The organism is Candidatus Poriferisodalis sp., assembly GCF_965204125.1.
In the GTDB taxonomy this organism is placed as follows: Bacteria; Actinomycetota; Acidimicrobiia; order Acidimicrobiales; family Poriferisodalaceae; genus Poriferisodalis.
This window is the reverse complement of sequence record NZ_OZ241968.1, coordinates 631695-1093067: the sequence shown is the minus strand read 5'-3', so window position 1 is coordinate 1093067 and position 461373 is coordinate 631695. Positions and strand designations below refer to the sequence as shown.

380 protein-coding genes, 4 tRNA genes and 2 pseudogenes (2 of these 386 running past the window's edge) are annotated in these 461373 nt (G+C 67.6%); 212 read left to right on the top strand and 174 right to left on the bottom strand.

Features of this window, described 5'->3' with window-relative positions; all coding sequences use genetic code 11:
- Positions 1–1369: the start of a cell wall-binding repeat-containing protein gene (locus ACOGXD_RS05045; protein ID WP_419916818.1), read on the bottom strand. The gene continues 1520 nt to the left of window position 1, outside the view; 1369 of the gene's 2889 nt are visible here — the first part of the coding sequence; it begins with the start codon at positions 1367–1369; its stop codon lies off the left edge, out of view.
- A gap of 170 nt (positions 1370–1539) precedes the next feature.
- On the opposite strand from ACOGXD_RS05045, the gene ACOGXD_RS05040 reads away from it, so the two are divergent.
- The 3 genes from ACOGXD_RS05040 to ACOGXD_RS05030 all read left to right on the top strand — a co-directional run bounded on the left by ACOGXD_RS05040 (position 1540) and on the right by ACOGXD_RS05030 (position 6426).
- The gene (locus ACOGXD_RS05040; protein ID WP_419916817.1) at positions 1540–2715 is read left to right on the top strand and encodes a tyrosine-type recombinase/integrase; all 1176 of its coding nucleotides are present in this window, start codon (positions 1540–1542) and stop codon (positions 2713–2715) included.
- 134 nt (positions 2716–2849) lie between these two features.
- A complete protein-coding gene (locus tag ACOGXD_RS05035; RefSeq protein WP_419916816.1) occupies positions 2850–3140 on the top strand; it encodes a hypothetical protein in 291 nt (96 codons plus the stop codon).
- Between the two features lie 388 nt (positions 3141–3528).
- Entirely contained in the window at positions 3529–6426 is a 2898-nt protein-coding gene (locus ACOGXD_RS05030) for a cell wall-binding repeat-containing protein (protein WP_419916815.1), read from the top strand.
- A gap of 126 nt (positions 6427–6552) precedes the next feature.
- Here the strand turns inward: ACOGXD_RS05030 and ACOGXD_RS05025 are convergent, their stop codons facing one another.
- Positions 6553–6747 (bottom strand): hypothetical protein, encoded by a 195-nt coding sequence (locus tag ACOGXD_RS05025; RefSeq protein WP_419916814.1) that lies wholly within the window; start codon positions 6745–6747, stop codon positions 6553–6555.
- A gap of 200 nt (positions 6748–6947) precedes the next feature.
- On the opposite strand from ACOGXD_RS05025, the gene ACOGXD_RS05020 reads away from it, so the two are divergent.
- Positions 6948–8627: an ATP-binding protein gene (locus ACOGXD_RS05020; protein WP_419916813.1), complete on the top strand. Its 1680-nt coding sequence runs from the start codon at positions 6948–6950 to the stop codon at positions 8625–8627.
- Between the two features lie 401 nt (positions 8628–9028).
- Here the strand turns inward: ACOGXD_RS05020 and ACOGXD_RS05015 are convergent, their stop codons facing one another.
- Positions 9029–10984 carry a cell wall-binding repeat-containing protein gene (locus tag ACOGXD_RS05015; protein WP_419916812.1) on the bottom strand — a complete coding sequence of 652 codons (1956 nt, stop codon included), beginning with the start codon at positions 10982–10984 and terminating at the stop codon, positions 9029–9031.
- A 357-nt stretch (positions 10985–11341) separates the two neighbouring features.
- On the opposite strand from ACOGXD_RS05015, the gene ACOGXD_RS05010 reads away from it, so the two are divergent.
- Complete coding sequence (locus ACOGXD_RS05010) at positions 11342–13204, top strand: cell wall-binding repeat-containing protein (RefSeq protein ID WP_419916811.1); 1863 nt, start codon at positions 11342–11344, stop codon at positions 13202–13204.
- On the opposite strand, the gene ACOGXD_RS05005 is transcribed toward ACOGXD_RS05010, so the two are convergent.
- A complete protein-coding gene (locus ACOGXD_RS05005; RefSeq protein WP_419916810.1) occupies positions 13201–15309 on the bottom strand; it encodes a cell wall-binding repeat-containing protein in 2109 nt (702 codons plus the stop codon). The genes ACOGXD_RS05010 and ACOGXD_RS05005 overlap by 4 nt on opposite strands.
- Positions 15310–15663: 354 nt before the next feature.
- On the opposite strand from ACOGXD_RS05005, the gene ACOGXD_RS05000 reads away from it, so the two are divergent.
- Positions 15664–16944: an ATP-binding protein gene (locus ACOGXD_RS05000; protein ID WP_419916809.1), complete on the top strand. Its 1281-nt coding sequence runs from the start codon at positions 15664–15666 to the stop codon at positions 16942–16944.
- A 475-nt stretch (positions 16945–17419) separates the two neighbouring features.
- On the opposite strand, the gene ACOGXD_RS04995 is transcribed toward ACOGXD_RS05000, so the two are convergent.
- The 9 genes from ACOGXD_RS04995 to ACOGXD_RS04955 form a co-directional block, all read right to left on the bottom strand.
- Positions 17420–17845 (bottom strand): hypothetical protein, encoded by a 426-nt coding sequence (locus ACOGXD_RS04995; RefSeq protein WP_419916808.1) that lies wholly within the window; start codon positions 17843–17845, stop codon positions 17420–17422.
- Positions 17832–18293, bottom strand: coding sequence for a hypothetical protein (locus ACOGXD_RS04990; protein ID WP_419916807.1), 462 nt, complete (start codon positions 18291–18293; stop codon positions 17832–17834). The genes ACOGXD_RS04995 and ACOGXD_RS04990 overlap by 14 nt, the downstream gene beginning before the upstream one ends.
- A 710-nt stretch (positions 18294–19003) precedes the next feature.
- A complete protein-coding gene (locus tag ACOGXD_RS04985; protein ID WP_419916806.1) occupies positions 19004–19486 on the bottom strand; it encodes an alpha-ketoglutarate-dependent dioxygenase AlkB in 483 nt (160 codons plus the stop codon).
- 249 nt (positions 19487–19735) lie between these two features.
- The gene (locus ACOGXD_RS04980; RefSeq protein WP_419916805.1) at positions 19736–20311 is read right to left on the bottom strand and encodes a hypothetical protein; all 576 of its coding nucleotides are present in this window, start codon (positions 20309–20311) and stop codon (positions 19736–19738) included.
- Between the two features lie 164 nt (positions 20312–20475).
- Positions 20476–21258, bottom strand: coding sequence for a DNA-processing protein DprA (locus ACOGXD_RS04975; RefSeq protein WP_419916804.1), 783 nt, complete (start codon positions 21256–21258; stop codon positions 20476–20478).
- A 32-nt stretch (positions 21259–21290) separates the two neighbouring features.
- Positions 21291–22673 (bottom strand): SIR2 family protein, encoded by a 1383-nt coding sequence (locus tag ACOGXD_RS04970; protein ID WP_419917355.1) that lies wholly within the window; start codon positions 22671–22673, stop codon positions 21291–21293.
- A 236-nt stretch (positions 22674–22909) separates the two neighbouring features.
- Positions 22910–23248, bottom strand: coding sequence for a hypothetical protein (locus ACOGXD_RS04965; RefSeq protein WP_419916803.1), 339 nt, complete (start codon positions 23246–23248; stop codon positions 22910–22912).
- Between the two features lie 56 nt (positions 23249–23304).
- Positions 23305–23451 (bottom strand): hypothetical protein, encoded by a 147-nt coding sequence (locus ACOGXD_RS04960; RefSeq protein WP_419916802.1) that lies wholly within the window; start codon positions 23449–23451, stop codon positions 23305–23307.
- 572 nt (positions 23452–24023) lie between these two features.
- Entirely contained in the window at positions 24024–24632 is a 609-nt protein-coding gene (locus ACOGXD_RS04955) for a hypothetical protein (RefSeq protein ID WP_419916801.1), read from the bottom strand.
- 202 nt (positions 24633–24834) lie between these two features.
- Between ACOGXD_RS04955 and ACOGXD_RS04950 the strand changes: the two genes are divergently transcribed.
- From ACOGXD_RS04950 to pyrE, 10 genes are all read left to right on the top strand, one after another.
- Positions 24835–27789: a cell wall-binding repeat-containing protein gene (locus tag ACOGXD_RS04950; protein ID WP_419916800.1), complete on the top strand. Its 2955-nt coding sequence runs from the start codon at positions 24835–24837 to the stop codon at positions 27787–27789.
- A gap of 232 nt (positions 27790–28021) precedes the next feature.
- Positions 28022–28348 carry a helix-turn-helix transcriptional regulator gene (locus ACOGXD_RS04945; RefSeq protein WP_419916799.1) on the top strand — a complete coding sequence of 109 codons (327 nt, stop codon included), beginning with the start codon at positions 28022–28024 and terminating at the stop codon, positions 28346–28348.
- A complete protein-coding gene (locus tag ACOGXD_RS04940; protein ID WP_419916798.1) occupies positions 28335–29579 on the top strand; it encodes a type II toxin-antitoxin system HipA family toxin in 1245 nt (414 codons plus the stop codon). The genes ACOGXD_RS04945 and ACOGXD_RS04940 overlap by 14 nt, the downstream gene beginning before the upstream one ends.
- Before the next feature lie 340 nt (positions 29580–29919).
- Positions 29920–32727 (top strand): cell wall-binding repeat-containing protein, encoded by a 2808-nt coding sequence (locus ACOGXD_RS04935; protein WP_419916797.1) that lies wholly within the window; start codon positions 29920–29922, stop codon positions 32725–32727.
- Between the two features lie 206 nt (positions 32728–32933).
- The gene (locus ACOGXD_RS04930) at positions 32934–34739 is read left to right on the top strand and encodes an HNH endonuclease signature motif containing protein (RefSeq protein WP_419916796.1); all 1806 of its coding nucleotides are present in this window, start codon (positions 32934–32936) and stop codon (positions 34737–34739) included.
- Between the two features lie 301 nt (positions 34740–35040).
- The gene (locus ACOGXD_RS04925) at positions 35041–37722 is read left to right on the top strand and encodes a hypothetical protein (protein ID WP_419916795.1); all 2682 of its coding nucleotides are present in this window, start codon (positions 35041–35043) and stop codon (positions 37720–37722) included.
- A gap of 348 nt (positions 37723–38070) precedes the next feature.
- Positions 38071–40410: a cell wall-binding repeat-containing protein gene (locus ACOGXD_RS04920; protein ID WP_419916794.1), complete on the top strand. Its 2340-nt coding sequence runs from the start codon at positions 38071–38073 to the stop codon at positions 40408–40410.
- 137 nt (positions 40411–40547) lie between these two features.
- Positions 40548–43289, top strand: a complete 2742-nt coding sequence (locus ACOGXD_RS04915; RefSeq protein WP_419917354.1) for a cell wall-binding repeat-containing protein — start codon at positions 40548–40550, stop codon at positions 43287–43289.
- Positions 43290–43413: 124 nt separating this feature from the next.
- On the top strand, positions 43414–45153 hold the full coding sequence (locus tag ACOGXD_RS04910) for a cell wall-binding repeat-containing protein (protein ID WP_419916793.1): 1740 nt from the start codon (positions 43414–43416) through the stop codon (positions 45151–45153).
- A 57-nt stretch (positions 45154–45210) separates the two neighbouring features.
- A complete protein-coding gene (gene pyrE / locus ACOGXD_RS04905) occupies positions 45211–45789 on the top strand; it encodes an orotate phosphoribosyltransferase (protein ID WP_419916792.1) in 579 nt (192 codons plus the stop codon).
- Positions 45790–45856: 67 nt separating this feature from the next.
- On the opposite strand, the gene ACOGXD_RS04900 is transcribed toward pyrE, so the two are convergent.
- A complete protein-coding gene (locus ACOGXD_RS04900; protein WP_419916791.1) occupies positions 45857–49237 on the bottom strand; it encodes a cell wall-binding repeat-containing protein in 3381 nt (1126 codons plus the stop codon).
- 173 nt (positions 49238–49410) lie between these two features.
- Here ACOGXD_RS04900 and ACOGXD_RS04895 point away from each other — a divergent pair, with 173 nt between their 5' ends.
- A complete protein-coding gene (locus ACOGXD_RS04895; protein WP_419916790.1) occupies positions 49411–51228 on the top strand; it encodes a cell wall-binding repeat-containing protein in 1818 nt (605 codons plus the stop codon).
- Between the two features lie 6 nt (positions 51229–51234).
- On the top strand, positions 51235–52692 hold the full coding sequence (locus tag ACOGXD_RS04890) for a hypothetical protein (protein ID WP_419916789.1): 1458 nt from the start codon (positions 51235–51237) through the stop codon (positions 52690–52692).
- 35 nt (positions 52693–52727) lie between these two features.
- Here ACOGXD_RS04890 and ACOGXD_RS04885 read toward each other — a convergent pair whose 3' ends face one another.
- A complete protein-coding gene (locus ACOGXD_RS04885) occupies positions 52728–56024 on the bottom strand; it encodes a cell wall-binding repeat-containing protein (protein ID WP_419916788.1) in 3297 nt (1098 codons plus the stop codon).
- Between the two features lie 237 nt (positions 56025–56261).
- On the opposite strand from ACOGXD_RS04885, the gene ACOGXD_RS04880 reads away from it, so the two are divergent.
- From ACOGXD_RS04880 to ACOGXD_RS04870, 3 genes are all read left to right on the top strand, one after another.
- On the top strand, positions 56262–58994 hold the full coding sequence (locus ACOGXD_RS04880; RefSeq protein ID WP_419916787.1) for a cell wall-binding repeat-containing protein: 2733 nt from the start codon (positions 56262–56264) through the stop codon (positions 58992–58994).
- A gap of 156 nt (positions 58995–59150) precedes the next feature.
- The gene (locus tag ACOGXD_RS04875; RefSeq protein ID WP_419916786.1) at positions 59151–60779 is read left to right on the top strand and encodes an RNA polymerase sigma factor; all 1629 of its coding nucleotides are present in this window, start codon (positions 59151–59153) and stop codon (positions 60777–60779) included.
- An 80-nt stretch (positions 60780–60859) separates the two neighbouring features.
- Positions 60860–64105, top strand: a complete 3246-nt coding sequence (locus ACOGXD_RS04870) for a cell wall-binding repeat-containing protein (protein WP_419916785.1) — start codon at positions 60860–60862, stop codon at positions 64103–64105.
- A 58-nt stretch (positions 64106–64163) separates the two neighbouring features.
- Here ACOGXD_RS04870 and ACOGXD_RS04865 read toward each other — a convergent pair whose 3' ends face one another.
- The 5 genes from ACOGXD_RS04865 to ACOGXD_RS04845 all read right to left on the bottom strand — a co-directional run bounded on the left by ACOGXD_RS04865 (position 64164) and on the right by ACOGXD_RS04845 (position 68057).
- Positions 64164–64952 (bottom strand): SDR family NAD(P)-dependent oxidoreductase, encoded by a 789-nt coding sequence (locus tag ACOGXD_RS04865; RefSeq protein WP_419916784.1) that lies wholly within the window; start codon positions 64950–64952, stop codon positions 64164–64166.
- Between the two features lie 46 nt (positions 64953–64998).
- Complete coding sequence (locus tag ACOGXD_RS04860) at positions 64999–65781, bottom strand: SDR family NAD(P)-dependent oxidoreductase (protein ID WP_419916783.1); 783 nt, start codon at positions 65779–65781, stop codon at positions 64999–65001.
- A gap of 1 nt (position 65782) precedes the next feature.
- On the bottom strand, positions 65783–66451 hold the full coding sequence (locus ACOGXD_RS04855; RefSeq protein ID WP_419916782.1) for a nitroreductase family protein: 669 nt from the start codon (positions 66449–66451) through the stop codon (positions 65783–65785).
- Positions 66452–66644: 193 nt separating this feature from the next.
- Positions 66645–67505, bottom strand: coding sequence for a DNA-formamidopyrimidine glycosylase family protein (locus ACOGXD_RS04850; protein WP_419916781.1), 861 nt, complete (start codon positions 67503–67505; stop codon positions 66645–66647).
- Between the two features lie 6 nt (positions 67506–67511).
- Positions 67512–68057: a hypothetical protein gene (locus ACOGXD_RS04845; RefSeq protein WP_419916780.1), complete on the bottom strand. Its 546-nt coding sequence runs from the start codon at positions 68055–68057 to the stop codon at positions 67512–67514.
- A gap of 104 nt (positions 68058–68161) precedes the next feature.
- Between ACOGXD_RS04845 and hemB the strand changes: the two genes are divergently transcribed.
- Positions 68162–69142, top strand: a complete 981-nt coding sequence (hemB, locus tag ACOGXD_RS04840) for a porphobilinogen synthase (RefSeq protein WP_419916779.1) — start codon at positions 68162–68164, stop codon at positions 69140–69142.
- A 41-nt stretch (positions 69143–69183) separates the two neighbouring features.
- Here hemB and ACOGXD_RS04835 read toward each other — a convergent pair whose 3' ends face one another.
- The 7 genes from ACOGXD_RS04835 to ACOGXD_RS04805 form a co-directional block, all read right to left on the bottom strand.
- A complete protein-coding gene (locus ACOGXD_RS04835) occupies positions 69184–69858 on the bottom strand; it encodes an aquaporin (protein WP_419916778.1) in 675 nt (224 codons plus the stop codon).
- 114 nt (positions 69859–69972) lie between these two features.
- Positions 69973–72045 (bottom strand): peroxidase family protein, encoded by a 2073-nt coding sequence (locus ACOGXD_RS04830; RefSeq protein ID WP_419916777.1) that lies wholly within the window; start codon positions 72043–72045, stop codon positions 69973–69975.
- A gap of 257 nt (positions 72046–72302) precedes the next feature.
- Positions 72303–72545 (bottom strand): AbrB/MazE/SpoVT family DNA-binding domain-containing protein, encoded by a 243-nt coding sequence (locus ACOGXD_RS04825; protein ID WP_419916776.1) that lies wholly within the window; start codon positions 72543–72545, stop codon positions 72303–72305.
- Between the two features lie 34 nt (positions 72546–72579).
- Complete coding sequence (locus ACOGXD_RS04820; RefSeq protein ID WP_419916775.1) at positions 72580–73410, bottom strand: hypothetical protein; 831 nt, start codon at positions 73408–73410, stop codon at positions 72580–72582.
- 29 nt (positions 73411–73439) lie between these two features.
- Positions 73440–73823 (bottom strand): RusA family crossover junction endodeoxyribonuclease, encoded by a 384-nt coding sequence (locus ACOGXD_RS04815; RefSeq protein ID WP_419916774.1) that lies wholly within the window; start codon positions 73821–73823, stop codon positions 73440–73442.
- A 122-nt stretch (positions 73824–73945) separates the two neighbouring features.
- Positions 73946–74071 carry a hypothetical protein gene (locus ACOGXD_RS04810; RefSeq protein ID WP_419916773.1) on the bottom strand — a complete coding sequence of 42 codons (126 nt, stop codon included), beginning with the start codon at positions 74069–74071 and terminating at the stop codon, positions 73946–73948.
- 13 nt (positions 74072–74084) lie between these two features.
- Positions 74085–74549: a hypothetical protein gene (locus ACOGXD_RS04805; protein ID WP_419916772.1), complete on the bottom strand. Its 465-nt coding sequence runs from the start codon at positions 74547–74549 to the stop codon at positions 74085–74087.
- A 673-nt stretch (positions 74550–75222) separates the two neighbouring features.
- On the opposite strand from ACOGXD_RS04805, the gene ACOGXD_RS04800 reads away from it, so the two are divergent.
- Positions 75223–76368 carry a DUF222 domain-containing protein gene (locus ACOGXD_RS04800; RefSeq protein ID WP_419916771.1) on the top strand — a complete coding sequence of 382 codons (1146 nt, stop codon included), beginning with the start codon at positions 75223–75225 and terminating at the stop codon, positions 76366–76368.
- A gap of 139 nt (positions 76369–76507) precedes the next feature.
- On the opposite strand, the gene ACOGXD_RS04795 is transcribed toward ACOGXD_RS04800, so the two are convergent.
- From ACOGXD_RS04795 to dnaE, 4 genes are all read right to left on the bottom strand, one after another.
- The gene (locus ACOGXD_RS04795; protein WP_419916770.1) at positions 76508–77683 is read right to left on the bottom strand and encodes a zinc-dependent alcohol dehydrogenase; all 1176 of its coding nucleotides are present in this window, start codon (positions 77681–77683) and stop codon (positions 76508–76510) included.
- 17 nt (positions 77684–77700) lie between these two features.
- Positions 77701–79761, bottom strand: coding sequence for a threonine--tRNA ligase (gene thrS, locus ACOGXD_RS04790; protein WP_419916769.1), 2061 nt, complete (start codon positions 79759–79761; stop codon positions 77701–77703).
- A gap of 107 nt (positions 79762–79868) precedes the next feature.
- Positions 79869–80048 (bottom strand): hypothetical protein, encoded by a 180-nt coding sequence (locus tag ACOGXD_RS04785; protein WP_419916768.1) that lies wholly within the window; start codon positions 80046–80048, stop codon positions 79869–79871.
- 105 nt (positions 80049–80153) lie between these two features.
- A complete protein-coding gene (gene dnaE / locus ACOGXD_RS04780) occupies positions 80154–83714 on the bottom strand; it encodes a DNA polymerase III subunit alpha (protein ID WP_419916767.1) in 3561 nt (1186 codons plus the stop codon).
- Positions 83715–83868: 154 nt separating this feature from the next.
- Here dnaE and ACOGXD_RS04775 point away from each other — a divergent pair, with 154 nt between their 5' ends.
- Positions 83869–84708, top strand: coding sequence for an HDIG domain-containing metalloprotein (locus ACOGXD_RS04775; protein ID WP_419916766.1), 840 nt, complete (start codon positions 83869–83871; stop codon positions 84706–84708).
- 92 nt (positions 84709–84800) lie between these two features.
- A complete protein-coding gene (locus tag ACOGXD_RS04770) occupies positions 84801–85643 on the top strand; it encodes a TerC family protein (protein WP_419916765.1) in 843 nt (280 codons plus the stop codon).
- A gap of 9 nt (positions 85644–85652) precedes the next feature.
- On the opposite strand, the gene ACOGXD_RS04765 is transcribed toward ACOGXD_RS04770, so the two are convergent.
- From ACOGXD_RS04765 to ACOGXD_RS04755, 3 genes are all read right to left on the bottom strand, one after another.
- Positions 85653–87113: a flotillin family protein gene (locus ACOGXD_RS04765; protein ID WP_419916764.1), complete on the bottom strand. Its 1461-nt coding sequence runs from the start codon at positions 87111–87113 to the stop codon at positions 85653–85655.
- Between the two features lie 36 nt (positions 87114–87149).
- Complete coding sequence (locus ACOGXD_RS04760; protein ID WP_419855195.1) at positions 87150–87698, bottom strand: hypothetical protein; 549 nt, start codon at positions 87696–87698, stop codon at positions 87150–87152.
- Positions 87699–87792: 94 nt separating this feature from the next.
- Complete coding sequence (locus ACOGXD_RS04755; protein ID WP_419916763.1) at positions 87793–88284, bottom strand: pyridoxamine 5'-phosphate oxidase family protein; 492 nt, start codon at positions 88282–88284, stop codon at positions 87793–87795.
- 64 nt (positions 88285–88348) lie between these two features.
- Here ACOGXD_RS04755 and ACOGXD_RS04750 point away from each other — a divergent pair, with 64 nt between their 5' ends.
- Positions 88349–89749 carry a PQQ-dependent sugar dehydrogenase gene (locus ACOGXD_RS04750; RefSeq protein WP_419916762.1) on the top strand — a complete coding sequence of 467 codons (1401 nt, stop codon included), beginning with the start codon at positions 88349–88351 and terminating at the stop codon, positions 89747–89749.
- An 88-nt stretch (positions 89750–89837) separates the two neighbouring features.
- Here the strand turns inward: ACOGXD_RS04750 and ACOGXD_RS04745 are convergent, their stop codons facing one another.
- From ACOGXD_RS04745 to ACOGXD_RS04720, 6 genes are all read right to left on the bottom strand, one after another.
- Positions 89838–92261 (bottom strand): hypothetical protein, encoded by a 2424-nt coding sequence (locus ACOGXD_RS04745; RefSeq protein WP_419916761.1) that lies wholly within the window; start codon positions 92259–92261, stop codon positions 89838–89840.
- A gap of 52 nt (positions 92262–92313) precedes the next feature.
- The gene (locus tag ACOGXD_RS04740) at positions 92314–94623 is read right to left on the bottom strand and encodes a hypothetical protein (RefSeq protein WP_419916760.1); all 2310 of its coding nucleotides are present in this window, start codon (positions 94621–94623) and stop codon (positions 92314–92316) included.
- The gene (locus ACOGXD_RS04735; RefSeq protein WP_419917353.1) at positions 94620–95378 is read right to left on the bottom strand and encodes a succinate dehydrogenase/fumarate reductase iron-sulfur subunit; all 759 of its coding nucleotides are present in this window, start codon (positions 95376–95378) and stop codon (positions 94620–94622) included. Before ACOGXD_RS04735 ends, ACOGXD_RS04740 begins: the two co-directional genes overlap by 4 nt.
- A 44-nt stretch (positions 95379–95422) precedes the next feature.
- Entirely contained in the window at positions 95423–97345 is a 1923-nt protein-coding gene (locus ACOGXD_RS04730) for a fumarate reductase/succinate dehydrogenase flavoprotein subunit (protein ID WP_419917352.1), read from the bottom strand.
- Between the two features lie 7 nt (positions 97346–97352).
- Complete coding sequence (locus ACOGXD_RS04725; RefSeq protein WP_419916759.1) at positions 97353–98192, bottom strand: succinate dehydrogenase cytochrome b subunit; 840 nt, start codon at positions 98190–98192, stop codon at positions 97353–97355.
- A gap of 109 nt (positions 98193–98301) precedes the next feature.
- The gene (locus tag ACOGXD_RS04720) at positions 98302–99594 is read right to left on the bottom strand and encodes a hypothetical protein (RefSeq protein ID WP_419916758.1); all 1293 of its coding nucleotides are present in this window, start codon (positions 99592–99594) and stop codon (positions 98302–98304) included.
- A gap of 54 nt (positions 99595–99648) precedes the next feature.
- Here ACOGXD_RS04720 and ACOGXD_RS04715 point away from each other — a divergent pair, with 54 nt between their 5' ends.
- Both ACOGXD_RS04715 and ACOGXD_RS04710 read left to right on the top strand, forming a co-directional pair.
- Entirely contained in the window at positions 99649–101088 is a 1440-nt protein-coding gene (locus tag ACOGXD_RS04715) for a sigma 54-interacting transcriptional regulator (protein WP_419916757.1), read from the top strand.
- 98 nt (positions 101089–101186) lie between these two features.
- Positions 101187–103220 carry a hypothetical protein gene (locus ACOGXD_RS04710; protein ID WP_419916756.1) on the top strand — a complete coding sequence of 678 codons (2034 nt, stop codon included), beginning with the start codon at positions 101187–101189 and terminating at the stop codon, positions 103218–103220.
- A gap of 40 nt (positions 103221–103260) precedes the next feature.
- Here ACOGXD_RS04710 and ACOGXD_RS04705 read toward each other — a convergent pair whose 3' ends face one another.
- Together ACOGXD_RS04705 and ACOGXD_RS04700 are read right to left on the bottom strand one after the other, a co-directional pair.
- Positions 103261–105072 carry a cell wall-binding repeat-containing protein gene (locus ACOGXD_RS04705; protein ID WP_419916755.1) on the bottom strand — a complete coding sequence of 604 codons (1812 nt, stop codon included), beginning with the start codon at positions 105070–105072 and terminating at the stop codon, positions 103261–103263.
- A 131-nt stretch (positions 105073–105203) separates the two neighbouring features.
- Positions 105204–105869 carry a TetR/AcrR family transcriptional regulator gene (locus tag ACOGXD_RS04700; RefSeq protein ID WP_419916754.1) on the bottom strand — a complete coding sequence of 222 codons (666 nt, stop codon included), beginning with the start codon at positions 105867–105869 and terminating at the stop codon, positions 105204–105206.
- A 47-nt stretch (positions 105870–105916) separates the two neighbouring features.
- Between ACOGXD_RS04700 and ACOGXD_RS04695 the strand changes: the two genes are divergently transcribed.
- The 4 genes from ACOGXD_RS04695 to ACOGXD_RS04680 all read left to right on the top strand — a co-directional run bounded on the left by ACOGXD_RS04695 (position 105917) and on the right by ACOGXD_RS04680 (position 111271).
- Complete coding sequence (locus ACOGXD_RS04695; RefSeq protein ID WP_419916753.1) at positions 105917–107041, top strand: LLM class flavin-dependent oxidoreductase; 1125 nt, start codon at positions 105917–105919, stop codon at positions 107039–107041.
- 24 nt (positions 107042–107065) lie between these two features.
- Positions 107066–107446: an STAS domain-containing protein gene (locus ACOGXD_RS04690; protein ID WP_419916752.1), complete on the top strand. Its 381-nt coding sequence runs from the start codon at positions 107066–107068 to the stop codon at positions 107444–107446.
- A 230-nt stretch (positions 107447–107676) separates the two neighbouring features.
- The gene (gene nhaA / locus ACOGXD_RS04685; protein WP_419916751.1) at positions 107677–109050 is read left to right on the top strand and encodes a Na+/H+ antiporter NhaA; all 1374 of its coding nucleotides are present in this window, start codon (positions 107677–107679) and stop codon (positions 109048–109050) included.
- 112 nt (positions 109051–109162) lie between these two features.
- A complete protein-coding gene (locus ACOGXD_RS04680) occupies positions 109163–111271 on the top strand; it encodes a sodium-translocating pyrophosphatase (protein ID WP_419916750.1) in 2109 nt (702 codons plus the stop codon).
- Positions 111272–111289: 18 nt separating this feature from the next.
- Here the strand turns inward: ACOGXD_RS04680 and ACOGXD_RS04675 are convergent, their stop codons facing one another.
- The 4 genes from ACOGXD_RS04675 to ACOGXD_RS04660 all read right to left on the bottom strand — a co-directional run bounded on the left by ACOGXD_RS04675 (position 111290) and on the right by ACOGXD_RS04660 (position 115273).
- Positions 111290–111688, bottom strand: coding sequence for a type II toxin-antitoxin system VapC family toxin (locus ACOGXD_RS04675; RefSeq protein ID WP_419916749.1), 399 nt, complete (start codon positions 111686–111688; stop codon positions 111290–111292).
- Positions 111688–111999, bottom strand: coding sequence for a type II toxin-antitoxin system Phd/YefM family antitoxin (locus tag ACOGXD_RS04670; RefSeq protein WP_419916748.1), 312 nt, complete (start codon positions 111997–111999; stop codon positions 111688–111690). The genes ACOGXD_RS04675 and ACOGXD_RS04670 overlap by 1 nt, the downstream gene beginning before the upstream one ends.
- Positions 112000–112120: 121 nt before the next feature.
- The gene (locus ACOGXD_RS04665) at positions 112121–114112 is read right to left on the bottom strand and encodes an ABC transporter permease (RefSeq protein ID WP_419916747.1); all 1992 of its coding nucleotides are present in this window, start codon (positions 114110–114112) and stop codon (positions 112121–112123) included.
- Between the two features lie 132 nt (positions 114113–114244).
- On the bottom strand, positions 114245–115273 hold the full coding sequence (locus ACOGXD_RS04660; protein WP_419916746.1) for a quaternary amine ABC transporter ATP-binding protein: 1029 nt from the start codon (positions 115271–115273) through the stop codon (positions 114245–114247).
- A 182-nt stretch (positions 115274–115455) separates the two neighbouring features.
- Between ACOGXD_RS04660 and ACOGXD_RS04655 the strand changes: the two genes are divergently transcribed.
- Positions 115456–116067, top strand: a complete 612-nt coding sequence (locus ACOGXD_RS04655; RefSeq protein WP_419916745.1) for a TetR/AcrR family transcriptional regulator — start codon at positions 115456–115458, stop codon at positions 116065–116067.
- Here the strand turns inward: ACOGXD_RS04655 and betA are convergent.
- Complete coding sequence (gene betA / locus ACOGXD_RS04650; protein WP_419916744.1) at positions 116019–117701, bottom strand: choline dehydrogenase; 1683 nt, start codon at positions 117699–117701, stop codon at positions 116019–116021. The genes ACOGXD_RS04655 and betA overlap by 49 nt on opposite strands.
- Positions 117702–117815: 114 nt before the next feature.
- Positions 117816–118916 (bottom strand): glycine betaine ABC transporter substrate-binding protein, encoded by a 1101-nt coding sequence (locus tag ACOGXD_RS04645; RefSeq protein ID WP_419916743.1) that lies wholly within the window; start codon positions 118914–118916, stop codon positions 117816–117818.
- 210 nt (positions 118917–119126) lie between these two features.
- On the opposite strand from ACOGXD_RS04645, the gene betC (ACOGXD_RS04640) reads away from it, so the two are divergent.
- From betC (ACOGXD_RS04640) to ACOGXD_RS04610, 7 genes are all read left to right on the top strand, one after another.
- Positions 119127–120620, top strand: a complete 1494-nt coding sequence (gene betC / locus ACOGXD_RS04640; RefSeq protein WP_419916742.1) for a choline-sulfatase — start codon at positions 119127–119129, stop codon at positions 120618–120620.
- A gap of 145 nt (positions 120621–120765) precedes the next feature.
- Entirely contained in the window at positions 120766–122139 is a 1374-nt protein-coding gene (locus ACOGXD_RS04635) for an ammonium transporter (RefSeq protein WP_419916741.1), read from the top strand.
- A gap of 100 nt (positions 122140–122239) precedes the next feature.
- Positions 122240–123136 (top strand): DUF368 domain-containing protein, encoded by an 897-nt coding sequence (locus ACOGXD_RS04630; RefSeq protein ID WP_419916740.1) that lies wholly within the window; start codon positions 122240–122242, stop codon positions 123134–123136.
- 66 nt (positions 123137–123202) lie between these two features.
- Positions 123203–125995, top strand: a complete 2793-nt coding sequence (gene topA, locus ACOGXD_RS04625) for a type I DNA topoisomerase (protein WP_419916739.1) — start codon at positions 123203–123205, stop codon at positions 125993–125995.
- Positions 125996–126029: 34 nt separating this feature from the next.
- Positions 126030–127520, top strand: a complete 1491-nt coding sequence (locus ACOGXD_RS04620; RefSeq protein ID WP_419916738.1) for an MFS transporter — start codon at positions 126030–126032, stop codon at positions 127518–127520.
- 43 nt (positions 127521–127563) lie between these two features.
- A complete protein-coding gene (tmk, locus tag ACOGXD_RS04615; protein WP_419916737.1) occupies positions 127564–128298 on the top strand; it encodes a dTMP kinase in 735 nt (244 codons plus the stop codon).
- A gap of 10 nt (positions 128299–128308) precedes the next feature.
- Positions 128309–129613, top strand: coding sequence for a hypothetical protein (locus ACOGXD_RS04610; protein WP_419916736.1), 1305 nt, complete (start codon positions 128309–128311; stop codon positions 129611–129613).
- Between the two features lie 37 nt (positions 129614–129650).
- Here the strand turns inward: ACOGXD_RS04610 and ACOGXD_RS04605 are convergent.
- Positions 129651–129722: transfer RNA gene (locus tag ACOGXD_RS04605), tRNA-Thr, on the bottom strand.
- 669 nt (positions 129723–130391) lie between these two features.
- Between ACOGXD_RS04605 and ACOGXD_RS04600 the strand changes: the two genes are divergently transcribed.
- A complete protein-coding gene (locus tag ACOGXD_RS04600; RefSeq protein WP_419916735.1) occupies positions 130392–131708 on the top strand; it encodes a hypothetical protein in 1317 nt (438 codons plus the stop codon).
- A 136-nt stretch (positions 131709–131844) separates the two neighbouring features.
- Here ACOGXD_RS04600 and ACOGXD_RS04595 read toward each other — a convergent pair whose 3' ends face one another.
- Positions 131845–135087: a type ISP restriction/modification enzyme gene (locus ACOGXD_RS04595; protein ID WP_419916734.1), complete on the bottom strand. Its 3243-nt coding sequence runs from the start codon at positions 135085–135087 to the stop codon at positions 131845–131847.
- Between the two features lie 286 nt (positions 135088–135373).
- On the opposite strand from ACOGXD_RS04595, the gene ACOGXD_RS04590 reads away from it, so the two are divergent.
- From ACOGXD_RS04590 to folK, 7 genes are all read left to right on the top strand, one after another.
- Complete coding sequence (locus ACOGXD_RS04590; protein WP_419855224.1) at positions 135374–135508, top strand: hypothetical protein; 135 nt, start codon at positions 135374–135376, stop codon at positions 135506–135508.
- 8 nt (positions 135509–135516) lie between these two features.
- Complete coding sequence (locus tag ACOGXD_RS04585) at positions 135517–136602, top strand: zinc-dependent metalloprotease (protein ID WP_419916733.1); 1086 nt, start codon at positions 135517–135519, stop codon at positions 136600–136602.
- Complete coding sequence (tilS, locus tag ACOGXD_RS04580; protein WP_419916732.1) at positions 136586–137599, top strand: tRNA lysidine(34) synthetase TilS; 1014 nt, start codon at positions 136586–136588, stop codon at positions 137597–137599. The genes ACOGXD_RS04585 and tilS overlap by 17 nt, the downstream gene beginning before the upstream one ends.
- A 59-nt stretch (positions 137600–137658) precedes the next feature.
- Positions 137659–138210 (top strand): hypoxanthine phosphoribosyltransferase, encoded by a 552-nt coding sequence (hpt, locus tag ACOGXD_RS04575; RefSeq protein WP_419917351.1) that lies wholly within the window; start codon positions 137659–137661, stop codon positions 138208–138210.
- Positions 138211–138290: 80 nt separating this feature from the next.
- A complete protein-coding gene (locus tag ACOGXD_RS04570) occupies positions 138291–138809 on the top strand; it encodes a hypothetical protein (RefSeq protein ID WP_323671930.1) in 519 nt (172 codons plus the stop codon).
- 8 nt (positions 138810–138817) lie between these two features.
- The gene (gene folB, locus ACOGXD_RS04565; RefSeq protein ID WP_419916731.1) at positions 138818–139186 is read left to right on the top strand and encodes a dihydroneopterin aldolase; all 369 of its coding nucleotides are present in this window, start codon (positions 138818–138820) and stop codon (positions 139184–139186) included.
- Positions 139187–139198: 12 nt separating this feature from the next.
- The gene (gene folK / locus ACOGXD_RS04560) at positions 139199–139732 is read left to right on the top strand and encodes a 2-amino-4-hydroxy-6-hydroxymethyldihydropteridine diphosphokinase (RefSeq protein ID WP_419916730.1); all 534 of its coding nucleotides are present in this window, start codon (positions 139199–139201) and stop codon (positions 139730–139732) included.
- Here folK and ACOGXD_RS04555 read toward each other — a convergent pair.
- Positions 139729–140430, bottom strand: a complete 702-nt coding sequence (locus ACOGXD_RS04555) for a PaaI family thioesterase (RefSeq protein ID WP_419916729.1) — start codon at positions 140428–140430, stop codon at positions 139729–139731. The genes folK and ACOGXD_RS04555 overlap by 4 nt on opposite strands.
- Before the next feature lie 87 nt (positions 140431–140517).
- Between ACOGXD_RS04555 and ACOGXD_RS04550 the strand changes: the two genes are divergently transcribed.
- Both ACOGXD_RS04550 and ACOGXD_RS04545 read left to right on the top strand, forming a co-directional pair.
- The gene (locus tag ACOGXD_RS04550; protein ID WP_419855231.1) at positions 140518–141672 is read left to right on the top strand and encodes an acyl-CoA dehydrogenase family protein; all 1155 of its coding nucleotides are present in this window, start codon (positions 140518–140520) and stop codon (positions 141670–141672) included.
- A gap of 9 nt (positions 141673–141681) precedes the next feature.
- A complete protein-coding gene (locus ACOGXD_RS04545; RefSeq protein WP_419916728.1) occupies positions 141682–142974 on the top strand; it encodes a 3-hydroxyacyl-CoA dehydrogenase family protein in 1293 nt (430 codons plus the stop codon).
- 12 nt (positions 142975–142986) lie between these two features.
- On the opposite strand, the gene folP is transcribed toward ACOGXD_RS04545, so the two are convergent.
- Together folP and ACOGXD_RS04535 are read right to left on the bottom strand one after the other, a co-directional pair.
- Positions 142987–143877: a dihydropteroate synthase gene (folP, locus tag ACOGXD_RS04540; RefSeq protein ID WP_419916727.1), complete on the bottom strand. Its 891-nt coding sequence runs from the start codon at positions 143875–143877 to the stop codon at positions 142987–142989.
- Between the two features lie 2 nt (positions 143878–143879).
- On the bottom strand, positions 143880–144911 hold the full coding sequence (locus ACOGXD_RS04535; RefSeq protein WP_419916726.1) for a polyprenyl synthetase family protein: 1032 nt from the start codon (positions 144909–144911) through the stop codon (positions 143880–143882).
- Positions 144912–145021: 110 nt separating this feature from the next.
- Between ACOGXD_RS04535 and ACOGXD_RS04530 the strand changes: the two genes are divergently transcribed.
- From ACOGXD_RS04530 to ACOGXD_RS04505, 6 genes are all read left to right on the top strand, one after another.
- Positions 145022–147523, top strand: a complete 2502-nt coding sequence (locus ACOGXD_RS04530) for an ATP-dependent Clp protease ATP-binding subunit (protein WP_419917350.1) — start codon at positions 145022–145024, stop codon at positions 147521–147523.
- 104 nt (positions 147524–147627) lie between these two features.
- The gene (locus ACOGXD_RS04525) at positions 147628–148404 is read left to right on the top strand and encodes a hypothetical protein (RefSeq protein WP_419916725.1); all 777 of its coding nucleotides are present in this window, start codon (positions 147628–147630) and stop codon (positions 148402–148404) included.
- 21 nt (positions 148405–148425) lie between these two features.
- Positions 148426–149112, top strand: coding sequence for an IspD/TarI family cytidylyltransferase (locus tag ACOGXD_RS04520; protein WP_419916724.1), 687 nt, complete (start codon positions 148426–148428; stop codon positions 149110–149112).
- Between the two features lie 11 nt (positions 149113–149123).
- Positions 149124–149636: a 2-C-methyl-D-erythritol 2,4-cyclodiphosphate synthase gene (gene ispF / locus ACOGXD_RS04515; RefSeq protein WP_419916723.1), complete on the top strand. Its 513-nt coding sequence runs from the start codon at positions 149124–149126 to the stop codon at positions 149634–149636.
- 131 nt (positions 149637–149767) lie between these two features.
- The gene (gene rlmB / locus ACOGXD_RS04510) at positions 149768–150547 is read left to right on the top strand and encodes a 23S rRNA (guanosine(2251)-2'-O)-methyltransferase RlmB (protein WP_419916722.1); all 780 of its coding nucleotides are present in this window, start codon (positions 149768–149770) and stop codon (positions 150545–150547) included.
- Between the two features lie 33 nt (positions 150548–150580).
- Positions 150581–150653, top strand: a tRNA-Thr gene (locus tag ACOGXD_RS04505).
- Here ACOGXD_RS04505 and ACOGXD_RS04500 read toward each other — a convergent pair.
- Positions 150653–151750, bottom strand: a complete 1098-nt coding sequence (locus ACOGXD_RS04500; RefSeq protein WP_419916721.1) for an alcohol dehydrogenase family protein — start codon at positions 151748–151750, stop codon at positions 150653–150655. The genes ACOGXD_RS04505 and ACOGXD_RS04500 overlap by 1 nt on opposite strands.
- Positions 151751–151803: 53 nt before the next feature.
- On the opposite strand from ACOGXD_RS04500, the gene ACOGXD_RS04495 reads away from it, so the two are divergent.
- Together ACOGXD_RS04495 and ACOGXD_RS04490 are read left to right on the top strand one after the other, a co-directional pair.
- Positions 151804–152937 (top strand): aromatic ring-hydroxylating oxygenase subunit alpha, encoded by a 1134-nt coding sequence (locus ACOGXD_RS04495; RefSeq protein WP_419916720.1) that lies wholly within the window; start codon positions 151804–151806, stop codon positions 152935–152937.
- 19 nt (positions 152938–152956) lie between these two features.
- A complete protein-coding gene (locus tag ACOGXD_RS04490) occupies positions 152957–153928 on the top strand; it encodes a PfkB family carbohydrate kinase (RefSeq protein WP_419916719.1) in 972 nt (323 codons plus the stop codon).
- On the opposite strand, the gene upp is transcribed toward ACOGXD_RS04490, so the two are convergent.
- Positions 153913–154542, bottom strand: a complete 630-nt coding sequence (upp, locus tag ACOGXD_RS04485; protein WP_419916718.1) for a uracil phosphoribosyltransferase — start codon at positions 154540–154542, stop codon at positions 153913–153915. The genes ACOGXD_RS04490 and upp overlap by 16 nt on opposite strands.
- An 85-nt stretch (positions 154543–154627) precedes the next feature.
- Between upp and ACOGXD_RS04480 the strand changes: the two genes are divergently transcribed.
- The 9 genes from ACOGXD_RS04480 (at position 154628) to ACOGXD_RS04440 (ending at position 165397) form a co-directional block, all read left to right on the top strand.
- Positions 154628–155251 carry a LytR C-terminal domain-containing protein gene (locus tag ACOGXD_RS04480; RefSeq protein WP_419916717.1) on the top strand — a complete coding sequence of 208 codons (624 nt, stop codon included), beginning with the start codon at positions 154628–154630 and terminating at the stop codon, positions 155249–155251.
- 13 nt (positions 155252–155264) lie between these two features.
- Entirely contained in the window at positions 155265–156302 is a 1038-nt protein-coding gene (locus tag ACOGXD_RS04475; RefSeq protein WP_419916716.1) for a glycerate kinase, read from the top strand.
- Between the two features lie 115 nt (positions 156303–156417).
- On the top strand, positions 156418–158037 hold the full coding sequence (gene groL, locus ACOGXD_RS04470; protein ID WP_419916715.1) for a chaperonin GroEL: 1620 nt from the start codon (positions 156418–156420) through the stop codon (positions 158035–158037).
- 130 nt (positions 158038–158167) lie between these two features.
- Entirely contained in the window at positions 158168–159016 is an 849-nt protein-coding gene (gene fdhD / locus ACOGXD_RS04465; protein WP_419916714.1) for a formate dehydrogenase accessory sulfurtransferase FdhD, read from the top strand.
- 18 nt (positions 159017–159034) lie between these two features.
- Complete coding sequence (locus tag ACOGXD_RS04460) at positions 159035–159727, top strand: chlorite dismutase family protein (RefSeq protein ID WP_419917349.1); 693 nt, start codon at positions 159035–159037, stop codon at positions 159725–159727.
- Positions 159728–159839: 112 nt separating this feature from the next.
- Positions 159840–161693: an acyl-CoA dehydrogenase gene (locus ACOGXD_RS04455; RefSeq protein WP_419916713.1), complete on the top strand. Its 1854-nt coding sequence runs from the start codon at positions 159840–159842 to the stop codon at positions 161691–161693.
- 19 nt (positions 161694–161712) lie between these two features.
- On the top strand, positions 161713–162591 hold the full coding sequence (larE, locus tag ACOGXD_RS04450; protein WP_419916712.1) for an ATP-dependent sacrificial sulfur transferase LarE: 879 nt from the start codon (positions 161713–161715) through the stop codon (positions 162589–162591).
- Positions 162591–163055, top strand: coding sequence for a hypothetical protein (locus tag ACOGXD_RS04445; RefSeq protein WP_419916711.1), 465 nt, complete (start codon positions 162591–162593; stop codon positions 163053–163055). Before larE ends, ACOGXD_RS04445 begins: the two co-directional genes overlap by 1 nt.
- A complete protein-coding gene (locus ACOGXD_RS04440) occupies positions 163052–165397 on the top strand; it encodes a [protein-PII] uridylyltransferase (RefSeq protein ID WP_419916710.1) in 2346 nt (781 codons plus the stop codon). The genes ACOGXD_RS04445 and ACOGXD_RS04440 overlap by 4 nt, the downstream gene beginning before the upstream one ends.
- A gap of 37 nt (positions 165398–165434) precedes the next feature.
- Here the strand turns inward: ACOGXD_RS04440 and ACOGXD_RS04435 are convergent, their stop codons facing one another.
- Positions 165435–166298 (bottom strand): PAC2 family protein, encoded by an 864-nt coding sequence (locus ACOGXD_RS04435; protein WP_419916709.1) that lies wholly within the window; start codon positions 166296–166298, stop codon positions 165435–165437.
- 57 nt (positions 166299–166355) lie between these two features.
- On the opposite strand from ACOGXD_RS04435, the gene ACOGXD_RS04430 reads away from it, so the two are divergent.
- From ACOGXD_RS04430 to ACOGXD_RS04415, 4 genes are all read left to right on the top strand, one after another.
- A complete protein-coding gene (locus ACOGXD_RS04430) occupies positions 166356–166823 on the top strand; it encodes a GNAT family N-acetyltransferase (protein ID WP_419916708.1) in 468 nt (155 codons plus the stop codon).
- Between the two features lie 63 nt (positions 166824–166886).
- Complete coding sequence (locus tag ACOGXD_RS04425) at positions 166887–167390, top strand: DoxX family protein (protein WP_419863055.1); 504 nt, start codon at positions 166887–166889, stop codon at positions 167388–167390.
- A gap of 72 nt (positions 167391–167462) precedes the next feature.
- Positions 167463–167903, top strand: a complete 441-nt coding sequence (locus ACOGXD_RS04420; RefSeq protein WP_419916707.1) for a GtrA family protein — start codon at positions 167463–167465, stop codon at positions 167901–167903.
- The gene (locus tag ACOGXD_RS04415) at positions 167900–168529 is read left to right on the top strand and encodes a class I SAM-dependent methyltransferase (protein ID WP_419916706.1); all 630 of its coding nucleotides are present in this window, start codon (positions 167900–167902) and stop codon (positions 168527–168529) included. The genes ACOGXD_RS04420 and ACOGXD_RS04415 overlap by 4 nt, the downstream gene beginning before the upstream one ends.
- On the opposite strand, the gene ACOGXD_RS04410 is transcribed toward ACOGXD_RS04415, so the two are convergent.
- From ACOGXD_RS04410 to ACOGXD_RS04400, 3 genes are read right to left on the bottom strand one after another with little or no spacing between them, the layout of a single operon-like run.
- Positions 168510–169535, bottom strand: a complete 1026-nt coding sequence (locus ACOGXD_RS04410; protein WP_419916705.1) for a prenyltransferase — start codon at positions 169533–169535, stop codon at positions 168510–168512. The two genes, ACOGXD_RS04415 and ACOGXD_RS04410, sit on opposite strands and share 20 nt — an antisense overlap.
- Positions 169525–170307 carry a class I SAM-dependent methyltransferase gene (locus ACOGXD_RS04405; RefSeq protein WP_419916704.1) on the bottom strand — a complete coding sequence of 261 codons (783 nt, stop codon included), beginning with the start codon at positions 170305–170307 and terminating at the stop codon, positions 169525–169527. The genes ACOGXD_RS04410 and ACOGXD_RS04405 overlap by 11 nt, the downstream gene beginning before the upstream one ends.
- Complete coding sequence (locus tag ACOGXD_RS04400) at positions 170307–171659, bottom strand: glycosyltransferase family 4 protein (protein WP_419916703.1); 1353 nt, start codon at positions 171657–171659, stop codon at positions 170307–170309. The genes ACOGXD_RS04405 and ACOGXD_RS04400 overlap by 1 nt, the downstream gene beginning before the upstream one ends.
- Positions 171660–171911: 252 nt before the next feature.
- On the opposite strand from ACOGXD_RS04400, the gene ACOGXD_RS04395 reads away from it, so the two are divergent.
- The 5 genes from ACOGXD_RS04395 to ACOGXD_RS04375 all read left to right on the top strand — a co-directional run bounded on the left by ACOGXD_RS04395 (position 171912) and on the right by ACOGXD_RS04375 (position 184322).
- Positions 171912–174860, top strand: a complete 2949-nt coding sequence (locus ACOGXD_RS04395) for a hypothetical protein (RefSeq protein WP_419916702.1) — start codon at positions 171912–171914, stop codon at positions 174858–174860.
- Positions 174861–175135: 275 nt separating this feature from the next.
- Positions 175136–175762, top strand: a complete 627-nt coding sequence (locus ACOGXD_RS04390; protein ID WP_419916701.1) for a hypothetical protein — start codon at positions 175136–175138, stop codon at positions 175760–175762.
- Between the two features lie 74 nt (positions 175763–175836).
- Positions 175837–177174: an IS1380 family transposase gene (locus ACOGXD_RS04385; protein WP_419914043.1), complete on the top strand. Its 1338-nt coding sequence runs from the start codon at positions 175837–175839 to the stop codon at positions 177172–177174.
- 427 nt (positions 177175–177601) lie between these two features.
- Complete coding sequence (locus ACOGXD_RS04380) at positions 177602–183130, top strand: DEAD/DEAH box helicase (protein WP_419916700.1); 5529 nt, start codon at positions 177602–177604, stop codon at positions 183128–183130.
- Positions 183120–184322 carry a RecB family exonuclease gene (locus tag ACOGXD_RS04375; protein WP_419916699.1) on the top strand — a complete coding sequence of 401 codons (1203 nt, stop codon included), beginning with the start codon at positions 183120–183122 and terminating at the stop codon, positions 184320–184322. The genes ACOGXD_RS04380 and ACOGXD_RS04375 overlap by 11 nt, the downstream gene beginning before the upstream one ends.
- Before the next feature lie 40 nt (positions 184323–184362).
- Here ACOGXD_RS04375 and ACOGXD_RS04370 read toward each other — a convergent pair whose 3' ends face one another.
- Positions 184363–185760, bottom strand: a complete 1398-nt coding sequence (locus ACOGXD_RS04370; protein ID WP_419916698.1) for a Druantia anti-phage system protein DruA — start codon at positions 185758–185760, stop codon at positions 184363–184365.
- Between the two features lie 537 nt (positions 185761–186297).
- A complete protein-coding gene (locus ACOGXD_RS04365; protein WP_419916697.1) occupies positions 186298–187821 on the bottom strand; it encodes an ATP-binding protein in 1524 nt (507 codons plus the stop codon).
- 546 nt (positions 187822–188367) lie between these two features.
- Here ACOGXD_RS04365 and ACOGXD_RS04360 point away from each other — a divergent pair.
- From ACOGXD_RS04360 to ACOGXD_RS04255, 22 genes are all read left to right on the top strand, one after another.
- Positions 188368–188721 (top strand): hypothetical protein, encoded by a 354-nt coding sequence (locus ACOGXD_RS04360; RefSeq protein WP_419916696.1) that lies wholly within the window; start codon positions 188368–188370, stop codon positions 188719–188721.
- Positions 188722–189013: 292 nt separating this feature from the next.
- Entirely contained in the window at positions 189014–190120 is a 1107-nt protein-coding gene (hemE, locus tag ACOGXD_RS04355) for a uroporphyrinogen decarboxylase (protein ID WP_419916695.1), read from the top strand.
- 51 nt (positions 190121–190171) lie between these two features.
- Positions 190172–191707 (top strand): protoporphyrinogen oxidase, encoded by a 1536-nt coding sequence (gene hemG, locus ACOGXD_RS04350; RefSeq protein ID WP_419916694.1) that lies wholly within the window; start codon positions 190172–190174, stop codon positions 191705–191707.
- 55 nt (positions 191708–191762) lie between these two features.
- Positions 191763–193202 carry an apolipoprotein N-acyltransferase gene (lnt, locus tag ACOGXD_RS04345; protein ID WP_419916693.1) on the top strand — a complete coding sequence of 480 codons (1440 nt, stop codon included), beginning with the start codon at positions 191763–191765 and terminating at the stop codon, positions 193200–193202.
- A gap of 177 nt (positions 193203–193379) precedes the next feature.
- Positions 193380–195635, top strand: coding sequence for a HelD family protein (locus ACOGXD_RS04340; protein WP_419916692.1), 2256 nt, complete (start codon positions 193380–193382; stop codon positions 195633–195635).
- The gene (locus ACOGXD_RS04335) at positions 195628–195831 is read left to right on the top strand and encodes a CDGSH iron-sulfur domain-containing protein (RefSeq protein WP_419916691.1); all 204 of its coding nucleotides are present in this window, start codon (positions 195628–195630) and stop codon (positions 195829–195831) included. The genes ACOGXD_RS04340 and ACOGXD_RS04335 overlap by 8 nt, the downstream gene beginning before the upstream one ends.
- Before the next feature lie 93 nt (positions 195832–195924).
- Positions 195925–200859 carry an Lhr family helicase gene (locus tag ACOGXD_RS04330; protein ID WP_419917348.1) on the top strand — a complete coding sequence of 1645 codons (4935 nt, stop codon included), beginning with the start codon at positions 195925–195927 and terminating at the stop codon, positions 200857–200859.
- Positions 200860–200934: 75 nt separating this feature from the next.
- Entirely contained in the window at positions 200935–201681 is a 747-nt protein-coding gene (locus ACOGXD_RS04325; protein ID WP_419916690.1) for an ABC transporter ATP-binding protein, read from the top strand.
- A gap of 3 nt (positions 201682–201684) precedes the next feature.
- Positions 201685–204252, top strand: coding sequence for an ABC transporter permease (locus ACOGXD_RS04320; protein WP_419916689.1), 2568 nt, complete (start codon positions 201685–201687; stop codon positions 204250–204252).
- A 33-nt stretch (positions 204253–204285) separates the two neighbouring features.
- The gene (locus tag ACOGXD_RS04315; RefSeq protein ID WP_419916688.1) at positions 204286–206829 is read left to right on the top strand and encodes an ABC transporter permease; all 2544 of its coding nucleotides are present in this window, start codon (positions 204286–204288) and stop codon (positions 206827–206829) included.
- Positions 206830–206865: 36 nt separating this feature from the next.
- Positions 206866–210549: an adenylate/guanylate cyclase domain-containing protein gene (locus tag ACOGXD_RS04310; protein ID WP_419916687.1), complete on the top strand. Its 3684-nt coding sequence runs from the start codon at positions 206866–206868 to the stop codon at positions 210547–210549.
- Positions 210550–210604: 55 nt separating this feature from the next.
- Complete coding sequence (locus ACOGXD_RS04305; RefSeq protein WP_419916686.1) at positions 210605–211033, top strand: cobalamin B12-binding domain-containing protein; 429 nt, start codon at positions 210605–210607, stop codon at positions 211031–211033.
- 55 nt (positions 211034–211088) lie between these two features.
- Complete coding sequence (locus tag ACOGXD_RS04300) at positions 211089–211940, top strand: 3-hydroxybutyryl-CoA dehydrogenase (protein WP_419916685.1); 852 nt, start codon at positions 211089–211091, stop codon at positions 211938–211940.
- The gene (locus ACOGXD_RS04295) at positions 211937–212959 is read left to right on the top strand and encodes a phosphotransferase family protein (protein ID WP_419916684.1); all 1023 of its coding nucleotides are present in this window, start codon (positions 211937–211939) and stop codon (positions 212957–212959) included. The genes ACOGXD_RS04300 and ACOGXD_RS04295 overlap by 4 nt, the downstream gene beginning before the upstream one ends.
- Positions 212959–214386 carry a S1C family serine protease gene (locus tag ACOGXD_RS04290; protein WP_419916683.1) on the top strand — a complete coding sequence of 476 codons (1428 nt, stop codon included), beginning with the start codon at positions 212959–212961 and terminating at the stop codon, positions 214384–214386. Before ACOGXD_RS04295 ends, ACOGXD_RS04290 begins: the two co-directional genes overlap by 1 nt.
- Before the next feature lie 58 nt (positions 214387–214444).
- Positions 214445–215272, top strand: coding sequence for an enoyl-CoA hydratase-related protein (locus ACOGXD_RS04285; protein ID WP_419916682.1), 828 nt, complete (start codon positions 214445–214447; stop codon positions 215270–215272).
- A 401-nt stretch (positions 215273–215673) separates the two neighbouring features.
- On the top strand, positions 215674–217008 hold the full coding sequence (locus ACOGXD_RS04280; RefSeq protein ID WP_419916681.1) for an MFS transporter: 1335 nt from the start codon (positions 215674–215676) through the stop codon (positions 217006–217008).
- Positions 217009–217257: 249 nt separating this feature from the next.
- Positions 217258–217782: a disulfide bond formation protein B gene (locus ACOGXD_RS04275; protein ID WP_419916680.1), complete on the top strand. Its 525-nt coding sequence runs from the start codon at positions 217258–217260 to the stop codon at positions 217780–217782.
- 129 nt (positions 217783–217911) lie between these two features.
- On the top strand, positions 217912–218736 hold the full coding sequence (locus ACOGXD_RS04270) for a DM13 domain-containing protein (protein WP_419916679.1): 825 nt from the start codon (positions 217912–217914) through the stop codon (positions 218734–218736).
- A gap of 35 nt (positions 218737–218771) precedes the next feature.
- Positions 218772–220235 carry a 4-hydroxyphenylacetate 3-hydroxylase family protein gene (locus ACOGXD_RS04265; protein ID WP_419916678.1) on the top strand — a complete coding sequence of 488 codons (1464 nt, stop codon included), beginning with the start codon at positions 218772–218774 and terminating at the stop codon, positions 220233–220235.
- Positions 220235–220807: an amino acid synthesis family protein gene (locus ACOGXD_RS04260; RefSeq protein ID WP_419916677.1), complete on the top strand. Its 573-nt coding sequence runs from the start codon at positions 220235–220237 to the stop codon at positions 220805–220807. Before ACOGXD_RS04265 ends, ACOGXD_RS04260 begins: the two co-directional genes overlap by 1 nt.
- Positions 220807–221976 carry an amidohydrolase family protein gene (locus tag ACOGXD_RS04255; RefSeq protein WP_419916676.1) on the top strand — a complete coding sequence of 390 codons (1170 nt, stop codon included), beginning with the start codon at positions 220807–220809 and terminating at the stop codon, positions 221974–221976. Before ACOGXD_RS04260 ends, ACOGXD_RS04255 begins: the two co-directional genes overlap by 1 nt.
- A gap of 82 nt (positions 221977–222058) precedes the next feature.
- On the opposite strand, the gene ACOGXD_RS04250 is transcribed toward ACOGXD_RS04255, so the two are convergent.
- The gene (locus tag ACOGXD_RS04250; RefSeq protein WP_419916675.1) at positions 222059–222409 is read right to left on the bottom strand and encodes a hypothetical protein; all 351 of its coding nucleotides are present in this window, start codon (positions 222407–222409) and stop codon (positions 222059–222061) included.
- Positions 222410–222509: 100 nt separating this feature from the next.
- A complete protein-coding gene (locus tag ACOGXD_RS04245) occupies positions 222510–223634 on the bottom strand; it encodes a TIGR03617 family F420-dependent LLM class oxidoreductase (protein WP_419916674.1) in 1125 nt (374 codons plus the stop codon).
- A 100-nt stretch (positions 223635–223734) separates the two neighbouring features.
- On the opposite strand from ACOGXD_RS04245, the gene ACOGXD_RS04240 reads away from it, so the two are divergent.
- The 4 genes and pseudogenes from ACOGXD_RS04240 (at position 223735) to ACOGXD_RS04225 (ending at position 227584) form a co-directional block, all read left to right on the top strand.
- Positions 223735–224178: an SRPBCC family protein gene (locus ACOGXD_RS04240; protein ID WP_419916673.1), complete on the top strand. Its 444-nt coding sequence runs from the start codon at positions 223735–223737 to the stop codon at positions 224176–224178.
- Positions 224175–225950, top strand: a pseudogene (locus ACOGXD_RS04235) (sulfatase-like hydrolase/transferase); the annotation flags it as partial. The gene ACOGXD_RS04240 and the pseudogene ACOGXD_RS04235, both read left to right, overlap by 4 nt.
- A 195-nt stretch (positions 225951–226145) precedes the next feature.
- Complete coding sequence (locus ACOGXD_RS04230; protein ID WP_419917347.1) at positions 226146–226874, top strand: type 1 glutamine amidotransferase domain-containing protein; 729 nt, start codon at positions 226146–226148, stop codon at positions 226872–226874.
- Positions 226871–227584 carry a TetR/AcrR family transcriptional regulator gene (locus tag ACOGXD_RS04225; protein ID WP_419916672.1) on the top strand — a complete coding sequence of 238 codons (714 nt, stop codon included), beginning with the start codon at positions 226871–226873 and terminating at the stop codon, positions 227582–227584. Before ACOGXD_RS04230 ends, ACOGXD_RS04225 begins: the two co-directional genes overlap by 4 nt.
- 14 nt (positions 227585–227598) lie before the next feature.
- Here the strand turns inward: ACOGXD_RS04225 and ACOGXD_RS04220 are convergent.
- The 3 genes from ACOGXD_RS04220 to ACOGXD_RS04210 all read right to left on the bottom strand — a co-directional run bounded on the left by ACOGXD_RS04220 (position 227599) and on the right by ACOGXD_RS04210 (position 230696).
- Positions 227599–227671: transfer RNA gene (locus ACOGXD_RS04220), tRNA-Arg, on the bottom strand.
- Between the two features lie 118 nt (positions 227672–227789).
- On the bottom strand, positions 227790–229220 hold the full coding sequence (locus ACOGXD_RS04215) for a hypothetical protein (RefSeq protein ID WP_419916671.1): 1431 nt from the start codon (positions 229218–229220) through the stop codon (positions 227790–227792).
- Between the two features lie 246 nt (positions 229221–229466).
- Entirely contained in the window at positions 229467–230696 is a 1230-nt protein-coding gene (locus ACOGXD_RS04210; protein ID WP_419916670.1) for a metallophosphoesterase, read from the bottom strand.
- Between the two features lie 305 nt (positions 230697–231001).
- Between ACOGXD_RS04210 and ACOGXD_RS04205 the strand changes: the two genes are divergently transcribed.
- From ACOGXD_RS04205 to ACOGXD_RS04170, 8 genes and pseudogenes are all read left to right on the top strand, one after another.
- Positions 231002–231202 (top strand): type II toxin-antitoxin system HicA family toxin, encoded by a 201-nt coding sequence (locus ACOGXD_RS04205; RefSeq protein WP_419916669.1) that lies wholly within the window; start codon positions 231002–231004, stop codon positions 231200–231202.
- Complete coding sequence (locus ACOGXD_RS04200; RefSeq protein WP_419916668.1) at positions 231199–231543, top strand: type II toxin-antitoxin system HicB family antitoxin; 345 nt, start codon at positions 231199–231201, stop codon at positions 231541–231543. Before ACOGXD_RS04205 ends, ACOGXD_RS04200 begins: the two co-directional genes overlap by 4 nt.
- A 103-nt stretch (positions 231544–231646) precedes the next feature.
- On the top strand, positions 231647–232066 hold the full coding sequence (locus ACOGXD_RS04195; RefSeq protein ID WP_419916667.1) for a CopG family transcriptional regulator: 420 nt from the start codon (positions 231647–231649) through the stop codon (positions 232064–232066).
- A 37-nt stretch (positions 232067–232103) separates the two neighbouring features.
- Complete coding sequence (locus ACOGXD_RS04190; RefSeq protein ID WP_419916666.1) at positions 232104–232337, top strand: type II toxin-antitoxin system HicB family antitoxin; 234 nt, start codon at positions 232104–232106, stop codon at positions 232335–232337.
- A gap of 490 nt (positions 232338–232827) precedes the next feature.
- Complete coding sequence (locus ACOGXD_RS04185) at positions 232828–234039, top strand: XRE family transcriptional regulator (protein ID WP_419916665.1); 1212 nt, start codon at positions 232828–232830, stop codon at positions 234037–234039.
- 19 nt (positions 234040–234058) lie between these two features.
- Complete coding sequence (locus ACOGXD_RS04180; RefSeq protein ID WP_419916664.1) at positions 234059–234313, top strand: hypothetical protein; 255 nt, start codon at positions 234059–234061, stop codon at positions 234311–234313.
- Positions 234314–234333: 20 nt separating this feature from the next.
- Positions 234334–234456, top strand: a pseudogene (locus ACOGXD_RS04175) (hypothetical protein); the annotation flags it as partial.
- Positions 234457–234615: 159 nt separating this feature from the next.
- Positions 234616–235026 carry an HNH endonuclease gene (locus tag ACOGXD_RS04170; RefSeq protein ID WP_419917435.1) on the top strand — a complete coding sequence of 137 codons (411 nt, stop codon included), beginning with the start codon at positions 234616–234618 and terminating at the stop codon, positions 235024–235026.
- Positions 235027–235062: 36 nt separating this feature from the next.
- On the opposite strand, the gene ACOGXD_RS04165 is transcribed toward ACOGXD_RS04170, so the two are convergent.
- From ACOGXD_RS04165 to ACOGXD_RS04155, 3 genes are all read right to left on the bottom strand, one after another.
- The gene (locus ACOGXD_RS04165) at positions 235063–235476 is read right to left on the bottom strand and encodes an ASCH domain-containing protein (protein ID WP_419916663.1); all 414 of its coding nucleotides are present in this window, start codon (positions 235474–235476) and stop codon (positions 235063–235065) included.
- 141 nt (positions 235477–235617) lie between these two features.
- Positions 235618–236016: a hypothetical protein gene (locus ACOGXD_RS04160; RefSeq protein WP_419916662.1), complete on the bottom strand. Its 399-nt coding sequence runs from the start codon at positions 236014–236016 to the stop codon at positions 235618–235620.
- Between the two features lie 747 nt (positions 236017–236763).
- Positions 236764–237795 (bottom strand): tyrosine-type recombinase/integrase, encoded by a 1032-nt coding sequence (locus ACOGXD_RS04155; RefSeq protein WP_419916661.1) that lies wholly within the window; start codon positions 237793–237795, stop codon positions 236764–236766.
- A 177-nt stretch (positions 237796–237972) separates the two neighbouring features.
- On the opposite strand from ACOGXD_RS04155, the gene ACOGXD_RS04150 reads away from it, so the two are divergent.
- Positions 237973–242913 carry a DEAD/DEAH box helicase family protein gene (locus tag ACOGXD_RS04150; RefSeq protein WP_419916660.1) on the top strand — a complete coding sequence of 1647 codons (4941 nt, stop codon included), beginning with the start codon at positions 237973–237975 and terminating at the stop codon, positions 242911–242913.
- A gap of 58 nt (positions 242914–242971) precedes the next feature.
- Here ACOGXD_RS04150 and ACOGXD_RS04145 read toward each other — a convergent pair whose 3' ends face one another.
- Together ACOGXD_RS04145 and ACOGXD_RS04140 are read right to left on the bottom strand one after the other, a co-directional pair.
- Positions 242972–244432: a hypothetical protein gene (locus ACOGXD_RS04145; RefSeq protein ID WP_419916659.1), complete on the bottom strand. Its 1461-nt coding sequence runs from the start codon at positions 244430–244432 to the stop codon at positions 242972–242974.
- 281 nt (positions 244433–244713) lie between these two features.
- Positions 244714–245652: a hypothetical protein gene (locus ACOGXD_RS04140; protein WP_419916658.1), complete on the bottom strand. Its 939-nt coding sequence runs from the start codon at positions 245650–245652 to the stop codon at positions 244714–244716.
- Between the two features lie 94 nt (positions 245653–245746).
- On the opposite strand from ACOGXD_RS04140, the gene ACOGXD_RS04135 reads away from it, so the two are divergent.
- Positions 245747–248917: a hypothetical protein gene (locus tag ACOGXD_RS04135; RefSeq protein WP_419916657.1), complete on the top strand. Its 3171-nt coding sequence runs from the start codon at positions 245747–245749 to the stop codon at positions 248915–248917.
- Positions 248918–248920: 3 nt separating this feature from the next.
- On the opposite strand, the gene ACOGXD_RS04130 is transcribed toward ACOGXD_RS04135, so the two are convergent.
- Entirely contained in the window at positions 248921–249940 is a 1020-nt protein-coding gene (locus tag ACOGXD_RS04130) for a hypothetical protein (RefSeq protein ID WP_419916656.1), read from the bottom strand.
- A 1091-nt stretch (positions 249941–251031) separates the two neighbouring features.
- Positions 251032–251607, bottom strand: a complete 576-nt coding sequence (locus tag ACOGXD_RS04125; protein WP_419916655.1) for an RDD family protein — start codon at positions 251605–251607, stop codon at positions 251032–251034.
- 356 nt (positions 251608–251963) lie between these two features.
- Between ACOGXD_RS04125 and ACOGXD_RS04120 the strand changes: the two genes are divergently transcribed.
- From ACOGXD_RS04120 to ACOGXD_RS04110, 3 genes are read left to right on the top strand one after another with little or no spacing between them, the layout of a single operon-like run.
- Complete coding sequence (locus ACOGXD_RS04120; RefSeq protein WP_419916654.1) at positions 251964–252161, top strand: hypothetical protein; 198 nt, start codon at positions 251964–251966, stop codon at positions 252159–252161.
- The gene (locus ACOGXD_RS04115) at positions 252151–252837 is read left to right on the top strand and encodes a hypothetical protein (RefSeq protein ID WP_419916653.1); all 687 of its coding nucleotides are present in this window, start codon (positions 252151–252153) and stop codon (positions 252835–252837) included. The genes ACOGXD_RS04120 and ACOGXD_RS04115 overlap by 11 nt, the downstream gene beginning before the upstream one ends.
- 22 nt (positions 252838–252859) lie before the next feature.
- The gene (locus tag ACOGXD_RS04110) at positions 252860–253639 is read left to right on the top strand and encodes a phosphotransferase (RefSeq protein WP_419916652.1); all 780 of its coding nucleotides are present in this window, start codon (positions 252860–252862) and stop codon (positions 253637–253639) included.
- Positions 253640–253747: 108 nt separating this feature from the next.
- On the opposite strand, the gene ACOGXD_RS04105 is transcribed toward ACOGXD_RS04110, so the two are convergent.
- Positions 253748–254071, bottom strand: coding sequence for a hypothetical protein (locus tag ACOGXD_RS04105; RefSeq protein WP_419916651.1), 324 nt, complete (start codon positions 254069–254071; stop codon positions 253748–253750).
- Between the two features lie 346 nt (positions 254072–254417).
- Between ACOGXD_RS04105 and ACOGXD_RS04100 the strand changes: the two genes are divergently transcribed.
- The 3 genes from ACOGXD_RS04100 (at position 254418) to ACOGXD_RS04090 (ending at position 255841) form a co-directional block, all read left to right on the top strand.
- Positions 254418–254681 carry a hypothetical protein gene (locus ACOGXD_RS04100; protein ID WP_419916650.1) on the top strand — a complete coding sequence of 88 codons (264 nt, stop codon included), beginning with the start codon at positions 254418–254420 and terminating at the stop codon, positions 254679–254681.
- Entirely contained in the window at positions 254678–255058 is a 381-nt protein-coding gene (locus ACOGXD_RS04095; RefSeq protein WP_419916649.1) for a type II toxin-antitoxin system VapC family toxin, read from the top strand. The genes ACOGXD_RS04100 and ACOGXD_RS04095 overlap by 4 nt, the downstream gene beginning before the upstream one ends.
- Positions 255059–255415: 357 nt before the next feature.
- Entirely contained in the window at positions 255416–255841 is a 426-nt protein-coding gene (locus tag ACOGXD_RS04090) for an SRPBCC family protein (RefSeq protein ID WP_419916648.1), read from the top strand.
- A gap of 40 nt (positions 255842–255881) precedes the next feature.
- On the opposite strand, the gene ACOGXD_RS04085 is transcribed toward ACOGXD_RS04090, so the two are convergent.
- The 3 genes from ACOGXD_RS04085 to ACOGXD_RS04075 form a co-directional block, all read right to left on the bottom strand.
- Positions 255882–256250 carry a PIN domain-containing protein gene (locus tag ACOGXD_RS04085; RefSeq protein ID WP_419916647.1) on the bottom strand — a complete coding sequence of 123 codons (369 nt, stop codon included), beginning with the start codon at positions 256248–256250 and terminating at the stop codon, positions 255882–255884.
- A gap of 5 nt (positions 256251–256255) precedes the next feature.
- On the bottom strand, positions 256256–256507 hold the full coding sequence (locus tag ACOGXD_RS04080) for a hypothetical protein (RefSeq protein ID WP_419916646.1): 252 nt from the start codon (positions 256505–256507) through the stop codon (positions 256256–256258).
- Positions 256508–256628: 121 nt separating this feature from the next.
- Entirely contained in the window at positions 256629–256823 is a 195-nt protein-coding gene (locus ACOGXD_RS04075) for a hypothetical protein (RefSeq protein WP_419916645.1), read from the bottom strand.
- Between the two features lie 206 nt (positions 256824–257029).
- On the opposite strand from ACOGXD_RS04075, the gene ACOGXD_RS04070 reads away from it, so the two are divergent.
- Positions 257030–257389, top strand: coding sequence for a hypothetical protein (locus ACOGXD_RS04070; protein WP_419916644.1), 360 nt, complete (start codon positions 257030–257032; stop codon positions 257387–257389).
- Between the two features lie 166 nt (positions 257390–257555).
- Here the strand turns inward: ACOGXD_RS04070 and betC (ACOGXD_RS04065) are convergent, their stop codons facing one another.
- Together betC (ACOGXD_RS04065) and ACOGXD_RS04060 are read right to left on the bottom strand one after the other, a co-directional pair.
- Positions 257556–259094: a choline-sulfatase gene (gene betC, locus ACOGXD_RS04065; RefSeq protein WP_419916643.1), complete on the bottom strand. Its 1539-nt coding sequence runs from the start codon at positions 259092–259094 to the stop codon at positions 257556–257558.
- Between the two features lie 37 nt (positions 259095–259131).
- The gene (locus tag ACOGXD_RS04060; protein ID WP_419916642.1) at positions 259132–259497 is read right to left on the bottom strand and encodes a DUF983 domain-containing protein; all 366 of its coding nucleotides are present in this window, start codon (positions 259495–259497) and stop codon (positions 259132–259134) included.
- Positions 259498–259569: 72 nt separating this feature from the next.
- Between ACOGXD_RS04060 and ACOGXD_RS04055 the strand changes: the two genes are divergently transcribed.
- Positions 259570–260115: an AAA family ATPase gene (locus tag ACOGXD_RS04055; RefSeq protein WP_419916641.1), complete on the top strand. Its 546-nt coding sequence runs from the start codon at positions 259570–259572 to the stop codon at positions 260113–260115.
- Between the two features lie 10 nt (positions 260116–260125).
- On the opposite strand, the gene ACOGXD_RS04050 is transcribed toward ACOGXD_RS04055, so the two are convergent.
- Both ACOGXD_RS04050 and ACOGXD_RS04045 read right to left on the bottom strand, forming a co-directional pair.
- Positions 260126–260803 carry a DUF433 domain-containing protein gene (locus ACOGXD_RS04050; protein ID WP_419916640.1) on the bottom strand — a complete coding sequence of 226 codons (678 nt, stop codon included), beginning with the start codon at positions 260801–260803 and terminating at the stop codon, positions 260126–260128.
- 73 nt (positions 260804–260876) lie between these two features.
- On the bottom strand, positions 260877–261464 hold the full coding sequence (locus tag ACOGXD_RS04045) for an AAA family ATPase (RefSeq protein ID WP_419916639.1): 588 nt from the start codon (positions 261462–261464) through the stop codon (positions 260877–260879).
- Positions 261465–261545: 81 nt separating this feature from the next.
- Here ACOGXD_RS04045 and ACOGXD_RS04040 point away from each other — a divergent pair, with 81 nt between their 5' ends.
- A complete protein-coding gene (locus tag ACOGXD_RS04040; protein WP_419916638.1) occupies positions 261546–261788 on the top strand; it encodes a type II toxin-antitoxin system Phd/YefM family antitoxin in 243 nt (80 codons plus the stop codon).
- Positions 261785–262183: a PIN domain-containing protein gene (locus ACOGXD_RS04035; RefSeq protein ID WP_419916637.1), complete on the top strand. Its 399-nt coding sequence runs from the start codon at positions 261785–261787 to the stop codon at positions 262181–262183. The genes ACOGXD_RS04040 and ACOGXD_RS04035 overlap by 4 nt, the downstream gene beginning before the upstream one ends.
- Positions 262184–262219: 36 nt before the next feature.
- Here ACOGXD_RS04035 and ACOGXD_RS04030 read toward each other — a convergent pair whose 3' ends face one another.
- The 10 genes from ACOGXD_RS04030 to ACOGXD_RS03985 form a co-directional block, all read right to left on the bottom strand.
- The gene (locus ACOGXD_RS04030; RefSeq protein WP_419916636.1) at positions 262220–262597 is read right to left on the bottom strand and encodes a DUF2784 family protein; all 378 of its coding nucleotides are present in this window, start codon (positions 262595–262597) and stop codon (positions 262220–262222) included.
- A gap of 66 nt (positions 262598–262663) precedes the next feature.
- Entirely contained in the window at positions 262664–263035 is a 372-nt protein-coding gene (locus ACOGXD_RS04025) for a DUF2237 family protein (protein WP_419916635.1), read from the bottom strand.
- 90 nt (positions 263036–263125) lie between these two features.
- On the bottom strand, positions 263126–263890 hold the full coding sequence (locus ACOGXD_RS04020; protein ID WP_419916634.1) for an inositol monophosphatase family protein: 765 nt from the start codon (positions 263888–263890) through the stop codon (positions 263126–263128).
- 60 nt (positions 263891–263950) lie between these two features.
- Entirely contained in the window at positions 263951–265387 is a 1437-nt protein-coding gene (locus tag ACOGXD_RS04015; protein WP_419916633.1) for an alpha/beta hydrolase family protein, read from the bottom strand.
- Between the two features lie 187 nt (positions 265388–265574).
- Positions 265575–266216 carry a TetR/AcrR family transcriptional regulator gene (locus ACOGXD_RS04010; protein WP_419916632.1) on the bottom strand — a complete coding sequence of 214 codons (642 nt, stop codon included), beginning with the start codon at positions 266214–266216 and terminating at the stop codon, positions 265575–265577.
- Positions 266217–266305: 89 nt separating this feature from the next.
- The gene (locus ACOGXD_RS04005) at positions 266306–267055 is read right to left on the bottom strand and encodes a RidA family protein (protein ID WP_419916631.1); all 750 of its coding nucleotides are present in this window, start codon (positions 267053–267055) and stop codon (positions 266306–266308) included.
- Between the two features lie 269 nt (positions 267056–267324).
- Positions 267325–268161: an SDR family NAD(P)-dependent oxidoreductase gene (locus ACOGXD_RS04000; protein ID WP_419916630.1), complete on the bottom strand. Its 837-nt coding sequence runs from the start codon at positions 268159–268161 to the stop codon at positions 267325–267327.
- Positions 268154–268615: a cupin domain-containing protein gene (locus ACOGXD_RS03995; RefSeq protein ID WP_419916629.1), complete on the bottom strand. Its 462-nt coding sequence runs from the start codon at positions 268613–268615 to the stop codon at positions 268154–268156. Before ACOGXD_RS03995 ends, ACOGXD_RS04000 begins: the two co-directional genes overlap by 8 nt.
- A 15-nt stretch (positions 268616–268630) precedes the next feature.
- Positions 268631–270058, bottom strand: a complete 1428-nt coding sequence (locus ACOGXD_RS03990) for an amidase (protein WP_419916628.1) — start codon at positions 270056–270058, stop codon at positions 268631–268633.
- 82 nt (positions 270059–270140) lie between these two features.
- Positions 270141–270929 carry a short-chain dehydrogenase/reductase gene (locus ACOGXD_RS03985; RefSeq protein ID WP_419916627.1) on the bottom strand — a complete coding sequence of 263 codons (789 nt, stop codon included), beginning with the start codon at positions 270927–270929 and terminating at the stop codon, positions 270141–270143.
- A 114-nt stretch (positions 270930–271043) separates the two neighbouring features.
- Here ACOGXD_RS03985 and ACOGXD_RS03980 point away from each other — a divergent pair, with 114 nt between their 5' ends.
- Entirely contained in the window at positions 271044–272279 is a 1236-nt protein-coding gene (locus tag ACOGXD_RS03980; RefSeq protein ID WP_419916626.1) for an acyl-CoA dehydrogenase family protein, read from the top strand.
- Between the two features lie 49 nt (positions 272280–272328).
- Here ACOGXD_RS03980 and ACOGXD_RS03975 read toward each other — a convergent pair whose 3' ends face one another.
- Positions 272329–273504, bottom strand: coding sequence for an amidohydrolase family protein (locus tag ACOGXD_RS03975; protein ID WP_419916625.1), 1176 nt, complete (start codon positions 273502–273504; stop codon positions 272329–272331).
- A 136-nt stretch (positions 273505–273640) separates the two neighbouring features.
- Between ACOGXD_RS03975 and ACOGXD_RS03970 the strand changes: the two genes are divergently transcribed.
- The 3 genes from ACOGXD_RS03970 to ACOGXD_RS03960 all read left to right on the top strand — a co-directional run bounded on the left by ACOGXD_RS03970 (position 273641) and on the right by ACOGXD_RS03960 (position 275156).
- Positions 273641–274414 carry an EthD domain-containing protein gene (locus ACOGXD_RS03970; RefSeq protein ID WP_419916624.1) on the top strand — a complete coding sequence of 258 codons (774 nt, stop codon included), beginning with the start codon at positions 273641–273643 and terminating at the stop codon, positions 274412–274414.
- A 125-nt stretch (positions 274415–274539) separates the two neighbouring features.
- Complete coding sequence (locus tag ACOGXD_RS03965) at positions 274540–274764, top strand: hypothetical protein (RefSeq protein WP_419916623.1); 225 nt, start codon at positions 274540–274542, stop codon at positions 274762–274764.
- Positions 274761–275156, top strand: a complete 396-nt coding sequence (locus ACOGXD_RS03960) for a twitching motility protein PilT (protein WP_419916622.1) — start codon at positions 274761–274763, stop codon at positions 275154–275156. Before ACOGXD_RS03965 ends, ACOGXD_RS03960 begins: the two co-directional genes overlap by 4 nt.
- A gap of 63 nt (positions 275157–275219) precedes the next feature.
- Here ACOGXD_RS03960 and ACOGXD_RS03955 read toward each other — a convergent pair whose 3' ends face one another.
- Positions 275220–276764, bottom strand: coding sequence for a protoporphyrinogen/coproporphyrinogen oxidase (locus ACOGXD_RS03955; RefSeq protein WP_419916621.1), 1545 nt, complete (start codon positions 276762–276764; stop codon positions 275220–275222).
- Positions 276765–276856: 92 nt separating this feature from the next.
- On the opposite strand from ACOGXD_RS03955, the gene ACOGXD_RS03950 reads away from it, so the two are divergent.
- Positions 276857–277870, top strand: coding sequence for an NAD-dependent epimerase/dehydratase family protein (locus ACOGXD_RS03950; RefSeq protein ID WP_419916620.1), 1014 nt, complete (start codon positions 276857–276859; stop codon positions 277868–277870).
- Here ACOGXD_RS03950 and ACOGXD_RS03945 read toward each other — a convergent pair.
- Genes ACOGXD_RS03945 through ACOGXD_RS03935 form a run of 3 tightly spaced genes read right to left on the bottom strand, consistent with a single transcriptional unit; the run spans position 277801 to position 282109 of the window.
- Entirely contained in the window at positions 277801–279294 is a 1494-nt protein-coding gene (locus ACOGXD_RS03945) for a hypothetical protein (RefSeq protein ID WP_419916619.1), read from the bottom strand. The genes ACOGXD_RS03950 and ACOGXD_RS03945 overlap by 70 nt on opposite strands.
- A 4-nt stretch (positions 279295–279298) precedes the next feature.
- The gene (locus ACOGXD_RS03940) at positions 279299–280933 is read right to left on the bottom strand and encodes an ABC transporter permease (RefSeq protein WP_419916618.1); all 1635 of its coding nucleotides are present in this window, start codon (positions 280931–280933) and stop codon (positions 279299–279301) included.
- Between the two features lie 45 nt (positions 280934–280978).
- The gene (locus ACOGXD_RS03935; protein WP_419916617.1) at positions 280979–282109 is read right to left on the bottom strand and encodes an extracellular solute-binding protein; all 1131 of its coding nucleotides are present in this window, start codon (positions 282107–282109) and stop codon (positions 280979–280981) included.
- A 75-nt stretch (positions 282110–282184) separates the two neighbouring features.
- On the opposite strand from ACOGXD_RS03935, the gene ACOGXD_RS03930 reads away from it, so the two are divergent.
- Together ACOGXD_RS03930 and ACOGXD_RS03925 are read left to right on the top strand one after the other, a co-directional pair.
- The gene (locus tag ACOGXD_RS03930) at positions 282185–283933 is read left to right on the top strand and encodes a lysylphosphatidylglycerol synthase domain-containing protein (protein ID WP_419916616.1); all 1749 of its coding nucleotides are present in this window, start codon (positions 282185–282187) and stop codon (positions 283931–283933) included.
- A gap of 116 nt (positions 283934–284049) precedes the next feature.
- The gene (locus ACOGXD_RS03925; RefSeq protein ID WP_419916615.1) at positions 284050–285255 is read left to right on the top strand and encodes an FEA1-related lipoprotein; all 1206 of its coding nucleotides are present in this window, start codon (positions 284050–284052) and stop codon (positions 285253–285255) included.
- 145 nt (positions 285256–285400) lie between these two features.
- Here the strand turns inward: ACOGXD_RS03925 and ACOGXD_RS03920 are convergent.
- From ACOGXD_RS03920 to ACOGXD_RS03900, 5 genes are all read right to left on the bottom strand, one after another.
- Positions 285401–285473, bottom strand: a tRNA-OTHER gene (locus tag ACOGXD_RS03920).
- Between the two features lie 110 nt (positions 285474–285583).
- Entirely contained in the window at positions 285584–286570 is a 987-nt protein-coding gene (locus ACOGXD_RS03915) for an SDR family NAD(P)-dependent oxidoreductase (RefSeq protein WP_419916614.1), read from the bottom strand.
- 128 nt (positions 286571–286698) lie between these two features.
- A complete protein-coding gene (locus ACOGXD_RS03910) occupies positions 286699–287457 on the bottom strand; it encodes a crotonase/enoyl-CoA hydratase family protein (RefSeq protein WP_419916613.1) in 759 nt (252 codons plus the stop codon).
- Between the two features lie 33 nt (positions 287458–287490).
- The gene (locus ACOGXD_RS03905) at positions 287491–289290 is read right to left on the bottom strand and encodes a glycerol-3-phosphate dehydrogenase/oxidase (RefSeq protein ID WP_419916612.1); all 1800 of its coding nucleotides are present in this window, start codon (positions 289288–289290) and stop codon (positions 287491–287493) included.
- A gap of 3 nt (positions 289291–289293) precedes the next feature.
- On the bottom strand, positions 289294–290055 hold the full coding sequence (locus ACOGXD_RS03900) for a class II aldolase/adducin family protein (RefSeq protein WP_419916611.1): 762 nt from the start codon (positions 290053–290055) through the stop codon (positions 289294–289296).
- Between the two features lie 100 nt (positions 290056–290155).
- On the opposite strand from ACOGXD_RS03900, the gene ACOGXD_RS03895 reads away from it, so the two are divergent.
- On the top strand, positions 290156–291316 hold the full coding sequence (locus ACOGXD_RS03895; protein ID WP_419916610.1) for an ABC transporter ATP-binding protein: 1161 nt from the start codon (positions 290156–290158) through the stop codon (positions 291314–291316).
- 4 nt (positions 291317–291320) lie between these two features.
- Here ACOGXD_RS03895 and ACOGXD_RS03890 read toward each other — a convergent pair whose 3' ends face one another.
- The 8 genes from ACOGXD_RS03890 to ACOGXD_RS03855 form a co-directional block, all read right to left on the bottom strand.
- On the bottom strand, positions 291321–292391 hold the full coding sequence (locus tag ACOGXD_RS03890; RefSeq protein ID WP_419916609.1) for an LLM class flavin-dependent oxidoreductase: 1071 nt from the start codon (positions 292389–292391) through the stop codon (positions 291321–291323).
- Positions 292388–293509 (bottom strand): Gfo/Idh/MocA family protein, encoded by a 1122-nt coding sequence (locus tag ACOGXD_RS03885; RefSeq protein WP_419916608.1) that lies wholly within the window; start codon positions 293507–293509, stop codon positions 292388–292390. The genes ACOGXD_RS03890 and ACOGXD_RS03885 overlap by 4 nt, the downstream gene beginning before the upstream one ends.
- Positions 293510–293547: 38 nt before the next feature.
- Positions 293548–294480 (bottom strand): aldo/keto reductase, encoded by a 933-nt coding sequence (locus tag ACOGXD_RS03880; protein ID WP_419916607.1) that lies wholly within the window; start codon positions 294478–294480, stop codon positions 293548–293550.
- Positions 294477–295448, bottom strand: coding sequence for a carbohydrate ABC transporter permease (locus tag ACOGXD_RS03875; RefSeq protein ID WP_419916606.1), 972 nt, complete (start codon positions 295446–295448; stop codon positions 294477–294479). Before ACOGXD_RS03875 ends, ACOGXD_RS03880 begins: the two co-directional genes overlap by 4 nt.
- The gene (locus ACOGXD_RS03870; protein ID WP_419916605.1) at positions 295445–297004 is read right to left on the bottom strand and encodes a carbohydrate ABC transporter permease; all 1560 of its coding nucleotides are present in this window, start codon (positions 297002–297004) and stop codon (positions 295445–295447) included. The genes ACOGXD_RS03875 and ACOGXD_RS03870 overlap by 4 nt, the downstream gene beginning before the upstream one ends.
- A 167-nt stretch (positions 297005–297171) precedes the next feature.
- Positions 297172–298650, bottom strand: a complete 1479-nt coding sequence (locus ACOGXD_RS03865) for an ABC transporter substrate-binding protein (RefSeq protein ID WP_419916604.1) — start codon at positions 298648–298650, stop codon at positions 297172–297174.
- A gap of 162 nt (positions 298651–298812) precedes the next feature.
- Positions 298813–299850, bottom strand: a complete 1038-nt coding sequence (locus ACOGXD_RS03860) for a LacI family DNA-binding transcriptional regulator (protein WP_419916603.1) — start codon at positions 299848–299850, stop codon at positions 298813–298815.
- A 26-nt stretch (positions 299851–299876) separates the two neighbouring features.
- The gene (locus ACOGXD_RS03855; RefSeq protein ID WP_419916602.1) at positions 299877–301577 is read right to left on the bottom strand and encodes an alpha-amylase family glycosyl hydrolase; all 1701 of its coding nucleotides are present in this window, start codon (positions 301575–301577) and stop codon (positions 299877–299879) included.
- Positions 301578–301865: 288 nt separating this feature from the next.
- On the opposite strand from ACOGXD_RS03855, the gene ACOGXD_RS03850 reads away from it, so the two are divergent.
- The gene (locus ACOGXD_RS03850) at positions 301866–302402 is read left to right on the top strand and encodes a YbhB/YbcL family Raf kinase inhibitor-like protein (protein ID WP_419916601.1); all 537 of its coding nucleotides are present in this window, start codon (positions 301866–301868) and stop codon (positions 302400–302402) included.
- A gap of 103 nt (positions 302403–302505) precedes the next feature.
- Positions 302506–304305, top strand: coding sequence for a hypothetical protein (locus ACOGXD_RS03845; protein ID WP_419916600.1), 1800 nt, complete (start codon positions 302506–302508; stop codon positions 304303–304305).
- Between the two features lie 48 nt (positions 304306–304353).
- Here ACOGXD_RS03845 and ACOGXD_RS03840 read toward each other — a convergent pair whose 3' ends face one another.
- On the bottom strand, positions 304354–304707 hold the full coding sequence (locus tag ACOGXD_RS03840; protein ID WP_419916599.1) for a hypothetical protein: 354 nt from the start codon (positions 304705–304707) through the stop codon (positions 304354–304356).
- 48 nt (positions 304708–304755) lie between these two features.
- Positions 304756–305469 (bottom strand): alkylhydroperoxidase-related (seleno)protein, encoded by a 714-nt coding sequence (locus ACOGXD_RS03835; protein ID WP_419916598.1) that lies wholly within the window; start codon positions 305467–305469, stop codon positions 304756–304758.
- A gap of 213 nt (positions 305470–305682) precedes the next feature.
- Between ACOGXD_RS03835 and ACOGXD_RS03830 the strand changes: the two genes are divergently transcribed.
- The gene (locus tag ACOGXD_RS03830) at positions 305683–306612 is read left to right on the top strand and encodes a Dyp-type peroxidase (protein WP_419916597.1); all 930 of its coding nucleotides are present in this window, start codon (positions 305683–305685) and stop codon (positions 306610–306612) included.
- A gap of 22 nt (positions 306613–306634) precedes the next feature.
- On the opposite strand, the gene ACOGXD_RS03825 is transcribed toward ACOGXD_RS03830, so the two are convergent.
- Positions 306635–307423, bottom strand: coding sequence for an enoyl-CoA hydratase/isomerase family protein (locus ACOGXD_RS03825; protein ID WP_419916596.1), 789 nt, complete (start codon positions 307421–307423; stop codon positions 306635–306637).
- Positions 307424–307515: 92 nt separating this feature from the next.
- On the opposite strand from ACOGXD_RS03825, the gene ACOGXD_RS03820 reads away from it, so the two are divergent.
- Positions 307516–308703, top strand: coding sequence for a phytanoyl-CoA dioxygenase family protein (locus ACOGXD_RS03820; protein WP_419916595.1), 1188 nt, complete (start codon positions 307516–307518; stop codon positions 308701–308703).
- A 21-nt stretch (positions 308704–308724) separates the two neighbouring features.
- Here ACOGXD_RS03820 and ACOGXD_RS03815 read toward each other — a convergent pair whose 3' ends face one another.
- Entirely contained in the window at positions 308725–309621 is an 897-nt protein-coding gene (locus tag ACOGXD_RS03815; protein WP_419916594.1) for a LysR family transcriptional regulator, read from the bottom strand.
- Positions 309622–309717: 96 nt separating this feature from the next.
- Here ACOGXD_RS03815 and ACOGXD_RS03810 point away from each other — a divergent pair, with 96 nt between their 5' ends.
- The 4 genes from ACOGXD_RS03810 to ACOGXD_RS03795 all read left to right on the top strand — a co-directional run bounded on the left by ACOGXD_RS03810 (position 309718) and on the right by ACOGXD_RS03795 (position 314805).
- The gene (locus tag ACOGXD_RS03810; RefSeq protein WP_419916593.1) at positions 309718–311028 is read left to right on the top strand and encodes an FAD-dependent oxidoreductase; all 1311 of its coding nucleotides are present in this window, start codon (positions 309718–309720) and stop codon (positions 311026–311028) included.
- A 70-nt stretch (positions 311029–311098) separates the two neighbouring features.
- Positions 311099–311371 carry a sarcosine oxidase subunit delta gene (locus ACOGXD_RS03805; protein ID WP_419840441.1) on the top strand — a complete coding sequence of 91 codons (273 nt, stop codon included), beginning with the start codon at positions 311099–311101 and terminating at the stop codon, positions 311369–311371.
- A gap of 13 nt (positions 311372–311384) precedes the next feature.
- Positions 311385–314234 carry a 2Fe-2S iron-sulfur cluster-binding protein gene (locus tag ACOGXD_RS03800; protein WP_419916592.1) on the top strand — a complete coding sequence of 950 codons (2850 nt, stop codon included), beginning with the start codon at positions 311385–311387 and terminating at the stop codon, positions 314232–314234.
- Positions 314227–314805: a hypothetical protein gene (locus tag ACOGXD_RS03795; protein WP_419916591.1), complete on the top strand. Its 579-nt coding sequence runs from the start codon at positions 314227–314229 to the stop codon at positions 314803–314805. Before ACOGXD_RS03800 ends, ACOGXD_RS03795 begins: the two co-directional genes overlap by 8 nt.
- Before the next feature lie 47 nt (positions 314806–314852).
- Here ACOGXD_RS03795 and ACOGXD_RS03790 read toward each other — a convergent pair whose 3' ends face one another.
- Complete coding sequence (locus ACOGXD_RS03790) at positions 314853–315866, bottom strand: L,D-transpeptidase family protein (RefSeq protein WP_419916590.1); 1014 nt, start codon at positions 315864–315866, stop codon at positions 314853–314855.
- A gap of 250 nt (positions 315867–316116) precedes the next feature.
- On the opposite strand from ACOGXD_RS03790, the gene ACOGXD_RS03785 reads away from it, so the two are divergent.
- From ACOGXD_RS03785 to ACOGXD_RS03745, 9 genes are all read left to right on the top strand, one after another.
- The gene (locus ACOGXD_RS03785) at positions 316117–317139 is read left to right on the top strand and encodes an ABC transporter substrate-binding protein (RefSeq protein WP_419916589.1); all 1023 of its coding nucleotides are present in this window, start codon (positions 316117–316119) and stop codon (positions 317137–317139) included.
- A 196-nt stretch (positions 317140–317335) separates the two neighbouring features.
- The gene (locus tag ACOGXD_RS03780; protein ID WP_419916588.1) at positions 317336–318382 is read left to right on the top strand and encodes a quaternary amine ABC transporter ATP-binding protein; all 1047 of its coding nucleotides are present in this window, start codon (positions 317336–317338) and stop codon (positions 318380–318382) included.
- Positions 318382–320388: an ABC transporter permease gene (locus ACOGXD_RS03775; protein WP_419916587.1), complete on the top strand. Its 2007-nt coding sequence runs from the start codon at positions 318382–318384 to the stop codon at positions 320386–320388. The genes ACOGXD_RS03780 and ACOGXD_RS03775 overlap by 1 nt, the downstream gene beginning before the upstream one ends.
- Positions 320389–320590: 202 nt before the next feature.
- A complete protein-coding gene (locus tag ACOGXD_RS03770) occupies positions 320591–321991 on the top strand; it encodes a glutamine synthetase family protein (protein WP_419916586.1) in 1401 nt (466 codons plus the stop codon).
- A gap of 84 nt (positions 321992–322075) precedes the next feature.
- Positions 322076–323005, top strand: a complete 930-nt coding sequence (locus ACOGXD_RS03765; RefSeq protein WP_419916585.1) for a glutamine amidotransferase — start codon at positions 322076–322078, stop codon at positions 323003–323005.
- The gene (locus ACOGXD_RS03760) at positions 322993–323787 is read left to right on the top strand and encodes a GXGXG motif-containing protein (RefSeq protein ID WP_419916584.1); all 795 of its coding nucleotides are present in this window, start codon (positions 322993–322995) and stop codon (positions 323785–323787) included. The genes ACOGXD_RS03765 and ACOGXD_RS03760 overlap by 13 nt, the downstream gene beginning before the upstream one ends.
- A 20-nt stretch (positions 323788–323807) precedes the next feature.
- Complete coding sequence (locus ACOGXD_RS03755) at positions 323808–325211, top strand: FMN-binding glutamate synthase family protein (RefSeq protein WP_419916583.1); 1404 nt, start codon at positions 323808–323810, stop codon at positions 325209–325211.
- Between the two features lie 2 nt (positions 325212–325213).
- Complete coding sequence (locus tag ACOGXD_RS03750; protein WP_419916582.1) at positions 325214–325669, top strand: hypothetical protein; 456 nt, start codon at positions 325214–325216, stop codon at positions 325667–325669.
- A 15-nt stretch (positions 325670–325684) separates the two neighbouring features.
- A complete protein-coding gene (locus ACOGXD_RS03745) occupies positions 325685–327016 on the top strand; it encodes an NAD(P)/FAD-dependent oxidoreductase (protein ID WP_419916581.1) in 1332 nt (443 codons plus the stop codon).
- Positions 327017–327066: 50 nt separating this feature from the next.
- On the opposite strand, the gene ACOGXD_RS03740 is transcribed toward ACOGXD_RS03745, so the two are convergent.
- From ACOGXD_RS03740 to ACOGXD_RS03690, 11 genes are all read right to left on the bottom strand, one after another.
- Positions 327067–328278 (bottom strand): NAD(P)/FAD-dependent oxidoreductase, encoded by a 1212-nt coding sequence (locus ACOGXD_RS03740; RefSeq protein ID WP_419916580.1) that lies wholly within the window; start codon positions 328276–328278, stop codon positions 327067–327069.
- Between the two features lie 43 nt (positions 328279–328321).
- Positions 328322–329665, bottom strand: a complete 1344-nt coding sequence (locus ACOGXD_RS03735; protein WP_419916579.1) for an NAD(P)-binding domain-containing protein — start codon at positions 329663–329665, stop codon at positions 328322–328324.
- 89 nt (positions 329666–329754) lie between these two features.
- Positions 329755–332133, bottom strand: a complete 2379-nt coding sequence (locus tag ACOGXD_RS03730; protein ID WP_419916578.1) for a DUF1989 domain-containing protein — start codon at positions 332131–332133, stop codon at positions 329755–329757.
- Complete coding sequence (locus ACOGXD_RS03725; RefSeq protein WP_419916577.1) at positions 332130–332555, bottom strand: hypothetical protein; 426 nt, start codon at positions 332553–332555, stop codon at positions 332130–332132. Before ACOGXD_RS03725 ends, ACOGXD_RS03730 begins: the two co-directional genes overlap by 4 nt.
- Before the next feature lie 98 nt (positions 332556–332653).
- Entirely contained in the window at positions 332654–332782 is a 129-nt protein-coding gene (locus ACOGXD_RS03720) for a hypothetical protein (protein WP_419916576.1), read from the bottom strand.
- Positions 332783–332792: 10 nt separating this feature from the next.
- Entirely contained in the window at positions 332793–333008 is a 216-nt protein-coding gene (locus tag ACOGXD_RS03715) for a hypothetical protein (RefSeq protein WP_419916575.1), read from the bottom strand.
- A 163-nt stretch (positions 333009–333171) separates the two neighbouring features.
- Positions 333172–334560 carry an ammonium transporter gene (locus ACOGXD_RS03710; protein WP_419916574.1) on the bottom strand — a complete coding sequence of 463 codons (1389 nt, stop codon included), beginning with the start codon at positions 334558–334560 and terminating at the stop codon, positions 333172–333174.
- 255 nt (positions 334561–334815) lie between these two features.
- Positions 334816–335220, bottom strand: coding sequence for a hypothetical protein (locus ACOGXD_RS03705; protein ID WP_419916573.1), 405 nt, complete (start codon positions 335218–335220; stop codon positions 334816–334818).
- Between the two features lie 32 nt (positions 335221–335252).
- Positions 335253–335480: a hypothetical protein gene (locus ACOGXD_RS03700; protein ID WP_419916572.1), complete on the bottom strand. Its 228-nt coding sequence runs from the start codon at positions 335478–335480 to the stop codon at positions 335253–335255.
- Positions 335481–335484: 4 nt separating this feature from the next.
- The gene (locus ACOGXD_RS03695) at positions 335485–336159 is read right to left on the bottom strand and encodes a helix-turn-helix domain-containing protein (RefSeq protein WP_419916571.1); all 675 of its coding nucleotides are present in this window, start codon (positions 336157–336159) and stop codon (positions 335485–335487) included.
- Positions 336160–336209: 50 nt separating this feature from the next.
- Positions 336210–337196: an LLM class flavin-dependent oxidoreductase gene (locus ACOGXD_RS03690; protein WP_419916570.1), complete on the bottom strand. Its 987-nt coding sequence runs from the start codon at positions 337194–337196 to the stop codon at positions 336210–336212.
- A gap of 131 nt (positions 337197–337327) precedes the next feature.
- On the opposite strand from ACOGXD_RS03690, the gene ACOGXD_RS03685 reads away from it, so the two are divergent.
- The 3 genes from ACOGXD_RS03685 (at position 337328) to ACOGXD_RS03675 (ending at position 338469) form a co-directional block, all read left to right on the top strand.
- Complete coding sequence (locus tag ACOGXD_RS03685) at positions 337328–337735, top strand: PPOX class F420-dependent oxidoreductase (RefSeq protein ID WP_323671536.1); 408 nt, start codon at positions 337328–337330, stop codon at positions 337733–337735.
- A 75-nt stretch (positions 337736–337810) separates the two neighbouring features.
- Entirely contained in the window at positions 337811–338020 is a 210-nt protein-coding gene (locus tag ACOGXD_RS03680; protein ID WP_419916569.1) for a type II toxin-antitoxin system VapB family antitoxin, read from the top strand.
- Positions 338017–338469: a PIN domain nuclease gene (locus ACOGXD_RS03675; RefSeq protein ID WP_419916568.1), complete on the top strand. Its 453-nt coding sequence runs from the start codon at positions 338017–338019 to the stop codon at positions 338467–338469. The genes ACOGXD_RS03680 and ACOGXD_RS03675 overlap by 4 nt, the downstream gene beginning before the upstream one ends.
- Positions 338470–338475: 6 nt before the next feature.
- Here ACOGXD_RS03675 and ACOGXD_RS03670 read toward each other — a convergent pair whose 3' ends face one another.
- Together ACOGXD_RS03670 and ACOGXD_RS03665 are read right to left on the bottom strand one after the other, a co-directional pair.
- Positions 338476–338934, bottom strand: a complete 459-nt coding sequence (locus ACOGXD_RS03670; RefSeq protein ID WP_419916567.1) for a Zn-ribbon domain-containing OB-fold protein — start codon at positions 338932–338934, stop codon at positions 338476–338478.
- The gene (locus tag ACOGXD_RS03665) at positions 338931–340127 is read right to left on the bottom strand and encodes a thiolase C-terminal domain-containing protein (RefSeq protein ID WP_419916566.1); all 1197 of its coding nucleotides are present in this window, start codon (positions 340125–340127) and stop codon (positions 338931–338933) included. Before ACOGXD_RS03665 ends, ACOGXD_RS03670 begins: the two co-directional genes overlap by 4 nt.
- Positions 340128–340244: 117 nt before the next feature.
- On the opposite strand from ACOGXD_RS03665, the gene ACOGXD_RS03660 reads away from it, so the two are divergent.
- Positions 340245–340559, top strand: a complete 315-nt coding sequence (locus ACOGXD_RS03660) for a chorismate mutase (protein ID WP_419916565.1) — start codon at positions 340245–340247, stop codon at positions 340557–340559.
- 33 nt (positions 340560–340592) lie between these two features.
- On the opposite strand, the gene ACOGXD_RS03655 is transcribed toward ACOGXD_RS03660, so the two are convergent.
- The 5 genes from ACOGXD_RS03655 to ACOGXD_RS03635 form a co-directional block, all read right to left on the bottom strand.
- On the bottom strand, positions 340593–341201 hold the full coding sequence (locus ACOGXD_RS03655; RefSeq protein ID WP_419916564.1) for an isochorismatase family protein: 609 nt from the start codon (positions 341199–341201) through the stop codon (positions 340593–340595).
- Positions 341202–341296: 95 nt separating this feature from the next.
- Positions 341297–342457, bottom strand: a complete 1161-nt coding sequence (locus ACOGXD_RS03650) for an amidohydrolase family protein (protein ID WP_419916563.1) — start codon at positions 342455–342457, stop codon at positions 341297–341299.
- A 30-nt stretch (positions 342458–342487) separates the two neighbouring features.
- The gene (locus tag ACOGXD_RS03645; protein ID WP_419916562.1) at positions 342488–344185 is read right to left on the bottom strand and encodes an N-acyl-D-amino-acid deacylase family protein; all 1698 of its coding nucleotides are present in this window, start codon (positions 344183–344185) and stop codon (positions 342488–342490) included.
- 126 nt (positions 344186–344311) lie between these two features.
- Positions 344312–344743 (bottom strand): nuclear transport factor 2 family protein, encoded by a 432-nt coding sequence (locus ACOGXD_RS03640; protein ID WP_419916561.1) that lies wholly within the window; start codon positions 344741–344743, stop codon positions 344312–344314.
- 29 nt (positions 344744–344772) lie between these two features.
- Positions 344773–345993 (bottom strand): aspartate aminotransferase family protein, encoded by a 1221-nt coding sequence (locus tag ACOGXD_RS03635; RefSeq protein WP_419916560.1) that lies wholly within the window; start codon positions 345991–345993, stop codon positions 344773–344775.
- Between the two features lie 147 nt (positions 345994–346140).
- On the opposite strand from ACOGXD_RS03635, the gene ACOGXD_RS03630 reads away from it, so the two are divergent.
- Positions 346141–347367, top strand: coding sequence for a pyridoxal-phosphate-dependent aminotransferase family protein (locus ACOGXD_RS03630; RefSeq protein ID WP_419916559.1), 1227 nt, complete (start codon positions 346141–346143; stop codon positions 347365–347367).
- A 37-nt stretch (positions 347368–347404) separates the two neighbouring features.
- On the opposite strand, the gene ACOGXD_RS03625 is transcribed toward ACOGXD_RS03630, so the two are convergent.
- From ACOGXD_RS03625 to ACOGXD_RS03615, 3 genes are all read right to left on the bottom strand, one after another.
- The gene (locus ACOGXD_RS03625; RefSeq protein WP_419916558.1) at positions 347405–348127 is read right to left on the bottom strand and encodes a TSUP family transporter; all 723 of its coding nucleotides are present in this window, start codon (positions 348125–348127) and stop codon (positions 347405–347407) included.
- 71 nt (positions 348128–348198) lie between these two features.
- Complete coding sequence (locus tag ACOGXD_RS03620) at positions 348199–349449, bottom strand: acyl-CoA dehydrogenase family protein (RefSeq protein WP_419916557.1); 1251 nt, start codon at positions 349447–349449, stop codon at positions 348199–348201.
- 45 nt (positions 349450–349494) lie between these two features.
- Positions 349495–350169: a nitroreductase family protein gene (locus ACOGXD_RS03615; RefSeq protein ID WP_419916556.1), complete on the bottom strand. Its 675-nt coding sequence runs from the start codon at positions 350167–350169 to the stop codon at positions 349495–349497.
- Between the two features lie 101 nt (positions 350170–350270).
- Here ACOGXD_RS03615 and ACOGXD_RS03610 point away from each other — a divergent pair, with 101 nt between their 5' ends.
- Positions 350271–353750 (top strand): carboxyl transferase domain-containing protein, encoded by a 3480-nt coding sequence (locus ACOGXD_RS03610; protein ID WP_419916555.1) that lies wholly within the window; start codon positions 350271–350273, stop codon positions 353748–353750.
- Here ACOGXD_RS03610 and ACOGXD_RS03605 read toward each other — a convergent pair.
- Together ACOGXD_RS03605 and ACOGXD_RS03600 are read right to left on the bottom strand one after the other, a co-directional pair.
- Positions 353747–355246, bottom strand: a complete 1500-nt coding sequence (locus ACOGXD_RS03605; protein WP_419916554.1) for an SDR family oxidoreductase — start codon at positions 355244–355246, stop codon at positions 353747–353749. The two genes, ACOGXD_RS03610 and ACOGXD_RS03605, sit on opposite strands and share 4 nt — an antisense overlap.
- A gap of 65 nt (positions 355247–355311) precedes the next feature.
- The gene (locus tag ACOGXD_RS03600; protein ID WP_419916553.1) at positions 355312–356844 is read right to left on the bottom strand and encodes an MFS transporter; all 1533 of its coding nucleotides are present in this window, start codon (positions 356842–356844) and stop codon (positions 355312–355314) included.
- On the opposite strand from ACOGXD_RS03600, the gene ACOGXD_RS03595 reads away from it, so the two are divergent.
- Together ACOGXD_RS03595 and ACOGXD_RS03590 are read left to right on the top strand one after the other, a co-directional pair.
- A complete protein-coding gene (locus tag ACOGXD_RS03595; RefSeq protein ID WP_419916552.1) occupies positions 356827–357942 on the top strand; it encodes an alpha/beta hydrolase family esterase in 1116 nt (371 codons plus the stop codon). The two genes, ACOGXD_RS03600 and ACOGXD_RS03595, sit on opposite strands and share 18 nt — an antisense overlap.
- Before the next feature lie 43 nt (positions 357943–357985).
- Positions 357986–359050 (top strand): zinc-dependent alcohol dehydrogenase, encoded by a 1065-nt coding sequence (locus ACOGXD_RS03590; protein WP_419916551.1) that lies wholly within the window; start codon positions 357986–357988, stop codon positions 359048–359050.
- A gap of 41 nt (positions 359051–359091) precedes the next feature.
- Here the strand turns inward: ACOGXD_RS03590 and ACOGXD_RS03585 are convergent, their stop codons facing one another.
- Entirely contained in the window at positions 359092–360381 is a 1290-nt protein-coding gene (locus tag ACOGXD_RS03585; protein ID WP_419916550.1) for an aspartate aminotransferase family protein, read from the bottom strand.
- A gap of 24 nt (positions 360382–360405) precedes the next feature.
- Between ACOGXD_RS03585 and ACOGXD_RS03580 the strand changes: the two genes are divergently transcribed.
- From ACOGXD_RS03580 to ACOGXD_RS03565, 4 genes are all read left to right on the top strand, one after another.
- Positions 360406–361644, top strand: coding sequence for an alpha-hydroxy acid oxidase (locus tag ACOGXD_RS03580; RefSeq protein WP_419916549.1), 1239 nt, complete (start codon positions 360406–360408; stop codon positions 361642–361644).
- A 10-nt stretch (positions 361645–361654) separates the two neighbouring features.
- A complete protein-coding gene (locus ACOGXD_RS03575; RefSeq protein ID WP_419916548.1) occupies positions 361655–364198 on the top strand; it encodes a GcvT family protein in 2544 nt (847 codons plus the stop codon).
- A 195-nt stretch (positions 364199–364393) separates the two neighbouring features.
- Positions 364394–366904, top strand: coding sequence for a GcvT family protein (locus ACOGXD_RS03570; protein ID WP_419916547.1), 2511 nt, complete (start codon positions 364394–364396; stop codon positions 366902–366904).
- Positions 366901–368484 (top strand): trimethylamine methyltransferase family protein, encoded by a 1584-nt coding sequence (locus ACOGXD_RS03565; protein ID WP_419916546.1) that lies wholly within the window; start codon positions 366901–366903, stop codon positions 368482–368484. The genes ACOGXD_RS03570 and ACOGXD_RS03565 overlap by 4 nt, the downstream gene beginning before the upstream one ends.
- A gap of 52 nt (positions 368485–368536) precedes the next feature.
- Here ACOGXD_RS03565 and ACOGXD_RS03560 read toward each other — a convergent pair whose 3' ends face one another.
- The gene (locus tag ACOGXD_RS03560; protein WP_419916545.1) at positions 368537–369241 is read right to left on the bottom strand and encodes an arsenate reductase ArsC; all 705 of its coding nucleotides are present in this window, start codon (positions 369239–369241) and stop codon (positions 368537–368539) included.
- A 162-nt stretch (positions 369242–369403) separates the two neighbouring features.
- On the opposite strand from ACOGXD_RS03560, the gene ACOGXD_RS03555 reads away from it, so the two are divergent.
- Positions 369404–369925, top strand: a complete 522-nt coding sequence (locus tag ACOGXD_RS03555) for a shikimate kinase (RefSeq protein ID WP_419916544.1) — start codon at positions 369404–369406, stop codon at positions 369923–369925.
- A gap of 56 nt (positions 369926–369981) precedes the next feature.
- Here ACOGXD_RS03555 and ACOGXD_RS03550 read toward each other — a convergent pair whose 3' ends face one another.
- Complete coding sequence (locus tag ACOGXD_RS03550) at positions 369982–371205, bottom strand: CaiB/BaiF CoA transferase family protein (protein ID WP_419916543.1); 1224 nt, start codon at positions 371203–371205, stop codon at positions 369982–369984.
- Entirely contained in the window at positions 371202–372296 is a 1095-nt protein-coding gene (locus ACOGXD_RS03545) for a sucrase ferredoxin (protein ID WP_419916542.1), read from the bottom strand. The genes ACOGXD_RS03550 and ACOGXD_RS03545 overlap by 4 nt, the downstream gene beginning before the upstream one ends.
- A gap of 50 nt (positions 372297–372346) precedes the next feature.
- Between ACOGXD_RS03545 and ACOGXD_RS03540 the strand changes: the two genes are divergently transcribed.
- The 5 genes from ACOGXD_RS03540 to ACOGXD_RS03520 all read left to right on the top strand — a co-directional run bounded on the left by ACOGXD_RS03540 (position 372347) and on the right by ACOGXD_RS03520 (position 377911).
- Positions 372347–373930 carry an FMN-binding glutamate synthase family protein gene (locus tag ACOGXD_RS03540; RefSeq protein WP_419916541.1) on the top strand — a complete coding sequence of 528 codons (1584 nt, stop codon included), beginning with the start codon at positions 372347–372349 and terminating at the stop codon, positions 373928–373930.
- Positions 373931–373967: 37 nt separating this feature from the next.
- A complete protein-coding gene (locus ACOGXD_RS03535; RefSeq protein ID WP_419916540.1) occupies positions 373968–374819 on the top strand; it encodes a phytanoyl-CoA dioxygenase family protein in 852 nt (283 codons plus the stop codon).
- Positions 374820–374921: 102 nt separating this feature from the next.
- Entirely contained in the window at positions 374922–375464 is a 543-nt protein-coding gene (locus tag ACOGXD_RS03530; RefSeq protein ID WP_419916539.1) for a DUF4389 domain-containing protein, read from the top strand.
- A gap of 66 nt (positions 375465–375530) precedes the next feature.
- A complete protein-coding gene (locus tag ACOGXD_RS03525; RefSeq protein WP_419916538.1) occupies positions 375531–376115 on the top strand; it encodes a DUF4389 domain-containing protein in 585 nt (194 codons plus the stop codon).
- A 122-nt stretch (positions 376116–376237) separates the two neighbouring features.
- Positions 376238–377911, top strand: coding sequence for a thiamine pyrophosphate-binding protein (locus ACOGXD_RS03520; protein ID WP_419916537.1), 1674 nt, complete (start codon positions 376238–376240; stop codon positions 377909–377911).
- Positions 377912–377929: 18 nt separating this feature from the next.
- Here ACOGXD_RS03520 and ACOGXD_RS03515 read toward each other — a convergent pair whose 3' ends face one another.
- The 4 genes from ACOGXD_RS03515 to ACOGXD_RS03500 all read right to left on the bottom strand — a co-directional run bounded on the left by ACOGXD_RS03515 (position 377930) and on the right by ACOGXD_RS03500 (position 381910).
- Complete coding sequence (locus ACOGXD_RS03515; RefSeq protein WP_419916536.1) at positions 377930–379105, bottom strand: acyl-CoA dehydrogenase family protein; 1176 nt, start codon at positions 379103–379105, stop codon at positions 377930–377932.
- Positions 379102–380232 carry an Ldh family oxidoreductase gene (locus tag ACOGXD_RS03510; RefSeq protein ID WP_419916535.1) on the bottom strand — a complete coding sequence of 377 codons (1131 nt, stop codon included), beginning with the start codon at positions 380230–380232 and terminating at the stop codon, positions 379102–379104. The genes ACOGXD_RS03515 and ACOGXD_RS03510 overlap by 4 nt, the downstream gene beginning before the upstream one ends.
- A 66-nt stretch (positions 380233–380298) precedes the next feature.
- The gene (locus tag ACOGXD_RS03505; RefSeq protein WP_419916534.1) at positions 380299–381354 is read right to left on the bottom strand and encodes an isocitrate/isopropylmalate dehydrogenase family protein; all 1056 of its coding nucleotides are present in this window, start codon (positions 381352–381354) and stop codon (positions 380299–380301) included.
- A gap of 49 nt (positions 381355–381403) precedes the next feature.
- Positions 381404–381910 carry a DUF2269 family protein gene (locus ACOGXD_RS03500; protein ID WP_419916533.1) on the bottom strand — a complete coding sequence of 169 codons (507 nt, stop codon included), beginning with the start codon at positions 381908–381910 and terminating at the stop codon, positions 381404–381406.
- A 148-nt stretch (positions 381911–382058) separates the two neighbouring features.
- Between ACOGXD_RS03500 and ACOGXD_RS03495 the strand changes: the two genes are divergently transcribed.
- Genes ACOGXD_RS03495 through ACOGXD_RS03445 form a run of 11 tightly spaced genes read left to right on the top strand, consistent with a single transcriptional unit; the run spans position 382059 to position 389142 of the window.
- Entirely contained in the window at positions 382059–382313 is a 255-nt protein-coding gene (locus ACOGXD_RS03495; protein ID WP_419855461.1) for a hypothetical protein, read from the top strand.
- Positions 382314–382316: 3 nt separating this feature from the next.
- Positions 382317–383192 carry an FAD binding domain-containing protein gene (locus ACOGXD_RS03490; RefSeq protein WP_419916532.1) on the top strand — a complete coding sequence of 292 codons (876 nt, stop codon included), beginning with the start codon at positions 382317–382319 and terminating at the stop codon, positions 383190–383192.
- A gap of 1 nt (position 383193) precedes the next feature.
- Positions 383194–383775, top strand: a complete 582-nt coding sequence (locus ACOGXD_RS03485; RefSeq protein ID WP_419916531.1) for a (2Fe-2S)-binding protein — start codon at positions 383194–383196, stop codon at positions 383773–383775.
- Positions 383744–386158 carry an aerobic carbon-monoxide dehydrogenase large subunit gene (locus ACOGXD_RS03480; RefSeq protein ID WP_419916530.1) on the top strand — a complete coding sequence of 805 codons (2415 nt, stop codon included), beginning with the start codon at positions 383744–383746 and terminating at the stop codon, positions 386156–386158. Before ACOGXD_RS03485 ends, ACOGXD_RS03480 begins: the two co-directional genes overlap by 32 nt.
- Positions 386155–387114, top strand: coding sequence for an XdhC family protein (locus ACOGXD_RS03475; RefSeq protein WP_419916529.1), 960 nt, complete (start codon positions 386155–386157; stop codon positions 387112–387114). The genes ACOGXD_RS03480 and ACOGXD_RS03475 overlap by 4 nt, the downstream gene beginning before the upstream one ends.
- Positions 387114–387698: an SRPBCC family protein gene (locus ACOGXD_RS03470; RefSeq protein WP_419855466.1), complete on the top strand. Its 585-nt coding sequence runs from the start codon at positions 387114–387116 to the stop codon at positions 387696–387698. Before ACOGXD_RS03475 ends, ACOGXD_RS03470 begins: the two co-directional genes overlap by 1 nt.
- Positions 387699–387708: 10 nt before the next feature.
- Positions 387709–387960 carry a hypothetical protein gene (locus tag ACOGXD_RS03465; protein WP_419916528.1) on the top strand — a complete coding sequence of 84 codons (252 nt, stop codon included), beginning with the start codon at positions 387709–387711 and terminating at the stop codon, positions 387958–387960.
- An 11-nt stretch (positions 387961–387971) separates the two neighbouring features.
- Positions 387972–388199: a hypothetical protein gene (locus ACOGXD_RS03460; protein WP_419855468.1), complete on the top strand. Its 228-nt coding sequence runs from the start codon at positions 387972–387974 to the stop codon at positions 388197–388199.
- Positions 388200–388212: 13 nt separating this feature from the next.
- A complete protein-coding gene (locus tag ACOGXD_RS03455) occupies positions 388213–388491 on the top strand; it encodes a hypothetical protein (RefSeq protein ID WP_419855469.1) in 279 nt (92 codons plus the stop codon).
- A 1-nt stretch (position 388492) separates the two neighbouring features.
- Positions 388493–388783 (top strand): hypothetical protein, encoded by a 291-nt coding sequence (locus tag ACOGXD_RS03450; protein ID WP_323672530.1) that lies wholly within the window; start codon positions 388493–388495, stop codon positions 388781–388783.
- Positions 388780–389142: a hypothetical protein gene (locus ACOGXD_RS03445; protein ID WP_419855470.1), complete on the top strand. Its 363-nt coding sequence runs from the start codon at positions 388780–388782 to the stop codon at positions 389140–389142. The genes ACOGXD_RS03450 and ACOGXD_RS03445 overlap by 4 nt, the downstream gene beginning before the upstream one ends.
- A gap of 10 nt (positions 389143–389152) precedes the next feature.
- On the opposite strand, the gene ACOGXD_RS03440 is transcribed toward ACOGXD_RS03445, so the two are convergent.
- The 5 genes from ACOGXD_RS03440 to ACOGXD_RS03420 are packed head-to-tail and all read right to left on the bottom strand — an operon-like array spanning position 389153 to position 392292.
- Positions 389153–389608 (bottom strand): hypothetical protein, encoded by a 456-nt coding sequence (locus ACOGXD_RS03440; protein WP_419855471.1) that lies wholly within the window; start codon positions 389606–389608, stop codon positions 389153–389155.
- 10 nt (positions 389609–389618) lie between these two features.
- Positions 389619–389903 (bottom strand): hypothetical protein, encoded by a 285-nt coding sequence (locus ACOGXD_RS03435; protein WP_419916527.1) that lies wholly within the window; start codon positions 389901–389903, stop codon positions 389619–389621.
- Between the two features lie 28 nt (positions 389904–389931).
- A complete protein-coding gene (locus ACOGXD_RS03430) occupies positions 389932–391098 on the bottom strand; it encodes a vWA domain-containing protein (RefSeq protein ID WP_419916526.1) in 1167 nt (388 codons plus the stop codon).
- Complete coding sequence (locus tag ACOGXD_RS03425; protein ID WP_419916525.1) at positions 391091–391984, bottom strand: AAA family ATPase; 894 nt, start codon at positions 391982–391984, stop codon at positions 391091–391093. Before ACOGXD_RS03425 ends, ACOGXD_RS03430 begins: the two co-directional genes overlap by 8 nt.
- 26 nt (positions 391985–392010) lie before the next feature.
- Positions 392011–392292: a hypothetical protein gene (locus ACOGXD_RS03420; RefSeq protein ID WP_419916524.1), complete on the bottom strand. Its 282-nt coding sequence runs from the start codon at positions 392290–392292 to the stop codon at positions 392011–392013.
- 68 nt (positions 392293–392360) lie between these two features.
- Here ACOGXD_RS03420 and ACOGXD_RS03415 point away from each other — a divergent pair, with 68 nt between their 5' ends.
- A complete protein-coding gene (locus tag ACOGXD_RS03415) occupies positions 392361–392675 on the top strand; it encodes a hypothetical protein (RefSeq protein ID WP_419916523.1) in 315 nt (104 codons plus the stop codon).
- Positions 392676–392872: 197 nt separating this feature from the next.
- Here the strand turns inward: ACOGXD_RS03415 and ACOGXD_RS03410 are convergent, their stop codons facing one another.
- Positions 392873–393712 (bottom strand): DUF429 domain-containing protein, encoded by an 840-nt coding sequence (locus ACOGXD_RS03410; protein WP_419916522.1) that lies wholly within the window; start codon positions 393710–393712, stop codon positions 392873–392875.
- Positions 393713–393883: 171 nt separating this feature from the next.
- On the opposite strand from ACOGXD_RS03410, the gene ACOGXD_RS03405 reads away from it, so the two are divergent.
- From ACOGXD_RS03405 to ACOGXD_RS03385, 5 genes are all read left to right on the top strand, one after another.
- On the top strand, positions 393884–396046 hold the full coding sequence (locus ACOGXD_RS03405) for a molybdopterin-dependent oxidoreductase (protein WP_419916521.1): 2163 nt from the start codon (positions 393884–393886) through the stop codon (positions 396044–396046).
- Positions 396047–396105: 59 nt separating this feature from the next.
- Positions 396106–397485 carry an MFS transporter gene (locus ACOGXD_RS03400; protein ID WP_419916520.1) on the top strand — a complete coding sequence of 460 codons (1380 nt, stop codon included), beginning with the start codon at positions 396106–396108 and terminating at the stop codon, positions 397483–397485.
- 86 nt (positions 397486–397571) lie between these two features.
- Positions 397572–398663: a Zn-dependent alcohol dehydrogenase gene (locus ACOGXD_RS03395; RefSeq protein ID WP_419916519.1), complete on the top strand. Its 1092-nt coding sequence runs from the start codon at positions 397572–397574 to the stop codon at positions 398661–398663.
- A gap of 33 nt (positions 398664–398696) precedes the next feature.
- On the top strand, positions 398697–399521 hold the full coding sequence (locus ACOGXD_RS03390; protein ID WP_419916518.1) for an SDR family NAD(P)-dependent oxidoreductase: 825 nt from the start codon (positions 398697–398699) through the stop codon (positions 399519–399521).
- Positions 399522–399681: 160 nt separating this feature from the next.
- Positions 399682–401232: an MFS transporter gene (locus tag ACOGXD_RS03385; protein ID WP_419916517.1), complete on the top strand. Its 1551-nt coding sequence runs from the start codon at positions 399682–399684 to the stop codon at positions 401230–401232.
- A gap of 7 nt (positions 401233–401239) precedes the next feature.
- Here ACOGXD_RS03385 and ACOGXD_RS03380 read toward each other — a convergent pair whose 3' ends face one another.
- Positions 401240–402259 (bottom strand): alpha/beta fold hydrolase, encoded by a 1020-nt coding sequence (locus ACOGXD_RS03380; protein WP_419916516.1) that lies wholly within the window; start codon positions 402257–402259, stop codon positions 401240–401242.
- 151 nt (positions 402260–402410) lie between these two features.
- Here ACOGXD_RS03380 and ACOGXD_RS03375 point away from each other — a divergent pair, with 151 nt between their 5' ends.
- The 5 genes from ACOGXD_RS03375 (at position 402411) to ACOGXD_RS03355 (ending at position 405580) form a co-directional block, all read left to right on the top strand.
- Positions 402411–402647, top strand: a complete 237-nt coding sequence (locus ACOGXD_RS03375) for a FitA-like ribbon-helix-helix domain-containing protein (protein WP_419916515.1) — start codon at positions 402411–402413, stop codon at positions 402645–402647.
- Positions 402648–402652: 5 nt separating this feature from the next.
- A complete protein-coding gene (locus ACOGXD_RS03370; RefSeq protein ID WP_419916514.1) occupies positions 402653–403066 on the top strand; it encodes a type II toxin-antitoxin system VapC family toxin in 414 nt (137 codons plus the stop codon).
- A 95-nt stretch (positions 403067–403161) separates the two neighbouring features.
- The gene (locus ACOGXD_RS03365; protein WP_419916513.1) at positions 403162–403545 is read left to right on the top strand and encodes a hypothetical protein; all 384 of its coding nucleotides are present in this window, start codon (positions 403162–403164) and stop codon (positions 403543–403545) included.
- A gap of 14 nt (positions 403546–403559) precedes the next feature.
- Positions 403560–404618 (top strand): PD-(D/E)XK nuclease family protein, encoded by a 1059-nt coding sequence (locus ACOGXD_RS03360; protein ID WP_419916512.1) that lies wholly within the window; start codon positions 403560–403562, stop codon positions 404616–404618.
- Between the two features lie 179 nt (positions 404619–404797).
- Entirely contained in the window at positions 404798–405580 is a 783-nt protein-coding gene (locus ACOGXD_RS03355) for an enoyl-CoA hydratase/isomerase family protein (RefSeq protein WP_419916511.1), read from the top strand.
- Positions 405581–405635: 55 nt separating this feature from the next.
- Here ACOGXD_RS03355 and ACOGXD_RS03350 read toward each other — a convergent pair whose 3' ends face one another.
- A complete protein-coding gene (locus tag ACOGXD_RS03350; RefSeq protein WP_419916510.1) occupies positions 405636–406466 on the bottom strand; it encodes a carboxymuconolactone decarboxylase family protein in 831 nt (276 codons plus the stop codon).
- 126 nt (positions 406467–406592) lie between these two features.
- Complete coding sequence (locus ACOGXD_RS03345; protein ID WP_419855488.1) at positions 406593–407357, bottom strand: dodecin family protein; 765 nt, start codon at positions 407355–407357, stop codon at positions 406593–406595.
- Positions 407358–407477: 120 nt separating this feature from the next.
- Here ACOGXD_RS03345 and ACOGXD_RS03340 point away from each other — a divergent pair, with 120 nt between their 5' ends.
- A complete protein-coding gene (locus tag ACOGXD_RS03340) occupies positions 407478–407687 on the top strand; it encodes a dodecin family protein (RefSeq protein ID WP_419855489.1) in 210 nt (69 codons plus the stop codon).
- Between the two features lie 100 nt (positions 407688–407787).
- A complete protein-coding gene (locus ACOGXD_RS03335) occupies positions 407788–410244 on the top strand; it encodes a CaiB/BaiF CoA transferase family protein (RefSeq protein ID WP_419916509.1) in 2457 nt (818 codons plus the stop codon).
- Positions 410245–410247: 3 nt separating this feature from the next.
- On the opposite strand, the gene ACOGXD_RS03330 is transcribed toward ACOGXD_RS03335, so the two are convergent.
- A complete protein-coding gene (locus ACOGXD_RS03330; RefSeq protein ID WP_419916508.1) occupies positions 410248–411045 on the bottom strand; it encodes a VOC family protein in 798 nt (265 codons plus the stop codon).
- 55 nt (positions 411046–411100) lie between these two features.
- Positions 411101–412078, bottom strand: coding sequence for an alpha/beta hydrolase (locus ACOGXD_RS03325; RefSeq protein ID WP_419916507.1), 978 nt, complete (start codon positions 412076–412078; stop codon positions 411101–411103).
- 140 nt (positions 412079–412218) lie between these two features.
- Between ACOGXD_RS03325 and ACOGXD_RS03320 the strand changes: the two genes are divergently transcribed.
- On the top strand, positions 412219–413937 hold the full coding sequence (locus ACOGXD_RS03320; RefSeq protein ID WP_419916506.1) for an N-acyl-D-amino-acid deacylase family protein: 1719 nt from the start codon (positions 412219–412221) through the stop codon (positions 413935–413937).
- A gap of 52 nt (positions 413938–413989) precedes the next feature.
- Here the strand turns inward: ACOGXD_RS03320 and ACOGXD_RS03315 are convergent, their stop codons facing one another.
- A complete protein-coding gene (locus ACOGXD_RS03315) occupies positions 413990–415135 on the bottom strand; it encodes a hypothetical protein (protein ID WP_419916505.1) in 1146 nt (381 codons plus the stop codon).
- A 139-nt stretch (positions 415136–415274) separates the two neighbouring features.
- Between ACOGXD_RS03315 and ACOGXD_RS03310 the strand changes: the two genes are divergently transcribed.
- The 4 genes from ACOGXD_RS03310 to ACOGXD_RS03295 all read left to right on the top strand — a co-directional run bounded on the left by ACOGXD_RS03310 (position 415275) and on the right by ACOGXD_RS03295 (position 418136).
- Positions 415275–415517 carry a hypothetical protein gene (locus ACOGXD_RS03310; RefSeq protein ID WP_419855495.1) on the top strand — a complete coding sequence of 81 codons (243 nt, stop codon included), beginning with the start codon at positions 415275–415277 and terminating at the stop codon, positions 415515–415517.
- A 75-nt stretch (positions 415518–415592) separates the two neighbouring features.
- Positions 415593–416252, top strand: coding sequence for an enoyl-CoA hydratase/isomerase family protein (locus tag ACOGXD_RS03305; RefSeq protein ID WP_419916504.1), 660 nt, complete (start codon positions 415593–415595; stop codon positions 416250–416252).
- A 37-nt stretch (positions 416253–416289) separates the two neighbouring features.
- On the top strand, positions 416290–417342 hold the full coding sequence (locus ACOGXD_RS03300; protein ID WP_419916503.1) for a CoA transferase: 1053 nt from the start codon (positions 416290–416292) through the stop codon (positions 417340–417342).
- A gap of 23 nt (positions 417343–417365) precedes the next feature.
- Positions 417366–418136: an enoyl-CoA hydratase/isomerase family protein gene (locus ACOGXD_RS03295; protein WP_419916502.1), complete on the top strand. Its 771-nt coding sequence runs from the start codon at positions 417366–417368 to the stop codon at positions 418134–418136.
- 102 nt (positions 418137–418238) lie between these two features.
- Here ACOGXD_RS03295 and ACOGXD_RS03290 read toward each other — a convergent pair whose 3' ends face one another.
- From ACOGXD_RS03290 to ACOGXD_RS03270, 5 genes are all read right to left on the bottom strand, one after another.
- Positions 418239–418670 (bottom strand): VOC family protein, encoded by a 432-nt coding sequence (locus ACOGXD_RS03290; RefSeq protein ID WP_419916501.1) that lies wholly within the window; start codon positions 418668–418670, stop codon positions 418239–418241.
- A gap of 11 nt (positions 418671–418681) precedes the next feature.
- Positions 418682–419485, bottom strand: a complete 804-nt coding sequence (locus tag ACOGXD_RS03285; RefSeq protein ID WP_419916500.1) for a hypothetical protein — start codon at positions 419483–419485, stop codon at positions 418682–418684.
- On the bottom strand, positions 419482–420687 hold the full coding sequence (locus ACOGXD_RS03280; RefSeq protein WP_419916499.1) for an LLM class flavin-dependent oxidoreductase: 1206 nt from the start codon (positions 420685–420687) through the stop codon (positions 419482–419484). The genes ACOGXD_RS03285 and ACOGXD_RS03280 overlap by 4 nt, the downstream gene beginning before the upstream one ends.
- Before the next feature lie 68 nt (positions 420688–420755).
- Positions 420756–421103, bottom strand: coding sequence for a PIN domain nuclease (locus ACOGXD_RS03275; protein ID WP_419916498.1), 348 nt, complete (start codon positions 421101–421103; stop codon positions 420756–420758).
- A gap of 56 nt (positions 421104–421159) precedes the next feature.
- Positions 421160–421354: a hypothetical protein gene (locus ACOGXD_RS03270; RefSeq protein ID WP_419916497.1), complete on the bottom strand. Its 195-nt coding sequence runs from the start codon at positions 421352–421354 to the stop codon at positions 421160–421162.
- A gap of 622 nt (positions 421355–421976) precedes the next feature.
- Here ACOGXD_RS03270 and ACOGXD_RS03265 point away from each other — a divergent pair.
- Complete coding sequence (locus tag ACOGXD_RS03265; protein ID WP_419916496.1) at positions 421977–422267, top strand: hypothetical protein; 291 nt, start codon at positions 421977–421979, stop codon at positions 422265–422267.
- Positions 422268–422305: 38 nt separating this feature from the next.
- A complete protein-coding gene (locus ACOGXD_RS03260; protein ID WP_419916495.1) occupies positions 422306–422509 on the top strand; it encodes a hypothetical protein in 204 nt (67 codons plus the stop codon).
- 144 nt (positions 422510–422653) lie between these two features.
- Here ACOGXD_RS03260 and ACOGXD_RS03255 read toward each other — a convergent pair whose 3' ends face one another.
- Together ACOGXD_RS03255 and ACOGXD_RS03250 are read right to left on the bottom strand one after the other, a co-directional pair.
- Complete coding sequence (locus ACOGXD_RS03255) at positions 422654–422956, bottom strand: hypothetical protein (RefSeq protein WP_419916494.1); 303 nt, start codon at positions 422954–422956, stop codon at positions 422654–422656.
- A 211-nt stretch (positions 422957–423167) separates the two neighbouring features.
- On the bottom strand, positions 423168–424967 hold the full coding sequence (locus ACOGXD_RS03250) for an RCC1 domain-containing protein (protein ID WP_419916493.1): 1800 nt from the start codon (positions 424965–424967) through the stop codon (positions 423168–423170).
- Positions 424968–425700: 733 nt separating this feature from the next.
- Here ACOGXD_RS03250 and ACOGXD_RS03245 point away from each other — a divergent pair.
- The gene (locus ACOGXD_RS03245; RefSeq protein ID WP_419916492.1) at positions 425701–426852 is read left to right on the top strand and encodes an SEC-C domain-containing protein; all 1152 of its coding nucleotides are present in this window, start codon (positions 425701–425703) and stop codon (positions 426850–426852) included.
- 1188 nt (positions 426853–428040) lie between these two features.
- On the opposite strand, the gene ACOGXD_RS03240 is transcribed toward ACOGXD_RS03245, so the two are convergent.
- From ACOGXD_RS03240 to ACOGXD_RS03225, 4 genes are all read right to left on the bottom strand, one after another.
- Positions 428041–429213, bottom strand: coding sequence for an amidohydrolase family protein (locus ACOGXD_RS03240; RefSeq protein ID WP_419916491.1), 1173 nt, complete (start codon positions 429211–429213; stop codon positions 428041–428043).
- A 25-nt stretch (positions 429214–429238) separates the two neighbouring features.
- On the bottom strand, positions 429239–429829 hold the full coding sequence (locus ACOGXD_RS03235; RefSeq protein ID WP_419916490.1) for a disulfide bond formation protein DsbA: 591 nt from the start codon (positions 429827–429829) through the stop codon (positions 429239–429241).
- Between the two features lie 172 nt (positions 429830–430001).
- Positions 430002–432674, bottom strand: a complete 2673-nt coding sequence (locus tag ACOGXD_RS03230; protein WP_419916489.1) for a CaiB/BaiF CoA transferase family protein — start codon at positions 432672–432674, stop codon at positions 430002–430004.
- 87 nt (positions 432675–432761) lie between these two features.
- Entirely contained in the window at positions 432762–434105 is a 1344-nt protein-coding gene (locus ACOGXD_RS03225) for a serine hydrolase domain-containing protein (protein WP_419916488.1), read from the bottom strand.
- Between the two features lie 172 nt (positions 434106–434277).
- Between ACOGXD_RS03225 and ACOGXD_RS03220 the strand changes: the two genes are divergently transcribed.
- The 13 genes from ACOGXD_RS03220 to ACOGXD_RS03160 all read left to right on the top strand — a co-directional run bounded on the left by ACOGXD_RS03220 (position 434278) and on the right by ACOGXD_RS03160 (position 450736).
- Positions 434278–435852 (top strand): class I adenylate-forming enzyme family protein, encoded by a 1575-nt coding sequence (locus ACOGXD_RS03220; RefSeq protein ID WP_419916487.1) that lies wholly within the window; start codon positions 434278–434280, stop codon positions 435850–435852.
- Positions 435853–435910: 58 nt separating this feature from the next.
- Positions 435911–437146 carry an amidohydrolase family protein gene (locus ACOGXD_RS03215; RefSeq protein WP_419916486.1) on the top strand — a complete coding sequence of 412 codons (1236 nt, stop codon included), beginning with the start codon at positions 435911–435913 and terminating at the stop codon, positions 437144–437146.
- Positions 437147–437186: 40 nt separating this feature from the next.
- The gene (locus tag ACOGXD_RS03210; RefSeq protein WP_419916485.1) at positions 437187–438383 is read left to right on the top strand and encodes a CaiB/BaiF CoA transferase family protein; all 1197 of its coding nucleotides are present in this window, start codon (positions 437187–437189) and stop codon (positions 438381–438383) included.
- A 144-nt stretch (positions 438384–438527) separates the two neighbouring features.
- Positions 438528–439703, top strand: a complete 1176-nt coding sequence (locus ACOGXD_RS03205; protein WP_419916484.1) for a DUF1015 family protein — start codon at positions 438528–438530, stop codon at positions 439701–439703.
- 24 nt (positions 439704–439727) lie between these two features.
- Positions 439728–440261: a bifunctional adenosylcobinamide kinase/adenosylcobinamide-phosphate guanylyltransferase gene (gene cobU / locus ACOGXD_RS03200; RefSeq protein ID WP_419916483.1), complete on the top strand. Its 534-nt coding sequence runs from the start codon at positions 439728–439730 to the stop codon at positions 440259–440261.
- On the top strand, positions 440251–441315 hold the full coding sequence (locus tag ACOGXD_RS03195; protein ID WP_419916482.1) for a nicotinate-nucleotide--dimethylbenzimidazole phosphoribosyltransferase: 1065 nt from the start codon (positions 440251–440253) through the stop codon (positions 441313–441315). The genes cobU and ACOGXD_RS03195 overlap by 11 nt, the downstream gene beginning before the upstream one ends.
- Positions 441312–442058 (top strand): adenosylcobinamide-GDP ribazoletransferase, encoded by a 747-nt coding sequence (gene cobS / locus ACOGXD_RS03190; RefSeq protein ID WP_419916481.1) that lies wholly within the window; start codon positions 441312–441314, stop codon positions 442056–442058. The genes ACOGXD_RS03195 and cobS overlap by 4 nt, the downstream gene beginning before the upstream one ends.
- 27 nt (positions 442059–442085) lie before the next feature.
- The gene (locus ACOGXD_RS03185) at positions 442086–442208 is read left to right on the top strand and encodes a hypothetical protein (RefSeq protein ID WP_419916480.1); all 123 of its coding nucleotides are present in this window, start codon (positions 442086–442088) and stop codon (positions 442206–442208) included.
- Between the two features lie 141 nt (positions 442209–442349).
- Positions 442350–443675 carry an ABC transporter substrate-binding protein gene (locus tag ACOGXD_RS03180; RefSeq protein WP_419916479.1) on the top strand — a complete coding sequence of 442 codons (1326 nt, stop codon included), beginning with the start codon at positions 442350–442352 and terminating at the stop codon, positions 443673–443675.
- A 120-nt stretch (positions 443676–443795) separates the two neighbouring features.
- Complete coding sequence (locus tag ACOGXD_RS03175; RefSeq protein WP_419916478.1) at positions 443796–446537, top strand: ABC transporter permease subunit; 2742 nt, start codon at positions 443796–443798, stop codon at positions 446535–446537.
- Positions 446534–447424 carry an ABC transporter ATP-binding protein gene (locus ACOGXD_RS03170; RefSeq protein ID WP_419916477.1) on the top strand — a complete coding sequence of 297 codons (891 nt, stop codon included), beginning with the start codon at positions 446534–446536 and terminating at the stop codon, positions 447422–447424. The genes ACOGXD_RS03175 and ACOGXD_RS03170 overlap by 4 nt, the downstream gene beginning before the upstream one ends.
- A gap of 5 nt (positions 447425–447429) precedes the next feature.
- Positions 447430–449304: a DUF3556 domain-containing protein gene (locus tag ACOGXD_RS03165; protein WP_419916476.1), complete on the top strand. Its 1875-nt coding sequence runs from the start codon at positions 447430–447432 to the stop codon at positions 449302–449304.
- A 4-nt stretch (positions 449305–449308) separates the two neighbouring features.
- Positions 449309–450736: a phytoene desaturase family protein gene (locus ACOGXD_RS03160; protein ID WP_419916475.1), complete on the top strand. Its 1428-nt coding sequence runs from the start codon at positions 449309–449311 to the stop codon at positions 450734–450736.
- Positions 450737–450783: 47 nt separating this feature from the next.
- Here the strand turns inward: ACOGXD_RS03160 and ACOGXD_RS03155 are convergent, their stop codons facing one another.
- Positions 450784–451998 carry an amidohydrolase family protein gene (locus tag ACOGXD_RS03155; protein ID WP_419911973.1) on the bottom strand — a complete coding sequence of 405 codons (1215 nt, stop codon included), beginning with the start codon at positions 451996–451998 and terminating at the stop codon, positions 450784–450786.
- Positions 451999–452132: 134 nt separating this feature from the next.
- Here ACOGXD_RS03155 and ACOGXD_RS03150 point away from each other — a divergent pair, with 134 nt between their 5' ends.
- Positions 452133–453020, top strand: coding sequence for an SDR family NAD(P)-dependent oxidoreductase (locus ACOGXD_RS03150; RefSeq protein WP_419916474.1), 888 nt, complete (start codon positions 452133–452135; stop codon positions 453018–453020).
- A gap of 54 nt (positions 453021–453074) precedes the next feature.
- Here the strand turns inward: ACOGXD_RS03150 and ACOGXD_RS03145 are convergent, their stop codons facing one another.
- Positions 453075–454379 carry an acetyl-CoA hydrolase/transferase family protein gene (locus ACOGXD_RS03145; RefSeq protein ID WP_419916473.1) on the bottom strand — a complete coding sequence of 435 codons (1305 nt, stop codon included), beginning with the start codon at positions 454377–454379 and terminating at the stop codon, positions 453075–453077.
- A gap of 155 nt (positions 454380–454534) precedes the next feature.
- Here ACOGXD_RS03145 and ACOGXD_RS03140 point away from each other — a divergent pair, with 155 nt between their 5' ends.
- Positions 454535–455743 (top strand): acyl-CoA dehydrogenase family protein, encoded by a 1209-nt coding sequence (locus tag ACOGXD_RS03140; protein ID WP_419916472.1) that lies wholly within the window; start codon positions 454535–454537, stop codon positions 455741–455743.
- Positions 455744–455771: 28 nt separating this feature from the next.
- Here the strand turns inward: ACOGXD_RS03140 and ACOGXD_RS03135 are convergent, their stop codons facing one another.
- The 4 genes from ACOGXD_RS03135 to ACOGXD_RS03120 all read right to left on the bottom strand — a co-directional run.
- Positions 455772–456680, bottom strand: a complete 909-nt coding sequence (locus ACOGXD_RS03135) for a LysR family transcriptional regulator (RefSeq protein ID WP_419916471.1) — start codon at positions 456678–456680, stop codon at positions 455772–455774.
- Between the two features lie 261 nt (positions 456681–456941).
- Positions 456942–459551 (bottom strand): GcvT family protein, encoded by a 2610-nt coding sequence (locus ACOGXD_RS03130; protein WP_419916470.1) that lies wholly within the window; start codon positions 459549–459551, stop codon positions 456942–456944.
- A gap of 35 nt (positions 459552–459586) precedes the next feature.
- Positions 459587–460888: an aromatic ring-hydroxylating oxygenase subunit alpha gene (locus ACOGXD_RS03125; protein WP_419916469.1), complete on the bottom strand. Its 1302-nt coding sequence runs from the start codon at positions 460886–460888 to the stop codon at positions 459587–459589.
- Between the two features lie 66 nt (positions 460889–460954).
- A protein-coding gene (locus tag ACOGXD_RS03120) for a pyruvate carboxylase (protein WP_419916468.1) crosses the window boundary here: on the bottom strand, positions 460955–461373 show its 3' end. The gene runs 3004 nt beyond the window's last position; the window shows 419 of its 3423 coding nt (coding positions 3005–3423); the start codon falls outside the window, past its right edge — the gene reads right to left on this strand; the stop codon is at positions 460955–460957.

Genomic DNA, 461373 nt, shown 5'->3' with positions numbered 1-461373 from the left:
ACGGCGCAGCGGTGCCGGGGGCATCGGCTGCCACGTCAGCAGGCACGCCGTTGATCTGCAGCACATCCTCGAGCTTGTTGCGAAGGTTCGCATCCGTAGCACGCGAGATGTCGTCGCTGAAGTGCAGGTGGATCATGGTGCCACCGCGGGACGCTGCCAGACCTGCGTCGGCCTTGTCGGCCGCACCGCTGATCGTGACGGTCAGCGCGTCAGCCGAGGCAGCAGCGTCGACCGCTGCTGACATGACCGCGTCGCTTACCGCAGCGGTTCCGCCGACGGCCAGCACCCGCAGGTGGACCTTGTTGCCAGCGCCGTCTTCCTCAGGCGTCGCCGCCAGGTAGTCACGCACCGAAGCAGGCAGGCTGTCGCCGACCGCAAGGATCGGGATCAGACCGCCGCCAAGCTGGTCGCCGTCGTCAGCGAGCACCGGAGCGGCCGGGATGCCGTCGATCACGCTGTCGCTGTTGATCAGCGCCACCGTGTTGCCCGACACCGGCGACAGGTCGTCGGCGCAGTCGCCGCCGATCACGCCAGCGATCGCGACCGAGACTGCAGCGGCAGAGTCGCCACCGATCCGCTCGACCGTGTCCACACCGGCGTTGCCCAGCGCGGTCATGACGTCAGCAGACACGCTGTCTTCGCCACCGACCACAACTGCATGCTCGACATCTTCGGACTCGATGTAGCTGACCACTGCGTCGACGAGAGAGTCGCCAGCAGTCAGCAGCACCGGAAGCTCGAGCCGGTTGGCCACCGGGCCGATCGCCACAGCGTTGAACAGATCCTCATCGGAGCCGTTCACGATGATCGCGGAGTTCTCGTTGGTGCCGCACCACGACTCACCCGACAGGTTCGACGCAATAGCAGCCGAAGTGTCATAACGGGTGTCGCCCGAGATGCGGGTCACCGTCGGGCTGTGGGCCAGACCCTTCAGGGCATCTTCCACTGCGCCGCTGACGGCTGCCTCGCCGCCGAGCACGTAGAGGTTGCCGATGCCGTAGTCCTCGAGGTAGTCGGCAACGCCGCCATGCAGGCTGCCCGACTGCGTCAACAGGACTGGGGCGTCCATGAAGCCCGCAAGACCGGAGACCGACACGGCGTCTACCAGCGACTCGCCCGATGCGATGAACGCAGCTGAGACCGAGCCGATGCCGCCGCGGTCGTCCGCGAAGCGGGTGGCGAGCTTCAGCGCCGTCTGGTAGCGGTCGCTACCGGCGAACTCACGCTCGCCTTCGACGAGATACTCGCCAGATGTGTTTGCGGCCTGGGCTGGGGATCCCGCTACGACCGCTAGCACCGACGCCATGAGCATCGCCGCCAGGATCGCTGCGAGGGAACGCCTGCCCCGCCGCTTCGTTCGGATAGTCAAGGTTCCTTTTCTCCTTGTTCCTCGCATCGCTGCGCCCGTCGATATGAGGAACTTCGAATGTCGCAGGTCAACAAATCACCTAACCGATTGCCCAAAACCGATTCGTTCCCTAGACGGCGTCTTGTTCCCCATATTCGAGGGGCACAGTGGGGAACCCGAGAGGCGCACACGTGGCACAGCCAGGCAGACTCAGCCCAGCCGAGATCGGGCGCGCGCTTCCCGGCAAGCACGCCGACGGAGGCGGGCTCACGCTCGTGGTCAAGCCGTCGGGCAGCCGCTCATGGGTCGCCCGGGTCACCGCCGACGGCAAGCGCCGCGACATCGGGCTCGGCGCCTACCCGGCAGTCAGCCTCGACGAGGCCCGCCGGCGCACCGCCGAGCTGCGGGCCCGCGCCCAGCTCGTCAACGGCCGTGCGGTGCCCGACCCCGGCAGCCAGGTCGTCGCCGTGCCCACCTTCGCCCAAGCCGCAGCCTCGGTGCATGCGCTCAACGCGCCCCGCTGGCGCAACGAGCGCCACTCCCGTGAATGGCTCGACTCGCTTCACCGCCACGCCGAGTCGCTGCTGGAGCTCCCGGTCGACCACATCACACGGGCCCATGTGCTCGAGGTGCTGCATCCCATCTGGCACGACAAGCCCGAGACGGCCCGGCGGGTGCGCCAGCGCATCCGCACTGTTCTCTCTTATGCGATGGCGCTGCACGAGCACATCGGGTCGAACGCGGCCGGCGACGGCATCGACGCCGCGCTGCCGCCCATGCCGCGCATCCGCAACCACCAGCGGGCACTGCACTACCGAGACGTGCGCCAAGCGCTGCGGCAGGTGGCTGCCTCCAACTCCTCAGAGGCAGCCCGGCTCTGCCTGCGGTTCCTGGTGCTCACCGCCGTGCGCTCTGCCGAGGCCCGCGGCGCCCGCTGGAGCGAGATAGAGGAAGCCGATGCCGCCTGGCGCATCCCCGGCGAGCGCATGAAGTCGGGCACCGAGCACCGTGTTCCCCTCAGCCAGCAAGCGCTCGAGGTGCTCGACGCCGCCCGCGAGCTCAATGACGACTCGGGCCTGGTGTTCCCCTCGCCGCTCAAGCCCGGCCATCCGCTGAGCTGGCAGACCTTGCTGAAGCTGCTGCGCACCAACGAGCTCGACTGCACCGTGCACGGGTTCCGCTCGTCGTTCAAGACGTGGACCATCGAGGCCACCACCACGCCGTGGGCAGTAGGCGAGGCGGCGCTCGCCCACGTGGTGGGCAACAGCACCGAAGCCGCCTACGTCCGCGGCGACCTGTTCGAACAACGCCGCAAGCTCATGGCCGCCTGGGCCAACTTCGTAGCCCCCCGCCCCCGATCCTCCTGAGACTGCCAACGGCGACGCCGGCCAGCCAAGCCGACGCCAATTGCAGCAATCAACAAAACAACATGAAATTCATTTTTCGAATTGAGAGAGGCTCCCTACTGTCCACAGCGGATCGCTGCAGAAAGGAATCCGCTGTGTCTGAACAAGATCGTTCCCGCCTCTACGCTTGGTGGTGCGAGCAGGCCGACGAGTCGCTCGCCGAATACGTCATGTCCTGTCTGAGCCCTGTGCCGCTGCCCGATCTCGCCACCAAGAGCGACATCGCGCGTCTCGATACCGCGTTCGAGCGTCTCGATACCAAGTTCGAGCGGCTCGTCGATGCCCGCGAGGCCGACCGCAAGGAAGCGCGGCACCAGTTCCGCTGGCTGGCCGGAATCGGCGTGTCGATCCTCGGCGTCGTGGTAGGGCTCGGCATTTTCTCGTAGCGCTCGTCGGCACAGCCCCGACTCCAGCGCGCAGCCACACGGCCCATCGACGCTCGACGCCCTCGGCGTGATCGGCTGAGCGCTCCGCAGGGTCCACAGCATTCGCGATCTTCGCCGCCGAGCGCCCGGTCGACACCGCTGGAAGCACCGGTCGCGGCGGCTCGAAAATCGGCCGAAATTTCCCCTATGACGCGGCAGCGAAGGTCGTTACACTGGACCTGTTCCGTGTACCTCGCGTAGGCGGGACACCAGGTGGGGCTCACCGGGTGCGAATGTGCCGAGGTGAGCCCTTCAACCGGTCGGCGCTGTCACAAACCGCGACGACGCGGGGTTTGACAATGCAGAGCGGGAGCATCTCCCGTTGCACAGAACAAGGAGAAACATAACCTTGACTACCTATTCGAAGCGGCGTGGCAGGCGTTCCCTGGCTGCGATCGTGGCGGCGATGCTGATGGCGTCGGTGCTGGCGGTCGTAGCAGGAAGCCCTGCTCAGGCCGCAAACACGGCCTTCGAGGTGAAGGTCGACACGGACAACGACAACGTGCCTGATGCACGTGAGTTCGCTGGTCAGGATCGTTATGACACGGCTTTGCGGGTGGCGAAGAACTTCGCTACCTCCAAGGGCGGTCTGGGCGCTGTTCCGGTGGCGTTCGTGGCGTCGGGCAACACGTTGGTCGATTCGATCTCGGTTGCCGGTTTCGCCGGCTATGCCGACGCTCCGATCCTGCTGACCCCCACGGGCAGCCTGCACGGCGGCGTCGCTGATTTCATCGAGGACTACGGCGTCGACACGGTCTACGTGCTGGGCGGCACGGCTGCGGTGGACGACGCGACGCTCACTGCGATCGAGGGCCTGAACAACAAGCCCATGGTGACGCGCATCGGGGGCACTGACCGCTATGAGACGGCCGCGAACCTTGCGGGCAAGATCGATTCGGTGTCGTCGTGGTGCGGCACCGACGCGGCGTCTGCTGTGCTGATCAACGGCGGCACCGACATGCTCGCCTACGGCGTGGCGGTGCAGACCGCCGTGTACCGGATGCAGCTTCCGCTGCTGATGACCGCTGCTGATGAGCTGCCTGACGCGACGGCTGAGTTCATCTCTGAGAACGACATCGAGCATGTGCAGATCATCGGCAGCACCGACATCGTGTCTGCTGGGGTTGCCTCGGCTTTGACCACATTGGGCGTGGACACGGTGGCCCGTGTCGACGGCGCGTCGGCTTCGGCGGTGTCGGTGGAGCTGGCCAAGATGGCCAACGACGGCTGCAAGGACACATTGGGACTGGTGTCCGCCGATCGGGTCGCGCTCGTGCGCGGCAATCCCGACGGCGTGGTCGCCGCCCCGGTGCTGGCCACGAGCCTGACCGGCGGGTTCATGGTGACCCCGCTGGTGGTCAACGAGCCGATGGGCGACGCCAACAGCCTGCCCGCGTCGGTGCGCGACTACCTCGCTGCGACGCCCAAGAACATCGGCGCCGACAAGCTGAACCTGGGCATCGTCGCCATCGGCGGCACCGCTGCGGTCAGCCAGGCCACCATGGACGCCGCCATCGAAGCGGCTGCTTCGTCGGGTGCGCTCACCGTGGCGATCGGCGCCAACAGCGACACCAACAAGGACAAGGCCATCAACCAGGACGACCCGGTGCGGCCCGACACCACTACGACGATCCTCGTCGATGCCACGACACCGGCGAGTTCGACTGGTCCGGTGTTCACGCTGTACTTCAGCGACGACGTCGAGCCTGACCTGGCGAAGCTGCAGGATCTCATCGAGATCAACGGCGTGCCCGCTGTCGTCTCCCACGTGGCGTCGAGCAACACCGGCGGCGCGTGCGACAAGCGCCGGATCGACGTCACGCTCGGCCAGCCGCTCAAGGGCGGCGACACGATCTCGGTCGTTTCGTCGACCGCCAAGTTCGGCACCGGCAAGGACCAGCGCACTGTTGCGCCGACCTCGGAGACCGTGATGGCTGCCCCGCCGGACCGTGCACGTCCGACGATCTCGATCGTCGGCATCGCGGGTGCGAGGGAGCCCAGGAGCCTGTTCAACGTCAGCTTCTCCGACAACGTCATGATTGCGGGCACCGCGGTGCTCGCCACCAATGAGGTGAGGCTCGTTCCGGGGCCTGGTGCTGCTGCGGACCCGGCTCCGGCGGTGGATCACACTGCCGGTGCGGCCACTGCGACGGTCACCATCAACCGCCCCTTGGAGCCCGGTGACCGGCTGGTCATCAGCCCGGGTGCTGTTGCTGACACGTCGGGCAACGTGAGCGCCGGGACTTCCGGCACGGCGATCAAGGCGCAGGCCAGCCCGAAGATCAGCTCGATCCTGATGAGCAATCTCAAGCACTCCGCGAGAGCCTCGTGGACAGTGCCCGAGACACTCGTGGCAGGCGCAGCCGAGGTCAACGACGACGAGATCGTGATCACCGCGAAGCCCGGCGGCGACGCCGACGGCGCTGCGGGCAACGGCTGGACGATGGTGTTCGACCGGGCCAGCACCTACAGCGCCCAGAAGCCGCTGGACATCGACGTGCGCGTCGACACCAAGGGCCAGCGGGTCACGGTGCGGTTCAACAACGGTCCCGTCACGGCCACCCTGGGCGACCTGCTCGCCGCGTTGAAGGCGAACGCCGCCTTCGACGCACGGTTCACCGCAGGCTTCGGAGACTGCGAGAACGGCGACCCCAAGGTGCGACTGGGCTTGCTCACGGTTCGGAACCAGTCGGTTGCCGCCAGCGGTACCGGGCGTACGCAGTTCGCCATCGAGGTGAACTTCAACGCCTTCGTCGACGTCGTCACCAACGACGAACTGCTGGCCGACATCCTGGCGCCGGCTGCGGTGCGCACCCGGCCGACTGCGGCCGAGACGCTCGCAGCGGGCATCACCCGGATCCGCACGGCACCGACCGCCGATACAGCCGACGGCGGTCTCAGGATCGTCGACGACCTCTCCGCCGACACCCCGGCGCTGACCGAGACAGTGGTCACGGCCACGCCTCCGACGCGCAAGGTGCGGTATGAGATGGAGACAGCGCTGGTGAAGAACCTGCCGATGGCACGCGATCTCGTGCAGACCGCGGCAGGCACCGGCGGCGGCACCGCGGTCACCGGTCCTCCGGCGATCGCAGCGTTCCCGGCGGTGCCAGCAGTCGCTACCGGCTACGCCGTTGACGCTGTGACAGGGGCCGACAACACCGGCGCACAGGACAAGGTTGATGAGAACTTCAACGCTTCCTCGCAGGTGCGGATCGCTGTCTCGAGCAGCGTCAAGACTCCCTAGGAGTCAGACCCACAGTTGACCTGAACCGGCCAAGCGGCCCGCCCGCCTGACCGGCAAAGACCAACAGCGAAAGAGCCCCGGGGCACCCGCCCCGGGGCTCTTCGCGTCTGCGAGGTGTTGTTTGGACTAGGGGGTGATGGTGGTCGCGGAGGCAACGGCGGTGCCGTGGGGTCGTTGGTGGTTGTAGCCCGAGGCGGTGATCACGATCAGGTCGGAGGGTGGTCCGACGCGGTCGGTGTCGGTCTTGGCGGCGAGTCGCTGCAGTGATGTCGCTGTGCTGTCGATGCTTTGAGTGCTGCCGAGCTTCGCTTCGAGAGCCACCCAACGCATCGTCGCCAGCGCGCTCGGCCGTGAGGGCACGTGTTCCCGCGCGAGGAGAAGATTATAAAATCTTCTATCCGCAATAGAAAAAATGCTGTATTCGATGAGAAGATATTGAAATCTTCTCCAAGAACCCCCGAAAATGCGAGTTATGGGCAGAAGATTATAGAATCTTCTGCTCATTGGCTAGAGTGGCAAGCATGGCGCGGCCGCAACCCCAGCTCGCAGACATCGCCGACGATCTCGCAGCCGGCCAGTTCTGGGACCTGTTCGGCGAGGTCGAACACGAAACCCTTGACTTCAAGGGCGGGCCCGGGGACAGCTTCAAGGAGTTGCTTCCCGCCATGGCCATGACCGACGGCGGGTTGGTGATCCTCGGCGTGAGCGATACCGGCGGCGTGCGCGAGATCACCGGCTGCTCGCTGAGCCAGCGTGTGCAGGACAGCATCACCCGATATGCCAACCAGTGCGATGTCCCCGTCGGGCTCAAGCCGTTCCGTGTCGACGGTGTGGAGCTCATTGCTGTGATGGTCCCCCAGGTCAGCGACCGCATCGTCACCACGCCCGATGGACGGCTGCTTCGCCGCGTCGGCGGCGACTCGCAACCGCTGGTGGGTGACGCGCTCGCTTCGTTCGTCCGGGACCGATCTCGCCGCTCGGCAGAAGAGGAGCCGTTGAACCGCCGGTTCGACCCGGCCGACTTCGACGTCGAGCTCGTCAACTCGGCGCTGGCGCGCAACGGGCGCCCTGCTGTGGTCGGGGCAGATCTCGACAGCGCACTCGTCGATCTGCACCTCGCCGAGCGAGCCTCCAGCGCTGCGGCCGGCGGCGATATCGAGGTGACGACCGCTGCAGCGGTTCTCTTCGCACGCGACCCGCGCCAGTTCGTGCCTGGTGCAGCGGTGCAGCTCGTGCGCCGAGCAGGGATCGGCCCGATTGCGGGCCCCACCTCCGACCATCACGAGTGCTGGGGGCCGTTGGAGGTCGTCTTCGGCTGCTGCGTCGAGTTCATCGACAGGCACACCCGCACCTACGAAGCGGTGTCGGGCCTGTTTCGCGAGCCCATCCCGGAGTACCCCCATGCTGTGGTGCGCGAGGCGCTGCTGAACGCGCTCGCGCACCGCGACTACGGCCGGGTGGGAACCACGATCGACGTCACCGTGTGGGACGACCGAATCGAGATTCGCAGCCCCGGCCCGCTCGCCGGCCACATCACGGTCGACAACATGCGACTCGAGCACTTCAGCCGCAACCGCCGTCTGATGAGGACGCTGCGCAGCATGGGCTTCGTGGAGGAGTACGGCGAGGGAGTCGACCGCATGTTCCAAGAGATGGAATCGCGCTTGATGCGTCCTCCCGAATTCGCCGCCGAATCCGATTCGCTCACCGTGACATTGCGCAACCAGTTCCTGATCGATCTCGACGAGCAGGCATGGCTGCTCGCGCTGGATCCATGGGCGGGCTCAGCTGCGCAGCGCCGCGTGCTCGTCGAGCTACGACGCCGCGGCGAAGCCGCCAAACGGCACCTCGCCGACGTGCTCCCCAGCATCGACGTGGACGCCCTGCTCGACGAGATGCGCTTACACGGACTCATCGAACGCGTGGGTCGCGCCGGCGGCACGCAGTACCGGCTGTCGGACGAACTCATCAGACGCGCCGGGGTGCCGGCCCGAGACAAGGCGCACGAGCGCACCGTCAGGCTGCTACGGGAAATCGAACGCCTCGGCAGCATCTCCACCGCAGAAGCGGCGAGCCTGCTCGACGTCGACCGGGCAGTGGCCCGCAAGATCCTCAACAACCTGGCCGCGGCGGGCAAAGCTCGCCCGGTTGGCAAAACACGTGCACGCCGCTACTTCCCAGTCGTCAATACGCAGAGCTGACCGGCGGAAGTTGGCGCCGACACCGCGGGCGATGGACGACCGCCGCCATGACCACACCGGGCGACACAACTGCCGCACACTCACTCCACGCTAAAACGCGAAGAGCCAGCAATATTCCGCCGCGCGCACTGCTGCCAAGCGGCCCCCGCTTCGACGCGAGCACCGCTATCCGCTCCACGCGGGGCTCGATCAGCCGCATGGCCTCGACTGCCCCGTCCTCGGCGTCGGTCAGCACGACATCCGGGACGAGAGGTCTGCCGCATACTCTCAGCCACGGCTTCGTCATCCGTGGGCAGTACCCGTTTCTGGAACGGGAGGAACAGACGGTCGGGATCGAGCCGTAGGGAGCAGCGCCGGCGCAGGAAGCCAGCGGGCCCGGGGTGGCCGCGTCCGGTCCGGGCTCAGCTCGGCGGGGGCGGCCGCCTGGCTGCGTGAGCTCTCAGACGTTCGAGGAGGGGGTCGGCGAGAACTTCTCGACCCCCGACCGCAATCAGCTCGACCGACTCGGCGTCGAGCACCGGCCCTTGCAGGAACGCAGCCACCGAGGGGGGCACGACGTCGGGGGGCTGCACGAGCAGGGTCGTGCCTCGCACGTACGCGAGCAGCGGCCCGGCCACCAGGGCGTCGGCGAACCTCGTGCCGTCGGCCACGCCGACGCGGCGGTTGCCCAGACAGCGGTCCGGAGGCGACGTCGCCGCAAACGCCGCATGCTCGGCCAGCCGCACTGCCGTCTCGTAGCGATCGGCACCGCCTACCCGCACCACGCGCAGGCCCATGCCGGCAATGTCGCGGGCCACACGGGCCGACACGGCGTTCTCGCCGCCGATGACCACCACGTTGTGCACCCAGCCGTAGTCGCTGCTGTTGCGCAGGTGGCTGCGGACCTTCGGCGGCAGCGCATCGGGCTCGGTCAGCAGCAGCGGGTGCGGGCCCACCGCCGCCACCGGCGCCGCAGCCAGGGCGTCGGCGAACTCGGTGCCCGTCGCCAGCAGCACGGTGCGCTTGTTGCGGTTGCAGAACGCCTCTGGAATGCCGACCTCGCGCGCAATCAGCACCGAGGTCTCGTAGCGATCGGCGCCGCCGAGACGGGTGAGCGCCTGCACCGCGTCGAGCGTCTCCAACGAGCGCTCCACCTCGAGCGACACGGCCTCGGTGCCGCCCATGACGTACACATGCGAAATCTCGTGGCGCTCGATGAAGCCCGCGACCGTGCCCGAGAGCCGGTCGGGATCGGTGAGCAGGATCGGCGCCTGCACCTTGCCGGCCAACGACGATGCCGCGAGCCCGTCGGCGAACCGCCTGTTGGTCGCCACGATCACCGTGTCGACGTCGCCGCCAGCCGCCGCGACCCGCCTGACGTACTCCTCGGCCACCTCGACGGCAGTCGCCGTGCGGTCGCCGCCCGACACGCGCGTGGTTGTCACCGCGCCCCCGCCGTCGGGTCGGTCGTCGCCGGCCGGCTGCTCGACGGTCGGCGTCAGGGGCGGTTCCTCGCATTCGGGGCACTGGTCGGACCCCGGCGCGTCGAACGACAGGCGCGTCTCGACGGTGTCCCAGCGGATGATCGCCGGGTTGCCCGCGGTGTCGCGGACCATCACCCCCGCGGGAAGAGCCAGAGAAGACCCGAAGAGGCCCAGCACACCGGTGCCGTCGCCGGCACGCACCACGTAGCGGAAGCGCCACAGGTCGGTGCCGTTGCCGGCCGACAGCACAGCAGAACGCCGGCTGATCGGCCCGCTGGGCGGGGCAATGCCGACGATCACCGACGTGGCGCTCACGTGCTGCTGCGGAACCGACACCGGCTCGCTCCAGCGCAGCTCTACCTCGACGACATCGCCGGGCCGGTAGACGCCGCCCGCCGGCACCGCCGCCACACGGGCCTCCCGCACGCTCGGCCTCACGCCGTCGATGAGGTAGTTCACGTGATCAGCCCCGAACGCGCCCAGCGTGATGCGGTTGGTGGCGGCGCCGCCCGACGTCGGCGTGAACGTGCCGCCCGACAGCGTCACCGTGCCGGTGCTGAAGGTGACGCCGCCGCTGGCGAAGTCGCCCTCGGCCACCCGGTAGCTGAACAGCGCCTGGCGAGACGCCGACACGTACGACTGATGCTTGAAGGTGACAGTTCGACTGCCGATTGTGGCGGGCAGTCCCGGTGACCCCTGGACGGTCACGCCGTCATAGAAGTGCAGCAGGACGTAGACCACTTCGCCGAGCCTGAACGCGGTGGGCGACCGCGTCGGGCTCTGCACGGCAGGCCGCGCCGCGACCGGATCGGCTTCCTGGGCGTTCGCGGGCACCACGAATGCCGGCGAGAGCGCGGTGGCTGCAATGGCAAGGGCGGCTGCAGCGGCCGCCAAGCGAACTCTTCTCACCGCCGAGCGGATCCCGTTTCATGTCGGCATGAGCAGTTGCGGCGATGTGACGTGCTGGCCGCTGGGCTGAAGATCACTTGCTCCGCGCATACATGCATGAGGGCAAGCTAGGCCATACATCGCGCTGTGAGAACGCGGGACGCCGCCCGCACTGAGCGATTTACCGAATGGTTCCGGGGCCGACTGCCCAAAAACCCGCTATTGCATGTTTTTTTACATGTGTGGTACTCATGTGCAGCATTCATGATTTCCGATCAACGCTGACCGCGAATTCTGTGGCGCCCGACGCTTCGGGCTGCCGGATTCCGCGGCAGGTTTTGAGATGGGCTGAGGATGCAGACGATGAGCAGCAATGCGCCGGTCCCGGCCGCTGAACGCGGCCAGCAAGATAGCAGCCCAAGCCGGGGCACCCGGCCGCCCCACAGCCGGCGCTTCGCCAGGAGGCTGGCACCGCTGCTGGCCGCTGCGGTCATCGGGTCGATGCTGGCCGTGGTCGCCAGTGCGTCGCCGGCCTCCGCTCAGACGGAGCCCGCGCCCCAGTACGTCAGGGCCGAGGCCCGCGACGCGTCCATCTGGCTGCAGTGGCTCATCTCCCCAACCGCTAGCGGCTACGAAGTCGGTTACCAGACGGGTTGCTCGGGCAACTGGAGCACGCGTACTTCCGCGAGCGGGAACGGATTCCACCTGTTCACCGGGCTGAACAATGGCACCTGTTACCACGTGCGAGTACGGGCCAACGGCGGCGCTTGGGCAACTCTCAACGTCGGCCTCACGCCGAGGTCATTCCGTCCTGGCCAGCCGACCAATGTCTGCTACACGGTCAGCGGCAACGTGGTGACGGTGTCGTGGACCAGACCCGGCGGCAAGCTGACCGGTTTCGAGACCCAGTACCAGCACCCGAGCGGCGGATGGTGGGTGAACGGCCCCCGCCACGACTACCGAGCGACCAGCGCGTCGTTCACGGTGCCGCAGCAGACCATCGACGTGGGGCCCTTGATCACTGAGTACAACGTGCGAGTGCGAGCGGTCGGCGACGAGGCCGGCGACTGGGTCGCCGCCATGCCTGCCAGCAGCTGCGGCGGCGGAACCGGTGGCGGAATCGGTGGCGGTGGCGGCGTACCGGGCGGCGGCGGACCCGGCGGTAGTGGCGGCCCCGGTGACGGCGGCGGCGGTTCTGGTGGCGGTGACGGACCCGGCAGCGACGACGACGGGGAGGACCGGTCTGCCAACCCGGTCGCCACGGGCGGCACCGTGGTGCTCGTCAACGGCTGGAACGCCGATGACGCCGCCGTGGCCTCTCATCTCGCGTCACGCCTGCGCAGCGGGGTGATGGCCTACACCTCAGACACCGAGGTGCCCGACGAGACCGAAGAGTTCCTCAACGAGACGAAGCCCAACGAGGTGATCTTCGTGGGCGACACCGACGCCGTGCCGCCTGCCCTGCTCGACCGGGTGCGCTCGCTGCGCTCGTCGCCGACCGTCTGGCGCGTCTCGGGCACCGATCGCGCCGCCATCGCGGCCAACGCGGCGCGGCACCTGCTGGGCAGGCCCGCGGCGGCAGAGCCGATTGCACTGGTGGTGGTGAACGGCGAGTCGCCGGGCGAGATCGGCGTGGCTGCGGCCGTCGCCGCACGGATGCAGCGATCCGTCATCGTCTACACCGCGGCCGATGCGCTGCCCGAGGCGTCCGCCGCGCTGCTGAACGACTACGACGTCAAGCGGGCGCGGCTGATCGGCGGACCCGAATCGGTCGGCCCCGCAGTGCGCGACGCGATCATCGCGGCCGGCGTCGAGCCGGGCATGGTCACCCGGCTCGCGGGCGCAGACCTCGCAGAGACCGCTGCGCTGGCGGCGCGCAATGTGCTGCCCACGCCGGGCACGGGTTCGCGCGACATCACGCTGGTGATCGTCAACGGCGGGTGCCCGCCCGATGTCGCCATCGCCGCCGGCCTCGCTGCGGACCTTCCCCACTCTGCGGTCGCGTTCACCGAGACCGGGTCGCTGCCCGCAGCCACCGAGCAGCTCCTGCGCGACTTCAAGCCGATGCGGATCTACCTGGTCGGCGGCACCGCAGTGGTGAGCGAGGAGATTCACCAAGCCATCGCCAGCGCATCGCCGCGCGACGTCATCATCCGGCGCCTCACCGGCGAGTCGCGCATCGAGACCTCGGTGAACACCGCACGCTGGATCCGCAAGGGTCGCTAGTCGGCGCGCCGCAAGATGTCGCGCACCCATTTCACCTGCTGATCGGGCAGTGCACGGCGACCGCCCACCACCACCAGCTCCACCGCCTCGCGGTCGAAGATGCCGGCGCGCAGCACGCGCACGACGGGGGCGGGGATGAAGCTGGGCGGGTTCAGCAGCAGCGTGGGACCCTGTGCGTAGGCGATGAGCGGCCCGGCCACCAGCGCGTCGGCAAAAGTGCGGCCGGTGACGATGGCCGCAGCCTTGTTGCCGAGGCAGCCCGCCGGCGTGGGCGAGGTGTCGTCTACCGCGTACTTGGCGAGCAGGGCGGCGGTGTCGTAGCGGTCGGCGCCGCCGACGCGCACCGTGATCAGGCCGAGGCGTGCGAGCATCTGCTCCACACTGCGCGAGACGGCGCTGGTCTCGCCCACGATCACCACACGGTCGATGGAGCCCTCCAGCGCGCCTTGGTGCAGGTGCGTGCGCACCAGCGGCGGCAGGCGGTCGGGATAGCTGAGCAGCAGGCTGTGCTTGCCGACCGCCGCGACCGGCGCTGCCGCGAGCGCATCGGGAAACTTGGTGCCGGTGGCCAGCAGCACGGTTCGCCGGTTGGTGCCGCAGAAGCTGCCCGGTGTGCCCACGTACTCGGCGATCTTGACCGACGTCTCGTAGCGGTCGGCACCGCCGAGGCGGATCACCTCGCGCACGGGCTCGAGGGCTTCGATGGCCCGCTGGACCTTGTACGACACGGCCTCGTGCTCGCCCATGATGAACACCCGCTCGATGCCGTGGGCCTCGATGAACTCGGCCGTGGGCTTCGACAGCCGATCGAGCTCGGTCAGCAGGATCGGCGCGTCGATCAGCCCCGCCAACGACGACGCCGACAACGCGTCGGGGAAGCGCAGCGAGGTCGCCACGATCACGCTGTCGATGTCGTCGCCGGCGTTTCTCCGCCGCTCGGCGTAGGTCTCGGCGACGGTGACGCCGGTGGTGATCCGGTCTGGGCCTCCCACGCGTTCCACGTCCACGTCGCGCCACTTCCCCCTCGGGGTGCGAGACGGCGGATCGCCCGGGTCGTCTGACTGCGGTACGTCGGCATCGCCCGGCGGCGGGCTGTCGTTGCCCGGCGGTGGGTTCTCGTTGCCCGGCGGTGGGTTCTCGTTGTTCGGCGGTGGGTTCTCGTTGTTCGGCGGTGGGTTGTCGTTGTTCGGCGGTGGGTTGTCGTTGTTCGGCGGTGGGTTGTCGTTGTTGTCGGGCGGTGGGTTGTCGTTGTCGGGTGGCGGATCCTCGTTGTTGTCGGGTGGCGGATCCTCGTTGTTGTCGGGCGGTGGGTTGTCGTTGTCGGGTGGCGGTTGCGTCGTCGGGGTCGTCGGCGTCGGTTGCGGCGTCGGGTTCTGCGTAGGGGTGCGAGGCGGCGGCAGCCGTGTATGCGGCGCCGCATGCACCCGGTTCGGGATGACGCACACGACGTTCGATGACGCACCGGCTGCACGCGTCCCGGCGTAGGACCGCACGAACACCTCGTACTCGACATCGACGCCTGTGGCTACGTTGAACGTGTGCGTCCTCGCCGACGCTGCAAGACGCTCGGAACGGCGGATGTGGTACTGGTCGTTCTCGTCGTACCAGAAATAGCTGACGACCCAGCCGTCCGCTGCCACACCGCTGCGCGACTCCCCGGGGATCCACCCGACCGTGATCGACTGCGCGGTGCCCGAGACCGCCGTGATGATCGGCGCGTTGGGCACGCCGCTGCCGAACGCCGTCACTGTCTGGTTGTACGCAGGGTCGGTGTCGTCATCGGTGGGCGACCACGGGCCCGTCTGCGTGCCGTTCTTCGCTCGGACCCGCCATTGGTACTTGGTGCCCGACACCAGACCGGTGACGATGAGCGGCTGGTACGTGCCGCTGTAGTCGACGCTGTTCCACTGCTGCCAGGTGTTGTCGCTGCCCAGGGAGCGCATCTGCACGTCGTAGCCCGTTGCTCCTGCCACCTCGTACCAGAACAGGTACAGGCCGTTCGATATCCGCACCGTCTGCATGGGCGAGCCTCTGTCGAGCGCCTGCGCACCCACCGGGAACGCAACGGTGGCGGCGGCGACCAGCGCAACCACAGCAACCGCCACGGCACCGCGCCGCATGCGACGGCGGCCCACAGTGCCGCCAAACCTGACGGAAGGTGCACCAGACCGGACGGCAGGTTCGTCTCCCGGGGCGGCAGAAGCACCGGCACATCTGTGCCTGTCGTGATGCGGCTCGCCGCTGTGCCAGATTCTCCACACGCTCTGCCTCTTCGGAGGCGCGCGAGACTAGCGCTGCCCGCCTGCCCGAGCTGCCGCAGCTCATCTCGGCTCTCACCGACGACCCGCAACGGCCCGGTACAGCTTCGGGCGTCGCCGCTGTGCAATACAGCAAGCAGTGATGGTGCAGTTCTCTCATTAGCGTCCGTGCGAAACTATCATTTGGGCTAGTGTGGAAGTGTGGTCGCACGCATCGAGGGGCACATCGCCCGGCACCTCAGTCCCCGCGTCAGCCGTGCGCTTGGCGGCTTTCGCGTCGTGGTGCTGCACGGTGCGCGCCAGTCGGGGAAGACGACCCTGGCGCGCAGGGTGGCCGAGCGCGCAGGCGGCACCTATGTCACCCTCGAAGACGAGCCGATGCTGCAGGCTGCGCTTGACGATCCCGCCGCGCTGCTGAGTGCGTGGCCGACGCCGCTGGCTGTCGATGAGGTGCAGTTGGCCGGCGACCGGCTGATCAGGGCGGTCAAGCGCCTGGCAGACGAAGAGCAGACGCCGGGCCGGTTCCTGCTGACCGGTTCCACCGATTTCTTGTCGGTGCCGACTATCAGCGAGTCGCTGGCCGGGCGAGCCAGGCTGATGCGCCTGACCCCCCTGTCTCAAGCCGAGATCGCCGGCGCCGAGAGCCCGCCGATCGAGAGGTGGATGAGCGGCGACAGCCCGCCCGGTGCCCCGCGCCCTGGCAGCTCGCCGCCGCTGAGCCGGCGCGACTATGCCGAGCTGATCTGCATTGGCGGGTATCCCGAGGTGCTGCGGCTGCCCGAGGACCTGCGTGCGGGCTGGTTCGAGAGCTATATCGAGACCGTCGTGGGGCGCGACATCACTGCGCTTGCGGACATCCGGCGATCCACCGCCCTGGCGCCGCTGCTGCGCTGGACCGCCGCCCAGACATCCCAGGAACTGAACCTCACCGCGGCGTCGAGGCGGCTCGCCATCAGCCAGCCGACCGTCGTCAGCTACCTCGATTGGCTCCGGGCCGTGTTCTTGACACAGGAGCTCCCGGCCTGGTCGCGCAACCTGTCGGCGCGAGCGATCCGGCGCCCCAAGCTGCACATTGCCGACACCGGCCTCGCCGCGCACCTGCTCGGCACCGGGCCACAGGCGCTGCTGGCGCCGACGTCACAGGCATTCGGCATGCTGGCGGAGTCGTTCGTCGTCAACGAGATCGCCCGTCAAGCCACCAGCAGCGCTGTTCGCATCAGCCTGTGGCACTACCGCGACGCGCACCATGAGGCAGACATCATCCTCGAGACGCCCGACGGCTCGGTGACCGCCATCGAGGTCAAGGCCAGCAGCTCTCCCTCGCCCCGCGCCGCAGATCACCTTCGCTGGCTGCGCGACCGGCTCGACACCGTGGCCCCCGGAGCGTTCGCCGGCGGGATCGTGCTGCACATGGGCGAGCACGACCTCAGCCTCGGGGACCGCATCAGCATGCGGCCCATCTCCTCACTCTGGACGACCTGACCAAGTCTCTGCCGGGCGGGCGGGAGCGGTGTGACGATCCTCCGCGCGGTCGTGGCAGTCGGTGGCTGCGTCACCGTCGGACACGGGCGCTCCTCGTGCAACCGACAACTTCAGGAGGCTCCAGCCGACAATTTCTGATGTTTGCAGCCGACAGATTTGTGAATCTCTGGTCGACAGTTGACGCCATGCCGTCGATGCAGCCCGAACATCTCGCGAACGGCCGTCTTGAGACTGTCAGGGCCCGAGATCGCACGGAAAGGAGCCGAACAAGGAGAAACAGGACCTTGGCTGTCTGGGCGGAGCGGCGGGCAGGCGGTCGACACTGTGGCCGCCAAGGCTGGGCACGGCGGTGCATCTGCAGTCGCAGGGGTCCCGCCCCTGGGGCTCCTCGCGTCTGTGCGGGACATGCTCGGGGCCCGCGACAAGGTCTTGTCTGGCTCCGCTGCAGCCGGGGCTCACTTTGGGCGGCGGATCCTCATTCGGCTTCGTCGATCGGTCGTCCGCTGGCGAGCTTCATCGCCAGCACGTAGCGGTCGCCCGCTGAGTCCACCACCAGGCAACTGCCGGTGTAGATGCGCTCGGGTTCCATGGGCAGGTTGACGCGCTGGAGCTTGGCGCCGTCGTTGAGCCAATCACGGCGAAGTCCTGGGTGACGCTCGCTCACCACCACAACGGCACGTCGCAGCTGCTCGGTCATCGCCTCAGAGACGACATCGACATCTGAGGTGAGCCGGGCGTCGGTCTTGGTGGCGATGACCGCGCCACCTGCCACGTGCAGGTGCAGCACTTCGGCTACGCCCTCGTCGGCGAGCACATCGTCCAGCTCGGCCAAGTAGCCGAGCATTCGTTCTGCGGTGAACAGAGTCTCCGCTGGTCCTGAACCGCGCTCAGCGGAAGCCATGCACCCGGTGGTCGTCAAGGGTTGCGGGCACGAACCACACGTTGTGCCGGCCGCATGCAGGCGGCGCCACCGAGCGCACCCAGTCATTCCACGGCGACTGGTCCAAGCGTGACTTCGTCAGCGACACAGGCCGGCGCGCCCGCGACGCCGCGACCCACGACGGGGCCTGCACGCCGTCGCGTTCGCACAGCGCATCGACCACGGCCGCTATGCGGGCGAGATCAAAACGACGCGCCCCGAAACGGTGGCGAAGGCGGCGATGCCGCGGCGGGTCGGCGATCATGCGGCGCCGGCGCAGCGGGTCAGCGGCCGCCCAGTCCTTGACGAACTGCCGGATGGCCACCACACGGCCCCTCCCGTCGTCGTCCGCGATCAACCCAGGCAGATCACAGGCGCGCAGCAACACATCAGGGACGTCCACCGACGTCGCAGCTGCGCTCGCGCTCATGACCGAATCGTAACGGTCAGCCCCGTCGAGCAACGCTGCGGCCGAGGCCGACTGCGGCGGCCCAGGCACCGCACATACGGACCCATCTGGGGACTGTCGGGGCTCGAGATCGCACGGAAAGGAGCCGAACAAGGAGAAACAGGATCGTGTCTGTCTGGGCGGAGCTGCGGGGCAGGCAGTTCCGCGCACCGCCGCGGGCTCATTTCAGCTTCGGCCGGCTTCGGGCCGGGCGGACGTAGATCGTTGGACTCCTGCAGGGGCCTCGTGTTTGCTGTCCGCAAAGGCGTAACCCCGGCCGTTTGCCGAAGCATTGACGGTTCCGGGGTCTTCGATCGAGAGCTTACCCCTGGCGAGTGACATGTCAACGCCTGAACTTCCTTCGCAACCGAATCGCCCACCACGAACCGATCCACCGGCGCAACCTGACCGCAGACCACGACAACCTCGTGAGAATCACAGGGTGGATATGCGAGCACTGTCACCAGTGGCTGTCGAGCTCAAGCCGCACGCCGTTGGTCATAGCGTCCCGGTAAATCGCGCCACCTGATTTGAGGCGACAATTCGCCGCGCACTTTTGCTTTGAGGGCTTGCCCGGCATTCGTGCCGACTTGGCGGCCGACGATGCACTGCGCAGCGCGCTGCGCCCCGCTGCCGGCCGGTCGAGTCTCACCTGCCTCGCGCAGCGCCGTGAGGTCACGGCCGGGCGTGCGTCAAGGAGCGTCCGACTCTGTGTCCGCGATGGTGCGGAAGGTGATCGACACGCGTCGCAGGCGGGCGACCTTCTGCCCACCCCAGGCGTCGGTGCGCCGCTTGGCGATGCCATGACGCCACCGCCAGCGCGCATCGCCGTGCATGAGAACGAGACTGCGGGGCTCCAGCCGCTGCACGAACCCCTCGCCGGTGGCGTCGCAGCGGAAATCCATGTCGACCGCTGAGCCCAAGCTCACGGTTGCAACGACCGGTCCGAAGCAATCCCTGTCGATGTGCGGCGCAATGCCTTGGCCGGGCTCGTACTCGTTGACGATCGCCTGCTCGAATGGCTGATGCGCGTCGAGCAGGTGCTTCGAGTCCTCAGACGCGGCGGCACGAACCCTGTGCGTGAGCTGCGTCAGCCACTCCGGCAGCGGCCCGATGCGGGCGGACTCGTCGAGCTGACGATTCGCGTAGTCGTACTTGTACCCGTAGTGCTGCACGCGCCTCGCGAGATCGCCGAGCCACCCGCAGCCGTCGATCTTCGCGAGCAGCTCAGTCTCCTCATCTGCGGACAGAAAACCCGGCTGGTACTCGAGACCCGCAGGGCAACAGCCGTCTCCTCAGCGAGCATCAACAGTTGCCGTCACTTCGTCTTGGCGACTCCAGCACTGGCGCCAATCTGCGGCAGGCGCTGGCACCAGTACCCAGCTGCCGCCCGACTCTCGCGACTGGAATCCTCAAGCACTGTCCTACCTTGCGCTCCACCATGGAGGCGCATCAAATCGGAACGCGACCTGAGTCTGTCGGTTCCACATAGCAAGACTGCCGTAGAGCGGGGACGGATTGATCTTGCGTGTGACGATGATGGCTGCGGGGACAATGGCCCCGCCTGCCACGAGCGCGTGATGTGCCGAGTGCAGCCGGGCGCCCGTGGTGAACGTATCGTCGATGAGCAGATACCTCTTGCCGTCGACTACTCCGGCCGGGAGGAATCCAGATTCGCTTGCCTGATTGAAATCCATGTTGCCGGGACCTTGAATCAGCGGCCGGGCGAACGGAGCGAAGATGCCGGGAAAGTTGTCCTCGATGGCCGACTGAAGCGCGGGCCGGTCGCTGTGATGAGTCGACGGCACTGCGACAGTTTCGTCCCAAGTCCCGAACTTTGCGGCGAGCGCTCCGCCGTGCTCGGTGATGTACCGGGCAGCGATCGCCGCGACGTTTCTTGACTCTCTTGCACGAACGGTCTCGTCGCTGTGCTCCTTGAAGTCGTGCATCCGCTCGCGCAGCGGCGAGGGCTTGGCGTAGAAGCTGATCGGAATGACCATCGGACATGGATGGGCGACTTGGCCGGAGGTGTTGGTGCAGCTATTGCACAGCGCGGGAGGCGATGTGCGACCGGAGCGGCACATCGGACAGACATCTGGCGCATCGCCGGGCATCGGGACAAGCTCGTCCGCGAGTGCGTCCGAAATGGCGATGAGGTCGGCTGTCACTTTGCGCAGCGGTCAAGAACAGCGGCGACATCGTCAACGCACTCGACGAAGGCCACGAGCGGGTGCTTCGTAAATTCCCGAGCCCATGCCTCATCACCGAGGACGGGCGCCCACAGCAGCACTGGTTTGGCCTGCTCGAGCGTCAGTTCGGCTTCGATGCGTGTACCGCTCTGGCCGCTCGATTCGATCACAAGACTGGCTGCGCTGAGGCCCGCGATGACCGCATTGCGGGCGGGGAACGTGGTCTTGCTGGGCCCATGGCCGAGCGGAAACTGCGAGACGATGGCTCCACTCTTGGCGATCTCGTCTCGCAGTTTGAGGTTCTCCGTCGGGTACACACAGTCTGCCCCGGTGCCGACGACGGCAATGGTGTGGCCGCTCACCGCGAGTGCGCCACGATGTGCAGCGGCATCGATTCCGCTGGCGAGGCCCGAGACAATGCTGTGACCCCGTTGGGCCAGCGCTGCAGCGGACTTGAATGCTGCGGTAACGCCGTCGTCGCTCGCTGAACGGCTGCCGACGATGGCGATCGGGCAGCGCGTGGACTTCGCAAAATCTCCGATGATGCACAGATAGCGAGGCGGAAATTCGATCGCACGAAGTCGGTCCGGATACTCGGCGCTCTCGAGCGAGATCAACCTGACGCGCTCTTGAGCGGTGGTCGACTGTCCCCCGCGGAGCGGCGCATCTGCGTCGACCCATTCGTCATTGGCAAGCGATGCTTGAGTGATCGTCGCCGACAGCGATTCGGAATGCTCAAGGAGCGAGACATCGGCCATGCGGCTCATTGTAGGAATGGCGTGAGACACACTCAGATGTCGTCCATGGGCGGGAGGAAGAGGCCATCGCGGATGAGTCCGGTTGCGGCCTGCATCGCCGTATCGATGTCGGGGGAGTTGAGGTCGGAGAACTGCTGCGGATCTATCTCTCGCTGACCAACGCCATGACCGCCATGGCGCTCCAAGTCGCCTGACATGGACTGCCAAACCTTGCGCGCCGCACCTCCCGTGTGGGCGACCGGTACGACAGTCATGCCCAACGCGAGCGCCGTCTCGGCCTCCGACTCGGTGCCGGAACCACCACCGAGTAATACAACCGCACGGACGTGCTCAAATGCTGCGGATCTCATCGTGCTGGGTTTCTCGCCGCTGAACCAGATCTGGCCCTGCCGCCGTGATGGAGGATCGACATCCTTGTCGGAACGCCGTCGGACTAGGAGGAAACGGCTGGAGTCGTAGTTCTCGAGCCGAGCCAAGAAGCTATAGCCGACCCTGGCTCCGATATCACCAGCCGCGACAATCGACGGGACATCTTCGTCCGCAAGACGGTTCCCCAGAGCCTCGGCGAATCGGTTGAGTTGTTCGTTGCTCTCCGCAGTCGGGTAGGTGTCCGAACCCGTCGATTCGGTGTCACCAGGGTCGCGAGCAGAACCCGACACAAAGAGCCCAGCCGGCCGCGTCCTGACGACGAGCTTTCGCAAGATCGTCGTGATCTCGCTGTAGTCGGCAATCTCAATGAGCCTTATCCCAGCTCGGCTGAGATCAGCAGCGCGCAAATCGAACATGCCGTCGTCACTGTCGGGCCGTTTCATGATCGCGTAGTGCGTCATGGGTTTGTCCGCGGTGACGAGGCGCGCGATCTTGAAGACTGCCTCGAAGTTCGGGTCGGTCATGGAGAATCCGAGGAACAGGAAGCTCGACGTCAGGAACTGTGCCTGCAAGAGGCGCCAGAGCCGGGGATGGGTCCACTCGTATCGCTCGTAGTCGCTGCGACTCAGCACTAGTTGATCGCGACCACCATCTGGCTCGATCGCATCGCGAGGAATCGAGCCGTGCATCTTGCAGAGGCGCCGTTGTCTGACAGCACGTTCGACCAGATCTTCGTCGTGAGCGATGACCGTGAGATGTTCGTCGGCGGTCTCGACGAGTGAATCGAAGTTGGTAGTCCAACTGTCAGCGATACCCAGTTGCGCCAACAGAATGTGGTTCTCAAGGGGCTTCGGCTCAACCGCGCCGACGGTCTTTGCGACGTGCCGGCCAAGACGATCGCGACCTCCGGGCTGATTCTCGATGTACTGAGCGCGAAGGGGCAGGTCAGCGACTGCAGGGATCTCGAATTGAGCAGCGACAGGCTCGAGCAACTCCTCCCATGTCGGGTAGCCGGCCCCGAGTGAGAGACCCGCACCGATCAGCACGCTGGCTTGGCCAGCCTCAATTGCGCCGCAATAGCTTTCGATGAACGCCTCAGTGTCCACGCGCGGACACTATCCCTGCATCGTTTGACCCTCGCCCTCATTTTTTGGCTGTCGTGCATTCATGCGGGGTGACCCGAGGTCTCTGCCGTTGAACTGACGGCAACTCGGTTCTGCAATTGGCGGTCTCGGCGGCCCATTGATCGAGAGGGGGGCTATAGGGCTGTTCCCCCAAGCGGCTAGGAGTGCAAGTTCACAGGGAACCGGCGTGGCCGCTCAACACCGTGCGTGATCTTCCTCCCGAGGAACGTCATGCGATCGGACTCCAACAGGTCCGCTGCCGACACCCGCACACACTTCGGCTCAGTCTCACCTTCGAGCGCGTCCATCAGCGTGCGTCGCAGCACAGCCTCGAACTCAGCCAGCTTCTTCACTGCGTGCGCGTTCACCGCGTTCGCTACGTCTTGGCAGTAGTCCACGGCGTCAATCGGGCTCTGGTTGCGTGGCGCTTCCACGGGATGATTCTTGTTGAGCCAGCGCAGCGCCCACTCTTGGCCGATGTCGAATGGTTCGCCCATAGCGCAACGGTACCTGTCGAGTTTCCACGGGCACCGTCTCAGCAGAGACGGTCGCTCTAGCGCTTGTTGAGGTAGCGCCAGTTCTTCTTCGGTGGCGTGTCCAGGGCCGCAGCCGCGACGTTCTCCATGCTGTCGGGGATCGGTTCCGCTGTCTCTCGACGCTGCGGTTTCTCACGCGGTTTGGGCTGATCCTGTGCTGCCATACCTCAATCGTCGCAGTGTCCGGCCCACCGGCCAGCGGCACCGCTTCAGCGCTGTGTGTAGGGCCTAGCCGCCCTGCTCAGGCTGCTCGGTGATCCTGTCCGACGACGACTGGGCTGTGGTTCGTGGCGTCGCGACCGACATAGGCACTTGTCTGGCTGAACTGCGCATCGCCCGGCGCCAACTCGGGATCTGAATCGCGCACTGAGCGTGATTCGTGGACTGTCCGCGCGCGGGTGTATGGACGTGCTACGCTGATACGAGACACAGCCCCACCGGTTTCTCCGGCAGGGCTGTGCTCAGCGCCACCTGCTCATGTCAGGTGGACGTACCATCTGCCCCCCGGCTTCGGCTGGGGGGCAGCGCTATTCGAGAGTACCGAACACCTGTGTGTGGATCGCGGATGAGCGGTTACCGCGGTTCGCCATGGTCCGGCTCAGCGACAGCCCCCTGCATGGCGTCAGCGACGAGCGTGGCGTTCTCCGGCCACTTGCCGTCGATGCGACGCGCGGAGTCTGTAGGCGGAGCCTCAGTTGCGTCACGAGCGCCACAGCTTTCGAAGCCTGCGTCTCAACTAGGACTGTTCGCGCTTGCGCGTCAGGCCGTAACCGCCGAGGTCGAAGACATCGCCCGCGGCGAGCCGTTGGCGCAACTCCCTCTGCCTGCGGCCCATGATCCATCGCCCGACCTGTACGTGGCCATACAGCGTGAAGCCCGCGGCGAGAAGTGCCGTCACGACGCCGAGCACATGCGAGCGCTGCCATGAGATCGCCGACGCCGAGGTGCCGATCGACAGCGCGGCAACTACGAGGGCGCCGATCGCGAAGATCGTGAACCACGCTGCGCCCAGCATGTGCAGCCGCAGCCGATTCCATCGAGCAGAATTCTCGGCGCAGTACCTGTGCAGGCCTGGGTTGAGCGCTCGCCGGTCCGGGCTCGGCGTGACGTTCGAACGGCTGAGGTACAGCACGCAGCTCGGCAGCAGTGCTAACACGAGCAGCAGGCCCCCAATCCCCACAAATGGCCTGAATGCTCGCTCGGCGAGTGAGCTCGCGTAGAACGCAGCGCCGTACCCGAGGGTTGCCAAGATGATGCCCATCGATGCGATGAGCAGGCGATCCAAGTGTTCGCCGTACGCCTGCGAGCCCTTCTGCAGCTCGTCGTAGTACGTGATCTTGTCCATATCTATATGACTTCTCCTTTGAGGGCGCCGCGGGGCTCCATTCAGTACTGCGGCATCGTTCAGGCAGAAGTGTCGCCCGACCAGTCATGACCGGCGCCGATGCGCTGACCGGTGCAGCCGGGGTGCTTCACGGGCCGCCGCCGAGTGAGTTATCAGCGCTCGAAATCACACGGAAAGGAGCCGAACAAGGAGAAACATAACCTTGACTACCTACTCGAAGCGGCGAGGCAGGCGTTCCCTCGCTGCGATCCTGGCGGCGATGCTGATGGCATCGGTGCTGGCAGTCGTAGCGGGAAACCCAGCCCAAGCCGCAAACACATCTGGTGAGTACCTCACCGCCGCAGGCGCACGCGAGTTCGCCGGTAGCGACCGCTACCAGACGGCGCTGAAGCTCGCCACCCGCTTCGCGAATGACCGCGGCGGCATCGGCTCGGTCTCGAATGCGTTCGTCGCATCGGGCGAGTCGTTGGTCGACGCTGTTTCTGTGTCCGGTCTGGCGGGCTTCATGGACGCCCCAGTTCTGTTGACGCAGTCGGGCGCCCTGCATGGTGCAGTGGCCGACTACATCGAGGACTACGGCATCGGCAATCTGTACGTGCTCGGCGGCGAGGCAGCCGTCAGCAGTGCCGTGGAAGATGCCCTCAAGGGGCTGGCCAACAGCCCGAAGGTGACCCGTATCTCGGGCGACACCCGTTATGACACTTCGGCTGCGATTGCGTCGAACCTGTCGGGTGAGTCGTGGTGCGGCACCAATGAGAACTCCGCGATCGTGGTGAACGGTTCTGATGACTCGCTGTTCAACGCTGTGGCGATCGGCCCGGTGGCGAACCGGCTCGAGCTGCCGGTGCTGCTGACTGCCGGCGACGATCTCGTCGACGCGGTCGTGAGCTATATCGAAACCGAGAACGTGGAGCATGCAGTAGTGGTCGGCGGCGAGGGCAGCGTGTCTGCCGACGTCATGACCGCACTGGAGAACGCTGGCGTCGACACGGTCGAGCGCATCGGCGGCGATTCTGCCGGTGAGGTGTCGGTGAACATCGCCAAAGTGATGGGCGACGCGTGCGCTGATGACCTGTCGCCGGTGTCCACCAACACCGTGGCGCTGATCAACAGCGACAGCGTGATCGACGGCATTCCGGCCGCTCCGGTGCTCGCTGACGACACCGACCAGCTCGGCAGCGGTCTGATCCCGATCCTCGCGGTCGGCGACACCCTGCCTGCTTCGGTGCGCGACTACCTGGCTGGCACGCCTGAAGAGGTCGGCGGCAACAAGCTGCACCTGCGGATCCTGGCCATCGGCGGCACCGCCGCGGTGAGCGACGCAGTCATGTCAGCGGCGAAGGACGCTGCTGCCTCGGCCGACGCACTGACCGTCACGATCGGTACTGCAGCAGCCGACGACAGCGACGCCACAACCAACGAGAACCGCTTTGCGGCGGATGGCAAGACGCCGATCTTGGTTCCGGGCGACAATCGGGTGACGCTGTACTTCAGCGATGATGTTGCGCCGTCCACCGCGGTTGACCTGCGGAACCGGCTGGAGGACATCCTCCAGGTCAACGGTGTACCCGTGGACATCGCGACGGACGCTTCCACAGCGGCCGTTTGCGACCCGGATTCGGTGACCGTGACTATCGAGCGTGTAGGCGGCCTGGAGGCCGGCGACAAGGTCTCGATCGTGGCTGGCACTGTGCTGGTGGGCGCCGGTGACGACCGCCGGACCGTGCAGCCCGCATCGGCCACCGTGCCCGCGCCGACCCCTGACAGGCAGCGTCCGTCGATTCGGATCGTCGCCATCCGGGGCCACACGGCGCTCTACGGCTTGGTGTCGGACAACACGGCACTGGCCCGGACAGGACTGTTGGCAGAGACAGCACCGACGGGCGCTGAACTGGCAAAGCTGTTCCAGGTGACTGCCGGCGATGTCGGCATCACGGGCGTGACCGCGAGTCAGATCGACTTCGACACGGCTGGTTCAGACCGCAAGAGTGCGCTGCTGACATTCGCCCTCGGCGACGTCACCGGCACCGATGCCACTGAGTCCGATGTCATCGACGCCAACGACCGCTTCCGGGCCAACCGTGGTGCGATTGAGGACACGGCTGGCAACGAGAGCCAGGTCACTACTGGCGTGCCGGTCAGCCCGGTGCAGAAGCTTCAGGTGACCAACGTGTCGATCGGCAGCGTGAAGCACCCGGCCCAGGCCATAGCAGCCATCCCGGCGGCCAATCAGACAGGCACCGCTCCGACTGCCCGCAACACGCCCACCAATCCGGGCGTGTGGCTGCAGGCCAAGGCGGACGGCAAGGCGGCCGGAACGGTCGGCAACGGCTGGACCATCCGGGCCGACCGGGCGAGTACTTGGGACGGTGACAAGGACGCTGATATCGACGTCTTCGTCAGCACCAAGGACCGCCGGATCGTGGTGCGGATCGTCAACGGCAAGCCGAAGTTCGCTGACCTGAAGGCAGCGCTGGAGGGCAACGCGACGGTGAGCAGTCTGTTCAACGTCCTCGTTGACAACGCCTACAGCGATCCGGGCGGCACACCGGTTGACACCTGCAAGTCGGCCAACCTGGAGCTGCGTCACATGGACCTCCCGGTGTCGGGCACTACCACACCTGAGTCAGGTGACGACGGTGACGACATCACGACGCTGACCGGTGGTCAGACCACGGCGACCGTCACGATCACGTTCAACGGCTGGGTCGAGGACATCAGCGATGATCAGTCGACCCGACTGATGACGCATGTGCTGGCTGGCGCCATGGGTCGTCACCAGCCAGGCGTTGAGTCGCCGGTGCTGGCGACCACGCTGACAGCCCTCGGCATCACTGACGGCACCGGTCTCGCCATGACGGGGACAACCGTTGGTCCGAAGAGGACTAGGTCGTTCAACATCGCAACGGTTGTGACGGACAACACGGCTGCGCTCGCGCTGCCGAAGCTGCGTGACATCGTCGACATTCCCGACGGCTTCGACAAGGACGCCAACGGCAAAGCGATCGACAGTGACACCACCACCACCGTTGTCGACCGGCAGGACACCACCGACACCGACTCGGTGGCCAATGGCTACGGCGACACGGCCGCTGGTGAGAACGACTTCAACTACGGCGGGAAGACCCGTATCAGCGGCAGCAGCCCGACTCCCTAAAGGAGTCAGCTGCACAGTTGACCTAAACCGCTCGGGCGGCTTGCCCGCCTGATCGGTACAGCAAAACTGAGAGGAGCCCCGGGGTTTCGGCCCCGGGGCTCCTCGCGTCTGCTGGAGCCGGCGAGTCGCTGTCCTCGTCCGATGACGCGCCGCCCGACGCATCGGCAGGAGTTTCCGCCGTATCATCAAAATATTTGTTTTAAAGCTCTTAAAACACAATATATTGGGTGTCATGGGAACGGGCCGGCCGTTGAGTCGCTCGACTGTGGAGGCAGCTCGGCTGCTCGGGCGGCGTATCGCGCTCGCGCGGCGAGAGCGCCGGTGGACCATCGCGGAGCTCGCGGAGCGGGTGGGCTGCAGCGCGGCCACGATGGGCAAGGTGGAGCGAGGCGACCCGTCGGTGGCGTTGGGCACCGTGTTCGAGGCAGCAGCGCTGGTCGGCGTTCCGCTGTTCACCGACGACGCGGTGACGCTGGCGCGCGAGGCGGATCTCGTCGAGGCCCGCCTTGCCGTTCTGCCTCAGCGGGTGCGGCGGCGTCATGTCGATGACGACTTCTGAATCGCTGCTGAACCCGCCCACGGTGTACGTGTGGGTGTGGCTTGCGGGCGCCGTGGAGCCGGTGGTGGCGGGGCGCCTCGATGACCGAGGGCCTGTGGCGACATTCACCTACGGCCGCAGCTACCTCGACAATCCCGATGCCGTGCCGCTGTACTTGCCCGACCTGCCGCTGGTGCCCGGGGAGGTGCCGCCCGCGTCGGGGTCCCTGCCGGGCTGCATCGCCGACAGTGCGCCCGATGCGTGGGGCCGCAGGGTGATCGAGCACCGGAACCGCCTCGCGGACCGGGACCTCTCCGAGCTCGGCTACCTGCTCTGCTCGGGCTCCGACCGCGCCGGGGCGCTCGACTTCCAGGCCTCGCCTGCCGACTATGTGCCGAGGGTCGCCGAGCAGTCGTCGCTGGCCGAGCTGGCCGAGGCGGCCGCCAGCATCGAGGAGGGCCGTGCGCTGCCGCCGGCGTTGGAGCGGGCGCTGCTGGGAGGCACCTCGATGGGCGGCGCACGCCCCAAGGCGACTCTCGTGGAGGGGTCGCGTCACATGATCGCGAAGTTCAGCTCCGCAGCCGACAGCTTCCCGGTGGTCAAGGCCGAGTTCGTCGCGATGGAACTGGCGCGCCGAGCCGGCATCGACGCCGCCCCGGTCACGCTGAGCTCCGCCGCGGGCCGCGACGTGCTGGTGGTGGACCGGTTCGACCGCACGCCCGACGGCGGACGTCGCCTGACGGTGTCGGCGCTCACGGTGCTGAACCTGCACGCCGCGGGCGGCATCGCAGGCCGATACGGCACCTATGTCGACCTCGCAGACCAGATCCGGGCCCGATTCATCTCAGCCGACGCGACGCTGCGCGAGCTGTTCTCGCGCATCGTGTTCAACATCCTGGTGAGCAACACCGACGACCACCCCAAGAACCACGCCGCCTTCTGGGACGGCGAGATGCTCACGCTCACGCCCGCGTATGACATCTGCCCGCAGCTGCGCACCGGCGGCGAAGCGTTCCAGGCCATGGCCTACGGCCCCGGCGGCGAGCGCATCAGCCAGGTCGACGGCTGCGTCGAGCACGCAGGCCACTACCACCTCGACCGAGAGGACGCCGCCGACATCGTCGAGCACCACACAGAAACCATCCGCAGCGAATGGAACGACGTGTGCGACCTGGCCCAGCTCACCGCCCCAGAGCGAGACCAACTGTGGCAGCGCCAATTCCTCAACCCCGCCTCCACCAGCGCAACCTGACCGCGCCGACCCCCGCACCGGCGAGGCGGTTCTGGGACGACCGCGACCACGCTCCGCGGGCGGCGTTGGCATCTGACCCCGAGAGCGAGTGCTTCGACGCCTACGTTCCTCATCACTCCTCGACAGGAACTTGACATCCTCGATTCCCGTGGCTGCAGGCCGCAACGGCTGGCACTGAGGCAGGTAGCTAGGGTCCACGGCGTGCGGTGGGCGAGGGCAGTGGTGCTATCGGTGCTCGCCGCGGTGGTTGCGCTGAGCGGTGCCGTTCTGCCGTCTGGGCCGGCCAGTGCGGCTGCGGGAGACGACGTCTCCGTCACTCGATACGGCGGCGCCGACCGCTATGCCACGTCGCTGCGTGTCGCCGAGGGTGTGGCCGCCGAAGCGGGCGGTGGTGGTGTCGGGAGAGCGCTGGACCGACGCCGTGGTGGCCGCGCCGATCGCTGGCGATCTCGGAGCGCCGGTGCTGATGACCCCGCCGGGCGAGCTGCGAGCCGACGCGCTGGCGTTCTTGCAGCGGGTTGGGGTATCGAAGGCGCTGATTGTCGGCCCGGAGGAGGCCGGGGCGGGTGACGGGCCTGGCCGCGGGGTGAGTGCGGCGGTGGGCGATGCTCTCGAGGGCGCTGGCATTGCTGTCGAACGTGTCGCGGGCTCGGACCGGTTCGGCACGTCGGTGGCGGCGGCCCGCCGGGTGAGCGCCGGGGTGATGCCGGGGCACGGTCGCACGGCGATCGTGGCGAGCGGCGACGTCTTCGCTGACGCGCTCGTTGCCGGGCCGTTCGCGGCGCACGGCCGCCACCCGGTGCTGCTCACCGCACCTGACGGGCTGAACGACGGCGTGGCCGGCTACCTGTCCGAAGCAGATATCGAACATGTGGTGCTGATGGGCGGCACCGCAGCGCTCGCCCCCGGCGTGGAGGCTTCCATTCGGGCCCTCGGAGTGTCGGTGACCCGGCTGGCGGGCACCACCCGGTACGACACCGCCGTGAAGGCGGCCGAGCTGGTCGACGGCCGGTACAGCGACACGGCGGGGAAGGACTGCTTCGTCACCAGCACGATCGGGCTGGCACGGGCGCGGGTGCCGTTCGACTCGTTCAGTGCGGCGCCGCTGCTGGGCCGGCTGTGCGCACCGCTGGTGCTGGCCGATCCAGGTTCCATTCCCGCCGACACGGCCGCCTACTTCGACCGTGCCCGGGCGGCCAACGACTCGGTGGACCTGCGCGTGTTCGGGGGCGACGCAGCGGTGTCGCAAGCCGGTCTCGATGCGTACCTCAGCGGCGAGGAAGCGGTGTCGGGCGACTCGGCCGAGGCGGCCGATGACGACGGCGACGGCGATGACGGCGATGCCCGGGATTCAGCACCTGCAGGGTCCAGCGAGTACGCGGCGATCGAGGGGCCGCGCAGCGACGACCTGCTCCTGGCCGCCTCCAGCGGTCGTACCTGCATGGTCCGTCTCGACCGCACGGTGACCTGCTGGGGCCGCGACGGCCTGCGGGAGCAGCTCAGCGCGTCAAGCCTGACCGACGTCGTTGCGATCAGCAGCGGCGAGGAGCTCGGCAACAGCCATCGCCAACTGCCCGTGTGTGCCCTGCACGCCGACGGCACCGTCTCGTGCTGGGGCTCGGGAGGCTGGGGCCAGCTCGGCCAGGGCGACACCGTGACCCACTACGTGCCGGTGAAGGTGGAGGGCCTCACCGACGCCGTGGCCATCGCTGTGGGGCGGGAGTCTGCCTGCGCGCTGCACCGCGACAGCGGCGTGTCGTGCTGGGGGGCCAACAACGGCAGCGAACTGGGCGACGGCGGCGATCTGCCGCACTTCTACTTCCCCAGACGGGTTGCGGGCGTGACCGATGTGGTCGCCATCTCCGTCGGATACAGCTCGACCTGTGCGGTACACAGCAACGGCCGGGTGACGTGCTGGGGATGGCCGTTCCGCGGTCTGCCGCAGCAAGTCGACGGGCTGCGGGACGTGACCGCCATCTCTGTCGGCCGCCAGTACACCTGCGCGGTTGTTGCAGGCGGCGAGGTGACGTGCTGGTACACCTACGGCAAGCCCATCACGCTCAGGAAGATCGCGGGCCTGCGTGGCGTCGTCGACGTGGCGATGGGCGACGGCACGGGCTGCGCTGTCCACCGAGACGGCGGCGTGTCGTGCTGGGGGCAGAACAACAAGTGGGGCCAGCTCGGCGACGGCACCACGACGGCTCGAACGACACCCAGGCGCGTGGCGGGAATCTCGGACGCCATCGACGTGAGCGTCGCCCGGCACACGACCGAGTTCGAGGACGGCAGTCATGTGGTGAAGGTGAAGGCGCACGCATGCGTCCTGCATCGTGACGGCAGGGTCTCGTGCTGGGGAGGCAACGACTTCGGCCAGATCGGCGACGGCACCACCAGGGATCGGTCGTCGCCGACGCGTGTCAAGACCCCCAAGGTGATTCCCGCCGACGAAGCGCCGCGCTTCGACCGGAACCTGCTGCTGGCGTGGGTCGATCAGGAGGTTGCCGATCGCGAGGCGGAGTTCGGTTGGCTGCGGATCGCCTGGGATCACGCCCGTGATCGAATCTGGGTGACGCCGTCGCGTGCAGGCGGCCTGGTCAGCACGAGCTGCTTCGGCGTGGACGGCGTGTTCCGCTGCGAAGCAGACAGCGTGACCATCACCGAGATGAGCCTGCGCGTCATCGTGCACGAGTTGGCGCACGTCTATGACCTGCACACCGGCTTGGCGCCGAGGAAGGAATGGGGTGCCGTGCAGCTCTACTTCGCGTCGGCCTACCCCGAGTGCGAGAAGGGGACGTACCGGGATCTGGAGATCCTGGCCGACACGCTGACCCATCTCGTGCTGCCGGATGCGCGGTTGCACTACTACGAGTTCTCTGGGTGTGACGAGCTTCCCGATTCGCCGTCAGATGAGGCCGAGCAGGTTGTGCGGGACGGTCTGGCCGGTCGGGTGCCCGACTGGTATGCGGAGAACATCACCGACGGGGCGAAGCTGTGGGCCGCATGGCTCGAGCGTCAGTCGCAGGCGGCGCTGGCGAACCTGGCCGGCGAGTTCGGCGGGTTCTGCGAGACCGACTGGATCACGACCCGGCTCGACCCCGAGCAGTTCCCTGCTGCGGGGAGCAACCCGTTCAAGGACGGTGGCTGTTAGGGGATGGCGCCGCCGATTGACTCGCTGCGTCGCCTCTTGATGACGGGCTGCTGACCTCGGCCTTTCGGGCCCGTCGGCCCGGTGACGGGACGGGTTGTCGACCTCAGCTTCTTGGGTCCGACGGCCTGAGAAAATCGAGCTCGCAGCGACGTGTGGTGCGGTCGGCAAGCCGGTTGATGTCACAGCCCTTGTTTAGGTTTCGTGGCGTGAATCGCACACTTGTTCGTAGCGAGCCCACGGCTGGCGTGTCGGGCGTTGTGGACGCCGTGGTGCCGGCCGCTTCGGTGCCGGGCGTTGTAGCGCTGGGCGTTCCGGATGCCGGGGTGCACACCGCCGACGTGCCGTCCGCTGTAGCGCCGGGGGCGGTGGAAACGGCACCTGAGGGGGGCGTCGGCACGTTTGCTGATGTTCTGTGTGGGCTGGGCCGGGCGCGGGAGCTGGTGGCTCTGGCATCTCAGGCGCCGTTCGACGGTGCCGATGTCGAGGATCTTGCGCAGGTGATCGCCGTCGGCAGCCGGCTGCGCTCGGCCGCAGAGGCGTTGCTGCTCGCATCGACTGCCGCGCTGGAAACCATTCAAGCCGGGTCCGGCCGAGCCGCACTGCGCGGCAATGGCCGGTTGAGCGCCCGCAAAGCCGCCCGGGTCGCAGCCGTCAGCGAGCAGATCGCCCAGATGCCTCGGGTGGCGTATGGTCTGGCGGGCGGCGAGCTGACCCCCGAGCACGCTGAGGTGCTCGCGGACGCCGCCCGTCGCAGCAGCCCGCATGTCGTCGACATTGCTCACGACCTGCTCGAGACCGCGGCGACGGCGTCGCCCGATGTGTTGCGCCGCGATGCTCGTACGTTCGTGGCCGAGCACGATCCGATGGCTGCGGAGAGCGAGATCCGTCGGCAGCGGCGTGATCGCAGTGCGGCCTTGTTCTTGGACGATGAGACCGGCATGGGCGTGCTCAATGCCCGCTTCGACCCGGTCAGCTTCGCTGCGGTGGCCCAGGCGGTTGAGAACTACAACGACGCCTTGTGGCGCCTCGACGGCGGTCGTGACGGCACTCCGGGTGCGGTCCGCGACAACCGCCAGCGCCTTGCCGACAGCGTGTTCGAGATGCTCACCGGCCGCAACGCGCTGGCGATACAGCAGCGCGCCACGGTCTCGGTGGGCGGCTCAGCCAGCGGGTCCGCGTGTGGCGACGCCGATGTCAGTGAATCTTGTGGTGTCGATGTCGGTGAGTCTGGCTTTACCAGAGCTGCCGGCGGCGGTGCCGACGAAGCTGACGATGCCGACGAACCTAGCGATGCCGGTGTCGGTGACCGTGAATCTGGCGATGCCAGGGCTGCCGGCGGCAGGGCCGGGTGCGGAGCTGACAGCGGGGCTGACGATTGGGCTCATCACGGGGCCGACGGCGGGCGGTCAATTGCTCGGTGGACGCCGGCTGGCGCGCCCAACCAGCTCGTGATCGTGGCCGACATCGGCGTCATCGACGGCACCGCACCCGACGGCAGGTGCGACATCCTCGGGGCCGGACCGGTACCCAAGTCGATTCTCGACAATCTCTCCCCCGACACTCGCATTGCAGGTGCCCTATTCACAGGCCCAGGACATCCACTGTGGCTGGGCCGCGGACGCCGGCTCGCGAGCATCCCCCAGCAACTGGTGGTTGCCATCCGCGATCGGGGTTGCGTGCTGTGCGGTGCTCCGATGCACAGATGCAAGTACCACCACATCGAGGAATGGGAGGCAGACGAAGGCACTACCGACATCCCGAATCTGGCTGCGATGTGCGGCGACTGCCACAACAGCCTGCACAAGGGTGGCCAGCGCCTCGCACGAGACCCACGCAGCGGCCATTGGGTCACCCGCAAACGAGCCACGAGATCGGACGGGCAGTCCAAGCGATCACGTGGGCCGTCTATGCGATCAGGCGGGCCGTCCATGCAATCAGACGCCCGGTCCAAACGATCAGATCGAACCCGGCGGGGAACCAGCCCTGCGACAGGGCGCGACCCGCCCGAGTGATCGTCGCGGCGTGGCTGGGGTGGTCCGGCGGCGGCGAGACGGTTTGCTGGTCGGGCTGTTGCGTGCTGGGGTTGCCTGGTTGGGCTCGTGTGTACTGCGGCCGGATCGGTCAGCGCTGCGCTGAGCCGGTGACAACACAGCTCGTCAACGTGGGGCGCGACTCAGGTTGGCCTTGGCCTCTGATGGCAGCCAGCCTCGAGTTGCGAGCCGGTCCTTGGCGGCGGCCGGCCTTTGATAGCAAGAGGTCCGAGGTCCCATGTCCGTCACATCGTTGCCAAGGCTTCGCACAACGCTGAGCGCTGTGGCTGCCCTCGTCGTTGCGGCAGGACTGCTGCTGCCGGCCGGCGCGGCGGCGCAGGCTGGCGGTTCGGCGGCGGCTGCGGTGGCGCATACCGACGGTCCGGCAGCCGACTCGGCGGCGGCTGCGGTGGCATCCAGCGCAGCGGCGCGCAGTGTGCTGGTGGTCGCCCGTGGCTCGTCGCTGGTCGACACAGCGGTGGCATCGTCGCTGGCGGCCGCGGTGGCGCAGGGTGACGGCTCGGCGGCGGTCGCGGTGGCATCCGGCTCGGCGGCGCAGGGTGACGCTCGGGCGGCCGACTCGGCAGCGGCACGCACTGTGCTGGTGGTCGTGCGGGGCTCATCGGCGGTCGATGCGGCGGTGGCATCGTCGCTGGTGGCCGCGGGGCTCGGCGACGCTGTGGTGTTCGCCGAGTCGGCGGATGCCTTGGGCATCGACAACGCAGCAATCGTCGGCCAAGAACGACCGGCCCGGGTGGTGCTGATCGGCGGCACGGCGGCGCTCTCGGCGCAGCTCGAAGCCGAGGTGCGGCGGCTGGTCGACGACGTGGAGATTGACCGGATCGCCGGCGACGACCGGGTGCACACCGCGGCCTTGGCCGCCGACCGGGTGCTGCGCAGCAGGTCTGGCGTCACGTCAGTGGTGTCGGGTGGTGGGTCTGCGGCCACGACAGCGGTATCGGGCGGCGGGTCTGGCGCCGCGTCGGTGGTGTCGGGCGGCGGGTCTGGTGCCGTGTCGGTGGTGTCGGATGGCGGCTCTGCCACCACAACGGTGGTGCTGGCCAATGCGTGGTCTCCGCAAGACATCGGCACCGCAGCCGCTGCGGTGATCGCAGGTGCTGCCGATGCGATGCTGTACGCCGCGGATGGCTGGCTCGGCTCGCGCACTGCAAGCGTTCTGCGCACCCATCACCCCGACCGGCTCGTGATCGCAGGCACGGCGGCCACATTCACCCACGACATGGTCACTGGCGCACTGCTGGCCGCGGGCTCCGGCACGCCGCCGGCTCGGCTCGACGGGCCCGACGGCGCTGTTGCCTCGGCACAGGCAGCGCGACTGGCCCGACCGGCCGACATACACGCGGCCGGACTCGTCGACATCCCCGACGTCTTCGACGTGGCAGTCATCGCCCACGGCGAGCGGCCACGGGACGTCAGCGCAGCGCTTGCTCTCGCCGCGGCCGTCGATCGCAGCGCGGTCTTGCTCACCCACGACGCTCAGCTCGCTGACGCCGCAGAGACGCTGCTGCTCGAACACCAGCCGCCGCACATCGTCATCATCGACCGCACCGCAGTCTCCGATGGCACCGGCGGCACCGGCGACACGGTCGGCACCGGCGGCACCGGGCACACCGGCGGCACCGGCGATACGGTCGGCACCGGCGGCACCGGGCATACCGGCGGCACCGGCGATACGGTCGGCACCGGGCACACCGGCGACACGGTCGGCACTGCGCACACCGACGACACCGGGCATACCGGTGCCAGCGGCGGCACGGTCGGCACTGGTCCCGGCGGCGGCACGGTCGGCACCGGTCCCGGCGTTGGCACCGGCCTCGCCGAGCTGTTGGCTCCCACGCTTGAGCGGTTTGCGCCTGCTGCGGCCGTGAGCACCGTATCGACGCTCGCCGGCTCGACTCGCCGAGCACTCGAGGGAATCCCCGTCGCCGATCGCTCGGTGAGGCTCGGCTTCGTTTCGGTCTCGGTCGGCCACGACCACGTCTGCGGGCTTCGCGGCAACGGCACCATCGCCTGCTGGGGCATCGGCGTCGGCGTCGGCAGCACTGTTGCCGGCGGCAAGGCACGATCGCCCAGCGGCACCTACAGAGCCGTGACGGCGGGCGGAACGTTCTCGTGCGCCATGCTTTCCGACAGCACCCTGCACTGCTGGGGCAGCAAGGATCAGTGGCAGGTGTACACACCGGACGGCCGGTTCGTCGAGATCACCGCCGGCTGGGGGCACGCGTGTGCCCGGTTCACCGACAACAGCGTCGTCTGCTGGGGCGATCAGTGGGGTGCCGAGTTCCTGATTCCCAGCGGCGCCTCGTTCCTCGCGATCTCGGCTGGCAGGCACCACACGTGCGGGCTCGAACCCAGCCTCAACATCACCTGCTGGGGCAAGGCCGGCGACGGTCAGCTCACCGCCCCTGACGGCGTCTTCGCGGCCGTGGCCGCCGGGGCAACCCACTCGTGCGGCCTCGAGCTGAAGGGTGCACTCGAATGCTGGGGCAACCGGACCGGCACCGGCGCCGGCAGCGACGGCGCCAGCGGCAGCGGCGTTCTCCCCGACGAATATGCCGCTCGCAGGTACGTCAGCGTGAGTGCCGGCATGCACGTCACCTGCGCGCTGCGACCCGCCCAGATCGTCGACTGCTGGGGCATCGGCGCCGGCAACACCGGCAACGTCGAGGGCGGCGCCAGCAACACCGGCGACTTCGAGGGCAACGTCGAGGACGGCATCGTCGACGACGGCGGCGATGAGTTCGAGAGCGCCGGCATCGGCGCCGTTGACGGCGTTGTCGCCAGCATCGAGAACGTGCCTGGCGGGCGCTATACCGCCGTGTCAGCCGGCGGATTGTTCGCTTGCGCCCTGCGCACCAACACCAGCGTGGTCTGCTGGGGCGAGCATCCCACTGGCGTCTGGGACCCGTTCGGCACCGCCGGGCATAGCCGAGTCCCGAATTAGATTCAAGGCTCCACGATGACCCGACCCGGCGGCCGTCGCCGCGCATCACGTCCAGCGCCCGCCAAGCAACTCGTACGGTGCACGCCGCTCGCCTTGGCCAACCTGACCAGACTGACCGCACGGACCGCACGGACCGCACGGACCGCGCTGACCAGACGGACCGCGCTGACCAGACGGACCGCGCTGACCAGACGGACCGCGCTGACCGCACGGACCACACGGATCGTCCTGAGCGCCCTGGCTGCCCTCGCCACCCTGGCAGCAGCCCTACCGGTCGCCACCGCGCCCGCCGGGGCGCAAGACCTGCGCGAGGTCGAGATCACCCGCATCCAGAGCCACAGCCGCTATGTGACATCGGTCAAGGTCGCTCGTCAGTTCCTCGAAGAAGTCGGCGGCAGCATCGACGCAGCCGTCATCGTGTCGGGCGAGTCGTGGCACGACGCCGTCGTCGCCCCGGGCCTGGCCGGCAAGCTCAACGCCCCCGTCCTGCTGACACCTCCAGACCGCCTGCTCACCATCACAGCCGAGTTCCTGGCCGAGGCCGGCGTTTCCCGAACCTTCGTCATCGGCAGCCCCCAAGAGGTGTCGCACACCGTCCTGGGAAGGCTGGCGCGCTTCGGCAGCGTCGAGCGCATCTGGGGATCGTCCCCCGAGGCCACCTCGGTGGTTGTCGCCCGCCGCATGGGCACCCCCGGGGTGCTGGCCTACCAGGGCACCACGGCGTTCCTGGCCAGCTCCGAGAAGGTGGCCGATGCGCTCGTGGCCGGCCCAGCGTCGTTCCGGGGCCGCCACCCGGTGCTGCTCAGCCCCCCGCATGAGGTCCACCCCAGCGTGGTGAGGTACCTGAGAACCAGCGACGTCGAGGAAATACTCGTCCTGGGCGGCGCCGAAGCGCTGTCCGAGCAGGTGAGGATCGAAGTTCCCCAGCCGGGCGTGGGCTACCTCGGCAAGGGCGGCACAGACCGCACGCAGACATCGGTGGGGCTGGCGAGATACCTCAACAACAACTTCCCCAGAGGTCCCGACGGCCGCAAGTGCTTCCATGAGACCAGGTACGGCCTCGCAGATGCATGGGATCCGATCCACGCGCTCAGCGCCGCCCCGCTGCTGGGCCAGCGGTGCACCACCCTGCTGCTGACCAGCACATCGGTGCTCTCGCCCGCTGTCTCCCAGGTGCTCCGGCACGATGCCAGATCGCTGCTCGTGTTCGGCCCCGAGACCTCGGTGTCGTCCCAGGCGCTCGGCAGGATCATCGAGGGCGCCGCGCTCCAGGGAGTCTTCGACACCGCCGCCGCCGAGCGCGAACGCGCAGCAAGGAGCCTCACGCGGGCCATCGACGCTGGCACCTACGGCGTCGACGACGGCAACGTGCTCGGCGGCCCCGCCGGCTTCAGCATCGACCTCAGCGACTGCCCCGACGGCTGGTCCGACACCGCCGGAATCACCAGCGACGAGATCCGCATCGGGCTCACGCTCCCGAAATCGGGGCAGTACGTGACCCAGGGCAAACTCCAGTGGGGGATGCAGGTCTATTTCGACTGGGTCAACCGCACCGATCCCGTCGCCGGCAGGCGCATCGAGCTGGTGGGCAGAGACGACGGGTTCGACCCCAGCCGCACGGCAACCCAAGTCGACAGCCTGATCGACGACGAGAACGTGTTCTCGGTGCTGACCGTGGGCACACCGACCTCGCTCGCCGTGTACGACCGGATCAACGACGCCTGTGTCCCGCACCCGTTCGTGATGTCGGGCCACCCGGCCTGGGGCGATCCCCTCAACCACCCGTGGACCACCGGCATGCAGCTGTCGTTCACGACTGAAGCGATGCTGTGGGGCGAATGGATCGAGCGGCGGTTCGCCGGCAGGCTGCCAGTGACGGTCGCGGCCGTCGTGAGCGACGACGAGCTCGGCACCGCCTACCTGGACGGCTTCGCAGCGTGGGCGCGCTCGCACCCCGACGTGATCTCGGGCACCCTCGCTGTCCGGATCGACCCCGGTGCCGAAGCGGTCGATGCCGAGGTGGTCGACGACGAGACGGTCGATGACGAGGCGTTCGACGCCGAGGTCGCCGCCATCGGCGCGTACGAACCCGACGTGTACATCTCGATGACGTCGGGAAACCCGTGCTGGCAGGTGATGCAGTCGCCGGGCTGGCGGAGCGTGGCCGACGGCATCCGGTCCCGCAACGGCCTCTTGCTCATGTCGTCGGCGTGCGCGACCCCCAACACCATGCACCTCGCAGGCCCCTCGGCCGACGGCTGGTACACCGCCCGGGGCAGCCTGACAGCTACCCACGACGAAGCCCGTGCCAACGACGCATTCATCGAGTTCGTCAACGAGCGTCTCGCCCTGACGAGGCGCGACCCCGACCACCCGCTGTACTCAGCGGCGTTCCAGCTCGCCTATCCCTACGTCGAGGCGCTGCGCATCGCAGCCGAGCTGCCTGGCGGGCTCACCCGCACCAACCTGATCCTGGCGGTGCGATCGCTCGACATCACCCATCCAATGCTGGAAGACGGGGTCCGGCTGCGGCTCAACGGCGACAACGACGCCTTCGCCATCGAAGCCAGCGGCTTCTCCCGGTACGTCGCCGCAGCCGATGCCTGGCGAGCGCTCGGGCCGATCATCGATCTCGAAGGCACCACCCCGCGCTGTGACTGGAACGCCGATGCCGCCGTCTGCCGCTAGGCACCGGCGAACAGCACCGACGAACAGCGCCGACGAACAGCGCCGATGAACAGCGCCGACGAACAGCGCCGACAAACAGCACCGACGCCCCGGCATCGCTGCGGCAGCCCGTTGCGACAGACTGTCGAGCGGTGACGATGAAGCGACCGCCCCGCCGGGCTCGATGGGTGGCCGCACTGGCCGCCGTCTTGACGGCGGCATCGCTGCTGGCAGTGCCCGGCGCCGGCGGGCAGAGCGTCGCCGAAGAGGGCGAGGGCCCGGCCTCGCCGCGGCAATGGCCCGAGTCGTTCCTGGCCCAGCCCGAGCTCGAGGCCTGGCCGAACGCGGTGCGCATGTGGGGCCCCGACCGGCACCAGACCGCACTGGCCGTGTCGCTGACCTTGCGGGGTTCGGGCGGCTACCCGTTCGACACCGCCGATGCCACCTCCGGCGGCGGCCGCAGCCTGGGCTCGGCCGACGGCTGGTGGGGGCTGGAGCTGTGCCCCCGGTCCATCATCGTGGTGGCCTCCGACGTGCCAGCCGATGCAGTCACCGCCGCCTCGCTGTCGGACTCCACCGGGCGCTCCAGCGAGCCGTACTTGCGGCGCGTCGCCGCCAGCGACCCCCTGTTCGACCCCATCGGCGGCTTCGCCCGGGTCGACACGTTCGCAGCGCCCATCCTGCTCACCGAGTCCACCCGTGACGACGCCGATTCGCTGAACCACGCCGCCCGGCTCGCCGCACAAGACCTGCGCACCGGCGGCTGCAACGCCGCCCGCCAGGCCATCATCGTGGGCGGCCCCGCAGCAGTGCCCGTCGAGATCGAGCAGGAACTGGTCTCGATCGGCTACGGCGAGGTGTTCCGGGTGAGCGGCGAGACCCGTTTCGGCACGGCGGCAGCGGTGGCCCAGTCGCTGGGCACCCGGTCGATCCCCCGCAGCGCCGCCAGGTGCAAAGACGTCACCGCATCCGACGGCAACGCCGTGCCGGCCTTCTACGCCAACTCGGTGGTGGAGTGGCGGGAACGGGCCAGCAAGTGCGAGCTGCTGGGCCGCACCGTCGTGCTCGCCACTTCGCTCGATGCACTGGCGGCCGGCTGGTGGACCAGCTACTGGCAGGTGCCCGTGCTGCTGCACGACGGCAGCGACGTGCTGCCCGAAGAAACCGCCGTGGCGCTGAGCCTGCTCGACGTGGAGAACCTGATCGTGCTGGGCGACACCTCGCAGGTGCCCGAAGCGGTGGCGGGTCTGGCTGCGCAGATCGCCGGCGCCGAGATGCGCCGGGTAGCGGGCGCCGACCGCTACGAGACCAGCGTGGAGATGGCCAAGATCTTCGGCGGCTGGTGGCCCACCCGCACCGGCGATCACTTCGCCCGCTCATCGGTGTGCCTGGCCGCGTTGAGCGACGAGAGCCAGCGCGCCCAGGGCTGGCCCGATGCGCTGGGGGCCGGTGCGTTCTGCGGCGCTGCCACGGCGCCATCGCCCGCCACTGTCCCCTACGCCACCGAGCGCCTGGTGGGTCCGCTCGATGCCGCCGAGCCGGGCCTGGTAGCGCTGGCACGGCGGCCGTCGTCGGCTGCCCACTCCACGGCGGTGCCCAGGCCGTCGCATGCGGCGGTGCCCATGCTCCTCGTGCCCGCGGGCGCCGACGAGCTGCCGGCACCGGTGGAGAAGTTCCTGCGCGACACCTTCGTGGTGGGCCGGCAGTGCTCCCAAGCGGTCGGCGGCATCGAGACAGACGGCTCAGGGGCAGGCGACGGCGGGGCGTACGCGGCCGCAGTGAACTCCGGGCAGTGCTTCGCACCGGGCATGGTGCTGGCATTCGGCGGCGAGGCCGTGATCACTGCCGAGGTGCTCGCACAGGCGTCGGCGCTGGTGAGCGGGCGCTTGACACCCGACGCCGAGCCCGAGGTGCCGGTGCTGGTGGGGGCCTATGCACCCCATCACGACGACCCCGATCGGATCGAGAAGGCGCCCGCCGCCAAGCGAGGAGTGGGTGCGTTCGCGAGCAAGCTCCGCTTCGACGGCACCGTGTTCCATCAGGCCAATGCCGATGGCGCGATCACCGATGGCGGCCGCGGATCGCTCGGCTCGGGCCAGGACTGGCTGTGCTTCCCGCGCGGCACCTACGACGGCGCCCGCTGGCTGGTGGTCGAGACCTCGCCCGACAAGGCCCCCGTGCTCGAGGCCGATCTCACCGCCTTGGGCTGGTACACGGGCGACGCCGACGGGGTGCGGCGCAGGCCGCGGCCGGCGAGTCCGGGATGCGTGGCGGTTGAGCTGTCGGAGGCCGATTCCAACTACGTCCGGGCTGTGGGCCCCTACGGGCGCACGTCACGGGCAGTGGCCGTGGCGGCCAACGCCAACCGGCAATTCCGGCTGACCGATGTGGTGGAAGCAGCCGATCCGGTGTCGAGCGGCGTGCCCAGCGGCGAGCACCCGCCCACCGGCGGCACGACCCGGCTGGCATTCCGCAGCCGCGACCCCGGGGTCTTCTCACAGCTGCCGCCCCGGCGCCAGCAGGTGCGTGAGGCGTTCGTGTCGGTGGAGATCGTTCGGGGATTCGGCGCCGGCGCCCCCGATGTGTTCAGTGCCCTGTGGTCGTTGGAAACTGCAGCGGGCACGGTGTCGGGCATTGCCGAGGGCGAGGCCCGCTTTGTGGACAGCCGCTGGGAGCTGCGGGGCATGAGCGCCCTGCGGTCGGGATCGTGGCTGCGCGCGCTGTACGGATCGCGGCCGTCTGAGCCGTCCGGACTGGAGTCAGGGGCTGCCGTGGCCGGTCTGGCCGACGACGGCTACGGCGCCGGCGGATTCATGGCCACTGTCGCCGTGAACGACATCGGCAGCGACGACGACACGATCGTCTGGCGAGTCGATGCCTACATCAACGCTGCCCCATAGTCGCTGATAACCATCGCCGCCCTTCGACGCAGAATCGTCACGAGAACTATCTAGCCTGCCGCTTGTTCATCACCGTCGTGGCGTAGCGTTCCGCCGACGGCCAGGCGTGGAGTGTGAGATCGGCATGAGTCCCGCAAGAGGCAGCCCGCGCCATAGCCCGCGCCGCAGTCTGCGCCGCCTGCTCATCGCCCTGCTCAGCCTCGCGCTGGCAGGCTCTGTGCTGTTTGCGCCGCTGCCGGCCGCAGCACAGGCGTCGAACATCGCCGCCCAGCGCATCAACGCATCGAACGTGTACGAGCTGGCCGCCAATGTCGCCGGCGTCCTGTGCAGCACCGAGACGGGCTCGCACAGCGTCGCGCTCGCATCAGGCGAGAACTGGCCCGATGCACTTGCGGGCGCCGCGCTCGACCGGCCGCTGCTGCTCACCAAGAGAGACTTCCTGCCGGCCGTCACCCGGCTGTATCTCACACCCTGCGCAGACCATCCCAAGGCCAAGGTGATCATCCTGGGCGGTCCCGCTGCGGTGTCGGAGAACGTGGCCGAGACCCTGCGCGGCATGGGCTACCGGGTGGATCGGTTTGCCGGCGACGACCGCTACGAGACCGCCCGCCGGGTCGCACGCACCTTCGCCCCCGACGAGATCGACACCGTCTATCTGGCCTCGGGCGTCAACTTCGCCGATGCGGTGGCCGCGGCCCCGAACGTCACCAGCGACAACCCGCTCATCCTGACCACGCCCGACGAGCTGCATGACCAAGCGCGCCGCTTCCTGACCGCTGAAGACCGCGAAGTTTCCTCGGTCACGATCCTGGGCGGCAAGGCGGCCATCTCGGCCGAAGTCGAAGCAGAGATCAATGAGCTCGGCATCGACACCGATCGCATCGCCGGCGCCGATCGCTACGAGACGGCCGCACTCATCGCCCGCCGCGCCTTCCTCGCTGCAGACTGCCACCCGGTCACCGACGTGGCCGTGGCCAGCGGGACGGTCCCGTTCGGCGGCCTCGCCGCGGGAGCAGTCCGCGGCCCCTGCGAGCCGCTGCTGCTGGCACCGGGCCCAGGCAACGAGGTGCCCGAGGTGCTCGCAGAGTTCGGGCGCGACTGGGCACTGGCCATCGGCAGCGACACCCCGGCGGCAGTGACCGGCATCGGCTCGGCGACGCTGATTCCGTCCGCAGCGATAACGACGGTGGCAAGGGGCGTCGTGACGTCGACGGGATCGACCGGCTCGGGCGTCAACGGCGGCTCGCTCGACTGGAGCCGCGTCGCCGAAGCGGTGGTGCAGGTGCAGTGCCTCGACACCTCCGGTTCCCGGCTGAAGGTCGGCAGCGGCTTCTTCGTCGACGACGGCCGCCACATCGTCACGAACTACCACGTGGTGGAGCACCCGCGCGGGGGAGACTGCCGACGCATCAGGGTGTTGCTCGGCGGCACCTTCGAGGAGATGCCGACGCGCGAACTGCCGGTGGCGCTCGTGCGGTCTGCGCCGACACGTGACCTCGCGCTGCTGGCCACCGATCTCGATCTGGAACCCAATCCCACGCTGTTTGCTTCCTCGGAACCGCTGCGGGCCGGCGAGATGCTCACGGCGATCGGCTACCCGACGCTGGGCGGAAGCACGCTCACCCTCACCACCGGCCGCTACTCGGGCATCCAGCACTACGACGGCCTGAGGTGGATCAAGACCGACACGCCTCTCGCGCCAGGCAACAGCGGCGGGCCGGTGCTCAACGACCGCCAGGAGGTTGTCGGGGTCGCGACGCTGCTGCGAATTTCCACGAGAGGCGGCACCACCGTCGGCGCACTCAGCCTGCTGGTGCCCGCCGAAGACGTGACCGCACTCATAGCCGGCGACCTCGGGGAATAATCGGGGAATAATCGGTGCGACCGGGTTTCGGGTAGAAGCGGGAAGGAGACAGCATCGATGAGCGGCGACCGTGCCGAAGAGCTGCTGGAGATCCTGCGGACCAAAGGACTCACCGAGCTTCCCGAACCCGTCCAGCTCGCCTCGGGCAACTACTCCCGCTATTTCATCGACGGAAAAGTGGCGCTCGGCGCCGGCGACGACCTGCGCCTGGCCGCCGAGGCCATCAACGAGCGGGTGACCGGTGCGGGGGTGGAGTTCGACGCTGTCGGCGGGCTGACCCTGGGAGCCGACGCACTGTGCGCCGCCATTGCGGTGGTGAGCGGGGCGAGCTGGTTCATCGTGCGCAAGGAAGCGAAGGGGCGCGGCACCAACCGGCTGGTCGAGGGCACCCGGATCGGCGAGGGCCACCGGGTGCTGCTGATCGACGACGTGGTGACCACCGGCGGCTCGATCCTGAAGGCCTACGACAGCGTGCGGGCAACCGGCGCCGACGTGGTGGCCGCCGTCACCCTGGCCGACCGGGGCGATGATGCCCGCCGGTCCTTCGACCAGCGAGGCGTGCCGTACTTCCCGATGGCCACCTACCAAGACATGGGCATCCCCGCCATAGGCACCGAAACCGCCGCTGCTGGCTGAGGCGTCATCGCTAGGGGCATCCCTCGCACAGCGCAGCTCAGGTCAGACCAGGTCAGGTCGGGTCAGCTCAGGTCACTTTGCGGATGCGCACCCGGTGTGCATCGCCGGTGTCGGCCTCCACGGAGATCCTGTAGCCCCGCACGGTCACCGACTCGCCGACCGTGAGCACCGGGAATCCGTCCACCCGGCCGTCGCCGAGGTCGCCCGCGAGCGTGATCGGCGGGTCGAAGCCTTCGCTCCACGAGTCGACGGTGTACACCAGCACGCCCTCCTCGAGCAGCCGCGGGTCAGTCACCTGCGCGCCGCCTTCGAGCGCAATTGGCGCGTCGGCGTCGGCGCCGATCTTCCGCCGGCTCTCCACCACGATGACCTCGTGCTCGTTGACCGGTACGGCCACCATGGCCAAGCCGTCGCCAGGCTCGGCGATCGGGGCCAGCTCGAAGGTGCTGTCGCGTGGCGCCACGCAGGCGACCTGCCCGGGATCGAACCAGTCGAGCTTCCACCGTGTCCACGCCAGCATTTCCTCGGGGCGCACATCATGGGTGTAGATGACCCTCGTGTCGCCATCGGCATCCGTGTGCGTTCCCCGCAGGCGTGGGTCGAACGTGTCGGCCAGGAAGTACGACTCGAGCCCCCGCCGACCCCAAGTGGCGCCAATCCACGACTTGTCGCTGGGAGGATCGGGCAGCTCGGGACGGCCGATGCTGCCAGTCCACAGGTTCGGCAGGCCGAAACGGCCAGTCGTCAGGTAGTGGTTTGCGACGGTGTCGCCCCACAGGTTCCAGTTGCTGCGGTTGGGGCTGTGGAAGATGTTGACCAGCGTCAACGGCGGCGAAGCGCCGTCGAGGCTCTCAGCAGGCGTGATTGCGTTGTACCAGAAGTGCGTGCTCGGCAGCACCACCAAGACGCTGTCCAAGCTCGACAGGTCCAGATTGTCGCCGGCGAGCTTGACTGCCTCGTCGGGCACGGAACGCAGCGCGATGGTGTTGCGGTCGAGATCCTCGGGCACGCGCAGCGACGAGCGCAGCCACTTGCGGTGCGGCACGAACTCGACGTCCAGCTTGCCGTAGCTGGACCGCTCGAAAGTCTCTTCGATCCGCGGGAGATTCCGTTCGATCTCGGCGTCGACCGATTCGATGGCCGCAGCGCCTTCGAAGTCCACGAACAGCACGCCGATCCGCATCGTGCCGGTGGTGGGCAGGTCGGCCGTGGGGCGGGGGAAGCCCGCGTGGTAGCGGTAACCGAATTGACCCTCGGGCCGGCATTGGCCAGCCAGGCCGACCGGCGTGCCGCTGGCGCCCACGACGAACGACCGGTGCTTGCCGTCGTCGGTGATGGTGTGGAACGCGAGCAGCTTGCCGTCGGGCGACCAGCGGGGCGCGAGCGCCTGGCCGTCGAGATCGGTGACCTGCTCGTCGTTGGAGCCGTCGATGTCGGCAATGTGGATGTCGGAGTGAACGCCGGACTCGGTGTAGGTGGCACGGGCGAAGGCAATGCGATTGCCCGAGGGCGACCACGCAATCTCTCCGCGCGGATAGACGTACTCAGAGACGAGCTGCCACTGAACCATGTCGTCGATGTCGTCGATGTCGTCGATGCCGCCGTCCGCGTCGGCAATGAACAGCGATTCCTTGAGAATGAACGCGAGCTTGCTGCCGTCGGGCGAGAGGACTGGCGCCGTCAGCGGCACATCGTCGTCGTTGAGCGTCTTCTCCTGCTTGCCGTCGGCGTTCATCGTGACGATGAATCGGTTGTCGCCGTAATGGTCGCCGTCTTCCTCGCGGTCGAAGAAGATCTGGGCGCCGTCGGGCGACCAGCGGGGCCACCTGTCGCGGCGGGTGTCGCCATGGGTGAGCTGCGCCCAGCCAGTGCCGTCGGGCTTGATGGACCAGATGTGGGAAACCCAGCGATCGCCGTCTTGGTAGCCGCGCACGTAGGCGATCTTGCTGCCGTCGGGCGACCAGGCCGCCGAGGTGAGGTAAGCGCCTCGCCGGTCGAGGAGTTTGCGGCGATTGCTGCCGTCGTTGTCCACCAGCCACAGCGATCCGTTGTCGGTGTAGACGAGCCGGCTGCAGTCGGGCGACCACGCCGGATCCTCGGCGTTGGTCGACGGCACGAGCTGGCGCGGGCCGTCGCCGATCGAGCCGCCGCAGTCGAGCTTGGCGGTGGCGTCGGGCTGACCGTCGCCCGACGCTGAGCTCTCTTCGCCGCCGTCGCCGTCGTCGCTTTCTGCCGACTCGTCGGCGTCAGGCTCGATCTCGCCGGCTCGCCCTTCGGCGATGCGGGTGGTGGCCGCGGCCAAGTAGGCCTCGATCGATTCGGGGGCCACGGCCGCCTCGCCGCCGAACACGTACAGCACCATCAGGTAGATGTCGGCCTCGGTCTCCTCGGTGAGCTTCAGCATCTTGAGATCGAGGTACACGGCGGTGGGCACCGGCACCGCGCCCGGATCGGTGAGCAGCAGCGACACGCAGAGGCGGCCGAGCAGGGGTGCAGCGCTGAAGGAATCGAACGGAACGTCGGCGCGCGCAACCCCGTACACCACGTTGCCGAAGCAGCTGATGTCTTCGGGGCCCTCGTAGCGATCCTCCACCAACTCGGCGGCCAGGATGGCGGTGTCGTAGCGGGTCGCACCGGCGAGGCGGGTCACCCGTATCCCCGCATCGACGATCGACTGCTCGACCGCGGGGGCCAAAGCCGCTGTTCCGCCCATCACGACGACATGGCCGACACCGTCGCGGGCCTTGGCCGCACGGAGGTAGTCGGCAACGTCGGGGTGAAGCTCGCCGGGCGTCGTGAGCAGCACGGGGTGCACTCCCCGGGCCGCGATCGGGCCGGCGACCAGCGCATCGGCGAAGACGTCGCCGCTCGCCACGAAGACCGTGTTGCCAAGCCCGGGCATGTCACCGGCACTGAGCCGCTCTGCCACCGCAACCCCGGTGCCGAATCGGTCCGATCCGTGCACCCGTTCGACCTTGACGCCCACGTCGGCCAGCCCCGACAGCGCCGTGTCGCTCAACCCGCGTCCGGGCCCGTGCTTGGCGTCGCTGCTGGCTGACCCGATGACGATCGCCTTGGTGACACCCGTCTCCTGCAAGAAGTCGACCGCGTCCCGCCGCAGTTCCCCCGGCGGCATCATGAGCACCGGCGCGCCGAGCGACCCGGCCAGCGGTGCCGCCACGACGGCATCGGTCCAGCGCTCGCCCGACACCAGTACGACGCTGGAGAGCTTGCCGTCGTTCAGCTCCGCGTAATGCTGCGCGATGAGCAGCGAGGTCTCGTACCGATCGGCAGCGCCGAAGCGGAATTGCGCCAATGCGACGGCGGTGACGCTGACCTCGTCGTCGGGGGCGACGCCCTGCTGGGCAGCGGCATCGCTCGCCGGCACGGCCAGGGCGGTTCCCGCCAGCGCCAGCGACGCCATGAGACCCCACAGCAGACGTCGCATTCGGGCAACGTACTGACATCGTGACGTCGCGAATCCGTCGTGATCAGGGCACTCTCCCGATCTCGCTGAGGATCTCGCACAGCCGCATTCGGCTGGTTCACACCCGCGGTGCAGCGGCCGCTGGAGGTCATCGGCCCTGTTGCTGGACTAGGTGTCGCAGTAGGTTGCCGGGGATGCGACGTCTCGGAGTCACGCTGGTGGCTGCGGCTCTCGCATTCAGTGCTGTAGCGATGGTTCCGGCCGGTGCGTCGGGCGCGGCTGAGAACGACGACGACAGCTCTTCTGCCTCGGGTGTCTCAGTCGCCCGTTACGGCGGCGCGGACCGGTACGAGACCTCGTTGCAGGTTGCCGAGGCGGTGGCCGACGACGCCGACGGCTCGTTGGAGTGGGTGGTGTTGGTGTCGGGCCGGCGGTGGACCGACGCGGTGGTGGCTGCGCCGGTGGCAGGTGCGCTCGGGGCGCCGGTGCTGATGACCCCGCCCGACGAGCTGCGGGCCGATGCGCTGGAGTTCCTGCAACGGGTGGGTGTTGCCAAGGCGCTGGTGGTGGGGCCCGACGCGAGCGGCGGCGCGCACGGCCCCGGTCGCGGCGTGGGCGCCGAGGTGCTCAACGCGCTCGACGAGGCCGGCATCTCCGCGGAACGCGTCGCCGGGAATGACCTGTACGGCACCGGCGTTGCGGCTGCGGGGCGGGTCACGCCTGGCGTGATGGGCGAGCTGGGCCGCACGGCGATCATCGCCAGCGGGGAAGTGTTCGCCGACGCGCTCGTGGCGGGTCCGTTCGCTGCTCGGGGCATCCACCCGGTGCTGCTGACGCCGCCCGGCGAATTGCACGCCGATGTGGCCGGCTACTTGGGCGACGCCGGCATCTCACATGTGGTGCTGATGGGCGGCACGGCCGCGCTCAGCGACACTGTCGAGCAGGCCGTCGAGGATCTCGGCATCGATGTGTCTCGGATGGCGGGCAGCACCCGCTACGACACCGCCGTCAAGGCCGCCGAGCTCGCCGAAGACAAATACAGCACCGCGGCCGGGAAGCCCTGTTTCGCGAACGACACGATCGGCGTGGCCCGCGCCCGGGTGCCGTTTGACTCGTTCAGCGCAGCGCCGCTGCTGGGCCGCCTGTGCGCCCCGCTGGTGCTCGCCGACCCCGGCAAGATTCCCGGCGACACCGCTGCCTACCTCGACGCCGCCCGTGCTGAGCACGACGCCGTGGACCTGCGGGTGTTCGGCGGCGATGCAGCCGTGTCCCGAACCGCCATCGACGCCTACCTCACCGGCGAAGAACCAGAAACCGGTGACGACGGCGAGGCCACCGACGAGGCAGACGACGACGAAGCCGAGGACAACGAGGCCGACGACGACGAGGCCACCACCGCGCCTGGCGTCCTGCCGGCAGGCACCTGCGGAGGCTCCGTCGACGACGAACCCAGCCAGTTCATCCAGCACCGCAACGCCGAGGATGCCGCGTGGTCCCCCGACTGCAGCCAGCTCGTCTACACCCAGGACGGTGCAATCTGGCTGATGAACAACGACGGCACCAATCGTCGCAAGCTCGTTCCCTACAGCGGTGGCTACATGGCCTACGCAGTCTGGTCACCGCAGGGCGACCGGATTGCCTATGCACGCGGCTTCAACCAAGGCGGCCACTGGGTTTCCCACATCTGGACCGTCAACGTCGACGGCAGCCACAACAACCAGCGAACCGAAGGCGACGTCATCGAACGCTGGCCCACCTGGTCGCCCGACGGCAAGAAGCTGGCATTCGAGCGGATGACCGGCAGCGGCCGCGACGCAGACGGCAACCGGCTCGACAGCGACCGCCACATCGTGGTGATGACGTCGTTCGGCAACAAGCCCAAGGCCCTCAACGCGGGAGGCTCTTGGGAGCACAGCCCGGCTTGGTCGCCCGACGGTTCACAGCTCGCCTACGTGGCCGACGGGTCCCTGTGGCTGTCCGACACCACGGGCGCCGACGCACAGCGCGTCTAAACCGACGTGTTCTTCAACGGCGGCGTGTCATGGTCGCCCGATGGCAAGCGGCTCGCTTTCGTGCGCCCCGGCAGCGAAGAAGAGCAGATCATCGTGTCCGACGCCAACGGCCTCAACGAGGAGGTCGTCTTCGCCTTCGGGGGGCACCTCCGCACACCTCGCTGGTCGCCCGACGGGCAGCGGCTGGCCTTCCACACCATCGGGAAGGACAGCAGCCACGTCATCTATGTGGGAGGCGCTCGTGGTGAGCCGGTCGCCGGGTCCTCTGGGTGCAGGCCCGAGGACTTCCCGAGCCTGATTCCCGGATTCGACCACCACTACAGCCACTCGGCTGCCACCGGCACACGCCGAATCGCCGTGCTGTTCGTGGACTTTGCCGACAAGGCAGCGGCCCACACGACCAGGGAGGAGGACTCCGGCGCCCTGGAGTACGCCGAGACCTACTTGGAAGCCAACAGCTACGGCACGCTCGACATCGAGTTCGTCCCGGTGCACCGGTGGCTGCGAGCCGACCAGACCGCCGAGGAGAACCTTCGCCTCCACATCGATCACCTGCTCGAAGCCGACGGCGAGCTCACCGCTCACGCTGCCGAGCAGGCCAGCGGGGAGATCGACTTCTCGACGATCGACGAGATCATGGTGGTGTTCCCGAGCAGCCACTTCGGGGGCGGGAACACGGTCGCTCCGGTCGAGGTCGACGGAGTCAGCCTGCCGGTGTCGTGGGTGAACACGTTCCCGCATGCCCACCCCGTCGGGCCGCAGCTCTGGGGAGGCATAGCGGCCCACGAAGTGGCGCACAACCTCGGGCTGCTGGACATCTACGGGTACGGGTACGAGCCCACGCCTGAACCGCCTCCCGGGAAGGTCTGGGTGTCGTCGCGGTGGGGGCTGATGTTCGTGAACGTGTTCTTCCTGGTGCCCGAAGATCACCCGGGCATCGCGGCCAGGTTCGAGCGGCCGGACGGCACCACCGGCACGGAGACATACCCGTGGCTCGCGCCACACGAGATGCTGGCGTGGCACCGCTGGCTGCTGGGGTGGTTGGACGAGTCGCAGATCAAGTGCGTGACTGATGACCGCACGACGGTCGAGTTGTCGGCCATTGCCGAGCCCGGTTCCGGCACCGCGATGGCTGCGATCCGCCTGGACCGGAACAGGGTGCTGGTGCTGGAGAGCCGCCGCGAGCAGGGCTACGACGCCGATGTGCCGGCGACGAGGATCGACGGAGCGATCGGCACGCTGCCCAACCTCATCGAGGAGGGCGTGCTCGCGTACACGGTCGACGCCCATCCGCCGTCGTTCCGGTTGCCCGTGAGGCTTGCGCAGGACCCCGACGGCACGCAGATTCTCGACGACGACCCGATCCTCGGTGTGGGCGAGTCAGTGACGGTTGCGGGCTACACGATCACGGTCACCGCCGACGACGGCGATGCACACACCGTGTCGATCACCCGCGACAGCTAGCCGCACACGTCCGAGCCGCTTGCCTGCTCGAGCGCTCAGGTCACCTTGCGGATCTGCACGGTGTGCGTGTTGCCGCTGTCGGCTGTCACGGTGATCTCGTAGCCCTGCACCTCGATCGATTCGCCGAGGGCGAGAATCGGATCTTCGGCGAGCCAGACGCTGTCAGAGGTGCCCGCGAAGCTGATCGGCGACTGCCCCGACCCGAGCGAGGTGTTGACCGTGTACGCCAGCACGCCCTCGGTGATGAGGCGGGGCAGCGTGCCTCGCGTTCCGTCCCGCAGCTGAACCTGACGGTCGGAGTCGTAGCCCAGCTCCCGACGGCTTTCGAGCACGATCGCCGAGTAGGAGTTCTGCGGGATCACCACCATCGCGACGCCGTCGCCCGGCTCGGCGATGGGCGAGAGCTCGACCGTCGCTGCGTGCCCGGTGACGCAGCTCACCTGCTCTTCTTCGAGCCAATCCAGATGCCAGCGATTCCAGGCCAGCATCTCCTCGGGCCGCAGCCGGTAGTGGTGACCTGTGCCGGTGGTGCCGTTTGCGTAGTGCCAGACCTCGAGCAGGCCTGCATGTTCGCGGGACGCGAGGAAATAGCTGTCGAGGTTCATCAGCCCCCAATCGGCATGTACCCAGGTCTCGCTGGCCGCAGGCTGGATGTCTGGTTGCCCCGGGTAGCGGAAGAGACTGGGGAGGCCCACGAAGTGGCCGATCTGATTGGCACTGTCAGCCCCCCAGAATCTCGGAACGCGAGGCCGTTCGACCGGGAACGTGTTCAGCCACATCACCGGCATCCGCTTGCCGCCCACGTCCCTGGGTGCAAAGGAGGTAGCAGTTTCGAAGTGCGAGCTGGGGAACACCACCATCACCGCATCGACGGTCGAGATGTCGAGGTCACCCGACACCTGGCGGACCGCTCGATTGGTGAGCTCGCCGTCGGCCTCGAGGAGGTGATGCCCGTTCCTCGCGATGTTCTCTGCGGCGGTGTGATCAGCCCGCAGCCATCGATGCACCGGCACGAACTCGATGTCGAGCTTGCCGTAGCTGGACGCTTCGAGGTACTGCTCGACATAGGGCAACCCGACATCGGCCTCCTCTCGGGTGCTGTGATCGGGGGCAGCGTCGGGGAAGTCGACGAACAGCACCGCTACCCGCAACGTGCCGCTGGCGGGAAGATCCCCGTGGGGCCACGGGTGGCTGACGTCGAGCCGGCAGTTGGTGCGCCACGGGCTCGGCTCGCCGCTGGCCCCGACGACGAACGACCGGTGCTTGCCGTCGTCGGTGATGGTGTGGAACGCGAGCAGCTTGCCGTCGGGCGACCAGCGCGGTGCGAGAGCCTGGCCGTCGAGGTCGGTCACCTGCTCTTCGTTCGTGCCGTCGATGTCCGCGATGTAGATGTCCGAGCCCGAGATGTCGCCTCGCGCATAGGCGATTCGATTGCCCGACGGCGACCACGCGACCTCGCCGCGCGGGTACACGTTCTGGGTGACGGTCCACCGCCGGATGCGGTTGCCGACATCGGTCACATACAGCGTCCCGTCTTCGACGAACGCAAACTTCGTGCCGTCGGGCGACCACGCCAGCGGCACCTGCGGGTGCCCGTGGGAGGACAGCGCCGTCACGTTGTCACCGTCGCGATCCATCAGGAGCACGAATGTCAGCCAGTCGAACGCTCGCTGGAAGAGGATGGACGTGCCGTCGGGCGACCAGTGCGGGTGCTCGTCGCGCACAGCGCCGCCGGTGAGCCTGACGGGCTGCCCGCCCGAGGCGTTCACCTTCCAGATGTGGGCTCGCCAGTTGCCGCCCGATTGGTGGCCCCGCACGTAGGCGATCTCGGTGCCGTCGGGTGACCACGCAGCGGAGTAGAGGTAGGCAGCGCCCCGATCGAGCAGCCGGCGGCGGTCGCTGCCGTCGTTGGCGACGGTCCACAGCGAGCCGTTCTCGGTGTACACGAGCCGGCTGCAGTCGGGCGACCATGCCGGGTCCTCGGCATTCGTCGAGGGCACCAGCCGGCGGGCCTCGTCGCCGATGGAGCCGCCGCAGTCGAGCGCCGGAGCGCTGCTGCCGCTCTGCTTGCTGCTGGTGTCGTGCTGCTCGTCGCTGTCGTCCGGCCAGTCAGACCCGTTGTCGATCTCCCCGGCGCGGCCTTCGGCGATGCGCTGCGTGGCCTCGGACAGGTACGTGTCGAGCGACGCCTGCTGCACCGCTGCTTCGCCGCCGAAGACGTGCAGCAGCGCGAAGTACGCATCGGCATCGATGTCGATTTCTGCAAGCTGCTGCAGCTTGAGATCGAGATAGACGGCAGTGGGCACGGGCACCGCACGCGGGTTGGTGAGCAGCAAGGAGGTGCACAGCCTGCCGAGCAGCGGTGCGGCGCTGAGCGAATCGAAGGGAACGTCGGCGCGTGCGATGCCGTAGGACTTGTCCTCGAAGCAGACGGAGTCGTCGATGCCCTCGTATCGATCCTCCACCAGCTCGGCCGCCTGGACGGCGGTGTCGAAGCGGGTGGCGCCGGCGAGGCGGGTCACGCTCATGCCGGCGTCGGCGATCGCCCGAGACACCGGTTCGGCCAGCGCCGCAGTCCCGCCCATGACCACGACATGGCGGACGTTGTCCCGGGCGCGGGCGACTCGCAGGTAGTCGGCCACGTCGGCATGCAGCTCGTCGGGCGGCGTCAGCAGCACCGGGTGCGGTCCCAGCGCGGCAAACGGCCCGGCCACGAGGGCATCGGCGAAGACGTCGCCGCTGGCCACGATGACGGTGTTGCCGTTGCCGAGCCCCGGCATGTCGCCGGGCTTCAGCCGCTCGGCCACGGCCACGCTGGTGCCGAAGCGGTCTGCGCCCGCTATCCGTTCCACGCTCAACCCGATGTCGCGCAGCCCACGCTCGACCGTTGCGCTGACGCCCCGCCCGGGACCGTGGCGGGGGTCGTTGCCGACCGGTCCCACGATGATGGCGGTGCTGGTGCCGACCCGCTGCAGGAATCTCAAGAACTCGCCCCGCAGCTCGTCAGGGGGCGTCAGCAGCACCGGAGCGCCGCGGGCACCGGCGAGCGGCGCAGCTACGACGGCGTCTGTCCAGCGCTCGCCCGAGACCAGCACAACGACGTCGAGCTGATCGTTGGCGAGAGTCGCCACCACCTCGGCGATGCGCAAGGAGGTCTCGTAGCGATCGCCGCCGCCGAAGCGGAGGTACGCGAAGGCAACGTCGGTGGACGGGCCCTCATCGGTGCCGTCGTCTGCCCTGTCCTGCTGGGCCGAGGCGCCGCCCGGAGCCAAGGCCAGCGCGGCACCGAGCGCCAGCAGCGATGCCAGCAATCCGATCAGCAGCCGTCGCATGCAGGCAACGTACTTCGCCACAATTCCTGTAGTTCCTGCAACTCGCGATGCTTGTGCGGTGCCACTGGCCTTGGTGTGGTGCTGGAAAATAATTGTAAAGACATGAAAACACTGAAATAGCGTGTGCGCATTCGTTGCCGACGACTCGCGGAAGTGAGGTGAGAGACCATGGTGCTACCGACACGGCGGATGAAGAGCTGTGCGTCGGCGGCAATCGCATGCGTTCTCTGCTTGGCAATGCTGGCGACCGTGCATGTCGGTCCGGTCGAGGCGGCCAATACTGCCGCGGAGCTGCTGGTCGACCCGGCCGATCGGGTGTCGGTGGACGAGACCGCTGGCGTGCGGCCCTTCTCCGGTCGTGACCGTTACGAGACAGCGCTGCGCCTCGCCGAGCGCTTTGTTCACGAACGCGGCGGTCTCGGGTCGATCTCCACGGTGATCCTGGCATCGGGGCGAGCACTGGCCGATGGTGCGGTCACTGCCGGTCTGGCCGGGCATCTCGGGGCGCCGGTGCTGCTGACACGCCCCGATGACCTTCCAGAGGGTGTGGCCGACTTCATCGAGCACCACGGCGTCTCGACGGTGATCGTGGTGGGCGGAGCGAGCTCAGTGTCGAGACGGGTGCTCGATGAGCTCTCGGAGCTCGAGACGGAACCTGAGGTTCGGCGCATCGCCGGCGCCGATCGCTACGCGACCGCTGCGGCGGTTGCCGCTCATTTCGACAGCGGCTCCACGTGGTGCGCCACCGACGATGTTGCAGCCGTGCTGGTGAACGGCAGCGATGAACGCCTCGCCGAGGCGGTGGCCATTGGACCATTGGCCTATGCACGGGAGCTGCCGGTGCTGCTGTCTCGTCAGAACGAGCTGCCCGCAGCCGCCGCGAGGTACCTGCGAGACCGGCGCATCGAGCGTGTGGTGATCGTGGGCGGCACGGCGGTGATCTCCGACACCGTGGTGTCTGCGCTCCTGGAAGCAGGGGTAGACGAGGTTGAGCGGGTTGCGGCGTCGTCGAGCGCGTCGGCGGAGACGGCCATGGCAGAGCTGCTGACCGTCGCCTGCAGGTATGAGTTGGAGCCCACGGCGAGCATCGTGGCGTTGACGGGCCGCCATTCGGTCGCCGATGCGGTCGCGGCCGGCCCTGTCCTGGGAGGAGGCCTGGGCGATTCCGGGCCCATCCCGCTGCTGCTGGCGGGCAGCCCGTTGCCGCGCGCCGTGAGCAGCTACCTGGCTCGCACGCCGCGGGAGATCGACGGCCGCAAGAACCATGTGCTGGTGGTGGCCATCGGCGGGCGCAGCGTGATCGACGAGGCCACTATGAGCGCTGCCGTGCGAGCAGCCGCGTCGGCCCGGCAGCTCACCGCCAGGATCACCGCGAGCGCGGGCGAGAGCACGCTGCGGATCAGCTACAGCGAGAGCCTCGAGGTAGACGGCGATCGCTTCGCTGCGAAGCTGAGCGACCTGCTGTTCGTGAACGGCGTGCCGGCCTGGATCGCCGGGCAGCCGGTAGTCAGCAGCCGCACGGCCGATCCGTGCGAGCGGTTCTCGTCGTTGGACGTCATGCTGCGCAGCGAACTCGAGGTCGGCGACAAGATCGACCTGCTGGCCGCCGACGACTGGCCCAGCACCAACGGTGATCGGCGGGTGATCCGCGAGGCGTCGCGCACGATTCCTGCGCCGCGACCGTCGTTCCGGGGGCCGTCCATCGAGGTCATCGCCTTGCCCGGGGCGACCAAGCTGTGGATCTCGGTGAAGGCCAGCGAGTACCGCAATCCCGAGACCGGCTCCGACGGCGGCATCACGGTCAACTCGGGCCGCATCCGCGTGGTGGCCGAGGACGACACCGCAGTGACCGTGGGCCAGCCGGTGCGGTTGCGCCTGGATCGGTTCCTGGGCACCGCGCTGTACTCGTTCGATCTTCAATCTGGCGGCGGCACCTACGCATTGGCCCCCGACGATCTGGTCATCGTTCGCAACGGTGTGGCGGTGAATGCCAGCGAGCGCCGCAGCGGCAGCCGTCGCGTCCTCGTCGAGGAGCCACAGGCGCGGCTGGGGGTGGCCGCTGTGAGGGTCGGTCCGCCGAATCCCGGCGTGGACGACAGCGTGCAGACCACGCGCCCGGCGCAGATCGCCACGGTCAGCCAGCGGGCGCAGGCGTCATTGGGCGGCTCGCTGTACATCGTGGCCAAGTGGTCCGGATCGGCGGCGGGTGCGGCGGGCAACGCCTGGGAGATACACAGCACCCGAGCCGACACCGCAGTGCTCACGCCCGGAGCCGTCGAGGGCGACGAACCGCCCGCAACACAGGTCTGGGTCGACGCCACCCGGCAGCTCATCAGCATCAGGCACGTCAACGCCCCCGCCGGCCAGGAGCGCGACCAGACCTACGGCCAGCTCGTCGAGGCGCTGAACAGCAACCGCGACTTCTCACGGCACTTCGTGGCCGAGCTCACCGAGCCGTGCGAGGGCGACGAAGAGGTCGTGGATCTCGGCGAGGAAGGCCTGACCGGCACAGCCGAATTCACCGGTGGCATCAGCTCGATCAGCTTCTTGGTCTCGTTCAACGACTACGTCCAAGCATTCCGAACCGACGGCACCACGGTCGTCGGAGCCGGCGCAGGCGCCGTCGGGGAGCTGATCGACGATGTGCTGGGCGGGCTCATAGATGACTACGGCGTGGCGGTCACCGGCATCCCAGCCGATCAGGTCGAGATAGCGGCACCTGTTCCGGCGAAGGAGTTGGTGTTCCGGTTCACCACCCACGATCCCGATCACGCCATCGCCCAGACGATCGATGTCCGCAGCAAGCGGATCGACCTTCGTGAGGGTCTCGCAGCCAGCTACCGGCTCGACGACAGCAGCACCCCCGACATCGACGAGAGCGTGAGCGCCGGGCGGGCCCTGTTCGTGGTCTCCAGCCGTGACTCGCGCTTGCTGAGCGATCTCGCCAGGGGAGCCAACTCCGGCGGCTGACCTAGCGGCCGAATCTGCGGCGCATCGGCGGCAGATTCAGCGCTGCGCCTAACTTCCGGAGTCGCGAAAATGTGACGGCAAGCCTGCTTGGGGGTCGCGGTAGCATCATGTTTGACGGGAGCGATGGCGTTCCCGCTGTTCGGATGCGTAACTGCAATGGCCTTGCGTCTTGAAGACCGAGATCTGGTTCTCGCGTACCAAGCCGGCGACGACGAAGCGTTCGCCGAGCTGGTGCGGGAGTACCGGCCGCAGCTGCTCGGTCACGCGCGCCGCAAGCTCGGTTGCCCCGAGGCGGCGGAAGACGCCGTGCAGGAAGCGCTGGTGCGTGCGCTGCGGGCCATGCCGCGGTTCAACGGCAACTACCTGGTGGGGCCCTGGCTGCACCGCATCCTGTCGAATGTCTGCAGCGACGAGGGGAATCGCAAGCGCCGGGAAGGCGAGAAGACCGAGCGGTTCGCGTCGAACGACCGGGCGCTGAACCCGCCGTCGTCCATCGAGGACGAGCTGGGGCTCGACATCGACGATTCCGAGCTGGCCGATGCCGTCGACAACCTGTCCGAGCAGTACCGCGAGGCGCTCATGCTGCGCTTCGTGGAGGAGCTGAGCTACGAGGAAGTCGCTGCCAAGGCCGGCGTGTCCGAGGAGAATGCCCGGGCACGGGTGTCGCGGGCACGCAACGCCGTTCGGGCTGCGCTGAAGCTGGCGGCTGCTGCGCCGGTGGCCTTGATCGGGCTGCTGCGCCGCGGCGAGCGTGCCGCCGCTGCGGTGACGAGCCAGTCGTCTCCCGGCAGCGGGCGCGCTGCGCTGCATTCGGCGATGCCGATGCTGGCCGAGACCGCCCCGATGGCCACCCGTGCCGCCGCCGCCACGGCGAATGCGGCAACCGTCGGCGTGCCGGTGGTGGCCAAGGCCGCTGTCGGCTTCGGGCTGGCGACCGCCGTGATCGCCCCGACGGTCGATTCGCCGGTGCACAAGGCCGCCGATCGGGTGCTGCCCGATTCGGTGATGGAGGTGCTGACGCCGCTGGCCGTGGAGCTGCCGGCGCCCGATGCGCCCGTCGTCGTTCCTGCCACCGCGCCGGTGACCGGTGTTGCCGACGTGGTGGATCCCGCCGGTTCCGTGACACCCGCTGAGGCTGCAGCCCCGGCTGCTGTTGCGCCCGTGGTCGAGGCAGCTCCCCAGGAAGCCGAGGCCACGGCGACGGTTGCTGCTGTCGCTGCGACGCCGGTGATCGACGACAGCCCGGCTTCGGAGGCCGCCGCTGGCGGTGCCGAGGAGATCATCGAGACGAGCGTGGCGACGCAGGTCGTGATCCAGCCCGACACCGAGGTGTCGGCCAGCGGCAGCGTGCAAGGCGCCGAGCTGACATTCACGCCCTCGGGCGCCGACCGCTACGACGTGGCCGGTTCGCTGTCGTTGACGGTCACCACGGTCACCACTACCACGGCCGACGGCGTCGAGACCTCCGAGACGATCACCTCCACCGAGTCGGTTGCGGTGATCTCGCCGAGCACGGCGTCGCTGGATGCTGCCGACCCGGCGGTCGACGAACGACGCTTCAGCGCTCTGCTGGTCTTCGCCCCCGGTGACGACGGCATGTCTGCCGAGATGCGCCTGGCCGCCCGCGGCACCGCCAACGACGACGGCTCGCTGGCCATGACCGGCTTCTTCACCGCCACCGGCACCGAGTCGCTCCCACTCGCCGAGCGCGGCAACCTCTCAGGCACGCTCACCCTCGACGCCGAAGGCATGCCAACCGCCCTCTCCATAACCCTCACCCAGTAGCCGCCGCACCGCCCAGCCGGCCCGCCGCCCAGCCGGCCAAGTCGTGAGGTCGCCACGCTCACGTGACTACCGTCGTGCGCATGCGTCGGCTTCTGGCGGCGATGGCGGCCGTCGCAACTGCAGTGAGCGGCGTGCTGACGCTGCCCGTGACCGCTGGAGCTGAATCGGCCTCAGGCGACCTTGCCGGCGTTGAAGTCAATCGCTATGGCGGTGCCGACCGGTATGCCACCTCGCTGGAGGTAGCTGAGGAGTTCGTGGCACAAGCCAGCGCCCCACCGGATGCCGTCGTATTGGCATCGGGCGAGAGCTGGTTTGATGCTGTAGTCGCGGCGCCGTTTGCGGGATCGATCGATGCACCGCTGCTGATGACGCCGCCTGGCGAGCTCCGCGATGACGCCGCTGGCTTCCTCGAGCGCATCGGCGCATCAGAGGTCTTCGTGGTGAGCGCCGATCGCGGACCGCACGCCGTTGGCCCCGCCGTCATCTCCGGGCTGGCTGATCTCGGCATCCGGGCGCAACGAGTCACCGGCCTGGATCGGTATGCGACCGGCGCTGCCGCAGCTCGGCGCATCGACGAGGTGGGCACGATGCCGGGACTGGGCCGCACGGCGATTGTGGCCAGCGGCGAGGTGTTCGCCGACGCGCTGGTGGCAGGCCCGCTCGCAGCGCACGGACCGCATCCCGTGTTGCTGACACCGCCCGGCGAGTTGCACCCCGAAGCAGCCGTCTACCTGCGCGAGGCCGGCATCGAGCACGTGGTGCTGATGGGCGGCACGGCGGCGTTGACCGCAACCGTCGAGACATCGCTGCGAGAGCTCGGCCTGTCTGTGACTCGCCTCGCAGGAGCAACGCGCTTCGACACCGCGGTGCAAGCGGCGCAGCTCGCGGCCGAGCGATATGGCGATTCCGCAGGCGGGGGCTGCTTCGCCGGCGGCAGGGTGGGCCTGGCCCGGGCCGATGTGCCGTTCGACTCGTTCGGCGCCGGACCGCTGCTCGGGCGCCTCTGCGCGCCGCTGCTGCTGACCGAGCCGGCCACCGTGCCGCCCGACACCGCTGCGCACCTCGACGGCATCCGAGCCTCGCTCGGCGCTGATGCCACCATCGAGCTGCTGGTGTTCGGCGGCGAAGCCGCCGTAGCCCAGACCGCCCTCGACGCCTACCTGCGAGGCGAGTCGGGCGACGACGTCGAGGACGATGACTCCACCGATCCGTCGGGTCTTGTTCGTGCTGTGCTGCCGCCCGGAACTTGCGGCGGCAGGATCACCGATCCCCCCCGTCAGTTGCTTGATTCCCGAAGTGCCGAACGCGCAGCCTGGTCGTCGGACTGTGAAGAGATCCACTACGTCCTGAGTTCTTCGCTGTGGAACGCCAAGCAGGACGGTTCTGAGCCGACGAGCCTCCTCCATGACCCTGACATCGGCCTGTCTTTGCGTTCGGCCGTGTGGTCGCCGGACGGCAGCCAGATTGCCTATGTCCAACGTGAAGACGGTACCAAGGGCTACCTCGCGCACATCTGGACGGCCAACGCAGACGGCAGCCGCCGCACACAATTGACCGACGGGCAATTCCGAGATTATGCGCCGACGTGGTCGCCCGACGGCGAGACGATCGCATATGTCCGGACACGACAGGAAGAACTCCCGGTTTCCCGTGGGGGGACCGCCCTGTTCACCGTCGAGGCATCCATTGTCACGATGGATCGTGGCGGTCGCACTCAGTCATCAGCCGTCATTGGCGCTGTCGTGGGAAATCGGCTGGCGTGGTCGCCCGACGGGTCACAGATCGCATTTGTGCAGGGGAGCGCCTTGGTGTTGTTGACAGTGGACGGCTCGAGCACACGAACGGTGCTCGCAGGTGCCAGCGGCCTCGGCGGACTGTCGTGGTCGCCGGACGGGCGCCGGATCGCCTACGTCCGCTACGACCACACGAAGCCGACCCAGAGACGGGTGATGGTTGCCGAAGTTGAGGGGTCGCGGCACGAGCTCGTGGCTGAAGTGACCGGCAGCGTGCCGGCGGTGGACTGGTCACCCGACGGCCAGCTCCTTCTGTACTCGGTGCGGGACGGAGGTGAGCGTCGCGTCTATGTCGCAGGCGCGGGCGCTGGACAGTTGAGCACCGAATCGGCGTGCCGACCACGCGCGCCTGGTCTCACCACTACGGGATTTCCGATCCAATCCGAGGTGCCGACGACCGGAACGCTTCGTGTAGCGCTGTTGTTCATGGACTTCCCCAACGCGCAGGCGACCTACAGCACCCACGACGAGCTCGAGCACAGCCTCCCGCGGCTGGAGCGTTACCTGGAGTCGGCGAGTTACGGAAAGCTGGATATTGAGTGGATTCCCTTGCATCGGTGGTTGCGAGCCGAGGAGGCAACCCCCCACTACATCGATGTCGGGGCACGTGGCAGTCCGGGGTTGGCAATACGAGCTTCGGCGCACGCGATCTCGCTGGCGGATGAGTTCTTCGACTTCTCCACCACCCCCGCCGTGCTGACGGTGTTTCCGAGCAGCCGCTTCGGCGGCGGCAACGCGGGAGGAAGGCACGAAGTGGACGGCGTAGAGGTCATGTCGGCGCGTGTCAACACGTACTTCGGAAGTGACCGGGGACGGCCCGGCCAGTGGGGTCGCCTCGGAGCGCACGAACTTGCTCACCTGCTCGGACTAGACGACCTCTATGCCTATGACGACACCAGGCTCGATCACTCGCCGGCGCCGGCTGGCCAGTGGAGGGTGGCGACGAACTGGGGGTTGATGGGCTTGGAGACGAGCTACTTGACCCATGAGCGAGATGACAGGCTCATGTACCCGAGTTGGAACCACAAGGACGGCTTCCACACTGCGTACACGACTGGCCTGCAGATGGCCGAGATGCTCGGATGGAGTCGATGGCAGCTCGATTGGCTGGATGCGAGCCAGGTGCAGTGCGTCACTGACGCCAAGGCTCGTGTGGAGCTGGCACCGATCGCGCGTCCAGGTGACGAAGTGGCCCTGGCTGTGATCCCGCTCAATTTCCTCGATGTCATCGTGGTCGAGTCACGGCGCCGTCTCGGTTACGACCGCAACGAGGAGTACACCGCGTCGAACGGTTTTGAGGTCAGCAGGCCAAATCTCATCGACGAGGGAGTGGTGGTGTACACCGTCGAGACAGCCACGAGCGGCGGTGACCTGCCGGTGAAGATTGCCGGCGACCGGGGCGACGGCCGCGTCGGACGTCATCCGATCCTGACTGAAGGCGAGTCACTGACCGTTCGCGGCTACACGATCACCGTGACCGGCGATGACGGCGAACGCCACACTGTTTCTATTCGGCGCAACGACGCAGGTTGAGCCCCGAGTCCTGTGCCCCGAGGGAGTTGCGCCCGCTGATCTCAGCCGGGTGCGGCCGTCAGGCGTTCTTGATGAGCAGGCCGCCGTCTACGGGGAGCACGGCGCCGGTCATGTACTGGCTGGCAGGAAGGCAGAAGTTGAGCGTGCCGTGCGCCACTTCCTCAGGCTCGGCGTAGCGGCCGAGGGCGGTGCGGCGCTTGGCGAAGATCGTCTTGTGCTCCTCGGATATCTCCGCCGTCATGGCCGTGCGGATCGGCCCGGGGCAGATGCAGTTCACCGTGATGCCCTCGCGGCCCAGCTCCACCGCCAGCGACTTGGTGAGCCCGATCACGCCGTGCTTGGCGGCCGTGTAGGGCGAGCCGAACTTGGTGGCGCCCCAGCCCTCGGTGGAGGCGATGTTGACGATGCGGGCCGCATCGGACTGGCGCAGGTACGGCAGCGCCGCCCGCACGGTGTAGGTGTGCGCCGTCAGCAGCACCTCGAGCGAGATGGCCCAGTTGTCCTCGTACTCCTCGGCATCGATCGGCGAGAAGCGCGAGATGCCGGCGTTGTTGATGACGTGGTCGATGCCGCCGAACCGCTCGGCCACCTCGTTCGTGACCTGGTTGACGCGGTCGCGGTTGGCCACGTCCATCGTCCAGCCCGCCGCTGAGCCGCCAGCGTCGTTGATCTCGGCCACTACGGCGTCCACCTCGGCCTGGCCCAGGTCGGTGACCGCAACGTGCGCCCCCTCATCGGCGAACAGGTGCGCTGTCGCCCGGCCTTGGCCCATGCCGGCGCCGGTGATCAGCGCCACCCGGCCCTCGATCGACCGGTTCAATGTCGACAGTCGCTTCGTCGTCCCCATGGCGAGTCTCCTCGTGAATTCGGTTGTCTGCGGTGTGCGGCTGCGGTCAGCCGGTTTGCCAGGCGGTGCCGCCGTCGATCTTGAGCACCGAGCCGGTGGTGTAGCTCGACGCCTCTGAGGCGAAATAGAGCGCTGCGCCGACCACCTCGTCGGCCTCGCCGCCGCGGCCCAGTGCGATCTCGTTCTCGGCCCGCTCGTTGAACGCGTCCATGTCCCAGGCCTTGGAGATGTCAGTGAGGAACGGTCCGGGCATGATGCAGTTCACCCGCACGCGGGGCGCATACTCCCGGGCGAACGACTGCGTGATGGCGTGGATGCCCGCCTTGGCGGCCCCGTAGGCCGTCTCGTTGGGCGAGGGCGCCACGGCCGCCACCGAGCTCACGTTGATGATCGAGCCGCCGCCCGCTTCGTACATGCGCTTGCCGAACACCGCCGAGGCCCGGAACGGCCCCTTGAGGTTCACGTCGATCACCTTGTCGAACAGCCCCTCGGACACCTCGTACAGCGACGGGTACAGCGGTGACAGGCCGGCGTTGTTCACCAGCACCTCGCAGTGGCCGAACTCGTCATAGACCCGCTCGCACAGGGCGTCGTTCTGGTCCCAGTAGCCCACGTGGCACTCCACCGCCAGCGCCTGCTGCCCGGTGGTATCACGCACCTCGGCGGCCAGCGCCTCGCAGTTGTCGAGCTTGCGCGAGGCGATCACCACATCGGCGCCGGCCCGGGCGAACGCGAGCACCATCTCGCGGCCCAGCCCGCGCGACCCGCCGGTGACCACCGCCACCCGGCCCGACAGGTCGAACAGCGCCGCGTTCGAGGTGCCAGCCATCTCAGCGGCTCCAGGAGTTCCAGCTCATCACCGAGTCGAGATCGGTGCGGGTGGCCAGCTTGAAGTCGGTGCCCACGGTGTAGGCCACCGGGCTCAGCGCGTACTGGCGCACATTGTCATACGGGATGCCCAGGATCTCCGCGGCCTCGCGCTCATAGCCGAGGTGCAGGGTGGTCCAGCAGGTGCCGAGGCCCCGCTCGCGGGCGGCCAGCATGAAGCTCCACGCCGCGGGGATGATCGAGCCGGCCTGGCCCACCATCATGCGGGCATCGTCGGTGCGGCCGGTGATGCAGGGCAGGAACAGCACCGGGCTGCGGTGCATGTTCTGCGACAGGAACTCCGCCGATGAGGTCACCCGGGCCTGCTGCGCCTCTCGCTGGGCGCCGAGACCCGAGCCCACCCGGCCCGCGTACATGGGGCTGTTGCGGTAGGCGTCGAAGCCCTGCTTGTAGAGCGCCGAGATGGCCTCGATCTTGTCGCGCTCGGTGACGAACACGAAGTGCCAGCCCTGCATGTTGGAACCCGTCGGCGCCTGCACGGCGATCTCGACGCACTCCCGCAGCACCGATTCGGGCACCGGCCGGTCGAAGTCGAGCCGCTTGCGCACGGCCCGGGTGGACTGCAGCACCTCGTCGGCCGACAGGCCCAGCTTGATCCCAGCATCGCTCATCTTGTGCTCCGTTCGGTCGTGCTCGGCGGGGTTGTTGGCGCCGATGTCCCGCAGCAGAGTAACCGGCGCCTGTCGGGCGTACCGGGCCGTTCACGCCCGCTTGGAAGTGGTCGCTGATGTTGCGTTGACATGTGCTCGCACGACGTCGCGTTCCCGATGTGAACTGGCCAGTCGTGCGAATGCGGTCAGGGCATCAGCGGAGGAACTTGCTGGTGGTGTTGTCGGCCAGCACCCGGCCGCTGGTCTGGCAGCCGGCGCAGTAGTTGACCGAGTAATCGCGGTACTCGACGGCCCGCACCACGTCGCCGCAGAGCGGGCACGGCTCGCCCGTGCGGCTGTGTACTGCCGAGGGCCGTTCGGCCGACCGGCTCATCTCGGGAAGTTGCCGCTCGGCGGCCAGCGAGTCGTCGACCACGGCGCCGATCGCGGCCACGACTGCCTCGACGCCCTCGGTATCCATCCGGCCGGTGGGTGCGAACGGCGACAGCTTGGCCCGGTGGCAGATCTCGTTGGCCAGCCGCCGTCCGAGGCCCGAGATCACTCGCTGGTCGCGCAGGAAGTTGTGCAGGCGGGCTGGATGCGCCGCCATGAGTTCGGCCATGCCTGCGGCGTCGATGTCGGTGGCTTCGGGCCCCAGGCGGGTGAGCGGTTCGGCCTCGGCCGGATCGCCGGCGATGACCCACACGCCGGCCCGCTTCTGGGTACCCGGCTCGGTGAGCAGCAGCCCCAGCCCGCTCTCGAACTCGAACCGGGCCAGCCCGTCACGAGGCCGGCGGGGCCGCTTGGCGTCGGGCTGCAGCACCCGCAGCCGCCCGCCCTGCATGAGATGCACCACGAACGTCAACCCATCCTGCGACGGGGGAGCGAACCGCAGCAGCAAGAACTTGGCCCTCTGGCCGACACTGCGCAACGGCCAGCCGATGGCGTCATTCGGTGACGGGCTCGCGGTCTTGAGCGCAGTGAACGACAGCGGCTCCACCCGCTTCAGCACCTCGCCGGCAGCGAGCGCTTCCAGTCGTTCAGCATGCGCCCGGATTTCCGGGATCTCCGGCACGAGTCGTCAGCCCCCGCCGTTGCCGTCTTCAGCTGCGTCGCCAGCGCTGCCCGTCCCGCCGCCGTCGGCGCCGTCAGTCTCACCGGCACCGCCGCCCGAAGCATTGCCTTCCTCCTCGGCGAGCGCTCGCCCCAGCGCCGTGTTCACAAGCGCCAACGCTTCAGAAGCCGCAATCAGCACCCGCACATCACCGCTCACCTTGATGAGTCCGGCCTGCAAGGCGGCCAGCGCACCCATCTCACCCCGGCGCACGGCCTCTGCCGTCTCCCGGGACTGGCTCATCACCACGACGCCGCCGTCATCACCGATGCGCACGCGCCCGCCGTCGCTGGCCCCGCCGTGCCCCTCGCCATCACCGTCCGCCGAATCGGCACCGGGCGCCACTGGCTCCAGATGGGCCCGACCGCCGTCGATCACCAGCCGGTAGGCCACCACGGGCCCCCCGTTGCCGTCGCCGATCCGCTGCTCCACCGTGGCCCGCACCTCGGGCAGATTCACATCCGCCAGCACCTCGGACATCGCCGTGCACCAGCCCTCGGACCCGATCTCCACCACAGCGAACCTATGCCGCCCGCTACCGCATGTCACGCCACCGGCCGGCAATCGCACCTCCCTCGGGCGGTTCTTCTGGCGCAGCAGCGCAATAGCATGGCGGGGTGACCTTTCCGGCTCGCCGCCTTCGTCGGTTGCGTCGCACCCCGGCGCTGCGCCGGCTCGTTGCGGAGACAACCGTCACTCCCAGTGATCTCATTGCGCCGCTGTTCGTGCGTGAGGATGTCGCCGAGCCGCAGCCGATCATCTCGCTGCCCGGCATCGTGCAGCACAGCCAGGAATCGCTGCGCAAAGAAGTCAACGAGCTGGCCAACCTCGGCATCAGCGGGGTGATCCTGTTCGGCTTGCCGGCCCGCAAGGATCCCGTGGGCTCCGAGGCTTGGAACCCCGACGGCGTGGTGCAGGTGGCACTGCGCAACCTGCGCGACGACCACGGCTCGGAGCTGGCGATCATCGCCGACCTGTGCGTCGACGAGTACACCGACCACGGCCACTGCGGCGTGGTGACCGACAACGGCGAAGTCGACAACGACGCGACGCTCGAGCTGTACCAGCGTGTGGCGCTGGCCCAGGCCGAGGCCGGTGCCGACATGGTGGGCCCCTCGGGAATGATGGACGGCCAGGTCGCAGCGATCCGCCAGGTGCTCGACGCCAACGGCTACGAGCACCTGCCGATCATGGCCTACTCGGCGAAGTACGCCTCGGCCGAGTACGGGCCGTTCCGCGACGCTGTCGACGTCACCATCGCCGGCGGGGGCAACCGCAAGGGCTACCAGCAAGACCCCGCCAACGCCCGCGAGGCCATGGCCGAGATCGAGCTGGACATTGCCGAGGGCGCCGACATCATCATGGTGAAGCCGGCGCTGGCGTATCTCGATGTGATCGCTGCGGCCCGGGCTCGCTTCGACCTGCCGCTGGCGGCGTACCACGTGTCGGGCGAGTACGCCATGCTCAAGGCGGCCGCTGCGAACGGCTGGATCGACGGGGCGGCCACGGCGGTCGAGCACCTCACGGCCATCAAGCGGGCCGGTGCCGACTTGACCCTCACCTACCTCGCAAGAGAGTTCGCCGAAACCCTGCAGTAGCCGCAGCCCTACGGGCCCCTCGGCCCGCAGCTGCAGCCGGCTCAGCGGGACGGATGGGTCACCTGGGCCACGCCGATGGCGCAGAGGGCCCCGATGAACTGCGCCACGATGAACAGCGGCGCGCTGGCCGGGGCAATGCCGGCGAACGTGTCGGAGAACATGCGACCAACGGTCACCGCCGGGTTGGCGAAGCTGGTGGAGGACGTGAAGAAGTAGGCCCCGCCGATGTAGGCCGCCACGGCGAACGCCACGAACTGGGTCTTGCCCGAGCGCACCACGCCGATGATGACGATCACCAGCCCGAACGTGGCAATGATCTCCGAACCGAAGGCGGCCCCGCTCATCCGGTCCTTGGTCGACCAGAACACGGCGTCGAGCTCGAAGATCACGTTGGCAGCCATGACGCCCAGGATCCCGCCGACCACCTGCACCACCACGTACAGCCCGGCCATGCGGTTGTCGAGGTCGCCGGCGAGGCGCGCCCACAGCGTCACCGCCGGGTTGAAGTGCGCCCCCGATGTCGACCCGAACAGCAGGATCAAACACGTCAGCGCACCGGCGGTGGCAATCGAGTTCTCGAGCAGCTGCAGCCCCACGTCGTTCGGGCTGAGCCGCTCGGCCATGATCCCCGAGCCCACCACGCTGAGCAGCAGGAACCCCGTCCCCACGAACTCCGACGTCAGACGGCTGGCCGTGGTCTCACGCAACTGCGGCACCGGGACAGCCTGCCACCCACGGGTAAACGAACCCTGTCTCCCGGGTGAACACTGGGCCCACACCGATCCGGGCCGACGCTCGCTGACTCCTTGCTGACACCTTCCGGCTCTGGCCTACTCGCCGTCCGGAACGACAAAGACGTTGTGGCTCAGTTCACTCCCGACGGAGGTGTTGCGGCGGATGATGTCCGCCAGCGTGGTGGAGCGCACCTCGTCGAGCAGGTCGGTGTTGGCTGCGAAGAACGGATCGTTCTCGAACCAGAAGCGGTCGCCGTCGCGCAGGCGTCGGAACTGCTCGCCGATGACGGCCTGCAGCGTCGCGCCGACCGATGCGCCCTCGACGTGGTCCTCGGCCAGCGCCGCGACCCACAGGTCCAGATCGTCGACATCGCCGTAGGCGTCAGCGAGGGCCTGCTGGACATCGGCATCCGAGCTGATGTCGGCGAAGCTGGTCACCGGGTCCAAGCCATACGCCTCGCGCGCCGTGTTGAAGTCGCTGAGGCCGTGGTCGCGGCCCCGCTGGATGTTCAGGGCGACCAAGTCGAAGGCTGGCCCTCCCGGCCCGCGCATGAGGAAGTTCCGGACATCGTCGATGACCAGAGCGTCGACATTCTGGGCCCGCTGTGTCGCGAAGCCGCGCAGCACCTCGGCGATGTCGTGGTCGTCGTAGAACGCCGGGCGGAAGAAGGCGTCCCTCAACCCGACATGAGTGGATTCGCCGTCGTCGTCGAGCAGGTGGAGGTTCGATGACAGCAAGGTGTGTCCGACCCGGTACGCCCCCGCCGAGAACTCGCTCGCGATGGTCGGGTCCACCGATGCGTCGTAGCCCGCGTACTCGCCCAGGGCGTCGGGACCCAGCAGGAACGGCAGGAACTCGCTGTAGGTGACGTTCTGGATCAGGGCCCCGACGATCTTGCGGGCCAGCTCGTAGATCTCATCGCCGCCCAGGTCGCTGTTCCCCGCAGCGATGACGTCGGCCAGCCGGTTGTGCTCCCGCACGAACAGCGTGTGCATGGCGATGAGGCCGATCTGCTCGTTGACCCGCAGATCGCCTGCCACGAACAGGTTGGTGCGGTGCGCCCCGCCCTCGTTGTCGAGCCCGCCGGTGTTGTACGGCAGGAACTTGCCGCCCTCCGATGTCTTGAGCTTCCCGGTGCCGTCGTTGGCGCGCAGCGCGCTGGCCCGGGCGCGGTCCGAGCCGTACACCTGAGAGCCGTCGACGAACGCCGTGAGCGCGTTGACCTGCCGGCGTGGATTGTCCCTGCCGGTGCCAGTGCCGGCATCAGACGCAGAGCGGTGCAGCTCGATGGTCATCTCGCCGAGGCCCATCGGATCGAACACCGGGTCGCCGCTCGGCACGGCAATCGAGAACGCCTCGTCGAGGTTGTCTGGGCTCAGCGTGATGTCGTGGTCGATGAACTGGCCCCACTGCCACACGAGGTCGCTGCCCCCCAGTGCGTGCGGCACCGATTCGTCCTGGGCGAAGACGAGGTTGCTGACGGTGCGGGCGTTCGGCCGTCCGTCCGCCGGGGTGGACACTCCGTCCGCATAGGCGTCGGCGGCCTGCTTCAGCAGGGCGATGCCGGCCGACCCCCAGGCCGGGTTGTCGAGGTTGTTGCGGCGGCCGTCGAAGGCTCGGGGCATGAAGCCTTGCGGGAACTCCTCGAGGCTGACGGCGACGGTGTCGCCGCTCGCCCAGTCGATCTCGACGCCGTCCCACGTGTAGGAGCCGCCATCGATGGCGGCGTCGGCGAGATTGAGCCCGAGCGAGCCGAGCTGCAGCCGCAGCGAACTGGCCCGATCAGGCAGTTCGGGCTCGAAGTCGATGCTTACCGTGCCGTTGTTGCCGCCGGGCTCTGCCGGGGCGAACGCCAAGCCCCGCACCTCGTAGCGCTCTTCCTCCCACGTCAAGCCGCCGTTGGTGAGATCTCCGCACTCGTAGGCCACGTAGCCCAGCAGATCATCGTGGCTGCCCACTGCCAGGTCGGCCTCCCACACCACGCTGCTCCCGTCCGGGACCCAGCCGGCAGCCGTGTCGCTGCTCGCATCGGTGCTTGCTTCGATGCTGTCGGCAGTCGAGCCGACGCCCAAGGCCTGGCCCTGCAGCGGCGGCGCAGCCACCACCAAGACGAGGGCCAACGTGACTGCGGGCGCGATGAGTCGACGGAACGGGGGGAGGTATCGCACGGGGGGACGCGCTCCTTGAGATGCTGCGGCGGGGCCGCTGCCTCTGATGGGGGATGTGAAATCACAACAGCCCCCGATCACAGTGCGGGGCGCATATCACCCCATGCTGTGAACGGAGGCTGAGCGCCGAACCGTAATCGTGCTTGCCCGCAGTAGTGCCGATCTCGGGCTGAGCGTTCTCTATGGACTACCTGAGAGATTCAAGGCGAGAAATGGCCTCGCTAGGAGGGCGCGACGAGCAGCCATCGACTATGAGATCAGCGCCGGATCCTGCCCCCGGCCGTCTCAGCGATTGCGCCGCCCATCTCATCCAGCGTCACAGGTGGGCCGTCGAACTGCAGGGTGCCGAACAGATGGCCGACTGGACGGACGACCGCGAACCGAACGGTGCCACCGTCAATGAAGTAGCGCAACCGGTCGCCCGGCTGCAGTGACAAGCACTCTCGAACCCGGCGAGCCAACGTCGTTAGGCCCTTCGAAGTAATGGTCGACTCAGGCACGTTGCCATCCCCGGATGCCCTACAGATAGAAGAATCACCCATAGTCGCGGCGGGCCCATTCGAAGCTGTCGTCCTGGATGATCCTGACAGCTTCATCGATGTCTGCGTCGAGGGCGTCCTCAAATTGATTGCGCAGTACTTCTTCCGCATCATGGGGGCCGTTGCCTTCGACCCAGAGATAGTCGCCGAGGTCGCTGACGAACGGGACGCCAACTTCCTCGGGCGAGGCGTAGTTGTCTCTGAACCAGACAATCATGTCGTGTAAGTCCGCGTGGCGGCCTTCGGCGAGGGCGAGGGCGAATCGGCCGAGCCAATCGAACTTCTCTGGACTCGGAGCGTCGGCGCACATGCCGTGTGCGATTGCGTCTCTCCGACTTGCAAAGTCCTTGAGTTCAGCGGCTTGGTTGTCGCTGAGCACGCCGTCGATGGTGAGTTGTTGAATCAGACTGCGTGGCGGCAGTGGGCGCTCCGGAGCAATCATTCGTTGGTGAGCTTCCCAGAGCAGGGCCCCCTCGATCGCTGACCACAGCACCAAGCTGGCCGCATCGGGGGACACGGCGGCCAGCTGCTGCGCCTCGCGCACCCGGCGATTCACAAGTGCGAGGTCCGGCTCAGGCGGCGGTCCGTCACGTTCATACGTCACGACGTCGAGTCGCCATCCACAGTCGTCAGCAAAGGTCTTCTTGAGTCGTTCGAGCCGGCGACTGGCATCGTCGCTCATGGGGGTCGCCTTTACTTCGACAACCACGAACTCGTCATCCCTGCGAGCGACCGCATCCGCTATGAATGACTCGAACGGCTCCGGCAAGCGCTCGTTGAGGCTGACGTCGTAGCCATCCGCCTCGTACCTTGCGCGTGCACTCATGAGTGCGATGTGTTCAGCAGCCCTCACCGTCATGAGAATGTCACCTCAGGGCGGGCCTCGGCGACCCGGACATAGACGAAGTCGCCAGTCGTCGAACCGAGCGCCCGAGCAAGAGTCACTGGTGCGCCGATGACCGGCGGCGGATTCACCCGGTCGACCTTCCGGGCGCAGACATCGACGATGGTCTTGTCATCTTCGTACACGAGATCTTCGAGCGCGTCTTGGATCGGCTTGATGATGTTGTCGGTGTCGAGGTCTGTCGCCTCGCTGAAGAAGAAGTCGATGCGGAGACATAGAGGTCCATCGAGCAGTTGGTCCTGTTCTGGAACAGCTGCCTGCACCTTGGCCTGCCACAGCGGTCGGGAGTTCGCGCGATGGGCCCTTGGAGTGCCAACGACAACGAACTCAACCACGCGAATCCTCACCTGCCGAGATTCGCGCTGAGCCTAGGCACGCAGGCCGGCATCGGCCGGCGCAATTTCGGCAGTGTCGAGTCGTGCCCGAACCGGGCGCTGATCGGGGAGTGTCTTGTTGCCTATGTGAGGGGGTGGCGGATGGAGCGCAAGAGCAACGCAGTCTCGGTGTCGGATTTCGCGCCCACGTAATCGGCGTGGTCGGGCTCCTCCGCAAGCTGTGACCTGCTCCATCCTTGATGACTCATTGGTGATCCTCTCCTAACGCTTGGTGACTGTCACGGTCCAGCGTCCGGGAGTGTCGATCTCCAAGTCCGCTACCCCCGGCCTGCACTCCAAGATTCCGTTCCCGACTGTCACCGTTGCCTGATTCGCAGCAGTCCGCGTGAACATCTCCAACGCAATGATCTCGTGACACGTCTCGGTGCTCAGCACCACCGAGAACACTCCACCGTCGATGCCTTCGGCTGTGGCTTCGACCATGTAACGGCCCTCGTCAAGCTGGATGCCCGTGAGTGCTTTGCCGTATCCCTCCAGCGTTACTGGCCTCGTGGGAGCTGACGTGGTTGTTTGTGCTGGAGCGGATGTCGTGGCGACAATCGGCGTGGCCGTGGTCGTTGTGACGTCTGCGACCGTGGCCGTGTCCGGCACGGCCTCCGGCTCTGCGCTGTTGCATCCGGTGAGCAGCAGCGTCAATGCCGCGGTTGCGGCGACCCATCTCCTCATTGGTCTTCACTCTTGTTGAGCATTCTGTTTGCTGACTGGTGCGCCCGGTAGTTCACATCGACGTGGGCAGCACTCCAAGACGTTGCACGCAAGTCGTCGATCAGCGCAGCCAAGTCTTCTGTATTCGTTCGCGGTGGCGGTCGCGCTGCACGGGAGATTCCACTGTGCCCCATACGACGAATGCCTCGTCGATAGCGAGCCGCTGCCACATCGCTAGGCATTTGGTGTGCCCGTGAGGCGTCGCCGGATGCCCACCGTCACCAGCCCGCAGATTCGACCTATAGCTCCGGCGAGAACCCGCGGACGGGTTGCGCTGATGATCCAGCAAGTCTTCAATGAACTCTCGGTCAAATTGACCGGATCGTGGCCAAGCAGCAGGGAGAAGTCGATCCAGCGCCTCACGATGCTCTCGTGCTGTTGCCCATCCGTTGGCTCCGACGCAGTTCAGCGCGCAGGTGCCCAACGAGGTTGTCGAGACGTTGCATCCATTGTTGACGTTCGTTCATGTACCGCGAAACTACAGCGGGTGTGCGGCACGCTGGCTGGCCTCTGCCCTACGTGCCGTCAGCAGGCACCACATCGAGAAACGTGACTTTGATCAGGGGGTCGGAGCTCTTTGCAGGTCACGATGGCGTGGCTGAGTGTGTCACACCCCCTTCGTACGTTTGTTTCTGTGACGAACGACGGCGAGCTCAGCCAACCGAGCGAGGTTGCGCCCGGCTGCGTGCGTGTGGCGGCGGTGGATGTCGCGAATCTGTGCGATGAGTCGTTGCGTGCGCGCCTGGTCGAGATTGGACGTGCCCGGTCTGGTTTGGAGGCGATGTATGCCGACACGCTGGGCGAGATAGCGCGCCGTGACAGCACCGCTGTTGCTGAGCAAGTTGCCAAGGACACATTGGCGGTTTCGGGACGTGCGGCGCGTGCCGACGTGAAGACTGCAGAGGCGCTTGGGGAGCTCGACGCGACGCGGAGCGGGCTTGCGTCGGGGCAGATTCCCCCGGGGCACGCCCGTTTGATCGCTCGTGCTGCTGGGGATGCCCCGATCGACGAAGGATTCCTGGCTGGGCGGGCACGTTGTGAGGGCTATGACGAGTTCCGGCGGACCGTGGCGCGTCACGTAGCAGACCGCAGCGGCGATGACGGGGAGAGCTTGCTGGAGCGCCAGCGCCGATCACGCGCCGGACGGGTCTTCACCCGCCGCGACGACGGCATGGTGGTGCTCCACCTCGAACTCGACCCGCTGACTGGTGCGAGGGTGAACACGGTGGTTGCAGCTACCGAGCGCAGCATGTTCCGCGACGAAGATCCCAAGGCGCGCCCCACTCCTGCGCAGCGCACTGCCGACGCAATCACCAAGCTCCTGTTGGAACCGGGCACTCGTCGACCCGCCGGCACCACGCTGCTAGTGGTCGCCGATTACGACATGGTCAACCACCAGCTCCGGAACACACGCTTGGCAGACGGCACTCCGATTCCGATTGGGGATATCGCCAAGGCCGCAGTTGAGATGAAGGTGCTGCCGGTCATCTTCGAGGACGCGACCGCCGACCTGCGCATGGGTCGCACCCGGCGTACTGCCGACGAATTCCAACGCGCCGCGCTCGCGCTGCGGGATCAGGGCTGCATCGGTTGCGGCATCGCACCCGAGCGTTGCTACTCCCATCACGTCACCGAGTGGCGAGACGACGGTCCCACCGATTACGCCAACCTCGTGACGGTCTGCAACAACTGCCACAAGGTCAAGATTCACGAACAGGGCTTCACGGTCGAACGCGACCGCCCCAAGGGCCGATTCAGGCTGCGAGCCCCTCCGAGTTGATCCTGCCGGGGCCCGCCGGGGTGTGGGATTCACGGGTCGGCGACGCTGATTGTGCCGCCGTTGGGCGTGGCGTCTTGGCTGTGGCCGGGCGTGGTGTCGTTGCTGCGACTGGGCGCGGTGTCTCGGCTGCGGCTAGGGACTAGGTCTCGCGGAGGTCGAAGGCGATCTTGGTGGAGCCTCGGGAGCCGGCGTTGGCGGCGTGTTCGAGGGCGTCGCGGTAGTCCTCCAGCGGGTAGAGCTCGGACACCAGGCGTTCCAGGTTGCAGTCGCGCACCAGCTTGATCGCGGCCTCGAAGGTGTGGCCCCCGTCCAGCCTCGGCTCGGTGCCATAGCAGTAGGCACCCACCAGCTCAGTCTCGCGGTGCCACAGGGCCGACAGGTTCAGCTCCACGTTGGCGGGCATGCCCAGCACCACCACGCGGCCGCGGGGGCGGGTGAGGGCGATGGCGTCGGTCAGCGACGCTGACGAGGCCACGGCGTCGATCGTCACGTGGGTGCCTGAGCCCAGCGTCTCGCCGATCACCCGGGTGCCGGCGGCCCGGCGCACGGCCCGGCCCAGCTCGTCGGGCGACACCGCCAGGTCGGCGCCGAGCTCTCGGGCGAGGCGGCGCTGGTGGCTGTAGCGGGCTCCCACCACGATCGCCGCGACACCGGTGCACTGGCGCAGCGCAGCCACCGCCACCAAGCCCATCGTGCCGGCGCCGATCACCGCCGCCGTACCGCCCTCGGTCACGCCAGACCGCAGCGCAGCATGCACGCCCGCCGCGGTCGGCTCGATCATCACCGCGGCATGGTCGGACAGGTCCTCGGGGCCCAGCGATCCCAGCGAATGCAGCTGGGACTCGTGCGCGGCGAACATCTCCGACCAGCCGCCCCCGGTGGACACACATGAACCGGTCTGCAGACCCGCCTCGATCTGGCCCCCGATCAGGTGGCTGTAGTCGTCGCCGTCGGCGGGAGCAGCGTCGGGCCATGGCGGGGCATAGCCGTGGGCCTCGTGACCGAGCACCGCCTCGAGCACTACCCGGGTGCCGTCGTCGGTGTGACCCACCACCTCGTGGCCCGGCACGAACGGGAACGACACCAGCGGTTCGAAGTAGCGCGACACCTTCCCGTCCACCGTCGCCAGGTCGGAACCGCAGATGCCTGAGAGGGTGGGTCGCACGTACTGCCAGCCGTCGCCGGGCAGTTCCGGCGGATCCATCTCGGTCAAGCGCAACGGGCCGACCCCAGCACCGGATCCCGGCTTCAGCTTCCCCGCGGCCATCGCCGCGGCAAACCGCAGCTCCTTGCGCTCAAAGACCAGCGCCTTCACGTCCGCCCGCCCGACCCTCAGTCGCCTGCCGAGACGGCCGTGCTGCCGGCGTCGGCGCCTGCGCCGCCGACATCAGTGGCCTTGCTGCCTACTTCGTCGGCCAGTTGTGCGATGAACTCGGCCAGCGGCACGTCACGCTGCACCGGCTGGCCGCGGGGGTTCACGCCCACCGTGCCCGCCGCCACGTCGTCGTCGCCCACCACCAGCACGTAGGGCACCTTCTCCAACTTGGCTCGCCGGATGCGTGCCCCCAGCGGGTCATCTGCGGGCACGGTCTCGGCCCGGAAGCCCGCGTCGGCGAGCTGGTCCACGACCGACTCGGCGAACGAATCGTGGTCGGCCCGCACGCCCAGCACCACCGCCTGCACCGGCGACAGCCACGGCGGGAATGCGCCGGCGTAGTGCTCCACCAGCACCCCGAAGAACCGCTCGATCGAGCCGAACAGCGCCCGGTGGATCATGATCGGCCGGTGCACCTCGCCGTCGGCGCCCGTGTAGCGCAGGTTGAACCGCTCGGGCAGGTTGAAGTCGACCTGGATGGTGGACAGCTGCCACGAGCGCCCGATCGCATCGGTCACGTCAATGTCGATCTTCGGCCCGTAGAACGCCGCCTCACCCTCGGCTTCCATGTAGTCGTGGCCGCGCCGGTCCAAGGCAGCCCGCAGCGCAGCCGTCGCTCGTTCCCAGCCCTCGTCGTCGCCCACGTACTTGTCGGGATCCTGAGTGGACAGCTTGAACTCGAAGTCCTCGAAGCCGAACGCGTTCAGCACCGACAGCACGAAGTCGAGCAGTCGCTCGATCTCGTCCGGCAGCTGCTCGGGCGCTACGTACAGGTGGCTGTCGTCTTGGGTGAACCCCCGGATCCGCATCAGCCCGTGCAAGGTGCCTGAGCGCTCGTAGCGGTACACGGTGCCCAGCTCGAACAGCCGCAGCGGCAGCTCCCGGTACGAGCGCTGGCGCTGATTGAAGATCAGGCAGTGCATCGGGCAGTTCATCGGCTTGGGGTAGTAGATGCCGTTGTCCATCTCCATCGGCGGGTACATGCCCTCGGCGTAGAAATCCAAGTGCCCGGAGGTTTCGAACAGCTGGGCGTTGGCCAGGTGCGGCGTGTACACGAACTCGTAGCCGCCCGCTTCGTGGCGGTCGCGGCTGTAGTCCTCCATGATCCTGCGGATCACCGCACCCTTGGGATGCCACACGGCGAGCCCGCCGCCCAGCTCGGCAGGGAAGCTGAGCAGGTCCAGCTCGGTCACCAGCCGGCGGTGGTCGCGCTTGGCGGCCTCCTCCAGCCGCTCCAGGTGCGCAGCCAGCTCGGCCTTCGAGCCCCACGCGGTGCCATAGATGCGCTGGAGCATCTGGCGGTTCTCGTCGCCCCGCCAGTACGCGCCCGCCACGCGCATCAGCTTGAAGTGGCCCAGCCGCCCAGTGTCGGGCACGTGAGGGCCGCGGCACAGGTCGACGAACTCGTCGGTGTTGCGGTAGGTGGTGATCACCCCGCCCTCGGGGCCCGACGCCGGGTCGTCGGCCTCGCCGTCGAGGATCTCGATCTTGTAGGGGTGCGCAGCGAACAGCTCGTCGGCCGCAGCACGATCCACCTCGGCGCGGATGAACGGCTGGCGAGCGGCCACGATGGCCCGCATCTCGGCCTCGATCGCCTCGAGATCCTCGTCGGAGAACGTGCGCGCCCGCCCGCTGTCGTCGAGGCCCAGGTCGAAGTCGTAGTAGAAGCCGTCGGTGATCGGCGGCCCGATCGAGAACGTGGCGCCCGGGTACAGCCGCAGCACCGCCTGGGCCAGCACGTGAGCGGTCGAGTGGCGCAGCACCTCGAGCCCCTCGTCCGACGACGGGAACACCAGCGACACCGAGGCGCCGTCGGGCAAGGGCCGGTTCAGGTCGAGCTGCTCGCCGTCGGCAACGGCGATCAAGGCGTCCTTGGCCGCCCGCCGCCCCAGCGACGCAGCGAGATCGGCGCCGGTCGCGCCACCGGCAAGTTCCCGGGTCTGCCCGTCGGGCAGCACCACGGTGACAGCGGCACGCCCGCCGCCGATGTCGCTTGGCTCGGACCCGTCGCCGCTCATAGGGACAGTTTCCTCGCCTCAGCCCTGCGATTGCGAGTTATTTGCGACGTGGCGCCAGCCGAACTGCATCGAGCGCACGTCATGGGGCGGGTGACATACCGCAGCGACTAGCCCCCGGTGCCGCCGGAGAAGACGATGTTGATCAGGATGATCAGGAAGAGCAGCCCGCCGAGCACCCAGAGCTTGTCGGCGAACTCGAAGCTCTTGAACTTCGCAAACGGGACCATCATCTTGTGCGGGTCCTCGATCGCCTTTCCGTCGACCTTGCGGGTATCGGCGTCGCTCATGCGTTCTCCTGAAGAAGCTGTTCAGCGGCCGATGCCGCGGACCCGGGGGCCGGCTGCGCTCGCAGCCACCGGGAAAGACTAGTGGTCTGGCCCCGCCGCCACCGGCTAGGTGCGCACGGCGTCCGCGCCGAGCAGCTCCCGCATCGGCCCGGCCAGCGTGCGGGCATCCACCCAGCGCGACTCCGGCAGCTGCACGACCGAGTCGCCCACGCGGATGTGCACGGGCGCATCGCCGGGGTAGTCCGACAGCATCTGCTCGAACGCTTCCAGCCAGTGGTCGTCGATGTCCACCCGCTCCACGTCGAGCGACACCGGCACGGGCCCCTTGCGCAGCTCCAGCGGCTCCACCTCGTTCGCCAGGAACGTCGTCTCGCCCTCGCCGCGACGGTCGGGCCGGCCCCGCACCAGCACCACCGCATCCTCGGCCAGCGTGGCGCCCGCGGCAGCGAAGCCCTTGGGGAACAGGGTGACCTCGATCGAGCCGGACAGGTCTTCGAGCATGAACCGGGCCATCGGGTCGCCGCCGCGCGTGTAGCGGCGCTGCAGGCTCTGCACCACGCCGCCCAGCGTCACCCACTGCTGGCTGCCGTCGTGGCTGGGCTGCAGGTCGCCAAGCCCCGACACCTGGCAGGTCACCGATCGCCGCAGCTGGGCCTCGCCGCCGCGCAGCGGATGGTCGGACACGTACAGCCCGAGCAGCTCCTTCTCCCACGCCAGCGTGTCGCGCTCGGAGGCGTCGATGTCGGGCACCTCGATGCGCTCGTCGAAGCCCGGCCCGCCGTCGTCGCTGCCGCTGCCGGCCTGGCCGTTGCCGCCGCCGAACAGCGACTGCACCCCGGCTGCGGCCTCCTCCCGCCGGCGCAGCGCCGACTCGACGATCTGCTCGAATACGCGGAGCAGCCCCGCCCGGCTGTGCCCGCACGTCTCGAAGGCGCCTGCCTTGATGAGCGACTCGGTGAACCGCCGGTTGAGCACCTCCCGAGGCACACGCATGCAGTAGTCCTCGAAGTCGGCAAACGGCCCGTTGGCCACACGCTCGTCGAGGATCGGCACGGCCACCCTCTCGCCCACGTTGCGTACCGCCGACAGCCCGAACGGGATGGTCCGCCCGTCGGCGGTGAAGTCGAGCTCGGAGCGGTTGATGTCGGGCACCAGCACGTCGATCCCCGACTGGCGGCAGTCGGCCAGGTACACGCCTGCCTTGTCGATGTTGCGCTTCGAGCCGGTCAGCACGGCCGCCAGGAACTCGGTGCGGTGGTTGGCCTTCAGGTACGCCGTCTGGTAGGCGATCAGCCCGTAGGCGAAGGCGTGACTCTTGTTGAACGCGTAGTCGGCGAACGGCTCGATGATGTCGAAGAGCTGCTTGCCCAGGTTTTCCGTGTAGCCCTTCGCCACACTGCCTTCCACGAACTTGGTGCGGTGCTCGGCGATCTGCTCGCGGTTCTTCTTGCCGCACGCCTTGCGCAGGTCGTCGGCCTCGGCCATGGAGTAGCCGGCGATCTCCTGGGCCACCCGCATCATCGACTCCTGGTAGATCATCAGCCCGTAGGTCTCTTCAAGCAGCTCGGCGAGGTCGGGGTGCGGCGGGGTGGCGGGCTGGCGGCCGTTCTTGCGGTGCGCGTAGCTGTTGTGCATGTCGGCGGCCATCGGCCCGGGCCGGTACAGCGCCACCAGCGCGCAGATGTCCTCGAACCGGGTGGGGCGCATCGACTGCAGCAGCGACCGCACTGGCGTCGACTCGAGCTGGAACACGCCCATCGTGTCGCCGGCGCACAGCAGCTCGAACGTGGCGGCGTCGTCGAGCGGCACCGCGTCGATGTCGAGGTGCGTGCCGCTGCTGCGCTCAACGAGCTGCACCGCATCGTCGATGATCGACAGCGTCCGCAGCCCCAGGAAGTCCATCTTCAGCAGGCCCAGGTCTTCCACGCCGCCCATGTCGAACTGGGTGACGATCGGGGCCTCGTCGGGGTCGGTGCCCGACTCGGGCTTGCGCTGGATGGGCAGGTATTCGGTGAGCGGCTCGGGGCTGATCACCACCGCGGCGGCGTGCACCGAGTCCTGCCGGATGAGGCCCTCGAGGCCGCGGGCCACGTCCACCACCTCGCGCACCTCGTCGTCGGTGGAGTACATGGTGCGCAGCTCGGCAGCGGCTGCGTACCCGTCGGCGTGCTTGTCGTCGGGTTCGAGGCAGGCGCCCAGCGGCGTGTCGCGCCCCATGATCAGCGGCGGCATGGCCTTGGAGATGCGGTCGCCCAGCGAATAGGGCTTGCCCAGCACCCGGGCTGCGTCGCGCACCGCCGCTCGTGCCTTGATGGTGGAGAAGGTGATGATCTGCGCCACGTGGTCGTGGCCGTACTTCTGGGCCGTGTAGCGGATCATCTCGTCGCGGTAGCGGTCGTCGAAGTCGATGTCGATGTCGGGCATCGAGATGCGGGCCGGGTTCAGGAACCGCTCGAACAGCAGGCCATACTTGATCGGGTCGAGGTCGGTGATGCCCAGGCAGTAGGCCACCACGCAGCCGGCCGCCGAGCCCCGCCCCGGCCCCACCCGGATGTTGCTCTCGCGGGCATGGCGGATGAGGTCCCAGGTGATCAGGAAGTAGCTGCTGAAGCCCATGTCGGAGATGACCCGCAGCTCGTATGCGATGCGTGCAGCAGTGCTTTCGGGCACGTTCGAGCCCCAGCGCCGCTTCGCCCCCTCGAACGCCAGGTGCGACAGGTAGGCGTCGGCGTCGGCGTGGGGAGCGGGCACCTCGAAGTGCGGCAGCAGCACCTGGCCGAACTCGATGTTGGTCTCGGCTCGATCCGCGATCGCCAGCGTGTTGTCGCACGCCTCGGGGAACTCGCTGAACAGCTCCCGCATCTCCTTGGCCGACTTGAGATAGTGATGGTCGCCGTGGAACTTGAACCGGTCGGCGTCGCTGCGCAGCGACCCGGTCTGCACGCACAGCAGCGCGTCGTGCGCCACTGCATCGTGCTGGTGGGTGTAGTGCAGGTCGTTGGTGGCCAGCAGGGGCGCGTTGAGATCGTGAGCGATCTGCAGGAGCTGCGGGTTGCAGTCGTGCTGGGCGTCGATGCCGTGGTCCTGCAGCTCCACGTACAGCGAGTCGCGGCCGAAGATGTCCTGCAGGCGCCCGGCCCGGCGGCGGGCCTCGTCGTAGTCGCCGTTCAGCAGGGCCTGCTGCACGACGCTGCCGAGGCAGCCGGTGGTGGCCGTGAGCCCCTCGGCGTGGTCGGCGAACATCTCCCAGTCCATCCGGGGCTTGTAGTAGTAGCCCTCGAGGAAGGCCCGGCTGGCCAGCTTGAGCAGATTGCGGTAGCCGGCGTCGCTGTGGGCCAGCAACGTCAGGTGGTAGTAGAGCTTCCCGCCGCCCTCGCCGTCGTCGCCGGTGTCGTCGACCTTGGCGTTCTTGGCCCGGTTGCGGCTGGGGCGCTCGTGGCGGCTCTCGAGCGCCATGTAGGCCTCGGTGCCGATGACCGGCTTGATGCCGTACGTCTTGCAGGCCCGGTAGAAGTCGAGGACGCCGTACATGTTGCCGTGGTCGGTGATGCCCAGCGCCGGCTGGCCGTCGGCTGCCGCCGCCGCGACCACCTCATTGACGCGCGCCGCGCCGTCGAGCAGGGAGTACTCGGTGTGGGTGTGCAGGTGCACGAACGACGCTGCCACGCTGTTCCTCGATCTCGTCCAAAACGGCCCGTCTGTCGAACATAGACGGGTCGCATTTGCGCGCGGCGAACCCGCGGGCAGCCCGCGACCCGAGATGCGCAAAACCCCAAGAAACATGGTTGGAGGGCCGCTCGCAGGGTTGCATCATGGAGGCATGGCTTCGGAGCAACGCGCGGATGTGGACGAGCTGGAGCTCGACGCCGGCGCTGTGCTGCCCTGCGACGAGCTGAACAGCGTGCTGGTGGTCGACGATCCCCGCCCGGGCCTGTGGGAGCTGGTCGACAGCGGCTGGGCCGATGAGCACCTTCCCGAGCTGCCCGCGCTGGCGCTGGAGCAGGACCCGATCCACCGCCACAAGGACGTGCTTGCCCACACGATCGCCGTGGTGGCCCAGAGCCCGCCCCGCCTGCGGGTGCGCCTCGGCGCACTCTTCCACGACATCGGCAAGCCGCTCACCCGCGAAATCACCCACAGCGGCGTGACGTTCCGCAACCACGAGGCGGTGGGGGCGAAGATGACCCGCCGCCGCATGCCCGAGATGGGCTACAGCGACGATCTGACGTCGCAAGTCGCCCGCCTGGTGCACCTGTCGGGCCGCTTCAAGGGGTACGACACCGGCTGGACTGACGCAGCGGTGCGCCGGTATGCCCGCGACGCCGGGCCGCTGCTGGGCGATCTGAACGACATGGTCCGCAGCGACTGCACGTCACGCAACGTGAAGCGTGTCGAGGCCCTGCACGACGCGCTCGACCGCTTCGAGGTGCGCATCGCCCGGCTGGCCCGCGAGCAGGCCCACAAGGAGCTCCGCCCCGAGCTGAACGGCGACGAGGTGATGACCCATCTCGGGCTCTCGCCGGGGCCCGACGTGGGCCGCGCCATGAAGTTCCTGCTGGAGCTGCGCCGCACCGAAGGCGAGTTCGGCGACGCCGAGGTCCGCCGCCGCCTCGACGCCTGGTGGGCCGCCGCCTCCAACCAGGCTGACGACACTCGCTGAGCACGACGCGCCGTCGGGTCAGCCACAGCTCAAGCGTCGGGACCCGGCAGTAGCTGCGGGCGCGTCGGGCGCTCGCTCTAGCGTGTGCGCTCGTGGAATGGGTCGCGAATCCTGAGGTCTGGATCTCTCTGGTCACGCTGACGGTGCTCGAGATCGTGCTCGGCATCGACAACGTGATCTTCATCTCGATTCTTGCCGGACGGCTGGGCGGGAAGGAAGCCGAGCGCGCCCGCGTCGTGGGCCTGTCGCTGGCCATGGGCATGCGGGTGCTCTTGTTGCTCGGCATCTCGTGGATCGTGCGGCTCACGACGCCGCTGTTCTCGGTGTTCGGCCATGAGCTATCAGGGCGAGACCTGATCCTGCTGGGCGGCGGGCTGTTCCTGCTGGGCAAGTCGACATTCGAGATCCACCACAAGCTGGAAGGCGACGACCACGATGATGCGGGCGACCGGGCAGGCGCCACGTTCACCAGGGTCATCATTCAGATCCTGCTGCTGGACCTGGTGTTCAGCCTCGACTCGGTCATCACTGCGGTGGGCATGGCCGACCGGGTGGGTGTGATGATCGCTGCGGTCGTCATTGCCGTCGGCGTGATGCTGTGGTCGTCAGGACCGGTGATGCGCTTCGTGGGCAAGCACCCGACGGTCAAGATGCTGGCGCTGGCGTTCCTGCTGCTCATCGGCATGTCGCTCGTGGCCGAAGGCGCCGAGTTCCACATCCCGAAGGGTTACATCTACTTCGCCATGGGCTTCGCGGTGCTGGTGGAAGCGCTCAATCTGCGGATGAAGCGGAACCGTCAGTCAGCCACGCCGCCCGTCGAGTTCCACGAGCGCCGCATGCCCGAATTCGCACCTGCTGGTGATGCGAATCCAGCCAGCAACGAGGACAGCGGGACCGCCGACACTCCGCCCGGCGATCCAGGGGACGCTCCCTAGACGCGCTCCCTAGACGTCGGCGTCGCTGCCGCCGTCATCGGCCACCTCGGCCTCGGTGACGTCCGCGTTTGCCGAGCGGTCACGAAGCTGTTCGGCGAGCTGACGCAGCCGCTCGACGGTGTCTGCGTTGTCGAGCTCGCCCAGGAACTCAGGCAGCCGGATGCCCGCCTGGCTGGCAACTTCGTGCAGCGGGGGAAGCGCGCCGATGAGGCCGGAGATGAAGTTGGCGGTGGTGCCGTTCTCGCCATTCGGACCGCCGCCGGAATCCCACACGGTGATCTTGTCGATCTGCAGGTTCGAGATGGCCTTCACCTGCTCGGCCACGAGGTTCGGCAGTTGCTCGGCAACCAGCAGCAGCGCTGCTTCTGGCGCTGCACCGCCGCTGGCAGTCACCAGCGCGCCCAAGCCCTCGGCGCGGCGGGTCAGCAACGCCAGCAAGCCCAATGCCTCGGCTTCCATCAGCAGCCGCTGACCGTCGGCCTCGCCGGCCTTGACCAGCCTGATGCGGTCGGCCTCGGCCTCGGCCAGCGTCCGCACCCGCTCGCGTTCCACCTGAGCGGGCACCACGATGTCAGCGTCCTGCGCGGCCTTGTCGCGCTCGGCGCGCACCCGCTCGGCTTCTGCCTCAGCCATGAACGATTCCTGTTCGGCCTGGGCCTGGCTGACGCGTTCGGCAGCGTTGGCAGCACGTTCGGCTTCGGCTTCCTTCTGGCGCCGCTCGCTGGCAGATTCGGCGATCACCACATGCGATTCGTTCTCGCCTTCGGTTGCAATGGCGTTGGCTTGTGCCACACGGATGCGCTGCTCGCGCTGGGCCTCGGCGGCGCCGATGTCGCCGTCGCGCTCCTGCTCGGCCACCTTGACCTTCGCCTCGCTGATGGCGCGGGCCGCTGCTTCGCGGCCGAGGGCGTCGATGTATCCCGATTCGTCGGTGATGTCCTGAATGTTGACGTTGATGAGGCGCAGCCCGACCTTGCGAAGTTCGAGCTCGAGCGACTCGGTGATGTTGGTGATGAGCTGCTCGCGGTCGGCATTGATCTGCTCGATCGGCATCGTGGCAATCACCACGCGCATCTGGCCGAAGATGATGTCGCGGGCCAAGTTCTCGATGTCCAGCAGCGACAGGCCCAGCAGGCGCTCCGCAGCATTCTGCATGACACCGGGCTCGGTCGAGACACCGACCGTGAACGTTGCTGGAGTATTGACCCGGATGTTCTGCTGGGAGAGCGCTCCCTGGAGCTTGATCTCGATGGGGATCGGTGTCAGATCCAGGTATGCGTAGCCCTGCACGATGGGCCACACCATGGCTCCGCCGCCGTGCAGGCACCTCGCCGACTCGCCTTCCCCGCCGACGCGTCCATAGACCACGAGGATCCGGTCGGATGGACAGCGCTTGAAGCGCGACGAGATCCACAGCAGGGCGATCAGCAGGATGGCGAAGATGCCACCTGCAAGGGCGATGACGGCCATATTTGCCTCTCGTAGTGAATGGTGGGGAAGGTCAGGCTAGTGAGGTGCCACGAGCACGGTCGAAGGGTCGACGACGCCGACGACGGTGATGGCAGTCTGCGCTGGCAGGCTCTCGTCGGACTCCGTGAGGGCATTGATGACCCGCATGCGTCCCTGCACCATCACTTCGACTTTGCCGGGTTTCGAACGGTTCGCAGCAACCGTGAGATAGACGGTGCCGTGTGCGCCCACGGCGGACTGGTAGTCGACCGAGCCGCTCTCGCCGAGCTTCGCAAACGAGCGCCACAAGAAGCCCACGGCAAGGAACACTGCGAGCCCGGCGGCGATGGCGACGCCGACTGACAGAGCTGTGGAGCGGTCTGCCTGCTTCATGAGGACGCCCGTCCAGCCGAATGCAAACGAGAACGCGGTCAACGTCCGGATCGAGAGGAACCCGCTGCTCGGGTCCTCGTCGCCGATGTCGACATCCGCTCCGATGCCGAATGCCAGCAGCGCAATCTGCACCAGCAGGAAGAAGCTGGAGATGAAGGCGATCGCATAAAAGATCTGCAGATCGCCGGTCAGAGCCTGCCACCAGTCGCCCATGAACTGCCTCCCTGCGGGAACTCTACGTGTCGGTGCGGGCCGCCCGTCTGCGCGGATTGCCGCAGACGGTGCTGCCGGGAGGCGGGGGGAGGTTCTAGCTGAGGCGGCGTTCGGTCAGGCCGCCTGCCGGCGTCCAGGTTTCGACGACGAGATGTTGACCGTCGACTCGCACGAGTACGGCGTGAGCGATTCTTACGGTGAACAGGGCCATCGGGGTCGCGTCGTCGATTTCGTGGTGATGCCCGCGCATGAAAGTCTCGAGCTGGTCGGCGTCGGCCGGCACCGCCGTGCCCTCGATGCGGGCATCGCCTGCTTTCAGCTCCCCGCTCTCGGGCGCTGAGTGCAGCCCGAACCGGGAGTCGCGCCGCAGATCGGCGGCCTTGCGCGAGTTGCGGTCCATCCCCAGCCAGAGATGGCCATCGCGGATCGGGGCTTCCATGCCCGACATCCGGGGGGCGCCGTCGGCACGGATCGTGGCCATGACTGCGTGCAGGTGACTCTCGAAGCGTTTCTGGATGCGTGCGGCCAACTCCGGGCTGGCCGCAGCAAACGCTCCCCAATTCACGTCGCCGCCGTGCGCGCCCATCAGGTCACCTCCGCTGTCCGTCCTGCGTGATTCTGCACCAGCGCTGTAGGTACGGTCAGCCACCGTGAGGCTCGCACACGCATCGGCGGCACTGATGGCAGCGGGAGTGCTTCTGGTCGGAGGGTGCGGCGTCGGCCCCGGCGGTCAAGACGGCCCGGCCGCCGGTGGGCAGCACGGTGCTGCCGACGACGCTCCCGCGGCTGCGGTGACAGCGCCGCCAGCGCTACGGACCATTCCGGCCGTCAGTACGACGAGCGGACCGCCGGACACGGCGAAATCGGCGGACAGCGCCGGCAACGCAGACGATCCGAGCGGCGCAGGCACGGGACCTGAGTCGACAACTGCGCCGCAGACGAGCGCGCCAGCGGCTGGCGATGCAGCTCCGTCGCTCGCCGAGACTCGGTTCGCGTTGGTGCCGGTGGCTGAGATCGACGCGCCGGTCGCACTTGCTGCTCGGCCCGGGACCGGCCAGCGGTACGTGGCGACGCTGACCGGGCAGGTGTGGCTGCTGGACCTCGCCGATGGCGCTGCTGCCGGGGCCGCTCCGCAGCTCGTGGCCGACATCGGTTCGAGGGTCAGCCAAGGGTGCGAGAACGGGTTGCTGGGCATCGCATTCAGTCCCGACGGATCGCAGCTCTACCTCAGCTATACCGACACGGCCCGCAACAGCCGGATCGCCGTGATGCCCATGGACGGCGAGACGCCCCAGACCGACCGGCGCCGGGTGCTGCTGGCGCTCGATCAGCCGGCGTGCAACCACAACGGCGGCGACCTGACGTTCGGGCCCGACGGGAACCTGTGGATCGGCTTCGGCGACGGTGGCGGGGCGGACGATGTCTTCGGCCAAGGCCAAAACCGCTCCACCCTGCTGGCCACGATGATTCGCATCGATCCCAACCCTGCCTCGGGGCAGGGCTACGGCATTCCCGCCGGCAACCCCTTCGCCGCCAGCGGCGAAGCTCCGGAGGTGTGGGCGTACGGCGCCCGCAACCCGTGGCGCTTCTCGTTCGACCGGCGCACCGGCGACCTGTGGATCGCCGATGTCGGCCAGAACCGGGTCGAGGAGATCCACGTGCTGCCCGCTGCCGAGGGCTGGCTGCCGGGCGCCAACCTGGGCTGGCCGCTGTTCGAAGGCAACGAGCGCTTCAGCGGCAGCGGGACGCCCGCCGATCTCGTGTTCCCCGTCTACACCTACACCCACGACGACGGCTGCTCGGTGACCGGCGGCTACGTCTATCGGGGCAGCGCGATTGCGGCGCTGGAAGGCACCTACGTGTTCGGCGACTACTGCACGGGCGATCTGTGGGGCCTGGTCCGCGGCCCCGATGGCGCAGCCGAGCGCATCGATCTGGGCGTGTCGGTGCCGCGCAACACGCTCGTGTCGTTCGGCGAGGACGCTGGCGGCGAGCTCTACGCGCTCAGCGCAGCCGGCACGGTGTACCGCCTAGCAGCTGTAGAGCCCTAGCGGCCACGGCTTCGCTGCGCTATCCGCTCCAGCTCCCCATTCTCATGCGATTGGCCTCGCGGGCCGCCCGGGCCCAGGGCTCAACCGCTTACTCGGCGTCGGCCCCGGCCTCAGTCTCCGGCTCGATCTCGGGCTGCCACTCGCCCCAGGTGACGTCGGTGATCAGGCGATGCATCCATCGGGGCTGGCCGGTTTCGATACCCCACCCGTTCACCCCGCGAGCCCGGTCCCGGAACCAGCCGATCAGCGATTCGATGGATCCCGAGGCATAGATCAGATGGCTGTCATCGGGCGACCAGAGCGCGAAGCGCGTCGGCTCGGGCAGGGCATGCACGAGCTTGACGTCGTCGTCCGGCGAGCCGGGGGAGTGGACATAAAGCGCTTCCCGCTCCGGGACGCCGTCGCCGTCGTCGTCGTGGTGCGCCACGTAGGCAACCCGTCCGTCGTCGGACCACGGAAGCGAATTGCCGGACTCTGCCAGCGTGGTTGTGCCGCCCGTACCGTCAGCTCGCTGCATGCGGGCGATCAAACCCGTCACATCGCCGTCGGCGTCGCGCACCATCTCGGTGTAGGAGAAGAACGTGCCGTCGGGAGACCAGAAAACCCATCCGGCCGCGGTCGGGTTGAGTTCGCCGATGTACCGCTTCGAACTGCCATCGCGATGAGCGACCCACGATTGCTCGGGTAGCAACCAGCCGGTCACCGAACGGTCGGTCCTGGCCCCATACTCGAGATACGTGCTGTCGGGCGACCACCCCAGGAAACTCGCATCGGGCGCGATGCTCACCGGCTCGCCATTGCCGTCCACTGAGTTGATGCGCAGCTCGGTCGAGCAATCCTCCGGATCGACTGCTTCGTAGGCAATGTGCTGCCCGTCGGGCGACCACGGGTTGACGATGACCACGCTCCACGCGGGGAACGCGATTGTGTCGACGCGGCGCGCATCGCTGCCGTCGGCATCCACGATCCACAAATCCCAGATATCCGCAGATTCGCCATCGCCACAGTCCTGCGGCGTGGCATAGAGGAGGTGCCTACTGTCCGGCGACCAGCGCAGGATGATGGCGTCGGCGGCCAGCGTGACCGGCGCGGCGCTGCCGTCGGTCGGCTCGATGCGCGCCTCGTTGACGTCCTCGCCCGTCTCAAGATCAGTGTGGTCAGTGACGTAGGCCATGTAGGCGCTGTCACGCGACCAGATCACATCCCGGATGTCGCCGTAGTACCAGGTGCGTGCATCCATCTGGCCCAGGCTGCGCTGCGCGGTGCCGTCGGCGCTGAACAGCAACGCCTCGAACGAATCGAGGAGGTCGTTGTCGTTCGTGTCAGCGTTGTTCCAGAGGAGGAGGTGCTCGCCGTCGGGCGAGGGCCACGGCCACGTGCCCTCGGGGACCACCAGCTCGGCTTCGCCGTCGGGGGCTGCGACCAGCACCTGCTCCTCGTCGTCGGCCCACGTCAGCCGCCCGTCGCTGCGGTGCCATTCCCAGCCGTTGTGGTCGACGCTGCGCAGCCTGCGATCACTGCCGTCCGCCCGAACCGTGAACAGCGTGGAGCCGACGCCCCGGATGCCCGATGCCTCGGTAAGCGCCAAGAAAGGTGGCCGTTCGCCGTCGTCGTCGGCAGCCGGTCGGACCCGTTCGCCCCTGCTGATGGCCGCGAAGGTCGTGCGTGCGTTGCTGGTGAGCGTTGCCACCTCCACGGCGGGGGACGGCGTGTCGGTTGCAAGCGCAACCCGCTCTACCGAGACATCGGACTCGATGGCCTCCAGCAGTGCCTCGACCGCTGCCTCCGCGGCCATGCCCGCTTCGTCGGCGAGCCCGGCGAAGACGATCCGCGCAGGCCGGTAGTCGGTGATCAGCGACACGGTGGCCTCGGACAGGCCGTCGGCGATCGTGGCAGGCGAGAAGTAGGTGACGGCGACATCTTCGAAGCCTGCGGCGAACTCCCTCGCAGTGTTGACGTCGGCGTCGTTCCAGCCGTCGGCCACGATCAGCACCATGGTGTCGGGGCCCACGCGGTTGGGCGTGTCCAGCCCGATACGGGCAGCCGCAGCGGCCGTCTCGGCGCGGGTGGCGCCGTCGAGCTGCTGCAGCACGCCCCACCGGTAGGCCGAACGCACTGCTGCGGTCAGCTCGTCCATCACCGCTGGCGGCACGGCGTCGGGACCGCCGAGGACCATCACACGATCGGGCGCAAATGCAGCGATGAGCTCGGAGAGCTCCGCAGGCACGCCATCGGCGCGCAGGCAGGCGGCGGCCGCGTTGCGGGAATGCCGGGCCAGTTCCACCGCCGCCACGGTGTCGGCGGAGCGTTCACAGTTCGCCAGCACCAGCGTCAGATTGGGCCCGCTGCGCACATAGTTCGTCGGCCGATCCTGCGCTGCTGCGGGCGTTGCCAGCAGCACGGAACCCAGCAGGGCTGCGAGCGCCACCGCTGCAGCGGCGGCTCGCGCCCGCCTCCCGCGCCGCCGACCCGACCGTGCGTGAGGACTCGCATGTGTATGAGGCATCTTCATCGAGGCGGGATGCTATCGCTGGGCCGCCAAGCCACCGGGCCGCGGCCGATGCTCAGCGGGGCTGCCATTCACCCCAGGTGATGTCGGTGACGACGCGATGCGTCCAGCGCGGTTCGCTCGTGGCCACGACCCACCCATCAGATCCGCGCCGGCGACTGATGAACCAGTCCAAGAGGAGCTCGGCGGGACCCGATCCATACCCGATGTAGTCGCCGTCGGGCGACCACTGCCCTCCCGGCGTGATGTCGGACAGCTCGTACACGAGCGTCACGTCGGCATCGGGCGCACCGGCGGTGTGCACGCGCAGCGCGCGGCGATCGATGGTGCCATTGCCGTCTTCGTCGTAGTGCGCGACGTAGGCAACGCGCCCGTCAACCGGCGACCACGCAATGATGTTCCCCCGTTCGGCGACGACCGTCGGCCCGCCGATGCCATCGGCCCGCTGCACCACTGGTCGGCCACCGATGACGTCGCCATCGGCGTCACGCAGCGTCTCCGTGTACGCCAAGTGATCGCCGTCGGCCGACCACAGCAACGACCCGAACACCGTGGGCTTGGCCTCGCCGAGCTCGCGCCGGTCGCTGGCGTCGAGGCGCACCACCCACGCATGCTCACGCAATGGAATGCCCTTGCCCGGCGTGCCGACGGTAATCCCATAGCCCAGGTGCATGCCGTTGGGCGACCAGCCGAGCAGCCGACCCTCGGCAATCGGCTCGAGCGCGGTGGCTTCTCCGCCGGCCGTGGTCACCTTCACGTGCTGCGAGCAGTCGGCCGGGTCGAGCGATTCGTAGGCGACGTGGGCGCCATCAGGCGACCACAGGTACAGCAGGCGCCACTGGATGCGATCGATGAAGCCCAGGTCGCGGGCGTCGCTGCCGTCAGAGCGGGCGATCCACAGGTTCTGGCTCTCGTTTCGCCCATTGCCGTCGCAGTCGCTCGGGGTGCCGTAGGCGAAATGGCTGCCGTCGGGCGACCAGCCCAAGAACGTGACATCTTCACCGAGGGTGACGGTCGGCGCGCGCGCATCGAACGTTTCGATCCGCGTGGTCGACGTCTGCTCGCCCGTCTCGGGGTGGTCGGTCAACTCGACGTACGCGAAGCGCCTCCCGTCGGGCGACCAGTTGGCGAGCGGCAGGTCCGAGTACAAGAACGTGCGGTAGTCCACCACGCCCAAGCGGCGGGTCTGGCCGCTGCCGGCACTCCACACATGGGCCTCGATGCGGTTGCGGGGGCCCTGCCGGGAGGGCTCGGTGAACCGGAAGGTGACGACATGGCTGCCGTCAGGCGACCACGCCGGGTAGCCGCCGGCTTCGACGAGCACCCGGTCGGAACCGTCGGGTGCTGCGGTCCTCAACCGCCCATCGAGATTGGACCAGCTCAGTTGGCCGTCGCCCGGATTCCAGGCCCAGCCCCGGTGCTCCTCCGAGCGCAGCTCGCGCCCCGATCCGTCGGCGCGAATCGACCAGAGCCTCGCTCCCCTGCCACTTCCCAATGGCCCCCGTGCCGAGCTTGCTGCGAAGAGAGGTGGCGACGCCTCATCGGCTGCATCGGGTTGGTGGGTGCCCTCGACGATGGACGTGAAGATCTCGCGTGCCCGCTCGACCGACGGTGAGGCCTCGGGAGTGAAGAAGCGAGGTTCGCCGGCTTCGGCGACTCGCTCGATATCCACGGTCAGCTCGTGTGCGTCGAGCGTTGCCTCGATTGCCGCTTCGGTGACCGACCCCACCTCGTCCGGGAGACCCACCACGACGACCCGGGCAGGCCGGTAGTCGGCGATCAGCGCAGCCGTGGCGGCGGGCAGACCGTCCGCAATCGTGCGCGGCGAGATGTAGGCAACGGCAGCGTCGGCGATCTGCCCGGCAACGTCGGCCGCGGTGCGGACCTCGCTGCCGTTCCAGCCGTTGGCCACGATGAGGGTGACCGCGTCGGGGCCGGCCACGTCGGGGTGTTCCAGCGACACGCGCGCCGCCAATGCAGCGGTGTCGATCCGGGTGGCGCCGTCGAGGCGTTCGACGATTGCCCAGCGGTACGCCGCTCGCACGGCTTCCGTCAGCTCGGCCATCACCGCAGGCGGCACCACAACCTCGCCTCCCACCACGATCACGCGGTCGGGTGCGAAGTCGGCGATGAGCGCGGCGGTGTCCGGAGACAGGCCGCTCGGATCGACGCACACCTTTGCCGCGTTGCGGGCGTGGGCTGCCAGCGCTTCCGCGGCCGCGTTGTCGGCGGGGCCGGGGCAGCTCGCCACCACCAGCGTCAGATTCGGCCCGCTGCGCACGAAGTTCGACGGCTGTTGTGCAGCGGCCGGCATCGCAGGCAGAGCAAGCGCCAGCGCCGCGACCAGCGCCACCGCCGCTTTCACTGGCCGGTCAGCTTGCGGTTCTTGATCTTGGCCTTGACGTAGTCGCGGTTCATGAACGCGATGAAGTCGAGGCTGATCTCCTTCGGGCAGGCCTCCGTGCACTCGCCGTGATTGGTGCACGAGCCGAAGAACTGCTCCATCGTCTCCACCATGGCCTCGGTGCGCTCCCAGCGCTGGGGCTGGCCCTGGGGGATCAGGTTGAGATGCGCCAGCTTCGCCGAGGTGAACAGCTGCGCCGCCGAGTTGGGGCAGGCCGCCACGCACGCCCCGCAGCCGATGCACGCTGCTGCGTCCATCGAGGTGTCCGCAGCCTCCTTCGGCACCGGCGTCTGGTTGGCGTCGCCGACCGCACCGGTATTGACCGAGATGTAGCCGCCGGCCTCGATGATGCGGTCGAACGAGCTGCGGTCGACCACCAGGTCGCGCACCACTGGGAACGCCTTCGCCCGGAACGGCTCCACCGTGATGACGTCGCCGTCGGTGAACTTGCGCATGTGCAGCTGGCAGGTGGTGGTGGCCAGCTCGTGGCCGTGCGCCCGGCCGTTGATCATGAGGCTGCACATGCCGCAGATGCCCTCGCGGCAGTCATGATCGAACTCGATCGGGACGTCGCCGCCCTCGATGAGCCGCTCGTTGATGATGTCGAGCAGCTCCAGGAACGACATGTCCTCGCTGATGTTCGGGGCGTCGAAGGTGTGGAACCGTCCCGGAGCGTCGGGTCCGTCCTGGCGCCAGATGCGCAGCGTGAGGCTCAAGGTGCCGCCATGGCTGGCCTGGCCGTTCACGCCGTTTGTCCCGCTCACTTGTAGCTCCGCTGTGTCAGTGCCACTTCCTCGAACTCCAGCTCCTCGACGTGACGGGTCTGCACGGTGCCGGTGTCGTGCCATTCCCAGGCGGCCACGTGCGCGAAGTTCTCGTCGTCGCGCTGCGCCTCGCCCTCGGGCGTCTGGTGCTCGGCCCGGAAGTGCCCGCCGCAGCTCTCCTCGCGCACGAGCGCATCGCGGGCCATCAGCTTGGCCAGCTCGAAGAAGTCGGCCACCCGGCCGGCCTTCTCCAGGCTCGAGTTCAGGTTGGCCCCCGAGCCCGGCACGCGCAGATCGGCCCAGAACTCGGCCTCCAGTGCCGGGATCTCCGAGAGGGCCTTCTCGAGGCCCGCCGCGGTGCGCTCCATGCCGATGTAGTCCCACACGATCTTGCCCAGCTCCCGGTGGAACCAGTCCACCGAGCGGGTGCCGCCGATCGACAGGAACCGCTGCGTGGCGTCGTTCACCTCCGACACTGCCTGCGCGAACACCGGGTCGCTGAGCGGCACCACCGGCTCGCCCAGGCGGGCCGCCAGGTCGTCGCCGATCGTGTACGGCAGCACGAAGTAGCCGTCGGCCAAGCCCTGCATGAGCGCCGAGGCGCCCAGCCGGTTGGCCCCGTGGTCGGAGAAGTTGGCCTCGCCGATGGAATAGCAGCCCGGCACCGTGGTCATCAGGTGGTAGTCGACCCACAGCCCGCCCATCGTGTAGTGGATAGCCGGGTAGATGCGCATCGGCACTGCGTAGGGATTCTCTCCCGTGATGCGCTCGTACATGTCGAAGAGGTTCCCGTACTTCGCCGCCACGGCGGTGTGGCCGTCGCGCTCGATCACCTCGGAGAAGTCGAGGTACACGCCGTTGCGCAGCGGGCCCACGCCCTTGCCCTGGTCCACCACGGTCTTGGCATTGCGGCTGGCCACGTCACGCGGCACCAGGTTCCCGAAGGCCGGGTATTTGCGCTCGAGGTAGTAGTCGCGCTCCGACTCCGGAATCAGGTCCGGCGAGCGAGCGTCGTCGAGCTGTTCGGGCACCCAGATGCGGCCGTCGTTGCGCAGCGACTCCGACATCAGCGTCAGCTTCGACTGGAACTCGTCGCTGGCGGGGATGCAGGTGGGATGGATCTGCGTGTAGCAGGCGTTGGCGAAGTAGGCGCCGCGCCGGTGCGCCCGCCACGCCGCGGTGACATTGCACGCCATGGCGTTGGTGGACAGGTAGTAGACGTTGCCGTACCCGCCGGTGGCCAGCACCACCGCATGGCCGGTGTGCGCTGCGATCTCGCCCGAGATGAGGTCGCGGGTGACGATGCCGCAGGCCCGCCCGTCCTTGGTGACGAGGTCGAGCATCTCGGTGCGCGTGTAGAGCTCGACGCCGCCGGCCGCCACCTGCTTGGCGAGCGCCTGGTAGGCGCCCAGCAGGAGCTGCTGGCCGGTCTGGCCGCGGGCGTAGAACGTGCGGCTGACCTGCGCCCCGCCGAAGGAGCGGTTGTCGAGCAGGCCGCCGTACTCGCGTGCGAACGGCACGCCCTGGGCGGCGCACTGGTCGATGATGTTCAGCGACACCTCGGCCAGGCGGTGCACGTTGGCCTCGCGGCTGCGGTAGTCGCCGCCCTTGACCGTGTCATAGAAGAGCCGGTGCACCGAGTCGCCGTCGTTGGTGTAGTTCTTCGCCGCGTTGATGCCGCCCTGGGCTGCGATCGAGTGCGCCCGGCGGGGCGAATCGTGGAACGTGAACACCTTCACCCGGTAGCCCAGCTCCGACAGCGATGCCGCTGCGGAGGCGCCCGCCAGGCCGGTGCCCACCACGATGATCTCGAAGCGGCGCTTGTTGTTCGGGTTGACCAGTTTCATCGAGAACTTGTGGTCGGTCCACTTGCCGGCCATCGGCCCGTCGGGCACGCGGGCGTCGAGCACGCCGTTCATAACCATCTCAGTGCGCCTCCGCCTCTGCCTCGAGACACTCCAGGCCGGTGGTGTCGTTGACCGGGCAGTCCCGGTTGTCCTCGTCGACCAGGCCGGCTTGCACCAGCACCGGGAATGACAGGTTGCCCACCAGCACCACGCCGGCCAGCGCCGTGGCCAGGTTGCGGCGCAGCCCGTTGTAGCGCGGGTTGTTCACGCCGAGGCTCTGGAACATGCTCCAGGTGCCGTGAAAGATGTGGACGGCCAGCGCCACGTTGGCCACCACATAGATGATCGCCACCGGGATCGACGACAGCGACTCCACCACGTTGTGGTACGGATCGCCCCGCACGTAGGCGTCGCCCAGCCACCAGCCCCACGTCAGGTCGGCCAGGTGGAACAGTACGTACAGGCCCACGATGGGACCCGTCCAGCGCATGGTGCGCGAGGCGTAGTTGGCGGCGATGTAGTCGCGCTTGGATGCGTACTTCTTGGCGCCGCCCACGAAGCCCGCTCGCTCCGAGGCCAGCCGGCTGCGCTCTTTCAGCGTGTACGCCGAGTGCAGGTGCACCACGAACATGGCCAGCAGCCCGACCCGCATGATCCACAGCAGCAGCGTGCGGGGCAGCAGCCCGCCGCCGAGGTCGCGCAGCGTCTCGGCGTACTCGTACATCCGCGAGGGGCCCTCGTAGAGGTGCAGGTTGCCGATCATGTGAACGATCACGAAGCCCAGCAGCCCGATGCCCGTCCACGCCATGACCCACTTGCGGCCGATCGCTGACTGGTAGATGTTCAGCGGGAACGGCAGCGGGCGCTTGGTCTTGAACACCGGTGCAGACCCGGCGGCCTGCGTGGCAGTCGGCGCCATGTGTTCCTCCCGTGCGTGGCGTGGTGCGGCGATCGGCGCGGTCTGCCTCTGGGGCCGTTCGCGCCAGGGCCGTACGGTACTTGCAGATCAGCTCACGCGTCCGTTCGCCTCACGGGTGCTGCCCGAGTCCCGCCTTTGGGCGGATCTGGGTTTGGGGGCGGGTGGGGTCGGCTGCCTGCATGGCTTGGCGCACGGTGCGATCGGTCCATGAGCCGCGCCGTGGCGCGCGTCGCCGGCTGCCGGGTGGATGCACCAGCTGCCACGCAGCGATGCTGGGGTGGTGGCCGGCGTGATCGGCTGCTGCTGCGGCGGCTTGGGCAGCGAGCGCGCGCAGGCCGCGTTCGGCGCCGGTGAACACGCTGGGATCGAGCGTGACCTGCTGGCACAGCAGCCGGCCGTCGGTGTTCGCCGATTCGTAGAAGCTGGGATGGCTCAGCTCGTGCTCGATGACGCGCAGGGCATCGAACCCGTCACGGCGCGGCTCGCCGTTCACGGCCAGCCTGCCGCGGCGGATCGACACGGTCCGGATGCCCGTCGGGAGCCTGACTGCGTGGCTGGAGCGTCCGTCGATGGCGACGTCGATGTCGATGCAGTAGAGCGCCTGGTCTCCCAGCCCGGCGGGCCACCACAGCGACGGCCGCTCCAGTGCAACCAGCCATTCCAGCTCGTTGCGCCCGCGTGCCAGCACAGGTTCTGACAGGGCCAAGCCATCGCCCAGCGACGCGACCTGGCGGGTGGCGTCCTGCGACCAGCCGGCATCTGGGTCATCGGCGGGCAGCACCGTGGTGGTGACCTCGCATCGATGCGTGCCGGCACTGTCGACGGTGGCAGCAATGCGCAGCACTGCCCGGTCAGGGCTGGCCTCGATCACCAGCGCACGCACCCGCTCGATGCGCGCCGGCCCGGTCCGGCTGATCCAAACCTGGGCGTTCTCGCTCTGAGGCACTCGAACGGCGCCGTGAGAGCCCTCGACGGCAATCAGGTGCTCGCTGCCGCCGCGCAGCAGATGGCCTACCTCGAACGCGTGCTCGATGTGGCGTCCCCGCAGATCCCCGAGATACGCGCCGTCGAGCCAGAAGTGGCCGAGTTCGCACAGGCCGCTCGCCACGAGCCACCAGCGCACCTCTGGGTGAGCATCAGCATCGAGCTGCAACGTGAGATCGGCTGGCAGATCGAAGTGACGTCGATAGAGCACGCCGGGTTCGTCGCCGAAGCCCGGATCAAGCCACCAGCGTCCCGGATTTGCCGTGGTCTCCCAGCCCCGCTCGTCAAGTGCCCGATCGGCAACCGTGCGCCATTCGCCGTGTTCTGCCGCCCGAACCAGCCAATCGCCCGCCGGCGCCTGGGCGTCTCCGCCGGCAGCAGAGGCCAACGACCAGACGTATGGATCGACCGGGCCCACATCGCGACCGTACCGACCTGCGCGGCCTCGAAGCGGGCGGGTAGGTTGCCCGCCATGACCCAACCCACCACGCTCGGCGAACTGCGCAAGATCGGCTGGGTCTCCCGGCCGGTCAAAGAGGAGATGCGCGCGAATGCCGCCAAGGCCATCGCCGCGTCCGAGCCGCTGTTCGAAGGAGTGCTGGGTTACGAGAACACGGTTTTGCCCCAGCTCGAGAACGCCATGCTGGCCGGCCACGACGTGGTGTTCCTGGGAGAGCGGGGCCAGGCCAAGACCCGCATGATCCGCTCGCTGGTGAACCTGCTCGACGAGTGGATGCCCTACATCGAGGGCTCAGAGATCTTCGACGACCCCTACAACCCGGTGTCCCGCCACGCCCTTGATCTGGTTGCCGAGCACGGCGATGACACCCCCATCGCTTGGGCCCATCGCAGCATTCGCTACGGCGAGAAGCTGGCCACGCCCGACACGTCGATCGCCGACCTCATCGGCGAGGTCGACCCGATCAAGGTGGCCGAGGGCCGGTACCTGTCCGACGAGCTGACGCTGCACTACGGCTTGGTGCCGCGCACCAACCGGGGCATCTTCGCCATCAACGAGCTGCCCGACCTGGCCGAGCGGATCCAGGTGGGCCTGCTGAACGTGCTCGAGGAACGTGACGTTCAGATCCGCGGCTACAAGATCCGCCTGCCGCTCGACGTGCTGCTGGTGGCCACGGCCAACCCCGAGGACTACACCAACCGGGGCCGCATCATCACGCCGCTGAAAGACCGCTTCGGCGCGCAGATCCGCACCCACTACCCGCTCGATGTCGACACCGAGATGGACATCGCGTCGGCGGAGGCCCGCCCGCTCGACCTGACCGAGATGGGCGAGGGCGTGGTGGTGACGCTGCCCGAGTTCATGGCCGAGATCGTGGCGACCTTCAGCCATGTGGCCCGTGCCAGCAGCCAGGTCAACCAGCGCTCGGGCGTGTCGGTGCGCATGACCGTCACCAACACCGAGACGCTCGCTGCCAACGCCACCCGCCGGGCGCTGCAACGCGGCGAGCGGCACGTGGTGCCCCGTGTCAGCGACCTGGAATCGCTCATGAGCTCCACCGCCGGCAAGATCGAGATCGAGTCGATGGAGGAGGGGCGCGACGGCAAGATCGTGGAGACCATGCTCAAGGCGGCCGTGCTCGAAGTGTTCAAGAACCGCTTCTCGCCCGACGAGCTGAGCGACGTGGTTGCCAGCTTCGGCGAGGGCAAGGTGGTGCACACCGGCGACGACCTCGGCTCTGAGGCCTACATGGAGCTGCTCGCCGGCAACCAGGCTCTGGCGGTTGCCGCTGAGTCGCTGGTCGCCGCCGCAGCCGATGCGCCGTCGGACGAAGGCGCAGCGCCCGCAGTGCTGGCTTCGGCCGTGGAGCTGGTGCTCGAAGGCCTGCACCTGTCGAAGCGGCTCAACAAGGAGCACGTGGGTGCGCGAGCTACCTACCGCTCGCGTGGTTAGACGCGGCCGCTCACACCGCGTGACAGAGTGAAGTTCATGCGGGCCTGCGTTCGATTCCCGAGGCGCTTGCAGCAGAAACGTCCGACGGGGCTGGCACAGTGATCCGCTGGCGTCGGGCCCGCCGCGAGGGCGCCCGGTTCCGCTACTCGGCGTGGGACGGCACCCAGACCGGCTTCGACTTCGACGCGGAGAGCCTCTTCGCCGAGATGACCGACGACCTGCTGTACCACGGCGACCTCAATGCCGCCCTGCGCCGGCTCATGCAGCAGGGCTTCACCGACTCAGAGGGCAACCGGCTCGAAGGCCTGCGCGAGATGATCGAGCGGCTGCGCGACCGGCGCAAGGACATGCTCGAGCAGTTCGACCTCGGCGGCGTGTACGACGACATCGCCCGCGAGCTCGACGAGATCACCGACACCGAGCGCGAGGCGCTGGAGGAGTTTGCGCAGGACGCAGCCGACAGCGGCGACGAGCGTCGCGAAGAGATCGCCCAGTCCAGCGCGGCGGAGCGCAACCTGCAGCTCGACATGCTGCCCCCCGATCTGGCCGGGAAGATGCGCGGCCTGCAGAGCTACGACTTCGAGTCGCCCGAGGCCCGCGAGCAGTTCAACGAGCTCGTCGAGCGGCTGCGCCAGGAAGTCGCCCAGAGCTACTTCGACCAGATGACCGGCGCCATGGGCAACATGAGCCCCGAAGACCTGGCCCGCACCAAGGACATGATGGCCGAGCTCAACCAGATGCTCGAACAGCGTGCCCGCGGCGAGGAGCCCGATTTCGAGGGCTTCATGGATCGTTACGGCGATTTCTTCCCCGAGAACCCGCAGACGCTCGACGAGCTGCTCGAGATCATGGCCAAGCGCATGGCGGCCATGGCATCGATGCTGAACTCGATGACACCGGCCCAGCGTCAGCAGCTCGCCGACCTGGCATCGCAGCTCATGGACGACATGGACCTGCAGTGGCAGGCCCAGCAGCTCGCCCAGAATCTCCAGCAGGCGTTCCCCGACATGGGCTGGGACCGCAACTATCAATTCGGAGGCGACGATCCGCTGTCGATGTCCCAGGCGGCCGATGTGCTCGCCCAGCTCGGCGACCTCGACGCGCTGGCCGAGATGCTGCAGGGCGCCGTCAGCCCCTCGGCGCTGGCAGAGGTGGATCCCGAGCGGGTGCGCGAGCTGCTGGGCGACCAGTCGGCCGAGGCGCTTGAACGGCTCAGCGAGATGGCGCGCATGCTCGAGGAATCAGGCCTCGCGCAGCACACCGAAGGACGCTTGGAGCTGACGCCGCGGGCGTTGCGGCGCATCGGGCAGAACGCGCTCGGCGACCTGTTCAACCGCCTGATGGACGACAAGGTCGGCAGCCACCAGGTGCGCAAGTCGGGTGTCGGCAACGAGTTCGCGTACGAGACCAAGCCGTACGAGTTCGGCGACACGTTCAACCTGAACATCGAGCGCACCGTGCGCAACGCGGTGGCCCGCCAGGGAACCGGCACGCCGGTGAGCCTGACGCCGGACGACTTCGAGATCGAGCGCTCCGAGCTGCTGTCGCGGGCGTCGACGGTGCTGATGCTGGACCTGTCGCTGTCGATGCCGATGCGCGACAACTTCCTGCCCGCCAAGAAGGTCACGATGGCGCTGCACTCGCTGATCTCCACGCAGTTCCCGCGCGACTACCTGGGCATCGTGGGCTTCGCCGAGTCAGCCTCGGAGCTGACCGCCGCGCAACTGCCGGAGGTGTCGTGGGACTTCGCCTACGGCACCAACATGCAGCACGGCTTCATGATCGCCAGGCGCCTGCTGGCCCGCCAGACCGGCTCGAAGCAGATCATCATGATCACCGACGGCGAGCCCACCGCTCACCTGGCTCGTGACGGGCGGCCGTACTTCGCTTACCCGCCGGTGCGCGAGACCATCGAGGCCACGCTGCTCGAGGTGGCCCGGGCCACCCGCGAGGACATCCGCATCAACGTGTTCATGCTCGATCCGAACAGCTACCTGCGGGCGTTTGTGGAGAAGATGACCGAGATGAACGGCGGGCGGGCTTTCTTCACCAGCCCCCACAACCTGGGCGACTACGTGCTGGTCGACTTCCTCGAGCACCGCCGCAAGCTCATCACGAGCGGCCGCCAGTAAGCCGAGCCGGTCACCGGCCGGCAGCCGGTGGGGACGATCCTCACTCCCTGGATCTGACAGCAAAGGTGCCGATGGGCGCTTCAGCCTGACCGTGGGTGTTCTTGCCCCAGCAATGCACGGTGGCGTCGGTCCTGAGGGCGCACGCGAACCCCAAGCCGATGCCGATCTCGGTGAACGTGCCTTCGGGTGTTTCCGCCTCTGCGAGCTCGTCATTGCTCCAGCACACGATCGTGCCGTCGGTGCGCAGAGCGCATGTGGAGGCACGGCCGGCAGAGACGGCCGAGAACGTGCCGTCGATCACTTCAGGCCGACCGTCGTAGTTGCTGCCCCAGCATTCGAGGCGCTGGTTGGGGCGGATGCCGCATGCGTAGCCGCCGCCCGCAGATAGAGAGATGAAGCTTCCCTCGGGCGGCACAATCTCGAACCGACGACTCGAGGCCCAGCAGGTGACCGTTCGGTCGATTCGTATCGCGCATGCGGTGAGGTTGCCGTTGCTCACCGCAGTGAAGGTGCCCTCTGGCGCCTTCAAGCGACCGTAGATGCTGCGTCCCCAGCAGGTGATGCTGTCGTCGATGCGAATGCCGCACGCGAACGGCCCTCCGGTGCTGACCGCGACGAATGACCCCGCAGGAACCTCCGGCAGCTCCCAGTCAGCGCGTCCCCAGCACGAGACCGTGCTGTCGGGCCGCAGCGCGCAGTTGACGCCCGGCCCCGCATCGATAGCCGCATATGTGTCGTCAGGCGAGAACAACTCCCCATAATTCCCCGCGCCCCAGCACGTGATTGTGTGATCGGTGCGCAGCCCGCACGCGTGACTCCAGCCCACCGCGAGGGTGGTCGCGCCCTGATGAGCGGCCAACGGGGGCTGTGAGACCGCAGTAGCGGGCACGGCGCGCAGGGCATATCGGGCAGCCTGCCGAGCATCGTTGATGCGAATGACATGCGCCTGGGGGACACTCGTGCCCAGCTGTGCCAAGAGGCTGTGCTGGGTACCCGAGACGGTGTCGACCACGAACACGAGCTCCGGCCGTTGCGCAGCGACGAGCTCCTCCGCGGCGTCAGCGAGATCGTCTGTGGTGGTGTACAGCACCACCGCATCGCCGAGGCTGGCGGCCAAGGACGCAGCGAGGCCGACATCGGGCAGCGACCAGCCGTCGGCGATGACCGCGGTACGCGCACCGGCTTCGAGTGCCGCAGCGGCTGACAGGGCAGCCGTGTGGACTCGCGTGGCGCCGCCGACGCGCCGCACACGTGCAGGATGTCCATGACGGCGCGCCTCCTGCGCGACTTCAGGGCGGAGCGCCTCGGGACCGCCGACCATCACGATCGAATCGATGTGGCTGTTCTCGATGAACCGCCGGGTCGGTGCTCCCAGACCTGATACCGAGCTGTACAGCACAGCATCTGCTCTACCTGTAGCGACCGCTGAGGCCGCAGTGCCGACATCGGGCAGTGACCAGCCGTTGGCCAGCATCACGGTGGGATCGTCGAGGTCTCCGATGATGCGCTCGGCAGCCAGCGCTGCGGTCTCGATTCGGTCGCGGCCTGCAATCCGTTCGATCTCGGTGGCGCTGAGCCATTGGCGGATGTCGTCTTCGAGAGTGGAGATCAGTGCGTCGTACCCTCCGACGATCAGCAGCGAGGCCGGCAACTGGGTGACGAGGACACTGAACTCGTCGTAGCCGAGCTTGTCCCATTCCTCTACGAAGAGGACGGCGTCACCATGGCCGGCCGCGACGAGGGAGACGGCAACTCCCACGTCGGACAGCGAGTCCGCACGAACCATCACGAGCGTGACGTCATTGGTCGCTGGCGACGACGACTGGGCTGACGCGGGTCCTGCCGTCAGCATCGGGCCCAAGACGGCGGCCCAGACAACGAGCGAGATGATGCCTGCACGACAGCGGCGGCGGACCGCACCGGGAACAGCTCGACGATTCACGACGGTCCCCGGACGCATGGGTGCCTGTCGGGATCGACCGGTCAGCTCCCGGCGGGATGGAGGCCGTCGAGGACCATGTCGGCGAACTGGCGGGCGAGGTCTTCGAGGCGCAGCTCGCCGCCGGGGCGATACCAGCTGGCAAGCGAATTCAGGCCTGAGATCATGATCCGGGCGAGCACCTTGGCGTTGGTGTCGGCTCGCAGCGAACCGTCGGCCTGACCCTCGGCAAGCAGGCCGACCCAAAGGTTGGTGAACTCGCGCAGGGGCACCGCCAGGCTCTCGCGGGTCTGCGGGGGCGACTCGTTGAAGCAGCGGATGTTGGCCACCGTGAAGTTGCTCTCGGCAACGATGCAGTTGACGTAGGCCACGATGGCCTCGGCCAGGCGGTCGGAACCTCGTGCCTCAGGACCCAGCGCTTCCAGCGCTGCGTCGATCGCAGAGCGTGCGTGGTCGATGCCCACGCTCAGTACTTCTTCGACGATCGCGTCCTTGGAGTCGAAGTGGTAGTAGAGGCTTCCGGCCTGCATCTCGGCAGCACCGGCGATGTCGGTCAGCGTGGTGGCGGCGTAGCCGCGGCACGAGAGCAGGCGCGCGGCGGCGTCCAAGATGCGCATCCGGCTGCGCTCGCCCTTGCGGATCCTGCGGCCGTTGCCATCGCCATCGCCGTTGCCGGTGTCTAGGTTTGTGCTGTCGTCGGTGACGTTCATCGCGTCGCAGAACCTAGGCGACCGATCAGCACGGCGGGGAGGCCGGAGTGAAGTTCAGCTTGTTCATGTACTGCACGATCGGCCGGCGCCACGAGCTGGAAGCCGGCCTCGCAGGGCTCAACAACGACTACTACCAACGGATGCTCGGCGAGATTGCCGAGATCGCGCGTTTCGCCGACGAGAACGGCTGGTACGGCTTCGGTCACCCCGAGCACCACCTGCAGATCGAGGGCTTCGAGATCTCCAACGATCTGAACCTGATGGCGAGCTGGATCGCCCAGCACACCAGCCGGCTGCGGCCGATCGCGTGCGGCTACGTGTCGACCACGCACAACCCGATGCGTGTCGCCGAGCAGGTGGCGACCCTCGACCACATGACCGGCGGGCGGCTCTGCTTCGGCGTGGTGCGCGGCTACCAGCACCGCTGGGTGGACCAGTTCAAGATCCGCCCCGACCTGGCCGCGGTGGGCAAGTGGAACCGCGGCACCGACGAAGACGCCTACAACCGCCGCTTCTTCGAGGAGTTCGTCGATGTGGTGCTCACCGCCTTGAAGAACAACACGTTCTCGTATGAGGGCGAGTTCTGGCGCTTCCCCAACGACAATGTCAACCCGCACACGCACACCGTCTATTCCGACTACGGCGCCGGGGTCGACGCCGACATGACGATCCACGAGGTGGGCATCGCCCCGCGCCCGCTGCAGTCGCCGCACCCGCCCCTGTACGGCGGGTTCACCATGTCGATGGACTCGGCGGTCTTCTGGGCGCGCTACGGGGGCACGCCGATCGTGCTGAGCGACAAGATGGACTTCTGCGAGGAGCTGTGGCAGGCGTACCGCACCGAGGCCGCGCAGCACGGCGTGGAGAAGCCCCGCGGGCACGAGTGCGGCTGGGGCGGCGTGGCGGTGTGCGCGCCCACCGATGAGGAAGCCTGGGCGCAGTTTGCCGACATGGAGTGGTTCTGGAACCAGTGGGCCATCCAGTTCGGCCAGGGCATGCCGCTGCAGCTCGTCGGCAGCCCCGACACGATCAGCCGCCAGATCGAGGAGGCGCAGACGGTGCTCGGCGTCGAGGAAGCGTTCTTCCTGGTGCCCCAGGGCATCCACTCCGCCGACCAGATCAACGCCTCGCTCGAGCTCATCAGCGACAAGGTGATGCCCCGCTTTGCGTGAGCCGTCAGCTTGGGAGTCGCCCTGATGCTGGGCATCGCTGAGCACACGGTGACAGCCGCCGACGGCACCGCGGCTGTGGTGGTGACGCCCCGCGGGGAGCTCGATCTGGCCGCCATCGCGTCGCTGGACCGTGCGCTGCGCTCGGCGCTGGCGACAGCGGGCCCGCAGCCGCGGCTCGTGATCGACCTGTCCGACGTGAGCGTGCTGCACCCCGTCGTGCTCGGTGTGCTGCTCGATGCTCGGCGCCGCTGCCACAACGCCGGGGGCGCGACGGCGCTCGTAGTCGCATCACCCGAGGTGGCCGCAACGCTGGCCGAGACCGGTGTCGCACCGCTGTTCGAGACCGGGGCTGAACTGCAAGCCGCCCTCGCGCACATCTCCGGAGCAGCGCACTCGAACCACTAGGTGCAGGTGCCTGCGGAGCCGCGCGGATAGGTTCGCCTCTCCGTTGTGGCACCAGTTGTTTCCCGCTCTTGTTCGCTTCGCTCACGGGCCGCTCGGGCCACAGCTTCGCCTACCGGCTCAGCTTCTGAGCGGGCGCACCGGCCCGCGCGGTTGAAGCGTCCCCGTCCGCCGCGGACGACTCGCTCCGCGGCAAGGCACCCCTCGTAGCGGCACCTATCCTGTGCGGCGATATGGCGGGTCCGGAGTACCTGTTCCAGCGCGAGACATTCGCAGGCGGCGACAGGTGGCTGGCCCGGTTCGTGGCCCAGCCGATCCTCAGGTTCGTCCATCGCGAGGTCGCCAGCGGCGTGCTGTTGCTGGTGGCCGCGACCACGGCGCTCATCTGGGCCAATTCGCCGTGGAGCCAGAGCTACTTCGACTTCTGGCACACCGAGATCGACCTGACCGTCGGCGGCTACCACGTCCACCCGCTGAGCTTGGAAGCGTTCGTCAACGACGGCCTCATGGCGATGTTCTTCTTCGTGGTGGGACTCGAGATCAAGCGCGAGCTGGTGACCGGGTACCTCTCGAGCGTTCGTGCCGCGACGCTGCCGGCGATTGCCGCTATCGGCGGCATGGTCGTGCCCGCGCTGTTCTACGTGGTGTTCAACCCGACAGGGGAAGCCGCCTCGGGCTGGGGCATCCCGATGGCCACCGACATCGCCTTCGCGGTGGGCGTCGTGGCGCTGCTGGGCTCGCGCGTGCCCCCGATCCTCAAGCTGTTCCTGCTGACGCTGGCCATCGTGGACGACATCGGGGCCATCGCGGTGATCGCGATCTTCTACGCCGGCGATCTGGACCTCAGATGGCTGGCGGTGGCCGTCGTGCTGACCGTGTTGGTGCGGATGCTCGCGCTGATGAAGGTGTGGGCGCTCGAGGTGTATTGGGTGATCGGCCTCGTGATCTGGTACGCCACGCTGGAGTCGGGAGTGCACGCCACCATCGCCGGCGTGGTGCTCGGCTTGCTGACACCCGCCAAGCCGCTGCTGGACCGTGCGAAGGCCCAGGACATGGTGGATCATCTCCCCGACGATCCCAGTGTCGAGCAGGTTCACCAGGCGTCGTTCCTGGTGCAGGAATCGGTGCCGGTGACCGAACGGCTCGAATCGCTGCTGCACCCGTTCACGGCATTCCTGATCGTGCCGATCTTCGCGCTCGCCAATGCCGGCGTGCCGCTCTCGGTGGACACGGTGACCGAAGCCGCCGGCTCGCCGGTCACCTGGGGCGTCATTTTGGGACTGGTTGTCGGCAAGCCGCTCGGCATCGCAGCGTTCACGTGGGTGGCGACCCTGTTCGGCTTCAGCCTGCCCGAAGGGATGAACTGGCCGCAGTTCGTGGGCATGGGCTTCGCCGCCGGCATCGGCTTCACCGTGTCGATCTTCATCACTGGGCTGGCCTTCGACGACGGCGGCATCACCGACCTGGCCAAGATCGGCATTCTCGTCGCCTCGGGTGCTGCGGGCGGGGCTGCGCTGGCGCTGCTGTGGTTCTCCGGCAAGCGCGGTGCTCACACCGAAGTCCCGCCCACCGAGCACCACTCCCACGACGGGACTTCTGCATCCTGAGCCGCGGTCCGGCATACTCCCCCGAGCCATCCCGGCGTGACCCGGTCCTGACTCGACCTGGTCCTGATCTGACCTGACTTGACCTGATTTCGATGTGCCCCTGGAGGCCCATGTGACTGCTGTTCCGTATCTGGCCCTGATCGCTTCCGTGCTGGCGCTGCTGCTGGCGTACTACTTCGCCAAGGTGGTGCTGCGGGCCGACCAGGGCACCGAGCTGATGCGTGAGATCGGCGCAGCCATCCGCGAGGGCGCCATGGCGTTCCTGCGCCGGGAGTACCGGTGGGTGTCGGTCTTCGTGGCGGCGATGTTCGTGCTGCTGCTGATCGTGCCCATCGACGGGCGCCCGGCAGCCAGCTTCGCCTACCTGATGGGTGCGGTGCTGTCGTCGGTGGCGGGCTTCATCGGCATGCGCATCGCCACTGCGGCCAACACCCGCACGGCCAATGCGGCCCGACAGGGCGCTGCCAAGGCGCTGCCGTTGGCGTTCAAGGGCGGAGCCGTCATGGGCTTCAGCGTGGCCGGCCTGGCGCTGCTGGGCATCTCGATCAACTACCTGCTGTGGGTGAAGTGGCTGGGCGTCGACCAGGCCTTCCAGGTGGTAGCTGCATTCGGGCTGGGTGCCAGCTCGATTGCGTTGTTCGCCCGCATCGGCGGCGGCATCTACACCAAGGCGGCCGATGTCGGCGGCGACCTGGTGGGCAAGGTGGAGGCCGGCATTCCCGAGGACGATCCCCGCAACCCGGCCACCATTGCTGACGCGGTCGGCGACAACGTGGGCGATGTGGCCGGCATGGGCGCCGACCTGTTCGAGTCGTACGCCGGGTCGATCGTGGCGCCGGTGGTGCTGGCCTCGCTGCTGGTGCCGGTGTTCCTCGAGGGCGACAGCTTGGCCGGCAGCTTCGGCGACGCCGAAGGGCTGCTGATGTACCCGATTCTGATTGGCGCGTTAGGGATGATCGCCTCGATCGTCGGCGCCCTGTTCGTGCGGGGCCGGGAGGGCCGCAGTCTGTCGGGGCAGCTGCACACCGGTCAGTACGTGGCCATGGCGCTCACGGTGGTGTTTGCCATCGTGGGCACGCTGGTGCTGTTCAGCGGCAGCCCGACCGTGGGCAGCTACGAGCTCAGCGCCCCGATCTTCCTGGCGTTCACCATCATCGTGGGGCTGCTCGGCGGCTGGGCCATCGGCTTCACGTCCGAGTACTTCACCTCTGAGCACTTCCGGCCGGTGAAGGGCATTGCCCAGCAGTCCGAGACAGGCCCGGCAACCGTCACCATCGAAGGCATCGCGCAGGGCAAGCTCTCGACGCTGCCCGCCGTGGCGCTGGTGGTGACGATGATCGGCCTGTCGTACCTGTTCGGCGGGTTGGCGTTCGGCGAGGCCGGCGATGTGATCGGGCTGTACGGCGTGTCGCTGGCGGCCATCGGCATGCTCGCGGTGACCGGCGTGATCGTGGCCGTGGACGCCTACGGGCCCATCGCCGACAACGCCGGCGGCATTGCCGAGATGGCTGAGCTGCCGCCCGAGGTGCGCGGCGTCACCGACAGTCTCGATTCGCTGGGCAACACCACCGCGGCGGTGGCCAAGGGCTTCGCCGTGGGCTCGGCTGCGGTCACGGCGCTGGCCTTGTTCAAGTCGTTCAGCCTGACTGCCGGCGAGCAGGTGTTCCTCGACATCAACGACACGGCGGTCACGATCGGCCTGTTCCTAGGCGCCATGACGCCGTTTATTTTTGCGGCGCTCACCATGTCCTCGGTGGGCCGGGCGGCGCAGGCGATGATCGTGGAGGTCCGCCGCCAGTTCGCCGAGATCCCGGGGCTGCGCGAGGGCGAGCCGGGCGTGAAGCCCGACAGCCGCCGCTGCGTGGACATCTCCACCCAGGCGGCCCTGCGCGAGATGCTGCTGCCGGGCGGTCTCGCGGTGGTGCTGCCGCTGGTCATCGGCTTCATCGACGTGAACGCGCTCGGCGGCTTCCTCGCCGGCGCGGTGGTGACCGGTTTCCTGATCGCGATCTACATGGCCAACTCGGGTGGTGCTTGGGACAACGCCAAGAAGTACATCGAGGCGGGCGCGCACGGCGGCAAGGGCACCGATGCCCATGCGGCGGCGGTGGTCGGCGACACCATCGGCGACCCGTTCAAGGACACCTCCGGCCCGGCGATGAACATCCTCATCAAGGTGATGACCATCGTCAGCCTGGTCTTCGTCCCCGCCTTCCTCTAGCCAGTCCTGCTGCGCCCCTCAGGCGCCGAGGACGGCCATGCCGATGGCGCGGGCCGCTTCTGCCTGACGCCGGTCGAACGTCAGCACGGTCGCATTCGGGCTCGCCCGTCGGGCAGCCGCCAGGTGGATCGCGTCGAGCGAGCGGCACAGCGTCTCCTCAGCAATCCCAGCCGCGTCCTCGAATACGTGTTCGTCAAGAACAACAATGTCGAACGCGGTGAGATCACGTCGAAAGTCGCGGCGCTTGTCTGCCAGCTCTGACCCGGCCAGAAGGCGCACGAGATTGCGGCGCACTTCGACTTCGGCAAGACGTGAGGTCACGAGCGTCGGTTCAGCGTCCATGAACCGCAGAGCGATGTCAGAGTCTGGTTCGGCCACGTAGCGCTTGACGAGAGCGCTCGACTCCACGTAGAGCATCAGTCACCGCGATCCTCGTCGAGCACCTCCATGATGGTGAGTCCTGAACTGGACGGGATTGGCTGCGGCGGATCGAAGTGCTTGAGCCCGCCGCGCCGCTTGGCGGGCGTGATCCAGCCTTCGGCGACGCCCTGCTCGATGCGTGCGAGGTCGTCCAGCGTCGAGGGGTCCAGCGGGGTGAGCTGTGCCACCGGCCGGCCCCGGTCGGTGACGATGAGGCGCTCGCCGCCGGCAGCCCGCCGCACGCACTCCGACAGCTTCGCCTTTAGCTCCCGGATGCCGATATCGGTGCTTGCTGCCTCACTGCTCATATGACCACACTATTCGCCAATTGTGACTACATCAAGCCAATTTGTAGTCACAAACGACCGCGCACCGCTAAGTCGTCAGCGATCAGTGGCGGTGGTGCCGCAGCCGTCGGTCATTCGCTGCTCAGGTGGCGGCGGGTGGGCGGAGGCGGTCTGCTACGCCCCTGGTGAGGCGGTCGAGGATCCCTGCCAGCAACACGATCGCTATGCCGGCCTCGAAGCCCCGGCCCACGGCGTCGCTGCGACGCAGCGCGTTCACGGTCTCGAGGCCGAGCCCGCCGCCGCCGACCAGCCCGGCGATCACCACCATGGCCAACACCAGCATGATCACCTGGTTGACCGCCACCATCAGCTCGGGCGCCGCGAGCGGCAGCTCCACGCGCCGCAGGCGCTGCCAGCGGGTTGCGCCGAAGCTCGTGGCGGCCTCGTGCACTTCGGCGGGAACCCGGCGCAGCCCCAGGTCGGTGTAGTGCACCGCAGCCGGCAGCGCATATACCACCGAGGCGATGATGCCCGGGATCCGCCCCACGTGGAACAGCGTGATCACCGGCACCAGCAGCACGAAGCTGGGAATGGTCTGCAGGAAGTCGAGCACCGGGTCCATCAGTCGCTGGAAGCGATCGCTGTGGGAGGCCTGGATTCCCAGCGGCACTGCGATGGCCAGCGTGACGGCCACGGCCACCAGCGTCTGAGCCAGCGTGTCCATCGACAGCTCCCACATGCCCAGCCACCCGATCAGGAACAGTGCGATGCCGATGCCAAGCCCCAGCGTGACGCCACGAGCCAGCAGGCCGCCCAGCACGCCGAGCCCGATCATGGCCGGCCAGGGAATGCCCGACGAGAGCAGCTCCCGCAGCGGCGTCACCATGTAGACGGTGATGAAGTCGCTGAGCGGTCCGGTGCCGATGCCCGAGTTGCCGATGTCGTAGAGGTTGTCGCGCGCCCAGTCGGTGATGTCGTTGACATACGGCGCGTAGTGCCATTGCAGCCATTCGGGGAACGTGTTGTGGCCGACGATGCCGCCGACCAGCGCCACCAGCGCCGTGGCGGCCCCGATCCAGCGGATCGCCACGGTGTCAGCGGCCCGCAGCGAGCCGTTTGCATGCCCATTCGTGCGGGGGCCGCGGCCGCGCTCGCCCAGCGTGGCGATGCCCCGGGTGAATCGGTCCAGGATGATCGCCATGATGACGATGGCGATGCCCGCCTCGGAGGCCTCGCCGACGTCGATGTCGCGCATGGCTCGCAGCACGTCCTGGCCGAGACCGCCCGAGCCGATGAAGGCAGCGATCACCACCATGCTCATGGCGAGCATGGTGGTCTGGTTGGTGCCCGCCAGGATCGCCGGGCGAGCGGCGGGGATCCTCACCAGGCGCAGCGTCTGGCGGTCAGTGGCGCCGAACATCTCCGAGGCTTCCACCATCGGCCCGGGCACGTTGCGCAGCCCCACGTCGGTGAGTCGCACCACCGGGGGAAGGGCGAAGATGACCGTCGCGATCAGCGCCGGCACGCGCCCGATGCCGAACAGCAGCACGAACGGGATGAGATAGACGAACCCGGGCATGGTCTGCATGGCGTCGAGCGTCGGGCGCAGCACGCCGGCGAACCGGTCGTTGCGCCAAGCGGCGATGCCCAGCGGGATGCCGGCCAGCAGCGACAGGAACACCGCCACGCCCATCAGCGCGAGCGTGGCGAAGCCCTGCTGCCACAGGTCGGTCATGCCGATGAGCACGACGCCGCAGAAGCCGAGCGCGCCCGCCACACGGCCGCGCACACGCCACAGCCCGAGGCCGCAGACAACCGGGTACACGTACCACGGGAACCACCGCAGGATCGCCTCGAGCTGGCGGATGCCGGCATCGGCGAGATCAGTCAGCGGGTTCAGCAGCACCGTGTACAGCCAGTGGGACGTCTGGTTGTTGATGAGCCAGCGCCGCGTGCGATCGATGGGGTCGGCCAGGCCGAGGTTCCACGACTCCGGGAAGGCGCCGACCGATGCGACGAAGCCGATGATCACGAGCACGACCGCGGCGGCCGCCAGCGCCACGGCGAATGGCGACCGTCGCCGGGAGGCGGGTGCGCTGGCGCTGGCACCAGGCTCGGCGACGGTTTGGTTCATCGCAGGTTCTGCTCCAGCACTGTGTTTGATGGCGGTGCTGGAGCGTCGCTGATGACGGTTTGGTTCATCGCAGGTTCTGCTCCAGCACTGTGTTTGATGGCGGTGCTGGAGCGTCGCTGATGACGGTTTGGTTCATCGCAGGTTCTGCTCCAGCACCGCTGCCACATCGTCCTGGTGGAGCAGGCCCAGGGGGTCGCCCTCGGCGTTGCAGACCACGACCGGGCGATGCTCCGACAGCAGGAACGGCAGGGCCGATTCGAGCGTGGCGGTCTCAGTGGTGCGGGGCCAGCTCTGCTCCACTGCGACGTCGCCGACCGGCCGCATCAGCGAGCACGCGGGGAGCACCTTGGCGATCGGCGCGTCCTGCGTGAAAGCCCGCACGTAGTCGTCGGCGGGCTGGGTCAGGATCTCGAGCGGCGTCCCCACCTGGGTGAAGGCCCCGTCCCGCATGATGGCGATCCGGTCGGCCAGCCGCAGCGCCTCGGCGAAGTCGTGAGTGATGAACACGATGGTGCGCTGCAGCTCGATCTGCAGCGCCACCAGCTCGTCCTGCATGTCGCGCCGGATGAGCGGGTCGAGCGCCGAGAACGGCTCGTCGAAGAACAGCACCTCGGGTTCCACAGCCAGGGCACGTGCCAGCCCGACTCGCTGCTGCATGCCGCCGCTGAGCTGCTGGGGGTAGTGGTCGGCCCAGCCGTCGAGCCCCACGGTGGTGAGCACCTCGCGCGCCCGCTCATGGCGTTCGTCACGCGCAACGCCCTGCACTTCCAGCCCGTACGCGACGTTGTCGACCACTCGCCGGTGGGGGAACAGGCCGAAGTGCTGGAAGACCATCGCCATCTTGCTGCGGCGCAGCTCGCGCAATGCCGTGTCGCTGGCATCGGCCAGGATGGTTCCGCACACTTCCATGTGGCCGAAGGTGGGCTCGATCAGGCGCGACACGCAGCGCACCAGCGTGGACTTGCCCGAGCCCGACAGGCCCATCACCACGAACGTCTCGCCGGCATGCACGTCGAAGGTGACATCGCGAACCGCCACCAGGCAGCCTGTCTCGGCTTGGATCTGCTCCCGGTCGGCGCCTTCGGCGGCCAGCTCACGGGCAGCGTCGACCTTCTTGCCGAAGATCTTCCACAGGCCGCTGACCGTGACGATCGGCTCCATGGCTGCCCCCATTGCCCCCGTGTGCCGCGTTACCGTCTGCTTGGACGGGTTTGGCGTGTCGATACGCTGTGCTGACTGTGGCACGATCTCGCCCCCCCGAAGCGACATCCGGTGACAGCGACGCAACGCCGACTGCTGCGGACAGCGCGGCTTTGAGATCGGGCCCCGTGCAAGAGCGCGCCGTGCAGACCCGCGAGCGCATCCTGCAGGCGGCCATCGAGGTCATCCGCACCGACGGCGCGGCCAACCTCACGCTCGACCGGGTCGCGATAGCGGCCGGCGTCAGCAAGGGCGGCTTCCTCTACCACTTCGGCTCCAAGGACGCCCTGATGGCCGGGTTGCTCGACGAGACGCTCGCCGTCCTCGACGACGAGCTGGACATACGGGAAGCGCGGTTCCGGGCCGCCGATCCCGCTGCCCGCGGCACGTTCGCGCTCGCCTACCTCGACTACGTGCGCGAGCCGTACAAGGCCGCCGATGACACCTCGGCGTCGATCCTGGCGGCGGCGGCGCTCGACGACGAGCTGCTGGCCAACACGCGGGCGACGTTCGAGCGCTGGCAGGAGCGTCTCATGCACGACGACAAGCTGGCCGAGACCGCCGGCCTGCTCGCACGCATCGTGGGCGACGGACTCTGGCTGATCGACCTGTTCGGCCTCGCACCCCCGACCAAGGCGGAGCGCCACGAGGTGCTCGACCTCGTCTCGGCGATGATCTCCGATCACGACGCCAGTCACAGCGCCGGTCACGACGGCGAGGCGCCGGGCGCGGAACCCCCGCAAGCCGGGCCGTAGACCGGCACGTCCAGCGGCGCGAGCGGCTCGTTTCCGAGCAGCAGGTCGGCGGCCTTCTCGGCGATCATCATGACCGGCGCGTAGATGTTGCCGTTGGTGACCGTGGGCATGACCGAGGCGTCCACCACGCTGAGACCCGACGTGCCCAGCACGTTCATGGTCGACGGGTCGGTCACGGCCAGCTCGTCGGTGCCAAGGCGTGCCGTGCCCGCCGGATGCAGCGCCGTCTCGGCGTCGCGTGCCACCCAGTCCATGATCTCGTCGTCGGACTGAGTGCCTGGGCCGGGCGACAGCTCGCCGTCGTTGTAGGCCGCGAAGGCGGGCTGGTTCATGATGTGACGGGTGACACGCACGGTCTCGACCCACTCGCGCCGGTCCTGGGCTGTGGACAGGTAGTTGAACCGGATCGCCGGCTTGGCGGCCGGATCGGTTGAGCTGATGCGCACCCAGCCGCGGGCATCGGAGTACATCGGTCCTACATGCACCTGGTAGCCGTGCTTGCTGACCGGTGCTGAGCCGTCGTAGCGCACGGCCAGCGGCAGGAAGTGGAACATGAGGTTGGGGTAGGCCTCGTCGGTGTTGCTGCGCACGAAGCCGCCCGCCTCGAAGTGGTTGGTGGCCCCCGGTCCCCGCCGCGCCAGCCACTGCAGGCCGATCCACGGGTGGCGCCAGCGCCGCAGGTGGGGCTGCATCGACACCGGGAGCTTCGAGGCGTACTGGATGTACACCTCGAGGTGGTCCTGGAGGTTCTCGCCCACGCCGTCCAGGGGCGAGACCACACCGATGCCGTGCTGGCCGAGCAGTGCGGGGGAGCCCACGCCCGAGAGCTGCAGCAGCTGCGCTGAGCCGAACGCCCCCGCGCACAGGATGACGTGGCCGCCCCGGGCGACCCGTGTGCGGCCCCGCCGGCCCTTCTGCCGGTACTCGACACCGGTTGCCCGGTTGCCGTCGAAGAGCACCCGGCCGATCAGCGCGCCGGTACGGACTTCCAGATTCCGGCGCCCCATCACCGGGTGCAGGTAGGCCTGTGAGGCAGACAGGCGCCGGCCGCGGTGAATGTTCCGATCGAACGCTGCAAAGCCTTCCTGGCGGAAGCCGTTCACGTCGGCGGTCAGCTCGTAGCCGGCCTGCTGCACGGCGTCGAAGAAGGCCTCGAACAGCGGGCTGGTGGCCGGGCCCCGCTCGAGCACCAGCGGGCCGTCGCCGCCGCGCCAGTCATCGGGACCGGCCAGGCAGGTCTCCATCCGCTTGAAGTACGGCAGGCAGTGCCGGTAGCTCCACGCGGCCATGCCGGGCCGGCCGGCCCACTTGTCGTAGTCGGCTGGGTTGCCGCGCTGGAAGATCATCCCGTTGATTGAGCTGGAGCCGCCGAGCACCTTGCCGCGGGCGTGGTACACCTGCCGCCCGCCCATGTGCGGCTCCGGCTCGGTCTCGTACTGCCAGTCGTAGAAGCGGTTGCCGATCGGCATGGCCAGCGCGGCGGGCATGTGGATGAGCACGTCCCACCGGTAGTCGCGGCGACCGGCCTCGAGCACCAGCACCCTGTTGGCAGGATCCGCGCTCAGCCGGTTGGCGAGCGCGCAGCCGGCCGATCCGCCGCCGACGATGATGAAGTCGTACAGGGGTTCGGTCACCGGATCACCTGCGGCTCAGCCTCTGGGGACATGCGGGACGAGCCCCGCCGGCGCCGGCCGTGGGAGGCCGACGCCGACGGGTCAGCGCCCTAGGAGGAAGTGAGCGCTGATGGGTTACTCGAGCCAGGCGCTCCAGGTTGCCTCATTGTCTGCGATCCACGCCGCAGCGGCATCGTCGATCGACATGCCTTCGCCCTCGACGGCGGCCAGCATGGAGATCTGGTCGGCGCTGTCGTAGTTCATGGCCCGCAGGAAGGCGTCAGCTGCGGGGGCGTTCTCGGCCAGGCTCGCATCGATGATCTTGAACAGGACATCGGCGGGATAGTCGCAGTTAACACCGCCGTCGTCGGCCGTGGCGTAGCAGTCGTCGCTGTACTCGGGCAGCAGCACGTTGGTGAGGTCGTAGCTGTTGAACGCCGAGTGCGGTGTCCACAGGTACACGAGGATCGGATCCTCCCGGCTGTAGGCAGCGTCGACGGCGGCCAGGATCGCAGCCTCCGACCCGGCGTAGACCACCTGCATCGGCAGGCCCAGGTTGTTGATGATGTCCTCGTCGTACTGGACGAAGCTGGGATCACCGCCCAGGAACTGCCCCAGGTCGCCGGTCTCGGCTGTGGCGTACAGGCCGGCCAGCGCCGGATCGGCGAAGCCTTCCCAAGTCGCCAGCTCCGGATGGCGCTCGATCATGTAGGTCGGCGTGAACCAGCCGATCTTGCCGACCGGGCCGAGCAGGCCCGCGTGGTCCACGTTGGCATCGGCGTTGTCGATGAAGTCGATCACGTTGTGCGCGTGGCCCGACGGCCACACCTCCAGCGACGCACTGATGTCGCCGGTGTTGATCGCAGCCCACTGGGCGTTCTCGTCGATGTCGACGATCTCGACGTCGTAGCCGAGCTCGCTCTCGAGCAGCTGGGCTGCGACTGCCACGTTCAGGGCCGAGCCGTTCCACGGATTCGCGGCCAAGGTGATCGTGGTCTGGGAGCCCAGGTCCGGACCCTCATCGGCCGGCATCTCGGCTGGCTCTTCTTCCGCCATCGCCTCGGTGGTGGCGGCCGGCTCCTCGGCTGCGTCGTCGCCGTCGTCGCCCGTGCATGCCGCCGCGAGCAGCCCGATGGCTGCAAGCAGCGCAATGAGCAGCTGCCAGCCGCTGAGCCCTCGTTTCTGGCGCAGTCGTGACGGGCGAGTTCGTTCGCCGGATTTGCGTATTTCGGACATGGGCACCCCCCGGTGTGTGTCTCCCGCCTGTCGCCGGCAGGTGCCGGCAGCCCTCCCCGAGAGCACTCGGCCCGCCGCTGGTCCGGCTGTCCCAGCCGTCCCTGAGCAAAACAGGCCATTTAGACGGTTTTCGACAGAATAGCACGCTCGAAATGTGCCAGTACCGCGCACCGGTGCGCGCTCGGTTCAGGTGGGCGTACTGTGCGACTGATGGCTGCGCCCAACGTTCTGCTCGTGATGGCCGACCAGCTTGCGCCGCACTTCACCGGCACCTACGGCCACCCCGTGGTGCAGACGCCGTCGATGGATTCGCTGGCGGCGCGCGGCGTGCGGTTCGATGCCGCGTACTGCCATTCGCCGCTGTGCGCGCCGTCGCGGTACTCGATGATGACCGGCCGAGCGGCGTCGCAGATCGGCGCCTGGGACAACGCGTCGGAGTGGAGCGCCGCTGCCCCCACCATCGCCCACTGGCTGAACCTGTCGGGCTACCGGACGGTGCTGTCGGGGAAGATGCACTTCGTCGGGCCCGACCAGCTGCACGGCTTCAGCCGGCGCCTCACCACCGACATCTACCCGGCCAACTTCGCGTGGACGCCCAACTGGGATGCGGCCGGCGAGCGGATCGGCAAGTGGTACCACAACATGGACAGCCTGTCGGGGGCCGGCCAGGCGCTCGCCACCTACCAGATCGACTACGACGACGAGGTCGGCTTCGCCACACGCCGCTGCCTGTACGACTTGGCCCGCGAGCCCGACGACCGCCCGTTCTTCCTGGCGGTGGCGTTCATCCACCCCCACGACCCCTATGTGGCACGGCCCGAATGGTGGAACCTCTACGACCACGACCAGATCGACCTGCCGGGACCGGTGCCCGCCCAGTTCGATCCGCACACGGTGCGCATCCGCACCGGCATCGAGGCCGACACCCGGGGGTGGACCGAGGAGCAATGCCGCACCGCCCGCCACGCCTACTACGCCAACACGAGCTACTTCGACTGGTGGCTGGGCGAGCTGCTGGGCGTGCTGGACGAGACCGGCCGCGCCGACGACACGGTGGTGATCGCCACCAGCGATCACGGCGACATGCTCGGCGACCGGGGATCCTGGTTCAAGATGTCGTTCTTCGAGCGTTCGGCCCGCGTCCCGCTGGTGATGGCGGGGCCAGACATCGCTGCGGGCACAGTGCCCAACGTCTGCTCCCTGCTGGATCTGGCCCCCACGCTGACGGACATCGCGGGAGGTCCGCCGGCGGAGCTGGGCGCACCGCTCGACGGCCGCAGCCTCTGGCCCGCGGCGACCGGGGGCAGCGATCCGGTCGACGAGACGGTCGGCGAGTACATGGGCGAGCTGACCTCGCATCCCCTGTTCATGATCCGCCGCGGCCGGTACAAGTACATCCACTGCGACACCGATCCGCCGCTGCTGTACGACATCTCGGCCGATCCGGCTGAGCATCGGAACCTGGCGGGGTCGCCTGAACTGGCGGACGTGTCGGCTGCGTTCGCTGCGGAGGTCACCCGGCGCTGGGATTCCGCCGCGATCCGCGAGCAGGTGGTGGCCTCGCAGCGCGCCCGCCGGGTGGTGCATGCGGCCGCAGCGGAGGGCTGGGACTACTCGCCGCTCCGAGATCCCGCCAACGAGTACATCCGCGACCACATGGATTGGGCCGAAGCCGGCCCCAAGCTCCGCTACCCCATGAGCTAGGCAACGCAGCCGAAACATCTCGGCAACAGCGCCGACCCGCGCTGTGCATCGAGCGGTCATGTCGGGGTGACTCCCGCGCAACACGCCGTTTCTAGGTTCCCCCACGTCAGCCAGCCAACGGGAGCCGATCCCTAGGAGAACGGTCATGAAACGCAAGCTATTCGTCATTATCGCGGGCGCCGTCGGCGGCCTGTTCCTGTTCGCCGGGCCAGTCGGCGCGCAGGACGACTCGCTGTCCGCCGAGATGGTGCAGGCCGTGATGGACAACCTGTGGGTGTTCATCGCCGGGGTGCTCGTCTTCTTGATGCAGGCCGGCTTCGCCATGCTCGAGTCGGGCCTGACCCGCTCGAAGAACGTGGCCAACATCATGGCCAAGAACCTCGCCGACGCATCCATCGGCATCCTGGCGTTCTTCCTGGTGGGCTACGGGCTGGCCTACGGGGGCGACGGCAACAGCGCGTTCGGCTGGGGCTCGTTCGCCCTGTCGGGCGTCGACCTGTTCGACATCACTGAGGGTCTTTCTGGCTCAACCGATTTCTTCTTCCAGGCCGTGTTCGCCGCCACGGCGGTCACGATCGCCTCGGGCGCCATGGCGGAGCGCACCAAGTTCAGCACCTACCTCATCTTCAGCCTCGTGACCACGGCGATCATCTACCCGATCGTGGTCCACTGGACCTGGGGCGGCGGCCTCATCGCCAACATCTCGATCGGCGACGCCGTCTACAGCGACTTCGCGGGCTCCACCATCGTGCACAGCGTGGGCGGCTGGATTGCGCTCGTCGGCGCCTGGATGCTCGGGCCTCGCATCGGCAAGTACGCAGCCGATGGGACCTCGCGCAACATCCCGGGCCACAACGTGACGCTCGCCATCCTGGGCGTGTTCATCCTGTGGTTCGGCTGGTTCGGTTTCAACCCCGGCTCGGAGCTCGCAGCCGATGAGTTCGTGATGTTCGTGGCGCTGAACACGGTGCTGGCGGCATGTGCCGGCACGATCGGTGCCACGGCGCTGAACTGGCTGCGCACCGGCCGGCCCGACGTGCCGATGGCAGGCAACGGCGCGCTGGCAGGCCTGGTCGGCATCACTGCAGGCTGCGGCACGATGAATCCGTGGGGTGCCATCGTCACCGGCTTCATCGCCGGGCTCATCGTGGTGGGCGTGGTCGGCTTCGTGGACCGCAAGCTGAAGATCGACGACCCGGTCGGTGCCTTCGCCGTCCACGGCGCGGCCGGCATCTGGGGCACGCTCGCCATCGGCCTGTTTGCTACGCACGACGATGCGTTCCTGGGCCGGGAGAACGCCGGCCTGTTCTACGGCGGCGGCATCGAGCAGCTGATCGTGCAGTTCCTGATGGTGGTGATCGTGGCCGCGTGGGTCATTGGAACCTCGGTGATCCTGTTCGGGATCCTGAAGGCCACCATCGGGCTGCGAGTGTCGGCGGAGGAGGAAATGGTGGGTCTCGACGTTTCCGAACACGGGGGCCCCGGTATGGCGCTGGACGACGTGGTTTCGAGCGGCTGACACTCGGCCATGGGCTGAGTTGCCCAGCGGCACCATCTCTGCTGTCAGCGGAAGTCCCCGGGTCATCGCCCGGGGACTTCCCGCGTCTAGCTTCGACTTGATGTTCCGGCGGGCGCTCACGAACCTGGCGCGAGGGTTGGCTATGGGGGCGGCGGATGTTGTGCCGGGGGTGTCTGGCGGGACCGTGGCGCTGCTGCTGGGGATTTATGACCGGCTGGTGGGTCAGATAGCGCACTTGAGTGCCGCTGCCTCCCAGGCGTTGCGGGGCCGGCTGCGCCGGGCATTCGCCATGGTCTGTCGGGCGGAGTGGGGGTTTCTTGTTGCTTTGGCGGCGGGAATCGGCGTTGCGATCGTGGCTCTTGTCGAGGTGGTGCGGCTGCTGATCGATGAGCAGCCGGTTGGCTTGTCGGCGGCGTTCTTCGGGCTTGTTGCCGTGACTGTGGTGACCACTCGGTCGCAGGTGAGCCGTTGGCGGACCGGCCTTGCGGTCATCTTCGTGACGGTGGGGATGGCGGTGTTCCTGCTGCTGGGGGTTCGCGCCGGCAGCGTTGCCGATCCGGCCGCCGTGGTGATCATCGGAGCGGGCGCGCTGGCGATCTGCGCCATGATCCTGCCGGGCATCTCCGGGGCGTTCGTGCTGTTGCTGCTGGGGCTGTACGACCCCATCACTGAAGCGGTATCCGATCGAGACGTCGGCACGGTGGTGCTGTTCGGGCTGGGCGCGGTGATCGGCCTCGCCGTGTTCTCACGGCTGCTGCAACGACTGCTGGACCGCTGGCGCGACGCGATGATTGCCGTGCTGATGGGCCTGATGGCCGGGTCGCTGCGGGTGCTGTGGCCGTGGCCAGTGGGCGACGCGGACTCCGGCGGATTCGGCAACGCTGCGCTCGGCGCCCCGCCTGCATCCGACCTGGCGGTGGCCGTCGTGGCTGCTGCCGTTGCGGCGGCCGTTGCGGTGGCACTGCACCGCTTGGGCACCCGGCAGGCATCGGTATAACCACACTCCGCTGCTGTTTACTGAAACAGTTGCGCTACCGTCCGGCGCTGCTCACCTCGGATCTCCATGGCCACTTCTCTCGTCATCGTCGAGTCGCCCGCGAAGGCGCGCACGATCTCGCGCCTGCTGGGCGACGAGTACGTGGTGGAGTCGTCCGTGGGTCACATCCGCGACCTGCCGCGCAATGCCTCCGAGGTGCCCGCCGCCTACAAGTCAGAGTCGTGGGCGACGCTGGGCGTCAACCCCGACGACGGCTTCAAGCCGCTCTATGTGGTGACGGCCCGGGATCAGGTGCGGCGCCTCAAGTCGCTGCTGCGCACCGCGGATGAGCTCTACCTCGCGACCGATGAGGACCGCGAAGGCGAGGCCATCGCGTGGCACCTGCTCGAGGTGCTGAACCCGCAGATACCGGTACGGCGCATGGTCTTCCACGAGATCACCGCCGCGGCGATCCGCGATGCCATCGACAACCCCCGCGACCTCGACCGGCGGCTGGTGGACGCGCAGGAAGCCCGGCGCATCTTCGACCGCCTCTACGGATATGAGGTCTCGCCGGTGCTCTGGCGCAAGGTGGCGCCCCGGCTCTCGGCGGGGCGGGTCCAGAGCGTGGCCAACCGGCTCATTGTGGAGCGCGAGCGGGAGCGGATGGCCTTCCGGGCCGCCGAGTACTGGAGCATCACCGCCACGCTCGACGCCCAGCCCGGCACCGGTGCTGGTTCGTCTCGCGCCGCGGAGCGGTTCGACGCGTCGCTGGTGTCGTTGAACGAGCGCCGCATCGCCACCGGTCGCGACTTCGATCAGCAAGGCCAACTGCGCGCGGACTCCGTGTCGGTGCTCGACGCCGACGCTGCGGCGTCGCTCGCCGGTGCCTTGACCGGGGCGCAGTTCGCCGTGACCTCGCGCGAATCCAAGCCGTACCGGCGCCGCCCGCCGGCGCCGTTCATCACCTCGACGCTGCAGCAGGCGGCCGGTGCCCGGCTGGGCTTCTCCGCCTCACGCACGATGGCCGCCGCTCAGCGGCTGTACGAGAACGGCCGCATCACCTACATGCGCACCGACAGCACCACGCTGTCGGGCCAGGCGCTCGGCGCCGCACGGCGGATCGTCGCCGGCCGCTACGGGGCAGACAACCTGCCGCCCAAGCCCCGCATCTACACCCGCAAGGTCAAGAACGCCCAAGAGGCGCACGAGGCGATCCGTCCGGCCGGCGAGAGCTGGCCGGCGCCCGGCGGCGTCACCGATCTCGGCGGCGACGCCGCCCGGCTGTACGACCTCGTGTGGCAGCGCACGGTGGCCAGCCAGATGATCGATGCAACCGGCGAGACCGTCACGATCAGGCTGGCCGGCACGGCAGCCTGCGACCTGGCGCCGGCACTGTCGCAAGGCTCGCCGGCGGCCGGGCGCAACAGCGTCGAGCTGTCCGCCGCCGGCACCGTGGTGCGAAGTCCCGGCTTCCGGCTCGTCTACGCACCGCCGCCGGCCGGTGCCGATGAGGAGCCCGAGCGCATCCTGCCCGACCTCGACGCGGGCGATGCAGCAACGGCGGTGTCGCTGGAACCTGCCGAGCACCGCACGAGCCCGCCGGCCCGATTCACCGAGGCGTCGCTGGTGCGGCGGCTCGAGGAGCTGGGCGTCGGCCGGCCCAGCACCTACGCCAGCATCATCGAGACCATCCAGGCGCGCGGGTACGTGTGGAAGAAGGGCTCGTCGCTGGTGCCGGCGTTCACCGCATTCGCCACGGTGGGACTGATGGAGCGGCACTTCGATCACCTGGTCGACTACGCGCTCACCGCCCGCATGGAGGAGGACCTCGACGAGATAGCGAGCGGCGAGCGCGACGCCCAGCCGTGGCTGACGGCGTTCTACTTCGGCGATGAGGGCGCCGCCACGCCCGAAGCGACCGGCGGCCTGCGCTACCTCGTCTCCGACGACCGGCTGGCAGACATCGACCCAGCCGAGATCAACAGCATCCCGATCGGTACCGATGCCGACGGCGAGTCGGTGGTGGCGCGGGTGGGACGCTTCGGGCCGTACCTGCGGCGCGGCGATGCCACCCGGCCGCTGCCGGACGATCTCGCGCCCGACGAGCTCACCATCGAACGGGCGCTCGAACTGCTCGCCGCGCCCACCGAACGGGTGCTGGGCACCGACCCGGCAAGCGGCCTCGACATCATCGTGCGGCCCGGGCGCTTCGGGCCGTACGTCTCGGTGGGTCGGCCCGACGAGACCGACGACCGGCCCCGCACAGCCTCGCTGCTGTCCGCTCAGTCGCCCGAGACCGTGACGCTGGAAGACGCGCTGCAACTGCTGACGCTGCCGCGCGCCGTCGGCGTCGATCCGGCAGACGGCGCCGAGATCACGGTGCAGAACGGGCGCTTCGGCCCCTATCTCACCAAGGCGCCGGTCGGCGACGCCAAGGCAGAGAACCGCAGCCTCGAATCGGAGGAGCAGCTCTTCACGCTCACCTTGGACGAGGCGCTGGCGCTTCTCGCCCAGCCCCGCCGCCGCCGGGGCCAGCAGGCGGCCAATGCGGGCCGCGAGATCGGCCAGGACCCCGACAGCGGCAAGCCGATGGTGCTGAAGGACGGCCGCTTCGGCCCGTACGTGACCGACGGCGAGTACAACGCGTCGCTGCGCCAGGGCGACGATGCCGAGACGCTGAGCGTGGAGCGCGCGGCCGAGCTGCTGGCGATGCGGCGTGCCAAAGGCCCGGCGAAGAAGCGTGCGGCCCGGCGCAAGCAGCCCGCCCGCAAGAAGTCTTCGGCAAAGAAGTCTCCAGCGAAGAAGCGTGCCGCCAAGAAATCGCCCGCCCGCAAGCGCGCTGCGAAGAAATCGCCTGCCAAGAAGAAACCGGGATAGCAGGGAGCGTCCGGCTTCTAGCCTGCTGAGTGCCATGGATTCGGACCGCTCGATGCAGTCGTTCGGGGGCTCGGGGGCACCTGACGCCGACGCTGAAGCCGTCGACGACCCGGACGCAGGGGCCGAGGCGCCGCAGCCGGGCTTGTTCGCAGCGCCGGGGTTCCTGCGCCTGTGGGTCGCGCAGGTGGTGAGCTCGTTCGGCGACTGGATCGGGCTGCTCGCCACCATCGAGGTGGCGCGGCGCATCGGCGGCGATCAGCCGGGCTCCGCCATCGCGCTGGTGGTGACGGCGCGGGTGCTGCCGGGCTTCTTCCTGGCATCGGCCGGCGGCATCATCGTGGATCGCTTCAACCGCAAGCGCCTGCTGGTGATCTGCGACATCGTGCGGGCCAGCGTGCTGCTGACCATCCCGTTCATCGACCGGGTGTGGCTGCTGGTGCTGGCATCGCTGGCGCTGGAGCTGGCCACTTCGCTGTGGAGCCCGGCCAAGGAGGCGATCGTCCCCAACATCGTGCCCGCCCAGCACCTCACCGCGGCCAACTCGCTGGGCCTGGTGGCCGCGTATGGCACGTTCCCGCTGGGCGCCGGCGCCTTCGCCCTCATGGCCAAGCTGGGCGAGCTGATCGGCTGGACCGACATAGGCCAGGTGGAGATGTCGCTCGTCCTCGACTCGGCCACCTTCCTCATTGCCGCAGCGATCATCGCCACGCTGCCGCTGTCGCCGCACATCACCGCAGCGCATCGCAAGCGCGACACCGGTCGCCGCATCGACTGGCGCCAGGGCTTCCGCGAGCTGCGCGAAGGCTGGGACTTCATCGCCCTCAACCCGCAGGTGCGTGCCGTGCTGGTGGGCCTGGGCACCGGCATGATCGGCGGCGGCATGCTCGTACCGCTGGGAGCGGTCTTCAACGACGAGGTGCTGGGTGCCGGCAGCGCCGGCTTCAGCTCGATCCTGGTGGCGATGGGCCTGGGCGTCGGCGGCGGGGTGGCGCTGGTGACGCTGCTGCAGAGCGCCGCGAACTACCTCGGCCGCCAGTCCGCGCTTGCCGCGGAGGGGCGCGCCCGGCTCTTTGTGTTCTCGGTGTTCCTCGCCGGTGCCTCGCTGATGTTTGCCGCCTCGGTGTCCATCACGCTGCTGGTGCTGGCTGGGGTGCTGCTGCTGGGGCTGGCGGCCGGCTCGGTGTACGTCACCGGGCTGACGCTGCTGCACGAGAACGTGGAGGAGGTGCTGCGCGGGCGGGTCTTCGCGGCCATGTACACGCTGGTGCGCTTCTGCCTGCTGATCTCGATGGCGGCTGGGGGCTTCCTGTCGGACGGCTTCCAGTGGCTCTTCGAGGTTGCGTTCGACAACGAGATCCGCGTCGGCGACTCGGTGCTCGCGCTGCCCGGGGTGAGGGGAGCGCTGTGGCTGGGTGCGTTGCTGATCCTGATGGCAGGCGTGCTGGCCGCCCTGTCGCTGCGCAGCCGGCGGGGCGAGGGGCGCCGGGCACCGCAGGCCGCCAACAGCGGCGAGGATGCATCATGACCGTCCGCAGGCCCGACGGCGCGCCCTACGGCGAGGCAACGGCATGAGTTCTCGCGGCCGATACATCGCCCTGGAAGGCTTCGACGGCAGCGGCAAGTCCACGCAGGCCGAGATGCTGGCGTCCCACCTCGATGCCGTCCATACCCGCGAGCCCGGTGGGACGCCGCTTGGTGCATTGTTGCGCAGCGCTCTGCTCGACGCCTCCGACATCGCCGTGCCTGTGGCTCGAACAGAGGCCTTGCTGTTCGCCGCCGATCGGGCCCAGCACATCGCTACGGTCGTCGTTCCGGCGCTTGAAGCTGGTCGCGACGTCGTCACCGACCGCTCCTATGGCTCAACCTTGGCCTACCAGGGTCACGGACGGGGTTTGGCCCTCGACGATCTGCAGGCACTCATCAACTACGCCTCGCAACGGCCCACCGAGGCATCGACGGTCCTGCCCGAAGTCATCCTGCCTGACCTCGTTGTGCTGCTCGATGTGCCGCTGGCAGATGCCGACCGACGCGTTCACCGACTGGACCGGGTTGGCGGCGAGCAGATGTCACTGCTGGAGGGTGGCTCGAACGCCGCACCGGGCGGCGAGCAGTCGAGAACTGTCAGACCGGACCGGTTGGAGGGCGAGGCGTTGGAGTTCGCGATGCGGGTATGGCGCAGCTATCGCGAACTGTGCGACGCGGAACCTGATCGCTGGGTCCGTGTGGACGCCACCGGCAGCGTCGACGAGGTTGCCGAGCGGGTGCGAGTCGCGGTTGCTGAGCATCCCGCGATGGCGGACTAGGGCGCTCGTCGTGGCATCGGAAGACGGCGCCGACGATCCGGAGGCCACATCGGAGCACGCCCCAGCCGAGCCGGCCCCGCTGTCGCTGTTCGACTTTGGCGACCCGCCGCCCGCTTCCCCTGATTCGCCGCCGTCCCAATCGTCCTCGCAGGTCGATGAGGCACCGGTGCTGTCAGACCTGTCGGTGCCAGCCGCTGACGAGCCGGTGGCGGACGAGCTCCCGGTTCCGCCCGCCCCGTCACCGCTCGACGAGCCGATCGTGGACGAGGCTCCGGTCGGCAACCTGCTGGATGGCATCGTGGGCCAGCCGGCAGCGGTTGACCGCCTGCAGGCAGCGCTCGTTTCGCCGTTGCCGGCCTACCTGTTCGTCGGCCCCGCGGGCGCCGGCCTGCGCGGCGCAGCGTGCCGTTTCGCCGGCGAACTGCTGGCGGCACGCAGCGCGACTCCCGAGCGTGAACGCCGTCTCGCGCTCGCCGAGCAGCACCCCGACCTGCTGGTCTTCGATCGTGTCGGTGCAGCCATGACGGCCGAGCAGGCTCGCGAGGCGGTGCGTGCCGCCGCGGCTGCGCCCGTCGCCGGCGACCAGAAGGTCATCGTGCTCTGCGACGTCGACCGTGCAGCGCTGAGCGCGCCGATCCTGCTGAAGTCGGTCGAGGAGCCGCCGCCGTCGTGCGTCTTCGTGCTGATCGCGGAGGAAGTCAACCGGTCGATGGAGACGTTGGCCTCCCGCTGCGCACGTGTCGACTTCGAGTCGTTGGGCGACACCGACCTGCAAGCGCTGCTCGTCGCCGAGGGCATCGAGCCCGGCCGTGCCAGCTTCGCCGCAGCCGCTGCCGGAGGCTCGATCGACCGTGCTCGGCTGCTCGCCTCCGACGACGACGCTGCCGTGCGCATCGAGACGTGGCGCGGCCTGCGGGGCACCCTGAACGGCACGGCATCCGCTGCGATGGCAGCAGTGGATGCCGCGCTGGAGGCGGCCGAGCAGGCCGCCGCACCGCTCGAAGCCCGCCACGAGGCAGAGCGAGCAGCAGCCGACGAGCAGGCCGAGCTCTACGGGACGAATGTGGGCCGCAGTTCGCTCGACGAGCGTCACCGCCGTGAACTGCGCCGGGTGCGCACCGACGAGATCACGATGGGCTTGGCCGTGCTGGCATCGCAGATCCGCGATGAATCCGGCAACGGCAGCCTGCGTGCAGAGTCGGCAGCGGGACAGCTGGACGCCATCGGCGACGCCGCCGAGGCGCTGCGCTTCAACGCCAACCAGCGTTTGGCCCTGAGCTGCCTGTTCATTCGCCTCGGCCACCTCGGCGGGTAAGGCCTCGCCCACCAGCCGGCCCTGCGGTCCGCCGGCGAGCCCGAGGTGGGGATTGAACCCACGACCTGCTCTTTACGAGAGAGCCGCTCTGCCACTGAGCTACTCGGGCAGGCGCTGGCACGGATGACGGCGTAGAGCGTTGGGTTCGTAGTTCCCAGCTCTCTAGACCGAGACGTGCGCCAGCGCTGGTTTGAGGGCGCTGAGGCTAGCGCGACAGTTCAGGAGTGCGTCCGAGCTTGTTGAGGTGTGTCGGTAGATCAGGCAGCTCTTCTTGGGCTCGACATTTTGAAGGCACGCAGCCCGAGTCGACGCATGGCTTCGTATACGCCTTGGAGGTGATCCCCTCTGGCAACCTTGAAGGCAGTTAGTCCCAACCTTGCCTAGAGTCGGACGGCGGTTGTCGCATTGATTACGAGACGGCCTGCTTCTGCCGGTCGTCCTGCGGAGCCGTGAAGCCTCGTCGCCCGCAACGACAGCAGAATCCAGCGTTGTCCCAGCGAGAGGCGCTGGGAGCGCCAATTCGATTCCTGAGTCCAGATCGTCTTGGGCGGGGTCACGATCGGATTCTCGTCGTTTGCCAGCCATGCCGCTATTGCCGCACGGTCATTTCTTAGCTATGTCGTACCTCTTGGCTAGCTCGGTATACGCATTGGCGACCTATATCGTCGCAGGTCAGCAAAGCCGGTCAATGCAGTTGGACCGCCCAAGCGAATCACAACAAGCAGTTCACCAGATTCACAATCAAGCAAGCCGAATGGGCGACAGCTAGGCTCCGACCATGAATATGGTGACGCAGCCCGAATTGGACGCAATGAAGCGTGCGATCGAAATCGCTCGAGAATGTCGCTCTGATAGATCGGATAGGACCGATCCCAAAGTCGGTGCCGTCCTCGTGAGGGACGACAACATCGTGAACGTCGCATATCGGGGTGAACTCGCCTCGGGCGATCATGCTGAATATACATTGCTCGAAAAGAAGCTTGGGCAAACTGACGTCGCCGGAGCAACTCTTATCACAACCCTTGAACCATGCATCTCCCGCAATGAACCCAAGAAGCCGTGTGCTGATAGAATAATTGATCGTCAGATCGCTACTGTAGTCGTTGGTATGTTGGATCCCAATCCCAATATTACTGGAAAAGGGGTCCTTCGACTTCGAGAAGCCGGAATCGAAGTGCAGCTGTTTCCGGCCGAGCTGATGACACAAGTTGAGGAACTCAATCTCGACTTTAGTCGACAATTTCGGATCCTCTCCCGAAATGATGATGAACTCTTCGAGTCGTACGGTGACCGCAGTCTCGACCAGTGGTATATCGCCCTAAACAAGATCTACTGGGCCAAGAATTCTCACCGTGGCCTCAGCTACATGATGGATCATCTAGTTGAAGTGGTTGGCGGACTGAGCGGGTTTGCAAGTGAGAAGAAGAAGCCAAACGTGGATCTCACGTTGTACGTGCCGAAGGCGCTCGCTTGGTGGTTCGCGCTCTGCGGCAAGGCCAGTGTTGGGCAAGTCTCCGACATGATCTTCAGAAAGTTCCCTAATGCTTGTCCGTACTGTGAGACTGCAACGCACAATGAAGATATATGCCGTGACATAAAGCAAGAGCCGGGCCGACCGCGCTGGGTTGAACTCGAACAACTCGCCTCATCCAATAGGTACGGCCAACGCCCTCAGAGTTTGAGCCAGTGGCTCAAAATGTTTCGGAAGATCTATCCTGTATCTCAAACGGACTCTTACGGCCCGACCTTTGCCCGATTAACCGAGGAACTCGGTGAATTGGCGGAAGCAGTCCGGCTCTTTGACGAAGAGCCCAGCTTCTTCTTGAGCGAAGCCGCTGACGTATTTGCTTGGCTGATGCGGGTTGAGAATATTCGCGAAATGAAGAACAACACACCCCTCAAGCATATTGGACATGACCTCGAACGCGGTATGGCGACGAGCTATCCTGACTACTGTTTGGACTGCGAAGCTCGTCAATGTCGTTGTCCCCCCATTCTGGACCGGACGAGAGGCCGAATTGCTAAGGAGATGCCTGCGGGAAGCACCAATGCCTTTATGACATCCGAAATGAGGAGGGCGATGTTCGGCGCTTAACTGAGCGTCGCGGCGTTGTGTGGGACAGATCGGGCTCATATGGTGCGTTGCGAACGTGAATCGTGTCTGTTCCTACGAGACGACCGCGTGGGCGCGGCTACGAAACGTCCAAGGATCGCTTGCTTGTCATGGCGCTTCAGTCCTCGGTGGCAGGATCGGTCGCCTCGAGTAAGGATGCTTGGCGTTGCGCGAAGGGCGGCGGCTTGCGACGCGCGTCGGCAGTAACCGGCAGCACGCCGATGTCGTCAAGTTCTTCGATACTCAGTGTGGGCCCCGAAAGTAGGTGTTCGAGCGTGCGCGCTTGTTCGTCGAACAGGCTGGTGACTTGTTCGAGCGCTGCAAGCACCGTGAGCAGTTCGCTCGTGTCCGCTGCAGTCCAATCGCTGCGAATGTGGTCCAGGGGCGATGCCGCTCGCTGAGATGTTCCCGTGGTGCGTGATCGGAACCACGACTCAAGCACGTTCGTCTGGCCGACCGTGAGAGCGGCGACGCGATTCGGAACCGGTCCAACCTCGCCGTCGGTTGCGCCAGGCGAAGAGATGATCAAGGCTTCTGTTCGGGTGTCGTAGCGGAATTCGGCAGGCTGGACCGGAATCGGCATCCTCACTCGGGCCTGCCCAGCCGTGGCCGAAACGTCGAGACAGTGGGCTGTGAGCACTTGTTGGCCGAGCGCGACTGCATCGGCGAATGCGGCGGTGTCCGTGGTGATCGGCAGGCGTAGCACGTCAGCGTTGCGCAGATCGTCCTGAAATCGGGAGACATAGCCGGGGTGTGCCATGACTGCAGCGGCGTACGCGAACAGAACGGTGCCGGTGACGTCGGCACCTAGGCGTGCCGAGATCGCCGCAAGCAGACCGGGCGCGATGTTCGGCACGGAAGCGTCGCGATCTCGCCACAGCGGGTGAACGCGACCGGAACGGTTACCCAGCAGGTTGTCCATGTCGGGAATCGCATCGCACAGCGCAATCGGCAGGCCTGTGCTGGACGCGATCAGCGGCCGAACGCCATCTGTGGTCATCGCCGGGACACAGAAGTACCGCTGCTGTGAGCTGTGGGCCGCCCACAGGCTCGGATTCGGCTGGTTGATCACGCGCTTGTCTGCAATGAGATATTGGCGGTCGAAGCTGCGCCAGCGGTACTCGACCGTTCCTGGCAGGGCGGTGTTCTCACGCGTTTCTTTGTCGGCGATGGCAAGGCGACGGACGGGAGGGTCGACGAGATTGTCGACGACTGGGAGGTCGACCCGCCGGTCCCTCCGATGTTCCTTGAACAGGTCGGCCTGCCGACGGGCATCGGTTTCGCTGACGAGCGTCGCCCATCTTTCCTGGGCGGTCTGCGGCAGCGGCGCGACGGGCCAAGTGCGCCCGATCATCACCCCATTGCCGTGCCACGGGAAGATGTCGTCGAGCCGAGGGGCGCTGCTCCACGCCTGGCTGGGCGGTGGATCGAATGGCGCTCGCCTCTGCTCGTCAGTTGTCGCAGGAGGAAGCGTCATCCAATTGGGTGAATCGGGATCGCACAGCGGTGCGATCTCGGCGAACTTGTCCTTGAGCACCGCCGGTTGCACGCGGTAGAAGCGCACAGTCGCCGGTGCGTCGCGCTCGGATGCGTCAGGCGCTCGCAGCGCAGTCACAATGCCGACGGGCTGCCGCATTGCGCCGAATACTTGGTGCGCCTGCGGTGCCTGATGCCCTTCGGGCGTGAGATGCAGCACCCAGATGTCGGTCGAGTGCATGCGTAGCCACTCGCGCATACGCGCGAAGCCGGGTCCGGTCAAGAATGCCGTGGGTGCGACAAACGTGACTACGCCAGTGGGTGGCTGCTCGTCAGTCGGCGCCTGCTCGAACACCTTCCAGGTCGCCCAGCGCCAGAAATAGACGTACAGGTTCGACAGATGTTTGACATGCGGTCCCACGCCCCACGACGGCGGCGGGCGCCAGTCATCGAAGATGGGTCGATTGTCCTCCTCGCCAGGGTCTCCGGTCTCGACCCACCCGCCCCGACCGGCGGCTTGCGCCAGATATGGCGGGTTGCCGAGCACGACGGTCACGCGCTCTTCGCGTTTCACCCGGTTGGCTTCGGTCCGCGACGCACTGATCTGCTCGAACATCGACTGGGCTGCTGGCACGTCGCTGAACGGATCGTCGAGTGTGTCGGTGAAATACACCCGGTTCGACTCAGTCGAGGCGCCCTGGGCTGCCAACCGTTCGGCAAGTCGGAGCTGCGCGACCGTGTATGGGCCGGCCTGCACCTCGAAGGCGATGAGACGCTCTCGTGCGGCCTCGGCGAGCTCAGCGCCGACCGCACCCGCGCCGCTATCGGCCTCGACCGTCTCGGCGATGCGATCGATGACGCTTAGCAGAAACGTGCCGGTGCCGGCTGCGGGATCCACGACCGTCACCGTTGGATCGGCGAACCCGCGCTGTTTGCCAAATCTGCTGACGAGCAGCCGATCTGCGAACTGCGTCATCCATTCCACGACGGGCGCCGGCGTGTAGTAGGAACCTGATTGCCGACGCAACTCTCGGTCGTACTCAGCGAGAAAATCCTCGTAGAAGTGAAGCCATTCGGTTCCAGCGCTGGCGCTGCGGCCGCGAATCCCCTCCCAGTCCACCGACTCCGCCAGCGCCAGCAGCGATTCGAGGTAGATGTTCAGTCGTTCCTGCACGGGCTCGCTGTAGGTGAGCAGGTGCAGAGCTTCTCCGAGCACGCCGCGCCGCTGACGAAGCTGGCGCGAGATGTCGTACAGCCGCAGGTGTAGCTCCGGGTGAACGTCAAGGCGGATCTCCAAGCTGGCCGCTGCCAAGATCGCGAACGTGACGGCTTGGGCGTACGCATCAGCGAAAGCATCGTCGGCGAGATCGGGGAACAGTGCTTGCCGAGACGCAGGCGGCAGGCCCGGGACCTCGGTGCCAAAGGCGGCGATCTCGTCGCGAAGCATCCGGCAGTAGCGAGCACCCGACCGCGCCAGTCCGACCGGACCGCTGCCAACTGACGGCATCCACGAAAATGTCTCGGTGAGGAGTTCAGCTGCGTCGCGCCCATCGACACTGGTGGGCCTCACATGTTTGGTGAGGTCGTCGGCGAGTCGGAAGACGCGTCCCCTGCGGCTTCCTTGCCGGTACAGCGACCAGTCCAGCCCGTCGGTGTAGAGGATGTTGTCGAGCAGTCGGTAACGCTCCCACTGGCGGCGATCATGCTCGCCGGTGAGCTCTTCGGGGTCTGCGCCCTTGCCCGGTGCCTTCAGCTCCACATAGGCGATCACCTGTCCGCGACCGTTGAAGATTGACATGTCCGGGTAGCCGGTTCCCGGAACTCGTGCCTTGTCGACGATCGTGAACTCGCCTGCGCCCAAGATGGCCGCTGCTGCGCTCAGCAAGTCACGGCACGGTGCTGTCAGCACTTCTTCAGAGAGCGACCCAGCCGCTCCGGCTGATCGACGAACGCCGGCGGCAAACTCGGCCAAGACCCGTACCATGTCCGCTGGAGGTGCCGAATCGGTCATCTGCCCTCTCTCGATGTCGGGGTGCTGCCGCAGTTCGCACAACCAAGGATGCCCTGCCCGGCCGACGCGAAAGACGATGGCGCGAGGCTAGGAACCCCGCTGCAACACGTGCCGCCCTCCCGATGGGGTTCTGGCGCAGCTGACCACTAATATCTGCGCCATGGAGCTCCTTGGCGCGCAGGTCTGGCACTACTGGTTGGCGGTCCCGCTGACCATCGTGACGGTGCTGACCGTTTTCAAGCTGGTCGCGGGCTACGTGCAGAAGGTGGTTGCGCCGCGGTACCCCAAGCGCTGAGCCACACAGTGAGCGATCCCGCCGACGAGCACGTCGACTGGGAATTGGCGCGCCGCATCGCGGTGCGGGTCGCAGGCACCGAGCCGCTGTACCAGTCCTACCTCGCTGAACCGCTGCGGCAGGACTTCGCCCGCTTCGTGCCGGTTGCGGCTGAGCTGGTGGCCATCGAGACCGGGCTGGAGACGCCGGGCGAGGCGCACGCAGAGGTGATCGACCGGACGGGCTGGATCGACGCCAACATCGCGGCGTTCCGGCGGCTGCTGCAACCGCTGCTGGGCGCATCGGCCGGTGCCGACGGCACCGCAGCGACCTCGCGGGCAACGCAGACGCTGGGAGCGGTGGAGCTGGGCGCCGTACTTGGCTGGATGTCCAAGCGGGTGCTCGGCCAGTACGACCTGCTGTGGGCTTCAGACGACGAGACGGCGACAGCGGGAGACACCGTTTACTTTGTCGGCCCGAACATCCTGGTCACCGAGAAGCGCTACGCATTCGTCCCGGCTCAATTCCGCCTGTGGCTGGCGCTCCACGAGCTGACCCACCGCTCGCAATTCACCGGCGTGCCGTGGCTGCGGCCGCACTTCCTGCAGCTCGTGAACGGGCTGGTCGACGAGGCCCAACCCGACCCCGAGCGTGTACGCGAGGGTCTGCGCAGCCTGGTGTCCCTGCGTCGCAGCGGTGCAGACCAAGACGGCCAGGACCTGCTGGGCGAGGGAGGGCTCGCCGCAGTGTTCGCGACTGACCAACAGCGCGAGCTGATCGCCCAGGTGGGCGGCATGATGAGCCTGGTGGAAGGGCACGGCGACGTCACGATGGCGCGCGCCGCCCGCGGGCACATCCCCGACGCCGACCGGTTTGCCGTGGTGATGCACCACCGGCGCCGCAATGTGCGCGGCATGGCGCGGCTGATCCAGCGCTTGCTGGGCATCGAGGCCAAGCTGGCGCAATACCAGGCCGGTGAGGACTTCATCGCCGAGATCGAGGCCGAGCGCGGCCCCCGGGCGGTGGACCGGATCTGGGAGCGCGTCGAGCACCTGCCGTCCATGGCGGAGATCCGCGACCCCCAAGCCTGGCTGGAGCGTGTCCCAGCGGCCTGATCGAGCCGCCGGACCCCGCTCGCCGCGGGTGACGGCTGCCGGCGCCCCTGCCGCGCCGCCCAGTCCTGCTGGCGATGCATCACGTGGCTCGGACGAACTCGAGTGTCTGGTGGACCGGTGCACGTTCGGCAACATCGAGGGCCCTGATCTGGTGTGCGCAGTGTCGGGCGGCGCCGATTCGGCTGCGCTGCTGGTGCTCGCCTGCCGGTTTGCCCAGCGGAGCGGCAGCGGGATCACCGCCGTCTCTGCAGTCCATGTCGATCACGGGCTGCGCGAAGCGGGCAGGGCCGAAGCGGCGAGAGTCGAGGCGCTGTGCGACCAGCTCGGGGCGGGGTTCAGCGTGATGCACCTCGACCTTGCCCCTGGGGCGAACTTGCAGGCGCGGGCTCGCGAGGCCCGCCACGCCGCGCTCGGTCCCGATGCGCTGCTGGGCCATACCGCCGACGACCAGGCAGAGACGGTGTTGCTGCAGCTGCTGCGCGGCGGCGCGCTCGATGCGCTCGCCGCCATGAGAGCCGACCGGCGGCCGCTGCTGGGGCTGCGGCGCACCGAGACCGAGCGGGTCTGCGAGCTGGTCGGCTACGAGCCCATCCGTGATCCCTCCAACGCCGACCCTCGCTTCTGGCGCAGCCGTGTCCGTCACGAGGTGATCCCGCTGCTGTGCGACATCGCCGGGCGTGACGTGGTGCCGTTGCTGGCCCGTGGATCCGGGCTGGCGGCTGCCGATGCCGACCTCCTCGACGTGTTGGCGGCCGACATCGATCCCACCAATGCGTCCGAGTTGCGGAATGCGCCGGTGGCCCTGGCGCGGCGAGCCATCCGGGCGTGGCTGCGCACCGATCATCCGCCCGATGCCAGCACGGTCGAGCGGGTGCTCGAGGTGGCCAGGCACACCCACCGCGCCACCGAGGTCGGCGGCGGGCGGCGGGTCAGCCGCTCGGCCGATCGGCTTCGACTCGAGCAAGCTGTTCCGCCATCGGAAACGCATAACCACTAAGTTCGGCTCACGTGGCAGGCGCATCGGCTTCGGAGGAATCCCACAGCGACCTCGACTCGATGCTCGCCGGCGACCCCGCCGTGGGCGAAGTGCTCGTCTCGGGCCCCGAGATCGCCGAGCGGGTGGCCGAACTGGGCACGCAGATCACTGCCGACTACGCGGGCCGCCAACCGCTGCTCGTGGCGGTGCTCAAGGGGGCGGTGATGTTCGCCTCCGATCTCAGCCGTGCCATCGACCTGCCGGTCGAGATGGACTTCATGGCCGTCTCGTCGTACGGCAGCAGCACCCGATCCAGCGGCGTCGTGCGCATTCTCAAGGATCTCGACATCGACATTGCGGGGCGCGACGTGATCCTGGTGGAGGACATCGTGGAGAGCGGTCTCACGCTGTCGTACCTGCGTCGCAGCCTGCTGGCCCGCGGCCCGGCCAGCCTGGCCGTGTGCTCGCTGCTGACCCGCGAGCACAACGGCAGCCTGAACGGCCTCGTCGACTACATCGGCTTCCGGCTGCCGCCCGTGTGGGTCATCGGCTACGGGCTGGATCTGGCGCAGAAGTACCGCAATCTGGCCGAGATCCGCGCGTACGACGCTGCTGCCGCAGACAGCGCCTGAAGGTCTTGCAGAACGGCTGTGCAGGCTCAGTCGGGCACCGGTAAATTCTGCCGGGTACACGCTTGCAGGGACGGCGAGCTATGAGAGGGAAGTGGGCGGAGGGCATTCAGCCCCGCAACTTCAACTGGGTCGTCGCCGACCGCCTCGCAGTGTGCGAGCGTCCTGGCGGCTATGGCGCCAGCCACCGGCGCGTCCGCCGTCAGGAAGAGATCATCTGGCTGCGCCGCAACGAGTTCGACATCGTCGTGTCGCTGATCTCGGCGCCGCACAACCTGCACAACTACGACGAGCTGGACATGCCCTACCTGCACCGGCCATGGCCCGCTTTCGACGACTTGGGCGAGTACCTGCAGTCGGTCCACGACGACTTGGAGCGGCTGGCCGGCGAGCGCAAGCGCGTCATCCTGCACAAGGAGCGGGTCGGCGAGGACGTGTGCGGGTTCGTGGCGTCGTACCTGCTGCTGTCGGGCAAGGTGCCCACCGGTCCCCAGGCCACGGCCATCACCGAGCGGATCTTCGGCCAGCGAGTCGGCCCTGAGGGGCGCCGTGTGGTCGACGTGGCGCTGAGCATCCTCCCCGGCCAGGGCACAACGAGCTGAGCCCTGCAGTGACGGCACCAGACCGCATCGAACTCCGCGACTTGCGGGTGACGTGCGTGATCGGGGCGTTGGCGCATGAGCGCACCGCGCCGCAGCCGCTCAGCATCGACATCGATCTCTACGCCGATCTGAGCCGGGCGGGAGCCACCGACGACCTGGGCCTCACCATCGACTACGGCGCCGTATGCGACGGCATCGTGGCGCTGTGCGACGAGGCCCAGCCGCAGCTGCTCGAACGGCTGGCCGAGCTGATCGCCGAGGAGCTGTGCGGCATCGACGGCGTGACCGCCGCCACGGTCGCGGTCACCAAGCTCCGCCCGCCCGTTGCGGTCGACCTCGGCACCAGCGGCGTGCGCATCACCCGTCGCCCGGCATGAGCCGACTTGCCGGTGGAACCTGAGCTGGTGAGCCCGCCCGGCGTGCGGGCCTTTGTGGGGCTGGGTGCCAACATCGGCAATCCCGCTGCACAACTAGCAGATGCCCTCGACTCGCTGGATGCCGCTGGCGTGCTCGTGGCCGTGTCGGGCGTGTACCGCAGCGCGCCGATCGGCCCCGAACAGCCGGAGTTCCTGAACCTCGTGGCCGAGCTGTCGGTGCCCGACGGCCCCTACGAGCTGCTGGCCCGCTGCCAAGCCCTCGAAGCCGCGGCACGGCGGGTGCGCCGTGAACGCTGGGGCCCGCGCACGCTCGACGTCGACGTACTGCTGTTCGGCGACGTGGAGATGCGCGACCCCGAGCTGCAGATCCCGCACCCCCGCCTACGCGAGCGCCGATTCGTGCTCGACCCCCTCGCAGAGCTGGCACCCGAGCTGGTCACGCTCGGCGAACTGTCAGCCGTCGCCGACCAAGACTGCGAGTACGTCGGCACCGTCGAGCTGCTGCACCAGCTCGCCACCGCCTCGCCGGAGCAACGGCAGGACTAGCCCTCGGGAATCGGCGGCGCGTCGGCTCGCAGGATGAACAGGCCCTCAGCGTTGACGCAGAGGCCTTCGGGGCCATGCACCTCGGCGTGCTGGACGATCTTGCGGCCCGACGTGCTCTCGATCCACGCCCGCAGACGCAGCGGTACGTCCAGCGGGGTCGCGGCACGGTAATGAACGGTGAGCCGGCCGGTATATGCCTGCCGGCCCCGCATGCGGTTCAGCGCCCCCATCAGTTCGTCGATGATCAGCGCCACCACGCCGCCGTGGGTGCGCTCGGGCGGCCCGGCGAACATGGGGTCCACCACCGCCTCGCCGGTCACGGCGTCGTCGGATTCCTTGAAGTACCTGACGTTCACCGAAGCCGGATGCAGCGTGCCGCCGCCGATCGAGAACGGGTCGAACTCGATCTCGTCGCCGGGTTCGAGCGGCAGCGGGAAGTACTGCCCCTCGTAGATCTCGCGGAGGTAGGGCCGCGAGAGCATGTCGTCGATCTTCACCCGCAGCGTGCCCTGCTCCAGCCGCGCCGCGGTGGCCTTGACCGTGGCCGTGATCTCGTCGAGCACCTCGTCGTCGACCCGCCGGTTCGCCAGCGCCTGGTTCAGCCGTCGCATCGCGGCAGCCGCTCGCTCGACCGCGCTCCAGTCGTAACCGGGCTCGACCGTGGCGCCGAGATCGCTCGGTGAGTCGTGCTCGGTCACGGGCCGAGACGCTATCTGTGCAGGCCCGACGCCTGCCCGCCGCGGCCGGCCGTGGCTCGCCGCAGCGCGGCGGCATACGCTCGCCTCATGCGGCGCACCATCTTCGACGACGAGCACGAGATGTTCCGCGAGACGGCCAAAGCCTTCGTGGAGCGCGAGATCGTCCCCAACCACGAGAAATGGGAAGCCGACGGCAAGATCGACAAGGCCATGTTCCGCAAGGCGGGTGATGTGGGCTTGCTGGCCACGGCCGTCGACGAGCGGTACGGCGGCGGCGGGGTTCTCGACTTCCGCTACAACGCCATCGTCAACGAGGAAGTCCACGCGTCGGGCGCGGCCAGCTCGGGGCAGTGCATGACGCTGCACAACGACATCTGCCTGCCGTATTTCATCAACCTCTGCAATGACGAGCAGGCCGAACGCTGGATGCCGGGCCTCGCCAGCGGCGAGCTGATGAGCGCCATCGCCATGACCGAGCCGGGGACCGGCTCCGATCTGGCCTCGATCACCACCACGGCGGTGCGCTCGGGCGACGGCTACGTGGTGAACGGCGCCAAGACGTTCATCACCAACGGCATCAACTCCGACCTGGTGATCGTGGCGGCCAAGACCGACCCCACCGAGAAGCACCGGGGCATGTCGCTGATCGTGCTGGAGGAGGGCATGGAGGGCTTCGAGCGGGGCCGCAATCTCGACAAGCTGGGCTTGAAGTCCCAGGACACGGCGGAGCTGTTCTTCGACGACGTGTTCGTGCCCGAGGAGAACCTGCTCGGCGGCGAGGGCAACGGGTTCCTGCACCTGGTGCGGAACCTGCCCCAGGAGCGCCTGTCGATCGCGGTGGGCGGGGTGGCGCACGCGCAGGCTGCGTTCGACTGGACGGTGGACTACGTCGGCGAGCGCACGGCGTTCGGACAGACCATCGCCTCGTTCCAGAACACCCGCTTCGAGCTGGCCGAGATGAAGACCGAGCTGGACATTGCTTGGGTGTTCGTGGACCGGCAGATCGAGGCGCTCAATGCCGGCGAGCTCACCGCCACCGATGCCGCCGAGGCCAAGTGGTGGGTGACCGAGATGCAGCTGCGGCTCATCACCCGCTGCCTGCAGCTGTTCGGCGGCTACGGCTACATGAGCGAGTTCCCGATCTCCAAGGCGTACGCGGACGCCCGGATCCAGACCATCTACGGCGGCACCACCGAGATCATGAAGGAGATCATCGGCCGCGAAGTCTCCGGCACCCGATAGGCAGAGGCCATGCGTGAGATCAGTTCAGTAGCGATCATCGGCGCGGGCACGATGGGCGCCGGCATCGCCGCCGCGTCTGCAGCGGCGGGGTGCCGGGTGCTCGTGCTCGACAGCGACGAGGCCGCGGCGCAGCGTGCGCTGGACGGCGTCGACCCCGAATGCCGGGATCTGGTCAGCATCGGCACGGTCGACGACCGGCTCGACGACATCGCCGGCTACGACTGGGTGTGCGAAGCAGTCATCGAGGATCTGGCCACCAAGCGCGAGCTGTTCGAGCGGCTCGAAGCAGCGCGCAGCGACGGCTCGGTGATCTCGTCGAACACCTCGGGCATTCCCCTGCGCCAGATCTCCGACGGCATGAGCGAGCGCTTCCGCCGAGATGTGGCGATCACCCACTTCTTCAACCCCGTGCGGGTGATGAAGCTGTTCGAGCTGGTGCCCGGCGAGGACACTGAGCCCGAGGTGATCGACGCCTTCGCCCGATTCGGCGCCGAGCGTCTCGGCAAGGGCGTGGTGCACGCCAAGGACACCGTCAACTTCATCGGCAACCGCATCGGCTGTTTCTTCATGCTGTCGGGCCTGCACATGGCCAAGCCGTTTCTGGCCGACGGCATGACCCAGGAGACCATCGACGCCGTGCTGGGCGCGCCGGTCGGGCTGCCGCCCACGGGCCTGTACGGGCTCATCGATCTCATCGGCCTCGACGTCATGGAGCTGGTGGGCGCCAACCTGGCCCAGAACCTGCCGGCAGGCGACCGGGGGCTCGAGTTCACTGCGTTTCCCGCAGCGGAACAAGACATGGCCGACCGGGGACAGCTCGGCCGCAAGACCGGCGGCGGTTTCAGCCGGCGGACCAAGCTCGACGACGGGTCACGCAAGGCCGAGACGTTCGATCTCCTGACCGGCGAATGGCGTGCCGTCTCTGCGCCTGATCTCGAGGGCGTGCCCGCAGACCTGGGCGAGGTGATGTTTGCCGACTCCCCACAGGGCGAGCTGGCTCGGCACATCTTCGGCGGCACGCTGGCCTACGCGGCCGACCTGGTGCCCGAGATCGCCGACGACATCGCGAACGTCGACAACGCCATCCGCTGGGGATTCAACTGGGTGCACGGCCCGTTCGAGATGCTCGACCACCTCGGCCCCGCCCGGGTGATCGAGTTCCTGCGCAGCGTCGACGCCCCGCTGCCGGCCATGCTCGCCACGCTCGAAGCCTCCGGCCGGTCCACCTTTTACAGCGAGACCGCCGACGGCACCCGCACTCAACTCATGCCCGACGGCACGGTCGCACCAGTCGAGAGCTGACCCGCCAGCTCCTCAGGGGGCGGGGCGGACGATGGCGTCGGTCATCCGGATCGCCTGCATCATCTCGGCAGCGTCGTGCACACGCACCACGTCGATGCCCGCACAGATGGCAGCCACGATGGTGGACGCCGTCCCGAACTGACGATCGCCGGGCTTGGTGTCGGTGACGGCGCCGATCGTGGACTTGCGCGATGTGCCGATGAGCACCGGCAGCTCCAGTGCCCACATCTCAGGCAGGCGCCGCATCATCTCGAGGTTCTGCGACACGCCGAACCCGAATCCGAAGCCGGGGTCGACGATGATCCGATCAGTGCCCACGCCGGCATCGGCGCAGATCTGCAGGCTGGCTTCCAGCCCGGTCGTCACATCGGCGACGAGGTCGGTATGGGGCCTGCCGCGCTGGTTGTGCATGATGACTGCGGCCGCCCCGCGCTCGGCTACGAGCGGCGCCATGCCGGGATCGAGACGGAATCCGGTGATGTCGTTCACGACCGACGCGCCGGCATCGAGGGCGGGAGCCGCCACATCGGCCCAGGTGGTGTCGACCGAGATCGGAAGGTCGGCTCCGATCCGCTCCAACTCGGCCCGGACGGCGCCGATGACCCGAACGGCGCGGCGCCGCTCCACCTCCAGTGGCGTGGGCTCGGCGCCGGGCCGGCTGGACGCACCGCCGATGTCGATAATGTCCACTCCGGCTGCTACCAGCTCCCGCGCCAGGGCCAGGGCCTCGTCGAGCCGGTCCGCGACGCCGTCGCCCGAGAACGAGTCTTCCGTGGCGTTGATGATGCCCATGACGAATGTGCGGGTGCCCCACTCCCAGCACGGTCCGCGGCCGGGATCCCACCAACCATGCCGGTAACGGCGCCGGATCGGCCAGCCCGGCTGCATGTGCGGCCCGGCCACGCTCAATCGGCGCCCGCGGCGGCTGCAGCCCCGGCCGACGAGGGCAGCGCGCTGAGCAGGTTCGACGCCGCCGCACGTAGGCCGACCACCCCAGGTGTGGCGTCGAGCGGTGCCAGCGCATCGAGGGCCGCGGCCACATAGCGCTGCGCGGTCTGCACCGAGCTGGCGATCTCGGGACCGTCCACCACGATCGCCCGGGCCCGATCCCGCCGGTCGTCGTCCAGCGGCTCGCCGAGCAGCTCGCTCAGGCGCTCACCGTCCGCCTGCCCGTCCGCCAGCATCCGGATCACCGGCAGCGTGTACACGCCCTCGCGCAGGTCGTTGCCCGAGGGCTTGCCGAGTTCCTCGTCGGAGGCCACCAGATCGAGCACGTCGTCGACGATCTGGAACGCCATGCCGTAGGCGAGCCCGAAGCTGTTCAGCCGGTCCAGGGTCTCGGAGTCGACGCCCGCCACCAGCCCGCCGATGCGGCACGACGTTGCGTACAGCTCGGCAGTCTTGCCCTGGATGGCCAGGAAGTACTGGTCTTCGGTGCGGCGCCGGTCATAGATGAGCTGCAGCTCGCGCACCTGCCCCTCGCACAGCCGGCCGATGGTGGCGGCCAGCAGGGCGGCCACCTCGGTGCCCAGCGACGCTGCCAGCTCCGACGCCTTGGCCAGCAGGAAGTCGCCGGCCAGGATCGCCTTCAGGTTGCCCCAGCGGTGGTTCACCGCCTCGATGCCGCGCCGCGTCTCGGCGTCGTCCATGACGTCGTCGTGGTACAGCGAGCCCAGGTGCACCAGCTCCACGGCAACGCCGCCGCAGACCATGTCATCGGTGACCGCATCGGGCGCAGCGCCGTCAGGATCGAGCGCGAGCGCCGACGCGATGACGAACGCGGGTCGCAGCCGCTTGCCGCCCGCGGGGATCAGGTGCGAGGTCACCTCGGTGAGGAACTCGTCGCCGGTGACCGCCGCGGCGCGCAGGGCCGTCTCCACACGGGCCAGATCAGCGTCGGCATCGGGCCGGGCCTGCAACGGGGAAAGGGTCGCCACGGCGCAACCGTAAACGACAGCGACAGCAAGGAGCGATGCGGCAGGGCATCGTTACACTGCGCTCAGGAGACCTTCGGCACCGTGTGCCGGGCTCAATCCGGGAGGGCCCAGTGTTCGAACGCTTCACCGATCGGGCTCGCCGAGTGGTGGTGTTGGCGCAAGAGGAAGCGCGCCTGCTGAATCACAACTACATCGGCACCGAGCACATCCTGCTGGGTCTGATCCACGAGGGCGAGGGCGTGGCCGCCCAAGCACTCGAGTCGCTGGGCATCTCGCTCGAGGCCGTGCGCAGCCAGGTGGAAGAGATCATCGGGCAGGGCAGCTCGTCGCCCAGCGGACACATCCCCTTCACGCCGCGAGCGAAGAAGGTGCTCGAGCTGTCGCTGCGTGAAGCGCTGCAGCTCGGCCACAACTACATCGGCACTGAGCACGTGCTGCTCGGCTTGATCCGTGAAGGCGAGGGCGTGGCCGCGCAAGTGCTGGTCAAGCTCGGCGCCGACCTGTCGAAGGTCCGCCAAGAGGTCATACAGCAGCTCTCCGGCTACAGCGGCTCGAGCGGCGGCCGCGAGACCGTCGGCGCCTCGTCGGGCCAAGGCAGCGAGCAGGGCGGCCAGAGCGGCTCGCTGGTGCTCGACCAGTTCGGACGCAACCTCACCGCGGATGCCCGGGCCAAGAAGCTCGACCCGGTCATCGGCCGGCTGCGCGAGACCGAGCGCGTCATGCAGGTGCTGTCGCGCCGCACCAAGAACAACCCGGTGCTCGTCGGCGAGCCCGGCGTGGGCAAGACCGCCATCGTGGAGGGTCTCGCCCAGAAGATCGTCAACAACGACGTCCCCGAGCTGCTGCGCGACAAGCAGCTCTACACGCTCGACCTCGGCGCGCTTGTAGCCGGTTCCCGCTACCGCGGCGACTTCGAGGAGCGCCTGAAGAAGGTCCTCAAGGAGATTCGCACCCGCGGCGACATCATCCTGTTCATCGACGAGCTGCACACCCTCGTCGGCGCCGGCGCCGCAGAGGGCGCGATCGACGCCGCGTCGATCCTCAAGCCGATGCTGGCCCGCGGCGAGCTGCAGACCATCGGTGCCACCACGCTCGAGGAGTACCGCAAGTACCTCGAGAAAGACGCAGCGCTCGAGCGCCGCTTCCAGCCGATCACCGTCGACGAGCCCACGCTCAGCCACACCATCGAGATTCTCAAGGGGCTGCGCGACCGCTACGAGCAGCACCACCGGGTCACCATCACCGACCAGGCCCTCGTGGCTGCGGCGAACCTGGCCGATCGCTACATCGCCGACCGCCACCTGCCCGACAAGGCCATCGACCTCATCGACGAGGCCGGGTCGCGCCTGCGCATCAAGCGCATGTCGACGCCGCCCGACTTCAAGGAGATCGAGACGAAGCTGGCCGATGTCACCGAGCGCAAGAAGCAGGCGGTCGAATCGCAAGACTTCGAGACCGCCGGGGCGCTGCGCGACGAGGAGAAGGAGCTGCTCGAACGGCGGACCGAGGTGATGGCCCAAGCTCGCTCGGAGGGGCACGACCTGTTCGACGAAGTCGACGAGGAGGGCATCGCTGAGGTGCTGTCCATCTGGACCGGCATCCCGGTGTACAAGCTCACCGAGGAGGAAACCCAGAAGCTCCTCAAGATGGAAGACGAGCTGCACAAGCGGGTCATCGGCCAGCACGACTCCATCAAGGCGGTCAGCCAGGCCATCCGCCGCACCCGCGCCGGCCTGAAAGACCCCAAGCGGCCCGGCGGCTCGTTCATCTTCCTGGGCCCGTCGGGCGTCGGCAAGACCGAGCTGGCCAAGACGCTGGCCGAGTTCTTGTTCGGTGACGAGGGAGCGCTCATCAGCCTCGACATGTCCGAGTACATGGACAAGTTCACCGTGAGCCGGCTCGTGGGCGCCCCGCCCGGGTACGTCGGCTACGACGAGGGCGGCCAGCTCACCGAAGCGGTACGCCGCAAGCCGTTCTCGGTGGTGCTGTTCGACGAGATCGAGAAGGCCCACCCCGACGTGTTCAACACGCTGCTGCAGATCCTGGAAGAGGGCCGGCTGACCGACGCGCAGGGCCGCTCGGTCGACTTCCGCAACGCCGTGCTCATCATGACCTCGAACCTGGGCACCGCAGACCTGCGCAAGGCGCGTGTGGGCTTCGCGACCGCCGATGAAGACGCCAGCTACGACCGGATGAAGGAAAAGGTCAACGATGCGCTCAAGGCGCACTTCCGGCCGGAGTTCCTGAACCGCATCGACGACACCATCGTCTTCCACGAGCTGAGCATCGAAGAAGTGGTGCAGATCGTCGACCTGATGATCAAGCGCACCTCCGACCAGCTTCGGGCGCAGGGCCTGGGCCTGGAGCTCACCGACGCCGCCAAGGAATGGCTGGCGCGCACCGGGTACGACCCGCAGCTGGGCGCCCGGCCGCTGCGCCGTGCGCTGCAGCATCATGTGGAGGACGCGCTCAGCGAGCGGATCCTCTACAAGGAGTTCCACGCCGGCGAGATCATCGTGGTCGACGTCGAGGACGACGAGATCGTGTTCCGTGCCATCGAGGGCTTCGACCCCGGGCCGATCGAGCTCGAAGAGGCCGCAACCGCCGAGTAAGCGTGTTCCGGCGAATACCTGCGTGCGGTTCGCCCGGGACTGACGCTTGCCAGAATCCGCGCTGGCGCGCGCTCAGCGCCGCGCTGGCTGGCGTCGCCGTACTGGTGCTGGCGGCGGGCTGCCGGGTCGACATCGTCGTCGACATCGACATCGCGCATGACGGCGCCGGCGAGGTCACCGTCGAGATCACGTTCGACGAAGAGGTGATGCGGTGGGTGCCCGACCTGGGCGAGCTCATCGTGACTGACGGATTGGTCGGGTGGGACGTCCGGCAGTTCGGCGAGCAGACGCCCGCGGGCGAGCGCCTCCGGGTGGTGGCAGCCAAGCGCTTCTCCTCGCCTGCCGAGTTGGCAGAGGTGCTCGCGGAGATCGACCGGCCTGCGGATGGCTCAGCGGGCTTGTTCCGGTCGGCGACGTTCGTGGGCTCGCGCGATGGGGCGCAGGTGAGGTACGACCTGACGGTGACCGTCGGCTTGGACCGTCCGGTGGCCGGGCTGGTGAATCCGGCTACTGCTGATGCGTTGGAAGGCGAGCTGTTCGGGTTGCCGATTGCCGAGGTTGAGGCGCGGGCGGGGGCGCCGCTTGACGAGCTGGTGACGCTGGTGGTGCGGGCGACCGTTCCTCAGGGGGCTGGGAGCCTGCCTGTTGATGGGGTGATGATGTTGAACGAGGGGGGTGTTCGGGAGCTGCGGGTTTCGGGTGAGCTGCTGGATGCTGAGCTTGCTGCGGCTGAGGCGGAGGCTGAGCGGCTGGCTGAGCGGGCTTCTCGGGGGGTTCGGATTGCGGTGGTCTGGTGGATTGTTCTCGGTTTGATCGTCTTGGTTGTGCTTGTTGTTGCTCTTCGGGGTCGGCGTCGCCGGCGCGGGCTGACTTTCCGCTAGCAGCCGGGGCAGACTTGTTGGGTGGCTCGGACTTGGGCGCTGGTGTTAGCCGCCGGGGCGGGGACTCGGTTTGGTGCGGGGGCTGACGGGGCTTCGAAGGTGATGGTTTCTGTTGCTGGGCGGTCGATGGTTGCTTGGAGCGTTGAGGCCGCTGGGGTGGCGTGTGATGGGGTGACGCTGGTCGTTGCGCCGTCGATGGTCGGGGGGCCGTACACCGGCGTCGATGTGATTGTCGAGGGTGGGGGGACTCGGTCGGGGTCGGTTCGGGCTGGGTTGGGGACTTTGCCGGATGATGTTGATGTGGTGGTTTGTCATGACGCTGCTCGGCCGGGGGCTTCGGTGGGGTTGTTTGAGCGCGTGATTGCTGCTGTTCGGGGTGGGGTTGATGCTGCTGTGCCGGCGCTGCCGGTGAGCGACACGCTGAAGCGGGTGCCGGAGTGGGGTGACTCGGGGGGAGTTGTTGCTGGGACGGTGGATCGTTCGGGGTTGTTTGGGGTGCAGACGCCGCAGGCGTTTCGGCGGGAAGTGCTGGTGGCGGCGCATGCTGGAGAGCCTGAGGCCACTGATGATGCTGCGCTGGTGGAGGCTGCAGGCGGCACCGTGATGGCGGTGCCGGGCGACGCGGCGGCGCACAAGGTCACTACTGCCGCAGATCTTGTTGTCGTGGAGGCTCTGCTGGGTGGCCTCGACTCGGGCGGCGGGCTCTAGCGTCAACTGGCGTGAGTGCTGCTGACGGCGGGGCTGGACCGGCGATGCGGGTGGGGCATGGGTATGACGCTCATCCGTATGCTGGTGCTGACACGCAGGCTGATCGGACGCTGGTGCTCGGCGGGGTTCGGTTTCCCGGTGAACGGCCGCTGGTGGGCCACAGCGATGCCGATGTTGTTGCTCATGCGGTGATCGATGCGATGTTGAGTGCTGCTGGACTTGGAGATATCGGCACGCAGTTTCCTGACAGCGATGAGCGCTGGCGGGGTGCTGACAGCATCGAGATGCTGCGGCGGGTCTCGGCGCTGCTCGCGGAGGGCGGTTGGATGTTGGCGAATGCCGACTGCACGGTGATCTGCGACCGGCCGATGATCGCCCCGCATCGCGATCAGATGCAGGAGCGGCTCGGCAGAGCAGCCGGCGGACCGGTCACGGTCTGCGGCAAGCGAACCGAAGGGCTGGGCAATGCCGACGGGATCGTGGCACATGCCGTGGCACTCGTAGTTGTCGGACGCCAACAATGAGCGCAGAACGGGGCGAGCGGCGTGGCGCTCCTTCACGCCGCGGGCGGGGGTCTGCTCCCCAACGCAGCGAGCGCAGCAATCGTTCTCCAGGTCGCGGACACGGGAGACAGCAGCGGGGTGGTGCGAATCAGGTGCAGGCTGGTCGGCCGCAGTCGCGGCCGAAGGGTCTTGGCGGCGACCACGTCGAAGGTCGGCAGGCGGTGCGCGAGCTGCTGCGGGCCGGCAAGCGCAAGGTGCACGAGGTGCTGATCTCCGAGGATGCGCACTCGGCGGCCACGCTGGCCGAGATCGTCGATCTCGCCGGCGACCGGCGGGTGCCGGTGCGCGAGGTCACCCGCCGCAAGCTGGACGAGGCAGCGCTCACCGCCGCACCGCAGGGCGTGATCGCCAAGGCCGCTGCCGTTCAGCCCGTGCCGCTGGAAGAGCTGGCCAGACCTGCGGGGAACACGCTGCCGCTCGTCGTGGCGACCGACGGCGTCACCGACCCGGGCAACCTCGGCGCCATCCTGCGCACGGCAGAGGTCGCCGGCGCTACCGGTGTCGTGCTCACCAGCCACCGTTCGGCCAACCTCACGCCAGCCGCGGCGAAGGCCGCTGCGGGTGCCATCGAGTACCTGCCGATTGCGCTGGTCGGCGGCCTGCCCGCTGCGCTCGCCAAGCTCCGCGATGCCGGGCTGTGGGCCATCGGTCTCGACGGCTACGCGCCGGACGGGCTCGAGTCGCTGCGGGTCGGCGACGAGCCGCTGGTGTTGGTGCTGGGCGCCGAAGGCCGGGGACTGTCGGCGCTGGTGGAGCGCCGGTGCGACCAAGTGGTGTCGATCCCGGTGCTCGGGCGCATCGAATCGCTCAATGTGGCAGCGGCGGCCGCCGTGGCCCTGTTCGACATCGCCCGCACCCGAAATGCGCCCTGAAATCCGGGGCGCCGGCCATACGCTGGGACCGGCGCCCGAGTAGCTCAACGGCCAGAGCACCGCTCTTGTAAAGCGGGGGTTGTGGGTTCGATTCCCACCTCGGGCTCACGACAGCGTGATCACCAGGTTGCCGAAGTGCTCCTTGCGCACGAAGGCCTCCTGTGCCTCCCGAATGCGCTCGAGGGGAAACGTGCCGCCGAGCACCGGGCGGATCTCGCCCCGCTCGATGTAGCCGACGAGGTCCGCGAACAGTCTCGGCCCGTAGATCGTGGCGCCGAACAGGTCCAGATCGTTGAGGTACACCGTCCGCAGATCCACCTCGACGATGGGTCCGGCAATGGCGCCCGAGGTGACATAGCGCCCGCGGCCTGCCAGCGCGTCGAGCCACAGCCCCACGGCATCGCCACCCACCACGTCGGCCACGGCGTCGAACGGGCCGCCGTTGGCTTCGACCGCCGCCGCGACATCGTGATCAGGGCCCTGGCGCGGCACCACCGCATCCGCCCCGAGTTCGAGCACCTGCGTTGCCTTGGAAGCGCCGGCAATCGCCACCACACGTGCGCCTCGCCGCCTCGCGAGCTGCACCAGTGCCGAGCCCACGCCACCGCTCGCACCAGGAACCGCAATGCTCTCGCCGCTGGTGAGCCCGATGCGCTGGAGCATGTGCTCAGCCGTCGAGGAGGCGCAGGCAAACGTTGCCAGCTCGGCATCAGACAGATCGGCGCCGATCGGATAGGCGTTGACGGCAGGCACCGCGACGTACTCCGCGAAGCCGCCGTCGACCTCGCTGCCGAGATAGCGCGCCTTGCTGCGGTCGCTCGGGTCGGTGAGGTCCTTCAACCAGGGCTCCACCATGACCCGCCGGCCGATCAGGTCCGCATCGGAACGATCCCCGCTGGCCACCACCCGTCCGACGACATCGGCACCCTGGATGCGGGGAAACGCGACACCCCTGCCGCCCCAAGTGGAATCTGCTGCATCCGCGTCGGCGTAGCCCTCGCCCGATGTAGCCGCTGTCACCGACTTGCTGTACCAGGCGACCCGCGTGTTGATGTCGGTGTTGTTGATGCCGCACGCCGCCACCGCAATGAGTACCTCATCGGGACCCGGCACCGGAACCGGCACGTCGTCGCGCACCTGCAGCATCTCGGGCCCGCCGTGACCCACCAGCAGCGCGGCACGCATGGTGTTCGGCGGGTTCATTCGCTCTCGCGGGGGTCACAGGCGGCCATCGGGACGCGGCACAATACCGTTCAGTGGCAGCCCGCCAGACACCGGTGCCCAGTGCGACCGATGCGGCTGGGCGAAGCGCGCTGGCAGCTCGCTACTACACCGATCCCGAGATCCTCGCGGTCGAGCTGGACACAGTGTTCGCCCGGTCCTGGCACCTCGTGGGTCACCGCAGCCAGGTGAGCGAACCCGGCCAGGTGCTCACGGCGACGGTCGGCGACGAGCCAGTCTTCGTGGTCAACGACGGCGGCCAGATCCGCGCCTTCTTCAACGTGTGCCAGCACCGGGGGCACGAGCTGTTCCCGCCGCAGCAGCCGGGCGGCGATGTCGCCGAGACTCCGGGCGTCATCATGTGCCCGTATCACGCCTGGGTGTACGGGCTGGACGGCACCCTGCTCAGCGCGCGCAGCCGCGATGTCGGCGAGATCTGCCTGCCGCCTGTCGCCGTCGACGAGCTCGCTGGCTTCGTGTTCGTCAATACGGATGCCGGCGCGACCCCGCTGGCCGAGCACGCCCCCGGCGTCGGCGACGAGGTCCTGGCGCTTGCCCCGCAATCACCGACGCGCATGCTGACGTGGCGCCGGACCCACCTCATCGCAGCCAACTGGAAGATCGCGGTGGAGAACTACAACGAGTGCTATCACTGCCCGAACGTGCATCGATCGTTCACCTCCGGCGTGGTCGACCCCGCCAGCTACCGGGTCACGCCCAGCGGCAGGGTGATCCGCCATACGGCCAGAGGCGTCGAGGGCGAACGTTCCACCTATACGCGCCCGGTCGCCAGCGACGACTATGCCGCGTTCTACATCTGGCCGGCTTCGTCGATCCAGGTGTATCCGGGCCAGGCCGTGAACACGTACCGCTGGATGCCGTGCGCGCCGGATCGGACGCTGCTGGTGCGGGAGTGGTGGTTCGATGTCGCCGAGCCGACCGATGAGCTGCGCGAGATCATCGACCTCGACTGGAACACGACGGTGTCCGAAGACCTGAAGCTGGTCGAATCGACCCAGCGCGGCATCCGCAGCCGCGGCTACCGGCCTGGGCCGCTGGTGACCGAGCAGTCCGGCATCGCTTCGGTGCACAGCGAGGACGCTGTGGACCATCTCGCAACGCTGCTGCTGTCGGCGCTCGGCCACGAACGGGCATCGAACGGGCGCTGAACCGGTGACACCCTCAGGCGTGCCGCGGATCGCTGTTGTCGGGAGCCTGAACGCTGATGTGACGCTGTGGGTGCCGAGGCGCCCGTCACCCGACGAGACGATGCACGCTGATCGCATCGCATGGTTCCGTGGCGGCAAGGGCGCCAACCAGGCAGTGGCCGCGGCCCGGCTGGGCGCGCAGGTGGTCATGGTCGGCAGGGTCGGCGACGACGAGCAGGGCCGGTGGCTGCGCTCCGGCCTGGAGGCAGAGGGGATCGACTGCCGGTATGTGGCCAGCGCAGATGTTCCAACCGGCTTGGCGGTGATCACCGTCGATCCCGATGACGTGTCGATCGTGGTGGCTGCGGGTGCCAACGCATCGCTGGATGCCGGGGGCGTGCAGGCAGCCGCCAACGAGATCGGCGCGGCCGATGCGCTGCTGCTGCAGGGCGAGGTGAGCGCCGCCGCGGCCCGGGCCGCAGCAGAGATCGCCCGCGAGCACGGCACGTTCGTGGTGCTGAACCCGGCCCCCTACAACGACGTTGCCCCCGCTGTGCTGCCGCTGGCCGACTTCGTCATCGTGAATCGCGCCGAAGCCGAGCAGTTGCGCCATCCCGACGCCGAGGGCAGCGTGCCCGAGCTGCGTCCCGAAGCGGTGCTGGTGGAGACGCGGGGTGCGGCTGGCTGCGTCGTTCACCCGCCGCAAACAGCTGATCTAGCGCAGGGCCAGCCCGATTCACCTGCCGCTGCCGCCGACACTGCGGCCGATGCCGACGCGGAGATCAGCGTGGCCGCACCGCGGGTCGCTGTGGTCGACGCCACGGGCGCCGGTGACGCGTTCGCCGGTGCGTTCGCGGTGGGCATGGCATCGGGTGCGACGGTTGCCGAGGCGGCGCAGTTGGCTGTGCGAGCCGGCGCCTGGGCGGTGACCGTCGCCGGCGCTCAGCCCAGCCTGCCGACGATGGCGCAGCTGCAGGATCTCGAAGAGGCTGTCGGTCAGGCAGAGCCGTAGAGACGGTCGCCTGCATCGCCCAGGCCGGGAACGATGAAGGCCCGCTCGTCGAGGTGGCTGTCGACCGCGGCCGTCACGATGCGGACATCGGCAGCACTGCTCTGCAGGGCAGCGATCCCCTCGGGTGCGGCCAGCGTGCACACCATCGTCACCGGTCCCACGCCCGACTCCGCAAGCACCCGGATCACCGCGGCCGCCGAGCCGCCCGTCGCCAGCATCGGGTCGAGCACCAGCACCGGTCGATCCTCCAGCACACCTGGCAGCGACTCGAGGTAGCACTCGTGCCCGACACCATCGGACGTCTCGATCCTTCGCATACCGACAAAACCCACCGGCGCAGCAGGCAGGAGCCGCAGCGCCGCGTCGAGCATGCCCAGCCCGGCGCGCAGCACGGGCACGATCGCTGGCATCGGCTCGAGGCGCGAGCCTTCGGCGGGCCCGAGCGGCGTCTCCACCGCCTCGGGCACCGATGTCGCATCGGTGAGCGCTTCGGACACCAGCAGGAACGTCAGTGCGTCGAGCCGCTGGCGGAACTCCTCGACAGCGGTGTCCTTGTCGCGCAGCCGGGTGAGCAGGGCTGCGGCTACTGGGTGGTCGACAATGCTGACACTCATGGGCTGGCTCTCACGGTCGGGGTCCGTTTCGCAAACTACTGAGGGGTACACCCGGCAGCGCATCTTTCCTTCTACGCTCACAGCCGTGAACAGCCAAGCTGGCGAATCCAACAGCGGCGCCGCAGTGCGCGGGTTGCTGCTGGTGCTGGTTGCCGTCGTCGTGGGCGTGCTGCTGCTCCGCTCGGTCGACGATCCAGACGACACGACCGTGACCGACACAGCCCCGCCTGCCGCACCGGGCGACACTCTCCCGACGGCCACAGAGGCGCCCACACCCACGAGCGGCCCCGCCGATGCTGGCGACTCCGGCTCGGGCACGGTCGCCACTGTGGCCACCACCGTCACCGCCGCGCCCGCCACCGACACCACCTCGGCAGGCGCCGAGCCGTTCCAGCCGAGGCCGGCGGCCGAGGTGTCGGTGCAGGTTGCCAACTCCACGACCGTCCGGGGGGCGGCGGGGCGGCTCACCGACCGGTTCAAGACGCTGAGCTACATCACCAAGACGCCCACCAACTACGTGGGGACGCCGATCGACCGGACGCGCATCTACTACCAGCCGGGCTCGCTGCTCGAAGCGCGGGCGATAGCGGGGGTGTTGGAGCTCGACGCCGACAACGACGTGTTCCCGATGCTGGCAGACACGTCAGCCGTGCAAGGCTTCGAGACGCCCGACGTGCTGTTGGCGCTGGGGACCGATCTGGCTGAGTAGCCGAGCAGTCGACATGCGGGTCATCGCGTGCCCGGACAAGTTCCGCGGCACTGCCTCCGCTGCGGAGGTGGCAGCAGCGATCGCCGATGGCGTGCGCCGGCAGCTCGGCACGCACGTCGAGGTTGTCTGCCTGCCCGTGGCCGATGGCGGCGAGGGCACGCTCGACGCGCTGGGCGGCCCGAATCGCACCTCATTGGTGATCGGGCCTTTGCGGGAACGGACCGAGGCGGGGTGGCGGCTGGAGGGCCACGTCGCGATCGTGGAGATGGCCTGCGCGAGCGGGCTGCTGCTGGCAGGCGGCGCGGAGGGAAATGATCCGCTCGCCGCCACCACCGCAGGCACCGGCGAGCTGATAGCAGAAGCGGTCGCGAGCGGCGCCCGGCGGGTGATCGTGGGCGTGGGCGGCTCGGCCACCACCGACGGCGGGCTCGGCGCGCTGGACGCGATGTCGCCGCTGGCACGTCTCGCCGGCGTCTCGGTGGTGGTGGCCTGCGATGTCCGTACCCGCTTCTGCGATGCTGCGCGCATCTTCGGCCCGCAGAAGGGCGCGTCGACGCCGCAGATCGAGTTGCTCACCCGCCGCCTCGAGCGGCTCGTGGACCTCTACCGCGAGCGTTACGACATCGACGTCAGCGAGATGCCGGGCGCAGGTGCCGCAGGCGGCCTGGCGGGCGGGCTCGCGGCCGGCCTCCGGGCCGAGCTGGCACCGGGATTCGATGTCGTCGCCACCGAGGTCGGCCTGCCCGATGCGATCGAAGGCGCCGATCTGGTCATCACCGGTGAGGGACGGCTCGATGCCAGCTCGTTCGACGGGAAGGTCGTGGGCGGCGTTCTGGAGATCGCGGCCGAGGCCAGCGTGCCCGTGGGCGTCGTGGTGGGAGCTCGCGACCCCGATACCGATCTCGCCGACTGGCGCCCGCCTCCTGCTGGCGACGCCCCGGCCACGAGCTTGGTGGTGCTGTCGGAGCGATACGGGGCCGAGCGGTCGATGGGCGACACGCTGGCGGCAACCCGCGACGCCGCCGCCGACCTCGCTGCCAGTCTCCTGTGAAAGGTTGGCGGTTAGCACTCTCATCTCTAGAGTGCTAACGGCTGCTGCGAACGCAGCGGCCCCGTGACGCCCAGTCACCCCTTCCGAGAGTCATCCGAGACAGGAGCCAGCCGATATGGCCAAGATGATCACGTTCGACGACGAGGCCCGCCGCGCACTCGAGTCGGGCATGAACCAGCTCGCCGACGCCGTGCGCGTCACGTTGGGGCCCAAGGGTCGCAACGTCGTGCTCGACAAGAAGTGGGGCGCACCCACCATCACCAATGACGGCGTGTCCATCGCGAAGGACATCGAGCTGGAGGACCCGGTGGAACGCATCGGGGCCGAGCTGGTCAAAGAAGTGGCCAAGAAGACCGACGACGTCGCCGGCGACGGCACCACCACGGCCACCGTGCTGGCGTGGACCATGGTGCGCGACGGCCTGCGCAACGTGGCCGCCGGCGCTAACCCGATGGCCGTCAAGCGGGGCATCGAAGCCGGTGTCGACGCCGCTGTGGGCGCCATCGAGGACATGTCGATCAGCGTGACCGACTCCAAGACCCACGTGGCCCAGGTGGCGGCCATCTCCGCCGCCGACGGCGACATCGGCCAGCTGATCAGCGACGCATTCGACAAGGTCGGCAAGGACGGCGTCATCACCGTCGAGGAATCGCAGACGTTCGGCCTCGAGATGGATCTGGTCGAGGGTATGCGCTTCGACAAGGGCTATATCTCGCCCTACTTCGTCACCGATCCCGACTCGCAGGAAGCCGTGCTCGACGACGCGTACCTGCTGTTCATGCAGGGCAAGATCTCCGCGGTCCGCGACGTGCTGCCGGTGCTCGAGAAGGTCACCCAGGCGGGCAAGCCGCTCGTGATCATCGCCGAGGACGTCGAGGGCGAGGCCCTCGCCACGCTCGTGGTCAACAAGATCCGCGGCACGATCCGCTCGGCGGCCGTGAAGGCCCCTGGGTTCGGCGATCGTCGCAAGGCGATGCTGGCCGACATGGCCATCCTGACCGGTGGCCAGGTCATCAGCGAGGACGTCGGCCTCAAGCTGGAGAACACCACGCTCGACCTGCTGGGCACGGCCCGGCGCGTGGTCGTCACCAAGGACGAGACGACCATCATCGAGGGCTCCGGCGACGAGTCCGAGGTGCGCGGCCGGATCGAGCAGATCAAGAACGAGATCGAGAACACCGACTCCGACTACGACCGCGAGAAGCTGCAGGAACGGCTGGCGAAGCTGTCCGGCGGCGTGGCGGTGCTGCGTGTCGGCGCGGCCACCGAGGTCGAGCTGAAGGAGAAGAAGCACCGCATCGAGGACGCGGTCAGCACCACCAAGGCGGCCATCGAGGCTGGTGTGGTGGCCGGCGGCGGTGTCACGCTGGTGCGTGCCGAAGAAGCGGTGCGCTCTGTTGCGGACGGCCTCGACGGCGACGAGTCCACCGGTGCGCGGCTCGTGGAGCGCGCGCTGGCCGGACCGCTGAAGCAGATCGCCGAGAACGCCGGCCTCGAAGGCGGCGTGGTGGTCAGCCGGGTGCGCGAGCTCGACGGCGCCATGGGCCTCAACGCTGCCTCCGGCGAGTACGAGGACCTGGTCGCAGCGGGCGTGATCGACGCTGCCAAGGTGACGCTGTCGGCGCTGCAGAACGCCTCGTCGATCGCTGCGCTGTTCCTCACCACCGAGGCTGTGATCTGCGACGAGCCCGATGCCGGCGGCGGCGCTCCCGGCATGCCCGACATGGACTTCTAGCGGAGCCCTCACCAACTCCCCTGAGCAGCCCAACCCAACGCAATGGCCCGGGTCTGGTGCCCGGGCCGCTGCGCGCCTGGGAGACACCGCCGCGGCGGAGCGCAGCGAAGGGCGCCGGTACCCTGACCGGATGCGGCGGGGGCGCACGATGCGGGTGCTGGTGGACCGGCTGCGGCAGGGCACCTGGCAGCGGTCGCCCGATGAGGTCGTGGTGGAGGAGCCGCTCGAGATCCGCCTCGACGGCCACATGGTGGCCACCACCATGCGCACGCCCGGACACGACTACGAGCTGGCGGCGGGGTTCTGCGCAGGCGACGGGCTGCTCGGCGACGCAGAAGTCACCGGGGTGCGCTACTGCGGCGAGGGCCCCGCGGCCGAGTTCGAATACAACGTCGTCACCGTGGAGACCGGCGGCAGGGCGCCCGTGCCCACGCCCCGTCTCGGCAACGTCAGCGCCGCCTGCGGGATCTGCGGCAGCACCACCATCACCGACATGGCCGCCCGCCTCGGGCCGCTGGCGGGCACCCGTCAATTCAGCGTCAATGCGGTGCGCTCGGTTTTGGCTGCAGTGCCCAATGCGCAAGAGATGTTCGGCCGCACCGGCGGGCTGCATGCCGCCGCGACCTTCGACGCCGAGGGTCGTATCGATGTGCTGCGCGAGGACATCGGTCGCCACAACGCCGTCGACAAGGTGATCGGCCGGCGCTTGCTCGACGGGCGTGACGATGCCGGCGCGATGGCCCTGTTCGTGAGCGGTCGGGCCAGTTTCGAGATGGTGCAGAAGGCGTGGGCGGCTGGGATCGGCACCCTCATCGCTGTCAGCGCCCCCAGCTCGCTGGCCATCGAGTCGGCGCGGGCCGCGGCCATCACGCTCGCAGGCTTCGCGCGCGGCGACGAGCTGAACGTGTACAGCGGCGGCCTGGCGGGGCTTCCCGAGCGTCTCGGTGAGACCGCCGCACCTGCCGGGGCCCGTCCCTAGGCTGCGCGGGTGTCACGGATGCCAGAGGTGACCACGTCGGTCGGGTGGGGCGTGCTGCACCTGTTCTGCAAGCTGACCCCCGCAGCCGACCGCTCGGGCCTGCTCGCCGCCGTCGAGGCCACCGTCGACAGCGACCACCAGGTGCTGACCGTGGCCGTGCTGGGGCACAAGGCCGACGTCGGCTTCATGGCGCTGGGGCCCGATCTGTGGCGGCTGCGCAAGCTGCAGACGCTGGTGCAGCAGGCAGGCCTCGAGGTCGCCGACAGCTACGTCTCGATGACCGAGGTGAGCGAGTACGCGCCCGACCTGCCACCGGAGATGAAGACGCCGCGGCTCTACCCGCAGCTGCCGCCCGAGGGCAAGCGGGCGTTCTGCTTCTATCCCATGTCGAAGCGCCGCGGTGCCGTGGCCGAAGGCAGCGGCAACTGGTTCACGCTGCCGTACGACACCCGCCGCGAGCTGATGTACGAACACGGCACCTCAGGCCGCAAGTTCCGGGGCCGCATCCTGCAGGTCGTCACGGGCTCCACTGGCGTCGACGACTTCGAGTGGGGCGTGACGCTGTTCGGCGAGCACCTCGACGACCTCAAGGACGTCGTGTACACGATGCGCTTCGACGAGGCGAGCGCCGTCTACGGCGAGTTCGGCACCTTCTATACGGGTCTGCTGGCCGACACCCCCACGGTTCTCGATCGCATCGGCCTGCGGTAGCAGGCGCAGGCAACTCGGCCTGTAATCCAGCGGCTCAGCCTCTTAGTCTGTTCGCAGGCCGGTGCGTCACTGAGACGTTCCGGCACTGAACCAACCGCCAATCGAGGTTGCGATGTCTGAGTACTCCGCCCCCGTCGACGACATGCTGTTCGTGCTCGAACACGTGGCGGATCTGGCGGATCTGGCCGCCCACGAGCGGTTCGCGCACGCCGACCTGGAGACCGCGAGCGCGCTCCTCGGCGAAGCCGGCCGTTTCATGTCCGCCGAGGTTGCCCCGCTGAACGTGCCGGGCGACCAGCAGGGGCTCGACTTCGACGACGGCGTGATCACCCATCCCGACGGCTTCGCCGATGCCTACCGCAAGTTCGTCGACGCCGGCTGGAACGGCATGGCCTTCGACGACGACTTCGGCGGCGGCGGGATGCCGTGGTGCGTCGGCCTGGCCGTCCAGGAGATGCTGACCTCGGCCAGCATGGCGTTCAGCCTGTGCCCGCTGCTCACCCAAGGGGCCATCGACGCCCTCACCCACCACGCCGACGAGACGCTGCAGCAGACATTCCTGCCCAAGATGATCAGCGGCGAGTGGTCGGGCACGATGAACCTCACCGAACCGCATGCCGGCTCCGACGTGGGCGCGCTCACCAGCCGTGCGATCCCGCAGGACGACGGCAGCTACCTCATCACCGGCACGAAGATCTTCATCACCTACGGCGAGCACGAGCTGGCCGACAACATCGTGCATCTGGTGCTGGCGCGCACGCCCGAGGGGCCTCCGGGCACCCGCGGCATCAGCCTGTTCCTGGTGCCCAAGTACTTGGTCAATGCCGACGGCTCGCTGGGGCGCCGCAACGACTTGCGCGCCGTGTCCACCGAGCACAAGATCGGCATCCACGCCAGCCCGACCTGCGTGATGTCCTACGGCGACGAGGGCGGCGCGGTCGGCTATCTGGTGGGCCCGGAGCACGGCGGCATGCGCGCCATGTTCACCATGATGAACAACGCCCGGCTGTCGGTGGGCCTGCAGGGGCTGTCACTGACCGAGCGGGCGTACCAGCAGGCACGCGAGTACGCGCTGACCCGCAAGCAGGGGCGGGCCATCGGCGCCGAGCTGCCGCCGGGCGAATCGTCGCCGATCGTGGATCACGCCGACGTGCGGCGGATGCTGCTGACGATGCGGGCGAACGCCGAGGCCATGCGCTGCGTGATGTACCTGAATGCGGCGGCGATCGACCGCTCCATCGTGGCCACCGATCCCGACGAGCGGCAGCGGGCCGACGAGCTCACTGCGATCCTGACCCCGATCAGCAAGGGCTGGGGCACCGACCTGGGCGTCGAGATGACCTCGCTCGGGGTGCAGGTGCACGGCGGCATGGGCTATGTGGAGGAGACCGGCGCCGCGCAGCACTGGCGCGACAGCCGGATCGCCCCGATCTACGAGGGCACCAACGGCATCCAGGCGGCCGACCTGGCCTTCCGCAAGCTGCCGCTCGGAGGCGGGGAGGCCATGGCACGGCTCATCGGCGAGATGGGCGCAACTGCAGGCAGCCTGGCCGCGAGCGACGATGCCGATCTGGCTGCGATCGGGGTTGCGCTGGGCGATGGCGTTGCGGCGATGGGCGAAGCGGCGATGTGGCTGGGCGGCCAGCTCTCGGCGGCGCCGAACGATGTGGCCGCGGGCTCGTCGCCGTTCATGCGGCTGGCCGGCGTGGTGGTCGGCGGCTGGCTGCTGGGTCGCAGTGCGGAGGCAGCCGCTGGGCTGCTGGCAGGGCAGGGCCTGACGGTTGCGGACGCCCGCGACGGGGGCGCTGCGACGGCTGACGGCGCTGCGTCGCCGCAGTTCCTCGCCGACAAGGTGGCCACCGCTCGCTTCTATGCCGACCAGATCCTGCCGTCGGCTCGCGGGCTGGTGCCCGCGGTCACCGGCGGCGCCGAGCTGTTCTACGCCATCCCGGCCGACCGGCTCTGAATCGCCCGGCGCCGCACTGATGACGTTGGGCGAGGGCGGGAGCGACGAGATGCCCGGCGCTGAGCCCGCCGACGGGAAGCTTGAGCGGCTGCGCGGGTTCTTCTCGCAGTCGGGACCGGTGGTGGTGGCGTTCAGCGGCGGTGTCGACTCGTCGCTGGTGGCTTGGGCGGCCAACGACGTGCTGGGCGATACGGCGCTGTGCGTGACGGCTGTCTCGCCCAGCCTCGCAACCGACGAGGCCGCCGACTGCGCGGCCCTGGCGGCCGAGTGGGGACTGGCGTGGCAGACCGTCGAGACCGACGAGATGACGCGCGCCGCGTACCGCGTCAACGATGCAGACCGCTGTTTCCACTGCAAATCGGCCCTCATGGACCAACTCGAGCCCCTGGCGGCTGCGCGGGGCGCCACGGTGGTGCTGGGCGTGAACCTCGATGACCTCGGCGATCACCGGCCGGGCCAGCACGCTGCACGCGACCGGGGCGCCCGCTTCCCGCTGGTGGAAGCGGGCTTCGCCAAGGCCGATGTCCGCGCGGTCAGCGCCGACCTGGGTCTGCGCACATGGGACAAGCCGGCGGCTGCGTGCCTCGCCTCGCGGGTGCCCTATGGCACGCAGGTGACGGTGCCCTTGCTGGCACGGCTCGACCGAGCCGAGGCGGCACTGCGCCGGCTGGGCTTCGGCCAGCTACGGGTGCGCGACTACGGCGACACGGCGCGTATCGAGCTGCCGCTCGATGATCTCGCCGAGGCGGTCCGCCGACGTGAAGCCGTCGTGGAGGCGGTCCGCGGCGTCGGCTACCGATATGTCACGCTCGACCTGGAAGGCTTCCGCTCGGGCAACCTCAACGGCGCCCTCGCCGACGGCAACTGCGTTGTCCCCGCCCCCTCCGAGGCCGGCTGATGAGCGTTGCATCGGTGGACGAAGCGGCCGCGCTGCTGGCCGATGGAGCGATCGCTGCGCTGCCTGGATGGGTGGAGCGGTGCGTGGCGGAGGCGTGCGAGCGTGCTGGCGTGACCGCACGGGAACTCGGCGAGCCGGCACAAGCGGCAGGCGAGCAGTGCGTCGCCGAGATCGGCCCGCCGCTGCGCGACCTGCTGGCCACCGATGTCGACGAGCAGCAGACCACGCCACTGAGCGTGCTGCGCGGCGCCGTGCGATTCCCGACCGAGGTGTTGGCCGACGGCGGTGTGCCGGCACCCGAGCGCGACGATTTCGACGCCTCCCGCTTTCCCGGCGATCCTTACGGACTCACCCCGGCCTCGTTCGCCGACATCGAACCCGACCTCGGCCCGATCGGCATCGCCTGGGGCGCAGCGAAGGCATTCGAAGTGCTGCAGCGTCGAAGAGCAGAGGGGCAGCGATGACGGCGTTCGGCGAGCGGCGGGCCGCTCTGATCCGCACCGCTGCTGCCGCCGATCTGCCGGCCGCACTGTCGGAGCTGACCGACTCGTGGCTGGCTGAGCGGTTCGGGACCGAAGCTGCCGAGTGCGGGCTGTCGAGTGCACCGGAGGACAGCGCGAATGGGGCCGGCACGGGCGTGGCGCTCGTGGCCGTCGGCGGCTACGGCCGTGGCGAACTGTGCCCCGGCAGCGACATCGATCTCCTCCTGCTGCACGACGGCCGCGAGTCGCTGCTGGAGAGCCACGGCGCACTCGGGGACAGCTCGCATGGCGGCAACCTGGCCGACCGCCTGTGGTACCCGATCTGGGACGAGAAGCTGAAGCTGGGCCACGCCGTGCGCTCGCTGTCCGACACGCTGGACTTGGCAGCCTCGGACATCGACACGGCAACGGCGCTGGTCGATGCCCGCCACCTCGCTGGCGACGAAAGCCTGACCGAAAGGCTCATCGAGGGAGTGACGGCCGACTGGCGTGACAACGCATCGGGGCGGCTCGACGAGCTGCAGCGCGCCGTGAGCCGCCGGCACAGCCAGAGCGGCGAGGTGGCATTCCTGCTGGAGCCCGATCTGAAAACCGGCCGCGGCGGGCTGCGTGACGCGCACGCGATCCGCTGGGCGCGGCTGGCAGGCGCGCAGCTTCCCGCCGCAGACACCGAACGCCTTGCTGAGGCCTACCAAACGCTGCTGCGGGCACGGGTGGATCTGCACCGCACCACCGGCCTGCGCAGCGACGTGCTGTCGGCAGACGACCAGGATGCCGTGGCCGAACGATCAGGCGCCATCGACGCCGATGCGTTCGTGGCCGAGATCGCACAGGCCGGGCGCATCATCGCCTTCTTATCGGATCAGCTGTGGTCGAGCGTCGCCCGCCAGCACGCTGAGGTCGCCGCCCCCGAGGTCGACATCGCCGGGCTGTCGATGCGCGACGGCGAGCTGGTGATCGAGGGCGATCCCGCAACCGATGTCGTGCTGGTGTTGCATGCAGCGGTGCAGTCGGCCCGCAGCGGCGTACCGATCAGCCGGGCCAGCCTCGACAAGCTGGCCGAGCGTCAGGCCAACTTCCCCGACCCATGGCCCCACGGAGCGCGAGCGCTCTTCGTGGAGCTGCTGAGCTGCGGGCACAAGGCCGTCGACGTCATCGAGACGCTCGACTACTTCGACGTGTGGACGCGGGTGCTGCCCGAGTGGGCGCCCAACCGCAATCGCCCCCAGCGCTCCCGCTACCACCGCTTCACGGTGGACCGGCACCTGCTCGAGGCCGTCGCCGAGGCGGCCCGCTTCACCCACCGCGTGGCACGCCCCGACCTGCTGGTGATGGGTGCGCTGCTGCATGACATCGGCAAGGGCTACCCGGGCGATCACACGCAGGCCGGCATGCGGCTGGCCGGCCCCATCGCCCGGCGCTGCGGCTGGAGCTCCGACGACGCCGACACGCTGGTGCGCCTCGTGCAGCACCACCTGTTGCTGACCGACGTCGCGACTCGCCGTGACCTCGACGACCCGCTGACCGTGGCCACGGTCGCTCGGGCCGCCGAGACGCCTGAGTTCCTGGAACTGCTGGCCGTGATGACTGAAGCTGACTGCTTGGCGACCGGTCCCATGGCATGGGGGGAGTGGACGTCGAACTTGGTGACCGCCCTGGTCGAGATGACCACTGAGCACATGAGCGGCACGGATCAGGCATCGCCGGGCCACCGCCGCCTGCTCACCGAAGAGGTCGTGGAGCTGATGGCGGCGGGCGAGACGGCGCTGCGAGTCGACGACGATGTGCTGACCGTGGTGGCGCCCGACGAGCGGGGCCTGTTCAGCCGAGCTGCCGGCGTGCTGGCGCTGCGGGGGCTCGACGTGCTACAGGCCGACGCCTATTCGAGCCCGGCGGGCATGGCGGTGTCATCGTTCCGGATCGTGCCGCCCGACACGCCGGTGGACTGGGACCGGGTCATCTTCGACGTGCGCCGATCGCTGCGCGGGCACCTGGCGCTGGAGGCGCGCATCGCCGAGCGGGCGCGGGTGTACCGGCGTCGCCGGGCGCTGTCCGCGACCCGGGCCGCCACACGCGTCACGTTCGATGCCGAGTCGGCCACCGGGGCCACGATCGTGGAGGTCCGCACCGAGGATCACATCGGCGTGCTCTACAAGGTCACCCGGGTGCTGGCCGAGATGGGCCTCGACATCCGCTCAGCCAAGATCCAGACGCTGGCGAATGAGGTGGTCGACTCGTTCTACGTGGTCGGCCCCGATGGGCCGGTCATCGATGAGGCGCACCAGCGAGAAGTAGAGCTGGCCCTGCGCCACGCCCTCGCCTAGCGCGGCTGATCAGTCTGGTTCCTGCTGACGCAGCTGATCAGTCCGGTTCCTGCTGACGCAGGAACTGTTCCAGTTCGTCGATGAGGCCGTCGGGGTTCTCGACCATTTCGCTGAAGTCCTCGACGGCCTCGGCGGCCGACTCCTCGAGGATCTGCTGCGCGTACTGGGCCAGCGTGTCGTCGCCGGCGACCAGCTCGTCGATCTGGCGGCCGTAGTTGGCGGCGGCGCTGTGCAGCTCCGACTCGCCCAGCGTCACGCCCAGGAACTGCCCCACCCGCTCGGCGAGCGCCAGGGCGGCCTTCGGAGACGGGTAGTTGTGCACGTAGGTGGGCACGGTGGCCCAAAACGACACGCTGTCGAAGCCGGCCCGGTGGCATGCGTCGTTCAGCACGCCGATGATCCCGGTGGGGCCCTCGTAGGTGGACTGCCGCAGGCCCATGTTCAGGTTGAGGGCGGCGTTGTTGGAGGCGCCCACCACGTTGACCGGCGCGTTGTGATGAGTGTCGGTGAGCAGCGCGCCCAGCGTGACCACCGTGGAGACGCCCAGCGATTCGGCCATCTCGATGATCACGTCGCAGAACGTGCGCCAGCGCAGCCGGGGCTCCACGCCGAGCACGGTCACCACCGGCCGGCCGTTGTCGACCTCGCCGATGCGCACATCGGGCGTGGGCCAGTCGATCTTCCGCTCGCCCTCGACGACCTGCACGCTGGGCCGCACCGAGGCGAAGTCGTAGAAGTACTCGGGATCGATGTGGGCCACCGGATGGCAGCGGAAGCGCCGGCGCAGGTACTTGGCGGACTCGGTGGCCGCATCGCCGGCGTCGTTCCAGCCCGAGAACGCTGCAATGAGGATGGTGTCCTTGCCGGGTTCGGGTCGCTCCAACCACTCAAGATGGCCCACGTCGGCGAGGCTAGCGGCACCCTGTTGTCACATGACCCTGGGCGTACGATGCGGGTCGTGGCTGAACCTGGCGCGTCGGCGGCTGACTCGCACGCTGGTGTTCGCATTGAGGTGTGCGACGTTGTCGACGATGCGTTGGTCGGCGCGTTCGCACGGCTGCACCCGCAGCTGTCGAGTTCGCCACCGCCCGATGCCGCGGCGCTGGAGCGCATCGTCGGTCATCCGGCCAACACGGCGCTTATCGCGCGAGACAGCGCTGGCGAGATCGTGGGCGCGATGATCTTGGTGCTGTTCCCGCTGGCCAGCGGTCTGCGGGCTTGGATCGAGGATGTGGTGGTGGACGAGTCGGCACGGGGCCGCGGCATCGGTGCTGCGCTGAACCGGCAGGCCATCGAGATCGCCCGGCAAGCGGGCGCCCGCACGGTCGACCTGACCTCTCGACCCGACCGAGAGGCCGCCAACCGGCTCTACGCCCGGCTCGGCTTCAACCAGCGCAACACCAACGTCTACCGACTCGACCTGTAAGTACGGTCTGTACCGAACGTCTCGCTGCTCACGGCCGCACCATCTTGAGGAGGCTCCAGAACCATGGATCCAGACAGCATCAACTTGGGCCTGTTCGTCCTGCGAGTGATCGTCGGCGTCACCCTGGCGCTCCATGGCATCGCCAAGTTCCGTGGCGGCATCCGCGGCGTCGGCAACTGGTTCGCCGCCGAGGGCCTGCGCCCAGGCTTGCTGCACGCCTACCTCGCCGCCCTCACCGAGATCGGCGCCGGCATCGGCTTGGCGCTCGGGCTGCTGACGCCCCTCAGCGCCATGGCGTTCATCGGCGTGATGACCACCGCAGGGTGGGTCGGCCACCGCAAGAACGGCTTCTTCATCATCCGTGAGGGCTGGGAGTACGTGTTCGTGCTGGCCGTTGCGGCGGCGGCCGTGGCGGCCACCGGTCCAGGCGACTGGTCGGTTGACAACGCGCTCGGCCTCGACTGGAGCGGGCCGGTCTGGTTCGTGGTCGCCATCGCCGGCGGGCTGGTTTCCACGCTGTTGCTGCTGGCCGCGTTCTACCGGCCGAATGCTCCCGCGGAGCAGTGACATCTGCGCTGCGCTTGCGACACCCTGGAAAGCGCTCCCGCGCCCTGAGATCCCCGCAGTGAGGCGCCAGCGATGAGGTGGGGGCTCTTCGGGCGGCTGGTCGGCTACAGCACGGTGTCGGCCGGCACGGTGGCGGTGACCCAGTCGGTGCTGGTGGTGGCCTATGCGGTGCTGGGCTGGCCCGCAGTCGTGGCCAACGTGGTGGCGGTGTGCGTTGCCGCCGGGCCCGCCTACTACGCCAACCGGCGCTGGGTGTGGTCTCGCACCGACCGCCACTCGCTCACCGGCGAGATCCTGCCCTTCTGGGCCTACAGCCTCGCCGGGCTCGGCATCTCGTCGCTGCTGGTGGCGCTGGCTGACCGGTGGTGGCAGTCGGCCGTGGCTGTCTCGGCGGCCAACCTCATCGGCTTCGGGGTCTTGTGGGCGGGGAAGTTCATCCTGCTCGACCGGGTGCTGTTCGCCCGGCCCGAGACTCCCGCCGGTGCCCAGGGCTCAGCCTCTGAGGGGCGATGAACTCCGAGCTGGTGGCGCTGGCCCAGCAGGTGAAGGGCTTCATGCCCCACGACGAGGGCTTGGCGCTGTACCGGGCCGCCGCCGAGGTGGCCTCGCAGGGACCGCTGGTGGAGATCGGCTCGTACTGCGGCAAGTCGGCGGTGTACTTGGGTGCCGCCGCAGCGGAGTCCGGCGGGGTGCTGTTCACCATCGACCATCACCGCGGTTCCGAGGAGATGCAGGCCGGATGGGAGCATCACGACGCTGAGCTCGTCGACTCCAGCAGCGGCCGCATGGACTCGCTGCCGATCCTGCGCCAGACCCTCATCGACGCCGGTCTCGAAGACACCGTCGTGGCCATCGTGGGCGACTCAGTCACGGTCGCGACGCACTGGTCGAGTGCGGCACTCGTGTTCATCGACGGCGGCCACGGGGAGGCGCCGGCCCACGCCGACTACGAGGCGTGGTCGCCGAAGGTGATGCCGGGCGGCCTGCTGGCCATCCACGATGTGTTCCCGGATCCCGCCGACGGCGGCCGCCCGCCCTATGAGATCTGGCTGCGAGCTTTCGACGACGGCTTCATCGAGCACGGCGCTGTCGGCAGCCTGCGCGTGCTACGGCGCCCGGTCAGCGGCCAGGCGTCGTGATGAGCGCGCCGGCGGCCCCGGTGCGGCGGTCGAGCGCGTCGGTGGCGAGGAGCACAGCCGCAGCGGTGTAGCTGGTGCGCTCGGCATCGGGAAAGGTCCGCGACTTGGGCACGACCCAGCCGGTGTAGTAGCTGCCGTCGTCATTGCGCATCGCCGATGTGGCCTCGACGAGCCGGCGGGCAGTGGCGGCGCTGCCGGTGCGCAGGTAGGCGAGCGCGCACTCGCAGGTCTCCGCCGCGGTCACCCACGACTGGTCGGCCACGCAGCGCACGCCTTGACTCAACAGGAACTTGGGTGCGCCTGCAGCGAGGTGAGACCGGGCCTGCGCCCCGTCGAGGGCGCCGCACAGCACTGGGTAGTACCAGTCCATCGCCCAGCGATCCTTGGGCTCGAAGCCGTCGGGCCGGTGGCGGATCTGATGCGTAGTGCGGGCCAGGGTGCGCGCCCACGCTGGCCGCTCCGCACCCATCAGCTCTGCCAGTGCGAGGCCGCACCGCAGCGAGTGCACGATTGACGACGACCCGGTGAGCAGGGCATAGGGCCACGGCGTGCCATTGGCGTGCACGGCCCAGGGAATGTGTCCGCTGGCAGTGCGCAGGCTCACCACGAAGTCGAGCGCACGTGCCACGGTCGGCCACATCGCCTCCACGAAGCCCCGGTCGCCGGTGGCGAGCCAGTGGTGCCAGACGCCCACCGCGACGTAGGCGCAGCAGTTCGTGTCGACCTTGAAATCCTTGATACCGAGCGCGGTGTAGTAGTTGTGCCAGCTGCCCGCGTCGTGCTGGTTCGCCTGCAGCCACTCGTAGGCGTTTTCGGCCGCCCGGTGGCGCCCCGCCGACGCGAGTGCCATGGCTGTCTCGACGTGATTCCACGGATCGGCGTGCCCGCCGTCGAACCACAGGATGAGACCGTCGGGCTGCTGGCAGGCCTCGATGGCATCGGCCGTGGCAGCGACCTCAGCGCTCGTCAGCAGCGGCGCAGTGACGACTGCCGCTTCAGGCTGCATGTGCAGCTCCCACTGGTTCGGCGACCGGCTTGACCGCCTCGTGCGCACGGGCCTTGTAGGCGTACAGCACCGTCGATTTGGGCAGCACGGCGCTGAGAAAGCGGTCGAGCGTGCGGGTCAGCGGCGGTGCCGTCGTCATGTCCCACACCAGCAGCCGGTGGTAGGCCTGCACCAGCGGGTGCTGGTCGTTGTGCGGCCCGACCAGGCAGCGCAGCCACCAGTAGGGCGTGTGCAGACCGTGCGCGCCGTGACTGTCGGAGACATACAGCCCGGCCGCCGCCAGCTTCGCCCGCAGTTCTCCGGCGCGGTAGATGCGTACGTGGCCGTCGGGCACAGCGGGTGCGTGGTAGTCGGCCGACAGCGCCCAGCAGACCCGTTCAGCGGCTTGCGCCGGAACCGTCACCGCGATCGTGCCGCCGGGCCGCAGCACCCGTGCCAGCTCGGCGATGGCCCGCTCGTCGTCGGTGATGTGCTCGAGCACTTCTGCAGCGATGATCCGGTCGAAGCTGGCGTCGGGGTACGGCAAGGCGGTGGCATCGGCCACGACCGCGTGGCCGAGCTGCTGGTCGTCCGGCGAGTCGATCTCGCCGGCGTCGTCCATGGCCGCGAACATGTCGGTGACGGCGCGCAGCTCGTCGGGATCGCGGTCCGACGCCACGGTGACGCAGCCGCGCCGGGCGCTCTCGAAGGCGTGCCGGCCCGCGCCGCAGCCCAGGTCCAGCACCCGGTCGCCGCGAACGGCGCCGAGACGCTCGTAGTCGACAGTGAGCATCAGCGCCCCGAGCTCAGCCTCTGGAAGTCGCGCCGGCGTGGCGGCGGCGCTGGGGCGTCGTCCAGCAGCGCCCGGTACTGCTCGACGGTCTTGCGAGCCGTGGCCGCCCACGAGTAGTTCGCCTTCACCCGCGCCCGTCCAGCCGCTCCCACGGTTGCCCGCAGATCGGGCTGAGCGAGCGCCCAGCCGATGCGGGCCGCGAGCGCCTCCGAGTCGCCGGGCGGCACCTGCAGGCAGGTTTCGCCGTCGGCGCCGGTGACCTCTGGCAGCGCGCCTCCGGTGGTCGCCACCAGCGGCACGCCGCACGACATCGCTTCGACGGCGGGCAGCGAGAAACCTTCGTACAGCGACGGCACCACCGCCAGCTCGGCCTCGTTGTAGAGCTCCACGATGCGCTCGTCGGGCACGCCGCTCACGAACTCGACGCTGCCGGCCAGGTCGAGCCGATCGATGAGCCGGCTCGCCGCTGAGTCGTCCTTGGGACGCCCGATCACCACCAAGTGGAGCGACGGATCCTCGGTGCGCAGCTTGGCCAGCGCTTCGAGCAGGTAGGCGAGGCCCTTCATGGCCACGTCGGCGCTGGCGGTGGTCATGAGCCGGCCCGGCACCGGCGTCACATGCGGCAAGAGCCGGAACTGGGCCGGGTCGACGCCGACCGTCACGATGTTCAGGCGGGCAGGGTCCACGCCGAGGTCGGTCACGATGTCGTCGAAGCTGTTGGTGGACACGGTCACGATCCGGTCGAGGCGGCGCGCCACGCGGTTCTGCATGCGGGTGAAGGCGTAGAAGCGCCGCATGGCGAGGCGCTTGCCGCGGTTCGGCGCGTGGGCGATCTCGAGCCGCCGGTCCACGGTGATCGGGTGGTGGATGGTGCCGAGCGTGGGCATGCCGGCCCGCCGCAGCCAGTCGATGCCGTAGCCGAGGCACTGGTTGTCGTGCACCAGGTCGAAGTCGTCGAGCCGGCTGCGCAGCGCCCGGAACGCGCGCAGGCTGAACGTCAGCGGCTCGGCAAACGAGGCCGTGCAGGTGATGAGCCACTCCAGCACGTCGATCGGTGACCGGAACTCGGCCAGCTTGGGCACCCGGAACGGGTCGGGCATGCGGTACAGGTCGAGGCTGGGCAGTTCGGTCAGCTTGACGCCGGGGTCGAGGTGCGGGTAGGGCGGCCCGCTGAACACCTCGACGCTGTGGCCGAGGGCCGAGAGCTCACGTGCCAGGTGGCGCACATAGATGCCCTGGCCGCCGACCCAGGGATGACCGCGGTAGGTCAGCAGTGCGATGCGCAACGGCGGCCCGCTGTCAGCCGGCTCGTCGCCGGACTGCATGTCTGCCGGCCCGGTTTCGGGACCCATCGCAGCCTCCGTCGGAATGCGAGAACCCGGCAGGCACCGGCCCGGCAGAGCCGGATCGAGCAGGCGAGCTCGTCAAGGTCGCGTGAGGCTACCGGCGACCTGTCCCCGCCCCCGGGTGCCGTTCATCGCGCATCTGCGTTGACCGATTGCATCTCGAAGCGATGTGAGCGTGGCGCAATGTTCCGTTGCCATTCCCTTCACCCTCAATTGGCCAGAGGGAATAATGTCGCACCCCGAATGCAAGATGGCCATGTGGCACGAGCCGATAGTGGCATCGCTTCAGCGAGGGACGATGTCGCGGCCACACTGTCGGCGTTGCATGAGCGGCTAGATGCCCATTTCCAAGCCTTGGCGGAGACCCGTCAGCGGCTTACGACTTCACACGGTGTCTATGCGATCGAACACGGGCTTGCCCAAGGAGACCTGTCCGTGCTCGGCGATGCCGTCAAGTCTTGGATGTCGCAGGCCCATCCATCCCAAGAGCACCGGCTGCCATTCGTCGTGTACACGACTGAGATCGGATATCGATACGAGGGTGACGAGTATTGGCCGACCCTTGAGCGACGCGCTCCTGGTTGGCAGCAACGCATCGGTCGGCAATACGTCAAGTCCATTTTTCGGTGGTTCCAGCAGACCTACTTCGGCGCCAAGCCTCAAGGACGCTGGGCCGAGCACAGAAGCATCATCAGTTGGCCCATCACGCACGCGATTTTGCCCACGGATCTCCAGCGCCAGTTGGCACGACTGCTCTACGAGTGCCGAGGCGCATTGACCAGCGAATTGCTCGATGACGCTGACCGTCTTGGTCATCTCCTCGGGGCCCGCGCTCACACAGCCTCCAAGCGGTTCCAGCAGTTCGCGCAGAACACCGAACTTCTTGGGAACGTGGCGGCTGCCTTGCTCGACGATGGCGCGAACACCCCGACGATCGACTCCACGGCGCTTGAGCGAATCAAGCGTGATCTCAACGAGGTTCGCCAAGCTCGTCGATGGCTCTCTGACGCAAAGTCCTCAGCGGACCGGATCCGCGTCAAGGGCGCTTTGCGCGGTACGGCGACACCACGGCGATTCGTAGGCAGTGCCGATGGGCGCACACCTCCCACGTCACCGGTGGAATTCTGGTTGCACTCTGGGGATGCCGGCTGGCAGTTGCGCTTGAGGGTGCCTGATTTCACCTCGCTGTTCGCCAGGCGTCGTGAGCTCCGACAAGAAATAGCGCAAGCCAAATGCCGCGTTGTCGGCACGGGGGGAAAGCGTCGCGCGACAGGCTGGCTGCTCGACTGGGGCCAGCAGGTTGTTCTCACCGATTGGCCGGGTGTTGATGAACCTGTCTTCGAGTTAGATCGAGTTTCGCCGCAAACAGCGGCACTCTTTGCTGAGGAAGCACGCACACCCCCCAACGAACGTTGGCTGTTCCAAAGAGGCTCCGACGATAAGGGACTCCTGGTTAGATCCGGCCTAGTGCGGCCCGGTGGCCGGTACCTCCTCCTCGGCCCTGATCTGGAGGCTCCACCAGTCGATTGGGTCCGCGAGGAACCGCTTGACTGCGATGGCGCCGTCGTATTGGCAATGGACATACCCAAAGACCTGGGCTCAGAAGCATCTGAGATGATGCGCGCGTTGGGGTGCGAAGCACAGAGCAGCGTCACGATCACACCTCTTGGCGTCGTTCCAGCGGCTTGGGATGGCGTCGGGTATGGCGAGTGGTTGCTTGGTGACGAGCCGATTCTGGGCCTGTCGTCGGATCACGAGATCACCGCCTTTACGGCGACACTCGATGAAGCTGAACAAGCTCACGTCCAGTGGGAAGAAACCACAGACGGTCTTGTCGCTTTGGAACTCTCGGATCTGGGCCCGGGCTGGCATGACCTGCGGCTGTCATTCCTAGTTCCCGAAGGAAGTCGACCAATTCCCAATCTCAGAGTCGGGCTACGCCTGCGCGAAGTGGAGGCAGAGCGAACTGATGGCACGTTCAGGCAGCCGCTGCGGCTTCGCGTTCGCCCGCAGAGTGCATCGCTCGAGGATCTCTGGGACGGGCGATCGACAGTCGAAGCGGTTGGACCCTACGGATTGAACACAACGATGACCGTTGCGTTGAGCAACGCAGACGACCTGGTCACCGCTCAATGTGCCTTTCCGGTTTCGCTGCCGCTCGCCGCAGCTCAGTGGCCAGAGGTATTCGATGCCCAAGTGGCCCGGCGGCCCGAATTCCAGAGCGTCTACGACGAGGCAACGCATTTCCAGCTCGAACTTGGTGATGATGAACTCGGACACGTCAGTGTCGTGCTGGAGCGCGAGCTTGAGCCTCTGCGATGGGGTTTCCGACGATCACGTGGCCGCACCGTCGCACGCCTTTACCAATCCGCTGACACTGGCGGCAGCGTGGAGGTCTCCCGCTACCCATTCCGTACACCCCACCAACGCGAGCTCGCGACGGCTGAGGACCCGCTCGGGTTCGACTTCTTCGACGCTGACGGTGGCTTGTTCGTCGCTCAGCTCGACGGTCACGAGGCCCGAGCAATCCTGCCACCAACAGTGCGCGACTTCCGACGCTTGGGTCGGGCACGGAGTCTCGTGCGTATCGGGGTTCGTGGTCGCTCAGCGGCAACATTGACTCGGCTTGTCGATCTCGCAGCCTTGTGGTCAGGATCGAGATGCCCGGGTGACTGGCTTGCACACGATCGCCGAAACGCCGTTTGCGGCGCTGTCAAGCGCGAGATCGCGTCCATGGTGGGCGGGCAGACATGGTCCAAACTCGAGCACAAATGTGCGAACCGCATCGCGCTGAGCATCGCCGAACTCGAGGCGGGTCTGGCTAAGCCCCGAGATTGGGAGTCACTGCGCACAGAGATTGCGCAACTGGCGAGTGTCGCCAGTCCATCCCTCGACCCGCCGGTAGATCGCTATGCCGCGATACTCGGACGTTCCTTGCCCACGGGGCAACTCTCTGCACTTGCACAGCGCCTCGGCACTGGCGGGGACGTTGTGGAGTCGCGCGTGGTGCGATCAGACGGTTCCAGCCTTCGGCTTGCTGAGGTGCTGCTTCGCCTCGCATCAGTGCCTGAGTCGCTGCACAGTAGGTCGGCCAGCGAGCAGGGGCTGGACTTCAACGTCGTGCTGGAGCGCCCCGTGATGTTTCGAGGTGCTCGAATGCTCGCCATCGTCGCCGAGCAGCGGGGGCAGGCTTGGGAGTGGGATTGAGAGCGATTGGGACTCAGGCGGTTCTCGATGCGACCTCGGCTGCCCTCAGGTTCGCATCTGCGCCTGACCTCGGTCGCCTAACCGCGGCGAGCTTTCGACGAGCGGCATCGCTCATGTGCCCTTCAGCTCCGTCGGAGCTCATCCGCGCGGTTCGCGATGCACTGGGACAACTAGTTCCACTGGAATCCGAGTCGCTTGCAGAGACACTTGATTGTTTGGTTGCCGCCGGTGATTTGGTCGAGACGACGGAAGAACGATCCGGGAAGCGGTACCGCGTGATCTATCTGGGGCATCCTCGATTTGTGCGGCGCCCGCTAGGTGGCCTCATTCTGTTCGGGACACGACCGGACGATGCGCCGATAGTCGGAGACAGTCTGCAGGACCGGATTGTTGAGACCGGATACCTCCGTCGAATCGACGAACCTGACGATGAGGTGTTCGCTTCGCTCAGTGCTTACGGCCTCTATGAGATCCCCGAGTCCGATTGGACCGGACAGCCGGAACCAGGCCCGGCATCTGAGGTCATCGATGCCTACGTTGGAGAGCTTCGGCAACGGTCGCTGTCGACAGCTCCCGACACCCTGCGCCTCCTCGACCCCGAGGCGGTGCCGCATTACTACCGCGGACGATGGCGACCAGCGGCTGCATCGGATCGTGGAGTCTTCATCGCTCGTCGTCGTCAGCGTTATGGCTCGGATCTCTGGTGCCTCATCGATCTGCAAGACGACGAGCAATGTCGGCTTCTCGACTTGCCGCTTGACTCGACGCAGGCGCTACGCGGCTGTGACGAGGCATGGCGGCTGCAAGCAGCCATCGACTTCGTGCGCGGCAATCCTCTAGCCCTGATTATTCATGAGAATTGGGGTGGCGGGGTTTTCGCGTCCGCGGAAAAGCCTTTCTGACCTGCGACGATGTGTGTTGTCGAGGCACACATTGTGCGGATCGGAAAGGCATCTCCGAGGTGAAGCTTAGAAGCGTGTCCAATGCGGTGCTGACATCTGGCGGGGACCGGGCAGTGTCGGGCGTGGGGCTGTTCGTTCTGGGCGGCTTCGCGGACCGGGTGGGGCTGGCGGGGGAGCTGTCGGGGGCGCTGGTGCCGCGCGGGGAGCGGGCGCCGGTCCATGACCGGGGGGTGCTGTTGACGCATCTGTGCTTGGCGCTGGCGGGCGGCGGGGAGGCGTGCAGCGACATCGAGCATCTGCGCGCGCAGCCGGAGCTGTTCGGGCCGGTGGCGTCGGACTCGACGCTGTGGCGTGCGCTCAGCGGTGTCGGCGACGAGGAGCTCGACGGGCTGTGGCAGGCGGCGGGGGCGGTGCGCGAGCGGGTGTGGCCTCAGACGCCGGCGACGGGGCCGCTGGTGGTGGACATCGACTCGACGCTGGTCGAGGTGCACTCGGAGAACAAGCAAGGCGCGGCGCCGCACTACAAGGGCGGCTATGGGTTCCACCCGATGGTGTGCTCCACCGACGAGGGGGAGCCGCTGTGGGGGATGCTGCGATCGGGCAACGCGGCGGCGAACAGCATCGCCGATCACCTGCACGTGCTCGACCGTGCGATCTCGATGCTGCCCGAGTCCGACGCTGCGGGCCACCGCGCCGGCGACCCCAAGGACCTGGTGCGGCGGCGGCTGCTGGTGCGCATCGACGCGGCGGGATGCTCGGCGCGCATCGCCTTGGGGTGCAGGGACCGAAACGTCGGCTTCGCAGTCACCGCGCGCGCCACCGACGGCATCGACGCAGCGATAGCCGCCGCCCGCCTCGACCACGACATGTGGGTCCCTGCGGCGCCGAACCCCAAGCACGCCCGCAAGCCCAACCGGACCCAGGTCGCCGAGCTCACCGAGCTCGTGGACCTGACCGAGTGGCCCGAGGGGACTCGGCTGATCGTCCGACGCGAGCCGCTCCACGCCGGCGCCCGGCGCAGCCTGTTCCCCTCAGAGACCTTCCGCTACTGGGGATTCCTCACCGACGCGCCCGGCAGCCCCGCCCATGTCGACACGCTCATGCGCCACCACGCCCACGTCGAGAACAGCATCGAACGGCTCAAAGACTCCGGCCTGGCACGAATGCCGTTCGCCGCCTGGAACGCCAACCGCGCCTGGACCGCCATGTGCCTCATCTCGCTCGCGCTCGTGACATGGTTCCAGACACACCAGCTCACCGGCGCTCTCGCCAAAGCAGCACCCAAACGGCTCCGATGGCAACTGTGGCACCTGCCCGGCATCGTGTGCCGCCGAGCCCGCCGCACCCTCATACGCATTCCCACGCGGCTTCCCGGCGCCCGAGCGCTCCTCGCGGCCCAGCACCCCCGCTGAACCCCCACGCCCCCCAACACGGCCACCGCCCGCGCCCGCAGCCCCACCCCACACGCACCCACAACCGCCGAACGCACCCACAACCGCCCCAACCACCCGCCACCGACACAGCCAACACCGCATCGCCCCCGCCGACCCTCAAACCGACGCCGAAAACCGGCCCCAACGCCCCCAACCCGCGCCCTCATGAATAGTCAGGGCTAGAGCTTCGAGTGCGAGGAACGGGCCAGGGCGCGGTGCAATTGGGGCTGCCGATCCCTCCGCCGAGGTGGTTGCAGCGACGCTGGGATCTACTTGGACAGCCGGTGCGAGTGCCGCGGGCGCTCTTCGGTTACGAATTCTCTGCAGCGGACGCTCGGGCTGAAGCTTCGTTCGTTTGCGAGCACCTGTGGATGCAGCGACGAACCGAGCGGAAGGATGCGTCGGAGTGATTGAACCCGAGAATGAAACGATCAGCGCCACAATCAGCAGGATCGGCGGAGCCCTTCGCGAGCACATTGAAGCCGAATACCACATCAGCGACGAGACAATCATCCGGCAGCGTCGAGCGCTCCTTGAGCAACCGGGTGTCATCGTCCAAGAGCCTTACCTCGAATCCACTCCGCGTTACGTCTCGGGTCCGACATTTGCCCAGTTGGGCCTGCCACAACCAGCTGAAGCGATCTTGACACTGATGGCACGCGTCGGCGACCGCGGAACGCTGCTCCATGATCCGCCATACGCTCACCAAGCCGAGGCCCTTCAACGTGCCATCTTGGAGAACCAGAGCCTCGTCGTGACCACGGGAACTGGATCGGGCAAGACCGAGACCTTCCTGTCACCGATTTTGGCCCAGCTGGCGATGGAAGCGTGCGACTCTCCGGACTCATTTGCGACCCCGGCGATGCGCGCGCTTGTCCTGTACCCCATGAATGCGCTCGTCAATGACCAATTGGCGCGGCTGCGACGCTTGTTTGGTAACGATGACGTCGTTCAGCGGTACATGCAATGGGCTGGCAGGCCCGCACGCTTCGCTCGCTACACCAGCCGGACCCTCTACCCAGGAGTTCGCACAAGTAGCAAGGACACACAGCGGCTCAAGCCAATAGACAGCTTCTACCTCGAACTTCTCAACCGGGAGAGTGGATCAGGCAACGAAGCTCAACGGGCTAAGAAACTGATCGAGGAACTGCGGCATCACGGCAAATGGCCAGCCAAGCCGGATCTGGCTACCTGGTTCGGCGAGAAAGGAAGCAGATGGCAGCGTAACGGCCAGTTCGTGCGTGCAGTCACCCTCCCCGAGGATTCCGAACTCTTTACGCGGCACGAAGTACTGGCAGCGCCACCTGATGTACTCGTTACCAACTACTCGATGCTCGAGTACATGCTGATGCGCCCCCTTGAACGGCCCATCTTCGAGGCCACGAAGGACTGGCTCAGCGGCAACCCTGAACGAGACTTCACATTGGTCATTGACGAGGCCCATCTCTACCGTGGCGCTGCCGGTGCGGAAGTCGCACTGCTGATCCGACGCCTCCGGGCTCGGCTCGGAATCGAAGCGGAACGTCTGAAGGTCATCTGTACCAGTGCAAGTTTCGCGGACCCGGCTTCCGCCCGTGACTTCGCAGCCGAACTGTCGGGCAAGGAGTCCGCCGACTTCGAGGGCATCACGGGGCACTTGGACCTGAAACCAACAGATGCACCGGGCACAGCCGAGGACATTCGACAACTGACCGCGATCCCGCTCAATGACCTCCATTCCCCAGATGAGCGGATCCGCCGAAGCGCGGTCGAGGGCTTCGTGACCTGGCGTCAAGTTGAGAATCAAGGGAGCGTCGAGATGCTCCTGCACCGCGCACTGGACTCATATCCGCCGATGGGTCGGCTCATTAACACGACGATGCAGCAAGCACGCCCGCTCGCGGAGCTCGCCACCGACGTGTTCGCCGGCCCGAACGACGGTGCGGATGCAGCGCTGACCTCGCTGATCGCTCTCGGGAGCATCGCACGGCCTTCACCGCTCGCTCGGGGAACCCTGCCGTGTCGGGTGCATACATTCTTGCGGGGCTTGCCAGGGCTCTGGGCATGCCTCGACCCTCACTGCACGGAAGTCGAAGAACAAGGACCCATAGGGAAACTCTTCTCTCAACCTCGCGAGAGCTGTGACTGCGGGGCGCGGGTCTTTGAGATGTACACGTGCCGGAATTGTGGCTCGGCGTACGCTCGTGCCTATACGAATGACGTTCTGGCGCCGGTCTTCCTGTGGTCCGAACCGGGCGAGTCCTTCGAACACGCATCCGGTGAGGTCTTCGAGCTAGCACCGCTGGATATCTGTCTCGAAGAACCGATGCCGGGAGTTGCCGAGCGCTTCGACTTGGACCTCGTCACCGGGCGGCTGGACCCAGTCGAGGACCCCGAGCGGTGCCGGACAGTTTTCCTGCCTCGAGACCGCGAGACCACAACGGTCGAGAACGATGACGACGAAGAGGAATACTCAACCCGCGCCAGCGGCGAGTTCCGTCCTTGCGGAGTGTGCGGCCAAGTCGCGAACTTCGGCCAGTCGTCAGTCCAAGATCATCAAACCAAGGGCGATCAGCCGTTCCAGTCAGTCGTTGCTCGACAGGTCGACGTTCAGTCGCCGGGGCCCCAACAGGCATCTACGTTCGCACCGCTGCGGGGCAGGAAGGTGCTTGCCTTCTCTGACTCTCGACAACTGGCCGCTCGCCTCGCGCCGAATCTGCAGACATTCGCAATGCGCGATGCTGTGAGGCCGCTATTGCTGCTCGGGCTGCGTGAACTCCAGAAGCACGAATCGTTCGGCCCTCATGTCAATCTCGATGACGCTTACCTCGCGGTCATGCTCGGTGCACGGCTGTGTGGGGTTCGACTGCGATATGAGTCGCGGACAGGCGAGTCCACCCAACTGCAGCGAGAACTCGACGGCATGGATGACTCAGATCTGGACGACCCTGCTGCCTTGATGCATCTCTACTTCAGGTCAAGATCGGAGACGGCGCCCGAGTCTCTACTACGGGCAATCGTCACGACAATCCGCCACAAGTGGACGGGCCTGCAACCGCTCGCGCTCGCCTCCCTCGTCGAACTCGATAGCGGCGAACTGCTCCAGGCGCTGCCGACGACCGAGCACTATGACTCGGACGAGAAGCGGTTGGCCCTAGCGCGGTTATGGATCAGTCACTGGACCACAGCAGGCTTGTGGTTTGCAGACATGCCCTCCAGTTGGTGGTTAAACGAAGTCAAAGGACGCAGAGGCTCGTTCCCTCCACTGAATGGGTGGCTAGGCGATGCTGCGTCACGACGAGAATTCGAGAGCATCTGGTTGCCGGTACTGCTGGACCGCCTGTGCGAACCCCAAGGCAGTACCTGGCGGATCAAGGCATCGCGGCTCACCCTGGATGCGGGACCCGGCTGGGCCTATTGCCGGACGTGCAAGACGACACAACGGCCGTTCCCGGGAAGCAACCGATGCGTTTCGTGCTGCCGCGAGGATGTCGAAGAGATTGATCCCGAAGCGGACACGGTGTTTAGGGCGCGCAAAGGGCATTACCGAGCGGCCGCCGTGGACTTGCTCGGCCCCCAAAGGAAGCCTCCAACTGTCCTCGTCGCAGCAGAGCACACTGCCCAACTGGGGGAAGCTCATCGCGACGCAGTGTTCTCCAAGGCCGAAGAGCACGAGCTGCTCTTCCAAGACATTGACATCACGGAAGCGATCGGCCAGAGCGCTCGTTCGGCGATCGATGTGCTTTCGTGTACTACCACGATGGAGGTAGGTATCGACATTGGTGCGCTCTCGGGTGTAGCGCTCCGCAACATGCCACCCGCTCGAGCGAACTACCAACAGCGTGCCGGTCGTGCCGGCCGCCGAGGCAACGCTGTCGCCACCGTCATCGGGTTTGGAAGCGCGGACAGCCATGATGAGCACTACTTCAGCCACCCTGACGAGATGATTCGAGGTGACGTCGACGATCCGATCCTGTGTCTGGACAATGCCGATATCGCCCGCCGACATGTGACAGCCTTCTTACTTCAGCGGTACCTCTCGGTTCGACTGCCAGCGATCGACCCCGAGTCTCAACCGCAGCTCTTCGAGGTACTCGGAAAGGTCGATGACTTCGTCGACGATTCGGCAGCGCTGAACTTGAGCGACTTCGCACAGTGGCTGAAGACCGAGAAGGGGATACTCGGGTCCGAGCTTGATGCGTGGCTTCCCAGCCAACTCGATGACACCGATCGCCACGACATCATCGAGCACTTCCCAGAGCGAACCATCCAGGTGCTTCGCCACGCGCTCGAAGGGGATCTAGAACATCACGACGAGACGTACGCGGAGCAAGAACCTGGTGAAACGCAAGAGAGTGAAGATGAATCGGCTCTAGAACTGCCCGATGAAGCAGGGGAGGAACGGTCCGATCCCCAGCTTGCGAAGGAGAACCTTCTTCACCGGCTCCTGCACAAGGGCGTTCTTCCTCGCTATGCCTTCCCAACCGACGTGGTGTCATTTCACGTCTTCGATGCCGAGGGGTCCACCCTGTATCGTCCGGCATTTCACTACGCGCCAAGTCAAGGGTTGCCCGTGGCGCTGACGCAGTATGCGCCGGGCAAGAGTGTCTGGATCGACGGCAAGCTGTGGACTTCGGGTGCGCTGTACTCACCCATGCTCTCGGGCAGGGCGGACGCGTGGCGAGACCGGCGAATCTATTTTGAGTGCTCGGTCTGCCGCTTCGCAATGACTGTGAGCCGGTCGGAATCTGAACCCGGAGAGGTTCGCGACTGCCCGGCGTGCGGGGCGAGGGACCAGTTCGGCGAGGCTCGTCACTGGCTGCGCCCCCCGGGGTTCGCCCACCCTCAGGACCAGACCGAACAAACATCTCCCGACGATCAGCCAGCGCGCAGCTACGCGACTCGAGCGCAGCTGGTCGCAGCCTCGCCATCGGGTTCGGAAAGCTGGCAAGACGTCACTTCGAGAATCCGTCACTTCTACGACAGATCGTCACTGCTGGTCACGAACACGGGCCCCAGCCAGAGGGGATACACATGCTGCCTCAGATGTGGGCTGATTAGCCCGACGGCCTTCCCCGCGGGCCACGTGCGCGCAGAGCACCCCAAACCATTTCCCGACCCTAGAGAGCAAGAATGTGAAGGTGGGTTGGCTACAAGCGGATTGGTGCTCGGCACCGAATTCGTTTCCGATGTGCTTCGGTTGCTGCTACGAGTCGACCATCCAATCATCCTTCGACCAGGTGCCCTGCCCACTCAGGTCGCGTTACGCACTGTCGCAGAAGCGATCACGATCGCCGCAACACGACTGCTGGAAATCGATGCAAGCGAACTCCAAGCCGAGTACCGGCCCGCACTCACGGAACAGGGGAAGCTCGGTCTCGAGGCGGAGATCTACCTCTACGACACGTTGCCCGGTGGCGCCGGCTTCGCCCGAGAGGTGGGTCTGCGGAGTCACCAAGTGCTCTTGGAGGCCCTAGCAGTACTTGAAGACTGCCCCGCCGACTGCGACAGGAGCTGCTACCGGTGCATTCGCAGCTTCAGAAATCGCTTCGAGCACCAGCATCTCGACCGCTTCGTCGGAGCGAGTCTTCTCAAGTATCTGCTGCGTGACGAAGAGCCCCTTCTGGAGCCCTCGCGCGTCGAGCACTCGCTGGACCGCCTTCATGCTGACCTCGTGCGGCACGGAATTGAAGGCGTCCAGTTCGAACGCAGCTACTCAGTGCAGGTGCCGGGAATCGGTGAATTGATCGCACCGATAGCGGCCATAAAGAATGGCCGAACGCTCATCATCGGCACACACGCACCACTCGCTCCCGACTATCCCGCAGATCCCTTGCTTCGTGACGCGAAGGAATACAGCGCCGGAACTCAGATCGAGCTCATCAACGACATCGTTGTCGGGCAAAATTTGCCTGCCGCGACCCTTGGGGTCATTCAGCGTGTCAATGGCATCTGACCGACACTTCGTGGCAGGAATCGAAGAAATCGAAGGCATCTGGGCTGAGGCGCCAGCTCGGTTCAGCTACACAAGCTTGACCGAGGCCGAAGACTGCCCGAGGCGCTGGAGCCTCAGGAGATCTGACTACCTAGGCCTGTGGCCAGGCAACGGATACCCCGACCGGCCAAGCGGCGCCGCTTTAGCGGGCGAGGTTGTGCACCGGAGCCTCGAGACAATCGTCGGCGCGCTCGTCGCCAACGGCTGCACGGGCCCCCAAGACGAATACGCGGTGTCGGTGATGCGGTCTCTGGGCGGATTTAGCGAAGTCATCCGTGAGGCGATCGACGAGCGGATCCAGGAACTCGGGGACAATCCGCGATGCCGTGACACGGCCGAGCAAATCGCAGGCGACCTCCTGCAGCGCGTTGCTGACATGCGAAGAGAGACGCAGGCACTTGTATCGCGTACACCGTTCTTGTCTCGGGACCCCCAGCGGGAACCGTCCGCCGAGGCCGGCCCGAAAGTGACGGGAACCCGGCATCTACCCGACGGCTCCTACGCGGAGTTCACGCTCCGATCGACTTCGCTTCGACTGATCGGTCGAGCCGACCTAGTGACGCTGGCCGGCACCGATGTCCACATTGTGGACTACAAGACCGGCGAGCCGTCGCCGCAACACGCCGAACAGCTACGGCTCTATGCCTTGCTGTGGTCCCGCAGCGACCATCCGGATCCGCTTCGTCCGTACGCAACCCGGCTCAGTGCTTCGTACCCCGGCCTTGACGTCGACATAGCTGTGCCAGACGAGATCGAACTCGAAGAAATTGAACGCCAAACAGCGGCCAGAATTGCGCGCCTTGAGGAGCACCTCGCCGAGTACCCACCAGAGGCCCGACCTGCGACGGAGCGTTGCCGACGATGTTCTGTCCGACATCTCTGCGATCCGTACTGGCAGTTCACAGAGCTTCAGGCCAACTCCGTCGGTCGTGGCGATCTGCGAGGAATCATCACAGAGTCCTGTGGACCGCGAGCCTGGACGTTGCGCCTCATGAACGGCGACGATGTGCTGCTGCTCGGCACCGATGGCACATCAGCGATCAGGGTCGGAGCACATCTACGCGTCCTTGATGCACATATCGAGCCTGCCTCCGACAACGACCAGGTCGTGGCCTCCCTTGCTTCCGCATCCGAGGTATATGTCGAGCGATGAGGAGGGGGTTGTCGACCGCTACGTTCCGCGACCACCCGCGCTAGTTGCTACCGGCGGGTAACGCAACGCGGGCCCTATGCCGCACTGGTCGTTCCGTCGTATCGGACGCGACACGGTCGAGAACGTCCGCTGACTCGATGCGGCCCCACAACCATCGTGTCATCCACCAACCCGAGATTCGGCGTACGTCATCGGTCGTGGTGCTCCGTACCAAGTACCGAGGCCGCGAGTTCATCCCCAGCAGGTACGAGCGGAGATTGTGCACCAGCGACACGCCATAGATCAGGCGCTCGCGGCCGTGGCGAAGCAGGCGATCCGAGGGCCATCCCAGTGCATCAAGCCCGGCACGTACCTTTCGGAGCTTCGGGTTAACGCCTTCGCCGAAGAGGCTGTTCACTCTAGTCCCGTTGCTGGTCTGTTCACAGAGCCGGACGAGAGCGGCGACGGTGTCGGCCGAGAAGTGGGATGTCCCAAATGACCGCGAGCGTCCCAAGCGCTCTAGCCGCAAGTCCGCGTCAGCGTCCAGCACTGCTGCCGGGATGCTGACACGGTTGTATTGGCTTGAAGCGATCCCGTAGAGAGATGTCGTCCCGATGTAGACCAGTCGCGATGCGCGGCTGATAGGCCTGCCAGCGACCGACGATGCGATTTCGCTCTCGTAGTGCCGGTACTTGCGTTGGTAGGCACGCACCACGCTGGGACTCATCGCCAACATCGCAACGAGCTTCCCGCCGATGATCTCGTTATAGGGAGCGACGGCGCCGCAAACGGAGAGGTCAGCTATCTCAGTACCGACGGTGTCCGCTTTGGCTCGTCGAGCAATCGACATGATCGCCCGGCGAGCCTCTGGGTCTTCCAAGGCGGAACGAAGCCCTGCAGCGCGTGCCTTCGGGTAGAGAAATCGAAGCAGCGCTGCCTTGTCGCGCATCAGATCCGCAAGTAGCAGGCACCGCTTGGCTCGGTACAGGTCCGATTCTGCGCGAGCCTCCCAATAGTCAGCACAATCGCGACCAAGCGTGGCGACGTGGTCACGGCGAGCAAGCCGCAGGTGATCGGCGCGCCGCGCAGTTGCCTCGGATCTCAGCGCCTCGATGGACTCCGTCGCGGGACATTCCCACAGCGTTGGCCAGAACAACTCGTCCCGAATCAGATCGTCGATGTAGACCTCGCTCTTGCGTTGTTCCAGTCGGCTGACCAGCCAACGGGCATGTTCCCCCGAAGGATTGTCGGACAGCTCGCTCAGTACGTCCTTCGGACGCCACCCGATCCAGCTGTCACGCTTGTCCATCTGCACAATTGCGCTGCTGAGCGCAGCGATGCCAATCACCGGGTGATTGGCGGCCGCGCGGTCACGAACGAGCAAAGCCATCGTCCGACCAGGAACGGTGGCGTGCTGATTGGACCAGGTATGTCGGAAGTAGCGCCAGATGTCGCTCAACCGAATGCCTGTCCACTTGTCGCGTCTCGGTGATTCGACGATCTGGATATACGGATCCACTACGGACCGCACTCTGTCGCTGTCGAACTCGGAGCGGCGAATGCGCTTCAGCGATGTTGCCAATTCCGGGCCGTCGCGCATCAGGTCGAAGATCGACACCAGCTTGCCGCGGTGCTCGCGCGGGGCTTCCATACTTCGTATGAATCGAGTAATGGACGGCTTGCTCAGCTGTTCGTCTCGCTTGAGCAACTCCTGGTGTCTGACCCTGCGCTTCTCGTATTCGGCATCATCGGCTCGCTCCGGTGCGCGGATCTCCACGTTCGTGCAGTCCTGCAGTCGAATCGACCACCCCTGCAGATGCAGGTCGATGAGAACTCGTGCTGCTGCTTCACCGGCCGGGTGGCGGAACTCGTCGCCAATCAGCCGCGTCGGTGCGTTGCCGCTACTGAGTGCCAGTGTCAATGACATCAGGGCCTGGTGATCCTCCTCGGGTAGTCCCTCGGGGCATCGCAGTGTCAACCAAGTCACGACTAGTGCTCATGCATTCAAGTAGGTCGCAGCGAAGTCTGACCACTGAGAGCGGAACTGTGCTGCTGCATGGCCTGAGTGCCCGGGGCCGGCGGCGGCTTCAGCACGCGCCAACGCGAGAAGAACTAGGCCGACCCGCTTCGCTGTGCGTTGATCAGCTGGCGTCGCGCTCTCTGTGAGGGGTCGAAGCACGTCTCGGTAGAGCGGGTGGCGCTCGTTGACGACCACGGACATGTCCTGCCCCTCGGTCTCGACCGTGAGCGCCGATGTCCCGGCGATCTCGCCGACCTCTAGCCGGTACACGGCCGACGCGCTCGGGCCGGGGCCGAGACGCGGAAGCGATTCCGAGCACAAGGCGGCGGTTCTCGCCGCATCAGCTAACGGGCCGCGGACCTTGACGAGTTCGAAGCGGCGTCGAACACGAGCGTTGAGCGCATTTGCGATCGGCCCGAGGTCTGCGGACAGCAAGTCGTTCAGGTGCGGGGTCGGGGTTACCTGCTGCTTTGTGTGCGTGATGCCGAAGAGTTCATCTAGCACCGGGTCGAAACGGATCTCGCAACGCCACCAGTCGTCATAGTTCTGACGCCGTCGGCCGCCCATGAACCACCATCCCGAATCGACTTCCCGGTCAGCGCGGACGATCGAGACGTTGGCAGCGTTCGTGATGCCGATTCGACGCTTCTGCTGAACAGACAGATCGCACCAGGCTTCGACTGGGAGTTCGGTGAATATGACTTCGACTGTGCCGTGTCCGGCTGCAGTGGCTAGTTCGTACGCGAGAGGCTCGCCGAACGCTTTCGCTGTATGGGCCGTTCCTGTGCTCAAGAAGAGAGGGTCGGCAGGGGTTAGGGGCTTGTCGTTCACAACGATCGAGAGCCCCGCGCCCAGAAAGTGACGGTACGTTCGACTCAGCGAGTCGGCGAGCTTGTTGGCGATCGTCGATGGGCGCCGATATCCGAGTCGGTCACACCTTCGCAGACGCACGAGCGTCCCACTCGGACTATCCGCAGTGACCGTTTGCCGTTCGGCATTCGCAGGCAACGCGAATCGGGTGTCGCCGCCGACGATCTCGTCCAGATCGAGAGTGCTCAGCAGTGAGCTGTCGGACTGCCAGCTGTACACCTCGACGCGGCGAGCGAGGCTCAGTGCCGCGTTGGGAAGCCCCATGCCGAAGCGCCCTAGTGACGAGCGGTCGCCGAATCTGGAGCTGCCTCCGAAAGTCAGAGCGCCGGACAGCTCAGCAGCGTTCATGCCCATGCCGTCGTCTGTCACGGCGATTTCGATCGGGAACTCAGTGCAGTCGCTCTTGGCAACATCCACTCTGATGGACTGTGCCCCCGCCTGAATCGAGTTGTCTACGAATTCCGACACCGCGCTCGCTACGGAGCGATAGCCAGCGTCGCGGGTCGCCACCAAGAAATTCCCGATCTCGACTAGCGATCGGCCTCGGTCGACTTCAGTTGACAGGGGCAATTTCGCGTCTCCCGTCGCTTTGCTGAGCAGAGGGCGTCGCTCTGCCGGTGGATTCGACATCAGGTTGCTACACATTTGCAGCGATCGGCGCAGTCGACCGCTGGCGGTCAGTTACCCGGTCTGAATTGGCCACGCACGGTGTGCGTTGCAGGCGGCGGTTCTCCACAAAGGTGCCGCTGGGTGCGCAATGACGAAGCACATGTAATGCAACCAGCGCTGCTGGACCTGCTGCGTCGTCGGCGAACAGGAGCCGCGCGATGCCCGTTGGGCTGAAGTTCTCCGCTACGCGCGAACGATTCATGCAGCAAACTGCCTTCGGGGCTGAACACCTGCGAGAGTTGAGCCGAGCGAACCGCGGCATACCGGGTTCTTGCTTAGGACAGTTTTGGATTCGTCTTCGGCCGAGCCAATAGCTTCGTCGGACACTACCTGCACGCCACTTCGGGGGCGCGGCCTCTATCTCGCCGTTCCCGCGTCTGCCCAGCGCCAGTTGCGGAGGCGGCCGGTTCGAGGAGCGCCGAACAGCGTCCTCTGGTCATGCGGGTACCCTGCGGGGCAACGGTTGACCACAGGGGTTCCGGCCGCAAGCCGGGAGGAGTCCACAGGGTGAGCGACACGCAGCTCAGCGCTTGGCTAGAGGTCATGCCCGAAATCGCAGCGGTAGTCAACGATTTCCAGTCTGAAGCCGTCCAGCGTGACGCGTTCCGGGTGCTCGTCGACCTTGCCGGATTCGATGTTTCCCGCATCGACTGGAATGAAACGGCAATGTCGACAGCGCTCCTCGAAGGACTCCTCGGTCAGGCCGGTTTCGGGGAGCTCATGGACAAGCTGGCGGCCATCGAATCCACTTCGTCCTCGCTGGCACCCGATGAGGTGGAGCGACGGAGCTCTCTCTCTCCTGAAGAGCTTCGCGAGATGGCTCGACGGGCGGGTCGTGGCGAGCCTGTCAGCCTTGCATGACCCAGTGGCGTGACTTGGCGCGTAGCTGATCCACACCGCTGCTTTGATGAGTGGGCCGATGGCAAGAGCGACGAAGACCGAGAGCGGCTGCTTATCGGACTCGCAGATCTCGCCGACCGGCCTCGTGACGAACTGCCAGGATTTCGACTGACTGCTCGATCGCCGATGAACCGCTGGACGATCATCGGTTCAACTCTCGTCGTCATTCGGAGTTACGAAACCGCTGGAGTCTTTGATTTGGTGGACCTTCGGGACCTGTGAGTTCGGCTCGTGCCGGTACCGTTCGCAGCGCATGGCTGAGTCAACTGCCGCGGCGCCGGCCGCAGTGCTGCCGGCGGATCACCCGATCCACCGGCTGGGCGACAGCCTGTACCTGCGGGCGGCCCGCTGCCGGCGTACCGAGCAGGTGCCGGTGTGGTTCCAGCGGCAGGCCGGGCGCTCGCTGCCGGAATACCGGGCGCTGCGAGGGCAGGGCAGCATTCTCGACGCCATCGCCGATCCGCCCACTGCCGCCGAGATCACCTTGCAGCCGGTGCGCCGTTACGGGGTGGATGCGGCGGTGCTGTTCTCCGACATCGTGGTGCCGGCCGCCGCAGTCGGCTTCGGGATCGACGTGGTGCCCGGCGTGGGGCCGGTGGCCGGCCAACCGCTGCGCAGCCGCGCTGATCTGGATCGGCTGCCGGAGCTTGACGCCGAGGCGCACACCCCGTACGTGCTCGACACCGTCCGGCTGCTGGCCGCCGAGCTCGACGTGCCGCTCGTCGGCTTCGCCGGGGCGCCGTTCACGGTGGCGAGCTACCTGGTCGAAGGCGCACCTTCCCGCCAGCACCTGCGGACCAAGTCGCTCATGTACACCGACACGGCGCTGTGGCACGACCTCATGGAACGGCTGGCGTCCATAGCCGTGGCCTCGATGCGATCGCAGGTGCTGGCCGGCGCCAGCGCCGTGCAGCTGTTCGACTCGTGGGCGGGCACGCTGTCGCCCGCCGACTATGCGGCGTTCGTGGCGCCTCACAGCAAGCGGGTCTTCGACGAGCTGGCCGACCTGGGCGTGCCCCGGGCGCACTTTGGCGTGGGCACCGGGGAGCTGCTCGACCAGATGGCCGGGGTGGGCGCCGACGTGGTGGGCGTGGACTGGCGGGTGCCGCTCGAGGTGGCTCGTGAGCGGGTCGGGCCCGGCGTAGCGCTGCAGGGCAACCTCGACCCGGCCCTGTGCGTGGCGGGATGGGATGCCGTGCGTCCCGCCGCCGACCGCATCCTGGCCGCCGGCACGACCGAGAGCGGCTACATCTTCAACCTGGGCCACGGCGTGCTGCCCGAGACCGACCCTGCCGTGCTCGAACGGCTGACCGACCATGTGCACGCGTACCGGCGGCCGCTGCCCAAACAACCCGACTGAGCGAGCGGTGGACTGCGTCGTGGCACCCCGCAGTCGTGGTGACCTGTCGGCATGACAACTCAGCGGGTTGTTGTGGTCGGCGGCGGCATCGCCGGGCTGACTGCCGCCTACCGCCTGCTGCACCCTGCCGACGCGGCGGCCGAAGTGCCCCGTGTGGTGCTGATCGACAGCGCCGAGCGCTTGGGCGGCAAGATCCTCTCGACGCCGTTCGAAGGGCGGCTTGTGGACGAGGGCGCCGATGCGTTCCTGCTGCGGGTGCCCTGGGCGATCGAGCTGTGCGACGAGCTGGGCATCTCAGCCGAGCGCATTTCGCCGGCGGTAGGCGGCGCCTCGGTCGTTCGGGTTAGCTCGCGCGGCCAACGGCTGGCACCGCTGCCCGATGGCTTGATCGGCGGGGTGCCCACACGGCTGGGTCCGCTCGTCCGCTCGCCGCTGCTCGGCCCGCTGGGCACGCTGCGGGCTGCGGCCGACTACGTGTTGCCGCGGCGGTTCACGGAACGTCGGCGAGGCCCCAATGGCACCGACATCATGATCGAGGGCCGCAGACGCGCTGTGAGCGTGCGTCCCGGCGCCGCCAGCGTCGGTGACATCGTGCGCGCCCGGCTCGGTGAGGCCGTGGCGTCGCAGGTGGTCGACCCGCTGCTCGGCAGCATCAGCGCGGGCGACATCAACCGGATCGACGCCGCGACCTCGGCGCCGATCCTCGGCCAAGCGCTGGAGCGCAGCCGATCGCTCATGAGAGGACTGCGCCGGATGCAGCCTGCGCCTGCCGCAGACGGCTCCGGCCCCCCACCGATCTTCGGCAGCTTCGAAGGCGGGATGGGCCGGCTGATCCAAGCGCTGACGGAGCGGCTGGACGGATGCGTCTTGCGCCTGGGCACCCCGGTGGAAGCAATCCGACGCCCCAGCACTCGATTCGCTGTCGACACAGGTTCCGAGGTACTCGATGCAGACGCGGTCATCATCGCTGCACCGGCCTACGCAGCAGCGCAGATGCTGCCGGCCGCACCTCACGCTGCGGCGGCGCTTGGCCTCATCAAGTACGCGTCGGTTGCCGTCGTGACGCTGAGCGTCCGCGCCGACGCCATCGAGGCACCGCACGAGGCCGGATTCTTGGTCACTCGGAATACCGGTTGGCTCACGACGGCCTGCAGCTACGGCTCGGCCAAGTGGCCCAACTGGGCTGCGGGTGGTGATCAACCCGACGACAGCCGGAATGTAATTCTGAGGGTGTCAGTGGGCCGGGACGACGACGACCGACACACGCGCCTTGACGATGCCGAGCTGCGCGACACCGTTCTCGGTGAGCTGTCGAGCCTGCCGCCGCTGCGGCGCCTGAGCGACCCCGGCGCTGTCGCCGAGTGGAGGGTCTCGCGCTGGCCGCAGTCGCTGCCGCAGTACCGGCCCGGACACGGTCAGCTCGTCGACCGGATCTCCGAGGCGCTGGCACGCGAGATGCCGGGCGTGTTCGTGACCGGGGCCGCCTACCGGGGCCTCGGCATTCCGGCATGCATCCGGCAGGGCAACGAGGCGGCAGCAGCCGTCGTGCAGCACTTGGCCTCGGTCCCCGCCTCCAGCTCGCCGTGAGTCGAGCAGCCGTCGCCGATCGGCTGCCGTGCGACGGCCGAACGGTTGCCTCGCCGTGAACCGGCTGCTGCGCGACGGCCTTGCGCTCGTGCTCGGAGCGCTCACCATGCTGTCGCTGCCGCCGTGGGGGCTGTGGCCGCTCGGCCCCGTCGGCATCGGCCTGTGGCTGCGCTTCTGCAACCGGGGAGCGCAGCGCTGGCGCGACCGGCTCGAGGTGGCAGCGGCCTTCTGGCTGGGCGCCTACCTGCTCGGGCTGTTCTGGATGACCGAGCTGACCGTGCCGGGATGGATCGCGGCAGTGCCGGTCGAGACGCTCATCATGGCGCTGCCGCTGTCGCTCGTTCCCGCCAGCGGCCGATGGCGTGCGCTAGGCGTGCCCGCCGCGCTGGTGCTGGGCGAAGCCGTGCGCTGGCAGGTGCCCTTCGGCGGCGTGCCCATGTCGAATCTGGCGCTGGGTCAGGTCGGCGGGCCGTGGCTGGGCACCGCGGTGCTTGCAGGTCCGCTGGGGGTGGTCGCGCTCGTGGGCGTGGGTGCCGTCATCGTCGAGCGCCTCTGCGCGCGGGAGTGGTGTGCCGTGTCCTGGCCGGCGGTGGTGGCCATCGCCGCGCCCATCGCGGCGCTGGCGTGGCCCGCCACCACGGTGGACGCCACCGTCACGGCGGCTGTCGTCCAGGCCGGCGGCGAACTGGGCACCAACGTCGACACGCCGCAGCGCAGCGTGCGGCTGCGGCACCTCGACACCACCAACGCCTGGCAGGGCAATGCCGACCTCATGGTGTGGAGCGAGAGCAGCACGTCGGCCGACGGCCCGCTGGAGGCCTCCGACAACCTGGCCGAGCTGGAAGCGCTGGCCGGCTGGCGCGACACGGTCCTCATAGCCAACTTCTACGAGCGCGCCGATGATCAACGGTTCCGCAACGCCACCGTCGCCATCGACCCCGCCACGGGCCTGGCAGATCGCTACGACAAGGCCCACCTGGTGCCCTTCGGCGAATACGTGCCGCTGCGCAGCGTGGTGGAACCGTTCGCCGACCTGTCGCTGATCTCCCGCGAAGCCATCGCCGGCGAGGGTCCCGGCGTGCTTTCGACCTCGCTGGGCGACATCGCCGTCGTCACCTCCTACGAGGTGTACTTCAGCGATCTCGTGCGAGACGGGGTACAGGCCGGCGGCCGAATCGTGGCGAACCCCACGCTGGCGTCGTCGTACAGCACCTCGGTGGTGCCTTCCCAATCGCTCGCCAGTGCACGGCTGCGGGCAGTCGAAACCGGGCGCTGGGTTCTGCAGGCGTCCACCACCGGCTACAGCGCCGTCGTGTCGCCCGACGGCGAGGTCACTCACCGCAGCGAGCTGCGCGAATCCATCGTGCTGGCCGGCGAAGTCGAGCTTCGCTCAGGCAGCACCCCGGCGCTGACGCTGGGCTCGTGGCCGCTGATCGTGGCAGCCGCCGTGCTGCTCGCCTGGTGCGTTTTGCCAGCCGGCCGACGCAGAGGCTGAGCCGGCAGGCGAAGCCGTGGCCCGAGCGGCCCGTGAGCGGCAGCGAACAAGAGCGGGAGACAACAGGTACGACAACGAGAAGGTTCACCTGTTCGCGCCGCCTCAAGTCCGGCCGTGCGGAGGGATGACGAGCCGCGAGTAGCCTTGATCAGCCTCAAAAGCGGTGACGAGCCAAGCGTGAGCCATCCGGAAATCCAGGCAGAACAAGCTCATATCGACCGTGCGTACGCGCTGCTGGAATCGTCCCGGCAGCGAGTGACGCGGCTGCGCGACATGGTCGAGGTGGGTCGCGGCGGCACACGGCAGGCCCGCTTCGAACGCGACGTCATCGAAGACGCCGTTGCAGGGCGCCTGAGCCAGCTCGAGCTCGGCTCGTCGTCGCTGGTGTTCGGCCGCATCGACCGGTCCGCGGGGCCGAACGGCGATGCTGACAAGTCCGACGGCAGTCCTGACGGCAATGGCGCCAGCGAGACGTTCTACATCGGCAGGCTTGCGGTAGCCGACGAGCGCCAGGAGCCGGTGGTGGTGGACTGGCGGGCCCCGATCGCCGAGCCGTTCTTCCGGGCCACCGGTGGCGACCCGCTCGGCCTGCTGCGACGGCGGCACTTCGTGTGCCGCGGCCGCGTGCTTGCCGACCTCGAAGACGAGTTCTTCGACCTCGATGCGCTCGACGGCCAGAGCGGCGACGGCCCTCGCTCCCGGCTGAACGCCCACGGGGCGCTGTATGCCGCGCTCGAGCAGCGCCGCGACGGCCAGCTGCGCCAGGTGGTGGCCACGATCCAGGCCGAGCAGGACGAGATCATCCGCAGCCCGCGCAAGGGGATCCTGGTCACACAAGGCGGTCCCGGCACCGGCAAGACCATCGTGGCGCTGCACCGCGCCGCCTACCTGCTGTACACGTACCGGTTCCCGCTGGCCGGGCAGGGCGTGCTCGTGGTGGGGCCCAACCGGCTCTTCCTGCGCTACGTCGAACGGGTGCTGCCCAGCCTGGGCGAAGCCGGTGTGCACCTGTTCGTGCTGGCCGACCTGATCAACGAGATCTTCCCCGACGTGCGGGTACGCCTGGCCGACACGGCTGACGTGGCGCGCATTAAGGGCGATGTCCGCATGTCGCAGGTGGTGAAGAACGCCGTGCGCGACCGGCAGCGCCCGCTGCGCGGCGATCTGCGTCTCGACTTCGGATTGGGTTACGTCACGCTGGCGGCAAGCACGTCGAGGGCCATCGTGGCCGAGGCTCGCCGCCGTTTCCGCCATCACAACGCGGGCCGGGCGTACGTGGAGCAGGCGGTCTATTCGGCCATGTCGGCCTCGCACCGCCGCCGCCCCGACCCGTCCAAGCTGCGCGAACGGTTCTCCCGCCATCCCGAGGTGATGGAGGCGTTCGAGCGCATGTGGCCGCTGCTGACCCCCGCGCAGCTGCTGCGCGACCTCTACGGCTCGCGTGCGCTGCTGCGGTCGGCGGCCGACGGGGCGCTGGCCGACGCCGAGACCGAGCAGCTGTACCGCCCCCGGGGCGATAGCGAGGCCGACTACGAGTGGAGCGACGCCGACGTGCCCGTGCTCGACGAGGCCTACGCCGTGCTGGGGCCCCGGTCGCGCTCGCGCAAGCGCCGCAGCGACACCGAGATGCGCACCTACGGCCACATCGTGGTGGACGAATGCCAGGACCAGCCGCCGATGGCGCTGCGGATGATCGCCCGCCGGTCGCTGAACGGCTCGATGACGCTGGTCGGCGACATTGCCCAGGCCACCTCCGCGCATGCGCCGTCGAGCTGGCACGAGATTCTGGCCCACCTGCCGTCGGGGCCCGTTGCGCCACGGCTGTCCGAGCTCACGCTGAGCTACCGGATCCCCCAGCCCAGCCTCGAGCTGGCCAACCAGGTGCTCGCTGCGGCTGCGCCCGGCCTGGCCCCGCCCGCTGCAGTGCGCATCGACGGCTCGCCGCCCCGTTTCGTGACAGCGCCTGATGGCGTAGCGCCGGCCGTGCTGGACACGGTTGTCACCGAAGCGGCCGAGCTGGACGGCGGGAGCATGCTGGTGGTGTCGCCCGCCGAGCACATGGACGGCATCGCCGAGCTGTTTGCCTCCGCCGGCGTCGACTTCGGCCGTGCCACTGCGGCGAGCCGCAACGCCACCGGAGCGCTGCACCCGCATGTGACCCTGGCGCCGGTGCGGCTGTGCAAAGGGCTGGAAACCGACGGCGTGGTGGTGGTGGAGCCGGCCGCAATGGTCGACGAGGAGCCGCAGGGCCTGCGGGCGCTGTACGTGGCGCTGACCCGTGCCACCAAGCGCGTTGCGGTGGTGTCGTCGCGCCCGCTGCCCGAACCGCTCCGCTCGGCTGCTGCGTCACACGGCGCTGGGGCGTGCAACACTGGCCGCATTGCCGCAAACGCCGCTGCGGCAGAGGCGAGATCGGGAGATTCGCATGGCTGATGTCACGGTGACCGTGCTGGACAATGGACCGCTGCTGGTGCGTGGTCCTTGCCAGGTATCGGACCACGAGGGGAACACGCTGTCTGAAGGCGATGCGGTTGTTGCGCTTTGCCGGTGTGGTGAGTCGAATACCAAGCCGATGTGTGATGGCAGTCATAACCAGGGGTTCGACGGCACGCTGAATCCGCCCAGCTAGGACGCGCCCGCTGCGAAGGCGGGTGTGACACCGGGGCTGTAGTAATGGCCTTGGATGGCTGGTTCTGCCTCTGAGGGCGACATTGCGGGTCGGATGCACCCGGCATTGGGGTCGTTTACCGCGCCTACGGCGGAGTGGTTTGCTTCTACCTTTGCGGCGCCTACTGAGTGCCAAGTCTCGGGGTGGGAGAGCATTTCGGCGGGGCGCCATTGTTTGATTGCAGCGCCTACCGGGTCGGGCAAGACGCTTGCCGCGTTCCTGTGGGCGATCGACCGGGTGATGAGCGAGCCGGAGCCGGCGCATGCGGAGCGCACCCGGGTGCTGTACCTGTCGCCGCTGCGGGCGCTGGCGGTCGATGTCGACAAGAACCTGCGGGCGCCGCTGGCCGGCATCAGCCTGGCCGCCGAGCGGCTGGGCGTCGACGTGCATATGCCGACGGTGGGGGTGCGCACGGGCGACACCAGCGCTGCTGAACGCCGGCGGCTGGTCACCCGGCCGCCCGACATCGCCATCACCACGCCCGAGTCGCTGTACCTCATGCTGACGTCGCAGGCGCGCGAGACGCTGCGGTGGGTGCGGTGGGTGATTGTCGACGAGATCCATTCGGTGGCCGCCACCAAGCGGGGCACGCACCTGGCGCTGTCGTTGGAGCGGCTGTGCGAGCTGACGGCTGAGCCTCCGCAGCGGATCGGGTTGTCGGCCACGCAGCGACCGCTGTCTGAGGTTGCCCGGTTCTTGGGCGGCAGCGATCCGGAGCGTCCCGATTCGCGTCATGTCGAGATCACCGACGCCGGCATGACCAAGCAGCTCGACGTAGAGGTCATTGTCGGCGTGTCCGACATGGGCGATCTGGCGGCTGCCAGTGCCGACGCTGCACCCAATGGCGCCGTGCGCGTCGACCACGACGATGACTTCGCGCCGCCGCTTGCGGTGGCGCCATCAGACACAGCGCCGCCGCCGGCCGTGGCGCCATCAGACACAGCATCGCCGCAGACGCACTCCAACAGCATCTGGCCTGCGATTCATCCGCGGCTGCTGCAGCTGGTCTACGCGCACCGTTCCACGATCATCTTCACCAATGCGCGCCGGCTGGCCGAGCGGCTGGCCACCCGACTGAACGAGCTGCATCTGGAGGGGCTCAACCGGGCCGCCGAGGCCGAAGGCACCTCGCCGCCCGAGGGTGCCGAGCTGGTGCGGGCGCATCACGGTTCGCTCAGTCGTGAGCAGCGGCTCGGAATCGAGGACGATCTCAAGGCGGGCCGGGTGCGCGCCATCGTGGCCACCTCGTCGTTGGAGCTGGGCATCGACATGGGCGCGGTCGACCTGGTGGTGCAGGTGGCCTCGCCGCCGTCGGTGGCGGCAGGCATGCAGCGCATCGGGCGGGCCGGGCACCAGGTGGGCGAGCCCAGCGTCGGCAAGATCTTCCCCCGCCACCGGGGCGACCTGGTGGAGGCGGCGGTGGTGGCGCAGCGCATGGGCACCGGCGAGATCGAGTCGATCCGCTACCCCCGTCAGCCGCTCGATGTGCTGGCCCAGCAGATCGTGGCCATGGTCGCGGTCGACGACTGGTCGGTGCCCGACCTGCTGGCTGTCATCCGGCGGGCCGCGCCCTACGAGCAGCTCAGCGAGGAGGTGTTCAGCTCGGTGCTCGACCTGCTGGCGGGCCGCTACCCGTCCGAGGAGTTCCGCGAGCTGCGGCCGCGCATCGTGTGGGATCGCACCACCGGGATGCTGCGGGCCCGCCAGGGTGCGGGCCGCTTGGCGGTCACAAATGCCGGCACGATTCCCGACCGGGGCCTCTACGCCGTATTCACCACCGACGGGTCGCGTGTGGGCGAGCTCGACGAGGAGATGGTGTACGAGGCCCGGGTGGGCGAGACGTTCCTGTTGGGAGCGTCGACGTGGCGGATCGCTGAGATCACCTTCGACCGGGTCGTGGTCACGCCTGCGCCGGGCGAGCCGGGCAAGATGCCGTTCTGGCACGGCGACGGGCCCGGCCGACCGCTGGAGCTGGGCAGGGCGGTCGGGGCGTTCATCCGCACGATCGGCGACGCGCTGCCGGCGGATCTTGAGTCGCACCTGATGCAGCTCGATGCCGAAGCGGAGAGCGCTGCGGTCATGGCCCGGCGCGGCGACGTGGACTCGGCAGGCCAGCCGTCATCGGAGGCAAGCGGCGGTGTGGCGCCGCCCCGTCGAGCTTCCAAAGCCGCAGAGCCGACCGCTCAGCTCGTGGAACAGCTGCAGCGGGAGAACTGTCTTGATCGCTCTGCCGCAGTGAACGTGCTGCGCTACCTCGACGCGCAGCGAGCGGCGACCGGTGCGGTGCCCGACGACCGCACGATCGTGGTGGAGCGCTTCCGCGACGAGATCGGCGACTGGCGCATCTGCATCCTCACCCCGTTCGGCGCCCGGGTGCATGCGCCGTGGGGCATCGCGTTGCAGGCCAAGCTCGCCGAGCAGGCCGCCGGCAGCGGGGACGTCAACGGCATGGGCGGCGTGGAGCTGCTGTGGAGCGACGACGGGATCGTGCTGCGGCTGCCCGATGTCTGGTCGCCCGACGAGCCCGACGGTGCGGCCGGCAACGGATCGGCGTGGGATTCGCCGGGCACAAGCGGCGCCCCGGTGCTGGATGCGACCGACTTGGCGCTCGACCCCGACGAGGTGCGGGACGCCATCGTGAGTCATCTGCCCTCGACGGCGCTGTTCGCGTCGCGCTTCCGGGAGGTCGCGGGCCGTGCGCTGCTGCTGCCTCGCCGCCGGCCCGGTGAGCGGGTGCCGCTATGGCAGCAGCGCCAGCGCTCTGCCGGGTTGCTGGAGGTGGCGGCGAAGTACCCGAGCTTCCCGATGCTGTTGGAGACCTCCCGGGAATGCCTGCAGGAAGTGTTCGATGTGCCGGCACTGGCGGAGGTGCTGTCCGACATCCGGTCGCGCAAGATCCGCATGGTCACCGTCGACACCGACGGCGCCTCGCCGATGGCGCAGAGCCTGTTGTTCGACTGGATCTCGGTGTTCATGTACGGCGGCGACGCGCCGCTGGCCGAGCGCCGGGCCGCTGCCCTGGCGCTCGACCGCGACCTGCTGGCCGATCTGCTCGGCGCCGAGGAACTGCGGGAGCTGCTCGACGCCGAGGTGCTCGCCACGCTCGAGCTGGAGCTGCAGCGATTGGCCGACGGTCGCCGCGCCCGCAGCGCCGACGAGCTCGCCGACGTCCTCAGCCGGGTCGGTGACCTCACCGCCGAGGAGATCTCCTACCGCTGTGAGGCGAGCGCGCCGGGGGAGGATTGGCTGGCTGAGCTGTTGGCCGAGCGTCGCGCCGTGGAGCTGCGGGTGGCCGGCGAGACCCGGTATGTGGCGGTGGAGGATGCCGCCCGGTACCGGGACGCGCTGGGGTGCGCCCTGCCCGTGGGTCTCCCTGCCGCGCTGACCGTCGACATGCTGACGCCGGGAACCGATCCGCTCGACGAGCTGGTGGCCCGCTTCGCATCCACGCATGTGCCGTTCGAAGCCGATGCTGTTGCCGAGCGGCTGGGCATTGCAGTCGTGCGCGTCACTGCGGCGCTCAACCGGCTCGAGACAGCCAAGCGGGTCACCCGGGGTGCATTCCGGCCCGACGGCACCAGCACCGAATGGTGCGACACATCGGTGCTGCGAACGGTGCGACGGCGCTCGCTGGCGCGGCTGCGGCGCGAGGTGGAACCGGTGCCGCCCGAGGCGTATGCCCGCTTCCTGGCTGCGTGGCACAGCATCGACCGGCCACGGCGGGGTGCCGATGCGCTGGCCGACGCCATCACCCAGCTCGCGGGCGCACCCGTGGCCGCTTCGATTCTGGAGACCGATGTGCTGCCCGCACGTGTCGCCCGCTACAGCGGTGCCGATCTGGACGCGTTGCTCGCGAGCGGCGAGCTGGTGTGGATCGGTGCGGGATCGCTCGGCCCGAACGACGGCCGCATCCGTCTCTACTGGCGCGACGAGATCGCCACCCTGGCACCGCCGACCGATACCGAACCCGAAGACCCTGTGGCCGCGGCAGTGCTCGCTCACCTGGGCGAGCACGGTGCCGCCTTCTGGCCTGACCTGCTCAGCGCCGCCCACGCCGCCACCGCTCACAGCGACGGGCCGGCCGACCTCTCAAGCGTGTCCGAGCAGGTGCTGGCCGCGTTGTGGGATTTGGTGTGGGCAGGGCTGGTCACCAACGACACGCTTGCCCCGCTGCGAGCCCTTGGACCCCGTCGCAGCGGCCGAAGCAAGTCAGCCAGCCGATCTTCCGGCGCTGGCCGAGCCGCAGGCGCCCGACAGGGTGCTCGCCGGGGCCGGTCGGGCGTGTTGACCCGTTCGGGCCCGGCCCGTCGACGCCCCGGCCGCTTGCGCTCGGGCGGGCCGCCGAGTGCGGCAGGCCGCTGGTCGCTCACCTCGCTGCTGCGGGAGCCAGCACCGTCACCCACCGAACGGGCGCACGGCGGCGCGCAGGCGCTGCTGGAGCGGCATGGCATCGTCACCCGCCCGGGCGTGCTGGCCGAGGGCCATCCGGGGGGCTTCGCAGCGGCATACGGCATCCTGCGGGCGCTCGAGGAACGGGGCAGCGTGCGGCGTGGACACTTCGTCGAGGGCCTCGGCGCGGCACAGTTCGCCACCGCCGCCGCAGTCGAGCGCCTGCGCGACTTCCGAGAGAGCTCAGACGGCGTGGTGGTGCTCGGCGCGGCCGACCCGGCCCAGCCCTACGGCGCCGCACTCGGCTGGCCGCCCAGCGACGGCCGGCCCAGCCGAACTGCCGGCGCGCACGTGGTGCTGGCCGACGGCACTCCGCTCGTAGCGCTGGACCGTGGCGGGCGCTCGCTGCACACCTTCGAGCACGCCGCAGCCGACCTCCGCTGGGTCGGCGCGCTGCGCCAGGCACTCGCCGACGGCCGGCTCGCCAGAGTCGAGCTGGCCCGCATCGATGCCGGCCCCGCAGCTGAGCACCCGATTCATGACCTGCTCATAGAGCACGGCTTCACCCCCGGCTACCGGGGTCCCACGCTGCGAACCTGAGAAAAACCTGAACATGGGCAGCAGGTCGGCGTGCGTAGAGTTGCGCGCTGGTCTGCAACCTCTCCGGGAGGCTTCATGTCTGTCGCGGCTCCACCCACGCATGCAGCGGCGAGAGCCGTCGCCGCCACCAAGATCTACGGCTCGGGCGACACGGCGGTGCGCGCACTCGACGCCATCGACGTGACGTTCGAGCAAGGCCAGTTCACCGCGATCATGGGTCCGTCGGGATCAGGGAAGTCCACCCTCATGCACTGCATGGCAGGGCTCGACCGGGTGACCGAAGGGCAGGTGCTGATCGGCGAGGTCGATCTGTCGACGCTGTCCGAACGCGATCTCACGCTGCTGCGCCGCGACAACGTGGGGTTCGTGTTCCAGGCGTTCAACCTGGTCCCCACCCTGACCGCCATCGAGAACATCATGCTGCCGATGGATCTGGCCGGCAGCGCGGGCGATTCCGACTGGGTCGACGAGGTGGTCAGCGCCACCGGGCTGGCCGACCGCCTCAAGCACCGGCCCAGCGAGCTGTCGGGCGGCCAGCAGCAGCGCGTGGCGGTGGCACGGGCGCTGGCCGGCCAGCCGCAGGTGATCTTCGCCGATGAGCCCACCGGCAACGTCGATCTCAACACGGGCGCCGAGATCCTGGGCTTCATGCGCAACGCCGTGGACGAGATGGGGCAGACCATCGTGATGGTGACGCACGACGCAGTCGCGGCCTCATACGCCGATCGGGTGGTGTTCCTCGTGGACGGCAAGATCGTCGACGAGCTCGTCGACCCCACACCCGAGCGCATCCGCGCCCACATGAACCAGCTCGGCGCTTGATACATGCTGCGACTCGGCATCAAATCGCTGCTCGCGCACAAAGTCCGCTTTGCGCTGACCGCGAGCACCATCGTGATCGGCGTGGCCTTCGTGGTGGCGTCGTTCGTGACGGCCGATTCGCTGCGCTCGGGCTTCGACCAGCTCGCTGAGGACATCAACACCGGCACCGACTACACGGTGCGCGGCGAGCTGCCGTTCGGCGAGATCACCGAAGCCGTGGCACCAGCCGTATCCGCCGACCTCGTCGACGACATTGCCGCAGTGGACGGCGTGGAGATCGCCAAGGGCGGCCTGTTCGTCAACGGCGTGATCCCGGTGGACGGCAACGGCGAAGCCGTCACCACGTTCGGGCCGCCGGTGGCGGGCACCAACTGGCTCGAAGACGAGTCGCTGTCGCAGTTCTACCTGATGGAGGGCCGCTGGCCCGTCGGCATCGGCGAGTTCGCCATCGACATCACCACCTTCGAAGACGACGGCTACGACTTCGAGCTGGGCGGCACCTACCAGGTGGTCACGCCCACCGGTCCGCGTGAGTTCACCCTGACCGGCGTGGCGCAGTTCGGCTTCCCCGAGAACGCCGGCGTTGGCGCCATCTTCTCGCTGTTCGACACGGCGACAGCCCAAGAGATTCTGGGCTTCCCCGGCGAGTTCACCGTGATCAGCGTGCGGGCCGAAGCAGGGGCCGACATCGCCGAGCTGCAGACCCGCATCGAAGCCGTGCTGCCCGACGGCGTCGAGGTGATCACCGCAGCCGACTCCGAAGAGGAGTTCAGCGACGCCACCGAGACCTTCATTGGGCCGTTCCAGACGATCCTGCTGGTGTTCGCGTTCATCGTGCTGTTCGTGAGCACGTTCATCATCTCCAACACGTTCAACATCGTGCTGGGTCAGCGGGTGCGGGAGCTCTCGCTGCTGCGAGCCGTGGGTGCCACGCCCGGGCAGGTGCGCATGTCGGTGCTGACCGAGTCGGCGATCATCGGCGCAGTCGCCTCGGTGGCCGGGCTCGGTCTGGGCATGCTGGGCGCATTGGGTCTGAAAGCCCTGCTGAACTTCTTCGGGGCGTCGCTGCCTGACGGTCCGTTGCCCCTGGTGCCGCGCACCGTGCTGTGGGCCGTGGTGGTGGGTGTGGGTTTCACCGTGCTGGCGTCGCTGGTGCCGGCCATCAAGGCCTCGCGCATCTCGCCGGTGGCGGGCCTGGCCGAGGGCACGAGCAGCGACGAGGGTGCCAGCCTCGGCTGGCCCCGGTTGGCAAGCGGCGGTGTGCTACTGGCCATCGGCCTGGTGGCGACTGGCCTCGGCCTGTTCGGCGACTTCGACGGCGCGACGCCGCAGCTCAGCACGCTCGGCGCCGGTGCCGCGGTCACCTTCGTGGCAGTCTCCGTGCTGAGCCCGCTGGTGTCGCGGGCAGTGGTGTCGCTGCTGGCGCGGCCGCTGGAGTGGATGATGCCGATCTCGGGCCGGTTGGCCCGTGCCAACGCCGCTCGCAACCCGCGGCGCACCTCCGCCACGGCGGTGGCGCTCACGATCGGCCTGGCGCTGGTGACCATGGTGTCGATCGTGGGGCAGTCGCTCAAGGTGTCCTTCGGCGACCGCCTGGCCAACGCATTCACTGCCGACTTCATCGTGACCGCCGACACGCAGGCCGGGCTGCCGAAGACGCTCAGCTCCGACATCCGCGCCGCCGGCATCGGCACTCCGGTGGGATTCGATCTCGACCTCGTGCAGATCGACATCGGCGACTCACAGGTGGAGACCCAGCTGACCGCGGCCCGCGTCAGCGACTTGGAAGCGGTGATCAACATCGATGTGATCGAGGGCAGCTTGGACGGCTTCGATCCCCAGACCGGATTGCTGATACAGAGCGACGTAGCCGCAGATGACAACCTCGGGCTCGGCGACACCGTCGAACTGACTTTCGTCAGCGGAGACCGTGCCACGGTCAGCGTCGCGGCCATCTTCGACGGCAACGGGTTCTGGAGCAGCTGGTTCATCGACAGCGCGTTGTATGACCAGTTCGCGACGACCGCGTTCGACGACGTCGTGATGGTGCAGTCGGCTATCGACGACCCCGAGGCCGCCCGCGCGGCTATCGACGACGTGCTGGACAGCTACCCGCAAGCTGTGCTCGAAGACCGGCAGGAGTTCCAGGAGAGCATCGAGTCGAGCCTGAACACCGTGCTCGTGCTGGTGAACGTGTTCCTGGGCTTCGCCCTGCTGATCGCGCTGATCGGCATTGTGAGCACGCTGACGCTGTCGGTGTTCGAGCGCATCCGCGAGATCGGGCTGCTGCGGGCGGTAGGCATGACCCGCCGCCAGATGCGGCGCATGATCCGCTGGGAGGCTGCCGCCGTGTCGCTGTACGGCGCTGTGGTGGGCGTGGTGCTGGGTGCAGCGTTCGGCATGGCCACCTCGGCGGCGATCCCCGAGGACATCATCGACACCATCGCGGTGCCCTACCTGCAGCTTTTCATCTTCCTGGTCATCTCGGTGGGGTTCGGGCTGATCGCTGCGCTGTTCCCGGCATTCCGGGCCAGCCGGATGAACGTGCTCGACGCGATCGCAGACGAGTAACGCTGGTCGGACAGGTGCGGGGCAGGTGAAGCAGTGCTGAAGCTCGCCCTGCGGAATCTGCTCGACAAGAAGATCCGCTTCGCGCTCACCACGCTGTCGGTGGTGACCGGCGTGACGTTCGTGGTGGGCACGTTCGCGCTCACCGACAGCCTGCGCTCGACCTTCGGCGACCTGGCGCAGGACATCGCCGGCGAGACCGACCTGACCGTGCGGGCCGCGCAAGAGATCGGCAACGAAGCCGACCGCCCGACCATGCCGGATTCGCTGCTCGACGAGGTCGCTGCGATTGACGGCGTGGTCGAGGCCTCGGGCACGGTGCAGGCGCGCAACGTGGTCATCGTGGACGGCGAGGGCAACGCCATCAGGCCCCAGGGTCCGCCGGCGCTGGGGATGAACTTCTCGTCGCGGGTCTTCTTCCTCATCGAGGGCGAACCTCCGGACGGGTCCGGGGAATTCGTCGTCGACGCGACGACGGCGACGAACAACGACCTGCGGGTCGGCGAGACCTACGACATCAACGGGCCGGTTCGCTCGCAGCCTTTCGAGCTGGTCGGCATCTTCAACTTCGGATCGCCCGACACCAACACCAGCCTCGGGCAGACGATGTCGGTGTTCGACACTGACACCGCCCAGGAGTTCCTGGGCTTCGGCGACCGGCTGGTGGAGATACGCGTGCTCGTGAACGCCGATGTCGCCGAGGTCCGCGCGGCAATCGGCGCGACGGTGGGTGCTGACTACGAGGTGATCACCCAAGAGATTGCCGCCGAGGAGCAGACCGAGCAGTTCCAGGCTGTCCTCAACATCTTCACTTCGATCCTGCTGGTGTTCGCTTTCATCGCGGTGTTCGTGTCGGCGTTCATCATCAACAACACGTTCCAGATTGTCGTGACTCAACGGGTGCGCGAGATCGGGCTGTGGCGGGCTATCGGCGTGACGCCCAAGCAGGTGTCGCGCTCGATCGTGGTCGAGTCGGCGATCGTGGGGTTGCTCAGCACGGCCATCGGCATTGCCGTGGGCATGCTGGTCAGCCTCGTCATGCGGGCAGCCATCCGTGCGAGCGGCTTCGGCCTGCCGTCGGGGCCGCTGGTGCTGCGGCCGCGCACCGTCGCGCTGGCATTGGTGATCGGTCTGGGCGTCACGATGATCGCCTCGATCGTGCCTGCCATGCGGGCGCGCCGCATCACGCCGATTGCCGCTCTGGCGCATGACTACCGCATCGAGCGCAGCGGGTGGCGCCGACGGGTCGCCGTGGGCGGAGCTGTCACCGCCGCGGGCGTGGTGTGCCTGGCGCTGGGCATGGCCGGGGTCGGCAGCACCGCCGCGGTGCTCGCACTGACGGGCATCGGCGCACTCGTCACCTTCGTGGGCCTCAACGTCGCCAGTCCGGCGATTGCGCGGCCGGTGGTGCGCGTGCTGGGACGGCCCATCCAGGCACTGTTCGGGATGCCGGGCCGGCTGGCACGTGAGAACGCGGCCCGCAACCCTCGGCGCACGGCGTCCACCGCCGGCGCCCTCATGATCGGCGTGACGCTGATGGCGACGACGTCGGTCGTCGGCGCCTCGGTGAGCAGCACGATCGCCGATGTCCTCAGCGACGCCGTGCGGGCCGACTACTTCGTCCGCAGCGAAGCATCGCCGTTCGATCCTGCGACTGGCTTTCCGGCGCAGCTTCTCGACGACCTCGAAGATCGCGACGAGATCGAGAGCGTCGTCGGCTACCGGGTGGCTTTCGGCGGGATGGTCGTGGACGGCGACAGCCGTGATGTGGTCACTGCCGACTTCGACACGGTGGAGCGTCACATGGACGGCGACGTGATCTCGGGGTCGATCACCGGTGGTGATCCGCTCACCGGCATCGCGCTGCACGTCGACCCCGCCGGGGATCTCGGCGTCGCCGTCGGGGACACGCTCGAGGCGACGTTCCCCGACAATGAGACCGTCACGTTGACCGTGACAGCGATCTTCGCCGACGCGGCCATCTACGGCAACTGGCTCATCGACAACGCCTTGTGGGAGCAGCATTTCGGCCGGCGTGACTACCGCTTCGGCACTGCACTGGCTCATACTGGCCACGCCGAAAGCAGCCAGGTCGCGCTCGCCGAGGTGGTCAACCGCTATCCCGGCGTGATCGGGGAGAACCGGGACGAGTTCCGGGAGGCCAACCAGAGCCTGGTCAACTCGATCTTCGCCGTGATCACGGTGCTGCTGGGCCTGTCGTTCGTGATCGCGCTGATCGGCATCGCCAACACGCTGGCGCTGTCGGTGTTCGAGCGCACCCGCGAGATCGGCCTGCTGCGAGCCGTGGGCATGACCCGGCGCCAGCTGCGGCGGGCCGTGCGGTGGGAAGCGGCGATCGTCGCCACCTTCGGCGGCCTGATGGGCGTGGTGGTCGGCACAGTGCTGGGCGTGGCCGGATCGCTGGCCACGCCGGACTCGTTCATCACCACCGTCGATGTGCCGTATGGAACGCTGGCCATCTACATCGTGGTGGCGGGGCTGGCAGGTCTGCTGGCCGCAGTGCTGCCGGCCCGCCGCGCCGGGCGCATGCACATCCTGGACGCGATCGCCCACGAGTAGCCGGCCTGTTCTGGGCGTCGTTTCTAGAATGCCGCGATGAAGTGTCCTGCGTGCGCCACTGAGGTCCCGCAGGGCGCACGCTTCTGTCATACCTGCGGCAACCTGCTCGTCTCTACCGAGGAGCGCCGCGTCGTCACGGTGCTGTTCGCCGACCTGGTCGGGTTCACCTCGATGAGCGAGGCCGCCGACCCCGAAGAGATCAAGCATCTGATCGACCAGTGCTTCCAGCGGCTCGTGGCCGACGTGACCGCGTTCGGGGGCACGGTCGACAAGATCATCGGCGACGCGATCCTGGCTTTGTTCGGCGCGCCCACGGCGCATGAAGACGACCCTGAGCGGGCGCTGCGGGCCGCGTTCCGCATGCAGCGCTCGCTGGAGGCTTTCAACGCCGAGCGCAATCTCGACCTGCGGATCCGCATCGGCATCAACACCGGCGAGGTGCTGGTGGGGGCGCTGCGGGCCGGCGGCGACTACACGGCCATGGGCGACACGGTGAACATCGCGAGCCGCCTCGAAACGCTGGCCGAGGCGGGCGAGGTGCTGGTGGGGCCGACCACGCAAGCAGCCACGGCCAGCATCGTGAACTACACGCCCCGGGGCGAGATCGGCCTGCGCGGGCGTGACGAGCCCGTGCCCGTCTTCCTGGCCAGCGGCGAGCTGGCGCCGCCCGGCCGCCACCGCAGCGCCACGATCTCGCCGCTGGTGGGGCGCGATCTCGAACATGCCCTGCTGGAGACCGCGATCGACACCGCGGTGGCCCGCCGGCGGGCAGGGCTGTGCCAGATCGTGGGCGAGGCCGGCATGGGCAAGACCCGCCTCGCCCGTGAGGCCGCGCACGGCGCCACCGAGCGCCATGACGCCATGGTGCTCGAGAGCATGGCGCTGCCCTACGACGAGACCAACCCGCTGCGCTGCCTGGGCGACGCCATCGCGACCGCAGCAGGGGTCAAGGCCGGCGACTCGACCGTGCAGGCCACCCGGCGCGTCTCGTCGCTGGTGGCCGATGTGCTGCGGCCCACCAACGGCAACGGCGAGAGCCAGATAGTCAACTACGAGGAGATCGACGAGATCACCGACGTAGTGCTCGCCGTGCTCGGGCGGGTGGGCAGCGGCGACCCTGCCGAGATCGAGTGGCGCGCCGAGGCCACCTTCCGCTCCCTGCGCCGCTTCCTGGGAGCGATGACGCGCCGCCAGCCCGTCGTGCTGCTGCTGAGCGACGTGCACTGGGCCGAAGAGCGACTGCTCAGCGTGCTCGAGCAGCTGCTGGCAGCACTGGCCAACCAGCCGTTCGTCGTGATCACCACGGCCCGCTGGAACGTGGACGAGCAGCGCTGGACGGTGCCGCCGGGCCGCCACAGCACGGTGGTGCTGAACCTGGATCCGCTCAGCCGAGAGGCCACCGCCGAGCTGGCCGCCGAGCTGCTGGGCGGCAGCGCTCCCGCCTACCTGGCCGATCAGCTCTACGAGCGCAGCGGCGGCAACCCGTTCTTCCTGGAGGAGATGTGCGTGCTGCTGCGGGAATCGGGCGTGGTGGGTCCTGGTGCTCGCCCCGATCATGAGGAGCGCTCGCTGGCCGAGATGCCCGACACGCTGCGCGGCCTGGTTGCCGCCCGTCTCGACACGCTGAGCTCGCCCGAGCGGCGGCTGGTGGACGCCGCGTCGGTGCTCGGCGGCGGCGGCTCCACCAGCGAGCTGCTGGAGATGACGGCGGCCACGAATCCCGACACCAGCGCCGACAGCGACGCTGCCACCTTCCAGCGGCTGGTCGACAAGGACATCTTCACCAGCGAGGCAGACGTGTGGACGTTCCGCAGCGACGTGGTGCGTGACGTGGCCTACAGCATGCTCACCAAGACCGACCGGGCCGAACGGCATCTCGATGTCGCCTTGTGGCTGGCGCAGAACCGCGACGACCCTGCCAGCGACTCGGTGGGCGTGATCGCGGATCATTTCGCCTCGGCGGTGGAGCTGGGCGCCGATGCCGGCCAGCCGGCTGGGGCCAGGACCGCTGATGGCCCCGACGTCTTCGAGGGCGGCATGACCGAGGTGGCCATCGAGTGGCTGGGCCGTGCCGGCAAGTGGGCTGCTGCGCGAGACAGCCACTACGCCGCGGCGCAGTTCTACCGGCGCGCCATCGAGATGCTCGGCGATGCCGACCCGCGCCTCATCGACATGGCGCTGGGCCGGGCGTCTGCACGCCTGCGGCTGGGGGAGCTGCACGGCGCCCATGCCGATGCCGAGCTGGCCCGTGCCCTGGCAACGCTGAACGGCAACCGGCTCGCCGCAGCGCATGGACTGCGGGTGCTGGGCGAGGTGGCGCTGGCCGGTGACGAGCACGCGGCGGCCGACAAGCTGCTGGCCGATGCGCTCGACCAGTTCCGCACCCTGGGCGAGGTGCGTGAGGCGGCTGAGTCGCTGCGGCTGCGGGGGCTGGCCTCGCTCCGAGCCGGCGAATATGCACGTGCCGACCGCTATATCAACGAGGCCAACGGCACGTTCGGGCACTTGGGCGACGAGAGCGGCGTGGCCTGGTGCCTGCAGAATCTGGCATGGCTGTCGTTCGAGCAGGGCTTGATCGACGAGGCCGGCGATCGCATCACCACCGCCATCGAACGGTTCGGAGATCTGGGCGACACGGTCGGCCTGGCGACGGCTGAGGGGCTTCTGGCGTTCCTGCGTTTCCATGCCGGCGACCGCGACGAGGCCGAGGAGCTGGCGACCTCGGTGCATGCGATTGCCCACGAGCGGGGCGAGCGATTCACCGAGGCCATGATGGACCTGCTGCTGGGCTCGCTCGGCCTGTGGTCGGGCCGGGCCGCGGACGCTGTCGAGCGGGCCAAGGCTGCCGAGCAGGTGTTCCGCGACGTGCACAGCGATTTCGGCGAGGTGCAGGCGATGGGGCTGCTGGGCCGGGCCTACGCGGCCGTCGGCGAACTGCAGCGCAGCCGGGCGATGCTGGCCGAATGCCTGCAGCGGGCCAACGACATGCCGGGCCAGCCGCTGGAGGGATTCGCCCGGGCGGTGCGGGCCGGTGCCGCGGTGCAGATGGGCCAGCCGGAGATGGTCAGCGAAGACCTCGCGCGTGCGGGCTGGGAGCAGTCGGCTGATCAGCGGCAGCGAGAGCCGCGACGGGGCCCCGATCAAACTGCGGTAATCGGCCAGCGTGATCTCGACGTCTCGCTGGGGCTGGCGCTGGCGCAGCTCGGCCAGGCGGAGGACGCCATCGCTGCGCTCGAGGCCGTGCCGACGGCCGACTTGCCGTCGACCTACCTGCACTCGTGTCTCGCCATCGCCTATGCCACGGCCGGGCGCACGGTTGACGCACTCGAGCAGTCGCGCTTCGCCATGGCCAGCGGCACCGGCACCTACGTCGACGTGCGCAACGCCCTGGTGGCACGGGCGCTGGCGCACGCCCGCGATGCCGACCTGCCGGCGATGGAAGCGGCGTTCGAGCAGGTGATGCTCCTCACCGACGCCACCGACAGCCGGCTCAGCCAGACCGTGGTGCGGCTGGCCCGTGCCATCGGGCATGAGTGCTTCGATGCGCCCGACACTGCTGCGCTGCGCTCAGAGGCAGAGGTGGGGATCGCGCAGCTCGGGGCGCGACCGAGCGGCTGGGAGACGGCGTTCCGGCTTGCCGCCGGCTTGGAGGCCGCGGCGCCGGTCATCACCGGCCCGCTGCCCGAGGCCATTCCGTTCCCGGGACTCATGGACAGTTAGCCGCCAGGGCAGATCGGCACGGCAGATCAGCAGGGCAGGCCGGTAATCTCGGCCCGTGTCACGGGTGCTGATTGCCAAGCTCGGCCTCGACGGGCATGACCGCGGGGTCAAGGTGGTGGCTCGCATGCTGCGGGATGCCGGCTTCGAGGTCATCTACACCGGGCTGTTCCAGACGCCCGAGAGCGTGGTGGCCGCAGCCATCGACGAGGACGTGGACGCCATCGGGGTGTCGATGCTGTCGGGCGCCCATGAGGCGCTGATGCCGCTGGTGGTGGAGCGCCTGCGCGAGGCCGGCGCCGAGAGCATCCCGGTCATCCTGGGCGGCATCGTGCCCGACGGCGACCTTGAGTCGATGCGCGAGGCGGGCGTGGCGGCAGTGCTCACCCCCGGCGCCACCGCCGACGAGGTGGTGGCCGCGGTGAACGAGGCCATCGAGCGATCCCGCCGCGCGAGCCATGAGTCTCCCGGGGCGCCGGCTAGGTAGTCAGCGGGCCATGAGCGGTAGATTGCCCACGGCGTCGAGTTGAGGGCAGGGGCTCATGGACAAGATCGGTGTGGTGGGCTGCGGCCTGATGGGGTCGGGCATCGCCGAGGTTGCGGCCCGCAACGGGTGCGATGTGAAGATCGTGGAGGTCAACGAGGATGCGCTGACCGCCGGCATGGCCCGCATCGAGAAGAGCCTGAACCGGGCTGTCAACGCCGGCAAGCTCGACGATGCCGGGCGGGAGTCGGCGCTGGGCGCCATGTCGTTCGGCCTCGATCTTGACGAGCTGGCGGATCGTGAGTTCGTGATCGAAGCGGTGGTCGAGTCTGAGCCGGCCAAGCTGGACGTGTTCGGCCGGCTGTCCAAGGTGCTCGACGATCCCAATGCCGTGATGGCCTCCAACACGTCGGCCATCCCGATCATGAAGCTGGCCATGGCCACCGATCGGCCGTCGCAGGTCATCGGCATGCACTTCTTCAATCCGGTTCCGGTGATGGGACTGGTGGAGGTCATCTCGTCGCTGCTGACTGCGGAGGAGACGGCCGAGCGCTGCCGGTCGTTCGCATCGGAACGGCTGGGGAAGCGGGTGGTGGACAGCCAAGACCGGGCCGGGTTCGTGGTGAACGCCCTGCTGATCCCTTACATCCTGTCGGCCATCCGGATGCTCGAATCGGGCTTCGCTTCCACTGAGGACATCGACGCCGGCATGGTGCTGGGCTGCAACCACCCGATGGGCCCGCTGGCCCTGTGCGACCTGATCGGCCTCGACACGACGCTGGCGGTGGCCGAGTCGCTGTATGAGGAGTTCCGCGAGCAGCTCTACGCCCCGCCGCCGATGCTCAGCCGAATGTGCGACGCTGGGCTGCTGGGGCGCAAGACCGGTCGGGGCTTCTACACCTACGGATGAATGTGCCAGTCGGCATCGATGCCGCTGCGGTCAGCGAGTGGTTTGCCGCCCATGTGCCGCAGGCCGCTCAGCCGCTGCGTTTTGAGCTGATCGCCGGCGGGCATTCGAACCTGACCTACCGGGTGCACTGCGGCGACGGCTCGTCGGTGGTGCTGCGTCGGCCGCCCCTGGGCCATGTGCTGGCCACGGCGCACGACATGAGTCGGGAGCACAGGATCATCTCGGGTGTGGGGCAGACCGAGGTGCCGGTGCCCCGGGCGATCGCGCTGTGCGCGGATGAGACCGTGAACGAGGCGCCGTTCTACGTCATGAGCTACGAGGAGGGGGCGGTGCTGCATTCGGCGGATGAGGCGGCGCTGGTGCCTGACGGCGAGCGTGTGCCGCTGAGCCGCCGAGTTGCCGATGTGCTGGCTGCGCTGCACGCGATCGAGCCCGACGATGTGGGGCTCGGCGATCTGGGGCGGCGGGAGGACTACCTGGGGCGGCAGCTGCGTCGCTGGAAGCGCCAGTGGGAACAGTCGAAGACTCGTGAGCTGCCGATCATGGACGAGGTCGCTGCGGAGCTGGAGGCTCGCAAGCCTGAGCAGGTCGGCTCGGCGATCGTCCATGGCGATTACCGGCTGGGGAACATGTTGTCGGGTTCCGGTGACATCGTTGCGGTGCTCGACTGGGAGCTGTGCACGCTCGGCGACCCCATGGCCGATGTGGGCTACCTGATGAACAACTGGGTGTCGCCCGATGAGGTGTCGGCGGGCTCCTCGGCGCCCACGCAGGCGGGCGGGTTCGCTTCCCGCAGCCAGATGCTGGATTGGTATGCCGATGCGTCGGGGCGTGACCTGTCGCAGGTCGATTACTACCGCGCGTTCTCGTACTGGCGTCTGGCTGCTATATCGGAGGGCGTGCTCAACCGGTACCTGCACGGGGCGATGGCAGACGCCGAGGAAACCGACACCGATCAGTTCCGTGAGAACGTCGATTTCTTGTCGACCAGCGCAGCCGAACGCCTCGCCGTTCGCTGATGGCTGAACCGGATCTGCCCGTCGAACCAGCAGACGAGGCAACATCAGGGCGGCCGGGGTGCCTGCTGGTCGGTATTGCGGGCGCGGTGGGGGCGCTTATCGGGGCGCTGACCGCTGGGTTGCTGCTGGTGATCGTGCTGGCGGGCGATGACAGCGCCCCTCCCGTCGCCGCCGGTGGCGGCGTCGGCTCGCAGGCACCGGCGACATCCGCAGGTTCGGGGGAAGCTGAGGAGGCAACCGCCGGGGCAGTTGCGACAACTGCGGCGGCGGTCGGGAACGTCACGGCGCCGGTGGCGAGCTTGGACGAGGCTCTGCAGAACAGTCCCGATGTCGAGGGCGATTCGTACTTGGCGCAGTTGCTGGCGGGCGGGGTTACCGGCGCAGGCGCGCCGCTGGGAGACCGTCTCGCGCACATCAACGTGAAGGCCGTGCTGGAAGCCGTGCAAGAGGCGGTGGTGATTGTCGATGTCACGACGCTCGACGGCGGCGAAGGGGGAGGATCTGGCTTCATCGTGGACGCTGACGGTCTGATCGTCACCAATGCCCATGTCGTCGAAGACGCTGGCGACATCGAGGTGCGGTTCTTCGGCGGCGAGCGCACGCGGGCCGAGGCCATCGGGGTCGACACCACCCGCGATCTGGCCGTGCTGCAAGTAGAGGTCGGCAATCTGCCGACGGTTCCGTTGGGCTCCAGTGCGGGTGTCGAAGTCGGCGACGAAGTGATCGCCATCGGCAATGCCATCGGCATCATCGGCGAGCCGACCGTCACCGCAGGGATCGTGTCGGGCTTGAACCGCTCGATCCCGCTGGAGGACAACAAGCGCCTGGTGCGACTGATCCAGACCGACGCGGCCATCAACCCGGGCAACTCGGGCGGGCCGTTGGTGAATGCGGCCGGTGAGGTCATCGGCATCAATACCGCCATCGCAGGCGGCTTCGTCGAGGGCATCGGCTACGCCGTGTCGATCGATCATGCCCGTCCCGTCATCGACCAGTTGCTCGAGGGCATCGTGCAGGCGCGGGCGTTCTTCGGCGTGAGCCTCGTGTCGGTGGACACGCTGGTCGAGTGGCAGGAATCCCAGGGCTACCCCGACCTCGAGGATCTGGGCGATGCGGGACCTGAGACGGTCGAGCCCGGCCAAGACACGGACGACGCGCCGCCGGATGTTCAACTGCCGCCGGGGGTGACCTCAGGCGCGGTGGTCGTGATCGTGGTGGAGGGCGAGGCGGCCGATGCGGCGGGCATCGTGGTGGGCGATGTGATCGTGGCGTTCAACGGTGTGAGGATCGAGAGCAGCCTGGACTTGGTGACCGAGATATTGGCGCTGGTGCCCGGCGACTCAGCAGAGGTGACGCTGATCGGATCTGATGGGTCTCAGCGCGTCATCGAGGTGACGCTCGGTTCGTTCCCGACCGACGACGAGTAGTCGGGCGCGTGTCACAGCGGTTCGCGATACTGCGGGGGCTGAACGCAAGGAGAGCACGATGAGCCGAATCTTCGATACCGGGACCGACGACATCGCTGTCGAGATCACCGACGGCGTGATGACGATCACGCTGAACCGCCCCGACCGTCGCAATGCGATGTCGACGCCGATGATGGACGGGCTCGTCGCTGCCATTGCCGATGCCGAGGTGGCATCAGACGTGGGGGCGCTGGTGCTGACCGGTGCCGGCGGTGCGTTCTGTGCCGGCGGCGATGTGAAGGGCATGGCGGCGGCCGGTGGCGAGGGCGGCGGCAGCCCGCTGCAGTACGACGCCCGGGTGCACAACCAGCGCCGCAACCAGCGCGATACCTCGGGGAAGCTGTACGAGATGCCCAAGCCGACCATTGCGGCGCTGCCGGGGGCGGCTGCTGGGGCTGGCCTGTCGATGGCGCTGGCGTGCGACCTGCGGTATGCGGCGCCCAACGCGATCATGACCACCGCGTTTGCCCGGGTGGGGTTCAGCGGCGACTACGGCGGCACGTGGTTCATGTCTCGGCTGATCGGCTCGGCCAAGGCGCGTGAGCTGTACTTCCTGTCCGACCGGGTCGACATGGATCAGGCGGTGTCGCTGGGCCTGGTGAACGGGGTGTTCCCCGCCGAGAGCCTGATGGACGAGGTAGGCGCGATTGCCCGGCGGCTGGCCAACGGCCCGACCGTGGCGTACCGGTACATGAAGGAGAACCTGAACCGGGCGGTTCATGGCGACATGGGCGAATGCTTGGACATGGAGGCGGCGCACCACATCCACACCGGCCAGACCGACGACCACAAGGAAGCGGCGCAGGCCTTCGTGGAGAAGCGCGAGCCGGTGTTCCACGGTCGTTGATCCTCTAACAACCGTTCGATTTCTGCGATTGGCGGCGCTGGCTGAGCCGTACGCTGGTACGGGTGCGGAACGAGGTCGAACCAGGTCAGGTTGATCTGGCGCGCGTGCCGCAGGTCGGACGGGTTGGGTCAGACGCTCCGGCCGAGTCGGGTGAGCCGGTGGGTTCCCGAGTCAGGTCGGCGGGTACCCCGGTTATCGAGCGTCGCGATGTCGAGACGGGTCAGCAAAACGGCCTGTCCACGGCACCCCGTCCCGCCACGGCGACTCGTTCGGCCGCTGCGATTCGTCCGGCCACGGCAGCTCCTCCCGTCCTCGCTGCAGATCGGCAAGTTCCTCCGACGCCTCCGCAAGCACGCGAAGCGGTGTCTGGTCGAGCATGGCGGGCACTTGCGGTTGCCTCGATGGGCACAGTGCTGGTGGGCTTCAACAGCACCGCTTCCAACTTGGCATTGGCGCCGATCCGGGACAGTTTCGCCGGTGCGACTGCGTCCGACGTGGGTTGGGGAGTCGCCGGATTCATGATCTTCACGGCCGCCTCCCTGCCTTTGGCGGGCCGGCTCGCGGACCGGATCGGGCGCAAACGCATCTTCCAGATCGGGCTCGCGATGTTCGTCCTCTCGGCGGTCTTCTCTGCAGTGGCACCTACGGTGTGGACGCTGAACGGGGCCCGAGTGATACAGGGCATTGCGGGTGCTGCGATTCTGCCGTCCTCATTGAGTCTCGTGCTGCCGCTGTTTCCCGAATCGAGGCGGACGACCGCAGTTGGACTCTGGTCAGCATCGGGTCCGTTGGCAGCCGCCATCGCACCGCAGGTGTCCGGGTTGTTGCTTGCAGCAGCGGGCTGGCGTGTGCTGTATTTCGTGAGCGCTCCTGTGGCGGCCCTGCTGTTCGTATTGGGGTTGCGCATGCTGACGGAATTGCCCACGCCGCCGACACGCCAGCGACTCGACATCATGGGCGCTACCGCCTGCACGGTGGCACTGCTGGCAATCGTGACCCCGCTCCTGCAGGGCAAGGAGTGGGGATTCCTCTCATTCCGGGCCCTCGTGCTGGTCGGCGTCGGCGTGATTGCGCTGTCGGTGTTCATCGCCAACTCGCTGCGTCATCCCGAGCCGTTGCTGAACCTGCACCTGTTCAGGCGGCGCGGGGTGTGGGTGACGCAGTTGTCCAACTTCCTCGTCGGCCTCTCGTCGCAGTCGCTGTGGCTGCTGTGGCCGCTGTTCTTGCGCGGTGTGTGGAACTACGACTTCGCGGCCGTCGGGCTGGCGCTGACCATCGCGCCGATTACGGCCGGCATCTCGACGATCCTGTTCAGCCGATTGGGAGAACGCTGGCCGGCCATCAGGTTCTGCCAGGCCGGGGCTGCCCTGCAGATCGCTTCGGTCGGTTGGTTGGTCCTGACGCTCGGGATCCAGCCGAACTACTGGTTCGTGATGGCGCCCAGCATCTGCATGTTCGGCACGGGCTGGGGCATGTGCGTGCCGCTGCTCAACAGCGTGGCGCTCAAGGCAGTGTCTGAGAAGTACTTCGGCGAGATCAGCGGTCTGTTCAACACGCTGCGCTACGCGTCCGCTGCGATCGGCATCGGAGTGTTGTTCGCCTTGCTCACGGACGATTCCGGTCCTGACTCGTTGATCTACTACCAGCAGGTTGCGGTGTTCTTCCTGGTCGCAGCCAGCGTGGCCTTCCTCTCGTTGTGGATCCCGATCGGGCGACCGGACCAGTCAGGTCGCTAGCCGTAGCTCGTGGCCAGCTGATGCCTGTCGCGCGACGATCAGCGGCCTGCCGTGTTGGGTGCTGCGGCCCGTCGCGTGGCGCTTCGCGGCCTGCTGCGCTGTTGGCTCTCGCCGGACGGCCGGGCGTCTCGAGACTGCGTTCGCGCTCCGCGAACGAACTGCTTCGCCGTGTTGAGCGAGTTGATGACCGGCTTCTCTGTGCTATTCGGCGTTGATGCTGGGCGAGTTTGTCTGGCACTCTGAGCGACGGTGTCGTTGGATCAGATGCTCCGGCTGTTCGCGGTGGCTGCGCTGGTGTGCAATATCGCGACGCTGAGTCTGGCGGTCGTGCGGCTCCGTGGCCGCGAATCGGCCGGCCGTGGCGTGGTCGGTGCCCGGGCGGTGGTGGGAGTTGCGGCGCTGCTTGCGTTGGGTGCCACGCTCGGTTCGCTGTACCTGTCCGAGATTGCGGACCTGGAGCCGTGCCGCTGGTGCTGGTTCCAGCGCATCGCCATGTATCCGCTGGCGCTCGTGCTGGTGGTGGGCTGGTTGCGGCGGGACCGCGGGGTTCACCTGTACGGGCTGCCGATGTGCCTGGCGGGCGCTGCGATGTCGACGTGGCACTACCTGCTGCAGCACTTTCCCGATCTTGAGGGCGCCACGACGTGCAGCCTGACCAGCCCGTGCACGGTCCGGTACGCGTGGGAGTTCGGGTTCGTGTCGATCCCCTACATGGCCGGCAGCGTGTTCGTGCTCGTCGGTGTGCTGTTGAACATGTCGCGCCACCGCGCCTGATGCCGCAAGCGCCTTCCGTCGCCGGCATCATTCGCTCCCGTTCGTTGTCGGCCGTCAGCCATTCTTCGCGCCTGAACATGAGGGGGCGCGAATGGCTCCTACGGTGGTGGTGATGATGAAGAGGGTTTCATGAGATTTCTGTCACGGCTGATTCCTCGATCCACCGGCGGGCGCTGGGCAGCAGGCCTCGGCGTTGCTGCGGTGATCGGTGTCGGCATCTACCTGGTGTTCTTTCTCTTTGCGTTTCATCTGATCTTCGTGGATGAGGTGGTCGACGAGGAGGGCCCCGAGTTCGCGGTCGAAGCCGATATCGACGAGCTGATCAGCGAAGCGCTCGAGGCCGGGCCCGTAGCGACAACTGCCGCGGCGAGCGGCAGTGCCGAGCCGGCGGAAGACAAAGAGGTCACCGAGCAGTCGATGACGGTCGGCGAGCATGATGTCGAACCCGACGCATCGGACGGGTCCGACGATGCTGCTGGGTCCACAGGGTCTGCCGAGTCCGACGGGTCTGACGGGGCTGCCGGGTCCAGCGAGACCGAGGCGGTCGCCGAAACCGAGGCGGCTGCTGAGCCTGATGCATCCAGCGGATCGAGCGAGGAAGAACAAGGCGTGCGGGTGGCCTACGTGGGCAGCTTCGGGCCCCGGTCGCACCCTGCCGAGGGCACGGCGGTGGTGCTCACCGACGGCACGCAGACGTTCCTGCGGTTCGACGACGACTTCGCCACCGACAACGGGCCGGACCTCAACGTGTACCTGCACACTGCGGGCCCGGACGCATCGGTGGATGATCTTGTGGGCGACTTCATCGACTTGGGCGATCTCAAGGGCAACATCGGGGCGCAGAACTTCGTGATTCCCAGCGATGTCGATCTCGACCGCTACAACACTGTGTCGGTCTGGTGCGTCCGCTTCCGTGTGGTCTTCGGCACCGCCGCGCTGGCGCCGATGAACTAGCGAGCCGCTCGCGCTCGGCCTCCTAGTGTCTTGGCATGATGGCGGGGGCGGTCAAGGACGGGCGGGCGCATCTTGCTGCGCTCGACGTCGACCGGGCGGTCTTTCTCGATGGCGAGCTGATCACCCGGGTCGCTGAGCATCCTGCGTTTGCCGAGAGCTGTCGGGCCATTGCTGGCCTGTACGACTTCCAGGCCGCGAATCATGAATTGATGACGTTCGACGTCGGCGACGGCCGTCGGGCCAACCGGGCGTGGCAGATGCCTCGCTCGTATAGCGATCTGGTGGCCAAGCGCCAGGCCATGACTGCCTGGGCCGAGCTGCATGCCGGCTACATGGGCCGCTCGCCGGATCATCTGGCGTGCGCCGTGTCGGGGCAGCTCATGGCGCTCGAGCTGTTCGAAGAGCACAACCCCCGCTGCGCCAAGGCCTACTGGGACTACTACGAGTGGGCCAGGGCCAACGACATCTTCCTGACCTACGTGATCATCAATCCGCAGGGCGACCGGTCTCGGGCGTGGGGCGATCAGCCCAAGCAGATCAGCACCCACATCGTCGACGAGGGGCCGGACGGGCCGACGGTGCGTGGAGCCAAGATGCTGGGGACCGGCTCGATCATGGCCGAGGAGGTTTTCGTCGCGAACCTGCAGCCGCTTCAGCCCGGCGAGGAGGATCTTGCGATCTCCTTCGCCCTGCCGCTGGACACGCCGGGCATCAAGATCGTGTCGCGCAAGAGCTTCGAGCAGCATGCAGTCAGCCCGTTCGACAATCCGCTGTCACACCGGTTCGACGAGAACGACGCCATCATCTACTTCGACGACGTCACCGTGCCGTGGGAGCGGGTCTTCGTGTACCGCGACGTCGACATGTGCCGGCGGCAGTTCCACGACACGCCGGGGCACGTGTACCAGAACTACCAAGCGCAAGTTCGTCTGGTGGTGAAGCTCCGGTTCCTGCTGGCGGTGGCCCGGCGGCTCACCGAGACCATCGGCACCGTGAACATGGTGCAGGGGAAGCTGGGCGAGCTGGCCGCTCGGGTGGCCTCGATCGAGGGTCTGCTGTTCGGCATGGAGGCCGGCGGGCACCATGTCGGCGAGTACTACGTGCCCAACCGGCACCTGCTGTATTCGGCGCAGGTCACCACGCAGGCGTTGTACCCGCAGCTGATCACCGAGATCCGGGAGCTGGCCGGCGGCGGGCTGATCATGCTGCCGTCGTCGTCGGCCGACCTGTCGAATCATGAAGTCGCCGACGTGCTCGACAGCACGCTGGTGTCGGCTCGTGAGGGCGAGGGGGCGTACGAGCGGATGAAGTTCCTGAAGCTGGCTTGGGATGCGATCGGCTCGGAGTTCGCCAGCCGTCACACCCAGTACGAGATGTTCTACGCCGGCGCCCAGTTCGTGACCCAGGGCCACAGCTTCCGCACCTACGACTGGGACGGCGCCGACCGCCTGCTCGACAAGATGCTCAAGGGCAACGACGCCGACTGGAAGGGACGCTGATGGAGATTCGCAAAATGCTGACCTATGTCGAGGACACCCGCCTTGAGGCCGGGGCCGAGGTCGATCCGGTGCTGCGCAAGGTGGCGGTGGCGGCGGTCGTCCGCAACGAGTACGCGGGTCGGTACGTAGATGATCTGTCGCCGTACTACGAGGCCAGCGTCGAGATCGGCAACGAGATCGCAGCGCTGGCGGTGGAGCAGATGAAGCCGTATTCGATCGAGAGCTACGGCAAGGCGGCCATCGTCGGTCTCGACGGCGAGCAGGAGCACGGCGTGGCGCTGCTGACCACGCCCTACGGCAACGTGCTGCGCGAGGCAGCCGGCGGCGGCGCGGCCTGGATCTCCTCGGCGACCAAGCGTGCGCAGCCCGGGGCGTCCATCGACATCCCGCTCGCGTACAAGGATGCGTTGTATGTGCGCTCGCACTACGACGCCATGAGCATCACCCTCCACGACGCCCCGCTGCCCGACGAGATCGCCGTGATCTGCTGCTTCGCCAACCGCGGCAGACCGCACCACCGAGTCGGCGGCCTCAGCATTGACGAAGCCGTCGGCGAGGACGGGCTGACCTGATGCGGACGGCAATCACCAACATCGGCGCCGTGCTGTCGGGGGACTGGCGCGATCCGTTCGTTGAGGCCGACACGGTGGTAGCAGACGGCGGCCTGATCGAATCCATCGGCGATGCTGATCTCGGGTCGTGCGACGTGGTGATCGATGCTGGCGGCGCGACGGTGGCACCGGGCCTGATCGACTCGCATGTGCATGTGGCATTCGGCGACTTCACACCGCGCCAGAACACCATCGGCTACCTCGAGAGCTATCTGCACGGCGGCACCACCACCGTCCTGTCAGCCGGCGAGGTGCACATCCCTGGTCGACCGCACGACCTGGCCGGTGTGAAGGCCCTCGCGGTCGCTGCGCACAAGTGCTACGAGAACTTCCGGCCCGGCGGCATGCGCGTCCACGCCGGGTCGCTGTTGCTCGAGCCGGGTCTTGAGCCCAACGACTTCGCCGCCGTACGAGCCGACGGGGTGTGGCTCTCCAAGGCCGGCTTCGGCGATGTCGAGAGCGCCAAGGACTACGTCGAGCTCGTCGCGATGGCCAAAGAGGCTGGGCTTGTAACGACATTGCACACCGGCGGCTGCTCGATCCCCGGCACGTTCCCGGTGACCGGCGAGGACGTGCTCGACATCAATCCCGACATCTCGTTCCACATCAACGGCGGACCGGTCGCCATCGAAGACCGCTACTACGACATGATCGCCCCGACCGGGATGGGCATGCAGGTGTGCGCTGCGGGCAATCTGCGCACCGGCATCCTCGCCGCCGAAGCAGCCCACCGCCACGACGCGTTCGACCGCCTGCTCATCGGCACCGACACGCCCACCGGCAGCGGGATCATGCCGCTCGGGATGCTCTACACGATCATCCACATGGCAGCCGTCAGCGACCTGAACGTGACCGACCTCATCGGCGCCGCCACTGGCAACGTGGCTCGGATGTTCGCGCTCAACAACGGCCTGATCGCCCCGGGCCGCGACGCCGACCTGATCGTGATCGACGCCCCGCTCGGCGGCACCAAGCACACCGCGCTCGACGCCATGAAGAACGGCGACATGGTCGCCGTCGGTGCCGTGATCACCGAGGGTGTGCCCCGATTCGTCGGCCGCAGCCGCAACACGCCGCCCACCACCCGTGCAGTGCAAGTAGCCCGCTCCAATGTGCTGCGCGAATACTGACCTCAGACAGCTCTCAAGCCGCCGTCACCGAGCAGGTGGCTTCCCGCTGCCGTCACGCGGTTAGGTCATGCTGTCGGCTCGGCTAGGCGGCGGTCATGAAGCGGACGTTGAGGTGGAGGTAGGCGTTCGGGTTGGGATGCTTCGCCCAGATCGCCTGCCACTCGGGGCCGCTGAGCTGTGACCTGAAGCCCTCCTCGCGGGCCTCGCGGCTGGGCCATCGGATGATCCAGCACACGTTCGGCTGGCCGTGCGGCGACACCTGCGGATCCGACCCGGCGACCTCGGGCTCGTGACCGTCATCAACCCAGAAGTCGATGACGTTGAGGTTCTCCCGCAGCCAGGGCGCTGCGTGCTCGGCGGCCCACTGCTTGTACGCCTCGAACCACTCGGGATCGATGGTGTAGTCGCGGACTTCCACGATTGCTTCTGACATAGGCACTCCCTTCGCTGCCGCAGAATCTCCTGCGGGTGTGAGCGCAGTCTTGCAGGGGCCTGTGACACCCGTCTGATGGTGGCCGCGCCCCCGCGCAGGATCAACTGCCGTCGGTGGGGATGGCTTGGATGTCTTGGATCACGTCGGGCGGCAGGTCGGCGCCGATGTCCATCGACACCGAGGCGTTGACCTCGTCGACCAGCCCGTCGAAGTGCTCCGCGATGGCGCCGGCGATCTGGTCATGACGCCCGACGGCGGCGAACAGCTGCACGACGTCGTCGTCGACGCAGCCGGCCATCTCGCCCCAGCCGTCGTTGCGGGACAGGTGATTCAGCTTCTCGCCGAGATCGCCCAGGTCATGCTGCTCGAGCACCGGCCAGTACGCCCGCGTGCTGCCGTAGAAGCCGATCCGGTAGCGCACCCATTCGACCATGCGTTCGACCGTCTCGTCGTCGGGGCCGGTGCAGATGAACCCGCCGCCAGTGATCCAGAAGTCGCTGCGGCTGCGCCCGGCCCGATCGAGGCCAGTCTGCAACTCGGGCATCACCTCCCGTCTCAGGTAGTCCGGCGTGCAGAAGCCGTGCAGGCGCACGCCGTCGCAGTGCTGGCCAGCCACCCGCAGCATGGCGGGCCCGACCGCGGCGATCATGATCGGCGGGGCCGCGTCAATGGGTTCGGGCGTGAAGTTGGGCGTCATCAGCGAGAACCGGTAGTGCTCGCCCTCGTAGCTCAGCTTCTCGCCGGTCGACCATGTGTGCCAGATGGCCCGGATCGCCTGCACGTACTCGGCCATGCGGGGCGCCGGCGCCGACCACGGCACGCTGAACCGCCGCTCGTTGTGTCCCTTGACCTGGCTGCCGATGCCGAGCACGAACCGCCCGTCCGAGGCCCCCTGCAGGTCCCACGCGGTTGAGGCCGTCACCATCGGGCTGCGGGGGAAGCTGATCGCCACGCTCGTCGCCAACCACACCCGCTCGCTGTGCACGGCTGCGATGCCCAGCGGGATGAACGGCTCGTGCCGGTTCTCCATGGTCACGACGCAGTCGTACCCGTCGGCCTCGATCCGGCGCACCTCGTCGGGCACGGCTCGCAGGTTGTGCTGGGGCAGGGTGGCGCTGACGTGCATGGGGTTCTCCGATTTGCTGGGGTCCAATGTTGCCGCGGACGCCGGCTGGCTGCTGTTCTCGCTGGCGCCGTGATACGTGCTGCCGCCTGTGCCTCGCACCCGCTGCGAACCTGCCCCGAGCAATGTGTCAGCGCCGCACGGGGCGAAACAAGTGCCAGTTCTCACGACAATTGATGGCGCCGGGGCTAGGGTGGCCGGCGTGAGCGACACCACGGCCACGCTGGTCATACCGGCGCCTTCGGCAGAGGTGTGGGCGGTGCTGGCGGACTTCGGCGAGAACGTTCGCTGGGCTCCCATCGTGGATCATTCGTGCCTGCTGAGTGCCCAGCGGGAAGGTGTGGGAACGGTGCGGCGCATCCAGTCCGGCCGCAGGACCCTCGTCGAACGGGTAATCGAGTGGGTTGACGGCGAGCGGCTCAGCTACGTCGTGGAAGGACTGCCGCCGCCGGTCCGATCGCTGCGCAACACCTGGCAGCTCGACGACGGGGACGGCTCGACGCAGATCACGCTGACCAGCTCGGTGGATGTCGGGCCGCGCCCGCCGCAGCAGTTGGCAGCAAAGGTGCTGAGCCGCCAGCTCTCGAAGGTGTCGAACCAGATGCTGCACGGCCTCGACGATCACCTGCGAAAGGCCGCCCGATGAACGCTCGGCCCGACGTCGTGATCCTGATGACCGACCAGGAGCGGGCCGCGCCTCCCTACGAGCCGGCCGAGGTCAGTGCGTGGCGCAAGAGTCTGGGCGTCGCATGGTTCACAGAGCATGGCGTGTCGTTCGGGCGCCACTACACCGGATCGCTGGCCTGCGTGCCGAGCCGGCCCACGCTGTTCACCGGCCAGTACCCCGACGTGCACGGCGTCACCCAGACGAATGGTCTCGGCAAGATGGCCGACGACAGCCGGATGCGTTGGCTGCGGCCCGGCGAGGTGCCCACGCTGGGCCACTGGTTCCGCGCCGGCGGCTACGACACGCACTACCAAGGCAAGTGGCATATGAGCCACGCCGACCTGGTCGACGCTGCGGGCGTCCCGCTGGCAACCAACGACGACGAGGGTGTAGTCGACACCGACGCCGAGCGGGCGTACCTCGACGCCGACCCGCTCGACGAGTTCGGCTTCTCCGGCTGGATCGGGCCTGAGCCGCATGGCGCCGCGCTGGCCAACAGCGGCCTCGTGCGCGACCCCCTGTTCGCCGACCGGGTGGTGGCGTGGCTGGAAGACCGGTACGCACGCCGGCGGGCGGGCGAGGCGGCGGCGCTGCGGCCGTTCCTGCTGGTGGCCAGCTTCGTCAACCCCCATGACATCGTGTTCGCCCCGGTGTGGCTCGGCCCGGCGTGGTTGCGCCGCGGCAGGGGCGAGATCTCGTTGACTGCTGCCGAACCGCCGCCGATCCCGGCGTCGCCGACCGACGACGAGGATCTGTCCACCAAGCCCGCAGCGCAGATCGCCTACCGGGCGTCGTACCCGACTACCTACGGGCTGGCGCCGGCGGTCGAGCGGGTGTATCGCAACCATGCGGCCGAGTACCGCAGTCTGTACTACCGGCTCCACGCCGAGGTCGACGGCCCGCTCGACCGGGTGCGCCGTGCAGTGACAGAGGGCGGATCGTCTGACGCAGTGCTGGTGCGCACGTCGGACCATGGAGAACTGTTGGGCGCCCACGGCGGGCTGCATCAGAAGTGGTTCAACCTGTATGACGAGGCGACGCGTGTGCCGTTCGTGATCGCCCGGGTGGGCTCGAAGGCGACGGCTGGCCGGGCTGTCGATGCGCCAACGTCGCACGTCGATCTGGTGCCGACGCTGCTGTCGGCGGCGGGGATCGATGCGGCGTCGGCGGCCGAGGAGCTGCGCGCCAGCCACACCGAGGTGCATCCGCTGCCCGGGCGCGACTTGATGGATGTAGTCGACGGCAACGCCGAGCCCGACCGCGACCGCGCCGTCTATCTGATGACACGCGACAACATGCCCGAGGGCGACTCGGGGGCCAGCGGGATGGCCCGCCGGATGGGCAGGACGCCGCCGCCGCTGCGCATCCAAGTGCCAGCCCATGTGGGTGCCAATTTCGAGAGCCTCGTCTGCCGCGTTGACACGGGTCACCTGTGGAAGATCGTGCGCACGTTCGACGATCCGGCCACGTGGACCGAGCCGGGCGTGCGGCACCTCGCGGCCGACGGCCCTGCGGGAGAGGTGTACCGCACCGAGCCGCTGCCCGATCAGTGGGAGCTCTACGACCTCGACGCCGACCCGATCGAGGCGCACAACCGCTGGGCAGACCCGAGCGCGCAGGAGGTGTTCGCCGAGCTGGAGCAGCGCTTGGCCGTCGAACGAGCCCGGGCCGTGCCCGAACGCAACCAGCCATGGCCCTACGCCACCCGAACGCCCAGCCCGCTCCCAGCCACGACGGGTTCCGCTTCAAGGCGGAATCGCCTTGCGCCGGATAGCCGGACTGCGTCGTCCTCGTCGACAGACGCCACAGATTCGGCTTCGACGCAGGACCGCACGGGGTCGAGCAACCAGGGGGGGCTCGCGTCATCGGCTGTCGCCACGAAGTCTGCTTCGAAGAAGGTGCCACCGCCCGCTCGTGCCATACGCAAGGTGCTGCAGCGGCTCGGCATGCACCCGGACGACACCGAGACGATTGACGCCGACCTGCACGGGCGACGGGCGCTGATCGTGGCGACGAACCATGGCGTGCTCGACATCGGCAAGCCGACCGGTGTGTTCGCCAGCGAGATGACCGTGCCGTACTACGCCTTCGCCGATGCGGGCATGTCGGTGGACCTAGCCAGTCCCAATGGGGGAGTCATCCCGGTGGATCCCCAGTCGGTGCGTGCCCCTCTGCGCACTGCGGCCTGCGACCGCTTCCTGGCCGACGACGACTTCAAGGCCAAGGTGAACAACTCGCTCGCCATCGGCGAAGTCGACGTCGCCGCCTACTCGATCGTCTTCCTGGCGGGCGGCTGGGGTGCTGCGTTCGACTTGGGGTTCTCCGAGGAGCTCGGCCGCAAGATCACCGAGGCCAACCAGCACGGCAGCGTGATCGGCGGCGTCTGCCACGGCCCGCTCGGGCTGCTCAAGGCGAAGGCCGCCGACGGCAGCCCGCTGGTGGCGGGCCGCAGGGTGACCGGGGTAACCGACAAGCAAGTCCGGGAGCTGCGCATCACCGCCACGCCGCAGCATCCCGAGACCGAGCTGCGCAAGGCCGGCGCCCTGTTCGAGAGCGTGACCCGGTCCCGCGATGCTTTGGCCAACCACTGGGTGGTCGACGGCAACCTCGTGACCGGTCAGAACCAGAACGCCGCCCCGATGGTGGCCCGCGAGATGCTGAGACTCATGTCATGACTGACCGGGTGCCGCCGGGCGTGGAGGCCGGTCCTGCGCCTGATGAGACGACGCAGACCGACGGACGGGTGGCTCGGCGGGAGCGGAACATCAATGCGGTGCTCGACGTGGTGCTCGAGATGTTCGCCGAGGAGTCGCTTTTCCCGACCATGGAGCAGGCGGCGGCCCGATCAGGACTGTCGTTGCGCTCGCTGTACCGGTACTTCGCCGATCCGGGCGAGCTGCTCGAAGCCACGATCAGGCGCAACCGTGAGCGCACCGCTCCCCTCACACGCCTGCACGCCATCGGCCAGGGTCCGCTGGAGGGCCGCATCGACGACTTCGTGACGATGCGCCTGCGCTTGTACGACTCGGTCGGCCCGGAATATCGGGCGACCTTGGCGCATGCCCACCGGCTGCCCCGCATCGGCGAGCAGCTCGCCACGGCCCGCGACGAGATGCGTCAGCAGTTCAAGCTCCAGTTCGCCCCCGAACTCGAAGCCCGCACGCCTGACTCGGGGACCGACGGCCCCGAGTCGGCGTCGCGCTCGCCTCGGCCTGAGACCGATACGCCGACGTCAGGCACAGCGGCAGACGGCGACGCAGTGCTCGCGGCAGGCGACCTGCTGACCCAGCTCGACTCGATCGACTACCTCCGCCGCCACCGCGGCCTTTCTGCCGCCGAGACCAAGGCTGTACTCACCTCGACCCTGAACACGCTTCTCGCCTGAACCGGCCGTCCATGCGCCCTCGGCAGGATTCGAACCTGCGACGCACGGTTTAGGAAACCGACGCTCTATCCCCTGAGCTACGAGGGCGGGGACTCCCTCGAAATGTACTGCTGGCCCTGGGCCACCGGACTCGGGGTGTCACTGCGCTGAGGCGCGGGGCGGGGCGGCCAACGTCGGGTTCACGGGCCCGAGGCCCCGGTGGGGTTTAGGGGGCTCGTGCTTGCCGCTTGCCCCGCCGTGGAGTGGGCGTCGACTTGGGGTCTGATTCTTGGACGGTGGCCCATGTGCCGTCGGGCTGGGGGACCATCCGGTAGCCGTGCTGGTGAAGGAAGTGGTGGTGCCGGTGGCACAGCAGCACCAGGTTGTCGAGATCGGTGGGCCCTCCGTCGATCCAGTGCCAGATGTGGTGCGCATCGCAGCGTGATGGCGGTTCGTGACAGCCGGGCCAGCGGCAGTGACGATCGCGTGCAACCAGCAATCGCCGCAGCCGCAGTGACACAGCGCGGCGCAACCGGCCCGCGTCGGCTGAGCCGCCTGGGGTGCCCAGGATGATGGGGATGATCTCCGCATCACAGGCCATGCGTCGCACGACCTCGGGCGGCAGTTCGACCCCGGCATCAGTCAGGCCCATCTCATCGGTTTGCCCTCGAAGCGCATCGAGACCGATCAGCACGCTGATCTGCGCCGGCGGCAGCTGTCTCGACGGGTCACGGGATTCGTCCGGCAGGTTGTCGCTGCGGGCACTGGCACGGGCGTGCAGCCGGCGGACGGCCGCTGCATCGGCATCGGTGTAGGTGAGGCCTGCCAGCGCATACGCGAGCACGTCGGCGTCTCGCTGGGCAGGGGTGCGCCGCCCGCTGCGTACTTGCTTGTCGTCGATCCAGTACTCGCGGCACAGCGCCTCGAGCGCGGCCTCGACGTGAGCGCCGGTGTCGGGGTCGAACTTGGCCCACAGCCGCAGCATCCCCTCGTGATCTCGCCGCCACCCCGCGCCACGGGCCGCCCGCTGACGCTCGAATCGCTCTATCGGCGTCTCGACCGAGTGCTCGGTCTCGGCGCGCTGCACCCGGCGGCGGGTGGCGTCGGTGTCCTCGCCGGCCGCGGCCGCGACCAGTTCGGCCCGCACCGGGTCGGGCACACGTGCGTCGCACAGCGTCTCGGCCTGTGCGGCGTTGATGTCGCCCTCTGACAGCGCCTCCAGCACCGTGTCGTGCTCGCGAGCCTTCTCCGCTGCACGAAGCATCCGGCGGGCGTCACGCTCGGACACCCCCGCCGCGTCGCGCAGCGACAGATGCGGGCTCGCATCGGGCGCCACACCCGACTCGTTCAGCACCTCAAGCGCGCCCAGCACCTCGGCCCGATACCCAGCCAACCGATTCGCCAGCCGCTCGATGTCGCTCAGCACGCTCAACAGCTCATCCCGCTTGAGCCCCGCCAGCGCCGCAGCGCTCAACCGGATCAGTGACAGCGGTCCTGACGTGTGAGGGGTGGCCTGGCCACCGCTGGCTCGTTGGTCGCCGGTGGGACTGGCCTGGGTGACCGCAGCGCTGCGTTCGGTGTTGGGGTGGCTGGCATCAGCGCCGAGAGCGCCGGCGTCGTCGCTGCGCCTGGCCCCCTCAGAACCATCCCTCAACATGGGAACAACCGTACGAACGGGGTGTTACACGTATCGGGAAGCGTGCAGCCGCAGCGGAGTCGGAATGAGCCGCTGGCCGGTTCGACGCCTCCCGCTCGCCGCCGCCAGCATCGTGTCGTGAAGGCCAGCTATCCCTGCGAGCAGGCCAATCCCGCCGGAGGCGTCGCTCTCTCTGCCTCCAACGGCGCTGAGGCCCGACCGCCGACGACCGCCAGCGGCCGTTCGCCGACGGACAGTCGCCGGAGCTCACCCAAGCTCGCCGCCGCCGCTGGGCACCAGGTCGATGATCCCGATCGACGGCCGCACACCCAATCGCAGCTGCGGGGCGTTGCCTCGCTCACGCCCCACGCCGGTCGACACGTAGATCGGCGTGCCGTGCAGCTCGTGCAGCCCGCCGGCCGCAATGTGCCGGGGCACGTTCGTCAGCGTCAGCGGAGGCCCCAGCAACGGTAACGACACCTGCCCGCCGTGCGTGTGACCGGCGATCACGAGATCGACGGGCGTCGCTCGCACCAGCTCGATGGCGTCGGGCTTGTGCCCGATCAGGATCCGCACCACGCCCGCCCCGTCCGCACCGCCCGCACCTAGCCCGCCACCAGCCAGCCGCACCGCCATCCGCCGAGCCACCGCCTCGTCGCCGAACAGCGTCGTGCCGCCCACCCTCACCGGCACGCCCCGCATCTCGAACGTGTCGATCTCGTTGTCGAGCACCCGTGCGCCCGACCCCCCGACGATCTGCCGCAGCCCCGCCACGGTGTCGGTGTTGCCGCTCACCAGGTACACGTGCGGCACCTCCCCGACAATCCGCTCGATCAGCCGAGCAAACCCCGGCGCCCGCTCGTCGAACACAGCAGCGTCGAACTGGTACAGATCGCCGGGCAGCACCACCACATCGGGCCCGAACCCCAGCAGGCGCTCCACCGCATCCCGCTCGTAGTCGCCGACGCCCGTGGTCTGCAGGTCGGCCAGCACGCCGATCCGGATCCGCTCATCGACGCCGCCCACATCATCGACACTGTCCACGCCAACGACGCCGTCCGCCGCCCCAATCGCCCCCATCGCCGGCACCGCCAGCTCCACCCGGTCCACCCTCAGCCAGAACGGCTCCACATAGGTCGCATAAACGCCGACCGGCACGGCAGCCAGCGCCAGCACACACACCGCAGTGACCACCCGCGGCCGAGGCCGGGCCCCCACCAGCACGATCCCGCCGGCCAGCGGCACCCCCACGGTCCCCACCACATAGGCCACATGGATCAGCGTGAACCCGTCCACCCCGGTGATGAGCAGCCCCCCGCCAGCCAGCACCACCGTGCCCACGAATCCCACGCCCGCAGCACGCCCCACCACCCGCCAGCCGCCCACGCCCAGGCCATCGCCCGCAGCACGCAGCCACCGCACCGCCAAGCCGCCCGCAACAGCCCCCACCAGCACAGCCGCCGCAACGCAGTAGTAGTTCAGAAGCACCGGCCACACCACCCCGCCTCAGCAGGGTGTCACAGTCGCGCCCCGGGAGCAGCTCGCGAGGTGGCTGCTCGACGCGACGCAAAGGCAGCGAGACGGCGGCAGCAGGCCATTTTGTGCACATTGCGGAAACGTTGTGCACAACTCCAACCGTTGCGGAAACCTATGTGGCAAGTCTCGGTGCGTTTTGTGAGCTGGCGAGCTGAGTAGCCGACTTGCTGGCCGTCGAGAAAATCGCTGGTCTCGCGTCAGGGACGGTGCGAGGCTGCGCCCGCTGCCGCCGGGCACCTGTCTCGGTCGGCAGCACGGAGCGAGGCATGCCAACGGTGCGCGACGCGATACGGCTCGTTGAACGTGACGGCTGGATCCTTGCGCGGACACGAGGCAGCCACCGCCAGTTTCGACATCCCGACAAACCTGGCACGGTCACGATCCCCGGCAAACTGAGGGAGAATGTAGGCCCGAAGCTCTGGGCGAGCATCTTGGCTCAAGCGGGTCTGAGGAGGCGAATCCGATGAAGTTGACCTACGTGGTCACGCTCGAGGAGCTGCCGAACAACTTCAGCGTTTGCGTGCCCGATGTCCCAGGCTGCGTCAGCACCGGCAAGACCCGGGAAGAAGCGCTGGAGATGATCCAGGAGGCGCTCGCCTTCCATCTCGAAGCGATGATGGCGGATGGCGAACTGCCCCCGCCTCCGACGACGGACATCGACGATGCCGTTGCGCACCACAGTGGGCCCGTTCCCGAGGACGTGCTCAGCTCCTACGCCGAGTTCGGCGGTGGTGCCGAGACTGTGCCGACCCATTTCGAAACGGTCGAGGTCGAGATCCCGACTCCTCAAGCGGCGCTCGCTGGCTGACGTCGTCCGGGAACCCTCGAGTCTGAGACAACCCAACTCCTCGCCGAAGTCGCCGCGTAGCCCGGCACACTACGGTGTAGCGCACCACACTCGGGAGATCGCGATGAGCCATCCGACTTCGCTCCGGCTGCCAGACGAGGTGCGCGCACGCCTTAACGACGAGAGCCGGCGGATCGCGAGCGCGCCCTCCTCGCTTGCGGTCGTCTTGATCGACGAGGGTCTCAAGATGAGACGGTTTCCCGGCATCGTGTTTCGTGACGGGCCGACCGGGCGTCGCGCCGGGCTGGCCAGAGGGCCCGACGTGTGGGAGATCGTGCGCGACCTCAAGCGGCACAGCGCCGAAGATGATCCGATCCGTCTGGTATCCGAGGAAACGGGGCTGGCACCCGAGCTGATCGGTCTAGCGGCCGATTACTACGCCCTCTTCCCGGACGAGATCGACAGCCGCATCGCCGCCGATGCCAGGGCCTACGAAGAGCTTCGGGCACTGGCTGAACGCCGCCAGCGCCTGCTGTCGGTGTGAGGTGGCTGCTCGGTGAGACTGTCAAGATGCTTGAGCTATGAATCCTGACGTAGCCACCTTGGGACATCGCGTCGAAGTCGTACAGTCCGGCGAGTGGTGGGCGATAGCGGTTCCGTCGCTTCGAGGTGTGTTCTCCCAAGCGAGACAGCTCGACGAGGTGCCGGCGGCCGCTCGTGAGGCCATCGCCATGATGCTCGACATCGATCCCGCCGACGTGGGCCCGATCGACGTGCATGTACAGGATCAGGGCGGCGCCGGGGCACTGACCTGACGGCGAGATGCCCCACACCCTCGTCGCTATGGTGACGGTCGACGGGAGGCGCGGAGCCCACCGCCTGCGCAGGGAAACCTGAGCACTCGGCCCAGAGCCGACTTCAGGCGGGCCGACCTCCCGTTCTGCGCGTCGGATGCGTTGCCATCAAGCGGGCGGTTCACCTATCGTGGCGTGCGACAACCCCGAGGGGTCGCTCTTGAGCGGCTTCCGGGGTTCAGTCGTCTTGTTGTGGGCTTACCGGCCCGCCAGAGTTGGAGGTCCCCGACATTGGTGGCGCATGCGGAGCTGAGCGCACCGTGCGTCGGGGTCGAGCCGATCTCGTAGAGTCACCCGACATCAGGCTCTTCGCACCGGCTCTCGCTTGCGCGCACGACTCCAAAGCGCCTTCTCGCCTGCATCGCTGCGGCACGTCTCGACGTGCGACGGCACCCCTCGCCCGCACCGTGGCTCTTGCAGGGCAGGCCCAAGCATCCGATACTTGAGGGTGATGGGGGAAACGGCCGACATCGGCCGTCGGGTGCAGCAGCTGCGGATTGAAGCCGGGGCGCCGCTCGATGATGTGGCCGGTGCGCTCGGTTTGACGGCCGAGAAGTTGACTGCCATCGAGCGCGGCGCTCTCGACATCGGTGACGCCGAGCTCACGACCTTCGCCGATCTTGTCGGCGTATCAGAGCTGGCGCTTCTGGAGCCGGATTCGTTGCTCGGCCGACTCGCTGTTGCCCCTCGCGTCGGAGACGCGACCGTGTCTGCACGAGAGGCGCACCGAAGGCTGATCGCGCTCGCGGAGATTCATCACGTGCTCCACGACGGCGGCCACGAGGCCCAGCCGGCCGTTGCGAGCGTCCCGGACGGCGACGACGGGCGGTGGTTGGATCGGGCGAATCAGTTGGCCGAATGGGCCGGCCAGCGCCTCGGTGATCTGACAAGCGGTCCGTCAGAAGCGGACCGATTTGCATCCCTCGCAACGGCGATTGAGTACCAGTTCGGCGTAGACGTCATGGTTGAGTCCTTGGGCGAAGACGGGCCGTTGGGAATGTCGCTGACAGACCCCGAGTTTCCCTTCATCCTCATCAACGCAGACGTGATTCGACCTCGAGCAATGTTCACGTTGGCGCATGAACTCGGCCATGTGCTCGCTGCCGATGGCTCTGAGATCAAGATCGACGAGGATCTCAGGGGCAACAACGACGAAGAACGGCTGGCAAATGCCTTCGCCGCAGCGTTGCTGATGCCTGAGCGGGGCATCAATTCGTTGATCGAGGAACACGGGCGCGATGCCAAGTGCTTGGCGATGATGATCCTGTCCTTCGGGGTGAGCTTCGAGTCGCTGATTTACAGGCTGCACAACTTGCAGGTCATCAATGCCGCCGGGCGTGATGCGCTCAAGAACGCCGGGCTCCACGGCCTGCTCCGGGCGCTCGGTGACACCGAGGAATCGGCAATGCTGCTGGCGGCCCGCGAGCGGCCGCCCCGAAAGCCGCCGCATCATCTCACCACCCGCTGCATCAGCGGAATCTGGGACGGGACCATCAGCGCAGCGCCGCTGGCAGGACTGCTCGATGTGGAGACCGACGAGCTCGTCGAGAAACTGAGCAAGGCGTGGGAGACGGCGGGCGCCATCACCGAGGACTACTCGACGCCCAAGGACTCGCCCGACGTCGTGAGGCGGGCGTACGACGCCGATCCCGTAGCCGCTTAGAGGTGAAGCACAGAGCATCGTGCTCGCCGAGAAACACGACGGGATGCTCGCTACCGATGACAACGCGGCCTATCAGTTCGCTACTCGCCGTCCGGCACTCGGGCCCTCAAGGGTGATCGACACCGTCGAGATCCTGCGCAGCGCCGTCGAGCAGGCCATTATCACGGCCCAGGATGCGGTCGACATCGCAGACGACATGGCAGCGGCGGATCGCTGGCTTCGGCCTGTGCACGACGGTCAGATTCGTGTCGACTACTTCGAGCCGGGCCCCTGACCAGCGCCGAGAGGCCATGCATGACATCGAAACGTGTCGACCTCTCTGCTTCCGCGGACTCCGTCGAGCTGTCGTGCCCGAAGTGCGGTGCGGCGATGGTGCGCCGGGTCGCGAAGCGGGGCGAGAACGCGGGGAGCCAGTTCTGGGGCTGTTCGAGGTTCCCGAAGTGCAGGTCGATTGTGCCGATCGAGGAATCAGCGCCAGAGGAGCCTCTGACTGCTGACCGAAGCGACCAAATCTGTCCGTTCAGCAGCCCGCCTCCCGCACCGCAGAAGGGGCTGCTGCGGAAGGCCGTCGCTGCGATGGACGGCATCTGGCGCTGGAGCCTCGAAGCAGACGAGCCCGATGCGACGGACCGCTGGAATCCCAAGCATCGTCGCAAGGTGCTCGAATACCTGCACATTCGTGACGGGGAGCGCTGCGGGCTGTGCGGCGGCACCATGAAGCTGAAAGGGGCCCAAGTCGAGCACGTGGTCCCGAAACGGTTCGCGGTGTTCGAGCTCACCGCTGAAGGCGAGGCACAGCAGGGCACGTACTACACGAGCGTTCTGCACGGCATGGAGAACCTCCAAGCAGCCCACCCACGGTGCAACAAGTACAAGGGCAACACACCCGAGATCCGCAGATGGAGGCACCCGAGCATGCCCCGGCTCGTCGTCGCCAAGGCCAAGGACGACCGGGTGCTGATGCTGCCGCCAAAGGACGACGTATAGGAACGTCCGGCCTTCGCAGTTCTGCGTGGCAGGTATCTACGCCGCCAGCAGTCTCCTGCGCTGGGCGTGGCTCACATAGGCGAAGCTCTGGGGCGGGCGGAAGCCGTGAGCCTGTCGAAGTGTGTGCAGCGATATCGGGGCGGCAAGCGGCTCGGCGCTGTCTCGGCCTTGGAGATAGGCGTCGAATTCGGTGCGCAATAGCTCAGTGTCGGCGCCGTGCAGTCGCCACAGCTCGTCGGCTGGGTACCGGGCGACGCTTCGGACCACGCATGTGCCGACAAGCGCCCGCGCGCTGCCCGATGCGTACAGCAGCGCCAGCGTCGAGACGGTGATGCGCGGCATAACCCGCCGCACTTCGGCCGCTTTGGTGCCGGCCAAGATCGCTTCAGCAAACCTCGGCTTCAGCGAGAGCACCAGCGCTCGTGCAGGATCGACCAAGCGCTCAGTCATGGGCTGCGGTCCGTGTCGTGCGCGCGCTCTCGTTTGACCGGACCCCTGGATGAGGCACAACCGGGTCAACAATCAGTTCCACAGGGCCCGAACCGGGCCTAGTGCGATGCCGAACCGCACCTCTCTTGATGATGTCTCGACTCATTGGATGCTGGGAGTGTTGAGAGGGAGGTCAAGTACCGCGAATAGTGCGTCAGCGAGGACCGGGGTCATCACAATGACGGTTACGGCTGAGACGGACGCAGTGACGGCGGCGAACCAAGCCAGGATGGCTTGCAACTCGAGAAACCGGGGCTTGCGGGCTTCGATGGAGTAGTCGCCGAGGCCAGGCAGCCGTCGAAGCCCCACCATCCAGCGTCTCGCACTCGGTCTGAGGGTGAGAGCGACAGCCCAGGCGAGAAGCCCGGTCGTTGCGATGAAGACCATTCGGAGTGTCCAGCGGACTGCATCGACCACGCCGGACAAGTCCATGGAGTCGAGCGGAGATGTGCGAGCGTCGAACGCATCACGTAGCTCGCCGTGCATGAAGGCAAGTGCCACTAGTGCTGCTCCGAGAATCGACAACAACGGTAGGGCGACTAAGTCGAGTCGCCCTAGCACCCGATTGCCCCATACGCCGACAAGCCTCAAGTGTGACGGTCTCAGGGGCTTCCGATAGCCAGGGCTGCCTCGAACCGGCCCATGACGACTCCGACCCGCGGGAATCGCCATGGCGCACCAGGCGGGCAGGGTGACGATGGCCGCGTTGAAGACCCATTGGTCATATACCCAAGACTGCAAGAACGATGGCATGTCGCGCACCGTATGGAGGAGGTGTGACAGTCATGATGTTGGGGTCAGCAGTTCGGGCTTGGGTCTGGCTCTGGGTGTGACGACATCTTCCGAACTCCAGAGACGTGTCGCCGCGCCGCGCCTTGCGGCCAACGGCCCGCGCGATCCGACCGTTCAGCCGAGCGGTACGGGGCGCGGCACCCGCTGCCGGTTTGGCTGGTGTGGCGGGTGTCGAGTGCTATCGGCCCGGAGCTCGAATACCGCGTTCAGCGAGGTCGAAGGCGTATGCGCACCCGGGGTGTTGGAGCGATGAGAAGCGGTCAAATCTCTCGGTCGAATGCGGGCCAAATCATCAAGAAAAACGCCCATTGAGGGCTTGTTTCGGTGCCCTCGCACGGTCAAGATCGCAGCGGGGACAATTGCCGTTATCCCTCACCTTGTGTCCCCCTGGCAGGCCGGTTCCGCAGAGTACCAACGCTGCCGAGGGCCGTCTGAGACCGAGCCGCGCCGTGTGGATCAGGCCGTCCGAGGCGGCTGGCGGGAGCTCTGCACGTGGCTGTAGAACTGCGCCACTGCGCCCCGGTCGGCGGTCTCGTTGCGGGTGTAGTGGGCGGGCATCGTTGGGGAACGCCACCGTCCCGCGGTCATCAGGCTGGGCAGCTCGACGCCGATCCGTGCGAGGTCCTGAGCCATGCCGACACGCGGCGAGTGCCCGCTGAAGCCGTCGCCCAGGCCGGCCGCCACGGCTGCCTTCTTGATCCGCAGCGAGATCTGATTGGGGCTGAGCTCGAACACCCGGAGTTCCGCTGGGGCGCCGTTGCGGATCGACGCAAGGGCCGCCATGGTCTGCGGCGACACGAACAGCACGGCGCCCTCGCCGTCGGGGTCGGTCTTCGAGCGCCGGATCAGCAGCCGCCCGCTGCCGTCGGGCGCCGTCTCGATGTCGCTCCAGGTCAGCGCAGCGCATTCGGAGACCCGCAGCAGCGCGTCGCGCATGAGCCTCACGAGAGCGATGTCGACGCTGCCTCGCCTGGCGGCGGCCTGTGCGCTCTCTCGCCTGCCGTTCTTGCCGAGGCGTGGCCGGCAGGCGATGGCTTCGATGGCGTCGAGTGCATCTGCGGTGAGGCCCTTGGCCTGCTTCTGCGCCTTGCCGGCCACCCGGGTCGCTCCCCTGAGGGTTCGCTTGACATCTTGATGGCTGCACGGGTTGGGGAGGCCGCAGCTGCTGTGGACGTAGGCGATCGCAGCGGCGGCGACGCGCAGCGTGGCGGGCTTGTGGCCGTGCTGCTCGAAGCGCTCGGCCAGGTAGGCGGCGACGTGCTCGGGCTTGGCGGGGGCTGCTGGGATTCTGCGAGTGGTGGCCCAGGCGACGAAGCTCCGCCATTGGCTTCGGTAGCAGCGGATCGTGTTGTGGGTGACCTCGTGGCGGGAGAGCCCGTTCAGGTTCTGCGCGTCGGATTCGGTGCGCAGGACGGCTTCGACCGACGATTCCGGCAGGTCCGCGACCACAAGCTCCGTGTCAGAGACTCGCCCACGGGGCGTTGTCATGGGCAGATACCGCGAGCGCACGATCGTCGTGACCGGCACTGGCGGCATGCAGCGCCCACACACCTGCAGGTAGTCATACGAACGGCAGAACTTAGGGGATAACGGCAATTTCACACTGCGGTTGACGCGGACGGCGCCGAAGCCAGTCCAAGGCCCCGCACCAGGGGTCGAATCGGCATGACCGGCGATCCTGACCGGGCTGACGTGCTCGAACGTGCCGCCGACACGCTGGAGGAATACTCACCCCAATCGACCGACGGGACGTGGCTGGAAGATCTCACTGTCGAGGTGGCCCCGTTCTTGGCGGACTGGGATGTTGAGGTCTGTTACCCGTGGGCCGAATGGCCATCCCGGCAAGAGCACTTCCCCAACACCACCAAGCAGGACATCGGAATCGACCTCGTGGCGCACCGGCGATCCGACGACCGACCGATTGCCGTTCAGTGCAAGGCCCGCAAGCTCAATCCCGACGGAACAGGAGCGGATATCGAAAAGGGCGAGATTTCAAAGTTCTCGCACCCGGCTGCTAACGATCTCTTCGCCGAGCGTTGGCTAGTCACCAATGGCGCCAACCCCATAAGCACCAACGCCGAGAGCGCAATCGAGGTCAGCGGTAAGCCGATCAAGCTGGTGAATCTGGCAGCGGATCTCACTGCCGAAACCGTCGCCGACGCAACCGACCCGGCCGACGACGACAGTCCTCACAGCGACGACCCAGGAGTCCCACAGACCCGCACCAGCATGCAGCGAGAAGCGGTAGAGCACAGCGTCCGCATCCTGCAAGAACACGCCGAGACCGACTCGGGCGGGCTGCCCAAGGGACAGGCCAGGGGCCGGATCATCCTGCCGTGCGGCGCCGGCAAGACCCGCATCGCACTGCGGATAGTCGAACAGCTCACCGAGGCAGGCCAGCTCTCGGTAGTGCTCTGCCCGTCGATCGCACTTGTCGCTCAGCTGCGACGCGAATTCCTCCAGAACGCAGAATCGGACATCCGGGCGATGGCCGTGTGCTCGGATCAAACCGCCGGCTACGACCCGAAGAAGGAAGGCAACGCCAAACGGGCGCTCGACCCCACCCAGGACAACAGCAACGTCAGCGCCACTGAGGTCAAGGGTCACGTCACCACCGACCCGCAGGAAATCGCCGACTGGATCGCCGCGGGCCACGACGACCCGCGCATCAACGTCATCTTCGGCACCTACCAGAGCGCCAGCCGCGTCGCCAAAGCGCTCGACCTTGCCGACACCGACGTCCAAGTGCTCGTCTGCGACGAAGCGCACCGCACTGCCGCGCTACGCCGTCACCGCAAGCCAGACGAGCAGGACCGCCTCCAAGAGTTCACGCTCTGCCACGACCAGCAGGCCTTCCCGGCCCGCTACCGCATCTACCAAACCGCCACGCCGCGCATCTATAACCACACCAACTCGCCCCGCAAGGTCGACGCATCCGAGTTCGTGGTCCGCTCCATGGACGACGAGACGATCTTCGGCGTCGAGCTCTACCGCAAGAGCTATGTGGAAGCCGTCCGCAACGGCTGGCTATCGGACTACCGGATCATCGCTCTCGGGGTCAACGACGCCGAGGCGTTCGCGGCAGCCAACGAGCTCGCACGCACCACCGAGTCCAAGGGCAAGTCCAAGCTCACTACGGTCGATTACCTGCGTGGTCTGGCGCTCGTGCTGGTGATGGGCGGTGCGACCCGGACCAGCGGCGAGCACGACGTCACGGTCGAGTCGTGCATCGCCTTCATGAACACGGTCGACAAGTCCAAGAACATGATGAAGGACCTGCAGACCGACGCAGTCCGCGACTGGCTGGCGACCCGCATGGACGGCGCCGAGCCCGCCGACTTCACCTTGGAGCATCTCGACGCCACCTACAACGTCGCCAAGCGCGACAACGCCAAGCAGAAGCTCGCCGCCGCAACGGCCGACAATCCGCACGGCATCGTCAACGTCGGCATCTTCGGCGAGGGCACCGACTCGCCGTCGCTCAGCGCGGTCGCCTTCCTCGAACCGCGCAAGAGCCCGATTGATGTTGTGCAGGCCGTCGGCCGGGCCATGCGGACGGCTCCAGGCAAGAAGTTCGGCTACATCATCTGCCCGATCCTCATTCCGCCCAACGACGATCCCGAGCGGTGGCTGACCAGGGCCAATCCTGAAGAAGGCTGGTCGGAGCTGGGCCAGATCCTGCTGGCTCTGCGGGCGCACGACAGCCGCATCGAGGACGAACTCGCCGACATGCTGCAGGTGTACGTGCCGCCGCCGCAGCGGAATCAGGAGACCACCAGCTTGGTTGGGGTTGCTTCGGCGTCGACCGGCCGCATCCGCTACGGCGAGCACCGCGGCCCCACCGACGCGGTGTTCGAGGTGATCGAAGAGGCAGCCGCAGCCGACACGCCCCTGTCGCAGCACGGCCTGACACCGGTGCGCCCCGAAGACTGGACGCCTGAGACCGAACCGACCCAGATCGTCACCGTCGCCCCGACTACAGACGGGACGTTGCAACTACGACACGACACGGTCGTGCGCAGCAAGCCGAAGGCAACAGAGACACTCGGCCGGGTCGACGCCGAGAGGACCAAGAAGCAAGCCCGCAAGATGATCAACGACGGCGAGGGCAAGCCGGTGCCGTCGAAGGAAGCGCGGAAGAAGAAGGCCGCCAAGAGCAAGAAGCAGAAGCAGGAAGAGCACGCCCAGCAGATGCTCGAGCTGATCGAGGGCGAGTTCGGCACCGACATCACGGTGAACCTTCTCGCCAAATCGGGCCTGCGTCGCGACAGGGTCAGCCGCGACCTGAACGTTCTCGAGGAGAGCGTCAACGAAGCAGCGCACCACCTTCGTCAAGACGGTCTGAAGCCAGCGCTGGACGCACATTTCGGCCTCGACCAACTGGCCGCCGACAAGCGCTCAGGTCAGGCAGACGGCTGCACTATTGCGGCGCTACTGCTGATGAACGCGTCCATGCTGCATCAGCGCATCGCCGCCGGCGGCTGGCTGCGCGATGTCGAGCCGCTTGCCGCGGTCAAGAACGATGCAAGCGTCATCGAACGCCTGAAGCGCAACTGGAACCGCATCACCCGCCAAGACTTCCTGCCGGTCATCGAGCCCGCTCAGGAGGCCATCTTCGCCGTCGAGGACACAGCCAAGCTTGCCGGCTTGGAGCGGGCCCTCCGCCACTTGGCAGCCGAAGCCGAACGCATCGCAGAGACCTATGCCGACATGGGCGCCGACCACGCCGGCCCGCTGTTCAACAAGGTCATGGGCAACCAGGCATCCGACGGTGCCTACTTCACGCGCCCGCCCGCAGCCACCATGGCAGCACGGTTGGCACTCGACGCCTGCGGTGATCAGGACTGGACCGACCCGGCCACGTGGCGCGCCCACAAGTCGGTCGATCTCGCATGCGGCAGCGGCACCTTGCTGGCTGCGTTACTGACGGAGATGAAGCGCCGAGCTCATGAACAAGGCGCGCCGATCAAGAGCTTGGCTCGCCTCCAGAAGCTTGCGGTCGAAGAAGTCATCAAGGGCATGGACATCAATCCGGTGTCACTGCAGCTTGCCGCGACGCAGCTCACCGCTGGCAACGTCGACATCAAGTACAGCGGGATGGGCCTCTATCGGATGCCCTACGGGCGGACCACTGACCCGATGGTGCCTATCGCCGCCGGGACGCTAGAGCTGATTGCCGAAGACGAACTCGTGCCCCCGCCCGACCTCGAGATGTTTGTTGGCGCAGCGCAGGGTTCGGCGGTGAAGGCGAGCCTGAGCGATGCCGAGGTCGAGCGTGGTGCGCGAGCAGTCGTGGGTGCCCGCGTCGCGATCATGAATCCGCCGTTTACGAACCGGGAGAAGATGGGCGAGAAGTTCCCGGACGCGACTCAACGACTCCTGCGCAACCGAACTGACGGCCTCGAACAGCGATTGGTGACAGCCGATCCGGAGTTGGGGAGCATGTTCGACAAGAACTCGCTGGCACCATTGTTCGTGATGTTGGCCGAGAAATGCCTGCATGCAACAGAAGGCAGCCTCGTTCTCATACACCCGACTATCGCACTAGCGAATTCGTCAGGAATTCACGAGCGACGGGTTCTGGCCAAGAGATTCCACGTGCACACGATCCTGACGTGTCACCAACCCGGCAACATCAACCTGAGTCAGAACACCAACATCAACGAGAGCATCCTTGTATTACGCCGGAATCAGGGTGACGCGTCGCCGACCAGAGTGGTCGCGCTCGACCGCTTCCCCAACGATGACGCCGAAGCCGCCGACTTGTTCGTCGCCATCCAAGCGCGCAGCGCAGGCGCACTCGCGGAGGGCTGGGGCGAAATCTCGGAGTGGCCGGCTGCGCGGGCTGAGCAAGGCGATTGGACGGCAGCAATTTGGCGTTCGCCCGAGCTCGCGGAAGCCGCAGCACGCTTCGCAGTAGATGACGCCTTGACACCCCTAGGAAGCAACGGCCTGTCGAGTCACTCGACGGGCCGCCAACTGAGAGGGGGCTACGTCGCCTCGTCGTCTCACGAAGACCGTGCATTCCCGATACTCAAGTCAAAACGCGCGGATGCACAGCAATCAATCGAGAGCACACCCGACGAGTACTGGGCGTGGGAGAAGGTAGGCGAGCCACCAGTTCTGAGCAAGGCCGGGCACCTACTCGTAACGGCAGGTCAGGACACCGGCACTGGCCGCGTCACTGCCGTTGCCTCCGACACGAAGTACGTAGGCAACGGTTGGATGCCAATCACTGGCCTCACGGCCGACCAGGCCAAGGCGCTGGCTGTGTATGTCAATTCGACTGTTGGGCGATTACTGCTCATGCGCAACCCGGGTCGCAAGCTGAACTTCCCGGAGTACAGCGCCGATGCCGCCAATCGACTTCCAATCCCAGAACTCACCGATGAGCACATCCGGTCCACGCTCGTCGCCTGCTGGACTGCAACCCGACGAATGACCGTCCCCCAGTTCCGCGACGGTGAGTGCGAGGTCCGCGAACTCTGGGACGCTGCCGTCTGCACCGCCCTCGGCTGGGACGAGGCCGAGGTCGCTGCGCTCCGCAAGCTCCTCCACGCCGAACCCCACGTCCGCGGCCTCGCCTACGGCCAGTTCACCGACTGACGCTTACGGGCCGTTCTGATGAGCTGATCTCCTGCCACCAGATGGACAGTTGCCCTAGCTACGGCACTTCTTCTTGCCCGAGGAAGGTCAGGTGTGGCGCGGGTTGCGCGGCGGCAGAAAGCCCGAGTTCGTCTAGGCGGTGGCGCCAGGATGTGCGCCATCTTGCGCGATCTTGGTCATCGGACAGGTGCCGGTCGACTGGGATTCCTTTGTTGTGCGGCCATGGCGCATCCGAGCTGGTGCTCAAGCACAGCCGGGCGAGGATGGCCCTGCGGGCGATGTCCTTGAGCCGGTCGACACCTACCTCAGCCAGCAGGCCATCAAGTGCGCCCTCGGGCGCCGTTGACAGCTTCTTGAGCCTCTTGCGGAGGCTGCTGAGCTTGAGGTCGCCACCATGCACCAGGGTGGATCTCAGGTCGTACAGGATTCCGACATCGTCGTAGATCGCCGAGGGCGGGTCTTCCTGGCAGCCGAGCAGCACCGCAGATCTCTGCCGTAAGCGCAGTGTCAGCGCTGTGTTCTCTTCCCCGTCGCCAATCAGCGTCGCCTCTAGTGCAGTCGCCAGGTCGACGAGGTTCTCGTGCCAGATCGGATTCTGGTGAGACTTGTCGAATCGTGCCAACGCGACGTCCCACGATGCCATCCGCTCGTCGTCGCCGACCGTGCCTACGTTGGCGAGTAGTTCTGACAGCGCCACAAGTGGGGCCGCGTGGCCGTCATCAAGAACGGTCGGCCGCTGGAGCACAAAGTTCATGTCACCGCGCATCAAGAAGTGCACCAGGTAGGGCGACGTACGGCCGATTCGGGTGGTTTGACCGCGGATCTCCATCTCAGTCGATGTCGTCGAGGCCGAATAGAGCCGGACAGCTCGCAGAAACAAAGCGACCTGCTGGGACAGAGCTTGTGTCGCCGCGCTGGGCTTGGTTTCAGCCTCGGTCGTGGCATAGACGACAGAGGTAGGAGACATGAAGCTCAGTGGCGGGTCGCGAGGAAGCGCCAGAGACGTTCCAGGCACGAGCTGTCCGATTTCGTCAAGCGCGTCCCATCCTTGAGCTGGCTGAACGGTGACCTCGCCAATGCGGATGGGGCCTTCGTCGCGGGTAGTGAGGTGTTGTACGACTCGGCAGGCGGCGACCTTGATCGTCGGCGAATCCAGTGTGTTGACCAGCTCGTCGATCGCTTCGGCCGCTCCTTGGGCGTCAGCACGGCAGCGCTCGCCGTTCAGCGTGCATCGGCGGACAGCGGACTCGACGAAGCTGTAGAGGTACAGGGTCGTGAATTCGAGGTTGTCCTTGGCACCCTGGCCTTCGAAGCGCTGCCCGTATGCCGTCAAGATGGCATCGTTCAGGCGAGCGAAACCCGGGCCACCCAAGTCGTCGCCTTGGTAATCGCTACCGACATGAATGTCGGGTCCGTACCTTGACCGCGGCAGCACGTGCAGCAGTTCGAGCTGCTCGAAGGCCTCGTTCAGGCACTGCTTGGCGGCCTCGCGCATTTCGTTGAGTTCAGCGCTGGTCATGCGAGCGCCTTACCGCTTCGAAACATGGGTGGCGGCGTCTGGGCGAACGATGATCCACCGAGAGCGCAGCCCCGGTACTCGGAGACGCAGGCACCAGTGTCGCGAGTCGGATGCGCGATACGCCGATAGATGAGGTTCAGTGCGAGCGCAGCGACGAGTCCTGTCGCTGCCGATCCCGCTATTGCCATCTCACCGACTCCGTGTATTCCGCCCTACTGGCAGTTCGAGGGAATGTAACCACCACAGACACGTTGGCTCCGGGCATTGTGCTGCAGCGACAGCTAACTCGGCTGCAGCCCGGGTTCGCCTTCGATGATGCGTTCGACGCGGTCGATGATGGTGTGCAGCTTCCTGCCGTTGCGGGTCTCGCCCCAGCAGGCCTCGCGCCGTTCCAGCATGAAATCGATCGAGCAGAGCGCGAGGTGCAGGAACTCCAGAAAGCTGAAGTAATCGATCGACGGCCTCTTGGTGTCCCAGCTCCATGTATCGATGATCGCCAGAGCCTTCGAATGAGCGATACCGCTCATGCGGTTATACGCGTCGATCTCGTGCGGCATTCCCATTTCATTGCACAGCATCTCGGTAACTCGTCGCGTGGCAGAGGGGACGGCTCGCGGCTTCGAGCCCGGATACTTCTGCGCCGCCTCAAGCTCGGCGTGGAGGTCTCGGACTAGTTGTCGGACATGCTCCTGCAGAGCCGTCACGCTGTCCATCGCTGAGACCATCTCCGAGTCGAGCGCTGCGCCGTCGGCGCTGGTGGCTTCGGAGGCCACTTGTCGGAGTGAGTTCAGCCTGCGTCGGAGAGGATCCTGGGTGAGCTGAAGTCCCCTCAGCAGGCGTTCTGCCGGCTGCGCTGCGGGGTCAAACACCCAGGTGGCGTATGCGCAGGCCTCGATGGTTGCCCGGCACAACACATGGAGCGAGTAGGGGCTGCGCGCGCCCGTCGCTGTCCGAAGCCCGGCGAAGTAGTCGTGGACTACGTAGAGCCGTAAACGCAGTTCGGACTCGACCAAGTCGATTGCGCTGCCGGGACCGACCGGGGCGTCTGCAGCTGGGTGTGCCCGTGTCTGGCTCCATAGTGAGTCATCGGCGGGAAGCTTCGACTCCAAGAGCCAAGCATCCGGATCGCCGTGCAGTTCACGCATCCGCAGCCCGATCTCCCAACGGCGCAGCGTCACGCAAACACGCCGCCACGCGCCCTTGGTTTTCACCGGAGTCATCCGCATATTGCCCGCTCCACGGGACAGTCGATGTTCTGGGCATTCTGGGCCGCCGAAGCTGGGTTGGCTGCGACCCCTGTGCCAGCATCGGTGCGTGGTCGTGACGCAGCTCGAACCGGACCTGTTGAAGCACTTGCGTGTCCAGTTCGGAGGGCACGGCGACCGTGCGGTGGAGTACTTGGAAACGGCGAGGCGATTGTTGGGCCCGGAGTCGATCGAGCTGCCGCGGCTAGGCGAACTCGTCGCATATTGCATCCGGGAGGCCTTGAAGGAGATCCCCAAGGCGTCCGGCGTCAGCCCCGACCGTGAGTGGTCGCGCTTGTCGCGGGAGGTCGTCAACACATTCGAGAAGTACGAGAGTGCGGTACAGCTCGCCGACGACAGCGGCAGGGAGGCGCTCTCAAATCATCGAGCGGCAATCAGGGAGCTGAGCGACTTCCACAAGACGAGACAAGGAGTGCACCAGAAGCGCCTCGTGTCGCTGATGATCCAGCGTGCCGGCGTGGAACCGCTGAGGTCCGGCACCGCACCGGTGGAGGCTTACCTGCAGCTGATCAAGGCAGCCGACAACGCAGCGCACAGTCGGTGCTCAGTCGCGAGGGCTCGGGAGCTGTGGGAGAGCGCGGTGGCGCTGCTGCGTCAGCTATTCCTGCCACACGAGCTTCGAAACGAGCGACTTGTGCAACTGGCCCGGCTCGAAGAGCCGACTGAGACTGACTTGGACAAGGTTCTGGGTCTCATGGGCACTTCGGTGCACATCAAGCGGTTCCTGAGGGAGGTGGTCAGCGTTCGCTGGCTTTCGATGTTCGCCCGCAGTGGTGCGCTCGGCGAACCGGGAAGCGACCTGTGGTGGGCAGCTTGCTCTGCCTCAGTCCGGCTCGCCGAGACTCACCGCGTCGAAGCCGAGTCGTGGCTGATCGCCCTGCACGACGCGCATCCGCACGTCGTCGAGCATGCACGGTGCGTCGCTCACGCGGCCCAGCGGATCGGTGGACGTGTCCTCGATCTGCTGCTCGGCATCGTCTGGCGGTTTCCTCGGGATGACCGCATCGTCCAGTCCGGTGTCATTGCCGCGGAGGAATTCGAGCCGTCACACCCAATGGTCCAGTACTTGGCGTTCATATTGCTCGGCGAGGACAGCTGGGATCACGTAGTGATCGCCGACGAACTCGCGTCCCGCCTGACCGACGGCGTGAACTCACAGAACGCTCTCGGGCGGATCGCATTGGCGTGCCGCAAGCTGTCGGGACTCTCGCAGGATGACGATGCGCTGGGTCGGTTCGAGTACGAATCGTCAGGGCTGATCGCGGAAGCCCACACCTTCTTCCCGCACGAACGGTCCTCGGTGCTGCTGGGTTGTTTGACTGCGATGCTGCGCAGGGCGTGGGGCTGGCACCCGCCTGAGACGCTGCTGGATGCCGCGTCAATCCTGCAACCAGCGCTGCGTGACCGGCTGCGCGCGTGGGTGCTGGCGAGCACGCCCGAAGCGGAACCCGACGCGCTCGCGGCCGAGGTTGAACAAGGGATCATCGGTCGCGATGCGACTGGTGACGACATCGCACTCATTGATCGGGCGGTCGAGGCTTGCGGCCTCGACGGCGTCAAGGACCGTTGGGAAGATGCACTCGGTCCCGCACCCAGCGTGGCCGAGGTGAGCAGAGCGCTCGGCTCGGACGATGTCACCGCGTTGCGGGACTGGCTGCGAATTTGGGCGTGGGTAGCGGTGCTGCCGGCCGAAATAGCCGAGAACTGGGCCAAGCCGTGTCGGGTATTGGCCGGCAGATTCGGAGAATTCACGCGCGACGACCTCTTGAAGGGATCAACCGTCGAGTCGTACGGTTTCGAGAGCCCTTACAGCGCCGAGGAGCTGAACTCGCTGTCGCCGATTCAGGCGGCACACAAGATCGCCCGCTGGCGGCCTGACCACGACTCGTCCCGTGTGAGCGCGCTCTATTTGGCCCGCGCTCTCGAGGAGTCCATCAAGCACGATCCCAGTCGTTGGCTGGTGGATCCGCTCGGCGTCGCGACCGCGCTGCGACACCCCGTCCACATAAGCCACTACCTAGGAGCGGCGAGGGACTGCCCTGGGGTCGCTGCACTGCATCTTGACGGGTTGCTCGACGTGATAGCGCTTGTCGAAGGCGAGCCGTGGCCTGCTGAAGACCTCAACGACAGAGCGGTCAAGTATCCGAGCTGGCGCGATGCGAAGCAGGCCGCAGTGGGCCTGATTGCCGCTCTGATCAAGGCAGACGTGACGTTCGGCGGACGGGCAGACGAAGTCTGGAATTACCTTTGCGCTGCTGCGAGGGATCTCTCGTTGCCGCCTTGGGAGGCCCGCGGCAGCCGCCGAACGAGCGATCCAGTGTTCCGTGCGATCAACCGGACGAGCACCCGGGCACTCGAAACGGCGGTGCTGTTCGCGGCGCGAGAGCTGAGCGCGGAGCGGCCGCTGCGCCCCGAGCTCGAAGAATTGCTCGGCTTCGCCCTCAGACTGGAGGGTGCCGACGGGGCCGAGTACCGCTCGATACTGGCCTCCAATTTCCCCCGGCTGCGCAGAATGATGCCGGAGTGGACCCAGGCCAACCTCGGACTCATCTACGGACCCGACGCACCTGACGATCTCGGCCAGCTCACCTTCCGCGTCACCATCGAGCAAGGCAGCGTCGATGACTGGTTGCGAGAGATGTATCCCGACGAGCTCAAGGATGCCGCGGCCAGCGGCATCCCCTACGCGCTCAACCACGTGCTCGCCGGAATGCTGCGACGGTGCGCCGGGTACGAACCCGAGTCAGTAGCGACCTACCTCAGACAACACCCCGACGTAGGACAACACGCCAGCGCGAGTCTCGCGTTCCTCCTCGGACGCGACGGCATCCAAGAAGAGCACCTGGCCATCGGCGAGAAACTGTGGCGCGCCCTCATTCGTGACGCCCCAGAGGACATCCTCACCGGATTCGGCCGGATGTTCCAGGTCACCGCACTCGACGACGACCGCTGGGCGAAGCTCACCCTTGACACCCTGTCAGCCACAGCCGGACAAATCGACTGGCACAACCAGGTCGCAGACCGAGCCATGAACGCCCCCGTCACCATCAACAAACTCACCATTGTGCTGCAAATCGTTCAAGGCCAGTCCGACCCGTGGGCACTGCGACGGGTAGCGGACGGTATCGAAGAGTTCCTCGACGCGGCAAGCGAATTCGAAGACACCGAAGAGTACGCACGACTCCGAACCGCCCTCCAAGAACGCGACCTCATCGACTAGAGGTCAGCCCGGTCGTGGCGGTCGGGCGACTGTGCACAGTGCTGGCTGTTGACCGGGCTCGCTGAACCTGGCGACCGCGAATTGCCAGTCGTGGAACGTGCAGCCAACGACCCAAAGCTCGTCGTATCCGCTGTAGTTGACCCCGGTTAGGTCGGCCCGCGCGCCCGGTTCATCGGGCGCGCATGCCTCCTCGAGCTGCGCGGCGGCATTCCCTTCGACAGCGACGGCGAGCCAGTGTTCGCCCGGGTAGCCAGCCATCTGGTGCTTCTTCTGCTTGTGGGTGACGGCCCGCTGAATCGCCGGGATGAGGTAATCCGCTGCACCGAACCTGAAGGCTGACTCGGTTGGCGATACGTGGACTTCAATGCAGCCCGGACCCTCAGCAACCGGGGTTGGCGAACCCACCACTATCACACGACGCGGCTCTAGTCCGTGCAGTACGCAGTCTTCGAGATCGGGCACAAACCAGTAGTCGCAGCTCGGCAACCAATCGAGCAGCGCCCAATCTTCGAATTCGGTATCGGGGGTTGATTCGTGGAGCCACCGGCGTCTCGGCGCGTTCGGGAAATCTCGCTGAGGATGGAACGGCTTGACGTCGAACGTCTCCGTCGCTCGTCGCTGCATCTCGTGGGGCGAACCGTTCATGGACTCGACGAGAGCAAGCACAGGCACCATCGCCGCAACGAATTCCTTGAGCTGACGACCGAGAGCGGTTCGCTCTGATGGGTGATCGTCAGAGACCCACACCTTCCAATCCCACGAGAGCTCGTTGAATCGGAACGGTCTCTTGCTGCCGCCGGAACCCTTGAGGCGCTTCGCGTCCTGGTCAGTTGAAAGGGTGACTTCCACGAACGCGGTGCGGCCGTCGGCAAGCTGCAGCCACAGATCAGGAGTTCTCCGCTCATGGGTCTCCGGTATCCACTCGAAGTCGCCCACGTCGACCACCGCGCAGATCGCATGCAACGCAGCCTGCTCATCGGCCCTCGGCTGATCCCTCGGCATCCTACGACTTCGGATTCGCAAGCAAACAAGTCTATAGGTATCAAACGTGGTATTCTAACTCGCTAGTCGCAGCAATTGCCCTGCGCGGGCGACTACCAATTGATCAACGAAGTGTTCTTTCGAGATCGATGATTTTGCCGCTCCTCGCGACTATCTTCCGACGCGGCTGTGGCATAGTCGACCACTGCCTCCCAATCATGAGCAGGAAATAGGCGAGTAGCCAGCACGCAACAATTATGCGGGGCGTGTCGCCGAACAGCCACGCGATTATTCCTTCAGAATCTACTATGTCTCGCAGAGCCCACGTCAGGAAAATTGCGATCCCGGCTACTATTGATACCCATGAGTACCTGAGGAATCGGCCGCGCAGCGAATTGCTCCAAACCGCGACTTGTAGACAGTAACGTTCAGCCACAAAGTCCGCGGGCAGTCTTTTGCTCGCTTGCTCACTGAGTCTAGTAGATCGGCGCGAGCGCGGTACGCCGCTACCCACGCCTGCACTTGGCCGTGGTAGGCGCCTGCTTACCAGTGCCCCGATACAACATAGGAGCGCAATTACAAGAGGCGAATAGATCGTAAGAAACTGCCCGGCGGCAAGCGTTCGCCGTTCTAAGTGACGGATTACTTCGCCAGGACAATGGACTCCCTCCGGGCCTGACGGTATATCCTTACAATGGTACAGATCAACGCGCACTTCTCCTGAGCAGTGGTACAAGATGGTCGAACTGTCGTCGACCACACAATGATCGAGTCCTGGCAGATAGATCCCGTTGGCGTCACAGTGATACGGCATGTCAAATACCGAATCCGGAGGACAATGGTATACTGAGAGAGGTTCCACTCCAGAGGATTCAACTGGACTCAGAGCGAGCAGCGCCACAGCTCCACCAGTTGCAAGAATCACGACTGCAGTGAGTGTTGCAACGACCAAGTTATCGATATGGCGACCTTGTATCGTGGCCTCGTCGAGTAGTTCCATCGTGGTCATTGTGAGTTGTCACTCGATGGGCGTCTGAATCTGCCGGCGAGCATATCCGGTCCTACTGTTGGCAAGTACTGTCAATCTATTGGACAAGTCGCTCTCGCATCCGAATCGTCGGAAGCCGATCGCATTAGTGATCGATCGCGAAGCGGGTGGTGGCGAGAGTCTGGGAGAGGCTGTCGTGCCAAGCGCGCCCCTGTCGATTCCAGAACGCCGAGAGATAGGTGAGGCAATACAAGGCCGCTGCGACGAGCGTCGCTATCAGCGGACTGGCCCTCCAGATGAGTGTCAGCCCGCACAGACTCGCCGCGGCGGGCAATGCAGCGCGGACGAACGACGCCGCCACTCCCGGTTTGCGTCCGTCGCGCAAACGCACGACGTGTATTCCCTTCATGCGCTTTCCTCGTGTCTGCCCAGTCGCCGACGTTGCCCAGGTTTCATACGCAGCGGTCAAGAACAGCGCCACGAACACGATGGCCAGGGGCACAAGCAGCCACCCGTATGGCTCGTATTCGTCGCCCGTGGCGAGACTGGCGTACGCCAAGCACCCCATCAGCGCAGTTGCGAGCACCAGCACGAGTCCGGCGGGCACCAGGTCGATTGCGCGTGCTGCAGCCCGTTCCTTGAGCCTGACGAGCGGCACATTCTCACCCGAGCGGAGCGTGATCTCGGGCTGTTGCGGACCGAACCGGATGCGCCCCGCCATCTCGGCAACGGTAGCCCTCGATGCGTCTGCGAATGCCGACGATGCGCGCCGCTACCTCGGTACTGAGCCCGAAGGTTCGATGGTGTTCAGCTGGGTCGAGGGGTGGGTGCCGGCCGACACCGAGTGCTGGCGGCTAGACCCGGGCGAGCTCAACTCGGTGACCCTGCGAGCCTCCGATTTCGCCGCAGAAGCAACGCAGACTTCAGAGGCTCGCCTGAAGCGCCGACAGAGTCTCGGTCAGTACCCTTCATACTCACGAAGGTTCTTGTCACAGCCGTTCGCTAGCGTCATTCGAGGAGTAGGGTCCGGCGCGAAACACGCGATGTGAAGGTCCATGAGATAGGAAGGAGAAGGCAATGACTACGACGTACACCGAGCCAAGCGAGATCGTTGTGCATCGGCCGTCTCCTGACGAGGCTCGGGAAGCGCTTGAAGCCGCGATCGCCGAGACCGGATTCACACGCGAGCAACTTGAGGAACAGGCGCGTGCCGGTCGGTTCGAGACCGAACTGGCGCGTCAGACGTGGTTCTGCTTGCCGCCTCGTGCCGAGTGACCTTGGTGCTCAGGCACGAGCCTTCGCCGTATCGCTGAAGGATCTGCTCAACGGCACGGTCGCGCACGGCATTCGATTGGGATGTGCGGAGAGCGCACCTGGTTGTTTCATCGTGGGACGCGGAATCACGAAGAATCAGCTTGTCGTCCGCGACTTGGTGCCTCTGACGCTGGATCAGAAATCGGCGGACATCTATCTGCTCGTCACCAACATGCTTGTCGCGGATGGTTCGGGCGATGGTTGGTTGACCGTCGACCGCGCCACGTACACCCTCCAGGCATCGTCGACGCCGGGCGAAGACGTGCTCTTCAGTTACGACTACGCGCGCAACGTCAACAACGGCTACCCAGAGGCTCACCTACATGTGTATTCCCAACTGAGTGAGCCGTTCTCGCAGGTCATGAAGGCGGCGGACCGGGACCCCGACCCGCAGGACTCGCTTCACTTCGCGGTTGGAGGGGCACACAACGAAGATGGCGGAATCCACTACCGACCGATCCTCGAAGATGTCATCGAGATGCTCATTCAAGAACAGCTGGTAAGGGCTCGCCCAGGCTGGCGGGCCGTCGTAGACGCAGGCCGCAAACAGTTCTACGAGACGCAGTTGCGAGCCGAAATCCGCCGCAATCCCGACATTGCGCGTGACGCCGTCGCGAAGCTCGACCGCAGTGTCTGAGCCGGAAGGACTGGCCGGTCGTGTGACTGAGTTCGTCCGGGTCGGTGACACGGTGCGGCGTCCTGCGACCGATTCGTCGGCGTCGGTGCGGCAGTTGCTCGTCCATCTCGAAGAAGCCGGGTTCGGCGGCGCTCCCCGGTACCTCGGTACTGAGCCTGACGGGTCGATGGTGCTCAGCTGGGTCGAGGGGTGGGTGCCGGCCGATGCCGAGTGCTGGCGGCTGGGCGCAGGCGAGCTCGCCTCGGCGGTGGAGCTGCTGGGGTCCTATCACGACTGCGTCGCGGGGTTCGCTGCGGGCTCGGGCTTCGCCGAGGGCCCCCAGGCGGTGGGGTCGGGACAGGTGGTGTGCCACGGCGACATCGCTGCGCGCAACACGGTGTTCGCCGGCGGGCGGGCGGTGGCGTTCATCGATTGGGACGGGATCTTCGTGGCGTCGCCGATGTGGGACCTCGCGCACGCCGTGTGGCAGTTCGCGCCGGTGTGCGGCGATGCGGATCGGTGGTTGGAGGGCTGGCCCGGCGCGCTTGATCGGTCGGCGCGCATAGCGGCGTTGGTGGGCGGCTACGGGCTGGGCGCCGGCAGGGCCGATGAGCTCGCCGACATGGTGGCCGAGGTGATCGCCGGCTGCAGGCGGGCGGTGGTGCGCAAGATCGCTGCGGGGGTCCCGGCGTTCGTGCAGATGGAGCGCGAGGGGATTCTGGCCACGCTCGACAGCCAGCACCGCGCCGCCGAACAGCTCCGCCCGCTCATCGCCCACGCCGCCGCTGCCGGCAGTGCCGAGTCACCCTCGGGCGGCGGATGACTGAGGCTCCCCCAAAGGACGTAACCCCGGCCGTTTGCCGAAGCAGGGACGGTTCCGGGGCTTTGAGGGGCGACTCTACTGACGTGACGGCCCTCGCATTGGGCTGGGTCAGCGTGCTCGGCGAGATCTGCGGACTGCCCGCACTTCCTCGACGGCGATGTCGAGTGCTTCGTCCTCGGAAAGGTCTGGGTTGTTCGCGGCGCTTGCAGCGAGGTCAGCGCTGATGGCGGCAGCGTCGGCTGAGTAGAGCGCCCAAGCGGACTGTCGAGTGATGCCCAGGGCCGTGCCGATGGCTTCCCAGGTCACGCCCGATTCGCGAGCCGCTGCGACCGTGTCGCGCTTGAGTTCGTCGCACTCGTCGATGGTGCGCACGAGTTCTCGCAGCGCATCGATGGGCTGTGCCGGCAGGCGATCGTGAGCTAGAAGGCTCATGTTTGTCAGTTTAGCCTGACGGGAAGGGCCTGAAACCATGGCACTACTGCTCGACACCCCGGCGACGTTACGTCTGGCGCCACTTCTCGCCAAATGAAAAAAATGGGACCCCCAGAGGGGGTCCCAGCTGGACCTCGACAGAGATCCCTAGCAAAGCGGGTTCCACCGGAACCCGGACCAAAATGGTGCCCAACGGGCCAAGTTGACTCTAGCGCCGCGACAGCGCCCGGAGTGTTGCCGGCTGACGCAACAAAACAATTTTGCGTGTCATGAGCTTTCATCTACTTTTGACTCATCATGTGACGCGGTGAAAGCGGGAGCGACCATGGCGAGTACCGTTGAGCAAATGGAGTCCGACGCTGATACCGGGGCGACTGCTGAGACGGCCACGGTGCGCCTCGATGACGAGGACCGTGCGCTGCTCGACGAGCTCGCGTCCGAATTCGGCGGTCGCTCAGCAGCGATCAAGCAAGGACTGGTGATGCTCGCCGAAGAGCATCGCCGTCGACGTGCCCTGGCGGACTTCATGGCCGAGTGGGTAGCCGAGTCGGGGCCGCCAGACCCCGACGGGGTGGCTGCGATGCGCGAGCGCCATTTCAGCCAACGGTGATCCTCGACGCCGGCGTGCTCGTCGCCATCGACCGCGACGAGCCTGATGTCAAGGGCTTCATCCAGACGGCGCAGCTTCAGAGCGAGCCGCTGCGTACGACAGCACCGGTGGTCGCGCAGGTGTGGCGGGACGGCTCGCGCCAAGCCCGCTTGTCCCGGTTCCTGCCATCGCTGGACGTGCAGCCGTTCACCGCGGCACAGGTCTCGCTGGTGGGATCGCTGCTGCGCCATTCCGGGGAGTCCGATGTCGTCGACGCTCACGTGCTCGCATGCGCGATCCGTCTTGACGACACCGTCATCACCTCCGATCTCGACGATTTCGCACGTCTCACCGCGCACCTTGGCGAGGCCGAGCCACGGGCACGGCACTGGCGCTGAAGTCCCCAAAACAGCGACTATTCCGGCCAGCCTCGACGGCGGCTACGTGTGGACGGGCGGCGGAATCCTGCTCAAGTGGGCCGACATCGAGTCGTTAGAGTTTCGGCAGACACGCGAACTGGGAACGGAGAATGCTGATGGCGAAGAAGCGCCGCTCCAAGCGTAAGCGGCCCCGGGATCCGCGCCCGGACTACGTCGGCGGCTACTACCCACGGCCTGGCGTGACCCCGGCAGATGTTCCCAAGGACCTCTTCCGTCCCAAGACAACCGAGGAGCTGATGAGAGGCAACCACCGCTAACGCTCCAGCCCTTCTCGGGATCGTGCCGAGGGGCAGACTGGGCTGTGGGAGGCGCGTCATGTCGCAGGCATTCGCTGTTGAGGAGATCATTGGTCACCCGGCTCCGCGGGTGTGGACCGCTCTCACCGACTGGCCGAACGCTCACAGGTGGATGCCCGGGATCGACACGATCACCGCCGATGGGGAGACCGCCGAGGGCACCCGGCTGACGTTCCGGGCTCGCGGCAAGGATCGCTCGAGCACCATCGTGCGATGCGTCGACGGGCAGTCGCTCGTGCTGCGCTCGGTTCAGGGCGGCGTGACTGCGGACTACACCTACGAGATCCACGGGCACGACGAGGGTTCGTCACGGGTCACGCTGACCGCCGACTGCCAGAGCACCGGCGTGCTGTGGCGGCCGATGTGGCCCCTGCTGCGCATCGCCATCCGAACCTCCGACGCCAAACAGCTCAGACTCCTCAAAGCCATGATCGAAGACGCCTGACCGCCGCACTGAGCGAGGCTGCCCGCCGGTGCCTCGGTGGCTAGACGCGGACCGTTCGGATGTCAGCCGATAGGCGAGCCAGGTCGCCTGGGTCGCTGGTGAGCACCGGCTGGCCTCGGCGCAGTGCACAAACGGCGACATGCGCGTCGACGGTGTCGGTGGTCTGCGTTGAAGCCAGCAGTACGCCGACTCGACGCGCATCGCTGGCATCTAACGGGACGATGTTGATCTCGGGTCTGCGCAGCAGCGCTGCGAGACGTGCCTGACGGCGTGGATTTCGCCATGCCTGGGCGACACAGCCAGCCGGGACCGTCAGCGTCGTACCGATAGCCCGCGCCTCTGCGACGAGCGCAACCATGGTGCGGGTCGCGCGTTCCCACGCGATGAGTGCCCCGGTGTCGATGACCACGCCGCTCAGGCAGCAGCCTCGCCCGACAGCACACGCCTCGCGGCGGCGCGTTCGTCGGGTGTGAGCGGCCCGCCGGTTTCGTCGAGCATCGTGGCCAGCAGCACGTCGAAGTCGGCATCGGCTGCGAGCTGGCACTTCACGGCATGTTCGACGTAGGCCGACACGTTCGGCGCGCCACCTTGGGCTACGAGCGCCTTCACCTGGTCAGCGATGTCGGCGTCGACAGTGATCGTGAGCCGGCTCTTCGTGGCTGTCATACCGATCATCTTACTCAGCGCACCAGAGTTGCTCGACACCCCAGCGACGCTAGGTCTGACGACTCTGGCCGCCAAACGAATAAATGGACCCCAGCGCGAGCCGGTTCGCCGGCGCCTCAGCTCAGTCGGCGGATTCCAGCGTGCGTTCGTAGAACTGGATGTAGAACGCGGCATCGGGCGCCGGTTCGATGTGGTGGCGGACGCCGGGCATGATCGGCACGCGTTCTCCCGCCGCTGCACGGACTCGCCGTGGGGTGTCATCGACGAACAGCACCGAGCCGTCGAGCACGACGAGTTCGGCCCATGTCGACGTCACATGAGACCTGATGAGTGCCGGGGGGACGTTGGCGGCGTCGAAGGCGGGCGTTCGGCGCGCCGGCGTGGCCCCGGCGGGAACCCGTGGACTGTCAGGCGTGATGAGCCGAAACTACGCGACCGGCCGTTCCCGCACTGCAGCCGCGTTTGCCTGCCGGAGCTGATGCGCCAACCGGACCGGTGCTGCTCGGTGGGTAGCTTGCGCTGATGGGTACTGCACCGAGTCTTGACGGGCGCACATTCGCCGGTGTCTCGAATGATCCTGCGGGCGATGTGGGCTCGGAGACGCGCTTCCAGTACCACGAGGAATCCGACGGGGTCGTGTGGGCCCGCTATGAGGGCGGCACCGTGCGGCTCGGTCATCTCGTCGGGCGGCGCGACGGCGACGGCTTGGACTTCCGGTACTCGCACGTGACCACGAGCGGCACCACGGCCAACGGGCACTGCCGCAGCCGCATCGTCGTGTCAGATGACGGCTCGCTGGAGCTGCACGAGGAATGGGAATGGGAGAGCCAGCCCGGCAGCGGCACCAGCCTCGTCCGCGAGATCGCTGCGGTGGACGGCTAGAGATCCTCGAAGCCCGGCCCGTGATCCGTCGGGCCTGAGTTCGCAACTAAGTCCGGGCTCACGATCCTCACCCGGCAGGGGCATTTGCAATTGGCCCGATTCAGGGGAACGCGCGAACAGCGGCTAAGCGCATCGGCGCGACCAGCAGCTAAGGCGGAGCTGCTGGTCAGGGTGGGGCGGGGATGCGGCTGCCGCGGCTGGTGTTCAGCCAGTTCATGCCGTCGCGGACGTACTCGCCGGCGGCGTTTCGCTGCGGGCTGTAGTCCCACCAGTCGATGCCGGCGGCGTGTGCCGCGGCGCTCACCACCCGCCGGGAGCGCTGCGACGCCAGGACTTGGTCGCGCAGCGCGGTGCTGTCCCAGCGTTCGGCGGTCTCTGCGGCGAACGCAGCGACCAGGTCGGCATGGGCAGGGTCAGCCGCCAGGTTGTTGCGCTCGAGCGGATCGTCGACCAGGTCGTACAGCAGGGCCGGGTCGCCCTCGCAGTGGATCCACTTGTGGCGTCCCCGGCGGATCATGAACATCGGCTGTGTGGTCAGCACCGCCGTGTACTCGCCGATCGCCTCGCCGCCACCGCCGCTGCCACCGCCGCCCGACGCCAGCTCCCACAGGCTCCGCCCCGCGGGCGCTGCGCTCATCTCAGGCCAGCCGTCACTGCCCCCGTCGGTCGCAATGTCGAGCAGCGTCGGCAGCAGGTCGACCAGCGCGCACACATCGGGCACGGCACGGTTGGCCACGCCCGGCCCGGCCATCACGAACGGCACCCGCGCCGCCCGCTCGAAGAAGCACATCTTGAAGAACGTGCCGCGGTCGCCCAGCATGTCGCCGTGGTCGCTGATGGCGATCACGACGGTGTCGTCGGTGCGGCCCGTCTCGTCCAGCACCTCCACCAGGCGCCCGACCCACGAGTCGAAATAGCTGGTGTTGGCGTAGTAGCCGTGGCGGGCGTTGCGGCACTGCTCCTCGGTGAAGCCGACGCCGTCGGCCCCGATGCCCCGGCGCAGCCGCCGAGTGTGCGCATCGATGGCGTCGGGAGCGATCGGGTCGGGCAGATCGATGCTGTCGTGGTCGTACAGGTCCCACCACTGCTGCCGAGCCTCGTACGGATCGTGGGGATGGGTGAACGAGGCCACCACGAAGAATGGCCGCTCGTCTGGGGCACGGGCCAGGTCATACAGGTGCCGCACCGCAGCGAACCCGACTTCCCCGTCGAAATCGTGCTGGTAGTTGGTCACCACCGGGCCCGCCTCGGACAGGCTGGCCATGGTGTACCAGTCGCTCGGCGGCCCCGTCGCCGCATCCCAGTCGGGCGTGAGCGCAAAGCCCGAGGGGTAGATGTCGGTGGTGAGGCGCTGCTCGAAGCCATGGAGCTGGTCGGGGCCGATGAAGTGCATCTTTCCCGACAGCGTCGTGCGGTAGCCCAGCAGTCGCAGGTAGTGCATCAGCGTGGGCACCGACGCCGCGAACTCAGCGCCGTTGTCCCACGCCCCGATCGACGCCGGCAGCTGGCCCGACAGCATCGAGAACCGTGACGGCGCGCACAGCGGGAAGTTGCAGTACGCCGCATCGAAGCGCACGCCGCGCTCGACGAGCGCATCGAGCGCCGGGGTCTGCACCACCGGATGGCCGTACGCACCGGTGAAGTGGGGCGCCAGCTGATCCGCCATCACGACGAGGATGTTCGGGCGTCGTCCCGAGCGCGTCACCGAGCGGAACCTACACCCAGCCTCGGCACCGGCTGGATCAGTCGAAGTCGGCTGGGCTCGGGGGCCTGACCAATGCGTCGATTGCCGTCCACAGCGTGCGCGACACCGGGTCGAACAGCACCGGCACCACGACGCCGACAGGGGCTGCGAGCGCCAGCAGCAGGCTGCGGCTGACGTCTGTGCCCCAGACGAGCATGGCCACCACGACGGTCAGGATCACGGCGGTTGCCGACACCACCGTGTTCACGGCCACTGCGCCCAGCCAGTGACCTTCCATGCGCTCGAACTTGAGGCGGCAGTGGGGGCACCGCTCGCGTATGGCGAACAGCCCCCAGCGCCGGAACAGGCCGCGACCCCCGCACGACGGGCAAGCCAGCGTCAATCCGCGCCACAAAACGCGCACCCCCGCAGTCTGCCCGCCTGCACCTCGCGCGCCGATGTCTGACCGCGGTTCAGGCGGCCCAGACTCTTCGGGATGGACATCGAGCGGCCGCGCATCATCCTGCTCACCGGGGTCCCGGGCGCTGGCAAGACTTCGGTTGCCGGTGCCCTTGCTTCGATGCTTCCCCGCAGTGCGCACGTCGAAGCCGATGCGCTGCGTGATTGCATCCGCGAAGGCAGGGTGGACCCGGGCGGCTCGCCGAACGATGAGGCCGACCGCCAGCTTGAGTTGGTGACTCGGATGGTGGCCGAGGTTGCCAACCAGCTATTCGCCGACGGCTTCACAGTGATCGTCGACGATGTCGTAGTGACCAGGGGCCGATTGGACGGGTATCTGGCGGAGCTGCAGGGCGCGCCATTGCATTACGTGCTGCTGGCCCCCTCGCGTGAGACCGTCCTCGCACGGGACCAGCAGCGCTCCGACAAGAGCGTTGCGGAGCAGTACCTGTGGCTGTACGACCGCATGGAGCAGGAGTGCCTCGGCATCGGGCTCGACATCGACACATCGTCGTGGGACGAAGCAGCAACCGCCGCGGTCATCCTCGATGCAGTACGCACCGACCAAGGCCTGATCCGCTAGTCGATCGGCTTCATGCGATCCGTGAGCATCTCAGGGCGTCGTCGACAACGTCGTCGCTGATGTCCCACGTCGCCTTGATGTCGTCACGTGCTTCGCCAGCGGCGATCGCCTCGGCAATCGCGGAGACCCGCAGTCGCCGGCCTCGGACAGTGGGCTCGCCGAAGCCGTATTCGGGGTCCAGTACCACGTTCGGCGTGCCGAACAGGCGGAAGCGGCGCACCTCATCTGTTTCCTCGTACTCGGCGTCCTGCTGAAAGCGCTGAACTTCCATCGAGAGCATGACGTTCTGGTTGGTGCGTACTACGAACCGCAGCGACGGGCTCAGCACCGTCTCGTCTTGAACGCGCAGGACGAGATCCCGGCCGTCTTCGCTGAGAAAAGGGCGAGAGGTTGCCAGCGGATAGTCGGTCTCGAATTCTCTGCGCAACGCCATGATCGCCGGCCGCATTCGCACGACCGCGACGCCGCGGCTTCGGTACTCGGCGATCAGCCGAGTCTCGACGAACTCGCCCCACGTGACCGCATCGGAACCCGTGGTTTCTGCACGCACCAGCGGCTCGTACTGGCGACCGCGACGCTCGTAGCCGTCGATCCAACGCCGCGCTGTGCCGATGCCCAAGTCGAGCAAGCGGTCCACCTGGCTCATCACGTACACCTCGCGGTGAAGCAGCGACGTGACCTGACCCATGAGATCCTCCCGGGACGCGTCCTCATCCTCACAATGCCACGAACTCTGCATCCGAGCCGAGTCAATTGCGCTGTCAGGCCTCCCCGTCGAGGGTGCCCGGTGGCGTTGCTGCCAGTGACCTGGTCCAGGCTTGGACCTCACGCCGAGAGGACAGCCAGATGATCGGGAGATCAGGGCGCTGCTCGGCCAATGCTTGGACGCGTGGCGCGTGCTCGTGGTGGGTTCGTATCGCCCAGCGGATGATGTGGTCAGGATCGCTCACGATCGTCCGAAGGGGTGGTTCGCGAAGCCCGCTCCATAGCTCGGTTCGACGAACGACACGCCACAGCGTCCGCCTCATGACACGGGCGGTCGCCAGCCATCTCGGCAGATCCAGAAACGCGAGCAAATCGGCACGCTCGGCCAGCAGCGGGCGAGCGACCGTGTACTGCCACTCGCTGACCCACTCATCTTGAGCGGCCAGCGCGACGACATCGTCGAGAAACGTCGGTCTTGGTTGCCATTGCGGACCGTGATACAGAGCGTCGAGCTCCGCGTACGGCAGTTCCCAATGGGCAGCGAGCAGCCGGGCAAGCGTCGACTTGCCGGCAGCGACCGCACCTGCCACCAAGACCCGTTTCGGCGTCGCCGGCTGCGGATCGGACCACCTCAGAACAGACACCTCGGCAAGCGTAGGAGCGAGGCCGCCAGCCCTCAGGTGCTCCTAGTCGATGTGGCCAGTGATATCAGATAATCTGATTTTGTGGCAGAGATCAGCGCTACTGAGGCTGCACGGGAGTTTGCAGATGTGCTTGACGCAGTTGAGCACCGTGGGGAGCGGTTCACGGTCGTGCGGCGCGGCAGGGCGATCGCTCGCATCGAGCCCCTGGCGAGCGGAGAAGGCCGCAGGGCAAAACAACTTCTTGCCGAGACGAGCCCCGATACAGAATGGGCCAGCCAGCTCGCCGAAACGCGCCGACTGCTTGAACTCGACACTCGAACATGACAGCACTGCTGCTCGACACGACCGTCCTCATCGACGCCGAACGCGACCAAGAACAGCTCGACCGGCTCATTGGTGACGACGACTCCGTAGCTATCGCTGCCGTCACCGTTGCCGAACTGCTTGTCGGCGTCCTTCTCGCCACGCAGCGGCATCGCGCCCGCCGCCAGGCATTCGCCGACGCCGTGGTCGACGCCATCCCGGTTCTGCCGTACGGCACCGACGTTGCAGCGGCGCATGCCGAGCTGCTGGCCGAGACCCATCGGGCGGGCCGGCCACGCGGTGCTCACGATCTGATCATTGCGGCCACGGCACGGGCCACGAACCGCACGGTCATCACCGCCGATCCGACCGGTTTCGACGGGCTCCCCGGCGTCTCTATCGCCACATACCGCTGAGCGGCGGGTTCAGATTCTGGCGAAGCCGTGCCCTGCTCAGCGTGCGGCGCGCAGGCGCAGGCGAGATGCGGCGGCGTACAGCAGCCACGCTCCGCACCAGACCGTCACTGCCATCAGCAGAACCGTCTCACCGCGAGCGTCCAAACCGGGGGAATAGAACGGCTCAACGAAGTACTGCGAGATGAAGCCGCCCCTATACGGCGTCTGGCCGGCGAGACGCCAAAGATCCTTCTCCCAGACGGTCAGCGGGCACGGCAACCCGGGCAGGTTGATCGCGGCGATCGGCGCCAGCGCAGCCAGGTACCAGCGCATCAGCCGGGGGCTGCGTGCAGCCAGCGGTGCGCCGACCACGATGAAGACGGCCAGCAGCCCGTGGGCAAGCGCCACAGCGGCCGCCAGCAACCATGCGACCACACCGCCACGCTACGCCAGCCGCGAGATCCCGCAGGCCCGAGACTGCATGACGCTGCCGCCGTCGGGTCAGGTGGGGTCGCCGGAGTGGCGGTGTGCTTCGAGCTGGCTTAACGAGGCCCACTCGAGGGTGCGGGCGTGGGTCGCTTCGAGGACGACCGGGGGAGCGCTGCCCGCCTCGAACGCTTCGGTCCAGCGGGATGCGCACAGGCACCAGCGGTCGCCGGGAACCAAGCCGTCGAAGCCGACCGTCGGCTGCGGAGTGGACAGGTCGTTGCCGGCCGCCTTGGAGAACTCCAGAAACTCCGCCGTCATCACCGCGCACACCGTGTGCACACCGAAGTCGCCCGAGTCGGTGTTGCAGCAGCCGTCCCGAAACCAGCCCGTCAGCGGGTCATACGAGCACGGCTGCAGTTCGCCTCCGACAACGTTGCGGGCCACGCCGCCAGTCTCTCAGGTCACCGCCACACCCGGGCTTCAGGCCGCGACTGCGTGGCCGACAGACGACGCAGTACGACCGTCATCCGCCGCTCAGCCGACGATCAGCGCTCGCAGTGGGGCGAAGAGAGGCGGGCTGGCGGCGAATACGAGGTCGTCGTTGAGCTCGTCCGGGAGCTCGACCTGGGCTCCGGCTTCTTCGGCGATCAGCGCGCCGGCGGCCCAGTCGTAGATGCGGAGATCGTGCTCGAAGAAGGCATCGCAGCGACCGTTGGCAACCCAGCACAGATGCAGCGCCGCGGAGCCGAAGGCTCGGACATCACGGGCGGCGGGAAGCACACGCGACAGCGCCGCCGCCTGATGGCGACGCCGTTCGGCGTGGTACGAGAAGCCGGTTGCCACCAGCGCCTGCGCCAGGCCGTGCGACGCGGCGGCGGCGATGGGCGAGCCGTCCAAGCGAGCGCCTGAGCCGCGAGCCGCGGAGAAGACCTCGCCGCGCAGCACGTCGGCAACGGCACCCGCCACGACCGTGCCGTCGCGGGTGGCAGCGATGCTCACGGCGAACACCGGCAGGTCGTACAGGAAGTTGACGGTGCCGTCGATGGGGTCCACGATCCATCCGACGCCGCTGTGCCCCACCTCGTCATCCAATTCCTCGCCCACGATCGAGGAGCCGGGGCAGCGACGCAGCAGTTCGCCACGGATGAGTTCCTCGGACTGGATGTCCAGCGCCGTCACCACGTCCGTCGGGGACGACTTCGTGCGCAAGGCCTCGCCGGTGCCCGCCACTTCCCGCAGGAACTCAGCCGCCGCCTCAGCGACATCAACAGCGATGGCCTCAAGCTCAACAGGCGTCATGCGCCGCTCACCTTGCCACGTCCACCCGACCGCGGCGCGGTCAGGCTGTACGACCGGGCGCTAGGAGGCGTCGACCTGTTCAGCCAGCCACGGCAGCAGCAGGTCCAGGAAATCAGGCACAAACTCTGGCCTCAGGAGGTCGTACTCGTCGGGGCTGCCCGTCGTGGCCGCTTGGAACAGGTGGTTGGCCCCGAGGACCGTCCCGATCGCATAGCCCGGCACGTTCGATGCAGCGATCGCCTCGGACACGGCGCTCGCGTTAGGGCCAGCGCGCACTTGGGTGTCCAACTCGCCATACAGAGCCATCACGGGCACGCTCAAGGCGGCGATGGCTGCTGCGGAATCGTGCTCGACGGTCGACACGAACCACGGACTCTGCCAAGTCTTCATGTCTTGGCTGACGATGACTTCCACGTACTCGTCGAGGTCTCCCAGGGCCTGGCGACTCTGTTCGGGCAGCTCGTGTACCTGTCGGTGAGCGAGCGCACGAATCGCTTGCTCCACGTCTTCCCAGCCTTGACCTTCCGCAATCGCGTCGAAGACCAATCGCTGAATCGTCTGATATTGCTCTATCTGATCTGGCGGCGTCCCGGACAGCTCCAGCAATTCCAGCTGTGTCTCTAGCAACTCGGTTCCTGGCACGGCCGGAGTGGCCAACAGCGCGACGAACGCGACGTCGTCAGACTGGTTGGCGGCCAAGGGAGCAACCATGCCGCCCTCGCTGTGGCCGATAAGGCCGATGCGCTCGGTGTCGATGTCGGCTCGGGAGCTGAGCAGCTCGACAGCCGCTTCGACGTCTGCGGCGCGGTCCTCGATGGTGGCTAGCAGACCGTCGCCGGACGATGCGCCGACGCCCCGGTCGTCGTAGCGCAGCGAGGCAATGCCGGCTTGGGCCAACTCTTCTGCGAGCACTGCAAAGACTCTGAATCCGGCTACCTCCGAGTCCCGAAGTTGGTCACCGCTGCCGCTGATGAGGACCACCGCCGGGTGCGGCCCGTCACCGTCGGGCAGGGCGACTTCGCCGGCTAGGACGATGTCGCCGTTCGTGAACGTCACGTCATCGCTACGAAACCGCGACGGCTCGGGGAGGTCGGCTCGCTCTAGGCGGAAGATTCCCTCCGCGCCCGCCTGGGTGAATTCACCGTCGATCAGCCCATCGCGCACTTCCCCGTCCCAGATGGCCTGGCCGAAGGGCGACTCCAGTTCGAAATGGATGCGACTGCCTTCGAGCGCGACGTTGACCAGTTCGAGTCCGATCCCGCCTTGGATGTCCATCGCTGCGAGCAGTTCGTCGCCGGACAGCTCGAACGTGACGGCAATGGGCAGTTCGCCGAGGGCCACGATGCGGGTGACGCCCTCCCAGCGGCCTTCCAGTTGGGAAACGATTCCGACATCGAGCGCTGGCTCCGCCGTGGGCTCAGGCTGCTCGGTAGTCGTTGCAACTGCCGGTGACGTCGTGGGCGGCGCGGGATCTGTGGCCGCAGCTTCTGTGGCCAAAGTCTCAGTCGGGGCAGGAGGACTGGTCGTCGTAGCGCTGGGTGCGGAGGTGGCAGTCGGCTCGACTTCAGGGCTGCCGCACGCGGCGAGAGCCGCTGACAACATCAGTGCGAGCAGACAGGAAGTTAGTGATGCGAACCGCCCGCTCACAGGACGCAGTCTGCCTGCTTACAGATGAGCTCGGTCGCTAGGAGCGGGGTGCGACTGCGGTGATGAGCCGTTCGACCACTGCTGACCAGTCGTCGCCGGACAGCTGGGGTCGCTCGGGGGACTGAACCCGCAGCGCCAGGTAGGTGCCGAGGCCGAGCGACTGGCAGAGGAACACGATGGCGTCGGTGCTCAGCGCCGGGTCGATGACGCCCGATGCCTTGCCGTCCTCCACGATCTCGGTGAGATCGCCCGCTTCGAGCTCCATGCACCCCGAAACCGTGGGGTGCACCGACGGGTCGCGGCTGGCGCTGACGCACGCTTCGATCCACAGGTTGCGCGTGTCGTCTCGTGTCTCGGTGAGCAGGTTTGCACCGAGCATTCCGAGCTTGTCGTCGGCCGCCGCCTCAGCCTGCTTGATCAACAGCAGCATCCGCTGGGCCGACGTGTATTCGACCACGGCCAGGAACAGCTCGCGCTTATTGGGCCAGCGCGCATAGACGGCGCCAGACGTCATGCCGCATCTGCGGGCGACCTCCGAGACTGTGGCGGCTTCGAAGCCGCGCTCGCCGAATACAGCTATAGCCGCATTCAGAAGCTGCTCGGTGGCCCGTTCGGACTTCCGCTTGGGTTGGTCGGTCTCCTGCTGGAGAGGAGGCCCGGGGTCCTGTGCAGCTGTCACTGCATGCCGAGCGTAGTCGTCATTATCGGCCGGTCGATGCGACCTCGAGAAGATCTCTCTTTAGAGCCCCGGCCGTCGTGAGGTTTCCTTCACACCGTGATCTCGTGCCGGATCCCGCGGACGTCCATCTCGAAGTCGAGATCGATGACGGGCGGGCGCGACCGGTACCAGCGCAGGCCGTGGCGGGTGGCTGCGCCCATCTGCCCGATGACCGCGCTCTCCAGCAGGCCTTCATGCATGAACACCGTGTACACATCGGTGGTGGTGACCTGGCCCCAGCCGGCGCCCAGAGCCGCAAGGCGCGACCCCATCGTCGCCACGACATGGCCGGCCTTCTCTCGCATGGCCTCGGGGTCGGTCTCGCCCTTGCGGACGATCTCGTTGTCGTCGAGCGTCGCTTCGGGGATCTCCCCCGCACCCGACACGACGAAGGTGGTGGGCGCGCCGGCCTCGGCCTCGACGGTGTAGGAGAAGGCGTGCAGCACCGGCTCGGAAGGCGGGCCGTGCGCGGGGGCCACGTTGGTGCGGGCCAGCGGGTTGTGATCGCCGACGTACAGGTCCCACGACCGGATGAGCTCGACGTAGCCCGCGTTGAACTCGATGAAGCCGGGCATCGAATACGGCTCGGGGCAGCGCAGCTCGATCGCGCACAGGGCCGGGCGCCCGCGCCCGGTAGCGGACAGGTGGGCGTCGATCAGCTCGAACCCCTGGCGCCACGGGACGTGGGCGTCGAGCGTGGCGTGAACAACCTCGTGGCCGTCCGATGCCACCACGCCGCTGGAGAACGGCGAGATGCCGGTGAGGAAGTGGTAGCCGCCTCGGGGATTGTCGATGAGCATTCGTGTCTCCTTGAAGAGGATGGCCCCTACTTAGCAGAACGCTCCCGGTGACCGGGCGGGCTCGGCTAGCCGCTGGCCATTGTCCAGCTCAGGACCAGCAGGCAGCCGGCCAGCGCAACGGCGATGGCGAGCAGCCAGTCGCCGGCCCGGGCCCCAGACTGAGTCGAGGTGTCCATGGTGGTTTCTCCGCTTCTGTGAAGCGTGCCCGTGAGGTGCACGTGGTGTTTCCCTCAGTGCACCAAGGGGGTGTGACAACCAAGAGCGCGGGCTCACCACGTGGGCCGGGTGAGCACGCCGCCGTCGACCACCAGATCCACGCCGGTGATCCATCTCGCGAGGTCCGAGCACAGGAACACGCACGCGTCACCGACGTCTGCGGCGGTGCCCAGCCGGCCCAGCGGCGCCGCTGCATGCCAGCGAGCCACGCCTTCGGGCCAGTCGTCGGCGAGGCCGGGCCGGTCGATCAGGCCCGGCGAGATGCTGTTGACGCGGATGCCGTCGGGGCCGTACGCGCCGGCGGCTGCCCGGGCGTGCATCAGCAGGCCGGCCTTGGCCGTTGCGTAGTGACCGTGCAGGTCGGTGGGCTGGTGCCCTTCGATCGAGGCGATATGGACGATCGACCCGCCTGCGCCCTGTGCGCGCATCGCGCCTGCAGCGGCGTGGGTCAGCCGGTGCACCGCCGTCAGGTTGACATCGATCATCTCGGCCCACTCGGCGTCGCTCATCTCGGCGAAGTGCACGAGCGGTTGGATGCCTGCGTTGTTGACGAGCCCGTCCAAGCGGCCGTGGTGCTCGAGCGCGGCGTCGATCACATGCTGCGGGCTGTCGGGCGCAGCCAGGTCGGCTTGTACTGAGGCGACTGGCGTTCCGTCGAGACCGGCCAGGTGATCGACCGGCGACGAGCGGGTGTGCGCCACCACGCTCGCACCCGCAGCGAGGAGCCGGCGGGCGATGCCGGTGCCGATGCCGCCGCCTGCACCGGTCACCACGATGACCCGGCCGTCCAACCGGATCAGCTCGTCCGGCGCCGGCAGATGGTCTCCCGCCGACGACTCGTCCTGTGGCGACTTCTGATCCGCAGGCGGCGACTCGTCCTGCTCAGCCATCAGCGGCATCCTTGCGGGTGAAGCGCTCGATGTCATCCGCGGCCTCGGGAAATTCGGCGACCAGTGCCGCCCGCTCGCCGAGCTCGAAGCTCGCTTCATCGAAAGGGGGCGCCATGGTGGTGCCCACCAGCGACCAATCGCCGGTCGTGCCGGCGGCCATCCACGTGCCGGCCCCAACGACCACCACCGGCCGCTCGCCGGCCGCCAAGTCGGCCCCGAGCAGCGGCCGCAGCAAGGTGCCGTCCGGTTCGAGCAACAGCATCTCGACTGCAGCGCCGGAGTAGTGGTGCCACAGCTCGACGCCCCCCAGCCGGTGCAGCGCCGAGAAGTCGCCGGGCCGCAGCAGGAAGTAGATCGCGGACGAATGCCCGTCCCGCCAGGTCTGCGCCCACTGGCCGCCCTCGCCCGCCAGCGGTTCGAGCCCCAGCAGCTCGATCACTTCGTGGGCGTGCACCGGTGCAACCCGGCGTCAGCCGGCGTCGATGTCTGGTGCGATGGGATCCAGCCCGAGCAGGTCTTCCAGCACCGCCACGGTCTGCAGCACACCCACGTCGTCGGTCTGGTGGCCCAGCACGCTCAGCCCGATCGGCATGCCGTCGCTGGTGAATCCGCTGCACACCGTTCCCGCCGGCCGCCGGGTCAGATTGGCCAGCGGCGTGAAGCGCACCCAGTTCTCAATCTCGACGCCGTCGATGGTGCCGTTCCCGCCCACGACAGGCGTCTGACCTGCCATCGTCGGCATGAGCAGCGCATCGAACCCCGACATCGTCTCGCCGAGGTGCATCGACAGCTCGCCGCACTGCTGTCGCGCCCTCGCCAAGGTGTCGACGGTGACGCTCTCGAAGGACTCCTCCAGCGCCACGGCCAGCCAGTCGGTGACGTCGTCCCATGCGGGCGTGCCCAGAAGTGGCCGGAACGCCGGCCCGATCGACCCTGCCAGAAACATCGGCACAAACGCTTGTGAGACCGAGTCGGCCGGGTCGAACAGGGTTCCCGCCCCGACGACCTCGGTTCCCTCGGCAGCAAGGCGTTCAACAGCGGCAGCGCACGACGCAACGATCTCCGAATCCGCCGGGCCGCCGTCGAACGAGGGCGCCCACAGCACTCTCGCCGGCAGTGGGGGGTCATCCAGCGCAGTGCGCCACGACTCGGTCGGTGCCGGCAGGCTGCGCAGATCGGACGGGTGCGGCCCCACCACGGCATCGAGGCAGTAAGCGACATCGCGGATGCGACGGGCCATCGGCCCCACGCACGACAGGTCCAGCAGCCCCAGCGGCGGCGGACCGCTGGGTACACGACCATGACTCGGCTTGAGACCCGACAGCCCGCACATGGCAGAGGGGATACGGATGGAGCCGCCCCCGTCGGAGCCGGTGCCCACCGGCACCATGCCCGAAGCGATCGCGGCACTGGTGCCGCCAGATGACCCGCCGGGGGAGCGGCCGGTGTTCCACGGATTCCAAGTTGCGCCGAAGACGTTGTTGTAGGTGTCGCCCATGCAGCCGAATTCGGGCGTGTTGGTCTTGCCCAAGACCACGGCGCCGGCGGCCCGCATGCGGGCAACCTCGGTGGAATCCGCAGCCACCGGGGGCGTGTCACGCAAGTGCATCGCGCCGCGGGTGGTGACAAACCCCGCCGCGTCGGCCAGATCCTTGACGCCGATGGGAATGCCCGCCAGCGGCCCCACGTCCTCGCCCGCATCGAGCCGCTCGTCGATGGCAGCGGCCTGCGAGCGAGCGTCCTCGGCATCGAGCGCCACAAACGCATTGAGCTGCGGATTCAGCACCTCGATGCGCTCCAGCGCGTGCTCGGTGACGGCTGCAGCGCTCAGCGTGCGCTCGCGCACTTGCGCCGCCAGCGCCTCCACGGTCACCGTCCGAAAGTCGGGCACGTCCATAGCTGCCTCCCGCTGCGCTCCTCAGTTCCCTCGCCGCGGGACACTAGCGACCACGCCGAACCCACCCCGCACAGCGGCTGTCTCAGCGGGATGATGCGCCGCCGTCGATGGTGATTGAGGTTCCGCTGACGTGGCTCGCCCGGTCTGATGCGAGGAAGGCCACGACGTCGGCTACCTGCTCCACCGTGCCCGGCGCCGGGTCGGCGGGGATCAGTTCCTCCCAGCGCGACTCGTCGCCGAGCTCGTCGATCGCTTGGCGGCGGAGCATGTCGCCCATCCGGTCGGTGATGATCAGGCCGGGGTTGACGGCAACCACACGCACGCCGTCTCGCAGGCTGCGGCTGCCGAGCGCAGCGGTCATGGCAACCAAACCGCTGTTGCCCACCCCGCCGGCGATGTAGGACGGCTGCGGCCGCAGCGACGCCACGCCAATCACGTTGACGATCACCCCGCTGCCCCGGGCCGTCATCAGCGGCAGCACGGCCCGGCACAGGTCGATGTAGCCGAAAACCTTCAGGTCCCAGGCGTCGCGCCACGTCTCGTCGTCCACCGTCACGATGTCGCCCGCAGGTATCGCCCCGGCGTTGTTCACCCAGATGTCGGCCAGGCCGGCCCCGCCGCCGTCGCAGCCGGTCTCGGCAAGCAATGTCCGGCGGCCGGCGGCCGTCGACAGATCGACGACGTGAGTCGTGACGGCTGCCCCGGGCGCCGCCTCCCGTATCTCCTCGGCCGCTCGCGCCAGCACGTCCGCCGACCGGGCGGCCAATGCCACATCGCAGCCTTCGCGGGCCAGCGCCAGTGCGCACCCCAGCCCGATGCCCTTCGATGCGCCCGTGATCACGGCACGCCTGCCCGTCAGCCCCAAATCCATCGGCTCAACGTAACCCCGGGCCTTCGACGGATGCTGCGTTGGCGAGCGGCGGCTGCTGGGTTGGGCGGTGGTGGCGTTTGGGCGGCGGCTGCGCGGTGGTTCTACGCTGCGCGCATGGCGAGCGTTGACGAGGTTCGCGACGAAGCCCGGACGTGGCTGGACGAGCACTGGCACCGCGAGCGGCCGCTGATCGAGTGGCGCAACCTGCTGGCCGACACCGGCTGGGGCACGCCGTCGTGGCCCACGGAGTGGCACGGGCGGGGCCTGCCGCCGTCGATGGATGCAGTGGTGGCCCGCGAATTCGACGCTGTCGGAGCGGTGGGCGTGGCGGCGGGCGTCAGCATGTATCTCGTGGCGCCGACGCTGCTCACCCACGCCGACGACGACCAGAAGCAGCGGCACCTGCGGCCGATCCTGACCGGCGAGCACAAGTGGTGCCAGCTGTTCTCCGAGCCCACCAACGGCTCCGACCTGGCGGGGCTGGTGACCCGGGCCGACCGTGACGGCGACGAGTGGATCGTCAACGGCCAGAAAGTCTGGAACTCGGGTGCCCACAAGGCCCGCTTCGGCATCCTGATGGCGCGCACCAACTGGGACGTGCCCAAGCACCAGGGCATCTCGTACTTCCTCATCCCGATGGACCAGCCCGGCGTGGAGGTGCGTCCGCTGCGCCAGATGAACGGCCACGCCACCTTCAACGAGGTGTTCTTCGAAGATGCCCGGGTGCCCGGCAACGAGCTGGTCGGCAACCCGGGCGACGGCTGGCGCATCGGCCTCACCACGCTCACCCACGAACGGGCGGCGGTGGCCACACGTCGCCCCCGCTACCCGGCCGACGGCGGTCCGACGGTCGAGCGAGCCAAGCAGGAGAGCGACGAGTACTTCGCCACCTACAAGTGGTACCCGCAGCGCGCCGGTCGAGCCAACCTCGTCGTGCCCGAAGCGCAGCGCACCGGCCAGGTCAGCGACCCGGTGATCCGCCAGCAGATCGCCCGGGTGGAGACGCTGCGCCGCATCTCGTCGTGGACCACCCAGCGTGCCCGAGCCGCACGCGCCGCCGGCAAGCCGCCCGGCCCCGAAGGCTCGCTCACCAAGCTGAACATGTCGGTGACCGCCCGGGCCTGCCACACCGCCCACACGATGATCGCCGGCTCGATGGGAATGCTCGTCGGCCCCGGCTCCAATGCCGACGGCATCGTGTCGGAGATCCTGATGTCCACCCCGGCCATGTCGATCGCCGGCGGCACCGACGAGATCCAGCGCAACATCATCGGCGAGCGGGTGCTGGGCCTGCCCAAAGAGCCTGACGACGCCAAGGACATCCCCTACAAGGACGCCCGCCGCAACTGAGGCCGGGCACGGGTTGCACGCCCGCCTCGCTGACGGCTCGGCGCCGCAGCTACACGTCGATCTTGTAGAGCTCTGCGGCGTTGTCCTGCAGGATCCGCTTCTGCACTGCGGCGTCGAGGTTGCCGATCGCGTCACGCACCCGCTCGACGCTGCGGGGGTACAGGCACGTCGGGTGCGGGATGTCGGTCTCGAACATGATCTGGGTGGCCCCGATGTGGTCGATGGCCGGCGCCAGCGTCTGGGACTCGAACCAGAAGCAGCCGAAGAACTGCCGCCGGAAGTACTCCGACGGCTTCATCGACAGGTGCGCCAGGTGCTCGGGCGCTGTCTCGCCGCACTGGTAGTCGAGCGCGTCGAGCAGGAACGGGATCCAGCCGATGCCGCTCTCCACCGACACGAAGTTGAGGTTCGGGTAGCGCTCGGGCACATCGCTCACCAGCAGGTTCACCATCCAGCGAAGCTGGCCCAGGAAGATCGCCGCCCCGCCGAGCGAGATCTTCACATCGCCCGACCACGTGTCATAGGGCACCTTGCCCGACCAGTCGATGTCGCCCTCCGACGCGCCGATGTGGAAGTTGACCGGCATCTCCAGCGCCTCGCAGATCTCCCAGAACGGCCGCCAGTCGGGCTGGGCGAAGTTGGGCATGCCCGAATCGTGCGGGTTCGAGCACATCACGATGCCCTTGGCGCCGTTGCGGTGCGCCCGGTCCACCTCGAGCACGCTGGCGTCGATGTCCCACCACGGCACCAGCGCCATCGGCAGGATTCGGCCGCCCGAGCGGGCCTGCAGGTCGGCCATCCAGTCGTTGTAGATCTCCACACAGGCGATGCGCAGCGCCCGGTCCTCCACCTTGAGGAAGTTCTGGTTCCCGAAACCGCCCACGTTGGGGTACACGATGCCGTGGCTGACGCCCATGGCGTCCATCAGCTCGAGGCGGGCGTCGCAGTCGTAGGAAGCTGCGTGCACCATCTCGATGTCGTGCTTGAGGAACTTCAGCCCGAGCATCTTCTCGCCGTCGGGCAGGATCGCCGACACCGCGGAGTCTCCGGCGATCGGGATGTCACCGTTGACGACCCACTTGCGCTTGCCGTCGTGCTCACGGATCTGGGGCACCAGGTCGCGGTACTTGGCGGGCGCAAGGCTGGTCCACAGGTCGTGCGGCTCGGTCCAGTGGGTGTCGGAGTCGACGATCTTGATCCCGGGAAAGAACTCGGTGATCGGCATGGTCTGCGCCCCCTCTCGGTGCCTGCTGGCACCGGATTCGAAACTACCAGTCACCCCTGCAGCAGTTCCGGGCTGACCGTCTGCTCTGCAGCCGAATCTGCGCGAAGCTCGCTGCAGGCACCCAAGGAGGCGGACCATGCTGCGACTCACGTTCTTGCTGCGGCGCAAGAAGGGCATGACCCGGGCCGAGATGCAGGACTACTGGCTGAACGTGCACGGCCCGCTGGTGGTATCACATTCGGCCACGGCGAAGTTCCTGCGCTATGTGCAGGTGCACACCACCAGCGACGACCACAGCCGCCTGCCGGGCCGGCGCGGCGAGATGGAAGAGCCCTACGACGGGGTTGCCGAGGTGTGGTGGGAATCGCGTGCGGCGATGCTCGCCGCCATGCAGACCGACGAGGGCCGCGAATTCGACCGGGTGCTGGTGGAAGACGAGCTCAACTTCGCCGACATCGAGAACTCCTCCGCGTACTACTGCTACGAGTACCCGCAGGTGAATCCGACGCCGGAGAACATCGTGGCCACCGAGCGGTCGAGCCTGGTCAAGCTGTACTTCAGCTTCCGCCACCTGCCGTCGCTGAGCATCGACGAGGCCCAGTGGTACTGGCGCACCCACCACGGGCCGATCATCCGGCGGCAGGCGCAGTCGTCGGGCATCCTGCGCTACCAGCAGGTGCACGCCGACGAGCACTCCTTCACCTCGGCGGTCAACCGCTCACGAGGATCGAAGGTGGAGCCCTACACGGGCCACGCCGAGGTCTGGATGGACCGCAGCGCCATGGGCAACGCGATCCCCGAGAACCGGGCAGCTTCGCGCCGGGCCTACGAAGACGAGGCCAACTTCATCGACTTCGGCCGCTCAGTGATGTTCCTCGCCAAAGAACACGTGATGGTCGACCGCAGGTGAGCTCGTCGCCCCGCACCGAAATGCCCGTCTGAGCTGAACGCCCGCATGGGGACTGTCAGAATCTGACAGCCCCAGGTAGCCGACTTCGTAGCGAGCTGACGTTATGAAGAAGTATGATTCTCGGCATGGCCACTGAACGCCTGACGATCTCGTTGGAGGCGGGACTCGCCGCAGCTGTGAGTGATGCCGCGGAAGCTGACGAGCAGAACATGTCGGCATGGCTGGCTGAGGCTGCGCGGCGTCGGCTCGTAACGCGCGGCCTGCGTGACGTCGTTGCCGATTGGGAAGCGATGCACGGCGCGTTCACTGAGGAGGAGTTGGCCCGAGCGCGAGCAGAGCTGGGCCATTGACCGCCTTGGTGCTCGATGCTGGCGCGCTGATCGCGCTGGATCGAGGCGACCGGTCCATGTGGGCAAGGCTGCGGGCGGCATCAGACGCTGGCGACATCGTGGCAGTGCCGACGGGTGTCATCGCTCAGGCGTGGCGAGGAGGCCGCGGCCAGGCACAGCTTGCTCGTGCCCTAGTGCATTGCCACGAAGTGGTCCTCGACGGCGCAGTGGCCCGCGCGAGCGGTCGTCTCTGCGGCCGAACCGGCACCAACGACATAGTCGACGCGTCAGTCGCCGTGGCTGCGGCCCATTTCGCACCTGTCGAGCGCACGGTTGTCGCTACGTCTGATGCCGATGACATCGAAGCACTGACGGCTGCGCTGAATACCCAAGTGAACATCCTGCGCGTTTGATCGTCGAAGCCTGCTGGTCTAGGTCGGACTCAGTCGGCGTGCTGCGGCGCGGATGATGGAATATCAGTCTTCGACGACGTGGCTGGCGAAGCGGTTGAGCGAGGCCAGCCAGGCATCTGAGCAGACCTCGCCGTCGGGTGTGAGCGCCGACGCTGCGGCGGCGCCCATGTCGGTGACGTGGTGGAGGTTGTCGATGACCGCGAGGCCTTGGCGGCCGAATGAGATCAGGCCGGAGGGCGCCAGCGAGGCCAGCCACTCGGCCACGGTGGCGCGATCGCCCATCGTGGCTCGCTCGAAGACGGGGTACACCGACGGCAAGCGCCGCACGGCCGTCTCCGAAGGGGAAAGCGCCGGCAGCCCGCTGGCTTCGAGGTCCGCGGCGACCTGTTCGGCGATGTCCGCGTCGTCGGTATGCCAGATGTCGTCGTGGGACCAGCAGGGAATCTCCGCGCACAGCACTGACTGTCCTGCGGGGTCGTCGCCGTCGCGGTAGTTCTTCGGTTCGGACAGTCTCGCGACCACGGTGTCGGGTCCTGGGAAGTAGTGGGCGTCGTACGGCGTGTACTGATCTCGATCGACAACTAGGTATGCCAGCACCATCGCCCGGGTGCGGCATCGCCCCAGCGCATCGACGACCTCCGGAGGCGGTGCGGGCGTCATGATCGACGCGAGCGTCGGAACAGGCACCGTCGACAGCACCGCGTCCGCACGCACGGTCTCGTTCGCATCGGATCCCGGGTTCGGCCTCGCGCTGTTCTCGGCTGCGGTGCCCGGGCGGGAGTCGCCGTCGTCGTCGGTTTGTCGGCCGTGCGGGCGCAGGCGCACAGCGACGCCGCCGACGTCCAGCTCGATGCCGGCGGCGGCTGTGTTGAGGCGCAGGTCGACACCAGCATCGACAGCGGCGGCGGCCATGGCCTCGCTGAGCTGGCCGTAGCCGTGGCGGGGGTACAGAAACTGGCGCCCTGCGGGTCGGGCGGCGCGCACCACCCGCCGCAGCACGTCACCGGCACCCGATGCGGACACCCGCCGCTGGGCCAGCTCGGCATCCAGCTCGACGGGTTCGACGCCGTAGAGCTTGCGCGCGTAGGGGCCGTAGAACTCGTCGGCCACTGTGGGACCCAGGCGCGCCCGAACCTCGGCATCGAACGACGGGTCAGACGGATCGTCGAGCGGCGTGCTCGGCGTGCGCCGCAGTCGGCCCGCCGGTGTGCGCCGGGTTGGGTCCGTAGGTGTGCGCCGGAACGGGCCCGTGACCATGTCGGCAGCGACTCGCAGTCCGAACGACGGCGGTACGTGCGTCAGCAGATCCCAGGTCCGCAGCGGGAATCCGATCCAGCGATCGCGCAAGCGGATGCGCCCATTGCGCGGGCGGATCTGCAGGTCGTCACCCAGCAGCCGCTCGAAACGGGCACGCTGGCGCTCGGAGATCGCGTAGTGGAGGCGATGCGAGCCGTAGTCGACCCGCTGGCCTGCGATCTCGAAGCTTCCGGCCATGCCCCCGACCGCGCCGCTGGCCTCCATCACCGTGCAGCGATGGCCGGGCTCGACCACGTCGAGCGCGGCCGACAGCCCGGCGGGCCCAGCGCCGATGATGACGATCTCAGCCATGGCGACGCCCCGCAGCGCCCGTGGCCGCCGGCCGCACAGGCTGAGCCCGGCAACGCGAGCAGCCGCAAATCATGTTGTGTAAAGTAACCCTAATGTCAGTTATTGAGCGCGCTGAATGCACTGACGTGGTCACCGGGGCGGCAGGCTTCATCGGCTCACACCTTGTCGACGCGTTGCTCGGCACCGGCCACAGCGTCGTCGGCATCGATTCCTTCGACCCGTGGTACAGCCCCGCCCACCGGGCTCGCAACATCGAGACCGCCTGCGCTGATCCGGGGTTCCGGCTCGAAGTCAAGGATCTTCGCACGGCAGACCTGCGAGAGCTGTTCGACGGCGCGAGCACCGTCTACCACCTCGCAGCCCGGCCGGGAGTCCAGCACTCGTGGGGTGCCGGTCTGACCCGCACCATCGAGATGAACGTGACGGTGACCGGCAAGGTGCTCGACGCCGCCATCAGCGCCGGCGTCGACCGCGTCGTGCTGGCATCCAGCTCGTCGATCTACGGCAACACCGCTGCGGCGGGCGGCTCCCGCAGCAAAGCACCGCTCAGCCCCTACGGCGTGTCCAAGGCGGCCTGCGAAGACCTGGCCGACGTGTACCGCCACCGCGGGCTCGACATCGTGACGCTGCGCTACTTCACCGTGTTCGGCCCGCGGCAGCGGCCAGACATGGCGATGCACCGGCTGTTCGAGGCCACACGCCGGTGCGGCCCGTCGTTCGGGCGGCGCGGCAGCGGCCGGCAGTCGCGGGAATTCACCTTTGTCGGCGACGCGGTGGATGCCACCGTGCTGGCCGGCGCTGTCTCCGAGGCCCGCAACCGCACGTTCGACATCGGCGGCGGCTGTGTCGTGTCGCTCAACGAGGTCATCGAGGTGGTGGGGCGGATCGCCGGGGCTCCTGTGCGGGTGCGACCGGAGCCCGCACCTGCCGGCGAGCCGTGGACCACCGTGGCTGCGAACGACGAGGCCCGGGCGATCCTGGGCTGGCAGCCCCGCACCGGCCTGCGGCACGCGCTCTGCGCCCAGTGGGTGTGGCATCAGGGGATCCGGCTCGCATCGATGTCGTCGGCGCAGCGCTCCGCAGAGCTCGTGCCCGCTGGGGTGTGAGACGTTGGACCCGGACGTCTGCAACAGCGCCACGCCGTTGCCGCGATGGCGATAAGCGCGATGGCCCACAGCCAGTGAAGCACTACTGATCCCAGCCCGCCGAAGGACTGGTAGTCGGGAAGCAGCGTCGACCACGCCTGGTACCAAGGGTTCGACGTCTCGGCGAAGTCGACGATGAGCGTGCGGCGACCGGTCGAGGCCTCGATCGCCAGCCACACCCAGCCGAACGCTCCGACGATCCAGCTCCCGAGCACCACCCAGCGCAATGCAGCGATGCGCTCGGCGGCCAGCGCGATGACGGCGACCGCGGCCGGCAGGATCACCACGAGCTGGCGGCCGGGCCACCACCACCCGTGCATGGTGAACGCAACCCAGGTGGCCACGCCGTAGCCAACCGCAACCGTTGCGCCGATCGCCCACCACTTCGACGGCCGGACACGGGCCAGCACCGCCATCGCACCGGGCAGGAGCAGATACGCGGGCATCCACGCGGCCAACCCGAACTCGCGGTCTACGAGCAAGCCCACCAGCCGCCGGGTGCGGCCCAGGTAGTCGGGACGGCGGCCGACCACGGAGAATTCGCTGCTGACGAAATGGTCACCGGCCGCGTACACGGTCCATCCGCCGTAGATCGCCTGGTGCAGCCAGAGGTACACGGCCCCGGCGATGACATAGAACACCGCCTCGGCCAGCAGCGTTCGCCGCCGGTTTGGCCACGTCCGCACCACCACCACCAGCGCGAGCACCGCTGCGAGCGGCACGTACTTCACCGACAGCCACGGCAGCGCTACCACCATCACGGCTGCCAGCATCCGGGCAGGGCGGCCGAGCGGGCCGCACACGGCAGCCAAGCCCAGCGTGACGCACAGCGCCGCCGGCATCTCGGGGTACACCTGCGAGCCGTAGGCCACCAGCGGCGGCGTCGCGAAGAACGCCGCCACGACACGGGCGGCGATGCCAAGCCGCACTCCCAGCCGGCGCACCGCCAGCCACAGCGCGGCGGCGGCCGTGAGCGCAGCGAACACCGCCAGCGTCGCCTTGGCCGCGGCCCAGCCGCCGGCGCGCATGGGTGCAGCCAGCAGCAGTGGCAGCAGCGGGTCGTGCGGGCTGAGCCGCTGCCCGTCCTCGTTGAGCGGCCTGGTCTGGGGGTCGAGATCGATCTCGTGATACGGCAGGAAGCTCCGCTCGCGCAGCTCGTCGGAGATGTCGAGGTCGAAGTCGGTGCCGAGGCTCAGCGCCGTGGTGAGGTACTGGGGCTCGTCCGCGCTGACCCGGGCGCCGTAGGTGGCGCGGGCGTCGATGGCGATGAGCGCCCATGCCAGCGACCACAGCGCCACACCGGCCATGGCCAGCGCGAGCCGTCGTCTCGCCACGCCCTCATCACCCGAAACGGCAGGCTCGACGCTCGCTGCCGACCCCGTCACGCTGTCACCTGCGTTCTGGACCCGAGGCCTGCTCCTGGCGGCGAACGACGAGGAACCAGGTCAGCAGGAACGACATCGCCACCAGGGTCACGCCCATCAGGCCCGCCTCGGCCACGAAGGCATCCTCGAAGGAACCGAAGATCTGGGTGGCGAGCGTCGAGAAGCCCAGCGGCGAGATCAGCAGGCTGATCGGCAGTTCCTTCATGACCGACAGCAGCACCAGGCCGGCGCCGGCGAGCAGGGCCGGACCCATGAGCGGCATGTCGATCGTGAAGAAGCGGCGCAGGGGGCCGGCGCCCAGGATGCGCGCCGAGTCGTGCAGGCGGTCGGGCACGCTGCGCACCGCCACGACGCTGACGCCCATCGCCAGCGAGCCGAACCGCACGATGTAGGCGAAGATCAGCAAGGCGAAGGTGTCGCCGAACAGCGTGAACGCGATGTCGGAGCGCAGCGTCCAGAAGCGCATCGACAGGGCGATCAGCAGCCCGGGCACCGCGAAGGTGCTGATGACCACGGCGTGGGCAATCCAGCCCGCCCGCGAGCGGTAACGGCCGACGAGAAACGCGATCGGCAGCACAGCGGCCACCGCCACGATCGCGGCCACCACGCTCACCCACAGCGTGTTGAGGGTGGCATCGGCGACCCGGGAGTAGTCCACGGTGAGCGGCCGGCCGTCACCGAAGGTGCGTGCGACGCCGCCAGCGGCCCAGTCCATCAGGGCGACGAGGGGCGCGCCCACGCCGGCGAATGCGGCCACGGCCACAGCGGCGGTTGCCAGCGGCCGCCAGCGGCCCAGTCGCAGGGTCGTCGGTTGGCTGCCGCTGGCTCGCGAACCGTCGGGCAGCCGTCGTGAGAACCATCGCTCCGCCAGCACCACCACGGCCGCCAGCACCAGCAGCATCAAGCTGAGTGCCAGCGCGGCGGGCGGGTCGGCCAGGTGATTGGTGGCGATGGCGCGTGTCAGCGTGTCGTAGCGCATGAGCTGCACCGCACCGAAATCGCTCAGCGTGTAGAGGAACACCAGCAGCGTGCCCGCCCCGATCGCGGTGGCGGCATAGGGCAGCGAGATGCGCCAGAACGCCGCGAGCGCGCTGTCGCCCAGCAGGCGCGCACTCTCCTCCAGCGAGGACGGCAGCTGGCGGAGGCGCGCCGCCACCGGGATGTATACGTACGGGTAGCACATCAGCAGCAGCACGAGCCAGGCGCCGAAAAAGCCCCGCAGCTCGGGCGTGGTGCCCACGCCGAGCCCGCTGAGCATGTCGTTGGCCAGCCCGCCCGGGTTCAGCGTTCTGATGAACGCCGCAGCGCCCAGGAACGTGGGATACACCAGCGGCAGCGGCAGCACCACGCGCCAGAAGCGCCGGCCCGGCAGGTCGGTGCGGTGGGTCAGCCACGCCAGGCCGGTGCCCATCACCAGCGAGCCTGCCGACACCGCCGCTGCGAGCTTCAGCGTGCGCCACAGCGGGGCGAGCGTGCGCTGGCTGAACAGCAGGTTGCCCGGATCGGAGCCCTCGCCGAATGCCCGGTAGGTCAGGTAGATGCCGGGGAATGCAAACGCGAACGCCAGCACGAGCCCGCCGGCGCGCAGCAGCGCCGGCGTCTTGCGGCTTGGCCGGCCTGCCTGCGTCTGCTTGGGCATCGTCGTGGCCCGGCTAGCAGGCAGGGCCCGGGGCCGTGGGGTTGCTCACTGGTTGAGGATGCCACTCGCTTCGATGATTGCGGTCGTCTCGGCGAATCCGCCGCCCAGCGCGTCGAAGTCGACGCTGCCGATCTCGAGCGCCTGCAGCGGCGGCAGGATGTCGACCGGCTGCACGCCTGCGGCCAGCGGGTACTCGAAGGTCTCCTCGCTGAAGTAGCGCTGGACGGACTCGCTGAGCAGGTACGACAGCAGCTCGTTGGCCTCGTCGGTCCGCTCGCTGGACGCCGTCACGGTGGCGGCAGTGATGATGAGCAGCGAGCCGATGTCGTCATCGGCCAGATCCCAGTTGGACGCCCGGTGGCTGTCGCCCTCCGCCGCTGCCTCTTGGTACTGGTAGTAGTGGTTCACGAGGCCCATTTCGATCTCACCCCGGCCGGCAGCTTCCACGATCGACCGGTTGTTGGGGTAGTAGCGGGCGTCGTTGTCGACCATGTCCGACAGCCATTCGGCTGCCACGTCGGATCCGTACTGGTCACGGAACACGGTGAACCAGTCGATGAACGAGCCGTTCGTGGCCGGGATCGCCACCTGGCCTCGGAAGCGTTCATCGGTGAGATCGAACACCGACTGCGGCAGCTCGTCGGGCGCGTAGCTGTCGATGTTGTACACCAGCACTCGCTTGCGCCCAGAGAAGCCGACCCAGGTGCCTGATGCGGAGTGGTTCTGGGGCTCTACAAGCTCCAGCACCTCGGGGTCGATCGTGCCGAGCAGATCCTGGCTCTCGAGGAAGCCCACCGGTCCGGGCGATCGCGACAGGAACACGTCGGCCGCGGTGCGATCGCCTTCCTCCGCAAGCAGCAGCGCCAGATCCGTCGAGCCGCCCCAGCGCACCGCCACGTCGATGCCCTTCTCGCATGCGAACGCGTCCAGCACGGGGCGGATGAGGTTCTCGGTGCGGCCCGAGTAGATGGCGATCTCGTTGCCGGTGCTCCCGGCGCATTCGCCGCCGTAGATCCCGGCCGCGGCACCGTCGAGGTAGCGGGGGGTGCTGTCGCCGCCGCATGCCGACACCGCCAGCGCAGATGCGATCACCACCGCTGCCGCCAGGCGTGCTGGCCGTCGGCGGGGCGATGTGCTGTGCAGCGAGGTGAACCGGTCGAGATGCGGGATGAGCATGGGGAGCGAATATAGCGGCGGTTTCTTCCTGATGTAAGGCAAACCTAACTTGCTATGGTGCGCACCCTGAACCCTGTGTCTTATCTCCGAGCGACGCTGTCGCGTCGAACCGGCGCGTTGGTCGTCGCCGCTGTCACCGTCGTCGCGGTGGTGTTCGTGGTGCGCGCGACCGACGGCGCAGCTCTCGGTGCGGCGTGGCGGCGGGCAGCGTCGGAGCCGTTCAGCGTGGCGGTCGCGCTGAGTGCCTTCGGTGCGGCGTTCATGATGCGCGCCGTGGCGTGGCGGCGGGTGCTGCCCACGCTGAGCTTCGGGCAGTCGCTCGCGGGCATCCACCTGGCGCTCGGCGGCAACCACGTGCTGCCGTTGCGCCTCGGCGAGGCCTTGCGCGTGGTGAGCGTGGTGAGGCGCACGCCGATCAGCACCGATGCGGCAGTCGCCTCGTCGCTCACGCTGCGCACTGCCGACACGCTGGCGCTGCTCGGCTGGGGCCTCGCCGTCAGCCCGGTGGTGCTCGTGGCGATCATGGGAACCGCCGGGTGGCTGCTCATGGGCGCGGGCGTGGCGGTGATTGCCGCTGGGCTGGCGTGGTGGTGGCTGCGTGCGTCGGTCGGCGGCCGGAGCGACGTACGCCCTCCCGGCCTCGCAGCGCTCGGGCTCTCGGCGCTGGCCTGGCCTGCCGAGGCGGTGCTGGTGCACGAGGCAGCCCACTGGGCCGGCCTCGAGATCAGCGCAGCGGAGGCCGTCGGCGTCACTGCCCTGTCGGTGATCGCGCAGATCGTCGCCATCGCGCCCGGCGGGTTCGGCACCTATGAGGCCGCAGCAGTGGCCGCGTACGTGGCGTTCGGCTACGACCCTGCTGCTGCGCTGGTTGCGGCCCTGACCGCCCATGCGCTGAAGACCGCGTACTCGATCGTCGCAGGCGGGGTGGCGGCGGCAGTTCCGGCGCCGGGCGTGATGTCGGCCCGCTTGCGTGCCCGGTCCCCGGACGGTGAGCGTCGGCAGCAGCCGACCGGCGGCCCCGTCTCTGATCGGGACGGGGAGCTCGAGCAGCACGTCCCAGGCGATGCCGCGAGCCTGCCGCCGGCGGGGGAGCGGCCGCTGGTGGTGCTGTTCATGCCTGCCTTCAACGAGGAGGCATCGGTGGGCGACTGCGTGCGCCGCGCGCCGGCGTCGGTGCTCGGCTGCGACGTCGAGGTGCTGGTGGTCGATGACGGCTCAGCCGATGCCACCGCCGAACGCGCCCGTGCCGCCGGCGCGACCGTCATCTCGCTGGCAGCCAACCAGGGTCTGGGCAACGCCGTGCGCGTCGGCCTTGCAGCAGGTGCCGAGCGCGGCGCGGCAGCCGTCGTCTTCTGCGATGCCGACGGCGAGTACGCACCCGAAGAACTGCCGACGCTGGTCGCGCCCATCCTCGCCGGCACGGCCCACTACGTGGTGGGCAGCAGGCTCGGCGGCCAGATCGAGGTGATGAAGCCGCACCGGCGTTTCGGAAATGTCGTGCTGACGCTCGCACTGTCGCTGGTGGCGCGCCGGCGCATCAGCGACGGGCAGAGCGGTTACCGGGCCCTCTCGCTCGACGCTGCGCGGCACGCGGAGATCATCCACGACTTCAACTACGCGCAGGTGCTGACGCTGGACCTGCTCGACAAGGGCTACCGCTATGCCGAGGTGCCGATCAGCTACCGCTTCCGCACCACCGGCGACAGCTTCATCAAGCTCGGCCGCTACCTGCGCCACGTGGTGCCGGCCGTGACCCGAGAGCTCACCGTGGGCCGCTGCACCACCGTTTCCGAAACTTCATTAGACAAAGCTACTATCTTATGATAGGTAACCTTATCAATTTGTGATTGGCGGTGCTGACACAGCACTGCTGAGGAATGGCCCACCGAGCTGCGGTCGAGCGATGCGATGCCCGAGCCGCCATGACGAAAGAGACAGCAATGCTGCATGCCAGACGCACCTGGGGAGTTCTCATCGCCGTGTTCGCGGCAGTCGCGCTGTTGGCGGCTTCGTGCACCGGCAGTGACGACGGATCGGAGGTGCGCGAGATCGGCGAATCCTCCGGATCGGTCAGCGGCAGTGCCTCGGGTTCTGGCTCGGCATCGGGTTCGGCCAGCGGAACCGCCACCGGCTCCGGCTCGGCCTCGGGTTCAGCGTCGGGCTCAGGTTCGGCCTCGGCCGGATCCGACTCGAGCATGACGCCGGGCGACGGCGGCTACGAGTACGCCTCCAACGTCGACTCCCACCGGTTGGTGGTGGCCGACATCTGCGGCATCGGCGACCTGCTCGACGCCGGCGACTTCGCCGCGGTGGAAGACATCTACCGCAACGGCAAGAACTCGGTGAAGAGCGACGGCTCCATCCGCACGATCGGCGGGTTCGCGTCGCGCGACGACCGCAGCCACGGGCACGACGCCTACTACGGCACGGCGACGCCGCTCGATGACTTCGTGAGCGCAGCGCTCGGAGGCAGCGGCATGTTCTCCGGCACCAGCGATGCCGTCCGCGGCCAGGGTGTCGAGAAGGGCATCCAGAACCAGGTGATGGTGGCCTGGGTGGTGCACGAGCTCGAGGCGGCGCTCGCTAAGGCTGCCGACGGCAACTTCGACGCCGCCAGCGGCGCACCCCACAACTGGGACGAGGCGTGGGCCTTCTATCACGGCGCCGAGCCGGGTTGTGCGCCTTACGCCACGGCCAACAAGCGCGCCGGCAACTTCGCCACGACGGGCGCCGACGGCGAGACCGCCCGGGCCAACGAAGCGATCCTCGCTGCGATGATTGCGGGCCGCGACGCGCTGCTCGACGGCGACACGGCCGGTACGCAGGCGGCAGCCGACGAGATCGTGCGCAACCTGGTCATCACCTACTCGCAGGCGGCGATCCGCTACGCATCGCTCATCGAGGGCGACCTGGCCGACGGCAATGACGCCAAGGCCGCCGAGCATCAGGCCGAGGGGCTGGCGTTCTGGCGGGTGATCGAGCCTTACGCCGTGCCCGCCGGCGCCGACGCGGCGGCTCTGTCGGCCATCTTCGATCTCGGCAATGCCCCAGGTGCCAACGGCTACGGCGATGCCGTGCGCGCCGCACTGCAGCCGGCGTGGACGGCTCTGGGCATCAGCGCCGACGACATCGGCACGCTCCAGTAGAGCCCCCCACCTCTGCCGGCCGTTCCTCCCGGATGCGGCGGAAGCGGGCAGGCCCTTCGGACACAGGGCCTGCCCGCTCTCCGCATCCCGCTGTCGTTCCGGCGGAATTCGCTTGTGTACATTGGGCGTGCGACCCTAGGGTCGCTGGTGGACCTAGACGGAATCGAACCGTCCGAGGCCGGGCTATCAAACCAACTCGGCGCACCAGCGCTAGGCCCTTGAGAGCCGCACCTTTCGGGGTGCGGCTCTCAGTATTGTGGCAGGAAGAACGCTGGTGACTTCCGTGATTTTCTGATGTCTTTCAGTCGCAGATTGCCAACCTGCGAGGTCAGTCGAAGCGAAGCGGCTCGGCGGCGCTCCAGTCGACGGGCTGCTCGTCGAGATTCAGCGCGAGCTGGTGCCAGATCAGCTCCACCGCTGGCGGACCCACCGGGTCAGCCTCGTCGGCAGCGTTCACCATCAGCTCGTACATGGCGCCGTCGGTCTCGTCGGTAGGGCGGGCCAGCAACTCCATGAATGCCTCGGCCATCTCGCAGGGCTCCAGCATCCGCGGCTGCCAGCGGCCGAAGACCCGCTCGTTGCCGGCGTACTCGTTGGTCATGCCGGTGCGGATGAACGGCAGCAGCAGCGTGAAGCAGGTGACGAGGTCGGCGCTGCGGCCCAGGTTCACCTTGAGCACCTTGGGAAGCTGCAGCACGGCCCAGTTGCTCAACGCGTAGCCGGGCACTGCCGGGCCCGGGTCGACGGCCTGCCGTGACGACACGTACACGATCTGGGCTTCCTCGCCGGCATACACCGCCTCGCCCGCCCACAGGTGGGTCGATGCCAGGAAGCCGTCGACCTTGGTGTCGAGCACCAGCCGTGACTGCTCCAGGTTCTCAATGAAGGCTTGGCGCACCCGGGCCCGCCTGAGCGATGAGGACTCGCCCTCGACTGGCCGCAGTGTGCGGCCGAGGCTGTAGCCGGACTCGGTCAGCCCGGAGTTGCAGATCACCAGGTTCGGCGGCAGGCCGCCCATCTGATCGATGACGTAGCTGCGTATGGCCCACAGGTCTCGCAGGTTGGTGACATCGGCCTGCACGGGGAAGGCGTGCACGCCCTCGTCGCGCAGGCGATCGACCAGGTCGAACCCGTCTTCGTAGCTGCGATGGAAGTGGATGCCGACCGAGTCGGCGCCGTTGAGCCCGGCGCTCAGCGCCATCGCCTGGCCGATGCCGCCGTCCTTGCCGGCACCGGTGATGAGCACGCGCTTGCCCTCTACGCCGCCGCGCAGCGCATCGAAGCGGAACCTGTCGGTGGGCGCGGTGTAGGTCATGGCGTTGCTCCTCAGTGAGCGACGGGCTGATGTGTCGGAATCTGCCAGTTGAGCTTCCGGCCGGACGGCCGGTGCAGACCGCGAGTCTGCCCTACGTGGACAGGCGCGAAATACGCGTTTTGGTTCGGCTAGCGGCCGGTCCAGACGGGATCGCGCTTTTCGACGAACGCCCGTGGCCCTTCCAGGAAGTCCTCGGTGCCGAGGATGTTGCGGAAGTGATCCCTGGTGATCTCCCAGCCGTCGTCCTCGGAGCGCGCATGGCTTTCGAGCACCACGGCGCGGCTCTCGCGCACGGCCTTGGGAGCGTTCGCGATGATCCGCCCGGCGAGCTCGATCGCGGCGGGCACCACCTCGCCCTCGGCTGCCATCTCGTTGACCAGGCCGAGCTGGTAGGCACGCTCGGCCGAGATCGGGTCGCCGGTCATGGCCAGCTCCAGCGCCACGTTGCGGCCCACCACCTGCGGCAGGCGGAACAGCCCGCCGGCGGCGGCCACCAGCGACCGCTTCACCTCGGGAATGCCGAAGCGGGCCCGCGGCGAGGCCACCACGAGATCGCAGGACAGCACGATCTCGAGGCCGCCCGCCAGCGCCGCCCCGTCCACCGCCGCGATGAGCGGCTTGGTGCGGGGGTAGCGGGCGAGCCCGGCGAAGCCGCCCTTCTCGGTCTCGATGGGCTTCTTGGCGGCCACCGACTTCAGGTCGGCCCCGGCGCTGAACACGGTGCCGGTGCCGGCCAAAATGCCGACCCAGACCTCGGGGTCGGCCTCGAAGGTGTCGAGATGGGCTTCCATCTCCGAGGACACCTCGTGGCTGATGGCATTGCGGGCTTCGGGCCGGTTCAGCGTGAAGATCGCCACCCGCCCCTGGACTTCGTAATCAACGACCATCGCGTCAATCTAAGAGAGTGCGCGACACCTCGCTCAGCGGCGGATGTCGGGGGCGCCGAGGCGGGCCGCATCGGCGGTCTGGTCGTCGGGCCGGGTCTGGCTGTCGCGCTCGGCCTCCACCCGTGCCTGGTAGTGCCACACCTCGCGCTCGACGGTGTCGGGTGACCAGCCGAGCTCGGCGCCCATCAGTTCGGCCGTGTCCTGCGCGGCGTCGACGCCGCGGTCCCACGACTCCACTGACAGCCGTGTCCGCCGGGTCAGCACGTCATCGAGGTGCAGTGCCCCCTCGTGGCGAACTGCGTGCACGACCTCGGCACGCAGGTACGGCAGCCCCTCTGCCAGGGGCCGGCCCAGGTCGGGCTGGGCGGCGATCAGCTCGAGCACCTCGTCGATCCGGTCACCGTGGCGGTCGAGCAGGTGCGCGGCCGTGGCGCGGCTCAGGCCCACCCGCGCACCGAGCTCGTCATGACGTCGTCGCCGCTCCTCGTAGCCATCGGCACCCACGAGCGGCGTGACCAGCGTGGCGGATCGGCGGGCGGCAGCGTCACGGCGGCGGCCGGCGAGCCGCGGCGCCGTGTGGCCCCGCGCCTCCCAGACCTCGCCGAGCGCCAACTCGACGGTGTCGGCCGCCATCACCCGGTAGGTCGTGTACTTGCCGCCCGCCACCGAGACCAGTCCCGGTGCGACCCGGGCGACCGTGTGCTCGCGGCTCAGCTTGGCCGACTGCTCAGCCGAGTCGGGGGCATCGCCGGCCACCAACGGTCGCAGTCCGGCATAGACACCGCAGATGTCGTCGCGGCTGATCGGGCGGGCCAGCACGCCGTTGAGGCGCTCAAGCAGCAGGTCGATGTCGGCGCTGCTGGCGGCGGGGTGGGCGTAGTCGAGATCCCAGTCGCTGTCGGTGGTGCCGATGATCCAGCGCTCGCCCCACGGCACCACGAACAGCACGCTGGGCGGCGTGGGCACGATCAGCCCGCACTGCAGGTCGATCCGATCCCGCGGCACCAGCAGGTGGATCCCCTTCGATGCACGGATCCGGGTGCGGGGCCCTTCTGAGGGCCAGGTGCCCCGGCCGGCGAGCTGCTCGATCTGACTCGTCCACACGCCGGTGGCGTTGATCACCGCATCGGCGTCCAGCTTGAAGGTGCGTCCGGTCTCGCCGCAGTGCGCGATGACCCCCCGGACCGCACCGTCGGCAACCACCAGCTCCTGCACGCGGGTGGAGGTGAGAATGCGTGCGCCATGGGCGGCAGCCGTGCGGGCGATGGCCACCACCAGCCGGGCGTCGTCGGTCTGGCCGTCCCAATAGGTGATGCCGCCCCGCACGACGCCCGTATCGAGGCCGGGTGCCAGGCGATGGGTGCCGCGCTTGCCGAGGTGCTGGTGCGAGCCATGGGCGTGGTGCCCCCGACCGGCCATCGCGCTGTACAGCGCGATGCCGAGCCCGGTGCGCAGCCGTTCGCGCCAGCCCCGCCGGATGGGGTACAGGAACTGGACGGGGCGCACGAGGTGCGGCGCCAGCCGGCCCAGCAGCAGGCGGCGCTCGGTGAGCGACTCCTTCACCAGGCCGAACTCGAGGCGCTGCAGGTAGCGCAGGCCCCCGTGGATCAGCTTCGACGAGCGGCTCGAGGTGCCCGACGCCAGGTCGCGCTGCTCGAGCAGGGCCACGCTGTGACCCCGCAGCGCCAGGTCGAGCGCGCAGCCGGCACCGGTGACACCGCCGCCGATGACCACCACGTCGACGCGGCCGTCACCCTGCTCGCCGCTGAGCTCGTCGAGCCACGCGGCACGCTGCACCGGCCCCAGCCGGCTGTCACCAGCAGCGTCGTTCACTGGTCAGGCGAACTCGTGGGGCAGGTGGCGGCGGGCCGCCCAGCCGAACAGGATCCAGCCGAAGTCGCCCTCAGTGAGGTTGCGCTGTGCTATGCGTGCGTCCTCGGCGGAGATCGGGATGCCGCGGGTGGCTTTCATCTGCACCTCAGCCACGCGTTCGGCAAGCACGAACCAGCCCACCGCGTCGGCCGGGCTCGCCCCCACCGTCAGCAGCCCGTGGTTGGCCAGGATGACCGCGCGGCAGTCGCCGAGGGCAGCGGCGATGCGCTTGCCGCCATCCGTGGAGAGCACCTGCACTTCCCCGTCGTCGAAGAGTGCGTGATTTTCGAAGAAGCAGGTCGCTTCCTGGTTGATCGGCTCGATCATCCGCCGTTCGGCCGAGAACGGCGTGCCCCACTGGGTGTGGGTATGTGCGGCGGCGCCGATGTCGGGCCGGGCCTCGTGGATGGGGTGATGTATGTGGTAGGCGGCGTTGTTGATGGTGGCCGGCCTGCCTTGCTGGTCGGTGGCGGTGCCGTCGGGCGCCAGCAGCACGAGGTCGTCGACCGTCGCTCGTTCGAAAGGCACGCCGTACCGCAGCAGCCACATATGGTCCGGCTGCAGCGGGTCGCGGCAGGTGATGTGGCCGTCGCCCAGCTCGCCCCAGCGCAGCACGCCGAACAGGCGGTACGCCTGGGCCAGGTCGGCGAGCAGGCGGGAGCGCTCGGCGTGCGGGTCGGCCTCGAACGGCTCGGCAGTCTCCGTGGCAGGATCGCAAGCATTCACTTCGCGAATTCTGCCACGCCCGGGGTGCACCGGATACGTCCGTAATCGCTTGCGGACTAGCCTCGGCCACGCAGGTCTGTGCGCCTGAAATGGGGGTCTCATGGCAACGGTCACCCTCGACCGGCTCACGAAGAAATACCCGAACGGGTTCGTCGCCGTCACCGATCTGAACATCGACATCGCCGACGGCGAATTCCTCGTGCTGGTCGGGCCGTCGGGCTGCGGCAAGTCGACGGCGCTGCGGATGGTGGCGGGCCTCGAGGAGATCAGCGACGGGGAGCTGCTGATCGGCAGCGAGCGCATGAACGACGTGGAGCCCAAGGACCGCAACATCGCCATGGTGTTCCAGAGCTATGCGCTGTATCCCCACCTCGACGTGGCCCGCAATATCGGCTTTCCCCTGAAGCTGGCGGGCGTCCCCAAGGCAGAGGTCGAGGAGCGGGTGCGCACCGCCGCACGCCTGCTGGAGCTCGAGCCGCTGCTCGGCAACAAGCCGGCACAGCTCTCGGGCGGCCAGCGCCAGCGCGTGGCCATGGGCCGGGCCATCGTGCGTGACCCGGCGGTGTTCCTCATGGACGAACCGCTGTCGAACCTCGACGCCAAGCTGCGGGTGCAGATGCGCGCCGAGATCACGGCCCTGCAGCACCGGCTGGGCGCCACCACCATCTACGTCACGCACGACCAGGTCGAGGCCATGACCATGGGCGACCGTGTGGCCGTGCTCAAGGACGGGGTGCTGCAGCAGGTGGACGACCCCACCGACCTGTACGAGCGGCCCGACAACCTGTTCGTGGCCGGCTTCATCGGTGCGCCGGCGATGAACCTGCGCCTGGCACGGCTGGAACGCGGCGCTGATGCGTGGCAGCTGCACCTGGGCTCGCAGACGCTGTCGCTCAATGAACAGGTGCTCGCGGCGAATCCCGCGTTGCGGGGCTACGACGGTGCCGACGTGGTGGTGGGCATCCGGCCGGAGGCATTCGAGGATGCTTCTGTTGCTACCGATGACGGCGCGCCGCGCCTGCGGGCGACGGTGTCGCTGACCGAAGCGTTGGGCTCAGACTTGCTGCTGCACTTCCCGCTCGATGCGCCCTCGGTGGAGGCGGGCGATCCCGACGCGCTGGAGGGCATCGAGGACCGCATGGTCATTGCTCGGGTGCATCCTCGTAGTGCTGCCCGGCCTGGTTCCAACATTGAGCTCACGGTGGACGTGGACGGGCTGCACTTCTTCGACTCGGGGACGGAAGCCGCCATCCGCAGCTGAGGGATCAGGGGTTCCAGAGCTTTTGGTGGGGGATGGATGGCAAGACGAGGCGGCCAAACAAATCGCATTCGGCTTGGTGGGGGTAGCCGGAGAGGATGAAGGCGTCTATGCCTACTTCTTGGTAGGCGTGGAGCTTGGCGGTGACTTCGTCGGGGTTGCCGACTATGGCTGCGCCGGCGCCGCTTCTGGCTCGGCCGATGCCGGTCCACAGGCCCGCTTCGGCGAAGCCGTCGTCGTCGGCGCTGTCGCGTAGCTGGGCTTGGCGTTGCACGCCTACTGAGGCTGAGTCGAGGGCTTGGGCTCGGATTGTGGCCCCCGTGTCGTCGTCGAGCTGGCTCACCAGACGGCGGGTGGCATCCATGGCCTCTGCGGTTGTGGGACGCACGATCATGTGCGCTCGCAGGCCGAACTTGAGTTCGCGACCTGCGGCCGCGGCCCGTTCGCGCATTTCGGTGACTGTTGCTGCGACGCCTGCGACGGTGTCGGGCCAGGTGAGGAACACGTCGGCTGCGAGGGCGGCGGTGTGCTTGGCGTCGTCGGAGAAGCCGCCGAAGTAGAAGGGCGGGCATTGGCCGCTCACCGTGCCGACGCGTGGGGGATCGAGCTGCACCGAGACGAACTCGCCGTCGAAGTCGACCGGCTGGCCGTTGAGCAGGGTGCGCAGCACCTCCATGTGCTCGCGGGTGCGCTGGTAGCGGGGGGCCGACGGCAGCGGCGCACCGGGCAGGTCGCTGGAGATGATGTTGATGGTGAGCCGCCCGCCTGCCATCTGGTCGATCGTGGCGAGCTGGCGCGCGAGCTGCGGGGGCCAGAGTTCGCCCATGCGCACCGCGAGCAGCAGGTTGATGCGACTCGTGCGGGTGGCGATGCCGGCGGCAAATGCGGTGGCGTCGATGCCCAGCGTGTAGCCCGAGGGCAGCAGCACGTTGTCGAATCCGTTGCGCTCGGCGGCGATGACGATGTCTGCGCAGTGGTCCCAGGTGCTCGCAAGGGTGGGGTCTGGCACGCCCAGGAACTCGTAGTCGTCGTCGCACAGCGCCGAGAACCAAGCGATCTCCGGTGGCGCTGTACTCATTGACCCAGCTCTGCAGGGGTGAGCAGTTCGCTCATCTGCACTGGCCTGCCCTCGTCAATCGAGATGTGGGCGGCCCGGCCGATGGCTACCGACCACAGTCCATCGGCCAGCGTGCACTCCGCCGGGCTCGACGTGAGCACGGCGTCTCGGAAACGCTCCAGCTCGATGTACGACGAGCCATGGTGATGGCCCGTGACCGGCGCGGTGCTGGTGATCGGCTGCTCGGTGACGTTGCCGATCCAGTCACGCCCGCGCACACCCACCCGCAGCACATCGTCGGGGATCAGCGCTTCGAGCTTGCCGCCCTCGCCCACCACCGACAGCTCCTCCTGGTTCCGTGTGGCGTCGGCGAACATGCACAAGTCCAGCAGCGCCCTCGCGCCCGAGGCGAAGTCGACGATCACGAAGGCGTTGTCCAAGATGTCGGGCGTCTCGCCGCCGTAGCTCTCGTCGAGATGGTTCAGATCCTGCGCGCCCGACGCCATCACGCGCACTGGCTCGTCACCCACGATCAGCCGCATGAGGTCGAAGAAGTGGCAGCACTTCTCCACCAGCGTGCCGCCGGTGTTGCGATTGAACCGGTTCCAGTCGCCCACCTTCGGCTGGAAGGGAAAGCGGTGCTCGCGGATCGACACCATCGCAATGCGACCCACGGCGCCGGCGTGCGCCTGTTCGATCAGGGCAGCCACCGGCGCCATGTAGCGGTACTCCAGGCCCACCCACACCTGCGGTGCGTCGGGCCCGAGCGCCTCGACGCCGTCGATGATGCGGCGGCAGTCGGCCAGCGTGGTGGCCAGCGGCTTCTCGACGAGCTGGGGCACACCGGCGGCCGCCACGTCCAAAACGATGTCGGTGTGCAGGTGGTTCGGCGTTGCGATCACCACGGCGTCGCACAGCCTTGCGTCGAGCAGTTCGTCGTGGCTGTCGAAGCTCGGGACGGGATCGAGCCCGCTGCAGGCCAGCTCGTGCTGGGCCGCCTTGAGCGACGGCTCCCAGTTGTCGCACAGCGCTGCGACCTCGGCGCCGTCGAGCGCCACCACGTTGGCGATGTGCTCGATGCCCATCATGCCGGTGCCGATGACGCCGAAACGCATCGGCTCACGGGCCGCTCGGGCCACGGCTCCGCCCTCCGTATCAGCTCCTTGGGTGCCGCCGCTCACGGCAATGGCTGACCTTCAGAGGCTTCGACGATGTCGTACACGTCGTTGCGATCGAGATGCACTCTGAGCGCTGTCTGCAACGCGTCGAGCCGTTCGGGCTGCTGGGTGCCGACGATGGCTACCGGCGCCGTGGGGTGGGCGAGCACGAAGGCCACGCACACAGCGGCGCGGTCGACGCCCTCACGCTCGGCTAACCGGTCCAGCGCGGCCAGCAGCTCCGGCCGCGCACTGCCGTCCTCGCCCACCTGTGCCATGAGTCGCCCGCCCGCAAGCGGGCTCCAGGCCAGCGGCACCATGCCCATCTCCGAGCACAGGTCGAGCGTGCCGTCTCGCAGCGCGTCCAGGCAGGCGGCCGAGTACTCGGGTTGGACGCTCGCCAGCGGTGCGTCCAGATGGGCCGCCAGCGCCCGCGTCTGCGCAGGCGTGTAGTTGGACACACCGACGGCGCCCACGAGTCCGTCGGCAACCAGCCCGTCGAGTGTGTCGGCCACCTCGGCCGGGTGCGTGAACATGTCGGGCCGGTGCACCTGGTACAGGTCGATGCGATCGGTGCCGAGCCGTGCCAGCGAGGCCTCGCACGCCGATCGCATCGCGGCCGGGCCCGAGTCGTAGGGCACTGGCGGCACGATGCCGCCCTTGGTGGCGAGCACCATGCGGTCGCGCAGATCTGGCCGGGCCCGCAGCACCGCACCCAGGTTCTCCTCGCAGGCTCCGAAGCCGGTGCCTCCCCAGTCCAGGCCGTACACGTCGGCAATGTCCACCAGGTTCATGCCGAGCCCGAGTCCGGCCTCGACCAGCGCCGCGTTCTGGCCGACGTCGGTGCCGGTGAATCGCCAGAGGCCCAGCGCCAGCGGGCCGATCCCGACGCCGCCCGGTCCGAGCCGCCGCGGGCCCGTGCGAACTAGGGACGAGTCGCCGACAGCGCTCAAGACTTCACCGAGCCGGCCAGCAGCCCCCGCACGAAGAACCGCTGCAGGGCGAAGAACACGATCAGCGGCACGCCCGCCTGCACGAACGCGCCCGCAGACAGCACGTGCTCACGCAAGCCGAACTCGCCGGCCAGCGAGGCGATCCGGATGGTGGCGGGCCATGCCTCGCCGTTCGAGCCGATCATGGTGATGGCCACGAGGTAGTCGTTCCAGGTCCACAGGAACTGGAAGATCGTGAACGCCGCCAGCGCAGGCACCGACAGCGGCACCACGAGTCGCCAGAAGATCGTGACGTGATCGGCACCGTCGATGCGAGCCGCCTCGAACAGCTCGCCGGGCAGCGATGAGATGTAGTTGTGCAGCAGGAACACGGCGAACGGCAGGGCGAACGCGGTGTGCGTCAGCCAAACCGCGGTGGCGCTGCCGGCGAGATCGAAATCGGGGAACAGCGTCAGCGTGAACTCGGTGCCGGGGATCGTCCAGTGCGCGCCGCCGGCGTAGAGCTGCAGCAGCGGCAACAGCGCCACCTGGTTCGGCAGTGCCAGCAGCGACACGAACACGATGAAGAGCCACTCGCGGCCCCGGAACTTGATCCAGGCGAATGCATAGGCCGCCATGGCGGCTATCGCGACCGGGATCACCGTGGCCGGAATGGCGATGGCGAACGAGTTCACCAGCGCCCGCGCCAGCCCGCCGGTCTGCTCGGTGCCCAGCACCTCGGAGTAGTTGGCGAGCGTCCACCCGCCCTCGTTGAACGACTCCCACCAGCCACTGTTGCGCTGCGCGTCGCGGGTGCGGAACGAGTTCAAGAACAGGCTGCTCGCGGGGATGCTCCACACGATCACCATCAGCCACAACACCCACGTGGGGATGCGACGCAGGAAGCCGTAGATGAGCTTGCCGGTGCGGTCGACCCGCTCGATGGCGCTGCTGGCCGGCCCGGGCTTCGAAGCGGTTGTCGTGCTCATGCGTCTGCTCGCTGCGTGCGCCGGATGTTGAACGCCATGGCCGGCACGACGGCCAGGAACAGCACCACTGCCAGCGCGGAGCCCAAGCCGAAGTTGAGCTCGGTGAACGCCTTCTGCCACATCTCGTTCGCGATGACCTGCGTGCCGAAGTTGCCGGCGGTCATCACCTTCACGATGTCGTACACCTTCATCACCAGCACGATCAGCGTGGTGGCCACCACCGTGATGGTGGGGATGATCGTGGGAATGACGACGTTCCAAAACGTCTGCCGTTCGGTGGCCCCGTCGACACGGGCCGCCTCAAGCAGCTCGGAGGGCACTGCCTTGATGGCCGCCGACAGGATGACCATGGCAAAGCCCGTCTGTATCCAGATGAGCACCACCATGAGCCACACGTTGTTGAACGGCGCTTCCTGCAGGAACAGGATGGTGCCCGCAATGTGCTCGCCATTGGGGCCAGGCACTGAGCCGCCCAGCCCGGGCCCCAGGAACCGGTAGATGAGCCACAGCACCGGCACGGCCGTTATTGCGGCACCGATGGCAAAGGCGGTTTGCCGACGCCGCACCCCGAACGCGCACAGGCCTGCCAGCAGCACCGTGGCCAGGGCCAGGATCAGCACAGCCACCCAGGCGCCGGTGGTGCGGGGACGAAGGCTGCCCAGCCAGACCCAGATGGCGTTGAGGAATCCTGTCTGCGGTTTCTGGGGGGGCCGGGCGATGTACATGAAGCGCCAGATGATCCCGGCGCCCACGAACGAGATCGCCATGGGCAGGAAGATGAGGCTCTTGGCCACCGATTCCCCGCGCACCCCGTCCGCGAGCACGGCTGCGGCCAGCCCGAGTGCCGTCGACAGCCCCGTCACTACCACCACCCACCACAGGTTGTTGATGACGGTGCCCCGAAGCGTGGTGAACACGGCAAACGAGAGCACGAACAGCCCGATGGCGATCGGGCCGATCGAGCCGGGCAGGGCCTCCATGGTGCGGCCGCGGCGGCGGCCCACTGCCATGCCGATCCCCAGTCCGACGGCGATGAGCACGAGGGCGGCGTAGAAGAGCCGGCTGGTGAAGATCTCGGTCCAACCGCTCAGGTCGAGGCTGTTGGGGTTGGTGAGAATCTCGCCGTAATTGGCGAGCCCCACCCATTCGGCGGCCCGTGAGTCGAGCAGTGACAGGTAGATCGACCTGAGCAGCGGGATCACCAGCCCGAGCGCTGCAAACAGCAGTGACGGTCCGAGGAAGGTGACGAGACGCCCTCGTTCGGACAGGCGGGTCCGGCTGGGCTTCGACGGCGTGCCCAGCAGGCTGGCCGCAACGCCGGCGGCAGCACCGACGACCGCGCACATCGCCGCCCAAAGCCACAGCGGCCCGCCGGCAACGTCATTGCCGGCGATCACTGCGCCGATCAGCGCACCGACGAGTGCGCCGGAGGTCGCAAGAAACGTGCGCCAGCGATCAACCGCTAGGTCGAATAGCCAGTTCGCTCCGAAGAACAGAGCTGTGCTGGCGCCGATGGCGATGACCACGCCGATCAGCGCACCGCCTAGCGCGCCCATCGTCGCAGTCTTGCAGGCGCGCAATCATCCAGGATGACTGCGAAGCGTGTCGTCACGCCGGCGGAATTCATGGGATACGCAGGCGCGAAGGAGGCCGGCCCAGCACGCTGGGCCGGCCTCCGTTCACGAGTGTTTTCCTTCAGCCGTTCTCAGACGACTCAAGCCGGCTATTGCGGCCAGGAAGCGTCGATCGCTGCGAACGCCTCGGCGACGGTCTTATCGCCGTTGACTGCGCTGGTGCCCTCCGTCCAGAAGGTGCCGGCGCCGACAGCGGCAGGCATCAGGTCGGACCCGTCGAAGCGGGCTGGGCTGGCCGTCTGCAGGATCTCGACGAACGAACGCTCGAGGTCGTTGTAGACGCTGAGGTCCTGGTCGAGATTCGCCGACAGGAAGCCGGACTGGCCGCCGCCCTTGCGGGCCGCCTGTGCAGACTGGCGGACCTCCGCGTACTCGGCGCTGCCCAGGTACGCCATCACGGCCCACACCTCCGGCGCGTTGCGGAAGGCCGAGACGTAGGTGCCTGCGGTCAGCACGGGCCGGTTGCCCTTGACGCCGAGTGCTGGGAAGTAGAACACGTCGACATCCTGGCCCGGACCGACGCTCGTTCCTTCGGGCAGGAACGCTGCGTAGAACGAGGCCTGGCGGTGCATGGCGCAGTCGCCCGCGACGAGCGGTTCGCCGTTGTCGCCGAACGGCGTGGCAGCGATGGAGCCGCCTGAGGCGTACACCATCCCCGGGGTGTTCCAGATGTCGAGCACCTGGTTTGCCACGAGGATGATGCGCGGATCGGCGAACTTCACCTCGCCCGCGACCCACTGGTCGTAGATGTTCTCGTCATGAATGCGCAAGACCAGGTCTTCCATCCAGTCGGTGAACGTCCAGCCGGTGGCGGGGCCGGACTCGATGCCCACGCACCATGGCGTGACGCCGTCGCCGATCATCTGGATCATCAGGCCCTGCAGCTCTTCCAGCGACTGCGGTATGGCGTAACCGCCGCTCTCGAAGATCGAGGTGTTGTACCAGACGATCGACTTGAGGTCGGTCTTGTTGGGGACGCCGTACAGCGTGCCGCCGAAGGTGACGGTGTCGAGCGTGCCGGCGGGCCACTGGGCGCCGATCGCGGCCTGTACCTCGTCGGGTACGGCCAGGATCCAGTTCTCGGCGGCGAAGTCGCCGACCTTGCCCGGCTGCGGGAACACCGCAATGTCCGGCGGGTTGCCGCCGGCTGCCTGGGCGTTGATCTGGTCGGAGAAGTCGCGGGCACCGGTGTAGACGATCTCGATGCCGGTTGCCGCAGCGAAGACGTCCAAGGCGTCCTGCATGGCGCCGGCTTCTTCCTCGCTCGACTCAGGGCCGAACACCGTCACCTTGGTGCCGGACAGGTCCATCATGGCGTCGTCCATGGAGTTGTCCATGGCCTCGTCCATGTCGTCGTCCATGGCCTCGTCCATGTCGTCGTCCATGGCTTCGTCATCCATGGACTCGTCCATCGACTCCTCGGCCATCGCCTCGGTCGCGGCAGGTGCCTCCTCAGCGTCATCGTCGTCGTCGCTGGCGCATGCGGCAACGATGAGGCCGAAGGCAAGGACGACTGCGAGCAGCCGAGAAGTGCCTAGGCGGGTTGATCTGGTGCGGTGCTTTTTCATGTGTGTTCCTCCCTCAGGGGTCGCAAGCCCATTCGTTTGTCGACGTTGCAAGCGCTTGCAGTCACCGTGCCGGAAGCCTAGCGCGACGGCTGAACATGCGATTCCGTCATGTGTGCGCTGAGAGGGCCGGATTCCGGCCCGGATCGCCGCCCAGACTGGTGCTCAATCGGCGCCCGGCGTCCCCACCGAGTCCCGGATGATGAGCTCGGTGTCGAGCTGCACGTGCTGCGGGGGCTCGACGCTCGGCTGGAGCATCTGCAGCAGCAGTTCGGCGGCGACAGCTCCCTGCCTGGCGACGTGCTGCCTGACGGTGGTCAGCCCCACGAGGCGGCTCTGATCGTGATCGTCGACGCCTACCACCGACAGGTCCTCGCCGATGCGCAGCTCGAGATCGCGGGCTGCGAGCATGACGCCGAACGCCTGCTCGTCGCACATGGCGAAGATCGCGCTCGGACGCTCGGCCGAATCCAACAGCGCATGGGCCGCCCGGCGCGCCTCGGCCCAGCTGTGGCTGGTGGACATCCTCAGGGCCGGGTCTGGCGTGAGCCCCGCCTCGGCGTGCGCCTGTTCGTAGCCCTGGGCTCGATGAGCGGGGATGCTGAAGTTCAGCGAGGCGCCGCTGTCGAGGCTGAGCAGGCCGATGCGTCGGTGCCCGTGCCGGAGCAGGAGCTGGGTGGCATCGCTGCCGACGGCCACATTGTCCACCGTCACCGAGCTCAACGCCTGCGTGCGAAAGCCGACGCTGACGGCGCGCCCGCCCTGGGCGACGAAGGCTTCCGCAGCCGCCTCGTCGAGTGCGACGTCGATGAGCACCACGGCATCGCTTCGCCCCGATCTCACGCCGTTCAGCTCGATGAAGCGCTGCCGCTCGTCGAGGTTGGCGACGCCTGACAGCAGCAGGTCGTACCCGGCCGCGGTCATCTCGCGGCCCAGCGCGCCCACCATCGTCGCGTTGAACCAGGCAGCCGGGTCGGGCACTGCCACCGCAATCGTGTTGGTGGTGCCTGCGGCGAGCCGCGCGGCGGGCAGGTTGGGCCGGTAGTCGAGCTCGGCGGCCACGGCGAGCACTCGTTGCCGTGTCGCGGACGCCACGTGCGGCAGTCCGCGCAGCGCGCGGCTGACGGTTGCGGTCGACACCTCCGCTGCCCGCGCGACATCGCCGATGCGGACCGGGGAGCCGGCGCCGATTGTTTGCGCCACAGGCCTGCCAGCCAGCGATGACTCGCCTAGATCTGCCATACGGCTGCGCTCGCGGGAGGCAACAGGTGAACTCCGTCGGCCGCGTCCTGCGTCGAAGCGCCTGACGGGTCTGCGCCCGGGTGACGGCATGCGGTCGCTGAGTCGTAGAGCAGCGTGGCACCGTCCTCGAGTGGCACCTCGCACGCCGTGTCGCCGACGTTGGCCGCCACCGCCAGGCGGCCCCGCCGGTAGGAGATGACCTCTCCGCTGCCGCGGTCAGTCCACTCCACGGCTCCGTTGCCGCCGGCAGTCCCGTTCGAGAGTGCTGGCCGCGCTCGCTGCTGCACGTCCAGCAGTGCCCGGTACGCCCCCAGCCACGACCGCTCGTCCTGTGACTGCGCCGCAGCGGTCTCGCCCGCAGGACGCGCAGCCGAGCGCAGCCACGGCTCGGCCGCTGAGAAGCCGTTGTGCGGGCCGTCGCCCCACGGCATGGGCGTGCGGCAGCCGTCCCGCCCAGCGCCCACGTCGTCGTCGGGACCGACGGGATCAAGCTTGTCCTCGGCCGCCACCTCGCCGTCGGCCAGACCGAGTTCCTCGCCTTGGTAGAGCACCAGGGTGCCGGGCAGGAAGGCAGCGAGCACGTTGAAGGCCAGGGTGCGCGCTGCACCCCAGCCGTCGTCGTGGGCGCGGGCGTCGCTGCCGGGGGCGAAGCGGGTGGGCGCCCGGGGCATGTCGTGGCTGCTCATCGCCCACAGCAGCCGGCCGGCCAACGCGCTCGACGGGCCGCGGAGCGTTCTGCGGATCGCGGCGGGCTCCCAGTCGATGTGCATCGGCGCGAACCAGTAGCCGCCGTGCATGCCGTCGGGCGGCAACAGATCGTCCATGCCCCGCGGGTCGAGGTGGTACGTCTCGCCGTGCAGGAACGCTCCGTATTCGTCGCAGATCTTCCGCCAGCGACGGAACACGTCCTGGCTCTCGGGCTGGAAGACGTCATAGAGATGCTCGAAGCAGTCCCACTGCTCCCAGCGCGACGCCCGGGGCGGGATCGGCAGGAGCTGCGGATTCGAGCGCAGCCCGGCGTCCTTGACCAGACCGCCGGCCACGTCGACCCGGAAGCCGGCCACGTCCCGGTCCAGCCAGAACCGCAGGATGTCGTCCCACTCACCGGCGACGGCCGGGTTCCGCCAGTTCAGATCGGGCTGCGACGGCAGAAACAGGTGGAGGTAGTACTGGCCGGACTCCGGCTCCAGCGTCCACGCCGGGCCGCCGAAATAGCCGACCCAGTTGTTCGGCGGGCCGCCGTCGGGCGCCGGGTCGCGCCAGATGTAGTAGTCGCGAAAGCGCTCGCGGTCGGCTGCGCCGGAGTTGCCCAGAGCCGCCTGGAACCAGCGGTGGCTGCTGCTCGTGTGATTCGGCACCAAGTCGGTAACGATGCGGATGTCGCGCTCGCGCGCTGCGGCCACCAGCCGGTCGAGCGTGGCCAAGTCGCCGAAGAGCGGGTCGACGTCGCAGTAGTCGGCCACGTCGTATCCCCAGTCGTCACCGGGCGTGGGATAGAAGGGCGTGATCCAGACGAAATCCACGCCGAGGCGTGCCAGGTAGTCGAGCTTGGCGAGCACACCGCCGAGATCGCCCACCCCGTCATTGTCGGAATCGGCGAAGGAGCGCACGTACACCTGGTAGCCGACGGCATCGGCCCACCAGCGCCGGAGGTTGTCTGTGGCTGATGCGGGGCTGCTGCGCGTCACGGCCACCTCCGGTCGTCGATCGACCGTCAGTCTGCCGCGTGTCTGTAACCGTTTGCGGCATCACCCGCAGCGAGCCCGTCCTACAACCCAAAGACCGACCCGCCGAAGCGGGCCGGGCTGTGAACCCAAAGACCGACCCGCCGAAGCGGGCCGGTCCTTGGTCTGTCAGTTTGGGTTGTGTGATGTGCGGCTCGGAGTTCACACCCCGAGCGGTGAACACACGGCTTGTCTAGCGCAGTGCAACGAATAGTGTCAACTGACCGGTCAGCGAACAGAAAGGCGCCCGTCATGCCACAACCTCCCAGCCCCTATGACTTCCTTCCTGCAGTTGCGTCGTTCGAGGTGCGAAGCGACGATGTCGCCGACGGGCAGATGCTCCCGATGCCGCAGGTCTCGGGCATCTTCGGCGCCGGAGGCGAAGACCGATCGCCTCACCTGGAGTGGTCGGGCGCGCCCGAGGGCACGCAGAGCTACGCAGTCACGTGCTTCGACCCTGACGCGCCCACCGGCAGCGGCTTTTGGCATTGGGTCGTGTTCGACATTCCCGCGTCGTGCACCGAGCTCGCATCAGGGGTCGGCGATGCCGAGGGCAACGGGCTGCCCGACGGCGCCAAGCAGCTTCGCAACGACGCCGGACTGTCCGGCTACCTGGGCTCTGCGCCGCCGGCCGGCCACGGCCCGCACCGCTACATGTTCGCCGTGCACGCGCTGAGCGCTGCCTCGCTGCCGATCGACGAGAACGTCTCGCCGGCAATCTGCGGCTTCAACATGTTCGGCACCACGCTGGGCCGCGCCCTCCTCACGCCGATCTACGAACAGAGCTAGCCATGGCGGCCGGAAACGCCCACAGCGGCGTTCCGGTCCCACCGGCTCCAGCGAATGGCGTTGCGATGCGCCGCCTCGCTTGGATTGACGACGTGGGGGAACCGTGCTTGAGGACGATCACGACCTGACCGACGATGATCTCGCTGCCCTCGAGGTCATCTACCGCGTCATGTGGGAGGACGAGGGCGCCGGGCTGCACAAGCACGTGGCCCGCAGCTTTCGAGCGTGGGCTCAGACGCAGCATCCGCATCTCGACGTGGCCGACGTCGAGGGCGACGGCGGCGACGACGGCCATATCGCGCGGGAAAACGGCAGCCGCGTCGACCTGACGCGGGCGACCAGGACGAACGGCGGTGTCACGACGACGACATTGGAGCTCACACAGCACGCCGCACTGGGCAGGTCGGTGGTCAGGATCCGGGTGCTCAGCGGCAATGGCGAAGCCTGGGTCTGGGTGGACGTCGAGGCGCCTCATATCGCTGCTACGCCGGGGAGCCTGGGTGCGGCCGACCCGGGGGTCCCCGCTGCGCCCGGTACCGACTCCGGGCAGTCGCGCTGGGCCCAGCTCCGCTCGACGGGAGCGGAGTCGCTGGTGTCCGACCTGCTCGACACTGCCCACGGCCGGGGCGGGCGGCCTCACCTCGGCCGTGAACCGCTCACCACCTCGCCGGTTCCTGTCCGCGATGTTGAGCACGCTAAGGCCATCCGCAATGCCGTCCTGTCGCCCGATCGACCGGTGCCGTACCTCGTGCTGGCGTGGGATCCCATCAACCCGAGCACGGCACTGGGCGACATGACCCGGCGAGCGCAGAGCGCGGCGTCGCAGGTCGCCGGCTTGGCTCGCGTCTTTGTCATGCCGCTGGAGACGCTGACACCGTTCCAGCGCCTGATCGGCGGCGAGATGGACCTCGAGCCCGGCGAGGCCCGGCTCTACCTGCCCGGTGAGCACGAGCCGCACCGTCACCGCACGCTCGCCAAGGAAGTGGTGCGTTCGGACCCGCATCAAGCCGGCCGCTGGGCGAGCCAGCTCTTGAGCCTGGCCATGGTCGAACGCGAGCCGCCGACGCTCTTCAGCCAATCCCAAGCCGAACTCGGCAGCCAGCGCAGGGCACCCGAGCTTGCCTCGGGCTCCGGCTTGCACGAGCGCATCGAGGCGCTCGAATCTGAGCGCGACGATCTGTGGGAAGCGTTGTTCGAGACGCGCGAGCAGCGACAGGCAGCCCGGGATCAGCGTGACGAGATGTCGCAGCAGGTGCTCGACATGCAGGACGAGCTTGAGCTGGCGCAGCTCCGCACCGAGGAACTCCAGGAGAAGCTCATCGACAAGGAGGACCAGATGGTGGAGATGCTGGTCCGGGTCGGCGAGGCCGGCACCCCGATGGTGACCGATGCCGCGGGCAGGAAGTACCCGCCGGTGACCTCGGTGAGCCATGCGCTCCAGCTGGCGCGAGCCAACCTCGTGCGGGTCGAGATCCCGCCCGAGGTCGACCAGCACGTCGCGGAGCTCGACAACTCGATCGAGGCGCGGTCATGGGCCCGCAGCGTGTTCGACGGGTTGCTCGCGCTGGAGGCCTACGCCCACTCAGGCGCCGAGTTCGGCGACTTCCGGGACTGGTGCAAGTCGAGCAAGCACCCGCGCAAGTGGTTCGCGAATTCGAAGAAGCTGGCGATGCGCGAGTCCGAAGAGGTGATGAGGAGATCCGAACTGCGGCGCCTGCGGGAAATGCCGGTGTCGGCGCGAGTCAGCGACGCGGGCCACATCGTCATGGAGGCGCATCTCAAGCTCTCCAACGGCGGGCTGGCGCCGCGGCTCTATTTTCACGACGACACCGGCCGCAACACCGGCAAGGTGCATGTGGGCTACATCGGCCCGCACCTGCCCACCAAGCGCTTCAGATCCTGAGATCGAGACCGGCTCGCCCAGGCTCTGCGCTCCGGCGGCGCCGGATTGTCAGTTCGACGCTCCTTGGGCGGTCTGGCGGTCGCCCTGGGGATCACGGCGCGACACGAAGCCGTTGAGTTCGCAGGCCTCGCGCACCGGCGCCGACATGTCATAAGTGCCTGGATCCAGCGGGGTGCCGGTGCCGTCGGCAACCCGGGTCATCATGTGGAAATTGGCGCTGACCGCCACCGCGTCGACCATCACATCGGCGCCGGCGGCGTCGACCACAGCGGCTCGCGCAGCGGCCGTGGCCTCGCGGTCGCCTTCCCACATCGCCTCGGCCAAGCGCGCCAGCAGCGCGCCGTGAGGAACGCCGCCGTCACCTGCGTCGGAACCGTTGACGGCTTCGTAGCTGACGTCCATGTCCTTGTTCTGGCCGCTCAGACCGAGCAGCAACGCATGTGCGGACGTTCAGTAGAAGCACTCGTTGAGCTTCGATGTCCGCGCCGCAAGCACCTCGATCTGGGGCCGGGTGAGCGAGTTGCGGTCGGACACCACATCGCCGCGCACACGCTCCATGGGCACGTACTGGGCGTCGGAGAGGATGAACAGTGCCTCGTTCTCTGCCGGGACGGCGCTGAGCGCCTTGATGACGTTGGGCATCTTGATGTCGGCAGTGGGCACCCAGTGGTACTTCACGGCCGCGGGAGCGCCCTCCCGCCTCGGCGGACCGTCGGCGGGCTCGTCCAGTTCGATGCGCGGCAGCTCCAGCGCGTCGGCGAAGCGATCAACGCAATTGGACTGCGCCACCAACCCCACCAGCTCCACGTAGGCCAGCGGGTCAACGCCACGATCGATGATCGACTGGTACCAGTCTTCAGTCAGCGTTCCCGGGTGGTTGGTGATGCGCCAGACCGCATCGACTGCAGCGGCCCGCAGCGGGCCGTCAGCATCGACGAGGCCCTCGATGCTGCTGGGCTGCACCCACGGCGGCAGCACGCTGCCATCGTCGGCGCGATGGTCCCGGGCGGCGCGCACCTGCCGCACGATCTCGGCACGCTGCTCGCCGGTCCACCAGGTGCCGGGCCTCGACCAGCGGGCCGCGATCTCGCCATGCGCAGCTCCCAGATCATCCCGAATAGGCAACTCAGTGTCATACGTGCGCTGTGGCGCTGCGATGCTCATAGCCGGATCTCCGCTGGTCGGGGACAGTGTCGGTGGCCACATGCTGGCATACGCGGAACAGCCAGTCAGCGGCCCGTTCGAAGAGCGGGAACCGGCGGTGCGCGCGCCGTTCCGGTTGGCCTACGATCAGCCCCGCAATCTCGCCGTGTCGCCGCTCGGGCTGCGCGGCGGGGTCGCTCTCGCTTGCACCATCGAACCCCTCAAGGAGCACAGATGCCAACGCCGCAGAAGGCCATCTTCAACGAGATGGGCACCAACCAGTGGTACGTCCACCTGAGCCGCGTCGAGGGCGCGGATCTCGGTGTGGTCACGTCCGTCCTTGCCGACCTGCGGGCTGCGTGCGACGCGCAGGGCATCAACCTGACGCTCGGCTTCGGACCGGGCCTGCTGCCGGAGCTGACCGATGACGTGCCCGACGACTTCCAGGCCTACGTGACCGTCCAGTCCGAGGACGGCTCCGGGCGCGAAGCCAAGGGCACACAGGAAGAGCTGTTGCTGTGGCTGAACCACGACGACAAGGACAAGGTGTGGAAGGCGCAGTACGACGCCCGTACCGCCCTGGCGGGCCACATGGCCGTCGCTCGTGAGACGCCCACGTTCATCTACGGCGACTCGCTCGACATGACCGGCTTCAAGGACGGCACCGGCAACCCCGCCGACGAGGACCAGCCGGCCGTGGCCATCGTGCCCGACGGCGACGCGGGCGCAGGCGGCAGCCACATCATCGCCCAGCGCTGGGTGCACGACCTCGACGGCTGGAACGCGCTCTCCGATGAGCAGCAGGAGAAGAACTTCGGGCGCAAGAAGTTCCCCGAGACCGACAAGACCGACAGCCAGGAGCCCTACAGCCACCTGAGCCATGTGGAGCTGCGCGCGGATGGCAATCACGGCAACGAGGGCAGCGACAAGATCAACGAGATCGCACGCCGCTCCACGCCGTACGCATTCCACGACGGCACCGTGGGGCTGTACTTCATGGCGTTCTGCAAGGACCAGGCACCGCTGCGGCGCCGCCTGCGCCGGATGTACGGGCTTGACGATGCCAATGGCGTGCGCGACGCCATCACCGACTTCTCGAACCCGGCCTCTGGCTCGTTCTACTTCGCTCCCAGCACCGAAACGCTCGACGCCATCACCGGCTGAGAGGCCAATCGCCGAGGCGCCCCTAGCCGTCGTCGTCGGCTTGGTCGCGGAACCACTCGCGGGCTGACATCGAGGCGATTGCCTCGAGGGCCAGGCCCGTGTGCAGGTCGTCGGCCATGGCGCGCCGCAGCGGGCGCACCAGTGCGTGGCGCGTGTTGCGCAGCAGGATCGGGTTCAGCTTGGCGAGGTCGGCGGCGATCTCCTGCGCCCGCCCCATGAGGTCGTCGGCGGGCAGCACCTCGCCCACGATGCCGAGCTCGTGGGCCTCGGCGGCGTCGATCTGCTGGCCGGTGAGCAGGAAGTAGCGGCCCCGGTTGGGGCCGAGCAGCAGCGGCCAGACGATCTGCATGCTGTCGCCGGGCACCAGCCCGCCGGGAAAGTGCGGGGCGTCCTGGAAGTAAGCGCCCTCGGCGGCCAGCACGATGTCGCACAGCACCGCCAGCTCCGAATGCACGGTGACCGGGCCGTTCACTGCGGCGATCATCGGCACCTCGATGTCGAGCAGCTGGTCGACGAGCCGGTTGCCTTCCCAGATGATGCGATCCCACACGGTGGCATTGGCGCGCCCTTCGGCCAGCGCGTTGACCTCGTCGGGCAACTCGATGAACGAGTCGCCGGTGCCGGTGAGGATCACCACCTTGATGTCGCGGTCCGATGCCAGCGCCATGAACAGCTCGGGCAGCTCACGGTGCGGGCGGCCGCCCCACTGCAGCGGCCCGCCGCGCGTGTTCATGCGAACGGTCACCACCCCGGCGTCGTCGCGGGTCACCTCGGCGGTGCGATATCGGTCTGCGTACTCAGCGAACTCCATGGCTTCATGCTCGCAGGTCGCGGATATCAACGAGAGAGCCGGCGGGTTGCCCGATTACCATCGTTTCGACGGGGACTGCCTGGGGGAGCGCGATGACTGACGTTGCGGATCGAATGGAAGCGGCCGATGCGCCGACGAGGGAGCAGCACCTCGCAGACATGGCCGACTACCTCGCCGGCGGCGTGCAGCGAGCCCACGACACCGGCAACAGGGGTCCCGTCCGGTACGGGTCCGACGGCAAGCTGCACCCCGAGATCCTGGAGAACTACTGGAAGCACGGCTTCTATGTCTTCACCGGAGTCGTCGGCCCTGACGAGATTGCCGAACTCCGATCCGAGGTGGGCGAGGTCATCGAGCGGGCGCCGGTGCGCCAAGGCGCAGAGGTGGACCGCCACGGCCGGCCCGCACTGGGCCGCGACTATGCAGTCGAGCCGTACATCCACATCGCGCCGCTGTCTGACCCGTTCGGCGGCACCAGCGCCCTCGGCGGCCGCCACCAGGTCCAGATGGACCAACCGACGCCCGATGCCGACGCCCCGCCTGATGTCGTCTACCTGATCTTCGGCATGTGCCAGTCGATGCCCTCCGCGCTGCGGCTGTACGGCCATCCCGACCTGATGTCGATCGCCGAGAGCATCAACGGCCCCGACTTCGTTCCCTACAACGACGCCATCTTCGTGAAGGAACCCGGGCTGGGCGGCTCGGTGTCGTGGCACCAAGACGGGGTGACCCACTGGGACAACCCCGACTGGGACATGGGCATCCACGGCTTCAACTTCCAGGTGCAGCTGTATGAGACCACGGCCGCGAATGCGCTGTGGATCGTGCCCGGCACGCACAAGCTGGGGCGCATCGACCTGCGTGCGAAGGTTGCCGACAACGGCGGCAGCACCATGCTGCCCGACGCCATCCCGCTGCTGTGCGAACCGGGTGATGCGACCGTGGTGAACCGTCACATGGTCCACGGCTCCTATGCCAACACCTCTGCAGACCCGCGCATCTCGGTCACGTTCGGCTTCCACCGGCGCTCATCGGTGGTGGGCGTGGCAGGTCAACTGCGGGTGCACGAGCGCGACGGCGTGGTCGTCTACGACGAGGAGCGGGTGTTCAAGCGGTCATCGGTGATCGCGGTGGCCATCGACGCCCGGGCGCAGCATCGCCCCGGCGAGCGGCGCTACACTTACGCACCCTTCGTCGGCCTCGAAGACGATTTCCGCTACAACGACGAGACGTTCGACCGCGTCATCCGCGACTACAACCTCAACGACCTCGCCATCTGACCCACCGTCAATCTCGACCCTTCAGGCCGCCGAGGGCGGAGCGTAGAGCTCGGTGACGACGTCGAGGGCTTGGGTAACCAGCGGCAGGGGTTCGCCGGAGCGGGTGAGCAGCAGCAGGGGGACCGAGGCGGCGTCGTCGCTGATCGGCACGTAGTGCAGGCCTGGCGGCCGGAACGTCTGCACGCTGGCGGGCACGATGGCGACGCCCTCGCCTGCAGCCACGAATCCGAGGATGGTGGTGTACTCGGTGGCCTCGATCATGGGGTCGTAGGCGACGCCTTGGGCGCTGAACATCCCGGCCAGCACGGCGTGGAGGCTGGGCGACACTCCCCGGTCGAAGCCGATGATCGGCTCGCCGGACAGATCGCGCAGCGCTGCAGCCCGCTGCCGAGCCAGCCGGTGAGCGCCGCCCGCGGCCAGCAGCAGCCGCTCGTTCATCACCAGGGTCGCCTCCACCTGGTCGGCGTCGCCGGCGGCCCTGCCGATGCCCAGATCGATGCGTCCGGCACGCAGCGCCTTGACCTGTTCGTCGGAGCTCAGCGTGTGCAGCTCGAAGTCGACCCGGGGCCGTCGCCGGCGGTACTCGGCCAGCACGCGCGGCATCACCTCGTAGGCAGCCGAGTCGACGAAGCCGACCCGCAGCGTGCCCGTGTGACCTTCGCGGCGCTGCGACATGAGGCGCTCCACGCCGTCCGCGGCCGCCAGCAGTCGAAGCGCTTCGGGATAGAGGAACCGTCCGGCTTCGGTGAGCGTGACCCGCCGGGTGCTGCGGTCGAACAGTGCGGTGTCGAGCTCGCGCTCGAGCTGCCGGATCTGCTGGCTCAGCGGAGGCTGGGACATGTGCAGTCGCTGCGCGGCCCGGCCGAAGTGCAGCTCATCGGCCACCGTGACGAAGTAGCGCAGGCGCTGCAGGTTCACGCCGCACAGCGTAGAAGCGATTGAGAGGCAGTGCATCTGAATTATTTGCAAACTGATACTTCTCGTCACCGAGCGGGGTGCTTAGCCTGCAGAGCAATGGCAGGACTTGCGGGCCGGCTGCGGAAGCGTCCGCCCAAGTACTCGGCTGCGGCGCTGGCCTGGAAGGGCCTCCGGGGCCAGTCGTGGCCGCGGGTGTGGCGCGACTGCGATCTGCAACGGTCCTACGACGCCGTGGTGATCGGCGGCGGCGTGCACGGCTTGGCTACCGCCTACTACCTGGCCCGCAACCACGGCATGACCAACGTGGCCGTGCTCGACAAGGCCTACCTGGGCAGCGGCGGCTCGGGGCGCAACACGGCCATCGTGCGCTCCAACTATCTCACCCCTGAAGGGGTGGCCTTCTACGACCGGTCGGTGCACCTGTACGAGCAGATGGCGGTGGAGCTGAACATCAACGTGATGTTCAGCCAGCGGGGGCACCTGACGCTGGCGCACTCCGACGCCTCCCTGCGCACGATGCACTGGCGCGCCGAGGTCAACAAGCTCGGCGGCGTCAACTCCAGCGTGATCGGCCCCGACGAGATCAAGAAGGAGTGCCCCAGCCTCGACACCTCCGACCACCCCCGCTACCCGATCCAGGGCGCCCTGTATCACCCGCCCGGCGGCGTCGTTCGCCACGACGCGGTGGTGTGGGGGTATGCCCGGGCGGCGGACCACATGGGCGTCGAGATGCACCAGAAGACCGAGGTCACCGACATTCTCTGCGAGGGCGGCGACGGTCCCGACGGCAAGGGCGCCGGGGGCCGGGTGACCGGGGTTCGCACGAACCGGGGTGACATCTCCACGCCGATCGTGATCAACTGCACCGCCGGGTGGGCATCGCTCATCTCGACCATGGCCGGCGTGCGGCTGCCCATCACCACCCACCCCCTGCAGGCCGCCGTCACCGAGCCGGTGAAGATGTTCCTGCCCACGGTGGTGGTCTCGGGTTCGCTGCACGTGTACGTGAGCCAGACCGACCGGGGCGAGCTGGTGTTCGGCGCCTCGGTCGACCCCTACGCCAACTACTCGGTGCGCGGCTCGCTGGAGTTCACCGAGGGATTGGCCGGACACGTGCTCGAGCTGATGCCCGGCGTCTCGCGCATGCGGATCCTGCGCCAGTGGTCAGGCCTGTGCGACATGACCCCCGACTACTCGCCGGTAATGGGCTTCACACCCGTCGACGGCTTCCTGGTGGATGTGGGCTGGGGCACCTACGGATTCAAGGCTGCACCGGTTTCCGGCGAGCAGATGGCCGAGGCCGCTGCTACAGGCCGCACGCCCAAGCTGATCGAAGCCTTCGCCCTCAGCCGTTTTGACAACGGCGAACTCGTGGGCGAAAAGGGTGCAGCGTCGGTGGGCCACTGATGTCCTGCGTGACGCTTGCCCCCAGGGCCATGAGGCCCACCGGCGCCAATACGACAGTGGTGGGTCATTGATGTTGCTCGTCCCTTGCCCCAACTGCGGTCCACGCAACTCGACTGACCTGCGCTACGGCGGCGAGTCGCACGCCCGTCCCGACCCCAACACGGCCTCACCGGCCGAATGGCGGGCCTACCTGTACCTGCGCGACAATCCGGCGGGCTGGCTGCGCGAGAACTGGTACTGCGCGTCCGGCTGCCGCCGCTGGTTCTCGATCGAGCGCAACACCGCCACCAACGAATTCCGCGATCCGCCCCTGCCCGGCGATAAGCGAGGCGGTGCGGCATGAGAGGCAGCGCGGCATGACGATGAGCCGGCAGGGCGTCCAGCCCACCGAGGTGATCGACCGGGCTGCCAAGCTCCGCTTCCGCTGGAACGGCAAGCGCTTCAGCGGTTTCGAGGGCGACACGATCGCCTCTGCCCTGGCCGCGTCTGGAGTGCAGATCTTCTCCCGTTCCATGAAGTACCACCGGCCCCGGGGGATCCTCACCGCCGATTACTGGGATCCCAACCTGATGGTCCAGGTGGGCGACGACCCCAATGTGCGGGCCGGCCACCGCTTGCTGGAATCCGGCATGGATGTCCGCTCGCAGAACGCGTGGCCGTCGCTGAACCGCGACATCAAGGCGGCGAACAGCCTGTTCGGGCGCTTCCTGACGGCCGGCTTCTACTACAAGACCTTCATGCGGCCGCAGTGGCTGTGGCCCACTTACGAGCGGGTGCTCGCCACGTTCGCCCCGGGCGGCAAGATCGACCTCGACACGCCGCACGCCTACCACGACAAGCGCTACACCCACCCCGACGTGGTGGTGGCCGGAGCAGGCCCGGCCGGCATCGAAGCGGCGCTGGCCGCCAGCGGCGAGGGCGCCAGCGTGCTGCTGGTCTCCCATGAGCACAGCGTGGGCGGCCATCTGCGCTACTCGAGCGATGCCGCCGATCAAGCCGCTCTGGCAGAGCTGCGTGCTGCGCTCGACGCTTCCGATGTCGAGGTGCTGACCGACTCGACCGTGACCGGGCGGTATGAGGACAACTGGCTCGGCATCGTGCAGCGCAACCACCCGATCGCGGTCGAGCGTCTCATTAAGGCCCGCGCCAAGACGCTGGTGGCGGCGCCCGGCCTGATCGAGCGGCCGTACGTGTTCGAGGGCAACGACCGGCCCGGCGTCATCACGTCGGGCGCAGCACGTCGCCTGGTGAACCTCTGGGGCGTCAAGCCGGGCGAGCGGGCGGTGGTGTTCAGCGCCAACTCCGACGGCGACGCCGCGGCTGCCGACCTGGAGCGGGTGGGCACCGAGATCGCGGCCGTGATCGACGGTCGCACCGGTGGCCGCATCAGCTCAACCCGCGGCTCGTCCCGGGCCGTTGACGAGGTCGTTGCCGACGGAGCCTCCATCGGCGCCGATCTGCTCGTGGTAGCAGCCGGCTGGACGGCGCCGACATCGCTGCTCAACATGGCAGGCGACCGTCCCGTCTATGACCCCGCCGCAGCCAGGTTCTTCCCGTCCGACCCCCCCAGCAATGTGCTGGCGACGGGCGGGCTCGCCGGCGACGCCGATCTTGACGGGCTCCGGCAGCATGGCGCCGCCACGGGTCGCCTTGCCGCAGCCCGCGCCGCAGCGGTGCGCCATCGCCTGCAGGCCCGCACCGCTCGGGCGCTGCCGGTGGACGGCGACGAGCCCGCGTGGGCACCCGACGAGCGGGCGCCGCTCAGCCGCGACCCGCATCCCGAGCTCTACCGCGCCGACACCCACGGCATGGTGGACATGTCCGAGGACATCAGCTCCAAGGATTTGGTGGCCGCTGCGCACGAGGGCTACGACTCAGTTGAGCTGGCCAAGCGCTACACCACGGCCACGATGGGACCCTCGCAGGGCAAGCTGGAAACGGTCAACACCGTCGCGGCCATCGCCGAGGCACGCGGCGAGACGATCAGCCAGGTCGGCACCACCGTGTGGCGGCCCCCCTACGCGCCGCTCACGCTCGGCGCGCTCGCCGGTCGGATGTTCGAGCCGGTGCGGGTGTCGTCGATCCAGCCTTGGCACGAGGCCAACAACGTCTCCATCATCCAGGCCGGCCAGTGGCTGCGTCCTGATCACTACGGCGACCCTGCAGCCGAGGTGCGCAATGTCCGCGAGAACGTCGGGCTCATCGACGTCACCCCGCTGGGCAAGCTCGACCTGCGCGGCCCCGACGTGCCCAAGCTCCTGAGCCTGCTCTACGTCAACAAGTGGATGAAGCTGGGCGTGGGCCGGGTGCGCTACGGGATGATGTGCGCCGAGGACGGCGTGGTGCTCGACGACGGCGTCACCGGTCGCCTCGGCGAAGACCACTACATGATGTCCACCACCAGCTCGGGTGCCGGCGGCGTCTGGGAATGGGTGGAGAACTGGCTCCAGACCGAGCGCCCGGACTGGCAGGTGCACGTGACCCCCGTCACCACGGCGTACGCCAGCATCAACGTGGCGGGGCCCAAGTCTCGCGAGCTCATGAGCAGGGTCTGCGAGGGCGTCGACCTCGACGCTGAGGCATTCCCGTATATGACCGTCCGGGAAGCCACGGTGGCGGGCGTGGCGGGCTGCTTCATGTGGCGGATCGGCTTCACCGGCGAGCTGTCGTTCGAGCTGCACGTGCCTGCAGGTCACGGCCTGCATGTCTGGGAAGCCCTCATGGATTCCGGCAGCGATCTCGGCGTGGGACCGTTCGGCCTGGAAGGCCAGCGCATCATGCGCCTCGAGAAGGGGCACTTCATCGTGGGCCAGGACACCGACGGGCTGACGCTGGGACCCAGCACCGGCTTGGGGTCGCTGATCAAGCTCGACAAGGACGATTTCGCCGGCAAGCCAGAGCTGGCCTGGGCGGCCGACCGGTCGCTCCCGCTGGTCGTGGCGATCCAGCCCGACGATCCCGACGTGGTGCCTGAAGAGGCCGCGCAGATCGTGCGGGGCGATACCAACGAGATCCTGGGCCGGATCACCTCGTCGCGCTACTCGCCGACGCTGAACCGGTCGATCTGTCTCGGTCAGGTCGAGCCCGACCTAGCCGCCGGCGGCACGAAGGTGACGGTGCTGCTGGAGTCGGGCGAGCGCATCGGCGCGACGGTGATCGACCACCACGCCCACTTCGATCCGGCGGGGGAGCGTCTCCGTGGCTGATGCACCCGCATTCGAGAGTCCGGTCGTACAGCACTACCCGTCGCCCGGCGCCGGCGGCGACCTGACGCTGAGCGACGCCAGTGCCACCACCAAGTGGCTGGTGCGCGCCGGCGCCGACGGGCCCACTGCTGACCGGCTCGGCGCGCGATTCGGAACGTCGCAAGTCGCACCCGGCGGTGCACTCGTGCTGGGCTCCCGGCCCGGCGAGTGGATCGTCCTGGGCACCGCTGGCGAGGTGGCGGCGACCGTCGCCGACCTCGACGGGCTCGAAGCGCAGGAGTTCTGCTCCGTGCTCGACTGGACTCACAGCCGTGCAATGTTCCGGGTGACCGGCAACGACGCCGCCCGCATGCTGGAGAAGGTGTGCGGCATCGACTGGGGCGACCACATGACGCCTGACGGTGCGGTGCTCTCGGCGTCGGTGGCACTGACCACCTGTGACCTCGCCCGCAACGACAGCGACGGCGCCCGCTCGTACCTGATCTTCTGCGACCGATCCTTCGGCCAGTACCTCTTCGATGCGCTGATCGACGCCGGTAACGAATTCGGCATCGCGGTCCGCGCCGGCTGAGCCGGCCGCTCCATCCGGAACCTGCCGACGGCGCTGCGCAGCAACGATCAGGCAAGCACCACGACGGGAGTGCCGATCGGCGCCCACTGGTACAAGCGCTCTGCCTTGTCGTCTCGTTGACGGATGCAGCCCAATGACAGGGCCTCACCGAGCTCTGCCTCGGTTTGCACCGGCATGTCCTGCCAACCTCGGGGAATCGAATGGAAGCCGATCCAGTCATCATCGGCATCCGTCGTGAACCGCACCATGTGGTGCATCGTGACCAGCCAGTTGTAGGAGATCGCATCTTCTGACTTCGAGGTGACCGCATAGCGGCCTGGCTCCGGCGACTCGGGATGACCGCTGACCGGATAGTTGTCGACGACAGTCCCGTCGGCGTCGACCAGCCAAACCCACTGCTCGCCCCGGTCGTAGATGATGTGGCGGTGCCCCGCGAGCCCGACGTCGGGCACCGAATTGCCGCCCTGCCAGAGCACGTCTCCTTGGGGCGTGACCACGGCCAAGGTGCCGTCGTCGTACAGCCGGAGCCCGGCACCTGACTCGCTGCGGGTGTCGGCGCTCCACAGCTTGGCCAGGTCGCTGTTGGCCGCTGAGTCCAGGAATCCGGGGTCAGAGGCGTTGTACACGGCAAGTTCGCCGTTGCTGCGCATCAGCAGCAGCGGCATTGCCGATTCGGCGCCCGCCGTCGACCACAGCGTGCCGTCGGGACCCAGCTGCGGGTCGGTGACGCGGAGCACCAGCTGGCCATCCGGTTCCAGCCTCAGCTCGTACCAGCCGTTCGGCGAGACCGCCGACTGACCGACCGACAGGTACTCGCCCGCTCCCAGGATGACGGTCGACGGCGGCCGGCGAGCAGGCTGGTCAGCAGCATCGACGGCCTTGGTGATGCTGTCGAGCGACCAGGACGCATCGAACTCGGCGTGCCACAGCTGGCTCGGCTCTGCGCCGAGATCGCTGAACCGGCTGGCCGCGGAGGCGTGATGGAGGGGCAGCACGGCGAGCATCGCTGCCGCGAGGAGCAACGTGACGAGAGTGCGCCACGGCGTGTTCGAAACGAGCACGCATTGCGAGAGTACGGCAGGTGTTCCCGTTCTGACAAGACGCCATTGTGCGCTCCCCGCGGTTTCGTGTGGTTCCACCTTGCACTAACGTGACGAAAACTATCTAGTTGTCCCGACTACTAGATAGTGGCGGGACGGGGAATCGGATCAGCGAGACGGCCCCTCGCTCGCAACGACACGGCTGTAGCCGAAGTCCTACTGACACAACCTTGAACTGGAGGAACCCATGTCCCGTTTACGAACAGCAGCAATGACGCTGCTGGCGCTTGCTCTGCTGGCATCAGCTTGCGCGAGCGACGATGACGACGAGGCCGCGCCTGCCGCGACCGAAGCGCCAGCTGCGACCGAAGCGCCGGCTGCGACCGAAGCGCCCGAGCCGGCCGAGGAAGAGATGGCGGATTCGTCTGATCCGATCCGGATCCCGCTGCACAACTGGTCGAGCCAGCTCGTCGGCGCCGAGGTTGTCGGCGGCATTCTGGAGGAGGCCGGCTTCTCGGTGGAGTACGTACCGTCGGACAGCCAAGTGGTGTACCAGTCGATGTGCGATGGCGACATCGAGTTGGTGCATGAGGTCTGGGAGGGCGCCTTCGGCGTCGCCTTCCAGGAACAGGTCGACGCCGGCTGCGTGCTGGATTGGGCAACCCACAACGCGGTGACGCGTGAGGAATGGTGGTACCCGATCTATGTCGAGGAGCAGTGCCCCGGCCTGCCCGATTGGCAAGCGCTGAACGACTGCGCCCACCTGTTCGCCACAGCAGAGACCGGCGACAAGGGCCGCTTCCTGGGCGGACCGGTGGACTGGCTCAAGGGCGACGAGGAGCGCGTCGAGGGCCTCGGCATGAACTTCGAGGTGATCAACGCCGGTTCTGCAGCGACGCTGTGGGCCGAGCTGGACGCCGCATCGGCGGACAACACGCCGATCGTGCTGTTCAACTGGACACCGAACTTCGTGGAAGCCGTCTACGAGGGCAAGTTCATCGAGTTCCCGACATTCGAGGATGAATGCCGTACCGATCCCGAGTGGGGCATCAACTCCGAGCTGACCCACGACTGTGGCAACCCCGCGGACGGCTACCTCAAGACCGGCGTGGGCATCCACTTCCCGGAGAAGTGGCCGACGGCAGCCGCCATCGTGCAGCGCATGGACTTCACCAACCCGATGCTGGCAGCCATGGCCGCTGCGGTGGACGTGGACGGCAAGGAAGCGTCCGAGGCCGCACAGGAGTGGCTGGCCGCCAACGAGGACCTCTGGCGCAGCTGGATCGACGGCTGAGAACGAGGGCGGAAGAGCAAAGATCTCCTCCCTGGAGGTGGTTGGCGGGGAAGGACTCCGCGACCTCGGGATCTGCCGGGTCTCGTGAGCGGTGGACTTCCCCGCCGGCTGCGCCGTCAGCGACCATGACGCGCGGCCGTTGCATTCGGATTCCGCGCCCGGATGTTTCTTTGCGGGAGGCAGGGATGGAGCCGTCGTGAACAGTGACGCTGTGATCTCGTGCCGTGACGTGTGGAAGCTGTACGGCCCCGACCCCGAGAAATTCCTCGAGCGCCACGACGGAGCACCGTCCGTGGACGCCGTCAAAGGCGCCGGCTACATCCCGGCGGTGGTGGCGGCGAGTCTCGATGTGATGCCGGGGGAGATCCTCGTTCTGATGGGCCTGAGCGGCTCCGGCAAGTCGACGCTGGTGCGCTGTCTCTCGCGCTTGATCGAGCCGACTTCGGGATCGGTCCACTTTGCGGGCATCGACCTGCTCGCAGCATCGAGCCGTGAGCTGATCGAACTGCGGCGTCACCGCATGGGCATGGTGTTCCAGCACTTCGCGCTGTTCCCCCACCGGACGGTGGCCGAGAACATCGTGTTCCCGCTGGAGGTGCAGGGTGTCGACGGGGCGACGCGCCGGGCCAGGGCCGACGAGATCCTCACGCTGGTGGGACTCGAGGGACGGGGTGGCTACTACCCACGGGAGCTCTCGGGCGGCCAGCAGCAGCGGGTGGGCATCGGGCGCTCGCTGGCTGTGGAGCCCGACGTCTGGTTCCTGGATGAACCCTTCTCTGCGCTTGATCCGCTGATCCGGCGCGAGATGCAGGACGAGTTTCTTCGGCTGCAGTCGGTGTTGCACAAGACGATCGTCTTCATCACCCACGACTTCAGCGAAGCGATCCGTCTCGCGGACCGGATTGCCATTCTCTATGAGGGCCAGATCGTGCAGATCGGCCGTGCCGAAGACCTGGTGACCCAGCCCGCCACCGACTACGTGCGCGCCTTTGCACGTGACGTCCAGCGAGACCGGATCCTCACCGCCGGCAGCGTGATGGGCGACATCGCCGACGCCTCGCCCGATGCGCCGACTGTCGAGGTGGACGCAGTGCTGCGCGACATTGCTGCACAGGTGCTGGCCGGCCAGGAGCCGCTGAGAGTCGTCGACGCCGGGGGCGCGGTGGCTGGCAGCCTCGGGCGCGACGCAGTCATCGATGCCATTTGGGGCAATCACACCTCCGAGGGCGGCACCTCCGGCTGATGTCCACCATTGCCGAGCCGGCTGCGCCACAGAGCCTCCTGGAGCGGATCCGTCGCTTGCGGGGCTGGCGTATCGCCCTGCTGCTGGTGTCGCCCTATCTCGCCATCCAGGTGTTCCACCAAGCAGCGCCGGGCCTCTTCCCGGACTTCCTGTCGAAGCTGGGCGATTTCCGATTCCTTCCCGACTGGGCGAACGAGGCCCTGCTGCACCTCAAGAACGAGCAGCTGTTCGGGCTGTTCAACGTCAAGGACGTCACGCGCACTGTCTCGGGCTGGCTGGAGTACCCGCTCGATATCAGCGAGCAGCTCCTGATCGCGGGAGACGGCCCGTTCGGCATAGGCGCGGTTCCCTGGGTGGTGCTGGTCGGCCTGTTCACCGTGGCGGGCGCCAAGCTCGGCGGCTGGCGGTTGGCGCTGCTGGCCGGCTGCTGCTCGCTCTATCTGGCGGTCTTCGATATCTGGGACGACTCCATGATCACGCTGTCGATCGTGGTGGTGGTCGCACCGCTGGCGGCCTTCTTCGGCTGGGCGGCGGGCCTGGCGGCGGCGAAGGCGAAGTGGTTCGAGGGACTGCTGGTTCCGGTGCTCAACGTGATGCAGTCGATGCCGCACTTCTCGTACCTGCTGCCGATCTCGGTGTTCATCGGGATCGGCGACGAGGCCGGCGCGATCGCCACGATCCTGTTCGCCGTTCCCCCGATGGCCCGACTGACGCTGCTGGGCCTGCAGACGGTGCCCACCGAGGTGCGGGAGGCGGGACTCACATCGGGCTGCACACGGTGGCAGATGCTGTGGAAGGTGGAGATGCCCGCAGCACGACCGCAGCTGTTGGTGGGCGTGAACCAGGTGCTGATGCAGTGCTTCGGCATGACCGTGCTGGCGTCGTTCGTCGGCACCCGCGGCTTGGGCCTGCCGCTGCTCAATTTCCTGCAGAGCCTGCGGATCGGCAAGGCCCTGGAATACGGCGTGGCGATCGTGCTGATGGCGATCATGCTCGACCGGCTGAGCCAGGCCATGGGAGCGCGGCGGCCAGAGCACGTCGACCTGTCGAAGTCGTGGCTGGCACGCCACCCGTTCTGGGTCGCGGGTGCAGCCGTTGCCGCTGCCGGGACTGCTCTGGCCCAGGTCACCAGCCACGCACAGGTGCTGCCGAAGAGCTGGACCGTCAGCACCGCTCCGGCATGGGAATGGCTCGTCGACTGGGTGCAGCTCAACCTCAAGACACCGCTCGGGTACTTCCGCGACTTCATGATCCTGGAGATCCTCTTTCCGATGCGCGACGGCTTCGGATCGCTGCCATGGATCGGGCTGCTCGCGCTGGTTGCGGCGGTGGGCTGGCGCTTCGGCGGATGGAAGCTCGCCGGGATCGTGTCGCTCTTCGTTGCCTACCTGGCGTTCTCCGGCTTCTGGATCGAGTCGATGGAGACGCTCTACCTGGTCGTGGCGGCCCTGATCGTGAGCGTGGTCATCGGCGTGCCCATCGGGGTGTTCGCCTCGACATCGCCGCGCCGCTACGCCTCGGTGCAGGTGGTGCTCGACACGTTCCAGGTGCTGCCGTCGTTCATCTACCTGATCCCGGTGGTCATGCTCTTCCGGGTAGGGCCCGTGGCTGCGCTCACGGCCATCGTGATCTACGCGACGGTGCCCGCAGTGCGCTACACGATGCTCGGCCTGCGCAACGTTCCCCCGGACATGGTCGAAGCCGCCGAGATGTCGGGCTGCACTCGCTGGCAGGTGCTCCGCAAGGTCAGGTTCCCGATGGCATTTCCCGAGATCATGCTGGGCATGAACCAGGTGCTCTTGTTCGGGCTGCTGCTCGTGATCATTTCGGCGTTCATCGGGGGAATTGACGGTCTCGGCGACGAGATCCTCCTCGCCCGCACCGAGCAGGCCCTCGTCGGAGAGGGGCTGGTTGCCGGCTTCAACGTGGCAGTCATCGGGCTGACCGCCGATCAGCTCATCACCAGCTACGCCCGAGAGCGCAAATCGCAGCTAGGCATCCAGTGAGAGCGTGTCTTGGGGCAGCGATCAGCGCCGCGCGTTAGCTCTACTGTGAGGAAAGAGCCGCTACTCACGTTAGACATCATCTCGGACAATGTGCTAGGTTGCGGTGCGGCTTGGACGCGTCCGCAAGCGGGTGTGCCGAGGCACAATTCGCGGGGCGTTACGGTTCGCATGAATCCAATAAGCCATGCCGATAGGGGGAGCAATGGCCACCGATCTTGAGAAGTTCGTCGAAGCCGACGGTCGCGAGGAACAGATTGCCGAAGTCGAGCGCCAGATTGAGGCCGACGGCATCCAGTACCTCTACTGCCAGTTCGTGTCGGTCACCGGCCGGATCATGGGCAAGGGCATCCCAGCCAAGCACTTCGGAATGATCGCCCGCAAGGGCTTCCAGCTCGTCTACGGCTCCACCGCCAATCTCTTCATCGACCGTCACGGCAACTACATCGGCTACGGCCCCGAGGCTCGCGAGCTCGTGGGCATCGGCGAGCCCGAGACGTTCATGCCGCTGCCGTGGGATCCGAAGACAGCACGAGTCTGGTGCACCCTCTTCCGGGGCCGCGAGGAAGAGGTAGACGGCGGGGCCTTCCTCACCTCCGACTGCCGGGGCAACCTGCGGCGACTGCACGCCGACTTCGAGGCCAAGCACGGGCTGCACCTGCGGGCCGGCTGCGAGCCCGAGATGATGTGGCTCAAGGCTGATGCAGACGGCAAGCCGACCGTGGAGGGCATGACCAAGCCGAACTGCTACCACATCGACCAGTTCGCCGAGCTGCAGCCCCTCATCCACAGGGTGATCGAATACTGCTCGGCGATGGGGCTGGAAATGATCCAGGGCGACCACGAGGACGCCCCAGGCCAGCTCGAGCTGAACTTCCAATTCGACCGGGCCGAGCTCACTGCCGACCGGCTCACCACCTACCGCCAGGTGTGCAAGCAGGTCGGCCGCGAGCTAGGCGCGTTCCCGTGCTTCATGCCGAAGCCGTTCATGGGCGTGTCGGCCAACGGGTGTCACCACAACATCTCGCTGTGGGATTCCGAAGGCAACAACAAGTTCATGCCCGAGAGTGACAATCCTCAGCTGCCCGGCCCCGTCGGCATGAAGGCCATCGGCGGCATTCTCGAGCACGTCCGAGGTCTCACCTGCCTCAGCGCGCCGACGGTCAACTCCTACCGGAGGCTGTGGGACACCGGCTTCTGGGCGCCGGTCTTCGCAGACTGGGGCTTCCAGAACCGCACGACCGCTCTGCGGATCAGCGCGCCGGGCCGCTTCGAGTACCGAACGGCGGACAGCTCGGTCAACCCACACCTGTCCTTCGCGGGACTCTTGATGGCCATGGACGACGGCCTCGACCGCAGCCTCGACCCGGGTCCGCCCGAAGAACGCAACATCTATGAGGCCGTGGAGTCGGGCAAGGACGTGGAAAAGATCCCGCTCACCCTCGGCGAGGCCCTCGCTGCGTTCGACGCGGACGAAGTCATCAAGTCGGCCCTGCCCGGCGAGATGTATCGGGTGTTCATGCACTACAAGACCGACGAGTGGGAGCGGTTCCTGCACACCGTTTCCGACTGGGACGTAGAGGAGTACCTCGACGTCCTGCCCTGACCGCCGGCCTGCCCTGGCTTCCGCGGGGCTGGCCTCAACGACGCAACGAGCCAGAACACACGCACCCACGAAGGGGGACGCAATATGTGCGGCATAGCCGGAGTGATCCACCGCGACGGAACCGCCGACATCGGGGCAGAGCTCACCGCGATGCTCCAATCGATGAAGCACCGGGGGCCCGATTCCACCGGCTACGCCGTGTACGGACCGGCCGACGACCTGGTCGTGATCCGGTTCGTGCTGGCCGAGCCCAACAAGAGCACGGGCATCGGCATGGCCGAGCGCCTCGAACGCAACCGGGCCGAGGTGGAGAGCCGCCTGGCCAAGATCGGTGCCGAGGTGGCCACGGTCACCAGCGAGACCGGGTACGCCTTCCGGGCCACCATCCGCTACGGCGGCGATCTCAAGGCCCTGGCCGACTACCTCGAAGACGTTCCCGGCTGCGAGGTGCTGTCGCTGGGCAGCTCGCTGGAGATCATCAAGGACCTGGGCGACGCCGCCACCGTGAGCGACCAGTACAACCTGGGCTCGTTCCAGGGCACGCACGGCATCGGCCACGTGCGCATGGCCACCGAGTCCGAGGTGGATCTCGCAAGCGCGCACCCCTACTGGGCCTACCCGTTCGCCGACGTGGCGGTGGTGCACAACGGCCAGCTCACCAACTACCACCAGTGGCGCCGCCGCCTCGAGCAGCACGGCCACCGCTTCCAGAGCGAGTGCGATTCGGAGATCATCGCCGTGTACCTCGCCGAGTACATGAGCCGCGGCCTGACGCTCGAGACGTCCATGAAGCACAGCCTCGATGATCTCGACGGCGTGTTCACCTACGTCTGCGTCACCGGCAACCAGCTCGGCGTTGCCAAGGACGAGATGGCGGCCAAGCCGCTGGTGCTGTTCGAGTCGGAGCCGCTGGTGGCCGTCGCCACCGAGGAAGTGGCCATCCGGTCATTGGTGAAGCGCGAGGTCGAGACCCGCGATCCCTACGAGCGGGAGGTGCTGGTGTGGCAGGTGTAGGTTCCCGCAGCGGCGTCTCCTACGACGCTCGGGGGTTGGTCGAGCCCACTGCCGACATGCCCGACAACGTCGAAGTCGAGGGCGGCCGGGCTCGCTTCGATGCATCCGATCTGACGATCCGCCAGATCAACATGGCGCTGCGCAAGCTCATCTACGACGACGGCATCACCGACGTCACCATCCTGAACCCGGCTTCCAAGCATTCGCTGGCGGTCGGCATCCTGAAGCGCTGCCGCATCCACTTCGAAGGCAGCCCCGGCTGGTTCGCCTGCGGGCTCATCGACGGACCCGAGGTGACGATCAACGGGCGCGTCGGCTGGTCGGTGGCCGAGAACATGATGTCGGGCGTGGTCACCATCGAGCGCAGCGCCGGATCGCTGACCGGTGCCGCCATCCGCGGCGGCGACCTGATCGTCAAAGGCGATGTGGGCGCCCGCACCGGCATCGACCAGAAGGGCGGCACGATCATCGTGCTCGGCGACGTCGGCATCAACACCGGCTTCATGATGCAGCGGGGCCGGCAGATCATCTGCGGCAACGCGGGCGTGAACCTGGGCGACTCGATGTACGACGGCGAGATCTACGTGGCCGGCACGGTGGCCTCGCTCGGGGTCGACTGTGTTCCTGGTGAGTGGAACGATGCCGACACCGAGCTGATCGAGCGCAAGTTCCGCATTCACGGGTTGGGCGATCCGCCCGAGTTCCAGAAATTCGTCTGCGGCAAGGTGCTGCACAACTACGACCAGCTTGAGCCGTCCGAGCGCAAGCTCGTCATTCATTAGGGGCAAGGGGAAGAACAGCCATGGCTGACGCAAATGAGGTGAACAAGAGCACGGATGTGCTCGGCAAGAGCCGGATCTTCACCCCCGAGGTCATCAACGACATCCACGTGAAGGCCGAGCTGGGCCGCTACCGCATGCGGGGCTTCTCGATCTTCAAGAAGATCCCCCACTGGGACGAGCTGGTGTTCCTGCCGGGCACCCTCACCCGTTTCGTGATCGAGGGCTACCGGGAGAAATGCGAGACCAAGACGGTCATCGGCTCCCGCTTCGCCGAGAAGCCGCTCGAGCTCGACATCCCGGTGTACATCACCGGCATGAGCTTCGGCGCGCTGTCGTTGGAGGCCAAGATGGCGCTGGCCAAGGGCGCCTCGATGGCCGGCACCGCCACCTGCTCGGGCGAGGGCGGCATGATCCCGCCCGAACGGGATCTGTCGACCAAGTGGTACTACCAGATCATCCAGAGCCGCTACGGCTTCAACCCCCACCACCTGATGCTGGCCGACGCCGTGGAGTTCTTCATCGGCCAGGGCTGCAAGGTGGGCCTCGGCGGCCACCTGATGGGCCAGAAGGTCACCGAGCAGGTGGCCGAGATGCGCTCGCTGCCCGCAGGCATCGACCAGCGCTCACCGGCCCGCCACCCGGACTGGCTCGGGCCCGACGACCTGTCGCTGAAGATCCAAGAGGTGCGCGAGGCCACCGACTACCAGATCCCCATCCAGCTCAAGCTGGGATCGGCCCGTGTGTACGACGACGTGCGGATGGCCGCCAAGTGCGGCCCCGACGTCATCTACCTCGACGGCGCCGAGGGCGGCACCGGAGCCGGGCCGCACCTGGCCACCGAGGAGACCGGTATCCCGCTGATGGCTGCCATCCCCGAGGCCCGCCGGGCATTGGAAGACGTGGGCCTGGCCGACGACATCGACCTGGTGGTTGCGGGCGGCATCCGCAACGGCGGCGACGTGGCCAAGTGCTTGGCGCTGGGTGCGAACGCGGTTGCGCTCGGCACGGCAGCCCTGATGGCGCTCAACTGCAACAAGGAGATCCCCGGCGTCACTGACTACGAGGGCACGATCGGCGTGCCGGCAGGCGAGTGCTACCACTGCCACACCGGCCGCTGCCCGGTGGGCGTGGCCACTCAAGACGTGGAGTTGCGCAAGCGCCTCGACGTCGACGAAGCGGCCCTGCGCGTCTACAACTTCCTGATCACCCTCACCATGGAAGTGCAGATGCTGGCCCGGGCCTGCGGCAAGACCGACATCCACTCACTGGAGCCCGAGGATCTGGCAGCGCTGACGCACGAGGCGGCCGCCATGGCCAAGGTGCCGATCGCCGGCACCAACTACATCCCAGGCGTCACCGAGGAGCGGACTCTGGCGGAGATCCGTGACCTGTTCGACAAGCACGTGATCGACGGAGGGCTGTAGGCATGGCTGGACAGGCAAGCACAGGCGAGAGCAGCCGCGAGACTCGCACGGTCGCCATCGACGCCGAGGTGCTGGCAGGCAAGCGGTTCCCGTACCAGGAGGACATGTCGCTGGTGGAGGACATCGATCTGCTGGCGCTCACGCCGGGGCCCGACATCAACTGGCTCGAGGACATCACGCTGCTGGAGGAAGACGGCGTCCCCGCCGTGTTCGACCGCTACTCCAACTCGTTCCTGAAGATCTACTTCGACATCCCCGCAGGCCGCGAGGACGAGATCGCTCGCAAGGTGCTGATGAAGCACCTCACGGAGGGCAACAGCTACGGCATCACGCTGAAAGACATCCACTGCAAGTTCCCGCAGGTGGAGCTGGGACCGTGGGTGGAGAACTCCCGCATCGTCGGCACCGAATGGCGCCCCCCGGTGCTGGAGGGCTGGGAAGCCCCCGCAGCTCACTGAGGAAGGTTCTGGTACATGGCACTACCGACCAGCGCTCGTTACGTCATCATCGGCTCAGGCATCCACGGCCTGTCGACGGCGTGGAACCTGGCCCGCGACCTGCGGTCGTCAGGCCGGGGCTCGGGCGCCGACATAGTGGTGATCGACAAGTCGGGTGTGGGCGCGGGCGCCTCGGGCATCGCCTGCGGTGTCATCCGCAACAACTACTTCCAGCCGGCCATGCGGGAGCTGATGGCGCACTCGGTGGATGTGTGGGACAGCGATCCCGAGGCGTTTTCCTACCACCCTGTCGGCTACATGCAGATCAGCCACGAGGCCATGCGCGCCGACGTGGCGTCGATCCATGCCCAGCAGCAAGCCATCGGCTACGCCTCGACGTTCGTCGAGGGCGCCGCTGCGTCCGACAGCTACATGAAAGGCATCTTCGACGACTGGCAGGCCCAGGGCATCACCAGTGTGCTGCACGAGCACCGCGGCGGGTACGCCAACAACATGGCCTCGCTGAAGGGCTTGTTGGGCAAGGCCGAAGCCGAAGACGTCAACGTGGTCGGCGGTGTGACCGTCACCGGGTTCGACCAGGACTCATCGGGGGCCGTCACCGCTGTGCTCACCGATCAGGGCCCGGTTGCCTGCGAGCACGTGGTGGTGGCCGTGGGGCCGTGGGTGCAGAAGATCTGGGCCATGCTCGGCCTGCCCACCAACACCGACATCGCGGGCAGCGACGGTGAGCTGCACAACGTGCCGACGTGGACCTACATGTGCCTGCAAGAGGGCACGCTGACCGTCGATCCGGGCTACCTGACTGACAACGAGGGCAACATGCCGCCGGTGGTGCACGTCGACACCGACGCCCCGCTGCATGACGCCGACGGCTTGGTCACCGAGGGCCCGTGGGGCATCTACTACAAGCCCGACTTCAACTTCGGCGGCGTGCAGGGCGGTTACATGCCTTACGTGGTCGACAAGCCGTCCGACCAGGTGGCCGTCGACCCCTACGGTCCCGACTCGCCCGACTTCGTGGTGGGCGGCGACTTCTACCGCACCTGGACTGCCGCTCTGGCGCACTGCCACAAGCGCTTCGAGGGCAAGAACCACCTGATCAGCGACGAGCCCTCAGGCGGCATCGGCAGCTTCTCGCCCGACAACTTCCCGGTGTTCGACACCTTCTGCGACAACGCCTTCTTCATCGCCGATTCGAATCACGGCTACAAGATGATCGGCGTGGGCGCACTGGTCGCCAAGGAGCTGCTCGGCGAGCCACAGGCGCTGCTCGAGCCCTTCCGCTACTCGCGTTATGCCGAGGGCCGGCTCCACCCGGTGAGCAACTCGCCCTACCCCTGGAGCTAACTGTTCTCTGCGAGCGCCGAAGCTTCGCCGGCGCTCGCCCCAGAAGGCGGTTAGGCGCGGGCGCTGGGGCCGTAGGACAGGTGCATCAGGTCGCCGTCGGCGAAGCGTGAGGGCCGCAGCGGACTGATGTCGATGGGCGTTGCATCGCCCACCTGGTCGACGCCCAGCACGCGTGCGGCCACGATCTCGCCGAGCGCAGGCGACAGCTTCAGCCCGTGGCCGGAGAGGCCGACGGCCAGGTACAGGCCGTCCACCGGGGCTATCTCCGAGGCCCAGCCCAGGATGGGGTGGTAGTCGGGCGAGACGTCGTAGGCGCCGCTGGTGGTGCTGACCGTGGAGGCAACAGTCAGGCCCGGCAGGCGCTCGGAGATGGCGGCGGTGAGGCGCTCGGCGTGGGCTGCATGGTCGGCGTCTGACGCGGCAGCGAGCGGGTCGACCACCACGGGCATCTCCGGCGGGTAGGCCACTGCCACGATGTGGCGGCCCATGTCGGGTCGGATCACCAGGTTGGAGTTGCCGTCGGTGATGCAGGTCCCCAGTGCTCGTGCCCCGGCGTGCTGTTCGAGCACTGCCATGTCGAGCCGCCGCCGCTCGACGGGCACCTCCACGCCGAGGGGGTCGAGCAGGTCACGCGCCCAAGCGCCGGTGGCGGCGATCACCACCGGAGCCCGGATCTCGCCAGCCGACGTCGCCACGCCCGTCACGGCACCGCTGGAGGTGATGATCCCGTCCACGGCGACCGGCGCCAACACGTGGGCCCCTGCGGCGCTCGCCGCGGTGAGCCAGCTCAGCACCATCTTCGTGACATCGATGTAGCCGCCCTCGGGTTCGTAGGCACCGCCGGCGAGGCCGTCGGCATTCACCAGCGGCTCGACCTCGGTGATCTGGCTGCCCACCACGAAGCTGGTGTCGACGCCGAGGCTCCGGCCGAGCTCGATGTTGTAGCGCAGGCCGTCGAGCTGGTCTTCGACCACGAGGAGCATGTAGCCGAAGCGGGCGTAGCCGGGGTCGCCGAAGCCCACCACCGAGTCCCAGTTCTGGATGCAGTGGAATCCCCGCTGCGCGATCCGCACCATCAGCTCGTTGGAGTAGTGCTGGCGGATCTGCCCGAACGTGCGCCCCGAGATGCCGCCCACCGGTGCCCGGGCATCCACGATGGCCACCCGCAGGTCCGAGTGCCGAGCGAGCTGGTAGCCGATGCTGGCACCGGTCACCCCGGCGCCGATGATCACGACGTCTGCTTCAGACGGGATCGCCTGCACGAAGCGGCCCTTCGACTCGTGCTCGGATGGCGAGACCCGCCGATCAGCCGGAGTCGGCCAGGTACGACTCCAGCGAGTCGTCGAGCGCCTCTTCCCACGACGTGTGATGCACGGGCGCCATCGTGCCCGTCACCGGCGAGGTGTGGCCGTGGTCGCGGTAGCCGATGATCGACTGCTTCTTGTGCTTCTTCCAGTCCTTGAACATCTTGTTGATGAGCTGCGTGTTCGGGTCTGGGTAGTCGGTCTGGTCGAGCAGATCCTGCGTGTAGTCACCCTGGAAGTCGATGGCCTCATAGTCGTCGGCGACAGCGTCCTCGGCGGCCTGAAAGTCGTCGATCCAGCGGGCCTGCTCGTCAGCGCTGGGCAGCTCGATGCGACCCAGGATCACGTCACGGGCGTACCACGCCTGGGCGTCGAACATGTTGAACGTGTACCACTGGTCCTGCATCCCCAGGTAGAGGACGCGGTTCTCCGGCTGGAACACCACGCCCCGGTAGAGCATCGAGCTGGCCAGCCGGTTGGCGGTCACCAAGCGCAGCTCGTCGTCCATGAACGGGAAGTGGTGGAGGTAGCCGGTGCACGAGACGATGGCGTCCACCTCGGCGCTGGTGCCGTCTTCGAAGTGCACCGTGCGGCCGTCCACGTGGGTGAGGATCGGCTTCTCGCTGATGCCCTCGGGCCAGTCGAAGCCCATCGGCCCGCTGCGTGACGAGCAGATGACGTCCGCCGCCCCGTACTTCCACAGCTGCGACGCAATGTCCTCGGCCGAGTAGCTCGACCCGATCACCATCACCACATCGCCCTCGAACTGCACGGCGTCACGGAAGTCATGCGCGTGTATCAGCGTGCCCCCGAACGTCTCGTAGCCGGGATAGTGCGGCATGTTGGGCGTGGAGAAATGCCCCGTCGACACCACCACCCAATCGAAGTCCTCGCTGGAGGTGGCATCGGTGGTGTGATCGTGGGTGGTCACGGTGAAGCCGTCGCCCGACGCCGACCGGCTCACTCCCCGCACGGCGTGGTTGAACCGGATCTTGTCGCGGATGCCGCTGCGGCTCGCCCGGCCCACGATGTAGTCGTAGAGCACCTCGCGGGGCGGGAACGACGCCACCGGCTTGCCGAAGTGCTCCTCGAAGCCGTAGTCGGCGAATTCCAGGCACTCCTTGGGGCCGTTGGACCACAGGTAGCGGTACATGGAGCCGTGGCAGGGCTCGCCGTGCTCATCGAGGCCCGTACGCCACGTGTAGTTCCACAGGCCGCCCCAGTCGTCCTGCTTCTCGAAGCAGACAAGCTCGACGTCTGCGGCCTCTGCCGAGCTGTCGCTGGCGAACGCATGCAGCTGCGACAGTCCGCACGGTCCCGCACCGATGATGGCTACCCGTGTCATCTCCGGATCCCCCCTGTGAGTAGACGTTTATGCAATGAGAGTAGAACGTCGCCCAGTCTTGCACCTGCGTGCAAGCGTCCGGAACACAGCTAGGAGCGCACTCGGGACTTGTCGGGGTCGTAGAACGGGTAGCGCACTACCTCGGCAGCGATTCGCTTCTCGTGGCCGTCCAGCTTGCCCACCTCGACGGCAGTGCCGATCTCGTTGTACGGCAGTGCCATACGGCACAGTGCGATGTTCTTGCGCAGGATGGGGGAGATGGTGCCGCTGGTGATCTCGCCGACATGGTTGCGACCCACGTACACGCCGTCGCCGAGCGCTGCCGGCTCGCCGCCGTCGAGCTCCAGCCCCACCAACCGTCGTTGCGGGTTGTCGCGCCGGTCGAACAGCGCATCGCGCCCGATGAAGTCGTCTTCCTTGGTCTTGAGCGGGACGGTGAAGCCGATCCCGGCCTCGTAGGGGTCGGTCTGGTCGCAGAATTCGTGACCGGCGAAGATGAGCCCGGCTTCGATGCGCAGCATGTCGAGCGCACTCAGGCCCATAGGCACGAGCCCGTGGGGTGTGCCGGCCTCGAAGATGGCGTCCCACACCGCCGGGGCGTCGGAGGGGTGGCAGAACACCTCGAAGCCGAGCTCGCCGGTGTAGCCGGTGCGTGAGACCACGATCGGGATGCCGTCGTAGTCGCCGATGCGGGCGATCGAGAAGCGGAACCAGCCCAGCTCGGAGACCGTCTGCTGGTCGGGGCGGGTCCAGATGATCTCGTCGAGAATGCGGCGGCTGTTGGGCCCTTGCACCTGCAGGTTGTGCAGCTGCTCGGTGGAGTTGCGCACCCACACGTTGAGGCCGAGCCGCTCGGCCTGCTCGCGCAGCCACACCCCGCTGTAGCCGAGCTGGCCGCCGATCCAGCGGAAGTTCTCGCGCCCGATCCGGAAGACCGTGCCGTCGTCGATCATGCCGCCCGTGGGGTGGCACATGGCGGTGTACACAACCTGCCCATCAGCCAGCTTGCGCACGTTGCGGGTCACACACGTCTGCATCAGCAGCTCGGCGTCGGGCCCGGTGACCTCGTACTTGCGCAGGGGGGACAGGTCGATGGCAGCTGCGGCCTGCCGGCACGCCCAGTACTCCTCCACGGCGCCGTGGGCCGTGAAGTGGTCGGCCAGCCAGTACCCGCAGTATTCGCTGAAGCTGCGCGTCAGCGCTGCGGTGCGGGAGTGGAATCCGGTCTCTTTGGTGAGCTGGGCTTCGGAGTCCGCGGTCATTCTGATGGCCGTCGCTTTCTTGAACATGTTCGCTGCGGGATACACCCGCACCGCGATGTCGGTGGGGTTCCAGCCGTTGGCAGCGTCGACATCGCACGGGCACGCAGTGCTGACGCACACCAGGTCCTCCAGCGCCCGCAACAGCACGTAGTCGCCGGGGCGTGACCACGGCTCGTCGAGGTAGATCTGATTCGCGTCGTCCACTTGGGTGTTGTAGAAGAAGTTGATCGCCTCCCAGCCCCGCCGTGCAGCGACGCCGTAGGGCTCGAGTTCACCGTTGATGTTGTCGGTGCAGTTGATGTGGCCGGGGTAGCCCATCTCCTCGTAGTAGCGGGCGTTGCAGGCGGTGTTGAAGGTGTCGTGGCGGCCCACCGTGTCCTGCACCACCTCCACGAGCGGCTGCATCTTGGCGTTGAAGAACTTGGAGTACAGGCCTGGCATCGGGTAGCTCGCGCCCATGAGCGACCGGGTGATGGTGGCGTCGAGGCAGAGGTCTTCGCCTGCTTCGAGATCCGCTACGGCGAAGCACTGGAAGTCGGAGCACTGCCGGCCCTCCATGTCCACCACCTGGAACCAGTCGCCCTTCGACACCTGGTAGGCGCGTGCCGTGCTGGCCAGCACGATGAAGTCCTGGCTGGGGTCGGCCAGCGGCGTCGGCAGCAGTGGCTCGGCACCGTTGCCCGCGGGGTCGCGGCGGTGGACATAGGCGATGAGATCGGTGGGCGGCGCACCCTCGTGCACTGACATCGGGCCGCCAGGCGCCGCGACCACGCACGCGACATCGTCGAGCGCGGTCACCCGTGCCGTGACGTTCGCAGGCGTAGCGCCGTCGAGCAGCCTCAGCGCAGCGGCGGCCTGTACGGCGCGCATGTCGACGCCGACACGCTCGAGACCGGCCCGGACGCGGCGGGCGTCAGCCAGCGGTGCCGAGAGGATGCCGACGGCGGCTGGATCGGTTGGGGCGGACGCAGCGGCGCTGCCATCGGTGATCTCGAGCAATCCCGGATCCGATTGCCCGCCGCCATCGAAAGCGACCAGCTCGCACGGTTGGCAGCCCTCGGGATCGACGATCTCCAATTCATCACCGGCTGCGAGCGCGAGCACCGTGGCGCCGCCGCCCGTCACCCGGTATCGCTCCACTCCCTGCCCGAGCAGCATCAAGCCCGGCACGACGACCTCGCTCTGGACAGCAGCGAGCGACGTCATCGCCGCCGGCCGAGCGGCCCGGAGAAGAACCAGCGCGGGGGTTCGTCGGGGCCGCGGCCTTCACCTGCGGCAACGCCGGTGAACATGTTCCACCCGAGCAGGATCACGGCCACTGCGCACGCGATGAAGGCGATCTGGGGCCCCAGGCCTGCGTCGGGTGTGCCGATGCCTGACGGGCTGAACAGCTCACGCACCGCGATCGCACCGGCAAATCCGGCACCGATCCATGCGGGGCGCCAGCGGATCTGTACCAGCACCACGGTCAGGATGCAGATGACGAGCAGGATCCGCCCGATGCCGGTGCTGATGCCGTTCACCGTCTGGGTGCCGCTCAGCCCGGCGTTCACGTTCCACGGCAGGAACATCGCGGCGCCGGCCACCACAACACACGCTTGGGCGATCCACTTGCGAGTGGCGCTCATGGTCTCAACCTATTGCCTGAGCGCGCCAGCAGACGCCGCGTCGCCGGTGGGCGGCGCGGCGTCTGCCGCGTTGGTTGTGGTGCGCCTGCTGACTGCTGTCAGCCGACGACCTGGATGGCGATGATCGAGAAGACGATGCAGGCGATGGTGAAGACCACCACCCCCATCTCGACAGCCTTGCTATGACCTTGCAGCCCTTGGAATTCAATCTGCTTGCGTCGAGCCATGTCAGTCCTCCTAGCTGTACTTGTCAGCGAGACGGTCAGCTGCATGGTTCAGCAGCCTGTCCTCGCGGTAGGTCACGAGAAATGCCGCCACCACGGAAACAGCGATCCCGATGATGGCAAGGACGTACGAGCCCGTATTGCCACCGGGACCCCAAGTGAAGTACCCGGTCGTGCCGTCGGCTGCCTCGAGAGCGGCTTCCCAACTGTCGTACGGGAAGGTGTTCATTCAGTCCTCCTTAGTCCTGAACGATGTCAGTGATCGTGTCGGTCGTGTCCTGGTGCCTCTTGCTGCGCTCGCTTCTGCTTGCCCCAGTACCCGACGGCCGCAACCAGCAGGTACATGACGACAATCGCAAGAATGAACTGCAACCACGAGGCGGACACCCGACTTAGCGGTTGGCGGCGAGGTCGGCCCGCAGCGTTTCGTCTGCGTCCCCCTCGGACCCGTCAGCGTGAACGATGGGCTCAGTAGCTCGGCCGAACTCCGGATAGAAGTCCGTCTCGAACTCGGCCATATCGAGGCCCTCGACCTCCACCTCGGGCGGCACCCGAAGCAGGTTCAGCTTCTTCAAGATCCACGAAGCCACATAGCCGGTGACGAACGCCAGTGCGAAGATCGCCGCTGCGCCCACGAGCTGGCCCAGAAAGCTGGTCGTCACTCCCGCTGGCCCTGTCGGGTAGCCCCCGGCAAAGATGCCGACGGCCATGACTCCCCAGAAGCCCATGACACCGTGCACTGACACCGCGCCGACTGCGTCGTCGATGCGGGCCTTCTGCTCGATCCAGTTGCCCACGGAGTAGGCAAGACCGGCCGAGAAGAACGCCAGGATCAACACGAGGTTCGGGCTGTAGATGTCGGCGCCGGCCGAGACAGCCACCACGCCGGCCAGACCACCGGAAATGGTCCAGAACGGATCGCCCTTGGCGAAGATGTAGCCGCCGGCGAAACCGCCTGCGAAGCCCATCGTGATGGTGTAGGTGATCGCCGACAGCGTGGCCGGGTTGAAGTAGATATTCGCCCAGCCAGGCGTGGTGTCGGCCGTGATCGCCAGGCACGCCGCGTAGAACGCGTAGAACGCCGTGAAGATGATCATCAGCCCCATCAACGTCAGATGGAGGTTGTGAGGCTTGAATGCCCGTGTACCGCCATTCGAGTCGTAGCGGCCGATTCTCGGCCCGAGGTTGAAGAGCACGCCCAAGGCGAAGATGCCGGAGACGCCGTGGACAACGCCAGAAGCGGCGAAGTCGTGGTAGCCGAAGTGCACGCCGAGCCAGCCGCCGTAGCTCCAACCCCAGGCGGCTGCAACCACCCAGACGATGCCGCCCATGAGGGCGGTGAGCCAGAGGTAGGCCGAGATTCGGATTCGCTCCAGCACCGAGCCGGACATGATCGAGCCGGTCGTCCACGAGAACAGTACGAAGGCCGCCCAGAAGACGCCCGTGATGTTGTCGCCGAGGTTCGGTCCAGCGGAGCCGTCCCACGGCAAGCCGTACTGGTCGCCGCAGAAGAACAGCCCATCGAGTCCTGCCGGGCTGTTGCCATCTGGCGAACCCGTGAACTTGAGGCCCTCCTGCATGCAGAAGTACACGTACCAACCGACGTAATAGAACGTCGGCGTCACGACGGCGATCGTCATGATGTTCTTCATGGCCGTCGACATGACGTTCTTTCGACGGCTGACGCCGGCTTCATACGTCATGAAGCCGACGTGCAATAGCCACATGATCGCGACCGTGAAGAAGTAATAAGCCTCCGTAAACACAACAGAGGTATCCATCGCGCCTCCCCCCATGTTCGGTTTGCGCTGAGTCCCCAACAACCCGGGCGCCAGACCAATTGGGGGAAACCGTAACAGGTTCGCAATGTTCGCCTTGACATCACCCGCGGCATGGGTGGAATTTGAACGTCGTGGGCGGTTTTGGCAGAGCCCGCTTGTGCGGCGCGCGCGATCAACGCCCGAGCGGTTGGTCAGCGCCCGTACTGCAGAGGTGCAAATGCGACTGACGTCGTGTGTTCAGCCCGGCTGTTCTGATCAGCCGTCGCCGACCTGCACTTCGCGGATCTCCCCGGTGCCGGCGTGCACCCAGATCGCTGCGTGGCGGAGGAAGTCCTCGGACCCGCCGTCGGGGTCTGGGACCGTGAAGACCACAACCCAATAGGGCGTCGGGGGGAAGCCCTGGCGGAGCACCTTGGCCTCGGTGCGTTCAGGCGTGAAGCCGTCGGGATGGCCGTCGAGCTCGGCGCGGGCTATGGCGACTGCCTCGTTCTCCTCGAGGTCGACACCGGAGCAGCTTCCCGGGGCGAAGATGAGCAGGATGGCCAGGATCACGCCGACGACGATCAGCAGCAGCGGCCGACCAGGCATCGCGTTCAGGCGGCCGATCAGGCCCTTCGATCCGTCGGGCGGCTCGGGGGGGATCAACCCGTCATCAGGCATTGTGGTGTCCTTCGGGTCGCTGGCTGGTGGGATCAGTCGCCTCGTGGCGGGCGTGCAACAAGACGCAGGATGATGTAGCCCACCACATGGGTGATGGCCACGAAGGACACCCACCACAGCATGACGGTCTGCCGGTAGCCGCGTTCGCGGCATTCCCAGTACGTGAGGCCGACCGCTGCCGCCAGCAGGATCCACAGAAGGAGGCTCCGGCGCGCGAAGCCGGTGTCGCTGATCCAGTCGGCGATGAACATCAAGCCCATTGCCTCACCCTCCCGCCGCGCCGCGCGACTCGCTGGCGGGGTACACCTTGATGGAGATGAACCGCACTGGCAATTCGACGAGCTCGACCGGGCCGTGGGCCACCTCGCCATGGATCTGCATGGTGTCGCCGGTGTTGAGCAGGTAGGCCTTGCCGCCGTAGCCGTAGTTGAGCGATCCCTCCAGCACGTGGAGGAACTCCACTCCGGGGTGCTGGTAGAGCGGGAACACGCCTCCCGGCTCGGTGATGGTGGTGATCATCGGCTCGATGACCCGGTTGGGTCCTCGCAGCGTGCCGAGATCCTGGTACAGCCGGTCCGGCCCGCCTCGGTCGTGGTGGATCTCATGGCCTTCGCCCGCTCGCACGATGACCAGGTCGTGCTCCTCGTCGAGTCCCCGGAACAATGCGGTCACGGGCACCTTCGCCGTTCCGGCGAGGCGGGCCAGCGTCGACAGGCTGGGGGCGCTCTGGCCGTGCTCGATCTTGGAGAGCATCCCCAGCGAGATGCCGGCATCGTTGGCGAACGCCGACATCGTCATATTCAAGGCTTGGCGGAGTTCGCGGACCCGGCTGCCGACCACGCGGCATAGCTCGGCGGTGGTCAGCGGCGACTCGATGCCTGCCTCCGCAAAGCTCAGCTCGTCGGGGCCGTCGGGATCTTCCCGCGGATCCGGGTTCATCGCCCTGATAGTGCCAGATGGCAAGTGCTGGCCGGTGCGCCCCGTGCCGTTCAGCTGGGGAGGCCGGCGGCTGCGGCGAAGGCGCGCAGTTCGCGTTCTACGTTGCCCATGGGCTGGAACGAGACTTCGGTGATGCCTGCGGCCGCGAGCCGTTCCATGCGCTCGGGCACCTCGCCGGCGTGGCATACGAACGGGGCGATCCGCAGCGACTCGGTGGTGAGCACCTGGCGGTCGATGGCATTCAGCTGGGTGAGGTGGCCCTCGTGCAGCGACAGGTGCAGCGTGTCCGGGTCCATGTCGCCGGTGATCTCTGCGAAGCGGTCTGCATTGGGGAAGGTGTCGAGCCGGGCGTCTCGCTGTTCGAGGAAGGCGTGGTAGGCCACGCTCACGCCAGGACCGGCCGTGTCGAGCGCCCGCGGCGAGTCGACGGTTTCGTCGTCGTCCAGGATCGTGCCGAAGCCGAGCAGGATCACGTCGTCGATGCCGGTGTAGTCGGCATCGGGGCGGGGCCGTGAGGTGAACACACCGCAGCCCATCTCGGCCGCTGCGGCGAGGCCCCTGGGGCCGTTCACCGCCACGATCCATGGCACCTCGATCGGCCGCTCCACCGCTTGGCCCGGCCAGTGGAGCATGCGTGCCGCCCTGCCGTCGACCTCGACGATCTCGCCCCGCAGCAGTGCTTGGGTATCGGCAACCATCTGGGGGAAGTCGGCCCAGCGGAGCGGCTTCTGGCCCATGGCCCGCCGGCCGGTGAAGCCGGTGCCGGCGCCGATGATGACCCGTTCGGGCCCGACGAGCCCGACCAGCGTCGCGATGGCTGAAGCCGTGGTCATCGGGTGACGCAGCGAGGGAATCAGCACGCCCGGACCCAAGCGAATGCGCTCGGTGCGGACTCCAGCCAGCGCGAGCGTCATCCAGACGTCGAGCTGCAGTGCCGGCGTGTCGTACACCCAGGCGGTCTCGTAGCCCAGCTCCTCGGCCAGCACGATGTGGTCCGGCGTCTCGGGCACGGGCGGGAACGCGGCAGAGATCTTCATGGCAGCAGTCTCGCGAAATGCGCGGGCCTCAGCCCGGGTCGCCGGCCCTGAACGCGCGGACTCGCATGTCCGAGGCTCGGGTCGGGTCGCCAGCCCTGATCGCCGGGGCTCGTATGTGCGAGGCTGCGCGCATGGAGATCTCGAAGGCACTCGACTACGTGCGCAAGAACGACCGCGCTGTGCTGGCCACCAAGGCACGCGACGGCACACCACAGCTGTCGCCGGTGACGTTGGCCGTCGTCGACGACACCGTGGTGATGAGCACACGGGACACGGCCTTCAAGGTCAAGAACCTGCATCGCGATCCGCAGTCGTGGCTGTGTGTATTCCCCGAGAAATGGCTGGGCCGCTGGGTCCAGCTCGAGTGCCAGGCCGAGATCATCTCCGGCGAGGCCGCCCTCGATCCGCTGGTCGAGTACTACCGCACGCTGCAGGGCGAGCACCCCGACTGGGACGACTACCGCCGCGCGATGGTGGAGGACAAGCGCTGCCTGGTCCGCTTCCACATCACCAAGGCCGGCCCCGACAAGCACGGCTGATCCGCCGCGGCCGCGCGCTGCAGAAACCACGGACGCCTCGGTCTGGTCGGCAGGAGTTTGGTGTATTGTTGGTGTATGGCGCGCACAAACATCGACATCGACGAGGCTGCGTGCATGCGCGTCATGCAGCGCTACGGGCTCAGCAGCAAGCGGGCAGCAGTGAACTTCGCGCTGGAACTTGCCTCCGAGGAACCGATGTCGCTTGAGGACGCACTCGCCATGCGCGGCACCGGTTGGGACGGCGACCTGGAAGCCATGCGTGGAGGCCGCGTCGAGCACCTGTGACACAGCTCGCTGGCAGTGCCGGTCAACCGGCGGAAGCAGTGCTCATTGAGACGTCGGCATGGGTCGCGTTCTTGCGCGGGAGCGATGACGCGATCGCCGACGCAGTCGAGTCTGCGCTCGTGGGTGGCGTGCTCACCTGTGATGCCGTCCGCATGGAAGTGCTGGCGGGTGCCCGTGACGAGGCGCATCTCGCTCGGCTGCGTGCATTGCTCGGTCGTGCGAAGTTGATTTCGACCAATTCGGTCGATTACCAGCGAGCCGCGCTGCTGTACCGAACGTGCCGACGGTCTGGCGCAACGGTGCGCAACATGATCGACTGCCTCATTGCTGCGCTTGCCATCAGAAACGGTGCAGAAGTGCTGCACGCCGACCGTGATTTCACAGCGCTCGCTCAACACACCCAGCTACAAGTCCATCCCGCATCCGCGACCGGCGTGCCCGATCGATAGAGCACGTCAGCCGTTGGTGACCTGCCAGTGGACGAGTGTGTACGGCGGGTTGCCGTTGTCGTGGTCTTCGAAGACGGCTTCGACATCGCTGCCGATGACGATGTCCTGCATGGGATCGCCGAGCAGGTTGCCGAGCATGCGCAGGTTGTCGGCGTGGGGCAGTTCGACCAGCACCACGATGTACGGGCCGTGGTCGGCCAGCGCCGGATGCACAGGGTGATGCACGCGCTGCCAGGAGTAGATGCGCGCTGTGGGCTCGACAGTCACCCACTCGACATTGAGCGACTGGCAGGCATGGCACACCCAGTCGGGCCCCCATTGGTGGGTGCCGCAGTCGGCGCAGCGCTGCACTCGCAACTCGTGCGCGCGGGTGCCCTCCCAGTACGGCGCGTCCATCTCGTCGCGCATCGGAGCAGGCTGGGTGAGGCCTTCCGGCAGGTAGCTGGCCTCGGCGAGCGCGCTCATCCCAGCGCCTCAGCGGTGCCGTAGATCGCAGTGGAGGCGATCTCGACCATCGGTCCGGCGTTGGAGAGCGACACGTTCACGTTCGGCACCTGGTTGGTGGAGTCGCCGCGGACCTGCCGCACCGCCTCGATCTGCATGCCGAGCCCGTGCATGTAGCACTCGGCAAGGTTGCCGCCGCTGGTGTTCAGCGGGATGCTCCCCCCGTCCGCTCGCAGGTTCTCGAACGTCAGCACCTCGTTGGCGTTCTCGTAGGTGCACAGACCGTGCTCGATGAGGCTCATCACCACGGCACCGGTGAAGTTTTCGTAGCTCTGCACCACGTCGACGTCGTCGGGCGTCACGCCGGCCTGCTCGTAGAGGTGCTGCGCCCCGAGCTTGAAGCTGGAGGTCGCGTAGTCGGTCGGATTGTGGACCCACGCGCCCGAGCGGTGCCCACCGCTCTGCTGGGCCGCCAGCACCAGCACCGGCGTGTCGCTGAGATCGGCGGCCCGCTCGGCTGAGGTGACGATCATGGCGGCACCGCCGTCGTTCTCGAGGCAGCAGTCGTACAGCCGGAACGGTTCGGTGATCCAGCGGGACGAGTCGTAGGTCTCGGCATCCAGCGGGCGGCCGTACATGACCGCCCGGGGATTGTTTTGGGCGTGGTGATACGCAGCCAGCGCCACCGCCCGCATGGTGGACCGGTCGATGCCGTGCTCCCACATGAGCCGGGTGGTGCGCATCGCGTACATCTGGGCCGGGCTCATGACGCCGTAGGGGAGTGTGTAGGCGAACTCGCCCCGCACCGCCGGTCGGCGCCCGCCCTGGCCGAAGCGGCCGAACTGGCCCTGGGCCAGACCCCGGTAGGCCACCACGACGTTGGCAGAGCCCGCATGAACGGCGCTGGCGGCGTTCTGCACGACGGCTGCAGCGCCGCCGCCCCCGCCGCCCCACTGCATGTTCGAGTAGCGCAGCTCTTCGAGGCCGAGGGCGTTGGCCAGCCGGGCAGGGGTGTTGCGGTCGTTGCTGTACGAGCAGAACCCGTCGATCTCGCGTGGGCTGATGCCCGCGTCTTCGCATGCCGCCAAGATCGCCTTCACGACCAGCACGAATTCAGGATCGGTTGACTGGCCACGCTTGTAGTAGGTGGTCTCGCCGACACCTGCAACGGCCGTGCGGCCACGCAGGCCGCCATCGACACCTGAGGCACTCACGGCGCAAACCGTAGCCAAGCCCTGCCCGCCCCCGCCCGGGCCAGTCGCTGCACCGCACCGTTTGCTGCGCCCCTCGTCCGGTGGCTGTCGCGGCTCGATGGGCTAGAAACAGGGCCGATGTCCGACGACGAGCTCGCCGCATTCCGCCGCAGCATCGACAAGGTCGATGCTGAGCTGGTGCGCCTGCTCGCGGAGCGATTCCGCATCACTCACGACATCGGCGTCTACAAGGCTGCGAATGACCTGCCGCCGGTCGACCTGCCGCGCCAGCATGAGCAGGTGGACGGCTTGCGCCGGCTCGCCTTGGCCGAGGGACTCGATCCCGACTTCTGCGAGAGGTTTGTGCACTTCGTGATGGACGAGGTGATTCGCAACCACAAACGCATCGCCGAGACGGGCAGCGAGTTAACCATTGAGCAGGAAACCCTCTAGCTCGACGAGATCGCAGGCGGGCTGCGAGGCGGTTCAGCGAGAGGCGATGACGTCGATGCCGGCACCGGCGAGCTGGGTGCGAGCAGCGGCATCGGTCTCGGGCGCCACCGAGGCGGAGAGCCCATCGATCACCGTGGTCGAGTAGCCGTTCGCCGCTGCGTCCATCGCAGTGGCACGCACGCAGTGGTCGAACGCGATCCCGACAACGTCGACATCGGTGATGGCAGCGGCGGCCAGCACCTCGTTGAGCGCCCGACCGCTGTCATCCGTGCCTTCGAAGCCGGAATAGGCGGCAGCGTGCATGCCCTTGCGCACGCCCGCGTCGATGCGATCGACGACAGCGTCGAGTGCGGGGTGCAGTTCGGCCTCCGCGGTGCCGGCCACTCCGTGGGGCGGCCACGTGTCGACGAAGTCGGGCTCGTCGCTGAAGTGATCGCCCGGGTCGATATGCCAGTCCTGGGTGGTCACCACGAGGTCGTAGCCGTGCTCGCCGGCAAGCAGGTCGGCCACGTTGGCGGCGACATCGTTGCCGCCCTCGACGGCCAGTGCGCCGCCCTCGCAGAAGGTGGGCTGCACGTCCACGACGAGCAGTGCTGTGCGGGAATGCTGGCGCTCGGAATGCTGATCGGGATTCTCAGCCATGTCTGCTCTCCTGCGCCGCGACTCGAGCCGCCGGGCGCGGCCATTGCAGCGCTAGAGCGCCAAATCTACCGTCGGCCCGAGTGGGCCCAGCAGCGCTACACGCCGAGCAGGAATGAGGCGTTGCCGGCCCAGAACGGCGCAGTGGTGCCCTCGCTGAGACCGGCCGCGGTGAAGGAGGCTTGGAACTCCGCAATCGGGTCGCGGCCGCCTTCAGGGTGCGGCCAGTCCGATGAGAACAGGAACAGCTCCGGCCCGCTGTTGGCCACCAGCCAGCCCACGTCCTCGAAGTGCCACGGCGTGAACCGCACCTGGCGGCGGATGTAGTCCGAGGGCGCCATGGTCAGCTTGGACAGTTCAGGCTCGTGCCGGCCGAACGCCTTGACACTGTTGTCCAGCGAGCGCAGCAGGTTGGGCACCCAGCCGGCGCCCAGCTCGATTAGCCCGCAGCGCAATTCTGGGAACTTCTCGAAGATGCCGTCCAGCACCATGCAGGCCAGCAGGTTTTCGGCGTCGTGGTACAGGTTCAGGAAATCCTTCGAGCGCATGTTCTCGCCGCCGCCCACGAAGTCCTTGCCCGGAGTACGCCCGTTGTTGTGGTACGTCTTCGGCAGCTGGTTGCCGCCGTTCGGCCCGAGGTGCATCAGCACCGGCACGCCGGCCTCAGACAACAGCGCCCACAGCGGGTCGAAGTCGGGATGGGTGGGGCTCATCTCGGTCGGCACGCCGTGAGGGATCCATGCGGCCTTGCATCCCACCTCGATGGCCTCCCGCGCACACTCGACGGTGCGCTGCGGGTCTTCTAGCGGCACGAACGCCACGCCCAACAGCCGCGGGTCCACCGAGCAGAAGTCGGCGATACCGCGGTTGTGGGCGGATGCGCCGCCGTACGCCAGGTCGACATCGCCGCGGGCGTGGAACTGCGTGTGCGCGAACGTCGTGAACACGAGCTGGCTGGCGAAGCCCAGCTGGTCGAGCGCTCCGACCCGTTCGTTGGCGTCCATGGAGCCGTAGGCGAAATAGCCCTTCGGCCCGCCCACCACGTCGGCCGCCAGCTTGGCCGTCTCCTCAGGATCGTCGCGCCGCGCCCAGCACTGCTCCACCAGCTCGTGCGTCGCCGCGTCGCCCCCGCCCAACAAGCTCAGGTCCCGGAGCTTGGCGGCCACGGAGCTGTCGGCGTAGCTCGCCAGCCAATCCACCGGTTCCATCAGGTGGCTGTCGGTGTCGTGAATCAGCCGCTCGCCTGCATACGTCGTCATGGTTCCCCCTGGGGTCGCGGGTGCGGGCCGCTAGCCGCCGTGGCGGAGGAGCTGGCCGCTGTAGGTCTCGGTCTGGGTGTCCTCTGAGATGGTCTCGGCGCCGTTCACGATGACGCTGCGGTAGCCGCTGGCCCGCTGGATGCGGCGCCACTCGCCGCCCGGCAGGTCGTGCACCACCTCGTTCGGGCCGACTGCCAGGTTCTCCGGGTCGTACACCACGACGTCAGCGGGGCCGCCCTGGCGGATCAGGCCCCGGTCGCGGAATCCGGCGAGCTGCGCGGGAAGCGCCGCCAGCCGCCGATGCGCTTCCTCGTAGGTCACCCACTGGTTCTCACGCACCTGCTCGGAGAGCGTCTCGGTGGGGTAGCGCCCTGCGGTGAGGAACTTGGTGTGCGCCCCGCCGTCGGACACGCCGAACAGCATGTGCGGGTACTGCACCACGTCGCGCAGCAGTTCTGAGCTGCCCTGCGGCGGCGCCACGAAGAACAAGGTGTCGAGCCCGTCCGTCACGGCCACGTCGAGCATGAGGTCCACCGGGTGCTTGCCGGCGACTTCGGCCGCCTGGCCCACCGACATCTCCCGGTACTGCTCGGTCGATTCGCTGCGCGGCGACAGGATGGTCACGGTCTCGATTCCCGCGGTCGCCGTGCGGGGCATCGTGTCCTTGAGGGCTTGCCGGCGCTCGGGATCGGCCATCTTGGCCAGGCGCTCGTCCTTGTCGCCCATGCAGGCTTCCATCCAGGCCTCGGAGTCGTCGTAGAGGTTCCAGTCTTCGAGAGTGAATGTGAAACCGGCATCGCTGGTCACGCCCTGGCCGTACACCGGAACGCCCTGCTCGCGGCAGCGCTCCAGCCATTCGATCTGACGGCGGTGGATGTTGGGCTTGTCCTCGAACGCCTGCACCACGTTGTGCAGCAGCGGCCGGCCGCTGATCGATGCGATCTCCTCGAGGTGGGCCATGTCGTGGGCGACGTTGCCGCTGGTGAGCGTCATCTGCACGACGCCCTCATTGCGCTCGGCCAGCACGCGGGCCAGCACCCGGGCGGTCTCGTCGTTCATCATGTCGGTCGGCATCGGCGTGCCGTCCCAGTCGCGCTGCACCGCAGCGGGCCCGGTCGGAGGCAGCCGCTGTGCCGACCAGCCGCAGCCGCCCGCATCCATCGCCTCGTGCACCAGCTTGGCCAGCATCTCGTGCTCGCCTTCGGTGGGCAGCCGCCCAGACTTCGCGTCGTCGAGGCCGAGCACCATCACCAGCATCGGGCCGATCGGCACGTACGGCAGGATGTTCATCGCCTTGGGCGTGCGTTCGAGGCTGTCCAGGTACTCCGGGAAGGTCACCCAGTCCCAGGGCATGCCCTGGCGCATCGACTCGTAGGGGATGGCCTCGACGCGGGTCATCGAGCGCATGGCGTACTCGCGCATGTCGGGATCCACCGGGGCGAAGCCGAAGCCGCAGTTGCCGATGGCGACCGAGGTGATGCCGTGCCAGCCCGACAGCGTGCAGTAGGGGTCCCAGAAAACCTGCGCGTCGTAGTGAGTGTGCAGGTCGACGAAGCCGGGGGCAATGTGCATGCCGGAGGCGTCGATGACCTTGGCGCCCTCGCGGGCGTCGACCCGGCCGACAGCGGCGATGCGTCCACCGGCGATGCCGACGTCGCCGCGCACCCTCGGTGCCCCGGTGCCGTCGAAGATCATCCCGTCCTTGATGACGATGTCGTAGGTGCTCATGGCGATATCTCCTGAAGCTTGCGCGTCCGACGCCCCGGATGTGATCTCTCGGTTGCGATGTCTCGGTTGCGACGTCTTGATTGTGCCGCGTGAGGCGACAGCCGTGCTTGCCGGCGCGCAGGAATGTCAGCCCTCGATGTCCCAGCCCATCCGCTGAGCCGCGTAGAGCGTGTCGGTGTATTCCTCCATGTGGGCGATCAATCCATCGCGGCAGTCGTACACCCAGCAGTACTGGTTGTCGTAGTCGCGACCGGTGGCCTTGGCGGTGGCCGTCAGCCGCTGCTGCACAACGGCGGTGCCGCCGTCGACGATCATCCTGCGGACTTCGAGGCTGATCGGCTGGGAGATGTCGAAGGTCTGCCTGACGACACGACCTCCCAAGGCCTCCACCACCTCCTTTGCGCCTGTCATCGTGTCGACGGCGTTGCCCTGGGCGGCCGTCTCGGGCAGCACCCACGTGACCTCCGGGTCGAGACACTCCAGCATGGTGTCTCGGTCTGCGGTGGTCAGCGCTGCGTAGTAGCGCTCCATCAATGCCCGCGTCTCGGCAGATTCCATGGTCGTCAGTCCTCCTGTTGCGAAGCGATCTAGGGCGCCGTGGCGCGCAGTGCGTCGTCGAGCCGGTCGAACAGCAGTCCGATCTCGTCGTCGGTGATGATGAGCGGCGGACAGAACGCGAGTGCATTGCCGATGGACCGCGTGATGACGCCTCGCTTGAGGAAGGCCTCCTTGGCCTCGGTGGCGTCTCGGCCCAAGTCGCAGGCCCAGATACCGCCAAGTCCGCGGTAGCTGTCGATCATCCCGTCGCCTTGGAGCGCCAGGAAGCCCTCTTCCATCCGGTCGCCGATCTCGCTTGCCCGATCGACCAGTCCTTCAGACTCGATGACGCCGATGTTCGCGATCCCGGCCGCGCAGGCTGTCGGGTGACCGGAGTAGGTGTAACCGTGCATGAACTTGGTCTCGTCGGCCTCAAGCAGGTCAGCGATGTCGCGTGACACCAGCACGCCGGCCAAGGGGATGTAGCCCGACGTGACCCCCTTCGCGAACGTGAACATGTCCGGTGCCACGCCGAAGGCTTGACCGCCGAACCAGCTACCGGTGCGTCCGAAGCCGCAGATGACCTCGTCGAAGATCAACAAGGCGCCGTGTTCGGTGCACAGTCGACGAAGCCCCTCGAAATACCCGGACGGCGGCGGAACAACGCCCCCGGCGCCCTGAATGGGCTCGGAGATGACCGCCGCAATGCGCTCGCCCTGCTCTGCGAAGAGCTGCGCGGCGGGCTCGACGTCGTCGTTGGGTATCTCGACCACGTGGGGCATGAGATCGCCCCAGCCCTCGCGGTAAGCAGCTCCGCCCTGCACGCTGGTACCGCCCACATTCACGCCGTGGTAGCCGGCGGAGCGCCGAACGATGATCTGCCGATCGGTGTCGCCCTTGAGATGGTGAACGCGACGGGCGAACTTCAGTGCCGTGTCCACGGCTTCGGAGCCCGAACATGCCAGGAACACTCGCCCGTCGGGGTGCTGCGATCGAGCGCGGACCATCTCGGCGAGTTCGACCGCGGGGCCGTTGGAGAAGGGCTCGAATGTGTTGTAGGTCGCCAGCTGATTGAGCTGCGCGCCGATGGCATCTATGACGGTGCGGTTTCCGTGGCCGATCTGGCACAGCCACAGACTGGCGAGGCCGTCGATGTACTCGTTGCCAGCGTCGTCGGTGAGTTTGACGCCCTCGCCCGAGACGATCCGAATGAACTCATTCTCGCTGCGGCTGACAATCGAATATGGATGGATGAGTGCGTTGCTGTCCATGGTGGACACCCCCGTGTTTGCGCTCCCGAGAGCCTGGGCAGAGGCTTGGGCGCAGCCTACGCGTGCGCTCGTGCCCGAGGCTCAGCCTCCTTAGGCTGATGGCGTTTGGCGGGGCGCTGGCAGGCGCGGCTGCCGGAGGGAGTTGCGATGTCGCTGCGATACGGCCGGCCGCTGGTCATGATTCCCGGGCCGTCGGTCATCCCGGATCGGGTGCTGAACGCGATGCGCCGTCCCCTCCCGAACATCTACGAGGGCGAGGTGGTCAACCTCACCTACTCCCTGCTGGAGCGGCTGCCCGCGCTGGCCCGCACCGAGCACCGGGCCTACATCGCCATCTCCAACGGGCACGGTGCGTGGGAGATGGCCACGACGAACACGCTCTCCCGCGGCGACAAAGTGCTCGTGCTCGAGGTGGGCCATTTCGCCACGAACTGGGCCGAGATGGCCGCCATGAGCGGTGTCAAGTTCGAAGTGCTGCACGCACCCGATCGGGCAGCCATCGAATTCGATGCCGTGCTGGACCGGCTGCGCGCCGACGTCGGACGGGAGTTTGCGGCGGTCTTCGTCGCCCAGACCGACACCTCGACCACCGTGCGAAATGACATCGCCGCAGTGCGACGTGCACTGGATGAGGCCGAGCACCCGGCGCTGCTGATGGCCGACTGCGTGGCGTCACTGGGTTGCGAGCCCTTCGAGATGGACGCCTGGGGTGTGGACGTAACGGTCGCGGGCAGCCAGAAGGGCCTGATGGTGCCGCCGGGCCTCGGCATTGTCTGGGTGGGTCCGAAGGCATGGGAAGCACATCAGCGAGCCGACCTGCGCACCGCCTACTGGGACTGGTCCCGGCGGACCGATCCCGACGCCCACTACTGGATCTTCTGCGGCACCCCGCCGGTCCAGCACCTGTGGGGCCTCGCCGAAGCGCTCGACATGATCGACGAGGAGGGCTTGGAGAACATCTGGGCGCGCCACGATGTGATGGCGCGTGCCGTGCATGCTGCGGTGGATGCATGGTCGGCTCCGGGCGCGCTCGAGCTGAACGTGCCGGTGCCGTCGCATCGCGCGAACTCGGTGACGCTGGTGCGCACGGGCGAGGTGCCGGCTGGCCAGATCCGCCATACGTGCGAAAACGAAGCTGGCCTCACCTTGGGACTCAACATTCAAGGCGACCCCGATGCGGCGTTCCGCATCGGGCACATGGGGCACCTCAACCCGCCGATGCTGCTCGGGACCATCGGCACCATCGAGGCCGTGCTCGGATCCATGGATGCGCCGATGGGCGGTTCGGGGGCCGCAGCAGCGGCCAGCGTCATCGCCGAGGCAACCACGCCGGTGCCCAAGCCGACCCCCGGCCCCGAGGATCCCTGGTCCTAGACGAACACGCCGAGGCTTCGCCGAGCCCCGATGACCCCTAGCCGGCCGCGAGCTGGCGGACGAGCACGACAGTGGCGCTGGTTGCCGCCACCGACAGCACGATGATCCGAAAGCGCGGTCCTGCAATCCTCGGCCGCAGCCACCTGCCGATCGGCAGCCCGAGTGCGACGGCGGGCAGCAGGCCCAGCGCGAGCCACAGCTCGCGCAGGCCGAACTCCCCGATGATGACGAGGGCAGCGATGATCGCCGTGCCGACGAACAGCATGAAGGTAGCCAAGGTGGCCCGCAGAGCGGCTGGTTCCCAGTGGCTGGCGAAGACGGCATACACCGGCCCGGGCACGGCCGCCACCGACGACGAGAACGCTGTTCCGGCACCGGCCGCATAATCGGCTCGCCGGCCCTCGGGCGGCCGGAATCCGATGGCTTGCACCGCCACGGCTGCCAGCACGAACACGCTCACAGCGATCGCCAGCGAGCGGTCGCTCAGCACGGTCAGCAGCGCGACACCGCCGACGAGACCGAGCGGCGCTGCAATCAACTGCCTGCGCAGAGCAGGAGCGTTCAGGGCCGCTCGGTCCGCGATGGCGTTGCGGAGGTTGATGCCACCGGCGAGCATCAGCATGGGTCCGGGAATCCCCGTCGGCTCGATGGTCACCAGCACCGGGCCCACGATCAAGCCCATGCCGATGCCGATGCACGCCTGCGTTCCCGCCCCGGCGGCCACGAACAGCGCCGCGATCAAGTACTCGAGGACACTCATCGGACCCGCTGGGCGCGGCTCACGAGGTGTCTCGCTGGCCGCTCATATGGCAGTTCGCTCGTCGGGCACGCTCACACCGGCAGGTTGCCGGTGGCGGCCCCGGTGCTGCCGGTGTCGGTGTAGGCGGCGATGGTGCGCTGCGCGATGCGCATCTGGTGCACCTCATCGGCGCCGTCGGCGAAACGGGCCCAGCGGGCGTGCTGGTACATGTGCGCCAGCGGGGTGTCGGTGGAATAGCCCAGCGCTCCGTGCACCTGGATCGACCGGTCGATGACCCGCCCGAGCATGTTCGCCACGAAGTGCTTCGCCATCGACACTTCGGCCTTGAAGTCTTCGCCTGTGCCGGCTTGCGCCCGGTCGACCTTGTAGGCCGCGTGCAGCACCATCAGCTTCGCCTGGTACAGCTCCATGGTGCTGTCGGCGATCATCCACTGGATGCCCTGCTTCTCGGCGAGCAGCGAACCGTGGGCGAACCGGTTGAGCGACCGATCGACCATCATGTCGAGCGCCGTCTGAGCCTGGGCGATCCAGCGCATGCAGTGCGCCAGGCGCGCCGGCCCCAGCCGGTACTGGCCGAGCAGGTGTCCCTGTCCTCGACCGCCCAGCATCTGGCCGGCGCCGACTCGCAGGTCCTCGATGAGGATCTCGCTGTGGCCCGTCGAGCCGTGCATGGTCTCGATCTGGCGCACCTCCGTCCAGCCGTCGGCTGGCAGGTCGACAATGAACGCTGAGTTGCCGGCCTGGGGGATGTCGGGATTGTCCTCGGTGCGGGCGATGAGGATGGCGAACTTGGACCGGTGCGCGTTCGAGATGAACCACTTGTGCCCGTTCAGCACCCACTCGTCGCCGTCTGGGTAGCCGCGGGTCTGGATGAGCGTGGGATCCGAGCCGGCCACCTCGGGCTCGGTCATGGCGAAGCACGACTCGGCGCGGCCCTCGCACAGCGGCGCCAGGTAGCGCTGCTTCTGCTCGTCGGTGCCCCAGTGCAGCAGCGTGTGCATGTTGCCCTCGTTGGGCGCTTGGCAGTTGAGCACCCACGGGCCGAACCGGGTCTTGGCGGCCTCGGCCTGCACCATGGCCATTTCGACGTGGCCCAAGCCCATGCCGCCCCATTCGGCAGGCATGTGCGGCAGCCAGAGGTGCTCGTCGCGTGCCCGCTTGCGCATGCCCAGCAGCGCCGTCACGTACGCGTCGCGGTCGGTCTCTTCGAGCCGTTCGCCATCGATGCGCCCTTCCACCGGACGTACCTCGACGTCGATGAACGCGGCGATGCGCTTGCGGAGCTCCTCGAGTTCGGGGCTCAGGCTGAAGTCGATGGCCATCGGGCGTCCTCCTGTGATGCACCGCTGCGAGCTGGCCGGTGCGAGCTAGATCGTGAAGGGTTCCCCGTCGCCCCGCTCCCGCACGGCGATCTCCTCTACCGGCTTCCGGCTCAGCTTGGTGAGCTGCTTGGTCGGCTTGCCGATCGGCAGCAGGGCGCACACCGCTTCCCAGTCCTCCAGTCCGAGCAGTTCCTTGGCTGCGGGTTCGCTTGCCGAGAGCAGCGTGGTCATTGCCCCGCCCAGGCCCTCATTGCGGGCACCCAGCAGGATGTTCCACGCGAACGGGTACACCGATGCGCCGCTGACTACACCGATGCGGTCCTGTTCCTTGTCGATCGAGGCCACGTTGCGCAGATCGACGGTGATCACCAGCACGACGGGCACTTCGTCCATGTGCTCGAACATCGGAAGCGGGAACTTCAGCGATTCGTCGGCCATGGCCTCTTCGATGTTCACCGATGACGGGCTGTAGCTCTGCCAGTACACCTCGCCGGCAGCGACCTGCGCCGCGGCGACGCGCATCGCCGGGATGCACAGCTCGCCGAGGCGCTTCTTTCGGGCGGGATCGCGCACCACGATGACCTTGTGGCCCTGGCGGTTGCCGCCGCTGGCGGCGAATCGGGCATTGTCGAAGATGCGGTACAGCACTTCGTCGGTGACTTCGTCGTCGGTGAAGTCCCGAGCGGCGAAGGTGGTGCGCATGACGTCGTAAATCTCCATCTCGCCAGTCTCGCATCGGTCGGCCAACTCCGCGCCGGGCGTGGCTTTCGCGCCAGAATCGCCGGTATCTGGCCGCGTCGCGGCAATGCCGAGGGAGGATCGTGAACTTCACCCGTGTCCTGATCGCCAATCGTGGCGAGATCGCCATCCGGATCGCCAAAGCAGCACGTGCTCTGGGAATTGAGACGGTGGCGGTGCACGCGCCGGTCGATGAGCGCTCGCTGCACCTGGCGGCCGCCGACCGGGTCGCGCCGCTTCCGGGCCGCGATCCGCTGGCCGCGTACCTCGACATCGACGCCCTGCTGCGAATCGCAGCCGAGCACGGCTGCGACTGTGTCCACCCGGGCTACGGCTTCCTCGCGGAGAATGCAGCCTTTGCCGCCGGTTGCGCCGAAGCGGGACTGACATTCGTGGGCCCCATCGCGGACACGCTTGAGCTGTTCGGCGACAAGGTCCGTGCCCGCGCATTGGCTGCTTCGATCGATGTTCCTGTCGCCGGAGGATCGCCGGGTGCCGTCGCCGATGCGGCCGCGGCCGCTGACGCTGCCGCGGAGATCGGTCTCCCGGTGATGCTGAAGGCCGCTGCCGGCGGCGGCGGCCGCGGCATGCGCGCTGTGGAGCGCATCGAGGACATCGCCGAAGCGTTCGAACGGTGCTCCAGTGAGGCCGCAGCGGCCTTCGGCGACGACGCTGTGTTTGTGGAGCGCCTCGTGGAACGACCACGCCACATCGAGGTGCAGGTGCTGGCCGATGTCCACGGCAACGTGGCGCATCTGTGGGAACGAGACTGCTCGGTGCAGCAGCGCAACCAGAAGGTCATCGAGATCGCCCCTGCGCCGGGACTTGATGCCAGGCTGCGTGACCGGCTGCACGCTGATGCCGTTCGGCTCGCTGCACAGGCCGGTCTGGCGAATGCGGCAACGGTGGAGTTCTTGGTGTCGCCCGAGACCGGCGACCACTTCTTCATCGAGTGCAACCCGCGCATCCAGGTGGAGCACACGGTCACCGAGCAGGTCACCGGCGTCGATCTGGTCGAGGCGCAGTTCAGGATCGCTGCAGGTGCGCGCTTGGAAGAGATCGGCGTCGTCGCCGACAACGCAGATCGGAGCGAAGTCGCAGCAGTGGTCGCTGCCGCAGGTCGGCTGGCTGCCGTTCCGCGTGGATATGCGGTGCAAGCACGGGTCGTGGCGACCGGTACTGGCGCGATCTCCGCCTACCACGAGCCGTCAGGCGCGGGCGTGAGGGTCGACGCCGCTGGATATGCCGGCTACACACCGCCGCCGCACTACGACCCGCTGCTCGCCAAGGTCATCGGCACCGGACGCACCCTCGAAGACGCAACAGCCCGCACGGCCGCCGCATTGGCCGACTTCCACATCGGTCAGCTGCCCACCAACATCGACCAGCTTCGCCAGATTCTCAGCCACCCCGCCGTGCGCAGCGGTGACGCGCGCACCACGCTGCTCGCGGAGATGGCGCCGCCGCCCAGCGATGGGGCAGCGGGCGCAACGAGCATCAACGGAATGTCGGGCGACATGAGCGGCAGTGCCTCGCGGCGCGCAGCAATGCTGGAGCCCGCCTCGGCGGCGCAGCCTGCCGCGGCGCCACCGGTTTCCGCGCCGGCGTCGACATGGCCCGACCGCGAACTCGCCGACGGTGAGGTTGCGATCCGCAGCCCGCTGCCTGCGAGTGTCGTCGAAGTTCGGGTGAGCGCGGGCGACGCCGTGGTGGCAGGGCAAGCGCTCGCAGTGCTGTCGGCCATGAAGATGGAGACGGAGGTCACCGCACCGTGCGAGGGAGCGGTTTCGGCGCTGCGCGACCTGCAGCCAGGCGATCAACTGGCGGCCGGCGACGTGCTGGCCGTGGTGCTGTCTGGCGCAGATGCCGGGGGCGCTCCGAGCGCTGGCGCAGCTCTCAGCGGCTGGGAGCCATTGCTCGACGAAGTACAGACGCTGCAGCGGCTGGCCGAAGAACGCCTGGGTCCCGACTCAGACGAGCCCGGCGTCGTCCGCCAGCGCAACCGGGGAAAGCTGCACTGCCGCGACCGCATCCGTCTGCTGCTCGACGACGGCAGCTTCCGGGAGGTCGGCAGCCTGGCTGGTTTCGCTTCCTACGACGACGAGGGCGAGATCGCAGCGTTCACGCCGGCCAATCACGTCGGCGGGACCGGCCGGATCCACAGCCGGGATGTCGTAGTTTGCGCCGACGATTTCACGTCGCGAGGCGGCCATGCCGACGGTGCCATCGGCGCCAAGAGCTTCTACCTGGACCTGCTCTCCACCGAGCTGGGCGTGCCGTCCATCCGGCTGCTCGACGGTTCATCAGGCGGCGGCAGCGTTGCCTCGATGGTGCCCGAGCAGCGCAAGGAAGGCGAGAGCAGCGCCAAGGAGAGCACGGGGGCCATCAAGGCCGGCCGCCCGCGGGTTTCCGGAGGGGGTGGTTCGTTCCTGCCGTCGCACCTGGGCAGCACCGAGTACGCGGAGCAGCTCGCGACGGTGCCGGTGGTCAACATGCTGCTGGGCAGCGTGGTCGGCATCGGCGCGGCGAAGGCCGTGCTGGGGCACTTCGCCGTGATGGTGCGCGACATCTCGCAGCTGTTCGTTGCCGGGCCGCCGGTCGTAAGCCACGCCATGGGCTACGACATCTCCAAGGAAGATCTCGGCGACTGGCGCATCCACTGCACCAACGGCTCGGTGGACAACCTCGCCGACACCGAGGAAGAGGCGGCCGAGCTCGTTCGACAGTTCCTGTCGTACCTGCCGTCGTCGGTGTACGAGACGCCGCCAGTGCTGCCGCCGGATCCTGACGATCCGCCGGATCGGCGTGAGGAAGAGCTGCTGACGCTGATCCCTCGCAAGCGCACCACGACGTTCGACATCCGTCGCGGCATCGAGCTGGTCTGCGACCGCGGTTCATTCTTCGAGATCGGTCCGCTGTGGGGCACCGATCAGGTCGTCGGGTTCGCGCGCATGAACGGCCACCCGGTCGGCGTGCTGGCGTCGGACAGCCGTCACCCCAACGGCGGCGCGCTGACCGCCGACGGCTGCGACAAGCTGACCCGCCACATCGACCTGTGCGATCTGTTCCACATGCCGATCCTGAACCTCTGCGACAACCCCGGCTTCGCAGTCGGTGTCGAGCACGAGATCACCGGCACGATCCGCAAGGGCGCAACCTGGATGACGGCGTTCGCGCAGGCCGCGGTGCCGATCTTCACCGTGCTCATGCGGCGCAGCTTCGGTGTGGCCGGCAACAACTACGCCACGCCCCGGCGCCAGCACAACGCCCGTGTGGTGTGGCCGGCCGCCGACGTGGGCGGCATCCCGCCCGAGGGCGGCATCGAGGCCGCCTACAAGCGGCAGCTGGCTGAGGCGGAGGACCCGGTGGCGCTGCGGGCCGAGCTCGAGGCTCGCATCGAGGCGGCGCGTGGCCCCATCGGGCCGCTCAACCGGTTCCAGATCGAGGAGATGATCGACCCCCGTGACACCCGGCGGCTGATCTGCGAATGGATCGAGGGCGCCTACCGGGTGGTCAACCGACCGGCTCAGCTCGCACCGCGCCCGATCGCATACCGGCCCTAATTTGTTCGGCCCTCATTTGTCTCGCCTAGTTCTGGCCGTGCCGCCTGGGCCTCGGCCGAAGATGCCAGCCGCACGATCAGCTCACGGAAGATCATCGTGTGGATCGGGACGAGCGACCACCAGTAGAGGCGGCCGAGCACACCCCTGGGATGGAAGCGTGCCCGCTGACGCAGCAGCACTCCCTCGGCCGACTCGCTGAGCTGCCATTCCAGCCATGCGTCGCCCGGCACTCGCATTTCTGCGCGGAGCCGCAGCAGTTTGGGCGGCTCGCAGACCTCGACGCGGAAGAAGTCGACTGCGTCGCCGACGTGCAGCTCATCTGGGTGCCGCCGACCCCGCCGCATGCCCACGCCGCCGACCAGCTTGTCGAGCGCACCTCGCAGCTGCCACAGCCATTGGCTCGCGTACCAACCGCGCTGGCCGCCGATGCCGGACACTGTCGCGAATACAACCTCGATAGACGCGTCCACCAGTACCTCGCGCTCGTCTGCCAGCACAGTCCCCCCGGCCCAATCGGGGTCTTGGGGCATCGGCGACGCTGCTGTGCGACCGGCAGCGCTGTCCATCCAGCTGGTCGTGATGTCCAAGTCCTGAACATGCTGCAACGCTCGCTCAAGGGCTTCGTCCAAGGACAGCGGTTGATGCCCCAAGCAGCGATCGATGCTGCGGGCCTCGCTGACCACGACGTCATTGACGAGGCTGTCCACGAGCGGCCGCGCTAGGTCGTAGGGCAGCGGGGTCACCAGCTTCACCCAGTGCGACGACAGGCGGGGGGTGAGCACCGGCACCGGCAGGATCAGCCTTCGTCGCAAGCCTGCGCAGCGCGCGTAGGCACGCATCATGTCGCGGTACGACACGACATCGGGGCCGCCGATCTCGGCGATCTCGTGTGCCGCCGCGGGCATGCTCACCGCATTGGCGAGGTAGTGCAGGACATCGGCGATGGCGATGGGCTGGCAGCGAGTGGCCGTGACCCAGCGTGGACAAGTCATCGCCGGCAGCACTTCGACGAGATGTCGCAGCATTTCAAAGGAAGCACTGCCCGAGCCGATGATGACCGCTGCTCGAAGCTCCGTGACCGGCACCGACCCGCTGGCAAGCAGTCGCCCGACCTCGTGCCGGCTCTCCAGATGGGGTGACAGCTTCGAGGGCGCGTCGCTGCCCAGCCCGCCGAGATACACGATCCGCTGCAGCCCGGCCGTCTCGGCAGCGTGCGCCATGTTCTGGGCGCCGATTCGGTCAGCGTGTGCGAAGTCGTCGGTCATGCCCATGGCATGGACGAGGTAGAACGCAGCGTCGCATCCGGCCAGCGCTGCTTCCAGCGACTCAGCGTCTGCCACGTCGCCGGCGCGCACCTCGACGTCTCTGCGCCAGGAACGGTTTGCCAGCCGCTGAGGATTGCGTGAGATGCACACCACGTCGTGGCCGCCCGAGATCAAATGCGGCACGAGACGGCCGCCGACATACCCCGTCGCACCGAGCACTGCGAGCTTCACAGCCACATCTTTGCTGCCATGGCGGGTGGGTCGAGGTCGCGAGTCGGCGTCGTCGACCTGTCAGATCACAGCGATTCCACGACCCAGACGGCGGGGGCAGCCCGGCGACGTATCCGCTCGATCTCGTCGAGTTCGTATGCGTCTTCGAGAGCACCATTGATGCCGTTGCCGACGAACACGGGCTGGCGCACTACCTCGGGGAGATCACGCGTGACGGTCAGCACGGGTGTCGGCGTCGGCCGTGCGGATCGAGGCCGGACTGGAGCCGCCCACGCGGATTCCGGCGCCGGAGCTGTGAGGTAGTCGCGGACTGGGTTGCCGGCGAAGCTGTAGACGACCAGACCGGCCACGGCGATCGCTGCCAAAGCGAAGAACGCGGACCGGTAGCTGTACGCATCGTTGAGGACCCCGGTGAGGAACGGCCCACCGGCCAGGCCGGACACCATCAACAGTGAGCCAAAGCCATAGATGCGCGGGTAGTCCCGCACGCCGAAGGCATCGGCCAGGATCAGCGGGTGCAGCATCAGCAGATTGCCCATGGCGCTGCCCAGCACCAGCACGCCGAACAGGATGGCGAGCCCGCTGCCGGCGACAGCCAGCATGCACAGCCCGACCACCTGCACCACCATCAGCACCATCGTGAGCCAGCGCAGCGACACCTTGAGTGCCGCGATGCCGCCGCAGATCCGCGCCACGACGCTCGTGCCCGCGAGCACTGCGACAGCGGTTGCGGCGGCGGTATCCGACCCCAACCGGTCGCCAGTGAACTTGTACATGTGCTGAATCGCCCCGACCTGGCTGCTCATCACCAGCACGAATCCGATGGCGGTGAAGATGAAGAACCGTGTGCGGATCGCCTGCTGGTACGGCGTTCCGGGCGGCGGTCCGGCGGGAGCATCGCCCGACTCGCTGGACTGTCTGACGCCGTCGGGCAGCAGCCCCACATCTCGGGGCCATGCTCGAAGAAAGAACCACGTGGAGATCAGCAACAGCACGCAGTACACGACGGCGAATCGGGGGGCCCAGTAGACCAACGTGTCCGCTTCGATTCGAACGCTCATCTGCGGCAGCAGGACGATGCCGCCGAGTGACAGACCGGTTGACGAGATCGCCATCGCCACCGAACGTCGGCGCTCGAACCAGCGCGTCACCAATGTCGTGGTGGGCACCAGACCGCAGAGCCCGAAGCCGATGCCGAAGATCGTCATCACGACGAACATCTGCCAGCCGCTGCGCACCTGAGAGAGCAGTGCCATGCCGACGGTGCTGACTGCGGTGCCCGCCGTGATCACCCACCGGGCATCGAAGCGATTCACCAGCTTGCCCGTGTAGTAGCCGCACAGACCCGAGGCCAGCAAGAACATGCCGACGCCCGCACCCGCCAGTCCGGTGCTGAATCCCTGCTCGTCGACGAAGGCGTCCAAGAACGCGCCCAAGGCGTAGAACACCATGCCCGAGGTGATCATCATCACGCCGAAGACTCCGGCGAGCACGACCCAGCCCCGAACGAACCGCTGGCTGCGCTCAGCGGTCGCCACCGGCACATTCACGCCCGACAGCCTGCCAGCTAACTTTCCCCGATGCGCCTGCTGTGGCACCGCACCCTCATCGGTCCGCAGCGGGTCGTGTGCGTGGCGGTGCTGTGCGCGCTTGCTGCCGCGGCGTGCACGTCAGGGGACGGCGCAGCCGGCACGACGGTGCGACCCACATCGTCGGCAGCCGTCGCAGAAGCACCAGCACTTGAAACATCGCAGGAGGCCGCACCGTCGACGAGCGCCTCTGCCTCAGATGACTGTCTGCCGGACGCCGATGTCGTCGGTTCGCACGGTCGCCACCGTCTCGCCTCGGGAGGCAACGAGTACGAGTACCTGCTCTATGTGCCGGCGTCGGCATGGGGATCGGCGCCCGCACCGCTGGTCGTGAACTTTCACGGCCTAGGCGGCGACGGACCCGGCCAGGCGGCCTACACCGGTTACGTCGATCTGGCCGATGACGAGGGCTTCGTGGTCGTCCACCCGTCCGGTCTGGGCGACAACGACTGGGGAGGCGTCCGGAGTTGGGAGCTCGCCCACAGCGACACCTCGTCGCGTGACGATGTGCAGTTCGTCGGGGATCTGATCGATCGAGTCTCCGAACAAGCGTGCATCGACGAATCACGCGTCTATGCGACCGGCTTCTCGAACGGGGGCTACTTCAGTGCGTATCTGGCCTGCACATTGGCGGATCAGATTGCGGCGACGTTCTCTGTCGGCGGCATCAGCCATCCCGCAGGGTGCCAGCCCTCCCGCCCCGTGGCGATGGCAGCCGTTCACGGCACGGACGACGAAGTTGTGCCCTTCGACGACCGCCGAGAATCGGTGTTGTTGCAGGGTGTGCAGATCGAAGGCGAGAAGGCCCGGGAGCTCGAAGCGTTCTTCGCGGAGATCATCCCCGACGAGCTCGCGGAGTTCGCAGCTGCATTCGGCTGCGCGGTCGTGACTGAGAGCGAGCTCGACTCCACGACATCGCTCACGAGCTACACCGATTGTGACGGCGGCGTCGAACTGCGTTTCTACGCGGTCGAGGGCCTCGGTCACGTCTGGCCCGGCTCATCGTGGGAGAAGGGCAATAGCAAGAATGGTGGCGGCTCAGATGCCGGCATCAGCGCCACCGCGGACGGCTGGGCGTTCATGAGCCAGTATTCGCTGAACCAATGAGAGCGACCAGAATCAGCGCGCACGGCAGAAAGCGAGCAGACGTATGGAGATGATGAAGGCGGGCCGCATGGTGGACGTGGGTCGCATGGAGTGCGAAGAGATCCCGGTGCCGCCGCTGGACGAGGCGTCGTCAGACGCTGCACCGTCATCCCGGCCCGATGCCGCTTTGGGCATGACGGCGGTGAACTACGACGTGCTCATCCGCTCGGAGATGGCGTCGATCTGCGGCAGTGATCTGCACATGGTGATGATGGGCGCCGGCCTCGCTCACCGACCGCCCTGCCCGCACGGCTTCCCCGGTCACGAAGGCATCGGCATGGTGGTGGAGAGCCGGGCGCCGGGCCTGCCCGAGGGCACGCACGTGCTGACGTTCCCGAACCCGCCGGTAGGCGAGTGCTTCTGCGCCTTCCAACGGGTCAACTCCAGCTACTGCGTGCCATTGCCGGCTGGCGATGTGCCTCGCTCGCACCTGCTCATGGGCCAGCAACTCGGCACCGTGATCTACGCCATGCGCCAGCACCCACGTGATGTCACCGGCGAGACCGTCATGGTCATGGGCCAAGGCTCAGCGGGGCTGTTCTTCACCTACCTGCTGAAGCGGGCAGGCGCCGAGCGGGTCATCGTCTCGGACCTGTCGCCGACTCGTCTGGCTGTCGCCGAGGCATACGGCGCGGACGAGTGCCTGAATGCCGCCGAGCTCGGCAACGCCGGGGTCATCGAGGCGGTCAAGGACATGACAAACGGTCGCGGCGCCGACTATGTCGTCGAGGCCGTCGGCCGCTCCGACACGTTCCTCGACTCAGTCGAGCTCGTGCGTATGGACGGTCAGCTCTTGTGGTTCGGACTGCCGTCGACCGACGACAACATCCACGTCCGCTTCCAGAAGTTCTTCCGCAAGCGGCTCTCGGCCGCCAGCACCTACGGGGCCCAGGACGAACCGGGCTCCATGTCATTCCGCCAAGCGCTGCAGCTCATCGCCTCGGGCGACATCGACGTGTCTCCGCTCGTCAGCCACGTGTTCGACGTGAGCGAGATCGGCGACGCCTTCCGGCTGGCCCACGAGCCCCACGACGCAGGCGCGCTGAAAGTTTCGGTCAGCTTCGACTGACCGTCGCGCTGCCGCCCGGCCGAGTGCCCGGGCGTGCCGGCTCAGTCGAGCGCTTCGATCACCTGCACGAGGATGTCGAGGCCCTCGTCCATCTCGGCTTCTGTCACGTTCAGCATCGGCGTGATGCGGATGACGTTGCCGTAGAGACCGCCCTTGCCCACGAGCAGGCCGTGGTCTTTGGCGGATTCGAGCACCGCTGCGGTGGTTGCAGCGTCGGGCTCGATGCTGCCGGCGTGGCAGAACTCGAGACCCTGCATCAGCCCCTTGCCGCGCAGCTCGGCCACATGCGGCGACGCGTCGCACACGGGGGCCAAGCGCTCGTGCATCTGCGCCCCGCGGGCCGCAGCGTTGCCCTGCAGGTCGTTCTCGAGCAGGTAGCGCAGCGTCGCCCGCCCCGCTGCGGTCGAGAGCGGGTTCCCCCCGAACGTGGTGATCGAGTTGCGCGTCAAGCAGTTCATCAGTTCGGCCCGGGCGACGATGCCCGCCAGGGTGATGCCATTGCCGACGCCCTTGGCGAAGGTGATCGCATCGGGTGTGATGCCGTGGGCCTCATAGCCCCAGAAGTGCTCGCCGGTGCGACCCCAGCCCGACTGCACCTCGTCGGAGATGAACAGGATCCCCTCCGAGTGCAGCACCTTGCCCATGGCCCCGAAGAAGCCATCGGGCGGCGTGGCAAAGCCGCCGACCCCCTGGATGGGCTCGGCGATGAGTGCCGAGAAGCCGCCGGAATCGGTCATGTCGATGAGCTGGACGAGATCCTCCACGCAGGCATTGGTGAAGGCGTCGTCGTCGAGCTGCCGGAACGGGCTGCGCAGCCGGTAGCCGCCCTGCACAAACTGCACGTCGAGCCCGCTGTAGCTGCTGGTGGACCAGGCGCGATGGCTGGTGATCGCCTGGGCCGTGAGCGAGCGGCCGTGGTAGCTGTTGCGCATCGCCAACACCTGGTTGCTATTGCGGTAGTTGGTCGCTAGCAGGATCGCGGTGTCGTTGGCCTCGCTGCCCGACGTGGTGAACAGCACCCGGGGGTCGGGAATGCCCGAGACGGCCGCCACCTCTTCGGCGAACGAGATCATCTCCTCGTTCAGATACAGCGTCGAAGTGTGCATCACCTTGGCTGCCTGGGCCTGTACGGCCTCGACTACAACGGGATTGGCGTGCCCGATCATGGTGGTGAGGATCCCGCCGAAGAAGTCCAGGTAGCGGGTGCCTTCGCTGTCGAAGACATAGCTCCCCTCGCCGCGGTCGATCGAGACCGGTCGCTCGTACAGCGGGCTGATGAAGCTGGGCAGGATCGCGCGGTAACGCTCTGCCAGATCGGCGTTTGTGGCCATGGCGACATCGTAGAGTTCGCGTCCATGGCGGGGTTGACGAAATGGGTATCGCAGGCCTACGAAACGGCCCGCAGCGTCATGCAGTTCGGCGAGTTCGAACGCGATGCCGACAAACGGCACCTGATCCGCGCCGCCGACGTGTCTGACCTGCGCCGCATGGCCAAACGCCGCATGCCGGGCGGCTGCTTCGACTACATCGACGGGGCAGCGGAGGACGAGGTCAGCGCCGAGCGCAGCGTCTCCGCGTATCACCGCTGGCAGTTCCGGCCTCGAGTGCTGCGAGACGTCACCGATGTGGACATCTCGGGCAAGGTCCTGGGCCGAGAAGTGCCGATCCCGCTCGTCATCGCACCGACCGGCTTTGACCGCATCGCCCACTCTCAGGGGGAGCTGGCCGTGGCCCGCGCCGCCGAGCGCGCCGGCATCCCGTACTCGCTGTCGACCATGGGGACGCGCTCGGTGGAGGAGGTCGCTGATGTCTGTGACGGCAGGAAGTTCTTCCAGGTGTACGTCTGGCGCGACCGCGAGCTGATGGCCGATCTGCTGAAGCGCTCTGCGGCGGCCGGCTACGAGGCCATCATGATCACAGTCGACACTGCGGTGCTCGGTCGCCGCGAGCGCGACGTCCGGCACGGCTTCAGCCTTCCGCCCAAGCTGGGCCCCGACACGATCATCGACGGGCTGATGCATCCCCGCTGGCTGCTGGACTTCCTCAGCAACGAACCGATCAAATTCTCGAATTGCGAGGGGGCTGCGGGCGGCGACGGCGGCGATGCCGTGGCGCTGGCCGACTACATCAACAGCCAATTCGATCCGTCGCTGTCATGGGATGACATCGAGTGGTTCCGCGATCGCTGGGACGGGCCCGTGATGCTCAAGGGGGTGCTGTCGCCCGACGACGCCAAAATCGCTGCCGACATGGAGCTCGACGCGGTCATTGTGTCGAATCACGGCGGGCGCCAGCTCGACGGGGCACCGGCGCCGGTGGAGTGCGTGCCTGCCATCCGAGAGGCCGTCGGCGACCGTTGCGAGGTGATCTGCGACGGGGGCATCCGGCGCGGCAGCGACATCGTGAAGGCGCTGGCTCTCGGAGCCGACTCAGCGATGATCGGCCGGGCATACCTGTATGCCCTCGGCGCTGCAGGCGAGACTGGTGTCGACTGGGTGCTCAACTATTTCGTCGAGGGGATGACCCGCACGATGCGCCTGAATGGCGTTCGTTCCACTGCGGACCTGACCCCCGACCTGCTCGAACGCGTCTGAGGCGGCACTGATGGCAGAACAGACATCACCCGGGCGCGCCCTTGGCGATCGCTCGCTTCCAGATCGTGCCGAAGTGGTCGTCGTGGGCGGCGGTGTCGTGGGCTGCGCGGTTGCGTACCACTTGGTGCGGCGAGGCATCACCGACGTGTTGTTGCTGGAGCAGAACCAGCTCACCTCGGGCACGACCTGGCACGCGGCCGGATTAGCAGCGCAGCTCAAGTCGACCTACAGCCTGACCAAGCTGGCCACCTACACCGTGCGCTTGTTCGAAGCGCTGGAGGACGAGACAGGTCAGGCGACGGGATTCCGGGCGCCGGGCTCGATCTCGGTGGCATCCGACGGCGAGCGCTGGGAGGAGATCCTGCGTGGCGCATCCATGGGCAGGTCCATCGGTGTCGAGTCCCGCGAGCTCGACATGGACGAGCTGTCGCAGATGTGGCCGCTGATGCGAACCGACGACCTGGTCGGCGCGCTGTACCTGCCCGACGACGGGATGGTGTCACCGGTCGATGTCACGATGGCGCTGGCCAAGGGCGCACGTGCTCGCGGGTGCCGCATCATCGAGGGCGTTGCCGTCACCGAGCTGGAGACCCGCAACGGTGCCATCAGCGGCGTCCGGACTGAGCCGGCAGGCGGCGCCGCCGGGGGCGACCACCTCATCGAGACCGAGACCGTGGTGCTGGCCACGGGCATGTGGACCCGCCATCTCGCCGCACAGATCGGCGTGAACGTTCCGCTGCAGGCGTGCGAGCACTTCTACGTAGTCACCGAGCCGCTCGAAGGGCTCGACACCTCCACGCCCATCGTGCGCGACCCCACCAACTTCACGTACTTCAAGGAAGAGACCGGCAAGCTGATGGTCGGTTTCTTCGAGCCGGCAGCCAAGGTGTGGCGCCTCGGCGGCATCCCGCGCAACTTCAAGTTCGGCACGCTGGACGAGGACTGGGACCATGTCGGCCCGGTCTATGAGCGTTCGTGCCACCGCGTGCCGGTGTTGGCGGACTGCGGGGTGCAGCTGTTCTTCAACGGTCCCGAGTCGTTCACCCCCGACGGCACCTATTACCTCGGCGAGGCGCCTGAGGTCGACGGCTGCTTCGTGGCCGCGGGCTTCAACTCCGTGGGCATCCAGTCGGCCGGCGGGGCGGGCTGGGTGCTGGCCGACTGGATCGCGGACCGGCAGCCGCCGATGGACCTGTGCGCAGTGGACATCCGCCGGGCCATGCCGTTCCAGGCCGACGAGACGTATCTGGGCGAGCGCATCAGCGAGAGTCTCGGGCTGCTGTACGCGATGCACTGGCCGTTCTTCCAGTACACGAGCGCCCGTGACCAGCGCCGCTCGGCACTGCACGACGCCATGGATGCGGCGGGCGCCGTGTTCGGCGAGACGGCGGGCTGGGAGCGGGCCAACTGGTTCGCCGAGCCCGGCCAGGAGCGGGAGTACCGCTACAGCTACGGCAAGCAGAACTGGTGGTCCAACGCAGGCCGCGAGTGCGATGCCGTCCGCAACGGCGTGGCGGTGTTCGATCAGTCGTCGTTCGTCAAGTTCACGGTGCGGGGCCCAGACGCACTGGATGTGCTCGACACGCTCAGCGTCGCCGACGTCGATGTGCCTGCCGGGCGTGCCGTGTACACCCAGTGGTGCAACGAGCGCGGCGGCATCGAGGCTGATCTGACCGTGACGCGGCTCGGCGATGACGACTTCTGGGTGGTCACGTCGGCGGCTTGCCAGACCCGTGATTGGGCGTGGCTGCGGCGTCACTGCCGAGGACGGGACGTCGAAATTGCAGACGTGACCGACGACTGGGCTGTGCTGGGGCTGATGGGCCCACGCTCGCGCGAGCTGCTGAGCTGCGTCACCGACACCCCGCTCGACAACGAGTCCTTCGGCTTCGGCAGTGCTCAGCACATCGATGTCGCGACAGCAGGCGGCCCGATGGAGGTGCTCGCGATTCGTATGAGCTACGTCGGCGAGCTCGGCTGGGAGCTCTACGTCCGCAACGAGCGAGCGGTGGCGGTGTACGAGGCACTCAAGGACGCTGCAGCGGCCGATGACTCACTGCAGCTTGGCCACGCGGGCTACCACGCCATGAACACCCTGCGTCTGGAATGCGGATACCGCCACTGGGGCCACGACATCAGCGACGAGGACACGCCGCTGGAGGCCGGTCTGGGCTTCGCGATCGCGTGGGACAAGCAGCGGGACTTCATCGGCCGCGCCGCGCTGGAATCGCAGCGTCACGAGCCGCGCACGCGGCGGCTCATCCAGTTCCGCATCGAAGACCCCGACCTGCTCGCCTATCACGACGAACCGATCCGCCGCGACGGCGAGCTCGTCGGACGGGTCACCTCGGCCATGTGGAGCTACACCGAGGACCGCTGCCTGGCGATGGGCTACGTGACGCACCCGTCCGCGGCCGACCCCGAGCCGCAGGCCGTCACCAAGTCCTGGCTCGAAGCCAGCAGCTTCGACATCGAGATCGCCGGCCGCCGCATCACCGCCACGCCGTCGATCCGCAGCTTCTACGACCCCACCAACCAGCGCGTCCGCCTGTAGTCCTGCGATCTGCAACCTGAACTTTCGGATTGCATATTCAAGAGCGTCAAGATGCGCGCAGTGGTGCGCGGAGCGGTGGTAATTTGCGCGCACCACGTCGGCATGCCACGGGGCCCGAACCGGGGGGTTCGGCTCACCTTTGGCCTGGACAAATGGGGACCTGTGTATGTCTGAGCAGGCCCGGCATCGCTGAGCATGCCTGAACAAGCGCAATGCGTCATCATCGGCGGCGGCGCGATGGGGGCCGGCCTGCTGTATGCCCTCGCGCACGAAGGCTGGACCGACACGATCCTGGTCGAGAAGGGCGAGCTCACCTCTGGGTCCACCTGGCACGCGGCCGGCCTGATCCCGAACTTCATCGGCGATCTCAACATGGCCAAGGTGCACCAGGAGGCGGTCGCTCTCTACCCGCGCCTCGAAGCCGAGACAGGACTGTCGGCGGGCTGGCACGGCTGCGGCGCAATCCGATTGGCGCGCACGGCCGACGAGGCCGACTGGCACCACTACGTCCACGCCATGCTCACCCAGATCGGTGTCGAGTCGCATCTGATCGGCCCCGCGGAGATTGCCGAACGGCACCCGCTGCTGACCGATCTCGACGACGTGCGACTCGGCTTCTACACACCCCATGACGGCTGGACCGATCCGTCGAGCTGCACGAACGCCATGGCCAAGGGTGCCCGCGACCTCGGCTGCCGGATCATGCGCCACACGCTCGTGACCGGCATGTCCCAGCGCGCCGACGGCAGTTGGGATGTCACGATCGTGCGCGGCGGTGCCGATCCGGCCCGCCGCCGCAACGGTTCGAACGGCCGCGACGAGCAGGACACCATCCACTGCGAGCACGTCGTGAACGCCGCCGGGCACTACGCACCCCAGCTCGGCGCCATGATCGGGCTCGACGTTCCGATCGTGTCGGTTATCCACCAGTACTTGGTGACCGAGACCGTGCCCGAAGTCGAAGCCCTCGATTTCGAACTGCCAGTGGTGCGCGATCCCCGCGCCTCGTGCTACTACCGCCAGGAGATCGATGGCCTGCTCATTGGGCCGTACGAGATGTCCGGCTCCCGGTCCTACGGCGTCGACGGCATCGACTGGGACCTGCACTTCCACCTGCCCGGCGAGAACCTCGACGTACTCGAAGAATGCCTCGACTTCGCTCAGCAGCGCATCGGCGTGCTGTCCGACGCGGGCATCAAGCAAGTTGTGTCCGGGCCGATCACCCACACCCCCGACTCGGGCTATCTCATGGGGCCCGCACCGGGGGTGCGCAACTACTGGCACTGCAACGGGGCATCCATCGGCATCACCCAAGGCCCGGGTGCCGGGAAGTTCCTGGCGCAGTGGATGGTTCACGGCCAGACCGAGATCAACGTGCGCGCCATGGATCCGCGCCGCTTCGGCGACCACACCGGCCCCAAGTCGCAGTTCGCCCTCGAGAAGGCGCTCGACGAGTACCACGAGATGTACCAAGTGCGGCTGCCGGGGGAGCAGCGAGCCGCCGGCAGGCCGGTCAAGACCACGCCGCTGTGGGGCCGCTTTGACGCGCTGGGAGCGCAGTGGCAGGAGATCTACGGGTGGGAGCGCCCCCAGTACTTCTCGCCCGACGGCACGCCTGAAGCGCACTCGTTCCGTCGCTCCAACGCGCATGACATCGTCGGTGCCGAGGTGCGCGGCGTTCGCGAGCGGGTGGGCGTGGCCGATCTGAGCGCATTCGCCAAGTTCGAGGTGACCGGGCCCGATGCGGCCGCCCTGCTGGATCGGCTGTCAGCCAACCGCCTGCCCGGGCGCGACGGCGGCATCCGCCTGACGCACATGCTCACCGAGCTGGGCGGCATCGAGTGCGAGATGACCATTGCACGGCTGGCGCCGGACCGGTTCTGGCTGGCCTCCGCGATCATGGGCCAGAGCCACGACCTCGACTGGCTGCGCGATCACGTCGAGGCCGACGAGCAGGTGAGTGTGCGCGACGCCACCGACAGCACCGCCATCTTGGGGGTGACCGGCCCGCGTGCACGTGACGTGCTGTCGCCGGTGACCGACGCCGACCTCAGCAACGACGGGTTCAGCTGGCTGACTGCCCAGCAGATCTCGGTGGCAGGCGTGCCCGTCATCGCGCTGCGGGTGTCCTACGTCGGCGAACTGGGCTGGGAGCTGCACTGCCCGATGGACGATCTGGCCCGCGTGTATGACGCAGTCGCCGAAGCCGGCGAGTCCCACGGCCTGGTGCACTTCGGCAGCTACGCCATGAACGTCATGCGCATCGAGAAGGCCTACAAGGCATGGGGCAGCGAGCTGACCACCGAGATCACGCCGGTTGAGGCCCGACTCGGGCGGTTCGTGGACTACAGCCGCCCCTTCCTCGGCCGTGACGCGGCACAGGCTCGGCGAGAGTCTGAGCAGCAGGGCGAGCCGCTGTCCATGGTGCTCGTGTACTGCGAGGTGGACACCGAGATGGGTCCGATGGGCAACGACGTCCGCGGCAACGAGCCGGCCTTTGCGCCGGGCAGTGACGAGCCCATGGGCATCGGCACGAGCGGTGCCTGGGGACACACCGTGGGCCGCAGCTTGGCCTTCGTGTACGTCGACCCACAGTTCGAAGCCCCCGGCAGCACCTTCGAGCTGGACCTGCTCGGCGAACGGCGCACAGCGACTGTGCTAGCCGAATCGGCCTACGACCCGCAGAACCAGGGCTTGCGGTCATGAGCGAGACCGACACCGGCGAGGCACCCCGCCGGCGCCGCGGCGGCGGCCGCGCCGGCCGCATCGCCGTCCGCGAAGCAGCACCTGAGCGCGATCGCAGGCCAGTTCGCCCCGGCCTGCCCGCGGGTCGATTCAAACCGCTGACCGAGAGCGACATGCAGCAGGTGTACGACACCGCACTCGGGCTGCTCGAAGACGTCGGCATGGGCGATCCCCTCGACGAGTTCGTCGAGGCGGCGACGCCTGTGGGCGGGTGGGTCGACGACAACGGACGCATTCACCTGCCTCGCGGTGTCGTGGAACGCGCCATCGAGACGGCGGCCAAGGAGTGGATCTGGCACGGCTTCGACGACGACCAATCGGTGCACGTGGGTGGCGAGCACGTCTATTTCGGCACGTCAGGCGCCGCGGTGATGATGTACGACCACGAGACCAGCACGTTCCGCGATTCGCTCGCGCAGGACGTGTACGACTGCGGCCGCTTGGTCGACACGCTCGACAACCTGCACTTCTACGTGCGCACGGTGGTGGCACGCGACATGGTCGAGACCCGTGACCTCGACATGACCACTGCATACGCAGTGATGTGCAGCACCACCAAGCCGGGCGGATCGTCGTGGTTCGAGCCGGAGTGGGTGTACGAGTCGGTCGAGATGTTCGACCTCGTGCTGGGAGGCGAGGGCGAGTTCGCGAAGCGCCCCTTCATCGCGGCCAACAACACGTTCGTCGTGCCACCGCTGCGCTTTGCCTACGACTCGGCGAGGTGCCTCGTCGCGCAGGTGCGCACCGGCATGCCCATCAACCTGCTGTCGGCGCTGCAGGCCGGTGCCACTGCGCCTGCGGCGCTCGCTGGCGCTCTGGCGCAGGCGGTGGCCGAGTGCCTCGGGGGGTTGACCTTCGTGAACCTGCTGTCGCCGGGCCATCCCTGCCTGCTGGGCCTGTGGCCGTTCGTGTCGGACCTGCGCACGGGTGCCATGAGCGGGGGATCGGGCGAGGAGGGAATCCTCAACGCCGCAGCGGCCGAAGTCGGCCACTGGCTCGGGCTGCCCACCGGCGTGGCCGCGGGCATGACCGATTCCAAGGTGAACGACGCCCAAGCCGGCTATGAGAAGGGCCTGAACGTCGGGCTGGCCGGCCATGCGGGAGCGAACATCGTCTATGAGTCGGCAGGGATGCTGGCGAGTCTGCTGGCGTGCTCGTACGAGGCGCTGGTGATCGACAACGACATGCTCGGCGCCATCAACCGCACCGTGCGCGGCATCGAGGTGAACGCCGACACGTTGTCGGCAGAGCTCATCGGCGAAGTCATCGCCGGGCCGGGCCACTTTCTGGGCTCGCCGCAGACGCTCGAGCTCATGGAAACCGAGTACCTCTACCCGCTGGTGTCCAACCGGGACACTCCCGAGGACTGGACCGAGGCGGGCAGCCGGGCCGCGCACGATGTGGCCCACGACCATGTGGTGGCCACGCTCGAGAGCCACTGGCCGTCGCATATCAGCCCTGCGGTCGACGCCGCTGTCCGGGACGCCTTCCCGATCGGCCTGCCGTCCCAAGGCCCTTCGACTACTGCAGTCGCCTCCTAAGGGGCTGAGCCGAATGGCGAAGCCGTGGCCCGAGCGGCCGTGAGCGCAGCGACTAGGCCGCCGCGGAGATATTGAGCGTGGCCAAGAGCGCGCCGACGCGCTGGCCGATGTCGTCACGTACCTCCCGCACAACCTCAATCGCTTGGCCTGCCGGGTCAGTGAGTTCCCAGTCCTCGTAGCGCTTGCCCGGAAAGATGGGGCAGGCGTCGCCGCATCCCATGGTGACGATCACGTCGGCCGCCCGGGCAATCTCATCGGTCCACGGCTTGGGGTACTCACCGGTGATGTCGATGCCGATCTCGCCCATGGCCTCGATAACGGCGGCGTTGGTCTCAAGCCCGGGATCCGAACCGCCGGAGAACACGTCGACGCGGCTGCCCGCAAGGCGCCGGAGCCAGCCGGCCGCCATCTGGGAGCGCCCCGCGTTGTGCGTGCACAGGAACAGCACCGCGGGTACGTCGAGCGAGCCGACTTCGAGACGCTTGAGCGCTCGCAAGCGGTCGCGGGTGAAGCGTTCGATCAGCAGCGGCAGCCAGTCCAGCAGCCTCGCCCCGGCCTTGAGCTTCGTGCGTGAGTCGAGCATGTAGCGCTCGATGGTCTCGGCATTGAAGACGCCATCGAACTCGTCGCGCAGCCGAGCCGAACCCTGCTTGATCAGCAGCAGCTGCTCGGTGGTGAACTCCGGCAGGCCGATCTCGTGATCACTGGCGGCGAAGTTGCGCGGTGCAGCGCCGTCCGATGTCGAGTTCGTGGACATGGGTGCTCCTGGGTGTACGGCCGGGCAGCTGCCGCCGCGCGGCATCCGGCTCAGCGTCGTAGGTAAGCGGCGACCGCGAGAAGGATCAAGCGATGTCGCGGCATCGTTGGCCGATGTTTCCGCAATGTTCGCGCTGCCGGCTCGGCGTCCTAGCGTGATCCTGTGACTTGCTCGCCCGAGCTCAACGTGGTGCTGACGGGGTTCATGGGGACAGGAAAAACCACCGTGGGCCGGTTGGTCGCGCGTGACCTCGGCTGGACATTCGTCGACACCGACGACGTGATCGTGGTTCGGCACGGACCGATCGACGTCATCTTTGCCGAGCAGGGCGAGGACGCTTTTCGAGCACTTGAGCGCGAGACGGCCGCTGATGTCGCCCGCAGCCGGCACCACGTCATCGCCACCGGCGGCCGGATGCTGCTCGATCCGGCAAATGCCGATGCGCTGACCGCCACGGGTCGCGTCTTCTGCCTTGCCGCTAGTGCTGACGAGATCGTCCGCCGCCTGAGAGCCGACGTCGATGGCCCGGTACGGCCGCTGCTTGCAGGCGACGATCCAGCGTCCGCAGTAGCCCGCCTCCTGAACGAACGGGCAGCGGGATACGGGCAATTCGAGCAGGTCCACACGGCGGGCCGCTCACCGCAGGACATAGCAACAGACATCATCGACCGCCTCGAAGACTGACCTGCGACAGCGCCGGTCGACCGGCTGTCGACTACCGGCGAATCGTCGAGAGGCGTTCAGTCCGACGCGATAACGCCGCGTTCGGCCAGGTTGGTGATCTCGCTCTCGTCGAGGCCGAGCAGGTCGCCCAGCAGGGCGGCGGTGTGCTCACCGGCTCGTGGCGCGGGGCCGCGCACGCCCACGTCGGGGGAGTTGTGCATGCGGAACGGCGCGGCGATCGTCTCGAAGTCGCCGGCCTCGGGGTGGTGAATGGTCTCGAAGGCGCCGGTTGCGCGCACCTGCGGATCCTGCGCTGCTTGCGCCGTGTCGTTGATCGGCGCCCAGATGCAGCGGTGCTCATCCAGCCGAGGCATCCAGTATTCGGACGGCTGTGACTTGAGGGTGTCGTCGATGTCGGCAAGCAGCGCGCGCATTGACCGAAAGCGCTGCCGTCCGGTCTGGTAGTCGGGATTGGACAGCAGGTCCTCGCGCTCGATGGCTTTGCAGAAGCGCTCCCACGCGTCGCCGGTGTCGGGCATTGTGAAGTGCAGCCAGCGCCCGTCGGCGCACTCGAAGGCTTCGAGCATGGGCGACAGGCCGCTCTCGCGAGGACGCTCCGTGTTGGGGCGACCGTCCACCAGCGAAGTGGCCATGTCGATGGCGATGGTCCATGTCGCCGTCCGCAGCAGCGAGGACTCCACGATCTGTCCCTCGCCGGTCACATCCCGGGCCCGCAGCCCGGCCATGATCGCGCCGAAGAAGGCCAGGCTCGTGGTGTGGTCGCCTTGGCCTGGCCGGGCGTGCGGCGGGGCGCCTCCGGGAGGCGTCGAGGCGCCGTACAAGCCTGATCGCGAGAAGAAGGCCGTCACGTCGTAGCCCGGCCGGTCGATCTCGTCTCCCACTTCGCCGTAGCCCGACAGCACGCCGATGACCAGGTCGGGCTTCAGCGCCAGCAGGTCGTCGGTGCCCAGGCCGAAGCGATCACGGCGCTCGGGCAGCAGGTTCATGACTACGACATCGGAAGCCGCTACCAGGCGCCGCGCAATCGCTGAGCCGTCGGGGTCTTCCAGATTGAGCTGGATCGATTGCTTGCCGCGGTTGATGAACTGGAAGGCAACGTCGGGGTTGTGTGCACCCTCGGGCACCTTGGCCTGCTTCATCAGCCCGCGAATCGGGTCGCCGCCGATGGCTTCCACCTTGATCACCTCCGCCCCGAGGTCGGCCATGATCGCCACGGCCGACGGCGCGGCAGCGAAATTGGCGAACTCGACGACGCGGATGCCCTCCAGCGGTGATGTCATTTCGATGTCTCCCAGATATCGGTGACTGTGAATTCTGTCGCGGGCTTGGCGGGGAGACCGCCGAGCGCCCGGCACGCGATGGTCGGTACGGTCCGGCCGGCCTCCACCGACACCCTCCATGCTCGTTCAGCCTCAGCCGCCACGACATCGACGTCCCAGCCGGTTCCCGAAGGCCGAAAGCGGACCTGGCGAGCTATGTGCTCGAGCGGCCAGCCGACCTGTGCGAATACCGCACGCTCGGCCACCTGTGCGGGCCCTGTCGGCGCACCCCACCATCCCCGGCAGCGCGATGCCATGGCAGTTGCGTCGGCGGTTTGGTCCAAGATCGTGGCGATCTCGCCTGCTTCGATGCCGGCCCACATGCGGCCGTCGGGCAGCGTCATCGCCGTCGGAGCGAATCGGTGGCCTCCGGTGTGGCTGACGCGGTACACGGCCACCCGTCCGCCTGCCGTGGGAGCACCGGCGTAGGGCTCGTTGACGTCTGCATCGCGGTAGGCGCGCAACACGGCTTCGAAGTCGGCCGCCAGACGTGTGCCCTCGCTGCCGCAGCACACGTCATGGCTGCCTTGAGTGCAGATGAGTACGGCCCGCTCGTTCTCGGCGTAGCCAACCGAAGCGAACGCTGCCCCGTTCGGTACCGGGTCTGCAGGCGATTGGTCCCCAAGATGGGCGAAGAGCTGGCGGAGTCCTTCGGGGCCGTCGGCGTCGAAGTACGCCGATCGCGTGCCCGCTCCGGCACGCCAGTGCAGCACGACAGGAACCTTGTCGTGCGCACCGCGCTCGTGCGGCGGTACCACGGCCAGCACTCGGGTCAGTCCTGCGTTCAGCTCCATCACGGGCGTGAAGCCCTCGAGCAAGCCGCTCGCGAACACCGGCTTCGGCCAGGGCAGCGGCGTTTCCACCAGTGCCACGGCATCGGCGGAGATTGCGGTGCCGCCGGGATCGGTGCCGATGGCAGCCGCGTGCGCCGAGCATCGCGGTGCGTCCTCGGCGGCGGGCAGCAACGCCAGCACGTCGGCCTCGAGCGGCGGCATCGCTGGAGAGCCGGGCGGCGCAGGTGTGAGCGCCGCTGCGTCGGGTACCGATGCCACCGGGCCAGCATAGGAATCTCTGCCCGACCAGGCCGCGGTAGGTTCGGGTCGTGCCGTGGTGGCTGTGGGGGCTGATCGTCATCGGGGCGCTTCTGGTGCTGACCTTCATTCACGACAGCATTCAGAAGCGGCACTCGATCCTGCGCACGTACCCGGTCATCGGCCATCTCCGATTCCTGCTGGAGAAGATCGGCCCGGAGCTGCGCCAGTACATCGTCGCCCACAACGAGGAAGAGCGGCCGTTCAACCGTGACGAGCGACGCTGGGTGTACTCGACAGCCAAAGAGCAGAACACGTACTTCGGCTTCGGCACCGATGACGAGATCGACAAGCCCGGTCACATCACGTTCCGTCACAGTCCGTTCCCGCTGGGCCGCACCGTGCCAGCCGATGCCCCGCTGCCGTGCGGCAAGGTCATGGGCGCGTGGAGCGGCCGGGCCAAGGCGTTCCGCCCGGCTTCGATTGTGAACGTCTCGGCAATGAGCTTCGGCTCGCTGTCCGGCACGGCGATCGAGGCGCTCAACCGTGGGGCGAAGATGGCTGGCTGCATGCACAACACGGGCGAGGGCGGCATCTCGAAGTACCACCGCAGCGGCGGCGACCTGGTCTTCCAGATGGGAACCGGCTACTTCGGGTGCAGGAACCCCGACGGCACTTTCTCGATGGACCGCCTGCTGCAGACCGTCGAGGGGGCGCCGGTTCGCTCCATCGAAGTGAAGCTGTCCCAGGGGGCGAAGCCCGGTGTCGGGGGATTGCTGCCCGCGGCAAAGGTGAGCCCCGAGATAGCAGAGGCGCGCGGCGTCCCGGTCGGCAAAGACGTAGTGAGCCCCAGCCGCCATTCCGCATTCGGCAGCGTCGCCGAGCTGGTGGACTTCGTAGAGGAAGTGGCCGCTGCGACCGGTTTGCCGGTGGGCATCAAATCAGCGGTAGGCCAGGAGGCGTTCTGGACCGAGTTGGCCCAGCACATGGCCGAGACTCGCAGGGGGCCCGATTTCGTGACGGTGGACGGCGCCGAGGGCGGTACGGGTGCTGGGCCGCTGGTGTTCACCGATCACGTGGCGTTGCCGTTCTGGCGGGCGTTCGGGGTCGTGCACCGTGCCTTCGGCGAGGCTGGCCTGACCGACGAGATCGTGATGATCGGCTCGGCCAAGCTCGGCTTTCCGGCCCCGTCGGCGCTGGCGTTCAACATCGGTGTCGACATGATCGGTGTGGCGCGTGAGCCGATGATGGCGATCGGCTGCATCCAGGCGCAGCGCTGCCACACCGACCATTGCCCCACCGGCGTGGCGACGCAGAACAACTGGCTCTCTCGTGGCCTCGACCCCACGCTCAAGAGCGTGCGGCTCGCGAACTACGTCATCGGGTTGCGCAAGGAGCTGTTCAGGCTGGCCGATGCCTGCGGAGTCGAGCATCCGGGCCTGATCGGGGGCGACAACGTCAACGTGGTGAGCCCCTTCGGCGATCTCATTCCTGCCCACCACGCCTTCGGCGTGACCCCCGAGCGCACTCACAGTCCAGCCCGCATCGCCGGCCTGCTGGAGGCAGTGAGCGCCCGTACTGCCGACGGCGCGCAGACCGACGCCGAAGCGCTGGCAGACTCTCTCGCATCGGATTCGTCAGCAGACGCTGCCTAGTCGCATCCAGCGCAGGCGTTCTCGTCGAGGAGGAGCCATGAGCCGCCCATATGGCCACCCGATCCAGGCCAGCTCGCACGCCGCCGAGCGCATCACCGACGAGCACAAGGCGGTGTTCGCGGCAGACGGCGTGGTGAAGGTGACTCGTGCGGTGTCGGACGGGTGGGTCGAACGGGTGCTCGACGTGGCCGACCAGCAGTTGCGCGAGCCCGGCAAGTGGGTGTCAGACACAAATCCAGGAGCGCCGGAGAACCGGCTGTTCACGAGCCGGTACCGGTGGGAGATCGACCCGGTCATCGGTGATTTCGTCTTCAACTCGGGCATGGCGCAGATGGCCGCGGCGCTGATGGGTTCGAATACGGCCCGCTTCTACTTCGACCACCTGCTCATCAAAGAACCGCGGACCGCCAACCCCACGCCGTGGCACCAGGACATCCCCTACTGGCCCTTCTTGGGCAAGCAGATCTGCTCGGCGTGGGTGGCGATGACACCGGTGACCGTGGCCGAGAGCTCGCTCGAGTTCGTGCGTGGCTCGCATAGCTGGGACGCCTACTACGCACCCGAGTCGTTCGACGGCAAGAAGGGCTTCATGGCTGATTTCGAGGGCGAGAAGATGCCCGACGTGGAGGCCGACCGGGCCGCGTACGACATCATCGGGTTCGACGTCGAGCCCGGAGATGCGCTGTTCTTCTCGTCGTGGATCATCCACGGCTCGCCGGGCAATGCCGGCGACCACCGGCGCGTGGCACTGTCCACCCGCTGGCTCGGCGACGACGCGCTGTGGTACCCCCATGCGGGGTGCGATCCCATCGTGGGCGACGACGACACGACATCAATCGCCGGCGAGTATCCCGGCGACAACGACAAGTTCCCGCTCGTCGCCGCGTAGTACAGCCGCCGTGCCGGAATGGGTCACGGGTGCCGGCTGAGGTGCGAGTAGGTTCGGGGTATGGACTATCCAGCGTCCCTTACCGTCCAACCTTCAGAGCGCGTGGCGAATTGGCGTCCATTGGTCCACTGGATCATGCTGATCCCGCACTTCGTGATACTCGCCGTGTTCCACGTTGTGGCTTGGCTGCTCGCGGTCTTGACCATGCTCGCGGTCGTCATCACCGGCAAGGTGCCTGCAGGCATCGCGAGCTTCCAGGTGATGTACATCCGCTACTACCCCCGTGTGCTGTCGTTCGTGCACATCATCCACGATCAGTACCCGCCGTTTGAATTCCCTTCGTCGGCAGAGGATCCGGGCGGTTCGCCGGTGGCGGTGAATGTCGAAGTGGAGCCGGGGAACCGCAATCGTCTGGCAGCACTGTTCCGTCCGATCTACGGGTTACCGCAGATCGTTTTCGTCACCGTCTACTCGTATCTCGTCGTCGCAGTGGTGACGATCGCCTACTTCATCATCCTGTTCACCGGCCGCTGGCCTGCAGGCATGCGCGATTTGGTGATCGGGTTCTACCGGGTCCACGCGCGCTACCTGACCTTCATCTACATGCTGACCGACAAGTACCCGCCCTTCAGCACCGCCGAATAGGCCCAACCCCCGCCCTTCGCCGGGCGATGCCCGGACTGATCCGAGCCTCCAAGTAGGTTCGGCGGCATGGCTTACCCGGCTTCTGTCACCGTCGAGTCATCGGAGCGGATCGCCAACTGGCGACCCTTGGTGCACTGGCTGCTGCTGATTCCGCACCTGATCATCTTCGAGATCCTGCAGCACATCGCGTGGCTGCTCAACGTGTTCGGCTGGATCGCCATCGTGTTCACCGGCAGGCTGCCCAAGGGCCTGGCGGACTTCCAGTCGATGTACCTCCGCTACAGCATCCGGCTGTACGCCTACTTCGACTTTCTGCACGAGCGCTACCCGCCGTTCGAGTTCGACATGTCTGCACCCGAGCCCGGAGGCACTCCGGTCGCTGTCGACATCGAGCCTCAGCTGACCGACCGCAACCGGCTCACGGTTGCGTTCCGGCTGATCTTGGTGATTCCGGCCGTGGTGTTCACTGCGATCACCGGTCTCATCACAGCGGTTCTGGTCGTGCTCGGCTTCTTCGCAGTGCTGTTCACCGGCCGATGGCCCGACGGAATGCGCGGGTGGGTCGTCTCGTGGTTTGGCGTGAACCTGCGCATGAACGCGTATCTGCACCTGCTGACCGATCAGTACCCGCCGTTCAGCCTCGACGCCTGATCCATCAGACCGGCGGCGGTCGGCATCGGCGCCGAATCCGCGCCGTGCTGCACGCCGGGCGGCTGGCGCCACCGCAGGGCTACCGTGCGTGCGATGAGCGAGGCCCGAGGTGAGTGACTGCCATGAGTGAAATGACCGGGGGCGAGGCCGTCGCGGCGACGCTGGCGCGCCTGGGCGTGCGGCACGTGTTCGGGATCGTCAGCGTGCACAACCTGCCGATGTATGAGGCGCTGTCGGTGCGCGACGACATCGAGGTCGTCAAGGTCCGCCACGAGCAGGCGGCTGCACATGCTGCGGATGCCTACTACCGCGCCACCGGAGAGATGGGCGTGCTGCTCACCTCCACCGGCCCCGGCGCCGCCAATGCTGTGCCCGGCCTCTACGAGGCGTCGTTCACCAGTTCGGCCGTGCTGATGGTGACCGGCCAGACGGAGTCACGGTTTTATGGCAAAGGGAAGGGCTTCCTGCACGAGAACGATCAGCAGGTCGACATGCTGCGCTCGGTGTGTCGCAGTGTGGCGTCGGTGCGGTATCCCGGCGAGATCTCTGCCGAGGTCGCCCGCGTCGCCGACGACATCCGCACCGGCCGTCCTCAGCCCGGCGCTGTGGAGATCCCGATCGATTTCCAGTACGCCAAGGTCGGCGATGGGCCGATCTCGGGATCTCCCGAGGTGTCACGTCTGCGGCCTGACGCTGCGCTGCTCGACGATGCGGCCGAGCGATTGGCTGCGGCGCAGCGACCTCTCATCTGGGCGGGCGGCGGCGTCGTCAGCGCCGACGCCTCGGCTGAGCTCACTGCGCTGGCCGAGCGGCTCGGTGCGCCGGTGGTGACGACGATCGAGGGCCGCAGTGCCCTGAGCGAACTGCACCCGCTGTCGCTGGGCTTCCGTTCGGACCGCCCCCAGATGGCCGACGTCTTTGCCGAGGCTGACCTGCTGCTGGCCGTGGGCACCCGCTTCCAGAACTACGCAACCCGGGTGTGGGCGCTGCGCTTGCCCGACGAGCTGATCCACCTCGACGCTGACCCTGGCGTGATCGGTCTCAACTACCCGGCGTCGCTGGCCGTCGTGGGGGACGCGAAGCTCAGCCTGGCCGGGCTGCTCGAACGGCTGGGCGACGGCGCGCCCACCATCGACGACGGCTACGTCGAGCGGGCCCGCAAGCATCGCTCGTCCGACATGGAGGCGATGCGCGACGAGATCGGGTCTGACCACGCGGCGATCTGCGACGCGATCCGCCGATTGCTTCCCGATGAGGCCCGCATCGTCCGTGACACCACTGTGCCCGGCTACATGTGGGGCAACCGGCTGCTGCCGATCGTGGCGCCGCGCACGTCGATCCGGGCCGCCAATGCCGCCATCGGCCCCGGCGTGCCGATGGCTGTGGGTGCGGCGCTCGCCACCGGCCAGCCGACCGTCGTGATCCAGGGCGACGGCGGACTGATGCTGTCGGTGGGGGAGATCTCGACGCTCGCCGAGCACGGCCTGCCCGTCATCGTGTGCGTGTTCAACGACGGCGGCTACGGCGTGCTGCGCATCATCCAGGACGCCCTATGGGACGAGCACCACGGCACCGAGATCGGCGGCATCGACTTCGTCGCTGTGGCTGAGGCCATGAGCGTGCCGGCCCGGCGCGTGCGCAGCGTGGCCGAGTTCGAAACTGCCTTCGGCGATGCGGTTGCCCGTGCCAGCGGCGAATCAGGCCCGGTGGGACCGTCGCTGATCGACATCGACCAAACCGCGCTCATCCCGATCACATTCCCGCTTCCCGCGCACCAGCGCCGCCGCGACGACTGAGCGCTGCTGGCCGACGTTCTACAGGCCGGAGGTGTCGGCGTCGGGGTCGAAGAAGGTGCGGCCGGCCAATTCCATCACCGGCATCGCGACCATGAAGTGAGCCGAGGCCGTCTGGGCGTCGCGCAGGTGACGCTGTAATGGCGATGCTTCGAACACCGCCGTGCCGCCGACGGCCGAGTTCATCGAGCTGATCACTCGCAGGCTGGTCTGCATTGCATGGGTGGTTGCTGTGCGCAGGTCACGGCGCAGTTCCAAATCGGACAAGCCGTGCTGCGCGCGCTCCCACGCGGCATCGATGCACGTGTACAGCAGCGTCCGAGCCGCCCGCACCTCAGTGTCTGCCACCGCTACTGCGGAGTGCAGTGCGGGCCGCTCACCCAGGGTGCGACGCGACCCTTGGGGCACCTTCGACCTGGCGACGTCAATCACTTCGTCCACGCTCGCCCGGGCCATCCCCAGCGCGATCGCGCCGATGGGCAGCGCCAGCAGGCCGAACAGCGGCATGCGGTACAGCGGCTCGGCAGCGTACGACGACTTCAGAATCGAGCGCTCGTAGGCGATGCGCGATGCAGGCAGCCAGACATTGTGAGCCTCGAACGTGCTCGAACCCGAACCGCGCAGCCCGCTGGTGTACCAGTCGTCGTGCAGCTCGATGTCGTCGGGCCGGAAGAACGCCCGGCCGAGCGCCGGCTGGGGGCCGTCGCCAGCGCGATCAGCTGCATTGCCATCGACGATCTGCACGCCTGCGGAGATCCACGCCGCGTTGTGCGAACCCGAGGCCCATGCCCAGCGCCCGCTCACCATGTACCCGTCGGCGCCGTCAGGCCCGGGTGCAGCCGTGGCTGTCCCCGAGTGTGCGAAAACGCCGGCCGTGATGACATCGGGGTTCTCCAGCAACTCTGCGAGCTGGGCTGGCTCGAGCGCGGCGAACATGATCTGCGAGGTTGCGCCGATGAACGTGCACCACGCTGCCGAGGCGTTGCCTCTGGCGAGCACTTCGCCGATCTCAGCGACCACCGCCGGTGGAAGCCCCAACCCGCCCAGTTCGGGCGGCACCAGCGTCCGGTAGAAGCCGTCGGCCGCCAGCGCCTCGGCCAGATCCTGCGGCAGCTGTCGCAACGAGTCGATCTCGACGCTGCGCTCCCGCAGCGTCGGAATCCACTCCGCCGCCAGCGCCAGCATCTTGTCGCTCATATCGACGTCGCCGGCTCGCATTCGAACGGCACGCCCAGCTCGTCGCCGACACGGCCCAGTGACCGGACGACCGACGCGGGGTAGCTGACGGTGCCAGCCGCAGTCCGCCGGTCCATCTCAAGTTGTTCGAGCTCGCCCGGCAGGTACACGGTCTGGCCCGGCAGCACGTCCTCTTCGCCGGCCGCGCGGATCTGGGCGACCATGTCCTCGATGTCGTCGTAGTAGCCCTCGCGGTCGCGGAACACACCCGGATCCATCAGCAGGAAGAACTGCCCCCGCCGCCCCACGGCCACATCGCCGGTGTGGGCCGAGCCGCCCAGGATTCCTGCTGCGATGTTCGAGGCGGTGATCATGCCGATGCCCTTGTAGCCGCCGATCGCCGGCACGATGCCGCGCATCGCCACGTCGGGATCGACCGTGGGGTTGCCGTCGCGGTCCAGGAATCCCCACTCCACCGGGATCTCCGAGCCCTCGGAGCGGGCCCGCAGCACCTTGCCGAGCGCCACGGGCGTGATGGCCATGTCGAGCACGATCGGCGGCTGGGCGCGGCGGGGGAACGTCCACACGATCGGGTTGTTGCCGAACAGCTTCCGGCGGCTGCCGAACGGTGCCAGGTTCGGCACCGACGTGGTGGTGCCGTAGCAGACGAATCCGGCCTCGGCGGCCTGGTACGGGTAGTTCGCGCCGCAGCCCCAGTCGTTGGAATTGCGGATCACGCCGACCACCAGCCCGCTCTCTCGGGCGGCGTCAATGAGCTGCTCCATGAACCGGGTGATCACGAGCTGGCCGAGACCGTGGTGCCCATCGGCGACCAGCACTGATGGCGTCCGGGTGACGATCTCGCACTGCGCTGTCGGGTCGGTGGTGCCGTCGCGGAACCAGTTCACGTACCAGCTCACCCGCTGGAAGCCGTGCGTGTCGACACCGCGCCGGTCCGACCAGAGCTGGTTGTCGACGACGGTCGCCGCGTCGTCGGCAGCCATGCCGGCTGCCACGTATGCCGCTATGCCCCAGGGCCGAAGCTCATCCAGGCGATACGACACCGGCGCGCTGTCGTCGCCGTCTGCGGGCCGGTCGTCAGGTATTCCCCGCGGCAGTGTCTCGTTGCGTGCGCTTTGGTCGCTCATGTCCGGTCGCTCACCCCTCCGCTGGTTTCGATGCGTGTTTCTACCCGCAGCCGCGCTGTATGACCGCTACAGCTCGTCGACGACGGCGGTGGCGAAGTCCTCTGTGCCCGCAGTGCCGCCCTGGTCCGGCGTCACGCGCTCTCCTTTTTCATAGACATGTGCCAGCGCCCGATCGAGACGGTCAGCCGGGGCGTCGAGTCCCAGGTAGCGCAACATCATCTCCGCTGACTCCAGCGTGGCGGTCGGGTTGATGATGCCCCGCCCGGCGATATCGGGCGCTGTGCCGTGGGCCGATTCGAAATACGCCCAGTCGTCGCCGTAACAGCCCGACGGCGCCAGGCCCATGCCACCGATCGTGCCGGCGCCCTGGTCGGACAGGATGTCGCCGTACAGGTTCGGCAGCAGCAGCACGTCGAGCTCGTGGGGCCGCACCACCAGCCGGTGCGCCATGTCATCGATGATGAACTGTTCGTATTCCAGGCCGGGGTACTCCTGCGTCACCTCCCGAGCGATGTCGCAGAACCACCTGTCGGTGGCAGGAAGCATGTTCGTCTTGGCCGAGACGGTCAGCTTGCCGCCCCGGCTCAGCGCCAGCTCGGCGGCGAAGCGGGTGACCTGTTCGGTGCCGGGACGGGTGATGATCTTCGCCGCGAAGCGCCCGTTGGCGGCATCGGGCGGGACGCGAGAACGGCCCTCGGTCAAACCCGCATCGAGCAGCCGCTGCGCTGGGCCCATGACGCCGACATACATGTCCTCGAGGTTCTCCCTGACGATTACGTAATCGATCCCCTCAGGCCGGGCCAGCGGCGAGGCATAGCCAGGCCGCCAGCGCACCGGTCGCACGTTGGCGTAGGTGCGTTTGCCCCAACGCATGAAGCCCGCACCCGGCGTGGTGCCGTTCGACGATCCGAAAAGCACCGTGTCGGCGGCATCGATGCGCTCGCCGACCAGCGCTTCCCGCTCGTCGGGCGTGAGCGCTGTGAGCTCGTCGCCCACCGGCACGTGGTCCCAGTCGATGGGCAGGTCCAGCGCATCCAGCACGCGCAGCGAGGCAGCCATCGCTTCGGGCGCCGCATCGTCACCCGGAATCACGCACACCCGGTGCCGCCGCTGCTCGATCATGCGCGCCGACGCTACGCGTCAGGGCCGAAACCCGCGTGGGCGCCGGGGTTCACAAGCCTGGCTTGGTGACCATCACGGCAATGGCGGCCACGATTACCAGATTGCTTGCCATCGACCAGAGTTCGGCCCGCTTGCGCAGCCGTTCCGCATCGCCGGACCGTTCGGGTCCCCCGTCCATGGCGTCGGCGAGCTTGGAGCTGGTCGGCCGCAGTGCGCCGTGAGCGATTCCCAACCAGACGAAGTACAAGATGAACGCCGTCGTGACCCAGCCCTGCCGGAACGTCCAGCGGTCATCGACGAGCACCGCCACCACGCCGGCGATCCCGGCGAGGTACGCCGCCATGTCCGTCAACCGGTTCGACGCGAACTCGAACGCCCGCCGTACAGCAGCTGCAGCGTCAGGACCATCAGCCCATGCCCGTCTCAGCATGACGGTGCCCAAGGCGCTGCCGCCGAATCCCACCACCGCACTGACGAGGTGGACGACCAGCACGGTTTGGTACCAGCCCGAGTTGAAGTTGGCCGCCACCAGGGAATCGCCGATACCAAGTGCCATGCCCGCGAGTATCGCCGCCAAAGGCACAGATGCCGCCGCGGGAGCACAACCGGCGTGGCTGGTGAGTTCGTTCGGAGCGCCGCGACGGGCAGTGGTAAGTTCGCTGTGCCGCAGAGACACGGCCGGATCTCCGGGGGAAGGGGTATCCATGCCGATCGAGTCATCAGGCCATAGCGCAGGCAACCCGAGGCTGTACGAGGTCATCGAGGGTGCGCCCAAGGAAGGTGCGAGCCCGACGATCTGGGCCTGGCCTCAGATCATCGACTATCTCAAAGTCGCTGGTCAGCCAGTTCAGGGACCATGGCCGCCACACCAAGAGCGACGTCCCGATCCCGACGCCGAGTCGTTGCCGCGAGCTGTGCCGGATCCGCAAGGTCCTGGCGGGCCGTCGACAGGGGGCTGACGCATGTATCCATCTCGCTTCCGCTACGAAGCGCCCTCGACCGTCGCCGAGGCAGTAGCGATGCTCGCCGCAGCAGACGGCGAGGCAAAGATCCTGGCGGGCGGCCAGAGCCTCATCCCGATGATGAAGCTGCGATTCGCGGCGCCCGCGATGATCGTGGACATCAACGGCATCGGCGGCCTCGACCACCACCGGTCCGATCCCGACGGCACCTATCGCATCGGGGCGCTGTGCCGGCACGCTGATCTCGAGAAATCCGCTGCGCTCGCCGATGCCCAACCGACCATCGCTGCGGCGGCCCCCGTCGTGGCCGACCCGTTGGTGCGCACACGGGGGACGCTCGTGGGCTCGGTGTGTCACGCCGACCCGCAAGGCGACTGGGCCTCGGTCATGGTGTCGCTGGAAGGCGCCATCGTGGCTCAAGGCCCGAATGGGCGCCGGAGCATTCAGGTGGCCGATCTCATCGACGGCCCGTTCCAGACGGTGCTCGCTCCCGACGAGATCGCCGTCGAGGCAGTGATTCCCGCAGCACGCGGCGCCCGGGCAGGTGGCTATCTCAAGCTCGAACGTCGGGTCGGTGACTTCGCCACCGTCGGCGTCGCGGTCTCGGTGGAGATGTCGGGCGGCAGCGTTGCGCGTGCGGGCATTGGGCTCACCGCTGTCGGGCCTGCCACCATCAACGCCTCCGACGCCGCAGCGGCGCTGGTCGGCACGGCGCTCGATTCGGATGCCGTCGACGCGGCAGCCCAGCTCGCGGCCGAGGCGGCTCAGCCACGCTCTGACCACCGGGGAAGCGCCGATTACAAGCGCCACGTCGTCGCCACCTTCGTGCGGCGCATCGGGGCTCAGATCCAGCGATCAGAACAAGAGGCGGCCTGACATGAGCACATTGTTCGAAGAGGTCCGTCCGAGCGACGGCGGCGCCGGTGACGCAGTGCCGGTTCGCCGTGTGGAGCTGACCGTCAACGGCGAGCGGCGTGCGGCCGACGTGGAGCCGCGGCTGTTGCTGGCGCACCTGCTGCGCAACGGCTTCCGGCTGACGGGAACTCACACCGGTTGCGACACGACCAACTGCGGCGCATGCACCGTGCTGTACGACGGTGTGCCCGTCAAGAGCTGCACGATGTTCGCCGTCCAGGCCGACGGCCACGAGGTGCTCACCGTCGAAGGCCTGGCGACGGCGAGCGAGCTGCATCCGATCCAGGAGGGCTTCAAAGACGAGCACGGCCTGCAGTGCGGTTTCTGCACCCCGGGCATGATGCTCGCCGCGAAGGCGTTGCTGGAAGAGAACCCGAACCCCAGCGAGGACGAGATCCGCTGGGCGCTGTCGGGGAATCTCTGCCGCTGCACCGGCTACCAGAACATCGTCAAGGCCGTGATGTGGGCGGCCGAGAAGCTAGGCGCCAACGTTGAGAGCGACGGTGCGGACGATGCAGGCGATGACGCAGGCGGGGAGGGCTGAGATGGCGCTCGACGAGATCAAGATCGGCGGCCTCGGAGCCAGCCGGCGGCGGGTGGAGGACAACCGCTTCATCCGCGGCAAGGGCAACTACATCGACGACATCGCCCTGCCCGGGATGCTGCACATGGAGATCCTGCGCAGCCCGCTGGCTCACGCCCGCATCCGCTCCATTGACGTCAGTGCTGCCTGGGCCATTCCCGGCGTTCGCATGGTGCTCACCGGCGACATGCTGGCCGCCCGGAACCTGGCCTGGATGCCGACGCTGTCATACGACACCCAAGCCGTCCTCGCCACCGACAAGGTCCGGTTCCAGGGCCAGGAAGTGGCCTGCGTCGTCGCCGACGACCCCTACATCGCAAAGGACGGCTGCGAGGCGATCGTGGTCGACTACGAACCGCTGCCGCCCATCGTCAACCCGACCCAGGCAAAGGCACCCGGCGCGCCGCTGATCCGCGACGACAAGACCGGCCAGGACTCCAACGTCGTGTTCGACTGGGAGGTCGGCGACCGTGAGGGCACCGATCGGGCCTTCGCGCAGGCCGATGTGGTCTCGACCATCGACATGCACTACCCGCGCTCGCACCCGTCGCCCATCGAGGCGTGCGGCTCGATCGCCGATTTCAACCGGGCGACCTCGAAGCTCACCGTGTACATGACCACCCAGGCGCCGCACATCATCCGCGCCGCGGTGGCCCTGGTAGCCGAGCTGCCCGAGCACATGATCCGCATCGTGTCCCCCGACCTCGGCGGCGGATTCGGGAACAAGGTGCCGGTGTACCCGGGCTATGTCGTGTCGATCCTGGCGTCGATCCTGCTTGAGTGCCCGGTCAAGTGGATCGAGGACAAGAGCGGCAACCTCATCTCGACGGGGTTCGGCCGCGACATCTACCTCAAGGGCGAGATGGCGCTGCGCAACGACGGCCGCATTCTCGGCGTGCGGATGCACACCGACTCCGACCACGGCGCCTTCTTCTCCGATGCCCAGCCGAGCAAGTTCAAGATCGGCCTGATGCACTCGGCCTTCAGCTGTTACGACATTCCCGCCGCGCATCTCACAGCCCAAGGCGTCTACACCAACAAGGCACCCGGCGGCGTCGCGTATCGCTGCTCATTCCGGGTCACCGAGGCTATGTACTTCCAGGAGCGCATGGTGCAGGCGGCCGCCGCCGACCTGGGCATGGACCAGGCCGAGTTCCGCCGCATCAACCTGGTGCGCGACGACGACTTCCCCCATCGCACGCCCTGGGGGTTCCTGACCGACTCGGGCCAGTACGGCAAATGCCTCGACCTCGGGCTCGAAGCGATCGGCTACGAGGACTTCCTGCGCCAGAAGGAGGAGGCGCGCCAGCGGGGCCGGCTGCTGGGCATCGGCATCTCGACCATGACCGAGCCCCTCGGGGCGGGCAACAGCCGGGAGTACGACATCTTGGGCATCAAGATGTTCGACTCGGCAGAGCTGAAGGTCCACATGACCGGCAAGGCGCTGCTGCGCACCGGCGCCAAGACACAGGGCCAAGGCCACGAGACCACTTGGGCGCAGATCGTCGCCCACGAACTCGGCATTCCTGCCGAGGATGTTTTGGTCGAAGAGGGCGATACCGACACGGCCCCGTTCGGTATGGGCACCTACGCGTCACGCAGCACGCCGGTGGCCGGGGCGGCGGTGGCCATGGTGTCGCGCAAGATCCGCGCCAAGGCCCGCAAGATCGCCGCGCACCTGCTGGAGGTGTCCGAAGAGGACATCGAATGGGAGCTGGGCAGGTTCTCGGTGCGCGGCGCACCTGACCGAGGCGTGACGATCCAGGAATGCGCGATCGCCGCCTACAGCAACATGCCCGACGGCATGGAGCCAGGCCTGGAGAACAACGCCTACTACGACCCGCCGAATCTGACCTGGCCGTTCGCCTGCTACATCGCGACCGTCGAGGTGGATCCCGAGACCGGCGTGTGGGACGTCCTGCGGGTGGTGGCGGTGGACGACTGCGGCGTGCGCATCAACCCCATGATCGTCGAGGGCCAGATCATGGGCGGGCTCACCGAGGCCTACGCCATGGCCAACATGCAGTTCATCACCTTCGACGAGGACGGCAACTGCATCGGCTCCAACTACATGGACTACCTGCTGCCGACCGCATGGGAGACACCGGGCTTCGAACTCCACGAGGTGGTGACCCCCTGCCCCCACCATCCCATCGGTGCGAAGGGCATCGGGGAGTGCGCCACCGTGGGCGGCCCAGCGGCATTCGTCAACGCGGTGATCGACGCCATCGGCGACAGCGGTGTGCGCAATATCGACATGCCGCTGCTGCCCGATCGGGTGCATGAGGCCATCACGCAGGGCCACGATGTCTCCGGCGCTCCGCCGGTACGCACCGAGCCATGAGCAGCTCCGGACTCGTCGGGCACCGGGCCCTCGGACAAGGGGCGGTCGAGGGCTGGGGCGTGCTCGAGCGCGCCACCGAGCTCGCCCGCAGCGGCGAGGCATTCGTGCTGGCCACGGTTGTCTGGCGCGAGGGTCCGACATCGGGGCAGCGCGGTTCTCGCGCCATCTACACGGCCGCGGGCGAGATGTATGGGTGGATCGGCGGCGCCTGCGCCGAGCCGGTGTTCATCCGCGAGGCCATCGCCACGCTCGAAGCGGGCACGCCGCGCCTGCTGGCGCTCGGTGCGAGCGACCGATTCGGCGACCTGCCCCAGGGCACCACTGCGGTGCCGATGTCGTGTCAGAGCGAAGGCGCCCTGCAGATCTACTTGGAGCCCGTCGTGGCCGCACTGCACCTCGTGATCGTCGGAAGCTCGCCCATGGCGACCACCCTGTCGGTTCTGGCCGCCCAGCTCGACTGGCGTGTCGAGCTGGTCGACCGCGCCGAATTCAGCGAGGGGCTGCTCACGCCGCAGTCGATGGTGGTGGTTGCCACCCAAGGACACGGCGATGAGGATGTACTGGCCGCTGCGTTCAAGGCCGATCCGGCGTACGTGGGCCTGGTCTCGTCGGCTCGACGAGGCCGCAGCGTCCGGGCCGTGCTCGCAGATCAAGGCCTGGGAGAAACCCAGCTCGGCGCACTGAGAGCTCCCGCCGGCCTGGATCTCGGCAGCACCTCGCACAAGGAAGTCGCAGTGTCGATCCTGGCCGAGCTGGTGCAGCTCCGTGCCCAGGGTGCGTTCGCAGCGACAGCCAGCGCCCAAGCGTCAGCGACGCCGGCGGCTGTCGACCCTGTTTGCGGCATGACCGTCCAGGTCGATCCGGCGACGCCGTCGCTGCAGATCGGCGACGAGGTCTTCTACTTCTGCTGTGCGGGGTGCCGCACAACCTTGGCACGCGAGCGGGGAGTCGCCTGATGCAGATCACCAACCAGTTCCAGGTCGCGCAGCCGCTGGAGGCTGTGTGGAACTTCTTCGGCGACGTGCCGCAGGTCGCCGCATGCCTGCCCGGCACGGAGCTGACCACCGAGCTGGGCGACGACCGCTACGGCGGCACCGTGTCCATCGGCCTCGGCCCCATCAAGCTCGACTTCGACGGCGGTGCCGAGATCACGCAGCGGGACGAGGAGAACCGGACGATCTCCGTCGCTGCCAGCGGCGCCGATCGCAAGGGCCGGGGCCAAGCCACGCTCGAGCTCAATGCCAGCCTCGCTGCGGCCGCAGGCGGCACGAGCGTGGAGGTGGCCATGGACCTGCAGCTGTCCGGGCCCGCAGCTCAGTATGGGCGTGGCCTGGTGGGCGACATCACCGCGGTGCTGCTGAACGACTTTGCCGCCAACGTCCAGAACCGGCTCGCTGCCATCGCGGAGGGGCGCGATCCAGACCAAGTCGAACAGGTTCAAGCCGCCGGTGGCGTCGCCATCGGTCTGCGTGCCGCGGGAATGGGTCTCGCCCGCGTCGTGCGCCGGCTTGCCCTTCCGTACCGACCCGAGGCCGTGTGAGGAGGCGCTCGTGCTCTGGTGGATAGGAAACCTGATACTGCTCCTGGTGGTCGTGCCGGTTGCGCTCGCGCTGCTGAACCGGGTGCTCGCCGCGATCGAGCGCATTCGCAAGGCCAGCGACGACATCCTGGCCGGCGGCGTGGGGATCATCGGCGAGCTCGACACCACGCAGGACTTGCTCGCAACCACTGACGAGACGATCGAAGAAGTGGCGGACGGTGCGGTCCGCTACGCCGGTTCGGTCGGGAAGCTCCTGGGCTGAAAGGGGACGTGATGCCTGTTGTTGCCTGGGTCACCGTCATTATCGGCGGCTTGATCATCCTGGCGGCCGCGGTGGGCCTGCTGCGGGTGGTACTGCATTTGGTGGCGGTGCACCGCACGCTCACCCAAGTGGCCGGCGGCGTTCGTGTCATCGCCGAACAGACCTCGACGGTGCCCACTGTGCTGCCGTCGGTCAACTCGACGCTGATGCCCGTCCACGACTTCTGCGAATCGATCTGAGGGAGGCGCCGCCATGCTGCAGTTGCTCGCCCAGAGTTCGGACGCCGGATCCACTACGGGATGGGTCATCGGCATCGTCATCGGCATCGTCGTGGTGATCGCAGTGGTCGCCCTCGTCGTGCCGATCCTCGTGCTGGCCCGTTCGATCGGCAATCGAGCCACCGAGATCAACGACGGACTGGAAGACGCCGTCACAAATACGGCGGCGCTCGGGGAACTGAACACGACGATCGCAGCTGCAACGGTGATCGTCGACGGCCTCAAACGCGGCCGCAACCGGTTAGGAGGCTGACATGAACCTGCTGGCTCTCACTGACACCCAGGAGAACCTGTGGTGGGGTGTCATCATCGGCGGCTTCGTGGTGATCGTGGCCGTGGTGGTGCTGCTCACCATGCTGGTGCTGCTGGTGCGCACGATCGAGCGCCGGGTGGAGACCATCAAAGGCACGCTCGAGCGAGCCGCCGCCAACACGTCTGACACCGCCCTGATCGCCGAGACCGCCGACGGGGTCGACGCGGTGCTGACCGAAGGCCTCGAACACCACCTGTTCCTGGGCCGAGTACTCGACAAGGTGCGCTCATGACGACACTCGTAGTTCTCTCGGTCATCCTGATCGGCCTGTTCATAGCCGGGCTCGCGTTCTACCTGTTCGTGGTGGGCAGCCAGCTCACCCGGATCGCCGGCCTGCTCGAGGAGTGCTCGCAGATCGTGTGGAAGATCAAATCCGACGCCGAGGCTGTCGAGCCGGGCGTCGAGCGCATCAACAACACGGCCGGCGTCATCGCGGGCGCATTGCCGTTGCTGTACGGCATGGCCGAAGGCATCGTGACCGGCGCCACGTACGAGCCTGAACCCGAGCCTCGCGAGCCGTCCTCGGCCCGGCCTGCGATGGGTACGCGCCGCAGCCGGCTTCACGAAGCAGTCGGCTATCACCCCGAATAGCCGCCAGCAATCAGCTTGAGTCTGGCCCAGTCGAACCGCTGGGGTCTCGCGTCGTGGTGAGCGGGCCTGCGGTGGGGGCCCGGTAGCTACCGATCCACTCGTCCTCCCACACTTGGTCGAACTGGTCAGGCGCGCAGCCGGGCCGGTAAATGGCAACCAGCTCCTGGACGATCTGCTCGCGATGTGAGCGCAGCCCGCCCGGCACCTCATAGGTGCAGATGTGGAGGTTCCACTTGTTTCCGGCGCGCCGCTCCCAGCACTTGGCGCGGGGATGGCCGAACGGCAGCCCCGCTGCAGCCAGGTTGTCCGCGTGATCGACATCGAGCACGGCGTAGTCGTACGGCTTGCCGTCGGGGTCGGCCCGGTACAGGATCGCGAACACGGCTGCACTTGCCGGCGGCGTCCAGCCGCCGAGCACCCGTGGTCCCTCGAAGGGGTAACCGGCAAGCGAGCCGAGCCGAATCATTGGGGCCGCGTCACTCGTCGAACTCCAACTCGTCCTCGCCGATGACTTCGGCTCGGGTCATCGGCCAAGCCGGAAGGTCTGCTGTCTCGACGGCAGCAGCGAACGCCGCCATGGCCGCTTCGACGGCTTGGTCGGAGGTTTCAGCCTCCACAACGATCTGGGCGCCGTAGGCCATCGCACCAACGCCGGATGCGATGCCTTCGAGCGGTGCGACAGCATCGGCCAGGGCCACCACTTCGTCCAGCTCGACGGGCCGATCGCCTTCAGCCTGGATGGAAACGCTCCACTTGCTCACCGTCGGCATTCCATCGTTCGTATCCGCTTCAGCCGACGTGAGGCAGCCTGCGGGCGAAGCGCTCCAAGCTGGCCAGATCATGGCCCGACTCGAGGCTGTCGATGAACGGACCGGCGGCCATCATGCCGAGCGTGTTCGGCAGTGTCTCGACATCGTCGCTGGCGAGCGGGTTCATCCAGACGATCCGATGGCAGAGCCGGCTCAGGCGTTCCATTGCGCTTGCCAGGGCTGCAGGCTCGCCCCGGTCCAGCCCGTCGGAGCAGATGATGACGGTGGCCCCCCGGCTGAGCCCCTTGCGACCCCACCTGCGGATGAAGCTGTCCAGCGAAGCGCCGATCTGGGTGCCGCCGTCCCAGTCCAGCACGCGCTCGGCAGCCAGCTTAATAGCGTCGTCGGGCTTACGTCGGTCGAGCGCTGGGGTGATGCGCGTCAGCCGGGTGCCGAAGCAGAACACCTCCACCTTCTGGGCTGCCCGGCGCATCGAGTACGCGAACTGCAGCAGGTTGCGGGAGTGATCCGCCATCGATCCCGAGACGTCGAGAATCAGCACCAGCGGGCGGGCCCGCTCCGCTCGCGTCAGGCGATGCAGAACAGGGGCCGCATGGCTGAGCCGCATAGCGTCTCGGGCCATCCGGCGGATATCGAGACGCGCCCCAGACGGATCCCGCCGACGGCGCCTGGTGCGGCGCCGGGGCGGTTCGAGCCGGACTTGCGCAATGATCCGCCGCAGCGCAGCCAGCTCGCCGGGCGTGCACTCGGCAAAGCGCTTGTCGCGCTGAATATCGACGCCGGACGCCTGACGCCCGAGCACCATCGGCCGGTCGTCACCCGTTTGGCCGCCGGGCTCGCTGTCCGGCACGTTCAGCGTGCCGCTGAGACCCTGTGAGATCGGCTCTGTCGGCACGGGCTCGGGAGCGGTTGGGGCCGGGTGTCCCAGGAAGTACCGGCGGAACACCTCGTCGTAGAGCGGCAGGTGGTCCCGGCGATGGATCAGTGTCGTCCGGCCACCCCAGTAGACATCTTCGAGATCGCTCGGCGTGAGTTCTGAAACCGCCGAGCAGAACGTGACGACGTCGTCGGAGCCGACGGGAAGTCCCTCGTCTCGCAGCGCATGACCAAAGCCCACGAGCCTCGCCATGAATTCCGCCGAAGCTGGGTCAGTGTCGTCTCCGGGCGCAGGCACGCCTTCAGGCATCGGCGACAACCCTGTCCAGTTCGGCTTCGACCAGTTCGAGGTCGTCGCGGTCCTTGATGACCGCACCGATCGTGTCGGTTGCGGCCGCAGCATCGAGATCGTCGGTACCCAGCAGGCCCAGCGCGTCGACCCAGTCCAGCGTCTCGGCGACGCCCGGCGGTTTGGCCAAGTCCATGTCACGCAGTCGCTGCACTGCGGCGACGACTTTGCGGGCGAGGCTCCCGACAGCGCCGGGCGCACGCAGGCGCACGATCTCGATCTCCTCCTCGAAGCTGGGGTAGCCGATCCAGTGGTAGAGGCATCGGCGCTTGAGGGCGTCGTGCAGTTCCCGTGTGCGATTCGAGGTCAGCACCACCATCGGCCGGCTGTCCGCGGTGACGGTGCCGATCTCGGGGATCGTGATCTGGAAGTCCGACAGCAGCTCCAGCAGGAACGCCTCGAACTCGTCGTCGGCACGGTCGATCTCGTCGATGAGCAGCACTGCACTGCTGCCGGCCTTGATCGCCGACAGCAGCGGCCGCTCGATGAGGAAGTCAGGGCCGTACAGCCCGCTGACCGCGTCGGCGTCGGTCAGCTCGCTCTCCGACAGCGCCCTGACGTGCAGCATCTGCCGCGCGTAGTCCCACTCGTAGAGCGCTTGGTGGGTGTCGATGCCCTCGTAGCACTGCAGGCGGATCAGCTCTCGCTTGCCGATCTCCGCGAGGCACTTGGCCATCTCGGTCTTGCCGACCCCGACCTCGCCTTCGAGCAGGATCGGCCGGCCCAACCGCATTCCGATGAGCGTTGCGGTGGCCAGGCCTCGGCTCGCGAGGTACCCGGCTGCTCGAAACTGTGCCTGGAGGTCGGCAACGCTCGCCGGTGTCTCGTTGCGGGGCTGTTCGCTCACCGTTCGAGCCCGGGACGCCGCCGGCCTCAGTCCCCAGATGTGGGACCGAGGACCAGATCGCGCAACGAGCCGCCGTCGGGCGATGACTTACCCTCGCTCTCGAGCAGCTTCCGCCACGACGTGGCGATGTCCTCGTCGCCGTCAGCAAAGCCGTCGAAGGTGAAATGGCGCGCGTTGCGGCAGATCTTGACGTTGCTGCGCTCAGCGTCGAAGCCGGCGTCGTCGTCTCCCTGCCAGACATCGGTCAGGACGGGCTGCGGTTCGGCGCCGGCGTCTGCCTGCGCAGGCGCCGGATCAGTCGATGTCACCGCCCCGATAGTAGCCGTCGATCAATAATTCCGAGTAAGCGTGAGACCCCCTGTGCGATGATGCAGAGGTGCACCCCGCGTCCGAGGATCAATCGCGGCAGCTTCGTCTGGGAGGGATGTCACCGGACCCGTTGCTGGATCCGGTACTGGTACGGCTCGAGCGCCGGTTCGAGTGGCTCCGGGCAAGGATTGTCGCCGAGCATGAGGGCCGCTGGGCGCTCCTCCTCGACCGAGGTTCGCGCTTGGTGCCGGAACTCTCTGTCTTTGACGACCAGTGGGACGCCATCAACGCGGGCTATCTCGATCCCGAGCATCGACGCTTCTGCGTGAAGCGAGTCGTGAAGGTTGACGAGCCGATCTACATTCGGCCAGCAGGCATCTGACACCGAGCCGGCCGCATCGGGATCACTGATCGTGCTCGTAGCGGCCAGAGTCCCCGACTTGGGTGAAGACATGGTGATCGGACTTGATGTCCTCCGGCAATTCCGCTTCGAATGGGACGGTCCGCAAGAGGCTCTGCGGCTGTGGCCTACGAGCGACCGCACCGATGACCCTTAGTGGCTTCGAGTTCATCCGTTGTTCACACAACGATGGTCAGCGGGTGGCCGGCAATGTCGGCCTCGATGCATCCGTCGACAGCGCCGAGTTGGGCCGCCTGGCCTGCGACGATTCGGCGGGCGGTCCAGGCTGCTGCCGTGGCATCGAGCAGATCATCGATCCCAGGGTGCGGCGGGCCGGCCAGCGGGCTGAGAACTGCCGACTCGGTGATTCCGGCAAAACACGTGCGAAGCAGAGCCAAACGCTCGGCAATGCCCGCTTGGCGGCGCTTCGGGTGCATCAGCGGTGCCGACGGAATCGACTCCTCGCCGCCCGAGGACTGGTTGCCCCGGCTATCTGGTACAGCCGCTGAGCGGGGTACGGCGGCCATCACGGCGAAGCAGAGTTCAGGATGCACTTCTGCTGCTTGTGGTACTGCAGTGCCTTCAAAATCCGCGGGTGTCAGCACGGACCGGACTTCGCGGATCTTTGGAAGCAGGTTGTACGCCTGCTTGGCGAGGCCCATGTCCAGCTGTTCCCGGGAAGTGCGATTGGCCTCGACGTAGTCGTTTGCAGCCAATGCGGCGACCGGCGGGGGCCAGAACAGCGAGGAGCGCCGCCGTCCAAGCAGTTTGCGGGCGTCGATATCGGCTCGACGTTTGGCATCTGACGGCAACCCGATCGGCATGTCGACGCCCACGGCCAGGAGGGAATGCCGTTGCGCCTCCGCCCAGAGTTCGGCGAACGAGTCCCACAGCGAGAACTCGACCGGCGAGCCGTCTATCGCTCCTGTCACTGCCATGACCCACCCGCCGGCCGCACCGTCCACGCCTGCAACTCGCGCCGCGCTGGTGTCGTTGTCGCTGAGTGCCTGCCTCGTCATCGGTTCCCCGCTCGCGCTCGACCGCTTCGCAGTTAACAGCAAGAGCGGGCCGTGGCCCGTGCTTGGGACGTAATCTCGGGGGACCCCGGGGTACATGGGACACGCCGCGAGAAAAGGGCCCGCATGACCGATCGTCAGATTCATATCCGAAGCTGCTCATTGTGCGAAGCGATGTGCGGGCTCGAGGTGCACCACGCCGACGGCGAAGTGAAGCTGATCAGGCCGAACCGCAACGACGTGTGGTCGAAGGGCTACATCTGCCCCAAGGGCACCGTGCTCGGGCACATGTACGCCGATCCCGATCGAGTGCGCAGGCCGCTGGTCCGCGACGCAGCCGGCAATCTGACGGAGGCCAGCTGGGATGCCGCCTTCGAGCGCTGCGCCGAGCTGCTCGGCGGTGTCCGCGACACCTACGGCGTCGAAGCGATCACCGCCTACTTCGGCAATGCCACTGGCTTCAACTACTCGATCAGCCGATACGCGGGCATGTTCCTGCAGCTTGCCGGGATGCCCACGGTGTACACGTCTGGCACCGTCGACACCTGGTCGAAGAACGTGGCCTGCCAGCTGATGTACGGGCACTCCTGGCGCATCCCGGTGCCCGACATCGACCGCACTGACTTCATGGTGGTCCAGGGCGCCAACCCGTCCGCCAGCCAGGGCAGCTTCATGGGCTGCCCCGATGTCTCAGGTGCTCTGGACCTCGTGCGCGAGCGAGGCAAGGTGGTAGTGATCGACCCGCGCCGCAGCGAGACCTGCGCGCACGCCGACCAGTGGCTGCCGGTGCGGCCCGGCACAGATGCGCTGCTGCAGCTCGCCGTGTTGAACGTGCTGTTCGACGAAGAGCTCGTGCGGCTCGGGCACCTGGCGGATCGGCTCAAGGGCGTGGACGACGTGCGGGCCATCGCTGCTGGGTTCCCGCCGGAGCGGGTGGCCGAGGCGTGCGGTGCTGACGCAGGGGCGATCCGCACCTTGGCCCGCGAGTTCGCTGCGGCTGAGCGGGCCGCGTGGTACGCCCGCATCGGCACCTGCAACCAGGAGTTCGGCACGCTGGCGTCGTGGCTGCCTGACGTCATCTGCGCGCTCACCGGCAACCTGGACGCGGTCGGCGGGATGATGTGGGCGAAGCCGGTGGCGTGGTCGATGCTGCAGCAGGACTGGGGCTTCGAGGGCGGGTTCGACCGCTGGCGGAGCAGGGTTCGCGACATCCCCGAAGTGCTGGGGCAGTTCCCGATGGGATGCCTCGCCGAGGAGATCGACACACCCGGCGAGGGTCAGCTCAAGGGGCTGGTGGTGGTGGGCGGCAACCCGGTGCTGTCTGCCCCCAATTCCGACCGTCTCGACAAGGCATTGCCGCTGCTGGAGGCGATGATCTCGGTGGACAATGCGCTGAACGAGACCTCCCGCCACGCTCACGTGGTCTTGCCGGGGTTGGCAGCGCTCGAGCAGCACTTCTACTCCGAGATGCTGTGGGGCTGGGCCAAGCGCTCCGCAGCGAAGTATGCGCCCCCGCTGTTCCCGCCCTCCGATGATCGGCCCGACGAATGGGAGATCCTGACGCGACTCGGTGCGATGTGCGCAGGCCTCGGAGAGGTGAACGTTGCAGAGTTCGACGATCTGTACTTCTCGGCGCTTGCTGAGCTGGCCGGCGCGGATCCGGCGATGGCGCTGGAGGCATCGCCCCTACCCGGGCCCGAGCGGCTGAATGATCTGGCCATCCGGACCGGTCCGTGGGGCGATCGCTACGGCGAGAACCCCGACGGCTTGAACCTCGACAAGCTGAAGGAAATGCCTGACGGGCTCGACATGGGCCCGATGGTCCCGCAGGTCGATGACATCGTGGTGAATGCCGACGGCAAGATCGACCTGGCGCCCGAGCGCATCACCTCCGACATCGGGCGTCTCGAGGCGAGCCTCGACCGGCCCGATGCCTCGCTGGTGCTCACCAGCCGGCGCCACGTGCGCTCGAACAACTCGTGGATGCACAACGTGGAGGTCTTGGTGCGCGGCAAGGATCGCTGCACGCTGCTCATCCATCCCGACGATGCCGCGGACGCAGGCGTGGCCGACGGCGAACTGGCCCGGGTGTCATCGTCGAACGGTGCCGTCGAGGTGCCAGTGGAAATCAGCGACCAGATGTACCCGGGGGTGGTATCACTGCCTCACGGCTGGGGCCACGACAAGCCCGGCACCCGCCAGTCAGTGGCCAGCAGGTATGCCGGTGTCAACTACAACGTGCTCGTCCCGCCCGATTTCGTGGACGTCCCCTCGGGCAACGCCGCCGTCAACGGCGTGCCGGTGACCGTCGCCCCGGCCTCCGGCGTTCCCGCCTGATCCAGCAGCCAGAACGGGCAGATACGCCGACTCGCGCATCCTCGTAGGATGCCGCGCTGATGCGCAGGGGGGCGGTGGCCACTGAGGCGCCGCGCCTCGAACCCGAGGTCCGCGGCGGCGGTGCATTCTCGGCCCGCGGCTTCGCCCCGCTGTGGTTCAGCGGGCTGTGCTGGCACTGGGGACGCTGGGCGATCGCGTTCCTGGCGAGTTATCACGTCAACCAGATCACCGGCTCGCCACGGATGGTGCAGCTGACTGGGGCCATCATGTGGGCGCCTCTGCTGCTCGGCGGGGCCATCGGCGGGGTGATCTCGGATCGCTTCGACCGTCGGCGCACCGTGCGATTGCAGACAGCGCTTCTGGTGCCGTTCGTGGCCGTGGTAGGGCTGGCCGAGCGGGCTGGGCAACTGGGCATCGCACTGCTGTATCCGTTCTTGTTGTTCGCTGGCATCGGCTGGGTGGTGGACATGACCAGCCGTCGAGCGCTGGTGCTCGACATCGTGGGGCCGCATCGGCTGCACAAGGCAATGGCGTGGGAGACGATGGCGCTTGCCTCAGGCGTAGCGGCGGGGCAGCTGCTGGGTGGCGCATTTGCTGACCGGGCTGGCGTAGGGGCTGCCTTCCTGGGGGTGGCCGTCATGCTGGGCCTCGGCTTGGTGCTCCTCATGTGGGTACCGCACGTGCCGCCGGCCCGGCCTGTGACGACAACGACCGATCGATGGTCCGACGCGCTCCGGGACCGGATCTTCGAGGTTGTGCCCCTCGGCCGAGCCGGCGAGGCGCAGCAACACGGCCGAGCTGGCGAGGCACAACAACACAGCCGAGACCGCACCTCGACGCTCGCGGAGCTGCGGGCTGGATTGCGCCTGGCGCGGACCAATCGCAGTCTGCTCAGCATCCTGGGTGTCACCGTGATGGCGAACTTCTTCATGTTCGCCTACTTCCCGGCCGTCCAGCTCATCGGCGACCAGGTCAACGCCACGGCATCGCAGATCGGGATCATCGGCTCGATGACCGGCTTCGGCATGATCACCGGATCGTTGGTCACCGCCAAGTGGGGCGATGGTCGTTGGGGGATCGCCTACTCACTAGGCGTGTTCGTGGCGATGGCGATGCTCATTGTGTGGGCGCTGTCGCCGAACGTGCTGATCGCCGTGATCACGCTGTACGTCGCAAGCTGCGGCAGCGGGCTCTTCGCTGCAACGCAGTCGACCTTGGTACTCACCACCGTGTCGGAGGAGATGCGGGGCCGTGCGATGGGTTTGCTGAGCATGGCGATCGGCGCACTGCCGGTAGGTACCTACGTGCTCGGCGAGGTGGCGCAGCAGCTCGGCGCCCGCACCGCGGTCATCTTGATGGCCTCATTGGGGCTCGCCGGCATGACGCTGTGGCTGCTGATCCGACCGGAGGTGCTCCGGCGCGGAGGTCCCACGCCGTGAGGTTTCCTGCGGCATTCTGAGGGTGAGTACGCTGCCGCGTGGCTAGATCGCGCCGCCGAAGTGCGTGACGGGAGGGGACGTCGACCATGAAAGCTGCAGTGCTCAACGAGATTCCGGGCGAACTCGACATCGAGGACATTTCTGTTGATGCGCCCGCTCCCGACGAGGTCTTGTTGCGGGTGGTGCACGCGGGCCTGTGTCACAGCGACCTGCACTTCATGGATGCCCACTGGCCGTACCAGCTCCCCGCGGTGATGGGCCATGAGAGTGCCGGCGTGGTCGAAGCAGTTGGCGAGAACGTCGCATACGTGAAGCCCGGCGACCATGTCATCTCCTGCCTGTCGGTCTTCTGCGGCCACTGCGAGCGCTGCCTCACCGGCCGCCCGAATATCTGCGCCAATCCCGCTGCCGTTGCACGGCCTTCCGGTACCGCACCACGGCTGGCCAAGCCAGATGGCACCGAGGTGGGCCAGTTCGCCCGTCTCGGCGGATTCGCCGAGGAGATGCTGATCCACCAGAACGCTGTCGTGAAGATCCGTGACGACATGCCGCTCGACCGTGCGGCGCTCATCGGCTGCGGCGTGACCACGGGGCTGGGCGCAGTGTTCAAGACGGCCCGCATCGAGCCCGGTGCGACCGTGGCTGTGTACGGCGCGGGCGGGATCGGCCTGTCGGCTGTGCAGGGTGCCCGCATCGCTGGGGCCGGCCGGGTCATCTCGGTGGATGTCGAGAACGACAAGCTGGAAACAGCCCGCCAAGTGGGCGCCACCGACACGGTCAACGCCTCCGACGGCGACCCCGTCGAAGCCATCAAGGAGATGACCGGCGGCGGCGTGGACTACGCCTTCGAGTGCATCGGGCTGAAGCAGACCTGCGAGCAGGCGTGGTCGTCGTCGCGGCCCGGCGGCACCACGGTCATCGTGGGCATGATGCCGTTCGGCGAGAAGATCGAGATCCCGGGCTACGAGGTGTTCATGCTCGAGAAGCGGCTGCAGGGCTCGATGATGGGGTCGAACGCCTTCCGGGTGGACATGCCCCGCTACGTCGACATGTATCTCGACGGCCGCCTGATGCTCGACGAGATGATCTCGGCGCACATGCCGCTGGAGGACATCAACGTGGGCTACGAGCAGATGCGCCAGCGCGTGGGCACCCGTACCGTCATCGACTTCGACTAGCCCGCCAATCCAACAACCAGCAGGAGAGGGGCAATGGAGGTTGAAGGCAGAGTTGCCGTGGTGACAGGCGCGGCGAGCGGCATGGGCCGTGCCATGGCCGACACGTTCGCAGCGGCGGGCATGAAGGTGGTGCTGGCCGACATCGAGGAAGCGCCGCTGAACGATGCCGCCGCCGAGGTGCGTGCGACCGACGCGGAGGCCATCGCGGTGCGCACCGACGTATCGCAGCTGGCCCAGATCGAGGCGCTGGCCGAGGCTGCCGTGGAGGAGTTCGGAGCGGTGCACGTGCTGTGCAACAACGCGGGCGTCGGCATTCCCGGGCCGGTGGGCGACATGTCGCTCGAAGACTGGCGCTGGACGCTCGATATCAACCTGTGGGGGCCGATCTACGGCTGCCATGTGTTCCTGCCGATCATCGAGGCGACCGGCGAGGGCCACATCAACTCGACTGCTTCGGTGGCCGGGCTGTACGGCGGCGCCTCGCTGGGTGCGTACAACGTGTCCAAGCACGGCGTGGTGGCGCTGATGGCCACGCTGGAGCGAGATCTGCGGCTGCGCAACTCGCCGGTGCATGCCTCGGTGCTGTGCCCGGGGCCGATCAACACCAACATCGTGTACAGCCAGCGCAATCGTGATCCCGAAGATGCCGCGCACCACGTGCGCACCGATCAGGGCGACAAGTTCTGGGACATGCTCAAGGGCTACCTGGCCGAGGGCATGGATCCGGCCGACGTGGGGCCGATGGTGCTGGACGCCGTGCGCACCAACCGTTTCTGGGTGCTGACACATCCCGAGATGGGCAAGATCGCCCGCTATCAGGCTGACGCCATGCTCGACGACGGTCACCTCACGCGCTGAGTGCCCGTCGCGTGGCGCCGCCCCGCGTGGTGACGCTGAGGCAAACGGCCCGGGAGGGCGTTTACTGAGCCCGTGACTCCGACCGCATTGCTTCGAGCAGGACGCTCGCCCGCAGCGTTGCTCTGTCGGTCCTGAGCACGTGAAGCCCGCAGGACGGAGCGTGCGCGCGCAAGCGCGGCTGGCTGCAAGGCGGCCGTCGGTCTTCACCGTCGTGCCGCAGATTCTCGATGCGGCCGGCCGGCCGCTCGCCCCTTCGGTGGCGCCCGCCGCCCCGCGCACAGCCCCGTCGCCCGTTGCTCCCACCGATCGTCCTGCAACTGCTGCCGACGCGCCCCCGTCAGACAGCTACCGGTGGCGGCTGCTCGGCGTGATCGGGCTGGCAGTGCTCGGGTTCGGTTCGCTGATGACCCTGGTGGGTGTCTCGCTGACGCCGATCTCCGAAGACCTGGGAACCACGCTGCCCACCGCCGGCTGGGTCATCACCGGCCTCATGCTGGCCATGGCCGTCTCGACTCCCGCCGGCGGCAAGCTGGCCGACCGGTTCGGGCACCGCCGCATCTTCCTCATCGGCATCGTCGGGATGACCGCGTCGATGATCGCCAACTACTGGGTGCCCGACATCGGCACCTTCATCGCCGTGAGGGTGGTGTTCGGGCTGTGCGGCGGTCTGCTCATGCCCTCGGGCATGGCATTGCTCATGCATGCGTTCGGCCCTGCCGAGCGGGCGCGGGCTGTCGGCTGGTTCCAATTCGCCATGACCGGTGCGCCGACGATCGGCGTCGTCGTGGGCGGACCGCTGCTGAACGTGTTCGGCTGGCGGGGCATCTTCTTGCTGTTCGGCGTGATCAGCCTCGTGTCGTTGATCTTCGCGGCCGTCGTCGTGAAGCCGATTCCCCGGGGCGAGCGGGTGCCGATCGACATCCTGGGGGCGCTGCTGCTCGCGGGCGGAACGCTGCTGGTGCTGTGGGCGATCACCCGGCTGCCGATGCTCCTGCGGGCAGGTGACGGGTTGCTGTCAGATCAAACGCTGATGCTGATGCTCGGCGGGGCGGTGGCCTGCTTCGTGCTGTTCGTGCTGTGGGAGCGCCGCGCTCCCGCCCCCTTCTTGGATCTTCGCCTGTTCCGCCGGGCCAGCTTCACCTTGCCGCTGCTGTCGGCGCCGGCGAATCAGTTCGCGTACATGGGCGGCTTCATGGTGGTGCCCTGGGTTCTGCAGGAGCGATACGGCTTCTCCGTGGGCGTCGCCGCGATGCTCATGGTGCCCCGGCCCGGCGCCTTTGCCGTGGCATCACCGCTGGGGGGCACGCTGGTGACCAAGATCGGCGCCCGGATCCCGATGTTCTTCGGCACCTCCGCGATGATCGGCTCGATGATCGCCTTCGCCCTGGGCGCCAAGCCCGTGGGCTGGGGCCTCGCGGCGATCATGGTGGGGCTGGTGCTGTCGGGTGTCTCCGCAGGCGTCGGCTCACCCGCCTACCAGGTGCTGGTCGCCAACTCGGTGGAAGACAAAGACCTCGGCATGGCCAACGGCATGAACCAGACGGTGATGTGGATGGGCATCATCCTGGGGATCCAGTCGATGCTGGCGTTCACCGGCGAGGATCCCTCGCTGGGCCGGCTGCGCGCCACGTTCCTGTTCGGTGCCGCCGTGGCGGCGATCGGCTTCGTGGCGCCCCTGTTCGCCACCCGGCGAGCCACGCGCCTGGCCTAGCTGTGCGCTAGAGCGCGGCCAGGAAGTCGAGCAGTTCGGCGTTGAGCTCGTCGGCGGCTTCCTGCTGGACCCAGTGGCCGATGCCGTCGAGGATCACCGACTTGTGCAGGTTGGGCATGGTCTCGCCGAATTTGGCGATCGAGCCTGCGCCCCACACGGTCGGGCCGTCGACTTCGCCGCCGACGAACAGGCTCGGCTGGGTGATGGCTGCGCTGTCGAAGGCGGCCATGTCCTCCCAGTCGCGGTCCACGTTGCGGTAGCGGTTCAGCCCGCCCGACATGCCGGTGCGGGTGAACTCCGAGGTGTAGTAGCCGAAATCGGCCTCCGACATCCAGTGGGGCCAGGATCCCTTCTCGGGCCAGACGAAATTGTCGGAGAGCTTGCCGCCCGGCGCGACGCCGAAGCCCCCGCCTGATGAGTCGCCAGATGCCTGCCGGGCACGCACACCGTCGCCTGAGGCGGAGAAGTACATGCCCAGCAGCCAGTGGGGAAGATCAACCTCCATCTCAGCTTCGGCCCGGCCCGGCTCCTGGAAGTACTCGATGTAGAACTCCTTGTCGCCGCCCATCATGCGGAAGGCGGCGCTGGGCTTGAAGTCACTGCGGGCGTTGTAGGGCACGCTGACGAGGCCCAGCGCGGTGAAGATGTCGGGCCGCAGAAGCGCCGAGCTCCACGCGATGGGCGCGCCCCAGTCGTGGCCCACGATGACGGCCGAGTCCTCGCCGAGGGCCCGCACCACGCCCACGTTGTCGGCAACGTGGCGGACCATGCGGTAGGCGTCGACTGCGGTAGGCGCCGACGAGCGGCCGTAACCGCGCACGTCGATCGCGACCGCCCGGTATCCGGCCGCAGCCACCGCGGGAAGCTGGTGGCGCCACGAGTACCACGACTCGGGAAAGCCATGGACGAATAGCACCATCGGCCCCTCGCCCACCTCCGCCACATGAATCCGCGTGCCCAGCGCATCCACGTCGTAGTGCTTCACACCAGAAAGATCGGGCGCAGTAGTGCCATAGCTCTCACTCATGGCCGACATTCTGGCCCCCGAATGCGTTGGTCGGCGCGTGGCAATCGAAATTGAGTTACGTGAGATCGACGCGTTGCGCGAGGTTCAGCAGATGTGAGCTGGTCAATGAGCTGTGCTTGCAGAATGCTGGCACTGCTGGCAGAATGCGGTCATGGCTAAGCAGATCACCATCCGGAACGTGCCCGATGACGTTTGCGACGAGCTCGCTGCCCGGGCTGCCGAGCAGCGCCAGTCGATGCAGGAATACCTGCGGGGGGAACTCGAGCACCTCGTTGCGAAGCCGTCGGTGGCGTCGTTGCTGGAGGAGATCCGACGGCGCAAGGAAGCTGCGGGCACTCGGGTCTCGGCCGCCACGATCCTCGCGGCACGCGACGCAGACAGGAAGTGAGCGAAGTGAGCGCAGTCATTGATGCTTCGACTCTGTTGGCTGCGCTCATCGACGACGGCGATGACGGCCGGTGGGCGCTTGAGCAGCTCGCACAGCAACCGATGGCCGCACCTGAGCTGCTGCCCGCCGAGACGTCGAACATCCTGCGCCGTCTGGAACTCTCGCACGAGATAACACGACTCGAAGCGACGGCATCCCAGCGTGAGCTCACCCGATTCGGCTTCGACCTCTACCCGTTTGGCCCGTTCGCCGATCGCGTCTGGGAGCTTCGCTTCAATTTCACCGCCTACGACGCGTGGTACGTCGCCCTCGCGGAGAGGCTCGACTGGCCGCTCGCCACGCTCGACCGCAAGGCAGCAAGAGCCAGCGGATCGCGCTGTGAATTCCGGGTCCCGCCGTGGCCCGAACCGGCTGCCTGACAGCGGAAGCTGGGCGGCCCCGATTCCAACCGGCTTGCACGACCCGGGCGTAGCGCGTTCGCGACTTGTCACACCCCAGCGCGAGGCTGGCGACCATGGGCAGGCAACTGACTGAACTCATCGAGGCCGCGCCGTGGCGCGAGGCCGTGACCTATCGGGACACGTGGCCGCACGAGTACGTGCTGAGCGAGAAGGACGACCAGCGGGACCTGCTCGCGGCGGTCTGCGCCCGGTTCCACGCTGGCGAGGGCGTCACGGGGCGCTTCTTCCGGATGACGAACACGTATCTGTTCGTCGGCGATTACAAGTACTGGCTGATGACTGACTACCGCAAGATCAACCCGCTTGCCGGCGAGGACAACTACGTCATCAACCGAGCCCGCCTGTACCGCGACCAGCGAGACTTCGTGATCCAGCCCGGCGACACCGGCCGCCACGACAACTACCCATTGTCCCCTGCTGTGCAGCCCATCGGCTGAAGAGGAGCGCCCACATGGCAAGCGACCACTCACTCCTGGCTCACCTAGTACCAAAGTTGACACGCGGCGTCGAGGACGCGGTAACCGACGCACTCGCCTTCATTCTCAACGAGTCCAAGCCGTGCCGTGATGCCCTTGTCGACATGGTGAGCGTCGGCGACCGTCGGCTGGCGTCGGTTGCGAACGCTAGGACGCAGGTGGTCGCCTCGGAGGGCGAGCGGTTGGATCTCGTCGCGTACGACACGGCCGGCTCGAACCGACTCATTATCGAGTCGAAGTTCTGGGCGCCGTTGCAGGACGGGCAAGCGAGACGCTATGTCGGGCACCTAGCCGACGATGGTCTCGCCGTACTGCTGTTCGTGGCCCCCGAGGTCCGCCATGAGACGCTCTGGGTCAAGATCGCACGACAGTTCGAGCATCCATCGGAGTTGAAGCTCGGCTCGACCCGCCAAGTAGGAAACATGATCGTCGCTGATGTCGTCAACGGCGACAAGCGAATCGCGTTGATGGGCTGGGACACGCTGCTTGCTGGTCTGACGAACGCTGACTCCTCGATGGATGCGAATCTCCAGCAGTTGCATTGCTTGGCACTCGCTCAGGACGAGGCGGCCTTTGCGCCACTGCATGCCGAGGATCTCAATGCGACAGTTCCCCGTCGGCTCATGGCCTTCAATCGGCTCGTTGACGGCGTTGCGAGCCGGGGTGCTGGCGAAGGCTGGATGACGAACAAGGGTCTGAGAGCGGTGCCGGGGCGCGACGGCTATCTGCGGTTTATCGGCTTCTGCGACACCGACGGCGAACGGTTGATTGAGCTCGCGTTGTACGTCAGTCTGAAGCGTTGGGCTGATCTCGGCACTACGCCGCTCTGGCTGCGGATCTGGCATAAGCAGGCGATCGATCTTGTAGATCTGAAGCACCGGCTCGCAGAGCCTGGCTGGCTGCCAGCGTGGAGCGAACCGAATTGGCTGTGGGTGCCGATCGAATTGCCATTGGGCGTCGAATACGAGGACACGCTCGATTCGGCTACGGCTCAGGTCAAGCGAGTCCGCGACATCGTGGTCGAGATGGCCTAGCCACCTGCATCGGTGGCCGTCCTCACACTGGTGCTAGCTGGCCGGAAAGGCTCGCTACTGATCCGGCCGTGAACTTTCGGAACGCGAAGATGCGGGAGCACTTGGTCGAACCGCCGAGTCTGAGGCCGGTCGGGGCCGATGCCGCTGCGAGGCTCATCCCCTTGGGCAAGGATGGCGGGATGAGTTTGTTGTCGTTTGAGCTGCCTTCGTTGGAGACGATTGAGCTGGAGCCTGATGGGGAGACGCTTCGGGTTTGGTTGAACCGGCCGGAGTCGCGCAATGCGCACAACCAGTTGATGATCCGCGAGGTGGGGGACTTGTTCTTGGCGTTGAACGGGCAGACGCAGCATCGGGTGGTGGTGCTCGGTGGGCGGGGGAAGTCGTTCTGCGCCGGTGCTGATCGCAAGGAGCAGCCGCCGTCGGCCGCGAACGACCGCGAGGCCCGATACATCAACCAACTGGGGCGACGGGCCGCCCGGGCCATCGAGGATTGCGAGGTCGTGACCATCGCTCGAGTGCATGGGCATGCCATCGGCGGCGGGTGCTGCTTCGCTACGAGCTGCGACTTTCGCATCAGCGAAGCCGGTGCGATGTGGTACGTGCCCGAGGTGGAGCTGGGCGTGCCGCTGCCGTGGGGTGCCACGCCCCGACTGATCGCAGAACTGGGCATGTCACGTGCGCGCCAGTTCGTGATGACCAGCGAGCGCATCGACGGGCGGCGGGCCGCCGAATGGGGGTTGGCACACGAAGTGTGCGACGGCGATGATGAGCTGGATGCGGCTGTCGAGCGGTGGGTGGCGCGCTTACTCGACCTGCCGTCGCTATCGGTGCAGATGGCCAAACACCAGCTGCGCGGTTACGCCCAGGTCACCCGGCTCGGTGACCTCTCCGAGTTCGATGGCGATGCCTCGGCCCGGTCCATCGTCAGCGAGGATGCCCAGGCCCGCTTCGGCACGTTCTAGCTGCGGGCGCCGGTTCCGCCGCAGCCTCTGCTGCGGGCATGAGACTCGTTCAGACTCAGCTGCGGGCGTCGATCTTGTCGTAGGCCTTCTTCATCGCCTGATAGCCCTCGACGGCGCGGGGGATGCCGCCGTAGATGGTCATCTGCACCATGATCTCTTCGATCTCGGCGCGCGTCAGCCCGTGGTTGAGGCCCGCCGGCACATGGAACGCCAGCTCATCGGTGCGGCTCAGCACCGTGAGAATCGCGATGACCACGATGCTGCGATCACGTCGTGACAGCTCGACCCGCGACCAGAGGTCGCCGAACGCCCAGTGATAGGCGATGCGCCCGACCTCGCCGAGGTGCTCGACGAGGCGAGCCATGTCCTCGGAGGGATCACTCGACGCGCGGCCGGCGGTGAGCGTTCCCCGCACCTCAGCAGCGCGTCGCTCCCGCTCATCGTCGTCGAGCTCAGCGGCGCCCGAACGCTCGGGGAGCCGGTCGACTCCATCGAGTTGGCGGAATCGATCATCGACGACTCGGGACGCCGCCATTGCCATCGGGAAGCCGGCGTAGGCGGCCACCTGGATCAGGACCTCTTCGATCTCGGTGCGCGTCAGGCCGTGATTGAGCCCGACCTCGGTGTGCAGCGACAGCTCCTCGCTTGAACCGATCGTGGCGAGAACGGTGATCACGATCAGGCTGCGGTCGCGCCGCGACAGCTCGGGCCGCGACCACACGTCGCCCATCACCACGTCGAAGGCAAACGTGCCCAGAGCGCCGAGACGCCGGGTCATCGACCGCTGCGCCCGCTCGGGGTCGACTTCCCCATTGGTGAATCGCTCGTATACCTCGAATGCGGCGGCCCGCCGCTCGGCGTGCGTTCGTGGTCCCGTCGTCGACATCGTTAGCTCCCTGTGCCGGGTTGTCTTCGTGTCAGCGCCCGCCATCATCGCCGCGATCGCGCCTGTCGTGCCCGGCTCGCAAGCGTGCAACAGCGGGCCGCTGTCAGGAGCGGGAGTCTCGTGCGATTAGAGCTCGCCGGGCTCTTTACCGGGCAGGTACGTCACCGGCAGGTTCGTGAGGCGCCGCACCCGTGACGGCAGGTCGGCGCCGACCAGTCGTGATGCTCCCGCCGGCAGGGTCGACAGGATGATGCCGTCGAAGCTGGAACGCGACAGCACCGCCTGGATCGCCCGCAGCGGATCAGGGTCGCCGAGCTCGCCGGTCGCGGCGTAGGACGCGGCTGCGATCTTCGCAAGCTGGGCGTCGAGACGCTTCTGCGCCTGCTCCATGCCCAGCGTGTCGGGCCCCAGGTAGTCCGCAGCAGGCACGTGCTCGGACGGTATCCCCGTCACGGGGTCGGCCGCGAGCATCGAGAGCCGGCGCGCCCGCGCATAGCTCTTCGAATGCGTCATCGGCACCAGCAGGTGGAACTCGCACGGGCCGTGGGAATTCAGCCGGTCGATCTCGGCAACGACCTCGCCGGTGCCCAGCGTCTGGTTGGCCACGATGAGCCAGCGCGTCACCTCCACATCGGGCGCGCCGGGCGTCAGGCCAGGCCGCATCCGGTCGACGCGGAACGCCACCCGCAGCTTGATGCGGTAGAGGGCGATCTCGCCTTCCACGATCATCACGTCGCGCTCTTCGACGTGGGCCACCGACAGATCGCGGATCGTCTTGGTGGCCTCGGCAACTCCTCGACGTGCCGCATCCTCCCAAGAAATCCGGCTCGCCGCGACCAGCGTGATGACCTTCTCGACAGCGTTGCGGTTGCGCTGAGGTGATTCGTTCAAAGTGGCGACCTGTTCGGTGTGGGGCTCGTTCCTGCGAGCGATCCAGTGTGCTCCGGTGGGGCAGACTGTAGGGCACACCACGTTCGTGCGGCACACAGCGCGCCGCCGGGGGAGAATCCAATGAGCAGCGTCTACAACGTGATCGAGCTGATCGGCACCAGCGAGGAGTCGTGGGAGAAGGCGACGCAGAACGCCATCACCGAGGCCTCGAAGACCCTGCGAGATCTGCGGGTAGCCGAGGTTGTCGAGCAGGACGTCGTGATCGAGGGCGGCGCGATCGCAGCCTTCCGTACCAAGGTGCGGCTGTCGTTCAAGCACGAGTCGCCTTGAGTCCTACGGGTTCTCTCCCGCCCGACCTCGTGTGCAGCCATAGCGACGTGATGTGGTCGAGCGCGGCCCAGGGCCGCATGGCTGCAGGCCGCACCCTTCGATGACCGCGCGCGGTCTCGACGGCATCCGTGTCGTCGAGCTGGGACAGATGGTGGCGGCGCCGTGGACGGCCAAGCTGCTCGCCGACTTGGGCGCCGAGGTCATCAAGGTGGAGCCGCCAGCGGGCGACGCCGCTCGCCGTCGCGGGCCGTTCGCTGCTGACGGTGAGTACACCGACACCGAAGTCATCACCGATGCCAGCCCTCGTGCCGGTTCGGGGCTGACGGGCGGTCTGTTCGCCGCCATCAACACGAACAAGCGCAGCGTCGTGGCCGACCTCTCCCGGCCCGAGGGCCGCTCGTCGCTGGACCGGTTGCTCGCAGGTGCAGACCTGTTCATCCACGACCTGGCGCCGGGTACTGCAGCAGCTCACGATCTGACGGCTGCACCGCTGAGGGCACAGCATCCGTCGCTGGTGACGCTGTCGATCACGCCGTTCGGGCAGACCGGTCCGTATGCGGACTGGCGAGCGACCGAACTGCAGGTGGTGCACGGCGGTGGCTGGGGCTGGCTCACCCCCGGCTGCGTGCAGGACGCCGAGCTGCCTCCGCTGAAGCCCCACGGCCACCAAGCTGCCTTCCAATCGGGTTTCGCGGCGGCGTGCGCCTCGCTCGCCGCTGTCGACCGGGCACTGCGCACCGGCCATGGCGAGCACATCGACTTCGCACAGATGTCCTACGTGGTCGGGATGCTGGAAGCAGCGTTCATCAGCTGGTCGTACCGGGGCGAGAACCCCAGCCGCCTCGGTGCCCGCATCCTCAACCCGTGGGGGATCTTCCCGACCAGCGACGGGCACATCTTTCTCGTGTGCGTCGAAGCCGACCAGTGGGAGCGCCTGAAGGACTTCATGGGCCGGCCGGAGTGGGCCGACATGGACATCTTCGAGACGCTCGAAGGTCGCTTCGAGAACGAAGACCTGCTGCGCATGTGGCTCGGCGAGTGGATCGCTGCGCAGCCGGTGACGGAGCTGTTTCATCGAGGCCAGGCAGAGCGCCTGGCGTTCGCCCCCGTGAACACCGTGGCGCAGATGGCCGCCGACCCGCACCTGGCGGCCCGTGACTTCCTCGTCACCTACGACCAGCCGGGACTGGGCGACATCACCGTTCCGGGCGCTCCGTCACGGCTGACCAACTCGTGGTGGTCCATCCGCCGACCGGCGCCGTCGCTAGGCGAGCACAGCGGTGCTTCATTCGCCGCAGCCGACACCGCCACGGCAGCACCGTCAGCACCCGCACCTTCGGCCGTAGCGTCGGGCCGCCCGCTCGACGGCGTCACGGTGGCGGACTTCACCTGGGTCTGGGCGGGTCCCTACTGCACGCTGCACCTGGCACACCTCGGCGCCACGGTGATCAAGGTGGAGTCGTCGGCCCGGCCGGATCTCGGCCGCCGTCTGCCGACGCAGTCGGGCCGCCACACACCGACGCTCGACACCAACGGCTACTTCAACCAGTACGGCCAAGGCAAGCAGAGCATCACCATCGACATGGGCACTGCGGAGGGCCGCGCGCTGGCGAAGCGCTTGGCGCTGTCGTGCGACCTGGTGGTATCCAACTACGCCACCGGCGTCATGGACGAATGGGGTCTCGGCTACGAGGCGCTGGCCGCAGAGCGTCCCGACGTGATCGTGGGTGCCATCAGCGGCTATGGCCACCAGGGGCCGTACCGGTCGTACATGGGCTACGGGCCGACGACCGGGCCGCTGTCGGGCCTCGCATCGATGACCGGCTATCCCGGGACGGATGCAGACGAGCTCGGCGTGTCGCTCGGCGACCCGGCTGCCGGGATTGCCACGGCGTACGCGCTGGTCGCTGCGCTGGTGGCGCGGCGACGCACCGGCGAGGGTCAGTTCATCGACACGTCGATGTGGGAGGCCACCACGGCGTGCACCGTCGAGGGCTGGATGGAATGGGTGATGCGGGGCACGCAGCCGGATCCGATGGGCAACCTCGACCCCCTGTGGTCTCCGCACAACCTGTATCGCTGTGCGGGCAACGACGACTGGATTGCCGTTTGCTGCGTCGACGAAGCCGAGTGGACCGCGCTGGCGAGAATCACCGGCATCGACCCCGACGATGAACGATTCGCCACAGCCGCCGACCGCAAGGCCAATGAGGCCGAGCTCGACAAGCTCATCGGCGCGTGGACCCGTGAGCGTGACCAGTGGGACATCACCGAGCTGCTGCAGGCCGCCGGCGTGCCCGCCTTCCCGTCGCTCAGCTCACGCTCGCTCGAGGTCAACCCGCACCTCGCCGAGCGCGGGCTGATCGAGCGCCTGGATCACCCGGTCGTGGGCCAGATGAGCCACGTCGGCATCCCGTGGCTGCTCACTGACGGCACCAACGGCGTGCGCGCGCCCGCTCCCACGCTCGGCCAGCACACGCACGAGGTGCTCACCGGCCTGCTCGGGCTCAACCCCGACGAGATCGCAGCGCTCGAAGCGGCAGGAGCCCTGCGCTGAGCCCTACGCCGGCCAGTCGGTGAGGGTGACGACGTCGAATGTCGCGCCGACAGGGTCGGTCACTGTGGCCATACGGCCCGGACCCCAGTCGAAGGGCGGCACGATCACGTTGCCGCCGTTGGCCGTCGCCGCAGCGCAGGCGGCATCGACGTCGGCCACCCCGAAGCTGACCCGCCAGTGCGGCGGCACACCGGGAGGCAATGGAGCTACCGAGGTGCTCGCCACCGGGTCTCCGTCGAGCGTGAAGACAGTCGGAGAGTCGGGCACGCCGTCCATCGTTCCCGCTTCCCAGCCGAACAGCTCGCAGTAGAAGGCCTCTGCGGTTTCGTTGTCGTGCGTGGCGACCTCGGCCCACGTGAACGCACCCGGGGCATTCACGATGCCCGCACCGATCGCGGTAATCGGCGTCCACGTGCAGAACACGGCTCCTGTCGGGTCGACAGCGATGACCATGCGGCCGGCGGCGTCCGGACCCGGCTCGGGCACGTCGATGGCCGGCCGCATGACCGCTCCGCCGGCCGCCGCAACCTGACCGGCGAACTGGTCGGCATCGTCCACGGTGACGTAAACGTTCCAGCAAGGCGGCACACCTTCGCTGAGCATCTCGGGGGGCATGTCGAACACTCCGGCGGCCGGGTGCCCGTCCACCACAGCCATGACGTAGTTGATCTCGCCGGTGGGGTCGCGCTCGTACTCCCAACCCATGACCGCCCCGTAGAAGTCGATGGCGCCCTCCACGTCGGTGGTCGCCAAGTCGACCCACGAGGGCGTCCCGGCCCGGTGGCTGTCTCGTACTGGCATGTCTTCCGTCTCTCTTCGCTGATGTCGCCGTGTCGTTCTCGTCGGTCGGTTTCGGTCAGTCGGCCTCGGGGGCTGCGAGGGCACGCCGCATCGCGATGGCGGTGAGCTCCTGAGCCTCGTGTGCTTGATCCAGGAAGCGGGTCATGCCGAAGAAACCGTGGAACTGGCCGGGGTATTCGATGAGCGTGGTGGGCACTCCGGCATCGGCGAGCTTCTGCGCGTACTCGACGCCCTCGTCCCGCAGCGGATCGTGACCGGCCACGATGACCAATGCAGGCGCCGCGCCCGACGGGTCGTCGACTGCGAGCGGGGCTGCGTACGGGTTGCTGCGCTCTGACGGCGGGCAGTAATGATCGTCGAACCACGCCATCGTGTCGCGTGTCAGCAGGTAGCCCTCGGCGTTGGCGATCATCGAATGGGTGTCGCGGTCGAAGTCGGTGACCGGGTAGATGAGCACCTGCAGCACCGGTTGGCCGCAAGCGTTGCCATTCGCTGCGCCGTCGCGGCACATGAGCGCCACGGCGGCGGCGAGATTGCCGCCGGCGCTGTCGCCGCCGATCGCCACCCGTGTCGGATCGACGCCCAGCTCGCTGGCATTGTCGATCACCCACTGCGTGGCAGCGCAGCAGTCATCAGCCGGCGCTGGAAACGGATCCTCGGGTGCGAGCCGGTAATCCACCGACACCGTCGCCACTCCGGCCAGCATCGTGAGCGCCCGGCACGTGCGGTCGTGAGTCTCGATGCTGCCGACCACCCAGCCGCCGCCATGGAAATACACGAGACAGCCGAGCACGCCGCTTGCGTCGGCAGTGGCCGCGCCGTCGCCGGGTCGGTAGATGCGCACGGCGATCTCGTTGCCGTCGGGGCCGGGAATCGTCCGGTCCTCCGTGGAGGCAACCTCGACGAACTCGCCAGCGGGCGGCATTTCCTCGAAGCCCGCTCGGGCACGCTCGAAGCCGACATCTTGGAATGACGGTCGGCCCAGGGCGTTCAGCTGGTCGATGACTTGGGATGCTTCTGCTTCAAGTGTCACGGCGCGCAGCATATGAGGCGGGGCGGGAGCCTCGCGGGGCCGTTTGGGGCCCAGCGTCCGCCGGTGCCCAACCTCCCGCTGCCGTACTCTGATGCGGGCACGGCCGAGTGCGGAAGTGGCAGCGATGACGGGGGCACGACATGGGTGATCTGCTGATTTCAGGCGGCACATTGATCGACGGCACGGGCGCTGAGCCGCGCCGGGCCGACGTGCTGATCTCCGACGGCGTGATTGCCGAGATCGGCGAGTCGCCCGGCGAGCTCGCGGGCCGCCGGGTCGACCGCACGATCGATGCTGAGGGCCATGCGGTCACACCCGGGTTCATCGACGTGCACACCCACATGGACGCACAGATCGCCTGGGATCCCATGGGCGAAAGCTCCTGCTTCCACGGCGTAACCACAGCGGTGATGGGCAACTGCGGCTTCACGCTGGCGCCCGCCCGCGCCGATGCCCGCCACCTCGTGGTGCGCAACCTCGAGCGGGCCGAGGACATCTCCGCCGAAGCCATGGCAGCAGGCATCGACTGGACGTGGGAGACCTTCCCCGAATACCTCGACTTCGTGGATGCAACTCCCAAGGGCATCAACTACGCCGGCTACTTGGGGCACTCGGCGCTGCGCACGTGGGCTATGGGCGAAGCTGCATTCGACCGCGGCGCCAACGACGACGAGCTCGCGCTGATGCTGCAGCAGCTGCGCGACTCGCTGCGTGCCGGCGCCATCGGCTTCACCACTTCCATCTCCTACAACCATGAGACCGCCGACGACCGCCCAGTTGCCTCGCGCCTGGCGGAATGGTCGGAGATCGATGCGTTGGTCAGCGAGATGGGCGTCATGGGCGCTGGCATCTTCGAGCTGGCCAATCACGGCGATCTGCGCTCACGCGACACCGAACGGAACGACGCCTATGTCGCCAAGATCGTCGAGCTGGGCGCCCGTACCCGGGTGCCGATCACCTACGGCATGCTCGCCCCCTCCAGCGAGGATCACCACTGGAAGCCGGTGATCAAGCTGCTCGACGGCATCAACGCTGCCGGCGGCACTTCGTGGGGGCAGGCGCATTCCCGCTGCCTGGGCACGCTGCTGTCGTTCAAGACCTCGCTGCCGTTCGATGCTCTGCCGCTGTGGCGCGAGGTGCGCGCCGACTCTCGTGGCGAGCAGTGGTCGGCGCTCCGAGACCCCGAGATCCGGGCTCGGCTGGTGGACGAGGCTGAGAATGGCGACTATGGCAGGGCCCTCGGGCCCGAAGCCCGCAAGCCGATCTGGTCGCACATCTACCCGTTGACGCAGCCGCTGCCGCCGTTCCGCACTATGGACGTGATCGCTGCCGAGCGTGGTACGACGCCGATGGAAGCGTTCGTCGATCTTGCGCTTGACAGCGATCTGGAGATGTTCTTCGTCCAGGCCCTCGCCAATCAGGACCAGGATCTGGTGCTGCACTTGTTGAAGCACCCCCGGGCGATCCCGACGTTTTCCGACAGCGGTGCGCATGTCACCCAGATCATGGACTCGTCGCTGCAGACTCACCTGCTGGGCCACTGGGTGCGTGACCGCCAGGAGTTCACGCTGGAAGACGCCGTGCACCGAATCACGCAGCTGCCCGCGACGGCATGGGGTTTCGACGATCGTGGCGTGCTCGAAGTGGGCAAGGCGGCTGACGTGAACGTGTTCGATCCCGACACGGTGTCACCAGACATGCCTGTGCTGGTGCACGACCTGCCGGCGGGCGCTCCGCGCCTGCGCCAAACGGCCACGGGCTTCGCGGCCACCATTGTGAATGGCGAAGTCATCACCGAGCACGGCAAGGTGACCGGCGCCGTGCCGGGTCAGCTCCTGCGAGGCCCGCTGGCCCGCTGAACAGCCCTGCTGGGCGTTCTCGCCGATTGGGCGAGCTGGCAACTGGACTTGCCTAGGACTCGGCTGCGTTCAGGTTCTCGCGTTTCTCGGTGACGCCCGGGTTGGGGCGGTTGCCGACATACGCGCTGCCGTAGTTGGGCTCGCTTGACCATTCGATGCTGTCCAACGCGCTCGCAAGCCCGCGACGTGCGTCTTTCCATGCCGCGACCAAGCGGTCCTCAGCGTCGTAGTCGAAGGGATCGCCGAGCCGCTGCTCGATCGCCCCGCCGCGTTCCGGCGGGTTCTCAAGCAGCCAGCGGGCGGCGGCCCGCCACGCATCGACAGGCGCCAGCACGTCGTGGTAGCCGAGATCCCGCACCGTCGGACCGATGTCGAGCACCCGGTGCGTGGTGGACCAACTGCCCACCAGCGGCCGCGACGGTGCTGCCAGGTCGTACGGCAACGACACCAGTTCCCAGCTATGGCCGAGCTCGTCCGCCACGACCTCGGCGATCTGGGCGATTGACAGTGCTGACGAATCGGCCACGTTGTAGATGCCGCCGAGCGCGGCGGCAGGCGCATCGCACGCCAGCAGCGTGGCGTGGGCGGCATTGCCGATCCATCCCTGGCTCTTCACAGTCAAGCCCCCATCGGCCACCACGAGGTGCGGCCGCCGGTCCAGTGCCCGCCGCACCAGCGGCCACTCACGTGGCAGTGGCTGGCGCGGGCCGTAGAGCTGCGGGTAGCGCAGGTGGATCGCACTGGGGTGGTGCTCGAAAACGGCGTCTTCAGTGACCCGAATCATCCGCAGCTTGCGGAACTCCTCGCCGTCGCCGACCAACGGCGCGCCGTACGGCAGCGGCACCGGCATGCCGAGCGGGAACAGGTCGTCGGGGCTGCCGAAGCCCTGGTACACGCCGACACCGCCGATCGACACAAAATGGCCGCAGCGTCCCGCCAGCAGCGGCGCCAGCATCCGCAGCCGCCCGTACATGGCCACGACGAGATCGAACGACTCACCGCCGAGCGCTGCGGCGGTGGCCTCGCCGTCGAAGGGGTCGGTGTAGATGCGGCGGACTTCGGGGCCGATCAGGTCGGTCTGGTGCCGTCCGGTGTGCAGGATGGTCACGTCGTAGCCGCGTTCGATCAGCCCGTTGACGACGAGTGGCCCGGTCGGGCCGGTTCCCCCGACCACCAGCGCTGCGCGGTGCGACGTCACCGGATCATTGTGCCGTCTCGTCTGGAACGATTCTGAGCCGCCGGTTCGAGTGTGCTCAAGGCGAGGTAATGCCGCGGCGCGGCGTGTAGCTTCATACGGACCACATTTCGCATTGACACGATGAGACCAGGGGGATGCTGTGGCGACCAAGGCTGGAGAGCGTCTGGACTTCGACGGCGGCGTACAGGTCATCGTCACCAAGGGCGGTGAAGCTGACATTTCCGCGTCGTCCGGCGGCGAGGGACTGAAGGTCGGCAAGCGCTACCAAGACGAGGATTCCGGTATCGAGGTGCTCGTCACCAAGCCGGGCGCAGTGACCTTGCAGTGCAACGGCAAGGACATGGCGCTGCAGGAGCCCAAGAAGACCAAGTCGGCCGATTAGGGGAAACCTGCGCCGGCCACCCGAGGGGGTGGTGGCACCCTGAAACGCATCGAGCACACACTGCGAGGCGGCGCGTTGGACCGCGCCGCGGCGCGTGCACTCGCTGATCTGTGCGCGTCGGTGCGCGAGGCGCGCGAGACGGCGGTACTGGTGCTGCGCAACGAGCCCGGCAGCGACTTCTGCTCGGGCATCGGCTTTGACCCACTGGAGCTGCAGCCCGACCCGGCGTCGGCATTGGCCGCCGTTCGAAGCCCGGTGGTCTGTGCCATTTCGGGCCAATGCACTGGCGCGGGACTCGAGATCGCGCTGGCCTGCGATGTCCGCCTGTGCGATTCGAGTGCTCGATTCGCGATGCGCGATGCGCTGGAGGGCCGGCTGCCGGCGTGGGGCGGCACCCAGCGGCTGCCTCGTGCGGTCGGTGCTTCGCGGGCGAGTTCGATGCTGTTGCTGGGCACCGAGGTGGACGCGGCGACAGCGTTGGAGTGGGGGCTGACGCACGCCGTCGAGGCCGACCTGGACGAGGCGGTGGATCGCTGGCTCGACGAGCTGACCGGTGCAGGGCCATTGGCGCTGGAGTTCGCCAAGGAAGCCGTGCACCGAGGCTCGGAGCTGCCGCTGGCCGACGGCCTGCGCCTCGAAGGCGACCTGAACCACCAGCTCGCAGCGACCGAGGACCGCGCCGAGGGCCTCGCCGCCTTCTTCGACAAGCGCCCGCCTGACTTCTCAGGGCGTTAGCCGTGAGAAGCATCAGACACAGTTCAGGGCGTTAGCCATGAGTGATTGGCTGCCGCCGGGCCTGTTCGCATATGGCACCGAGCTAGCAGCTGCCGTCGACCGACGACTGGGCACCGGCGTGGTGGGCGACTCCCAGAGCTGGATCGAGATGCCCCGCCGGGTCGGGACTACCGACGTGCCGAGCCGACCAGTTGCGTGGGGTGATGGCGCGCTGTGCGTCGACCTCGGACCCGACGACGCGGAGACCTGGGAACGCTTCGCCGATGTGCACCGCGGCGAGTCCAATCCAGAAGCCGTCGCGGTTGCGGCCCAGGAGTGGCGCTTGCCGGTGACGCCCTACCGCCCGCTTCCCGTTGCGTCCACCCGGCGGGGTGCGATCTCAGCATCCGGCACGCCGCCGACAATGTCCGGCATCGACCTCGGCGCGTCCGGCGCGGCACGGGCCTCATCCGGCATTGGCAGTGTCAACGTGGTGGACCTGACCTCGATGTGGGCCGGGCCGCTCTGCACTGAGTTGCTGGGCCGCGCGGGCGCAGACGTGCGCAAGGTCAGCTCTGCGGCACGGCCTGACGGCCTGGCGGGCACGGCGATGTACGACGAGCTGAACGCACACAAGACCGCGGTCGAGCTTGACCCCCGGCACCCGGCAGGCCGCCGGAGCCTCGACGAGCTCTTGGCGACGGCAGACCTTCTGGTTACCTCCCTCTCTCCGCGGGCGCTCGGCAACCTGGACCTGCTGCCCTCGCAACTGTGTGCCCGCCATCCGCGGCTGCGCACCTTGGCGATCACTGCGTTCGAGCCGGACTCGCCGGAGCGCGACTGGATCGCCTACGGCACCGGCGTCCACGCCGCCTCGGGCCTCGGTTTGCTGGGCGACGAGCCGCGGACGCCCGCGTTTTCCTACCCCGATCCGCTTGCCGGACTGCTGGCGGCAGGCATCGCGGTGGATCAGCTCGCGGGCGTCGCACCCCAGCACACACGTGTGTCGCTGGCGGGTGCCATTACGCCGCTCGCCTCTCGGGCAACCTGCAGCAGCGCCGCGAACGCCGCGACCCATGCGGCAGCGTCTGATGGTGGCCAACATGCTTGAAGTTGGCGACGTCGGCGGATCGAATGTCTGCGAACCACTCGTTACCGGCTCCGGTGGTGATCGGCATGGCTGAGCGAGTACGGCTGGTGTTCGGCCATGACGGCGTGGCCACGATCACGCTGTGCCACCCGCCGCTCAACATCTACGACTTGGATATGCGCGACGGGCTCATCGAGGCGATCACGGCTGTCCGCGACGTGCCCGACGTGCGCTGCGTGGTGCTCGCCGCCGATGGCAAGCACTTCAGCGCCGGCGCCGACCTGTCCGAGTTCGGCACGGCCGATTCGATCTTCGACGCCCGGCGGATCCGCTGGGACCGCGATCCGTGGCTGCCGCTGGTGAACCTGCCGGTGCCCACCCTGTGCGCGCTGCACGGTTACGCGCTCGGCTCGGGCCTGGAGATGTCGCTGCTGTGCGATCTGCGCATCGCGAGCGAGGACTCGGTGATGGGCCTGCCAGAAACCAAGCTCGGCATGCTGCCCGCAGCGGGCGGCACGCAGAGCCTCACCGCAGCCATCGGACCTGTGGCAGCCCTGCCGCTGGTGCTCAGCGGCGTCAACATCGACGCAGCCGAAGCTCACCGGCTCGGCATCGTCTGTGAGGTCGTGCCGACCGATGATCTCGAGAGTCGCACCGTGGAGCTCGCAGGCCAGCTCGCTCGTATCGATCAGCCAGTGGCGCGGGCGCTGCGCCGCTGCCAACGCGCCGCAAACGACCTCCCGCTCAGCGACGGCTTGGCCGTCGAGCGCCGCTGGGCCCACCTCGTCGCTGCTGGCGAGATACAGGCGCCATAGCTGCGGAGGCGGCAGGAAACTCTGCGACGTTGCGACCTGCTGGATCGCTGGAGCAGAGGGTGCTGCCGCCTCCGCAGCGGGCGCACTCGTTCGGGCGGCCTGTCAGCGGGAGACGACGCAGAACTCCGAGCCTTCGGGGTCGGCCATGACGGTGGCCCGGAACCCGAGGTGGCCGGCGACCTCGGCGGCTGCGGGAACGAGAACAGTTGCACCGAGCGCCACCAGCCGAGCGACTTCGGTATCCATTTCACCGGTGAACAGATCCAGATGCGCACGCAGCTTGGCCGTCTTGGCCTCGGGCACGCGCTGGATGGTCAGGTGGTTCAGCATCCGGCCGCCGCCGGCTTCCGACAGCGTGATGTAGGGACGCCCGTTGCCGACCCGCGTGTTGAAGCCGATGGCGGCTTGCCAGAAGTCGGCGATGCGCTCCGGGTCGGTGCAGTCGATCGTCACCCCGACAGCCCGCAGCTGCGGACCAGCTTCGGCGTCGTCGCCTGTCGTCCCGTCAGACGTCGCAGCGGCCGATTCGCTCATGACAGCGGAAACTACTGCACCCGTTCGGTGCCCTCTGCGGCGGGCAACGCGGGATCGCAGACAAAGCGGATGGCAGGAATCTCGACATCCTCCAGCGACACCGAGCAGCTCACCACCCAGTACGGATCCAGCAGCGGCTGCCCCCAAGCGGCCGCATCGAACGCCTCGATACGGGCCGCCAACCGCTCGACACGCGACGGCTCGTGATGCGTCTCGACCTGAACGAGACGGAGTCCCAGCGGCGTGTGCGCCAGGTTCATCGAGCCGACGTGCTGGAGATCGCCCACCGACAGCGGATCGGGGTCGAGGGCGCTGACCGACAGCATCACCCCGTTGCCCCTGCCGCCCCCGCCGTCGTGCCCCTTACCCCTGCCGTCGCTGCCGCCCCCGCCGATGTTGGATTCCGCTGACACCCGCAGGCCGACCTCGTCGTAGTGCCGTCGCAGCGAGACATCGGCGTGACGGGCCGGAAAGCCGAACTGGGTCTGCAGGCCCTGGACGGCGCTCGCCGTGGAAGCGGCTGCGCCGGTGCAGAACGTCCGGGCCCGGGCGCCGCTGCGGCACACCACGCGGACGAACGCTGCGCTGAACGCCCCCCATGGGCTTTCGGTCACGTCCCACGCCTGCAGCGACATTGCAGGCGGCACGATCGGGTGCAATCCCGGCGGCAGCACTGCTTCCCGTGCCGGGCGCCGCAGCTCGGCGACCAGCGACAGGCCTGTCACCCCGCCCAGCCGCACCGCTTCCGTGCCGAAAGCAGTGATCTCGGGAGCGCCGCCGGCCAACTCGTCGACCGAAGCCGTTCCCGAGATCATCGGTTCGCTCCGGCAGGCATCGTCGAGGGTGCAGGTGAGCCAGATGCGCCGACGTCGGGAACGGTGGTCGGTGCCTCCACGCGCGCAGCCCGCTCGGCCGGAGTCTGGAACTGCGGGATGACCTCGGTTGCGAACAGCCGCAGGCTGTCGAGCACCTGCTCCTGGGGGATCATCTCCATGGCATTGAGCAGGAAGTTGATGCCGGTCACGCCGACGTCGTCCCACTTGCGGATAGTCCGCACGAGATGGTCGGGGTCGCCGATGCCGACGCCTTCGGGCAAGCCCTTGGCCACGCTCGGGTCGTCAGCGGGTGCGCTTCCATTCGGGGTCCCGCGGCTGCGAAGCGCGGCACCGGCATTGCCCAGTGTCTGGTACGCCCGCGTCGGGTACGCCTCGCGGGTGAAGTACAGGTGCGCGTTCGACATGCTGAATGCGCCCACCATCGGCAGGCCCAGCGCCGCTGCTTGGCGATAGTCCTCGTGGCAGTACAAGAAGTTGAGCGTGTGGACCTGGTCATTCACGAAGCTGCCCACCGGATCGCAATTCGCCACGCGGCGGTAGTACTCCTTCGTACGGCGTTCCTGCTCGGCAAACGGAGCGGCGCTCACCCCCAGGCAGCCCAGCCCTCGCTCGGCAGCGTCCAGCTCGGTGCCCGGCGTGGTCACCGTCACCCACATCGGCGGGTGCGGCTCCTGGAACGGCTTGGGGATGACGTTGCGGGCGGGCATCTCGAAACGGGCGCCTTCCCAGCCGAAGTCATCGTCGGTCCACATCTGCGGGATCACCCGACAGAACTCGTCCCACGTCTTCTTCGTGTCGTCGGGATCGGCGCAGAATCCGCCGAGCTCGGTCCACGTGCTCGACCTAGCTGTGCCCAGCTCCAGGCGGCCATTCGAGATGATGTCGAGCGCGGCCGCCCGCTCGGCAACCCGGATCGGGTTGTTCATCTCGGGCACGCACACCACCGCACCGTGGCCCACCCGGATGCGTTGGGTCTGCGCGGCGACGGCCGTCAGGAACACCTCGGGCGCGGGGCAGTGCGAATACTCCTCGAGGAAGTGATGCTCCACCGCCCAGACGTGGTCGAACCCCAGCTCGTCGGCCACCCGGCACTGCTCGAGCGCGTTGTGGTACGTCAGCCACTCGTTGGCTCGGCTGAATGGCCGCGGCACCGACAGCTCGTAGAAGATCCCGAACTTCATCGCCACGTTCTATCGCGGCGCCGCCCAACGATGACGGTCGAGGCGACACCGAACGAAGAGGGTCCTGTTCAGTCGATGGATCCTCGTGGGACGATCCACTCGCATTGTTGGCCAGTCACTGACGCGATGAGGTCGAAATCAGCGTCGTAGTGCAGCACAGTGAGATGCTCGATCTCCGCGGCGGCTGCGATCAGCAGGTCTGGGATCGGTCGCCCTCGCAGCCCGCGTTCTGCGAGCAGGCGCTGCGTCTGGCGTGCTCGACGCATGTGTTCGGCCGATGTCTCGATCAAGTGCAGCTCGCCGACGCCGCTCGCCAGGGTCTCCCATTCGTCGATGTTGCGGGCTGAGAAGCCGATCTCGAGGTCGCTGATGCCTGCACGTGCTGCATGTCCGGCGACGACCAGCGGCTCGGCCACAGCACGAACCGCATCATGGGACAGCCTGGTCAGCGCACTGGTGTCAAGCAGGTGCGTTAGCGCCACGCGCGCTCACGGTCGTCAAACTCGAAACTTGCAAGAGTGTCAAGCGCCGCCGCGACCCGCTCGCCCCGAGCGGCGCATGCAGCACGCAGCGCAGTGTTGACCGTGGCCTTGATGGTGTCGGTGCCCAGTTCGGTGCGGGCCGCTGAGAGGATCTCCTCATCGAGGTCGATCAGGTGCTTTCCCATGACTCGGAGTATATACATTGCCAAATGGATATATACCCGATCAGTGTGCCCGCGCGTTGGGCCGGCGAGGAGCCCGAGATCGTCATCATGTCGGAGGCCGTCGCCGACACGGTCACAGCCTGATCCCGCCGGTCCTTGAAAACGGCTCGTGTTGGGGCGGCCCGCCTTTGTACTTTCGCCCGATGTTCCGTGAAGCGGCACGCCGTAGAGCTCGATCGACTCGCTGCCGCGGGGATCATCGAAGTGACCAACGGCTGACCAGACATGCGAAAGCCCCGGCTCCCGTCCTAGTCGACTTGCCTTGCGGCAAGTCCTCGGCCTGGCACTCCGGGACTTACGTCTTCCCACCGGAATAGCACCGGGGGCACGCTCAATATAGGCCACTCAGGCTCAGAGGTCCCTCAGACATCGAAGACGACGACTGATCTGCCGCTCACGGTACAGACTCAGCGCGCAGCGCCGACGTGGTGCGGTAGCCGCCGAACGCGAAAGACTCGCCATCGTCTCCGCGTAGGTAATCTGGCTGCGTTGTGTCGGTGCTCGGCGCGCCTCGAAGCGGTGCCAATGAGGCGCGTAAGGCGCGAGAGCGCATCCGGCGGTGCCAGAGAATCGGCGAGGGGCCATGACGCAGCGACTCTCGACGGAACGCAGCCCGGTCCATCACGTTGTGCTGGTCACCGATGGGCTTGACCTGTTCGACCACGACAATCTCGAAACGCTCTACGAGGCGGGTTGCACCGATACCAGCATCGGTCACCGCACTGTCGAGTTCGACCGCGAAGCCCCGACTCGCTGGGATGCCATCCAGCAGGCAATTCGAGACGTGAGTGCGGTTTCCGGACTGCGAGTCGTCGATGTCCGCGACAGCATGGACGCCATACCCGCCGCACCGACAGATCACGCGCTCGCCTAGCGCTCGCAGCCGGTTGCGCACCCGACGGAGGGCATGACATGGCACAGGTCGTTATCGTCAGAGAGGGCGATGGCAGCGAGGACTGGCTGGCCGAGGGCGACATCGGCGAGTGCGCCTACTTCGCCAATGCCGCCACGCTCGCTGAACTCGAGGCCATGATTCGAGAGGCCGCCGACCTAGCCGGCGCAGAATCCGAGATCGTCATCGTGTCGGAGAACATCGCAGACACAACCACAGCCTGACCCCATCGGCCTAGGACCTGCAGTCTGTGAGCCTGGACCAACGCCTCACCGAAGCAGCCGAACGCGAAGGACTCGCCATCGTCTCCGCATGAGCCGGCCTTGGCACTCGGCTCTTTCGTAGCTGGGCTTGATGATGTTCATCGGTCAGTCATAGGCCTGCTCTGACTCGGAAGAGTGCATTCGCTCGGTTCGGCGCCGCCGCATTCGCTGTTGCGCCTCTTGCACTACTTGCACCTCTTGGCGCCTTTGCCGCTCCTCTTCGCGCTGTCGCGCGCGGTTCAGGTCGTCGCAGAGTTCGTAGGCGGCTTCGATCTGGTCTGCTGCCACGCCCAGCGCGCCGCCGAGGTGTTCGACGATGACGGCCGTCTCTTCTTCGCTGAGCGAGATCGGCTGGCCGTATGTGCCCGCGTCGAGTAGTCGGGCAATGGGGTTGTATCTCTCACTCACGGCGCGTCCTTCTGCTTCTCCTCGGTGGGCCGCTCCAGTCTGGTGCGGGACTCTTGGGCGTCGAATCGGTCCCTGTCAACGCTGGCTAGCCGTTCCGGTGCGCTCCATGATGCCGCCCTGAGGATGGAATGTGTGTCCTCGGCAATGCGCGGTGAACCTCTTTGGCTCTTGAGCAGGCACTGGGGGATCCCGCCCTACGTCAGCAGCACATCTAGCGGGCCGTTGAAGGTGCGGCTGGCTCGGCCCAGTTGGTGGGACTGGGCTCGTCGCTGGGAGGCGAAGCCTGTCCGCTTCTGTCTGAACCCCAGCACTGGGCAGTGCCGTCACGACGTATGCCACACGAGTGATAGCCGCCCGCAGCGACGGATGCGAATACGCCGCTGGGCGGCGACGCCTGCCCGCGATCGTTGCTGCCCCAGCATCGAATCGCCCCGTCGGCTCGCAGCGCACACGCGTGGTAATTGCCAGTCGTGACGTCCACGTACGCACCATCAGGCGGCGACGCCTGCCCGCGATCGTTGCTGCCCCAGCACTCGATGGTGCCACTGGCGCGTAGCCCGCACGTGTAATCGGCGCCAGCGGAGACTGCGGCGAACCCACCGCCAGGCGGCGACGCGCCGCCATCTGTATCCGTGCCCCAGCATTCAAGAGTTCCGTCGGCGCGCAGGCCACACGAATGAAAGAACCCTGCTGAGACCGCCGCGAACACGGTGCCCGGCCGCGGCTCTAGCCCGTGACGGTAGGGGCCACCCTCCCAGCACTCAACCGCACCATTCGCTCGGAGGCCGCAAGAGTCTGCGGTACCAACTGAGACTGCTGCGAACACGCCGCCCGGCAGTCGCTCCTGCCCGTGGGAATCTCCCCAGCACTCAACCGCACCATCAGCGCGCAGGCCGCATGAGCTTGAACTCCCAGCCGAGACTGCAGCGAATTCGCCACCCGGAGGCGACGCCTGCCCGTCGAAGTCATCCCCCCAGCACAGGACGGCACCTTCGGTGCTCAACCCGCACGAGTGATCCCACCCGGCATCAATTGAGACAAATCGGACGCGACTTGGCGGAGATGGCAGGCCAGCGCGGTTGTCGCCCCAACACTCGATGTGACCGCCGGTACGCAACCCGCACGAGAGTCCGCCTCCGGCGGACACTGCGGTGAACTTGCCGTCGGGAGGTGATGCCTGCCCCGCGTCGTTGTCTCCCCAACACTGGATCGCACTGTCAGTGCGCAGCCCGCACGCATGGCTGTCACCAGCGGAGACTGAGGCGAACTGGCCGCTGGGCGGAGAGGTGTATCCGTAGTCGTCCCGGCCCCAACATTCGACAGCACCGCTCGGGCGCAATCCGCAGGTTCGATGCCATCCAGCCGACACCGCCGAAAATTCACCCCGAGGCGCTTCTACGGCACCGAACATCTCGGATCCCCAGCACTCGACTTGACCCCCAGTACGCAGGCCACACCAATGGAGGCCACCAGAAGTGACCGAAGAGAACACACCGCGGGGCGGCGACGCATCGTCCCGGGCTTCAGCACCCCAGCACCGGACTGTGTCATCGATGCGCACCCCGCAGACAGCACCGCCGACATCAATCGAGACGAACAGGTCGCTAGGCGGCGAAGCCGGCTCACTGCCATTGAGGCCGTGACTGTCGCGGCCCCAACACTCGACAGTGCCATCGGTGCGTAACCCGCACGTGGCGTCCCTGTATGCGTCGACGGCGGTGAACTGGCCGCTGGGTGGCGACGCCTGCCCAGAATAATTGTGGCCCCAGCAGCGAATCGAGCCATCGCTGTGTAATCCGCACCAATGGCCTGCCCCTGCCGCAACTGAAGTGAATCCACCAGCCGATGACGGCCCGCCAGCACCACGGAGCGACTCCCCACGCTCAGATCCCTCTGCGCGCTCAGAAGTTATGGCCGACTCGCCGAGCCGCGGCACCGCGGCATCTTCGGAACAGCCCGCCAACAAGCACAGTGACAGTACAGTCAGAGCCCACCGGCGCCCCCATGTCATCGAACCGGTCGCTCAGCGACTCTGAGAGGCCCGGACAGGTCGTCGGTCGGACCGGGTTGAGCGCAGACAGCCGGCGATGGACTCCAGCGACGTGACCGCGTTGCCCCCGATTCAATGCCGAATTGAGTGTCGTCCTTCTGCCATTCGGCATTGGCATGGAAGCTGAGGGCGGCTTCGTCCCTGCGGCTTGCGTCGATGACCCTGGAAGAGAAGCCATGTATAGGCAGCGAAAGGCCAGCCCAGGCGGTTCGGCATCGCGAGCGAGTTCGCTCGTCCGAGGGGCGTCGAGGAAATCTGCTGGTAGCCGCCATATTCCGGTGCTTCTCACTCAGACTGGGAGATGTGTCTCCAACTGGTATGGGCCTGACTCATTGCTTCGCCGGCTTCGCGCCCTGTAAACCATCGATCGGCGTGTGTTGTGTCGAGGCTCCGCAACTGCCGGCTGGATCGAGCCCGTGCTCGCCAAGCTGGCAAACGGGGTGAATTGCGTGCGAGCATTGTATGAACAGGACTGAGGGTCGCGATGGGGGTTGAGAGTTCGGGTCCGGGTTGTCCCAGCCGCCAGCGGTAGCTCGACGGAACAGCAACGTCCAGATTGCTGCCAAGAGATGTCGCAGCTAGCTGAGCGGCCGGGCTCCGCGACGCGATGACTACAGACTGGGGAGCAGCGAGCGAGGAAGCAGCCCGCCGGTACGCGGCCCATCTGGGCGTACCGGACTTCGTATACGGGCCAGTGACTGTGCCCAAGGGCAGATCCAGCCGCGAGGTTTCGGACGGCCTCCTTATCTCACTGGGGCGAGGCTTGATTCTCCAGACCAAGGCGCGAAGCCCACACGCGCCTCGCGATGCGGGGCGTCAGACCGCCTGGGCGCGGAAGCAAATCGGCAAGGCGACCGACCAAGTCCGTGGCACTCGCCGCACACTTGCCTCGGCGCCGGAACTTCAGTTGACCTCACGGCGCGGCCACTCACTCACGCTGTCCGTCGATAACGAACGGAAATGGCCGGGCGTCGTGCTGCTCAACATGCCAGGTTGCCCATCGGGGATCGATGCCACATGCGATGACCCGGAGACGATTGTCATGACCCTCGACGATTGGTACGCGCTCAACGATCGCGTCCGCTCGACTTCTGGCGTCATCGATTACGTGCATCGAGCCATCGACGCTCAAACCCGCCAGATTGAGCTGGCGAAGGAGGTGGTTCGCTACACCCATCTCGCTGCGGCCGACAACGAGTTGGTACGGCGGGAAGGCGGTTACCCCTCACTGCCGCTTGCGGGCCTCTCGCCACAGGAAGAGCAGGTCATGGCCACTCTGGACGATTGGATCGACTCGGACATTGCTGTAGCAGCGGGACAAAACGGTGAACTCGATCCAGATGCCACGCGTCGTGCAATCGAGGTAATCGATGCGATTCCAGTCGCGCTGAGGGTCGAAGTTGCGCAAGCTCTGCTTCGGGGGGTCCACAAGGCAGATGTCGTCGGCCATGCTGTTTCGGGCGTTTGTCAGATTCATCCATCGCATCACCGGCTGCTGTTCCTCTTTGACCAGGCTGCCAACTGGGGCAGTACCGAGGAATTTGCGGCCCATGCTCTCGGCTACACCGCTACTCGCCATCAAGAACTAGATGACCTCCACGGCCCGGGCGTGTCACTCTTGTTGGCACGGATGAGCACCGAGAGTGACCACGTCTTCCGGACATTTGTGCTGGTCGAAGGCGACGCAGCCAAGCTACAACTGCCCAGCGACGTGCGATGGTCGGTTCTCGAACGCCATGGAATGCTCACGTCTGGCGGCATCCGCCCTACGGATTGCCTGCAAGAGGACGATCCTTGTCCATGCCGATCGGGCAGGAAGTACATGCACTGCCATGCGGCGCGGTGAGGGCTCAATTGGACGACCCGGCGCACCGCCTACTTGGTTGCCTTATGCCGGGACCGTCAAATGCTCCGTTGTCAAGTCGATTCGTCATCTCGGCTTGGTCGCGCGCACGAGTTCCCACATCAAGCCTCGGTCACCTAGCACCAAGTCAAAGCAGGCATCAAAGTCCGCTTCTTGCAGTTCGTCGGTATGCACCGCACGGTTCCGGTACTGCATCGTCACCTGCTGCAAGCCGGCGAGAGCCCCGTCCGGTTGGAGCAGCCATGGCGAATCGGGCCACCGGCTCAGAGTCCGGCGCAATGCGCGTAGGAGAATGCTCGCGCCCTGTCGCGACTGGGAGTAACTCGCCGTTTGGAGACAGTGGCGAATGGTGCCCAATTCGGGCGGCGTGGGTGTTCGCCCACTACAGAACCGGGCGACTCGCCCAAGGTCCCTGTCGTGTATGTCTTCGTCGAGGTCGAGGCCACGACATTCGGTCGCTAAGGGTGCGACCAAACGCTCCACGAGCTCGACCTCCACTGCCTTGCATATGCCGACAACAGCCGCTGACCAGTCCAGGTCGGTGGTGTTGGCGAGATGTCGTGCAACGAATTCCGAAGTTGCAAGCAGCCGTTGGGACCTTTCGGTGAGCCGGTCGATCCCGCTGATCTGGGTTCGAAGTAACTGACCGGCCCTGCGCCGTTCTTCCTCAGATGCAAGCGCCAGCAGCTCGTCAGCGAGACAGTCAGCAAGTTCTGAATCGTCAGCTGACCCGGCGCGAATGTCGTGAAGCGAGAGCAGACGCCCGTAGCACCCGTTGCATAGCAGGCGGTTCCAGTCTTGTCGGAAGGCCGTCATGAGTTTCGAGGTCTTGGCCTGACCGCAGCGAAAGCACCTGAACGACGTGGCTGCGGTCAATCGGTATTGCTGCATCGGCCCGCGCTGGGGGTACGTCTTGACTATCTCGTAGCGCGCGGTAGCCCCCGTGTCAGTAATGATCTGCTGCCTTCTGCACAGGAATGCTCTTCTGGCTCGAACGGGATCCCTCTTGGGGTCCGATCGTAAAGGCGGATATGTCGCGACGCGCGAGGAAGCCTCGTATGAACTGGGCCGCTTCCGCGACGAATGCCTCGTCACCCGGTGGCTATCCCCAGACTGCCCAGCAGGGTCAGCAGCCGTCGGAACGGCGACCGATCACCGGGCTGAACTGGGTCAGATGTTGATGCGGTAGAGCTCGGCGGCGTTGAGGGACATGATTCGCTCTACGTCGTCGTGGGGGATTCCTTCGAGCGCTTTGACCAGATCGTGGTCGTCGCGGGGGTAGAGGCAGGTGGGGTGGGGGAAGTCGGTCTCGAACATGAGTGACTGGGCGCCGACGTATTCGAGGGTGGGGCGGACGGTTGAGCGTTCGAACCAGAAGCAACCGTAGAACTGGCGGCGGAAGTAGTCGGAGGGCAGCATCGACAGTTCGGCCAGCTCGTTCGGCGCCGTCTCGTGCATCTGGTGGTCGAGCACTTCGAGGAAGAAGGGCAGCCAGCCCACTCCGCTCTCGACCGAGACGAACTTCACGTCCGGGAAGCGTTCGGGCACGCCGGAGTAGATCATGTTGCCGACAATCCGGGCGTTGCCCATGAACAGGTTCGCCGAGCCCACCGCCAGCCTCCGCTCGGGCCCGAACGACGGCCACGGCGCCTTGCCGTAGTAGTCGAGGTTCCCCTTGGAGGAGCCGATGTGGAAGTTGACCGGCATCGCGAGGTCTGAGCACACCTGCCATACCGGATCCCAGTGCGATGTCGCCATATCGGGCAACCCGGCTTCCTCGGGATTGGAGCAGGTCACGATGCCGCGCAGGCCATTGGCGTGGCAGCGCTCGATCTCGCGCACGGCAGCGTCGAGATCCCACCACGGCAGCAACGCCATGCCGAACACCCGCTGGCCGCTGGCTTCCTGGAACTCCGCGAGGGCGTCGTTGTAGATCTCCACCGAGATGAGCCGCAGGGCGTCGTCGGGCGACTTCAGGAAGTTCTGGTTGCCGAAGCCGGCCACGTTCGGGTACATGATCTGCGCATCGAGGCCGAGCTCGTCGAGCATGGCAACCCGAGCCTCGGCGTCGTAGCTGGCACGGTGCACCATCTCGTTGTCGAAGTCGAAGAACACCGTGCCGGTGACCTTCTGACCATCGGGATCGACGACCGACGAGGCGATCGGCAGCCCGATCGGGATGGAGTCATCGAACCACCAGCGGCGCTTGCCGTCGCGTTCGGTCATGCGCGGCACGCGGTCGCGGTACTTCGCCGGTGCCCGCGACGTCCACAGGTCGTATGGCTCCGACCAGTGGCTGTCGGTATCGATGATCTTGAGATCGTCGAGGATCGTGCCGCTCATCGACCTAGAACCTCTGCAGGGATCCTCAGCCGACTGGCGGGAAGGTGACCGGGCGCTCGCCGAACTCGGGCCGCTCGGTGCGGGTCTTCTTCAGCTCCCAGAAGCCGTCGATGTCCATCATGGCCACCATGCCGTCCCACAGCTTCAGGGCGTCTTCACCCTTGGGTGCCCGCGTGATGACCGGGCCGAAGATGCCCACGCGCTCCCCGTCGCTGCGGTTGAGGGCGATGATCGGCGTGCCGACATCGGTGCCCACGAGCGCCAAGCCCTCGTCCATGCGGGTGCGGATCTCGGCATCCCACTTCTTGTCCGTGGCTGCCTTGGCGTGTTCGGGGTCGACGCCCAGCGCCTCGAGCGCTTGCGCGATGTCGAAGTCGCGGTCACCGTCGTGGTGGATGCGGCTGGCGAAGTCCCAATAGACGCCGAACACGGCATCGTCGCCCTCGGCGGCCCGGATCGATTCCATCACCCGCAGCTGGCCGTGCGTCACCACGACGGCGTCGTAGTAGGGGCTGTCTGTCGGGGGCTCGTTCTTGAAGAGCAGGCTGATCGGCTGCCACTTCACCTTCAGGTTGCGCTCCGAAGCAACGTCATCGACGACCCACCTGGCCGTCACCCAGCACCAAGGTCAGATGGGGTCTACCCAGAACTCGATCTCGGCGGCTTCGGTTCCCGTATCAGTTGCCATGCGGGCAATCTATCTGTGCAGCGCAGTCCCCATCAGGGGCGTCTGCGCTCCCCGCTCTTGTTCGCTGCGCTCACGGGCCGCTCGGGCCCGGGCTGCGCGGCTACATCGAGGTGCCGTCAGGGTTCAGGTAGTCGCGGGTGATGTGGCCCTCGTCGCACAACGCCTGCCATTCGGCCTCGTCGAGGCCCAGCAAGTCGCGGTACACGTACTCGTTGGCGTCGCCGAGGATGCCGATGGGCCGCCACGGCATCTCGGGGCCGTCCCAGCGCCATTGCCGTCCGGGGAAGCTGTGCCAGCCCTGCTCGACGGAGCCGTTCTCGCGGAACCACGCTCGGTCGCCCATTTGCGGGTCGGCTCGCAGCTGCGACTCTCGCAGCACCGGGCCGGCGGGCACACCTGCCTGCTGGCATCGGTGGAACACCTCAGCGGAGGTGCGGGTTGCGGTCCAGGCGCTGATGCGCACGTCGATGTCGGCATGGTGTTCCAAGCGCCCGCTCAGCGTCGCGAGCCGGTCGTCGTCGGCCAGCGGTGCAGCGGTGTCGGCGAGGTCCTGATCGATCAGCCGGGCCAACGACTGCCAGTCGTCATCTGTCTCACACGCGATGACCGCCCACTCGTCGTCGCGATCAGGCCGGGCGGGGTCCACAGCGCAGCGATAGCAGCCTTGCGGGGCACGAGCGATCGAGCGGTTGCCGACGGGTTGATGGCGGGTTCGGGAGGCCGCGGCGTCGATGAAGTACTCGCCGATGTGCTGCATGACGTTCTCCGACTGGGAGAACTCGATCAGTTCGCCTCTGCCGGTGCCGCCAGTTCCGTCGATGCCGTCGCGGCGTCGAAGCACTGCGAGCAAGGCGAACGCCGCGGTCGCAGCACTCGCGGGATCCATGTGGAAGACCGAGGTGAGGCTGGTGGGATCCTCGTCGGCGTACCCGCGCAGCCCGGTCAACCCGCACAGTGACTCGAAATTGGCGCCGAATCCGACCCAGTCGGCATACGGACCTTCGAGTCCCATCGGCGGCATCCGCAGCACGATGGTGCGGGGGTTGACGGCGTGCACCGTCTCCCAGTCGAGACCCAGCTTTGGCAGCACGCCCAGCGAATTGTTCTCAACGATCACGTCGCACTCGCGCAGCAGGCGATGCAGCATGGCGCGCCCGAGCTCGGTCCGGGGATCGAGGGTGCAGCTGAGCTTTCCGCGAGCATGTGCGCTGAAGAGGTTCTGGCGGTTCCAGGGCCGGCGCCCCGGGTCGTGATCGGGGTAACCAGACAGCGGTCCGAGTTCGGGGTTGATCTCCCGGGGCGGGCGGGGCATCAGTCCCCGGGTGGCTGTCGGGAACACGAACGGATTGTCCACCCTGATGACCTGTGCGCCGAGATCCCCCAGATACATGGTGCAGGCGGGTCCCGCCCAGACCACTGTCAAGTCCAGGACGCGTATGCCTTCGAGCGGCAGTCGAGCCGGCGGCTTCGCCGTCGCAGCGTCCGCTGCGCGATCGTCGCCGCCGGCGGTTTCGGGGGGCGTCGATTCGGCGATGCCGGCCCGAACGTCGGCATCGTGTTCGCCCAGCAACGGCGCCGGGCGCGGAGCGACACGTTCGGACACCGCAGGATCGGCTTGGGGTGCCGCATGTATCCGAAACGGCGCGTCGAGCTGGGTGACGGTGCCAGCTGCCGCGTGCTCGACCGGCACGAAGAAGCCACGAGCTGCGAAGTGCGGATCGTCGAGCAGATCGAGGGGTGCGTTCAGCGGTGTGACGCCCCACTTGTTGACTTGTGCCGCGGCTGCCACCGTGTCCTGGGTGTGCCCCGCCAGCCACATGAACAGCGAGGTCTCGACGATGTCGGGCAGGTCCGGATCAGCGATCCATGCCGGATTGGCGAAACGCTCGGCCAGCGAGTCGCCGCTGCCTTCATCGCCTCCCAGACCGGCATCGATGAGTGTCTTCACCATGCGCGGCGCCCACGACGGCAACGTGAATACCAACGCCCATCCGTTTGCGGTGGGATAGAAGCCAACCGGAGACGCCCGCTGAGGCTGCCGAGCCTCGCGCCCGACATCCGAACCGGTATATGCCTCATAGAGCAGGTATGAGGCGCGGCGGTCAATCGTGCCTGCCTGGGCTTCGAAGGCTGAGACGTCGATGTGCGTGGACCGTCCCGTCCGCTGGCTCATCATGAGCGCCGCCAGTGTCGGCACCGCCGCGAGATTGCCGACCTGATAGGTCGTGACGTCGCCACTCAGCTTGACCGGCTCGCGTTCGTTGATGCCGGTGCCCCACATGGGGCCGCCCATGGCATACGTGACGATGTCGCTGCCGCGATAACCGGCCTCGGCATAGGGACCGGTCTGTCCGAACGGTGTGATCGACGTGAGCACGATGCCCGGCCGCAGACTGCGCAGGACCTCATAGCCAAGGCCGACGCGGTCCAGATGGCCTGGCGGGAAGGCTTCGATCACGACGTCTGAGCTCGCTGCCAGGGCCCTGATCAACTCGACGTCGTCTGCGCTGGGCGCATCGCAGGCGATGTCGGCGATCACGCTGCGCTTGTTGGTGTTCAGGTGCAGGAAGAGCGGCGACTGCTCCAGGCTGTCAGCACCGTGCGGCGTCGTTGCAGCTTCGCCCCACGGTCCATGACGGCGGGACGGGTCCCCGCCGGGAGGCTCCGCCTTGATGACGTCGGCGCCGTGGTCGGCGAAGAGCTTCCCCAGGTACGGGCCCGAGATTCCCGATGCGAGCTCCAGCACCCGGATGCCGGCCAACAACTGACTCACTGCTGCCCCCTTGCCCGGCTCCGAGGACCGGTCGGACGGGGAAAGTATGGCCGATCGCTTCGAGAGGCTCGCGGCCCTGTCGCCCCCTCAGTTCATTGCAGCCAGGATCGGCGCGAGCGCTTCCAGCAGACCCCCAACATCGTCGTCACCCTCGAGACCCAGCAGGTTGGTCGTCAGCGCGACGCCGAGGTCGAACGCGGGCGCGTAGGCAGCGATGGTGCGAAAGCCCGGCACACCGCCACCGTGGGTGTAGATCGTCAGGCCGAGAATCTCGTCGGTCGAGATGCCCAGGCCGTAGCTGTTGGCAGGATCTGGGTGACCCGTCGTCATGAGAGCGACCTGGTCATCATCGAGGATGCCGGTCGCGAAGAGTCCTCGTATCAGCAGCGCCACGTCGCCGATCTGCGCTTCGATGCCGCCGCCGGTCCATCCGGCGGATCGGGCGAAGTCGCTCGGCACGGTGCCGATGTCCACGAAGATGGCGTCGTTGTGAGTGATCTGGTTGTCGGGGGTGAGCCCCAGCAGCGGCCCCATCAGGTAGCCGATTGTCCCGCCGACGTACCCGTTCGCGGTGGGCTCGGGCGGGAACTCGTCCGGCGTCAGGTACGTGTGCTCAAGGCCGAGCGGTTCGAACACGCGAGCCCGCAGTTCTGCGGCTGCCGCGTTGCCGGTCACTGCTTCGATGAGCAGCCCCGCAGCGACGTAGCCGGTGGTGTTGTAGTGGAATTCGGTGCCCAGCTCAGCGACGGGTCCGTACTGGGAAGCGAACTCCAAGATCTCCTCGGGTGAGATCTGCTCGGCCAACCGGGGCGCTGCGAGTTGGTAGAAGCTGACGTCGAACGCGTACTCGACGAACCCCGAGGTGTGCCCCAGCAGGTCACGCACAGTGACCGCGGCGGCGTGTTCGTATCCCGGTGCCCAGTCGTCGCCCAGGTACTGCGCAACCGGCGCGTCGAGCTCAACCAGGCCTGCGGCGACGAGCTGCAGCACGACAGCAGCGGTGACCGACTTGGTGACCGAGCCGATGCGCACGTGGTGGTTCACGGTCAGGGGGGTGTCAGTAGCGATATCGCTCACACCCCACGCAAAGGTCATGGGTTCGGCACCGCCTTGCGTAATGGCCAGCACGAGGCCGGGGGCGCCGGTGCGCTCCATCCAGTCCCCGATTGCGGCGTCGAGCGGATCGAGCGGCTCGCCGTCGGCGGCCTCGCCATCCGGCTCGTCCTGCTGCGCGGCGGTCGTCGATGGCGCAACGGTGGTAGCCGGCGGCGCTGCAGTTGTCGTCGGCGCGGCAGTGGTGGCCGCCGCCGCTTCGCTCGTCGTGGGCGACACGACAGTGCTGGCCGGGGATTCCGGCACGGCTTCGTCGGTGCCGCTGCAGGCCGCCGTCAGCAGAACCAGGCCCAGCAAGGCGGATGCGAGTCGCTTCATGCAGGCAGCGTAAGTGGCTGAACCGAGAGGCGAAGCCATGAGGTGCGAGATGGCCGGCGAGTCAATGGCCGCCCCGATGGGCAGACTGTGTCGCTGCTTCGTTGGCGCGCGGGCAGTGACTTTTGCGAGTATCTGCCGCGACATCTGCACAAGCGGGCCGTAGGGGGTCGACGTGAATCTCGGAATGCTGCTCTTCATGCCGGCGACCATCGCCGGCGATCAGGTCATCCTGATCGATACCTCGACGGAAACCGGCGGCGGCACTGCTCGCGAGGTCACCTACCAGGAACTCCTCGACAACGTGGCCCGCACGGCCGGCCTGCTGACCACGCTTGGCGTCGAGGCCGGTGATCGTGTCGGCATCTTCGCCACCAACAGCGTGGAGTGCGTCGAGGCGATCTTCGGTACGGCATTCGCCGGTGCGTCGGTCGTACCGATGAACTTCCGGGCCGGTCAGGAAGAGACGGCGCACCTGCTCAGCGACAGCGGCATCGACGTGCTGTTCACCGAATCGCGCTATCTCGACCTCATCAACGAGAACAAGCCAGCAGATCTCGAGCACATCTACGTGCTCGATAACCCGGACTCATACGCGGCCGCCCGCGACGAGTCCTTCGAGCTGCCGGTGCCTGCCGATGTCGAGTTCGACGGCCTGTGCACATTGCTTTACACCAGCGGCACGACGGCGATGCCCAAGGGCGTCAAGCTGACGAACGGCGCGATCACCGGGTACGTCATGGGCACCAACGACGCCGCCACGGGCGAGGACATGGGCCGGATGGCGGTTGCGGCGCCGCTGTACCACATCGCCGGGCTGACCTCGATGCTGAACGCGCTCTACAGCGGGCGCGTGGTGGTGCTGCTGCCGCAATTCCAGGCCGATTCATGGATCGAATGCATCCAACGCCACAGCGTCACCCACGCCTTCCTGGTGCCCACCATGCTGGCTCGGGTGCTGCATGCGCCGAACTTCTCGCCGGACGCGTTCGGCAGCCTCGAAGCCGTCACCTACGGCGCTGCACCCATGCCGCCGTCGGTGATCCGCCACGCGATCGACGAGTTCCCGCTTCACGTCGCATTCGCAGGCGCCTACGGGCAGACCGAGACGACCTCGACGGTGGCGGTCCTCGATCCCGACGACCACCGCATCGAGGGCACTGACGAAGAGAAGGAACGCAAGATGCACCGGCTCTCGTCGGTGGGCCAAGTGCTCGAAGACGTGCAGGTGCGGATCGTGGACGCAGACAGCGGCGAGCCAGTCGGGCCGGGCGTGATCGGCGAGGTGCAGCTGTGGACCGACCGGGCGATGGACGGCTACTGGGGCCAGGACGAGAAAACCCGGGTCACCATCGACGACGAGGGCTGGGTGCACACTGGCGACCTCGGCTACCTCGACGATGACGACTACCTGTTCCTCCACGGTCGCACCGGCGACATGATCATCAGGGGCGGCGAGAACGTGCTGCCCGATGAAGTCGAGGCCGTCCTGTACGACCATCCAGACGTGCTCGAAGCCGCCGTGGTGGGCCTGCCCAGCGAGGAATGGGGTGAACGCGTGGCCGCCGCCGCCGTGGTCCGCCCCGAGGCTGCCACGTCCGGCGACGATCTGGTTGCGCATGCCCGAGAGCGGCTAGCGCCGTTCAAGCGGCCGGAGTTCGTTCACCTCATGGACGAGCTGCCGCGCACCTCTACTGGCAAGCTGCTGCGCCGCGATCTCATCCCGATGCTCGACGAGCTGGGCATCTGAGGCCGGTCCCGAGGCTCGGCGCGGCACCGCTGGGCTCGCCGGGATCGCAAGCGCAGCCGTGAACACCGCCCCGGCGCTGGGGTATCAGGACGATCACCTGCATCTGTTGGCGTGTGCCGCCGCACGCCGATCGGTGAACGTCCAGGCCGCGGCATCGGTGGGCGAGCTGCTGGACGTCATCGGGCATGCCGTGCGCGGTTCTGCTGTGCCGACACTGCCGCCAGGCCGCCAGGACAGCGCCGAAAGCGGCGGCGGCGATTCGCGTCGGTGGCTCCGGGTTTGGGGTTACGACGATGCATTGCTCGCTGAGCGTCGCCACCCGACCGCCGCTGAACTCGACGCTGTCACGCACGATGTTCCGACCGTGCTCCACCACGTCACCGGTCACGTGGCGGTGGTGAACACGGCCGCGGGCCGAGCATTGGGCCTGACGTTTGGCGACGTGCTCGTCGAGCGCCAGGATCTGCTGGCTGCGGTGCCCCGGCATGATCGCAGCGCGACGGTGGCGGGTGTCACCGAGGTGCTGACTGACCTGGCCTCAGCGGGCATCACCGCATGCACCGACGCGACGCATACCAACGATCTCGAGGCGCTGGAGTTGCTCGCGGACGCAGCCGCGGCCGTGCCGTCGGTGTCGATTACGGCGATGGTGGGCGCAGACCGGCTCGCATCGCTCGGCGGTCGGGGGTTCGGGACGACGGTGCAGAGTGCCGAGACGGCGAAGGTCGGACCCGGGAGCGTGCGCATCGGACACGCCAAGGTGATGCCGCCGCACGATGACGACACCGCGATCGCCGACTTGGTGTCGATGGCGCGCGCTCATCGTTTTCCGGTCGCAGTCCACGTCATGGATATCGACACGCTGCAAGTCACCCTCGAAGCCTTGGAGGCACATCCGCCGCTGCCGAACGGGACGTCAACAAGCGAAGCCGCCCCCATCGGGCCCGACCGCACTGAGCCCGACCGCATAGAGCATTGCGCGCTTGCGCTGCCCGAACAGCTCGACCGCATCGCCCGCCTCGGCATCAAGGTCGTGACCCAGCCCAGCTTCGTGACCCGGCGTGCGCAGAAGTACCGAGAACAGCTCTCGCCGACAGAACAGGCATGGCTGTGGCCCCTGGCCAGCCTGCTGCGTCGCGGCATCTGCGTCACGCTGTCCTCCGATGCTCCGACGGTTCCCCCCGATCCCGCCGAGTGGATAGCAGCGGCTACGGACCGAGACCTCGCGCCCTCCGAACGCATCGACGCCGAGACCGCTCGCCGACTGTGTATGGGAGGCGGCGCAGACCGTTGAGTACCCTGCCGCATCGCCGCTGCGAGCAGGGGGAGGACCCATGGCCGGGCCGATGGAGGGCATCCGCGTCGTCGAGCTGGGCGTGTGGATCGCCGGGCCTGCCTGCGGCGGGATCCTGGCCGACTGGGGTGCCGACGTACTCAAGGTGGAAACGCCCGACGGCGATCCGTTCCGTTCGCTGGGCTGGCTGTTTCAGGGCGATGGCAACCCGCCGTTCGACCTGGACAACCGCGGCAAGCGCAGCATCGCTCTCGACCTGCGGCAGCCGGAAGGGCTCGCCGCCCTGCACTCACTGCTGGCTGACGCCGATGTCTTCCTGTCCAATATCCGGCCCGGCGGGCTCGAACGCATGGGCCTCGACTACCCGTCGCTCGCGCAGCGCTACCCGCGCCTGATCTACGCCAGCGTCACGGGACTCTCGCTGCGGGGCGATGAACGCGACCGCCAGACCTACGACGTGGGTGCGTTCTGGTCTCGGGCGGGGATCGTCCGGTCGTTGACACCCGAAGATGGCGACCTGCCGTACCAGCGCGGCGGCATGGGCGACCACATGACCGGGCTTGCGGCGGCGGCCGGGGTTGCGGCCGCGCTGTTCCACCGCACCAGCACCGGCAAAGGACAGCTCGTGGAGTCGTCGCTGCTGCGCCTGGGCACCTACCTGCTGGGCTGGGACCACAACATCACTGCCATGACGGGTGACGAGACCGAGGCCTGGGGCCGAGACAGCCCGCCCAACCCGCTCATCAACTGCTACCGCTGCCGTGACGGCGCGTGGCTCTGGATGCTGGGCCTCGAAGGCGACCGACATTGGCCGCATGTGGTGCGCGCACTGGATCGGCCCGAATGGGAGGACGATTCCCGCTTTGCCGACATCGTGCTCCGCCTCGAGAACACAGCTGCCCTCACTGCGGAGATGGACGCCGTCATGGCCACGCGCACACGCGCCGAGTGGGGTGAGATCTTCGATGCAAACGACGTCTGGTGGGCCCCCGTGCAGTCCACGCTGGAGATGCGGTCTGACCCGCAGGCCCACGCGGCGGGCTGCTGGGTGACGGTGCCGACGCCTGATGGCCGTACAACCGAGATGGTCGCGACACCGGTGGATTTCTCCGAGACTGCATGGGCTCCTGGCGGACCGCCGCCCGAGCTCGGCCAGCACACCGAGCTGATCCTGCTCGAGCACGGCTACGACTGGGATGACATCGAGCGGCTGAAGCAGGCGGGCGTGATCCCCTAGAGGCTGAGCTCGGGGCGCGCGCGTCGAACCTGCTGCTGGACGTGAGATAACTTCGATCCGCCGCGTCGCCGCGCTCCCAGGGCTCATCAGGGCGGGGTTCGACATTCCGGGTGCGCGAGATGGGGCGGCGGGGAGGGAGAGCGGATGATCGAGCCGGTCAGCGCTCGTGTGTTGACGCCCGAATGGGCGCCGACGGTGATCCCCGCGCCGTATGACTCGCTCACCCCCGACGAGCACGCCCAGCACCTCGCCGACAATCCCGACTCCTTCGCCCATGTGGCCGGACTGCCGCCGGAGAGCTTCGGCCACCCCAGCGAGCACCGGCAGCACGCCACACGCAGCACCCAGGCACTCGACCGGCTCATCGGTCTGGGCGTGTTCGGTGGCGCCCGGGAGCCAGGCCTGTACGTGCAGTGCGTGGAGGCTGACGGCCACGCGCAGCACGCATTGCTGGGCGGCGTGCGCCTCGCCTCCCATGAGCTGCGACCGCACGAGGACACCCAGCCGGGCCGGGTGCACGGCTTGGCCGTGCACTTCACCGAGGTCGGCCGCATGTCGAGCCCCGTGGTCGTGACCGCGCCGCGGCTGACGATGGTGTCCGACGTCATCGAGGCCACCCTTGCTGCAGCCGGGGCGTCCACACCGCTCGAGCCGCTGCTCGACACCAAGACCGCTGACGGTGCGCGGGTCACGCTGTGGCCGGCCGTTGTCGGGGGTGGCGAGGGTGCCAGCGTCGGCCTCGACGGCCCGCTGTACATCGTGGACGGGCACCATCGCGTCGCGGCCGCCAGGCAGGCCGGCTTCTCACACGTGCTCGTGGCGTGCGCACCCACCGACGAGCTGCACCTCGGCAGCTTCGACCGCGAACTGAACGAACTCGACATGATGCCCAGGCGCGTCATGGAATTGATGAGAGCCCGCTGCGATGTCGAAGAGGTGGCCGACGCGGCAGCAGCGCGCCCGGGGGCGCCGGGATGGGTCGGCGTGGGCGTGGCAGGCCACTGGTTTCGCGCACGTCCGCGCCACGCCGGACCCGCCGACGACACATCTCCCGTCCAGAACCCGGCCACCCGGCTGGATGCCGCATTCGTTCACGAATTCATACTGGGCGACATCTTCGGCGTGGAGAGTGCTTCGGATCCGAGGCTCACTTACCGGCCCACGACCGTGGAAGCCGCCCCAGCGCCCGTCACAATCCTGCTGGCGCCGGTGCCGCTCGATTCGGTATTCGAAGTTGCAGACTTCGGCGGTGTCATGCCGCCGAAGACCACCTACTTCCTGCCCAAGGCTCGCTCCGGGTTGCTGCTGGTTCGCTGCTGATCCGCTTCTGATGCTGACTCGCTCATGCTGATCGCGTTCACCGGGGGTGCTCGCAGCGGGAAGTCCACGGCGGCGCTGAAGGCCGCGACATCGACCGGTGCACCGGTGACGTTCATTGCCACGGCCGAGGCCGGTGACGATGAGATGGCCGAACGCATCGAGAGACACAGGGCCGATCGGCCTGCGACGTGGACGACGATCGAGTCGCCCATCCACCTGGCGCAGGCTGTGGAGCAGGTCGACGCTGGGGCGACCGTTGTCATCGATTGCCTGTCCATGTGGGTCTCGAACCGGATGCTGGCCCAGGGCGCCGCTTGCGCTCGCTCGATCATCGCCGAGGCCGGCGATTTGGGTGAGCGTCTGCGAGAGCGCACGGGCACCTCCATCGTTGTCACCAATGAGGTCGGCTCGGGAGTCGTTCCGGCCACGCCTCTGGGAAGGACGTACCGGGATGTGCTCGGGTCGGCGAACCAGGCCATCTTCGCATCGGCCAACCGGGCGTATCTGGTCGTGGCCGGCCGTCTGCTGGAACTGCAGGATCCCAGCAATGGCGCCTGAGACCCTGCCTCATTCACGCGCAAGCTCAGGCGACGGCAGCCTGCTGGAACGGATGCTTGAGGATCTGCCGGATCCTCGTGAGGTTGCCCAGCAGGCCGTGGCTGAACGGGCCTCGCAGGTGCTGCGTCCCGCAGGTGCGTTCGAACGGCTCGATCAGGTCGCCGCATGGCTCGCCGGCTGGCAGCGCACGCCGGAGCCCACAGTCGAACGGCCGGCGGTGCTCGTCTTTGCCGCCGACCATGGAGTCGCCGCCGAGGGCGTGAGCGCCTACCCCGCCGACGTGACCGCTGCCATGGTGGCCGCCGTCGACAGCGGTGTTGCCACGGTGACGGCCGTTGCCCGCCAAGTCGGGGCGGTGGTGCGGTGCGACGACGTCGGCGTGGGCATGCCGACGGGCAATATCCGCACGCACGACGCGATGAGCGCCGACGAGTTCGACGCTGCTGTCAACGCAGGCGTGCTTGCTGTGGACCGCGCTGTCACTGAAGACCAGGCCGACCTGCTGGTGCTGGGGGAATTGGGGATCGGCAACACCACGGCCGCGGCTGCCCTGTGCGGACTGCTGTTCGCCGACGACGCGATGTCGTCGGATGAGGTTGCAGCACGATGGACGGGGCCGGGAACCGGGGTGCAGGCAGGAGCGCTCGATCACAAGCGGGCTGTGGTGCGCGATGTGCTGGATCGGGTCGGCAGCGTTGCCCCGCTGGAAGCGCTGCGCCGAGCAGGCGGGCGTGAGCTCGCGGCCATCGCCGGGGCGGTGTTGGCGGCGCGGCATCGCTCGATTCCCGTGATCCTCGACGGCTTCATCGGAACGGCCGCCGCGGCGCCGCTGGCACTGGCTGCGCCGGGCAGTCTTGACCACTGCATCGCCGGGCATTGCTCCGCCGAGCCGGGCCATCAAGAGCTCCTGCGCAAGCTCGGGCTGGAGCCGCTCGTGCGCTTGGATCTGCGGCTGGGGGAGGGCACCGGTGCGCTTGTCGCCGTGCCGATCGTGCAGATCGCCGCTGCGGCGGTCACCGACGTGGCCACCTTCGCCGAGTGGGGTCTGGCGTGAGCCTGCGTTATGCGTGGGCCTTCCTGACCCGGCTCCCCGGAGGAGCGCACCCGCCGACCGAACGCGACCTAGGCCGCAGCGTCCCGTGGTTCCCGCTCGTCGGAGCAATCGTGGGCGCCTTGAGCGGAGCCGTGTTCTGGGCTGTGTGGCAGCCGCTAGGTGCCCCGCTCGCTGCGATCCTGGCCGTCGCCACCGGTGTCGTGGTCACCGGTGCCTTCCACGAGGACGGCCTGGCCGACACCGCAGACGCCCTCGGTGGCACGACGCCCGAGGAGCGCCGCGAGATCATGAAGGACTCCCGCCTCGGGACGTTCGGAACGCTGGCGCTCGTGCTGGTGACTCTGGTGCAGATCTTCGCCGTCATGCCGCTGGCATCGCGCGACGCCGTGATTGCCATGGTTCTCGCACACGGGGTCGGCCGTGCGCTCGCGGTTGCAGCAATGGCCTCGACATCGGCAGCCGCCGGCTCAGGTCTGGGTCGTTCCTACACCGCGCATCTGCGGGGTCTGCCCTGCGCGCTCTCGCTGCTGATCAGCTACGGCGCCGCGTTCGCACTCGGGCCGGTGGGCGTGTTCGCTGTCGGCGCGGCCGCAGGCGGGGCAGTGGTGGTCGGGCTGATCGGCTACCGCCGGTTCGGCGGCATGACCGGCGACGTTCTGGGTGCGACCGCACAGGTCAGCCAGATGGCCGCGCTGGTGGCGGTGTCGCGGCTGCTCGACGACTTCGGCTGGTTCTGGACCTAGAGTCCGGTCCGAAAGAGCAGACAGCGGATGCGCAGACCGACCGAACCATCAGCAGAGGACAGAACGCATCGCGACGGATTTGCTGCGATGGCCATACTGGCGCTGACCATCGTGTTCATCGTCGCGATCATCGTGTTCGCGATCGCCTAGAACCTGTGCGCATTGCCGTCCATATCGAGCGTCTGAGCCCTCGGCAGCCGGTCGACGGCTGTGCTTGAATGACCGACTTGGCAGGCGGCGGTCGTTTCAGCTCGCCATCGGACCTGCCGTGTCCCTAGGGAGGGGAACTACATGACGACCAGTGAACGTGCTGTGACGCGCCATTCGAGGCGGCGAGCGTGGCGGACGGTGGCGGCACTGCTCGCCGTCTTCGCACTGATCGCTGCTGCGTGCGGCGGCGACGACGGTGACGACGACGGAGCGAGTGCAACCGAACCCGCGCCCGCAACCACCGAAGCAGCAGCCCCCGAGACGACGCAAGCGCCTGCTGACGCGGCGCCGAGCGGCGAGCCCATCAAGGTCATGACCGTGACCACCCTCAACGCGGCGGGTCCGACGTATCACAACATTGCGAACACCGCGATGGCCTACGCCGACTACATCAACGCACGGGGCGGCATCGGCGGCCGGCCGCTGGAGGTCACCGTCTGCGACGAGATGTTCGACCCTGCGGTGGCTGCGGCATGTGCCCGCGAAGCCGTCGAGGAGAACATGGTCTCGGTCGTCGGCTCGTTCACGTTCTTCGCGGAGAGCATCGTGCCGGTGATCGCCGAGTCTGACATCACCTGGTTCGGCCCCTGCTGCCCGATCACGCCGTCTGAGCTGACCAGCCCGCACTCGTTCCCCATCGGCAATCAGCCCATGTACGCCGTCGGCATCATCAAACGAGCCATCGACGACGGGTGCCAGGCGATCAACGCCGTGATCATCGACGGCGCCCAGATCTTCCTGCCGCCGATGGAGAACGCGATAGCAGCCCTCGGCCAGAGCTTCGGCGACATCATCATCCTGCCGCCGACAGCGCAGGACTACTCCTCAGAGGTCGCCCAGGCGACGACCGACGCCGACTGCGTGATCGGCATCGTCTCCGAGACGCCGTACATCACCTGGAACACGGCGTGGACCCAGTCGGGCACCGACGCTCGCCAGTACGGCCCGCAGGGCAACCTGAACGAGATCTCCGCCGCCGGCAACGAGGAGTCCACCGACGGCGACATCATCGGCGGCATGTACCCCGACATCTCCACCGCGCCGTGGGACGAGTACCGGCTGGCCCTCGAAGAAGGCGGCTGGGACACCACCGAGCACGACTACAACAGCTTGGGCGGCATGGGTACGTGGGCGGCGTTCGCCGCCTTCACCCTGATCGCCGAGACCATCGATGGCGAAATCAACGCGACCTCGTTCTTCGAGGCTGCATCGGCCACCGACAACCTCGATCTCGGCGGCATGGTTCCGGTGCTCGACTTCACCCAGGAGTGGACCGATGGTCTCCCGGGATTCCAGCGCCTGTTCAACCGCAGCGTCGTGTTCAGCAAGCTCGAGAACGGCAAGGTCGTGCCGCTGACCACCGAGTTCGAAGACGTCGGCGACCTGGCCACCGGCAACGCCGGCTGACCGTCATCTGAATCAGTCATCTGAGTACTGGCGCCCGTGCCGGGGTGGCCCGAGTGAGCGATCACCAGCCATCCCGGCGTCGGCGCGAGCCGGCCTAGCGCCGCTGCGACGGGAGCACCATTGGACGAGGTCATCCGCTTCGCTCTGCTGGGTTTCGGGGTCGGTGCCCTGTACGCACTGGCCTCCCAAGGCCTGATCGTCGTCTACCGCGGCACCGGAGTTCTCAACTTCTCCCTCGGCGCCACCGCAATTGCGGGTGTGTTCCTGCAGTGGGAGCTGCAGAACCGGGCCGGCTGGCCGTTCCTGCCCTCCGCGCTGACCGGCGTCGCCCTGTCAGCGCTGCTCGGCGCCCTGACGCACTGGGTGATCATGCGGCCGCTGCGACGCGCCAGCACGCTGATCCGCGTCATCGCGACCCTCGGCGTGCTCATCTTGATCCAGGCCGGCGTGGTCATCCGGTACGGCTCCAATGCACGTCAGGTGTCCAGTTGGCTGCCCACCAACCGGGTGACGCTGTGGGGCGAGGTTGCGATCACCGTCGACCGGCTGATCCTGTTCGGAGTGGCGTGCGTATTCGCCGTGGTGCTGTGGTCGATGTATCGCCGCAGCCACTTCGGCCTCGCCACCGAGGCAGTGTCCGAGAGCGAGCGAGCCGCCTCGGCCATCGGCCTGTCGCCCAATGCGATCGCCATACAGAACTGGGCGCTGGGCTCGGCCATCGCTGCTGTTGCGGGCATCTTGGTGGTGCCCATCATCACGTTGCAGGTCACGGCCATGACATCGCTGGTGCTCGCGGCCTTGGCCGCGGCGCTGGTCGGCGACTTCCGGTCGTTCCCCATCGCCACCGCCGCCGGTCTGGCGTTGGGCGTCGGCCAGACACTCGTGGGCCGCTATGTGGACCAGCAAGGGCTGGGGCCGTCGCTGCCCTTCCTCGTGATTGTGGCTGTGCTGGTGTTCAAGGGCCGGTCGCTGCCGCTGCGGGACTACTTCCTGCGCGAGCTGCCGATGATCGGCAACGGACGGATGTCGTGGGACTGGACGATCTTCGGCATCGGCACGGTGGCGTTCCTGATGCTCACCAAGCAGGCCAAGTGGATCGACGCCCTGACGGTCACGATGGGCGTTTCGATCGTGCTGCTGTCGATCGTGCTGCTGACTGGCTACGCGGGCCAGCTGTCGCTGGCGCAGTACACGATCGCCGGCTTCGGCGCGTACGTGTCAGGACGCCTCGTTGCGGTGTTCGACATCCCGTTCCTGTTGGCACTGGTGGTGGGGGTATTGGCCGCGGTGCCGCTGGGATTCATCTTCGCCTTGCCGGCTGCGCGAACCCGCGGGATCAATCTGGCAATTGTCACGTTGGGACTCGGCACCACCATCGAGCTGATGCTCTTCCGCAACCGCGAATACACCGGCGGCGTGCAAGGCACTCAGGTCGGCAGCCCTGAGCTGTTCGGCCTCGACATCGGCTCCATTCGCTACCCGGAGCGATACGGCCTCTTCGTACTGGCAATGGCGCTGTTGGCGGTGTGGGTGGTGTCGAACGTGCGTCGTGGGCGCAGCGGACGGCGCCTGCTCGCCATTCGGACCAACGAGCGGGCCGCTACGGCGCTCGGCATCGACGTGCCCAAGGCGAAGCTGTTCGCCTTCTCGCTGAGCTCGGCGATTGCGGCGCTGGGCGGGATCGTGCTGGCATTCCGGCTGACCTCGGTCAGCTACACATCGTTTACCAACCTCACGTCGATCCTGTTTGTGGGCCTGGCGATCGTGGGCGGCGTCGGTCACCTGCTCGGTGCATTCGTGGGCGCCACCATGGCCACCGCAGCCTTCAGCCAGGAAGTGCTCGAATCGACGTGGGATGGGGTGGGCCGCTGGACCCAGCTCATCAGCGGCATCGCCATCTTGCTCATGGTCCTCGGTTACAAGGACGGTGTCGCCGCCGAGTGGGTGAAGATCTTCCGGCTGGTGAAGCGAGCCCGCAAGTGGGGCCGCTCATACTTCATCGAGCTGGAAGACGTCTCCGACCCCAACGCCTCCGAGAGCGAACAGTCACAGGTGCCGGCTCGCGTGCTGAGCATCGAGAACATGACCGTGCGCTACGGGGCCGTCGTCGCGGTCAACGATGTCAGCTTCAACCTCACTCCGGGCACCATCACGGGGCTGATCGGCCCGAACGGCGCCGGCAAGACGTCGCTCATTGACGCCGTGTGCGGCTTCGCACCGGCGGAGGGTCGCGTGGTGCTCGACGGCGAGGACATCTCGCGCATGGCGCCCTCCAAGCGTGCCCGCACCGGCATTGCCCGTTCGTTCCAGACGCTCGAGCTGTTCGAGGATGCGACGGTGTTCGAGAACATCAGCGTTGCCGCGGACCCTCAAGACATGCGGTCGTACCTGCGCGATCTGGTGGCGCCGGCGAGCCCCCCGTTCCCGCCTGAGGTCGTGCGGGCGATCATCGAGTTCCAGCTCGACGGCGACTTGCACCGCGACGTGAAGGACCTCTCGTACGGAAAGCACCGGCTGCTGGCGATTGCCCGGGCGGTTGCGATGCACCCGAGCGTGCTGCTGCTCGATGAGCCGGCCGCCGGCCTGAGCACCGCCGAGAGCGAAGAGCTGGCCGAGGTGGTTCGCCGCCTGGCCCAGGACTGGGGCATGGCAGTGCTGGTTGTCGAGCACGACATGAACTTCGTCAACGAAGTGTGCGACGAGGTGGTGGTGCTGGACTTCGGCAACAAGATCGCAGTCGGGAGCCCCGAGGAGATTCGTCTCGACCCAGCGGTTGTGGCCGCCTACCTGGGAACCGAGGCCGACGAGCACGACAGCGAACTTGAACGCCGTACGACGCAAGCTGCGGGAGGTGGCGCATGAGGCCGCTGCTGCAGACGCGAAGCCTCAAGTGCGGGTACCTCAACCGGGCAGTCGTCCAAGGAGTGAACCTGAAGGTCCACCAGGGCGAGGTGGTCTGCCTGCTCGGGCCCAATGGCGCCGGCAAGACCACCACGCTGCTGACCATCGCCGGTGAGCTGACGCCCGTCGACGGAATCGTGATGTTCGGCAACACGCCGACCTTCACGCCCATGTACCAGCGCATCCGGCGAGGGGGAATCGGGCTGGTGACCGAGGAGCGCCTGGTGTTCACCAAGCTGTCGGCTCGGGACAATCTGCGAGTGGGCGGCGGTTCGGTGGAAGCAGCGCTGGAACTGTTCCCCGAGCTCGAGCCTCGGCTGGGCGTGCGAGGCGGCATGCTCTCGGGCGGCGAGCAGCAGATGCTTGCGCTGGCACGGGCGCTCAGCCGTCAACCGTCGATTCTGCTGGCCGACGAGTTGTCGCTCGGGCTGGCGCCGATCATTGTCGATCGGCTGCTGGGAGCGGTCCGCAAGGTGGCCGACACCACGGGCACCGGCGCCTTGATCGTCGAGCAGCATGCCCGCAAGGCGCTGGAAGTCTCCGATCGGATGTACCTGATGGCCCGCGGCCAGATCCTGCTGGAACTGCCGGCTGCCGAAGCCCTCAGCCGCCTCGACGAAATCGAGGAGACGTACCTGGCTGGCACGTCCGAGACCGAGGAAGACCACATCGAGCGCTTGCGGCGCAAGAACAAGAGGAAGGCTTGGAGGCGCTTGCGGGTGCGCGAGCGCGAGCTGACACGGCTGTCCGGCAAGCTTGCCTCGACCCGCACCGCCGCTGAAGACGACTTCTATTTCGAACGCGAACGACAACGACGACACGCGGCGATGGTCCGCCGAAAGAGGTAATCACCATGGGGTATCGCACCGCTGAGCTGCCCGATGTCGATCTCGACGAGTTTGCGAAGATTCCGTTCTTCGAACGGATGAAGCTGCTGCAGCTGCACTGGGTCGAGCACGGCTTCGGGACGCCCAAGCAAACCGGAACGTTCTACGCGTGGAAGATCTTCCTGTATGCGCTGTTCGGGCTGATCGTGGCCGGCGCGTTCACCGCCGGACTCGAGTTCAACGACATCGGCGGCTGGTGGGACGAGCCGATCCTCTACCAGAAGCTGATGATCTGGACGATCCTGCTCGAGATCACGGGTCTGGCGGCCACCTGCGGACCGCTGGCGTTCCACTTCGACCCGCCCATCGGCGGAATCCTCTACTGGTGGCAGAACGACACGCTGCGTGTGCCGCCGTACCCCAACCATGTGCCATTCACCAAGGGCAATCGGCGCACACCGTGGGACACCGGGCTGTACAAGCTGATCCTGGCCAGCCTGATCCTGCTGCTGGTGCTGTCGCCGGAGCAGGTGGACGGGCTGCCCGATGGCCGCACCGGCATCTTGCCGCAGTGGGCGACGCTGATCTACTGCGGCTTGATCTTGCTGATGGCCATGCGCGACAAGATCATCTTCCTGTCGTCACGGGCCGAGCAGTACGTGCCCACGCTGCTGTGCTTCTCGCTGTTCAGCAACTTCGTCGACATGATCATCGCCGCCAAGGTCTTCATCGTCATCATCTGGATGGGCGCCGGCTTCTCGAAGCTGCAGCACGGGTTCTCTTCGACGGTGTCGATCATGGTGCAGAACACGCCGTGGGTGGTATGGGACCGATTCCGCAAAGCGACCGTCAAGGACTATCCCCGCGACATCCGGCCGGCTCGAACGACGCACCTGCTGGCCCACATCGGCGGCACCACGTGCGAGCTCATCATGCCGTTGGTGCTGCTGTTCTCTCCGTGGGGATGGGCGACCTGGATTGCCATCGTGTCCATCTGGATGCTGCACACCTTTATCATCTCGACGTTCCCGCTGGCGGTTCCGCTCGAGTGGAACGTGTTCTTCATCTTCTGCTCAGCGTTCCTGTTTTCGAACTTCCACGCCGGGAACGGCTACGCGGTGTGGGACATGGAGCCGCTGCTGCTGGTCGTGGTGCTGGTTGCGGCGCTGTCGCCCATCGTGCTCGGAGCCTTCCGCCCGCAGTACGTGAGCTTCTTGGTGGGCATGAAGCAGTACGCCGGCAACTGGGCGGCGGCGACGTTCTCGCTTCGCAACAAGGAGATGGAAGACCGGATCAACGACAAGATCGTGAAGTCCGCCGACAACCAGATCGACCAGCTCGAGCCGCTGTTCGGCCCTGAGATCTCGGAGATCTTCATCCAGAAGGCGGTGGCGTTCCGCATGATGCACCCGATGGGCCGCATGCACATCTCGGGCCTGATGTGCCACGTCGACGATCTCGACAAACGTATTCAGCGCGAGGGCGAGTTCCTGAGCAACGTGCTGACGGGGTGGAACTTCGGCGACGGGCACTGCTTGGACGAGAGGCTGATCGCGGCGTGGCAGGAGCGCTGCGAGTACGAGCCCGGTGATGTGATTGCCGTGTTCACCGAGTCGCGGCCGGCGTACACCAACCGCGTGCAGTACCGGGTGATCGACGCAGCTCTGGGGACGGTCGAGAAGGGCTGGTATCGCCACGACGACGCCTACAACACCCAGCCGTGGCTGCCTGACGGTCCGATTCCGCACACGGTGACGTGGCGGAAGGAGGGTTACGAGCCTCAGGGCGTGCCGCATCCCGGCAATGCCCGCAAGGTTCCGTCCATCGATCACGACGGAAACTGGCTGATCCCCCGCCAGACGGCCGACGGAGTCGTGATGCCCCCAGCCGACACCGGCTAATGCGGTGACGACGGCGATTGTCGTCGGCAGCGGGCCGAATGGGTTGGCCGCTGCGGTCCACTTGGCGCAAGCAGGCGTGGACGTGACGGTGCTCGAGGCGGCAGACACCATCGGGGGTGGCACGCGCAGCGCCGAGGCCATCGTGCCGGGCCTGATTCACGACCAGTGCTCCGCTGTGCACCCCGTAGCTGCAGCATCACCGTTCCTGCGCGCGCTCGACCTCGAACGGCTCGGTCTGCGGTGGCGCTCGCCAATCGTCGATTGCGCGCATCCCCTCGACGACGGTTCTGCCAGCCTCCTCTACCAGTCCATCGACGACACGGCTGACGGGCTTGGCGACGACGGAGCGCGCTGGCGCTGGCTGTTCGGGGCACTGACGGCTGATCTCGACAGCTTGTTCGAAGACATCACCCAACCGTTGCTGCGGCTGCCCCGTCACCCGGTGCTGACGGCGCGGTTCGGCGCGGCCGCGATGACCCCCGCCACCGTCATGGGCCGCCTGTGGCGCGACGAGCCCGCTCGGGCTCTGTGGGCGGGCGTCGCAGCCCATGCGTTCTGGCGCCTGGACCGCCCCATGACCAGCGCGGTGGGCCTCATGATCCTGGCCGCGGGACACCAGTACGGCTGGGTCGTCGCCGAAGGCGGTTCGCAGGCGATAGCGGATGCGCTCGTTGCCGACTTGACCGCACACGGCGGCCGGACCGAGACCGGAGTTCGCGTCTGGTCCGCAGCCGAACTGCCGCCGACCGACCTGCTGCTGCTCGACGTGTCACCGTCGATCGCGGCCGACATCCTGGGCGACCGGTTGCCGCCCCGGATCGACCGTGCCTACCGCCGGTTCCATCACGGCCCCGGCGCGTTCAAGGTCGACTTCGCCATCGAGGGCGACGTGCCGTGGCGGGCACCGGCCGCGGGCGACGCGGGCACGGTGCACCTCGGCGGGGATGCAGCCGAAGTGATCGCCAACGAACTCGCAGTGCACCGCGGCCAGATGCCAGAGCGACCCTTCGTCCTTGTCGGCCAGCAGTACCGCGCCGATCCAGTCCGTTCAGTCGGCAATGTTCACCCGCTGTGGACCTACGCCCATGTCCCGCACGGCTACACCGGCGACGCCACCGAGGCGATCATCGCCCAGATCGAACGCTTCGCTCCTGGATTCTCCGAGCGGGTGGTGGGAACGGCGGTGCGCTCCACCACCGAGATGTCGGTCTACAACCCGAACTTCATCGGCGGCGACATCCTGAGCGGTGCGTCGTCGCCCCTCCAGCTCCTGTTCAGGCCCCGACTCGCCCAGGATCCCTACTTCACCGGTATTCCGGGCACCTACCTGTGCTCAGCGTCGACGCCGCCCGGGGCGGGAGCACACGGCCTCTGCGGCCTGAACGCTGCGACCCGAGCGCTGGCCGCGCTGGAAAACTCCCGCCCGTCATGAACTGCTGAACCGCAGCCTCGGCCTTGGGGCCTGGAGCGGCCCGGTGTCTAGAGGTCGAAGACGGTGCGGGCGTTGTCGCCGACGAAGGCCCGCTGCCACTCCGCGGGGAACATGTCGACCAGCTCGTCGAGGTCGAGCACGTATTCCGGCGTGTGGTCGGCGTGGGGGAAGTCGCTGGCCCACATGAACCGGTCGTGCCCGTAGCGCTGCGCCAGCGCGGGGATCGAGCGCTCGTCGGGGTCGCAGGAGATCCACACCTGCCGCATGAAGTACTCGCTGGGCTTCATCTGCAGCGGCACGCGGGTGCCGGTGTAGGTGTGCCCGAACACGGCATCGATGCGGTCCAAGCAGTAGCCGAGCCAGCCGCCGCCCGACTCGAGCACCAGCACCTTCAGCTCCGGAAAGCGCTCGAAGACGCCGTAGTCGAACAGCGACACGAACTGGTGTCGCACCCCATCCGATGCGGTCATCGATGCCGTGAGCCGCAGTTCGCGAACGTGCTCCCAGGTACCCATGCGAGTGCCTTTGGTCCACTGCGGTTCGAACGTTGGGTGGATGGCGAACGGCACGCCGAGATCCTGTGCTGCTTCGAACACCGGGTCGTGGTCGGCGTGGCCGAGCGGACGCGTCGAATGGGTGAACGGTGCCACGAAGCAGCCACGGGCTCCGTCGGCCACCGAGCGACGCAGCTCGGCCGCCGCAGCGACCGGGTCGGTCATCGAGATGTGGGCGACGGGAATGAGCCGGTCGGAGTGATCGCGGCAGAATTCGCAGATCCAGCGGTTGTAGGCCCGCGTGTAGGCCTGGCTCAGCTCGGCGTCTTCGAGCTCGGCTTCCCACAGCAGCCCCATCGTCGGCAGCAGCACCGCGATGTCGAGGCCTTCGGCATCGAGCAGCTCGATTCGCTGGTGAGGGTCCATGGCCCCGTAGGGGATCTCGCCGACGTAGGTGCGATCCGGGTTGAACATGATGTCGGGCAGATCGGGTGCGCCCATGGCGCCCAGCGTTGAGACCATGCCGGGCCGGGCCAGCTTGCTCCGCTGGTTGTCGATCATGAGCACTTCAAGACCGCGCTCAGGCTCGATCTCGATGCGCAGCGCCCGGTCCTTGTAGCGGTCCTCGAGGTACTCCTCCCAGAGGTCGGGCGGCTCGAGAATGTGGCCGTCGGCGTCGACGGCGCCGGCGTGCGCGATCTTGTGGACTTCGTGCATGTGGCGCTGCCCGCCCTCGGCGGTGAGCTGTCGCTGAACGGTCGTGGTCATGATTCCCCCCGTGAACCGTGGTGCCCGTTCGGATTCTCTCACGTCGCGGGTAGGTGCGCCCGTTTCGGGGGCACGGCGGCGTCATATGGGCGACAATCGCGGCGTCTTATTCGACAGCAGGGGAGGACAGCACAATGAGTGAGAGCAGCGGCAACTCCGGGGGACGGCTGGCCGGCAAGGCCGCGGTCATCACCGGCGGGGCCAGCGGCATGGGACGGTCGACGGTGGAGCGATTCCTGGCCGAGGGCGCCTCGGTGGTGATCGGTGACCTCAACGCCGACGCTGGGCATGCATTCATGGAGGAGCTGACCGGCGCTGGCCTCGGCGATCGCGCTCGCTTCACCCGCACCGACGTGGCGGTGGAGGACGACGTGGGGGCGATGACCGATCTGGCGGTCGAGGCGTTCGGCCGGCTGGACGTGGTGTTCAACAATGCCGGCATCGGCGGGGCGTTCGGCCCGATCACCGAGCTGGAGGTGGACGCTTGGGACGAGACGTTCGCCATCTTGGTGCGCTCGGTGATGCTTGGCACGAAGCACGCAGCGCGGGTCATGATCCCTCAGGGCACCGGCGGCTCGATCATCAACACCGGGTCGATTGCTGGGATGGGCGGGGGCGCCGGCCCGCAGGCGTACTCGGCGGCGAAGGCTGCGGTCATCAGCCTGGCCAAGACCACGGCGCTGGAGCTGGCGCCGCACCGCATTCGGGTGAACGCCATCTGCCCGGGCCTCATCTTCACTCCATTGATGCACAGCGGCAACGAGGATCAGGCCGAAGAGATCATGTCGGAACTGCAACCGTGGCCCGACCGCGGCGAAGGCACTGACATCGCCGGCATGGCGCTCTTCTTGGCGAGCGACGACAGCAAGTTCGTGAGCGGCCAAGAGCTGGTGGTGGACGGGGCGATACTGGCGGCCGGGCCTCGCGTCCACGGCAGGATGCACAACACTCGCAACATCCACCGCATGTCCGGCATGGCCTACGGCACCACCGGCAAGGCCGCCACTGTCCGCCGCCTCTAGCCGCGCCGGAGGGGCACGTCGCCCCTGGTGCGGGCGCACTGGCCGACGCGGCGACTAGCCAGGATCGTTGTCGCTGAGCTCGTCGCGGAAGTCGGGGTGGGCGATCGAGATGAGCAGTTCGGCTCGCTCGCCCAGCGAGCGGCCACGCAGCTCCACGGCGCCGAACTCGGTCGCCACGATGTCTGCGGTGTAGGCCGGCAGCGTTGTAGGAGCGCCCGGTTCGAGCTGCGGCACGATGCGCGAGATGCGTCCGCCGGCGGCAGTTGACGGCATCGCCACGATGGCCCGGCCTCCGGTTGCAACACAGGCGCCAAATGCAAAGTCGGGCGCTCCGCCGGGTCCGGAGATGTAGCGGCCCCCGATCACCTCGGAGTTGGCTGAACCGTCAAGCGCCATTTGCACCGTCGACTGCAGCGCCACGAAGTTGCGCACCTGGGCAATGCCCTCGATGCCGTGGCTCAGGGAACCGTTCGCAAGATGCACGGCCGGATTGCGGTCGACCCAGTCATACAGACGGCGTGTTCCCATCACCTCCGCGGCCACGCTGACACCGTCGCCCAGTGATCCCTTGTGGCGGTTGTCCACTGCGCCGCTGTCGATGAGGTCGATACAGGCGTCGTTGATCATGCCGCCGTGCAGGCCGAGATGCCGGCGGTCGATCAGGCTCGAGAGCACCGCGTCGGGAATCGAACCGATCCCGAACTGCAGCGTCGTGCCATCGCCGATGAACTGGCCGACGTGAGCCGCGATCGCCTCCGCGGTCTCATCGACAACGGCCGGGGCCAGGGTCGCGAGCGGCTCGTCAATTCCCACGAGCACGTCGAAATCAGTGCGGTGGCATTCGCCCTCGCCGTGCACGTAGGGCATCTGGGGGTTCACCTGGGCGATGACCTGCGGCGTGGATCGCAAGAGCTCGACGTGACCGCCTACACCCGTGCCGAGGCTCATGCGGCCGTCGGCGTCAGGCGGGCTGACCTGGCACAGCAGGACATCGGCTTCCAATCCGCCGCCGGGTCCCACGAGGCCAGTGATATCCGAGTAACGAGCCGGGACCACGCCGAAGTGGGGGCTGTCGAGGGCGTCGCGCACAGCACCGCTGGGCTGCAGCGAGGTCCAAGCGAACGGATTGCCGAGGTGATCCAGCGGTTGCGGCCTTTCCAGCAGGAATGCGCTGACGAACTCGAGATGGTCGAAGCGGTCGTGAGCGGCGTCGATAGCCGCCAGCAAGCCGAACGGCGTGGCCGAACCCTGTGCGACATAGACCCGTGCCCTGCGCCCGATGCGCCCGATCGCCTCGTCGACACTGAGCTGGACACCGGCACGACTGCCTTGGCGCACGGACGGGCGATCTGGATTCATCTCGGCAGCCCTTCTCGGCACTCGGCGACCTGGCAGTCGACCGGTTGGCGAACTGTACGACGGCCCGGCATGGCGTCGCGGGCCACAGGCCTCACCGCGGCGATCCGCAATCCACTCCCAGATGGGCGGCACGTGCGGATGGCAAGATGCGGGCCATGACCTCTGCTGCGATCGATCTCGACGTCATGCCCCCATCGGAACTGGCCGACGAACTCATGCCGGAGGTGGCGGATGCTGCGGTCGGAGCGGCTGACCAAGCGGTGGTGGACCGGGCGGCGGCGTGGGCCAGCTCGGCGGTGGCGCCGCACGCCGAATCCTGGGAGCGTGAACGCCGCTTCGCGGCCGAGGCGTTCGCGAGCGCCGGCAACGAGCGGTTGTGCGGGCTGCTCGTGCCGGTTGCCGACGGCGGCTCGGGGCTGAGCCAGGTCGGGCTGGCCCGGGTGCTCGAAGAAGTGGCCGCGGCCGATTTCGCCATCGCCTTCGTGCTCGTCTGCCACAACAACTTGGCGGGCGCAGTGAGCAGGCGTGCTCCTGCGGAGATGCGGGAGCGGGCGCTGGGGCCGTTGGTCTCCGGTGAGCGGCTCGGTGCTTTCCTGCTGACCGAGCCGGGCGTCGGCAGCGATGCCGCCAAGATCACCACGGCAGCACGTCGCGACGGCGACGAGTGGGTCATCGACGGCCGCAAGGCGTGGGTCAGCAATGGCACGGCAGCCGACATGATGTCGGTGTACGCGCAGGCCGATCCCGCGGCGGGACACCGGGGCATCATGACGTTCCTCGTCGACGGCGGCACCGACGGCATCGAACGGACCGATGGCTACGAGCTCATCGGCGCCCACGGCATCGGCACCAATGAGGTCCGCTTCAACGAGTGCCGGGTGTCTGACGCAGATGTCATGGTGCCCCTCGGCGAGGGGTTCGTTGCCGCCATGGAAGGCATCGACATCGCCCGAGTGCTGGTCGCGGCGATGTGCTGCGGCATGATGCGCACCGGCCTTGCCACCGCCATCGACTACGTCCGCAAGCGGCAGGCATTCGGCGGCCGTATCGCTGACCTGCAGGGCGTGCGCTTCAAGCTGGCCGACGTGGCAACCGATCTGGAGGCTGCCCGCCTGCTCGCCTATCGGGCGGCGCTGGCGGTGGCCGAAGGCCGCCCCGCAGCAGTCCACGCAGCACACGCCAAGAAGTTCGCTACCCGCGTCGCCGAGCGAGGCCTGGCGGACTGCATGCAGGTGATGGGCGCGGTGGGCAGTCGGCGCGACCATCCCCTGCCCCGGCACCTCGCCGCCTCACGCTTGACCCATTACGTCGACGGGGCCACTGAGATCCAGGACGTCGTGATCAGCAGGTCCCTGCTCGACTGAGCGTGGAGGTCAGACAGACCGGCTGGGCTCAGCTGTTGTTCGAATCGCCGAGCCAGTCGACGATGGCGTCGGCGACCTGCCGCTCGGGTGCGTCGTCGTCCGTTTCGACTCGCGTGAGGGCCGACCATTCCAGGTCGAGCCCGGAACGACCGCAGCGCACAGCGACGAGTCGCCCGGAGTCGAGCCACGGCGACATCGCCCACCGGCTGAGAATGGAGACTCCGAAGTCGGCAGCGATCATCTCGGCGATGGCGCCGGTCTGCTCGAGAACAGTGATCGTTCGGGGCGACAGGCCCGCGGGGCGGACGAAGCGCTCGTACTCAAAGCCAGGCGACGGCTGCCGGTTGTAGGTGAAGTAGTTCTCTTCGGCAATCGCCTCGGGCCCGATCCAGGTCCGGCCGGCAAGCCGATGCTCGGGGTGTGTGACCAGCACGAGTTCATCGGTGAACAGGTGGATTGCGTCACGCGCTCCCGGCGCCGGTCCCGGAGCGAGCACGAGGTCGGCTGTGCCGTCGGCGAGTCGCGGCACTGGCATGTCGCCCACGACAACCAGTTCGAGCAGCAGTCCGTCCAGCCGGTCGCTGCACGCGGCCGCAAACGGCGCCAGCCAGTGGTAGCAGTCGTATGACCCGACGCCGATCCGGACCGTGGCCGTCGTCCCGCCGACGCTGCGCATGAAGTCCTGCTCAGCCCGTGCCAGATCCGGCATCGCACGGTGAGCGGCTTGGCACAGCGCTAGCGCCGCAGGCGTGGGCTGCATGCCGCGAGATGGCCGGCGTTCGAACAGGCGTCCACCGAGACGCCGCTCGGCTTCGGCCAATCGATGGCTGACTGCAGACTGGCTGACGTGAAGTCGACCGGCCGCTGCGGTCACTGAACCGGTTTCCGAGACCGCCACGATGGTCTCGTAGTGATGCATTTCCAAGCGTGAGGACATAGCTATGACATCACCGACATTTGATCTGTATCTCTTCCCGATGCTTGCAAGAAGTGGAAGAGCGTAAGCGTACTTCAAGCCGTAGACAATCGACCCGAATTGCTCATGAAATGCGGCCGAAAATCGCCGACATTTTGAAGTGTAGCTCTCTATATTCTTCGTCGTACTATTTGGAGAAATTCATGCTGCTATCGAGTTATTCGATCTGCTGCAGCGCTTGGAATCGTCTGCGTCCGGGCTGGAAAACGCGGAATCCTGGGCTCAGCGGCGCATCGCCATGCCTTCTGGATCCCAGAGGCAGTCCTCGATGAGGTGAGCTGTCCGCCGGTCGCCCACAATTTCGATCCCAAAATCGACGCCGTCGTGCGCGAATTCGTACGGCACGTAACCCAATGCGACGGACACATCGCTGAAGTGGGCATAGCCGCCTGAGGTGACCCAGCCGACAGGTTGGCTATCGCAGAAGATTGGTTCGTCCGCCAACGCATCGAAACCAGTCCGATCAGCCGGTCCGGGCACCGTCCAAGTGCGCAGCGTCATCGAGCCGGGCGGCAGATCGCCCGCAAGATCGGGACCCCGAGGCCCGTACTTGGCGACCAGAGCTGCGCGCCCCACAAAGTCCGTCCCGTCGTCACTGGCTCTGGACATTCTCACGAAACGGCCCAGATTCGCCTCGAACGGGTCGTAGACGGGCCGGTACTCACGCGCCCAGCTGCCGAAGCTCTTGTCCAAGCGCAGCGAGTCCAACGCATGCAGACCGAACAGCCGCAGTCCGTGATCCGCACCGTGGGTAACGAGCAAGTCGAACACGTAGCGAAGCTGACCCGCATCCATCCACAACTCGTAACCGAGATCGCCGGAATAGCTCAGCCGTCCGCACCACACCCGCGACCAGCCGACGTCGATGCCGGTGAAGCTGCCGAAGCGCATCGCTTCGTTCGAGACGTCTGCGTCGGTCACCTCCGACAGCAGCGCTCTCGAGTTCGGCCCGGCTATGGCTACGCCGCACATCTGTGTACCGAGCGTTCGGTACCCCACCGGCCCGCCATTCCAACGCGCGAGATGTGCGTCGAACCAGCGCTCGTAGTAGCGCTCGGCAATGCCCGAACCGAACACGATGAAGCGCTCACGTGATGCAGCGTTGGCCGTAGCACCGCCAGTCACTGATCCGACCGGACCGTCAGGCGCACCTCCGGCCGTCGGCAGGCAGGCGATCGTGAGGTCGCCGGTGAGGTTGCCCTGCTCGTTGCACATCGGTGCGAGCGCGATCCGCCCCGGCCCTGGCAGCCTGCCCGCGGTGAGGTGTGTGAGCCACGCCCGCGCTCCCGGTCCTTCCACCAGGAACTTGGCGAAGCCCGATGTCTCCATGAGGCCGACGCTGTTGCGGACGGCGAACACCTCGGTGCGGACATGGGGCCATGCGTTGGAGCGACCGAACGTGACGTCCTCGACGGCCCCGGGTTCTGGAGCGAACCAGAGCGGCACCTCGAGGCCGTAGGCATCGCCGAAGACGGCGCCCGCCCCCCGCTGCGGTTCGTAGATGGAGGTCGTGGACAGCGGTCGGCCTTCGGGCAGGAACTCGTTGGGGAAGCTGATGCTGAAGCGCCGCCGGTAGTTCTCTCGCACCTTGGTGGCCGTGTAGGCGCGAGTTGCCCAGTCGCCGAATCTGGCGATGTCCATGGCCCACACGTCGAATCCGGGGTCTCCCGCGGTCATCCAGTTGGACAGTGCGAGCCCGACGCCCCCGCCTTGAGACAATCCCGCCATGACACCGCAGGCCGACCACAGGCCCGGCAGCCCGCGGATGGGGCCGACGAGGGGGTTGCCGTCGGGGGCGAACGTGAACGGTCCATTGACTACCCGGGCGATGCCAGCGTCGGCCAGCACGGGGAAGTGCTTGAACGCAGTGTCCAGCGACGGTGCGATCCGTTCCAGGTCGGGGGTCAGCAGGCGCTTGTCGAAGTCCCATGGAGTCTGCTGGCGCTGCCACGCCACGGCCGCCTGCTCGTAGGTGCCCACCAGCAGACCTTGGCCCTCCTGGCGCGTGTAGATCTCGCCGCCGAAGTCGATGGAACCCATCAGCTCGGCGCCGGAGCGCTCGTTGTGGGCGACGATCTCGTCGATGGGCTCGGTGATGACGTAGGTGTGCTCCATCGCCAGCACCGGCAGCTCGAGGCCGACCATGCGGCCCACCTCGCGTGCCCACAGCCCTCCGGCGTTCACGACATGGGTCGCTTCCAGCCAGTCGTCGCACTCGGCGGCTGGGTCCGATGCGCCGGCGAGATCGCCTCTGGACGTGTCGTACAACCCGACACGCCAGGTGCCGTGCGGCGTCCGCTCGATGCGTCGTGCCCACGTGTGGCGCCGGACCTGTGCGCCTGCTGCCATCGCCGCCCTGGCGTACGCATAGGTCACGCCGGTCGGATCGACGTGGCCGTGCTCGTAGTCGTACATCGCTCCGGCGAATTGGCTGGGATCGATGATCGGCATGAGCCGGGCGGCTTCTTCGGCCGAGATCATCTCCGAGGTGATGCCGAGGTACTTGCCGCGTGCGTCGGTCATCCGCAGCCAGTCCAGGCGCTCGGCCGTGTCGGCCAGGAAGACCGCGCCGGTGAGGTGGATGCCGCAGTCCTGGCCCGAGAGCTCTTCGATCTCGCGATACAGCTCGATCGTGTACTTCTGCAGCTTGGCGACCGTGGGGTCGGAGTTGATGGGATGCATGCCGCCGGCGGCATGCCAGGTCGAACCCGCGGTGAGCTCGGAGCGTTCGAGCAGCAGCACATCGGTCCAGCCGGCGCGGGTCAGGTGAAACAGCACCGAAGCACCCACGACGCCGCCGCCGATGACGACGGCTTGCACGCGATCAGTCACGGCTGTGCAGTCTCGCAGGCCGCTGCAGCCTGCATCTAGCGCGTCACAGGGTCAAGTTCGACGGCCGGCGGCAGGGGATTCGGCTCGCTGCCGTAGAGGTCAATGCCTCCGGGACGGTCGCCCGCCGGCACCGTCAGGTCGGCGGCGGAAGGGAGCGTCATCAGGTCGGCGATCATCTTGTGGAAGCGGTTGAGCGGTTCCTCGAAGCGGGGGGCCAGCGGTCCGGGAGGTGCGCCGCCCAGCGAGATGCCGCGCTGGGCCCGCTCGCAGATGTCGATGTCCTCGTCGTTCACCTCGATCCAGAAGCGTCGTGTGATCTTGAACGACTCCCGCAGCTCGGCCGAAGGCTCACTTGCGGTCATCGGGCCAGGCGGGAACAGGAACGTGCAGTGCTCGAGGGTGCGGCCTGCGGCGAGCGGCTGCAGCACCATCAGGAACATGTGGCTCGGCAGCACTGCAAGCGTCACGTTGGGGAACAGCGCCACGAACCTGCCGCTGGCGGCATCAGACTCGTCGAGTCCGGCGGCGGCAGGCAGCGTCAGCCAGTCGTCACGCTCGTCGCCCGACACGGGGGTGGTGGTCTGTCCGCAGTACATGCCCGGACCCTGGTAGCGGTAGTGGTCGGGCACTCGGGACACCTTGGCCAGCTCCGGGTGCACCCAGGGAAGGTGGTAGTACTCCGCGAAGTTCTCCACGATGAGCTTCCAGTTGGCCCCCACGTCAAACGTGCGTGCCGACCCGTCGAGCCCGGTCGAGCGCCACTCGGAGAATCCGTAGGCGGCGAGCCTCTCGGGCAGATCGCCAAGCCACTCCATGAGCGGCGGCGTGTCATCGTTGAGGCAGACGAATACGAGCGGGCCCCAGGTTTCGGTGCGCACGGGAATCAGCCCATAGTCGGCCATGTCGAAGTCAGCTCTGGGCACTTCGTCGAACAGGGGTGCCGCTACGAGCCGCCCGTCAGCGCTGTAATGCCACCGGTGGTACGGGCAGCGGATCGTGTTCGCGATGTCGCAATCGCGTTCGGCCAGCTCGGTGCCGCGGTGGCGGCAGGAATTCAGAAAGCCGTGCAGCCCGGCGTCGGATCGGGTCAGCAGCACCGAACGTCCGCCCACTGAGCGCACGAGCAGCCGGCCCGGCTGTGCAACCTGTTCAGCCAGGGCCACCGCAACCCACGCTCGGCCGAACAGTCGCTCCTGCTCAGCAGCGAAGTAGTCCTCGTCGGCGTACACCGCCGGCTGCATGGCGAAGGATGCGTCGACTGCGTTGCGCTGGGGAGCCCAGAACTCAGCCTCCGCTTGTGTCCATTCAGCCTCCGGCTGTGTCCCATCTGCCGCCATGTCGCAGTTCTACCCCTTGGGCTCCTGCTCCGAACACTAGTGCGCGGAACTAATCGCCTCTCCCGATCAGCCGTCGTGCTCGCTCTCTGGGCTGCCAGAACGCCCGGCCGGGCGAATCTCCGCAATGAGGTCGCCGGGTTCGAGCAGCGCTCCCGAAACTGCGGCGATGGAGATGACCGTGCCGGTGACGGGTGCAGAGATCGACGACTCCATCTTCATGGCCTCGATGACCGCGACCGTGTCGCCCGCTTCCACCTGGTCGCCTTCGGACACCGACACGTTCACCGAGCCCCGGAAGGGTGCCGCAACGTGACCCGGAACGCTGGGGTCTGCTCTGGCGTGTTCGGGCCGATCGACTGCCACGGTGCGGTCGAGGGTGTCGATGTCACGGGGCTGGCCGTTCACCCGGAAGCTCACCAGGCGGATGCCCTCGTCGTTCGGCTCGCCGATGGACCGCAGGCCCAGCAGCAGCCGCACGCCCGGGC

What these genes read in the sequence shown, in the direction of transcription:
- ACOGXD_RS04785 (WP_419916768.1), bottom strand. Translation starts at nt 80,048, where the DNA reads ATGAGCGACGCCGATACCCGCAAGGTCGACGGAAAGGCGATCGAGGAC.
- ACOGXD_RS04670 (WP_419916748.1), bottom strand. Translation starts at nt 111,999, where the DNA reads ATGAGCAGTGAGGCAGCAAGCACCGATATCGGCATCCGGGAGCTAAAG.
- ACOGXD_RS04500 (WP_419916721.1), bottom strand. Translation starts at nt 151,750, where the DNA reads ATGAACCCGCCGAACACCATGCGTGCCGCGCTGCTGGTGGGTCACGGC.
- ACOGXD_RS03800 (WP_419916592.1), top strand. Translation starts at nt 311,385, where the DNA reads ATGACGATGAGCCGGCAGGGCGTCCAGCCCACCGAGGTGATCGACCGG.
- ACOGXD_RS04425 (WP_419863055.1), top strand. Translation starts at nt 166,887, where the DNA reads ATGGATCCAGACAGCATCAACTTGGGCCTGTTCGTCCTGCGAGTGATC.
- ACOGXD_RS04090 (WP_419916648.1), top strand. Translation starts at nt 255,416, where the DNA reads ATGTCGCAGGCATTCGCTGTTGAGGAGATCATTGGTCACCCGGCTCCG.
- ACOGXD_RS03430 (WP_419916526.1), bottom strand. Translation starts at nt 391,098, where the DNA reads ATGCCTGAAGGCGTGCCTGCGCCCGGAGACGACACTGACCCAGCTTCG.
- ACOGXD_RS04170 (WP_419917435.1), top strand. Translation starts at nt 234,616, where the DNA reads ATGGACGGCATCTGGCGCTGGAGCCTCGAAGCAGACGAGCCCGATGCG.
- ACOGXD_RS03525 (WP_419916538.1), top strand. Translation starts at nt 375,531, where the DNA reads ATGGCTTACCCGGCTTCTGTCACCGTCGAGTCATCGGAGCGGATCGCC.
- ACOGXD_RS03455 (WP_419855469.1), top strand. Translation starts at nt 388,213, where the DNA reads ATGCTGCAGTTGCTCGCCCAGAGTTCGGACGCCGGATCCACTACGGGA.
- ACOGXD_RS03125 (WP_419916469.1), bottom strand. Translation starts at nt 460,888, where the DNA reads ATGGCGGCAGATGGGACACAGCCGGAGGCTGAATGGACACAAGCGGAG.
- ACOGXD_RS03400 (WP_419916520.1), top strand. Translation starts at nt 396,106, where the DNA reads ATGCGCAGGGGGGCGGTGGCCACTGAGGCGCCGCGCCTCGAACCCGAG.
- ACOGXD_RS03875 (WP_419916606.1), bottom strand. Translation starts at nt 295,448, where the DNA reads ATGAGCACGACAACCGCTTCGAAGCCCGGGCCGGCCAGCAGCGCCATC.
- ACOGXD_RS04290 (WP_419916683.1), top strand. Translation starts at nt 212,959, where the DNA reads ATGGCTGAACCGGATCTGCCCGTCGAACCAGCAGACGAGGCAACATCA.
- ACOGXD_RS03865 (WP_419916604.1), bottom strand. Translation starts at nt 298,650, where the DNA reads ATGAAAAAGCACCGCACCAGATCAACCCGCCTAGGCACTTCTCGGCTG.
- ACOGXD_RS03495 (WP_419855461.1), top strand. Translation starts at nt 382,059, where the DNA reads ATGCCGATCGAGTCATCAGGCCATAGCGCAGGCAACCCGAGGCTGTAC.
- ACOGXD_RS03635 (WP_419916560.1), bottom strand. Translation starts at nt 345,993, where the DNA reads ATGGACAGCAACGCACTCATCCATCCATATTCGATTGTCAGCCGCAGC.
- ACOGXD_RS03770 (WP_419916586.1), top strand. Translation starts at nt 320,591, where the DNA reads ATGGCCACCGATCTTGAGAAGTTCGTCGAAGCCGACGGTCGCGAGGAA.
- ACOGXD_RS04365 (WP_419916697.1), bottom strand. Translation starts at nt 187,821, where the DNA reads ATGTCGAATCCACCGGCAGAGCGACGCCCTCTGCTCAGCAAAGCGACG.
- ACOGXD_RS03510 (WP_419916535.1), bottom strand. Translation starts at nt 380,232, where the DNA reads ATGAGCGACCAAAGCGCACGCAACGAGACACTGCCGCGGGGAATACCT.
- ACOGXD_RS04375 (WP_419916699.1), top strand. Translation starts at nt 183,120, where the DNA reads ATGGCATCTGACCGACACTTCGTGGCAGGAATCGAAGAAATCGAAGGC.
- ACOGXD_RS03685 (WP_323671536.1), top strand. Translation starts at nt 337,328, where the DNA reads ATGGAGATCTCGAAGGCACTCGACTACGTGCGCAAGAACGACCGCGCT.
- ACOGXD_RS03145 (WP_419916473.1), bottom strand. Translation starts at nt 454,379, where the DNA reads ATGAATCCAGATCGCCCGTCCGTGCGCCAAGGCAGTCGTGCCGGTGTC.
- ACOGXD_RS03480 (WP_419916530.1), top strand. Translation starts at nt 383,744, where the DNA reads ATGCAGGCGATGACGCAGGCGGGGAGGGCTGAGATGGCGCTCGACGAG.
- ACOGXD_RS03410 (WP_419916522.1), bottom strand. Translation starts at nt 393,712, where the DNA reads ATGACGAGGCAGGCACTCAGCGACAACGACACCAGCGCGGCGCGAGTT.
- ACOGXD_RS03485 (WP_419916531.1), top strand. Translation starts at nt 383,194, where the DNA reads ATGAGCACATTGTTCGAAGAGGTCCGTCCGAGCGACGGCGGCGCCGGT.
- ACOGXD_RS03250 (WP_419916493.1), bottom strand. Translation starts at nt 424,967, where the DNA reads ATGACATGGGGGCGCCGGTGGGCTCTGACTGTACTGTCACTGTGCTTG.
- ACOGXD_RS03695 (WP_419916571.1), bottom strand. Translation starts at nt 336,159, where the DNA reads ATGAACCCGGATCCGCGGGAAGATCCCGACGGCCCCGACGAGCTGAGC.
- ACOGXD_RS04105 (WP_419916651.1), bottom strand. Translation starts at nt 254,071, where the DNA reads ATGAGCCTTCTAGCTCACGATCGCCTGCCGGCACAGCCCATCGATGCG.
- ACOGXD_RS04000 (WP_419916630.1), bottom strand. Translation starts at nt 268,161, where the DNA reads ATGGCTGAGCAGGACGAGTCGCCGCCTGCGGATCAGAAGTCGCCACAG.
- ACOGXD_RS03715 (WP_419916575.1), bottom strand. Translation starts at nt 333,008, where the DNA reads ATGAACACCTTCCCGTACGACAGTTGGGAAGCCGCTCTCGAGGCAGCC.
- ACOGXD_RS03660 (WP_419916565.1), top strand. Translation starts at nt 340,245, where the DNA reads ATGTCCGACGACGAGCTCGCCGCATTCCGCCGCAGCATCGACAAGGTC.
- ACOGXD_RS04145 (WP_419916659.1), bottom strand. Translation starts at nt 244,432, where the DNA reads ATGACCAGCGCTGAACTCAACGAAATGCGCGAGGCCGCCAAGCAGTGC.
- hpt (WP_419917351.1), top strand. Translation starts at nt 137,659, where the DNA reads ATGCTCGCCGGCGACCCCGCCGTGGGCGAAGTGCTCGTCTCGGGCCCC.
- ACOGXD_RS03985 (WP_419916627.1), bottom strand. Translation starts at nt 270,929, where the DNA reads ATGGATTTGGGGCTGACGGGCAGGCGTGCCGTGATCACGGGCGCATCG.
- ACOGXD_RS04880 (WP_419916787.1), top strand. Translation starts at nt 56,262, where the DNA reads ATGCTGGCGACCGTGCATGTCGGTCCGGTCGAGGCGGCCAATACTGCC.
- ACOGXD_RS03825 (WP_419916596.1), bottom strand. Translation starts at nt 307,423, where the DNA reads ATGGAGTTCGCTGAGTACGCAGACCGATATCGCACCGCCGAGGTGACC.
- ACOGXD_RS03990 (WP_419916628.1), bottom strand. Translation starts at nt 270,058, where the DNA reads ATGGACGTGCCCGACTTTCGGACGGTGACCGTGGAGGCGCTGGCGGCG.
- ACOGXD_RS04730 (WP_419917352.1), bottom strand. Translation starts at nt 97,345, where the DNA reads ATGAACGGCGTGCTCGACGCCCGCGTGCCCGACGGGCCGATGGCCGGC.
- topA (WP_419916739.1), top strand. Translation starts at nt 123,203, where the DNA reads ATGGCCACTTCTCTCGTCATCGTCGAGTCGCCCGCGAAGGCGCGCACG.
- ACOGXD_RS03925 (WP_419916615.1), top strand. Translation starts at nt 284,050, where the DNA reads ATGCTGCATGCCAGACGCACCTGGGGAGTTCTCATCGCCGTGTTCGCG.
- ACOGXD_RS04215 (WP_419916671.1), bottom strand. Translation starts at nt 229,220, where the DNA reads ATGTTGAGGGATGGTTCTGAGGGGGCCAGGCGCAGCGACGACGCCGGC.
- ACOGXD_RS04675 (WP_419916749.1), bottom strand. Translation starts at nt 111,688, where the DNA reads ATGCTCTACGTGGAGTCGAGCGCTCTCGTCAAGCGCTACGTGGCCGAA.
- ACOGXD_RS04805 (WP_419916772.1), bottom strand. Translation starts at nt 74,549, where the DNA reads ATGAGGAGATGGGTCGCCGCAACCGCGGCATTGACGCTGCTGCTCACC.
- ACOGXD_RS04760 (WP_419855195.1), bottom strand. Translation starts at nt 87,698, where the DNA reads ATGGGCGACTGGTGGCAGGCTCTGACCGGCGATCTGCAGATCTTTTAT.
- ACOGXD_RS03375 (WP_419916515.1), top strand. Translation starts at nt 402,411, where the DNA reads ATGGCTAAGCAGATCACCATCCGGAACGTGCCCGATGACGTTTGCGAC.
- ACOGXD_RS03835 (WP_419916598.1), bottom strand. Translation starts at nt 305,469, where the DNA reads ATGAGCATCGCAGCGCCACAGCGCACGTATGACACTGAGTTGCCTATT.
- ACOGXD_RS03225 (WP_419916488.1), bottom strand. Translation starts at nt 434,105, where the DNA reads ATGAAGCGACTCGCATCCGCCTTGCTGGGCCTGGTTCTGCTGACGGCG.
- ACOGXD_RS03350 (WP_419916510.1), bottom strand. Translation starts at nt 406,466, where the DNA reads ATGTCGACGACGGGACCACGAACGCACGCCGAGCGGCGGGCCGCCGCA.
- ACOGXD_RS04960 (WP_419916802.1), bottom strand. Translation starts at nt 23,451, where the DNA reads ATGGCAGCACAGGATCAGCCCAAACCGCGTGAGAAACCGCAGCGTCGA.
- ACOGXD_RS04900 (WP_419916791.1), bottom strand. Translation starts at nt 49,237, where the DNA reads ATGCGACGTCTGCTGTGGGGTCTCATGGCGTCGCTGGCGCTGGCGGGA.
- pyrE (WP_419916792.1), top strand. Translation starts at nt 45,211, where the DNA reads ATGAGCGGCGACCGTGCCGAAGAGCTGCTGGAGATCCTGCGGACCAAA.
- ACOGXD_RS03910 (WP_419916613.1), bottom strand. Translation starts at nt 287,457, where the DNA reads ATGGTCGTTGATTACGAAGTCCAGGGGCGGGTGGCGATCTTCACGCTG.
- fdhD (WP_419916714.1), top strand. Translation starts at nt 158,168, where the DNA reads ATGCGGCGGGGGCGCACGATGCGGGTGCTGGTGGACCGGCTGCGGCAG.
- ACOGXD_RS04885 (WP_419916788.1), bottom strand. Translation starts at nt 56,024, where the DNA reads ATGCGACGGCTGCTGATCGGATTGCTGGCATCGCTGCTGGCGCTCGGT.
- ACOGXD_RS03240 (WP_419916491.1), bottom strand. Translation starts at nt 429,213, where the DNA reads ATGAGCGGCACGATCCTCGACGATCTCAAGATCATCGATACCGACAGC.
- ACOGXD_RS04945 (WP_419916799.1), top strand. Translation starts at nt 28,022, where the DNA reads ATGGGAACGGGCCGGCCGTTGAGTCGCTCGACTGTGGAGGCAGCTCGG.
- ACOGXD_RS03440 (WP_419855471.1), bottom strand. Translation starts at nt 389,608, where the DNA reads ATGATTCGGCTCGGCTCGCTTGCCGGTTACCCCTTCGAGGGACCACGG.
- ACOGXD_RS03265 (WP_419916496.1), top strand. Translation starts at nt 421,977, where the DNA reads ATGACGCAGCGACTCTCGACGGAACGCAGCCCGGTCCATCACGTTGTG.
- ACOGXD_RS04155 (WP_419916661.1), bottom strand. Translation starts at nt 237,795, where the DNA reads ATGACAACGCCCCGTGGGCGAGTCTCTGACACGGAGCTTGTGGTCGCG.
- ACOGXD_RS03785 (WP_419916589.1), top strand. Translation starts at nt 316,117, where the DNA reads ATGACGCTGCTGGCGCTTGCTCTGCTGGCATCAGCTTGCGCGAGCGAC.
- ACOGXD_RS03570 (WP_419916547.1), top strand. Translation starts at nt 364,394, where the DNA reads ATGCCTGAACAAGCGCAATGCGTCATCATCGGCGGCGGCGCGATGGGG.
- ACOGXD_RS04660 (WP_419916746.1), bottom strand. Translation starts at nt 115,273, where the DNA reads ATGGAGCCGATCGTCACGGTCAGCGGCCTGTGGAAGATCTTCGGCAAG.
- ACOGXD_RS03550 (WP_419916543.1), bottom strand. Translation starts at nt 371,205, where the DNA reads ATGACATCACCGCTGGAGGGCATCCGCGTCGTCGAGTTCGCCAATTTC.
- ACOGXD_RS03975 (WP_419916625.1), bottom strand. Translation starts at nt 273,504, where the DNA reads ATGCCGATCACCGAGTTCTTTCCCGGGATCAAGATCGTCGACTCCGAC.
- ACOGXD_RS04225 (WP_419916672.1), top strand. Translation starts at nt 226,871, where the DNA reads ATGACTGACCGGGTGCCGCCGGGCGTGGAGGCCGGTCCTGCGCCTGAT.
- ACOGXD_RS04630 (WP_419916740.1), top strand. Translation starts at nt 122,240, where the DNA reads ATGTTCCGGCGGGCGCTCACGAACCTGGCGCGAGGGTTGGCTATGGGG.
- ACOGXD_RS03710 (WP_419916574.1), bottom strand. Translation starts at nt 334,560, where the DNA reads ATGGATACCTCTGTTGTGTTTACGGAGGCTTATTACTTCTTCACGGTC.
- ACOGXD_RS03295 (WP_419916502.1), top strand. Translation starts at nt 417,366, where the DNA reads ATGTCTGCGAACCACTCGTTACCGGCTCCGGTGGTGATCGGCATGGCT.
- ACOGXD_RS04645 (WP_419916743.1), bottom strand. Translation starts at nt 118,916, where the DNA reads ATGTCCGAAATACGCAAATCCGGCGAACGAACTCGCCCGTCACGACTG.
- ACOGXD_RS03470 (WP_419855466.1), top strand. Translation starts at nt 387,114, where the DNA reads ATGCAGATCACCAACCAGTTCCAGGTCGCGCAGCCGCTGGAGGCTGTG.
- ACOGXD_RS04935 (WP_419916797.1), top strand. Translation starts at nt 29,920, where the DNA reads ATGCCACGTCGCTGCGTGTCGCCGAGGGTGTGGCCGCCGAAGCGGGCG.
- ACOGXD_RS04165 (WP_419916663.1), bottom strand. Translation starts at nt 235,476, where the DNA reads ATGACTGAGCGCTTGGTCGATCCTGCACGAGCGCTGGTGCTCTCGCTG.
- ACOGXD_RS03650 (WP_419916563.1), bottom strand. Translation starts at nt 342,457, where the DNA reads ATGACGACGTATGCAGGCGAGCGGCTGATTCACGACACCGACAGCCAC.
- ACOGXD_RS04070 (WP_419916644.1), top strand. Translation starts at nt 257,030, where the DNA reads ATGGGTACTGCACCGAGTCTTGACGGGCGCACATTCGCCGGTGTCTCG.
- ACOGXD_RS04700 (WP_419916754.1), bottom strand. Translation starts at nt 105,869, where the DNA reads ATGAACGTCACCGACGACAGCACAAACCTAGACACCGGCAACGGCGAT.
- ACOGXD_RS04915 (WP_419917354.1), top strand. Translation starts at nt 40,548, where the DNA reads ATGAAGCGACCGCCCCGCCGGGCTCGATGGGTGGCCGCACTGGCCGCC.
- ACOGXD_RS03150 (WP_419916474.1), top strand. Translation starts at nt 452,133, where the DNA reads ATGAGTGAGAGCAGCGGCAACTCCGGGGGACGGCTGGCCGGCAAGGCC.
- ACOGXD_RS04990 (WP_419916807.1), bottom strand. Translation starts at nt 18,293, where the DNA reads ATGAGCGCGAGCGCAGCTGCGACGTCGGTGGACGTCCCTGATGTGTTG.
- ACOGXD_RS04255 (WP_419916676.1), top strand. Translation starts at nt 220,807, where the DNA reads ATGCGGACGGCAATCACCAACATCGGCGCCGTGCTGTCGGGGGACTGG.
- ACOGXD_RS04310 (WP_419916687.1), top strand. Translation starts at nt 206,866, where the DNA reads ATGAAGTGTCCTGCGTGCGCCACTGAGGTCCCGCAGGGCGCACGCTTC.
- ACOGXD_RS04715 (WP_419916757.1), top strand. Translation starts at nt 99,649, where the DNA reads ATGACCCAACCCACCACGCTCGGCGAACTGCGCAAGATCGGCTGGGTC.
- ACOGXD_RS04005 (WP_419916631.1), bottom strand. Translation starts at nt 267,055, where the DNA reads ATGCTCATCGACAATCCCCGAGGCGGCTACCACTTCCTCACCGGCATC.
- ACOGXD_RS03585 (WP_419916550.1), bottom strand. Translation starts at nt 360,381, where the DNA reads ATGGCCACAAACGCCGATCTGGCAGAGCGTTACCGCGCGATCCTGCCC.
- larE (WP_419916712.1), top strand. Translation starts at nt 161,713, where the DNA reads ATGACGTTGGGCGAGGGCGGGAGCGACGAGATGCCCGGCGCTGAGCCC.
- ACOGXD_RS04330 (WP_419917348.1), top strand. Translation starts at nt 195,925, where the DNA reads ATGCACCCGGCATTGGGGTCGTTTACCGCGCCTACGGCGGAGTGGTTT.
- ACOGXD_RS03655 (WP_419916564.1), bottom strand. Translation starts at nt 341,201, where the DNA reads ATGGCTGAGAATCCCGATCAGCATTCCGAGCGCCAGCATTCCCGCACA.
- betC (WP_419916742.1), top strand. Translation starts at nt 119,127, where the DNA reads ATGGCTGCGCCCAACGTTCTGCTCGTGATGGCCGACCAGCTTGCGCCG.
- ACOGXD_RS03830 (WP_419916597.1), top strand. Translation starts at nt 305,683, where the DNA reads ATGCCAACGCCGCAGAAGGCCATCTTCAACGAGATGGGCACCAACCAG.
- ACOGXD_RS03630 (WP_419916559.1), top strand. Translation starts at nt 346,141, where the DNA reads ATGTCGCTGCGATACGGCCGGCCGCTGGTCATGATTCCCGGGCCGTCG.
- ACOGXD_RS03340 (WP_419855489.1), top strand. Translation starts at nt 407,478, where the DNA reads ATGAGCAGCGTCTACAACGTGATCGAGCTGATCGGCACCAGCGAGGAG.
- ACOGXD_RS04910 (WP_419916793.1), top strand. Translation starts at nt 43,414, where the DNA reads ATGAGTCCCGCAAGAGGCAGCCCGCGCCATAGCCCGCGCCGCAGTCTG.
- ACOGXD_RS04100 (WP_419916650.1), top strand. Translation starts at nt 254,418, where the DNA reads ATGGAGTCCGACGCTGATACCGGGGCGACTGCTGAGACGGCCACGGTG.
- ACOGXD_RS04765 (WP_419916764.1), bottom strand. Translation starts at nt 87,113, where the DNA reads ATGGCCGTCATCGCCCTTGCAGGTGGCATCTTCGCCATCCTGCTGATC.
- ACOGXD_RS03965 (WP_419916623.1), top strand. Translation starts at nt 274,540, where the DNA reads ATGGCCACTGAACGCCTGACGATCTCGTTGGAGGCGGGACTCGCCGCA.
- ACOGXD_RS04335 (WP_419916691.1), top strand. Translation starts at nt 195,628, where the DNA reads ATGGCTGATGTCACGGTGACCGTGCTGGACAATGGACCGCTGCTGGTG.
- ACOGXD_RS04185 (WP_419916665.1), top strand. Translation starts at nt 232,828, where the DNA reads ATGGGGGAAACGGCCGACATCGGCCGTCGGGTGCAGCAGCTGCGGATT.
- ACOGXD_RS03750 (WP_419916582.1), top strand. Translation starts at nt 325,214, where the DNA reads ATGGCTGGACAGGCAAGCACAGGCGAGAGCAGCCGCGAGACTCGCACG.
- ACOGXD_RS03565 (WP_419916546.1), top strand. Translation starts at nt 366,901, where the DNA reads ATGAGCGAGACCGACACCGGCGAGGCACCCCGCCGGCGCCGCGGCGGC.
- ACOGXD_RS04405 (WP_419916704.1), bottom strand. Translation starts at nt 170,307, where the DNA reads ATGCTCACTGTCGACTACGAGCGTCTCGGCGCCGTTCGCGGCGACCGG.
- ACOGXD_RS03725 (WP_419916577.1), bottom strand. Translation starts at nt 332,555, where the DNA reads ATGAGCGCCACTCGCAAGTGGATCGCCCAAGCGTGTGTTGTGGTGGCC.
- ACOGXD_RS04550 (WP_419855231.1), top strand. Translation starts at nt 140,518, where the DNA reads ATGCGGCGCACCATCTTCGACGACGAGCACGAGATGTTCCGCGAGACG.
- ACOGXD_RS03185 (WP_419916480.1), top strand. Translation starts at nt 442,086, where the DNA reads ATGCGCAGACCGACCGAACCATCAGCAGAGGACAGAACGCATCGCGAC.
- ACOGXD_RS03135 (WP_419916471.1), bottom strand. Translation starts at nt 456,680, where the DNA reads ATGTCCTCACGCTTGGAAATGCATCACTACGAGACCATCGTGGCGGTC.
- ACOGXD_RS04150 (WP_419916660.1), top strand. Translation starts at nt 237,973, where the DNA reads ATGACCGGCGATCCTGACCGGGCTGACGTGCTCGAACGTGCCGCCGAC.
- ACOGXD_RS03810 (WP_419916593.1), top strand. Translation starts at nt 309,718, where the DNA reads ATGGCAGGACTTGCGGGCCGGCTGCGGAAGCGTCCGCCCAAGTACTCG.
- hemE (WP_419916695.1), top strand. Translation starts at nt 189,014, where the DNA reads ATGGCTGAGTCAACTGCCGCGGCGCCGGCCGCAGTGCTGCCGGCGGAT.
- ACOGXD_RS03955 (WP_419916621.1), bottom strand. Translation starts at nt 276,764, where the DNA reads ATGGCTGAGATCGTCATCATCGGCGCTGGGCCCGCCGGGCTGTCGGCC.
- ACOGXD_RS04410 (WP_419916705.1), bottom strand. Translation starts at nt 169,535, where the DNA reads ATGCAGCCTGAAGCGGCAGTCGTCACTGCGCCGCTGCTGACGAGCGCT.
- ACOGXD_RS03320 (WP_419916506.1), top strand. Translation starts at nt 412,219, where the DNA reads ATGGGTGATCTGCTGATTTCAGGCGGCACATTGATCGACGGCACGGGC.
- ACOGXD_RS04400 (WP_419916703.1), bottom strand. Translation starts at nt 171,659, where the DNA reads ATGGGTCCCGAAACCGGGCCGGCAGACATGCAGTCCGGCGACGAGCCG.
- ACOGXD_RS04690 (WP_419916752.1), top strand. Translation starts at nt 107,066, where the DNA reads ATGCTGGGCATCGCTGAGCACACGGTGACAGCCGCCGACGGCACCGCG.
- ACOGXD_RS04230 (WP_419917347.1), top strand. Translation starts at nt 226,146, where the DNA reads ATGCACCCGGACGACACCGAGACGATTGACGCCGACCTGCACGGGCGA.
- ACOGXD_RS04190 (WP_419916666.1), top strand. Translation starts at nt 232,104, where the DNA reads ATGAATCCTGACGTAGCCACCTTGGGACATCGCGTCGAAGTCGTACAG.
- ACOGXD_RS03870 (WP_419916605.1), bottom strand. Translation starts at nt 297,004, where the DNA reads ATGGGCGCGCTAGGCGGTGCGCTGATCGGCGTGGTCATCGCCATCGGC.
- ACOGXD_RS03280 (WP_419916499.1), bottom strand. Translation starts at nt 420,687, where the DNA reads ATGAAGTTCGGGATCTTCTACGAGCTGTCGGTGCCGCGGCCATTCAGC.
- ACOGXD_RS04195 (WP_419916667.1), top strand. Translation starts at nt 231,647, where the DNA reads ATGAGCCATCCGACTTCGCTCCGGCTGCCAGACGAGGTGCGCGCACGC.
- ACOGXD_RS04635 (WP_419916741.1), top strand. Translation starts at nt 120,766, where the DNA reads ATGAAACGCAAGCTATTCGTCATTATCGCGGGCGCCGTCGGCGGCCTG.
- ACOGXD_RS03505 (WP_419916534.1), bottom strand. Translation starts at nt 381,354, where the DNA reads ATGATCGAGCAGCGGCGGCACCGGGTGTGCGTGATTCCGGGTGACGAT.
- ACOGXD_RS04875 (WP_419916786.1), top strand. Translation starts at nt 59,151, where the DNA reads ATGGCCTTGCGTCTTGAAGACCGAGATCTGGTTCTCGCGTACCAAGCC.
- ACOGXD_RS03405 (WP_419916521.1), top strand. Translation starts at nt 393,884, where the DNA reads ATGTGCGGGCTCGAGGTGCACCACGCCGACGGCGAAGTGAAGCTGATC.
- ACOGXD_RS03690 (WP_419916570.1), bottom strand. Translation starts at nt 337,196, where the DNA reads ATGAAGATCTCTGCCGCGTTCCCGCCCGTGCCCGAGACGCCGGACCAC.
- ACOGXD_RS04055 (WP_419916641.1), top strand. Translation starts at nt 259,570, where the DNA reads ATGGACATCGAGCGGCCGCGCATCATCCTGCTCACCGGGGTCCCGGGC.
- ACOGXD_RS03980 (WP_419916626.1), top strand. Translation starts at nt 271,044, where the DNA reads ATGGCGAGCGTTGACGAGGTTCGCGACGAAGCCCGGACGTGGCTGGAC.
- ACOGXD_RS04285 (WP_419916682.1), top strand. Translation starts at nt 214,445, where the DNA reads ATGAGCCGAATCTTCGATACCGGGACCGACGACATCGCTGTCGAGATC.
- ACOGXD_RS03670 (WP_419916567.1), bottom strand. Translation starts at nt 338,934, where the DNA reads ATGAGCGCGCTCGCCGAGGCCAGCTACCTGCCGGAAGGCCTCACCCAG.
- ACOGXD_RS03590 (WP_419916551.1), top strand. Translation starts at nt 357,986, where the DNA reads ATGGAGATGATGAAGGCGGGCCGCATGGTGGACGTGGGTCGCATGGAG.
- ACOGXD_RS03140 (WP_419916472.1), top strand. Translation starts at nt 454,535, where the DNA reads ATGACCTCTGCTGCGATCGATCTCGACGTCATGCCCCCATCGGAACTG.
- ACOGXD_RS04810 (WP_419916773.1), bottom strand. Translation starts at nt 74,071, where the DNA reads ATGAGTCATCAAGGATGGAGCAGGTCACAGCTTGCGGAGGAGCCCGAC.
- ACOGXD_RS04325 (WP_419916690.1), top strand. Translation starts at nt 200,935, where the DNA reads ATGTCTGTCGCGGCTCCACCCACGCATGCAGCGGCGAGAGCCGTCGCC.
- ACOGXD_RS04665 (WP_419916747.1), bottom strand. Translation starts at nt 114,112, where the DNA reads ATGAACCAAACCGTCGCCGAGCCTGGTGCCAGCGCCAGCGCACCCGCC.
- ACOGXD_RS03285 (WP_419916500.1), bottom strand. Translation starts at nt 419,485, where the DNA reads ATGATCTCGGGAACGGCTTCGGTCGACGAGTTGGCCGGCGGCGCTCCC.
- ACOGXD_RS03615 (WP_419916556.1), bottom strand. Translation starts at nt 350,169, where the DNA reads ATGGAGATTTACGACGTCATGCGCACCACCTTCGCCGCTCGGGACTTC.
- ACOGXD_RS04775 (WP_419916766.1), top strand. Translation starts at nt 83,869, where the DNA reads ATGGCTTCGGAGCAACGCGCGGATGTGGACGAGCTGGAGCTCGACGCC.
- ACOGXD_RS03330 (WP_419916508.1), bottom strand. Translation starts at nt 411,045, where the DNA reads ATGCCAGTACGAGACAGCCACCGGGCCGGGACGCCCTCGTGGGTCGAC.
- ACOGXD_RS05010 (WP_419916811.1), top strand. Translation starts at nt 11,342, where the DNA reads ATGAGCAGCAATGCGCCGGTCCCGGCCGCTGAACGCGGCCAGCAAGAT.
- ACOGXD_RS04870 (WP_419916785.1), top strand. Translation starts at nt 60,860, where the DNA reads ATGCGTCGGCTTCTGGCGGCGATGGCGGCCGTCGCAACTGCAGTGAGC.
- ACOGXD_RS04600 (WP_419916735.1), top strand. Translation starts at nt 130,392, where the DNA reads ATGAATATGGTGACGCAGCCCGAATTGGACGCAATGAAGCGTGCGATC.
- ACOGXD_RS04420 (WP_419916707.1), top strand. Translation starts at nt 167,463, where the DNA reads ATGAGGTGGGGGCTCTTCGGGCGGCTGGTCGGCTACAGCACGGTGTCG.
- ACOGXD_RS03970 (WP_419916624.1), top strand. Translation starts at nt 273,641, where the DNA reads ATGCTGCGACTCACGTTCTTGCTGCGGCGCAAGAAGGGCATGACCCGG.
- ACOGXD_RS03300 (WP_419916503.1), top strand. Translation starts at nt 416,290, where the DNA reads ATGAGTGATTGGCTGCCGCCGGGCCTGTTCGCATATGGCACCGAGCTA.
- ACOGXD_RS04455 (WP_419916713.1), top strand. Translation starts at nt 159,840, where the DNA reads ATGTCTGAGTACTCCGCCCCCGTCGACGACATGCTGTTCGTGCTCGAA.
- ACOGXD_RS04745 (WP_419916761.1), bottom strand. Translation starts at nt 92,261, where the DNA reads ATGAAGATGCCTCATACACATGCGAGTCCTCACGCACGGTCGGGTCGG.
- ACOGXD_RS03520 (WP_419916537.1), top strand. Translation starts at nt 376,238, where the DNA reads ATGAGTGAAATGACCGGGGGCGAGGCCGTCGCGGCGACGCTGGCGCGC.
- ACOGXD_RS04050 (WP_419916640.1), bottom strand. Translation starts at nt 260,803, where the DNA reads ATGGGTCAGGTCACGTCGCTGCTTCACCGCGAGGTGTACGTGATGAGC.
- ACOGXD_RS03735 (WP_419916579.1), bottom strand. Translation starts at nt 329,665, where the DNA reads ATGACACGGGTAGCCATCATCGGTGCGGGACCGTGCGGACTGTCGCAG.
- ACOGXD_RS04995 (WP_419916808.1), bottom strand. Translation starts at nt 17,845, where the DNA reads ATGGCTTCCGCTGAGCGCGGTTCAGGACCAGCGGAGACTCTGTTCACC.
- ACOGXD_RS04755 (WP_419916763.1), bottom strand. Translation starts at nt 88,284, where the DNA reads ATGGGCGCGCACGGCGGCGACGTGAATTGGGGAGCGTTTGCTGCGGCC.
- ACOGXD_RS03450 (WP_323672530.1), top strand. Translation starts at nt 388,493, where the DNA reads ATGAACCTGCTGGCTCTCACTGACACCCAGGAGAACCTGTGGTGGGGT.
- ACOGXD_RS04940 (WP_419916798.1), top strand. Translation starts at nt 28,335, where the DNA reads ATGACGACTTCTGAATCGCTGCTGAACCCGCCCACGGTGTACGTGTGG.
- ACOGXD_RS04590 (WP_419855224.1), top strand. Translation starts at nt 135,374, where the DNA reads ATGGAGCTCCTTGGCGCGCAGGTCTGGCACTACTGGTTGGCGGTCCCG.
- ACOGXD_RS03820 (WP_419916595.1), top strand. Translation starts at nt 307,516, where the DNA reads ATGACTGACGTTGCGGATCGAATGGAAGCGGCCGATGCGCCGACGAGG.
- ACOGXD_RS03915 (WP_419916614.1), bottom strand. Translation starts at nt 286,570, where the DNA reads ATGACCTACACCGCGCCCACCGACAGGTTCCGCTTCGATGCGCTGCGC.
- ACOGXD_RS04955 (WP_419916801.1), bottom strand. Translation starts at nt 24,632, where the DNA reads ATGGACAAGATCACGTACTACGACGAGCTGCAGAAGGGCTCGCAGGCG.
- ACOGXD_RS03575 (WP_419916548.1), top strand. Translation starts at nt 361,655, where the DNA reads ATGGCAGAACAGACATCACCCGGGCGCGCCCTTGGCGATCGCTCGCTT.
- nhaA (WP_419916751.1), top strand. Translation starts at nt 107,677, where the DNA reads ATGGCGGGTCCGGAGTACCTGTTCCAGCGCGAGACATTCGCAGGCGGC.
- ACOGXD_RS03380 (WP_419916516.1), bottom strand. Translation starts at nt 402,259, where the DNA reads ATGAGTGAGAGCTATGGCACTACTGCGCCCGATCTTTCTGGTGTGAAG.
- ACOGXD_RS03560 (WP_419916545.1), bottom strand. Translation starts at nt 369,241, where the DNA reads ATGTCCACGAACTCGACATCGGACGGCGCTGCACCGCGCAACTTCGCC.
- ACOGXD_RS03535 (WP_419916540.1), top strand. Translation starts at nt 373,968, where the DNA reads ATGAGCCGCCCATATGGCCACCCGATCCAGGCCAGCTCGCACGCCGCC.
- ACOGXD_RS04200 (WP_419916668.1), top strand. Translation starts at nt 231,199, where the DNA reads ATGAAGTTGACCTACGTGGTCACGCTCGAGGAGCTGCCGAACAACTTC.
- ACOGXD_RS03745 (WP_419916581.1), top strand. Translation starts at nt 325,685, where the DNA reads ATGGCACTACCGACCAGCGCTCGTTACGTCATCATCGGCTCAGGCATC.
- ACOGXD_RS04570 (WP_323671930.1), top strand. Translation starts at nt 138,291, where the DNA reads ATGAGAGGGAAGTGGGCGGAGGGCATTCAGCCCCGCAACTTCAACTGG.
- ACOGXD_RS03360 (WP_419916512.1), top strand. Translation starts at nt 403,560, where the DNA reads ATGGCAAGCGACCACTCACTCCTGGCTCACCTAGTACCAAAGTTGACA.
- ACOGXD_RS04820 (WP_419916775.1), bottom strand. Translation starts at nt 73,410, where the DNA reads ATGAGTGCACGCGCAAGGTACGAGGCGGATGGCTACGACGTCAGCCTC.
- tmk (WP_419916737.1), top strand. Translation starts at nt 127,564, where the DNA reads ATGAGTTCTCGCGGCCGATACATCGCCCTGGAAGGCTTCGACGGCAGC.
- ACOGXD_RS03850 (WP_419916601.1), top strand. Translation starts at nt 301,866, where the DNA reads ATGCCACAACCTCCCAGCCCCTATGACTTCCTTCCTGCAGTTGCGTCG.
- ACOGXD_RS04265 (WP_419916678.1), top strand. Translation starts at nt 218,772, where the DNA reads ATGATGGCGGGGGCGGTCAAGGACGGGCGGGCGCATCTTGCTGCGCTC.
- ACOGXD_RS04205 (WP_419916669.1), top strand. Translation starts at nt 231,002, where the DNA reads ATGCCAACGGTGCGCGACGCGATACGGCTCGTTGAACGTGACGGCTGG.
- ACOGXD_RS04020 (WP_419916634.1), bottom strand. Translation starts at nt 263,890, where the DNA reads ATGACGCCTGTTGAGCTTGAGGCCATCGCTGTTGATGTCGCTGAGGCG.
- ACOGXD_RS03700 (WP_419916572.1), bottom strand. Translation starts at nt 335,480, where the DNA reads ATGGGCTTGATGTTCATCGCCGACTGGATCAGCGACACCGGCTTCGCG.
- ACOGXD_RS03290 (WP_419916501.1), bottom strand. Translation starts at nt 418,670, where the DNA reads ATGAGCGAATCGGCCGCTGCGACGTCTGACGGGACGACAGGCGACGAC.
- ACOGXD_RS04965 (WP_419916803.1), bottom strand. Translation starts at nt 23,248, where the DNA reads ATGGGCGAACCATTCGACATCGGCCAAGAGTGGGCGCTGCGCTGGCTC.
- ACOGXD_RS03775 (WP_419916587.1), top strand. Translation starts at nt 318,382, where the DNA reads ATGTCCACCATTGCCGAGCCGGCTGCGCCACAGAGCCTCCTGGAGCGG.
- ACOGXD_RS03940 (WP_419916618.1), bottom strand. Translation starts at nt 280,933, where the DNA reads ATGCCCAAGCAGACGCAGGCAGGCCGGCCAAGCCGCAAGACGCCGGCG.
- ACOGXD_RS04415 (WP_419916706.1), top strand. Translation starts at nt 167,900, where the DNA reads ATGAACTCCGAGCTGGTGGCGCTGGCCCAGCAGGTGAAGGGCTTCATG.
- ACOGXD_RS03805 (WP_419840441.1), top strand. Translation starts at nt 311,099, where the DNA reads ATGTTGCTCGTCCCTTGCCCCAACTGCGGTCCACGCAACTCGACTGAC.
- ACOGXD_RS04460 (WP_419917349.1), top strand. Translation starts at nt 159,035, where the DNA reads ATGCCAGAGGTGACCACGTCGGTCGGGTGGGGCGTGCTGCACCTGTTC.
- ACOGXD_RS03890 (WP_419916609.1), bottom strand. Translation starts at nt 292,391, where the DNA reads ATGAGTACAGCGCCACCGGAGATCGCTTGGTTCTCGGCGCTGTGCGAC.
- ACOGXD_RS03935 (WP_419916617.1), bottom strand. Translation starts at nt 282,109, where the DNA reads ATGCTCATCCCGCATCTCGACCGGTTCACCTCGCTGCACAGCACATCG.
- ACOGXD_RS03260 (WP_419916495.1), top strand. Translation starts at nt 422,306, where the DNA reads ATGGCACAGGTCGTTATCGTCAGAGAGGGCGATGGCAGCGAGGACTGG.
- ACOGXD_RS03840 (WP_419916599.1), bottom strand. Translation starts at nt 304,707, where the DNA reads ATGGACGTCAGCTACGAAGCCGTCAACGGTTCCGACGCAGGTGACGGC.
- thrS (WP_419916769.1), bottom strand. Translation starts at nt 79,761, where the DNA reads ATGAGCGGCGACGGGTCCGAGCCAAGCGACATCGGCGGCGGGCGTGCC.
- ACOGXD_RS03595 (WP_419916552.1), top strand. Translation starts at nt 356,827, where the DNA reads ATGCGCCTGCTGTGGCACCGCACCCTCATCGGTCCGCAGCGGGTCGTG.
- ACOGXD_RS04270 (WP_419916679.1), top strand. Translation starts at nt 217,912, where the DNA reads ATGAGATTTCTGTCACGGCTGATTCCTCGATCCACCGGCGGGCGCTGG.
- ACOGXD_RS04725 (WP_419916759.1), bottom strand. Translation starts at nt 98,192, where the DNA reads ATGGCGCCGACTGCCACGCAGGCCGCCGGGTCTGCACCGGTGTTCAAG.
- ACOGXD_RS03500 (WP_419916533.1), bottom strand. Translation starts at nt 381,910, where the DNA reads ATGGCACTTGGTATCGGCGATTCCCTGGTGGCGGCCAACTTCAACTCG.
- ACOGXD_RS04860 (WP_419916783.1), bottom strand. Translation starts at nt 65,781, where the DNA reads ATGGCTGGCACCTCGAACGCGGCGCTGTTCGACCTGTCGGGCCGGGTG.
- ACOGXD_RS03180 (WP_419916479.1), top strand. Translation starts at nt 442,350, where the DNA reads ATGACGACCAGTGAACGTGCTGTGACGCGCCATTCGAGGCGGCGAGCG.
- ACOGXD_RS03395 (WP_419916519.1), top strand. Translation starts at nt 397,572, where the DNA reads ATGAAAGCTGCAGTGCTCAACGAGATTCCGGGCGAACTCGACATCGAG.
- ACOGXD_RS03205 (WP_419916484.1), top strand. Translation starts at nt 438,528, where the DNA reads ATGATCGAGCCGGTCAGCGCTCGTGTGTTGACGCCCGAATGGGCGCCG.
- ACOGXD_RS03680 (WP_419916569.1), top strand. Translation starts at nt 337,811, where the DNA reads ATGGCGCGCACAAACATCGACATCGACGAGGCTGCGTGCATGCGCGTC.
- ACOGXD_RS03460 (WP_419855468.1), top strand. Translation starts at nt 387,972, where the DNA reads ATGCCTGTTGTTGCCTGGGTCACCGTCATTATCGGCGGCTTGATCATC.
- ACOGXD_RS03705 (WP_419916573.1), bottom strand. Translation starts at nt 335,220, where the DNA reads ATGCCTGATGACGGGTTGATCCCCCCCGAGCCGCCCGACGGATCGAAG.
- ACOGXD_RS03625 (WP_419916558.1), bottom strand. Translation starts at nt 348,127, where the DNA reads ATGAGTGTCCTCGAGTACTTGATCGCGGCGCTGTTCGTGGCCGCCGGG.
- ACOGXD_RS03355 (WP_419916511.1), top strand. Translation starts at nt 404,798, where the DNA reads ATGAGTTTGTTGTCGTTTGAGCTGCCTTCGTTGGAGACGATTGAGCTG.
- ACOGXD_RS03165 (WP_419916476.1), top strand. Translation starts at nt 447,430, where the DNA reads ATGGGGTATCGCACCGCTGAGCTGCCCGATGTCGATCTCGACGAGTTT.
- ACOGXD_RS03475 (WP_419916529.1), top strand. Translation starts at nt 386,155, where the DNA reads ATGAGCAGCTCCGGACTCGTCGGGCACCGGGCCCTCGGACAAGGGGCG.
- ACOGXD_RS04895 (WP_419916790.1), top strand. Translation starts at nt 49,411, where the DNA reads ATGCGACGTCTCGGAGTCACGCTGGTGGCTGCGGCTCTCGCATTCAGT.
- ACOGXD_RS03445 (WP_419855470.1), top strand. Translation starts at nt 388,780, where the DNA reads ATGACGACACTCGTAGTTCTCTCGGTCATCCTGATCGGCCTGTTCATA.
- ACOGXD_RS03335 (WP_419916509.1), top strand. Translation starts at nt 407,788, where the DNA reads ATGACCGCGCGCGGTCTCGACGGCATCCGTGTCGTCGAGCTGGGACAG.
- ACOGXD_RS03895 (WP_419916610.1), top strand. Translation starts at nt 290,156, where the DNA reads ATGGCAACGGTCACCCTCGACCGGCTCACGAAGAAATACCCGAACGGG.
- ACOGXD_RS04125 (WP_419916655.1), bottom strand. Translation starts at nt 251,607, where the DNA reads ATGGCGGGGCGCATCCGGTTCGGTCCGCAACAGCCCGAGATCACGCTC.
- ACOGXD_RS04080 (WP_419916646.1), bottom strand. Translation starts at nt 256,507, where the DNA reads ATGACAGCCACGAAGAGCCGGCTCACGATCACTGTCGACGCCGACATC.
- ACOGXD_RS04280 (WP_419916681.1), top strand. Translation starts at nt 215,674, where the DNA reads ATGGGCACAGTGCTGGTGGGCTTCAACAGCACCGCTTCCAACTTGGCA.
- ACOGXD_RS03640 (WP_419916561.1), bottom strand. Translation starts at nt 344,743, where the DNA reads ATGGAATCTGCCGAGACGCGGGCATTGATGGAGCGCTACTACGCAGCG.
- ACOGXD_RS04545 (WP_419916728.1), top strand. Translation starts at nt 141,682, where the DNA reads ATGCGTGAGATCAGTTCAGTAGCGATCATCGGCGCGGGCACGATGGGC.
- ACOGXD_RS03170 (WP_419916477.1), top strand. Translation starts at nt 446,534, where the DNA reads ATGAGGCCGCTGCTGCAGACGCGAAGCCTCAAGTGCGGGTACCTCAAC.
- ACOGXD_RS04300 (WP_419916685.1), top strand. Translation starts at nt 211,089, where the DNA reads ATGGACAAGATCGGTGTGGTGGGCTGCGGCCTGATGGGGTCGGGCATC.
- ACOGXD_RS04260 (WP_419916677.1), top strand. Translation starts at nt 220,235, where the DNA reads ATGGAGATTCGCAAAATGCTGACCTATGTCGAGGACACCCGCCTTGAG.
- ACOGXD_RS04445 (WP_419916711.1), top strand. Translation starts at nt 162,591, where the DNA reads ATGAGCGTTGCATCGGTGGACGAAGCGGCCGCGCTGCTGGCCGATGGA.
- ACOGXD_RS04320 (WP_419916689.1), top strand. Translation starts at nt 201,685, where the DNA reads ATGCTGCGACTCGGCATCAAATCGCTGCTCGCGCACAAAGTCCGCTTT.
- ACOGXD_RS04035 (WP_419916637.1), top strand. Translation starts at nt 261,785, where the DNA reads ATGACAGCACTGCTGCTCGACACGACCGTCCTCATCGACGCCGAACGC.
- ACOGXD_RS04705 (WP_419916755.1), bottom strand. Translation starts at nt 105,072, where the DNA reads ATGCTGACGGCAGGACCCGCGTCAGCCCAGTCGTCGTCGCCAGCGACC.
- upp (WP_419916718.1), bottom strand. Translation starts at nt 154,542, where the DNA reads ATGAGTGTCAGCATTGTCGACCACCCAGTAGCCGCAGCCCTGCTCACC.
- ACOGXD_RS04980 (WP_419916805.1), bottom strand. Translation starts at nt 20,311, where the DNA reads ATGGTCATTCCGATCAGCTTCTACGCCAAGCCCTCGCCGCTGCGCGAG.
- ACOGXD_RS03580 (WP_419916549.1), top strand. Translation starts at nt 360,406, where the DNA reads ATGGCGGGGTTGACGAAATGGGTATCGCAGGCCTACGAAACGGCCCGC.
- ACOGXD_RS04475 (WP_419916716.1), top strand. Translation starts at nt 155,265, where the DNA reads ATGCGGGTCATCGCGTGCCCGGACAAGTTCCGCGGCACTGCCTCCGCT.
- ACOGXD_RS03195 (WP_419916482.1), top strand. Translation starts at nt 440,251, where the DNA reads ATGGCGCCTGAGACCCTGCCTCATTCACGCGCAAGCTCAGGCGACGGC.
- groL (WP_419916715.1), top strand. Translation starts at nt 156,418, where the DNA reads ATGGCCAAGATGATCACGTTCGACGACGAGGCCCGCCGCGCACTCGAG.
- ACOGXD_RS03270 (WP_419916497.1), bottom strand. Translation starts at nt 421,354, where the DNA reads ATGGGAAAGCACCTGATCGACCTCGATGAGGAGATCCTCTCAGCGGCC.
- ACOGXD_RS04855 (WP_419916782.1), bottom strand. Translation starts at nt 66,451, where the DNA reads ATGAGCGATGCTGGGATCAAGCTGGGCCTGTCGGCCGACGAGGTGCTG.
- cobU (WP_419916483.1), top strand. Translation starts at nt 439,728, where the DNA reads ATGCTGATCGCGTTCACCGGGGGTGCTCGCAGCGGGAAGTCCACGGCG.
- ACOGXD_RS03210 (WP_419916485.1), top strand. Translation starts at nt 437,187, where the DNA reads ATGGCCGGGCCGATGGAGGGCATCCGCGTCGTCGAGCTGGGCGTGTGG.
- ACOGXD_RS03730 (WP_419916578.1), bottom strand. Translation starts at nt 332,133, where the DNA reads ATGACGTCGCTCGCTGCTGTCCAGAGCGAGGTCGTCGTGCCGGGCTTG.
- ACOGXD_RS03515 (WP_419916536.1), bottom strand. Translation starts at nt 379,105, where the DNA reads ATGAGCGACAAGATGCTGGCGCTGGCGGCGGAGTGGATTCCGACGCTG.
- ACOGXD_RS04865 (WP_419916784.1), bottom strand. Translation starts at nt 64,952, where the DNA reads ATGGGGACGACGAAGCGACTGTCGACATTGAACCGGTCGATCGAGGGC.
- ACOGXD_RS05020 (WP_419916813.1), top strand. Translation starts at nt 6,948, where the DNA reads ATGGCGCGGCCGCAACCCCAGCTCGCAGACATCGCCGACGATCTCGCA.
- ACOGXD_RS03645 (WP_419916562.1), bottom strand. Translation starts at nt 344,185, where the DNA reads ATGAGCACCTACGACATCGTCATCAAGGACGGGATGATCTTCGACGGC.
- ACOGXD_RS03765 (WP_419916585.1), top strand. Translation starts at nt 322,076, where the DNA reads ATGTGCGGCATAGCCGGAGTGATCCACCGCGACGGAACCGCCGACATC.
- ACOGXD_RS04140 (WP_419916658.1), bottom strand. Translation starts at nt 245,652, where the DNA reads ATGACTCCGGTGAAAACCAAGGGCGCGTGGCGGCGTGTTTGCGTGACG.
- ACOGXD_RS03155 (WP_419911973.1), bottom strand. Translation starts at nt 451,998, where the DNA reads ATGACCACGACCGTTCAGCGACAGCTCACCGCCGAGGGCGGGCAGCGC.
- ACOGXD_RS03365 (WP_419916513.1), top strand. Translation starts at nt 403,162, where the DNA reads ATGGGCAGGCAACTGACTGAACTCATCGAGGCCGCGCCGTGGCGCGAG.
- ACOGXD_RS03620 (WP_419916557.1), bottom strand. Translation starts at nt 349,449, where the DNA reads ATGGCCATCGACTTCAGCCTGAGCCCCGAACTCGAGGAGCTCCGCAAG.
- ACOGXD_RS03390 (WP_419916518.1), top strand. Translation starts at nt 398,697, where the DNA reads ATGGAGGTTGAAGGCAGAGTTGCCGTGGTGACAGGCGCGGCGAGCGGC.
- hemG (WP_419916694.1), top strand. Translation starts at nt 190,172, where the DNA reads ATGACAACTCAGCGGGTTGTTGTGGTCGGCGGCGGCATCGCCGGGCTG.
- ACOGXD_RS03720 (WP_419916576.1), bottom strand. Translation starts at nt 332,782, where the DNA reads ATGGCTCGACGCAAGCAGATTGAATTCCAAGGGCTGCAAGGTCATAGC.
- ACOGXD_RS04120 (WP_419916654.1), top strand. Translation starts at nt 251,964, where the DNA reads ATGACTACGACGTACACCGAGCCAAGCGAGATCGTTGTGCATCGGCCG.
- ACOGXD_RS03950 (WP_419916620.1), top strand. Translation starts at nt 276,857, where the DNA reads ATGTCAGTTATTGAGCGCGCTGAATGCACTGACGTGGTCACCGGGGCG.
- ACOGXD_RS04295 (WP_419916684.1), top strand. Translation starts at nt 211,937, where the DNA reads ATGAATGTGCCAGTCGGCATCGATGCCGCTGCGGTCAGCGAGTGGTTT.
- ACOGXD_RS04620 (WP_419916738.1), top strand. Translation starts at nt 126,030, where the DNA reads ATGGATTCGGACCGCTCGATGCAGTCGTTCGGGGGCTCGGGGGCACCT.
- ACOGXD_RS03755 (WP_419916583.1), top strand. Translation starts at nt 323,808, where the DNA reads ATGGCTGACGCAAATGAGGTGAACAAGAGCACGGATGTGCTCGGCAAG.
- ACOGXD_RS04440 (WP_419916710.1), top strand. Translation starts at nt 163,052, where the DNA reads ATGACGGCGTTCGGCGAGCGGCGGGCCGCTCTGATCCGCACCGCTGCT.
- ACOGXD_RS03490 (WP_419916532.1), top strand. Translation starts at nt 382,317, where the DNA reads ATGTATCCATCTCGCTTCCGCTACGAAGCGCCCTCGACCGTCGCCGAG.
- ACOGXD_RS04250 (WP_419916675.1), bottom strand. Translation starts at nt 222,409, where the DNA reads ATGTCAGAAGCAATCGTGGAAGTCCGCGACTACACCATCGATCCCGAG.
- ACOGXD_RS04975 (WP_419916804.1), bottom strand. Translation starts at nt 21,258, where the DNA reads ATGGCCGATGTCTCGCTCCTTGAGCATTCCGAATCGCTGTCGGCGACG.